This is a genomic window from Collinsella provencensis, from assembly GCF_900199705.1.
Taxonomy (GTDB): Bacteria; Actinomycetota; Coriobacteriia; order Coriobacteriales; family Coriobacteriaceae; genus Collinsella; species Collinsella provencensis.
In genome coordinates this window covers 1,126,524-1,502,839 of the sequence record NZ_LT904908.1, presented here as the reverse complement: position 1 = coordinate 1,502,839, position 376,316 = coordinate 1,126,524, and the positions used below count along the sequence as shown (strand labels likewise).

General features: G+C 58.7%; 296 protein-coding genes, 10 tRNA genes, 1 rRNA gene, 1 other RNA gene, 2 pseudogenes, 1 riboswitch and 1 other annotated feature. Of the genes and pseudogenes, 115 read left to right on the top strand and 195 right to left on the bottom strand.

Annotated elements, in window-relative coordinates; translation table 11 throughout:
* On the top strand, positions 1-825 hold an 825-nt coding region (gene thrB / locus C1711_RS06660; protein WP_102338331.1), incomplete at its 5' end, for a homoserine kinase.
* A 178-nt stretch (positions 826-1,003) separates the two neighbouring features.
* On the opposite strand, the gene pflA is transcribed toward thrB, so the two are convergent.
* From pflA to C1711_RS06600, 12 genes are all read right to left on the bottom strand, one after another.
* The gene (gene pflA / locus C1711_RS06655; RefSeq protein ID WP_102338330.1) at positions 1,004-1,828 is read right to left on the bottom strand and encodes a pyruvate formate-lyase-activating protein; all 825 of its coding nucleotides are present in this window, start codon (positions 1,826-1,828) and stop codon (positions 1,004-1,006) included.
* A gap of 444 nt (positions 1,829-2,272) precedes the next feature.
* Entirely contained in the window at positions 2,273-3,682 is a 1,410-nt protein-coding gene (locus tag C1711_RS06650; protein WP_102338329.1) for an MFS transporter, read from the bottom strand.
* Positions 3,663-4,121, bottom strand: a complete 459-nt coding sequence (locus tag C1711_RS06645) for a PTS sugar transporter subunit IIA (protein WP_102338328.1) — start codon at positions 4,119-4,121, stop codon at positions 3,663-3,665. The genes C1711_RS06650 and C1711_RS06645 overlap by 20 nt, the downstream gene beginning before the upstream one ends.
* 99 nt (positions 4,122-4,220) lie before the next feature.
* A complete protein-coding gene (locus C1711_RS06640) occupies positions 4,221-5,411 on the bottom strand; it encodes an iron-containing alcohol dehydrogenase (RefSeq protein ID WP_102338327.1) in 1,191 nt (396 codons plus the stop codon).
* Positions 5,412-5,522: 111 nt separating this feature from the next.
* A complete protein-coding gene (locus tag C1711_RS06635) occupies positions 5,523-6,725 on the bottom strand; it encodes a thiolase family protein (RefSeq protein ID WP_102338326.1) in 1,203 nt (400 codons plus the stop codon).
* Between the two features lie 165 nt (positions 6,726-6,890).
* A complete protein-coding gene (locus tag C1711_RS06630; RefSeq protein ID WP_102338325.1) occupies positions 6,891-7,733 on the bottom strand; it encodes a 3-hydroxyacyl-CoA dehydrogenase family protein in 843 nt (280 codons plus the stop codon).
* A 104-nt stretch (positions 7,734-7,837) separates the two neighbouring features.
* Complete coding sequence (locus tag C1711_RS06625; RefSeq protein WP_102338324.1) at positions 7,838-9,418, bottom strand: acyl CoA:acetate/3-ketoacid CoA transferase; 1,581 nt, start codon at positions 9,416-9,418, stop codon at positions 7,838-7,840.
* Positions 9,415-11,034: a class I adenylate-forming enzyme family protein gene (locus tag C1711_RS06620; RefSeq protein WP_102338323.1), complete on the bottom strand. Its 1,620-nt coding sequence runs from the start codon at positions 11,032-11,034 to the stop codon at positions 9,415-9,417. Before C1711_RS06620 ends, C1711_RS06625 begins: the two co-directional genes overlap by 4 nt.
* The gene (locus C1711_RS06615) at positions 11,034-12,182 is read right to left on the bottom strand and encodes a glycerate kinase family protein (RefSeq protein WP_102338322.1); all 1,149 of its coding nucleotides are present in this window, start codon (positions 12,180-12,182) and stop codon (positions 11,034-11,036) included. The genes C1711_RS06620 and C1711_RS06615 overlap by 1 nt, the downstream gene beginning before the upstream one ends.
* A 27-nt stretch (positions 12,183-12,209) precedes the next feature.
* Positions 12,210-13,091 (bottom strand): class II fructose-bisphosphate aldolase, encoded by an 882-nt coding sequence (locus tag C1711_RS06610; RefSeq protein ID WP_102338321.1) that lies wholly within the window; start codon positions 13,089-13,091, stop codon positions 12,210-12,212.
* Between the two features lie 213 nt (positions 13,092-13,304).
* On the bottom strand, positions 13,305-14,426 hold the full coding sequence (locus tag C1711_RS06605) for a PTS fructose transporter subunit IIC (RefSeq protein WP_102338320.1): 1,122 nt from the start codon (positions 14,424-14,426) through the stop codon (positions 13,305-13,307).
* On the bottom strand, positions 14,426-14,752 hold the full coding sequence (locus tag C1711_RS06600; protein WP_102338319.1) for a PTS fructose transporter subunit IIB: 327 nt from the start codon (positions 14,750-14,752) through the stop codon (positions 14,426-14,428). Before C1711_RS06600 ends, C1711_RS06605 begins: the two co-directional genes overlap by 1 nt.
* 291 nt (positions 14,753-15,043) lie before the next feature.
* On the opposite strand from C1711_RS06600, the gene C1711_RS06595 reads away from it, so the two are divergent.
* The 7 genes from C1711_RS06595 (at position 15,044) to C1711_RS06570 (ending at position 21,377) form a co-directional block, all read left to right on the top strand.
* A complete protein-coding gene (locus C1711_RS06595; protein WP_102338318.1) occupies positions 15,044-15,616 on the top strand; it encodes an STM3941 family protein in 573 nt (190 codons plus the stop codon).
* Between the two features lie 271 nt (positions 15,617-15,887).
* Entirely contained in the window at positions 15,888-16,925 is a 1,038-nt protein-coding gene (locus C1711_RS06590) for a sugar kinase (protein WP_102338317.1), read from the top strand.
* Between the two features lie 727 nt (positions 16,926-17,652).
* Positions 17,653-18,816 (top strand): iron-containing alcohol dehydrogenase, encoded by a 1,164-nt coding sequence (locus C1711_RS06585; RefSeq protein WP_102338316.1) that lies wholly within the window; start codon positions 17,653-17,655, stop codon positions 18,814-18,816.
* Between the two features lie 16 nt (positions 18,817-18,832).
* Positions 18,833-19,282 (top strand): GNAT family N-acetyltransferase, encoded by a 450-nt coding sequence (locus C1711_RS06580; RefSeq protein WP_199824858.1) that lies wholly within the window; start codon positions 18,833-18,835, stop codon positions 19,280-19,282.
* A 121-nt stretch (positions 19,283-19,403) separates the two neighbouring features.
* The gene (locus C1711_RS07935; protein WP_267892304.1) at positions 19,404-19,526 is read left to right on the top strand and encodes a hypothetical protein; all 123 of its coding nucleotides are present in this window, start codon (positions 19,404-19,406) and stop codon (positions 19,524-19,526) included.
* Between the two features lie 54 nt (positions 19,527-19,580).
* Complete coding sequence (locus C1711_RS06575; RefSeq protein WP_234346320.1) at positions 19,581-19,958, top strand: dihydrofolate reductase family protein; 378 nt, start codon at positions 19,581-19,583, stop codon at positions 19,956-19,958.
* 360 nt (positions 19,959-20,318) lie between these two features.
* The gene (locus tag C1711_RS06570) at positions 20,319-21,377 is read left to right on the top strand and encodes a hypothetical protein (RefSeq protein ID WP_102338315.1); all 1,059 of its coding nucleotides are present in this window, start codon (positions 20,319-20,321) and stop codon (positions 21,375-21,377) included.
* Between the two features lie 252 nt (positions 21,378-21,629).
* Here C1711_RS06570 and grcA3 read toward each other — a convergent pair whose 3' ends face one another.
* Entirely contained in the window at positions 21,630-21,881 is a 252-nt protein-coding gene (grcA3, locus tag C1711_RS06565) for an autonomous glycyl radical cofactor GrcA3 (protein ID WP_102338314.1), read from the bottom strand.
* Positions 21,882-22,043: 162 nt separating this feature from the next.
* The gene (gene pflB / locus C1711_RS06560) at positions 22,044-24,158 is read right to left on the bottom strand and encodes a formate C-acetyltransferase (RefSeq protein ID WP_102338313.1); all 2,115 of its coding nucleotides are present in this window, start codon (positions 24,156-24,158) and stop codon (positions 22,044-22,046) included.
* 728 nt (positions 24,159-24,886) lie between these two features.
* On the opposite strand from pflB, the gene C1711_RS06555 reads away from it, so the two are divergent.
* Together C1711_RS06555 and C1711_RS06550 are read left to right on the top strand one after the other, a co-directional pair.
* Positions 24,887-25,906, top strand: coding sequence for an SPFH domain-containing protein (locus C1711_RS06555; RefSeq protein ID WP_102338312.1), 1,020 nt, complete (start codon positions 24,887-24,889; stop codon positions 25,904-25,906).
* A gap of 27 nt (positions 25,907-25,933) precedes the next feature.
* Entirely contained in the window at positions 25,934-26,122 is a 189-nt protein-coding gene (locus tag C1711_RS06550; protein WP_102338311.1) for an Arc family DNA binding domain-containing protein, read from the top strand.
* 264 nt (positions 26,123-26,386) lie between these two features.
* Here the strand turns inward: C1711_RS06550 and C1711_RS06545 are convergent, their stop codons facing one another.
* Positions 26,387-28,168: an amidohydrolase gene (locus tag C1711_RS06545; protein ID WP_102338310.1), complete on the bottom strand. Its 1,782-nt coding sequence runs from the start codon at positions 28,166-28,168 to the stop codon at positions 26,387-26,389.
* Positions 28,169-28,452: 284 nt separating this feature from the next.
* Between C1711_RS06545 and C1711_RS06540 the strand changes: the two genes are divergently transcribed.
* Positions 28,453-29,337: a helix-turn-helix transcriptional regulator gene (locus tag C1711_RS06540; RefSeq protein ID WP_159060075.1), complete on the top strand. Its 885-nt coding sequence runs from the start codon at positions 28,453-28,455 to the stop codon at positions 29,335-29,337.
* 201 nt (positions 29,338-29,538) lie between these two features.
* Here C1711_RS06540 and C1711_RS06535 read toward each other — a convergent pair whose 3' ends face one another.
* The 7 genes from C1711_RS06535 to C1711_RS06505 all read right to left on the bottom strand — a co-directional run bounded on the left by C1711_RS06535 (position 29,539) and on the right by C1711_RS06505 (position 38,953).
* Positions 29,539-30,033, bottom strand: a complete 495-nt coding sequence (locus C1711_RS06535) for a GNAT family N-acetyltransferase (protein ID WP_102338308.1) — start codon at positions 30,031-30,033, stop codon at positions 29,539-29,541.
* 302 nt (positions 30,034-30,335) lie between these two features.
* Entirely contained in the window at positions 30,336-31,277 is a 942-nt protein-coding gene (locus C1711_RS06530; protein WP_102338307.1) for a transketolase family protein, read from the bottom strand.
* A 3-nt stretch (positions 31,278-31,280) separates the two neighbouring features.
* The gene (locus C1711_RS06525) at positions 31,281-32,102 is read right to left on the bottom strand and encodes a transketolase (RefSeq protein WP_102338306.1); all 822 of its coding nucleotides are present in this window, start codon (positions 32,100-32,102) and stop codon (positions 31,281-31,283) included.
* A gap of 72 nt (positions 32,103-32,174) precedes the next feature.
* Positions 32,175-32,858: a transaldolase family protein gene (locus C1711_RS06520; RefSeq protein ID WP_102338305.1), complete on the bottom strand. Its 684-nt coding sequence runs from the start codon at positions 32,856-32,858 to the stop codon at positions 32,175-32,177.
* Positions 32,859-33,001: 143 nt separating this feature from the next.
* Positions 33,002-34,624 carry a sensor histidine kinase gene (locus C1711_RS06515; RefSeq protein ID WP_234346319.1) on the bottom strand — a complete coding sequence of 541 codons (1,623 nt, stop codon included), beginning with the start codon at positions 34,622-34,624 and terminating at the stop codon, positions 33,002-33,004.
* Between the two features lie 61 nt (positions 34,625-34,685).
* A complete protein-coding gene (locus C1711_RS06510) occupies positions 34,686-36,866 on the bottom strand; it encodes a hypothetical protein (RefSeq protein WP_159060074.1) in 2,181 nt (726 codons plus the stop codon).
* A 2-nt stretch (positions 36,867-36,868) separates the two neighbouring features.
* Positions 36,869-38,953, bottom strand: coding sequence for an efflux RND transporter permease subunit (locus C1711_RS06505; RefSeq protein WP_102338302.1), 2,085 nt, complete (start codon positions 38,951-38,953; stop codon positions 36,869-36,871).
* A gap of 308 nt (positions 38,954-39,261) precedes the next feature.
* Between C1711_RS06505 and C1711_RS06500 the strand changes: the two genes are divergently transcribed.
* A complete protein-coding gene (locus C1711_RS06500) occupies positions 39,262-39,837 on the top strand; it encodes a TetR/AcrR family transcriptional regulator (protein WP_102338301.1) in 576 nt (191 codons plus the stop codon).
* 226 nt (positions 39,838-40,063) lie between these two features.
* Here the strand turns inward: C1711_RS06500 and C1711_RS06495 are convergent, their stop codons facing one another.
* A complete protein-coding gene (locus C1711_RS06495; RefSeq protein ID WP_102338300.1) occupies positions 40,064-40,777 on the bottom strand; it encodes a response regulator transcription factor in 714 nt (237 codons plus the stop codon).
* Positions 40,778-40,939: 162 nt separating this feature from the next.
* Between C1711_RS06495 and C1711_RS06490 the strand changes: the two genes are divergently transcribed.
* Positions 40,940-42,319 (top strand): D-alanyl-D-alanine carboxypeptidase family protein, encoded by a 1,380-nt coding sequence (locus C1711_RS06490; RefSeq protein ID WP_234346318.1) that lies wholly within the window; start codon positions 40,940-40,942, stop codon positions 42,317-42,319.
* A gap of 18 nt (positions 42,320-42,337) precedes the next feature.
* On the opposite strand, the gene C1711_RS06485 is transcribed toward C1711_RS06490, so the two are convergent.
* From C1711_RS06485 to C1711_RS06450, 8 genes are all read right to left on the bottom strand, one after another.
* A complete protein-coding gene (locus C1711_RS06485; RefSeq protein WP_199824857.1) occupies positions 42,338-42,751 on the bottom strand; it encodes a hypothetical protein in 414 nt (137 codons plus the stop codon).
* A gap of 42 nt (positions 42,752-42,793) precedes the next feature.
* Positions 42,794-43,861: a TatD family hydrolase gene (locus C1711_RS06480; RefSeq protein ID WP_102338299.1), complete on the bottom strand. Its 1,068-nt coding sequence runs from the start codon at positions 43,859-43,861 to the stop codon at positions 42,794-42,796.
* Positions 43,862-43,864: 3 nt separating this feature from the next.
* Positions 43,865-44,740: a 16S rRNA (adenine(1518)-N(6)/adenine(1519)-N(6))-dimethyltransferase RsmA gene (rsmA, locus tag C1711_RS06475; protein WP_102338298.1), complete on the bottom strand. Its 876-nt coding sequence runs from the start codon at positions 44,738-44,740 to the stop codon at positions 43,865-43,867.
* Between the two features lie 464 nt (positions 44,741-45,204).
* On the bottom strand, positions 45,205-46,794 hold the full coding sequence (metG, locus tag C1711_RS06470) for a methionine--tRNA ligase (protein ID WP_102338297.1): 1,590 nt from the start codon (positions 46,792-46,794) through the stop codon (positions 45,205-45,207).
* A 40-nt stretch (positions 46,795-46,834) separates the two neighbouring features.
* The gene (gene rsmI / locus C1711_RS06465; RefSeq protein WP_102338620.1) at positions 46,835-47,722 is read right to left on the bottom strand and encodes a 16S rRNA (cytidine(1402)-2'-O)-methyltransferase; all 888 of its coding nucleotides are present in this window, start codon (positions 47,720-47,722) and stop codon (positions 46,835-46,837) included.
* A gap of 129 nt (positions 47,723-47,851) precedes the next feature.
* Positions 47,852-48,916, bottom strand: coding sequence for a glycoside hydrolase family 5 protein (locus tag C1711_RS06460; RefSeq protein ID WP_102338296.1), 1,065 nt, complete (start codon positions 48,914-48,916; stop codon positions 47,852-47,854).
* A 245-nt stretch (positions 48,917-49,161) separates the two neighbouring features.
* Positions 49,162-49,929, bottom strand: a complete 768-nt coding sequence (locus C1711_RS06455) for a MerR family transcriptional regulator (RefSeq protein ID WP_102338295.1) — start codon at positions 49,927-49,929, stop codon at positions 49,162-49,164.
* Between the two features lie 205 nt (positions 49,930-50,134).
* Positions 50,135-50,221: transfer RNA gene (locus tag C1711_RS06450), tRNA-Leu, on the bottom strand.
* Positions 50,222-50,309: 88 nt separating this feature from the next.
* On the opposite strand from C1711_RS06450, the gene C1711_RS06445 reads away from it, so the two are divergent.
* A tRNA-Leu gene (locus C1711_RS06445) sits at positions 50,310-50,394 on the top strand.
* 1,424 nt (positions 50,395-51,818) lie between these two features.
* On the top strand, positions 51,819-52,265 hold the full coding sequence (locus tag C1711_RS06435) for an ECF transporter S component (protein ID WP_102338619.1): 447 nt from the start codon (positions 51,819-51,821) through the stop codon (positions 52,263-52,265).
* On the opposite strand, the pseudogene C1711_RS06430 reads toward C1711_RS06435, so the two are convergent.
* From C1711_RS06430 to murB, 6 genes and pseudogenes are all read right to left on the bottom strand, one after another.
* Positions 52,218-52,583 (bottom strand): annotated as a pseudogene (locus C1711_RS06430) (Ppx/GppA phosphatase family protein); the annotation flags it as partial. The gene C1711_RS06435 and the pseudogene C1711_RS06430 overlap by 48 nt on opposite strands.
* Before the next feature lie 183 nt (positions 52,584-52,766).
* Positions 52,767-53,924, bottom strand: coding sequence for an FtsB family cell division protein (locus tag C1711_RS07870; protein WP_234346313.1), 1,158 nt, complete (start codon positions 53,922-53,924; stop codon positions 52,767-52,769).
* Positions 53,925-53,989: 65 nt separating this feature from the next.
* Positions 53,990-54,874 carry a nucleoside triphosphate pyrophosphohydrolase gene (gene mazG / locus C1711_RS06420; RefSeq protein ID WP_102338294.1) on the bottom strand — a complete coding sequence of 295 codons (885 nt, stop codon included), beginning with the start codon at positions 54,872-54,874 and terminating at the stop codon, positions 53,990-53,992.
* Positions 54,875-54,981: 107 nt separating this feature from the next.
* The gene (gene yfcE, locus C1711_RS06415; RefSeq protein ID WP_102338293.1) at positions 54,982-55,551 is read right to left on the bottom strand and encodes a phosphodiesterase; all 570 of its coding nucleotides are present in this window, start codon (positions 55,549-55,551) and stop codon (positions 54,982-54,984) included.
* An 82-nt stretch (positions 55,552-55,633) separates the two neighbouring features.
* On the bottom strand, positions 55,634-55,996 hold the full coding sequence (locus C1711_RS06410) for an arsenate reductase family protein (RefSeq protein WP_102338292.1): 363 nt from the start codon (positions 55,994-55,996) through the stop codon (positions 55,634-55,636).
* 77 nt (positions 55,997-56,073) lie between these two features.
* A complete protein-coding gene (murB, locus tag C1711_RS06405) occupies positions 56,074-57,024 on the bottom strand; it encodes a UDP-N-acetylmuramate dehydrogenase (RefSeq protein WP_102338291.1) in 951 nt (316 codons plus the stop codon).
* A gap of 56 nt (positions 57,025-57,080) precedes the next feature.
* Positions 57,081-57,222, top strand: a riboswitch (FMN riboswitch).
* A 7-nt stretch (positions 57,223-57,229) separates the two neighbouring features.
* Here murB and C1711_RS06400 point away from each other — a divergent pair.
* From C1711_RS06400 to C1711_RS06385, 4 genes are all read left to right on the top strand, one after another.
* Complete coding sequence (locus tag C1711_RS06400; protein ID WP_102338290.1) at positions 57,230-57,799, top strand: ECF transporter S component; 570 nt, start codon at positions 57,230-57,232, stop codon at positions 57,797-57,799.
* A 32-nt stretch (positions 57,800-57,831) separates the two neighbouring features.
* On the top strand, positions 57,832-59,712 hold the full coding sequence (locus tag C1711_RS06395; protein WP_102338289.1) for an ABC transporter ATP-binding protein: 1,881 nt from the start codon (positions 57,832-57,834) through the stop codon (positions 59,710-59,712).
* Positions 59,696-60,499 carry an energy-coupling factor transporter transmembrane component T family protein gene (locus C1711_RS06390; RefSeq protein WP_102338288.1) on the top strand — a complete coding sequence of 268 codons (804 nt, stop codon included), beginning with the start codon at positions 59,696-59,698 and terminating at the stop codon, positions 60,497-60,499. The genes C1711_RS06395 and C1711_RS06390 overlap by 17 nt, the downstream gene beginning before the upstream one ends.
* 118 nt (positions 60,500-60,617) lie before the next feature.
* Positions 60,618-61,829 (top strand): coiled-coil domain-containing protein, encoded by a 1,212-nt coding sequence (locus C1711_RS06385; RefSeq protein WP_234346312.1) that lies wholly within the window; start codon positions 60,618-60,620, stop codon positions 61,827-61,829.
* Between the two features lie 431 nt (positions 61,830-62,260).
* Here the strand turns inward: C1711_RS06385 and C1711_RS06380 are convergent.
* Together C1711_RS06380 and C1711_RS06375 are read right to left on the bottom strand one after the other, a co-directional pair.
* Positions 62,261-62,334: transfer RNA gene (locus C1711_RS06380), tRNA-Gln, on the bottom strand.
* A gap of 34 nt (positions 62,335-62,368) precedes the next feature.
* Positions 62,369-63,286 carry a peptidoglycan-binding domain-containing protein gene (locus C1711_RS06375; RefSeq protein ID WP_199824856.1) on the bottom strand — a complete coding sequence of 306 codons (918 nt, stop codon included), beginning with the start codon at positions 63,284-63,286 and terminating at the stop codon, positions 62,369-62,371.
* Positions 63,287-63,458: 172 nt separating this feature from the next.
* Here C1711_RS06375 and C1711_RS06370 point away from each other — a divergent pair, with 172 nt between their 5' ends.
* Positions 63,459-64,127, top strand: coding sequence for an HAD family hydrolase (locus C1711_RS06370; protein WP_102338287.1), 669 nt, complete (start codon positions 63,459-63,461; stop codon positions 64,125-64,127).
* 131 nt (positions 64,128-64,258) lie between these two features.
* Here the strand turns inward: C1711_RS06370 and C1711_RS06365 are convergent, their stop codons facing one another.
* From C1711_RS06365 to C1711_RS06345, 5 genes are all read right to left on the bottom strand, one after another.
* The gene (locus C1711_RS06365; protein ID WP_102338286.1) at positions 64,259-64,822 is read right to left on the bottom strand and encodes a hypothetical protein; all 564 of its coding nucleotides are present in this window, start codon (positions 64,820-64,822) and stop codon (positions 64,259-64,261) included.
* Positions 64,823-65,273: 451 nt separating this feature from the next.
* Complete coding sequence (gene pyrE, locus C1711_RS06360) at positions 65,274-65,957, bottom strand: orotate phosphoribosyltransferase (RefSeq protein WP_102338285.1); 684 nt, start codon at positions 65,955-65,957, stop codon at positions 65,274-65,276.
* Between the two features lie 291 nt (positions 65,958-66,248).
* Complete coding sequence (locus C1711_RS06355) at positions 66,249-67,859, bottom strand: VgrG-related protein (RefSeq protein ID WP_102338284.1); 1,611 nt, start codon at positions 67,857-67,859, stop codon at positions 66,249-66,251.
* Positions 67,860-68,016: 157 nt separating this feature from the next.
* Positions 68,017-68,358: an arsenate reductase family protein gene (locus C1711_RS06350; RefSeq protein WP_102338283.1), complete on the bottom strand. Its 342-nt coding sequence runs from the start codon at positions 68,356-68,358 to the stop codon at positions 68,017-68,019.
* Positions 68,359-68,473: 115 nt separating this feature from the next.
* Positions 68,474-69,415: an undecaprenyl-diphosphate phosphatase gene (locus C1711_RS06345; protein WP_102338282.1), complete on the bottom strand. Its 942-nt coding sequence runs from the start codon at positions 69,413-69,415 to the stop codon at positions 68,474-68,476.
* 272 nt (positions 69,416-69,687) lie between these two features.
* Here C1711_RS06345 and C1711_RS06340 point away from each other — a divergent pair, with 272 nt between their 5' ends.
* Positions 69,688-70,125: a universal stress protein gene (locus C1711_RS06340; RefSeq protein WP_102338281.1), complete on the top strand. Its 438-nt coding sequence runs from the start codon at positions 69,688-69,690 to the stop codon at positions 70,123-70,125.
* Positions 70,126-70,549: 424 nt separating this feature from the next.
* Here C1711_RS06340 and C1711_RS06330 read toward each other — a convergent pair whose 3' ends face one another.
* The 3 genes from C1711_RS06330 to C1711_RS06320 form a co-directional block, all read right to left on the bottom strand.
* A complete protein-coding gene (locus C1711_RS06330; RefSeq protein ID WP_102338279.1) occupies positions 70,550-71,614 on the bottom strand; it encodes a sensor histidine kinase in 1,065 nt (354 codons plus the stop codon).
* 8 nt (positions 71,615-71,622) lie between these two features.
* Complete coding sequence (locus C1711_RS06325) at positions 71,623-72,297, bottom strand: response regulator transcription factor (RefSeq protein WP_102338278.1); 675 nt, start codon at positions 72,295-72,297, stop codon at positions 71,623-71,625.
* A 108-nt stretch (positions 72,298-72,405) separates the two neighbouring features.
* Positions 72,406-72,960: a hypothetical protein gene (locus tag C1711_RS06320; protein WP_102338277.1), complete on the bottom strand. Its 555-nt coding sequence runs from the start codon at positions 72,958-72,960 to the stop codon at positions 72,406-72,408.
* Positions 72,961-73,088: 128 nt separating this feature from the next.
* On the opposite strand from C1711_RS06320, the gene trxA reads away from it, so the two are divergent.
* Entirely contained in the window at positions 73,089-73,409 is a 321-nt protein-coding gene (gene trxA / locus C1711_RS06315; protein WP_102338276.1) for a thioredoxin, read from the top strand.
* Positions 73,410-73,771: 362 nt separating this feature from the next.
* On the opposite strand, the gene C1711_RS06310 is transcribed toward trxA, so the two are convergent.
* The 12 genes from C1711_RS06310 to tadA all read right to left on the bottom strand — a co-directional run bounded on the left by C1711_RS06310 (position 73,772) and on the right by tadA (position 85,975).
* Positions 73,772-74,422, bottom strand: a complete 651-nt coding sequence (locus C1711_RS06310; protein WP_102338275.1) for a DedA family protein — start codon at positions 74,420-74,422, stop codon at positions 73,772-73,774.
* Positions 74,423-74,567: 145 nt separating this feature from the next.
* A tRNA-Asp gene (locus tag C1711_RS06305) sits at positions 74,568-74,645 on the bottom strand.
* Between the two features lie 169 nt (positions 74,646-74,814).
* Positions 74,815-75,270, bottom strand: a complete 456-nt coding sequence (locus C1711_RS06300) for a YfcE family phosphodiesterase (RefSeq protein WP_102338274.1) — start codon at positions 75,268-75,270, stop codon at positions 74,815-74,817.
* The gene (locus C1711_RS06295; RefSeq protein ID WP_102338615.1) at positions 75,270-75,998 is read right to left on the bottom strand and encodes a LytR/AlgR family response regulator transcription factor; all 729 of its coding nucleotides are present in this window, start codon (positions 75,996-75,998) and stop codon (positions 75,270-75,272) included. The genes C1711_RS06300 and C1711_RS06295 overlap by 1 nt, the downstream gene beginning before the upstream one ends.
* A 75-nt stretch (positions 75,999-76,073) precedes the next feature.
* Positions 76,074-77,501, bottom strand: coding sequence for a histidine kinase (locus C1711_RS06290; protein WP_102338273.1), 1,428 nt, complete (start codon positions 77,499-77,501; stop codon positions 76,074-76,076).
* Positions 77,498-78,685, bottom strand: coding sequence for a glycosyltransferase family 2 protein (locus C1711_RS06285; protein ID WP_102338272.1), 1,188 nt, complete (start codon positions 78,683-78,685; stop codon positions 77,498-77,500). The genes C1711_RS06290 and C1711_RS06285 overlap by 4 nt, the downstream gene beginning before the upstream one ends.
* 100 nt (positions 78,686-78,785) lie before the next feature.
* Positions 78,786-79,481: a QueT transporter family protein gene (locus C1711_RS06280; RefSeq protein ID WP_102338271.1), complete on the bottom strand. Its 696-nt coding sequence runs from the start codon at positions 79,479-79,481 to the stop codon at positions 78,786-78,788.
* A gap of 127 nt (positions 79,482-79,608) precedes the next feature.
* Positions 79,609-80,862: an MFS transporter gene (locus C1711_RS06275; RefSeq protein ID WP_102338270.1), complete on the bottom strand. Its 1,254-nt coding sequence runs from the start codon at positions 80,860-80,862 to the stop codon at positions 79,609-79,611.
* A gap of 210 nt (positions 80,863-81,072) precedes the next feature.
* Positions 81,073-82,968: an ABC transporter ATP-binding protein gene (locus tag C1711_RS06270; protein ID WP_102338269.1), complete on the bottom strand. Its 1,896-nt coding sequence runs from the start codon at positions 82,966-82,968 to the stop codon at positions 81,073-81,075.
* Positions 82,961-84,967: an ABC transporter ATP-binding protein gene (locus C1711_RS06265; RefSeq protein ID WP_102338268.1), complete on the bottom strand. Its 2,007-nt coding sequence runs from the start codon at positions 84,965-84,967 to the stop codon at positions 82,961-82,963. The genes C1711_RS06270 and C1711_RS06265 overlap by 8 nt, the downstream gene beginning before the upstream one ends.
* Before the next feature lie 137 nt (positions 84,968-85,104).
* An RNA gene (gene ffs / locus C1711_RS06260) (signal recognition particle sRNA small type) lies at positions 85,105-85,200 on the bottom strand.
* Between the two features lie 187 nt (positions 85,201-85,387).
* Positions 85,388-85,975 carry a tRNA adenosine(34) deaminase TadA gene (gene tadA / locus C1711_RS06255; protein WP_102338614.1) on the bottom strand — a complete coding sequence of 196 codons (588 nt, stop codon included), beginning with the start codon at positions 85,973-85,975 and terminating at the stop codon, positions 85,388-85,390.
* A gap of 147 nt (positions 85,976-86,122) precedes the next feature.
* Between tadA and C1711_RS06250 the strand changes: the two genes are divergently transcribed.
* The 3 genes from C1711_RS06250 to C1711_RS06240 all read left to right on the top strand — a co-directional run bounded on the left by C1711_RS06250 (position 86,123) and on the right by C1711_RS06240 (position 88,819).
* A tRNA-Ser gene (locus tag C1711_RS06250) sits at positions 86,123-86,212 on the top strand.
* Between the two features lie 490 nt (positions 86,213-86,702).
* A complete protein-coding gene (gene galE / locus C1711_RS06245; protein ID WP_102338267.1) occupies positions 86,703-87,758 on the top strand; it encodes a UDP-glucose 4-epimerase GalE in 1,056 nt (351 codons plus the stop codon).
* Positions 87,759-87,769: 11 nt separating this feature from the next.
* Positions 87,770-88,819: a polyprenyl synthetase family protein gene (locus C1711_RS06240; RefSeq protein WP_234346310.1), complete on the top strand. Its 1,050-nt coding sequence runs from the start codon at positions 87,770-87,772 to the stop codon at positions 88,817-88,819.
* Between the two features lie 34 nt (positions 88,820-88,853).
* Here C1711_RS06240 and tsaD read toward each other — a convergent pair whose 3' ends face one another.
* From tsaD to C1711_RS06200, 8 genes are all read right to left on the bottom strand, one after another.
* On the bottom strand, positions 88,854-91,289 hold the full coding sequence (tsaD, locus tag C1711_RS06235; protein WP_102338266.1) for a tRNA (adenosine(37)-N6)-threonylcarbamoyltransferase complex transferase subunit TsaD: 2,436 nt from the start codon (positions 91,287-91,289) through the stop codon (positions 88,854-88,856).
* Between the two features lie 94 nt (positions 91,290-91,383).
* Positions 91,384-91,890 (bottom strand): tRNA (adenosine(37)-N6)-threonylcarbamoyltransferase complex ATPase subunit type 1 TsaE, encoded by a 507-nt coding sequence (gene tsaE, locus C1711_RS06230; RefSeq protein ID WP_102338265.1) that lies wholly within the window; start codon positions 91,888-91,890, stop codon positions 91,384-91,386.
* A 1-nt stretch (position 91,891) separates the two neighbouring features.
* Complete coding sequence (locus C1711_RS06225) at positions 91,892-92,593, bottom strand: uracil-DNA glycosylase (protein ID WP_234346308.1); 702 nt, start codon at positions 92,591-92,593, stop codon at positions 91,892-91,894.
* 164 nt (positions 92,594-92,757) lie between these two features.
* Complete coding sequence (alr, locus tag C1711_RS06220) at positions 92,758-93,915, bottom strand: alanine racemase (RefSeq protein ID WP_102338264.1); 1,158 nt, start codon at positions 93,913-93,915, stop codon at positions 92,758-92,760.
* Positions 93,916-93,918: 3 nt separating this feature from the next.
* A complete protein-coding gene (locus C1711_RS06215) occupies positions 93,919-95,529 on the bottom strand; it encodes an NAD(P)H-hydrate dehydratase (protein WP_102338263.1) in 1,611 nt (536 codons plus the stop codon).
* Positions 95,526-96,074 (bottom strand): holo-ACP synthase, encoded by a 549-nt coding sequence (locus C1711_RS06210; RefSeq protein ID WP_102338262.1) that lies wholly within the window; start codon positions 96,072-96,074, stop codon positions 95,526-95,528. Before C1711_RS06210 ends, C1711_RS06215 begins: the two co-directional genes overlap by 4 nt.
* A 721-nt stretch (positions 96,075-96,795) precedes the next feature.
* A complete protein-coding gene (locus tag C1711_RS06205) occupies positions 96,796-100,551 on the bottom strand; it encodes a prealbumin-like fold domain-containing protein (protein WP_102338261.1) in 3,756 nt (1,251 codons plus the stop codon).
* 621 nt (positions 100,552-101,172) lie between these two features.
* Positions 101,173-101,361, bottom strand: a sequence feature (23S ribosomal RNA rRNA prediction is too short).
* Between the two features lie 385 nt (positions 101,362-101,746).
* Positions 101,747-103,253 (bottom strand): 16S ribosomal RNA (locus C1711_RS06200).
* 460 nt (positions 103,254-103,713) lie between these two features.
* Between C1711_RS06200 and C1711_RS06195 the strand changes: the two genes are divergently transcribed.
* A complete protein-coding gene (locus C1711_RS06195) occupies positions 103,714-104,694 on the top strand; it encodes a response regulator transcription factor (RefSeq protein WP_102338260.1) in 981 nt (326 codons plus the stop codon).
* Positions 104,695-105,043: 349 nt separating this feature from the next.
* On the top strand, positions 105,044-107,233 hold the full coding sequence (locus C1711_RS06190) for a M28 family peptidase (RefSeq protein WP_102338259.1): 2,190 nt from the start codon (positions 105,044-105,046) through the stop codon (positions 107,231-107,233).
* A gap of 310 nt (positions 107,234-107,543) precedes the next feature.
* Here C1711_RS06190 and C1711_RS06185 read toward each other — a convergent pair whose 3' ends face one another.
* The 21 genes from C1711_RS06185 to C1711_RS07930 form a co-directional block, all read right to left on the bottom strand.
* On the bottom strand, positions 107,544-108,941 hold the full coding sequence (locus tag C1711_RS06185; RefSeq protein WP_102338612.1) for a phosphohexomutase domain-containing protein: 1,398 nt from the start codon (positions 108,939-108,941) through the stop codon (positions 107,544-107,546).
* 86 nt (positions 108,942-109,027) lie between these two features.
* Positions 109,028-109,435 (bottom strand): metal-dependent transcriptional regulator, encoded by a 408-nt coding sequence (locus tag C1711_RS06180; protein ID WP_199824855.1) that lies wholly within the window; start codon positions 109,433-109,435, stop codon positions 109,028-109,030.
* A 48-nt stretch (positions 109,436-109,483) separates the two neighbouring features.
* Complete coding sequence (pepT, locus tag C1711_RS06175) at positions 109,484-110,731, bottom strand: peptidase T (protein WP_102338258.1); 1,248 nt, start codon at positions 110,729-110,731, stop codon at positions 109,484-109,486.
* A gap of 196 nt (positions 110,732-110,927) precedes the next feature.
* Positions 110,928-112,064 (bottom strand): LCP family protein, encoded by a 1,137-nt coding sequence (locus C1711_RS06170; RefSeq protein WP_102338257.1) that lies wholly within the window; start codon positions 112,062-112,064, stop codon positions 110,928-110,930.
* 14 nt (positions 112,065-112,078) lie between these two features.
* Positions 112,079-113,362 carry a UDP-N-acetylglucosamine 1-carboxyvinyltransferase gene (gene murA / locus C1711_RS06165; RefSeq protein ID WP_102338256.1) on the bottom strand — a complete coding sequence of 428 codons (1,284 nt, stop codon included), beginning with the start codon at positions 113,360-113,362 and terminating at the stop codon, positions 112,079-112,081.
* Positions 113,363-113,449: 87 nt separating this feature from the next.
* On the bottom strand, positions 113,450-113,848 hold the full coding sequence (gene atpC, locus C1711_RS06160; RefSeq protein WP_234346306.1) for an ATP synthase F1 subunit epsilon: 399 nt from the start codon (positions 113,846-113,848) through the stop codon (positions 113,450-113,452).
* Between the two features lie 3 nt (positions 113,849-113,851).
* Complete coding sequence (atpD, locus tag C1711_RS06155) at positions 113,852-115,285, bottom strand: F0F1 ATP synthase subunit beta (protein ID WP_102338255.1); 1,434 nt, start codon at positions 115,283-115,285, stop codon at positions 113,852-113,854.
* On the bottom strand, positions 115,285-116,196 hold the full coding sequence (gene atpG, locus C1711_RS06150; RefSeq protein ID WP_102338254.1) for an ATP synthase F1 subunit gamma: 912 nt from the start codon (positions 116,194-116,196) through the stop codon (positions 115,285-115,287). The genes atpD and atpG overlap by 1 nt, the downstream gene beginning before the upstream one ends.
* Positions 116,197-116,201: 5 nt before the next feature.
* On the bottom strand, positions 116,202-117,821 hold the full coding sequence (gene atpA / locus C1711_RS06145; RefSeq protein WP_102338253.1) for a F0F1 ATP synthase subunit alpha: 1,620 nt from the start codon (positions 117,819-117,821) through the stop codon (positions 116,202-116,204).
* A gap of 3 nt (positions 117,822-117,824) precedes the next feature.
* Positions 117,825-118,307, bottom strand: coding sequence for a F0F1 ATP synthase subunit delta (locus tag C1711_RS06140; RefSeq protein ID WP_102338252.1), 483 nt, complete (start codon positions 118,305-118,307; stop codon positions 117,825-117,827).
* Positions 118,300-118,896, bottom strand: a complete 597-nt coding sequence (atpF, locus tag C1711_RS06135; protein ID WP_102338251.1) for a F0F1 ATP synthase subunit B — start codon at positions 118,894-118,896, stop codon at positions 118,300-118,302. The genes C1711_RS06140 and atpF overlap by 8 nt, the downstream gene beginning before the upstream one ends.
* A 39-nt stretch (positions 118,897-118,935) precedes the next feature.
* Positions 118,936-119,130 (bottom strand): ATP synthase F0 subunit C, encoded by a 195-nt coding sequence (locus tag C1711_RS06130; RefSeq protein WP_102338250.1) that lies wholly within the window; start codon positions 119,128-119,130, stop codon positions 118,936-118,938.
* A 114-nt stretch (positions 119,131-119,244) separates the two neighbouring features.
* Positions 119,245-120,048 carry a F0F1 ATP synthase subunit A gene (gene atpB, locus C1711_RS06125; RefSeq protein WP_102338249.1) on the bottom strand — a complete coding sequence of 268 codons (804 nt, stop codon included), beginning with the start codon at positions 120,046-120,048 and terminating at the stop codon, positions 119,245-119,247.
* 16 nt (positions 120,049-120,064) lie between these two features.
* On the bottom strand, positions 120,065-120,346 hold the full coding sequence (locus C1711_RS06120) for a hypothetical protein (protein WP_234346304.1): 282 nt from the start codon (positions 120,344-120,346) through the stop codon (positions 120,065-120,067).
* 357 nt (positions 120,347-120,703) lie between these two features.
* A complete protein-coding gene (gene rpiB, locus C1711_RS06115) occupies positions 120,704-121,138 on the bottom strand; it encodes a ribose 5-phosphate isomerase B (RefSeq protein ID WP_102338248.1) in 435 nt (144 codons plus the stop codon).
* 466 nt (positions 121,139-121,604) lie between these two features.
* Positions 121,605-123,140, bottom strand: a complete 1,536-nt coding sequence (gene glpK, locus C1711_RS06110) for a glycerol kinase GlpK (protein WP_102338247.1) — start codon at positions 123,138-123,140, stop codon at positions 121,605-121,607.
* A 185-nt stretch (positions 123,141-123,325) separates the two neighbouring features.
* Complete coding sequence (locus C1711_RS06105) at positions 123,326-123,970, bottom strand: L-threonylcarbamoyladenylate synthase (RefSeq protein ID WP_102338246.1); 645 nt, start codon at positions 123,968-123,970, stop codon at positions 123,326-123,328.
* A gap of 11 nt (positions 123,971-123,981) precedes the next feature.
* Complete coding sequence (locus C1711_RS06100; RefSeq protein WP_199824854.1) at positions 123,982-125,199, bottom strand: MalY/PatB family protein; 1,218 nt, start codon at positions 125,197-125,199, stop codon at positions 123,982-123,984.
* Between the two features lie 42 nt (positions 125,200-125,241).
* Positions 125,242-126,420 (bottom strand): N5-glutamine methyltransferase family protein, encoded by a 1,179-nt coding sequence (locus C1711_RS06095; RefSeq protein WP_102338245.1) that lies wholly within the window; start codon positions 126,418-126,420, stop codon positions 125,242-125,244.
* A 322-nt stretch (positions 126,421-126,742) separates the two neighbouring features.
* On the bottom strand, positions 126,743-127,810 hold the full coding sequence (prfA, locus tag C1711_RS06090) for a peptide chain release factor 1 (protein WP_102338244.1): 1,068 nt from the start codon (positions 127,808-127,810) through the stop codon (positions 126,743-126,745).
* Between the two features lie 252 nt (positions 127,811-128,062).
* Positions 128,063-128,194 (bottom strand): hypothetical protein, encoded by a 132-nt coding sequence (locus tag C1711_RS07930; RefSeq protein ID WP_267892301.1) that lies wholly within the window; start codon positions 128,192-128,194, stop codon positions 128,063-128,065.
* A gap of 553 nt (positions 128,195-128,747) precedes the next feature.
* Between C1711_RS07930 and C1711_RS06085 the strand changes: the two genes are divergently transcribed.
* Positions 128,748-129,848 carry a hypothetical protein gene (locus C1711_RS06085; protein ID WP_102338243.1) on the top strand — a complete coding sequence of 367 codons (1,101 nt, stop codon included), beginning with the start codon at positions 128,748-128,750 and terminating at the stop codon, positions 129,846-129,848.
* A 404-nt stretch (positions 129,849-130,252) separates the two neighbouring features.
* Here the strand turns inward: C1711_RS06085 and C1711_RS06080 are convergent, their stop codons facing one another.
* From C1711_RS06080 to C1711_RS06000, 17 genes are all read right to left on the bottom strand, one after another.
* Positions 130,253-131,122 (bottom strand): ChbG/HpnK family deacetylase, encoded by an 870-nt coding sequence (locus tag C1711_RS06080; RefSeq protein WP_102338242.1) that lies wholly within the window; start codon positions 131,120-131,122, stop codon positions 130,253-130,255.
* 140 nt (positions 131,123-131,262) lie between these two features.
* Positions 131,263-132,093: a PTS system mannose/fructose/sorbose family transporter subunit IID gene (locus tag C1711_RS06075; protein ID WP_102338241.1), complete on the bottom strand. Its 831-nt coding sequence runs from the start codon at positions 132,091-132,093 to the stop codon at positions 131,263-131,265.
* A gap of 10 nt (positions 132,094-132,103) precedes the next feature.
* Positions 132,104-132,934, bottom strand: coding sequence for a PTS sugar transporter subunit IIC (locus tag C1711_RS06070; protein WP_102338240.1), 831 nt, complete (start codon positions 132,932-132,934; stop codon positions 132,104-132,106).
* An 85-nt stretch (positions 132,935-133,019) separates the two neighbouring features.
* Positions 133,020-133,514 (bottom strand): PTS system mannose/fructose/N-acetylgalactosamine-transporter subunit IIB, encoded by a 495-nt coding sequence (locus C1711_RS06065; protein ID WP_102338239.1) that lies wholly within the window; start codon positions 133,512-133,514, stop codon positions 133,020-133,022.
* An 11-nt stretch (positions 133,515-133,525) separates the two neighbouring features.
* The gene (locus tag C1711_RS06060; protein WP_102338238.1) at positions 133,526-133,951 is read right to left on the bottom strand and encodes a PTS sugar transporter subunit IIA domain-containing protein; all 426 of its coding nucleotides are present in this window, start codon (positions 133,949-133,951) and stop codon (positions 133,526-133,528) included.
* 96 nt (positions 133,952-134,047) lie between these two features.
* Positions 134,048-135,997 (bottom strand): BglG family transcription antiterminator, encoded by a 1,950-nt coding sequence (locus C1711_RS06055; protein ID WP_102338237.1) that lies wholly within the window; start codon positions 135,995-135,997, stop codon positions 134,048-134,050.
* Positions 135,998-136,050: 53 nt separating this feature from the next.
* Positions 136,051-137,292, bottom strand: coding sequence for an Nramp family divalent metal transporter (locus C1711_RS06050; protein ID WP_199824853.1), 1,242 nt, complete (start codon positions 137,290-137,292; stop codon positions 136,051-136,053).
* An 11-nt stretch (positions 137,293-137,303) separates the two neighbouring features.
* Positions 137,304-139,193 carry a magnesium transporter MgtE N-terminal domain-containing protein gene (locus C1711_RS06045; protein WP_102338236.1) on the bottom strand — a complete coding sequence of 630 codons (1,890 nt, stop codon included), beginning with the start codon at positions 139,191-139,193 and terminating at the stop codon, positions 137,304-137,306.
* 320 nt (positions 139,194-139,513) lie between these two features.
* Positions 139,514-140,941: a polysaccharide deacetylase family protein gene (locus tag C1711_RS06040; RefSeq protein ID WP_234346303.1), complete on the bottom strand. Its 1,428-nt coding sequence runs from the start codon at positions 140,939-140,941 to the stop codon at positions 139,514-139,516.
* An 18-nt stretch (positions 140,942-140,959) separates the two neighbouring features.
* On the bottom strand, positions 140,960-141,793 hold the full coding sequence (locus tag C1711_RS06035; protein WP_102338234.1) for a hypothetical protein: 834 nt from the start codon (positions 141,791-141,793) through the stop codon (positions 140,960-140,962).
* A gap of 31 nt (positions 141,794-141,824) precedes the next feature.
* A complete protein-coding gene (locus C1711_RS06030; protein WP_102338233.1) occupies positions 141,825-142,217 on the bottom strand; it encodes a YtxH domain-containing protein in 393 nt (130 codons plus the stop codon).
* Positions 142,218-142,328: 111 nt separating this feature from the next.
* Positions 142,329-142,946, bottom strand: coding sequence for a hypothetical protein (locus C1711_RS06025; RefSeq protein ID WP_102338232.1), 618 nt, complete (start codon positions 142,944-142,946; stop codon positions 142,329-142,331).
* 13 nt (positions 142,947-142,959) lie between these two features.
* Positions 142,960-144,351 (bottom strand): hemolysin family protein, encoded by a 1,392-nt coding sequence (locus C1711_RS06020; protein WP_102338231.1) that lies wholly within the window; start codon positions 144,349-144,351, stop codon positions 142,960-142,962.
* 95 nt (positions 144,352-144,446) lie between these two features.
* Positions 144,447-145,238, bottom strand: a complete 792-nt coding sequence (gene trhA, locus C1711_RS06015) for a PAQR family membrane homeostasis protein TrhA (RefSeq protein ID WP_199824852.1) — start codon at positions 145,236-145,238, stop codon at positions 144,447-144,449.
* 133 nt (positions 145,239-145,371) lie between these two features.
* Positions 145,372-146,571, bottom strand: a complete 1,200-nt coding sequence (locus C1711_RS06010; protein WP_102338230.1) for an ABC transporter permease — start codon at positions 146,569-146,571, stop codon at positions 145,372-145,374.
* Entirely contained in the window at positions 146,558-147,754 is a 1,197-nt protein-coding gene (locus C1711_RS06005; RefSeq protein ID WP_102338229.1) for an ABC transporter permease, read from the bottom strand. The genes C1711_RS06010 and C1711_RS06005 overlap by 14 nt, the downstream gene beginning before the upstream one ends.
* Positions 147,755-147,763: 9 nt before the next feature.
* Positions 147,764-148,702, bottom strand: a complete 939-nt coding sequence (locus C1711_RS06000) for an ABC transporter ATP-binding protein (RefSeq protein WP_102338228.1) — start codon at positions 148,700-148,702, stop codon at positions 147,764-147,766.
* A 347-nt stretch (positions 148,703-149,049) separates the two neighbouring features.
* Here C1711_RS06000 and C1711_RS07865 point away from each other — a divergent pair, with 347 nt between their 5' ends.
* A complete protein-coding gene (locus C1711_RS07865; RefSeq protein WP_234346302.1) occupies positions 149,050-149,973 on the top strand; it encodes a helix-turn-helix transcriptional regulator in 924 nt (307 codons plus the stop codon).
* 9 nt (positions 149,974-149,982) lie between these two features.
* On the opposite strand, the gene C1711_RS05990 is transcribed toward C1711_RS07865, so the two are convergent.
* The 3 genes from C1711_RS05990 to C1711_RS05980 form a co-directional block, all read right to left on the bottom strand.
* A complete protein-coding gene (locus C1711_RS05990; protein WP_102338227.1) occupies positions 149,983-151,536 on the bottom strand; it encodes a Mur ligase family protein in 1,554 nt (517 codons plus the stop codon).
* 440 nt (positions 151,537-151,976) lie between these two features.
* Positions 151,977-153,161 carry an FprA family A-type flavoprotein gene (locus tag C1711_RS05985; RefSeq protein ID WP_102338226.1) on the bottom strand — a complete coding sequence of 395 codons (1,185 nt, stop codon included), beginning with the start codon at positions 153,159-153,161 and terminating at the stop codon, positions 151,977-151,979.
* Between the two features lie 478 nt (positions 153,162-153,639).
* Positions 153,640-155,706, bottom strand: coding sequence for an elongation factor G (locus C1711_RS05980; RefSeq protein WP_102338225.1), 2,067 nt, complete (start codon positions 155,704-155,706; stop codon positions 153,640-153,642).
* A 378-nt stretch (positions 155,707-156,084) separates the two neighbouring features.
* Between C1711_RS05980 and C1711_RS05975 the strand changes: the two genes are divergently transcribed.
* Positions 156,085-158,493, top strand: a complete 2,409-nt coding sequence (locus tag C1711_RS05975; RefSeq protein WP_102338224.1) for a tetratricopeptide repeat protein — start codon at positions 156,085-156,087, stop codon at positions 158,491-158,493.
* A gap of 237 nt (positions 158,494-158,730) precedes the next feature.
* Here C1711_RS05975 and C1711_RS05970 read toward each other — a convergent pair whose 3' ends face one another.
* The 7 genes from C1711_RS05970 to C1711_RS05940 all read right to left on the bottom strand — a co-directional run bounded on the left by C1711_RS05970 (position 158,731) and on the right by C1711_RS05940 (position 164,998).
* A complete protein-coding gene (locus tag C1711_RS05970) occupies positions 158,731-159,492 on the bottom strand; it encodes an amino acid ABC transporter ATP-binding protein (protein ID WP_102338223.1) in 762 nt (253 codons plus the stop codon).
* 177 nt (positions 159,493-159,669) lie between these two features.
* Positions 159,670-160,323 (bottom strand): amino acid ABC transporter permease, encoded by a 654-nt coding sequence (locus tag C1711_RS05965; protein WP_102338222.1) that lies wholly within the window; start codon positions 160,321-160,323, stop codon positions 159,670-159,672.
* 297 nt (positions 160,324-160,620) lie between these two features.
* Positions 160,621-161,496 (bottom strand): amino acid ABC transporter substrate-binding protein, encoded by an 876-nt coding sequence (locus C1711_RS05960; RefSeq protein ID WP_199824851.1) that lies wholly within the window; start codon positions 161,494-161,496, stop codon positions 160,621-160,623.
* A 493-nt stretch (positions 161,497-161,989) separates the two neighbouring features.
* Positions 161,990-162,841: a PTS system mannose/fructose/sorbose family transporter subunit IID gene (locus tag C1711_RS05955; RefSeq protein WP_102338221.1), complete on the bottom strand. Its 852-nt coding sequence runs from the start codon at positions 162,839-162,841 to the stop codon at positions 161,990-161,992.
* Between the two features lie 48 nt (positions 162,842-162,889).
* Entirely contained in the window at positions 162,890-163,678 is a 789-nt protein-coding gene (locus C1711_RS05950) for a PTS mannose/fructose/sorbose/N-acetylgalactosamine transporter subunit IIC (RefSeq protein ID WP_102338220.1), read from the bottom strand.
* Between the two features lie 75 nt (positions 163,679-163,753).
* The gene (locus C1711_RS05945; protein ID WP_102338219.1) at positions 163,754-164,236 is read right to left on the bottom strand and encodes a PTS sugar transporter subunit IIB; all 483 of its coding nucleotides are present in this window, start codon (positions 164,234-164,236) and stop codon (positions 163,754-163,756) included.
* Positions 164,237-164,251: 15 nt separating this feature from the next.
* On the bottom strand, positions 164,252-164,998 hold the full coding sequence (locus C1711_RS05940; protein ID WP_102338218.1) for a BtpA/SgcQ family protein: 747 nt from the start codon (positions 164,996-164,998) through the stop codon (positions 164,252-164,254).
* A 202-nt stretch (positions 164,999-165,200) separates the two neighbouring features.
* On the opposite strand from C1711_RS05940, the gene C1711_RS05935 reads away from it, so the two are divergent.
* Positions 165,201-165,935 (top strand): GntR family transcriptional regulator, encoded by a 735-nt coding sequence (locus C1711_RS05935; RefSeq protein WP_102338217.1) that lies wholly within the window; start codon positions 165,201-165,203, stop codon positions 165,933-165,935.
* A 53-nt stretch (positions 165,936-165,988) separates the two neighbouring features.
* On the opposite strand, the gene C1711_RS05930 is transcribed toward C1711_RS05935, so the two are convergent.
* The gene (locus tag C1711_RS05930) at positions 165,989-167,263 is read right to left on the bottom strand and encodes an ATP-binding protein (protein ID WP_102338216.1); all 1,275 of its coding nucleotides are present in this window, start codon (positions 167,261-167,263) and stop codon (positions 165,989-165,991) included.
* Between the two features lie 242 nt (positions 167,264-167,505).
* Here C1711_RS05930 and rlmD point away from each other — a divergent pair, with 242 nt between their 5' ends.
* Both rlmD and C1711_RS05920 read left to right on the top strand, forming a co-directional pair.
* Positions 167,506-168,810: a 23S rRNA (uracil(1939)-C(5))-methyltransferase RlmD gene (rlmD, locus tag C1711_RS05925; RefSeq protein WP_102338215.1), complete on the top strand. Its 1,305-nt coding sequence runs from the start codon at positions 167,506-167,508 to the stop codon at positions 168,808-168,810.
* A gap of 76 nt (positions 168,811-168,886) precedes the next feature.
* Positions 168,887-169,714, top strand: a complete 828-nt coding sequence (locus C1711_RS05920) for an HAD family hydrolase (RefSeq protein ID WP_102338214.1) — start codon at positions 168,887-168,889, stop codon at positions 169,712-169,714.
* Positions 169,715-169,753: 39 nt separating this feature from the next.
* On the opposite strand, the gene C1711_RS05915 is transcribed toward C1711_RS05920, so the two are convergent.
* The 7 genes from C1711_RS05915 to tilS form a co-directional block, all read right to left on the bottom strand.
* Entirely contained in the window at positions 169,754-170,725 is a 972-nt protein-coding gene (locus tag C1711_RS05915; protein WP_102338213.1) for an L-lactate dehydrogenase, read from the bottom strand.
* A gap of 221 nt (positions 170,726-170,946) precedes the next feature.
* Positions 170,947-172,320 (bottom strand): lipase family protein, encoded by a 1,374-nt coding sequence (locus C1711_RS05910; protein ID WP_234346301.1) that lies wholly within the window; start codon positions 172,318-172,320, stop codon positions 170,947-170,949.
* A 390-nt stretch (positions 172,321-172,710) separates the two neighbouring features.
* On the bottom strand, positions 172,711-173,508 hold the full coding sequence (locus C1711_RS05905) for a PHP domain-containing protein (protein ID WP_102338212.1): 798 nt from the start codon (positions 173,506-173,508) through the stop codon (positions 172,711-172,713).
* Between the two features lie 122 nt (positions 173,509-173,630).
* The gene (locus C1711_RS05900) at positions 173,631-174,812 is read right to left on the bottom strand and encodes a pyridoxal phosphate-dependent aminotransferase (RefSeq protein WP_102338211.1); all 1,182 of its coding nucleotides are present in this window, start codon (positions 174,810-174,812) and stop codon (positions 173,631-173,633) included.
* A 13-nt stretch (positions 174,813-174,825) separates the two neighbouring features.
* On the bottom strand, positions 174,826-177,258 hold the full coding sequence (gene ftsH / locus C1711_RS05895; RefSeq protein ID WP_324761447.1) for an ATP-dependent zinc metalloprotease FtsH: 2,433 nt from the start codon (positions 177,256-177,258) through the stop codon (positions 174,826-174,828).
* 1 nt (position 177,259) lies between these two features.
* A complete protein-coding gene (gene hpt / locus C1711_RS05890; protein WP_102338210.1) occupies positions 177,260-177,808 on the bottom strand; it encodes a hypoxanthine phosphoribosyltransferase in 549 nt (182 codons plus the stop codon).
* Positions 177,809-177,864: 56 nt separating this feature from the next.
* Positions 177,865-179,421: a tRNA lysidine(34) synthetase TilS gene (gene tilS / locus C1711_RS05885; RefSeq protein ID WP_199824850.1), complete on the bottom strand. Its 1,557-nt coding sequence runs from the start codon at positions 179,419-179,421 to the stop codon at positions 177,865-177,867.
* Between the two features lie 246 nt (positions 179,422-179,667).
* Here tilS and C1711_RS05880 point away from each other — a divergent pair, with 246 nt between their 5' ends.
* Positions 179,668-180,501, top strand: a complete 834-nt coding sequence (locus tag C1711_RS05880; RefSeq protein WP_234346369.1) for an MBL fold metallo-hydrolase — start codon at positions 179,668-179,670, stop codon at positions 180,499-180,501.
* A 48-nt stretch (positions 180,502-180,549) separates the two neighbouring features.
* Here the strand turns inward: C1711_RS05880 and C1711_RS05875 are convergent, their stop codons facing one another.
* Positions 180,550-182,181 (bottom strand): MFS transporter, encoded by a 1,632-nt coding sequence (locus tag C1711_RS05875; protein WP_234346299.1) that lies wholly within the window; start codon positions 182,179-182,181, stop codon positions 180,550-180,552.
* A gap of 185 nt (positions 182,182-182,366) precedes the next feature.
* On the opposite strand from C1711_RS05875, the gene C1711_RS05870 reads away from it, so the two are divergent.
* On the top strand, positions 182,367-184,202 hold the full coding sequence (locus tag C1711_RS05870) for a BglG family transcription antiterminator (protein ID WP_102338208.1): 1,836 nt from the start codon (positions 182,367-182,369) through the stop codon (positions 184,200-184,202).
* A 212-nt stretch (positions 184,203-184,414) separates the two neighbouring features.
* Here C1711_RS05870 and C1711_RS05865 read toward each other — a convergent pair whose 3' ends face one another.
* The 3 genes from C1711_RS05865 to C1711_RS05855 form a co-directional block, all read right to left on the bottom strand.
* Entirely contained in the window at positions 184,415-186,028 is a 1,614-nt protein-coding gene (locus tag C1711_RS05865) for an amidohydrolase (RefSeq protein ID WP_102338207.1), read from the bottom strand.
* A gap of 6 nt (positions 186,029-186,034) precedes the next feature.
* Complete coding sequence (locus C1711_RS05860) at positions 186,035-187,645, bottom strand: MFS transporter (RefSeq protein ID WP_102338206.1); 1,611 nt, start codon at positions 187,643-187,645, stop codon at positions 186,035-186,037.
* A gap of 196 nt (positions 187,646-187,841) precedes the next feature.
* Entirely contained in the window at positions 187,842-188,339 is a 498-nt protein-coding gene (locus C1711_RS05855; RefSeq protein ID WP_102338205.1) for a hypothetical protein, read from the bottom strand.
* Between the two features lie 425 nt (positions 188,340-188,764).
* Between C1711_RS05855 and C1711_RS05850 the strand changes: the two genes are divergently transcribed.
* Positions 188,765-189,193, top strand: coding sequence for an Hsp20/alpha crystallin family protein (locus C1711_RS05850; RefSeq protein ID WP_102338204.1), 429 nt, complete (start codon positions 188,765-188,767; stop codon positions 189,191-189,193).
* Positions 189,194-189,587: 394 nt separating this feature from the next.
* On the opposite strand, the gene C1711_RS05845 is transcribed toward C1711_RS05850, so the two are convergent.
* The 9 genes from C1711_RS05845 to C1711_RS05805 all read right to left on the bottom strand — a co-directional run bounded on the left by C1711_RS05845 (position 189,588) and on the right by C1711_RS05805 (position 201,967).
* Entirely contained in the window at positions 189,588-190,532 is a 945-nt protein-coding gene (locus C1711_RS05845; protein ID WP_102338203.1) for a zinc dependent phospholipase C family protein, read from the bottom strand.
* 104 nt (positions 190,533-190,636) lie between these two features.
* Positions 190,637-191,380, bottom strand: a complete 744-nt coding sequence (locus tag C1711_RS05840) for a LytR/AlgR family response regulator transcription factor (RefSeq protein WP_102338202.1) — start codon at positions 191,378-191,380, stop codon at positions 190,637-190,639.
* 117 nt (positions 191,381-191,497) lie between these two features.
* Positions 191,498-192,889 (bottom strand): histidine kinase, encoded by a 1,392-nt coding sequence (locus tag C1711_RS05835; protein ID WP_234346298.1) that lies wholly within the window; start codon positions 192,887-192,889, stop codon positions 191,498-191,500.
* A 330-nt stretch (positions 192,890-193,219) separates the two neighbouring features.
* Positions 193,220-194,497, bottom strand: a complete 1,278-nt coding sequence (locus C1711_RS05830; protein ID WP_102338201.1) for a metal-dependent hydrolase family protein — start codon at positions 194,495-194,497, stop codon at positions 193,220-193,222.
* A gap of 165 nt (positions 194,498-194,662) precedes the next feature.
* Complete coding sequence (locus C1711_RS05825) at positions 194,663-196,129, bottom strand: APC family permease (protein ID WP_102338200.1); 1,467 nt, start codon at positions 196,127-196,129, stop codon at positions 194,663-194,665.
* A gap of 462 nt (positions 196,130-196,591) precedes the next feature.
* Positions 196,592-197,554, bottom strand: a complete 963-nt coding sequence (arcC, locus tag C1711_RS05820) for a carbamate kinase (RefSeq protein WP_102338199.1) — start codon at positions 197,552-197,554, stop codon at positions 196,592-196,594.
* Between the two features lie 515 nt (positions 197,555-198,069).
* Positions 198,070-199,077 (bottom strand): ornithine carbamoyltransferase, encoded by a 1,008-nt coding sequence (gene argF / locus C1711_RS05815; RefSeq protein WP_102338198.1) that lies wholly within the window; start codon positions 199,075-199,077, stop codon positions 198,070-198,072.
* A gap of 137 nt (positions 199,078-199,214) precedes the next feature.
* Entirely contained in the window at positions 199,215-200,456 is a 1,242-nt protein-coding gene (locus tag C1711_RS05810; RefSeq protein WP_102338197.1) for an arginine deiminase, read from the bottom strand.
* Positions 200,457-200,530: 74 nt separating this feature from the next.
* Complete coding sequence (locus C1711_RS05805) at positions 200,531-201,967, bottom strand: YfcC family protein (RefSeq protein ID WP_102338196.1); 1,437 nt, start codon at positions 201,965-201,967, stop codon at positions 200,531-200,533.
* A 248-nt stretch (positions 201,968-202,215) separates the two neighbouring features.
* Here C1711_RS05805 and C1711_RS05800 point away from each other — a divergent pair, with 248 nt between their 5' ends.
* Entirely contained in the window at positions 202,216-203,454 is a 1,239-nt protein-coding gene (locus C1711_RS05800; RefSeq protein WP_102338195.1) for an arginine deiminase, read from the top strand.
* Positions 203,455-203,467: 13 nt separating this feature from the next.
* Positions 203,468-204,139: a helix-turn-helix domain-containing protein gene (locus C1711_RS05795; protein WP_102338194.1), complete on the top strand. Its 672-nt coding sequence runs from the start codon at positions 203,468-203,470 to the stop codon at positions 204,137-204,139.
* 304 nt (positions 204,140-204,443) lie between these two features.
* On the opposite strand, the gene C1711_RS05790 is transcribed toward C1711_RS05795, so the two are convergent.
* From C1711_RS05790 to C1711_RS05780, 3 genes are all read right to left on the bottom strand, one after another.
* Complete coding sequence (locus tag C1711_RS05790; RefSeq protein ID WP_102338193.1) at positions 204,444-204,896, bottom strand: Na+/H+ antiporter NhaC family protein; 453 nt, start codon at positions 204,894-204,896, stop codon at positions 204,444-204,446.
* 484 nt (positions 204,897-205,380) lie between these two features.
* A complete protein-coding gene (locus tag C1711_RS05785) occupies positions 205,381-207,180 on the bottom strand; it encodes an amidohydrolase (protein ID WP_102338192.1) in 1,800 nt (599 codons plus the stop codon).
* 281 nt (positions 207,181-207,461) lie between these two features.
* The gene (locus C1711_RS05780; protein WP_102338191.1) at positions 207,462-208,457 is read right to left on the bottom strand and encodes a helix-turn-helix domain-containing protein; all 996 of its coding nucleotides are present in this window, start codon (positions 208,455-208,457) and stop codon (positions 207,462-207,464) included.
* A gap of 187 nt (positions 208,458-208,644) precedes the next feature.
* Between C1711_RS05780 and C1711_RS07760 the strand changes: the two genes are divergently transcribed.
* On the top strand, positions 208,645-208,818 hold the full coding sequence (locus tag C1711_RS07760; RefSeq protein ID WP_159060072.1) for a hypothetical protein: 174 nt from the start codon (positions 208,645-208,647) through the stop codon (positions 208,816-208,818).
* A gap of 96 nt (positions 208,819-208,914) precedes the next feature.
* On the opposite strand, the gene C1711_RS05775 is transcribed toward C1711_RS07760, so the two are convergent.
* The 4 genes from C1711_RS05775 to ptcA form a co-directional block, all read right to left on the bottom strand.
* Positions 208,915-210,327: an APC family permease gene (locus tag C1711_RS05775; protein WP_102338190.1), complete on the bottom strand. Its 1,413-nt coding sequence runs from the start codon at positions 210,325-210,327 to the stop codon at positions 208,915-208,917.
* Between the two features lie 550 nt (positions 210,328-210,877).
* Entirely contained in the window at positions 210,878-212,083 is a 1,206-nt protein-coding gene (locus tag C1711_RS05765; protein WP_102338188.1) for an agmatine deiminase family protein, read from the bottom strand.
* Between the two features lie 268 nt (positions 212,084-212,351).
* Positions 212,352-213,788: an APC family permease gene (locus C1711_RS05760; RefSeq protein WP_102338187.1), complete on the bottom strand. Its 1,437-nt coding sequence runs from the start codon at positions 213,786-213,788 to the stop codon at positions 212,352-212,354.
* A gap of 105 nt (positions 213,789-213,893) precedes the next feature.
* Positions 213,894-214,970 (bottom strand): putrescine carbamoyltransferase, encoded by a 1,077-nt coding sequence (gene ptcA, locus C1711_RS05755; RefSeq protein ID WP_102338186.1) that lies wholly within the window; start codon positions 214,968-214,970, stop codon positions 213,894-213,896.
* Between the two features lie 571 nt (positions 214,971-215,541).
* Between ptcA and C1711_RS05750 the strand changes: the two genes are divergently transcribed.
* The 5 genes from C1711_RS05750 (at position 215,542) to C1711_RS07990 (ending at position 220,417) form a co-directional block, all read left to right on the top strand.
* On the top strand, positions 215,542-216,507 hold the full coding sequence (locus C1711_RS05750; protein WP_102338185.1) for a helix-turn-helix transcriptional regulator: 966 nt from the start codon (positions 215,542-215,544) through the stop codon (positions 216,505-216,507).
* A gap of 773 nt (positions 216,508-217,280) precedes the next feature.
* A complete protein-coding gene (locus C1711_RS05745) occupies positions 217,281-217,493 on the top strand; it encodes a FeoA family protein (protein ID WP_102338184.1) in 213 nt (70 codons plus the stop codon).
* A gap of 21 nt (positions 217,494-217,514) precedes the next feature.
* The gene (locus C1711_RS05740) at positions 217,515-217,736 is read left to right on the top strand and encodes a FeoA family protein (RefSeq protein WP_102338183.1); all 222 of its coding nucleotides are present in this window, start codon (positions 217,515-217,517) and stop codon (positions 217,734-217,736) included.
* Between the two features lie 305 nt (positions 217,737-218,041).
* The gene (feoB, locus tag C1711_RS05735; protein ID WP_102338182.1) at positions 218,042-220,252 is read left to right on the top strand and encodes a ferrous iron transport protein B; all 2,211 of its coding nucleotides are present in this window, start codon (positions 218,042-218,044) and stop codon (positions 220,250-220,252) included.
* Between the two features lie 21 nt (positions 220,253-220,273).
* Positions 220,274-220,417, top strand: coding sequence for a FeoB-associated Cys-rich membrane protein (locus C1711_RS07990; RefSeq protein ID WP_102338181.1), 144 nt, complete (start codon positions 220,274-220,276; stop codon positions 220,415-220,417).
* A 279-nt stretch (positions 220,418-220,696) separates the two neighbouring features.
* On the opposite strand, the gene C1711_RS05725 is transcribed toward C1711_RS07990, so the two are convergent.
* The 7 genes from C1711_RS05725 to fdrA form a co-directional block, all read right to left on the bottom strand.
* Positions 220,697-222,031 (bottom strand): ATP-binding protein, encoded by a 1,335-nt coding sequence (locus C1711_RS05725; protein WP_102338180.1) that lies wholly within the window; start codon positions 222,029-222,031, stop codon positions 220,697-220,699.
* Between the two features lie 513 nt (positions 222,032-222,544).
* Positions 222,545-223,516, bottom strand: a complete 972-nt coding sequence (locus C1711_RS05720; RefSeq protein ID WP_102338179.1) for a D-2-hydroxyacid dehydrogenase — start codon at positions 223,514-223,516, stop codon at positions 222,545-222,547.
* A gap of 128 nt (positions 223,517-223,644) precedes the next feature.
* Positions 223,645-224,715 (bottom strand): ureidoglycolate dehydrogenase, encoded by a 1,071-nt coding sequence (allD, locus tag C1711_RS05715; protein WP_234346293.1) that lies wholly within the window; start codon positions 224,713-224,715, stop codon positions 223,645-223,647.
* A gap of 184 nt (positions 224,716-224,899) precedes the next feature.
* Positions 224,900-226,159, bottom strand: coding sequence for a dicarboxylate/amino acid:cation symporter (locus C1711_RS05710; RefSeq protein WP_102338177.1), 1,260 nt, complete (start codon positions 226,157-226,159; stop codon positions 224,900-224,902).
* A 308-nt stretch (positions 226,160-226,467) separates the two neighbouring features.
* Positions 226,468-227,724, bottom strand: a complete 1,257-nt coding sequence (locus tag C1711_RS05705) for a dicarboxylate/amino acid:cation symporter (RefSeq protein WP_102338176.1) — start codon at positions 227,722-227,724, stop codon at positions 226,468-226,470.
* Positions 227,725-227,758: 34 nt separating this feature from the next.
* Entirely contained in the window at positions 227,759-228,652 is an 894-nt protein-coding gene (locus C1711_RS05700) for a DUF2877 domain-containing protein (RefSeq protein ID WP_102338175.1), read from the bottom strand.
* A gap of 10 nt (positions 228,653-228,662) precedes the next feature.
* The gene (gene fdrA, locus C1711_RS05695) at positions 228,663-231,668 is read right to left on the bottom strand and encodes a bifunctional FdrA/YlbE family protein (RefSeq protein ID WP_102338174.1); all 3,006 of its coding nucleotides are present in this window, start codon (positions 231,666-231,668) and stop codon (positions 228,663-228,665) included.
* Between the two features lie 232 nt (positions 231,669-231,900).
* Between fdrA and C1711_RS05690 the strand changes: the two genes are divergently transcribed.
* Entirely contained in the window at positions 231,901-233,514 is a 1,614-nt protein-coding gene (locus tag C1711_RS05690) for a PucR family transcriptional regulator (protein ID WP_102338173.1), read from the top strand.
* Positions 233,515-233,527: 13 nt separating this feature from the next.
* Positions 233,528-234,493: an alpha/beta hydrolase gene (locus tag C1711_RS05685; RefSeq protein ID WP_102338172.1), complete on the top strand. Its 966-nt coding sequence runs from the start codon at positions 233,528-233,530 to the stop codon at positions 234,491-234,493.
* Between the two features lie 365 nt (positions 234,494-234,858).
* Here the strand turns inward: C1711_RS05685 and C1711_RS07860 are convergent, their stop codons facing one another.
* Both C1711_RS07860 and nifJ read right to left on the bottom strand, forming a co-directional pair.
* A complete protein-coding gene (locus C1711_RS07860) occupies positions 234,859-237,252 on the bottom strand; it encodes a MurT ligase domain-containing protein (protein WP_234346287.1) in 2,394 nt (797 codons plus the stop codon).
* A gap of 249 nt (positions 237,253-237,501) precedes the next feature.
* Positions 237,502-241,044: a pyruvate:ferredoxin (flavodoxin) oxidoreductase gene (gene nifJ / locus C1711_RS05670; RefSeq protein ID WP_102338171.1), complete on the bottom strand. Its 3,543-nt coding sequence runs from the start codon at positions 241,042-241,044 to the stop codon at positions 237,502-237,504.
* A 1,571-nt stretch (positions 241,045-242,615) separates the two neighbouring features.
* Here nifJ and C1711_RS07755 point away from each other — a divergent pair.
* Positions 242,616-242,891: a hypothetical protein gene (locus tag C1711_RS07755; RefSeq protein WP_159060071.1), complete on the top strand. Its 276-nt coding sequence runs from the start codon at positions 242,616-242,618 to the stop codon at positions 242,889-242,891.
* Between the two features lie 450 nt (positions 242,892-243,341).
* Here C1711_RS07755 and recR read toward each other — a convergent pair whose 3' ends face one another.
* The 7 genes from recR to gnd all read right to left on the bottom strand — a co-directional run bounded on the left by recR (position 243,342) and on the right by gnd (position 249,038).
* Positions 243,342-243,938: a recombination mediator RecR gene (recR, locus tag C1711_RS05660; protein WP_102338169.1), complete on the bottom strand. Its 597-nt coding sequence runs from the start codon at positions 243,936-243,938 to the stop codon at positions 243,342-243,344.
* Between the two features lie 104 nt (positions 243,939-244,042).
* Complete coding sequence (locus C1711_RS05655) at positions 244,043-244,363, bottom strand: YbaB/EbfC family nucleoid-associated protein (RefSeq protein WP_102338168.1); 321 nt, start codon at positions 244,361-244,363, stop codon at positions 244,043-244,045.
* Positions 244,364-244,534: 171 nt separating this feature from the next.
* Positions 244,535-245,878 (bottom strand): M20/M25/M40 family metallo-hydrolase, encoded by a 1,344-nt coding sequence (locus C1711_RS05650; protein WP_199824849.1) that lies wholly within the window; start codon positions 245,876-245,878, stop codon positions 244,535-244,537.
* Between the two features lie 11 nt (positions 245,879-245,889).
* Positions 245,890-246,720: a PTS system mannose/fructose/sorbose family transporter subunit IID gene (locus C1711_RS05645; protein WP_102338167.1), complete on the bottom strand. Its 831-nt coding sequence runs from the start codon at positions 246,718-246,720 to the stop codon at positions 245,890-245,892.
* On the bottom strand, positions 246,720-247,499 hold the full coding sequence (locus C1711_RS05640; protein ID WP_102338166.1) for a PTS mannose/fructose/sorbose/N-acetylgalactosamine transporter subunit IIC: 780 nt from the start codon (positions 247,497-247,499) through the stop codon (positions 246,720-246,722). The genes C1711_RS05645 and C1711_RS05640 overlap by 1 nt, the downstream gene beginning before the upstream one ends.
* Positions 247,500-247,511: 12 nt before the next feature.
* Positions 247,512-248,000 (bottom strand): PTS sugar transporter subunit IIB, encoded by a 489-nt coding sequence (locus C1711_RS05635; RefSeq protein ID WP_159060070.1) that lies wholly within the window; start codon positions 247,998-248,000, stop codon positions 247,512-247,514.
* 132 nt (positions 248,001-248,132) lie between these two features.
* Positions 248,133-249,038, bottom strand: coding sequence for a phosphogluconate dehydrogenase (NAD(+)-dependent, decarboxylating) (gene gnd / locus C1711_RS05630; protein ID WP_102338164.1), 906 nt, complete (start codon positions 249,036-249,038; stop codon positions 248,133-248,135).
* A 261-nt stretch (positions 249,039-249,299) separates the two neighbouring features.
* On the opposite strand from gnd, the gene C1711_RS05625 reads away from it, so the two are divergent.
* Positions 249,300-250,157: a MurR/RpiR family transcriptional regulator gene (locus C1711_RS05625; protein WP_102338163.1), complete on the top strand. Its 858-nt coding sequence runs from the start codon at positions 249,300-249,302 to the stop codon at positions 250,155-250,157.
* A gap of 125 nt (positions 250,158-250,282) precedes the next feature.
* Here C1711_RS05625 and C1711_RS05620 read toward each other — a convergent pair whose 3' ends face one another.
* The 3 genes from C1711_RS05620 to C1711_RS05610 form a co-directional block, all read right to left on the bottom strand.
* Complete coding sequence (locus C1711_RS05620; protein WP_159060069.1) at positions 250,283-251,212, bottom strand: hypothetical protein; 930 nt, start codon at positions 251,210-251,212, stop codon at positions 250,283-250,285.
* A 364-nt stretch (positions 251,213-251,576) separates the two neighbouring features.
* Positions 251,577-252,986, bottom strand: a complete 1,410-nt coding sequence (gene dnaX, locus C1711_RS05615; RefSeq protein WP_102338161.1) for a DNA polymerase III subunit gamma/tau — start codon at positions 252,984-252,986, stop codon at positions 251,577-251,579.
* 94 nt (positions 252,987-253,080) lie between these two features.
* Positions 253,081-253,278: a hypothetical protein gene (locus C1711_RS05610; protein WP_199824848.1), complete on the bottom strand. Its 198-nt coding sequence runs from the start codon at positions 253,276-253,278 to the stop codon at positions 253,081-253,083.
* 237 nt (positions 253,279-253,515) lie between these two features.
* On the opposite strand from C1711_RS05610, the gene C1711_RS05605 reads away from it, so the two are divergent.
* The 7 genes from C1711_RS05605 (at position 253,516) to cysE (ending at position 264,470) form a co-directional block, all read left to right on the top strand.
* Positions 253,516-255,333 carry a serine/threonine-protein kinase gene (locus C1711_RS05605; RefSeq protein WP_159060068.1) on the top strand — a complete coding sequence of 606 codons (1,818 nt, stop codon included), beginning with the start codon at positions 253,516-253,518 and terminating at the stop codon, positions 255,331-255,333.
* On the top strand, positions 255,330-256,406 hold the full coding sequence (locus tag C1711_RS05600) for an FhaA domain-containing protein (RefSeq protein WP_102338158.1): 1,077 nt from the start codon (positions 255,330-255,332) through the stop codon (positions 256,404-256,406). Before C1711_RS05605 ends, C1711_RS05600 begins: the two co-directional genes overlap by 4 nt.
* A 2-nt stretch (positions 256,407-256,408) precedes the next feature.
* On the top strand, positions 256,409-256,822 hold the full coding sequence (locus C1711_RS05595) for an FHA domain-containing protein (RefSeq protein WP_102338157.1): 414 nt from the start codon (positions 256,409-256,411) through the stop codon (positions 256,820-256,822).
* A complete protein-coding gene (locus tag C1711_RS05590) occupies positions 256,819-258,495 on the top strand; it encodes a Stp1/IreP family PP2C-type Ser/Thr phosphatase (RefSeq protein WP_102338156.1) in 1,677 nt (558 codons plus the stop codon). Before C1711_RS05595 ends, C1711_RS05590 begins: the two co-directional genes overlap by 4 nt.
* Positions 258,495-261,359, top strand: coding sequence for an FtsW/RodA/SpoVE family cell cycle protein (locus tag C1711_RS05585; protein ID WP_102338155.1), 2,865 nt, complete (start codon positions 258,495-258,497; stop codon positions 261,357-261,359). The genes C1711_RS05590 and C1711_RS05585 overlap by 1 nt, the downstream gene beginning before the upstream one ends.
* A 142-nt stretch (positions 261,360-261,501) precedes the next feature.
* A complete protein-coding gene (gene pknB / locus C1711_RS05580) occupies positions 261,502-263,415 on the top strand; it encodes a Stk1 family PASTA domain-containing Ser/Thr kinase (RefSeq protein ID WP_102338154.1) in 1,914 nt (637 codons plus the stop codon).
* A 356-nt stretch (positions 263,416-263,771) separates the two neighbouring features.
* Positions 263,772-264,470, top strand: a complete 699-nt coding sequence (gene cysE, locus C1711_RS05575; protein WP_102338153.1) for a serine O-acetyltransferase — start codon at positions 263,772-263,774, stop codon at positions 264,468-264,470.
* A 772-nt stretch (positions 264,471-265,242) separates the two neighbouring features.
* Here cysE and C1711_RS05570 read toward each other — a convergent pair.
* The 6 genes from C1711_RS05570 to C1711_RS05545 form a co-directional block, all read right to left on the bottom strand.
* Positions 265,243-265,318 (bottom strand) — tRNA-Arg (locus C1711_RS05570).
* 23 nt (positions 265,319-265,341) lie between these two features.
* Positions 265,342-267,330: an ABC transporter transmembrane domain-containing protein gene (locus tag C1711_RS05565; RefSeq protein ID WP_234346283.1), complete on the bottom strand. Its 1,989-nt coding sequence runs from the start codon at positions 267,328-267,330 to the stop codon at positions 265,342-265,344.
* A 1-nt stretch (position 267,331) separates the two neighbouring features.
* Complete coding sequence (locus tag C1711_RS05560; protein ID WP_102338152.1) at positions 267,332-269,062, bottom strand: ABC transporter ATP-binding protein; 1,731 nt, start codon at positions 269,060-269,062, stop codon at positions 267,332-267,334.
* A gap of 438 nt (positions 269,063-269,500) precedes the next feature.
* Positions 269,501-269,827 carry a CDP-alcohol phosphatidyltransferase gene (locus C1711_RS05555; protein WP_102338151.1) on the bottom strand — a complete coding sequence of 109 codons (327 nt, stop codon included), beginning with the start codon at positions 269,825-269,827 and terminating at the stop codon, positions 269,501-269,503.
* A 200-nt stretch (positions 269,828-270,027) separates the two neighbouring features.
* Entirely contained in the window at positions 270,028-271,140 is a 1,113-nt protein-coding gene (locus tag C1711_RS05550; protein ID WP_159060067.1) for a helix-turn-helix transcriptional regulator, read from the bottom strand.
* Positions 271,141-271,485: 345 nt separating this feature from the next.
* Positions 271,486-272,544: a YeiH family protein gene (locus C1711_RS05545; protein ID WP_102338149.1), complete on the bottom strand. Its 1,059-nt coding sequence runs from the start codon at positions 272,542-272,544 to the stop codon at positions 271,486-271,488.
* Between the two features lie 187 nt (positions 272,545-272,731).
* Between C1711_RS05545 and C1711_RS05540 the strand changes: the two genes are divergently transcribed.
* Positions 272,732-273,808 (top strand): LacI family DNA-binding transcriptional regulator, encoded by a 1,077-nt coding sequence (locus tag C1711_RS05540; protein ID WP_102338148.1) that lies wholly within the window; start codon positions 272,732-272,734, stop codon positions 273,806-273,808.
* On the opposite strand, the gene C1711_RS05535 is transcribed toward C1711_RS05540, so the two are convergent.
* Positions 273,805-274,470 carry an HAD family hydrolase gene (locus tag C1711_RS05535; RefSeq protein WP_102338147.1) on the bottom strand — a complete coding sequence of 222 codons (666 nt, stop codon included), beginning with the start codon at positions 274,468-274,470 and terminating at the stop codon, positions 273,805-273,807. The two genes, C1711_RS05540 and C1711_RS05535, sit on opposite strands and share 4 nt — an antisense overlap.
* A 298-nt stretch (positions 274,471-274,768) precedes the next feature.
* Between C1711_RS05535 and C1711_RS05530 the strand changes: the two genes are divergently transcribed.
* Positions 274,769-275,281: a bifunctional nuclease family protein gene (locus C1711_RS05530; RefSeq protein ID WP_102338146.1), complete on the top strand. Its 513-nt coding sequence runs from the start codon at positions 274,769-274,771 to the stop codon at positions 275,279-275,281.
* 164 nt (positions 275,282-275,445) lie between these two features.
* Here the strand turns inward: C1711_RS05530 and gyrA are convergent, their stop codons facing one another.
* From gyrA to C1711_RS05495, 7 genes are all read right to left on the bottom strand, one after another.
* Entirely contained in the window at positions 275,446-278,199 is a 2,754-nt protein-coding gene (gene gyrA / locus C1711_RS05525) for a DNA gyrase subunit A (RefSeq protein ID WP_102338595.1), read from the bottom strand.
* A 21-nt stretch (positions 278,200-278,220) separates the two neighbouring features.
* A complete protein-coding gene (gyrB, locus tag C1711_RS05520) occupies positions 278,221-280,254 on the bottom strand; it encodes a DNA topoisomerase (ATP-hydrolyzing) subunit B (protein WP_102338145.1) in 2,034 nt (677 codons plus the stop codon).
* 353 nt (positions 280,255-280,607) lie between these two features.
* Positions 280,608-280,979, bottom strand: coding sequence for a DciA family protein (locus C1711_RS05515; protein WP_102338144.1), 372 nt, complete (start codon positions 280,977-280,979; stop codon positions 280,608-280,610).
* Positions 280,960-282,096 carry a DNA replication/repair protein RecF gene (gene recF / locus C1711_RS05510; RefSeq protein WP_102338143.1) on the bottom strand — a complete coding sequence of 379 codons (1,137 nt, stop codon included), beginning with the start codon at positions 282,094-282,096 and terminating at the stop codon, positions 280,960-280,962. The genes C1711_RS05515 and recF overlap by 20 nt, the downstream gene beginning before the upstream one ends.
* A gap of 87 nt (positions 282,097-282,183) precedes the next feature.
* Positions 282,184-283,287: a DNA polymerase III subunit beta gene (gene dnaN, locus C1711_RS05505; RefSeq protein WP_102338142.1), complete on the bottom strand. Its 1,104-nt coding sequence runs from the start codon at positions 283,285-283,287 to the stop codon at positions 282,184-282,186.
* 238 nt (positions 283,288-283,525) lie between these two features.
* Complete coding sequence (locus C1711_RS05500) at positions 283,526-285,184, bottom strand: DnaA ATPase domain-containing protein (protein ID WP_102338141.1); 1,659 nt, start codon at positions 285,182-285,184, stop codon at positions 283,526-283,528.
* Between the two features lie 11 nt (positions 285,185-285,195).
* Positions 285,196-286,437 (bottom strand): ATP-binding protein, encoded by a 1,242-nt coding sequence (locus C1711_RS05495; protein ID WP_102338140.1) that lies wholly within the window; start codon positions 286,435-286,437, stop codon positions 285,196-285,198.
* A gap of 345 nt (positions 286,438-286,782) precedes the next feature.
* Between C1711_RS05495 and rpmH the strand changes: the two genes are divergently transcribed.
* The 9 genes from rpmH to C1711_RS05450 all read left to right on the top strand — a co-directional run bounded on the left by rpmH (position 286,783) and on the right by C1711_RS05450 (position 292,077).
* Entirely contained in the window at positions 286,783-286,926 is a 144-nt protein-coding gene (gene rpmH / locus C1711_RS05490) for a 50S ribosomal protein L34 (protein WP_102338139.1), read from the top strand.
* Between the two features lie 5 nt (positions 286,927-286,931).
* Positions 286,932-287,315, top strand: a complete 384-nt coding sequence (rnpA, locus tag C1711_RS05485; RefSeq protein ID WP_102338138.1) for a ribonuclease P protein component — start codon at positions 286,932-286,934, stop codon at positions 287,313-287,315.
* Positions 287,308-287,520 (top strand): membrane protein insertion efficiency factor YidD, encoded by a 213-nt coding sequence (yidD, locus tag C1711_RS05480; RefSeq protein ID WP_102338137.1) that lies wholly within the window; start codon positions 287,308-287,310, stop codon positions 287,518-287,520. Before rnpA ends, yidD begins: the two co-directional genes overlap by 8 nt.
* Before the next feature lie 28 nt (positions 287,521-287,548).
* Entirely contained in the window at positions 287,549-288,328 is a 780-nt protein-coding gene (locus tag C1711_RS05475) for a YidC/Oxa1 family membrane protein insertase (RefSeq protein ID WP_102338136.1), read from the top strand.
* Between the two features lie 48 nt (positions 288,329-288,376).
* Entirely contained in the window at positions 288,377-288,952 is a 576-nt protein-coding gene (locus C1711_RS05470; RefSeq protein ID WP_102338135.1) for a Jag family protein, read from the top strand.
* Between the two features lie 108 nt (positions 288,953-289,060).
* Positions 289,061-289,825 (top strand): 16S rRNA (guanine(527)-N(7))-methyltransferase RsmG, encoded by a 765-nt coding sequence (rsmG, locus tag C1711_RS05465; RefSeq protein ID WP_102338134.1) that lies wholly within the window; start codon positions 289,061-289,063, stop codon positions 289,823-289,825.
* A 326-nt stretch (positions 289,826-290,151) separates the two neighbouring features.
* Positions 290,152-290,952: a ParA family protein gene (locus C1711_RS05460; protein WP_102338133.1), complete on the top strand. Its 801-nt coding sequence runs from the start codon at positions 290,152-290,154 to the stop codon at positions 290,950-290,952.
* Positions 290,953-290,995: 43 nt separating this feature from the next.
* The gene (locus C1711_RS05455) at positions 290,996-291,814 is read left to right on the top strand and encodes a ParB/RepB/Spo0J family partition protein (RefSeq protein ID WP_102338132.1); all 819 of its coding nucleotides are present in this window, start codon (positions 290,996-290,998) and stop codon (positions 291,812-291,814) included.
* A 2-nt stretch (positions 291,815-291,816) separates the two neighbouring features.
* The gene (locus C1711_RS05450; RefSeq protein WP_102338131.1) at positions 291,817-292,077 is read left to right on the top strand and encodes a hypothetical protein; all 261 of its coding nucleotides are present in this window, start codon (positions 291,817-291,819) and stop codon (positions 292,075-292,077) included.
* A 146-nt stretch (positions 292,078-292,223) separates the two neighbouring features.
* On the opposite strand, the gene rlmN is transcribed toward C1711_RS05450, so the two are convergent.
* Positions 292,224-293,273 carry a 23S rRNA (adenine(2503)-C(2))-methyltransferase RlmN gene (gene rlmN, locus C1711_RS05445; RefSeq protein WP_102338130.1) on the bottom strand — a complete coding sequence of 350 codons (1,050 nt, stop codon included), beginning with the start codon at positions 293,271-293,273 and terminating at the stop codon, positions 292,224-292,226.
* Between the two features lie 139 nt (positions 293,274-293,412).
* On the opposite strand from rlmN, the gene C1711_RS05440 reads away from it, so the two are divergent.
* Positions 293,413-294,390: a D-alanine--D-alanine ligase family protein gene (locus C1711_RS05440; RefSeq protein WP_234346281.1), complete on the top strand. Its 978-nt coding sequence runs from the start codon at positions 293,413-293,415 to the stop codon at positions 294,388-294,390.
* Positions 294,387-297,299 (top strand): helicase C-terminal domain-containing protein, encoded by a 2,913-nt coding sequence (locus C1711_RS05435; protein WP_102338129.1) that lies wholly within the window; start codon positions 294,387-294,389, stop codon positions 297,297-297,299. The genes C1711_RS05440 and C1711_RS05435 overlap by 4 nt, the downstream gene beginning before the upstream one ends.
* Positions 297,300-297,369: 70 nt before the next feature.
* Here C1711_RS05435 and C1711_RS05430 read toward each other — a convergent pair whose 3' ends face one another.
* Both C1711_RS05430 and C1711_RS05425 read right to left on the bottom strand, forming a co-directional pair.
* On the bottom strand, positions 297,370-298,302 hold the full coding sequence (locus C1711_RS05430; RefSeq protein ID WP_159060066.1) for a WYL domain-containing protein: 933 nt from the start codon (positions 298,300-298,302) through the stop codon (positions 297,370-297,372).
* Complete coding sequence (locus C1711_RS05425) at positions 298,292-299,338, bottom strand: helix-turn-helix transcriptional regulator (RefSeq protein WP_159060065.1); 1,047 nt, start codon at positions 299,336-299,338, stop codon at positions 298,292-298,294. The genes C1711_RS05430 and C1711_RS05425 overlap by 11 nt, the downstream gene beginning before the upstream one ends.
* A 252-nt stretch (positions 299,339-299,590) precedes the next feature.
* Here C1711_RS05425 and C1711_RS05420 point away from each other — a divergent pair, with 252 nt between their 5' ends.
* On the top strand, positions 299,591-302,446 hold the full coding sequence (locus tag C1711_RS05420) for a M28 family peptidase (protein ID WP_102338126.1): 2,856 nt from the start codon (positions 299,591-299,593) through the stop codon (positions 302,444-302,446).
* A gap of 7 nt (positions 302,447-302,453) precedes the next feature.
* Positions 302,454-302,669 carry a hypothetical protein gene (locus C1711_RS05415; protein ID WP_102338125.1) on the top strand — a complete coding sequence of 72 codons (216 nt, stop codon included), beginning with the start codon at positions 302,454-302,456 and terminating at the stop codon, positions 302,667-302,669.
* On the opposite strand, the gene C1711_RS05410 is transcribed toward C1711_RS05415, so the two are convergent.
* Together C1711_RS05410 and C1711_RS07800 are read right to left on the bottom strand one after the other, a co-directional pair.
* A complete protein-coding gene (locus C1711_RS05410) occupies positions 302,629-306,348 on the bottom strand; it encodes an MSCRAMM family protein (RefSeq protein WP_159060064.1) in 3,720 nt (1,239 codons plus the stop codon). The genes C1711_RS05415 and C1711_RS05410 overlap by 41 nt on opposite strands.
* 216 nt (positions 306,349-306,564) lie before the next feature.
* Positions 306,565-306,756, bottom strand: a complete 192-nt coding sequence (locus C1711_RS07800; RefSeq protein WP_102338122.1) for a hypothetical protein — start codon at positions 306,754-306,756, stop codon at positions 306,565-306,567.
* On the opposite strand from C1711_RS07800, the pseudogene C1711_RS07985 reads away from it, so the two are divergent.
* The 4 genes and pseudogenes from C1711_RS07985 to C1711_RS05385 form a co-directional block, all read left to right on the top strand.
* Positions 306,755-307,015 (top strand): annotated as a pseudogene (locus C1711_RS07985) (flavodoxin); the annotation flags it as partial. The gene C1711_RS07800 and the pseudogene C1711_RS07985 sit on opposite strands and share 2 nt — an antisense overlap.
* A 29-nt stretch (positions 307,016-307,044) precedes the next feature.
* Positions 307,045-307,950, top strand: coding sequence for an iron-containing alcohol dehydrogenase (locus C1711_RS05390; RefSeq protein WP_234346279.1), 906 nt, complete (start codon positions 307,045-307,047; stop codon positions 307,948-307,950).
* Between the two features lie 454 nt (positions 307,951-308,404).
* Entirely contained in the window at positions 308,405-308,536 is a 132-nt protein-coding gene (locus tag C1711_RS07925) for a hypothetical protein (protein WP_267892300.1), read from the top strand.
* 177 nt (positions 308,537-308,713) lie between these two features.
* Entirely contained in the window at positions 308,714-315,475 is a 6,762-nt protein-coding gene (locus C1711_RS05385) for a Spy0128 family protein (RefSeq protein WP_102338119.1), read from the top strand.
* Positions 315,476-315,732: 257 nt separating this feature from the next.
* Here the strand turns inward: C1711_RS05385 and C1711_RS05380 are convergent, their stop codons facing one another.
* Entirely contained in the window at positions 315,733-316,149 is a 417-nt protein-coding gene (locus C1711_RS05380) for a helix-turn-helix domain-containing protein (RefSeq protein WP_102338118.1), read from the bottom strand.
* A gap of 133 nt (positions 316,150-316,282) precedes the next feature.
* Here C1711_RS05380 and C1711_RS05375 point away from each other — a divergent pair.
* From C1711_RS05375 to C1711_RS05280, 20 genes are all read left to right on the top strand, one after another.
* Positions 316,283-316,357, top strand: a tRNA-Gly gene (locus C1711_RS05375).
* A 64-nt stretch (positions 316,358-316,421) separates the two neighbouring features.
* Complete coding sequence (locus C1711_RS05370) at positions 316,422-317,177, top strand: NAD-dependent protein deacylase (protein WP_102338117.1); 756 nt, start codon at positions 316,422-316,424, stop codon at positions 317,175-317,177.
* Positions 317,178-317,672: 495 nt separating this feature from the next.
* Positions 317,673-318,227, top strand: coding sequence for a UBA domain-containing protein (locus C1711_RS05365; protein ID WP_102338116.1), 555 nt, complete (start codon positions 317,673-317,675; stop codon positions 318,225-318,227).
* A 37-nt stretch (positions 318,228-318,264) separates the two neighbouring features.
* A complete protein-coding gene (locus C1711_RS05360) occupies positions 318,265-318,993 on the top strand; it encodes a response regulator transcription factor (protein WP_102338115.1) in 729 nt (242 codons plus the stop codon).
* A complete protein-coding gene (locus C1711_RS05355; protein WP_102338114.1) occupies positions 318,980-320,326 on the top strand; it encodes a sensor histidine kinase in 1,347 nt (448 codons plus the stop codon). Before C1711_RS05360 ends, C1711_RS05355 begins: the two co-directional genes overlap by 14 nt.
* Before the next feature lie 366 nt (positions 320,327-320,692).
* Positions 320,693-322,036, top strand: a complete 1,344-nt coding sequence (gene purB / locus C1711_RS05350; protein ID WP_102338113.1) for an adenylosuccinate lyase — start codon at positions 320,693-320,695, stop codon at positions 322,034-322,036.
* Between the two features lie 207 nt (positions 322,037-322,243).
* A tRNA-Ser gene (locus C1711_RS05345) sits at positions 322,244-322,334 on the top strand.
* 53 nt (positions 322,335-322,387) lie between these two features.
* Positions 322,388-322,478, top strand: a tRNA-Ser gene (locus tag C1711_RS05340).
* A gap of 612 nt (positions 322,479-323,090) precedes the next feature.
* Entirely contained in the window at positions 323,091-323,897 is an 807-nt protein-coding gene (locus tag C1711_RS05335; RefSeq protein WP_234346278.1) for a trimeric intracellular cation channel family protein, read from the top strand.
* A gap of 263 nt (positions 323,898-324,160) precedes the next feature.
* On the top strand, positions 324,161-325,624 hold the full coding sequence (locus C1711_RS05330) for a DUF4013 domain-containing protein (protein WP_102338112.1): 1,464 nt from the start codon (positions 324,161-324,163) through the stop codon (positions 325,622-325,624).
* A gap of 380 nt (positions 325,625-326,004) precedes the next feature.
* Positions 326,005-326,298 carry a 30S ribosomal protein S6 gene (gene rpsF, locus C1711_RS05325; RefSeq protein WP_006721899.1) on the top strand — a complete coding sequence of 98 codons (294 nt, stop codon included), beginning with the start codon at positions 326,005-326,007 and terminating at the stop codon, positions 326,296-326,298.
* Positions 326,299-326,355: 57 nt separating this feature from the next.
* Entirely contained in the window at positions 326,356-326,841 is a 486-nt protein-coding gene (locus C1711_RS05320; RefSeq protein ID WP_102338111.1) for a single-stranded DNA-binding protein, read from the top strand.
* A 62-nt stretch (positions 326,842-326,903) separates the two neighbouring features.
* Entirely contained in the window at positions 326,904-327,170 is a 267-nt protein-coding gene (gene rpsR, locus C1711_RS05315) for a 30S ribosomal protein S18 (protein ID WP_102338110.1), read from the top strand.
* Between the two features lie 12 nt (positions 327,171-327,182).
* The gene (gene rplI, locus C1711_RS05310; protein ID WP_102338109.1) at positions 327,183-327,716 is read left to right on the top strand and encodes a 50S ribosomal protein L9; all 534 of its coding nucleotides are present in this window, start codon (positions 327,183-327,185) and stop codon (positions 327,714-327,716) included.
* A 629-nt stretch (positions 327,717-328,345) separates the two neighbouring features.
* Positions 328,346-329,734 (top strand): replicative DNA helicase, encoded by a 1,389-nt coding sequence (gene dnaB / locus C1711_RS05305; protein ID WP_407641531.1) that lies wholly within the window; start codon positions 328,346-328,348, stop codon positions 329,732-329,734.
* Positions 329,735-329,882: 148 nt separating this feature from the next.
* Positions 329,883-331,175: an adenylosuccinate synthase gene (locus C1711_RS05300; protein ID WP_102338107.1), complete on the top strand. Its 1,293-nt coding sequence runs from the start codon at positions 329,883-329,885 to the stop codon at positions 331,173-331,175.
* A 20-nt stretch (positions 331,176-331,195) separates the two neighbouring features.
* Positions 331,196-332,503: a phosphoribosylamine--glycine ligase gene (gene purD, locus C1711_RS05295; protein WP_102338106.1), complete on the top strand. Its 1,308-nt coding sequence runs from the start codon at positions 331,196-331,198 to the stop codon at positions 332,501-332,503.
* 134 nt (positions 332,504-332,637) lie between these two features.
* Positions 332,638-333,291 carry an NUDIX domain-containing protein gene (locus tag C1711_RS05290; RefSeq protein WP_102338105.1) on the top strand — a complete coding sequence of 218 codons (654 nt, stop codon included), beginning with the start codon at positions 332,638-332,640 and terminating at the stop codon, positions 333,289-333,291.
* 2 nt (positions 333,292-333,293) lie between these two features.
* The gene (locus C1711_RS05285; RefSeq protein WP_102338104.1) at positions 333,294-335,069 is read left to right on the top strand and encodes an ABC transporter ATP-binding protein; all 1,776 of its coding nucleotides are present in this window, start codon (positions 333,294-333,296) and stop codon (positions 335,067-335,069) included.
* A gap of 2 nt (positions 335,070-335,071) precedes the next feature.
* Complete coding sequence (locus C1711_RS05280) at positions 335,072-335,911, top strand: hypothetical protein (RefSeq protein WP_102338103.1); 840 nt, start codon at positions 335,072-335,074, stop codon at positions 335,909-335,911.
* Between the two features lie 531 nt (positions 335,912-336,442).
* Here C1711_RS05280 and C1711_RS05275 read toward each other — a convergent pair.
* Positions 336,443-337,309 carry a PfkB family carbohydrate kinase gene (locus tag C1711_RS05275; protein WP_102338102.1) on the bottom strand — a complete coding sequence of 289 codons (867 nt, stop codon included), beginning with the start codon at positions 337,307-337,309 and terminating at the stop codon, positions 336,443-336,445.
* 530 nt (positions 337,310-337,839) lie between these two features.
* On the opposite strand from C1711_RS05275, the gene C1711_RS05270 reads away from it, so the two are divergent.
* Positions 337,840-339,534, top strand: coding sequence for a phospho-sugar mutase (locus C1711_RS05270; protein WP_102338101.1), 1,695 nt, complete (start codon positions 337,840-337,842; stop codon positions 339,532-339,534).
* 390 nt (positions 339,535-339,924) lie between these two features.
* Here the strand turns inward: C1711_RS05270 and C1711_RS07750 are convergent, their stop codons facing one another.
* The gene (locus tag C1711_RS07750; protein WP_159060062.1) at positions 339,925-340,218 is read right to left on the bottom strand and encodes a hypothetical protein; all 294 of its coding nucleotides are present in this window, start codon (positions 340,216-340,218) and stop codon (positions 339,925-339,927) included.
* Between the two features lie 680 nt (positions 340,219-340,898).
* Between C1711_RS07750 and C1711_RS05260 the strand changes: the two genes are divergently transcribed.
* Positions 340,899-342,566: an amidophosphoribosyltransferase gene (locus C1711_RS05260; protein WP_102338099.1), complete on the top strand. Its 1,668-nt coding sequence runs from the start codon at positions 340,899-340,901 to the stop codon at positions 342,564-342,566.
* Between the two features lie 455 nt (positions 342,567-343,021).
* On the opposite strand, the gene C1711_RS05255 is transcribed toward C1711_RS05260, so the two are convergent.
* Positions 343,022-343,762: a GntR family transcriptional regulator gene (locus C1711_RS05255; RefSeq protein WP_102338098.1), complete on the bottom strand. Its 741-nt coding sequence runs from the start codon at positions 343,760-343,762 to the stop codon at positions 343,022-343,024.
* Between the two features lie 235 nt (positions 343,763-343,997).
* On the opposite strand from C1711_RS05255, the gene C1711_RS05250 reads away from it, so the two are divergent.
* From C1711_RS05250 to C1711_RS05200, 11 genes are all read left to right on the top strand, one after another.
* On the top strand, positions 343,998-344,765 hold the full coding sequence (locus tag C1711_RS05250; protein WP_234346274.1) for a BtpA/SgcQ family protein: 768 nt from the start codon (positions 343,998-344,000) through the stop codon (positions 344,763-344,765).
* On the top strand, positions 344,766-345,236 hold the full coding sequence (locus tag C1711_RS05245) for a PTS sugar transporter subunit IIB (protein ID WP_102338097.1): 471 nt from the start codon (positions 344,766-344,768) through the stop codon (positions 345,234-345,236).
* A gap of 43 nt (positions 345,237-345,279) precedes the next feature.
* Positions 345,280-346,047 carry a PTS mannose/fructose/sorbose/N-acetylgalactosamine transporter subunit IIC gene (locus C1711_RS05240; protein WP_102338096.1) on the top strand — a complete coding sequence of 256 codons (768 nt, stop codon included), beginning with the start codon at positions 345,280-345,282 and terminating at the stop codon, positions 346,045-346,047.
* Positions 346,031-346,918, top strand: a complete 888-nt coding sequence (locus C1711_RS05235; protein ID WP_234346271.1) for a PTS system mannose/fructose/sorbose family transporter subunit IID — start codon at positions 346,031-346,033, stop codon at positions 346,916-346,918. The genes C1711_RS05240 and C1711_RS05235 overlap by 17 nt, the downstream gene beginning before the upstream one ends.
* Positions 346,919-347,271: 353 nt before the next feature.
* Positions 347,272-348,381: a phosphoribosylformylglycinamidine cyclo-ligase gene (gene purM / locus C1711_RS05230; protein WP_102338095.1), complete on the top strand. Its 1,110-nt coding sequence runs from the start codon at positions 347,272-347,274 to the stop codon at positions 348,379-348,381.
* Entirely contained in the window at positions 348,371-349,123 is a 753-nt protein-coding gene (gene purN / locus C1711_RS05225) for a phosphoribosylglycinamide formyltransferase (protein WP_102338094.1), read from the top strand. Before purM ends, purN begins: the two co-directional genes overlap by 11 nt.
* 100 nt (positions 349,124-349,223) lie before the next feature.
* Positions 349,224-350,450 carry a peptidylprolyl isomerase gene (locus C1711_RS05220; RefSeq protein ID WP_234346269.1) on the top strand — a complete coding sequence of 409 codons (1,227 nt, stop codon included), beginning with the start codon at positions 349,224-349,226 and terminating at the stop codon, positions 350,448-350,450.
* A gap of 72 nt (positions 350,451-350,522) precedes the next feature.
* Positions 350,523-350,969 carry a GatB/YqeY domain-containing protein gene (locus C1711_RS05215; RefSeq protein ID WP_102338093.1) on the top strand — a complete coding sequence of 149 codons (447 nt, stop codon included), beginning with the start codon at positions 350,523-350,525 and terminating at the stop codon, positions 350,967-350,969.
* A gap of 268 nt (positions 350,970-351,237) precedes the next feature.
* Positions 351,238-351,615 (top strand): GntR family transcriptional regulator, encoded by a 378-nt coding sequence (locus C1711_RS05210; protein ID WP_102338092.1) that lies wholly within the window; start codon positions 351,238-351,240, stop codon positions 351,613-351,615.
* A gap of 19 nt (positions 351,616-351,634) precedes the next feature.
* Positions 351,635-352,627: an ABC transporter ATP-binding protein gene (locus C1711_RS05205; protein WP_234346267.1), complete on the top strand. Its 993-nt coding sequence runs from the start codon at positions 351,635-351,637 to the stop codon at positions 352,625-352,627.
* Positions 352,627-353,337 (top strand): ABC-2 transporter permease, encoded by a 711-nt coding sequence (locus C1711_RS05200; RefSeq protein WP_102338090.1) that lies wholly within the window; start codon positions 352,627-352,629, stop codon positions 353,335-353,337. The genes C1711_RS05205 and C1711_RS05200 overlap by 1 nt, the downstream gene beginning before the upstream one ends.
* A 230-nt stretch (positions 353,338-353,567) precedes the next feature.
* Here C1711_RS05200 and C1711_RS05195 read toward each other — a convergent pair whose 3' ends face one another.
* On the bottom strand, positions 353,568-355,988 hold the full coding sequence (locus C1711_RS05195) for an LTA synthase family protein (RefSeq protein WP_102338089.1): 2,421 nt from the start codon (positions 355,986-355,988) through the stop codon (positions 353,568-353,570).
* A gap of 282 nt (positions 355,989-356,270) precedes the next feature.
* On the opposite strand from C1711_RS05195, the gene C1711_RS05190 reads away from it, so the two are divergent.
* Complete coding sequence (locus C1711_RS05190) at positions 356,271-357,053, top strand: nitroreductase family protein (protein ID WP_102338088.1); 783 nt, start codon at positions 356,271-356,273, stop codon at positions 357,051-357,053.
* Positions 357,054-357,282: 229 nt separating this feature from the next.
* Here the strand turns inward: C1711_RS05190 and C1711_RS05185 are convergent, their stop codons facing one another.
* The 3 genes from C1711_RS05185 to rlmKL all read right to left on the bottom strand — a co-directional run bounded on the left by C1711_RS05185 (position 357,283) and on the right by rlmKL (position 363,701).
* On the bottom strand, positions 357,283-358,332 hold the full coding sequence (locus C1711_RS05185; RefSeq protein WP_159060061.1) for a hypothetical protein: 1,050 nt from the start codon (positions 358,330-358,332) through the stop codon (positions 357,283-357,285).
* Between the two features lie 463 nt (positions 358,333-358,795).
* Positions 358,796-360,832: a KUP/HAK/KT family potassium transporter gene (locus C1711_RS05175; RefSeq protein WP_102338085.1), complete on the bottom strand. Its 2,037-nt coding sequence runs from the start codon at positions 360,830-360,832 to the stop codon at positions 358,796-358,798.
* An 88-nt stretch (positions 360,833-360,920) separates the two neighbouring features.
* Positions 360,921-363,701 carry a bifunctional 23S rRNA (guanine(2069)-N(7))-methyltransferase RlmK/23S rRNA (guanine(2445)-N(2))-methyltransferase RlmL gene (gene rlmKL / locus C1711_RS07675; RefSeq protein WP_108722517.1) on the bottom strand — a complete coding sequence of 927 codons (2,781 nt, stop codon included), beginning with the start codon at positions 363,699-363,701 and terminating at the stop codon, positions 360,921-360,923.
* Positions 363,702-363,944: 243 nt separating this feature from the next.
* On the opposite strand from rlmKL, the gene C1711_RS05160 reads away from it, so the two are divergent.
* From C1711_RS05160 to C1711_RS07745, 7 genes are all read left to right on the top strand, one after another.
* Positions 363,945-364,814, top strand: coding sequence for an HAD family hydrolase (locus C1711_RS05160; protein WP_159060060.1), 870 nt, complete (start codon positions 363,945-363,947; stop codon positions 364,812-364,814).
* 141 nt (positions 364,815-364,955) lie between these two features.
* Positions 364,956-365,032 (top strand) — tRNA-Met (locus tag C1711_RS05155).
* A gap of 1,127 nt (positions 365,033-366,159) precedes the next feature.
* A complete protein-coding gene (locus C1711_RS05150) occupies positions 366,160-366,498 on the top strand; it encodes a single-stranded DNA-binding protein (protein WP_102338083.1) in 339 nt (112 codons plus the stop codon).
* 126 nt (positions 366,499-366,624) lie between these two features.
* Complete coding sequence (locus C1711_RS05145; protein WP_234346265.1) at positions 366,625-366,966, top strand: DUF4313 domain-containing protein; 342 nt, start codon at positions 366,625-366,627, stop codon at positions 366,964-366,966.
* Between the two features lie 5 nt (positions 366,967-366,971).
* Entirely contained in the window at positions 366,972-367,340 is a 369-nt protein-coding gene (locus tag C1711_RS05140; protein ID WP_102338081.1) for a hypothetical protein, read from the top strand.
* A 2-nt stretch (positions 367,341-367,342) separates the two neighbouring features.
* Positions 367,343-367,675 (top strand): hypothetical protein, encoded by a 333-nt coding sequence (locus C1711_RS05135; protein WP_234346263.1) that lies wholly within the window; start codon positions 367,343-367,345, stop codon positions 367,673-367,675.
* Between the two features lie 60 nt (positions 367,676-367,735).
* Positions 367,736-367,903, top strand: a complete 168-nt coding sequence (locus C1711_RS07745; protein ID WP_159060059.1) for a hypothetical protein — start codon at positions 367,736-367,738, stop codon at positions 367,901-367,903.
* A 47-nt stretch (positions 367,904-367,950) separates the two neighbouring features.
* Here the strand turns inward: C1711_RS07745 and C1711_RS05130 are convergent, their stop codons facing one another.
* The 6 genes from C1711_RS05130 to C1711_RS05100 all read right to left on the bottom strand — a co-directional run bounded on the left by C1711_RS05130 (position 367,951) and on the right by C1711_RS05100 (position 374,288).
* Positions 367,951-369,180, bottom strand: coding sequence for a hypothetical protein (locus tag C1711_RS05130; protein ID WP_102338080.1), 1,230 nt, complete (start codon positions 369,178-369,180; stop codon positions 367,951-367,953).
* Complete coding sequence (locus C1711_RS05125; RefSeq protein WP_199824846.1) at positions 369,180-370,127, bottom strand: BsuBI/PstI family type II restriction endonuclease; 948 nt, start codon at positions 370,125-370,127, stop codon at positions 369,180-369,182. The genes C1711_RS05130 and C1711_RS05125 overlap by 1 nt, the downstream gene beginning before the upstream one ends.
* Positions 370,106-371,506 (bottom strand): methyltransferase, encoded by a 1,401-nt coding sequence (locus tag C1711_RS05120; RefSeq protein ID WP_102338079.1) that lies wholly within the window; start codon positions 371,504-371,506, stop codon positions 370,106-370,108. Before C1711_RS05120 ends, C1711_RS05125 begins: the two co-directional genes overlap by 22 nt.
* A 199-nt stretch (positions 371,507-371,705) precedes the next feature.
* On the bottom strand, positions 371,706-372,650 hold the full coding sequence (locus C1711_RS05115) for a hypothetical protein (protein WP_102338078.1): 945 nt from the start codon (positions 372,648-372,650) through the stop codon (positions 371,706-371,708).
* Positions 372,651-373,354: 704 nt separating this feature from the next.
* Entirely contained in the window at positions 373,355-373,828 is a 474-nt protein-coding gene (locus C1711_RS05105) for a hypothetical protein (RefSeq protein ID WP_102338076.1), read from the bottom strand.
* 124 nt (positions 373,829-373,952) lie between these two features.
* Entirely contained in the window at positions 373,953-374,288 is a 336-nt protein-coding gene (locus C1711_RS05100; RefSeq protein WP_102338075.1) for a hypothetical protein, read from the bottom strand.
* Positions 374,289-376,316: the final 2,028 nt, after the last annotated feature.

Below are 376,316 nucleotides of genomic sequence, written 5' to 3'. Positions count from 1 at the left end.
CTGGGAATGGCGGTATCGCTGTACTCGCATTTCACGTTCGAGCGCGCCGACGAGCTGTGCATCACCGGATGTCCCGAGGAGTTCCAAAACGAGGACAACCTCGTCTACGTTTCGTTTGTCGACGCACTGCGCGAGTGGGGCGAGCAGCCCTTCCCCGTCAAGCTGCATATCGAAACCGACGTGCCCGTGGCGCGCGGCCTGGGCAGCAGCTCCACCTGCGTCGTCGCTGGCATCATGGCCGCTGCGGCACTCACCGGGCACACCGTGGCCCGTGCCGAGCTGGTGCGCATCGCCACGGCGGTCGAGGGGCATCCCGACAACGTTGCGCCCGCCATCCTGGGTGGAGCCGTGTGCTCGTTCACGCCCGAGGGCGGGCTCCCGCGCTGCCTGCGCTACGAGGTCTCCGACCGCCTGCGGTTCCTCACCGTCATCCCGCCCTACGAGGTCCACACGAGCGACGCGCGCAAGGTCGTGCCGCAGCAGGTGCCGCTGTCGACGGCGGTCTGGCAGATGGGGCGCATCGCGGGCATGACGCGCGGCTTGGAAACCGGCGACCTTGCACTTATCGCCGACGCCTGCGACGACCGCCTTCAGGAGCCCTACCGCCGTGCGCTCATCCCCGACTACGACGCTATCCGCGCGACGTGTCTCGAGGGCGGCGCGGGAACGCTTTGGATCTCGGGCTCGGGCTCCACGCTCATGACCGTGACCGACGACACCATCGTGGCGAAGTTCCTGCAAGTGCGCCTGCGCGAGCAGTTCCCTGCGTGCGACACGCATATCCTCACCTGCGACACCGAGGGTGCGCAGATCGAGTATCTGTAACAGTGGAACGGGCGACGGCATTTACCCTCGCCCGTTCGGCCCAACGTTATCTGTACTCGTTCTCCATTGCCTATACCCGCCCTCTATTGCTTATGGATTAATGCCTTTTGAAGCCTCCAAAGTGCAGAAAACCATAGGCAACTGAACGGGAAGTATGAACTAGCTCAGGAGACGAACGTTACGCGCCCGCGCAGCGATGCGCCTCAGCACGACCGGCACGCAGCCCGCGAATAACCGCCTCGCGCAAAACGGGGATGCGAGTCTTATCCATGGCGGGCGTGTCCTTGAGCGGATACTCGATGCCAAGGCGCTCGTACTTCGCCACGCCCATGGTATGGTACGGCAACAATTCCAACCCGATCACGTTGTGCCACGGAGCGATAAGGCGACCAAGCGCCTCGCACTCTTCCTCGGTGTCGGTGATACCCGGCACGATCACATGGCGAATGATCGCCTTAATCTGCCGACGCGCGAGTTCATCGCCAAACGCCAAGATGCGCGCGGAGTCACATCCCGTAAGCTGCTTGTGACCCGCCGGATCGCTGTGTTTGATATCGAGCAGCACGAGGTCCGTCTCGGAAAGAACCCGTTCAAAACGCTCGGGCTTTTTTGGATTGTACGCATAACCGCAGCTATCTAGACAGGTATGCACCCGACCGTGCGGGTCGGCGTGCATGGCGTAAAACAGGTCACCCACAAACTCGGGCTGTAGCAACGGCTCGCCGCCCGTCACCGTGATGCCGCCCGAACGATAAAACGGGCGATTGTTCTCGAACTCTTCCGCGATCTTCTCAACTGTAATCGGGGTGCCCACGTCAGGTCCAACAGCCCAGGTATCGGGGTTATGGCAATACGCGCAACGCATGGGACAGCCCTGGACAAACACTACAAAGCGCATGCCCGGGCCATCCACGGTACCCATAGTTTCGATGGAATGAATGCGTCCCACGGTATAACGCGACTGCGCCGAACCCGCCGTATGATCCATGTCGACATCTGCCATATTCAGCACTTCCTTTGCTTGAATGTCGTCTTCAAGCTTAGCGCAACAGCTGTAAGTGGAACTGCAGCGCCCTTCTTGTTGCAAAATCGCTGCAATCCAAAGGCGTTATCCCCTGATTTCGAAAAGAATGTTAGAGAAACGCTTCACTCGTTGCGAAATTCTGAAGGTAAACCGGGACTTCTTGAGTAGACAGTGATTTTGCAGGTACTTTCGATCTCGTTTTACCAGTTGAGCGCTTTATTCTAATAAAGTGTACTTTGGACTTTAGGTTTTACCTTCAGAATTTCGAAACGAATGTGACCACACCGTAAACGGGAGCGATCCCAACAACATTTACCATGCTGGAAACAGACGCAGAACGCACTGAAAAAAAGGGGGCGCGGCCCCAGTGGCGTTGACCATGTCGGGCACGAGTGCAGAATGCATGCATGCGTTCTGCACAGGCTATGCACGCTGTTTACGCAGGTGCCCCATGCGGGAAACGATAAGCAGCGCCACCACTGCAAGCGCCCCCATGATGGCAAGAACCGGCATGTAGGATCCACACGCCTCGGCAAGGATGCCCGCTCCAAACGATCCCACCATCGAACCGAAGATGCTGTACGTGTTCACAATCGCCATGTTCTGGGCAAGGTTTTCCTGTCCCCACTCACGGCGCGTGATAAATGGCATGGTCACGATGGCAGCGCCCCACGAAAGACCGAACAGCAAACACGCAATGAGCTGCAGGCCAACGCTAACTTGCGCAAGCGATGCCGCCATGGCAAGCGGGGCCAACATTGCAATCACCGCAATACCGCGCATGGTGCGGATGCTGCCCAAGCGATCGAGCAACATACCGCCGCCCAAACGACCAAAACCGCTTCCGATGTTCACAAAACCGATGATGAGCGCAGCGGCCATATCGTCAACACCGAGCGAAAGCGGCAGCTCGCGGCCAAGACCGGTGATGCCCATACCGTTGGAACCCACACAGAACAGGAACAAAAACTCGAGGTAAAACACCGGAGAATGGAACATCTGCACGAGCGATTCGCGGGCACCCAAAACACGGGGAGCCGATTCGTGTACTGCGGATTTGCGCGCTGCAAGACCGCATGCCTCAGAATCGCGCACCGTAGAAGCACTCGTCGAGAGATCCGCACTCATACGACTCGCCGCAGAGCATTTGTCCGTGCATCTATCCGCATGGTCGCCCCTATCTTGGGCGCTATCGCCAGACAGACCCAGCTCTTCGCCGCGAGGAACGCGAATCACAAACGCACAAACCACGATGATGAGCGCAAACACCGCTCCTACCAGCGCAATCACAGGACGCCAGGCAACTTTTGCGTACAGACCCGTAATCACCGGTCCCAGCAGAAAACCGCCCATGCCAAAGCCCATGAGGCACACGCCCTGGGCAAGACCGGGCTTATCGGGAAACCACCAGCTCACGACTGGAATAACGATGTTGTACACCACGCCGATGCCGAAGCTCGCCAGCACGCCGTAGGTAACGCATACCTGCACCAGACTTCCGTCGCCCGTCGCGGCAGCAGTGCCCAAAAAGCCAGCAAGCAAAAACGCCGCACCCAGGATAAAGCCCGTGCGCGTCTTCTTGCGTCGCACGATCTGGCCCGCCAACAGGCCACCGATGGTGAACGACGAAATGGACAGCGCAAAGATGAGCGTCATGCCCGAAACCGGCCAGTTATGTTCGGCCTTAAGCGGAGCCAGCAGGACGGAGTACGCGTAAATGAGCCCCAAGAAAAGCAGGAGCGCCGTGCCCACTACCAAAACGACAACTCGTTTGGCGGAAACGGCGCTCACCTGCTGTTGCGCGGGCAATGTGTTAATCGCCGAGACGCTCATTGATCAGCTCGGAAATCTGAGAAGGCTCCGTAGCGGTGCGGATCACATTGCGGAACTCCTCGTCCATAAGGGCGCGGGCAATCTGGGCGAGCAGCGTGATGTGCGTGCTGCCGGCCTCGGCCTCGGGAACGAGCAGGGCGATACCCACGGTGATCTCGGAGCCGTCGATGGACTCCCAGTCGGCGATGGGGGCAGCGAAACGCACCACGATGACCGCGGCATCCTTGATGGCAGCAGTCTTGGCGTGCGGCACGGCGAAGCCGTCCATCATGCCCGTGGTACCCTCGGCCTCACGCGCGTCGAAGGCGGCCTTGACGGCAGCCTCGTCATCGGTGATGCCAAGCTCAAGAGCCTTGGCGGAAAGCAGGGCGAGCACCTCGTCCTTGGTGGTGCAGTCGACGTCGAGAAGAACCTGGTTGGGTTTTACGAAATCCATCATGGGGTCAATCCTTTCGAGGTTATCCGAGGTATTCAAGTGGGCGGCCCGCGCAAAACGAGCCGCCCCGTCCACAAGGGACACTACAAACACATTCCTATATTAGCGGGCAGCCTTGAGGATGTTCTCGATGTCCTCAACGTGCAGCTGCATGAAAGCGCCAGCGTGGTCGCCGCCGCGGGCGTCGACGGCGCCCTGAGCCATCTCGTGAATCTGCTCGTCGGTGGGTTCGATGCCAAGCTCGCCGAGCGTGGTGGGCATGCCGATGGCGTGGCACCACTGGTCCCAAGCCTCGATGCCGCGCAGGCCGGTTGCCTTGGGATCGTGGAAATCGTTCTGAACGCCCCAGACGTTCACCGCGAACTGGGCGAAACGAACCGGGTCGACGTCGATGACATACTTGGCCCAGCTGGACCAGATGGCGGTCAGACCAGCGCCGTGAGCGACATCGAACATGGCACCGATCTCGTGCTCGATGGCGTGGCAGGCGAAGTCGCCCACGCAACCCAGGCCGGTCAGGCCGTCATGGGACTTGGAGCCGGCGAGCAGCAGATTGGCGCGGGCGGCGTAGCTCTTGGGGTTGGCGAGCGCCTCGGGAACCATGGTCTTCACCGTGCGCAGCAGGCCCTCGGAAATCTCGTCGGTGAGCTCGGTGTGCTGCTCGAGCGTGAAGTAGCGCTCCATGGTGTGCATCATGATGTCGGCGCCGGGAGCGGCGGTCTGATACGCAGGCAACGAATAGGTGAGCTCTGGGTTCATGATGGCGAACAGCGGACGAGCGCACTCATGGTTGTAAGAGCGCTTGAGCATCTTGTCGCCCATGGTGTCGATGTTGATGACAGTGGAGTTCGAGGTCTCAGAACCGGTGCCGGCGAGCGTGGAAATAGCGCCGATCTTGGCGATCTTGGTGGTCGAAACCTTGCCGAGGAACAGGTCCTCGAGCTCGAAGTCGTTGGCAAGACCATAGGCAATGGCCTTGGAGGAGTCGATGGCGGAGCCGCCGCCGATGGCGAGCACGAAGTCGACGCCCTCCTTCTTGCAGAGCTCGACACCCTCCTTCACGAGGGACAGGCGCGGGTTGGGCACAACGCCGTCGAACTCGACGAACTCGACGCCCGCGTCCTTCAGGCCGGCCTCGACGCGATCGAGCAGACCGGTGGTGCGCACATAGTCGCCGCCCCAGTGAATGAGGGCCTTGCTGCCGCCGAACTCCTTGACCAGGCGACCGGCCTCAAGCTCGGTCTCCTTACCGAACACGATCTTGGTGGGAACGAGATACTCAAAATTGACCATTACTATCTCCTTATGTTGAGACGAACGTTAATAAAACCGATTTATAGGTGTCCCCCGCAGAACCCCGCGGCACCGCTTGCGCGGTAGCGCGTCGGGAACGACACGGAGAACTTACTCAGCGGTGAAGTACATCGAGATGCCCTGGCCGCCGCCGATGCACATGGACACCATGGCGTCCTTCTTCTCGGGGTGACGGACGGCCAGCTCGTAGGCGCACTTGATTGCCAGGATGGTGCCGGTGGCTCCGATGGGGTGGCCGACGGAGATACCGCCGCCGTAGATGTTCACCTTGTCGTGATCGAGGCCGAGGTCGCGCATGACGGCGTAAGCCTGACTGGCGAAGGCCTCGTTGATCTCGACCATGTCGATGTCCGCAAGGTTGAGGCCCAGCTTGTCGGCGAGCTTCTTGCTGGAATAGTACGGCGAGTAGCCCATGAGGGACGCGTCGAAGCCGGCAACCGCATAGCCGCGAATGGCGACCATGGGGGTGCAGCCGAGCTCCTCGGCCTTAGCGCGGGTCATGATGACCACGGCAGCCGCAGCGTCATTCAGGCTGGAGGAGTTAGCAGCGGTAACCGTGCCGGTGCCGTCGAACACGAAGCAGGGCTTCAGGCGAGCGAGGCTCTCAGCGGTAACGCCCGCACGCGGATTCTCGTCGGTGTCGAACAGGGTCACGTTGCCCTTGCGGTCCTTGAGTTCAACGGGGACGATCTCGTCCCTGTACACGCCGGCCTCGATGGCGGCGCAGGCGCGCTGCTGGCTCGTGGCGGCGAAGGCGTCCTGCTCCTCGCGGGAAACGTTGTACTTCTTGGCAACGTTCTCGGCGGTCACGCCGTTGTGGGACATGTCGAGCGGCCAGGTGAGGATGTCAATCACGCCGTCCTCGAACTGCTTGTGGCCCATGCGGGCGCCCCAGCGCGCGCTCGGCACGTAGTAGGGCAGCTGGGAGAGGTTTTCGGAACCGCCCGCAACGACGACCTCGCTGGCACCGGTCTGGATTTCCATGATGCCGTCGACGATGGACTGCAGACCAGAACCGCACTGACGGTTGACGGAATAGGCGCAGGTCTCATTGGGCAGACCGGCCTTGAGGCTGATCGAACGGGCAAGGAAGCCGTTCTCGCCCCAGGAGCCAACCTGGCCGATGATGCATTCGTCGACCACTGCGGGATCGATGCCAGCACGCTTGACGGCCTCGGCGACCACGAGGGCGCCCATATCGATGGCGGATGTGCCCTTGAGGCTGCCGCCGAACTTACCAACGGCGGTACGGGCACCGGAGACGATGACGATATCGTTTGCGTTCTTTTCCATGGAACATACTCCTAACAGCAGGAAGAACAAATAACGGAAGCAGGTATAAAAACAACGTCCGAAAACGGGAGCCGAGAGGTCCGCGCAAGCGCGAAAGGTCACTCAGAAGGCTTGCACGAGCATCGAGCGCACCGCTCGCGCGGATCTCGGCATGTGCGAGATGGCTTACTCGTAGGTGTAGAAGCCCTGGCCGGTCTTGCGGCCCAGATGACCGGCATCGATCATCTCCTTGAGCAGCGGGCAGGGACGGTACTTCTCGTCGCCGAAGGACTCGTAAAGGCCCTTCATGGTGGCGTACACGACATCGATGCCGGTGAAGTCCATGAGCTCACAGGGGCCCATCGGGTGGTTGCAGCCGAGCTTCATGCCGTTGTCCACGTCCTCGGGCGTGCAGCCCTCGGAAACCAGGAAAGCGCCCTCGTTCTGATATGGAACGATGATGCGGTTGACGATGAAGCCGGGCTGGTTGGGAGCGGTGACACTCGTCTTGCCGATCTTCGCGGCGAGCTCCTGGGCAGCGGCAAAGGCCTCATCAGTGGTTGCCGTGCCGCGGATGAGCTCGACGAGCTTCATGACGGGCGCGGGATAGAAGAAGTGCATGCCGAGCACGGACTCGGGACGCTTGGTGGCAGCAGCGATGTCGTCGATGTTGATGCCGGAGGTGTTGGTGAGCAGCACGGCGCCCTCGTCGGCGAACTCGTCCATCTTGGCGAACGTGCTCTGCTTGAAGTCGAGGCGCTCGGGCACGGCCTCGATGACGAACTTGGCATCGGCAAGGTTGGCGTAATCGGTGGAGTAGGTCATGCGGCCGAGGACCTCGTCGCATGCCTCTTGGGTCATCTTGCCCTTGGCAACCTTGCCGTTCATGAGCTTGGCAACGAGGGCCCGGGCCTTGTCGAGCGGCTCCTGCGCGATGTCGATGTTGACGACCTCATAGCCCGCAACTGCACATGCCTGAGCGATGCCGCCGCCCATGAGACCCGATCCGATAACTGCTACCTTGGTCATTGTTCATTCCTTTCATCTGAACAAGTTATCTATGTGTTTGCACGCGAGCGCGTGGAAAAACCGTCTTGGTGCGGGCCGGCGGGTTGTGACCCTCGCCCGCAGCGCTACGCCTGCAGATAGTCGATAAGCCCCGCAGGGCCATCGGTCGTGAACAGGCAGGCGTCCATGACCTTGAGGTCGTCGGCGATGATGGGCGTGAAGTCCATCATGTCGAGCACCTGCGTCTGCAGGTCGATACCCGGTGCGATCTCGATGAGCTTGACGCCCTCGGGAACGAGCTCGAACACCGCGCGCTCGGTGACCACGATCACCTGCTGGTCGGAGGCGCGGGACTGCGGACCGTTGAAGGAGAGCTGCGCCACCTTGGAGACCATCTTCTTGATCTGACCCTCTTGGTCGATGTGGAGCTTGCCGTCTTCAAAGCGGTACTTCGCGCCGCGGGCGGTAAAGGTGCCCAGGAACACGACCTTCTTGGCGTTTTGGGTGATGTCGATAAAACCGCCGGCACCCGTGCAGCGCGGACCCATCTTGGTGGAGTTCACGTTGCCCTCGCCATCGAGCTCACCGAGGCCCATGTACGTCACGTCGACGCCGGCGCCGTCGTAGTAGTCGAACTGCTCGGGGTGACTCACCATGGCAACGAGATTCTGGCCGATGCCAAAGTCCACGCCACCCATCTGCACGCCGCCGTAGATGCCGCTCTCGACGGTAATCATGACCTCGGAGGAAATGCCCTCCTCCTGCGCCACGCGACCCACCATGTCATTGGGGATGCCGGTGCCGAGGTTGACCACGCAGCCCGGATACATCTCCATCACGCCGCGGCGGGCGATGAACTTGCGCTCGTTGAAAGGCGCGGGCTCGATAGCCGTCTCGGGCACGACCATCTGGCCGCAGTACGAAGCGTCATAGTAGAAGGAATGGGTCTGACGATGGTCGTTCTCGGGATCGTCGCAAACCACGATCTTGTCGATGAACACACCGGGGACGGTGACGTCCTTGGGATTGATGGTGCCGTTCTTCACAACGTGCTTAACCTGGGCGATTACCTGACCGCCAAAGCGCTTGGCAGCGAGCACCGCATTGAAGACCTCGAGCTTCATGGCCTCTTCGGTGGTGGTGAGGTTACCCATCTCGTCGCAGACGGTGCCGCGGATGAACACGTAATCGAGCGGCACGGCGTTGTAGAACATGTACTCTTCGCCGTTGACCTCGATGATCTGCGTGATGTCCTCAAGCTCACGGGTGCGGTCGTTCATCTTGCCGCCCTCGATGCGCGGGTCGATGAACGTTCCCAGTCCAACCTTGCTCATCTTGCCGGGCAGGCCGCAGGCCATGGAGCGATACAGCTGGGCGATCTGGCCCTGCGGCAGGCAGTAGGCCTCGACCTGGTTGTTGGCGATCATGTCCATCCAACGCGGCTGCAAGCCCCAGTGAGAACCGATGATGCGCGTGACCAGGCCCTCGTGGGCAAAGTGCTGAATGCCACGCTCGCGGTCGGACTGGCCGCAGGAGTGCATCAGCGTCAAGTTGCAGGGGTGGCCCGTTTCGAGGAAGCGACGCTCAATGGCCTTGAGATTGGTCTCGGAGGCGGAGACGAGCGTCATGCCGATCGTCGCGATGGTCGAACCATCCTCAATCGAGGCGGCAACCTCGTCGGCAGTTACAAAATTCGCCTTGATCATCGGGCGATCATCCCTTTCTGTTCAAGTACGGCAGCCCTCACGGCGGCACGATTAGGCTTATCGCCTACGGTTTGCGGAATATAGTCGGCAAAGATCACGTGCTCGGGCACCTCAAAGCCGGCGACGCGCTCGCGCATGGCGGCGATGATGCCCTCCTCGGTGAGGTCAGCATCCGGCTCTGGAACGATTGCTGCCACGGGAACTTCGCCGTAGAGCTCGTCGGGAATGCCGGCGACGCATGCCTCGCACACACCGGACAAAGCACAGAGCGTCTCCTCCAGACAGCTGCACCAGACCTTCTCGCCACCGCGGTTGATCATGTCCTTCTTGCGGTCCACGACCCACACCATGCCAAGGGCATCGGCGTATCCCATGTCGCCTGTGGCGAGCCAGCCGTCCGCGTTGAGCGCGGTCTTCTCGCAGTTGAAATACCCGGGGGTAATGCAGGAGCCGCGCAAAAGCAGCTCTCCGACCACCCCGGTTTCAACCTCGTTGCCCTCGTCGTCTACGATGCAGGCCTCGACGCCGGGGAACGGCTTACCCGTTGCGCCGGCATAAATGCTGGTAGGAGAATCAAAGGGGAACAGCAGGGCGGGTGAGGCGGTCTCGGTGAGGCCGTATACCACCTGGAACGCGCAAGCGGGAAGCCACGCGTGGAACGCGCGCATCTTGGGCACGGGCTCGTAGCTCGATCCCGAAAGCAGGGCGCGCAGCGAAGGCAGCTCGGGGAACTCATCGCGCAGGGGCAGCAGCTTTTCGAATGCCGTGGGAGAGGCATGCAGGTAGGTGATGTTCTCATCGTGCACGCACTCGAGTAGGCGGCGCGCGTCGAAGCGACGATGCAGATAGATACAGGCACCCGCGTAAACAAACTGTGTGAGCAGGGCGATAAGACCCGTTACATGGTAAATGGGAACCGGAATAACCGTGCGATCGAACTCCGTGGTGCCCATGAGGCGCTGGTACACGAGCGCGGCATGCACCACGTTGAGGTTGGTGAGCACCACTGCCTTGGACATCGACGTGGTGCCCGAGGTGTACATCATGACCGCGGGAGATGCCAAGCCACCGGCGCGAGTGGGCGCGGGCAGCGGTTCCAATGCTCCCGCAAAACGAAATCCCTCTAGCGATGGATCGCATAGTTCAACCGTATCGACAGCGTGAATCGCCTCACCCGCACGACGTGCATCGTGCGCATCAGTGAGGAGCACCTTGAGCTCGGCATGGATCAGGAGTTGCACGATTTCCTTTTCGCGATACTTGGTGGAAAACGGCACGACCACGGCGCCGATCTTGCTGCACGCAAAGTAGATGGCGCAAAACTCGATGCTCGCGCCCAACAACATGCCAACGCGGTCACCCTCGCCCACGCCGTAGCGATGCGCGAGATAGGCTGCCATACCGTCGGTGAGCTCCAGCAACCTGGCAAAGGTATAGCTCGTGCCATCGTCATCAACGATGGCGATAGAACCAGGATGCGCGGCAGCAGCCTGGGCAAGTACGTCATAAATTGTTTCGGGCATTTCCGCAAACGTATAGAACGTACGCCCATCAATTACGCGCTCGGTCATGCCGCGCTGTAAGGCGGTGCTCCAGCATGCGCTTCCCGTAATCATTACTCCGCCTCCTCGGCGTTTTGGCGCGAAAGCTCGTTAAACACACGGGCTGCAGTACGACGGTAATTCTCCTCGGCATGCGCCAGAGCCTCTTCGAGCGGCGTGGAGGCATCGACGCAAGGGTAGAGCGCCGTCACACCCCGATCGAGCAGGCGGTGGGCATCATTCGAAATGGAACCGGTAATGACGTAGAGCGGCGTTGACGCCGAGGCGCAGCGACGGGCAACACCCGAAAGCACTTTGCCATCAAGGGACTGTGCGTCAACGCGCCCTTCGCCGGTGAAGCAATAATCTGCCCGAGCGAGCAGATCGTCGAAATGAGCAAGGTCCATCAGGCAGTCGATGCCCGAGACCAGGTTTGCAGATAAAAACGCGGCAGCCGCGGCACCCATGCCGCCCGCCGCGCCCGCGCCCGCGAGGTCGGCAACATCCACACCCAGCGTGCGTTTGATGACCTGCGCATAGTTGATCATGCCGCGCTCAAGCTCAGCGAGCTGCTCAACACTGCCGCCCTTTTGAGGGCCGAACACCGCCGTGGCGCCCTTGGGCCCCACGAGTGGATTGGTCACATCGCACATCACGATAAACGTGGCTTCGGCAACCTCGGGCATGAGGTCGGAAACATCAAGGGAAGCGATTTTGGAGAGGTCCTCTCCCCTGCCATAAAGCTCGTTGCCTTGGGCAGCGAGGAAGCGAACGCCCAGGGCGCGCAGGGCGCCCATGCCACCGTCGTTGGTGGCGCTTCCGCCCAAAGCCAGGTACACGGAGCGCGCACCATGCTCAAGAGCGTGGCGAATCAGCTGACCAAAACCGACCGTGGATGTGCGGAGCGGATTCAAGCGATCGCGCTCAACCAGCGTGATACCAGAGGCGGCGGCCAGCTCGATGATGCAACGGCCGTCGGGCAAAATGCCGTACGATGCTTCGACGGAACCGCCAAGCGGCCCCTCTACCAGCACGGACACATAGTCGCCGCCGCATGCGGCGAGCACGGCTTCAACCGTGCCCTCGCCACCGTCGGCAATGGGCAGGGCGGCACATTCAACTTCGGGGAACACCTTGCGAGCCTCGTCCTCGAGAATCTCGGCGATCTGAGCGCTCGAAAGCGTCCCCTTAAACGAATCGGATGCGAAAAGAAACCGCGTCATGTGCCGACTGCCCCCAAGCAACTGCAACTAGTCGAACTGCTCGCCCGTGTAATCGAACGTGTAACGACCCGAAGAACCGATCATGCGCATGTAGGACTTGATGTAGTCCTTAGCGGCATCCTCACCCCACATCTGGATATCCATGTAGTCGATATTGGGCTCCTCATTGAGCTTAGCGTGCATGGCCTTGCGCTGATGCTTGAACAGGTCGGTGCATACGTTAATCTTATTGATGCCCAGCTCGACGACGCGGCGGATGTTCTCCTCGCCCGCGCCGGAACCACCGTGGAGCACGAGCGGCATCTTGGTGGCAGCCTTGAGCTCGGCAAGACGGTCGAAGTCGAGACGGGGAACGAAATCGTCGGGATACGCGCCGTGAGCGGTTCCGATGGCAACGGCCAGGCAGTCGCAGTGCGTGCGGTCGGCGAACTCGACGGCCTGCTCGACATTGGTGTACATGTCGGAGGTCTGGCCGTCGCCGTTGGCGGCAACGCCCACGTGGCCGAGCTCGGCCTCGACGCTCGCGCCATAGGCGTGGGCAACGGAGGTCACCATGCGCGTGCGGCGGATGTTCTCCTCGAACTCGTAAGAAGAGGAGTCGATCATGACGGAAGAGAAGCCAGCGCGCAGGCAGCGGCACACGTTGGTGTAGGTGTCACCGTGATCGAGGTTGAAGGCGATGGGCACGTCGAGCGGCTCGGCGATGGCGCGAATCATGGGAACCATGATCTCGGGCGTGGCGTGGGCGAGCATCTGACGCGGAGAAACGTTGATGATCACCGGCGAAGCCTCTTCGGCGGCGGCGTAGCAGATGGCGCGGGCCTGCTCCATGTTGGTGCAGTTGATTGCCATGACCGCGTAATTGTTCTCGTTCGCGTGGTCGAGCATTTCCTTCATCGATGTGTACATGTGCCTCTCCTTCTTCAATCGCGCATGCGCGTTTTTATGACAATTTGCCGCAACGGGTCATCCCCTGCTAAACAAGGGCCTTTCATACGTTTCGTTGCGCCTTTGAAATACCGCGTCCGACGAGGGGATGTGTGAACGCGATATTCCACAGGCGGTTAGAAAAATCGGAGGGGAGCTTCGGGCGAAGCGCCCCTCCGATACATAGGCTTCTAACTAGCCGAGGAGCTGATCGAGAACACCGTTGCCAGCCATCTCAGCGTCCTGGTCCACAGGCTTGCGGAGCAGGAAGTAGAGGATGCCGGTAACAGCAGCGCCAGCGAACCAGAAGAGCACGAACTGCAGCGGGTTGCTCATCATCGGGATAACGAAGATGCCGCCGTGAACAGCCGCGGACTCAAGCGCGAAGTAGCCGCAGAGACCACCGGAGAGCGCACCGCCGAGCATGCAGGGGACGAGGCAGCGCCAGGTATCCTGAACGAGGAACGGAATGACGTACTCCTGGATGTAGCAGCAAGCGAGCACGAGGCCGGAGACCGTGGTGGAACGCTCCTTCTCGGTGAACTTCTTCTTGCCGGTGAAGCGGTCGATGATCTGGGCGAAGCAGACGCCGAGCGGGTTCTGCATGCCGCCGCACATCTTGCAGGCAGCCGGGCCAAAGATACCGTCGGCGTTGAGGCCGTTGGCAACGAGGGCGACGGCCTTGCCGATCGGGCCACCCTGGTCAATGGACATACCGGCACCGATGGCAGCACCAAAGACGAAGCCGCCGGCACCCTGAAGGTCCATCAGAGCATTGGTGATCATGGTCATGAACCAGCCGATGGGCACGCCCACGACGTACCACATGAGCAGGGAGGTCACGAGAGTGGAAAACACCGGGATCAGGAGGATCGGGAAGACGGAGTTAACCGAAGTAGGAACCTTCTTGGAGAGGTCCTTCATCCAGATGGTCACATAGCCGGCGATGAGGCCGCCCACGACCGCGCCGAGGAAGCCGGCCTTGATGGTGTTGGAAATGACACCGACGGCGAATCCGGGGGCGAGGCCGGGCTTATCAGCGAGAGCCCAACCGATGTAAGCACCGATGATCGGCACGCACACGTTGAAGATGGCGGAACCGATGGAGTAGATGACCATAGCGAGCGTGTACTGCGTGTAGTCGAGCTCGGCCATGTCGGCGGCGATGTTGTAGCCGCCCATCGCCTTAGCGATGCCCCACAGGACGCCGCCACCGACGATGAAAGGAATCATGTAGGAAATGCCAGTAAGAACGGCATCCCAAGCAACCTGGGCCTGGGACTTCTTCTTGGCACCCTTGCGCTGGATCTCTGCCATTAGGAAATAGCCTCCAATACTTCTTCGACCACGCCCTTCGCGGTCTGAACGGTCATGACCTCTTTCGTCTTGCACGAAAGCGTGGGAATCGGATCAAAACGCTCGGGATTCTTGATCTTCACGTCGGCCGCGATGATGGCGGCGTCGCAACGAGCAAGATCCTCGTCGGTGATCACGTTCTCCATGCCGGTTGCACCCTGGGTCTCGATCTTGGCCTCGCAACCGAGAGCCTCGATGGCCTGAGTAAGGGATTCAGCCGCCATGAAGGTGTGCGCAATGCCGATCTGGCATGCGGTCACGCCCACGATGAACTTCTTCTCTGCCATGTCTCCTCCTCTCCTAACTTCACTAAAGCGAGTTTGCGAACAACCTCGCCTTAGCTTGGTCGTCCTTTCCACGACCTGAATCATAGTCTGCACACATTTAGTTCTGCAGCACAATCCGTTATATCGCCTTCTATTCATATTTCCTTCATTTTATGTTCGTGTTTTTGTTCGTTTTTAGGCTGATATTTCGTTATTTTGTGTATTCGTCCATAGTTTCTTCACATTTAATACGGCAAGCCTGCTATGATGTCAGTGCACGACATCGAACCACCACATTTCTAAGGAAGGGCCATGAACGAAACCACGGCATATCGATCTGACGATGTTTTGGAAGTCCGTAACCCCATCGTCTTGCACATCCTCATTATCTTTATGGGCGTGTGCCTGCTGGTGGCTGCACTGCTGGCTGCCTTCGCACCTCTGCCCTATGCGGAAAACCCCATGGTCATGCGCATCGGCATGGGCTATTGCGGCATCCCTGTTGCGCTCGGTCTTATTTATATGAACGTGCGAAAGCTCGTTCATCGCAGGAATGCCATCCGCATCGACGCCGAGGGAATCACCGACAACACCTCGGCGCTTTCCTCGGGCTTCACCCCGTGGGACGAAATTTCCGAGGTTTTCTTGCTGCGTCTTAAGAACGACGATTATCTGTGCGCTATCCCCTCCGACTTTGACACGTGGTACGCCAAGCTCAGCAAGCGCCAACAAAAGCTTGCACAGGCGAACCTCGACGCGGGCTTTGCGCCCATCCGCATCCAGTTCAAGAAGGTAACCGACCGCGTTTCTTCCAAAGATGGTGTTGCATTTGTCAAAAAGCTCATGCCGAAGAAGGTCACGCGCATCCGCAAGCCGCGCTACTAGTGCATAAAAACTGCATGGGTGGTTTCAAGGCAATCAATCGGTCATATAATGTTTCTTCGTTAACACGAGACGTGTGACCAAGCGCTTCGACTCATGCAACCGGGCGCGTTGCCCATGCATTTGGGCGGTCAAGCCCGTGCGGCAGAGCGGTTAGGCCCGACCCATGCGCCCAAACGCTTCGCCCATGTAGCCGATCGCTTCACCCGCGCGGCAGTGTTTTCGAAACGCACGCTTCGAGTTGAACGTACCAACCATCTTTTGGAGAGGACCAATGGCGGCTTTTTCCTACTCAAATAAAATCCTCTGCTTCGGCGAACTGCTGCTTCGCCTCTCCCCTACAGGACACGAGCGCATTGAACAGACCGCCAACCTGCAGGTTCTGTTCGATGGCGCCGAGGCGATGGTCGCTATCGACCTGGCGCACCAGGGCGATAACGTGGCGTATGCGAGTTGTATTTCGGACAATCGCCTGGGCGACCGCTGCCTCACCAATCTGCTCGCCGCCGGTGTGGATGTCACGCGTGTGACACGTGGACCCGGGCGCATGGGCGTCATCTACTTTGAGCGAGGCAGCGGCATCAGGCGCTCCTCCGTGCTTTACGACCGCGAATACACGCCCATGTCCCTGCTCAAACGCGAAGATTTCGACTGGGATAGCCTGCTCAACGGCGTCGACGCGTTTTATTTCACCGGCGTGTTGCCCGCCATCAGCCCTGAATTGAGTAAAGCGGTTGAGGATGCGCTTATTGCCTGTAAGGGCCGTGGTGTTAAGACGTTCTGCGACCTCAACTACCGTCCGCGCATGTGGGACCGCGCGCTCGCGCACGAGAGCTGGGAGCGTCTGCTACCCTACATCGACGTGTGCATTGCATCTGACCAGGACATTTGGAGCCTGTTCCCCCGCCCCAACATCAACCCCGACCATACCTCAACATTCGGGTTCCTCGACTACTACCAGGACATCGCGCTCGAGCTGTGCGACCGCTACCAGTGCGAAGCCGTTGCGATTCAGATTCGCTCCACAGCTGCGAGTGGCATCGGTAGATGGCGCGGCTTGCTGGTACGCGAAGGCGAGACGACCCTTTCGACCTCGCGTGAGGTGCTCAACGACGAGCACTCCGGATGCGGCGACTCGTTTGCCGCGGGCGTGATCCACGGCGTGCGCAACGAATGGAAATCCTCGACCATCATCAACTACGCGTTGACGTCGAGTGCGCTCAAGTCCACGATTCCAGGCAGCATCAACCATCTGTCCAGCGAGGAAATCGTCGCAGCGGCTGGCTCGCAGCTCTCCATCGTCGACTACTAAATCAACTTTGCACAGTGGCGTGTTGTGGCACGCAGCGTCAACTATGCTGGCGCGCCGTTACCTATGGTGGCGGCGCGTTTTTTATGGCGGCGCTATGCGGTATTACCTATAGCATTGCAGCACGTTGCTGCAATGCTGGTACGGCGCTCTGTTACCTGCGCAGGCACGCCGTTGCTTGTTGCGACGACGCGTTGCTTCATGGCACCCCGGCCCGTTGTCGCCTATAGCAAGGCGGTATTTTCAACTCGTTGCGAAATTCTGAAGGTAATGCATCAGATCCAAAGTACACTTTAGTAAATTAAAGCGTCCAACTGGTATAACTAGGTCGAAAGTGCCAGTAATATTGCCGTCTACACAAGAGGTTCCAGTTTACCTTCAGAATTTCGCAACGAACTGTTTAAGGGTGGCATGTAGCAGCACGGCGTGACGTTTTGCGGCGTGGCGTGACGTGCAGCGGTATGGCATTGCCTGAGCTAACACGCCATTGCCCGTAAAAGTGCGTCGTTGACTATACCGACACGGTATTGCCTGCGCCCGATCACCGTTCCCTATGCTTTTCTGCGTTATCAACCTTTCAAAGTGAAGAAAATTATAGGCAACGGCATTGGGACATAGAAAACAGTGACCGACCATTGGCAACCGCATGGAACCATAGACAACGCCACGATTGCCCATCCGCTGTAACATGAATCTATGCAGCTTGGACGTGGCCGTTGAAAGGGGCATCATGCAGAACTTCGATTACCAGACCCCAACCCGGTTGATTTTTGGCGAGGGCGTTATTTCCAGCCTTCCGGATGTGATGGGCGAGTTTGGCCATAACGTCCTGCTCACGTATGGTGGCGGCAGCATAAAAAAGCTGGGGCTGTACGACAAGGTAAAGGAACTGCTCGCGGATTTTGCGATCTTCGAGCTTCCCGGCATCCAGCCCAACCCCAAATTCAATCCCAGCGTGATCGACGGCGTGCGCATTTGCAAAGAGCACGACATCGACGTGATTCTCGCCGTGGGAGGCGGCAGCGTGCTGGACTGCTCCAAGGCCATCGCGGGCGGCGCGCTCTACGACGGCGACCTGTGGGAACTCATTTCCAACAACGTTGAGACCACGGCGGCGCTGCCCATCGTGGACATCATCACGCTGGCGGCAACGGGCAGCGAATACGACAACGACGGTGTGATCTCTCGAACCGAAACGAACGACAAGTTCTCCTATATGAACGACCACCTCTTCCCCGCGGTCTCGTTCCTAGATCCCACGTACACCTTCTCGGTGCCGAAGCGCCAGACGGCAGCGGGGTGTGTGGACGCCATCAACCACACGATGGAGCAATACTTTGTAGAGGACTCCACGCTGTTGAACGACGGTTTTTGCGAATCCATGATCAAGAGCTTGATAGTCAACGGCAAGAAGTGCCTGGACAACCCCGAGGATTACACCGCGCGCGCCGAGATGATGCTCTGCTGCACGTATGGATGCAACGGCATCCTGGCGCTGGGAAACAGCGAATCCGGTTGGCCATGCCACGGCATCGAGCATGCGCTGAGCGGCCATTACGACATCGTCCACGGCGAGGGCTTGGCCATCATCACGCCGCGTTGGATGAGGCATATCTTGAACGAGCACACGCTGCCACGGTTCGTGAAGTACGGCGTGAACGTGTTCGGCATCGATGCGAGCCTGCCGCCCTATGAGATTGCGGAGCACGCCATCGACGAGACGTATCGGTTCTTCGAGTCGCTCGGGGTGCCCATGCACTTGCGCGACGTGGGCATCGACGACAGCCGTCTTGCGGAGATGGCGCATCATATCGCCGTCAACGAGGGGCTCGAAGATGCCTATGCGCCCTTGAGCGAACAGGATATCCTGGAGATCCTGCAGGCATCGCTGTAAGGATTTGCAGGTATTTGTGATCAGAGCATTCGATACAACCGATTTACCTGCCGTGATGCAGATTTGGCTTGAAACGAACATCCAAGCGCATGATTTTATTCCCCAAGAGTATTGGACGGGAAATTTTGAGCTCGTCAAGGACATGCTGCCTCAAGCGGAAATTTACGTACACGTAAACGATACTACGCACCAGATTGACGGGTTTATCGGACTTGCCGACGAATACATCGAGGGAATCTTTGTGCAAAAGGACACCCAGTCGCATGGCGTCGGCAGGCAACTGCTCGAATACGCAAAGCAGCTTAAACCTCGCCTGAGCCTGCACGTTTACCAGGAAAATCACCGTGCAGTACGTTTTTACCAACGCGAGCAATTCACGATTGAATCCGAGGGCGTCGACGATGCCACAGGCCAAAGCGAATACGTCATGGTATGGGAGCATGAACATCACACGCTGCCTGCGTGAACACGAAACGACGCGTCCATCGATTGCATGGCGCGAGAGCATAAACATCGCACGCCGCCCGTAAGCTAAAGCGAGCTTTCCATCTGCAAAATCGACTACCTACAAACAAGAAAGATTTCCCATGAGAAACATCAGCCTTTTTATCGCCATGAGCCTCGACGGATACATCGCCGACAGCGAGGGCGGCGTCGATTGGCTGAACGGCCAGGGCGACGATGACGAGATGGTCGATTCCTATTCCTAGTTTGTCCAATCCGTCAACACGGTCCTTATGGGGTGGAATACGTATCATCAAATCGTGACCGAACTTTCTCCCAGCGAATGGGTATACGACAACTTCACGACATACGTTTTTACGCATCGGAAGGACGCCACCTCCTCGGGATGCGCCAACCCATTCTCTGACAACATTCGCTTTGTAAGCATGAATCCCATCGAGCTGATAAAAGAACTGCGGAAACAGTCTGGAAAGGACATCTGGGTTTGCGGCGGTGCCAGCGTGGTACAGCAACTCGTTGCAGCGAACTTGATTGACCTCTACTACATAACCGTAATTCCCGTGCTTTTGGGTTCCGGCATCAGGCTATTTGACGGCGGCGAGCAGGAAATCAAGCTGCATCTGCAAAACACGCGCTCCTACAACGGTATGACCGACCTGGTTTACACGCGGCGGTAGATCCGGGTACGAAGAAACACTCTGATCGCACCAAGGCAGGTCGCCAAAATAAACTAAGTCATATTGAACTGGGCGGGAGCGCTCCATTCGAACGGGAATGGAGCGCCTTTTCAGTGCGGAATCTCATCTTTTTTTCGATTCAAAACAACTCGTTGCGAAATTCTGAAGGTAAACTCAATAACTTAAAGTATACTTTATTTTATTAAAGCGTTTATCTGGGAATTATCTGACGCCAAGTGCATCTAATTCGTCTTGTACTCATGAGTCTCAGTTTTACCTTCAGAATTTCGCAACGAGTTGTTTACGCACGGCGTCAATCTACAGAAAACGCATTCCATCGTCATGAAAACGAGGCTCGTCATGGACATGCCGCTCTGCGGACCAACTGCTTTTCGTTATTATCGGGTCCCACCTCAAGTTCTTGCTTTGTACCCAGCCATCGTAAGTGGTTCTTCGGGTGTTGCGAGCCGTAGAATCCGCAAAGAAAAGATTATTGAGGACTTGCTTGGGCTGCCATTGCATCGCATTACGAACACCCGAAGTCAACAAGCAAAAACGGTGCTTTTCAAAACCCATGTTCTTGCAGGTGAGCTGCCATTTGGAACCTTGCAAGAAACAGATCACGGCTTTGACGTGGCAACGCCGGCATTCACGCTATTCACCATGGCAAGCTGCGTTTCCCGCGTCCACCTGCTTATGGCAGCCTATGAGTTCTGCGGCAGCTTCGCGGTTTTCCAACCAACGCGCGAAGCAGAATCTAGGTTACAACAAACCCAACAACAGGGCGTCTTTCCCCTTGGATTTGGCTGGCAGCGTGTTCGGGATACTCAAAACAACAACACTGGCCTCTGGAAGCGCGATCCCCTGCTCACTATCGAAGAACTGCAGCGATTCGCCAATCAGCTCGATGGAAGACACGGGTCGAAAAAGCTGCGTTGGGCCGCAGAGCATATCACGGGTGTCTGCGCTTCTCCATTCGAAGTTCAGGCATCGATACTCCTTGGGTTACCGCGACGATTTGGCGGACAAGGCCTCTCTGTCCAAAACAACTACCGCATTCCACTGAACGATCGCGCACGAGCGCTCTACCAGCATTCATGCTGCTATGCGGACATCTACCTTGAGGCGTCGGGCGAACACCCAGCAATTGACATCGAATGTCACGGCAAGTCCGTACATGCAAGTGAAGAGGCGGGCATTTCCGATGCCGAGCGACTTGCCGCACTGGAAAGCATGGACATTCCCGTTGTTCCGCTCACGTTCAAACAGCTCGCAAGTGAATGCAGCTTCAAAGCCGTCAAGCATCTTATCGAGCAAAAGCGCCACATTAAGTTTCAGCCCAAAACCGAACGGCAACAACGCGTTGAGCAGGACCTTCGCCGCGAGGTTTTAATCGACTGGAAAACGCTTGGCATCTGAGCGCGTGACAAAGAAGCCGACCGGGCGCAAAGCGCCAGTCGGCTTCTTGGCATCACAGCAAACAGGGCCATCATGGCCAGCCTTGTTTTGAACCCGCCGCAAAGCACGACAATCGTTGGCCGCCTTATTTTTGAACCTGCCTCAAAAATGCATTGCTTAAACTGCCCAGCCTTCATTCTGAAAAAGCCTGTCGGAACCCTTGGGCTCCGACAGGCTTTTCAAAACGCAAAGCTTTCAATCAAAAGCAATAAATTAGAAGCTCTCGTGGAAGGTACGGGAAATGACCTCGTCCTGCTGCTCCTTGGTAAGGTTGTGGAAGTTCACGGCATAGCCGGAAACACGGATGGTGAGCTGCGGGTACTTCTCAGGATGAGCCTGGGCGTCGAGCAGCGTGTCGCGATTGAACACGTTGACGTTCAGGTGGTGGCCACCCTTCTCGGCGTACGCGTCGAGCATGCTCACAAGGTTGTCTGCCTGGGTCTGGGGAATATCAGCGACCTTCATGGGGTCCTCCTTATCGTATGTTTTGGCGACTCGCTTTACGGTTCGCATCACGTCCCGCGCTTAAGCTCGCCGCCAACGTCGTAAATGTTACTGACATTATATCAGTTATGCCACCTCCGGTCATCGTACAGATAACCGGAGGAAGCAAATCGAAACCGCTACTTAGCAGTCCTCGGCACCCTCAGGAGCGGAGGAATCCGTGCAGTCGCAGCAGGCAACAGGCATCTCAAAGGACACGTCGTCCAAATCGAGGTCGCCAAAGAGCACCTGGTCCTCCTTGCCGAGCGCGCCCGGGATGATGGAGAAGGTGTTGGAGATGCCGTCCTGAGCGTCGCGGAACGGCAGCTTGGACACGGAGCTCAGCGAAGCGATGGCGCCGTGGCTGTCGCGCTTGTGCATGGGGTTGGCACCCGGGGCAAACGGCACGCCGGCCTTACGGCCGTCGGGCGTGGCACCGGTCTTCTTACCGTACACCACGTTGGAGGTGATGGTCAGAACCGAGGTGGTCGGCACGGAATTGCGGTACGTGTCGTTCATGCGCACGTACTCCATGAACTGGTGCACGATGTCGTGAGCGATGGAGTCGACACGGTCGTCATCGTTGCCGTACTTGGGGAAGTCGCCCTCGATCTCGAAGTCCACGATGGTGCCGTTCTCGTTGCGGATGGGGTGCACCTTGGCGTACTTGATGGCGGACAGCGAGTCGGCCACAACGGAGAGGCCGGCGATGCCCGTGGCGAACCAACGGTGCACGTGCTTGTCGTGAAGCGCCATCTGAATGGCCTCGTAGCAGTACTTATCGTGCATATAGTGGATGATGTTCAGCGAGTTCACATACACGCCAGCGAGCCACTTCATCATGTCGCAGTACTTGCTCATGACGTCATCGTAATCAAGCGTGTCGCCCTCGACCGGACGATACTTGGGGCCGACCTGCTTCTCGGAAACCTCGTCCACACCACCGTTGAGTGCATAGAGCAGGCACTTGGCCAGGTTGGCGCGGGCGCCGAAGAACTGCATCTCCTTGCCCACGCGCATGGAGGACACGCAGCAGGCGATGGCGTAGTCGTCGCCGTGGTACACGCGCATGAGGTCGTCGTTCTCGTACTGGATGGACGAGCTGGCGATGGAGGTCTTGGCGCAGAAGTTCTTGAAGTTCTGCGGAAGCCTCGTGCTCCACAGCACGGTGAGGTTGGGCTCCGGAGAGGTACCCATATTCTCGAGCGTGTGCAGGTAGCGGTAGCTCATCTTGGTGACGAGGGTGCGGCCGTCCACACCCATGCCGCCGATGGACTCGGTGACCCACTGCGGATCGCCGGAGAACAGGTTCTGGTACTCGGGGGTACGGGCGAACTTGACCATGCGGAGCTTCATGATGAAGTGGTCGACGAACTCCTGGATCTGCTCCTCGGTAAAGGTGCCGCGGGCGAGGTCGCGCTCAGCATAGATGTCGATGAAGGTGGAGGTACGGCCAATGGACATGGCGGCGCCGTTCTGCTCCTTCACGGCAGCAAGGTAGGCGAAGTACATCCACTGGATAGCCTCCTGCGTGTTCTTCGCCGGCTTGGAAATGTCGAAGCCGTAGAAGTCGGCCATCATCTTGAGCTTGCCAAGGGCGCGGATCTGCTCCTGCAGTTCCTCGCGGTCGCGGATGTTGGCCTCGGTCATGACACGCGGGGTGGAATCCTTCTGCGCCTGCTTGTCGGCAACGAGGGCGTCGATACCGTAAAGAGCGACGCGACGGTAGTCGCCGATGATGCGGCCGCGGCCGTAGCCGTCGGGCAGACCGGTGATGATATGGGCGGAACGGCAAGCGCGCATTTCGGGTGTATACACGTCGAAAACGCCCGCGTTGTGGGTCTTGCGCTCAAAGGTGTAGCGCTCGACAACGTCCGGATCGATCTCATAGCCATGCTGGGCGGCAGCCTGAGCGGCGATGCGGATACCGCCGTTGACATGCAGCGCGCGCTTGAGCGGCTTGTCGGTCTGCAGGCCGACGATGGTCTCGCGCTCGGGGTGCGCCGCGTCGATGTAGCCCGCCGGATGGCTCACGATGCCCGTGACGACCTTGGTGTCCATGTCGAGGACACCGCCCTGCTCGCGCTCCTTGAGCAGCAGAGCCATGACGTCGTCCCACAGCTTCGTCGTGCGCTCAGTAGGGCCGGCGAGGAACGACTCATCGCCCTCATACGGAGTGTAATTCTTCTGAATGAAGTCGCGGACGTCGACCTCTTTGGTCCAATTGCCGTCCTCGAACCCTTCCCATGCCTCCTGCATTACCTGACCACGCTCCTGTCGTGCTCGGCGAGACGAAACGCCTCGCAATGGGATCCCCGAAAACGGATAAACGTAAACGCCCCTCATTTTGCCGGTTAAACGCGTAACCGTTTACCGAACAAATACACCCGTTTACGAGTAAAAAACTACCGTCTGCCGAGGATTTATTCGCACTGACAGGATAGCACACCGCAGTGCGTCGAATGACGGCACGAATGAAGTTCTTCCGGTTTCTGCGATGCGTTCTTACCCCGCATAAACCGAACATCGATCGTTTTTCTTCTCAACGAGCCGAAAATGGCAGAAAATGCCAGATTATGAGGTCTGAGAACCTTTCCATGAAGGCAATCAAACCTCCCCCGTTCTCCGCCATGTGATGCCAGCCATAAAACCCGCAGGTAAAAAGTTCGCCTTATTATCCCTAACCCAACGGGGCATCGTTTTCGCATTGCCTCGCAATCCCCACGACCTCATAATCTGGCATTTTTTGCCATTTTTCGCGTCTAACACCAAAAAACTTCCTCCCCCTAAATCGAATCGCTCTCCTAGACCGCCTTGATCTCGCACAAATCCCCCGATTTTTCTTGACATGGTTTCAATGTGATATCACAATGCTTTCATCAACACATTCGGTGCGTGTTGTTGGAGACGCCCCTCTCCGTCACCAAGTAAGGGGCAGCGCTCGGGCAGTCACGCAAACGCGGGCGTTTGGATCGAAAGGATCTTCAATGAGCGTGGAAAAGCAACTCAAAGTCAAGTCGGGCTACGGCATGCTCGTCGCCGTCTTGGTGGCGCTCGTCGCCATCGTCGGCCTGTTTATCTGGAGCGTTACGGGACTGGCCTCCACTCCGGACGATGTCGAACCGTCCCTCCCCTACGGCGTCGTCTTGGCCGCGAGCATCGTTCTGTTCGTCCTGTGGTTCTTGCCGCTCAACGGCTTCTTCTCCCTGCAGCCCGGCCAGGCACGCGTGTGTATCCTGTTCGGCAACTACGTGGGCACCGTCCGCGACGAGGGCTTTTTCTGGGCCAACCCGTTCTACAGCAAGAGCATGGGAGGCTCGGCAGGCCTCGGGGAGATTCTCGAACTCGAAACGAGCGATTCCAAGGCGGCAAAAGCCGCAGCTCAGAAGGCCGCCAAGGGCAACCCCACCATCATCTCCACCCGTGTGCGCACGCTCAACGGTGAACGACTCAAGGTCAACGACAAGATGGGCAACCCCATCGAGATCGCAACGGTCGTGGTATGGCACGTCGCCGATACTGCCAAGGCGCTCTTCGACGTCGACGATTACCAGAGCTATGTGACCATGCAGGCCGAAACCGCACTCCGCCACGTGGCGAGCATCTACGCCTACGACCACGCCGAGGACTCCTCCGACGCCGCCGGAGCCATCACGCTGCGCGCCAACGTCGAGGAAGTCTCTGCCGCGCTGCGCCACGAACTCACCCAGCGCTTGGCCGCTGCCGGCGTCGAAGTGGACGACGCGCGCCTCACCCATCTTGCCTACGCGCCCGAAATCGCCCAGGCCATGCTGTGCCGTCAGCAGGCGGAAGCAGTCATCGCAGCGCGCAAGAAGATTGTGGAAGGTGCAGTCTCCATGGTGGATATGGCCGTGAAGGAAATGGCAGCCGGTGGTACCATCGAACTTGACGAGGAGCGCAAAGCCCAGATGGCAAGCAACCTGATGGTCGTCCTATGTGGCGAGGCAGAACCTCATCCCGTCCTCAACGCAGGATCGCTCTACTAACGTACGTCGCGAAGAACGGGCACGACGATGGCACGCAAGCAATATCCACTTCGCATAGACCCCGCTGTGTGGGAAGCGGTCCAACGCTGGGCCGATGACGAGATGCGCAGCGCCAACGGACAGGTCGAGTGGATCTTGCGCGATGCGCTCAAGCGTGCGGGACGGTTGCCGAAAAATGGCGGTACGGTAGAAAAGCGCTCGGATTCACCGGAATAACCACCTTCTTGTATCTCTTCTCGCCCCTCTTTCCGCACGCCCCTTTCCAACCCGCTCGAACATCCAGCACAACCCAAAACGCATAAGGGACGACTCCATATGGAGCCGTCCCTTTTTTCATGCGTCTCGCGATTGGAGAAACGAGAACGCGAGCCTTGCGGTTGCCCCCACCTTACGTGAGGGCACAGTCGCGACGGCGCGCTTCATGGCTTGGAGGCAGCGAATCCCCAGCATCCGAGCGCGCCAACCGCCTGAATAGTCGCGTTAGCCCTTGTAGACAATGCGGCCGTCGGACACGGTGTAGAGGACCTTAGAGTCGTTGATCTTCACCGGGTCGACGTCAAGGATGTTCTGGTCGAGGACCACGATGTCGGCCTTCTTGCCAACCTCAATAGTGCCGACCAAATCCTCCCAGAAGTTCTGGTACGCGGAATGCTTGGTGTAAGCCTCGAGCATCTGGTACGCGGTAAGGCCCTGCTCCGGCCAGCGGGTCATGTCGGTGTCTTCCTCGCCGGGGAACGGGCTGTTGCGGGTCACGCCGATCTCGATCTCGTCGGTCACGACGAACGGGGTCACCGGGTTGTCGGAGGCGCCGGAGATCATAACGCCGGTGTCCCACATCTTCTTGACCGGGTACATGGCGTCGGCGCGCTCCTTGCCGATGTAGGAGCACTCGAGCTCATACAGCGGGTCGCCGTACATCCACAGGAACTGCAGCGACGCGATGATGTCGTTGTCGGCCATGCGCTGGATGTCCTCGTCGGTGATGGCGCACACATGCGTGATGGTGTGGCGGTGGTCGCGATCGCCGTTCTCGGCGAGGGCGGCCAGATAGGAATCAATGGTGTTGCGCACCGCGCCGTCGCCGATGGCGTGCACGTGGACCTGCAGGCCCGCGGCGTCGTACTTCTTCACCATAGCGGCGAAATCCTCCTGCGGCCACACGGGCTCGCCATACCAGTCGGAACCCAAGCCGGTGGACTCCAGGTAGGGCTCAAGCATATATGCGGTGCCGGACTCAGTCACGCCGTCGTAGAAGATCTTGGCGAGCTGCGTGTGAACCATGTCTGACTCGAATTCCTTGGAATCCTGAATCTGCTTGAGAATGTCATCGGGGTCCATGCCAGGAGAAGTGGTGGTGGAGTTCATGAAGCGAACGGTAAGGTCACCCTTCTCGTCAAGCTTGTGATACAGCTTGTTCGCCTCAAAACCGCCGCCATCGCCCATGTTGCACATGCCGGTAACGCCGTAGGAGTTGGCCTCCTCCATGAACTTGTAGAGGGCCTCCTCCGTCTGCTCCTCAGTAAAGGCGGTGCTGACTGCAGCGTTCACAGAATTCATGGCGTTGTCGGCCAGACAGCCGGTGGGATTGCCGTCAGCATCGCGGTAGATGAGACCGCCTGCAGGATCGGGGGTGTCCTTAGTGATACCACCGAGCTCAAGAGCCTTGCTGTTGACCCACAGGCAGTGATGCGAGACGTCATTGATAAGGATGGGCTTGTCGGCGCAGATAGCGTCGAGGTCGGACGCGAGCGGTCCGGGGTTGGAGCCGTCGGGCAGTTCGTAGGCGTTGAACATGAAGGTGCCGCCCCAATATGCCTCGTTATCGGGATTGGCCTCGACCACGCGCTTGACCTCGGCGAGGTACTCCTCGTTGGTGGTCATACCGTCAAGGCAAATAGCGAAAAGTTTGTTGTTCCAGGAACCAGGAGCATGAATGTGGCTGTCGATGAAGCCAGGGGCCAAGAAGGCGCCGTCGAGGTCGATGACCTCGGTATCGTCGCCGATGAACTCCTCGACGCCCGCGGTGTCGCCAACATAGACGATCTCGTTGCCGGCAACGGCGACGGCCTCGGCAACGTCATCCTCGGAGACCATGGTCTGCACGTGGGCGTTCTTGAAGACGAGCGTGGCCTTGCCGTCGTCGACCGGAGCGCTGCCCGCGTCCTCGTTCTTGGAGCAACCCGTCGTTGCCAGCGCAGCGGCACCTGCCACCGCAGCGGAACCGGCCATGAACGAGCGCCTGCTAACGTCTTTCTCCAACATGTCTGACCCCTTTCTATAGGGCACCCGATGCAAGGTTAAGTTCGGATGCACCACAACATGTTGCTTACGAGTATCTATGTCATGCCAAAAACCAAAAGGGTTGAGATGGTTTAGAACGGGGGTAGATGTTTATATACACCCACGGTTAACAGGCGTTTTGTTATACTGTTTGCACTTATTGCATGTGGAGTTCAAGGCAACGTAAGCTGAGCGCCCTTCTCTATGATGGGCACGGTCGAGATTATCCCAACCTGCTCCAGGCGTTTCAAGCCGAAAGGATTGTCATGTCCTACGCATTGTTTTTCTACAGTTATGCGCTGACGCTCCTCACTGCCGCCGTATTCGTTGGATTTGGCGCATTGTATATTCGCCGGAAAAAACGTCTGCATCTTTTGGTCACGCTGCTTTTCGGCCTATATCTCATCGACATCATGTTCCTATGGATGGTCGAATTCATCCCAGAATTCGCAGGACTTTTCCAAGACATGCAAACGGGCCACCCGTTCGTGTACACACTCTTTAACACCCTCATTATCCTGACGTATCGAGCAATTCTGGGGGATTTGCTTGACCACCCCATCTCCAATGTCGAAGCTGCATTTTGGTTGCTGTGCTTTGTCGGCATCATTGCAGAATGGTCCATCAAAAACGATCTCTACCGGGTTGCCGCCGACCTCATATTCCCCTACACACTGCAGATTTGGACAATTGTCAGCGCATTTTGGATTTATGCGCGTCAACGCGATGTCGTTGAACGCTCGCGTGGTAGAGCGGCAATTTTCTTCGCCATTGTGTATTCGACATGCGAAATTTTGGAAATAATCTCTACCTCAAACACGCTGCGCAGCATTTTCTTTGAAGCTCTCGGGCTCATCTATACCGTCTCGGGCGCCATCTACCTATGGCGACGCGTACGGGAAAATCGTCAGCAGGTCCTCAACATGCAGCCACTCGCCTTTGCGCAGGAACACGACCTCACGCGTCGCGAGGGTGAGATTCTCAAGCTGTTGCTCGAGCACAAGACAAATCGCGAAATTGGCGAGGAGCTTTGCATTTCAACTGGAACGGTCAAAACCCACGTACGCCACATCTACGAGAAAATTGGCGTCACCTCACGCGAAGAGCTCTACGATGCCGCCGCGAGCACCGCAGTCCCGCCCGTTTTATAGGCGCAAGCATGCCTTCGAAGGCATTTCCGTGCAAAAATGACGGTTATGCATAAATCAAATGGAACCGACGAAGTAGAAAGCGGAACCGCACATCTCTGACCTGCGGTTTCTTCTTTTCAAAAACGCCTTCTACTCGGATCTCTCGAGATAATTTGCGCATAACCGGATTTTTTGATTCGGAGACAGCCGACGAGGCCACCTTTAGAGCTTCTTGGCCATCCAAAGATGCGGCTGACCCTCATCCTCGTAATCGACCTCGCTGATTTGCGTGTAACCGAGCTTAAGGTACATGCCGCGCACGTATTCCTGCGCGTGAAGCTTCATGACCTGAGCACCCGCATCGCGCGCCGCGTCCTCAGTGGCGCGAACGATAACGCTGGCAAGCCCGCGACGACGCCACTCGGCAAGCACGGCAACGCGGCCCATCACGTAAATCGTTTCCTCCGTGGCTCCATCATCGAACACGCAGGCAGGCGACTCAGGTTCGTCCTGTGCAAGCACACGCTCCGTCGCTCGAGGAAACGAACGCGAGCACCCAACAAGCTCGCCGCCCACATAAAGCGTCACGTGAATGCACGAGGGGTCCTCGTCAATCGCATCGTATTCATTTTCATAACCCTGCTCATCCATGAACACGGCTTTACGGATTGCAAAAGCATCGGTGCGACTGCCTATCTCGATTGTGACTTCATCCATGTGAGCTCCCCTTCCCTTCTCACGCGCTCGAAGGGATCTATCCGCACTTCAACTAGGCCTTATTAAACCAAAACATGCGAACAATGGGTTGAGCGCGTCTCAAAAGAAACCAGCACGCGCCAAAAAATGCGAGCCCGCACCGACACGCGTCAGCACATACAAAAAACGAGCCTGCACCAGCGCGTATCAAAATGCGAGCCCGCACCGACGTGCATCAATAATGCGCGCTTGCACCGGCACATATCACAAAAGGCGAGCCCGCAAGCGAGCCCGCCTTTCAAGCGCATGTGTAAACGCAAATGCTACGCCATGATGGAACGCACCGCGCTGGCCACACCCTCGGCGTTCAGACCGTACTTGTTCAACAGGTCAACGGCAGGGCCGGACTCGCCAAACACGTCGTACATGCCAACCTTCTTCACCGGAACGGGGCACTTCTCGGCCAGGGCACCGCACACGGCCTCGCCCAGACCACCGATCACGGAATGCTCCTCAACCGTAACCACACGGCCGGTCTTGGAGGCGCTCGCCACAAGAGTGTCCTCGTCGAGCGGCTTGATGGTGTGCATGTTGATGACCTCGGCGGAAATGCCCTCGGCTGCCAGAGCCTCGGCGGCTTCGAGCGCCGCGGAAACCATGAGACCACAGGCGACGATGGTCACGTCGGTGCCCTCGCGCATCACGATGCCGCGACCGAGCTCGAACTTGTAGTCCTCGTTGTCGTTGATAACCGGAGCGGCCAAACGGCCAAAGCGCAGGTAGAACGGACCATCCGTCTCATAAGCGGCGCGGACGGCAGCCTTGGCCTCCACGTCGTCGGCGGGAACGACCACGGTCATGCCGGGGATGGTGCGCATGAGCGCGACGTCCTCGTTGCACTGATGGGTCGCACCGTCCTCGCCCACAGAAATACCCGCGTGCGTGGCGCCGATCTTCACGTTGAGGTGCGGATAACCAACGGAGTTGCGAATCTGCTCGAACGCGCGACCAGCGGCGAACATGGCAAAGGTGCTCGCAAAAGCCACGCGACCAGTGGTGGCAATACCAGCGGCAATGCCCACCATGTTGCTCTCGGCAATGCCCGCGTCAAAGAAGCGGTCAGGATATGCGGCCTTGAACTTGCCCGTCTGGGTAGCAGCGGCAAGGTCGGCGTCCAGCACCACAAAGTCATCGTGCTCGGCACCCAGCGCAACCAGCGCCTCGCCGTAGCTCGCACGGGTGGCGATCTTCTTCACGTCTGCCATCTCTTACGCCTCCTCGGAAAGCTCGGCCATAGCCTGCTCGAACTGCTCGTCGTTGGGGGCCTTACCGTGCCAACCAACCTGGTTCTCCATGAAGGAGACGCCCTTGCCCTTGACCGTCTCGGCCACGATGCACACGGGCTTGCCCGTAACGGTGCGGGCCTCGTCAAACGCAGTGCGGAGCTGCGCCATGTCGTTGCCGTCAGCGACTTCGATCACATGGAACTTGAACGCGGCGAACTTGTCGGCGATGGGCATCGCGGAGTTGACCTCCTCGATGGGGCCGTCGATCTGCAGGCCGTTGTGGTCAACAATGAGCACAAGATTGTCGAGCTGGTGGTTGCCGGCGAACATCGCGGCCTCCCACACCTGACCCTCTTCGATCTCGCCGTCGCCCAGCAGGACATACGTGCGATAGGTATCGCCCCAGTGCTTGGCGGCAAGTGCCATGCCAACGCCAGCAGAGACGCCCTGACCGAGGGAACCGGTGGACATGTCAACACCAGGCGTGTCATCCATGTTGGGATGACCCTGCAGATGGCAGCCGATGTGGCGCAGTGAGAGCAGATCCTCCTTGGGGAAGAAGCCGCGCTCGGCAAGAGCCGCGTACAGACCCGGAGCACAGTGGCCCTTGGACAGCACAAAGCGATCGCGATCGGCCTTGTGGGGATCGGACGGGTCGATGTTCATCTCTTCGAAGTAGAGATAGGTGAAGATGTCGGCAGCACCCAAAGAACCGCCCGGATGGCCGGACTTCGCGGCGTGAACGCCGGTCACGATGCCACGGCGAACCGCGCGCGCAACTTTGACGAGCTCGTCATCACGCATGTTGCCCTCCTTAGGACAAAGAAAACGGAGCGGGAGCGGAACATCCGCCCCCGCAAACATATCGTACGGTTGTTACGCCTGAGCGACGACCTTGGCCCAGTCGGCCTCGAAGCTGGCGAGGCCCTGGTCGGTCAGCGGGTGCTTGAGGCACTTCTTGAGCGCGCCGAACGGCACGGTGGCGATGTCGGCGCCGAGCAGCGCTGCCTGGGTCACGTGGTTCGGGGTGCGCACGGAAGCGGTGATGATCTCGACGACGTCATCCACGTTCTTGCCGGTCCAGTCATAGTTGCCGATGCAAGCGACAACGTCGGCGAGCTGGGAAATACCGTCCTCGGCGATGTCATCGAAGCGACCCACGAACGGGGAGATGTAACGAGCGCCCGCGTTGGCGGCAAGCAGCGCCTGCGGAGCAGAGAAGACGAGCGTCATGTTCACGCGGATGCCGGCGTCGGCGAGGGCGCGGCAAGCCTTGAGGCCGGCCTCGCACACGGGCAACTTCACCACGATGTTGGGAGCGAGAGCGGCAAGGCGCTTGCCCTCCTCGATCATGCCCTCGGCGTCGGACGCGGTGGATTCGGCGGAGACAGGCAGGCCCTCGCAAAGCTCGGCAATCTTGAGCATATGCGGCTCGAAGTCGGCGAGCTTACCACCGGTGCGAGCATACAGGCTCGGGTTGGTGGTAACGCCGGCCAGGCAACCCCAGCTCTTGGCCTCGGCAATCTCATTCAGGTCGGCAGTGTCGATGAAGAACTTCATGGAGTAATCCTTTCGCGTGGTGATCCTACTCGTCTTCGCATCCCAGTATACGAGACGTTACCACCCTGTGCATGCGAAAACCCGCATTCTTCAACGATGCAACAAGGCCCGTGGCAATCGCGGCAAAACCCCGCGTCGATTCTCTACTTTTCCGGAAGTTCGATGGTGAAAACCGTATGCTCGGGATCGGAGGTGCACGCGATCGTGCCGCCATGCGCCGCCACAATCTCCTTGGCAATAGCAAGGCCCAGGCCCGCCCCGCCGCGATTGGTCGCGCGTGCCGCATCCAAACGGTAGAATTTCTCGAAAATCATCCCGAGTTTGGGCGCGGGAATGGGATCGCCCCTGTTCTCAAATTGCACGATCACACCAGTACCATCCTGCACGGCTCTGATGCGGATAACGGACCCCTCGTAACTGTATGCAATCGCGTTCTTGAGCACGTTGTTGAACACGCGCGCCATCTTGTCTCCGTCGATGAGCACCGTAAGGTGCGCAGGCGCGTCGACCTCCACGCTCTTACCCTGGTCGGAAAGAATCGGATAGAACTCGTCGGCAACCTGGGCGAGCAGCAACGAAAGGTCCACGTAGCCGCGCGTAAGCACGATATCGTGGAAGTCGAAGCGCGTGATGTCGAAGAACTCCTCGATGAGCGCGTCCAGGCGATGGGCCTTATCGAGCGCGATGCCCGTAAAGCGAATGCGCTGCTCGGCGGGCAAGTCGGTCGCCTCTTCAAGCAACGAGAGATAGCCCACCACGCTGGCGAGCGGCGTTTTGAGGTCATGCGCCAAGTACGTAACCAAATCGTCCTTGCGGCGCGCCTCATCGCGCAAAGCATCGTTAACCTGGCGCTCACGATCCCGCACACGACTAATTGAACCTTCAACCTCCAGGTACGTTCCGTCGAGATTGTCCACGTGTTCAGGATTGTCAATCAAACGATCAACGATATGTTTGGCAATAGCTCGGTCGGCAACCTCCTGTCCGCGATCGAATCCCGTGTAGTAAAACGCGCGTCCGGCGAAAAACACGCCGCAAACCGCGAGCGCCAACAAGAAACCGCAGAACATGAAAAGATATTCAACGCTGATATAAAACGGGGAGCCACCAGGGTTAAGCAGATCGCCCAGAAGCACCAAAAGAAACCAAGCGGAACCGCCCAGCGTGATACAGCGGCGCACGGTGAGAAAGCGGTCGAGCAGCATGTATCCCACAATGAAGACGATGAAAAACACGAGGATGCTCTCGCGCGCCACCACAACGAAGGAGAGCAGGCCCAGCACTACGGTGGCAAGCAAGCGGCTGTCCAAAACGGGGCGCAACTTGTCCAGAAGCTCGTCCATCGACGCGTTCGATGTGGTAAACGCGCGCTCGTCCCGAGGCGTTTCGTCCCGAGATGCCTTAGCATCCCATGTAGGGAACCCATTCCATTCGTTGGAGTAACCCGACTCCTGTACAGGCTCTGACGAAGGGGCCGACGAGGGGACAACTCGAACCCCCGAACGCCCATCCACAGTCTCGCCTTCCGGGCGCCCATCCACAATCGCAGCCTCAGTAGCCCGCCCCATGCCCTCAACGGGCGTGGGGCCCGCAGTCTGCGAACCCCACCCTCCCGGCGCGCCCGTCATGGGATTGACCGGCGCGTGTTGTTCTTTTTTGTTCCAGCCTCGAAAGTCCCTATCTTTGAATTGCATGGCGCTCCGTTCCAAAACAATGCGCTCGTCTCCCGCCGCCGTAATCCACGGAGCCGAAAACCAAAGCAGCATTGCCACTCGACGATACCCTCAAGTATAGGAACGCCCCATCGCACGTAAACGAAAGACTTACTTAAATACCAGCGACCACGTAAACGAATTCGACCTCATTCACGTTGGTATTGGAGGGGGCCACGAACGAATGCAGCTCATAACCCTTTCCGAGCATCTCATCGACCTTGCCCTGCAGCTCATCGAGGACCTGCTGGTCCATGCCTTGCACGCTGTCGCGCAGCGTGTTCAGCGCACTCTCGAGCTGGGAGGCACCGGAAGCGACGGATTGCGCACCGGCAGCCGCAGTCTGCGCGTTGGCATCAAGCGCGCTGCTGCCAGCGGCGAGGCTCGAAACTCCACCGTACAAAGTCATGGAGCCGTCGGTGGCATAGGGAGCGCTGAGCTGCTGACGCAAGCTCGCGGTTCCAGCTGCAACTTGAGATGCACCCGTGTTCAAAGCGGTGATCTGACCCATCTGCCCCGATAATCCGCTCAGGTTTTGATTGATGGAACCGATCATCGTGTCCGCATTGGCAAGCAGGGTATTCGAATCGGAAAGCACCTCGTTTGCGCTCGTCATCAATCCACCGGCGCTCGTCTGGAGCGTTTGCAGGTCGCCCGCAAGGCTCTTGGCGTCAGCCTGCAATTTCTTGGCGGCATCCGACCCCATCGCCTGCTGAGCGCTCTCCCCCGCTGCCTGCACGGTCTGTGCAGAAGATTCAGCGCTCGAGGCGGCACTGCCTGCCGAAGAAGCGGCAGCACTCGCGTTTGTAGAGGCATCGTTTGCGTGGGAAAGTGCACTCCTGACAACAGCCTCCTGCTCGGGGGTAAGCGTGCCGCCATCAAGCAACCCTTGTAGCTCAGACGCGACGGTGCCTGCGGAAGTCGCAGCACTTTGGGCACTCGTGGCGGCAGCACCCGCCTGACCAGCTGCTGTTGCCGCGTCGGTCCCTGCGGTCACGAGCTCACCACTCAAGCCACCCATAACGGTCTGCATGCCGGTTAATGTGGTCGCAAGAGAGTTGCCGTGAGTTTCAATCGACGTGGAAAGCTGACTCAGACCTGCAGCGCCCTGATTGATGGCATCCATCTTGCCCTGAATAACACCAAGTTGCGCCTTCATTCCGTTAACACCCTGTTGAGCCTGCGCGAGTGTATTGGGAAGGCTCGTGCCCAGTGTGGTGGTAAGGACGTTCACGCCATCAGCGACCTGCTGCGACCCATCCTCCAGCGCCGCCAAATTCGCCTGCTGGCCATTCAGCGCAGCTAACAGGCCCTGCGCGCCGCTCGCAACTTGACTCGTTCCTTTGGTCTGAAGCGCGGAAACACCCGCATCGAGCTGTTCGGCGCCATCGGAAAGTTTTCCCGCGCCGTCGGCAAGCTGGTCGCTCGCGTTGATGAGCTCATCAATGGCGTCTGTGAGCTCTGAGGTGTCGAAGCTGTTGAGATCGAGTGCTAGCTCAAGCGGCATGGCGCTGATCTGCCAGCCGGAGTAGGAGAAATCCGTCACATGACCCTTGATGTGATAGTCGCCATTCGTGCCTGGAAGCTGCAGGAACGTGACGAGCGTCTGGCTGCCCACCTCGGCGATAGTAGCGTCTCCCGCGTCATCGAGCTCAAACGTATCGTTGTCAAACGTTCCTTGTGCCTGCATCAAAAAGCTCTTGGCAAAATCGGCGGTTGCGGAGTCGTCGTCAACGCCCGTGATCTTGAGCTCCATATCCAAATCACCCGACTTACCAGCCAGGTCCTCGGCGGAGATGCTCTTGCCGTCGAGCGTGTAGCTCACCTCGACCTCCCACGGCAGCGTGGTAGTCTCTGCATCAAGATCGCCCTGGTAATAGAACGGCACACCCTCGGGCGTTGTGAACGCAACGGAGCCATCCTCGTCAGAAAGCTCCTCGGTGGTCGACAAGTTGGTGACGTTGGTATAGGTGCCGGGATCCTCGATGTCTGTTTCAGCTGCCGTCTGGAACTTGTTGACCACGTAGACGCCTTGCTTGGAGCCGCTCGCATCGGTCTTGGTATACACGACCTCGTTCTTCGCAGTCTTCGAAGCCTGCTTTTGCCCTGCGCTCTCAGACGCATCGCTTCCGTTGTTGAGCGTCTCGGCGATTGCCTGCGTGGCACCGAACGGGAAACATGAGGTGATGCCCATAATCGTACTCACAGCGCCCACGGTCAGCGTGCGACCGATCACCGGCCTCACCGTCGAATGCTTCACCTTCGTATTGTTCATCGCATTGGCCTTCTTACTCATATCTAACATCCTCCTTGATAGAAACCAATCTTGTAGCTCGTATGGCGCACAAAGCCATCGAGCATGCGGAACAGCAGCGGCAGCACGAAGAAAATCAATATGACCGAAATCAGCGCACCGCGCGCAATCAGCATGCCTACCTGCTGAATCATGGGACTCGAAACGCTGAACGTGATGCCCAGACAAGCCAGAATCAAAATGGAACTCGACGTCAAAATGGGCTGAGCGGTGTGTTCGATAGCCAGCACCGAAGCCTCGCGTTTGGGCATCTCGCGGCGAAGCTTGAGGTACTCCTCGGTGTAGATGATGGCGTAGTCAACCGCAGCGCCCAGCTGAACGGCATCGATCACCAGGAAGGCGACGAAGTTGATCGTGTCGCCGGTGAAATACGGGACCGCCTCGTTAATCCAAATCGAAACCTCAATGGCGCTGATCAAAATCACCGGAATCGAAACCGATTTGAACATGACGAGCAGCACTGCGCCGATAGCCAAAATCGAGGCCACTTTCACGAGTGTGTTATCCGAGCTCGTGACCGAGCGAATGTCGTAGTAGCTCACCGTGTTGCCCACGAGCTTGTAGTCGTCGCCAAAATGCTCCTCGCACAGGCCACGCACGGTGTCCACCAGGCCGTACGCCTCGTCGGATTCATCTGGGATATTCGACGTGAGCACGATGCGGCTCCAACCGTCGTTCAGCAACTGACTCACCTCGCTCTCATCGCCAAGACCCGAGGGCAACGCGGCGGTGGCGATGGTGTCATAAGAGAGGATCGTCTTAGTGGTCGGCAGCTCCTTCAGCTCGTCTACGAGCGCTTTCTCCTCTGCCCAATGGCCCTCAGGCACCATGACGGCCCAGACCTGGGACTCGCCGAACGCCTCGTCGATAACATGTCCGTCCGTCTTCACCGGAGCGTCGGCGGCCAAGTTTGCCGACTCGCTGTAGGTAAAGTCCACGCGACTCGAAGCCACGAGGCACGGCACGGCGATAACGACGGCGATGGCAAAGGCCACGCCGGCAGATTTGGTGCAAACGTTCGTCAGACCCTTAAACGACCTGATAAACGGCTTGTGAGTCGTCTTCTCCACCACGTGTCTCATGTTGTAGAGAATGCAGGGCATGAGCAGGATGATTGAGAAGAACGAGCACACAATGCCCTTTGCAAGAGCGATACCCATATCGGCACCGATTTGGAACTGCATGGCGGCAAGGGAAAGGAAGCCGAAGAACGTGACCGCCGCGGAGGACAAAATGACCGAGAACGACTGTGTCATGGCCTGGACCATGGCCTCAAACTGGTCGTCGGTGGTCTCGCGGGCGCGGCCGAAGTTGGTCAACAGCACGATGGAGTAGTCCATCGAAACAGCCAGCTGCAGCACGCTCGCCACCAATTGCGTGATGTTCGAAATGGTGCCGCGGAAGATGTTGGTGCCCATGTTGAGCACAATGGCAACGCCGATAGTCAGCAGCATCACCACGGGATGCAGGTAGCTTGTGGTGTTAAGCAACACGATGAGGAACACCACGACGATGGCGATGGCCATAATGCGCGTCATGTCCGAGCTGATGGTCGACATGTTGTACGCGGTTGAGGCCGCGGAACCGTCGATTGCAACGGTCTGTGCACCGTCAATCGCCTCCGCCTCGGAACGAAACTGATCGATGGTCGCCTGTTCAACATCGTCAGGCAGGACGAGCGAATACAGGTAACCCTCGTCGTCGGCCTTGTGCCACTCTTCAATCAAATCCTGATTCTGCACGCCGAGCGGCTGGTGAAGATCAACCGCATCGCCGAGCCACGACACCGAGATAACCTGATCCTCGGAACGCAAGGTATCCGCAAAATGCTCGGCGTCCGCCTGCGAAATGCCGGTAACGTAGATACGCGCGTTGGCGATATCGTTGCCGTAAATCTCTTTCATATCCTTGAGATCCTGGCTCGATTTCGCGCTCTCGGGCAGGTAGTCGCTCATGTTTGCATCGATGGCAACCTGCGGGATACAGATTGCGCACGCTATTGCAAGCACGGCGAACGCAGAGATCACCAGCTTTCTGCGCCGCAACACCTCTCGGAAGAACTTCTCCATCGTTGATAGGCCTCCTTGTCTACACTCATTCGAATACGAACATGTGATGGAAAAAAGACACGAGAGGCTTTATACCCCCGCTCTTTCGCTTTTCTAGACGACGAAAAAGAATAGAACGCCTCATGGGAAAGCTGTATAGATTGCGACAGTTTGCTTTATTTCTGTGTTAAAACGTTCGATTTCAAATCAGAATGATTCAAAGCGTCGTCTCAGTGTGCAAGAGAAAGTAATATTCCACACACTTGTTGAATTACGTACAATATGGGTACAGTACGCAACGTCGGTTTATTCGATTCGCGAGGTACGCCATGGAAGAGAAGAAAAACAGGAATGCATTAAGGTCGATTCGCCTGCTTGAGGAGGCGTATCTTGAACTGCTCTCAGAAAAAGATGCGGAGAAGATCAGCGTGACCGACGTCACGCGCAGGGCGGATCTCAATCGCGGGACGTTTTACGCGCATTACGACGGGATTCATGATCTTGAGTCATCTCTTACCGAGAAGCTTGTACAGCGCCTCACGGTGATTCTCGAGGAAGTCATGGACTCGTCGTTTCTTCAAAATCCCCGACCCATCCTCGACCGCATCGGCGCCTTCCTGATTGAAAACAGTGACTTGCTCCACCGTCTAGTGTTCTGCAAAAAACTACTGCCCGTCATTGCGCTACTTGAAGAACGCCTGCGCGAGCAGATGATCAGCAAGTTGACCGTCGAATATCCCGACGAGATGCCGTTTATCTTTTTTATAACAGACTATGTGGTGGGAGGCATGCTGCACGCCTACACGTCGTGGTTGAGCGGCAAGGGGGGCGACGTCACCATCACCGAAGTCAACGACGCCCTCGAACGCCTCATCCGCTCCACCCGCACCGTAACGGAGCAGTAGTTATCGGGCTCGTCCACCTGTCAGCGCTTACGCGTCAATAAGCCCAAACAAAGCGAAACGGAGCCAAACACATCGAAACGTTTTTAGCGCTGTTGATTTCTTTTAACTTCTTTTAGCGGTCTTAAACTTCGTTGACGGAGCGCCCCCGACGACAAATAGATTGAATGCCAGATTTCACGATACAAAAGAGCCGGTCGTTAAACCGGCTCAAACAAATTGGGTTTTACTACCCCTCGATCGTGTACCCCACGCCCCATATGTTCTTGATGAACCGCGGGTTCTGCGCGTCGTCACCGATCTTCTCGCGCAGGTGACGAATGTGCACCATCACGGTGTTGTTGGAACCCGCCATGAACTCCTCGTCCCACACGGCACGGAACAACTCCTCAACAGGAACCACGCTGCCGCGATGCTCCGCCAGATATAACAGGATGGAATATTCGAGCGGCGTGCAACGCACCGGCTTCTCGTCTACGGTCACGCTGTGCGCATCGCGATTGATCTCAAGACCGTTGAACGAAATGATAGGGCCGTCAACTTCGGCACCCGCCGCCTGATCGCGCGTACCGTAGCTGGTGTACCTGCGCAGCTGAGCCTTGCAGCGCGCCACCAGCTCAAGCGGGCGGAAGGGCTTGACCATGTAGTCATCGGCGCCCAGCGTCAGCCCCTCGATCTTGTCGGCCTGGCTGTCTCGCGCGGTAAGCATAATGACCGGATACGTCCGCTCAGTTCGAATCGTCCGCAACAGCTCAAAACCGTCGACATCGGGAAGCATGATGTCCAACACCGCCAGGTCGAACTCCTGCTCCAAAATCAAGCGCGCAGCATCGGCGCCGGAATATGCCAGCGTCACATCGTAGCCCTCATTGCGCAGGTAAATCCCCACAAGGTCGGTAATGGTCTTCTCGTCGTCAACAACGAGGATGCGCGGTGTCTCCACGTCGTGCTCCTTTCGCCCAACGCTATTATGGCCGAACACCCGCCCCTCACCCTCCATATCTCACACGTTAAGCGAGTTTTAAGCAGAGCGCGTCGCCCAAACACATGCAGCCAACTGCTATGCTCGTCTCAGTGAAAAATCGCTTACCTAGAAAGGCGCATCGTGCTTCTCAAACGCACTTCGACTGATTGTCGCACCGTCACCCTGCGCATCCTAGCTCTCTCCCTTGCCACCGCGCTGGCGATCGCCGCCTCCCCCGTGCCTGCGCTCGGAGAAGTGCGCACGTCCGACATCATCTTGGGAAAAACCGCTGAAGAACGCGGTATCGATGCCTCCGAGCTGCCTGATCTCGTCTGTCCTCACGCCATGCTCATGACGCAGGACGGAACCGTCTTGTTCGAGCGCGACGCAGACGCACCTATCCGAATCGCATCGACTACCAAGGTCATGACCGCCCTGCTCGCCCTCGAGAACTGCGAGCTCACCGACATCGTGACCGTCGACCATGCCGCGGCGACCGTAGGCGAGTCGAATGTAAAGCTCCAGGAAGGTGACACGCTCACCATGGAAGAGGCGCTCACGGGCCTCATGGTGCACAGCGGCAACGATGCCGCCATGGCCATCGCCACAACGGTCGGAGCGCACATCGACCCCTCGTCGAACAATCCATTCCAAACGTTCGTCGATGCCATGAACAAACGCGCCCAGGAGCTCGGTTGCACCGACACCCTGTTTGAGAACCCGCACGGTCTGGACTTCAACGGCTGGGAGGGCGACCTCCATTCGACCGCACGCGACATCTTGACCATCTACGCCGCCGCGATGAAAAATGACGATTTCCGCAGGATCAACAACAGCGACCGCACCGACATGCACGTCACCTCAGCCGACGGCACCGAGCGAACCGTCGAGTTGACCGTCAGGAACGAGATCCAGGGTCAGCAGGGCAACATCGGCGGTAAAACAGGGTCGACGTACGAAGCGAAGCGCTGCTTCGTGGGTGCATTCTCGCGCGAAAACGGTGGCGAGGTGTACGTCGCCGTATTCGGAGACGAGACCAGCGAGGAGCGCTTTGGCGACACGCTCGCGCTTGCCAACTGGTACTACGACCATCTAGCCGAAATACCGCTGGTAAACACCAATGCAACCTATGGCGGTAAACCTCTTGTCGCTGAGGCGACCTGCCTTGACTGGACCGACAAGACCGTTCGCGTGACGGCTGACAATCCCGATGCGACCGTTTCAGTTTTCAGCCTAGCAGGACCGCTTGAGCAAAGCGTCGACCTCAAAGACTATTCTGGCACGGTGAAGCGCGGGGCGAGTGCCGGCGCAGTCACCTACACGCAAGACGGTGTTGAAGTGGGCAGCGTCGAACTCGTGACCGCAGAACCCGTCGAAGAGCCGACACTTTTTGATTCGCTGATGATTCAGTTCGACCGCTTAATCAGGTTCTTCAAAGGCGAACCGAGCACGGCGGAAAGCTCCGTTTACTGCGAAGCGCCCGATCCACTTGCGTGCGACAACTGGAATCCGGAAGAGTAGCGCGAACGCCGCTCGCTTTTATCCGTCTTTGCGCTTGCCCTTGAGCAGCTTCTTCTTGGGCTTTTCCTCGGACCGCTCTTTTGGACCGCGCATTTCTTCCGTGAGTTTCTTCGCCTGATGACGCGAAACGAACCACACCACAAATGCCGTGATGAAGAGCACCGTCGTCGCAATACCGGAAATTCGGAAGAGCTCGGTGTTGTGGCTGGACATGGCAAACCGCGTGACGCCATACATGACCAGCGTAAGCAGGATGAGCGGAATGAACACGCGCGTCAACGGCAGTGAGAGGTGGATGTCGCGGTCGATAGGCGCTTCGCCACGCGCTGCCTCGCGACGTTCACGCAGCCTGCGAGCGCTTTCCATCGCCTTGGCATCCTGCTCTGCACGCTCCTCGGGCGTCAGCTTCTTTTTGCTTTCCTTGCTGCTCATACCTATCTCCCAACACGTTCGCACGCGGGTCTATGCAAACTCCTACGCAAATAACGCCGTCGACGTACTCCAAATCGCTCGGGCGATCTGCTCGGGCAACTCTCCCGTTCGGTCAGCTCGATCATAGATGAGAACGTCTTCCGTCTGAGCAATCATAGCAGGCTCGCATTCCAAACCGCGCAAGGGCTCGGGTGCCATGTACGGACAGTCCGTTTCGAGCAGCAGACGGTCGAGCGGACATGCTGCGAACGCTTCACGCGCCGCATCGTTTCGCTTGAACGTCGCCGCCCCGCCGAAGGCGATGTGGCAGCCCATCTCCAAGAACTGCTCCATGGTGACGCGGTCCTCGCCAAAGCAATGGAGCACGCATCCAGCTTGGGGTACACCAACCTCTCGAAGCACTTTGAGCGCATCTGCGTGTGCCTCGCGTCGCTCGTCATCCGCGTCGTTGCGAATGTGCAGCTCAACGGGTACGTTATGACGAATTGCAATCTCAAGTTGACGTGCCATGACCTCCATTTGCAGGCCGTGCGGCGCAGCCTCGACGTTGTCGTCGGCGTCAAAGTGGTAATCGAGCCCGATTTCGCCTATGCCCGCACAAAGCGGGTCATCCAGCGCAGACTCAATCTGCGCGTCATGCTCGTCGGAATAGTCCGGAGCGCCATACGGATGCGCACCAACGAGATACTGAACTTGAGGGATTGAGGTTGCGCGCGCGTCTTGCGCTACAGTACCGCCCTGCTCGGCAAACACACCCAGCGCGGTACCCTCACCCTGTAGGACGTCCTCTCGCGGAGAAACATCCCCTCGCCCGGTCTTCGCCTCTGTGATAACGGTTTTCAGCCATGCTGAAAACCCCTGGACATCAGGCGTTTCTTCACTGACGTCAGAAATGGGGTCGTAAAGCGTTACAACGCGGCGTACACCCGCCGCGTACGCCCGCGTGAGCACTGCAGCTGCATCTTTATCTTCGCCCCAAAATGAACGCAGGTGAGCGTGAGTGTCGAAAATCGGAGCTAGCGGACGTGGTAGCTCAAACACCTTTTTCTTTTTTGCAAACGTCAACGGGTGCCAAGCGTTCAACATATCCACGTTAGAATCTGCTGCCATTGTCTATGCCGCCTGTCCAGCCAGCGCTTTTGCCAAGGCAATGAACTCGGCGGTAGAAAGCTGTTCTGCTCGCGTCGTGGGGGCAATCCCGCACGCCGCAAATGCCGCGTCGAGCGCATCCTTGTTAAAGCCGTTTGAACTCATGGAGTTGCGAATCGTCTTGCGACGCTGGGCAAACGCAGCGTCCACCACACGGGCGATCTCTGCGGCGTCCACCTGCGCGGAAGCATCTCCGTCCAACACGGACACCCGATCGATACGCACCACAGCGGAGTCAACGTGCGGAGCGGGCATAAAGCAACGGGGCGGGACTTCAAAGCGGCCCGTCACCTCACCATATAGCGAGAGCTTGACCGTGTAGGCGCCGTACGTTTTGGACCCCGGAGCTGCCGCAATACGATCGGCAACCTCCTTTTGCACCATGACGACAGCACGCTCGAGGCTCGGCATCGTTTGGAACAGTTGCAGGATAATCGTGGCAGCCACGTTATACGGCAGGTTGGCGACCAAGACCGTGGGCGCCTCGCCACCGCTTGCCGCAACGATTGCCTCTTGAGGCACTTTGAGCGCGTCACCCATGATGAACGAAAAATTGGGGTGGTCCATGGCGTGTGCCGAAAGCACCTGCTCAAGCTCGGTATCCATCTCGATGGACGTCACATGAGCAGCCTCTTGCACCAACGCGAGCGTCAGGGTACCGATACCGGGACCAACCTCGAGCACACGTTCGACGCCCGTCAGCTCAGCCAGCTCCATGATGTGTGCAATCACATGATTGTCGATGAGGAAGTTCTGGCCCAAGCGGTGCTTGGTCGCCAGGCCAAACGCCTCGAGCATCTCGCGTGTAGCAGTGGGATTTGCCAACGGGGATGTTGTCATGCGCACTCCTTTCAAAATGTTCTGGCTATCAAGCTGCAGCAAAACAATAGGCCAAAACACTACAAAACGATGCACGAACCGCGCTCAAATATCCAGTCAATCTCAAAATGCGCTCGAAAGGCTCAAAACACGGGCCGAGTAACGTTCAAATGCGAAGCTCAAACAAAAAATGACGGATATGCGCAATTTGTTTTGGCTTTCCCGAGTATAGGGTGTTTTTGAAAAAGAAAACCCCAGCTCAAAAGTCCGGGGTTTCCTCGTCTACTTACGCTCGCCGTCTATATTTATGCATTTCCGTCAAAAATGTGAAACGTCAGCGACCTCTGGCAAACGGACGATTTTGCCGTCTCAGCCGATACGGCAAAATCGCCGAGAGCAGCGGACCAGAGACGTTTTCAACAAGTCCGGTTGACAAAAAGAAGCGGTCCAACGTCAGTGTTGGACCGCCTCGTTACAAGCAACGGTTACACCAGGCGCGGGAACGGGGGGTCGCCCTTCTCAACCGGCAAACCGGCGGCAAGCTGGCCCCACGCGCAAGCGGCGCGCAGGTCGTCCGTGCCAGCCTCCGCCTCGCAGCCGATGCGACGCAGCGCCTCGGTGCTCGTGGAAGGCATGAGCGGCATGAGCAGGTGCGCGGAAATACGGATTGCCTCAAGCAGGTTCCAAATCACATCGGCAAGCTCACCCGCCTTGGCAGGATCCTTTGCCAGCGTCCAGGGCTCGGAATCCTCGATGTAGTGATTGGCGGCATGGATGAGCTCCATGACCTCCTTTGCGGCGTCGCCGTAAGCCAGCGCATCCATCTTTGCGGCATAGCGGTCGAACAGACCGGCGGCCACCTGGGAAAGCGGGTTCTCCGCACCAGCGGTGTGCTCGGGCGTATGTCCCTCAAAGTACTTGATGCACATGTTGGTAGAGCGGGAAATGAGGTTGCCCCAGCTGTTGGCCAGGTCAGCGTTGTAGACCTGCTCCATGCGACCGAAGCTGATAGCGCCGTCGGTGCCGGGCGTCACGTCGGTCATGAAGTAGTAACGGTAGCCCTCGACGCCGAGCTTCTCGATGACCTCACGCGGAGCGATGGCATTGCCACGGGACTTGGACATTTTCTCGGCCTTGCCGGTCTCCTCGTTTTTAACGGTGAGGAAGCCATGGGCAAACACGTGCTCGGGCAGGGCCTCGCCCAGCGCCATGAGCATGGCGGGCCAAATCACGCAGTGGAAGCGGATGATGTCCTTGCCCACGATGTGCGTGTGCGCGGGCCAGCGATAGGCAAAGTCGGCCGCGGCCTCGTCACCATCGGCACCGTAGCCCACCGCAGTCATGTAGTTGGTCAGGGCGTCAAACCACACGTAGGTCACGTGGCCATCGTCGAACGGCACGGGAATGCCCCAGTCAAAGGTGGTGCGGCTCACGGAAAGGTCCTGCAGGCCACTCTCGACAAAGGAACGAACCTCGTTCATGCGGAAATCGGGCTGCACGAAATCGGGATGCTCATCGTAGAGCTTGAGCAGCCTGTCCTGGAAGGCGGAAAGCTTAAAGAACCAGCTCTCCTCCTGCACACGCTCGAGCGGGCGATCGCAGTCGGGGCACAGGTGAGCGCCCTTGGTGCCACGCGCCTCGTCCGCCTTTTCAACCTGCGTCTCGGTGAAGAAGGTCTCATCGGGCACGCAGTACCAGCCGTCGTAGCTGCCCTTGTAGATGTAACCCGACTCCTGCATACGCTCCCACAGGTACTGCACGGCGCGATTCTGGCGCTCCTCAGTGGTGCGGATGAAGTCGTCATTGGAAATCTCGAGCTCGCCCCACAGCTCCTTGAACAGCGGCGCCTGGCTGTCGCACCACTCCTGCGGCGTCATGCCGTGCTTCTCGGCGGCCTCGGCGACCTTCTGGCCGTGCTCGTCCATGCCGGTGAGGAACTTGACGTTGTAACCGGTGGCGCGACGATAGCGAGCCTGCACGTCGGCGATGATGGTGGAGTACGCGGTGCCCAGATGCGGCGCGGCGTTCACGTAATAGATCGGGGTGGTGATGTAATAGGATGGCTTCGTGCTCATGACGCGCGTGTCCCTTCCTGCTCGGTGTTGGTGCAACGTGCTATTCTACCAGCTCTAGCACGCGCGCGTACACGTCGCGCTTTTTCATTGAAAACTGCTGAGAAAGACGCTTGGCAATGGCGTTTGCGGAGTCACCCGCAGCAAGCGCCTCCTTGATGGCACCCGTGAGAGCAGCATCGCGATCCTCTGCCGTTGCGGGGACTGCTGCAAAACCCGTACCAGCAATAATGCCAGCAGAATCCCAAGCCTCAAGCTCTTCTGCACTGGGCGCAGCGACCACGATCACCATCTCGCCCTTGAGCTCGCCACGCTCGCGAACGGCTTCCAGCAGCTCGGGCGCAGGAGCACGCAACACCTCCTCATGCAGCTTGGTGAGTTCGCGGCAAAGTGCCACCATGCGTGTAGGGAAAACCTCGGCGATCGCAGCGAGCGATGCCTCTGCGCGATGCGGCGATTCGTAAAAGATCAGCGCACCGGGCACGGGAGCCAAACGACGCAGGCGACGCACGCGCTCACCGTGCTTGCGTGGCAAAAAGCCCTCAAAGAAGAACTGGTCGCACGGAATACCGCTCAAAACCAACGCCGTCACGCACGCAGAAGGACCGGGGATAACCTCGACGGAAGCCCCCGCCTCGCGCGCTTGCTCTACAAGGACTTGACCCGGATCGGACACGCTCGGCATGCCGGCATCCGAGGCAAAAGCGATTCGCTCGCCCGCCAGCACGCGCTCCACCAGCTCGGGGGCACGCTGAGCTATCACGTTTTCATCGCAGCGCATAAGCGGTTTGGAAATACCCAGATGCGCCAAGAGCTTCGAGGTCACACGCGTATCCTCGCAGCAAATCACATCGGCAGCGCGAAACGCGTCCGCCGCGCGCGGGGAAAGATCTCCCAGATTGCCGATGGGGGTTCCGACCATCGACAACATGCCGGCGGGGTGCTTCGCGGGTGCGTCGGCATCCCTTTGACCTGCGTTCGCCGCCGAGCGATCGTCCGCATCAAACTCCGCGCTCGTCTGCCCCTCCATCATCTGCTCTCTCTCCATACCCATCGCACGCTACTCCATCATGGCGCGCTCGAGCGGAGCCAGCGCCACACGCGCGTCCCATGCGGCAATGCGGCGCTCGGTCTTCCACGTTTGGAAGAACCAGCCGTTTGCCGCATCGAACGTCGCAAGCTGATTGGACACGAAAACGCGCTCAAAGGCGCGCTGCCCCTCGGGCGTTATCGACGAGCCGGCAAGCACTGCCGCACCCGACCACTCGCCCACCAACACGGGAAAGCCGGCCTTTTTCGCATCTCGAATGATCGCCTTGTTACGATTGAGCGCATTTTTGAGCCCTTGAGGAGCTGTGATGTCCTGCGCGTTTTCGTCGCGATAGTGATACAGATGCACGTCCATGACCACGTTTTGGAAGTGGTCAGAAGCCATAAAGCGCTTCCACGCGCTGGGATTGCCCGAGGCGGAAAACACGATTATCTTGCGCGTGGGCATATACGTGCGAACGATATCGTAGGCGTCACGGTAGAAGTTGCGCAGATAATGGCTGGGGATTCCCTCGGTTACAGTGAATAGGTTCTTGCGCATACTCATGAGGGGCGAGTCGAGCAACTCGATGCCGAGCAGCGCCTCGTTTGCACCGTAGCGCTCGGCCAAGCGCTCGAGCGTGCCGAGGGCGACTTCGCGGCCGTTAGATGAGGAATGCCAGTCCGCCATGGAATCGGGCGTGGTTGCAGAACTGTTCGAGTCGCCCTGTCCGCCCGGGACCGTTGCGAGGTCGAGAAGCACCTTCATGTCGTATTTGCCAGCCCACTCCATAGCGCGGTCGATGTAATCGATGCAGGGAATGTAGGACTCACGCTCGTTCTGAACGCCGAAGGCATACCACGGAACTGGGAGGCGCACCGCGTTGAGACCCATGGCAGACATGCGCTTGAAGTCGTTTTCCGAGATAAAAGTCTCGTAATGTTCGCGAATTCGCTCGTTATACGCGGTGGCGCCCAGCACGCACTGGAGCTCTCCGTCGTTGGAAGCGCCCGTTGCCGCAAACAGCGACGGCGTCACCCACGGTTCCAAAATAAACCAGCCCGACAGGTTCACGCCGCGGATTCTCTCAGTCATTGCTGCCCCCTGCTCGCTCGACATCTGGTTGCTTGTTTCGACATATGACTACTCGTCTGGTACCCAAGATACGACAAGCGTAGCGCACGATGAGGACTCAAGGGGCGTTCACATACTTCTTTCGCGCGTCGGCACGGCTGAATGCCAACGTTTCGCGAGCCGGTTTTACCCAGCGCGCCCCGGCACCGTCACCTTCCGACACGCTCCAACTACGAACAGCAAAAGACGAGGCAAATCACTCCACCTTACTCGTGAGCATGAGCGCAGATGGCATCGCGCAACCATTTAGCACAGCCTTCGACGTTTCGGTCGTAATACGCGCGGAAACGGTCGTCTGCCACATAGCCTTCGGCCAAGCCGCAATGAGCCTCAGGAGTATAAAAGCCCCAGGTAAAGCCAAGCCATTCGCGATGCATTTCGTACATGCGCTCCCCGACCTCGCCCAATGGATCGATGCCATCCCGCACCGCGCGCTCAAGCTCTTCGACAATCTTCGACTCCAGCTCACGGAAACGGGCGAATTGCTCTTGAGTCAGGCCGAGCATCTTGCGATTGCTTTCCTCAATCGCGGCATTGCCATAGCGCTCACGCACTTCAGCGCCGTACGCGCGCTCGTTCTCGTCAACCAAAGAGCGCTTCATGCCTTCAAATTTCTCTTCATCTGTCATGGATGTTCCCTTCGCTTGAGATTCAATCGTTTTTTCGACGGTATTAATGAGGCGATCAAGCTCTCGACGTTCCCGCTTAAGCTGCTCAAGATGGCGTTTCAGGAACAATTCGCGCTCATGCGCAGGACCACTCAGCAGAGGTTTGATGTCGGCAACCGCAACTCCCGTGCGACGAAGCAAAAGGATTTCCTGCAAGCGGTTGATATCCGCTTCCGAATAGCTACGGTATCCGTTTTCTCGACGTGCGGGTTCGAGCAGGCCGGCTTGCTCGTACAGACGCAGCGCCCGTGCACTAACGCCGCTGATGCGAGATACATCTCCGATGCTGTAGCGTCTCTTTGCCATCGCCCCTCCCCTCTGTCGAGGCCTTTCCGTCAAGGTTACGGTAAACCCTGACGCGACGGCAAGGTCAAGCAGTTTTTTGGAGATATTGGCGATGGGCTAATAAAGCAAAAACGCGTCATTTTAGCTGAAAAGGCGAATGACTCGCACAGCTAAAAACGTTTGGAGAAAAAGAAAAGGCCCCGTTGCCGGAGCCTTCATAATTCGGTGGTGCGGGCGAAAGGACTTGAACCTTCACGGGGTTGCCCCCATATGGACCTGAACCATACGCGTCTGCCAATTCCGCCACGCCCGCATGGAGTTACATACTAACCAAACGATGCCTTTGATTCAAGAACTTTTTTCTAATCGCACTGAGGATGCGTGTTACACTTGCTCGTTGTGGGGGCGTGGCGGAATTGGCATACGCAGGAGACTTAAAATCTTCGGCCTTCGGGATTGTGGGTTCGAGTCCCACCGCCCCTACCAGCTTTGGAACAAGCGAATAACCAATCGCCCCTAGGATCCGTTCCCCTTGCACGGACTCGAACCCGAGAGGGCGCGGAGCTGCGGGAACGCAGCAGCGTTTCCCAGCGGAGCGCGCGAGGGCCGAAAGGCCCGAAGCGGAACGCACGGCGCAGCCGGGCGGAGTCCCACCGCCCCTACCAGCTTTGGAACAAGTGAATAACCAATCGCCCCTAGGATCCGTGCCCCTTGCACGGACTCAAGGGCACCCGTTGCCGTTATCTATGTCGCCCGTCAATTACCTATGATTTTCTGCACTTTTAGAGCTTCAAAAGGAAGAAATTCATAGGTAACGGCAACTGACCGCAGGTAACAACAGACAACCAAGACAACAGCTTCGAGTGATGGAAAACCAACGACCATCTGCAAAGCAACGCACCCCATTCATTGGAAACGACGACTGTCCGAAAAAATGACTGCAGCAGCACGCGATTGCATGACGTTTTGGAAAAGTGGTTAATTTACCCCCAGGCTGGGGTGTCCGTGCGCCCAATTCGTCTGAAAAACTACCTCCGAGATACCCCATCGAGAATCCTCGCCAACAAAACCGCAGGATTCACGGAGCCGTCCACGCCAAATGGGCTGAGAGACGCTGCGCAAGCAGCCCAAAACAACACCTGAACACCCCAATCTGGGGGTAAATTGACCATCTCCTCAAATCGCGACGAGGAAAGTATTTGAAATCCGAAGCCCGCGTCTGGCACACGAGCACGAACCCGCCCATTTTCTCTTTGCCGTTGCATACATCTTTCTGCACTTTGGAAAAATCCGTAGGTAGCTGCTACCAATCGTAGGCAACAACGCAATCCATAGGTTTAATTCCAGCTCGGAAAGGGCCACCTTCTCTGCCGCCCTTCACCCTATTAGCTATGGCACTCTTCCGTTGCCTATGATTCTCTGCGCTTTCAGAGCTCCAAAAGGCATTAATCCATAGGTAACGACAGCTGGCCATAGGTAACGGCAACTGACCGCGGGCGATGGCAAGAAACCATAGGCAACAGCAATTAGTCACAGGTGATGGCGGTCAGTGAATGGCAGCGGATGCCACCTGCAGAAAGCGATCGGCCAAATTCAACTACGAAAGCTCCGGGATCCAGCCAACCGCGGTTCGCCCTTCGCAAATCGCTTCGAATACCGTGGCAGCAACCCCTGCAAGCAGGCTATTCTCACTCACCGTCAAGCTATCGTATCCGCCCGCGCGCATAAGCTCGCGCACGATAACGGCACCCGCAAGAATCACCGGTGCGCGTTTTGCCTGAATACCCGGCAGCGCTGCAATCTCATCAACCGAAAGCGCACCCATACGCTGCACGCTTTGCTCCACCTGATCAAGCGACAACGCGCGCAAATGCACAAAATGCGAATCGTAAACTGCAAGCTCATGAATCATGGCAACAAGCGTCGTGACCGTTNCCGCAGCTCCATGGCTCATGTTCGACCCCTCAGGCATCGTGTGCCTCATCGCCGCACTGGCTTTTGGACCCAAACTCGGCGCCGCCGTGGCCATCATCTCATGGATTCCGCGCGTGTTCCTCGACCCGTTCGGAGCGCCCATGGGAATGCTCTCCACCTGCTCTTTTGTGATTCCCGCGGCGATTATCTACGCACGGGGGAACTCCTCGCGCGCCGCTTCGATCGCCGGCATGGTTGTGGGCGCACTGGTGTCGATCGTGGTTGCCTGTGCGGCAAATCTTGTGGTCACGCCGCTGTATACCGCCGTGTGTTGTGTCAAGCAGAAGGCGGCATCCGATATCCAACGATTGCGCACGCTCCAGCTCAAGTATCTCGCCGGGAACATAGGCCCCCACAACCAGCTCAGTCGAGCCGCCGCCTGAATCGGCAACCGCGATGCGCCGACCCGGAAAATCATGCGCGACCCCGTAAAACGTGAGCGCCGCTTCCACTTCTCCGGGAATCACCTGCGGCTTGAGCCCCAAGGCGACAAGCTTCGAAAGTAGCTCCTCGCCATTGGAAACATCGCGCGCCGCACTCGTGAGCGTAGTGCACACATACTGCGCGTCAAACGCACGTGCCTCCTGAACAAACTCCGCACACGCATCTGCCACGCGTCTCACCGCTGCAGCGGAGAAAACGCCAAGCGCGTCCACACCCTCGCCCAAATCGGTAATGACCGTATGCTTGGACGAGGACACGATCGCGCCGTCGCGAACCTCCGCACAGAGCAGACGCGAGGAAACCGTACCGAGGTCGATGGCCGCAATGCGCAGCGTTTCGCCGTCACAAACGCCGTCCGTCAAACCTTCTCCATGGCAGTTGCCCGTTCTGTTGCCCTGCTCACGTGTGTTCACAGCAAACCCCCCCCCGCGCCCAAATAGCTATTTGCCCGTGGAAACCACTGCCATGCCATTAGCACCGTCGAAGAAGAACACCGCGTCCAAAAGCCTCCAGTACCAGGGGGAGTTCTCAAACACCGCCCGCTCTGCCGCTTCAACTTCCGCAGGAGTCGTCGGCTCCTTAGATGGATCGTATGTGGTTCCCAATCCGGTCTTACTTTTGTCTGCAGCATCGGCGCCCTTGAGCTTTCCGGAATCTTCTTCCTCGGCGCCCTGTGCACCATGGCGCCCTGAGCTAGCACTTGTGGCAGTGTCATTTTCACCCGAGCCATCGGAACCCGCGCTGTCGGCATCCGCACCGTCAGCGCTCTCGCCCGAAGACGCGCCGTCCTGGTCGCTCACGCCTTCCTGCACGACTACAGGATTACCCTCTTCGTCGAGGCCCTCAACCGTGATGGTCTCCTCGCCGGGAAGCACCATGCCCAAATCCTTGCGCGCGCTGTCCTCGACACCCTCCTGCGACATATAACCCTTGACCTCTTTGCCCAACGAATCGTTGTACTTGTCACGAATGGCCTTTTGCTCCTGCAAAATCTGCTCGGTGCGGTTGGCGATATAAAAATCACGAACGGGCAGGTAAAGGCCCATAAAGAAAAACACGCCCACCACCAGATAGAACAGATGGCGCTGCGGCCCCGTTACAAGCTGGTAGAACCAACGCACAACGGCGTTGTCATTTGCGTATTTGAGAAACGCGCGCTGAGTTTCGGAGTCAGTCGACGTCCCCGAGGAAACGCCGGCTCGAGCGTTTGCCGTCTTTGCGCGCAAGCTCGAAAACCCGGGTACCGCAATACGACGATTGCCGCTCTGATCTGCGGTGCTACGGCCACGCGAAGAACGACGCGCAGCGCCATGAGAAGAGCCCACATCCCCCAATGCGCGCGAAGCGTGCGACGCAGTTGCGTCAGCGCGCGCGTGAGAGGCACGCGAAGAGGCGACGACTTTCGCCTCGGCCTTAGCCGCTTTTTGCTCGGATCGGCGAGCCTTTCTCTCTTGCTTTTCCTGCTTGGCAACGTCGCTGCCGCGCGCCGAGCGGCGCGTCGGTTTGACGGCAGCTTTGGCCGCCGCCGAAAGATCGCCGGTCTTGTCGGGGTCACTGCCCGGCAGCTTAAAGCCCTTGTTGTTGCCAATGTGTGCCATATGCGCCTTGTGCGGTTGAAGTTTGTTTGCGCGAACGTACCCCTATTATGCCACGCTTGGGGCAACTAACGCTCTCGTTTGACTTCGTCCCACAAATCGTTCAGCTCTTTGGTGGAGAGCGAATCAATGGCAACACCCCGCTCAAAGGCGACTTGCTCCATGGCGCCCCAACGAGAACGGAACTTCATCGTGCTCGCGCGCAGGGCGCTCTCGGCATCAATGCCTTCTTTGCGCGCCACGTTAACCAGCGAGAACAGCAAATCGCCGAACTCCATCTCACGCGCCGCGCTTCCCTTAGGCTCTGCCTCAAACTCCGCGCGCTCCTCGGCAACCTGGCTCCACACGTCCTGAACGGTCTCCCATTCAAAACCCACTGCAGCAGCTTTGCGCGAAACCTTTTGCGCCTGCATCAGGGCAGGCAAACCGCAGGGCACGCCGTCAAGCAGGCCCTCGGGCCGTTCCCCCGCACCGGCAGCGCCCTCGTCCTTCGCGGCTTTTTCGGCAAGCTTCACCTTGCTCCAGATGGCGCGCACGTCATCGGCGGATTCGGCCGTCACGCTGTCCGCGCCAGGAGTGCCGAACACATGCGGATGACGGCGGATGAGCTTCTCGTTGATGTCGCGAGCAACATCCGCGCAGGTGAACTCACCGGCATCAGCGGCGATCTGGGCATGCAGGACAACCTGCATCAGTACGTCGCCCAGCTCCTCGCGCAAGTGCGCGGGATCAGCCGACTCGATGCAGTCAACCGCCTCGTACGCCTCCTCAATCATGTTGTTCGCAATAGAAGCGTGCGTTTGCTTGCGATCCCATGGGCATCCGTCGGGCTGGCGCAGGCGCCAAATCGTCTCGACAAGAGCCTGGAAATCTTCCCGAGCATCAGAAAGCGTAGAGGTGTCGCGCGTAATCGCCGCCAAACTCGAGGCCCCCGTCTCGCTCCACTCGCCCATGTACCGCTTCCTTTCCCTGTCGCGTCAAAACCGTTGAAATGCTACCGCATCAACATGCCGAAAAATCATCCCGTAAGATTTTTCATGTGTTTAGGAGAACGCGCGAGCTATTCTTCGCTCAGTACCACATGCGAAAATGCCTGTTCAAGCGGCTTGCTATTGTCATAGATACCGTAGCTATGCGTTCCGTCCTTGGGGATAGACACGCTGCCAGGATTGAACAGCCACAGCCCCTCGTGCGCAGGGCTCGCCTCGTTCACCTTGACGTGCGTGTGCCCGTACACAAGCGCCGAGCTCTGCGGCAATGCGGGCACACGGTCAATGCCGCCATGCAACCCCGGACCAAACACGTGCCCGTGCGTACAGAACAGCTGACGCCCGGCGTCGTCCAGCACCGTGGCGCTGTCCGCCATGCACGGGAACGGAAGCACCATCTGGTCAACTTCAGCATCACAGTTTCCGCGCACCGCAAGCAGTGTGCCGTCCTGCGCCCACCCGCTGAGCAGCGCAATCACGCGCTTGGGATTGTAATCGCGCGGAAGATCATTACGAGGGCCGTGATACAGCTGGTCGCCCAGCAAGATGATACGATCGGGCTGCTCGACATCGATGGCGGCGGACAGGCGCTCTGCCCAATAAGCCGATCCATGAATGTCGGAAGCAATGAGGAATTTCATGGCCGATCCTTTCGAGAGTCCCTTATCGAAGGTTTTGACATTTCACCTGCTACATCATGCAGCGTATCATCAGTCGATTCCGCTATCCCAGCAGGGATTCTTCCCAAGCGGCCTCGCGAAAACCGGTCAGCACCACGTCGTCGGCAACAACCAACGGCCGCTTGACCAGCATGCCGTCGGTGGCAAGGAGCGCATAGGCATCCTCGTCGGACATACCCGCGTCGAGCTTGTCTTTTACGCCCAGCTCACGATACTTCATGCCGCTTGTGTTGAAGAACCTGCGCAGCGGAAGTCCCGAGCGCGCATGCCAGGCTGCGAGCTCCTCGGCAGTGGGATTTTCCTCGACAATATGGCGATCCACGTACTCGATCCCATGGTCATCCAGCCATTTTTTCGCTTTCTTACACGTCGAGCACTTGGGGTATTCGATAAACAACACGGACATGAACGCTCCCCTTCCAAATTGTCGCATCCAACTTCCTACGGGTACGGCCTTGAGTCGTAACCCGGGCAATATCCAGCCTAAAACTCGCCCACCATGCGGACCTCGGGCTCCAACTCCACGCCAAACTGAGCCTTGACCTCCGCTTTCACATGCTCAATTAAACCCAAGACGTCCTTTGCAGACGCGCCCCCGGCATTCACCACAAAGCCGCAGTGTTTTTCGCTCACCTGCGCCCCGCCCACGCGCACGCCGCGCAAACCAGCGTCCATGATGAGCTTGCCGGCAAAATACCCCTCGGGGCGCTTGAAGGTCGAGCCGGCGCTCGGCATGTCGAGCGGCTGCTTATCCTCTCGACGTGTCTGGTAATCGTCCATCGCAGCGCGGACCATGGCCGGTGTGGACGGGGACAGCTTGAACGTGGCACGCAGCACGATGAGCCCGTCATCCTGTATGCGACTCTTACGGTATCCAAAGTTGAGGTCGCGCGCCTCAAACGTGACCACCGACCCGCGATTCCCGTGCTTACTGGGCACGTACACCTCGACGGTCTCGAGCACGCCACCCGTGGTCCCGTCGTAAGCGCCTGCGTTCATGAAGCACGCGCCGCCCACCGTGGCTGGAATCCCCCACAGCGGCTCCATGCCCGAAAGGCCCGCATCTGCCGCGGCAAGTGCGACATCACGCAGCAAGGCACCTGCCTCGGCAGTCACGCGCCAATGGTCCGCATCGACCTCGACCTTTGAAAGGTTATCGCGTAGCAGCACCACGACACCGCGAACCCCACGGTCGCCCACAAGCAAATCCGATCCATTGCCCACAATCGTCATGGGCACGTCGCTCGCAAGGCACATATCAAGCACGCGAACGAGGGCGTCGGTAGTGCGTGGAGTCACCACCACGTCGGCGGGACCTCCGATTTTGAACGTGGTGTGCGCACTCATGGGCTCGGCCATCAGCACGTTGTCCTCGCCTGCGACCTGCGCCAACACGCACAGCATCTCTTCGCTCACATACTCGTATTCGTGCATGGAAACCTCTCTTTCCAACATGACATATTGCCCACTATACCCAATGTGCTAGGATGAAACCGTTTCAGGGCGGGGTGTAATTCCCCACCGGCGGTGACTGCGCAGACACATGGCGCGCAGAAGCCCGCGAGCCGCACAGCGGTTGACCCGGCGAAACTCCGGGGCCGACGGTTATAGTCCGGATGAGAGAAACGGAGGATTCCCCATGGGAAACGCCACCACTTCCACTAAAACAATCGCTCTTGCCGCGCTGTTCACCGCAGCCTCGCTCATCTTGAGCTTCATCCAAATCCCTATCTTCCCCGCAGCTCCATGGCTCATGTTCGACCCCTCAGGCATCGTGTGCCTCATCGCCGCACTGGCTTTTGGACCCAAACTCGGCGCCGCCGTGGCCATCATCTCATGGATTCCGCGCGTGTTCCTCGACCCGTTCGGAGCGCCCATGGGAATGCTCTCCACCTGCTCTTTTGTGATTCCCGCGGCGATTATCTACGCACGGGGGAACTCCTCGCGCGCCGCTTCGATCGCCGGCATGGTTGTGGGCGCACTGGTGTCGATCGTGGTTGCCTGTGCGGCAAATCTTGTGGTCACGCCGCTGTATACCGCCGTGAGCATGGCAGACGTCGTCGGCATGATCATGCCTATCCTCGTGCCGTTCAACACGCTCAAGATGATCATCAACATCGTTGCGGGCCAGGTGCTACTCAATCCCTGCATGAACGTGTTGAACAAGTCGCACGGCGCCGACTTTGACGCCCGTAAGCGCATCGCGTAAAGCTGGCAGACAACGACGAATCGCAACCGTTCATGACCACCGCGAGACTTGCTGCAGGAAACATCGCCGGGAACGCCGACCTCAACGCACAAAAGCATATCGAGCCGTTGGAAGGTGCCGGCGCGTGCCCGATCACAGGGGCGCAATCGACGAGCGGCTGCACACCCCCGCAGGCGACGGGCACAAGCGCGTCCCTCATCGCGTGCAACGACGTTCACGTCTCCTATCCGGGTTCTGAACAGGAGGCCCTGCGTGGTGTCACGTTCAGCGTTCCCGCAGGTCAACATGTCTGCATTTTGGGCGGCAACGGGTCGGGAAAATCGACGCTGCTTCAACTGTTTAACGCGCTCGTTTTGCCGAGTGAAGGCTCCGTGACCGTCTTTGGGATGCGCACGGATGAACCGGGGCAGGCACTTGCGATTCGCAGCCGCGCCGCGTATGTATTCCAGCATCCTGAAGACCAGATGGTCACGAGCATCGTCGCAGACGACGTGGCATTTGGACCCGAGAACATCCGCGTCCCCCAGCCCGAAATCGAGCACCGCGTGGAGACGTCGCTCGCCGCTGTGGACATGAGCGCTCATGCGCAGGCAGACCCTGCCGACCTTTCGGGCGGACAAAAGCAGCGCGTCGCCATTGCGGGCGCACTCGCCATGGAACCGGAAATCCTGCTGCTCGACGAGCCGTGTGCGATGCTCGACCTTGAGGGTAGACGAGCAGTTTCGGACATCATCGAGCGGCTGAGCGCCTGCGGTATCACCATTATGCACGTCACACATTTTATGGACGATGCCCTCGCCGCTGACCGCGTTCTTATCCTCGACCAAGGACGCCTGGCTTTTGACGGCACACCCTCTGAGGCGTTTTCCCAACCCGAACTCATTCGCGAACTTGGACTTGAACTGCCAAACAAGGTGCATACGGCCGAAGAGCTTTTTGGGAAGCATGCTGAAACGCGGGGCACCGCGAACGCATCAGCCGCGTCCACCCTGCATTCCACCACGCGCCACGCGGCGATCGACGCGGCCGCAACCCGCACGAGCACGTTGGCGCCGCACGCCGCCGCGCGCCCTTCCATCGTGTTCGAAGACGTCTCATTCTCCTACACCGCCGCGCGCAACCCGCGCAAACGTGCGCGAACGCTATTTGGAGTGCATCGCAAGCGCGGAGAAAACGCAACCTTACAGGCGCAGCAGCAGGCGCGCCAGCGCATAGCGGGCAATATGCCCCTCGCCCTCGAGCATCTCTCGTTTAACGCATCGCCCGGCACGCTCACCGCGCTTATCGGCCGCACCGGCTCGGGAAAATCGACATCCGCGGAGCTCGCCTGCGCGCTCAAATTGCCGTACTCCGGACGTGTGCTGGTAGACGGGATCGACACGACCGACCTTTCTCGGCGCTCCGAGCTGCGCCGCAAGGTGGGATACGTGTCGCAGCTGCCCGAGCGCCAGCTGTTCGCCGAGACCGTTTTTGACGACGTCGCCTTTGGCCCGCGCAACCTCAAGCTTCCCGAAGAAGAGGTCGCTCAACGCGTCAATCGCGCGCTTGAAACCGTAGGCATGAATCCCAGCGATGACCTACTCAATCGCTCTCCGTTTGCACTCTCGGGCGGACAACAGCGCAACGTGGCGCTTGCGGGCGTGCTCGCCATGGGACAGCCTATCCTCGTGCTTGACGAACCCATGGCCGGACTCGACCCACGTGGCCGTGCCAATGTGCGGCTCATGTTGCACGAGCTCAAACAAGCAGGAACCACACTGCTCATGGTTACGCACAGCATGGAAGACGTCCTCGAACTTGCCGACCAGGTGATCCTTCTTGACCAAGGGAAGCTCGTAGCGGCGGGAACCCCGCAGGCAGTGCTCGCCCAAGCTCGTGATGGGGAGGTGCAGAACCATGGCGCAACGCGCTAGCATCGGCCAGTATTACTCGGTCGACTCCCCCATTCATCGCCTTGACCCACGCGTCAAATTCGTCGGAACCGTCGTCTACATGGCGAGTTGTCTGTTTGTCGATTCGTTCGCCACGCTGCTGCTGGCAGCCCTCGTCGCAGCGGGCGCCGTCGCAACCTCGAACGTCCCCGTCCGCCGCCTCCTTGCGCAAATCAAGCCCATTGCGTTCTTCCTCATCGTGACGTCGGTCATCAACCTGTTCTTCGTCCAAACCGGTCCCGTGCTTGTGGCGCTTGGCCCGCTTGTCATATACCAAAACGGCCTTGTAGCTGCGGCGTTGTACACCATCCGATTCTTCCTGCTCGTGCTTGCGGGATCGCTACTCACGCTGACCACGACGCCCGTGGCCCTAACCGACGCCGTTGAGAAGCTCCTCTCGCCCCTCGAGCGCGCGGGCGTTCCCGTGAGCCAGGGGACGCTTATCCTCTCGATTGCCCTGCGCTTTGTGCCCACGCTTTCCCGGGAGACGGAGAACATCATTGCCGCGCAAACGGCCCGCGGCGCCGACCTTGAGAACAAAGGCGCCTTCGCCTATGCCCGCGCGTGCGTCCCCCTCGTTGTACCGCTGTTTGCGAGCGCGCTTCGCCATGCCGAGAACCTGGGACGCGCCATGGATGCCCGCTGCTACACGGGAGGTGACCGCACCCACTACCATATTTTGCGCATGGTCCCTTCGCGGGATTACCCCGCCATCGCCCTGCTTATAACCTATATCGCGCTTCTTGTTGCCGCGCATTTCCTGCTGTAACAAGAATGGGGACATCAAAAAACGCTTGCGACGTTCATGAAGTTCCCCCGCATTTCCACCAAGTGCGGTATCCTAGTGTCCTAGTAAGTGACGTACACAAACTGTAAACGGAGCCTTTATGTCACGCACTTCGCACGAGCCCATCCAGGCCAAGGATGAGCGCATCCACCCCAACAACACGCAGGACAAATTGCTCAATATCGCCTATCATGCCGAGATTTCGCGTCGCGACGCCCTGCGTGCGGTAATGGCTTCTGCCGCCGCTGCGGTATTGTTCGGTGTACCTCGCAATGCCTTCGGCGCGTCCGCCTCAAAGAAGACGCTCGATGCCCTGGCCTCCGCTGAGCAACAGCTCTCCGCCGTCCAGGCGCAACTCGATGCGCTGGGCGCCGAGTTCGAGGCGTTGAGCATCGAGCAAGACAAAACCATTTCGCAGATCGAAGAGGTCCAGGCCAAGCTCGATGAGACGCAACTCAAAATCGAGGAAAACGAGGCGAAACTCGCCGAAAAGCAGGAGGCGCTCGGAAATCGCGTTTCCGACAGTTATAAAAAGGGACCTGCAAGTACGCTCAACTTGCTGCTTTCCGCCAAAACGTTTGACGAACTGCTTTCAAATAGCCGTTATGTCGACAAGATAAATGACACCGATCGCCAGATCATCACCGAGATTCAAGACATCCGTGCCGAGCTTGAGCAGCAGAAGGCGGATCTTGAGCAGCAGAAGACCGAACTCGAAGCCCTCAAGGAGCAGCAGGCGGCCCAACTCGCGGAGATGCAGGCCAAGCAGGCGGAAATCAAGGCGGTGCTCGACGACCTATCCCAGGATGTCAAGGACCTCATCGCCCAGCGCGATGCCGAGTACCTCGCCGCCGTGCAGGAGGAGGAGCGCCAGCGTCAGGAGGCGGAGGCCAATCGCAGGCCCAGTGGCGGCGGCACCATCACCGGTGGCGCGCGTTCGCTCGAGCGCGTGCTTTCGTCCGCGCACGCAACCCCAAGCCCTGGCGGCGGACTGTGCGCCATGTGGGTTTCCCAGGTGTTCTATAACGCGGGCTTTGGTTACGCGGGCGGAAACGCCAACGACCAATACAACGCCTGGTGCACGAGCAGCAATCGCAACAACCTGTCCGCGGGCATGATCGTCGCTGTTTCGACGCATCCGCACACGGCCGCCGGTATTGTGTATGGACATGTGGGCATTTACATGGGCAATGGCGTGGTTATGGACAATATCGGCTATATCCGCAGCATCAGCCTCAACGAATGGATCTCCTACTACGGCGCCACTGTCACCCCGCGTTGGGGCTGGCTCGGCGGTTGGGTGCTCCAGTAGCCTTTCAGCTGTAAGGTGACAAATTATCCGAGGAATGCCATGGGCAACTTATCCGAGAAATGCCGTAGGTAACGACCGTTAGCCGCAAACAACCCTGTTTGTTTGCGGCTAATTGCTGTTGCCTATGGATTTCTTCCTTTTGAAGCTCTGAAAGTGCAGGAAATCACAGGCAACGGAAGAACGGCATAGGGATTGGGCGGACGAAAAAGCCCGGTCGCCGTGGCGGCCGGGCGGGTTCTCGATGGCTGGGGTAGAGGGATTCGCCGGGCGGCCTGAGGGCCGCCCTCCCTCCGCTTCGGGCCTTCCGGCCCTCGCGCGCTGCGCTGGGAAACGCGTCCGCGTTTCCCCAGCTCCGCGCCCCGAGCGGGGTTCGAATCCGTGGAAGCAAAACGAAAAAGCCCGGTCGCCGTGGCGGCCGGGCGGGTTCTCGATGGCTGGGGTAGAGGGATTCGAACCCCCGTAACTGGTACCAAAAACCAGGGTCCTGCCACTGGACGATACCCCAACATGCACGCGCGAAAAAACGCGGCTGCAACAGTTTAGCGCACCTCGTCGCTTAATGCATCACAGAGTCCGTCGAGCAGACGAACTGCAAGTGTCTGCGCATCGCTCGACGTGAACGTGCCGTACGTTGAAATACCCGTGAGCTCAATGCGCAACACCGCCGGCTTGTGCGTTGCAGCGGCAACGGCGGTCTTAATGCGCAGGGGCAGATTCTGACACCCTGCCAGCGAAATGGTCGCACGGGGCTCCGCGTCTTCAGGCAATTCGTCGGAGGCAATTTCTACCACCAAGTCGGCATCCTCGGGAATGCAATCATCGCACAGCACCACGCCGCTGTTCTCGGTCGTGGCCGTAGCGATATTCCAGATGCGCGAGGCCACGTTGCGGGCAATGGCATCCACGCCGCAAATGGCGATATTCCAGTTCTCGAGCACAGTCGCCGCGCGGGCAAATCCCATGCGTGCCTCATCGCCAACTTCGGCGACCGACGCCTTGCCCTCCCACACATGATGCAGACGCGCGATGTAATTGAAGGTGTCCTGGAACGCCATGCCATCGGCGAACAGGCCGACATTCTCCTGAAACTCGCGCAAAGCCGCCTCGGTGTGCGGACCAAAGTAGCCATCGTCCGGACCGCAGGCAAAACCCAGCGTGTTGAGGGCGTGCTGCAAAGCGTGAACGTCGGCTCCATGGAAATTGGGAACGCGCAGGTACAGCGTGCGATCTCCCAAACGATATGAAGCGTCGACCAGCGCACTCCAACTCGTTACGTCGATCTGCTCGCTCGGCTCCAGGTCGCAATCAGCGCAAAACGCGCCCACCGCAGCAGCGGTGCTGGGGCCGAAGTCCTTTGCAGCGGTCTCACCAGCGTCGATGGTATATCCAAGCGAGGTCAAACGCGTCTGCACATCTTCAACGGCAGGCCCCCGCATTCCCTGTTTGATGGGCTCCATGTGATCCCCTCTAACGGCACGTATCGCGCGATATCGCACGTTTCCATCACTTAGTGTAACAATTCTCGCGACAAGCTACAGAAAGCCCACCGCCTATCCAGATGCGCACGCTATCATGATACGCGGCGCCAACGCGCGCCCGCACCCATTCAATCCAAACCAAGGAGTCGGTATGCAGGCAACAAATTTCACGCACGTCGTCTTTGACATGGACGGAACCCTGCTTAACACCCTCGATGACCTGGCAAATGCCTGCAATCACGTATGCGAAAAGCACGGCTGGCCCACGTTTCCCGTCGACGCGTACCGCTACAAAGTAGGCAATGGCCAGCCCAAGCTCATCGAGCGCATCATCCCCGCCGAGTTCCTGGGCGACCAGGCGGTCTTTGAGGAGGCACTCGAGGATTTCCGCGTGTACTACGCCGCGCATCGCGAGGACAACACCGCGCCATACGAGGGCATTCAGAAAATGCTCGATGCGCTCGTCGATGCCGGCGTTCCGATTGCCGTTCTCTCGAATAAGGACCACACCGCCACGGTACCGCTGGCCGCCCAATATTTTGGCGATTGCTTCACCGTCGTCCAAGGGCGTGTGGACGCCTTCCCGCCCAAGCCCGAAGCGCCCGTGACCCTGCACGTCCTCGAGCTACTGCATGCGAATCCAGACACCACCCTCTACGTGGGCGACTCCAACGTCGACATGCTCTGCGGACATAACGCCGGCATGCGCTCCTGCGGCGTGACCTGGGGCTTCCGCAGCCGCGAAGAACTCGCGGATGCGGGCGCCGACTACCTGGTCGACACCACCGACGAACTGCTCGACGTCGTCTTGGGACGTTAGACCGAACAAGACTCGCCCACTTCACCCGCATCCCAAAACAAAAGCGGCCCCGAACAGCACATCCACATGGACTGCCATTCGAGGGCCGCTTCGCTTACTCAAACGCAAACAACACTCACGAGCGCGAAAACTTACTCCATAGCGCTCAACAGGACCTCAGCGGTATCCTCGTCAATCGACCAGGAGTTGTCGTCCTCGTCATAGGTGTAGGTAAAGGTGACGTTGCTCTCCTTTGTCTCGGCGTCCTTGGTGGCATCCATCAGGACCTCGCCGCCCTTGAGGTAAATCTCCTCCTCGCCGCTCAGCGTAGAGGGATCGACGCCCTCAACCCACTCCTGGAAGCGGGTGGCGAAATCGCTCAAAATGCCGGAGAGGGACTTCATATGAATAGTGACCTCCGCCGTGGCCTTTCCAGCATCCTTGTCGACCGTGATCTCACCGATCTCGTAGGCGTAACCATCAAGATAGACCTCGGCAAACTCATGCGGATCGATACCAAGCTGCTCGAAACTGCCGTCCGCACCCTGCTCGAGACCTTCCATGAAATCGTCGTCGTCGGCGCTGATGGCGCTCAAGCCTTCATTGAGGTCGTCGCGAATCAGGTCCTCGACCTTCGGACCGCCACATGCGGTCAAAAGCACCGTGCAAAGCACGGCAGCCAGAGCCATGGGGACAGCCCAAAACTTCTTCTTCATACCTTCCTCCAAAACTACGGCAATGCAAAGATGCAGCAAGCATTGCACGTGAACAGCAGTTTTATAATACCCCCCTACTGAACCGGTTTTTTGCATACTTCGGTAAAGGGTCGAAAACGTGTAGGGGGCGCGTCATGCACCACGGAAAGGGCCCCATACGAGCTTCGGAATCGACAAAAATGACGGAAATGCATATATTATCTCCGTCTTTCCGAGTAGACGGCGATTTTGAACAGCAAAGCCGCAGGTAAGATGAACGCAAAACCTGCCTATACTCATCGCACTCGAAAAGATTTGCGCATATCCGTCATTTTTGAAAAACAAAACTGCCCCTGCCAAATCTTGGAGGGGGCAGTCGTTCAAATGCAGAGCTTTGCCGAAGATGCACTCACATCCGCAAAGACTCGAGCTCACCACCGTTTTTATTGGAAACGCAACGTAACGGTAAGCGTTACTCCTTCACTCCGTACTGCTCGTAGTAGGCATCGAGCGCGGCCTTGAGCTCGTCATCGATCACCACGCGGCCGCCCACCTCTTTGTTGTACAGGTGCTCGGTGACCTCGGCCATGCTCACGATGCTCGCCACGGGGAACCCGTACTTGGCCTCGATCTCCTTTTGCGCGGTCGTAACGCCACCCTTGCCGACCTCCATGCGGTTGAGGCTCACAATCAAGCCCTTGACCTCAACATTCGCCGCCGCCATGAGCTTCGGATACGTCTCGTCGATGGACTTACCCGAGGTAGTCACGTCCTCGACCATAATCACACGGTCGCCGTCCTTGAGCTCGTAACCCAGCAGGTTGCCCTTGTCGGCGCCGTGATCCTTAGCCTCCTTGCGATCGGAGCAGTACTTGACCTCTTTGCCGTACAGCTCGGAAAGCGCGATGGCGGTCACCACGGAAAGCGGGATACCCTTGTAGGCGGGACCAAAGACGACATCGAAATCAAGGCCGAAGTTGTCGTGAATGGCACGGGCGTAATACTCGCCCAAGCGCTTGAGCTGCTCGCCCGTCACATAGGCTCCGGCGTTCATGAAAAACGGCGACTGGCGACCGCTCTTGAGCGTGAAACTGCCGAACTTGAGCACGTCAGATGCCACCATGAACTCGATAAACTCCTGCTTGTAAGCCTCCATGGGGTTCCTTTCTCTTCATGCGCCCGCCCGGGCAAGCGCGAGATTCGCATCTCCATGCGTCTGTCCACACAGACACGCATGCACGCTCGGCACGCGCTTCATCCGCGCGCACCTTCGCCGCATCTAGCTTAGCAGAAGCGCGCTAGCGCCCACTTCAAGCACGAAAAGCCCCACGCAAGCCAAAGATTTCAGCTCGCATGGGGCTTTGGGGGATATATCAGCGCAATGAATACAGCTCGGTATATGCCGCATAACGAAAATCGCGCTGCGGCACAGACGACGAACGCATGCTTAGGCCTCGTCGCGCTCCTTTTTTCCAAGTGAGACGAACGAGCCACCCGCCACGGCAAGGCCCGCGGCACCAGTCAGCACGATGCCAACGATGTCGCCCGTCTGCGGCAGACCTTCCTTGCCGGATTTGTCGCCTGCGGTTTTCTTGGACGAACCATCCTCTTTGGAGCCCTCGGCGCTCGACTTCCCAGCATCGTCTCCGCTGCTCTTCACAGCAGCGCCCTTCTTTCCGTCGTTGTCGTCCGCCGCGGCGGCAGAGGCATCTGAGGCTCCGTTATCCTCATCGTCCTCGACAGCGGAGGGCTGCTGAGAGCTGGGTTTCTTGAGGGGCGCCTTTGCTCCACCGGTATTTCCGCTGGCGTCGCTCGCGGCACCGCCATTCGAACCGTTCGCGTTGGAACTCTGGTTGTCCTCACCGGCCGCGCTATCGGAATCGCCCGAAGGCTGCTGGGGTACACCGTCCGCATCGCCGTTCGAAGCATTGCCCGTCGTACCGCCATTCGATGCGCCATTGCTCGGCGCCTGAGCAGACGATCCGTTGCCGCTTGATGAGCTGCCATTCGACGATCCGGTAGTACTATTGCCGGCGTCGTCCTTATCGGAATCCGCGGGTGTATCGCTAATCGACGGAGTGGTCGGCGTCGTGGGCACCACGGGAGTCGTAGGCGTGGAGGGTTTCTCCTGCTCCTCCTTGTCGGCGGCGTTTTGCTGCGCCTCGTCCTCGGCGATATACGTGAGGCAGATCTGCTTTTCCTTCTTGTAGCGGTTCTGCCAGCCCGTCCAATACTGCGGCTGACTCGAGCAGTAATAGCTCACGCGATTCACCACGGTATCGCACAGGGCGGTCACCAGCTCGCGGTCGGTCATATCGTCGTTGAGATTCGCATCCTTGAAGTAATTGCGCACGCCGCCCGATCCGAACATGTTGCACATGCCCCACACAAGGCCCTTGACGCAATCCGCGCGGTCACGCACATCAACGCCGTACGAGTTCAGCAAGATACTCTGTACGGGCAGGTAGTAGTTGTTGTAGGCGTAGGCATCCTGCAGGGCGGAAAACTCCTCCGGGTCCGCCTTGTACGCCGCATGCCACGCCTCATTCAGATCCTGCGCAAGGCCCGTGAGCTGTCGCGTGTCGGAATCGTACATGCTATACGTTTTGCTCGAAAGCGTGTCCGCATGCTCCAAAGGACCCTTGAACATGGCGTACTTGGCGGAGTCGTAGCTATACACCTGCTGGATGAAGCCCATAAGGCTATAGCGGCGATCGAACTGGTAGAAGCCCATCGCATTGTAGCCGTCGCCATACGAAAGACCCTGGTCATAGTTGCCGTGACTTTCGAACTGGGCAAAATATTTCATCTCGTCCGAAAGCTTGAGCGGCGCCAGACGAGAAGCCGAACGCACCTTGGCGAACGTCCTCACGTTCTCCTGGCCCTCGTAAAAGTCGGTTTTATCGTAGTCCGAAGGCAAGGGGGCACCAACACCGTTGGGGTCGGTATCCGTAGTGGGGGTCTCATCGGACAATGTTGCAAGGGCAGGGGCTGTGGAGCCAAGCGTGAGTGTAAGCGCAAGGCCCGCGACAATCGCTTTGTGACGCGAATGTGCCATGGTTCCTCCTTGGTTTTGCCTCCCTGAGGGATGGCTGCGGTTCTGGTACGTTTGCGGCAAAGCCACAAGTGGAGTCCTCTAAGTATGAATCACTTTTTTACGGTTGGCAACGCATTATTTGTATGGTGGAACACCATTTTTTTGAGCAGATAGAGGCCTATTCCCAAATCTTCCACACGTCAGGGCAGTAGCCGACCGTCGCCTGTCGTCCGTTGCGCACGATCGGCTCGCGCAAAACCTGCTGATTCTCCAAAAGCTTCTCGAACTTTTGACTGCTCGCAAGATAGGTGATGAGCGCTACGGTGTCCTGATCCTTGGCTTTTTCGTCCACGAGAGCCTCGATGCCGCCAACCGCGCGCATCACGCTCTCGAGCTCGCCTTTGCTCATTTCCTTTTCACGCAGGTCGATAAACTGCACCTTGATGCGGCGCTCCTTGAAGTAACGCTGCGCCTTTTTGGTGTCGAAGCTTTTCTTGGTTCCAAAGATTTGAATGTTCACGGTTTGACACCCCATCCATTACGTTTTGCCGCATTCCAAAAGCGAGCCGCATCCCCGCCGGGCGCGCTGCCTTCCGTGGGCGCCGCTCTTTGCGCGCGTTGCCCCTTACTCGTGTTTACACCAGTATGAAATATGCGAGCACGGCGATGCCCAGGACGATGCGGTATACGCCGAAGGGCTTGAAATCGTGACGACGGACAAAGCCCATGAGCCACTTGATCGCAACGAGCGAAACCACAAACGCCACAGTGCAGCCCACACCCAGGATGGCGAGCTCACTTGTGCCAAACACGCCGCCCTTGAAGAAGAACTTCACGAGCTTGAGGAAGCTCGCGCCGAACATCACGGGGATGGCCAGGAAAAACGTGAACTTGGCAGCAACCGAGCGCGTGCAACCGAGCAGCAAGCCGCCGATGATGGTGGAACCGGAACGCGACGTGCCAGGGATGAGCGAGAGCACTTGGAAACATCCGATACCGAGGGCGGTTTTCCACGAGAGCTCGTCGAGCGTGGAAATGGAACCGAAGTCGCCGCCCGTAGCGGACTCGGTGGCAGCCATGGGAGCAGGCGCAGCGAAATGCGCGCCAGCAGGCCGAGCGCCGGGAAGCGCTTTCCCAGACGCGACAGACGAAGCGAGCCTCCTTGCACGCCAGCTCTCGATCACGATAAAAGCAATGCCATAAACCACCAGCGCGGCAGCCACCACCCAGGCATTGTAGAGGTGCTCCTCCATAAAGTCGTCGAGCGGGATGCCGATTGCCGCCGCGGGAATGCAACCGAGCACGATCTTGCCCCATAGGTTCCACGTGCTCCTGCGCTCCTCGGCGTTTTTGCCAAAACCGAAAGGCAGCAAATCGCGAATGAACAGCACACACACCGCCAAGATGGCGCCGAGCTGAATGACCACGAGGAACATATTCCAAAAGTTCTCACTCACGTTGAGCGTAACGAATTCGTCCAGCAAAATCATGTGGCCGGTCGATGAAATGGGCAGCCATTCCGTAATGCCCTCAACCACTCCGAACAGGGCGGCTTTAAGCAACTCGACGATATCCATGAACGACTCCTAGCCTCAAAACGAATTTGAAAACACGCGGGGCATCACGCAAACGCCCACTCGGCAAACCATTCGATGCAAAACAGTTCAACATGCATGCGCCATCGCACGCTAACTGCCCTATTATCCCCCGTACCACTCCGTTACACCTAAAAAGCGAACCGTTTGCGGCATCTCTCTTATTTCCTACCTCTATATGGGTATAACTGTGGCAAGGTAAAGCAGCATGCGGCGGGGTACACGGACCTCGCCCCTTAGCCAAGGAGGCTGTTATGCACGAGGGTTATTCCAAGATATTTGTTTCTCTTGACGGCACCGAGCAGCAGGATTTCGTCCTCGCCCGCGCCATCAAGGTCGCCGCGAACAACGGCGCCGCCCTCGTGGTGGGTCATGTTATCGACTCGACCGCGCTCGAGTCCGCGGGCTCCTACCCCGCCGACCTCATTCAGGGCCTGCAGGATGCGTTCACCAACTCCATTGCCGCCCAGATCGAGGAGGCCAAGGCGAATCCCGCTATCCCGTCGGTCGAGGTCATGATTCGCGCCGGTCGCATTCGCGAAACGCTTAAGGATGAGATGCTCGACGTGGTAAAGCCCGATCTGGTGCTGTGCGGCGCACGCGGTCTTTCGTCCATCAAATACGCGCTGTTGGGCTCCATCTCCACGTTCCTGCTGCGCAACACCGACTGCGACATCCTGGTCGTCAAGTAGGTTCACTTCCAGCGAGAACGTTGAGTACGTTCTCACGTACCCAGGCCCCGGCATTACGCCTCTTCGCTCAGCTGAGCCCACGGCTCAGAAATCGCTCTGAGGCATAATGTCGGGGCTTTTTGCGTCATCTCAATGTTCCCTGCATTTGCCCACTTGAATGATGGAACAGAGCTATAAGGTCAAACGGCTCTATTACAAAGTTGAAAGAACGTATGATGCACGACGAGATAGGGTTTTCGTACAACGACCAGGTTTTCCCGAGTAGACAGCGATTTATTGAAAACAAAACCGCAGGTCGCACGCTTGTGAACTTCGCCTCTACTCTCCAAATCGCCCAAACTGTACGCAAACCCTACTTCGTTGTGCATTTCGGGACGAGCGAGCAACAAAGCCGCCCCTCCACGCGAAAAGTTATTCCAAACAATTACTCGAAATAATGCATCTTGTTGGTGGGAAAACTAATCGTCACGGCAAAGAACTCACCTTCGCGCGAATCGGCGCGCACGCCGAGTCCCATCTTGTCGCACAGGCGTTTTACCAGGTATAACCCAATGCCTGTAGAACGCTTGCCCGTCCTGCCGCGCTCTCCGGTAAAACCGCGGTCGAACACGCGGGGCAAGTCGGCTTGGGGGATGCCGCAACCGTTGTCTCGTACCTCGAGCTCGATACGCTCGCTCGAAAGGCCGCGGTCGATAAGCGCTCCCGAAAACACGATTTCCGCGCCCGAACTGCTCGCATACTTCGCACTGTTCTGAATCAGCTGCCCGAGGATGAACACCATCCACTTCTCGTCGGTGAACACGGTCTTACCCAAGTCGACGCGAAACGGCGCCACATGTGCGGCGATAAGCGTGCGCGCATTGGCACGGACCGCATCACCCACAAGCTGTTTGAGCTCATACGGGCGAATGAGATAATCGCGATCGACCGACTCCGAACGCGCATAATACAGCGCCTGCTCGATATACCCCTCCACGCGGTCGAATTCCTCACCCAACGCTTCGGTCTTTGCCAGAAGCTGCTCGCCTTCCTCGTCTGCCGGAACGCCCTCTGCCAGGTTTTCGAGCATGAGATGCGCTGCAGCAAGCGGGGACTTGGCCTCGTGGACCCACGTCTCGATGTAATCGCGGTATTCTTCCACCTGTCTTCGATACGTTGCCGCATCATCGTTTGCGGCCTTGGCGATCGCCCTCAGCGCATCGTACGCAAGCTGTCCCTCAAGATAATCCGGCTCCTCGACCATCTCGAAAAACCACTGCGGATGCTCAACGCCTTCACGCACGCTTGCCAAATCGCCGTAAAACGGACGCCTGCGGTTGTATTCCAACGCAACAATCCCCAAAAACGACGCGAGCATGATTGCAACGACAAGCAACACGATTTCAATGCCGACACCGCCCACCAAAAGCAGAAAGGCAACGAGCGCGGTAGCGATAAGTTCGCACACAAGCGCAGTCCGCAGCGATGCAAGGTACGTTAACGGCCCCATGGCACCCCCTATACCGAATACCCGCGACCTCGATGTGTTGAGAGATAACCCGTCACGCCGATCCTTTCCAGCGTGGCGCGCAGGCGGTTGATATTCACCGTGAGCGTATTGTCATCCACGAAGGCATCCGAATCCCATAGGTCACGCATGATGGCCTCACGGCTCACAATCGCACCGGCATGGCTCATGAGCAGCGAAAGGATGCGCATCTCGTTTTTGGTGAGCTCGACCGACGCCCCCGTTTCAGTTGAGGTGGCAAGCGAACGCGACAAATCGAGTGAGAGGCCGTTGTGCTCTATAACGCGGCCAGCATCACCCGCGCCCTGAATGCGACGCAAAAGCGCCTGGATGCGCGCCACGAGCACGCGAGCACTATAGGGCTTGGGAATGAAGTCGTCCGCACCCATGGTCATACTCATGACCTCGTCGACCTCGGTCACGCGCGAGGTGAGCACGATAATCGGAAGATCCGACTGTTGACGGAGCTCGCGACAGATGAGCTGCCCGTCGGTCCCCGGAAGCGTCAGGTCGAGCAATACGAGATCGGGACGGGCAAGCAAGATGTCCTCAACCGCACGCTCGAACGTCAGGCAATACGAGACCTCGAAGCCCTGCCGCTCCAGCACCTCGATGACCTCGTTGCGGATCGCCGTATCGTCTTCGACCACGAAAATACGCGCCATGGACCCGTCTCCCCTCGTAAAGCACGCCATCATTATCCCGCCTTGCCGAGCGCTCGATCAGCCAAAAGCACAACCTTTCAGCAATGTAAGGCGAGCAGTTGCGCCGCTTTAGTACGGCGCGCCCAACGGCGGGAGCTGCTTGAGATACGCCCACATGCGCTGTTTCTCCGCCGGTGCGGCAAGCGCCGCCTCAAAGCCGCCGAGCGCCAGCACACGACGTCCAAGCACTGACGCAACCAACCCCGGCATGAGCATCGCCGTGTCGAAGTCCTCGATGATCGCCAAACCGTCTGCGTAAGCCTCGCGCATCAATTCAGCCGCGGCGTTATCGAGCAGTACGACGGCCTCGGAATCCAACGCCTCGAGCGCCTCGCGGAACAACTCGACGGGAAGTGCCGCGCCCTCCGCGTCCACGGCCGAAAGTACGCAAAAATCCTGCGGCGCCCAGCCGATTGCCGAAAGCGCAGAGCGCAGGGCTTCCCCATCGGCGCCGGAAAGCAGCTCCGCCCCGGCTCGCTCTGCCTCGTTCAGCACGCCTTTCACCAGCACCACGGGCGAGAACGCATTGCCCGCCATCATAACGCCGCGCTTTTCCAATCCCGCAAGCTCTTGCGCTGCGGCCGCAGCCAGCGCCCCTTTATGCTCGGTCGTCGTATACACCAGGGCTCCTTGTCACCGTGTTTCTCTCAAACATTTTACCCTGCCATGAAATGCATGCCATCGCGTGGGTATAACAACCGCGATAGATGAGTATCCCTCACCTGGACGAGGGACTTTACAAGGAGGCTCCCATGGCCAATATTTCCACCCTCACTGCCGAAACCTTCGATTCCGTCGTTTCCAACGACGCTCCGGTACTCGTTGACTTCTGGGCTCCGTGGTGCGGTCCGTGCCGCGCACTCTCTCCCATCGTGGATGAGCTTGCAGACGAACTCGAGGGCCGCATGGTCGTTGCGAAGTGCAACGTCGATGACAACCAAGAACTCGCTATGAAGTTCGGCGTCATGTCCATCCCCACCCTCGTGCTGTTTAAAGACGGTGAGGAGATCTTCCGTTCAGTCGGCGCGCTGCCCAAGGCAAAGCTCAAGGCAGACCTCGAGGCACGCCTGTAAGGCGAACGTGCGGGGCTGACGGAACGCCCCGCCGGCGCCAAGCGAGCAAGCACCCCGTCGATGCCAAGCGGGCCCCAAAAGCGAGCAAACCAAAAAAGACGGAAATGCATAAATCATTTCCGTCTTTTTAAGTAGACAGCGATTTTTAGTAGCAAATCCGCAGGTAAAGCGAGTATTAAATGTGCCTATACTCGCCATGCTCGAATAGAATTGCGCATTTCCGTCATTTTTGAAAACGAAAAGACCGCATCTCGTCATTGAGGCGCGGTCTTCTTCTCCAAACATGACATCGAGCACCATCGGATTGCGACCAAGCGCAAGGAAACGCTTAAAGCGACCGCAAATCGCCCTGCAAACTGGCGTTACTTGCCCTCGGCGTCGCGGCGTTTCTGCTCCTCACGCGCGGGAATGATGCGGAACTTGATCCACCACGCCACGACGATCAGGCCGATGATGACGATGGCGACCTTCACGGCAGTGGACACCCATTCCGCCTGTGCCGTAATGACCTCCCACGCGTCGCCCGCCCAGAAGCCGAGCGTGCACAATACAGTGTTCCAGGCAAGCGAACCCACAAGCGTATACAGGGCAAAACGAACCATGTTCATCTTTGCCGTGCCGGCAGGAATGGAAATCAGACTGCGGACCACGGGGACGCAGCGGCAAATGAGCACGGCAATCTGCCCTTTACGGTCAAACCAGCCGATCGCCTTGGCAACGTCGTCGGAGTGGAACCCGAGCATGCGCATGAGCTTGGTGTCGAAAAACCCCTCCAGGCGCTCCTGCGAGAGCAGGCGACCGAATCCGTACAGAATGTAGGCGCCCACAACCGAACCGATGGTTGCAAAGGCGATGACCAACGGCAACGTCATCGAGGTCTTGCTCACCAAAAAGCCCGAGAGCGGCAAAATCAACTCGCTGGGAATGGGCGGGAAGATGTTCTCGAACAGAATCAGGCCGGCAATTGCGATGTAGCCAAACTGGCTGATAAAACCAAAAAAAGCTTCCTGCATGGTTCGCCTTTCAAAGCGCGGGGTGCAGACACAATGCACACCATCTTAGCCCAAGGCCGCGCAGGGCATGTAAAGCCCCGGTAAAGCCAACTAAAGCCGCATCAAATGCAAAAAGCCCCGTCCGAAGACGAGGCTTTATTTGCAATGGCGGGAAGTACGGGGCTCGAACCCGCGACCTCCGACGTGACAGGCCGGCGCTCTAACCAAACTGAGCTAACTCCCCAGGTGCAGCAACTGCTGCGGGGATTAGTATACACAGAGCCAGTCCTTCTATGCAAGAACTTTTTCCAACTTTCTTTCGCAATGCGTAAACAAGGCAAAACCGCAGCTCAACGGCATTACAAAGGAGCATATTTCCGTCGTTCGTCGTGCGCTTTTTGCACACAACTCAATCAAAGGTCGATGATTTGAGCCGAAAGCACGACCCCGTTATCCACCATCAAACGGCCGATGGTGGGACCGCGACCACCGCGCGGATAGGAAGCGGAACCGGGATTGATAACGATGCAGCGACCGACTTTCTCGATCTTTGCACGATGCGTATGTCCGCATACCGCCACATCCGATTCCAAAATCGGAAGCATCTCGTGATAATGCGATACGGAAAAACTCACGCCCTCGTACACGAAGGTGTTAATCTTACCGACCTCGGGGCCGTAATCGTAGTACCAGTCGTTGTTGCCCAGCACGGCGCGAATCTCGGACACACTTGCCTCGAGCTCTGCCCAGTCGCTTTCGCTGGTGATGTCACCCGCATGAATGAGCAGGTCACAGCCCTCAATTGTCGCAAGCAGCTCCGGAGACAGATGCCCATGCGTGTCTGAAATGATGTCGATTCGGCGGACCATTATAGATTCAACGCCTTCTTGAGCGGCACCACGCGGCGGCGACTCACGGGGATGCGCTCATCCACGCCGCTTACGCCGAGCTGGATTGCGCCAGAAGGCACCGTCTCGACGTCCTCGACGTTTGCGAGGTTCACGATGTAGCGACGATGCACGCGGAAGAATCCGAACTCGCCGAGCTTGGATTCGAACTGCGCCAACGAGGTGGTCGACAGATAGCGGTCATCGTCGGTGAAGATGCAGGAATAGTCGTCCTTCGCCATGATGAAGCGAATCTGGTCCACCGGAATGAGCACCTTGCGTCCACCCTTTTCCACGGGGATACGCTCAATGTTCGAAGACTTGACCATCGGCTCCGCCGCAGCGGGCTTGGAGCGCGCGATGACCTTTTCGATGGCGCGATCCAGGCGCGCCTCCTCAACGGGCTTCATGAGGTAATCAACCGCGTCTACGTCAAACGCCTCGACAGCATGGTCGCTGTATGCCGTTACGAACACGATCGCGGGCGGATTCTTGAGCTTGTAAAGCGCCTCGGCAAGCTGCAGGCCCGAAGCGCCCGGCATGGAAATGTCGAGAAATACGACGTCAACGCGCGTTTCCATAAGCATCTCGATGGCAAAGCGGACGCTCGACGCCTCGGAAATCGAACCGAACTTGCCCGTTTGCTCCAAAAGGAAGCGCAATTCAGAGCGCGCAGGTGCCTCGTCATCGACGATCATCGCACGTAGCATATGCACCAACAACCTTTCTTTACCAGCTCAGGTGACCCGACGCCACACGCGCCGTCCGTACGGTCATGTCTTATTCTACCCCTCGTCGTACATACTTCCCTCGAGATCGAGACGCAGGCCGATCGTGGTTCCCGCTCCAGGGGTAGATTCGACACTTGCGTGCGAGCGCGGACCGTAAAAACGCTTGATGCGCTCAGAGATGTTGTGCATGGCAACTCCCGCGCCACCGCCCTGTGGCGCAGACGGATCGGGAGGCGTTGTCGCCGCGTTAAACAAGCGAGCAGCGGTCTCCTCATCCATGCCGACGCCGTCATCGGACACGCGAATGTCCACGACCTCGTCACCCGCGCTTTGCACCGTAATACCGATCCCAAGCGGCCCCTCATCGGGCATAGCATGGCGCACCGCATTCTCTACCAGCGGCTGGATCACAAATGCCGGAACGAGCACGTCCTCAACGTCCTCGTCCACGTCGACCGTAAGCTGAATGCGGTCCTCTCCAAAGCGGGCCTTCTCAAACGTGAGATAGCGCATGGTCTGCTCGATTTCCCGCTTCACGGGGATGAGCTGGCCAGAATTCTCAAGCGTAGCGCGGTAAAACTGGGAGAACTCACGCAGCAACTCGCGAGCACGCAGAGGTTCGGTGCGCGTGAGCGCGGCAATCGTGTTGAGCGTGTTGAAGAGGAAATGCGGGTTGATCTGAGCTTGCAGCGCGCGGACCTCGGCACGCGCGGTAAGCTCCGCCTGCCGCTCGAGCTCATGCACCGTGAGCTGCGTGGAAAGCAGCTCGGCAAAGCCCGAGGCAAGGGCATATTGCGTGCGATTCACGTGGCGCGGAGAGCGGTAGTAGAACTTGAGCGTGCCCACGGTCTTGCCGCGAATCTTGAGCGGCGTAACGATGCCAGCCGGAATATAGCGATATTTCCCCTGCTCACCACGCATATACATGGCACTGGTGAACGACTGCGCAATGCCATGCTCGATTACGTAGCGCGTGGTGATGGTGTGTATGGGCGATCCGGGAGGGAATTCGTCCGCCAGGTCTCCTACGCACGCGAGAATCCGCTCCGTGTCCGTCACGGAAATCGTCATAGCACGCGTTTCGGGCAGAAGGCGACGGCAAATCGCCTCGGCGCTTGCGGGAGTGAGGCCCTCGGTGATGTCCTCGAGCATCTCCGAGGCCACATCGAGCGTCTGCTCGGTGTACTGGGAGCGCAACGTATCGGGACTCGAAATCAAATAGGCGAACACAAGCAAAAATGCCGCCATGAGCGCGCAGGCTACCAGCGTGGTCAGTGACTGGTGGCCCGTTGCCAGCGCGTAGCAAAACGCCAAAGCGAGGCCGGAAACTAAAAAGATGGAAACAAATCGGACAATGCCGGTGGAATCGGTCGTTGGCAGGTACTTATCTATCGCGCGCGAATACACCGCGCCATTTGCATGCCATTCGACCGGATGGCCCTCTTCAAAACGATCCGAGGCGTCGTTGTTCTGCTCCGTCATGCACGCTCCAGCAGGGCGGCGAGACGCTTGTCTCCACGCAGCCCATCGATAATGCTTGGCCAAAAACTAACAAACCTCAGGTAGTCGCGCTCATGCTCGCGCGCGTACTCCTGAGCCTCGCCAATTCCATGGCGCCAAATGTGCCAATATCCCCTGTGCTCGCGCGTAAAGAACGCACGCGCAAGAGCGGTTTTGCGCACGCGCTCGTCCAGACCGCCGGAAATCCATGGACCGGGATACGGCATGAGCGCGGCCGCAGTCACCGAATTGTATTCGGGCTTACGGGAGGCAACCGCCAACTTGGCACGCTCATAATACCAGCGATACACGTTTTGCATAAAGCGGGGTGACTCTTCCGCTTGCGCAGGAGGCAGATGTTTGACCGCCCATGCGTTGTCAAACCATACGTCCAAACCAAAAAGTCGCATGTTAAACAAGTAGTCCAAGTCCTCGCCACGCGTGATGTACGGATCGAACGCCACGCGGCTGAACGCACGCGCGTGCACGGCAAAGCAACCGCCGCACACGTAATTGGAACGCGAGATGCGCGTCCCGGCGAGGGCCTTCTCCATCCAACGGTTGAACTCGATGCGCTTGGTCCACCAACGGCAGGTGATACCCGCCTTTTTGGTGGTATCCGCCAGCGGAGAACCCGCCTTGTCATAAAAATAACCGCTCTTGGCGAGGATGGGCAGGCGTTGGCGCGTCTCGTTTCCCAGTCCGTACAGGGCGCGCTCCATAAAGTCGGAGGAGAGCACCACTTCGTCGTCATCCAAAAACACCACGGCGTTGTGTCCCAAAATGGCGGCGCATGCCAACCCCATGTTGCGAATCGCGCCATAGCCGCGTAGAGACACCGTCTCGCCCGAAGCCTTGGGTGCCAACTCGCTCACACGCTTCATGATGGCGGATGCCTCGCGATTGGTAATGAGCGTTACCTCGACGCTCGGATGTTGGTCGATAATGTCGCGCACGCGGGCTTCGGTGCGCGCCAGCTCGGCTTGCGGGCACACCAACAGGACGATCACCCGCGGGAGCTTGCGCACTTGCTCGAGCGAGGCAAGGCAGCGATCGAGTTCGGGGCGCTGGCCAACCAGATCGGTCGTATGGTCGTATGCGCCGGGAGACGTCAGGCCGGCTTGGTCGCCCGACCAATAGCTTGGAATCACGATAACTGGATTCACAGTGCCTCCCCTGCCGTTTTTTGGCACGGAAAGACGACCGCACACTGTTCAAGCGCCATCCCAACCTTGCATTTTGCACGGCGAGGATGATTTTCCGTACCTATGAGTTCTTTGTACCCATTCGCTCAAGTTCACGTTTGACAAACGGCGTTTTTCTCAACGAACGGGCGAGTGGGTACCCCAATAGGTACATGATAGCCGCTTCGCCCGCACCCGTTGCCACCAACCCGAACAGGTACATGAACGGATAGGCTCCATCGAGCGAGATCGAGGTGAACGGGATGGTGTAAAACCCAATGCCCTGCAACAAAAGCGGCAGGTACGCAGGCACGATCAAGGCATTGGCAAGCACGGGCCCGGCAAGCGCGAGCACAGGACGGTTGCGGAATTTCCAGGTGAACGATGCACCGATGAACGTGGCGAGCGAGCCGAATATCACGTCGAGCATGCCGAGCATGCCCGCGCCGGAAAACGCGATGTTCGCCACATTGGCGATGATGCATCCCAGCGTGAGACCTGGCACGGCCGCGGGCGTGAACAGCGCAAGCACGCACAGCGCTTCACTCACGCGGAATTGCACGGGACCCCAGGCCAAATTACCCAAAAAGAGCAGAGCCATCAATGTCGCCACAGCATATGTGGCGGCAATCACACCAATATAGGCGACGTATTTGGGGTCGCGGATTGAAGCGCTCGATGCTCTCGACGCGCGCACGGGACTGGCATAAGCGTGCGCTGAACGGCTTGATACCGGCACGGAGCGGTCCGACTCGTGCGCGTTGCTGTTGGATTTCATAATGCAGGTCACTTCCCAAATAAACGGAGGGCTTTACTGAAGCCAGCAAAACCCTCCGAAACGTAGCGAAGTGTATGAGCGTGAGCGCGGACGGGCGCGACCACGGTTGTGTTACGCGATGCGCGCTTTAAGCCGCCTCCACCTGCATACGGGAGAGCTTTACTAGCATGACCAAGCCCACTACCAGCAAGATCCCGATGGAAAGCACTCCTAAAGAAGGATCGTGCGTGAGCGAGGTCACGACAGATACTAGCAGAGTTCCCATAACAGAGGCGTAACGACCGAAGATATCAAAGAAGCCGTAATACTCGTTGGAACGCTCTTTGGGAATCAGACGACCAAAATAACTGCGCGAAAGCGCTTGGATGCCGCCCTGGAACAGGCCCACCAGAATGGCGAGGATCCAGAACTCCACGGCAGACTTGAGGAAGAACGCCGCGAACAGCACGATACCCACGTAGGCGGCGACGGCGACGATGATCATGCGCAGCGTGCCCACCTTGGAGGCGAGTCTGCCGTAGATGATGGCGGAGGGGAATGCGACGAACTGCGTCACGAGCAGCGCAAGCACGAGCTGCGTGGAATCGATGCCCAAGCTCGAACCATAGCTCGTTGCCATGGAAATCACCGTGTGAACGCCGTCGATGTAGAAGAAGAAGGCAACCATGTACACGAGCAGCACGCGATCCTCCGCGATGCGCTTCATGGTAACGACAAGACCCTTGAACGTGTTGGCAATGTTGCGCATCACACCGGCGCCGCCCTCGCGCTCCTTGCCGAACTTCTGCTCATAGGTGCGCAGCAACGGCACGGTAAAGCACAGCCACCACGCGCCCGTGATGATGAAGGACATGCGCGTGCAGAACGCCATGTCGAGACCGAGTAGGCTCGGACCGCCGAAGATGAGCGCCAGGCACACGATGAACGGAACCGTGGAACCCACGTAGCCCCAGGCATAGCCCGAGCTCGACACCATGTCCATGCGGTCATCGGTGGTGACGTCCGTGAGCATGGCATCATAGAACGTCATGGACGAGTTGAGACCGATCGTGCACAGCACGTAAACCACCAAGAACGGCAGCGCGCCCATCGGAATCGCCTGCGTAAGGCAGAGGATGAGGCCCGTGAAGAAAAAGCCTGCGAAGAACTTGATCTTGTTGCCGGCGTAATCGGCGAGCGAACCCAGAATGGGCATGAGCAGCGCGACCGCGAGGCTCGCGATGGTCTGCGCATTCGCCCATGCCGCCACGAGCTCCGCCGGATGCGCGCCGGTGTTGATGGAATTGAAGTAAATGGGCACAACCGAGGTGTTGAGCAGCACGAGCGCGGAATTACCCACGTCGTACATGACCCAGTTGCGCTCCAGCTTGGTGTATTTCATCGCTTCAACCCATCCCCTCGTTGGCGGTGCTGGCATTTATCCATGATACGGCAGATATGCCAAGCACAAAGGAGAAACATCGAGCGAATCGACATGCGAATCGGACATATCATTCCGTGCTCAAACAGTCCTGCGCAAGACGAAGCGTCCACTGGACGCTTCTTTGCGTGCGGAACTGCGCGTAAAACGACATGCCTTCGGAAGCTTGCGTCACTCAGCAGTTGCAAACTGGCTATTGTAAAGCTCGGCGTAGAACCCGCCGGCCGCGAGCAGCTCGTCGTGCGTCCCACGCTCCACGATGCGCCCGTCGCGCATGACCAAGATGCAATCGGCCTCACGGATGGTGCTCAGGCGATGTGCCACCACAAAGCTCGTCCTGCCTTGCATGAGCTCGTCGAACGCCGCTTGTACTTGCAGCTCGGTGCGCGTGTCGATGGAACTCGTCGCCTCGTCGAGCAGTAGGATCGCAGGATCGGCCAGCATGACGCGAGCGATGCACAGCAGTTGGCGCTGGCCTTGGGAAAGGGAGCCTCCCCCTTCGGACAACACCGTGTCGTAGCCCTGCGGCAGCGCACGGATGAACGTATCGGCATGCGCTTTGGCCGCCGCTGCTTCAACTTGTTCGCGCGTGGCCCGAGCGTTGCCGTACGCGATGTTTTCGTGAACGGTGCCCTCGAACAGCCAGCTCTCCTGCAACACCATACCGAACGCACGGCGCAGACTATCGCGCGTACACTCCGCAAGCGGATGGCCGTCGATGCGGATCTCTCCCTTATCGACGTCGTAAAAGCGCAGGAGCAAGTTGATGAGCGTGGTCTTTCCGCAACCCGTGGGGCCCACGAGTGCCATGCGCATGCCAGGCTCGGCGTGGATGCAGATATCTTGCAGCAACGTGCGACCGGGCACGTAGGAAAAGTCCACGTGGTCGAACTCGACCTCGCCACGCGGGGCGGAAAGCTCGATGGCATCTGCTGCATCCGGTTTATCCTCAGGGGCATCAAGCAGTAGGAACACACGGCGGGCCGAGGCGAAGGCCGCTTGGATCTGCGAGATGACGCCCGTGATCTCGTTGAACGGCTTGGTGTACTGATTGGCGTACGAAAGGAAGATCTGAACCTGGCCCACGGTGAGCGCTGCGGGGAAACCCGTGATGATGCCCACACAGCCAATGGCCGCAACCAGTCCATAGATGATGTTGTTGATGAAACGCGTTCCAGGATTGGAAAGCGAGCTTAAGAACTGTGCCCGCTCGCCCACGGTGTATAGCGCACGATTGATGGCCGAGAACCCCTCGCACGCGCGGTCGCCGTACGCAAAGGCGTCGACGAGCTTTTGGCTGCCCACGTACTCCTCGATGTATCCCGAGAGCTGGCCCTGGATGCGCATCTGCTCCGTGAAGCTCTTGTTGGAGAATTTCGCCATAGCGCCAGCGGCGAGCATCGACAGAGGCGTGGCGAGCACCACAACAAACGCCATGGGAACGGACGTCGTGAACATGAACAGCAGAGTGCCGGCAATTGTGACAATGCCCGAGAAAAGCTGTGTCAACCCCTGGAGCAGGCCGTCGCCCACCTGGTCGACATCATTGGTCACGCGCGAAATCAGATCTCCATGGGCATGGCGGTCGATAACTGCAAGTGGCACACGGGTGAGCTTTTCGTGCGCATCGACACGAAGATCGCGCACTGTCTGATATGAGAGACGGTTGACGCAATATCCCTGCAACCATTGGAATACCGAAGCCGCGACAACGATTGCCGCAAGACGCACAAGCAGCGGAGCAAGTGCGTCGAAATCGACCTTGCCCGCACCGATGATGAGGTCGATGCCCCGTCCGATCAAAATGGGAACGTACAGCTGAAGCACGATGGTTGCCGCCGAGGCAACAAACGACGCGACAAGCAGCACGAGATGAGGACGTACGTAACCGAAAACGCGACGTACGACCTCGCCTGTTGCCATAGCGCGATGGGAAGCGCCCCGGCCGTTGGAGGAATCTGGACCACCCTGGCCCGGCAGGTCGTTGAAATCGTTGAGGTTGTCATTGCCCGAAACGTTTGCGGTGACAGTTGCAACTGAACCGACGGACGCGTAAGGATTAGGCATTGCCACTCACCCCGCCTTCATCGTCGAGGTGCGATGGGACGGGAGTGTTTGAGGTGTCGGGCTGCGGCTCAGCCGAAGCGTTCGGGGCGGTCCACCCATCAAGTTGCGACGGGGTCGAGTCGACCCGGCCGGCGAGTTGCGACGAAACCGTTGCACCCGAGGCACCTGACCCACCAAGTTGCGACACCGCGATTTCGCGATAGATGGCGCAGTCTTCGAGCAAATGCTCGTGCGTCCCCAAGCCAACGACCTTGCCATGATGTAGCACGCAAATGAGGTCCGCGTCCTGCACGGACGACACGCGCTGACTCACGATGACCGTGGTGAGGTCCAGCTTTTCGACAGCTGAGCGTAGAGCGGCATCGGTTTTGAAATCAAGTGCAGAGGCGGAGTCATCCAAGATGAGGACCTGCGGATTCCCCACCAACGCGCGGGCGATGGTCAGGCGCTGGCGTTGGCCACCGGAGAAGTTTTTACCGCCCGATTCCACCGGAGCATCAAGTCCCGCGGGAAGCGCGCGAACAAAGTCAGCCGCCTGCGCCGTTTCGAGCGCATGCCACAGCTCATCATCACTCGCATCGGCTCTACGCCATTGCAGGTTCGAGCGAACAGTGCCGCTCAGCAGTTGTGCCTGTTGCGGCACCATTCCAATTGCACGACGAAGCTGTTCGAGCGGCCAAGCGCGCACATCGCGGCCAAACACCTCGACGCGCCCCGAAGTCACGTCGTACAAACGCGGGATAAGATTCACGAGCGTCGACTTGCCCGAGCCCGTGCCGCCAATCACGCCGAGTGTACCGCCAGTCGGTAATTCAAGTGACACATCCTGCAGGGCATTTCCACTTGCACCCGCAAAGGCAAAGGTCGCTTTGTCCATGCGAAGCGCTGGGAACGCTGCGGGCGTCGCGCCTGCCGTGATGCCGGAACCAGAGGCACCTGCACAAGCCGCAGCTGCACCCGTACGCGCCCCATCAACATCCGAGCGCTCCGCGCCAACGGCCGCACATGCCCCCTCTTGCTCGGCACGACCCTGAACAGACGGGCTCGTGATGCTCGTCGTGCGATCGAGTACTTCCCTGATGCGCACGGCGCTCGCGCTCGCCTTGGTAAACACGACCACCAGATTTGCCACGTAAACGATAGCAAGCAGCGTCTGCGTCATGTAATTTACAAAAGCCAGGACCTGGCCCTGCGTCAACTCGCCTGCGTCAACCTGTATGCCGCCCGCCCACAGGATGGCGCAAACGGCACCGTCCATGATGAGCAACGTCGCGGGATTCAACACGCTCGTCAGACGGCCGACGGCGATCGCCACGCCGGCCTGCTCATCCGCCGCAATGCGGAACCGCTCGCGTTCATGGTCCTCACGCACGAATGCGCGAACCACACGTGCACCGCTCAAGCCCTCGCGGGTAACAAGGGCGATGCGGTCGAGCTTTTGCTGCATCTGCTTGAAAAATGGAATGCATCGAGCCATGACCACCCAGAAGATTCCTCCGATGAGCGGCGTGGCGACGAGGAAGATCAGCCCAAGTTTGATGTCGATAAGCAGGGCCGCCACCATGGACCCCACGGCGAGCAGCGGAAAACGCACCAACTGCCTAATTCCCAACGCCACGGCAAGCTGCACCTGATTGACATCGCTGGTAATGCGCGTGATGAGCGACGGCGTGCCAAACTGGTCGATCTCGGCATGAGACAACGTGTTGATGTGGAAAAAGAGCGCATCGCGCATGTCCGTGCCCATACCCTGCGACGCGCGTGCCGCCATTTTTTGGCAGACGAGCGTGAATCCAAAGCCCACCAAGGCCATAACCGCCAGTACACATCCGAAGTGAATAACCAGGTCAACACGGTGCGTTGCGATGCCCTGGTCGATCATGCGCGCGATAACCAAAGGCGTGAGCAGGTCGAAGACGACTTCGACCAATTTGCACAGCGGACCGACCACTATACAGCGGCGGTACGGCGGAGCGAATTGTTTAAGCAGTTCAAACATACCAATCGTCTGACATCCCTGTCGCGATTCCAATGTTCCTAAGTGTAGCGCTTGAAATGCCTTGCTTTATTGTTTTATCTACCTGAAGGGGCTCTACGCTCCATTTTTTCCCAAAATGGAAAAGGAAACGCCCCGTGTGCTCGATGGGAACGGGTGCCCGGCAGAGGCTCCTTATGGCTGCTTCCTTCCGGACCTGACCAGGTTCGGAACATATCGTCACCCGAACCCATCGAACGCGCGAGGCGTGTTTAGCTATGATACCCGTTCACTCCGTCCGCGTCCAACGTTTTTGTGCAAAGGACATGCGGCGATAAGGCGGCGAAACGTAAAACGGCATCTACTCAGACATCTCCTCCGCCGCAGCGGTTCTCTGGGCGCGCACCGCCACAGTGGCTACCCAAGCGTCTCCCACTGCAGCTGCTACGCAAGTGCCTCCCGCGCCGCAGCCGCTTTCCGAGCGCGCTTCTCCTCCGCACGGCGTTCGCGAAGCTGCGCGAAGAAAGTTTTGAGTTCCGCCGCGCACTCCTCTTCCAAAACACCAATCGTGACCTCAAATTCGTGATTGAGGCGCGGGTCGTGGCTCACGTCGTAGAGCGTTCCTACCGCTCCGCCCTTTGGGTCGGGAGCGCCATACACACAGCGATCGATGCGCGCATTGACCATTAGACCCGCGCACATGAGACACGGCTCGAGCGTCACGTACACGGTGCAGCCCGTGAGTCGCCAGTGACCCAGCACGCGTGCAGCCTCGAGCATCGCCGCGAACTCGGCGTGCGCCGAAGGGTCCTCGTCGAGTTCGCGACGATTGTGCGCACGGGCGATAATTTTGCCCTCGTAAACCACAACGGCACCGATGGGGACCTCGCCTAACTCGGCCGCTGCACGCGCTTGCGCGAGCGCTTCGCGCATGAAGTGTTCGTCTTCCGATAAAGCGCCCGTATCTGTCGCCACGCATTCATCATCGAACGAGATACCCGCACCTGTAACCGTGCGCTCGTTATCAGCCATGGCACCCGCGCATGTAGGGGTTTGCCCATCAGCCGTTGCGCAATTTGCACTCGTTTGCGCGAGCTCGCTTATTTCGCATGGATGCTCCATAGCTCCTCCCAACTTGCCAATCTTTTTCTTGTTCGATGCTATCATTACTAACCACATGGAGAGATGGCAGAGCGGTTGAATGCGGCGGTCTTGAAAACCGTTAGGCGTTTACGCGCCTCGGGGGTTCGAATCCCCCTCTCTCCGCCAGTTAGGTTTGAGAAGCGAGCCCGGGCGGCCCGCTTTTTTGTCGGAACGCGCACGGATTCGAACCCCGTCCGGGGCGCGGGGCTGCGACGATGCGGCAGCATCGGCCAGCGAAGCGAGCCCGGGCGGCTCGCTTTTTGTCGGAACGCGCACGGATTCGAACCCCGTCCGGGGCGCGGGGCTGCGACGCCGGCGCATCTAACTTGCAACGAGGTCGGTTATTCGCATAGTTTCGGGGTTTCGCAAAGTAGGCACTCATTTTTAGGGACCAAAACCGCAGGTCGCGCTCCCTCAAATCCCTCGTCTACTCAACGAATCGCCCAAACAGTGCGAATAACCGACCTCGTTGCAGATCGGAACGGGCTAGGGCGCTAAAAAGACACCGTTGAGGCGACAAGAATGCGCCACGGACTCTGCAATCCTCCCTTCACAGAGTAGCGATACCCCTACGCTATACTTGTTCCTGGCAAAACTCTTGAAAGGAGCCCTCCGCATGTCACAGGCCCTCACGCCCTCCGATACCTGCGTCCTCGTCACCGGCGGCGCCGGCTTTATTGGCTCTCACACCGTCGTCGAGCTGCTCACAGGCGGTTATCAGGTAGTCGTAGTCGACAACCTTTCCAACGCGTCCGCCAAGGTCGAAGACCGCATCAAGACCATCGTGGGCAGCGAGGCGGCAGCCAACCTCACCTTCTACATCGCCGACGTCAACGACCGCAATGCGCTCAACAAGATCTTCGACCAGCACCATATCGACCGTGTCATCCATTTCGCTGGCTATAAGGCCGTGGGCGAATCGGTGAGCAAACCTATCGAGTATTACAGCAACAACATCGGTAACACGCTCACCCTCGTGGACGTCATGCGCAACCATGACTGCAAGTCCATCATCTTCTCGAGCTCCGCCACCGTCTACGGCGACCCCGAGAGCCTGCCACTCACCGAGGTAAGCGCCAAAAAGCCTGCTACCAACCCCTATGGCTGGACCAAATGGATGATTGAGGAGATCCTCTCCGACCTCCACGCCGCCGATCCCGAGTGGAACGTCGTGCTGCTGCGCTACTTCAACCCCATCGGCGCGCATGCAAGCGGCCTTATGGGCGAGGACCCCAAGGGCATCCCCAACAACCTGCTGCCATACGTGGCGCAAACCGCCATCGGCAAACGCGAGGTCGTCCACGTTTTTGGCAACGACTACCCCACCCCCGACGGCACGGGCGTGCGCGACTACATCCACGTCGTCGACCTGGCCACAGGCCACGCCGCCGCACTCCAGTGGATGAACGGTCGCACCGGCGTCGAAATTTTCAACCTTGGTACAGGTCGCGGCACCTCGGTCTTCGAGATCATCCACGCGTTTAGCGAGGCATGCGGCCACGAGGTCCCTTATGTCATCGATCCGCGCCGCCCTGGCGACGTAGCCGAAAATTACGCCGACTGCTCCAAGGCGCACGAGCTTATGGGTTGGCAGGCGCAGTTCGACATCAGCGACATGTGCCGCGACGCCTGGAACTGGCAGTCGCACAATCCCAACGGCTACGAGGGATAGGGACACATTCTGTGACCAGCTCGTTTGTTGAATATCTCAAGTCGCGCCTCCCTCTCGTGGAGAAGGCGCTCGCCGCCGCGGCCCCCGCTTCCCTCGCAAAGCCCGGTACGCGCATCGCTCGGGACTTGGAAGACTACCTCTACGATCCACTCGCCCGCTTCACCGCGAGCGGCGGAAAGCGCGTCCGCCCCGCACTCGTGCTGCTTGGCGCCGAAGCGGCAGGTGGTGATGGCGCACAAGCCCTGTCTGCCGCTGTCGCCGTCGAGCTGTTCCAAAGCGCCGCCCTCATTCACGACGACATCGCCGACGAAAGCGAACTGCGCCGAGGCAATCCATGTGTACATTGCGTCGAGGGAACAGGCGTTGCCATTAACATCGGTGACCTGGCGCTCACGCGCGTGTTTGAGGTTGTGCTGGACGATGCGAACCTCCCCGCGGACCGCAAGCTGCGCGTTCTCAAGGAACTCGCCCGCATGGAACGCCACACGCTCGAGGGCCAAGCGCTCGACCTGGGCTGGGCGCGCGACGGTCACTGGGATATAACGCCCGAGGACTACCTCTATATGGTTGAGGGGAAAACCGCCTGGTACACCGTTGCCAGCCCCCTGTATTTGGGCGCACTTGCAGCAGGCGCGAGCGAGGACACGGCGCGCGACTTCATTGAAATCGGCGTGCATGCGGGTATCGCATTTCAAATCCAGGATGACCTGCTCAACCTCGTTGGCAACGCGAACGCACAGGGCAAGGACTTCCGCTCCGATATCACCGAGGGCAAGCGCACGCTGGCGGTCGTCTCGGCGCTGCAAGGGCTGAATCCGCCCGAGCGCAACGAGTTGATTGCGCTGCTACGCGCTGGCACCAAAGACCCGGCCGAATTGGAGCGCGCTGTCAAGTTCATCGAGCTCGGAGGCGGCATCGAACACTGCTACGACCTCGCCGCACAAGAGGCAGCGCAAGCCCAACAGCAAGCGCGCGACCTTGTAGCACAGCATCACATTGCTCCCGAAGCGGGGGCCCTGCTCTGCGACATGGCCGATTTCTTCGTCAACCGCTCTGCCTAGACACGCCTCGCAGCGTCGGGCGTTCCAACGCGCATCACAACGTCAGATTCGGATCGGCGTCGATGTCCAGAGGGGCAAACTCGCCGCGCAAGAACTTCTCGCGTGCCACAACTGCGATCATCGCCGCATTGTCCGTGCACGCCTTGAGCGGCGGCACCGTCACGCGGATGCCCTGGCGCCCCAACTTCTCGATCATCATCCGCCGCAGATGCGGATTGGCCGTCACGCCGCCGCCGATACAATACTCGCGCGCACCGGTCTCACGCAGGGCGTTTTTCGCCTTCTTGTACTGCACATCGAAAACGGCCGCTTCAAACGAAGCTGCCAGGTCGGGCAGGTTGATCGTACGGCCCGCCTTGGTTTCCTGCTCAATGTAGAGCGTCACGGCGGTCTTGAGCCCCGAAAGCGAGAAACGATAATCGCCGCGGCTGTTCAGAGCACGCGGGAAGTCGATCGCACAGGGGTTGCCGTCTTCAGCCAAACGAGAGATGATCGGGCCGCCGGGATAGCCCAGGCCCAGAGCCTTGGCCACCTTGTCAAATGCCTCGCCCACTGCATCGTCGAGCGTCTCGCCGAGCACCTCGTAATTACCCCAGGCGCGCACATGCACGAGCATGGTATGACCACCGGAAACCAGCGTGAAAATGAACGGCGGCTCCAAATCGGGCGTCGTGAGCTTGTTGGCAAAGAGATGCCCTTCAAGATGGTTGACCGCAATGAGCGGCAGACCCGCCGAAGCGGCAAAACCCTTGGCAAACGCCACGCCCACCACGAGTGCGCCCACCAAACCGGGACCATAGGTCACGCCCACGGCAGCGAGTTCAGCAGGCGCAACGGCCCCGCCCGCCAGGCCCAGCGACGTCGCGGCCTCCTCAAGTGCGGCATCCACCACACCCACAATGACCTCGACATGCTTGCGTGAGGCGATCTCGGGTACCACGCCGCCAAAACGAGCGTGGAAATCGATCTGCGTGGAAACCTGGTTTGCCAGCAGGTTGCCCTCAGCGTCCACGATGGCAACCGCCGTCTCGTCACACGAGCTCTCAATGGCCAGGATGAGCTGACGGCGCTTGAGCTCCGCGCTCTCCTCGGGAGTGCGCTCCGGCTCGGGCAGCGGCCATTCGCGCTGCACTGCCGCCGTAGGCTCGGGCGACGCTGGGTCAACCGGCAGCACCAACGGCAACGACGCCTGCATCACCAAGGCATCGCATCCGGGACCGTAGTAGCCACGACGACGTCCCACCTCGGTAAAGCCCAGGCTCTGGTACAGCGCGATCGCCGCCGTATTGCCATCCTCCACCTCGAGCGAGGCACTCGTGCAGCCGAGCATCTGGGCATCGTAGCTCACATGCGACAGCAGCTTGCGCGCAATGCCCGCACGCCTGTGCTCGGGCGCAACCGCCATGTTGAGGATCTCGATGTCGCGGTCGACCACCATGCCGCCCGCATATCCAATGAGCTCGCCATTGTCGTGCGCCACCCACCATGAGCGAGCAGCGGCGGCATCGGAGAAAAGCTCAGACAGGAACATCGACGCATTCCAGGCCTCGTGCCCTGCGTCCGCGAACACACGCTCCTCGAGCGCGGCCATGGGCTCGGCATCAGCCGCAGCCATCGGGCGGAACTGCAGGTGACGTCCGGCCAGCTCTTCGGCAACGCCCGTTACCGCAGTGTTCACGCTCTCGGCCAAACCCAAGCGCTTGCGTTCATTTTCCTCGGCGTCGGACAGACGCGTGTAGATGGGCAGCACCAGCGCCGGATCCCCGCTCTCAATACGGTTGTACGCCTCGGGATCGGCAGCAGCGAGCAGCAGCCCCTCGCCCGTGGGGCGCCACAGCTCAGGGTCAAGCGCACGGCCCATGAGCCCCGCTTCCTCGAACAGCTTGCCGTAACGCACCAGGCCGTCGCCCGTAAGCTGCAACTCGGACGCATCGGAGCGGGCGGCCCATTCCTCCACCGCAACCGCGGCCTTCACCACGCGCTCGCGCTCGAACATACGATGCGCGCCGACATCATCCAAAGCATACAGCGCGGGGTAGACCTCACCGCGCATGGCATCCGCCGCGACACCCAGCAGACCGCGCGTGCCTGCGCCCCAGGCGGTCCATGCACACGCATCGAGCGTTGAGGCACCCATCAACGGGACATTCGCGCCCCGTGCCAGGCCCTTTGCCGTGGAAATGCCAATGCGCACGCCCGTGAACGAGCCTGGACCGCGACCGACCAAAAAGCCGCCGACGTCCTCCATGCGCATACCCGCATCCGCGAGCACGCCCTGAACGGTCTCGACCAGTTCCACGTTGGCTTGCCGACGGCATAGATGGTCACGGCTCGCCAGCACCTCCACGCAGGCACGCGAAGGCGTATCGTCAAAAAAGACCTCGGGAATCCACCATGCCGCGGTGCACGCAAGCATGTCCGTCGAGGTGTCAATCGCCACAATCAAGGTTCGGAACTGATCAAGCTTCATCGTGATTCTCCACTGTTCTGAACAGCATCTTTCATAGAACTGGCCAAAGGAAATGCTCGGAGCGCTCTCGCGAGGTCCAAAATCAACGTAAACCCTAGGCCGTTATCTCCGCACAGGCCTGGTCGATAGCCTCCGCCAATAGATCCGCGCGGCGACCATGGGACTCAAGCGCAATCTCACGCGCATCCGGATCGTCGTCCACGCGCGTGATAACCACGCCCAAATACTCGTCGGTCAGCTCGTCCTGGAACTGCTCGCCCCATTCGAGCACGCATACACCCTCATACCCCAGTACGTCGTAAATGCCGGTATCCTCGAGCTCATACGCGTGTTCCAAGCGATACAGATCGAAGTGGAAAAGCGGAATCCGCCCCTCATCATGCACCGCCATAAGGGCGAAGGTTGGGCTCGTCACGGGATGCGCGTCGCCGAGACCCGCCGAAAGACCCTTGGTGAAGTGCGTTTTTCCCACACCGAGGCCGCCTGTGAGCACCAGGACGTCACCCTCGGCTGCAAACTCGGCAACGAGTTCGCCGAAGGTTATGGTGTCCTCCACGCACGAGCTCGCGTAGCAACGACGATCCAAGCGTTTCAGTGCCATGTTATTCAACCGCCCGCGGCAGCGCATCGGACCCGACCCCGGCAGCCCCGAACCCGGTCGTGCCAACGGCGCCAGCCGCACCAGCACCGGCCACACCATCGCTCGCCGGATGCTCCGCCAGATACTGTCCCAGCATGCGGAAGTCCGCCTCGAGCAGCTCCTGCCACGCCGGATTGCGCAGCGCGGCGGCAGGGTGGAACGTGGGCATCACCGTGAAGTGTCCCATCTGATGGAACCTGCCGCGCAACCTCGTAATGCCGACCTCGGTTTTGAGCACAAAATGCGAGGCAGGGTTGCCCAGCGTCACGATAATCTCCGGCCACACGCTGCGGATCTGCTCGCGCAAAAACGGCGAGCAGGCAAGCACTTCGTCAGCGGCGGGGTTGCGGTTTCCGGGAGGGCGGCATTTGAGCACGTTGGCGATGTAGATGTCCTCGCGGCGCAGGCCCGCAAGCGACAAAATGCCGTTGAGGTTCTCACCCGCACGCCCCACGAAGGGCTCGCCCTGCAGATCCTCGTTCCTGCCCGGTGCCTCGCCCACAAACATGACGCGCGCATGCGGATTGCCCACGCCAAACACGATGTTAGTACGCGTTTGGCACAACTGGCACAGGCGGCAATCGCCCAATACGGCGCGAATTTCCTTAAGCGAGACCTCGCGCGGCTTTTGCCCCTCATGCCCGGGGATATGCATAACGCCCATGGCTTCCCTCCACGTCACAATCGTTCGAAACATCCATCGCGCAGCGTCAGGCTGTGTCCTCCGTAACACGCGCCGTACAGCTCCGTGCCGCATGCCTCGCAGCGCCCATCGCACGAGCCCGCACCGCGTCCTTTGCAGTGCCGAGACCGCACACCGTCCTCGCGCTACACGTAAATCTTCTCCAAGCGCATGCCAAACCCACATGCCAGCTCGTAGTTGATCGTTCCGCACTTCGCCGCCAGCTCATCGAGGGTGATCTCGGCATCGCCATCGCGACCCACCACGGTCATCAAATCGCCGATCTCCGCCTCACGGACCGGCACCGGGCGGAACGACGTCGACCCAATGGCCACCATGAACTGATCCATGCAGATGTTACCCACCTGCTGAATGCGCTGACCGTCAAAAAGCACTTCCATACGGTTGGAGAGGATGCGCGGCAAACCGTCGGCGTAGCCAATGGGCAGCGTGCAGATCTCCATGCGAGAGCGGGGCACGCGGAATGTAAAACCGTAGCCAACGCCCTCGCCCATCGCGGGATACATCGTGTTCGTCACACGAGCACGCACGCTCATGACCGGCTCAAGCGGAAGCACACTCCTCGTCCGCTCGCACGGCTGCAGGCCATATAAGCCAATACCTGCGCGAATCATGTCAAAGTGCATGTTCTTGTTGAGGATGGAACCCGGCGTGTTGTCGCAATGCACGATGCCCGGATCGAAGCCCTCCGCACGCAGGTTATCAATCGCCTCGGTAAAGCGCTTGCACTGCAGCTGATGATCCCAGCCCGTGGGTTCATCGGCCGTCGCAAAATGCGTGAACGTTCCGTCACACTCCAAGCCCATGTGAAAATCCACGCTCCGACGGAACTCGGCAGCATCCGCATAATGCACGCCAATACGGTTCATGCCGGTGTTGATGGCCATGTGGTACTTGCCCACGCGTCCCAATGCCGCGGCGCGTTCGCCGTACGCCCAAGCAAACTCAGGCGTATAGACAGACGGCATGATATCGTTTTCAAGAAGCATATCGATAGCCGTGACCGGCGGCTCACTCAGCAGCAAAATGGGGAGCTTGACACCCGAAGCGCGCAGGGCAGCGCCCTCGAGCACCGTAGCGACAGCAAACATATCCGCACCCGCCGCGTGCATGATCTTGGCGCAGGCCGCGGCTCCGTGTCCGTAGGCGTCCGCCTTCACCACGCAGCACAAACGCTGACGCGAGCCAATCAGACTCTTAAACGCGCGCGTATTGCGGCGCAGCACGCCGGTGTCAATCTCAACCCACGACCAGCGTGTGGGGGGTTCGCTCAACGTTTGCATAACCTACTCCCCCGCTTCCAAATCAAACGCCTTGCATGCTTCGGCCTCAACGAGCCCCATCGCAGTGCCAATCTGGTCGATCAGATCGGTCGCAATCACGCTGTACTCGCCCATTTCGGCTGCCGCGGCATAGCCCGTATAGGAATGGACAGCCACCGCGTATGCGCAAAGCATCTCCCAGCGATCGACCTCGCCATGGCTCGTTGCCACATTTGCCGCCATGATGCCCGAGAGCACGTCTCCCGAACCGGCCGTGGCAAGCGAGACGGGCCCGCTCATGGGCAGCAGCACTTTCTCAACGCCCACAATCGCCGTTGAGGGGCCCTTGGCCACCACCACCATGTCTTCCGAGCCAGCGGCCCACACCAAGCGCTGAGCTGCAGAGATGGCGGTACCCAGGTCATCCACGCGCACATCGTTGGCCAAACGGGAGAGTTCCTTGTTGTGTGGCGTCAAGATGAGCGGCGCATCACGACGGTAGAGCTCGGGCGTCTGGTCGATGCCGCCAATCGCCAAACGGCTCATGCAGTTCAGCGCGTCGGCGTCGAGCACCAGCGGGACGTCGTCCATGGCAAGCAGGTCCGTTACCACCTGCATGCATCCGGATGCGGTCGTCATGCCCGGACCGCACAGCACGCAATCGTATTTCTTAGCCAAATCACATACGGCGCTGCTCGCCGCAGAGCCAAAGGAGCCACGCGTATCGGACGGCACCCCCACCACGGGAACGCTCGGCAGCGCCATGCGGATGAGGTTGGCGCAGGCATCGGGCGTGGCAACCGTGACATACCCGGCACCTGCACGCAAAGCGGCCTTGGCGGCCATCATCGCGGCCCCGGGATACCGCGCGGAACCCGCCACCACGAGCACGGAGCCACGGCTGTACTTGTGTGCGTTGGCCGGAATAACGGGCAGGTAGTCGAGCAGGTCAGCCGCGTCGACCACATCGGCCGCATGGTCGACGTCATCGATGACCTCGTCAAGTTTGTCATACAGTTTGCCGCACACGACGTCGCCCGCGTACTCAGGGCCGTCGGCACTGTATAGACCGATCTTGGGAGCCAACATGGTCGCGGTCTTCGTGGCGCGCACGCACGGGCCCTGCGCCTCGCCCGTCTCGGCGTCCAAGCCTGAGGGCACATCAACCGAAACGACGTTCATCTCAAGCTCGTTGAGCGTGGGAATCCAAATGGAGAACGGCGGGCGAACCGCACCGGAAAAACCTGTTCCCAAAATAGCATCGAGCACTACATCCGCCTTGCCCAACAGCTCAATGAGCTCATCGCGCGACGGACCCACCACAATGTTGACATCGCGACCGGCAGTGCGACGCGCAACATGACGAGCGATGGGGCTTTTGATCTCATCCGGCTCAAGAGGCGTCACCACGTCAACGGAGATGCCCTTGTGCTGGAGGATATCGGCCGCAACCCAGCCGTCACCTCCGTTGTTTCCAAAACCAGTCAACACCACAACATGCTTGGGCTTAAAGCCTTCAACCGTTGCGGCGGCAAACTCGCCGGCAAACTCCATGAGCTGCGCTTTTGATGTGCCAGCCTTCTCGATGAGATCCTCGAGTCGAATGACTTCCTCAGTGCTTAAGACCGGCTTCATTCCGCGTTCCTCTCTTCCGTAATGGGAGATTCACCTGTGGTTTCCAGCAGTTCGCTCTCCTGTACGCGCTCTAATTCGTCAAGTACGGAGCGAGCCTCTTTAAAGGATTGCGCAATACGCTGACGCTCAGTAAGCTTGTCCTCTTTGGGCTTTGGCCGAGCATCGGCGGTAATCGCCATCGCGTTGGCAACGGCAAGCTCCCCGGTAAACGAAAGGGAAATGGCGACCTCGAGCACCCCGAGCTCCTGCGCAACGCATAGTGCGCCACCACTCAAAACAGCAATGGGACGTCCATTGGCGTCACGGGAAACCGAAACGTCACAACGACCAACACCATTCTGTCCAAAGCCCGTACCCAGGGATTTAAGAACCGCCTCACGTGCGGCAAACCGACACGCATAGTGCGCCGCAGGACGAGCGGCCGCGTCACAATATGCCCGCTCTTCCTCGGTGAACATGCGAGGGATGAATGCAGGGGTCACGCGCATAATGCGCTCCATCTGGGCAATCTCAACCAGATCGACGCCAATTCCAGCTTCTGCCATATACACCCCCTCCTGAGCGCACGCATACAACGTTCCTATTGTATCCATAGAACTTGTGGATGAGGCGGCACGCATGAGAAACGCAAGGCTCACAACATGCACGTACCAGGATTAAAAGAAAAAAGAATACGAATCAAAAGAAAACAAGCAGTGCGAATAGACGGCTATTGCACATAGAGGCATGAATTTGCAACGAATAACTAATTTCAATTTCTAACAAAAAAGGCACCTGTCGAACAGGTGCCCCAGCAATCAAATTCAATGAGACGAGAAAAAGCATTGAATAGATGTCGGCTCCACATTGGCAAAGGCTCCCTCGCATATAAAGCGAAAGGGAGCCGTCCACCCGGGATCTCGAGACCTCTCGTGCCCTGGGGGCCGCACAGCGACTTCGGCGGCGGACCTCCTCGACCTGTATCGCGTCGCGTCGGCGTGCGGCACCGCATGGATGCGATGTGGCGCCCCGTCGCGGAGGGTGCGGGCTGTGCCGTCCTCTTTGCCGCCCTCACGCTTGCCGAGGCGGGACTCGAGCCGGTTCTCAAGGTACCCGCCCGGGCCCCCGTGGGGCCGCGCGGCAAGGAGATATAACGCCAGAGTCGCTACCAGCTGGAAGCATCTTCGATGAAAACCTCTATACATGAGGGCCTCCGCTTCTCACCTGAAAGCGGAGGCCCTTTCCAAGGAAAGAGTTTTATCTCATCCCACGCCTTAGGTGGCGAAGCTATCGGTCGATCTCTTTCTTATGGAGCGCGTGTGCGCCGATGCAAAGCAATCCAGCGGCAAACAGCGCAGCCGACGTCCATCCCATCAAACCGCCCGTACCGGGTAGATTATCCGAAGGCCTTTTGCCGCCTTCATGATCACCTGGGTTGTTGGGATCATCTGGATCGACAGGTTTATCTGGCAGCCTGTTCCTACTGTTCTCAAACGAAGTCTCGATAGTCTGGTTCTTTTCAATCACTCCCTCGAAGGTGCGCGACGTCGGCGACGTAAACCATCCCTCTTCGCCCTTCTCTTTGACGACATAATGCGTACCCACCGGCAGCCCCAGTATAACAACGCCCTCATCGTGATGCAGCAACAGCGTGTCGCCGTTCTTTATTTGACCGGCTTTATCTGTTGCGATGTAGTTGTACTCGCCACCCAGAGGCTTGCCCTGCGCGTCGGTTAGTGCGATCTCGAAGGAGAAGTTCCTTGTATAGTCTTCATCTTCCAAATTGCCGCCCACAACCTTTTTGCTTATGGCAAGCCTTCCCGTATTGCTCGCGCGATGTGGGGCATCTGCCACAACCACTGTGTTGAGCAGCGAAAACAGACTTGTGATATCGCTGTCTTTGAGGTCTTCGCGCTGATCCATCTGGTGCGTGTCGTCGATATCAGAGAGATTCTGCTCAACGCGAGCTCGAATAAAGCCCGTGTCCGCAATGAAGAACGGCTTGGTATTGGCTCCGCCCTCGCTATCGTGACGACCGTAATCCACCAGTGCGTTCATGCCATAGTGCAGGTTCATCGAGCGCTTGACGGACGTGCCCTCAAGCGTGGAATCCTTCCAGCCGTCCATGTCAAACGCGCCAGAATCCTGCTGCTGGCAATAGGCCGAGATATCTTGCAGCGTGATGTTGACCTCGCCATCGCTTGCGTATTTGACCATCGTCTGCGTGAGCTTGCCCACACCCGCCATAACAGTGATGCCGTCCTGTTCGGAACCCGCATCGGCATAAATTGAGTATCTGCCCACCACCACGGGAACAATCGTATCGTTTATCCTATAACCCGAAGGGCTCTTCGTCTCCTTGAGATAGAGCCATTCGCCGGTATTCGGCCAGATCATCTGCGCGTAGCCGGCAACGGGGCCTCCGACCTCTCCTGTTGTGGGATGCGGGCTGAAAACCAGCACGCCATCTTCGTCGCCAACGCGGGCCGTGGTGCCAGAAGCAACTGGATCGGTACCGGCTTTTGCGTCCGCCTCAGTTTTGAAGAGGGAGAATTCCGCGCCGTTCAGCAGCACGCCATCCTCGCTGATTTTCTGCACACGCAGCTCACGCTGCTCATTGGGAACGTAAATCAACGAGCGGAACGTTCTTTGGAACGTTCCGACGTTCAGGAAGCTGAACGCCATGTTATTTGCAGTCGCATCATCAGCGGTCGAGAGAATCTCGTCGGCCGCATCATCAACGACGCTATCGACATCTGCGCCATCCGCGATCTTGCTTTGCAACACGTTCCCCAAGCCCTCATAGCGTTCCGCGGCATTCGCACCGTCAACTCCGAGCTTTTGAAGTGCCGAAGGGGTAATCACGGCATACACCATGCGCATATCCGCGTTTTCGCTGTTCATGAGTTCGTAGCGATCTGCTCGGCCGGGAAGGTCGGATAGTGTTCCCTCAAGACGCCCATTCGTATCGTTCCATGACAGATACCACGCGGGAACAAGTTCATCCGTCTGCGCATTCGCCATTTGATACAGCGCCGCCTTCAGTGCGGCCTTGCGGAGCTCGGCGGCGGAAAAGACTTTCGCACGGTCACCCGGCCTGCATGCACGGAAGCCGCTCAAGTTGTCGCCATAAAGAGCGATCAGCGATCCATCATCCTGGCGCATGGCGGGAATTGCGACGACGAGGCCATCCTTTTGATAGTTAGCCTGTACGACGTCGTCCGTGGGGGAAACCTCGCCCGTATCCTCGATCCTTCCGTACGAGATGTTCTGGTTGCCGGTGATCGTACTCGTAAAGCTAGCATACGAACCCGTTATCCAACGATTTGCCACGATGAGCATCGAGGTATCGGGGTTGTACTCAAGCACGATATCCGTCGGGAGGCTGCGGTAGCTGGGCAGGGAGGTTACCTCTTTAAGAATATAGTACGTGCCTTCTCCGGTTGCCCCATCGTAACGGTCGGCGAAATTGAAGGGGCGCTCCTTTCCCTCCTCCACCGTGGTGAACTGTGCGATGCCGTTCTCATCGGTGGTCAGCGTCGTTAGGGGATCTGCACCGGACTGCTTGACGTAAATCGGATGGTCGGCGGTTGCGCCACTTGCATTCCTGCAGCTCAATGCTGAGGGGTCATCACTTGTCGACAATGCTGCGTCGTATAGCTCGAACTCGACGCCTTCGAGCGGTGCACCGTTTTGATCGACCTTCTTGATCTGGTGGTAGAGCTGGGACTGGAGGTTGAAACGCACCTTGAGGCTCGAGTCGTAATTGCCGCGCTCAAGATAGAACATCTTGAGCGTGTGGGAGCTGTTGCTGGCAAAGGTATTACCATTCCAGTTGAAATCATCTGCCACGTTCGCCGCGGTAAAGAGATCCTTGAGCGTCGTATAATCGATCGCCTCAGTGCCCTGGTCACCCTTTTGCGACTGCTTTCCCGTATTGTTGGAAATGGCGCCGTTATTCCGCCACGATTGGCCGACATAGACATCGCCCGTCGAAAAGTCGATCGTGCCGTAGAGCTCGCTGTGAATGCCGCCGATGTCGAGCACCAGCACATCGTCGACGAACACCCACACGTCGTCATCACCGGAGAATTCAAACGTCATGGGTACCAATCCCGCTGTTCCCGCGTTGATTCGCCCATTCAGGGGCTGGACGAAATCGCAGGTCATGGTCATACCCATGTGATGGTCGGCGAGGACCTGGTTATTTACATTGGTCTTGCTCTCGCTACTTGACAAGATGTTGGTAGGATTACCGTCTTTATCAGCGGTTTGGATGGAATCAAACACATCCTTGGCCTTATTAAACGGGAAGAAGTTGCCCAAGCTCTTCTCGCCGTTGAAGTCGCCGGTCTGGGGATCGTATCCTCCGTCGGTGCGCCAAACAGCGGGGCCGTCGTACAGCGTGAAGGCATGGTCACCGTTGGCGTCAGTCGTAAGCTCGGCAAAGTTCTCGCGCGCGTCGTAGTAGTAATAGCCATCGTCGCTCATCTGGAAGAGATTCTTCACGTCCGTATAGGTTTCTTTGTATTCATCATGAACATTCGGATCGAACAGGTAAGCGAGCGATGCCTTATCGCATGTACCGGAGACGGTGTCGCCATTCACTGTTATCCCACGGCTTTCTAGAAGCTTCGTTGACAGTGAACGAGCTGCATCAACTCCAGAACCCCGTTTCTCCGCATCATACAAGTACGCAATATCCGTACGCTGGCCCGTACCCCAATTGTCATTAGGGATTCCCGTTGCATCGGGCAGCTTCTGACGCGCATCTGCAAGATTCAGCATCGGGTAGCCATTTTGAAGCTTAGCCTCGACGATCCCCTTCATATTGGTATGTATTTTGCCCCACGGGCGCCCGGCGCCCGAGCCGAGGTTCCAATACCCCGCCTCAATCATGCCATCGCCAAAAAGCAGAAGGGCATTTTTATTGATGCCAAAATCCCATACGCTGTTATCATGCGAAGAGTTGCCGGGAAGCAAATCGTTCTTCCCATTGTCGCGATATTTCGTTGTGGTGTAATTGAAGAGGTTGACCGTCACGTCTGCCGGTTGCATGCCCTGGACAGTGTGATCGCTCAGAAGGTCGTCAGGAGTAAGGAGTCGCCGGGTGCCCGGATACGTCTCAGCTCGAGACTGCTGTGCGCTCGCTAGGATCTTTACTTGGTCAGGGAGATTAGATACCCCCCCCCCGTTTAGATTTGGTACCGCGCAATGCAGTTCTTGACCAGATTCGGCATCAGCCTCAACGGCGAGCGCCGCCATCGCACTGCAGCCCAACAAGATGGCACAGAGTGCCGCACAAAGCACGGACCTTCGCCTCTTCTGCAGACAATTCATTTTGTTTTGGAGTTTATGCGCAGAAAACACCGTACCCCCGTTCTTATTAGCGTCCTTACCGTCACGCAAGATGATTGCAAACTGCATATTCTAGCAGCGGCAGAAAAGGTCTGTAGGCCGATAGCGACCTTTCAACCACCCGTTGCGACAGACATTTCCTATGATAGCAACAAAGCAAAGTATGTTATGCAGGAACTGTAAAATATACTCAGGCATAAATCATAACTAGCCGCATAGCGGGTGGTTTTTTGCGCCACGCTGCGCGCGCCGCAGAGTTGAAGACCCTTGAAGAAAAAGGCCCCGGCCCGATAAGGGCCGGGGCCTCGAGCTCCGTCTCCAAAAAAGGGGAGNACTTAGATGTTTCAGTTCCCCCGGTTGTCCCCCCGGGGGCTATGCGTTCGCCCTCGGGGTGCCGCCACTGCTGGCGGCGGGTTCGCCCATTCGGAGACCCCGGGGTCGGCGGGTGTGTGCCCCTCGCCCGGGATTATCGCAGCTTGCCGCGTCCTTCGTCGGCTCCATGTGCCAAGGCATCCGCCGTGCGCCCTGGATATCTTCCCGCCCATCGGCGGGACGCCGTATCCATGAACTTGAACAAATGTCTGGGTGTCGCACACCGTCACCCGGAACTGGCCGGGCGGCGGTCTTGTCGTTGCAACTTACTCTTTTCAGATTTTGCAGATTGGAAGATTGCTTCGTTCTCGCAATCAAAAAGAAGAATCGATCAGATCGTTTCAAATAGATCCGTCTGTCGCTATGCGGCTCTCAAGGTACGCGGGGTGGACCCCGGGGACCGGACACGCGAAGGGACCTCGGAGGGACGCTGAAACATCGGCACACCTGCCGTAACTTCTTGTGAGATATGTTCTCTGTTGCCTTCTGAAAGCCTTATGCTCCCTAGAAAGGAGGTGATCCAGCCGCACGTTCCCGTACGGCTACCTTGTTACGACTTCACCCCCCTCGCCCTCCACACCTTAGGCGCCTCCCCCCTTGCGGTTGGGCCGGCGACTTCGGGTGCAGACGACTCGGGTGGTGTGACGGGCGGTGTGTACAAGGCCCGGGAACGCATTCACCGCGGCATGCTGATCCGCGATTACTAGCAACTCCGACTTCACGGGGGCGGGTTGCAGCCCCCGATCCGAACTGGGGCCGGCTTTGTGGGATCCGCTCCGGCTCGCGCCATCGCATCCCGCTGTACCGGCCATTGTAGCACGTGTGCAGCCCAGGGCATAAGGGGCATGATGACTTGACGTCGTCCCCGCCCTCCTCCGGATTGACTCCGGCGGTCCCGCATGGGTGCCCAGCTTCACCTGCTGGCAACATGCGGCGGGGGTTGCGCTCGTTGCTGGACTTAACCAAACATCTCACGACACGAGCTGACGACAGCCATGCACCACCTGTGACCGCTCCTTCCGGCCCCCGGGTCTCCCCGGGCTCACGGTCATGTCAAGCCCTGGTAAGGTTCTTCGCGTTGCTTCGAATTAAGCCACATGCTCCGCTGCTTGTGCGGGCCCCCGTCAATTCCTTTGAGTTTTAGCCTTGCGGCCGTACTCCCCAGGCGGGACGCTTAATGCGTTGGCTTCGGCACGGGGGGACGGTTCCCCCCACACCTAGCGTCCATCGTTTACGGCTGGGACTACCAGGGTATCTAATCCTGTTCGCTCCCCCAGCTTTCGCGCCTCAGCGTCGGTGCCGGCCCAGAGGGCCGCCTTCGCCACCGGTGTTCCACCCGATATCTGCGCATTCCACCGCTACACCGGGTGTTCCACCCTCCCCTGCCGGACCCGAGCCGGGCGGTTCCGGGGGCGGGCGGGGGTTGAGCCCCCGCATTTGACCCCCGGCCCTCCCGGCCGCCTACGCGCTCTTTACGCCCAATGAATCCGGATAACGCTCGCCCCCTACGTATTACCGCGGCTGCTGGCACGTAGTTAGCCGGGGCTTCTTCTGCAGGTACCGTCTTGTCTCATCCCTGCTGAAAGCGGTTTACGACCCGAAGGCCTCCATCCCGCACGCGGCGTCGCTGCGTCAGGGTTCCCCCCATTGCGCAAGATTCCCCACTGCTGCCTCCCGTAGGAGTCTGGGCCGTGTCTCAGTCCCAATCTGGCCGGTCGGTCTCTCAACCCGGCTACCCGTCGTCGGCACGGTGGGCCGTCACCCCGCCGTCTACCTGATGGGCCGCGGAGCCATCCCCTCCCGTCTGGGCTTTCCCCGCGCGTCCATGCGGACGTGCGGGCGCATCCGGTATTACCCTCGGTTTCCCGAGGCTATCCCGGAGGAGGGGGCGGGTTCTCCACGTGTTACTCAGCCGTTCGCCACTCGCTTCCGCCCGAGGGCGGGTGCCGTTCGACTTGCATGTGTTAGGCGCGCCGCCAGCGTTCATCCTGAGCCAGGATCGAACTCTCCGTCCAATGAGGGACCCGAGGGGTCCCAATCGGCACGGTGTGCCCGTTCCGGCCAGCGATAAATCGCCGATCGGATTCAGTTTCGCGTTTCAATAAGTCTGGAGTAAAGGTGAATTGAACGGGGCCTGACGTATGATTATCAGACCTTACGCTCGACTCTTCGATACATTCGACTGCTGGCTCCATCCCATCGGATGGGCCTGCCTCTCTCTTCCGTCTCTTCGCGGTATCCGGTTCTCAAGGTACCCGCCGCGGTCCCCGTGGGGCCGCGCGGCAAGGAGATATAATGCCAGAGAAAGCCCGCCCCCCGGGCGACTTTCTCGCTCTCCACGACTCTTACACAACTCAGGGCGTTTTCGTTTTATTTCAAAGGCATTTTTCGTTCCCAGCTCATAGAATATAGTACAGATTTATCAGCAAAACGCGAGGTCACAGAGCCTTTTACATAAAGCAGATCGGATTGCCCATGATTGAGCCCCGGCATATTGTCATATTTGTCTATATCTTTGAACTCGTGGCATTTTCTGCCTTTGCCACCTCATTTCGCTTGCTACACGGCGAACAAAAGGCAGCCCTCTATCTCGCACGTCTTATGGTTGTGCGGCTCAGCGTCAAGCTGCTTTATTTCTACGTTGAGTTTTATATTATTTCGTGGCATCTCAATATGCTTTTCAACGCCCTCATGGACACCACGTACGTTCTCTCTATTTATCTAACGCTGCGTACCATCGCAGCCATTCTCTGCTCAAAGATTAAGCACCTTCGGGCCTTCTCCTTCGTAGCGATTAGCTATGTGTTGGGGTTCTTCCTTATTTCGTTCTTCTGGGTTGACCGTTCCTCCAACCACAATATCCTGATCCAACCCGGACTCCCGCAGATTTTGTATTCCGTTAATGAGGTGGTATTTGCAGTTGTAAGCGTGTTCGCACTCGTCTCCCTATATATATGTAAAGGCCAAACGAAACAAGATGATGACTCCAGTTACGCACCATCCCCCACTGCCGTTTTTGCCGGCATCGCGACGTCTCTTTACATCGTCTACGTCTTCTTGTGGGACATGAGCTTCCTTGTCCCAGGTCTTGACGTCATACGTTCGCTCAAGCCCTTTGACGGCGTATTGTTCTTCGCCGCCGCTCTTGCCTTGTGCCTTGCAAGGCTTGCAAAATCGTCAACCATCAAAGAGCTGACCGCTCAAGACGAAGCTGCATCCCCTAACAAAACTGCTATTTCGAAGAATTTGCAAGCCGAAGCAATCCAGCAGCTTGGACTTACCTCGCGCGAGCAAGAGGTGCTTGACGAGCTGCTTGCAGGCAAAACCGTTACACAAATCGCAGCGGAGCTCGACATCGCGGAAAATACGGCGAAGCGACATGTCTATAACATATATAAGAAAGCGGGCGTTCATACGCGCTACGAACTCCTCGCAAAGCTCGGCATACCCAAATAGCACTACGCCAGAGAGGTCAAATGTACTAGCACCTCCCGTCATCTCTTGCCATTACCTATGGTTTTCTGCCTCATCAGTCTTCCAAAGTGCAGAAATGCATAGGTAACGGCGAAAGAGCAGATGCCTTCGCAAAACGGCTCAACGAGCCCAGCGAGCAGCACGACGAACTTGGGAAAGCAGCTCGCTTCTCCCCACAAACAGCCTCTCTAACACGTTTGTGCTAGCGAGGTTTAGAAAAAATAAACCACTTCATCACGCTTTCGTGCTATTTCCCTCCCCTTTCGTTGCGGATATCTTGGCCCCATCACGTAGGTGCCGGATATTCCGACATGTTGAAAGGGGTCCTGTCATGGGCATCAAGATCAACGGCACAGAGGCAAGCATCCTCCTGAGCAGGCGTGCGGCGCTGCTCGGCGCGGGAGCAGGCGCCGCCTCCCTCGCACTTGCAGGTTGCAGTGGAAACAAGACCAATCAGGGTTCTGCCCCGGCGGCTCCTGCCTCGGTCATCGATGAAGAAGCTTTTAAGGCTGCCTTGGACTGCATCGACCGCGATTACGTCTACAACCTGTGCACCGATTTGAGCATGATTGGCAACGATGATTGTGAGCTGGGCTTTAGGAACGCCGGTTCAACTGGTGAAAACAAGTGTCGCGAGCGCATCGTCAAGGAGATGGAGGCAATCGGCCTTGGCGTACAGGTCGACACCTATCCTGTTCACGCCTGGGAATTCCGCTCCGCCGGCATGACCGTCGGCGATGAGCAATACACGCTCTCCTCGTTTGCCGGCGCCCCCGGAACCGACGGCCCCCTTACCGCTGAACTCATCGACTGCGGAGACGGCACCGCCGCGAACTACGTGGATAAAGATGTTGCGGGCAAAATCGTCATCACGCATTTCGACAACTACAACTATTGGTTCATGGCCCCCGCCTACGAAGCCGAGCTCGCTGGCGCCAGGGCGATCATCGTGGAGACGATCGGCGAGAACTACAACGTTGGCACCGATACGCTCTACTGCTTCGACGTTGCGTCACGCGACAGCATCCCCGTCCTGTGCATCACGAAGGATGACGCCGCAAAGCTCGCCAAGCAGATGGAAGCTGGCGAAGTCACCGCGACACTCAACGTCGACGCCACCATCGACAAGCAGGGTGAAAGCGGCAACGTCCTGGGCATGATTCCCGCCGCGGTCGAAACCGACCAGAACATCACGACCGGTGCCCATTTCGACGGCTATTTCCATGCATTCATGGACGACGTTTGGGGCGTCGCGGTATGGATGGGCATCGCCAAGGCGCTCGTCGACAGCGGCTACAAGCCTAACCACAACATCATCTTCATCGCATTCGGTTCAGAGGAGTACGGCACAACCAACAACCACTACGATTGGTGCACGGGTGTTTGGAACCAGATCAACACCTGCAAGCCCGAGTGGGTCGGGCAAAACATCTGCCATCTGGAGATGGACTCCGTGCGTCCCGACGCCGACACGTACATCGTCAACGCGACGCCCGAGCTTCATTCCTGGTTCAAAGCGCGCCTCGAGGGCATTGAGCCGCCGAGCGACCAATACGTCAACGGTTTTGAGCTCCGCAGCCAAAACGGCCCCTGGGGGCAGGACTACGACATGGAAATTGCAGGCGTCCCTGGTTTCTGTGCCGGCAAAACCGGCAATTCCATCTGGAAGACCAAGTGCTATCACACGAACGCCTCGAGCCCGGAGAACGACTGGAACGAAACGGTGTTCACGTGGATTTCCGAGCAATACCTCCGCATGCTCATGGAGTTCGACGGCTGCACCATCTCGCCCTTGGACTTCTCCACTATCGTTGAGCAGGTCAAAGAGACGTTCGACCCCTCAATGGTCAAGGATGGCGACGTAGCCGACGCCTATCTTGCCGCCCTCGACAACGTCGCCGAGCTTTCCGCAGCGCACTATCAGCTGGTAACCAAGGCAAATGACCTTGTTCGTGCGAAGCGCGCAGACGGAGAGGACGTTTCAGATCTCGTTGCACGCCTCACGGCACACGGCGCAGAGCTTCTCGATACCTACAAGATCATCCAGAAGGACAAGCTCAAGCTCGATATCTGGGATGTCGTTGCCTATAAGCACGACATTATCCAGCTCAACCTCAACTCTCTGAACGACACCATCGCCAACTTGGAGAAGGGCGATGCCGAAGCGGCGCTCGAAAGCCTGTTCAATGTCGACACGACGTACCTTGCGTCGGTGTTCTCCAAGGAGGTTTACGAGTACACGGGCATTACCGCCCTGGATCCTGAGCGCGACGACCTCTACTGGGGAACCGGCAAGACCATGGAGCAAGTTAACACGTTTGACGTGTATCACGCCATCGAGGACAAGGCGCTTGCGGGAGACAGCGATTTTTCCGCCGAAATCGACATGCTGAACGACATGATTGCATTTGAGGACGACCTGTTCGCCCGCTCGCTCGAAGGCGATACCGCCTTGCTCGATCAGGTAGCCGACATCCTGTCCGCCTCCACCCTCAAAGCCGATTTGGATGAGTTGAACTAGCAACGATCCGACAGTTGCCAACGGGGTGCAGCCGCTGCTTACGGCCGCACCCCATTTTTATGTCAGTTTTCTGCCGTCCATGGCAGCGTTCCGTTGCCTGTGCAAGCGCCCCGTTGCCTATGGCTACGCTCCGTTACCTATGACTTTCTGCGTTTTGGGAGGTCTAAAAGGGAGAAAACCATAGGCAACCGCTAGGGGGCACAGGCAGGGGCATAGGTAACAGCGGGACGCCATAGGCAATACGTTAATCTGTGCAGGCGATGGAATAACGCAGGCAGTGAAGTGGCGCAGAAGCGGCGATGCATCGCGCCTACGAAAACGCGCCACGTGCGATATCCGATCCGGCGTCCAGCAGTTCATCGCGCAACTCGATGGAAGGCGCCTCAGCGTAGATGCGCACCATCGGTTCGGTCCCCGAGGGTCTGAGCAAAAGCCACGAATCATCGGCAAATCCCAAACGAAGGCCATCCCGGTGGCTCACCGCAACGGGCACGCGGCCCGCCACAACCGGCGGATTCAGACCGGGCAGCACCATGCGCAGCATCTCGACGACACCCGCATCGACGCGCAAATCCCTACGCATGTAGTAATAGCGGCCGTACTGCTCCTCCAAATCGTCGACCAGCTCACCCAGGGTCTTCCCGGTAACAGCCATTAACTCGCACAACAGCAAATTCATGAAGAGGCCGTCGCGTTCGGGCATGTAGGCGGGCACGCCAATCCCGCCCGCCTCTTCACCGCCCAGTAGCACGTCGCCCTTGCGGATTTCACTATATATATGACCGAAACCGACGGGCTTGATCGTCAGTTTGCATCCGAGCTTTTCGGCCATGCGGCGTGTAAGCGTCGAGGACGACGATGTCAGCACCACGCGCCCGCTCATGTTCCGATTGATGCATAGATGGCCTAACAGCAGAGCGATGATCTTTTGAGGGCTGACAAAGCGCCCATGCTCGTCAACGGCTCCAACGCGGTCGCCGTCGCCATCGTTTACCAGTCCCGCAGCGGCACCGGTCGAAACGACCATCCGCTCGCAATCATCCACCCACGGCTCAACGGGCTCGGGATGCGTGCTGTCTGCCTCAGCATCTTCCTCGCCGTGGATTTCGATGGCATCAATCCCCATCGCGCGAGCGAGGTTCGCAAAATAGCTGCTCGCCGATCCATACAGCGGGTCGTACACAATCTTGAGACCCGCATCGGCAATGGCTTGCGTGTCAACAAGGCTGTATAAATGATCGAAGTAGGGTGTCAGATAATCCACGCGCTCAATGGATCCGCGCAAATCAACCGGGTCCGCCTCAATCGACCGCTCGATCTCATCATAAAACTCGTCTGTCCCAATGCCGCCATCGGCCACGCGCAGTTTGATTCCCTGATAGTCATTGGGATTGTGCGAGCCGGTCACCATAAGGCCGCCGACGGCGCGAGCGTCGCACCCAACAGTCCAGCACAGCGCAGGAGTGGGAACGTAGCGATCGCAGACTTTAACTACTAAGCCGTATCCGGCCAAAACTCTTCCTGCTAAACACGCGTACCGTTCGGCATCCTGTCGTGTGTCGTACCCCACGTACACGATAGCCCCTGCCGATTGTCTCGCCCAATAGGCGCCCGCGGCATCAGCTATGCGAATAACGTTCTCGTCGGTGAAGTCGCCGTCGAGGCGAGCTCGCCAACCGTCGGTTCCAAAATGAAGTATCGAGGCCATGCGCATCGTACCCCTTGCGGTGGCTCGGACTTATCCATGCAAGGGTTGATATACCCGATGCCCCCGCTCAAAAACATGCCACAAGGCTATTTCTCCAAATAGGCAATCCAGCGATCCATGGTGTCTTCGGAAAGCGCGTGCTCCATCTTGCACGCCTCGAGATCCGCAACCTCAAAGTCCACACCAAGCTCGTCAGTTAGGAACGAGCGCAGCAAACGATGGCGACGCCAGATGGCAGCGCCAATCGCCCTACCGCGGGGCGTAAGCATGACCCTACCATAATGCGACTGCTCAACCATGCCCTGGGCCTTGAGCGCGGCGATCGCCTTATTGACCGAAGGCTTTGAAACACCGAGGAGCTGGGCGATATCGACGGAGCGGATGCCCTCGTGTTCGCCGATTTCCTCTTCAGTTTCGATACGCACCATCGCCTCAAGGTAATCCTCGTGTGCCATGGTGAGATGCGAGTCGAGCGTCTCTTCAATTTCACTCATGCGCGCATTCCCTTCGTCGCCTTCGGTCAAAAGGCGTTCTCGTCAAGCTTAGGCGAAACGGCCCATGAGCTGCACCAATACCTCGACCATGCGCGTGAGGGAGCTCACGGGAATGAACTCGTTCACACCATGGTAAGCATAGCCGCCCGTGGAGAGGTTGGGGCAGGGTAGGCCACGGAACGAGAGCTGCGAGCCATCGGTACCACCGCGGATGGGAGACACCTTCGGCTCGACGCCCACCGCACTGTACGCGGCCTTTGCCTCCTCGATGAGCTGCGGATACTCGGCAACAATCTCGGCCATATTGCGATACTGCTGTTTGATCTCAACAGTCACGCGCTCCATGCCCTGCTCTTCGTTTACGTATGCGGCAGCGGAGAGCATATGGTCGATCTTGGCCTGGAACTTAGCGGCGTCGTGATCGCGGATGATATAGCGCGCCGTGGCGTGCTCGACCGTGGCGCTTACGCCCTCGAGATAGTAGAAGCCCTCGTAGCCCTCGGTGTACTCGGGGCGCTGCACGGCAGGGAGCAGACCGTGGAAGCGGTGGAACAACTCGCCAGCGTTGACCATGCGATCCTTGGCGTCGCCCGGATGGATGGAGAAGCCCTGGAAACGAACGACCGCCTCGGCCGCGTTGAAGCACTCCCACTCAAGCTCGCCCAAAGCGCCGCCGTCCACGGTGTAGGCGTAGGTGCAGCCGAAGTCCTCGATGTCGAGCAGCTCGGCACCATGGCCGATCTCCTCGTCGGGGCAGAAGCAGATGCCCACCTCCGGATGGGGAACCGTCGGGTTTTCCATGAGATACGCAGCGAGCGCCATGATCTCGGCAATGCCCGCCTTGTCATCGGCACCGAGGAGCGTCGTGCCGTCGGAGCACACGAGGTCCTCCCCCACCAAATCGTTCAACGGGGGGAACAGCTCCGGCGACATGGAGATAGCCCTGCCGTCAACCTCGCCACACACCAGGTCGCCGCCCTCGTACTTCACGATGTGCGGCTTCACGCCAAAGCCCGGAGCCTGCTCGGTGGTGTCCATGTGCGCGATGAGGCCCAAGCGCGGCTTGTCCTCGGAGCCTTCGCTCGCCGGAATCCACGCGAGCACGTAGGCGTGATCCGTCACAGCCACATCGCGAGCGCCGATTTGACGCAGCTCGTCTGCGAGCATGTTGGCCAAATCGAACTGGATGGCGGAAGAGGGAACCTGATCGCAGTGCTCGTCTGCCGACTGCGTGTCCACCTGGACATAGCGGAGAAAGCGCTCGAGAACATCGGTCGATGCGGGGGATTCAAACATGGGAGCTCCTTTCAAAAATCAAGCACCCCCAGCGTATGCCAGGGGTGCTCATGAGTCAAAGTGATTTTGGGGCGTTGCGCATACGAAACACCATCACCACGAGCGCTTCGTTTCGTCCGCACGGCACCTATTTGCACGACACCCGTCTGCACGACATTCGGTCGCGCTTTGCGCGTAATGTGCGCAAGGGTCCGGGCTATTCTTCAGAATTCTCGTCGTCCTCGCTCGCCGTCCCGGAGATGTCGCCCAATGTCGAGTCGCCGCTGGAATCGGTTCCCATAGTCTGCGGACCCTGGGGATCCTCGCCGGCATCGAGACGTTCCATCATCTTTGCCAGCTCGGCCTCATCGACAAACACGTAGCTCTGACCGTTGACGTAGGTGTCCTCGCCGGCCCAGCTCGGAAGGTTCGCGACGTACATGCTGTTGACATCCATACCGCGCATGGCGTTAGCGACCGCCAGGATGTCCTGAACGGAAAGCGTGGTGCTCACCATCTCGGACACCGACTCGATCGTTCCCATAATACTCGTGGGATCGATGCCGTTGAGAATCTTGTTCGCAAGCGCTCCGAGCACCTGGCGCTGATGGCGCATACGCGTGTAGTCACCGTCGGAGTACTGGTAGCGCGCGCGTGCATACGTAAGCGCCGTCGCACCATCCATGTGCTGCTCGCCGGGCTCGATCACGATATCAAGATGCGAGGGGTCGTTTACGCCCTCAGTCGCGTTGATGTCGATACCGCCCACCGCGTCGATGAGTTTTTCCATGCCCTCGAAGTCGATCTCCGCGTAATGGGAGATTTTGTCCTCGCCGTTAAAGCACAGGTCGTTCACCGCGCGAATAACGCCCTCGGGGCCGTCATAGAAATGTGTGGCGTTGATCTTCATGGTCTCGCCCTTGTAGACCACCTTGGTATCACGCGGAATGGAGATCAGCGACGCCTGCTTTTGCGTGGGGTCGATGCGGGCCAAAATAATGGAGTCGGAACGGTACTCCGTCTCGCCGGGACGGCCGTCGGTGCCCAACAGCAGCATGTAGAACGGCTCGCGCGCAACGTCGGAGTCGTTGAGAATCTGCAGCACAGAGCTGTTGATGATGCCGCCGGTGAGATTGCCCGTGATGCGGATGAACCAGGCACCCGCCGCGACGACGCCCACGAGCAGCACGGCGAGCACGCCGCCCAGAACGCCGCGACGAATCATGCGGCTGCGACGGCGCTGGTGAGCGCGCTCGGAATAGCGCGCGATGTTCTCACGGCTGTAGATACGGCTACTTGCGCCCGTGGAAAGGGGTCGCCCAGCTTGCTGGACCGGCTTCTTGCGAGAGTTCATAAAACGTACCTGCCCTAATCGTCGATAAAGTCGGGCACGGTAAGACGCTCAACCTGCGCACCCAAAGCACGAAGTTTCTCGACAAACCGCTCGTAACCGCGGTCGATATGGTGAATGGCGGAGACTTCGGTATATCCTTCTGCAATGAGACCGGCGACCACGAGGGCAGCGCCACCGCGCAAATCGGGAGACGTGACCTGTGCGCCTGAAAGCCCCTCTACGCCGTGCACCATGGCGTGATGGCTCTCAACGCGAATGTTGGCGCCCATGCGCACAAGCTCGGAAGCGAACATAAAGCGATTTTCGAAAATGTTCTCCGTGATGATGGAATTGCCGTCGGCAAGCGACGATAGCACCATGACCTGCGCCTGCATGTCGGTGGGGAATCCCGGGAACGGAAGCGTTTGGATATCGACGGGCTCGATGCGCTCGGCACGATGAACGCGCACGCCGCCTTCGATGCGATCGATGACAATACCCATGTCTTCCATCTTTTTGATGACCATGCCCAGGTGAATGGGGCTGAATCCCACAACCTCGACGCCGGCATCGCTCGCCATCAGGGCGCCTGCCACGATGAACGTACCCGCCTCGATGCGGTCCCCCACCACGCGATGCGTAACGGGGTGCAGCTCATCCACACCCTCGATGGTCACAACCGGAGTACCGGCGCCCGCAATTTGGGCACCCATCTTGTTGAGCATGTTGGCGAGGTCCACAATCTCAGGCTCGCGCGCAGCGTTATCGATAACCGTGGTGCCCTTTGCCTTGACCGCCGCCATGATGAGGTTCTCGGTCGCACCCACACTGGCGAACTCAAGCGTCACGGTGGCCCCGACCAGGCCCTTGCTTGCATCAGCGTGAATATAGCCGTGATCGGTGTCGAACTCGACGCCCAGCGCCTCAAGGCCGAGGATATGCATGTCGATCTTGCGGGCGCCCAAGTTGCATCCGCCGGGCATGGCAATCTTCGCCTTGCCCATGCGCCCGAGCAGGGGACCCATAACCGCAGTAGAAGCGCGCATCTTGGCTACCAACTCGTAGGGGGCCTCCCACGAATTCACCGCCGAGGTGTCGATGCACAGGGTGTGCTCGTCGAGCACCTCAATCGTGGCGCCCATGTACTTGAGCACTTTGCCCATCACGTGCACGTCGGAGATATTCGGCACGTTCTCGAGCGTGGTTTTGCCAGGAGCCAACAACGTGGCAGCCATGAGCTTGAGAGCGGAGTTCTTCGCGCCCGAAACGGCAACGCGGCCCTCGAGCAAATGACCGCCCTCGACGCGGATGATATCCAAGCGCTTCCCTTTCAAAAATGCCCGAGAGCGTTTGCTCCCGGGCATGATGTCAATCTCTACGCGATGCGAATATGCGATTCACAGCGCCTAGTGAGCAAGCAACAGCTTGCACCATGCGATTTCATTATAAAGGTAGGCGCGGCGCCCATCATTTGCCGACAGTTTCATCAACTCGTCTTCAAAACCTGCGAGGCGCTGCTCCATGGCCTCGACGTCGACCTCAGCGAGATCCTTTGCACGGTCAACAAGCACGATGACCTCGTCATTTGCCACCTGGACATACCCGTCCGACACCGCAAAGACATGGTCGACCGTGCCCATTTTGTGCTCGGACACGCGAATGCGACCCGCCTCGATGGTGCAGATCTCGCTCGCGTGGCGCGGCAAGATGCCGAACTCGCCCACCGTGGAGGGCACGGATACGTACGCGACCGGACCGTCGTACACGCTTTTTTCGGGGCACACGATGCGAAGCTGCATGGGCATGGCTTACGCCCCCATCTTGGCGGCGCGCTCACGCACGTCGTCAATCGTGCCGGCGTAGCGGAACGCCTGCTCGGGGAGGTCGTCGCACTCGCCGTCGATGATGGCGGCAAACGAGCGCACCGTGTCCTCGACGCGCACGTACACGCCGGGGTTGCCCGTGAACTTCTCGGCAACGTGGAAGGACTGCGAGAGGAACTGCTGGATCTTGCGGGCGCGGTTCACCGTCAGGCGCTGCTCGTCGGAGAGCTCGTCCATACCCAGAATCGCGATGATGTCCTGGAGGTCGGAGTACTCCTGCAGGATCTCCTGGACGCGCACGGCCACGCGGTAGTGCTCCTCGCCCACGATTGCGGGGTCGAGAGCGTCCGAGGTGGAGGCCAGCGGGTCGATGGCCGGGAACAGGCCCAGCGAGGAGATGGCACGGGAAAGGACCGTCGTGGCATCGAGGTGCGTGAAGGTCGTGGCCGGAGCCGGGTCGGTCAAGTCGTCGGCAGGGACGTAGACGGCCTGGACCGAGGTGATGGAACCGGTCTTGGTCGAGGTGATGCGCTCCTGCAGGTCGCCCATCTCGGTTGCGAGCGTGGGCTGGTAGCCGACGGCGGAGGGCATACGGCCCAGCAGAGCCGAGACCTCGGAGCCAGCCTGCGAGAAGCGGAAGATGTTGTCGATGAAGAGCAGCACGTCCTGGCCGCGATCGCGGAAGTACTCGGCCTCGGTCAGGCCGGCCAGGCCGATGCGCAGGCGCGCTCCGGGCGGCTCGTTCATCTGGCCGTAGACCAGGCAGGTCTTATCGATAACGCCCGACTCGCTCATCTCGAGGTACAGGTCGGTGCCCTCACGGGTGCGCTCGCCGACGCCGGTGAACACGGACGTGCCGCCGTGCTCCTGGGCGAGGTTGTTGATGAGCTCCTGGATGAGCACCGTCTTGCCCACGCCGGCGCCACCGAACAAGCCGGTCTTGCCACCGCGGATGTAGGGCTCGAGCAAATCGACCGCCTTGATGCCGGTCTCGAAGATCTCGGTCTTGGTCGTGAGCTGGTCAAACGACGGAGCGGGATGATGGATGGGGTAATAGGCGTCAATCTCGGGCATATCCTTGCCGTCGACGGGCTTGCCCATGACGTTCCAGATGCGGCCAAGCGTGCCCTTACCGACCGGCATCTGCATGGGAGCGCCCGTGTCGACAACCTCGAGACCGCGCTGCAGGCCGTCGGTGGAGGTCATGGCAACGCAGCGCACGACATCGCCGGGCAGCTGGCTTTCGACTTCGAGGATCGTGTCGATATGGCCCATCGGCGTATCGGCCTCGACCGTAAGTGCGTTATAGATGTTCGGGACGCCGCCCTTGAACTTGACGTCCACGACGGCGCCGATAATCCGCGTGATGCGACCGACGCCCGCGGTGGGCGTGGAGTCCACAGCGATGGTATCTACCATTAGTTCTCCTCCAATGCAGCGGCCCCGCCCACGATCTCGTTGATCTCGGTGGTGATGGAAGCCTGGCGTACACGGTTATAGGTGCGTGAAAGGTCGGCGATGATGGCGTTGGCGTTCTCCGTGGCGGAGTGCATCGACTTGCGTCGGGCACCCTGCTCGGCGGCAGCCGAGTCGATCAGCGCCTGCTGAATGACAGTGAGGACGTAGGTCGGGATAAGCCTGCTCAACACATGCTCAGCCGAAGGCACGAACTCGAAGGGCGAGGTCAAGCCTGTGGGGGCCTCGTTCTCATTCGCGCGCGGACCGCGGGCCGTCCTCAGGACCTGCTCGTCGAGCGGCAGGATGCGCTCGGAGCGCAGCACCTGCTCCACGCGGTTCTTAGCGTGGAAATACACGATATCCACGCGGCCGAAGTGGCCCTGGGAAAAACCGTCGATCACGTAGTTCGCAATGACACGCGCGTTCTGGAGCGTAGGGTTGTCGGACTCGCCCACGATTGCGAGCGCCTTATGCGGGTACTTGCGGAAGTGCTCGGTCGCCTTGCGCCCGCAGGTGATCAGCTCGACCTCCTTGGCCCCATGGCGATGGAAATGGTTGATGCGCTCTTCAGCCGCACGCGCGACCTGGATGTTGAAGCCGCCGGACAGGCCGCGGTCGGAATTGACCACGATCAGCAGCGCGCGCTCGTAATCCTTGGGGTCCTTGAGCAGCGGATTGCTTGCATCCGAGCCAGCGGCCTGCGCCACGGTAAGCATGACGTCCGTGATGGCGCCGGCGAACGGCTCGGAGTTCTTCTCGCGCTGGAGGGCGCGGGCGATCTTCGCCGTCGAGACCATTTCCATCGTGCGCGTGATCTGCTGGGTCGCAGAGACCGAGCTGATGCGCTTTTTTATTTCGCGGAGGTTAGCCATAGAGCCTAGTTCTCTCCCGCTTTCTCAGCGGACGCGGCTGCGCCCGAAGCCTGTGCCTCCTTGGAGGCGTAGTACTGCACCTTGAAGTCCTGGATAGCGGTGCTGAGCTGCTGCTCGGCCGCCTTATCCATCTTGTTCTCGCGGAACTCTTCGAGCAACTTGCGATGCGCACCGTCGAGATAGTCGATGAGACCCTCGCGGAACGGCACGATATCGGCAAGATCCATGTCGTCGAGGTATCCCTTGTTGCCGGCGTAAAGCACGGCAACCTGGTCGACCACGTCGAGCGACTGATAGCGGCCCTGCTTGAGGAGCTCGGTCATACGAGCACCGTGCGTGAGCTGCTGCTGCGTCGCGGCGTCGAGGTCGGAGCCGAACTGCATGAAGCCGGCGAGTTCGCGATAGGACGCGAGGTCGAGGCGGAGGTTGCCCGCCTGCTGCTTCATGGCCTTGGTCTGCGCGGAGCCACCGACGCGGGAAACAGAGATGCCCACGTCAACAGCGGGACGCTGACCTTGGTGGAACAGCTCGGACTGCAGGTAGATCTGACCGTCGGTGATGGAAATCACGTTGGTCGGAATGTAGGCGGACACGTCGCCGTCCTGCGTCTCGATGATGGGGAGCGCGGTGAGCGAACCGCCGCCGTTGGCCTCGGAAAGCTTGCAAGCGCGCTCGAGAAGACGAGAGTGCAGGTAGAAGATGTCGCCCGGATACGCCTCGCGTCCAGGCGGACGACGCAGCGTCAACGACATCTGACGATAGGCGACGGCCTGCTTGGACAAATCGTCGTACACCACAAGCACGTGGCCACCGGGATTGGTGGCACTGGCAGGACGTCCATCTTCGCCGTTGTACATGAAGTACTCTCCGATGGCGGCGCCCGCCATCGGAGCGATGTACTGGAGCGGCGCGGAGTCGGCAGCCGTGGCGGACACGATGACCGTGTAGTCGAGCGCGTTATGCGCGGCGAGGGTCTCACGGATCGCGGCGACCGTGGATGCCTTCTGGCCGATGGCCACATATACGCAGATAATATCCTTGCCACGCTGGTTGATGATGGCGTCGATGGCAATGGCGGTCTTGCCCGTCTTGCGATCGCCGATGATGAGCTCACGCTGGCCGCGGCCGATGGGGATCATCGCGTCGACGGCGAGCAGGCCGGTCTGCACCGGCTCGCACACCGGGGTGCGCTCGATAACGCCCGGGGCCTTGAACTCGATGGGACGACGGGAGCCCTCGCCGATACTTCCCTTGCCGTCGATGGGCTGACCGAGCGGGTTCACCACGCGGCCGAGCATGCCACGACTCACGGGAATATCCATAACACGGCCCGTGGTGCGGCAGGCGTCGCCCTCTTTGATTGAGTCGACTTCGCCGAAGAGAACGGCGCCGACTTCCTCGCGATCGAGGTTCTGCGCCAAGCCGTACACGGTACGCCCGGTGATGGAGCTCGTGAACTCGAGCAGCTCGCCCGCCATGGCGCTTTTGAGACCGAAAACGTGAGCGATGCCGTCGCCCACCTCGACCACCTTGGAAACCTCCTGCGTATCAACAGTGGCTTCCAGGTCAAACAGGCGTTGTTGCAGGATCTGCTCGATGTTCTCGGCGGTAATTGCTTCAGACACGAATTACACCCCCGATTTCGCTGCAGTTTGCGTCATTACTTTCTGCGCCTGCTCAAGCTGATGGCGCACGGACGCATCATAGCGACGGCCGTTCACCGTCAGGATGATGCCGCCGATGATGGACGGGTCGACGCGCTCGATGAGAAACACGTTTTGCCCCAAATCCAACTCGCATTTCTGCGTGACGCGAGCACGCAGTTCGTGGTCGAGCGGCACGGCCGTGGTCACCGTGACGCCCACAGTGTGCTGGTCACCCTCGGCCATCTCGCCGTACAGCGCAAGCACGTCGGAGATCTTATCCATATCTCCATGCGCGGCCATCTGGGAAAGGACCGAAAGAACCTCAGGGCTTGCCGAGGCGCTGGCCTTGATGGGCTCGATGTCCTCGTAAACACGGTCCTCCGACTTGGCGGCCTCGAGCAGCGTGCGCGCATACGTCTCGAGCTTACGCTTCTCGAAACGATCGCTGATCTGCTGATTAGCCATGAATCGTACCCACTTCCTTCAGATATTTGTCGATGAGCTCGCGTTGCTTCCCCTCATCCTGGGCAAGTGTGTCGCCCACGATCTTGGCAGCAACGGAGACGGACACCTTTGCCACCGTATCGGCCGCAGAGGCGTAGGCACGCTTCATCTCGTCGGCGGCGGTGTCCTGCGCCTTGACGATGATTTCCTCGGCCTCCTTGTGTGCAAGCGCCACGATGCGCGAGCGCTCCTTCTCGGCGTCGGAACGGGCTTCCATGACAATCTCGGAAGCCTGGCGGCGAGCCTCGGCCACGATGGCGTCGGCCTCGTCGCGAATCTCGGCGGCCTGGGCCTTGGTGGCATCGGCCTCCTCGATGCTTTCCTCAATCTTGCTTTCGCGGGCATCGAGGGTCTTGATGACGATGGGCCACACGAATTTGGAAAGCAAGAAGTAGATGACCAGGAAGATGATGAGTGCAGGAATAAACTCAGCAGGCTTCGGAATCAGGATCTCGGCGCCGCCCATACCCTCGGCAAACGCCAAGCTTGGCACGAGAAGCGTCGAGGCAGAAGCGGCGAGCGCAATGCCTGTGCGTTGAACGAATTTCATATCTACCCCTTGGGATCTGGTCTGATTATTTCCGCGCGCTTACTGGACAACCAGCGCGACGACGAAGCCGATCAGGGCCAGAGCCTCGGCGAAGGCCGCGCCCATGATGAAGACGGTAAAGACGCGATCCTGTACCTCAGGCTGGCGGGCCATGGCGCTTGCAACGCCATAAGCAGCAAGGCCGATGGCAAGACCTGCACCGATAACACCGAGACCGTAACCGATAACTCCCACGATTCCTCCTTGGTTTCGCGCGTCCCTTTAACGCGCTTGATCCACAATTCCTATATCCAGCGCACCGAGCGCCCGATACCAAATAAAACCGCCGGTCCTTGCCCGGCATGACCGCTAGTGACCGGCAGCCTCGGCACCCTGGATGTACACGGCGGTGAGCACCGTGAACACGTAGGCCTGAATCACGCCGACGAAAATCTCGATGGCGTAGATGACGAACAGGATTGCCGCAAACACCAGGCCGGGCAGCGCACCGGCGGCATTGGATAGGCTGAGCTGCTGAATGAGCGGCTCGGCGAACAGCGACACCATGAGGGCGAAGGAACCCATGACGATATGGCCGGCGAACATGTTGCAGAACAGACGGACGGCCAATGTGATGGGACGAAGCAGCGTAGAGATGACCTCGATGACCCACACCAGGATGTTCAGCGGGAACATCACGCCCTTGGGAGCGAGGCTCTTGATGTAGCCCCAAGCGCCCTTGTTCTTGACGCCCACGCCCACGAAGTAAACGAATGCGACGAGCGCGAGCGCGGCGGTCACCGAGATGGTGCCCGTGCCGGGCTTCATGCCCGGGATGATGCCCACGATGTTGTTAATCGCAATAAAAAAGAACAGCGTCATGAGGAACGGGAAGTGGCGACGCCAGGACTCCTTGCCCAGGATGCCGATGCCCACATCGTTCTCAAGATACTCAACTACAAATTCCACTCCGTTGACAAAGCGGCCTTGGGGAACCACGGCGCAGCGCTTTGCAAACGCAAACAAGATGATGAGCACCAAAAGAGACGAGATAATAAGCCAGAACGTGTACTGGGTGATGCCCGTCGTCATCAAATCGCCCACGACGGGAATCGAGCTGAAGCTCGACACCAAATGGTTGATCTCGCCTGGCAGCTTTTCAAAGGCTTCCAACGCTATCCTCCTCGAGTCAACGACTCATTGAGCGAGCGGCCAAGACCGCCCACATGGCAAAAAACCCGAACAAGGTCCCTGCCGTTACCACCAATATCTTCCCCGGCGTGTATACCCACGCCGTTGAAAGCCCAGACATGAGAAACACAAATGATACAGCAAGCGCTGCCATCCCTTTTCCCACCGTCGGACGAATCCGACCTTTGCGGACGAGGAGCTCGACCGCAAACAAAGGCGCAAAGCCGACGACTCCGAACACCACGCCCGCCACGGCGGTCATGAATGTTTCGGCATCCACCTCGTCACCTCCACACATCGCCTGCCGAACATAGGCCCGACAGTTCCAGTATGCGAAAAACCGCTCGACCCATCCATCGCCCATGACGATGAAATGAACACAGGCGGCCGGTTCACCCTCATCGGGTGAGCCGAATCACCCCTGCCGTCCCGCCTCATGTCGCAGTTCGCACTACACGTGCAGTTCGAACTGCGGCTTTCCGCCACGCAAAACGACCGACACGCCAAACGCCCTAAAGCGTATCGCCGTTCGCATTCGATATCCGACGAATACGACAAGCGGTCAGGCAAAGTGACGAACGGTCCCAAACGGCAACGGGCGCATTCGGGAAACGCGATGCCTCGAACGGCGGCACGCCTAGTCGAGCGCGTTGATCTTCTCAACGCGTCCAGCGTGGCGGCCACCCTCGAAATCGGTCGTGAGGAAGGTCTTGACGATCTCCTCATTGACCTCGAGGTCCACGAAGCGACCGGACAAACCGATCACATTGCCGTCGTTGTGCTGGCGGAACAACGCGGCAAACTCCGGCGACGTGATGGAAGACGCGCGAATGCCCGGGATTTTACCCGCTGCAACGGCGATACCGATGCCGGTCCCGCAAATGCAGACACCGCGGTCGGCGTTGCCGGCGGCCACGTAGCGACCGACCTTCTCGCCGAAATCGGGGTAATCAACGCGATCGTCGTTCTCGGGACCGAGATCAATGACCTCATATCCCAGCCCCGTCATGTAATCAATCATTGGCTGCTTCTGGATGAAGCCCGCATGATCGGATGCAATGGCAACACGCATCGTTTATTCCTCCCACGTGCCGATTGTCGTCTAACTTTAGCAGTTCTACAGCCTAGCAGCTGAAAAAATGCCCGTATTCGAACATTCAAAAATTGCACTATAAATGGCAAAAAACGAATGCAAACGAACACTTATTTTCCCATTTGTGCATATCTGGACGCACTTTGAAGCACAACTCACCTCGCGCTCCACCGTCCCGATATGCAACTCCTCGTGTTGGAAGCGCCTCCCTTTCCACATCCCAGTCAGAAGAAACGCCCCCGTAACGTCTCAAAGCTTCGACTATGTTGCACGAACACAGTCAAACCGCCCTACAAAGGAGAGTCGTGAACGGAGTGTTTTCCACCGCGAACGGCATAGCGTCCGCCCACAGGGGTGGAATTTGAAACCCCTATTCGAAAGTCCGAAGACAAGCCCCCTCTCGTCCCTCGACGTAAAGCCTCCTCGAAGACAGCCACTCAAACAACTAACGTGTGCGGGCGCGTGCCACGGCATCGTGCCATCCCATGAGGTTGCTCGCGACCTCCTCTTCGCTTGCCTCGGGCGCAAAGCTCCTTCCCGCCATACGGTTTTGCTCGAGCTCCTCAAGGTCCTCCCAATAACCCACGGCAAGACCCGCCAAATAGGCGGCGCCAAGGGCCGTTGTCTCGGCGTTTTCGGACTGGACAACGGGGATGCCGAGCAAATCGGCTTGGAACTGCATGATAAACTCGTTGCGCGACGCACCGCCGTCGACGTAAAGCGCCTCAAGCTTGATGTCGGAATCAAGCTCCATCGCCTTGAGCACGTCGAAGCTCTGATAGGCCATGGATTCACACGCCGCACGAACGATAGTTGCGCGGTCGGAGGCTCCCGTTAGGCCGCAGATGAGTCCACGTGCATCGGGATCCCACCACGGAGCGCCCAAACCGCTGAACGCCGGCACCAAATAACAACCGTTGTTGCTCTTGAGCGAACGGCAGATGTCCGAAGCCTCACTCGTGCTGTTGATGAGCCCGAGCTTATCACGCACCCACTGGACGGTCGCGCCCGCATGGAAAATCGAACCTTCCAACGCGTACGAGATGTGCCCGCCTTGAGCGATGCCGATAGTCGTAACGAGGCCGCGCTTTGACATCACGGCATCCTCGCCGGTATTCATAAGCATGAAGCAACCTGTGCCATACGTGTTCTTGGTGTCGCCCTTTTTGAAGCAGCAGTGTCCGAAGAGAGACGCCTGCTGGTCGCCGGCCACGCCGGTGATGGGCGGGCCGTACGTCATGATGTCGCTGGAAACCCTGCCAAAGTCACCTGAACTCCAACGGACTTCGGGAAGCATGTTGCGCGGGATATCGAGCATACGAAGCAAATCGTCATCCCAATCGAGGGTGTGGATGTTGAACAGCATGGTTCGGCTGGCGTTGGTATAGTCGGTCGCAAAGACCTCTCCGCCGGTCAGGTTGTAAATCAACCATGTGTCGATGGTGCCGAACATGAGCTGGCCCGCTTCCGCCGCGGAACGCGCGCCGTCAACGTTGTCGAGAATCCACTTGATTTTGGTGCCGGAAAAATACGGATCGGGCGTCAAACCGGTCTTTGCCTTAATCTCATCCGCCAGGCCCTCGTCAATCAGGCGGTCGGAAATGCTTGCCGTACGACGGCACTGCCACACAATAGCGTTGTGGATGGGTTGGCCAGAATCGCGATCCCACACCACGGTGGTTTCACGCTGGTTCGTAATGCCGATCGCGGCAATTCGATCGGAATGGATTCCGCTCTTGAACTGCACTTCCATCATGACAGCAATCTGGGCGGCAAGGATCTCGACGGGATCTTGCTCCACCCATCCGGGCTGCGGGAAGCGCGTCTTGATGCGTTTTGATGCCTGTGCGACAACACAGTCGTATTCATCGACGATAACCGCGCGCACCGATGTCGTGCCCGAATCGAGCGCCATGACATAACGCCCGTCCATAGAGACGGGAGCGTCAACCAAGCCAAGGTCCTTGAGGGAAAGTACCATCTCAACACGCCTTTCTTCGGATTGCAACGTGCGGTGCATCGGTATGCGCCACGAATGAGCTGCGCTGCATTATGGCACGCCCTAACAGGGCAATTTGTGCATGTTTGACGCGCTCCCATCCAACGGCATAATTGGTCGGCAAACGCGCAATTTACCTACGCTAAAGGCACCGAATCTGCGCGCATTTACAAACTCTGCACATCCTGCAAAAGCAAGGCGCCTTCTCGCAAAACAACAAGTTTTCCCTCGCGCATCGCCACAATAGTCGAGGCATCGCGGCACGGTGTCTCGCCCGCATCAACGGCAACGTCCACACCTTCGAGGATACGCGGTTCTACATCCGTAAATGCGGCGGGAGCCGGCATTCCGTGCGTGTTTGCCGAGGTCACCGCAAGCGGGAATCCAAGCTCGCGAATAAGGCGCTGGATGACGGGAGAAGCTGACGCTCGAAGCGCCACCGTACCATCCGCAGCACGCATAAAATCCGGAACACATGGCGCCGCGGGAACAACCAACGTCAATGCGCCCGGCCAAAACGTCCGAGCAAGATCAAACAGCTGCGAAGGCACATCAACGGCGTAGCGTTCGAGCGCCTCGGGGCCATCCACCAGCCAGGGAACTGTTTGAGCAAGATCGCGACGCTTGAGCGAAAAGATGCGCCCGTAGCCCGTCTCTGGCCCAGGAACCTTACCGCAGGAAGAAAACGCCCCCACCGACACGCCCACGCCATACACCGTCTCGGTCGGCAAGAGCGCCAGGCCGCCCGATCGTAAAACCTCAAGCGCTAAACCCAAGTCCTCCTCGGTGCATACCGTCGTCTTCGTCACCATCGCCCCCCGTTTTAAGCAGTGAACACGTATGTGCGCAAACGTTCAAGCGCCTCACGCAAACGGGCCTCAGGCAGCGCGACGTTCAAGCGAATCGTCGCCTCACCACCAAATGCGCGCCCGTCCTGCCACAACACGCCAACGCGTACTCCCGCACGCAGCAGATCCTCAATGCTTGTTTCATGCGTCGCGCACCACTGGGCGCAATCAAGGAACAACATGTAGGTTCCCTGAGGACGAGCAAAGGCAGCACCAGGGACACCTTCGAAGAACTCGCATGCCAGACGCATGTTCTCGCTCAACACCCCATTGAGCTCATCCACCCATGCCTCGCCTTCGCTTCCGTAGGCACCGATAAGGGCATGCATTGAAAGCACATTTTGATCGTTGTAGAAACTTGCACGCTCCACGCTGTCAATGCGATCGCGCAACCAGGGGTTATACACCACGCGATAGCTGCCAATCAACCCCGCAAGGCTGAACGTCTTGCTCGGCGCATACAGGGCGACCGTGCGCATACGAGCATCCTCGCTCACGCTTTGCGTAGGGATGTGTTTGTTGCCATTGAGCAGGATGTCCGACCAAATCTCATCCGAAATCACGTACACATCGTGCGCACGGAACAGCTCCATAGCGCGTTCGATCTCCCAACGCTCCCACACGCGTCCCGTCGGGTTATGCGGGGAACAGAAGATGGCGGCATGGATACGCCCCTCTTCAATTTTGCGCTCCATGTCCTCGAAGTCCATGCGCCACACGCCCTCAGCGTCCCGAACGAGGGGGCTCTGAACGATTTCGTATCCCGCCCCCTCAAGCACGTGCGTAAAGCCAATATAGGTAGGACTATGGACCAGAACCTTGTCTCCACGCGAGCAGAGCGCATCGAGGGCGCTCGCCGCCCCACCAAGCACACCGTTCTCGTAGCCGATATGCTCCGGTTTCAAGCCATTCACACCATTGCGATGTTGTTGCCATGAAATGATGCTCTCGTAGTACGCGCGTAAGTACTCAAAGTAGCCGAAACATGGGTGGTCAACGCGCTCGTGCAGCGCCCGAATCACCGAAGGCGCCGTAGCGAAGCTCATGTCCGCAATCCACATCGGGATAAAATCGAAACCCTCATCGACCTGCATGTCAGTCGGGCCAAGCGAGCCGCGCGCGATGGCCGAGGCCGCATCGTAGGCAATCGAATCCTTCCCCACGCGGTCGATAATGCTCGTGAAGTCAAACATGATATCCCTCCGTATCACACGTTCACTCGTATCCAGGCCACACTACACACGGGCAAAAATCATGCGCGGCCGATTGGTAAGATCGTTAACGACGCGCACGTCGTGCATACCTGCATTGCGGCAAAGCTCCGCCGCCGCATCAAGGTGCCCCTCGTAAAGCTCGCAAGCGAGCAATCCGCCCGGACGCAGCATGTGCGGAGCCGCATTAACGAGCCTGCGGAAAATATCAAGACCGTCAACGCCCCCGTCAAGAGCCAGACCCGGTTCAAACGCACTGACCTCGCGCGGAAGCGTCTTCATTACGCCGCTCGGAATATAAGGAGGATTGGACACCAAAACGTCGAACGTTCCCCATTCCGTCTCTCGGTCAAGCGGTGAAACCAGATTTCCCAGGCGAATATCAACGTCATCAGGCATCAAACCCAAAGCGTCTCGATTGCGTATGGACAAGTCCACCGCGCGAGGTTCAATATCGGTCGCCACGCACGTAACGCGGCCTTTTCGTTCATATGCAAGCGAGAGGGAAATGCACCCAGTGCCACATCCGACTTCCAGTACGCGCGCGGTACGCGGCTCTTCTTGCTCGCAATCCCCATCCGTATCTACTCGTGCATCAGAAGCGACACCCAATGATGAAGCCCCCCGGCCTCCGTGCTCGGTCGACGTGTCGCTTGCGACGACATCGCCTGGTACAGCATCAACGCCGCCCCTCTCTTCATCCACATCCAAAGCGGAAACATGTTCCGGCACACTGGCCTCTTCAGCGGCCTTCTTGGCCGCTGCGGCAAGCTCTGCTTGCCGCGCAGCTTCAACCTCCGCATTCCAGGGAAGCTCCTTGCGTTCGCGCACCGGCGCGGCATCACCCGCAAATACTTCCCGATCGAGGAAGGCAAGAACCTCCTCGACCAGCAATTCCGTTTCGGGACGCGGGATGAGCACGCCGGGCTCGCAAGCAACGGTTATCAAACGAAAATCCGTCTCGCCCGTGATGTATTGAAGCGGCTCCCCTTTTGCGCGACGCACTACAGCCGAATGCATGGATGCCAGCTCATCAGCGGCAAGCGGACGATCGAAGCTCATGTACAACTCGGTGCGCGAAAGCCCGGTCACTCCGGACAGCAGCCACTCCGCCGAAAGACGCGGTCGTTCATCACCCTTGTCGCGCAAGTAGTCGCGCGTCCAATCGAGACATCGTTTTATCGTCCACGTGTCGTTTGGCATTGCGTTCTCCGTCCCTCGTCGTGCTCGAGAGCGATTCTACGGCACCTGTTGCCGACGTTTTTCGAGAACGCTCAATTCGGTAATTTCTGGCCCAAATTCGTCGAAACACAGCATTTCAACGGCATTTTCTGACGCAAGTCTCACGCATCACTCAAATCATACCTACGACGTCTAACACACATCCAATCTTGTTCTATGCGACTTCCAACAGAGCGGTTAAGCGGTCCCGAGCGATGCAACAAAGCTGCGTGGCTTTTCTCGACAAGCTCAAAAAAGCCCTCCGCATGGGAGGGCCTTGTAAGCATTGGCTTTACTTCAAGTATTACACCGCCTCCGCCAGGCGCGCGGCGCGGTCAGCGGCAGCAAGCGCATCGATCACACCGGAGAGCTGGTCGGCAAGCAGAACGCCGTTGTACGTGGAGTTGTAGCCGATGCGGTGGTCGGTCACGCGGTCCTGCGGCTGGTTGTACGTGCGGATCTTCTCCGAACGGTTGCCATGGCCGATCTGCGCCGAACGCTCAGCGCCCAGCTCGGCCTGTTGCTTTTCGAGCTCCATCTCGTACAGACGGGCGCGCAGCATCTGCATGCAGACCTCGCGGTTCTGAATCTGCGAGCGTTGCTCCTGGGACTGGACAACCGTGTTCGTGGGCAGGTGGGTGATGCGCACCGCGGAATACGTGGTGTTGACGCACTGGCCGCCGGGACCGGACGCGCAGTACGTGTCGATGCGCAGGTCGGCCTGGTTGATCTGGATGTCGATCTCATCGGCCTCGGGCAGCACAGCGACGGTCGCGGTGGACGTCTGGATACGGCCCTGGCTCTCGGTCTTGGGAACGCGCTGCACGCGGTGCACGCCGCTCTCGTACTTCATGACGGAGTACACCTTGTCGCCCGTCACCTTGAACTCGATGGACTTGAAACCGCCCGCCTCGCTGGGGCTGGAATCGAGCACGTCGATCTTCCACTTCTTGCTCTCGCAGAAGCGCTGGTACATCTTGAACAGGTCCCCCGCGAAGATGGCCGCCTCGTCGCCGCCGGCGGCGGAACGGATCTCCATGATGGTGTCCTTCTCGTCCATGGGGTCACCCGGAATGAGCATGAACTTGATGTCTTCCTCAAGCTGCGGAAGCTTTTCCTCGTTCTCGGAGATGTCCATCTGGAGCATCTCCTTCTCGTCGGCGTCGGAGGTGTCGTGCAGCATCTCCTTGGCGGCCTCGATGTCGTCGAGCGCCGAGAGGTATTCGCGCGCCGCGTTCACGAGGTCGGTCTGATGCGCGTATTCCTTGTTGAGGCGCGTAAATTCTTTGATGTTGCTCGCCACGGAGGGGTCGGAGAGCTTCTTCTCAAGCTCCTCGTAGGCAATGATGATTTTCTCGAGTTTGTCACGCATGATAACGCTCCTTTATATATGTGCGAAAGATAAGTACGGTAAGGGTGCCGCGACGCCGTCCGTTTGCAGTCTGTTTTTTCGAAACCGCTGGCCAGGGGCGCTTTTCGATCGGGATGACAAAGCGCGAGCGGGCCAATGCAGGAGGCTGGCGCGTCGAGTGAGGCGACGGACCAGCTGCCACAGCGCAGCGCGGCAGAACGTAGCGGCACCGGACGTCTGCGCATGCAGGCGCCGGGCGCAAAATCATCGTAGCTAGAGCTTATCAAGCGTGATATGCATGGGATCCTCCCCGTTCTTGGCGTGGATATGATACCCAAAGCTGGGCACACGTGGCAACAACTCGGCAAACGTCCACATGCGCACGAGCGAATATGCCTCAGACACACCTTAACGACTTGACCGTTCAATCGACAAACGTCCACATACACTTGACAAGCGCGATATCAACTATGTCAGCAAATTGCCCGTCAATAAAAGTTGGGCTGTTTTTTAGCATTTGAGGGACTTTGCAGAGGCTCAGATACCGAAAAATAGCCCAACTTTCGCAGGAGTGTGGCGGCAAGGGCGACAACGAAGCATGGCAGCGAGCGCAACGACACAGCAAGCCACCGATATATCAGCACCATCTGCAAACCGACAGATTCCGATTGTTCTATGTAGCATCACCTGAACATTGTCGAGATTCTGTTGAGAAAGAACGCCCATGCGGGAGACGGCGCATTGCCATACGTCGGCATGTTCGACAGATGCGGGACGCAGGTAAGGTTCCCGTTAGAAATATCGGCCCAACTGTTGGTTTGTTATCAGATTGAGCGGCCTACTATCCCCTTCATCAGCAACCGCAAACAAGCGTCACGTTGGGCGCTCAAATCATACGGGACGTTCACGCCCCGTCACAGCCACCACGCTCAACATCAAACGCTGCGGAAGGGGTATCGTGAAGAAATCGCTAGACGATGAACTCATCATCTTGTTCGAGCAAGCGGAAAGCAACCATATGTGTCTTGTTCCGCCCACCCAGCGACTTCGAGATGCGCTTAACCGAAGAATGAATTCGTATATGACGAACCTTCCGATCGTTCGACCATATTCGGGAATCTACGCCAGAAGAGACAAATGGGACGCGCTCGACCCAACACAGCAAACGATACATGCCGCGCGGGCGCTTTACACCAAACATCCCACCTGGGTCTTCGCCGATGTCACGGCCGCAACCATCCGCGGCTGGAACGTATCGTATGCATTACTCGAAGAAATACACCTTGGCTCAACCTATCACCGCCGAGCTAACGCTGTCGTGAGCCGAACTTCCAAACAGGTTGAACACGAGTTAGTGGATGGACTTCCCGTAACATCGGCGGAGCAAACACTCTTCGACTGCCTGCGTACGAGGGACCTACGCTTGTCACTGCCCGTTGTCGATTCTGCACTTCGGCAGCTCAATCTGTCCGCCAAAGAAGCTGTTACTTGGCTTGAGCAGTATGAACCGATTAAGGGGCGAGCGTATTTCAAACGAGTTCTCGATACGGTGAAGCTCGCTGACCCGCGAAGTGAGAGCGGCGGGGAGTCCGTTGCTCGGGCGACCATGATTGCGCTCGGCTTTGCCATGCCAGAGCTCCAAGTTGAGTACCGCGATCCTATTGAGCCCGGCCGCATCATGCGCGCCGACTTCAAATGGGAACTCCCCGACGGGACTGTCATACTCGGCGAGCTCGATGGACGTCAAAAGTACGTAGACCCTGCGATGACCAAAGGAAAGAGCAGCGTCGATGTTCTTAGACAGGAGCGAATCCGAGAATCACGCCTCAGCCTCACGGGCGCTCGAATTGTACGGTTTTCGTTTGATGACGTATGCGATGAGTATTACTTTGCGCATTTGCTCGAAAGCTATGGGGTTCCACACGCTTCCTATTCGCGTCATATCAGGCTGCTGTGCGACCTCAACAGCCTTCGGGGCGCTGGAACATATGATGAACTTCCACCGTTAGAGTGTTATGCCGACCTCACGGTTGCGTATGATGGCTATCGATGGTGGTAAATGCGCTCTCAAGAAGGCGCGTGGAAGAACGCGGCGGCGCATACGGTATCGCCTGGTGGCAAATGCACCCAAACAATATGAACGCTGTCATTGCGTCCCGCAGATTGAGCTGCCTACAGTTTTCCGAGTAGTTGTCCGGTGCGCAGAGACCGTCGTTGTACCCCGCAAGGTTGGGCTGTTTTTAGGCAATTGAACCTCTTTTTCGAGGGCTAAACACCGAAAAATAGCCCAATCTTGCGGGCCGCACTACCTTTGTGGGTCCGCGCTGCCTTTGCAAACCCGCACTACCCTTTCGGACCGGTATTCAATTCGCTGTTCCCGTTCGACGCATTTACGCACCAATTTAGGCACCAATCATGACAATGCATCGGCTAGGCGCTGCGCACATAACCAGCCAAACGCTATCACATGCAAAAACGCGCCTTTAACCGCTCGACCGCTTCATGGGAAGGTGCTTGGTAGCCACCTGGATATACCTCTTCGTAGGTGACGAGGCGAATGCCGTTCGACTCAAGCCATGCGGCGACACGAGGGTCAGTAAGCGTCTGAAGGTCGCGGCACCTGGGCAGCGTGAGGGAAGTGTTGTCCAACAGCGTCTGATCGATGTAGCCAGGATGCGCATGTACAACGGCGATATCGTAAGGGCATTCCAGCACTCCGAATGCGTCGCGCTCCCAATCTTGTACGGTAGATCCGCGCGAGGTGATTTGGACGCGCTCCGTGTCTCCACCAAAGGGCATACATTCCGCACACGTTCTCATAATCTCCGGGCAAATTCGTGGACAGCTCTCGCAATGGATCTCCAGTGCTTTCGCAACGTCTTGCAACGCCTCCGCCACGGGCTTGACCACAACACTGTGGCAATCGATATGAGAAGGATACTCGCCCGTCAAATCGTGAAAACGCGCTATCTGCGCCAGAAGTTCCCGAGCGATATCCTCGCTTTGGGGATACACATCCCCCTTGCACTTCGCATTTTCCGGATTATCACTCTTCCATGCCGAGCTGCGATAAAAGCAACCATCCTCATCAACCAAAGAAGGTATGCTCTCCGGATCGCTCACGGGGCGGCCTAGCACGACATTGAAATGAAGCGCAAGAGGTGCATCTGGAGCGTTCTTGTTGCGCAGCTCCACGGCGTGCAATGATGCGGGCAGGTTCACCATGAGCGCCAAAACGCTCACCGACCCCTCGCTCCACGCACGTAGCGCGCCGATGTTAAACGCCTCGGACATGCCAAAATCATCACCGGATATGACAAGCTCTTTACTCATGGCATCAATCCAGTCCCACGACTCAAACTACCCAAATAACCACATGAAACAAATAGTCGCATGAAAAGACGACCTGCACTCAAAACGGGCGCGATAACCAGACATGCCAGTTACCGCGCCCAGCGCCTCAAAGGTCAGTTTTAGAAAATGCCAAGGAAGGCACCGATAAGTGCAACCGCGACGATGCCCAAGATGATCTGCATCGGACGTGCACCCTTCTTGATGAGCCACATGCAAAGCAGCACGATGGCAAGGCTCAAAATCCCGGGATAAATTCCGTCGAGAAGATCAGCGACTGCAACAGCGGTATCACCCGAGCCGAGGGTCCAGGCAATGGGAACCGAGACCGTAGTCGCCGCCATGGCGCCGACCATAGTCAGACCCAGAATAGAGGCGGCCTTGGTCGCAATCTGCATCAAGCCGCTCTCAAACACGGTGTCGATCGCCGAAGCACCGAGCGTATAGCCAAGACGGAGCAAAATATACTTCAGCACACTCTGGCTCACGCCATAGATGAAAATGAACAGCAACACGCCCAGCGGATTGCCCTGAGCGCAGAGCCCCATGGCGATGCCGGCGCCGATAACGCGCAGGCAGTTAAAGAACAGCGAATCGAACATGCCTGCGGTCGGTCCCATCAACGACACCTTCATGGCGTCGATGGTCTGAGCGGGTAGTTCGCCCGCCTTGTGATCGCGCTCGAAGGCGTACGTCATACCGGCGATAAAGTTGAAGGCAACCGCATGAGTGTTGAAGAACGCCTGATTGCGGATATACGCGTCGCGCTTCCCCTCGGGGTCGTCGTGATAAATCTCCTCGATGGCAGGCGCCATGGTGAGGGTAAAGCCGTTTGCCTCCATCTTGGTCATGTTAAAGCCAAGGAATACGCAGTGCGACAGCCAGAACATCTTATTCAACGTCGCATTTTCAGTTGTTGTAAGGGCGCGCTTGCCCTGTTTCGTCTCTTCCATCGCTACCTCCCTATGCAAAGAAGTCTTCATCGGAGTTTGCAGGTACCGCCATCTGGGGCGCACCTTCGGAGCTGCCACCCACGCGCTTCGCATCGATGATGTCCTTCTCGATGAAGAAGTAGAACAGCGCGATAGCGGCACCGATGACCGCGACCGCGATACTCGGAAGTGCGAGCGACTTGGTGAGCACGAAACCGACGAAGAAGAATACCGCGATGCTAGGAGACCAAATCATGGACAGAAGGATGCCAAATCCAACTGCAGTCATCATCGAACCAGCAGCGGCAATGCCGGACATAACCCATGCAGGGCAGGAGTCAAGCGCCGCCTGGAGCACGTCGACGCCAGCGCCCACACCAATGCCCACGATGGAGGCGACCGGCAAGGTGGTCACGCCGAGAATCAGGAGGTTCATGACGAAGAACTTCACCGGACGGCACTCCGCCGCCAGCTTCTCATAGTACGGAGCGAGGGAACCGCGCAGAACGCGGACCAGGCTGTTCACAGCGCCCATCACGGTACCGATTGCCATGGCAAGGGCAAGACCCGCCTCAATAGCGCTCTGGCCGCCGCCCGTCATAATCGCATAGGCAACCGCCACGACCGATCCCGAAATGGCATCGGATGGAATCGAACCGCCGATTGCAGAGATCCCCATGAAAATCGCCTCAAGCGACGCGCCCATGATCACGCCGGTGAAAGGGTCACCGAGAACCAAACCGATAAGCGGAGCCACCACGATGGGGCGCGTGATGCAATCCCATGACATGAAGGCGTTGTCGATAAAATAGACCGCGAAGTAGACCAAACCGCACAGAAAACCTGCTGTTGCTGCTGACATACCTCTCTCCCTCCTTTTTTCGTTATAAGGCACCGCCCGTTGCAATGCCCTTTAACACCCTTGTGTCAAGTTCCAAGCCGAACGATCAGAACCCCAAAACGCCCTTCAAATCACGGGGAGTATCGTCCGGAATCGTCTGCAAGACACAGGGAATACCCAACTGGACAACCTCGTGCAAAATACCCGCCTCCTCTTCGTCGGCGTAGAGATTCGCAGCGTAGGCTTTACGATCGCGACCGTTGCGCTTGGGAGCCACACGGCCGTAATTGCCGATATTGAGTTTTGGGATTCCCGGAATCTCACGCGCGATACGAAGCAGCGCCTCGGGCGTGGATACAACAAGTAAGATCTTCAACTGCTCCGAACGCGGGTCGTTGCAAAGCGCGATCGCGCGCTCGAGTGGAACGATTGCCACTTTGACCGTAGCAGGTGCCGCCATCATGAGCGATTTCTGCATAATCTCGCTGCTGGCTGCCTGGTCGTCCGCCACAATGATGCGATCCACGTTGAGCAGTCGGCTCCATTTGATGGCAACCTGGCCATGGATCAGACGCTCATCCAAACGTGCGAGCACAATCATGTTCTACCTCCTTAAAAGAAATCATCCGGATCGTTTGCAGGAACAGGTCCAGGCGCGTTCACCTTGACTTCCCGCAACGCTTCGCGTGCCTGTAAGACAATGTCCTCGAGCTGCCCTTCGGACAAATCGGTATGCGCCATGACCTCGATGAGAAACGCGAGGTTGACGCCTGCCACCAAACGCGTGCGCGGGCGATCGAGATACCCCGCCATGACCGTATTCACGCTTCCGCCGTATAGATCGCTAAGAAGAAGGACGTCATCCTCTGGAGAGACCTCGGAGAAAAATGAATCGAGATCCTCTTGGAGCGTCGCTTCCTCACCCTCGACATACGCATCATGAACGCGCAGTCGATCCTCTGAAGCCGAAAAGAGTGCCAAAGCGCTTTGCATTCCCGAAGCGAGATGCGCATGGGAAGATAGAAACACCTTGAGCATTGCCACCTCCTTTTTCAGGATTTTTTCGACACGCTCACTCTATCTTCTTGATTTGAAGATCTCCATCATTTCTTCTTCAATTAATTGATGAAGAATTTAGCAACCTTTGCCCGAAATACCCAGCGATCTGCGCAAAATCTGTAAGCATGAACCTGCGGGATCGTCGTCAAACGATTTTGGAACTCCCATGCGCAGGTAGTAGGCAAGCCGTTCGGCAGACTTTAGATGCCGTTCACCCAGGGAACCGGATACCGCAAGATACACGATGTCCCGCACTCCGACGGAGGAAGCCCCGGCAAAATGAGCGACCTCCACGCGCTCATTCGCCACGTCATCAACGAAGTCTACGAGCACGCTGACTTCAGATGCAGATGCATACGGCTCGAAGCTTTGCTCCAACAACGCTTCACGTCGAGATACCGCGACGCCGATTCTGCGCAGGAACACATCGAGCGATGCCGGGCCGCGCATGCGCCTCACGTTGATTCGGTTGGGGTCGAACAGCGTCCCCTCCACCCGATACGCCCTCACAAGCAAATCATCGTGGATTGCGGCGAACCCTGAACGCCACTCGACGAACTTGGCATGCGCAGCTGGATATGAGTAGCTGTAGCTGACCTTTTGGGAGTCGATGATCGCGGCGTCGTATGAGTTCTCGTCCAAACCGCGCATCTCATAGAGCTCGAAGGGAGCAACCGACTCGATAAGATCTGGGAACATCTGCATGAGCATCTCGCCCTTACATCGGGCGAATTCCGTCCCCGTGCCATCGCTGACCAGCAGCCGCAGGGGGCGAACTTCGTAGCTCACCATAAAGAGCCGACGCGCAACTATCGCCGCGAGCACATATACCGTTGAACGAGAAACGTGGCAGGTAAGGCACTCCTCGATGACAAGAGCAATGCGTGATGCCGCGGCCATGCACAGAGGACTCGTCTGAATGGTCCTCTCGTTCTCGTGGTCAAAGCACTCATGTCCGTCAAGACCGTAGCGAATCGCAACGCATATGGGAAGCAGGGCCTGTGCAAGAAGCTCTTGGTCTTGCGTCGACGAGAACAGATTGATTCCCAAACTACGTGCCGATTCCCTTGCCACCTTTCGAGCCGCCTGCTCGGCTTCCTTTTGCAGCCTCGGTGAGCATCGATTGCCATCGGCATTCAGGTCGATGGTGAGCGACTCAATCATGTACAGCGCCAGTAACGCGCACTCCCCATCGTCTAAATTGAAATCGTCGAAACGCTCGGCGAGGCGATCGAGCACGCGACGTGCACAATCAAACTGGGGAGTTTGGCGCAGCTCCTCTTCCCATGTTGCGTTGAGCTTTACGTTGTGCCCAGCTCGCGCCCGATTGCGCGAGATGATAAGCAACATCGACAACCGCTGAGTCCTGCTATCCCGCGGGCTCCATCCGCTCTCACGTTGAATTTCCAGATACAGATGACGAATGTCCTGACGCTCCTGCCAGCCGCACGCGATGATACTCGCATAACCGGCACCCAAATCCTTGGGGCGCGCCTTGTGGAAATGGGCCAAAAACAGCTCGGTCATGGCAAAGCGCAGGCGATATTCCTCGCCCCTCACCGTAACTCCGAGCTTGGGCACGGAAACGATTTCCAAGTGGTAGCTCTTAAGAAAGCGATATGCGAGCCGCAGGGGTTCTCTCAACGCCGAACGCGACACGCTCAACTCGTCCGAAATCGCATCGAGCCGAACACCCTCAGGAGAAGCAATCAACCTGCGCGCAATGTAGATGAAGCGAGCTGTTTCGTCATAACTCGCGACCTCGATTTGCATGGCGAGGATATCCAGATTGGACCGGAACTCCGAAAAGAGTGCCTCGTCAGTTACGGAAATCGCATAACCCCAATTGCGCCGTGAAACCAGCCGAGCACCATGGCGCAACAACTCATCTGCCACACGTCCCATCTCGCCAATTACCGTTCGCCCCGAAACATTGAGGTTCGCAGCGATTTCAGCCGAAGTCAGAGGGCCGTGCGCATTGATGAGCTGTAACAGGATTTGCTGGGTGCGGTCGACCAACGTCATCTCCAATCATGACAACCACCCGACGGCAAACGCACATGCCCTGTACCCGCCAGCTAGTACCCCATCGCCTGGAGGGCGAACATGACCACCGTGAGCACCGTGATGAGAACGATGGTGGCCCAGGTGAGAACGTTCCACAGGCGGCTGTTCTTGAACTTGCCCATGATGTGCTTGTCGCCGGCGATGAACACCAGAAACACCAGCAGGATCGGCAGCAAAACACCATTGATGACCTGTGCGCTCATCATGATTTGGAACAGATCGACACCCGGCATGATAACCAGCAACGCGGAAGCGACGATGACCACCGTGATAATGCCGCGATACACCGGCGCCTCACTCCACGTGCGGTCGGCGCCGCGCTCCCAGCCAAACGCCTCGCAAATCGCGCTCGACGTCACGCCCGGCAGCACGCACGCTGCCAAGAAGCTCGCGGCAACCAAGCCCGCGGCGAACAGGATGGTTGCGAACTCACCGGCGATCGGCTCGAGCGCGCTCGCAGCGTCGGCTGCGTCGGCGACGGCGATCCCCGCCGGATGCAGCACCGCGCCGGTCGTGATGATGATGAACCACGCGATAGCACACGCGATAACCGATCCGGTCGTGGTATCGATACGCTGCAAGATGATGTCATCCTCGTCGGCGTTCTTGTCGACCACGTTGTTCTGCGCGAGGAAGATCATCCACGGCGCGATGGTGGTGCCGATGGTCGCAACCAGCAAAGACACATAGCTCGGATCGGCGATGAACTGCGGCGTGACCGTGGAGAGCGCAACCTCTCCCCAATCGGGGCCGGCGAGGAACGCCGCGACCACGTAGGTCACAAACACGCAGCTCACGAGCAGCAAAACCTTCTCGATACGACGGAAGCTCCCCGACATGGTGAGCATCCAGATGAGTAAGCCCATCAGCGGGACCGATACCGTCTTGGGGATTCCGAACAGCGCCAAACCGCTCGCGATACCCGCAAATTCCGAAATCGTCACTGCGGTGTTCGCGATGAGCAGCGACACCATGGCCAGCGCGGCTTTGCGCACGCCGAACTTCTCGCGGATGAGCGATGCGAAGCCCTTACCCGTCACGCAACCGCAGCGCGCGGCGGTCTCCTGCACCACGATGAGCAGCAGCGCCATGACGGGAAGCATCCACAGTGTGGCATAGCCAAAGCTTGCGCCCGCGCTCGAATACGTGGCGATACCGCCCGCGTCGTTGCCCGAAAGCGCCGCCAGCAAACCCGGGCCCATGGCGCCGAGCACCGCGGCGACGGTCAGCTTTTTCTTGGTCTCGTCTTGCACGGCACCCTCCCCTACAGCAGTGGCATGGAACCGAGCACCGTATACGCGAGGGCGGAAAGCAGCACGGCGGTAAACGTGAGCGACGTACCCGAGATGTTCTGGTCGCGATCATCGCTGCGGAACAAAATGGCGAGGTAGATCACAGCGCTCGCATAGGTCGCGATAATCACCACGGCTGCCGCCTTGAAACACGCGAGGAACGTCGTCCCCACCCAAGTCTGGGCGCCGGCAAACAGCGTGGTAACGATGAGTTCGCCGCACAGGTATACCACGAGCGCCAAAAGCGCACCGACAAGTGTCATTTTAAGGAAGAAGCCCAGGTACGGCTTTGCCTCGTCATCATGGTCGTCGTACTCGAGGAAGCTGCTCTTCACAAACGATGTCATGTGCATGGAGGCCAGCAGGACGAGCGGCATGATGGAAATGGGCATGAGGGCGCTCAGGGCAAGCGGGGTCAAATACGCGGAAACGGACTCTCCGCTAGTCAGGGCATTCGCGTCAAAGGTTTCAACCGAGGGCACTGCAATCGCCGCGATGGCACAAGCCGCAACGGCCCACACCACGATCCAGAACTGGCGTTGCGCGAACCACGCCAGGGCATGAGTCGACTCGCCTGTATTGTTCTCACCTGCGGAAACACCGGCGATCTGCAAATCCTCGGCGTGCTCCTCGGCAATGACGTCAAGCGCGTCGTCGACAGTAACGATACCCAGGATGTGACGGTTCTCGTCGCAAACGGGAATGGCAACGAGGTCGTACTTGGTCATCTCGTCCGCAACCTCTTCCTGGTCGAGGTCGGGAGCGACCCACACCACGTCGCGATATGCGAGGTCGCTCAAGCGGGCCTCGTGGTCGGCAACCACCAAGGTGCGCATAGACAGCACGCCTGTGAGCGCGCCCTCCGCGTCCGTGGTGTACACGTAGTAGATGCTCTCAAAGTCATCGTCGAGCTTGCGCAGCGCGTCGATCGTGTCGTTGACCGTGGCCGTGGCAGGCAGCGCCACGAACTGGTTGGTCATGATGCGGCCGGCGGTATCCTCCTCGTATCCGAGCAGGTTACGAATGGCCTTCTCCTCCTTGACGCCCATAAGACGCAGCAGCTTCTCCGCCTTCTCGTAGTCGAGCTCTTCGATGAGCGCGGCGGCGTCGTCGGGGTCCATCTTGGCGAGCATGCTCGAAGCATCACGGTCGGACAGGCCTTCGAGCATCTCGGTCATGAGCTCGTCGTCGTCGAATTCGGCAATGGCCTCGGCGGCCTGCTCGGTGTCGAGCTGGGCGAACACCTGGCTGCGGAGACGCGGATCGAGCTGCTCGATGATGTCGGCGATGTCGGCAGGGTGCAGCTCGGAGAGCGTCTTGTGCGACACCGAAAGTTTAATCTGTTTGGTGCTGCGCTCGAGCAGGTCCATGTACGACCAGGCGATGATGTCCTCAGACAGCGGCTTGCCGACCATCTTGCAAATCTTCGCCACCGCGTGCTCGAGCCACGGATGCATGGCGCGCAGCAAACCGCGGGCACCCACCTCGGCGCCGAGCAGGCGCACCTGGTTATCACCGCTCACGGACAGCTTGATGTCGTTAACGCGCACGACCTTCATGCCCTGCGTGTCCACGATCTGCTTATTCATGATGTCGCGCGCCAGCAACACCTCGTCGGGCTGCAGGTACGAGAAGCGAATATCGGTGGCGGGGCACTTGAGGTACACGCCCTCGTCGTCAAAATGCCCAACGTACTTGCGCCAGGAAATCATGAAGGGGGTTTTACCCGGGCCCTGGAACGCCAGCGCCGTCACACGGGGGAAGACCTCGCCCGTGGCAATACCCAGGTCGTTTACGATGCCGATCTTCTCGCCGTCGGAATCGACAACGGGAAGCCTGAGCATTTCAGAAAAGTAATTCATAGTGCTCCTTCGCTGTGCAGACACACCCCGGCAGGTGCTCTGCGCGCGGGCATTACGCCGCTACGGAAGGGCACGTGCAGGGGTCATCGACTGTGAGGTCGGGGTTTCGCTTTCAATTCAGGCCTTTCTCGTGACCCACTACTTCTGACGCTGCGCCCGACGGGCACAACCGCATCGCCATGCCCGATGGACACAGCTAGACCAACTATAACATCCTTCGATTGAAAATACGGAATCGTTTTTGTATTACTCGTCGTACTCATCGGACGGCAGGACATATCGCGCTCCCGCACTCCTCCGCAGCGCGAATCGCAGCTACCCTACTCCCCCGCAGCGTCATCGCTTGAGGAGAGCTTTGGCAGCGTTGCGCCCTTGGGCATAGTCGCCTTGTTGATTCCGATAACGTCCGCAAGGTCCTCGTCAGTTGCGATGAGCTCTGAAAGCGTCACGAACTTATAGCCCTCCGCCTGGAGTTGCTCGATGATCTGCGGAAGCGCCTCGATAGTCTGATCGGCAGTGGCATCGTTGTCGGTAAGCAGCACGATGCTGCCGTTCCCCGCAGAGCCAACCACCGTGTCGACAACCGTCTGCGCACCCTGGAGCAACCAGTCGCCCGAGTCGACGTTCCACGTAACGACTGCGCTGACCAAATCCATCGCGTCGGCCCAATTCTGCTCCGAAAACTCGCCATACGGCGGGCGCAGCAACGACACCGAAGCACCCGTCGCCTGCTTTACCGCATCAAAACCGCTGGTAAGCTGGCTGCGCAAATCGCTGGCTGAGAGCTCGGTGAGCATCGTGTCGCTATAGGCGTTCGTCCCGAGCTCATTGCCCGAGTCCACAATCGCCTGCACGACGGAAGTATTGTCCGCAACCTTATCGCCCGACACGAAAAACGTCGCCTTCGCTCCCTTTTCCTCTAAAATCGCCAGGATGTCCTTAGTGCGCGAACTGGGACACTCATCAAAGGTCAGGGCAATGTACTTGTTCTCCTTGTCGCTCGGAGAAATCGACGTGCACGAGACCACGCAGTCCACCGGCTCCTTGACCATGCCCTTATCCACCGTCTTGCCGGTCTGCTCGCCCGTCCACACTTCCGTGCGACCCGCCTCGCCCCACGTCTCGACAAAGCGCACCGGGCCCGAACCCTTCACCACGAGCTCCGGCTGGATCTCGGTGGCTTGGACCTCGTGTTTCTCGTATACGTCCTCGCCGTCGGTGATCTCGAGCTCCTCGCCACCCTTAAGCTCCGTCGAGTCGAGCTTCGAGTTCTTGATCTTCTTGCCGTTGAGCTTGACGGTACACGCCGTGCCACCGCCCTTCTCCAACACGGAATCGTCCACCGCAAGCAAATGGCCCGGTTTGAGGTCCAGTTCCTTGTCCTCAATCAGGCGGTCGATAGTGGAATTGATGCGCACAGATGTGGTCTCACCGTTGAGCGTAATCTCCACACTGCGATTGGCGTACCACAAGATGCTGGCAAAGAAGAGCAGCAACGCACAGCCCACGATGATGAGCGCGTATACGCGGCGCGGATCGTTGCGCGAATTCATCCCGCGACGCGAGCGACGGCGGCCGCCGAATCCCTGCGAACGCTTGAGGTACATGTTTCCCTTGCGTTGCTGCTGACGGCGCCTGCCATTGGGAAGCTGGCTTCCCACACTCTTGCGATAGCGGGGTTTTTGATATTGAGGTTTAGGACGTCTGTTGTTTGGCCTGTTGGAGTAGGAGTTGGTGTAGTTAGGCAATGTGTCTCCTATCCTTCCCTACGTTTTGCTCTTACGCGTTTTCGCGCCGGACGATTTTCCCGAAGCGCTGGACGGATTTCCCGCCGAACCCGACGCCTTCTTATACTCACTCACAAAGGAGCCGAACATTCCCTTGGTCTTGCCGAGTTGCTTTCCCAAAGCGCGGCTTCCCTTGTCAAGCGCCTTGGAACCATGCTCGTCAAGGGCGCGTGCACCCTTCTTTACCTGTACTTTTGCCTTCGCAGTGGCTTCAGATGCCTTGGCGGCGGCTTTCACGCTCACCTCGGCGGCCTTGGCGGCGGCACCACCCGAAAAGTCCAGCTCGAGCACCTCGTCCGAAACGATCATCGCGCCTTCGCGGTACCCGCGTAAGTACGACACGGGTATCTCGCGATGGCCCACCAGCGCGTTCGACGCGCCACTCTCGACCAGAACAAAATGCTCGACGTCGCCCGTCTTCCCGTTGAACTGCGCATCCGAGCAGTATCCGACATTCTTGCCCGAGGCAGTCACGACATCCATGCCCGTCCAAATCAGGCAGGTGTCCAAATCAATGCCCAAACGCTTGGCAGCCTGAGTATCAAATGCAGTTTTGGGGTCTTTGACCACCAGATAGTCGCCCGAAACCCCGATTGCGTCACGTGCCACAAACCAATCAGGCTGCTTGATCATGCCGGCGATATCGGGCAGGCGCAGCATAAAACCCACTACCCGCGTTCCATCACTTGAGAACACGGGGTAGTGGAGCTTTCCGATTTTCTTTGGGTTCCGGGGCGTTCCATCCTTCTTGACCCGCTTATCTTCAGCAGGAAGCTGGTAGAGCTTGAGCCCCAAAAAACTACTTGAAAGCATGACGCGTGTAAAATCCTAGGCAAACGAGTGCTTAGGCTTCGTCAGCAGCGTTAGCGGCGTCGGCATCCACTTCGGGGTCAGCGGCCTCGACGACCACGTCGGCGGCAGGCGTAACCGTACCTGCGGCAACAGCGTCGTTCAGCTGCTCGCGAAGCTGATCCATGCGCTCACGGGCCAGGTCGACCTTGGCGCGCAGCTCGTCAGTAGCGGCATCCATCGTGGGACCGAAGTCGTCCATGGCGTTACGAGCCTGGTCAACACCCTGCTCATACATGTCAACGGCGGAATCCCAAGCGTCGTTTGCCATGTCCGCGGCCATCGCGCGGCTCTCAGAGCCGGGACGAGGGGCGAACATAACGCCCAAAACAACGCCGGCTGCAGCGCCAACCGCTGCACCTGCCGCAAAACTCAAACCCTTGCCCATGTCTTTCTCCTTCATCGAGACGAACGGCCACACGGCCGTTCAATGTTCAACCATTATACCCACGTACGCCACAAGTGCATGCACGCAGCAATAGCGCTTATTAACGTTCCCCTACAGGTTGTCCTCTGCAGCAGCGCCGCCGTACACAACCGCGCCGGCGTCCTCACGCGCAACCGCAGTCGCGCCCTCGGTGTCGATCACGGCACCCGCGGTATCGTCGTCCTCTTGCTCGGGCTCAACGGCGTCATCTGCGCCGCGCAGGTTCTTGATCAGCGCGGTCAGCGCCGCAACCGTACCCGGGAAGTCGGGCGGCGTCTGATTTGCATGCAAAAACGCCCAGTTCATCATGAACGTGGCAGAAGATAGGGCGCCGATGGCAAGCGCGTCGTCAGGACAGGAAATCTCGACGTCAAACAGGCGCTCATCGCCCATCACGTTGCGCGTACGGCCCGAGGAAATCGCGCCCGCAAGGCCCGTCTCGTTCATGATCTCGACCGTGAGATGCTCGAGCAAGTGTGCGAGCTCGGTGTTGCCCATGCAATCCTGGAATCGCGAACCGGCGTCGCCCAGGCACATATGGTCGGCAATGGCGGGTGCAAGATAGTACACGCGCGCCGTCGCCTCAACATCCTGCGAGGTGAAGAGCGGCATACCCGGATTTACGAGCACGCGGGCGGTGAGCTTCTTGGGCCCCACCGTGACCTTAAGAACATTGAACAAGTCGGCCATGGCCCTTCCTTTCTTACACGTCGGCGCGATCGGAGTCGGCGGCAGCATACCCCTTACCCCGCGCGGATGCATCGGCGGCAACCCCGTCGACCACGCCATCGCCATCAACAGATTGTTCCTCCAGAGGAGCGGTTACTCGAATAAGCGAGATACGCTGGCCGCGCATGGACTGCACCTTAAACTTGTACCCCTCCGCCTCAAAAACCTCACCGATATCGGGCAGGGAATCACAAAGGTCCAAAATCCAACCGGCAATGGTCTCGTACTCGTCGCTTTCCTCGATGGGCCAGCCGAGCTCCTCGGCGTCGTCACAGGGGAAGCGGCCGTCTACCAGCCATTCGCGCTTGGAAAGTCGCGTGAGGTACTTGTTGTCGGGGTCGAACTCGTCCTCGATCTCGCCCACGATCTCCTCGACGATGTCCTCAATGGTGAGGATGCCCGCCGTGCCGCCGTACTCATCCACAACCACCACGATTTGCTCGTGAGCGGTCTGCATTTCGGAGAGCAACGGAAGGATGTCCTTTGTATCGGGGATGAAGGTCGGGTCGCGCACGTAGTCACCCACGGGACGGTCGATCTCGCCGGCCATAGCGGGGCCGATCAGGTCCTTGATGTGCGCGATGCCCACCACGCCGTCCATATCCTCGTGGTACACCGGCATGCGCGAGTAACCGGTCTCCTGCATCTGGGCGATGACCTCGCCAATGGTCTCGGAATCCTCCACCATCGTGACGTCCACGCGCGGGATCATGACCTCGCGGGCAGAAGCATCTCCCAGGTCAAAGACCTCATGGATGATGCGCTTTTCTTCGTCGAGCAGCGTTTCCTGCTCGTTGATCATGTACTTGATCTCTTCTTCCGACATATTCTGGCGGTCGTCGGCGCTCTTGATGCGCAGCAGCTTGGCCACGCCGTTGGCAGAAGCCTGCGTGAGCCACACAAGCGGGCGAGCCACTTTTTGGAACATCGTGAGCGGCTGTGCCACGCGCTTGGCCATACTCTCGGCGTCGGCAAGGGCAATGCGCTTGGGCACGAGCTCGCCTACGACGATGGAAAGATAGGACACCACGAGGGTGATGAGCACGGGGGCCAGGCCGTACGCAATTGCGGAGAGCGGCGCGATACCAAAACTCGTCAGCCATTGGGCGAGCGGGTCGGAGAGATTGGTCGAGGCGACTGCCGAGGAGGCAAAGCCCACGAGCGTGATGGCGACCTGGATGGTGGCCAGGAAGTTGCCCGAGTCAGCGGAGAGCTCGGCGGCGCGGGCGGCGCGGCGGTCGCCCTCCTCTGCCTCATGGTCGAGCACGGCGCGCTTGGCCGTGGTGAGCGCCATCTCCGACATAGAGAAATACCCGTTGATAAGGGTGAGGATAAGCGTAGTGATGATACTGATCGTAATGTCCATGGGGACGGTTTCGAACCTCCTGATACGAAACGACACAAGGTTGAGCCTGCTTGCGAGGGTCTTTCCCTGGGCAGGCAGATGCGTGAAAACGCGCGTTAAATCACGAAGAGGACCACCGCCAAGAACTCAAGCACGCTACCGGCAAGCACCCACACGTGGAAGATGCTGTGCATGTAGCGGATTTTCTTAAGCACGTAGAAGATGGTGCCCACGGAATAGCACAACCCGGATGCAACGAGCAGGGCGAGCGCGACGGGATGCAGCAACGCCACGAGCTGCGGCAGGCGGAACACCACGAGCCAACCCATGGCAAGGTAGAGCGCCGCGGTGAGCCAGCGCGGCTGGCGTTCGCGCATGATCACCTCGAACACGATGCCCGCAACTGCGCAAACCCACACAGCGATGCACAGCGGAATGCCGCCGTCCTGTCCAAGCGTGATGAGACAAAACGGCGTATAGCTTCCGGCGATGAGCACGTAGATGCCGCAGTGGTCGATGATACGGAATACGCGCTTGGCGCCTTGGGGCTGAATGGCGTGATAGAGCGTTGAAGCGAGATATTCGAGAATGAGCGTAATGCCGAACACCAGGGCGCTTGCGAGAGACGCAGGGTGGTTGCCCGTCATGACGGCCTTGACGACCATGATGACGAGTGCCGCGATGGAAAGCGCTGCACCGATGCCGTGTGTAATGGAGTTGACGATTTCCTCGCCCACCGTATACAGGGGAAGCGCATGCTGCTTGACCTTAGCAGCGGCGTCACGCGCGGTTGAACCGGCAGCCTGAGCGATGCGCTGCGCCCGCGCTGCGGCATCGGCACGCGCTATGGGAACAGGGGCAGCCGCGATGTTCGGTCGCGGCGTGGAACTGTCACTCGAATCGGGCATTTGCTTGGTTCGTCCTCCAAAAGATTTGCAATGTCCAAAACTATAGCAGAACCCGGGCCTCCCTGCAGGTTTTGGGAGGTCCGGGTCGCTGTTCATCTACAAACTATTCGATTGCAACTAGCTGTCGAAAATCCTACGCTGCACGCCGAGAGCGCGCCACGGCAAATCCGACGGAGGCAAACGCAACCGCGAACAGCAGCACGATGCCGATATCGAGCGCAACCGCGCTCAAAAGCTCGGGCGTAACCTGAGACGCGCCCAGCAGCATCTGGATCGCATCGCCCATCCAATACGTGGGGGTAAAGCGTGCAACAGCCTGGACGCTCTCATCGAGCAGCGAAAGAGAAACCCACGCACCGCCCAAAAACGACATGACCATACCGCCGATATTTGCCACGGAGTTGAGCCCCTCCTCACGTAGACCCAGCTGGGACAGGAGGTACGCAATCGAAAACGGCGTGAGCGCGAAAGCGAACAGCGCGAGCAAGGAGAGCACAACCTGCACGGGGGCATCCGCAAGCATGGGCCACGCACCGCTTGCCGTGAGACCAACCAAAGCAACCCACACGCACACGAGCAGCGTGAGCAGCGCACACCCCGCCAGCGCCTGGGCGCCCTGGCTCCACGTGCTCACCGGCGACGCGAGCTGACGGCGGCGAACCTCGGGCTCGGCAAGCGCGGCGAACACCACGCCGGCGACAACCACAACGGACGATGTAATCGAATACGAGCTAAAGCGCAGGTAAAACTCCAGTTTGCTCGCAGGGGTCTCCCCGCTCTGCGTCTGAACGAGCTCGATGCTCGCCGTATGGGACGCATCCTCCTCGACCGCACTGAGCACATCCTGCTCCGATGCGTCTGCGTCAAGCGTTGCCTCAGCGGCAACCAGCGACGCCCATCGCTCGGCACGCAGGGCCGCCAACACACTCGCCTGGATGTCATCACCAAAGGCAACGTCGAGTGCGGGCAGCTCGTCGTTCGCATGCGCCGCGTCCATGAGCTCCCGGCCAAACCCCTCCGGAATAATCAACACGGCATCAACCTGCGACGTTGCCAGGGCATCCTGCAATGCGAACGACTCGTCCTCTACATCGACAAGCTCGTCCGTTGCTTGCATGTAATCGCGCAACGCACGCGACAGCTTGGAATCATCTCGGTCGATAAGCGCGATTTGAGACTGATAGGACTCCACGCCGTCCTCTGGCGCAGCGGCATCCCCGCCCAACGTTGTCCCAATCATGAACACGCCCATGGCGGAGAGAAACACCACGTAGATTGACAGGTAAAACGGGTGCCTCCGGGCGATAAGCAAGGCATATTTACAGATGCTCATAGCTCTGCCTCCTAAAGAACACGGCGGACGCGGCAAACGCCACCGCCGCAAGAGCGATGCACATCAGCGCGCGCAGGGCAAACGGTTCGAACGCATCGTAGTAGTAGATGCTGTAGAACACGTCGCGGATGAGCGAAACCGGGTTGATCCACATGGCGGCGGGACATGCCTGCGCAATCGAGTCGGCAAGCTCCATGGTTGGCTGCCCGTACAGACCGGCAAAAACCGCAAGCAGGCAGGTCAGCATGGTCAAGATGCCCGAACGCGCATCCGCTCCGCCCTTGATGGGCAGCGCTCCAATTAACGCCCCCAGACAGGTGGAGAACAGCGAGGCAGCCGTGATGCCGAGCAGGCATATCGGCTCGCGTCCGGCAAAATCGATATTGCCCGTCGTGCAGATATACAGCAATGCGATGCCCAAAAACGCGGTCGACACCAACCAGCACGCGGCAAGGGTGGACAGGAGCAAGCGCACGCGACTCGTCCCCGAGATGCTGCGGCGGGCGCCGAGGTCGGACGTGGTGGGCTGCAAACGGCACACCATACCCTCGGCAACCTGGGCAGCAAACATCGATGCCATGCCCAGCAGGGCGTAGTAATACCGCACGGTCTGGTCGGGCTGAGAGTGCGTGAGCGAGATTTCGTTCACCTCGACGTTTTGCGTAAGCGCCTGCTCAATGGCCTCGGGATCGGTGAACAGCAGTGGATTCTCGGCCGCGATACGATCGATCAACGCGCGGTTTTGCAGATAGCTCGAGGCGACGACCTCGATGATGGAGCGGTTGACCTCGTAGGTCGCGTTATCGCCCGCGGTGTGCACGCTCGAGTTCTCCGGGGCGAGCAGCAGGTGCGGATCGCCCGCCTCATCCGCCATGTACACGCCGTCAACCGCACCGGACAGCAAAAGCTCGCGCGCAGCGTCTTCGGTCTTTGCGGTCTGAACGTCGAACAGCGGCTCGTCGCCCTCTACCAGCTCGTCTATGACCTCGGAAAACGGCGAGTCGTCCCACGCGCCGTCGTCAACCACGGCAACCGGCACGGGATCGATGGAATCCTTGGCGCGCAGCGATTCGAACATGAAGTTGAACACCGTAGCAAGCACAATGGGAAACAGCAGCGTCCATATGACGACACTCGGCGTGCGAAGCGCCGTTTTAACGGTTATCTTGAAGGTAGTCCACATGGCAGCCCCTTAATCGCGCAGCTCGCGACCGGTGATCTCAAGGAACACATCGTTGAGCGTGGGCGGCGCGCACGTGATGCGGCCCAAACGGGCGTTGGCCGCGCGCAGGGCGGCGATCACGTCGGTGAGGTTGTGCTCGCTCGGCTCGCACGTGACGCTGAGCAGGTCTCCCTCGACATCGACCGCGAGAACGTGCGGCAAGGCGCGCAGGCGCTCGAGGTCGCGATCGGGCAGCTCCGCTTCGAGCTCGACCACGATACGCTCACCCATCTTGATGCTGCGTTTGAGCTCGTCGCACGTGCCCTGGACGAGTGAGACGCCATGGTCCATGATCATCACACGGTCGCAAATCTGCTCGATTTCCTCCATGTAATGGCTGGTATACACCACTGTTGCGCCTTCGTCGCGCAGGCGCGTGATGCCGGAGAGGATGGCGTTGCGGCTCTGCGGGTCGACCGCCACCGTGGGTTCGTCGAAGAAGATGAGCTCCGGCTTGTGCGCAATGCCGCAGGCGATGTTCAAGCGGCGCAGCAGGCCGCCCGACAGCTTTTTGGGGCGGAAGCGCGCGAACTCCTCGAGCCCCACGAACTCGATGGCCTCGTCCACCAGCATGCGACGGCGAGCGCGGTCGCTCACGTACAGCGAGCAGAAGTAGTCGATGTTCTCGCGCACCGTAAGCTCGTTAAACACCGCCACCTGCTGGGGCACCACGCCGATGCGGCGCTTGAGGTCGTAGCGCGTGGGCGACATGGGCTCGCCGAACAGCGAGATTGAGCCGCGATCGTAGGTAAGCAGCGAGAGAATGCAGTTGATCGTCGTGGTTTTGCCCGAGCCGTTGGGGCCGAGCAGGCCGAAGATCTCGCCTTGCGGAATGTTGAGGTTGAAGTGGTCGAGCGCGAGCAAGTCGTCATAGCGCTTAACAAGCCCGGTAACCGATACGATGTCCATAGCCTCTCCTTGTCTGATGCGGGCGCGCGGGGATGCTCACCCAAGCGCAAGTGATGCGTCGGGGCTTTCGTTCGCCCACACATGAGCCTGCGCATGGCCCCATCTTGCGCGTTGCCCCACGCGCGCGCCAGTGACAAATGTCACGAATTGCAAAACCGCAGGTATTTGGTGGGTTTACGTGGAAATCGGTACTTGGTTATGAGAGGTTCGAGCCGTGTGGTGCTTTGGATCGCAGGGTCAACTGAGGCTCCTGGCGACCGCGCCATGCACTTCCGCGCGCACTCCATGCGGGTTAAGAATGCGCGCATGTGCGGGTGCCCACGCCCCGCTTTGCTACACTAGTCCCCATGGAACGACTCGTTGACATCATCGCCCTCTTCACCGGATGCGTATTTGTCCTCGCCGGAACGGACGGGGACGGACTCGGCGCCGGCATGGGTGCGGCTGCGAGCGGCGGCAACGCATTGGTTGACGGCAGCGCGGTGTTAATCGGCAACGGGGGCACTGCGTTGATTGACAGCGGCGAAGGCGTCGCGCAGACCCAAGCTGTTTTCGCCCTGCCGAGCGCCTCTGTCATCGCCGCCTTACTGCTTGCAATTATCGCAATCGCCCTGTTCGAAACGCTCAAAGGCCGCAAGCGTCTGATCCCCCTCTTTGCGTTTTGCGCAATCGCCCCGTTCCTCAACGGTGGCATGGCGTTTCTCCCCCTCTTCGCATATGAGGCCATGCGCGGCTTTCATGGCTCCTACCTCGATAGATCGGGGCTCATTGCGGTGGTACTCGCATACGCGGCGTCACTCTACGTTTGCAATGGCCCAATGGGCGCAGCGGGTACAACAGCGCACGTTTCCGCGGTCGAAAACGCGATGATAGGCATGCTTCTGGCGGGAGCAGCACTGCTCGCTGCCCGTACCAATCGGCTCTATGCCCAGCGAGAACTCTCCCGACGCGTACGCGATGACATGCAAGAACGCGCGCTCGCTCTCAGGGGAGAAAACGAACAGCTCACAGACGCTATTCATGAACTGCAATCCGAGCATCCCACGCGAGACACTGCGGGCAACTACAGCACGCGCCCGACGGCGTTCGCCTGCCTTACGGAGCGCGAATACGAAGTGGCGCGACTCGTGGCGGACGGCCTGGACAACCACGAAATCGCTGCGGTCGCCTACATCAGCGAGGGCACGGTACGCAACCGCATTAGCTCAATCCTCTCCAAAATGGGACTCAAAAACCGCACGCAAATCGCCGTCGCCTGGTGGCGCGGATAATCGCAACTGCTAATTTGCGGCATCCCACTCCGCAAGTGCACGTTTGAGCTGATCGCCGTCGGGTTCGTAGGGCTCGCGGACGCCATGGCGCAGCATGAACGGGTCGTTTCCCTTGCCAGTCACCACGATAACGGCCTGACCAGCGGTTTCGCGTACAGCAGTTTCAATGGCTTCGGAACGATCGAGCACGATCTGCCACGCCTGATGCCCCTGTGCACTCACTGCCGCGGCGATGGCATCGCAAATGACAGCGGGATCCTCCGGACCAGGGTCGTCCTCGGTAATCACGATGCGATCGGCGAGCTTTCCGGCCGCCTCACCCATAGTTTCGCGCCGGTCAACGCCCTTGCCACCCGTGGCGCCAAACACCACAGCCAGTTCGCGATCGGGATACGCGGCGCGCAGGTCGTTCAGCAAGGCCTCAAGGCTCATACCGTTATGAGCGTAGTCGACCACGCCCAGAACACGACCGCTCTCCGTGGGATACAGCTCCATGCGGCCCGGCACACGTGCCGAAGCCAAGCCAAACTCAATCGCATTGGCGCTCATTCCCAAGGCTTCCGCGCAGGTGATGGCACCCAATGCATTGGATAGATTGAACGCTGCAGGCGATGGCACCAGCAGCCAGCGCGTGAAGCGCGGCGTGCGCACAAGAGCGCGAATGCCCCCGTCCGTGCGCTCAAATTCCTGCACCGTGACGTCGGCATCCTCCCGTTCAAGCGAATACGTGAGCACGCGCTCAACCAAAGGCGCGCGCTGCGCAACCGCGAGCACGCGTTCGGCAACGTCGGTATCGAGATTCACCACCGCCGTGTGACAATTTTCAAAGAGCAGGAGCTTGCTCTCAAAATAATCTTCGAGCGTGGGGTGCTCGATGGGCGAAATGTGATCCTCGCCAAAATTGGTGAACGCACCCACGGCGAACTCAACGCCAAGCGTGCGCTTGAACTTCATCGCTTGGCTGGACGCCTCCATGACCAAATGCGCGCAACCCGCCTCAGCAGCATGCGCGATGCGGCGTTCAAGCACGAAGGACTCCGGCGTGGTAAGCAACGACTCCCCCTGCTCGACGCCGTCGTCATATTCAACGCCCGTGAGAAACGCAGGCGCAGGCAAACCGTGCTCCTTCGCATGCTCCGCCAACATGGAGCGCAGGTAGTACACGCTCGTGGTTTTGCCCTTTGTGCCCGTAAACGCGCAAACGCTCACCCGCCCGGACGGGTGGTCGTACAGGGCATCGGCAATCAGGGCGAGCGTGGCTCGGATGTCGCTGACAATCAGGCACGGGACATGCCTGCCCAGTTCCTCGTCGATCTCGTAATCGACTTCCGAAACATAGGCGACAGCACCTGCCGCGAGTGCATTGACCAGGTATTCTCGTTTGAATGCGGCCCCTTTGCACACGAAGAGCGTCCCAGGCTGAACCTCGCGCGAATCGTCGGTGGCAAACGAGATGGTCGTGGTCGCTTCCGCTGCAGCTTCCGGACGTGCAGCCAGGATGCCCGCATGGTCGAGTAGGTCGGCATACGCCGAAAGCGAACGAGTTGTATACAAGGCGGCCATGTACTCTCCTCTGCACGTGAGCTTTGTGCGAGCGTTCGCAACGGGAACGCGGCATCACAAGGATAGCATCCTTATGACATGGGCCGGAAAAGTCCTCGCATGCGCGGACCCCAGTAACTATGAATGCATTCCCGCCGAAAAGCACTGGAAATTATGGATGACGCCATCGGGCGCCGTCCGCGCAACCTCGTTTCTCCATCGTCTCGGCGAGTTCTGTGGCGACCGGAGGCGTCGATTGCCTCCCGCGTCGTGGCCTCAAACTTCATTAATCTGCGAAGTGAGAACCTTCGAATGCAATCCTCAAGTAGCCTAACAATACACAACGCGTCTACCAGGCATTTCTTTAACAAAAAGGGGCAGTCTACCCAGACTGCCCCGATAAATCTTCTCACTTCTCGGATTTTTGATTTCGCGTCGGAGCGGCTCGCATACAAACCGTTTTACGCGCGCGCAGCCTCGATCATGGCGCGCACCGTGCCCTGCAACTCGGCGAGGTTCTCCTCGCTCGGAATCCACTGCTGTGCCACAACAGGTACCGGAAGCTGGAACTTAGCATTCTCAAGCTCGGCGTACACCTGCTTAGGGCCAAGCGGCGCCCAACCGTAAGAACCAAATGCCAGGCCGATACGCTGCTCGTTCTTAGGCGACAAACCGCGCATATACGTGAGGAAGCTCGACACGGTGGGCAGCATGTTGGAGTTCAGGGTCGGCGAACCAACCGCAACGTAACGCGCATCGCACAGCTCAGCCATGATATCCGAAATGTGCGTGGCCTTGATGTCCATGAGTCGCGCGGAAATGCCCTCGGCAATGAAGGCATCGCAGATCTCGCGCGCCATCGACTCAGTAGAGTGCCACATAGAGTCGAACACCACCACGGCCTTTTCCTCCGTTTGATACGTGGTCCACGCCTCGTAGAGGTCGAGAATCTCGGGGATGTGCGAACGCCAAATGCAGCCGTGGCTTGGCGCGATCATGTTGAGGTCGAGCGTGCGCACGGTGTCGAGCGCCTTGTGGGCTTGCATGCCGTAGGGCCACACGATGTTGGCGTAGTACTTCTTGGCCTGCTTAAAGACCTCGCACAGATCATTCTCGTCGTCGAAGCGCTTGGTGGAGGCGAAGTGCTGACCAAAGGCATCGTTTGAGAAGAGAATCTTGTCCACGTCGGAATAGGTGACCATGTTGTCGGGCCAGTGGACCATGGGCGTGGTCACAAAGGTGAGGGTGCGCTCACCGATGTTCAGCGTTTCACCGCTCTTGACGGGCGTGACGTCGATGCCGAAGTGCGCCTTGATGCCGTTTACGCCCGCGCCTGCCGAGGCGTAAATCTGCGCGTTCGGCGCGATGCGGTGGATGACGGGCAAGGAGCCGGAGTGATCCATCTCCACATGGTTGGCGATGACCACGTCAATCTTCGCGGGGTCGATCACCTGGGAGATGCGCTGCACGAGCTCGTCTGCAAACGGGGCTTTGCAAGTGTCGATGAGCGTGATCTTCTCATCCGTGATGAGGTAAGCGTTATAGGTGATGCCGCGCTCGGTGGTGTAGCCGTGGAACGAGCGCTCGTTCCAATCGATGCCGCCGACCCACCAGACCTTGGGGGAAATCTCGATCGCATTCAGCATTGTTGCCTCCCATACTGTCATGCGTTTAGTGACAATTCTGAGACATGATAACACTCGGGATGACTCTCCGCCGCGTCATCAATGCGTAGGCCGGCGTGCCATCACGCGCGGGGAGCGCACATTGCGAGCCTATTGCCTATGGTTACAACCTGTTGTCTATATCATCTCGGGGTTGCCTATGGTTTTCTTCCCATTACCCCCACTCCTCTGCGGTTGCCTATGGTTTTCTGCATTTTGAAGCTGTTATTGCGCAGAAAAGCATAGGCAACGCGAACTGCCATAGGTAACGCGAACCGATCGCAGGCAACCGCCGCCAAACATAGGCAAAAGCTAACCGCCACACAAAAACGGGCCGCTTGCTTACGCAAACGACCCGTTATCAAGAACGATTGCTCGTGAGCAACTAGCAAACAGCTGCCATACGCTAGTCAGTGTACGACCGCCGCCGGCTACAGCCACTACGCCGGCAGGTTTCTCGCTACCTGCCCTGAGCGCGTGAGTGCTCGTAGAACTCGACCAGCTTCTGCTGGACGTCGTACGGCACCTGCTCGTAGCCGGCGGGTTCCATGGTGAAGTCGCCGGTACCGCGCGTGAGCGAGCGCAGGCGCGTGGCGTAATCGACCAGCTCGGCGTAGGGCACGACAGCCATAATCACGGTCTCGCCGCGGTCGTTGGTGTCCATGCCGGTCACGCGGCCGCGCGATCCGCTCACGTCGCCCATCACCGCGCCAGCGTAGCTCTCGGGGATCGTCACCGTAATGTTCTCCATGGGTTCGAGCACCACTGGATCGGCGTCTTCGCACGCCTTCTTGAGGCCGATGCGCGCGGCGGAACGGAACGCCATCTCGTTGGAGTCGACCGGATGATAGGAGCCATCGTAGCAGGCCACGCGGATGCCCGTGAGCGGATAGCCGGCGATGACACCTTCCTTCATGGTCTCTTGAACGCCCCTGTCGACAGCAGGGATGAGCGCGCGCGGAATGCGGCCGCCCACGACCTCGTCGACGAATTCGTAGTCGGTACCGTCGAGCAGCGGCTCAACGCGCAGGTAGCAGTCACCGAACTGGCCGGCACCGCCAGTCTGCTTCTTGTGACGGCCCTGGGCGCTCGCCACACGACGGATAGTCTCGCGATACGGAATGCGCAGCGGCACGATGTGCGCAGACACCTTGGTGCGCTCCTCCAGGCGATTAAGCAGCACGCTCACCTGGGCCTCGCCCACCGCGTAGATGACGGTCTGGCCCGTCTCCTCGTCGCGCTCGATGCGCATGGTGGGATCGGCCTCGCACGCCTTGTCGATAAAGGTGAAGAGTTTGTCCTCCTCGCTGCGGTTCTCGGCCTCGATGGCGATGCGGTACTGCGAGTTGGGGAACTTGAACGCCGCAGCCTCGACCTTGCCGGACACGGAAAGGGTGTCGCCCGTATCGGCGGACAGCTTGGGAACGACCACAATGTCGCCCGCATAGGCGTGACCGACCTCGGTCATCTCGCGGCCGCACATCACATACAGGTGCGCCATACGCTCGCCCTTGCGGGTGCGGGCGTTGATGAGCTCCATACCGGGCTCGATGGTGCCGGTAAGCACCTTGATAAAGGAGATGCGACCCTGCTGGGCATCGTTGAGCGTCTTGAAGACGAAGACCACGGGGCGGTCGTCGTCGGAGGAAATCTTCAGCGTGTCACCGTCGATGAGCGGCATCTCGCCGTAGTCGGTGGGTGCTGGGAAGTACGTGGCGATGTCGTCCATGAGCGAGTTGACGCCCTGCTCCTGCGTGCAAGAACCCACAAACACGGGAACGAACAGGCGCTTGGCGATGGCCTTGGACAGCAGGCCCTCGACTTCTTCCTGCGTGAGGGCCTCGCCCTCAAGGTACTTCTCCATGAGGTCGTCGTCGGCCTCGGCCACGAGCTCGCACAGGGTCTCGTGCGCGGCCTCGGCGGCGGGCAGTAGGTCCTCGGGGATGTCGAATTCGGTCTGCTTGGTGCCGTCGCACTGACGCGCCTTCATGCGCACCAAGTCGATGATGCCATGGAAGTCGGAGCCGGTACCCCACGGCAGCGTCACAGCGCCCAGGCGCGTGCCGAAGCGCTCACGGAGCATCTCGAGGCACATGTCGAAATCGGCGTTTTCCTTGTCCACGCGGTTCACGAACACGGCGCGTGCGAGGCGCAGGTCCTCGGCGGCGTACCACAGCTTGACGGTAGTGGGCTGCGGGCCCTCAGCGGCGTCGACGACAAACAAGGCCGACTCGCACACACTCATAGCCGCATAGGCGTCACCAATGAAGTCGGGGTAGCAAGGAGCGTCGAGCACGTTGATGCGGGCGCCCTTCCAATCAATCGGCGCGATGGAGGTCGAAATCGAGAACTCGCGTTTGACCTCTTCGGTATCGTAGTCGAGGGTAGGCTTGGTGCCACCGTGGCCACCCAGGCGGGCGGTCTTGCCGGACAGGTGGAGCATGGCCTCCGCGAGTGAGGTCTTGCCCACCCCGCCTTGGCCTACGAGCACCACGTTCCTTACGTTACCAGTCTTGGGTGCACCCATGGGACACCTCCCTTTCCCAGCACGAACCGCGCCGTGCCGAAACGCGTGACGAGGTGCCCTGTGCAACCTCGCACGACAGCCGTATGCCTCGACATTACCCACACGGGCGCTCGTCCATGCACGCATATCGGTAGGCGCGGCAAGCAACGGGTTGGACGGTACAGACGCAACCTTGGAAAAAGCGCCGACGAAGGGGCAGGTCGCAGGTCAAAGCCGAATTGGCCACAGAGCAAGGCAGGATGGGTCGCAGGCAAAAAGCCGAATTGGCCACAGAGCAAGGCGGGTCAGGCCATTCCCAAAACAAACAGCGCCCACCATGCAGCTTGTCCTGACGGGCTGGTATGCTATGGACAACCAGTTAGACGAAACGAGGAAACCATGGCGCAGAGCACCGAAAAACCCGAGATCAAGCTGCCGCTTCTCTCTCGCATACACGAACTCAAACCCCTGCCCGGCCAGAATGCGGGGCGTACCTTCGGCATCACCACAAACATCTCGCCCGCTCCCACGGAAAGCATGGGATACCTCGTGGAAGTCGTGGGCGCGCGACGCGTCAAGGTGCTTGCATGCCTCATCCGCGGTGGTGACGCACATGCCTGCGATGGCCCCCTGCTCGCTGAGCCCGACACCACGCCCGAGGTGCACATCCGCAACCACCCCAGCCAACCAGGTTCCGGTGAGGTCTTCTCCTGCCTGGGCGGTAGCCCCGTGGCGGTTTCGCGGTATCGCCAAAATCCCCTGAACAACAACCGTTTCGCGTTCGTCGCTCCCGCCGCCGATATGGGACCCTACGCAGACGAGGAAATGGACATCGACCTCACGCTTGCCGTATCGTTCCTGCAGTTCTACCAGTTCCCACTCGAGCGCGGTGAAACAAATCCGTGGCGCTCGGTAGCCGACGTGCTCGACGACCTCCGCCGTGCGTCTTATCCCGACGCACTTGACGCGCTCACCTTCCGCGGCATGGACGAGAACGGTTCGGCATTTGAGCGCTTTGCGGCACGCGAGCTTATGTGTCTGGGATCAGAGCGCGTGCGCCTCATCGCCGCCCAACACGATGTCGAGCTGCGCCGTCTTTCCTCAACCAACCTGTTCTGGACTGCAACGGACTACAGCGAGATGACCGACGACGAGGTCGATACGCTGCAGGCAATCGAGGGAACGCTCAACCGCCTTGTCTTTGTCAACAACGCACTGAGCACGGACGGCGTGTCGCCCAAGCTGAGCGCACTCTCCGAAGAGACGTGCGTCGCCGCTTTCTACGCCACATTCACGCGCTTTATGGACGCCATTCCCAAGCTCATGCTTGCCTGCAACGACAAAAACCTGTTTGCAACCATGCACGGAGCCACCTGCGCACGCGGTGGAGAGTGGGATGTGCGCACGCGCTTTGCCGCTGCCGCCGAACGTGTTCTTGCACCGTTCAACTTCCTGTACAACTTTGACAGTGAGGTGCGCGCGGGCACCTTCGAGGTCCATGCGTCGCTACCCGCCACAGGCGCCTTCCCCGCCATGGGCGAGTTCTCGCCCGCCCAGGTACGCGCCGCATACGCCATGCGTTTTGCCGCCGTGCTGGCGAGCGTTGCCTTCGGCTCGGGCGTGGGCATCATCCGCGCACGCATCACGCTGCATGAGCGCACGGCAACCGGCACACCGCTGCTCTCGCTCACGCTGAGCCGCCAAATGTTCACCATGAAGGTCGTGCCGCTCGTAAAGAACAAAAAACTGCAGGAAGCCAGCCTTACGGCGCAAGATATTCTTGCCGCACTCGAGCCCGTGGAGCAAACCGTCTCGTTTGGCAAAGACGGCGGCCTTGAGCCGATCGAGCTCGTGCAATTTGCCCTGGGCCCTCGTCCGAAGATGGAGTACGACACGCGCGAACTGCCCGAGGCGCTCGCGGCGTACGTGCATGCAAACCGCGTTTGCGACCTCGACATCTACGGAACGTCCGACGATACCCTGCGCGATCGTCTCCATGAAATCCTGGATGCCTTCGACCCCAGCGATCCGTCGGCGATTCCCGGCCTTACCGACATCATTTCGGCCTATGAAGCTGCGGATATGCTCGAGGATGACAACCGTCAGCTTTTATACTGCGCCAATATGGTCTCGCGTGTGATGGCCGGCGCTGACGAGGATGGCTCTGCGCCTGCTGAACCCGTTCGATTCCGCAAGATGCCCGATTCGGCATTTGATGCGCGCACGGCGCTCGCCCGTGCAATGCGTGAGCTCGGAAACTTCGAAGATGCGTTGCGCCTGGGGCAGGAATGCGTCGAATACGCGCCCACCACGTTCTCGGCATGGCACTCGCTCGCGCTCACGTTTAACGAGCTCAACCGAGCCGAAGATGCAGCCAAGGCGCTCATCCAGGGCCTCAAGTTCGCAAGCGTTCCGCAGGACATTGCGGTTGGATATTACCGCTTGGGCTTTGTGCTCTGGCAAGCGGGAGAGCCGGAGCTCGGTTTGGCCTGCTACGTTCTGGTGCATCCCAACAGCCCGTTTGGCTCTGCCGCGGCGGACGAGATGGCGGAGCTCATGCGCGACAACCATATTGCGCAGCCGCCTACGCGCGACGCTGCCGAGTCGATGCTGCGTGCCGAGGGTATTCCCGTGGCACCGCTTCCCACGCTGGGAGAGCATGCGGCAAAAGCTGCAATCGAGCTGGTAGATGGTGGCTTCCTGTCTGCAGCGGAAAATCTCACGCGTTTCCTGTCGACGCTCGACGGGCCTTCCAACTGCCGCGACGTTCTCGCCGCTGTTGCATGGTCGCTTGAGGCGCACGACTAGAGTTGTAGGTAATGGCCAAATGGCCGCCTAGCCATGGGCTGCCGCCAAGTCGCACGTGACAGGCAACCGCCCGTTGAATTACGAGCGGTTGCCCGATTGCCGACTTGATAATTTCGCGCGCTGCTTGCCGGTTGACCGCCGTATTACGGGCAGTTGCCCAGTTGTCGGCTCGTGCGTGAAGCGGACGCTTGTCGTCAGGACCCAAGCGGCTAACGACCATCAGACCCCGAGCTGCCGCTAACCATCCATACGCGCAAGGAACTCACGCGTACGCTGTTCGCGTGGCGTGTCGATAACCTGTGCTGCGGGTCCTTCCTCCACGATCACGCCGCCGTCCATGAACACCACACGGTCGGCGACTTCGCGCGCGAAGCCCATCTCGTGCGTGACCACCACCATGGTCATCTGCTCGGCAGCCAATGCCTTGATGACGCGCAGAACTTCGCCGGTGAGTTCGGGATCGAGCGCACTCGTGGGCTCGTCAAAGAAGAGCACCTCGGGATTGAGCGCGAGCGCACGGGCAATGCTCACACGCTGCTGCTGTCCGCCCGAAAGCTGACAGGGTACCTTGTCCTCGCAGCCTGCAAGACCCATCTTCGCAATGAGTTCGCGCGCCTGGGCTTCGACTTCCGCGCGCGGGCGTTTTTGCACGCGCAGCGGTGCATCCATGATGTTTTTGAGCACCGTGTAGTGCGGGAACAGATTGTAATTTTGGAATACAAGCCCAAAGCAACCACGCGCCTGCTTGAGCACGTCGGGCTTGGCGTAATGCGTGCGCCCATCGGCCCCCTGCTCCGCCGCGATGACCTCGCCGTATGACAGGCTGCCGCCGTCGAGTCGCTCAAGCAGCGTCATGCACCGCAGCAGCGTTGACTTGCCGCCACCCGACGGGCCGATAATCGCCACGACCTCGCCGCGCGGCACCTCGAGCGTGATTCCGCGCAGTACCTCGGTGCCGCCAAAAGCCTTACGAGCGTCTTGTATGGAAACAACCGACATGGGATTTGCCCTCCTCAGCGGACCCGAATGGAAGCCCGCCCTCTCAACGAAAACCGAAGGCGATTCGCCATTCCGACGATTGGCGAACCCTTTGCAAACGCAAGCCTGCTTTGCAAGCGCAAGCCTCACGTGCAAACGCAAGCCTGCTTTGCAGGCGCAAGCCTAATAAACGCAAACTTAATCGTGATAGTAATCGAGTTTCTTCTCAATACGACCGAGCGTGACCTCAACCAAGAAGTTAAAGACCCAGTAAATCGCCGCGGCAATGGCAAACGGAATCATGCTCACCTGAGATGCGACGAGCGCCTTAGCCGTGGAGAACATCTCGCCCACGCCGATGGCGAACGCCAGCGACGTGTCCTTAACCAAGGTGATGACTTCGTTGCCAATGGCGGGCATGATGCGCTTGACTACCTGCGGCAACACGATGTAGACAAACGTTTGCAAGCGAGAATAGCCGAGCACCTCGGCAGCCTCGTATTGGCCGCGCGGGATCGACTGCAGGCCCGAACGGTAAATCTCGGCAAAGTACGCGGCGTAGTTGATGATGAACGCGACGATGGTCGCCTGCCATTTGCTGTTGGGCGTGAGCTGGATGCCAAAAACGTAATACGGCGCGAAGTAGATGGCGAACATCTGCAGCATCAAAGGTGTGCCGCGCATGATTGAGATGTAAAAGCGCGTGATGCCGCGCACGATCTTGAAGCGGCTCATGCGGAGCAGCGCCACTGGAATGCCGAGCGGCAGGGCGCCGAGCAGCGTGAACGCGAAAATTTGCAGGCTTACGAAAAAGCCCTCGCCCAGCATTTGAAACATGGTCTGGATGGTCAACGTCTGCTCCTCTGCATTCTCCTTGCGTTGCCCGTACGAGCTGCGAATTGAAACGGGCGCAATGCCCTGGTGGATTTTAGACCCTTTTATGCAGCGGAGAATCGACTTTAACCCCCGAGGGGATTCCCTGCAAACTACGGGTCAAAGCGAGTCCGATGCTCTGGTAGATTTTGCGTCCTTTTCCGAGCAGCGGGCAACCGTCTTAGACCCCATAATCCCCGCCGGCTCAAACCCTTTTGAGCCCAGGAAGGCGCCCGCGTTATTGCGCGAGCGCCTTATTCTGCCTGTTATCTGTGATTACTTAAGCACCCAGTTTTCGAAGGAGAGGCCGTACTCAGCATACTTCTCGCACAGCTCCTCAACCGTGCCTTCCTCGTACAGGGCCTTGAGCGACTCGGTTACGGCGTCGGCGGTCTTGGTGTCACCCTTCTTGAAGCCCACGGCGTAGTTCTCCTCGGAGAGGAAGTCCTCGAGCATGACGTAGGCGTCGGGGTTGGCGGCCATCTGGTACTGAGCGATGGAGAGGTCGCAGGCAACCGCGTCAACAGCGCCGGATTCGAGCTGCATGAAGGCAGTGTTGTACTCGGCGATAGTCTCGAGGCTGGTGAACGTCGCAGTGAGGTCGGCCTGGTCGCCCTCGAGAACATCCTCGGCGGCGGAATCAACCTGGGTTACGACGGTCTTGCCGGCGAGGTCGTCAAGCGAAGCGATGCCGCTGTCGGCACGCACGACCACGACCTGGGCGTTGAGCATATAAGGATCGGAGAAGGTGTAGTTGCCCTCGCGTCCCTCCATGGTGAAGCCGTTCCAGATGCAGTTAATGGCGCCAGAGTTGAGCAGGCTGTCCTTCGCATCCCAGTCGATGGGCTCGAGCTTGACTTCCCAGCCCTGCTTTTCGGCGACAGCCTGGGCAAGATCAAGGTCGAAGCCGGTGAACTCGCCGTCGTCGCCTACGAATCCGTAGGGAGGATACGCCTGGTCAAAGCCTACAATCAGCGTGCCCGTAGCTGCCGCGGAGGTATCCGTCGCCTCCGCAGGGGCGGAACCTGCCGATCCCGCATCGCCTCCTGCGGGTGCTCCACCGCAGCCGGCAAGGAGCGTGCAAGTCAGGAGGGCGGAGGTGGCAGTGGCCATCATAGCGCGGCGGGAAATGCTGTACTCGAACTTCTTCATGGTGGTTCCTTTCCTTAAAGGTTATTTGTTACTCTTGGTAAGCACTTTACTTAACTAAAGTGTCTCTAACCGTGATTGGAAGGATACACTTTACTCTGATAAAGTTCAAGCTGTTTCTGTTTTGTTTCAAGACGGGCGCTCCTATCTTGAACCGTGCGCCCCGCCTCCGCACGGGGCCGCTCGGCTTCTGTGGCGTATTCCCGGCTTCGGGTAGCCGCTCGCCTCGCCTCCGCACAGGCCTGCTTCTTGAAGGGCTCTAACTTTGGGCTGTTATTCGATGTTTGAAGGCTTGGAAAGGGCATCAAATGGCCAAAAACAGCCCAAAGTTTGCTGCACGTTCTTGCCGCGCGCCCTCGGCTGGCGCCTCGCGCGACGCGTGACGCAAGATCGAGGGCCCTTAAAAGAAAAAGGTGTTCATCGTAAGATGAACACCTTTCAGAAGTACCGAGCACGCATTGAAAACGCGCTCAGCTATGTTGATTGCCAGGCAACCTTAGAACAGGGAAACAATACCGAAGGCAGCGATGCTCAGCACGATGGTGCCCAGAAGAACCCAGGTGGTCTTCACGTTCTTGCCCATGATCCAGTACATGATGCCGAAGACCAGCAGCTGCGGCAGGCAGGGCATGATCATCTCAAGATACTCGAGCAGCGAAGTCGCATACTCACCGGAACCGATGACGATGAGCGAAGAATCGAACCAGATGAAGCTTGCGATCATGCCGCCGATGGCCATAAGACCAACGATGCTCGCGGCATAGGTGATCTTCTCCATGATGCCGCCGGACGCAGCGTCGCTGATGATGTCGGAGCCGTACTTGTAGCCAGCGTGCACGCCCCACCAACGAAGGGCAAAGCCCGGGATGTTGAAGACGAGCAGCATGAGGATCGGGCCAAGGATACTGCCCTGCTGGGAGAAGCCCAGGGCGATGGACGTGGCGATAATGCGCAGGGTGCTCGCGATGAGCGAGTCGCCGACGCCGGCCAGCGGACCCATGAGGGAGGTCTTCACCGCGGCGATGGTGGAGTCGTCGAAATCGGGGTCGTTAGCGTTGCGCTCCTCAAGCGCGACATTGATGCCCATGAGCAGCGTGGAGAGCTGCGGGGTGACAGCCATGAAGTCGAGGCTGCGACCATAGGCGCGCTTCTGCTTCTCGGAGCCCTGCTCGTAGAGCTTGTCGATAGCGGGAACCATGGCGTAGGAGTAACCCATGTTCTGCTGGCGCTCGTAGGTCCAGGGGCAGTCCAAAATGCAGGAACGCCAGAAAATGCTGCGAAGGTCCTTCTCGGAAAGCTTGCGCTCCGGCGCCTCGGCCTGCGCGACAGCGGTGGTTTCGTTAGTCATTGCATCCTCCTTAGGAGTGCGAAAATCAGTCAATCGTGCGGTCGAGGATTAGAACTCGTTGTCGTCATCATCGGCAACGGCGAGCGCGGGCTCACCAGCAGCGGCCTTGGAGCCGGAGCCGACGTTGAGCACCAGCACGGCGGCAATGACGGCACCAGCGGCGGCAACGCCGATGAGGTTCATGTTGCCGTAGGCAACCAGCAGGAAGCCGAGGAACAGGAAGCAAGCGGTCTTCTTGTCAACGATCATGCGGACGAGCATCGCGAAGCCGATGGCGGGGATGAGGCCCATGGCGTAGTTGAGACCGGTGTTCACAAACTCGGGGATGGAGTCGATGATGCCCTGGACGGCGGTGGTGCCAGCATAGAAACCAGCAGCGCAGAGAGCGGAGAGGATGACGATCTGCAGGAGGCAGAAGCCCAAGGTCATGAGCTCCATGCCCTTGCGGTTGCCCTGAGCAGCGTACTCGTCGGCCTTTTCGGACATCATGGGGCCGGGGACCGCCATGAGGAAGTTCCACACCATGGACATGAGCATGGACACGGGTACGGCGAGGGCGACGGCGGAAGCGATGTCGGAGCCGGTGGCGATAACATAGCCGCAGCCGATGACGGTGCCGGAGGTCATATCAGGCGGGTTGGAAGCGCCGATGGCCATGGCGCCGAGCCACACGAGCTCGAGGGTGGCGCCGACCTTGATGCCGGTCTCGAGGTCACCGAGGACGAGGCCCACGAAGGCGCTCAGAACCAGCGGACGGCTGAGCAGCGAGCTGCCGAGGGCGCTGTTGCTGTAGCCAATAGCGGCCACGAGGAAAATAAGAAGCGATTGAACCAACATAGGTGTTCTCCTCACGTATGTATGAACACAAAAGGCGCCGCGCACGCGCTTTCGCACGCGACACCCCTTCTTAACCTACAGAAGATCGAGGGCGTTCTCGGCCTTCTCGTCGGGGAGCATCTGGACGTACACATGCACGCCGGCAGCCTCGAGCTCGCGGATGCGGTCGCACTCGGCGTCGGAGACGAAGACGGCCTTGGAGATCTGGCGCTTGCCCTCCTCAACCTTCACGCCGCCGAGGTCGATCTCGGGGATGACCTTGCCGTTGACGTTGACGCCCTGAACCAGGCGATAGGCGTCCTCGATGGACTCGACGATGACGAAGAGCTCGTACTTGTCGGTAACACCGCTGGTGATGGCAGCGATGGAGTCCTCAACGTTCTTGATGACGAGCTTGACGCCCTCGGGCTTGGCAAGGCGCAGAGCGCTCATGCGCAGCTTGTCGGCGGCAACGGCATCGTTGGCGATGAGGATGCAGTTGGAGCCCGTGGACTTGATCCAGCTGAAGGCCACCTGGCCGTGCAGCAGACGATGGTCGATGCGGGTAACGGTGATCATCGGTTCTTCCCTTCCTTAGAGCTCGGCGCGGATCTTGCGCACGGCGGTCATCAGAGCCTCGATGTGCTCAGCGCACACGTCGCCCGTGTCCTTGTAGGTGTCCTTGAAGTAGCTGCCCACGATGGCGCCGTCGGCGATGGCGAAGCTCTTGTGAGCGTTCTCGGGGGTCACGCCCGCGCCAACGATCAGCGGGAAGTCGCCGAGACCGTTGCGGAACTGCTCGATCTTGCCCATGGAGGTCTCCTGGCCGGTGGCATCCTGGGTCACCACGACGGCGTCACAGCGGTCCTTGGCGATGACGAGATCCTCCTCAACGGTGTTCTCGGAGAGAACGGGCTGGTACTTGAAGCGAACGCCGCCCAGAACCTTGCCGTTGAACGTGGAGCGCTCGAGATCCATGAAGGCCTGGAAGCCGGGTTCGTCGCGCTTCTTGACGTGGCCGACAACGGAGTCGAGCTGCACGAACGCGGCGTTGTAACGACGGCCGAGCTCGAAGCCCATATGATCGATGTTGAGGCAGTTGATGCCGAAGGGAATGGGCAGGTCCTGGCTCGTGATGTACTCGAGTGCCTGAACCATGCTGTTGTAGGTGCCGAAGTAGTTCTCGACGATAACAGCGTCAACGCCACCGTTGACATACAGGTCAACTTCGCGCTTGAGGCGCTCCATCATCGTGCCGTCGGTCTCGCCTGCAAGATGCAGCATGGCCAGAATCGGCTTCTTCTCCTTGAAGATCGAAAGGAATCCCTCGTTGGTCTCCATCTGGTCCTCCCTTACCGTCTCGGGCTGAACATTTCGGCCCGCCTAACTTACGGCACTTATCTTAACTTGTATTAAAATGAGTTGAGATAAGATAACTGTAAACGGTAGAAAATCCGCCGTGAGCGTTTTAGCCCCCTTGTGGGGTATCCTTAGGACATGGGCACGGAACCCCTCGAATTTCATCACGCAAGGAGACGCACGTATGCGCGACAGCTCTTCTATGGCACCCCTCACCCTGCAGGACCAGGTAAAGCAACGCCTGCACGCCGCCATTGCCGATGGCTCCTATCGTCCGGGCGACAAACTGCCGAGCGAAACCGAGCTCATCGGGGCTTTCGGAGTGAGCCGCGTGACCGTGCGCGCCGCACTAGCCGCACTCGTGGACGAAGGCGTGCTGATTAAACGCCAGGGCAAGGGGACCTTCGTTCGCCAGCAAGAGGTCTATCACGAATCGGTGTTCGCCAACGGCAGCTTCACCGATACCTGTCTCAACATGAACGCAAAGCCTTCGACGCGTATTGTTTGCGCTGCGAAGGAATCCGTTGGAGAGGACTTGTTCGAGCGCCTGAACGTCACCGACTTCAGCCACGAGGTCGTGCGCATCGACCGTCTGCGCCTCGTCGACGATGTCCCCGGCATCTTGGAGATCGACTACCTGCCCGACACCTTTGACTTCCTGCTCGATATGGATTTGAACGACGTGTCGCTTCTCAAGGTTATCCGCGAGGAACGCGGTGCGGTGGCGGCGAGTTTCACCGACAGCTTTTTTATTACGAATGCCACTGATGAACAGGCGGAACTTCTCGACTGCGAGCCGGGCGACGCGTTGCTGCTCGTTGAGGAAGTCGTTGCCGACAGCGCGGACAACCCCATCTATATCAACCACCAGATCATCAACCCCGACAACTACATCTACTCGGTGCAGTCGAGTAAGTAGGAGATGCACATGAGCAAGCGTGCGAATTGTACAGTCCAGATGAGAGAGCGGCACTAACTACATAGGCAGCCCAGCGGAACTACATGAACGCCATCTGGTCGTGTATAGGCAAACTGCCCGCCTGTTAACACCATAAGGAACTCTGGCGATCCGGTCTTTTCTGCATCAACCTTTTCTGCAAGTAAGAGCAGGTTCTTGGCACCCTCGTCAATACGCTGACTGCCCCCCAGCTTTACTTCAATGCCTGCCCAGCGACCATCTCCAAGCCGAACAATTGCATCCGCCTCAAGTCCAGATTTATCGCGATAATGCGCAATGGTTCCCCCTAGCCGTCGAGCATAAACGCGCAAATCTCTCACGCAAAGCGTCTCAAATAAATATCCCATTGTTACCAAATCGTTTAACAGTCCCTCTGGATTTGTTTCAAGAGAAGCGGCAGCTAAAGATGGGTCACACAAGTGCCATACCGCCGAGCTTCGCAAGGGGGTGCGAGACCGCAGAGACGGTGCCCAAGCCGGGATATCCGTTATCACGAATAGCCTTCGCAACGCATTGAGGTAAACGCGCAACGTAGGTTCGCTCATTCCCACGCCGATATCTTTAACATCGGCAAGAAGCGTTTGAATCGAAGCGCTCTGTGCACTATTGCGTGCAATAGATCGCAGAAGGGCACGAGCGCGTGTGGGATCCAACTTAACATTAGCTGCCTCAGAAATATCGGCCTCACACAATGCGGAGATGTAATCTGAAGCAACATGCAAGTCGAGCGCTCCGCGCGCAATTGGAGCAGGCCATCCACCAGCGCAAATCAACTTCGCATAGTCTTCCACCGTGCAAGATGATGCGCCCTCGACTTGAGAGCATTCCTTAAAAAGGGCAGAAAGAGACACCTCGCATGTGGATGCTCCTGATTCCTCAAGCGTCATTGCATCCATATCAAGCCGGGAGATCCTGCCCGTTCCCGTATGCATGGGTTTATCATCGCTATTCAGAGCGAGAGGTTTTGCAGAACCCGTAAGCATAAATTGCCCCGGTAAGCCGCCGGCAATATCAACTTCATGAATTACGGCATCCCAAAGCACGGGAACAACCTGCCATTCATCAATAAGACGGGGGCGATCGCCCCTCAAGAGCAGCGACGGGCGAATAGCAGCAGCTTCCATATTTGCCGCATATGTATCTGGATCGCGCATTTCAAGCGTGCTTGCGGCAATCTGTTGACATGTTGAGGTCTTACCGCACCACTTCGGGCCACGCACGAGCACAGCCCCTGTCCGCTCCAGTTTTTCCTTAAGCTCAATATCGGCGATACGTGGTATATACTTCATTCTGCACCACCTTTCACCTGTTAATAGTACAGTACTTACGTGTTTGGCGCCATTTTACTTTTGACTTTGGTGCGATTTTATTTTCGTATTTGGCGTTATTATACTTTTGGCTTTGGTGATTATTACTATGCCCTTTCTTACTTCTAAGAACAGAAGACCGCGAGCAAAAGCGCGCAGGCTATACTTCACAAAAAAGCACCCTGATAAAATTGACTAAACATTCTCAACGCGAATGGAATGCAATGACCCGGTCCGCGAAGAATCATCAACACAAATACCCTTCAAAGGGCGCCCGCTCGGACGGCCCCTGCCCCATCATGCGCTCATGCGGCGGATGCGAATGGCTGGGCCTCCCCTACCGCAAGCAGCTCGCGCGCAAACACGCGGCGATGGTCGAGCTGTTCGGGCCGCTCATCGAGAGCTTTGGTTGGGACGTGACCGTCGAACCCGTGCTCGGCATGGGCGAGAGCCGCAAGAGCGGACCCGTTACCACGGCGGATGCCCCACTCGCGGCGCCGCGCGCATTCCGGTATAAGGCGGCAACTCCGTTCGCGCCCGGCGGCGAGAGGCAAGGCGACGTGCGATCCGGCTTCTTCGCTCGCGGCACCCACGAGATCGTCCCCTGCCCCTCCTGCGCTGTGGAGGCACCCCGAACACGCGAGCTCCTCAACGAGGTCGCCCGCGCCTGCGAACGCCTGGGCATTCCCGCCTATGACGAAGATCGGGGCACAGGCCAAATGCGCTACGCCGTGGTGCGCGCGGGCTGGCGCACCGATGAATTCATGCTCACGCTCGTTACGCGCAGCCGTGAGGTGCCGCACCTCGACGAGTTGATCGAAGTGCTGCATGCGTACGAACCTCGGCTTGTCACAATCGCGCAGAACATCAATCCGCGCCGAACCAACGCCATCTTGGGCGGGGAGACGAGGTTGCTGTACGGCGAGCCGCGCATGACCGATATGCTGCTCGGCTGCACGTTTGAGATCTCCCCCACCTCCTTTTACCAGGTCAATCCCCAGCAGACCGAGGTGCTCTACCAACTGGCCATCGACGGTATGGACGCCCATGAGGGTGACGTGCTGCTCGACACCTATTGCGGCAGCGGCACCATCGGCCTTTGCGCCGCCGATGCATTGCACGCACAGGGCAACAATGTGCAGCTCATCGGTGTGGAGCGCAACGTGGAGGGCGTGCGCGATGCGCGGCGCAATGCGAAGATCAACGGGCTGGGCGAAGACGCCCCCGTGCCGGCGCGCTTTGTCGCGCAGGACGCAACGGCCTACATGAAAGCGCGGGCGGCGGAAGGTGCCAAGGTCGATGTGCTGATCATGGACCCGCCGCGCGCCGGCTCCACACCCGAGTTCCTCACGGCGGCGGGCGCCCTCGCGCCGCGGCGCATCGTCTACATCAGTTGCAACCCCACCACGCAGGTACGCGACCTCGAGCTTCTGGGACGCGCCGGCTACCGGCTCTTGCGCATCGCCCCCGTGGACATGTTCCCGCATACCACTCATGTGGAGACGGTCACCGTGCTGGAGCGGTCGTAGATGCCGGGACGACACCGCGTTGGAAATAGCATGACAGCGAGCGGGTAGAGCGCGAGAAGCAAGCAAGGAGGCCAGGATGAGAACCCTGTACGTGTCCGACTTGGATGGCACGCTGCTGCGAAGCGACGAGACCACCTCGTCATATACGAACGATGTCATAAACTTCCTGACCAGGCGAGGAATGCTCTTCTCGTACGCCACGGCGCGGTCGCTCATCACGGCGAAAAAGGTGACCGGGGGAATCTGCGCGCACATCCCGCTCATCGTGTATAACGGGGCTTTCATCTTCGACAATGCCACCGAAGAGATACTCGCCGCACGGTACTTCGACGCAACGGCGATCGACTTGCTCGACGACCTGCACAGCGCGGGAGTCTATCCGATCGTGTACGCCTACATTGACGGAAAAGAGAAGTTCTCATTCATCCCCCATGCGTGCACACCGGGCATGACCACGTTTTTGAACAGCCGAAAAGGCGACATACGGACTCATGCGGTCGCCAACTTTGACGATTTGAAACGCGGCGACATCTTTTACATCACCTGCATCGATGAGCCCCAAAAGCTCGAACCGCTGTACGAGAAATATCGGAACAGCTACCACTGCGTGTACCAGAGGGACGTGTACTCGCACGAGCAGTGGCTCGAATTCATGCCCAAGAAGACGTCGAAATCCCACGCCATCTTGCACCTCAAGGAGCTGTTGGGCTGCGACAGGCTGGTGGTGTTCGGCGACGGCAAGAACGATCTCGATATGTTCGACATCGCCGACGAGTGCTATGCGGTGGAAAACGCCGTGGACGAGTTGAAGGAGCGGGCAACCGCCGTGATCGGCTCAAACGACGAAGACGGCGTTGCCCACTGGTTAGAGGCGAGATTTGAAGCGAGCGAGCAGGAGTTCTAAGCCCGCCCACTGCGACGACCGCCGTGGACGGAGGAAGGGCTACTCGATCACACCGGCGCGGATGGCGTTCTCGCGGATGTGCGCGCAGCTAGCGTGGAACTTCTCGACTTCCTCGGGCGTGAGGTCGAGTTCGATGACCTCTTCAACTCCGTTGGCACCCACGATGCAGGGCAGCGAGGCGAAGATGCCCTCCTCACCATACTGGCCGGTCATGAGCGTAGAGCACGGGATGATGACGTGCTCGTTGGAAACGACGGCACGCACCAGGCGGGCGGCCGCGTTGGCCACGGCATACTCGGTGCACTGCTTTCCGGCGTAGGTAACGTAACCGTTGTGGCGGGCCTTGTCCTCAAAATCATCGTAGTCGAAGGTGAAGCGCTCGGGCTGCTCTTTTTCGAGCTCGGCGAGGGGCTTGCCGCCGAAATTCACCGTGCTCCACGCGGCGAACTGGCTAAAGCCATGCTCGCCCAACACATACGAGCAGATGGAATGCTGGTCAATACCGGTGGCATCGGACAGGATGTACTTGAAGCGGCTGGAATCGAGCGCGGTACCGGAACCGATAACGCGGCGCGGATCGATGCCGGAGATCTTCCAAATCTCGGTTGCCACCACATCGCAGGGATTGGCGATGGTCACCCAAATGCCCTGGAAACCTGCCTCGGTGACGGGCGTGATGAAGCGCTTGGCGGTATTGGTGGTGTAGAACAGCTCGCCATCGCGATTGCCGGCGGCAAGGGCCACTTTGCCGGCGGCGTTGACGATGACGTCGCAGCAGGCAAGACGCGCGTAATCCTCGCCGCAGGATACGATTTTGACGTTGTGCGGGCAGAAGGCCAGCGAGTCGTTGAGATCTTGGACCTCGCTCGTGAGCTTGGCGCTGTTGTCCTCTTCACCGGAGCAGATGTCAGCAAGATACAGCTCGTCTGCGATGCCCTGGAGCATTAGGCTGTTTGCCACATGTGCACCCACGTGACCCAACCCGATGATGCCGATACGATTAACTCCCATTGTGATGGTCCTTTCCTCTGGTACCGTACCCTCCTGTTATAACGCAGACGGTGGCGATAAAACCCGTTGGCACAAAATAGAAACCTAGTTGACTAACTGTAAAAAGCTGTCAGATGCTCAGGATGCATCGCTTTCAATCCGCTCAAATCGAAAGGCCTTCAGTTGTTCAAACCAACGGGATTATTGTTTCCATCACAAGATGCCCTGCCAACCTTTTAAATCTAATAAATAATCGTTGGCTGCTCCGCTGTGAGTTCGCTGCCGTCCAAGGTGTTCATCCACGCGATGTACGTGGTGGGATAGTGGCTGTACAGAATGCGCACCGGGTCCACATGTGCCGAAACCGCAAAGAAGGTCGCCACTGCTCCCTTGGGTGTGACAAGTTGCTCGATGGATCCAACTTCCATCGACAGCGAGTCGATAACCGCTTCAACCGTATGTTTGTCGGTGGGATCAGCGGCGCAGGCAACGCTTGTTATCTGCTCATAGACGTCCTGCATTGCGGCGTAGCGCTCGTCGAATCCCTCATCCCCCACCCCGGGAAGCAGCAGGGTTGTTCCATAGCGCTGGTAACCCCACTCCTCAAGCGGCAAAAACGGCATGATGTCCGACGGATTCACGATGTTGAAGATGTTCGCATAGCGCTCGGCGTGCACTTCCGCGTTGAGCGTGGTGCGCGGGGAGGCAAACGTATAGGTATACACGCAATCTACCTGGGAAAGCTCGGAAGATATCTCGTCGGAAGGCGTATCGGCGCGAACATTGTCAATGCCCGCTGTAGCCAAATTGACCACAGCGCCACCGCGGCTGTGACCTACCATCAACACAGAAACCTCTGCACCTGCGCGACGCGACTCTGCCGTCCACGCGGCGATTTCCTCATCGATTTCCCGCGCGGCACGCACGTAGCCACCATGGTCGCTTGAACTGGCATCCGACAAATCGAGATTGCTCAGCCACTCCGACCCGTAGCTCCCACGAGCGCTGACCAATATGAGATCGCGCTTGGTGCCGTCATCTGTCACAAGGTGGCGCCGCGCAATGGTGTAGGCAACGGTATCGCTGTCGTTAGTCACCAAGTTGAGGACCTCGTCCACGACCTCACTCCGATACCGATACGACTCAGTTGAAATATCGGAGAACCCGAGCTTTTCGAGCGCCTGCTCCATATAGGCGGGCTGATCGACATCCGTCTTGTAATACCCGGACTCTGAATACGCGAGCGCGGAAAGCACTGCGGCGGTGCGGGCAAGCTCCTGGTTATACACGGTTTCATCGGCAGAAAACCATGCGTCATCCCATGTGACCTGCGAGTGAGCCTCGCCATCTGCGGGAATATCCAAGCTGGTATACGCAATTTCAACGGTTCGATGGGCGGGGTCATCCGCCGCCGACGCATCGACCGCAGAACCATCCGAAGCGATGGCGGGGGTCTCCGTGCTCGACGCGACGCCCTCAACCCCAGCCGCGGTCTTTTGCACATGGCGAAAAGCGAGCGCCATCAGGCCGACGGCACACGAAGCGAGTGCGCCGGCAAGCAAAATGCGTGCAACGAGACGGCGCACCTCTTTGGGGCTCACATGCTCTTGCTCCACGATGCGCCACCTCCTTACAGATACGACTCCGTCAGAATATCAACGGAGTCGTACGGAAGTGTTGCGATTTCCTTACATTATTGTGACGTTCAGGCGTACAGAGCATTACCGCGCCCGTTGCCTATGGTTTTCTGCACTTTAGAGGCGCCAAACCGCATTATTTCACAGGCAATAGCAGGGAGCCACAGACAAATCCCGTTGCCTATGGTCCATTTCCGTTGCCTATGGTTTTCTACCTTTTCAGATCATCAAAGCGCAAGATTTCATAGGCAACGCAAGGAGACCATAGGCAACGGCAGGGAAAGCGACAGAAAAACGCAGGCAACAGCCGAAGTGTGGCATAATGCGCAGGCAACGCCGGAATAATTGGAAGAAAAAGCGGCCCCGCACTTAATGCAGGTAGCAGCCTCCCGCTTCGAGGGCGGCGAGGAACGTGTCACGGTCGCGATTCATGATGAGCTCCTCGGGGAAGTGAATCTCCTCGAGCATCTCGATCGCGCGCGGATAGCGGCCGATATCGTGCGCGATATGGGCATCGCTCGAAACCGTAATACCCACGCCCAGCTCGGCGCAGTGCTCGGCAACGGATGTGCACACCTCGTCGTAAATTCCCAGATCAAAAGAATGCTCGTTGATCTCGATGAGCTTGTGCTTCTCCTTCGCATGCAAAAGCACGGTGTCGAGGTCGTATTTCGCACCCGCGCGGCCCGTGTGACCCAGAATGAGAACTTCCTTCTTGTCGAGGGCCTTGACGTACATCTCGGTCGCCTGGGCAAGCGTTGCTTCCGCGGCGAGCACCGGATCATGTACGCTGGCAATCACGTAATCGACATGCTGCGTTGCCAGCTCGAGCAGCGGGCGCGGCTCGGGGAAGGGACGGCCCACGATGTTCTCGGTCACAATCTCCTTTTCGCCGAACAGCGTACCGTCGTAGTCGAGGATGTCCGCCTCGCAACCGCGCAAAACGGTCACGCCGTCCCAATCGCGCGGCCAGCAGCCCATGTTGTAGAGGTACTGGAAGTTGTAGAGGAACTGGTCGCGGTACGACATGATGCTGAAATGGTCGCTGATGCCCAAAAGCTCGAGTCCAAGCTTCTGCGCAGCGGCGACATCCTCTGCCAACGTCGAATAGGCGTGACGCGAAAACAGCGTATGCGTATGAACATCACTCAAGATCTGGTACGGCATTGCTCTCCCTTCAAATTGCAACTTTTATTCGACTATAGTTCCGTCAGTCGGGAAACGCAGGCGAAGCCCCTATGTGCAAAAAGCATTCACACAACAGTGGACCGGCACCTCCAAGCCGACGATTACCGATAGCTCTCCATGAGCGCGCGCCAAGCCGGCAGCGAGTTCACAATCGTCTCGTAGCTCACGCAATAGCCGATGCGCACCCAGCCCGGAGCACCAAAGCTATCCGAGGGAACGGGCAGCAGCTCGTAGCGCTTAGCCCGCTCGCAAAACGCCTCGGCATCTTTTTCTAGCGCACGAACCCACAGGTAGAAGGCGCCTTGCGGTGCCACAAAGGTGTAGCCCATGTCGCCCAGGGCATTCATGAGCGTACGGCGATTACGATCGTACGCGGCAACGTCCGTGGGCTCGTCCACACAATCGGCCACAACGCGCTGGAAGAGCGAAGGCGCGCACACAAAACCAAGCGCACGGGCAGATCCGGCAACAGCGGCCATCACGCGCGCGCTCTCGTGGCACGCAGGCGGCACCAGCACCCAGCCGATGCGCTCGCCCGCAAGCGAAAGCGACTTGGAATACGAGTAGCACACCACCGTGTGCTCGTAGATGCTCGGAATCCACGGCACTTCATCGCCATAGGTGAGCTCGCGATACGGCTCGTCGGCGATGAGGAAGATGGGCTGTTCGCGCTCGGCGTTGACCTCGTGCAGGATGTTGGCCAAGCGCTCAAGGACCTCGCGCGCGTAAATGGCGCCCGTCGGATTGTTAGGCGAGTTCACGATGATGGCGGCCGTCTGGGGCGTGATGGCCTTGAGAATGCTGCCCACCGAGAGACGGAACGTATCCGGTTTGGCGGGAGCCTCGACGCACGTGCAACCGCACGTCTCAATCCACACCTTGTACTCGGGGAAATACGGGGAAACCACGATGACTTCCTCGCCAGGAGTGGTGAGAGCGTGCAGCGCACACGAAACCGAAGCGGCAGCGCCAACTGTCATGAACACGTCAACGCCCTGGTAGCTCGTGCCAAAACGGCGATTGAGCGAGTCGGCGATGGTCGCACGCACCTGGGGCGCGCCGGGAGCCGCAGTGTATCCGTGCAGCTCCCCGGGCGGAACGGAGGCAAGAGAGGCTTCGATGGAGGCGCGTACCGAATCAGGGGCGGGAATGCTCGGATTGCCCAAGCTGAAGTCGAAGACCTTGTCCGCGCCGATTTGCTGCTTGCGCTCGCACGCAAACGTAAAAATCTCGCGAATCTTCGAGCTCTCCGCGCCGCGCGCGTACATCGCCTCGTTAATCATCGTGCTCTCCGCTCTATTCTTCGTCCTCGCTTTGCTCTGCCGAGGTGTCTGCCTGAGGGGCCTGCTCCTGCGCCACAGCTGCCTGGGCAAACGCGGCCGCCTCGGCGGCGATCTCCTCGTCACTCTGACGCGGACGGCGCTTACGCTCGCGCTCAGCATCGATCGCAGCAGGGCTGGCGCCGTTGGCAGCAGCGGTGTTGCGCTCTTCCTTGGCAGCCACGATATCGCCCTCGCGCTCGAGGTAGGCATCCCACTCGTTGTCGAGCAGGGCCGCAACGGCGTCGCCCTCGACCGTCTCGCGCTCAAGCAGCACCTTTGCCATGAGCTCAAGCTGCTCGCGACGCTCATCCAAAATCGTACGGGCACGCTCGTGGGCCTCGCGCATGATGCGCTGAATCTCGGCGTCGATGCGACGCGCAGTTTCCTCGGAATAATCTTGGTGATCGGCGTAGTCGCGACCCAAGAACACCTGATGCTGCGCCTCGCCGAACACCTGCGTGCCCAGCTCCTCGCTCATGCCCAAACGCGTAACCATCTCACGGGCCATCTTGGTGGCACGCTCGAGGTCGTTGCTCGCGCCCGACGTGATGTCGTCGCACATGAGCTCTTCGGCCACGCGGCCGCCCAGGAACACGGCGAGCTCGTCGAGCATCTCGCCGCGCGTCTTGAGGAAGTGGTCCTCGGCGGGAAGCTGCATGGTGTAACCCAGTGCCTGACCACGGCTGATAATCGAAATCTTATGGACGGGATCGGCGTTGTCGAGAATGTGGCCCACCAAAGCATGACCGCTCTCGTGGAAGGCGATCGTGGTGCGCTCCTTCTCGCTCATCACGCGGCTCTTGCGCTGCGGTCCGGCCATGACGCGCTCCATCGACTCCTCGATCTCGTCCATGGAGACGAGCGAGCGACCGCGGCGTGCGGTGAGCAGCGCGGCCTCGTTGAGCAAGTTGGCCAAATCGGCACCGGTAAAGCCCACCGTGAGCTGGGCGAGTTTATCAAACTTAACGTCGGTATCCAGCGGCTTGTTCTCAGCGTGAACGCGCAGGATCTGCTCGCGCCCCTTCACATCGGGACGGTCGACCGTGATCTGGCGGTCAAAACGGCCCGGACGCAGCAGGGCGGGATCGAGGATGTCGGGGCGGTTGGTTGCGGCGATGAGGATGACGCTCTCGGTCTCCTCAAAGCCGTCCATCTCAACGAGCAGCTGGTTGAGCGTTTGCTCGCGCTCGTCATGGCCGCCACCCAAACCGGCGCCGCGCTGACGGCCGACCGCGTCGATCTCGTCGATGAAAATAATGGAAGGCGACTGCTCCTTGGCTTCCTTGAAAAGGTCGCGCACGCGGGAGGCGCCCACGCCCACGAACATCTCAACGAAGTCCGAGCCGGAAATGCTGAAGAACGGAACGCCCGCCTCGCCGGCAACCGCCTTGGCGAGCAGCGTCTTGCCGGTGCCCGGAGGACCCACCAGCAGGACGCCGCGCGGAATCTTTGCGCCCAGCTTGCGGAAGCGCTCAGGCTTAGCCAGGAAGTCGCGCACCTCGGCGAGCTCCTCGACAGCCTCGTCGATACCCGCAACGTCGGAGAACTTCACCTTGGGACGCGTAGCCTCGCTGGTCTTGGCGTTGGTTTTGCCAAACTGCATGGTCTTGTTATTAGCACCCAGCACCTGGCGCATGAAGAAGAACATCGCAATGAGCAGGATCGCCGTGGGAGCGACGGTCACCACCATGTTGAAAATGAAATCGGGGTCGTCGGTGTCGACCCTGTAGATGGTCTCGGGATGAGCCGCCATGAGTTCGGCTAACGCATCTGATCCCACGTATGTCGAGGTAAAAGACTCAAGATTGTCCTTGGTCTTCTTTACGCGACCAGGCCAATACTTGCCGCTCACTGAACCATTCATCACGGTATAGGTGACGGATTCCACGCGATCGTCCTCGACCGCCTTCACGAACACACTCGTAGCGAGCTTCTCGGGTTCGCCATCAATCGAAAAACCGCTGTTCATCGCATTGAAAGCAAAACTCACAAATAGAAGCGCGAAAAACAGGTAAATCACGCCCATGCGCGAAAACTGCGGGCCCTTGCCATTGCCGGAACGGTTGGTGCCGCCCGAAGTGCCTCGAGGAGGACGCGGACCGTCATCGGAATCATTGAACAGATGGCCAAACGGACCATCGGACATGGGGTGGTTTGCCTCATCGTCGTCACCCATGGGACGAGGCCCCTTGTGGCCGAAGGGTGCCCCACCACGCGAAGGCTCGTCATCGACGGGCGGCAACGGGATGTTGGAGTGATCGGGGGCGTCGCTGGAGCCCCTCCCCTCGCCCGCCGGCTCAGGGATGTCCACGCCCGCGGGTGGCGTGGGACGGCCGTTAGACGAGCCGTCGCCCCCGGCGAAAAGGGCGACGGTTGAGAAGTCGTTTGATTCCGTGCGTTCGGTCATACTAAGCGTAAACCTCCGGTTTGAGAACGCCCACATACGGGAGGTTGCGGTAATGCTCGGCAAAGTCGAGACCGTAACCCACCACAAAGGCGTCGGGGCAATGCGTGCCCACGTACTTGGGATTGACAGCAGCCTGCTTGCCCTCAACGTCCTTCCACAGGAACGTGCAGACCTCGAGCGAGGCGGGCTTGCGGCTGGAAAGATTCTTCATGAGGTACTTGAGGGTGAGGCCCGAGTCGAGGATGTCCTCGACAATGAGCACGTCGCGGCCCTTGATGTCGATGTCGAGGTCCTTGATGATGCGGACCACGCCCGAGGACTTGGCACCATCACCGTAGCTCGACACAGCCATGAAATCGATGGCGAGCGGATTGTCGATAGCGCGCATCAAATCGCCCATGAAGACGACGGCACCGCGCAAAACCGCGATGAGCACCAGGTCCTTGCCCTTGTAGTCCTCAGAAATCTGAGCGCCCAGGCGCTTTACCATCGAAGCGATCTCCTCCTGGGAAAACAGGATTTCCTCGACATCTGGATGCATGGTTTCCATGGTTGCCCTTTCTCGGCGTGTTGTTTGACGTTTGCAGCATACCCCAATGGGGCGCATCATGCCCCGCGAACAGGGCGAAACAGTAATTTTACCAGCACGCGCGTGGATGCGGTGCACTTAAAGCGGTCGTCGAGGCGAATGCCTGCAACCCACACGATTGCGCCACCCGGCCCCGTGCGGACCACCGGCGTCGCCGCACGCTCCGCCAACGGGATTTGAGCCTCATTGAGCAGGTCGGAGAGCTTCTTACTGCGTCCCTGCATACCGAGAGGACACAGCATGTCGCCCGCTTCCGGCGCGTCGACCCACAGGCGCGCGGAACGAGCCTCGGCGGGAATACCGTCCTTGCCCGGATTGCCCTCGAGCATGCGGCCCAAATCTCGCTCCGCATAACCCAGCGCCGCAGCGTCCACGTACACCGCGCCCGGCTCGGCGTTGCGAGCGAGCTCGACGGGGTCCGCACCAGCGGGAACGCGCAGAAGCGCGGCGCTGAGCCTCATACCGGCGGAAAGCGTCATAGATCCCGGAACGGCAAGCCACCCAACGGGCAGCGTCTCACGCGCGGTGGGCGTGCGCAGCGAAAGCGTACCGAACTCCATACGTGCATCGATGCCCTCGGGCAACGTGAGCGAACCTTCCCCACGAGCCACGCACGCGAGAACCGCCTCGACGTGACGCATCTCAAGGCGCGCATCGGGGGCGAGTTGCTTCACCGCAACGCGAATCATACGACGGGCGATGGCAACCTCGGAGGCGGCGAGGCGTGTGGCGTCGAGCACGATAAGACCCGCTTGAGAACGGCGCGTGCAGCTGCGCAGCGCTGTGGCGGCAAGCTGCGACATGAAGGCGTCCTCGTCGCCGAGCAAATCGCACGCCGCGCTAACGGCTTTTGCCACGTTCTCGTTGCGCTCGGTAGCGAGCGGCATGATGCGATGACGTACGAAATTACGCAGGTAGCTCGTGTCCTGGTTGCTTTCGTCCTCGCGCCAGGGTTGACCTGCGACCTCAAGGTAGCGCACGAGCTCGGCGTGCGTGTGGTCGAGCAGCGGACGCACGATGATGTTACGTCTGCGCGGGATGCTGGAGAGCCCCGCAGCGCCCGACCCTTTGATGGCGTTCATGAAAAACGTCTCGGCACGATCGCTCGCAGTATGGGCTGTTAGGATACGCGCTGCCGAGCGCGGAGTACCCGCTTCTTCAGACAGCTCGCGCACATAGCGACGAGCCGCCGCGTAGCGTGCCTCTCGTGCTGCGGCTTCGAGATTTTGCCCGTTGATCTCGGTGAAGTGCGCGTGTTCCACGCAAAGCGGCAAACCGAGGCCGGCGCATAGGTCGCGCACGAACACCTCGTCGGCGTCAGAGGCGGCACCGCGCAGGTGATGATTGATATGGAGTACGTGCAGGCGCTCGCGGGCGATGCGCGCAACCCCGCGTCCGTCGTCGATGTCGAGCGCACCCGTGCACGCGAGAAGGACCAACGCGGTAGAGTCCGCACCACCTGATACCATGAGAACCACTGGGGCCCTCAACTCGTCCGCGTGAGTGTGTGCACGCGAGCCTGCTGCGGGAACTGCAAAGCGGCGGGAACCATAGCGCTGTGAAACCGTGGGCATGGGCGGCCTTTCCGTTCAACGTGCATTGCCCGCGTTGTGCCGCGCATCCTTTCCAAACACGCGCAGCCCACGGGTCCTGTATCGTAATCGTCCATCTGCGGGCACAGCGTTTCCTTGGACGTCTTGCCACTTGCCCGCACGTTGATATGCATTGTATCCATTGGAGGCACGAGAACCGTGGCACACAGCGCAAGCACCGACAACCTGCACCTGGACGCGGGTGCCCGCAAGCAGGACGCAAGCAGCCTGGGCGGCAGTCGGGGCAGCAACAACCTGCACCTTCATATCCTTGGCAGCGGATCACGGGGGAACTGCGCGCTCGTGGAGGGGCCAGACGGGCTCATCATGATCGACAACGGTTTTTCGCGTCGTGAAACGCTCAAGCGCATGCACGAGCTGGGACTTTGCGAGGACGAAGTCCGCGCGCTCATTCTCACGCACGAGCATTCCGACCATGTGAGCGGCGTCTCGGTATGGTGCAAGCGATTCGATGGGGAGCTTTATGCGAGCACGGGCACGGCGGCAGTGCGCAAATACCTCGACTGCCTGCCCTTTTGTTGCTTTGACCCGGGCGACTCGTTTGAGGTATGCGGAGTGCGTATCGACACGTTTTCGACCTCGCATGACGTGGTGAATCCCGTGGGTTTTCGCTTTACCCGCGGCGGCGATGCGATCGGCTACGCCACCGATACGGGCGTTCTGCTGCCCGAGGCCATGCGCCTGCTCGCTGACGTGCGCATCCTTGCGTTGGAGTCTAACCACGATGTTCCCATGCTGCGAACGGGCTCGTATCCTCGCGTGCTGCAAGACCGCATCCTGTCCGAGCGCGGGCACCTGTCCAACGAGCAGGCGGCCACGGCGTTGACCGAGCTGATTAGCGATCGCACCGAGCACGTGGTTGCCATGCATATCTCACAGGAGAACAACCGTCCGAGCCTTGCCGTGCGTGCGATGGCAAACGCCGTGGGCGCAGAGCTCGACAACGAGCTGGGTTCAAGCGCCACGTTGATGCGCGGAGATGGCCTACCCGACCTGTACATTCGCTCCGCCGGCCAAAACCGCCCGATTTCTGTGCTCTAACTTCAAAACAGGCGTATCCGCTTCTCGCACACTGCTCTTTCCAGGCAGCTATTGCGTCGGCTGCAGCTCCTCCTGTTTGCGCCTGGGAAACGTCGTGAACAGCGCAAGGGCGGAAACCGCCGCTACGGTGCCCATCGCCATGGCGCCCGCATTGGCACGCACCTCACGATTGTCCTCCATGAGCTGCTCGGCATCCGCATCGTCAACACCGAGCGCCTCGAGACTCCGCGCAAACATGGCGTCACTTTCATAGGTGTACACAACATCTTCGAGCGCACTTTGCACAGACTCGGGCAGCGTTGTAAGCGAATTCACGCGTGCGTCCAAACCGGTATTCACCGCAATGAGCAGCACCGAACCCATAGCGGCTGCGCCAAGCGCCAGACCGAGGTTGCGGGCCGCGCCCTGAATGCCGCCCGACTGCTGCGCGGCGCGAGCGGGCACCGCAGACGCAACCAAGTTGTTCGCCTGCGAGTTCACCAATCCAACGCCGATGCCGCCCAACAACGTGCCAGCTAGGATAACGAGAGAAAGCGACGATTCGCGCACGCCGAAGGCGGTCAACAGCGCACTCGCGGCAATGGAGATATAACCGCAGCGCACGACAGCCCAGGGATTAAGGTGCGGGAACTTACGCGGAAGGAACGTGGCGAGCAAGAGCATCGGCACGCCCGAGATGATTCCCAGCAGTGCTGTCTTGGTTCCATCGAATCCTGCAACCAGCTGGTAAAACGAGGTTGCCACCAGACCCTGGGCGCCCATGTAGAAAAACGGAAGCGCGATGGCGACGAGACCAGAGCGAACCTGCGCGTTGCGCACGAAGCAAGAGGGCAACAGCGCCACACCTCGACGCTGCTCCATCCACGCCTCAACCGGAACGAGAACCACCAACAGCACCAAGCCGGCACCGGCAATGAAAAGCGCAGGAGAAAGCCCCGCAATGGTGAACGGAGCGGTGGGCAACGGCTCCGTGACACCCCAGGCAGACACGCGCGAAAGACCGAACATCACGGCGAACAAGCCAAGTGAAGCGAGGATGATGCCCGGAATATCGAACGTCTTGGATTCATGCGGACACGAAGGGGGCAACGCGCGGCTCGCCACTGCAAGAATTAGGAAATAGCCTGCGAGAATGCCGAATGTGACACGGAATCCGAAGTTGTCGATAAGCATGCCGAGCGGAATGGGAACGATGGTGGCAAGCGCCGCTGAGCCGGCAATCACACCGTACGCCTGCTTGCGCTGAGCGCCCTCGAACAACAGCGGGACCATGCCCAACACCGAGGGAATCACCAAGCTGGCGCCCACGCCCACGAGCATGCGTCCGCCCCAAATGAGCACATCAATGGTGGGGGCAACCGCCGCAACCACTTCGCCGCCCGTGATAAGGATCACGCCGGCGACGAACAGACGACGCCAGCCGATCATAATGCCGAGTAAGCCGCTGGCCAGCATAAAAGTGCCCGCCATAAGCGAGTACACCGTACTCGCAAGCTGGACATCTGAAACCGAGCAGGAGAAAACGCGCATCATTTCGGACATCGCAACGGAGAACGCTCCGTTTTCGGCCGAGACGCCCAACTGGGCAAGAGCGAGCACCGCCAAGGACATAAATGCGGCAGCACGCGCACTGGAACGAGATGTATCGGATTTGACCTCGGACCCGCTTGCAGCTTTCACGATCAACCACCATCTAACTGCGCTCAGTGATGCTTTCCTCATAAAAACACCACCCATATCGTAAGAAATGGGCATCGTGGTTCTGACCACTTACTTTGCCGTATATGTGGCAAAACTAGTGCAGCAAGCCAAAACGTAATCGCGCACACTACTATAAGAGGTAATCCTGCGAAATGAGGTATGCGATGAATATCAATCGACGCCAAGCGGCGCTGCTCAAATTGCTCGTCTCCTCGACTTCGTATACGCCTACCATCGAACTCGCTCGCGCGCTTTCATGTTCGGAGCGCACGGTGCGCAACGACATCCAAGCCGTCAACGCGTTTTTAGAAAAAACCGGCATCGCAGCGCGGACCGATTCAAAACGCGGCAACGGCCTCAAGATAGAAATCGCCCCCGCCGAGCGCGAGCGCGTCCTTGGCCTTGTTAAAGAGTACGCACTCGCCATGGACCCGGCGCTCGACCGGTTTTATCGAGGCATCCTGCTGCTCATCTGCGACTCCACGCAAAACTACACCATCGAGACACTCGCCCGCGCTATCCTCACCAACAAACAGCAGGCACAAGATGATATCGCCGCATGGAACGAGATGCTTGCCCCCTACGGTGCATCGATACAGCGCAAGCGCCATCTCGCGATAGCGGGCCCTGAGGAGAACATCAGATTCTTCGTGGCACACAACCTGTTTGAACTCGCCCCAACCGCCATGAAACGCCGCATAGAGCCCCAACTGCTCGGCCCTGACCGGGAGTTTCTCTACAACGAGATCGACACAGTGGAACGCGCGCTCGAGCGCCATATCACCGACAACGCGCGCCACGAATTCGCAACCTACCTTCAGGTTGCCATATTGCGTATCCGTAAGGGACATGAAGTCCCTAGTCGCGCCGCAGCGATTCCACCTGTGTTCACGCGATTTGCGACAAACCTGGAACGGCACTACGGTGTTTCGCTGCGCAGCGGAGAGCGTGCGGTCATTGTGGAGGTGTTTTCGGTCGCCGCGCGCCAATGGACGCCCGACTTCCAGGACAGTTACACGCCGAGCCGCGAAGCCGCGCTGATTGCCGACGATCTCTACCGTTCGCTGGGAGAGCACTATGACAAACGACCCCCAGCACATTTGTACAAGCCGCTCGCTCTGCTTATCGAAGCCGGCGCACTGCGTCAAAACCTCCATCGTGCCATTGCGCTGCCACTTGAAACCACGTGGACGGTGCACTTTGAAAACATGACGACGTTCATGCGCATCTGCCAGATTATCCGCGATACGCCTTCTTTGGCGGAACTATCGTTGTATGAGACGGACTGCACGCGCATCGCCATGCTTCTCCTCAATTTTATGGACGACCTTTCCGTAAGCGATGCCTGGCGCGTGGGACTTGTGGCAAATTGCGGTGTTGAGCAGGTGTTTTTCGCGCGTGATCGTATTGAGCGCCTCCTACCCTTCACGCGTGTGGTACGTGTGATTCCCGAACAGGAACAAATGGAGGGTGGCAGGGCGCTCGACGGCCTCGACTTCCTCGTGTCGTTTGACCCCATCGAATCGACGCTGCCCGTTGCGATAATCAGCAACGCCATCACCGAGGAGGATCGTCGCCATATCAACGACACCATCCTCTCGATTTCGCAACAGCGCGCACAGGGAGAGGCAACGGCGCTCGATAGCCTGACGAGCCGCGAACTCGACTGCAACGATTTCGAATCGTTTATCGTCGCTTTACGCTTGGCACTCATTGAAGACGGATTGTGGCGCGGTGCAGAAGAAGAATTTCGTTCGTGCTTTGAGATGGCCACCTTCTTGTGCGGGCCCACGCTCATCTTTACGCTGTTTTCGCACGAAATCGCGCAAACAGGCAGCATGATTTACGAGGTAGACGTGCAGGTTCCTTTCTGGAGCACCAGGGTTCGACACGTCGCGGTGCTCACCGTCTCCCCTGCTGACGAGCGCATTTTGGGGGCTGTCTCAACAACCTTCCGCCGTCAGCTCGTCTCAAAGGGACTCGTTCCCAACAGGCTGTAACGGAGTGGGCTTGCAAAACTCGCCCCGTACACTGCCGTGAGGTTGATTTGTGCGAAACGGACCCAGCAAAAGCAACCCGACCTTCGCATATAAAAAACGGCGCGCACGCGAAAGCATGCGCACCGTTTCGATTCAAGCAACCGGCACGACACCCGCATCACTGCAGCACGGATGCCATGCCGGGATCGCGTTGGTTCACCGCCTGTTAGGCATTACGCCTTCCAGATGGTCTCGCCTTCCTTAATGGTCTCGAGAACCTTAAGGTCGCGCAGGTCGTCGATGTCGACCTTGAGCGGGTTGTGCTCGGTCACGCAGAAGTCGGCGAGCTTGCCAACCTCGAGCGTGCCCTTGCGATCCTCCTCGCCATACTGGTAGGCACCGTTCTTGGTGATGCACTCAAGACCCTCGTACACGGTGATCTTCTGCGACTCATCAAGCTGCACGCCACCCTTGGTCACGCGCTTCACGGCGCACCAAACGGCCTCGAAGAGATTCGGGCGCAGCACCGGGCAGTCGGTGTGGAACGTCGGGCGCAGGCCGCAATCAATCGCATCGCGGACGGCGGACACGCGGGAGCCGCGCTCCTTGCCGAAGTTCTTCAGATGCACGTCAGCCCAATACCAGATGTGGCTTGCGAAGATGGTCGGAACCATGTTGATCTCGGGCATCTGCTCATACTGGTCGCGGCGCGCGGTCTGGCAGTGCACCATGACCGGACGAAGCTTGGCCTTCTCGGGGTTGGGCGAATCGGCCAGGGCGCGCTTGTACACGCGCAGGTACTGGTCGGCAGCCGCATCACCGTTGGTGTGGGCGAGCAGCTGGTAGTTGCCGTCGATGGCCTTGCGCATGAAGTTGTAGGCGTCCTCGTCGGACACGGTACCGTAGCCGCAGTAGCCCTCGCCCTCGTCGCCGAGCGCGTACGGCTCAGTCATCCACGCGGTGCGGCCCTGCGGAGAACCGTCGAAGAACATCTTGAGGCCGCCAAAGCGGAAGTGACCTGTGTACTCATGGCTGTCGAACTCGGCGTTCTTGGCGATCATGCCATCAACGTCCTCGCCGAACATCGGATAGCTCACGACGTCCATCTTGAGCAGGCCCTTCTTGGCAAACCCGGCGAACATGTCCGCGTGGTCGGCCGTGGTGGCGCCTTCCTGGCAGGTGGTGATGCCGTGCTCCAGGTAAACGTCCTGCATGTCGAGAATGAGCTTGTCCATGTCGAACTTCTGGCGCGGCTGAACGATGCCAAAGACCGGCCACATGGCGCCCGGCTCCTCGCAATAGCCGTCCGGCGTGACGCCGTCGTCCTCACGGCCGTAGCGGCCGCCCTCGGGGTCGGGGGTCTCAGCGGTAAGACCCGTAAGCTCAACGAGCTTGGAGTTGGCCACCAGCATGTGCGAAGAGGCATGGGTAATCATGACCGGAATCTCGATGGAAACCTGGTCGAGCACGTGACGGTTGGGGTGACGGCCCTCGACCAGGCTGTTCTGGTCGTAGCCCACACCCATGATCACGCTATCCTCGCCGATGTTGTTGCGCTCGGCAAATTCATTCAGGGCATCGATGATCTCGTCGAAGCTCTTGCAATTCTCGAGCTGCGCGGCAACCACATACTGGTTGGAACCGGAGATGTGGCTGTGCGGGTCGATGAGACCGGGCATGAGGCAGGCGCCTTCGAGATCGATCTGTTCGGCATCGCCCGCAAAAGCGCGCGCCTCGTCGAGCGAACCGGTGAAGGCGATGATACCGTCCTCGACGACAAGCGCCTCAAACGTGTCGCCCTCGCCTGTCATGGGCAGGAACTCACCGTTGAAATACAGCTTCTTCATGATGGCTTACGCCTCTTCTTTCTTGAAGATCTTGATTGCGGGAGTGGTCAGCAATCCAGCGAGGATGATAACAGCGCCAACACCGTAGGCAAAGCGGGTCGAGTCGTAACGGCAGTTCTGGTTGATCTTGACGAGCTCGGTGCGCTCGGCGTCGGTCATGTCGATGCCAGCGATCTGGGCCTCGAAGTTCTCGTCGGAAACGAGCGAGAAGTTCATGTCGGCGAGCTGCTCGTTGACCTCTGCGGAAATAACCGGGCTGGAAGCGGCCTCAGCCTTAACGGAGTTGGTGATGCCGAAGAGAAGGACGGCGCCGAGCAACGCGATGCCGAGGGCCTGGCCCACGTTGCGCATGGTGGTCTGGATGCCGCCGGACTGGGCGGCGTCACGCTCGTTCACGGCAAGGGCAACGACGTTGTTGGCCTGGGAGGACACGATACCCGCGCCGGAACCGGCAAGGAAGGCGCCGAGGTAGATCATGGCGTTGTTCACGCCGGTGACGGTGACGGCCAGGGCCATGACACCAAGGGCGGCTGCCATGACGATGTAGCCGATCTGGATAACGCGGCGAGGGTTCGCGTTAGGGGCGACCTTGGGGATACCCATGGAGAACGCGAACGTGGGGGCGCCGGTAACGATGGAGGTCACACCCACGGAAATGGCAGACCAACCGGCAACGAGCTGCAGATAAGGAGACATGAGGATGGCTTGGACGCCCATGAAAAAGAAGGTGATGGCGGAAGCCGCAAGACCAGCGAGCACCTGCGGGGTCTTGAGGAAGGACTGGGGCAGAAGGGCAAGACCGTTCTTGGCCTCGACCTTCTTCTCAACGACAACGAGAACAGCAAGGATGATGATGCCAGCGATAACCATGGGGATGACGGGCGAGTAGCCGCCGATGGAGGGAGCGCCGGGGAAGGACTGGACAAGACCCCACGCGGAGATGCGGGAAATGCCCACGAGGAACAGGAACAGGCCCAAAGCGGCGAGCACCACGCCGATGCCGTCGAACTTGAGCTTGCCATCGTTCTGCTCGATTGCGGGGAGCTTAAAGGAAAGCAGCAGAACCATGGCGAAATAGACGGCGAGGGTCAGGAAGGTGGCCTTCATGCCGGCGAGCTCCATAACAACGCCGAGGACCAGCGGGAGCAGGGCAGACAGACCGGAAGCGGCACCGATGCAGCCGAAGGCGAGCACGCGGTTCTTGCCGAAGTACATCTTCGGGACCAAGCCCAGGACGGACGGAATCATGAAGGAAGCGCCAAAGCCGACGAGGATACGGCCGCCCCAAATGAAGATGGTCATGTTGGGGGCGAAGGCGAGGACGACCTCACCGATGGAGCACAGGGCAGCACCGATGCGGAAGTTCTTCTTCCAGCCAATGATGGTACCCATGAGGCCGCCGGCGATCATGAAGGCGCCGGCCATGAGGGAGTACACCATATTGGCGAGCTGGATGTCGGCGACGGTTGCGCCAAGGTCCTGGGTCAGGGCGGTGGCGGCAAGCGAGAGCGCGCCGTTGTCGCCCGAAGTGCCCATCTGGGCAAGGATCAGAACGAGAATCGGGAGGACGAGAAACTTGTCCTCCTTCGCCTCGCTCTTAACTGCAGAAGACGCCATTGCTTCTTCCTTTCTCTTCCCGGAAGGCATCTGCCTTCCCACACAGTCCATCCGACCTTGTCGGAGCGCGCGTTTCCCCTTGCGCGCATGCAGCGATTCAGGTACGGACATTTGAAACGACCACAGAATATGCCGCGACGCGCATGCCAATGAGCAGGACACTTGCCGTAGATACGGCAACCTTTTGCCCTTTGCCTTATTCAGCAGCAGGCTCAAAACCCGCGGTAGTGCGCGTAACGACCAGGTAGCCGGACACGGCACCCACGACGGCGCACATGCAGCCCTTGAAAATCATCATGCCGGTACGGGTCAGCGGCATGGGAAGCACCAGCGTAAAGACCCAGGCCAGGGCACCGGCGAGCACGGCCGCGATGATGCCCACGGGAATGGACAGCGTAAAGGCACCGCCGGGGAGCTTTGCCACGATGCCATTACGGTCGGCCTCGGCCTTGTAGACGTTTTTGCGCAGGTCAACCTTGGTAAGCGGCACGACGCACCAGGTCAGGATGAGGCCGAGGAGGGCGCCGGTGAGGACGATCTCCTCAACGACCTTGTTGGCAGCAAACGTCACGTCGGGATTGGAAGCGTTCATGCCAAAGAAAATAGCGGCGTTCACGATGCCGTTGATGATTCCGTAGCCGACAATGCACTTGTTTGCCAGGTAGCTCTTGTACTCTTTCGGTGCTGCTGCCATGTTGTTCCCTTCTCAACACGCCTCTTTACGAGACGCTGCGCACGGGCACATCTTGCAGCGACGCTTCATCCCTGCCGAGGTCCCGTTCCTACGAGATTTCACCCTCATATGCCTTGTGCTTTACGATTTTGCGGGACACAGTGTATCCTCGGGGCTTCCGCCACCAGGCCACAACGATTGCCGTAGATACGGCAAGGCTCACTTCACCCTCAACAGCATCCCTCTTCCGCAGCACTCACCTATTACATAGCCCTCATTTCACACCTCACAAACCTAAGTCTTATACACTTAGATTTGATGATACTGTGACGCTTAAAAAATCTGCGTTCTCGGGTATATTGCGCTGCACGGCGGGAATAACGGAGTCGTACAGAAAAGCGCCGGCGAACAAACAGCCGGCGCGCATCACAAAGGAGTGATTGATTATGGCAATGGTTCCGTATCGTCAGGGTTACAGCGTTCTTCCCGTTTCCAATTCCCTGTTCGACATTTTCGACGACATGATGGACCTCCCGCGCACCGCACTTACCGCCAAAGCGTTCCCCATCGACGTTGTTGACGAAGGCGATTCCTACGAGATCAAGGCGTATCTCACGGGCGTGTCCAAGGACGATCTGGACGTCGAGCTCAACGAGGGCCGTCTGTCCATTTCCGTCGAAGTGAAGGAGAAGGAAGAGGACAAGGGCAAGAACTACCTGCAGCGCGAGTTCACGTCTTACAGCGCAACCCGCGGCGTGTATCTTAAGGATGCCGCAAGCGAGGGCCTCTCCGCCACGTTCGCCGACGGCGTGCTCACCGTCCATGTTCCCAAGTTCGTCGAGAAGAAGAACGTCACCAAGATCGCCATCGACTAGTCTAACGGCCGCGAACCCCCACTTTCCTTCGTTAGACGCGATAACACAGGGCCCGGTACCAACAGGTGCCGGGCCCTTTTCTGTTTGAATCGTAGAAAACGTTGCTCTTTGAACGATTGCTCTTTTAAGCAAGAGCAAAAAACAAGAATTCTGGCGGCCCCACTTGCACCGAGATAGGGTTTTGGTATTGGTTCACGAACGGTTCAAGTAGACAAGAAAGCCGCAAGCTTTTGACCTGCGGCTCTTCTATCACAAACACCTTGTCTACTCGATAATTGCGGATAGCAGTACGAAAACCCTGCCTCGTTGCATGAACGATGCCGCGCAAAGACTCAAAGCGCCCATGTGCATGTGCGTACACCACCCGCGATATTACTTAAAATGATGCGCCCGCCTATTCCTCGCGATCGAATTCCTCGGTGGCGTCGAGCGGTCGGCCCGAGTAGTTGAGATGGCGCGTCACGGCCTCCATGTCACCCGTCTCGATAAAGCGAGCCGCCGTGACGCCGTAGTCGTCGAGCGCGAGCTCGAACATCTCGGGGAAGCTCTCGTTGCTCACCTCATGGGTGAAGGGGTTGACCCACATGTGGTGCGCCAAGTTGCCCGCACCGGCGGGAACCTCGGTGGTGACAGGGTGAGCCAGCGCCTGGAACAGCGAATAGCCGCCCTTGAGCCGCTCGATTCTTGCGATGAGATTCGAACTCGGAGAACCCGCGGGCTCAATCAGGCGATACACAAGCTGCATGTCGGCCACCGCCCCGCCGTACTCGTTGGCGCCCACCTTGAAATCGTAAACGCTGCTCGCCACAAAACTCGTGAGCGCACCAGCAACCTTGTTAACGCGGTCGGTGGTAACGAGCTCGCACACGGGAGGATAGTCCGCCGTAGTGGCACCATTACGTTTGAGCTGCAGCATGAGCAGGTCGAGGTCAGTTTCGATGACCGCGTGCACCTTGTCCGAAGCAGCATCGAGCTCGGGGTCTGCCTCCTGAATCCCCCACTGCTGCGCATACACAAACGGATGCACCGTGCGATCGAGCACGTAGTGGGAAAGCAGGCCGAGAACCCAGGCGCGGCCCACGCCGGCATCGTGCGGTTGAAGATGCGCCACGCCATCGCGCAGCGCGGCGAACGTGCGGGACATGCGCGAGCGGTGCATCACGCGACCCAAGTCCATGCATGTTGAGGAATTGGGCGTGCGGAAGCGGAAGAAGAACGGGTCGGGACCCTGGTTTGCCAGCAAAAACGCTATGCGCTCGTCGTCTGTGGAAATAAGCCCCTCGGGCAGACGTTCAATACTTTCCTCGCCAAACAAATGATGGGTCATAAGCGCAGGCATGAGAGCTCCTTCGATACGCTGTTCGATACGCCAAAGTCGTTCGCACCTTATTATGCCCAATCACCCACGGCGCAAAACGAGCAAGCGCGACGGGCGGCAAACCCCTAATTCAATCCAAGCTGCTTGCGCACGGTCGCGGCGCGACGGCGACTCACCGGAATGCACGCGCCGCTGCGCTCGAGCGTCAGCTGAATCAAACCGCTCTGTTTGGCGACCTCGATATCGCGCACATCGTCGATGTTCACCAAATAGCTGCGGTGCACCCGGATGAAACCCTCATCCTGCAAACGCTGCTCAAGCGTGGAGATCGACTCGTTTACCAGGTATCCCCCAGACTGCGTGTACGCAAAGGAGTAGTCTGCTTTCGCCTCGATATATGAGATGTCGCTCACCGATAAGTAAGTGCGCTTGCCATTCCGCTCACCTTGGATACGACGGGTGGCCGCCCCCGAAGGCGCAGGTTTGCGCGCCGCGAGCGTGGCATCGATCTTGTCGAGCGCCTTGGCGAGACGTTCCTGCTCAACGGGTTTAAGCACATAATCGGTGGCGTTCAGCTCGAATGCCTCAGCGGCGTACTCGGAAAACGCTGTTACAAACACCACCACAGGGGGCTTTTTGAGGTTGTTCAGGATGTCGGCAAGTTGCACGCCACTCGTACCGGGCATTTGGATGTCGAGGAACAGCACATCGGGCTTGTCGGCAAGGATCTTCTCGATGGCCTCGGTTGCACCGCCCGCCTCGTCGATGGTTCCCACGCGCTCATCTTGGCCCAACAGATAGGCGAGTTCCGAGCGAATAGGAGGCTCGTCGTCCACGATCAAAACATTCCAACCCTGCTGATCTGCCATCGTTCCCCCTCTTGTGCCCCGGCTCGCCAGAGCGTTCTGACATGAATCTCAAACCCCATACACGTTACTTGGACATCGGACCATTGTATGCGAAACCCCGAGCGAGCTCCTTCGCCTCTACTGTACCGAAGGCAGCATCGTTCCCTCGGGCTCATGCGGCTCGCCCAGCAAGTCAACGGTGATGCGCGTGCCCACACCCAACCTGGACGAAACGCGTATACCCGACTCTTCGCCGAAAAAGAAGTGGATGCGCATCAAAACGTTGGAAAGTGCCAGGCCTCCGCCGCGCTTGAGCGATCCGTCCGCCGTCGTACAGGCATCTCGCCTGCTTGTCGAGACATCCACGCCGTTGCCGCTATTCGCCTCGTTATTCAGGTGTTTTGTATCAAACAGATACCGCTGCGTGTATTCATCCATGCCGATGCCATCGTCCTCCACCACGAGCTCAACGCCATCGTCGGTCTCGTGCGACGACAGGGCGATGGAAAGCGGGTCGGTCTCACGCATGGCATGTTTGATGCAGTTCTCGAGCAGCGGCTGCAAAATGAACGGCGGAACGCGACTGTCGAGCGTTTCGGGATCAAGGTCCACCGATAAGCGCAGGCGCCCTTCGCCATAGCGCGCCTGCATGAGGTTGATGTAACGGATGCCCTGCTCGACCTCTTTTTCCAACGACGTAAGCGTCTCGGAATTCGAAAGCGTCTGTCGATAGTAATTTGAGAAGTCGATGAGTAGCGAGCGCGCTTTTTCCGGCTCGGTGCGTACGAGCGACACGATCGTGCCGATGGTGTTGAACAAGAAATGCGGGTCGACCTGGGATTGCAACGCACGCAGCTCCATGCGCGCGCTCACTTCTTCCTGGCGCTCCAACTCAAAACTTGCCAGCTGTGTGGAGATGAGCTCGGCAAAACCGCGGGCCAAAGCCATCTGACGTGCGTCGATGTCGCTATAGCGCGAGTAGTACAACTCGAAGGTGCCCATGCAGCGGTCACGCACGATGAGCGGCGCAACAATGCCGGCGTGGAGGTGCTTGAAGAAGTGGTATTCCTTCATGCCGGGATCGTACATTTCGCGCGCAAACGCCTCCATGCGCTTGGTCTCGATGGCGCGCAACGTAGTGTCCAGTACGATAGGTTGGCCGGGAGGACACTTATCTGAATCCTCTCCCCAGCTCGCCAGCACTTTGGTGCCGTCGGTGATGCAGATGGAAGAGGCAAGCGTTTCGGGCAAAATGAGCTGGCAGGCGCCCAAGGTGGCCTCTGGCGTGAGGCCCTGGCGCGTGTAGGCGAAGATCTTACTCGCGATGCCGAGCGTGCGGTCCGTCGCCGAAAGCGAGAAGTCGTCGGGCACGACGAACACGTAGGCGAAGAAGAAGCACAGCAGCACAAGGCCGGCAATGGTGACAACCGCCGGCACGGGATTGGTGCTCGTCGCGCATTCCGCTGCCAGAAGAATCAGCAGCATGGGCACACAAGCGACAAGACCGCGCAGCGCCCAGGTCTGCGCCACGCGGAAATACTTCGTCTGATTTCTTTGCCTCAACAGGTTGAGCTTCAACCTAACCCCCGAATCTCACCGATTTCCCCAGCCATCTTAACGCTCCGCAACAAACATTGCGATAAGCGACGCCCAGCGACCGAAGCTTTGGTACCAGCATGTCGCCGCGCATCGCGCATCGCAGGTCTCGCGTGTCGCGCACGTATCGTGCGCCACGCACTGCAAACCTCGCATCGCGAAACGCCAAAACCCCGCCCGGTCCCAAACGCTCTGCACATCTCAATTCGATGTAAGCAGGAAGAAATGAGCGTTGGAACCGGCGGGGATAAAAGAAAGGGGCTGTTACTCGGAGTACTTGTTGCCCTCACCGAAGGTGCCGGCATCGACGATCCAGCCGTCCTTCATGATGACGTCCATGTTGTCGGTGTTGAGAACGTGGATGTCAGCGGCAACGTCACCGTTCACGACCAGCAGGTCGGCGCACTTGCCGGCCTCGATGGAACCGGTCTCGTCCTCGATGTGGCACATCTTGGCGCCGTTGAGGGTTGCGCAGGTGATGGACTCGACCGGGGTGAAACCGATCTTGTCGACGAACTCGTAAATCTCCTCGATGGAGCAGGTGCCGTACGGGGTGACGAAGGAGAAGGAATCGGAGCCGATGGTCATAACGACGCCGCGCTTCTTGGCCTCGCGGAGGCAGTCGTAGTTGCGCTGGAGCTCCTTCTCGACGAGGGTGCCCTCGTACTTGTCGTGCAGCTCGGGGACGTACACGGGCGGATAGGTGGAGTACCAGGTGGGCAGGAAGGCAATCGTCGGGGTGAAGAAGGTACCCTGCTCGGCCATGAGGTCCATGGTGCGCTCGTCGATATCGAAGCCGTGGATCAGCTGCTCGCAGCCAAAGCGGACGGAGTCATAAGCGGCGGAGTGGGAGTTGTAGCAGTGGCTCCACACGGGAATGCCGACCATCTTGGCCTCATCGATGACGGCCTTGATCTCCTCAGCGCAGTAGTGCTGGTCGCGACCGGAGTCCCAGCGCCAGATGCCGCCGCCGGTAGCCCAAATCTTGATCGCGTCGGGGTTCTCGCGAAGGCGGCGACGAACGGCCTTGCGCAGATCCCACGGACCGTCGACCTGGTCGCCCCAGGGGTGGGAGTTCTTGTTCTCGAGCTGGCTGCAGTGATGGGAGTCACCGTGGCCGGCAACGCGGCAGAAGCCGAGGCCGGTGGCGAGGACGCGCGGGCCCTTGAAGACGCCCTTGTTGATGCAGTCGCGGACCTGGATGCCGAAGCGGCCAATCTCGCACACGGTGGTCAGGCCGTGGGTGAGGCAGTCATAGGCCTGCTTGACGGCGACGGCCTGCTTCTCGAGGAGCGGCTGCATGACCCAGTCGGTGTCGTCGTCGGTGAGGTTGCCGGAGAAGTGCAGGTGGGTATCGATCAGGCCGGGCATAACGGTCTTGCCGGCGGCGTCGATGACCTCGTAGCCCTCGGGCACGTCCTGGTGGACACCGGCGTACTCGATCTTGCCGTCCTCGTTGACGAGAACCAGGGAGTTCTCGACCGGTGCGGCACCGGTGCCGTCGATGAGCTTGCCACCAACGATCGCGTAGTTCTTACCCATGTTGTTCCTCCTTATTTGGAACGAGTTTTTATTGCATACCTCACGGGAGAGCGCAATCTGAGCGGCGCCCCCTAGAGGATTGCTCCCATTGGGTGGAGGTTGCTTTGGGAAGCGCACCCTCCGCGGGTATTTCTTTCGCTGTTGATCACAGCGAGCTGCCTGATACTAGGCGTTGCTCTCGCAAGCCGCGTTGGTCTGACGAGACTTGGTCAAGAACATGAGCGCGATGCCCACGACCAGCCAGCCGATCACGATGGACCATTCAACCATGTTGAGGGACGCGGGGCTGAAGGGGACGACCAGCAGACCGATGATGACCGAGCCGGCGAGGATGGCCATGGCGATACCGAACTTGCCGCCGGGGACCTTGTAGGGACGAGGCAAATCGGGCTCGGTGAAGCGCATCTTGAAGCAGGCGAGGGCAACCATGGTGCAGGAGAAGATGAATGCCAGAGCCGAGACGTTCGTCAGCGGGATGAGCATGTTCTTGCCTAGGAAGGGGCCGACCACGGTGATGACGGCGAGGACCATGCAAGCGAGCTTGGGAGCGCCGGACTTCTCGTCAACCTCGGCGAACTGCTCGGGGAGCTGGCCCTTGCGGCCCATGGCGAGCATGATGCGGCTCGTGGCGCCATAGAAGGAGTTCATGGGGCCCATGGGTCCAAGCGTTGCGATGATGAGCATCGCGATGTAGAGGATCATGTTGATGTTCTTGAGACAGGCGAGCGCCGGAACGGGCTGCTCGACGAACTCGCCCCAAGGAAGGATGGTGCCGAAGGAGTAGATGCACACCATGTAGAAACCGCCAGCGGCGAGCAGGGCCAAGGTGATGATCTTGCCGAACTTGTTCCAGTTCAGGCCCTCGGCAGCTTCCTCAGCCTGCTGAGGAATGGTGTCGAAGCCCGCGTAGAAGAACGGGGTCAGAACGAGGACCGAGACGATGCCCGCGAGCAGGCTGTTGCTCTCAGTAGCAGCGACGCCGCCGCCGGCATTGGAGACCTGGGAGAACACCGGCATGGCGTTCGACGGAGAACCAGTGACGATGGAGACGCCCATGGCGAGCAACATGCCGCAGAGCAGAGCCTTGGTGAGGAACGCCTGCAGCTTGGCTGCGGAGCTGGCACCGCGGAAGTTGAGGAAGATCACGTAGCAGGCAAAAGCCAGGGCAATCAGCGTGGGGAACAGATACACGTCGGCGCCGAGGATGGTGTAGAGCTTGATGGCGCGGAGCCACTCAAGACCAGGCAGGCTGCCGAACATGTCGGACACGAGGGTGGAAATGGCGATGGCCTCCCACGGGCAGAGGATGCCGTTACCGAGGGCCAAAAGCCAACCGGTGATGTAGGATGCCGTGCGGCCGAACGTGCGGTCGACGTACTCGACAATACCGCCCGACACGGGGATGGCAGCCGTCAGCTCGCCAAACACCGCTCCGACGGGCACCAAGGCGATGGCGCCCAGAAGGAATGCGATCATAGCGGGAACGGGACCGCCGCCCACGACCATCCAGTCGCCGACCTGCAGCACCCAGCCAGTTCCGATGATGGCACCGAAACCGATGGTAAAGAAGTTCCACAGGGAGAGGGTCTTCTTCATGCCGCCCTGCTCGGAAGCAGTAGTGGTATCCGCCATAGCATGCCTCCTTTCTGCTGTTGGGGACGAGCGCGGGACTGCGCTGTCCGGGTTTCCGCACGCTCCTTTTTGCCGTGCGGTTTGTTGACAACTGCAGAATATGACCGCGCCATTCGCAGGGCTCATTCATCTCGACCTACGATGGACGCGCGCAGACGAGCGGACACGATTTTAGGACGAGCGGCAGGATTCGGATATGGGAATCGGCAAGAAAGCCACTCAAGGACAAAACTTACGATAACGAACGCGGAGGGCGCTGGGGAACGATCCCCGGGCATACAGCATGTAGGCGTATGGCATGTAGACATACTGCTTGTAGACGTATGGCATGTAGGCTCATTCCCGCAGGTATCTCAAGCGCTCTCCTCGGACGATATGCTCTGAGGGCTTTATCTCAAGCAACAAAAAAAGCGCCCCCGCTCGAAGCGGGGGCGCCCATAACGACGTTATGCCGCGCGGCGATTAGCCGACGATGCGGGTGCCGGAGAGGCCAGCCATGGTCTCAGCGGCCTTGTCGAGAGCACCGATGATGCAGGTGCGGCCCTTGCGGCTGCGAGCGAACTTGATGGCAGCGCGGACCTTCGGCTCCATGGAGCCCTTGCCGAACTGACCCTCGTCAGCGAGCTTCTCGGCCTCATCAGCGGTGAGCTCCTCGAGCTCCTGCTGATCGGGCTTACCGAAGTTGATGGCGACGTGCTCAACGGCGGTCAGGAGGAACAGGACGTCGGCGTTGCAGTCCTCAGCGAGGAGCTCGCCGCCCAGGTCCTTGTCGATAACCGCGGCAACGCCCTTGTAGCAGCCCTTGTTGTTGTAGTCGCGGACCACGGGGATGCCGCCGCCACCGCAAGCGATGACGATGAACTCGTTGTCAAGCAGGTTGAGGATGGAGTCGGCCTCGACGATCTTCTTGGGCTCGGGGGAGGCGACAACACGACGCCAGCCGCGGCCGGAGTCCTCAACGAAGGTCATCTCGGGGTTCTCGGCCATGATCTCCTTGGCCTGCTCCTCGGTGTAGAACGGGCCGATCGGCTTCGTGGGATTGGCGAACGCGGGATCGTCGGGGTCGCACTCGATCTGGGTGACGACGGTGGCGGCGTGCCAACGCTTATAGCGCTTGTGCATCTCGCGGCCGATGCCCTGCTGCAGGTGGTAACCGATGTAGCCCTGGGACATGGCGCCGCACTCGGGCAGGTCCATGGAAGGGGTACCGATGGCGTCGTGAGCAGCGGCGAAGGCGTTCTGAATCATGCCGACCTGCGGGCCATTGCCGTGGGTGATGATGATCTCGTTACCCTGCTCGATGAGGCCCAGAAGAGCGTGGGCGGCGTTGCCGACCTTCTCGATCTGCTCTTCGGGGGTGTTGCCGAGGGCGTTGCCGCCAAGGGCGACGACGACGCGATCGGGCTTGCCGAGGGGCTTGGACATAACAACCTCTTCTCTTTCCGTAGGAAACCAGTGAAATGTATTCACTGGCTAAAGTACTTTATGCAATATACCGCGAATAAATCGACAGCACATTTGCTACAGAATTCCTTAGGCAAACGGCTAAAAAATAAGGGTGGACGTACCCCGCATCATGCGACTTTTTGTCTTTTTGTGAAGAACTCCAAAAAGCGTTTTCCCCGTTGTCCGCGCCCACAATTCAAGCAAGCATTTTTATACATTTTTACAAAACTATCGTCACAAGACTGTGATAGATGATTCACGAATATGCATCGCCGTTTTTCAGCGTGCCGTTGCTGCTCGAAGAGACGTCCCCGTTCAGATAAGGCTCGCTTCAAAATGGGAGAAAACCCGTTCATCGAACAGACGCGAGACCCACCCACATGCGGACGTCGCACCAGCTGCCGATCTCATGAAAAAGGGACTTCCGAATATATCGGAAGTCCCACCTAAGAGCGCAGATACCCTCTTCGCCTGGCGTTTGGTTTCAACAGCTCTTACTTGAGTGTCGCGTACATGACCGCCTTGATGGTGTGCATGCGGTTCTCAGCTTCCTGGAACACGCGCGACTGCTTGGACTCGAACACCTCGTCGGAAACCTCCATCTCGGTGACGCCGAACTTCTCGGCGATGTCGGCACCGATGGTGGTGTTGGTGTCGTGGAAGCTGGGAAGGCAGTGCATGAAGATAGCGTTGGGATTCGCCTTGGCCATAACCTCAGGAGTCACACGATACGGAGACAGCAGATCAATACGGCTCTTCCACAGTTCCTCGGACTGACCCATACCAACCCACACGTCGGTGTAGATGACATCGGCGTCCTTCACGCCTTCGTCGATGCTGTCAGTGAGCTGGATGGTGCAGCCGTTCTCTGCGGCAATGGCCTGGCAGCGCTCGAGCAGCTCTGCAGGGAAATGCGTGGCACCCTCGACGTCTCCCTTGGGACCGCAAGAGCAGAAGTTGATACCGAGCTTGGCACAGATGACCATGAGGGAATCGCTCACGTTGCCCTGCTCTTTACCCAGGTAGGTGAGCTTCATACCGCGCGTATCGCCGAACTCCTCACGCATGGTAAGAATGTCGGCAAGCGCCTGGGTGGGGTGATACTCGTTGGTGAGACCGTTCCACACGGGCACGCCGGCCTTGGCGGCGAGCTCCTCGACAAGCGTCTGATCGGAACCGCGGTACTCGATGCCGTCATACATGCGGCCGAGCACACGAGCGGTGTCCTCGATGGACTCCTTCTTGCCCATCTGGGACGAGCCCGGGTCGAGGTAGGTCACGCCCATGCCGAGGTCCATGCCGCCCACCTCGAAGGCGCAGCGGGTGCGTGTGGAGGTCTTTTCAAAGAGCAGCACAATGTTCTTGCCCTCGAGGTACTTGTGCGGGGTACCCGTGCGCTTGAGGTTCTTGAAGTCGCGGGCGAGATCGAGCAGGTACTCGATCTCCTCGGTGGAATAGTCGAGCAGAGTCAAGAAGCTGCGGCCGGAAAGTGAGAGTCCCATGGTGAAATCCTTTCGTATGAAAAGCTGAAATCTGGGCAATCGAACGGGACGATGTGGAGGCAAAGGCATCGTCCATAAAAGAGGCGGACGCCCGATACGGAAGAAGGAATGGGCGCCGACCTCATCGAAAAGACGACTTAGATCTCCTCGCGCCAGAACGGCATGGTCATGCAGCGCGGGCCGCCACGGCCGCGGGAGAGCTCCTCGGACGGAGCAACCAGCAGCTCAACGCCTGCCTTATATAGGGCGTCGTTGGTCACCACGTTGCGTTCGTAGACGCACACCTTGCCAGGGGCGACGGCCAGCGTATTGGAGCCGTCGTTCCACTGCTCGCGGGAAGCCTCGATGGGATCGCCACCACCGCACTCGATCATCGTGATGTGATCCACGCCGGTCGCCATCTCGAGCGCATGCTGCAGGGTGGTCTCGAGCTCCTCGATTGCCACCTCGCCCTCAACGGCACCGCGGGTCAGACGGTACACGCGCATGGTCTGGTAGATACCCGGGTACACGGTGAACTTGTCGTAGTCGATCTGCGTGCACACGGTGTCAAGGTGCATGTAGGCATAGCCGCACGGGATGTTGATGGCGTAGATGGTCTCAATCTCGGAGTTGCCCGGACCCCAGAAAAGGTTCTTGGCAAGCTGATCGATGGCCTCGGGCGTGGTGCGCTGGGAGATACCGATGGCAAGCGTCGTGGCGTTGATGTTCAGCACGTCGCCGCCTTCGATGGTCCACTCGCTGTTGTGGTCGTACCAGATGGGACTGCCCACGTAATCGGGGTGGTTGCGCAGGACGGTCTCGTAGAAGATGACCTCGCGGTTGCGCTGCGGCCAGTACATGCGGTGCATTGCGGCGCCGTGGCCCACGACGGCCAGCGGATCGCGGGAGAAGTAGGACGAGGGCATGGGGAACAGGACCATCTCGTCGGGCTTGACGTCCTCGTTGTTCATCATCGAGAGCGTGCGAGCCGTGTGAGGGATCTCGAGATCACGGTAGTAGAGGCCACCCATGGCAGCGAGGACGAACTCCTTGTTGTCCTTGATGGAGGAAAGCTTCTCCTGAACCGCCTGGCGAAGCGCGGTGCTCTTGATGTTGCTCTCGGCGAGGAACGTGCCCAGGAACTCATCGCGAACCGCCGGGTTGGCGTCGAAGGTCTCGGCGAGCAGGTCCTCCATGTAGACGACCTCGGCACCGGCGCCGCGGAGCAGGTCGGTGAACTGGTCGTGCTCCTTCTGGGCGTACTCGAGATAGAACGCGTCGTGAATCCACACGCGCTCGAAATCCTCCGCCTTCATATTGACAAGATCGAGACCGGGGCGATGCACGCAAACCTTCTTGAGCGCGCCGATTTCGCTATGGACGTTCAGTCCCTTCATGGGTTTCACCTTTCTTTCGTATGTGAACTACGGGAGTTGATTACTCGTTGACAAGCAGGTACTTGATGCGTGCCCTACACCGGCAGCATGCCGGAAATAGCGGAGAATACGAGGCAGACAACAGAGATGAGCAGGAAGAACTTCCAGATGACCTTCCACCACTGACTCAGAGGGATCTTGCACACGCCCAGACCGGCGACGAGGATGGCGCTCGTGGGGCAGATTAGCGACATGGCGGCGCTGCCCATAGACATGGCGGTGACGGCGGCCTCGGGGTTCAGACCCATGAGCTCGACGAGCGGCCCAAAGATCGGGATGGTGAGCGCGGCGATGCCGGACGAGCTCGGAACCAGAATGGCAAGTAGGTTGTCAACCATATAGAGCAAGCTGGTAAACAGCACCGCGGGCATGCCGGCGAGCGAAGTTGCCAGAGCGTTGAGAATCGTATCGATGATCATGCCGTTGTTGGCGATGACGAGAATACCGCGAGCAAGACCGACGACGATGGCGGAGAAGGCGAAATCGGCGATACCCTTGACGAACTCACCTGCGATTTCCTTCTCGTTCATACCGGAGACGATACCGGAGATAAGGCCCATGGCCAGGAAGATACCGGCAATCTCGTTCATGTACCAGCCCTGGTCGACAAGGCCCCACACGATGAGCACCATACCCACGACAAACGTGACGATAACGGCCTTCTGGCGACCGGTGAACTCAGCGTTAAGCGCGTCGCCGTCGGCGAGGAACTCCTCGCGCTTGGCAAGGTCGTCCTGATAGGCAACGGAGCTCTCGGGGTTGGCGCGGACCTTCTTGGCATACATCATGACCCAGGCGATGGCGATAACCGTAAGCACAACGAGGGCGATCATGCGCAGCCACAGCTGCGGATTGCCCTGGATGCCGAGGATGCCCTGGGCGATGAGCACGTTGAAGGGATTGACGGTGGAGCCGATGTAGCCGATACGGGCACCGAGGAACACGATCATGAACGCGGTGATGGAATCGAAGCCCATAGACATCACGATGGGCAGCAAGACCGCGAAGAACGGCAGGGTCTCTTCGGCCATGCCGAAGGTGCTTCCGCCGAGTGCGAAGACGGCCATCAAAATCGGGATGATCAGGATGTCCTTATCCTTGAACTTTCTCACGATACGAGACACGCCGCTGGTGATGGCTCCCGTTGCCGTGATAACCTGGAACGAACCGCCCACCACGAGGATGAACGCGACGACCTCGACCGCCTGCTGGATGCCGATCGCAGGCGCCTGCAGAACGTCGAACACGCCCTGGCGCAGATCGACTTCAGCGCCGGTCTCCTCGTCCACGAACACCTTGTCGGTCTCCGTGTACGTACCGGCAACGGTAACCTCGCGGCCGTTGACCAGCTCGCGATCGAACGAGCCCGAAGGTACGACCCACGTGAGCACAGCGAACACGACCATCAGGATGAAGATGATCGTATAGACGTGAGGTACGGTAAATTTCCGCTTCTTTCCCTCTCCTGCCATTTCTCCTCCTTTGACTTGGGACAAGCCGTTTCTTTTGGCATCGTCATTCTGTCATCGAAGTGAGAGGGGTACCGTTAGCGGCGGGTGGACGGCAGCAAAACGGGCGGTTTTTGGCTTTTAAGTTGACGTTTTTTGTCAATTAATGGCGTTTATTATCATTTTTTGTCAATTTTTAGAAGCTATCGGCTCAATTTGTTCCGCTACGGGCGACAATAGAGCCGTACAAACACAACCGTAAGGAATCTTTCATGCAAGGATTGCACGTACATAACGAGATCGGAACGCTCAAAAGCGTTTTGCTCCATCGTCCGGGATTTGAGACGAAGAGCTATCCGGAAAACGCCTTTGGCCAGGTATTCACCTTGCGTCCCAACCGGAGCAACTTCGATCTTGACAAAGCGACGCAGGAGCACGAACGCCTGGTCTCCATCCTCGAAGCAAACGGCGTCGAGGTGCTGCTGCTCACCGACCTGTTGGAAGAAACGCTGACATCCAGTTCGGAAGCGCGCGAAGCGCTGCTCGATCGCTTTTGCGACGAATGCGGCGTACGCGGCAGTGAACTCAAGCGCAGCGTACGCGCGTGGATCGAGCAGAAGGCGGCGGGCGGCAGCCTCATTGACGCTCTGATCGGCAGCATCTGCTATGGCGATATATTCAAGCAGGTAAAGGGCGACGACCGCTTGGCCAACCTCGTTGACGACCCCTATCCCGCCGATGCGCTGCTCGTCAATCCGTTCAGCACGATGTTCTTCACGCGCGATCCCGCCAGCGTGATTGGCTCGACGCTTTCGCTCAACCATATGTACTGGAGCGATCGCGAGCGCGAAGTGGCTTTTTACCAGGTAATCTTCTCGCATCACCCGCGCTTTGCAGGGTGTTCGGTTGCACCCGAAGAGCCGTCGTCCTATCACATAGAAGGCGGTGACGTCGTGAACCTCGATGCCAGGAACGTGGCTGTAGGCCTATCGCAGCGCACCGAGGCGGCGGCCATCGACGTGCTGGCGCGGCGGCTCCTCTGGAGCGAGAATTCGGAGATCGAATCCGTTTGGGCGGTGCGCGTCCCCGAGGACAACCTCTGCATCCACCTTGACACGTTCCTGTCGCGCGCCGATGTGGAGACGTTCATCGTCGACCCCGAGCTGCTCGACCACGCGGAGATCTACCGCATCGTGCGAGGCCGGAAAAAGGGCACATGCCGCATCAAGTCGCTGGACGGCGGTGTGTCCGCACTCCTCAAACAGAGCCTGGGCATCAGCGCGCCCACGCTCATTTCCTGCGGAGGATCGATGAGCGAGCGCCGCCATAATGCCGCGAGCGTGCTGGCCCTGGCGCCGGGCAAAGTGTGCGTCTACGAGGAAAACAAGCTGACCAACGAGGCTCTGTATCGTGCCGGCATCGATTTGTTCCCCGTTTCCATTGACGAGCTGACCTCGGGATACGGCGGTCCCAGCTGTCTGTGCCTGCCCCTGTGGCGAGAAGACTGCTAGCAGGAGCCGGTTGATGGGAGTCGGTGACAACATCCGTGAGCTGCGCAAACTCAGCGGACTTTCCCAAGAGGCCTTCGCCGGGCGTTTGGGCGTGACCAAGGAGACCGTGTGCCGCTGGGAACGCGGACGCTGCGCCGTTAAGCCGCGCATACTCGAGCGCATGCAAAGCATGTTTAATGTCTCGTACGATGCGTTGGTAAGCGATGAGATGGGACTTGCCGTCGCTACGGCAAACGCGTCGATCGAGGGTGAACAGCGGATTGCGGGCAGCACCGACGCGGAGCGCGGTGGCTCAGCAGCGTTAAGCGTATACCGCATTCGCCAGTCAGCGGGCGCCAAACGCCTCATTCGCTCCGCCGAAGCCGAGCTTCCCCCATCCGTTCTTGCCAAGCATCCCGACAGCTTCTTCGTAAGGATGGAGGGGTCGGCAATGTCTCGCAGCTATCCCAGTGGGTCGTTGCTTCTCATCGATCCGAGCCTCAGGCCCTGGAACGGCTGCACCGTCCTTGCGATCGCCGACAACGCCGACATTGTCATCAGGCGCTATAGCAGCGGAAATAACATGATCATTCTCTCGTCTTACTCATATGAGACATCGGAACCCGACCTTCTCCTCGCCAAGCGCCGCATTCGCGTCCTCGGCGTGGTGGTGTGGCTCCAGGCATCGCACGACATTACGGCATAGTGAACAGCTTCGATTTGCGCGAACAAAGACAGCTCGTTTCGAAATTCGGAAGGTAAAACTCAATACGTTGTTTAGACGCTCGTTCTGCGATTACTATTCGTATCGTTTCCCCAGTTGAGCACTTTATTGAAATGGAGTGCACTCAATCACCTTCGCTATACCTTCCGAATTTCGAAACGAATGAAAACATGGAGTTCACCGGTTAAAAAACGGGGTCCAAATTACTCGAGAAATCCGGGAACGGGAGGGGCGTCCGGGCATCATGCCGGTGAACGGACTCACGCTGAGGTCGCCAACGCTTCTATTACGCGCTCTGGGTACGAAGGCCCGCCTTACGCTGCTGCTGAGTCTTCGATACCACCTCGGACGTGTGCGACCGAGACTCACTCCAACCCAAGCGCTTGCCCAGCAACAACACCATCAGCACCACGGCCAGCGGATACAAATAGCAGAAGAACGCATACGGGGCATACTCCGCGCACGGAACCCCGAGCACGGTAACCATGTAAATTGCGCAGGTGTTCCACGGGATGAGCACCGAGGTGATACCCGCACTCGAATTAATGATGTTTGCCCACGCCTCCGCCGAGGAAGGACGCTTGGAGAACGCATCGCCATACATCTTGCACGACAGCGCGATGGCGGGATACTGGTCGGGAAGCAAAACGTTGAAAAGCACACCGCTACCAACCGCCGCGATGGTCAGCGCCTCGAAGCTCTTGAGCTTGGAGGCAACCGGTTCAACAAGCGCCTGCATAATGCCACCTCATCCCTATTTCCGAAACTATTCCTTGCCTGCAGCAGCAAAGGGAACATCAAGACTGCACAATCGTATGGTGGAGTCCCATCTTTGGCTATTCTCAGCAGGCATCATTTCTATTTCATACATAGTTTTATGTAGGAATTCTTTACCAGAATCACGTGCCACAAAGAGCCGATTAAAAAAGAAAAAGCCGCCCGCGCAATGCGAGCGGCCCAAACACGAGTCGAAATTACCTTGCCAATCCCGACTCCCCGAAGTTTCAGCATGCTCTTGCGTCTCAAAAGCCGCAAGACGATGGACTAAATCCTGCGAGCGACCGGTTTCTGCCCATGCAGATGCAGACGAAGGGGCGACCGAAAACCCTGAGTGCGTGCGATCAGCTCCGAGCGCAACGGTCTCTGCAGGTGAAGCATCAGAGAAAACCCTGCACGGGCGGGCAGCTCAACGGCCAACCGCCCGCGCACGATGCGTGTAAGGCTTAGCCCTCGTACACGATGTCGCCGTTGGAGATGGTATACACGACAGCGGTATCGGAAATCTCGGTGGGATCGATTTCGAGCAGGTTGTTCTCGAACACAACCAGGTCGGCCTTCTTGCCCACCTCAACGGTGCCGATGATGTCATCCATGTAGTTCTCGAACGCCACGTTCTTGGAATAAATCTCGAGCATCTGATATGCAGTGAGACCCTGCTCCGGCCAGCGCGTCATGTCCGTGTCCTCTTCCTCGGGGAACGGGCTATTGCGCGTGATGCCGGTCTCGATCTCGAGGCGCTTGTCGTACGGAGTCACCGCGCCGTCGCTGCCACCGCTGATGAAACAGCCGGCTTCCAGCATGTTCTTGGACGGATACATTGCCATCGCGCGCTCCTCGCCGATGAAAGCGGTTTCGAGCTTGCACAGCGGATCGTTGTACATCCAAAGAAACTGCAGGCAGCTAATGACGTCGAGTTTGGCAGCGCGCTCGATGTCCTCATCGGTAATGGCGCACACGTGCACCATGGTGTGACGGGCATCGCGCCCGCCATTGTCCTCGCGGGCCTTCTCGTATGCGTCGAGCGAGTCGTGCACGGCCCCGTCGCCGATTGCATGAATGTGAACCTGGTAACCTTCCTTGTCCAGGTCGGAAACGAGTTGATTGAAGTTGTCCTTATCCCAGTCGCTCGTGGCGTACCAATTGTCGCCCTTGCCCGCAGCCGGCGAATACGGCTCAAGCATGACGGCGGTCGCGCCCTCAGTCACGCCGTCATACACGATCTTGACCGTACCGGTTGTGAACATGTCGGAATCGTATTCCTTAACGGCGTCGAGCAGCTCCTTGACCTCGTCGTAACCGTCACCGGGAGTGCCCCACACCAGGAAGCGCTGACGCAAATGCAGGTCACCCGCCTCGTCCATGTTGTGCAGCGCCTCGGCATGAATCATCTCCTCGCCCTTGAGGTTGATGTTAGTGAGGCCGGTGATGCCCACGGAATGGCAGTACTTCTGGAACTCCTCATAGGCCGCCTGCATATTCTCGACGGTATAGGGAACCTCGATCTTCTTGGTCACCATGTTTTTGGCGGCGTCGGTAAGCAGGCCGCTCGGATTGCCGTCGGCGTCACGCGCGATAACGCCGCCGTCCGGATCCTCGGTCTCGGCAGTGATACCTGCGATTTCGAGCGCCTTGGAGTTCACCCAGTATGCATGGTGCGACACGTCGCGAATCATGATGGGCTTGTCGGCGCAGATGGCGTCGAGGTCGCTGGCCTGCGGTCCGGGGTTCGAGCCGTCCGGTTGCAGGTAGGCGTTCTGCATGAACGCACCACCGTAATACACCTCATCATCAGGGTGAGCCTCGACGAACTCGCGAATGATGCGCAGATACTCTTCGTTGTCCATGCAACCATCGGGAATGGAGATTTGGAACATCTGCTCATAGTAGGGCTGCGGGCCATGCAGGTGACCGTCCATCAGGCCAGGGCAGAGGAACTTGCCCTCAAGATCGATGACCTTCGTGTCGTCGCCCACGAACTCCTCGACGCCCTCGTTGTCGCCCACATACACGATGTCCTCACCGGCAATGGCAACGGCCTCGGCCACGTCGTCCTCGGCGACCAGCGTCTGAATGACACCATTCTTGAATACGAACGTTGCCTTGGCTTCTTCCTTCGCAGCTGAACCTTGAGCTCCTTGATTGCCCGAACAACCCGAAACACCCGTAAGCGTCATGCCCGCCGTTGCCGCCATTGCGCCTCCGACAAAAGCCCTGCGGCTCACATTCGAAGTTACTGCACTCATAACGCGCCTCCCATAGCTCGTTGGTATTCGGTTCCACGCGGAACCCCTTTCGTTACCAACAAGCCTAGGAAACGAAAAACCACCCCGGGATATACACCCCGGCAAGCGTTACGTTTAACTCCGTTTACACGCTTGACCTGCAATAGTTTAGGCTGATTCGCTACCGTTTACCGATTGCATGTGCATCCATAAACCCTGTGGAAATGCCGTCTTTTCGGCCGACCGCAGCGTCGCATGCACCCGACGTAGGCGGAACGCGCCGCGAAAGCCCGGAGCACGAGCTAGTTTTTCCAAAAGTCCTCGACGAGCTGGTCTTTGCCGTCCACACCGACCTTGCCGTAAATCCGATGCAAATGCACGCGAATCGTTGCAGGAGACAAACACAGCTCAGAAGCCATTTCCTGCACCTGCTTCCCCTCGAGCGTGTAATTCATAATTTCGCGCTCGCGATCGGACAGCGCATAGCGCTCGCAATAGAGCGCCAGCCGGTCGCTGATGCCCGAAATCGAATCCGACGCTTCGTCCTTCATGGTCACTGCAAGGGGGTGATAGAGGAAGTACACCAGAAATGTGCGCAAATTGGTGACGATAACCAGGCAAGATGCCACAATCATCAGGGCGTTCTCGGTGATGTTGCGGCCGGATAGGTACCACGCGAGTTGCATGGTGAGGTCGTCGCTGGGTTCGGGGCGATAAAGTAGAATAACGTACGCGTCTTCGGCCAAAATGCACAAGACGCCAACGACCGCAAACACGCCGATGCGTCCCAACAGCTCGAGGTCACGGCGGCGCGACTCGCCCTCAACATGACGACAACGCCACACAAAATAGATTGCGCAGGCAAGCAGCGCCAAATCGCGGCAAGCCCAGAAGGCGAAATGGCGAAGCGAGGCGCCGGGACCGCCCATCGGCATCAGCAAAATCATGACGCCGATCCAAGCTGCCGCTAAAACCGCAGCGTGACGCCGAGAAATCGTGCTGTAGCTCCGCTCAAGAACCCAAAGGAAAATCGGGATCACGAACAAGGCACTTGTCAGCACGTCCGTTAAGGGATGCCCCGACGCGCTCTCGAACCTCACCGTGCTAAGAACCTTCGCGCGTGTGTATTCGTTCAGAAGCAGCACGATTATCTCAGCACCATACGCCGCAAACACAATGGCCAGGTAGATTGCCGTGCGACGGTGGCTGATGAACCACACCGCGACGGATGTCGAACATGCAACCGCCATCAAAATGATGGCGATACAGCTATAGAGAAAGAACACCGTTCCCAACATGGCTCACACCTCCAATCGCGTGAAATGTCCGATATCGTAAAACCCCAGTTGTGGAGCGTGTGCGAACCGCAGGTAAAGAATCCGTGTGGCGCTTGCCCCGATTCCTGCGGCTGGCTAGACTACTGCCCCAGTTGCACATTGGAGCGCATACGCCGTATTCGCTCGCTATTCCCGAGAGGAGTTTCACATGACCGCTTTTTCTATGATCTCTAAACCCGCCCTGAAGGCAGTCTCCCGCCTCAGCTCCTCGCTTACCTACGAAGAAGTTCCCTGCGCTGTCGATAAGCGTGCCGACCGTTGCGCTTACCTGGGTCACATCCCGTTCTTTGCACCCAAGTCCACCGAGGACAACAAGCGCTAAAGTACTTCGAGCTCAACCTGCAGTCTCCCCAAACCGCGTTTGCGCCCGCGTTCCGTTTCAAAACGGAATGCGGGTTTTTCTTTACGGAGCAACCTCCTAATTTGCAAGCTCCTGTCCACTCCCCTGCTGCGCACGCTCACGCGCGCCCGGGTAATAATCGTGTCCGCGATGCAGCAGCACACGCACAACCTCTCCGACCAGCGAAAGCGCCACCACACCGAACAACATCGGCAACTTGATCATCTCCTCCGGCGTTCCGTTGAGCGGCACGATGGTCGCAACAATGGAAAGCACGAGTTCGATGGCGGGCAGCGCAAGCGCCACTGCCAGCAGCTTTCCATGGAACGGCGCCTCAAAAACGCGGGGGCGCTTATCGTACTTGCGCAGCGCCCAAAACGCCGGGAACATCGGGATATAGCTCATAAGCAAGAACACGACATTCATCGAGAAGAACATCCAGAAGACGTCCGAATCCTCGCCAAGCGGGAATTGCAGCAGCAAAACTGCGCTCGCGAGCGCGCCGTTGATAAGCGCGGCACCATTGGGCATGCCCGTTTTCTTGGAACACAGCGCGAACGGCTTGGGCATGTTTCCGTGCTTGGCCGCGTAGCTCGCCACGGAGTTCACGCCAAACGACCAGCAGGTCATATTCGCAAACAACGTCACCAAAAACGCAACGCCCACCGCGGCGGTCAGCGGATGCGACGTGCCGAGCATCGCCGCCACGGCATCGACAATGCCGGAATCGAGCGACAGGTCTTCGGTGGGAACCGCGGCACCGATGCCAATGCCGCACAGGATGTAGATGGCGGCGATTACGATACCGCCCACGATAACTGCCTTGGGGATGTCGCGCGACGGGTTCTCCATCGTGCTCGCAAACGTGGCGACTACCTCGAAGCCCATGAAGTTGAACAAGATGATGGAGAGATACGTGAGAGAGTTGGTATCCGCCAGATTGGGCACGAACGTCTGCAGCGACATGTCGTTGGCAAACCCGTGGGTGCAGGCGAACCAGATACCCACCGCGGCCACCACGAAGGTAATGAACATCTTGATGAACGCGCCGCCGTTCATGATCCAGTCGGCTTCGGAAACGGGTGAGAACGCCAAGATGGTAACGCTCCACACGAAGGCCAACTCGATGGCGACCTTCACGGTCAGCGACATCTCCAAACCCCAAACGGAGTTGATGATGCTCGGGAACATGCACGCCAGGCTCGCCACCCATAAGGGGAAATTCACCCAGTAGTACCAGGAGCAACGGGCCGCCCATGTGTCGCCCAAGCCCTCTCGAACCCAGTCGTACAGACCACCCTCAGAATCGTACGTGGTTCCAAGCTCGGCCACCACCAAGCCGTACGGCAGCAAAAACGTGACGATGAGGAAGGCCCACCAGAAGAATTGCACGTTGCCCATGGCAGACGCCGGAGCAGCCGCCTCAATGGTGAACACCACGCAGATAACGGAAAGAATGACTTGTTTGAGGGAGAATTTCTTGCTCGCCATGCCGCATCACCATGCAATGCAGTCCGAGGCGCGGCGCAAAGCGTTGCAGCCCGTAAGCGGATACAGACAAACGTCAGCGTAAGCACATACGGCCGCGCGAAACAAACCCACACGCCGCAGACTCGCACATCGACGCGCGTCATCGCAGATGGGCTTCGTGCCGAGGGCACGGAAGGAGGAGGCATTGTCCATCGACATGCCCCCCGCACGAAAACCATCCACGGCGAGGCTCATGCCCCTCTCACGAAACTTGCGAACGTATTCCATCAAACGCTGGAACATGGCACCTCCAACTGGAAATAACGGAAATGCATAAATCTTTTCCGTCTTCCCGAGTAGACGACGATTTTGAATGGCAAAACCGCAGGTGAAACGAGTGGCAGATTTGCCTATACTTGCCGTGCTCGAAAAGATTTGAGCATTTCCGTCATCTTTGAAACAAAAAGCGCCCTGCCTACCAAAGCAAGCAGGGCGCTCGGCAACGGAATCAATCTACGCGGCAGCGCAACACGCGCAACCACTTGCGTAGATTCTTAGGAACGTTCCTGCTTTACGCGGACGGCTCCTGCTGGGTGATGCAGTGGATGTTGCCGCCACCGTACACAACCTGCTCAGACTTAACGCCCACGCACTTGTAGACGCCCTCGCCCCAGACCTCGTCGTAGATCTTCTGGAGGGTATCAACGGCGAGCTGGTCGTTAACGTCGCCGTACTGCGGGACGATAACGCCGTGGTTGGTGACCAGGTAGTTCATGTAGGAAGCGATCAGCGGCTCATCGGGAACACGCGGCTCGGCGTTCTCGTCGGCGTCGATGGTGTCGCAGGAAGCCTGATCCATGTACAGAGGCTCGACCGGCATCGGGAGCTTGTAGACCTTGAGCTGACGGCCCTTGGCGTCGACAGCGTTGGAGAGGGTCTCGTAAGCAGCATGGCACTGGTCATAGAACGGGTACTCGGGATCGTCGGTCCAGATGCAGGCCATGACGCCCGGGGCGATGAACGTAGCGACGTCGTCGATGTGGCCGTTGGTCTCCTCGGGGTCGATGCCCTCCTTGACCCAAATGACCTTCTCGACACCCAGGTAATCCTTGAGGTGCTCGTTCATGTACTCGCGAAGCTCCTCGCTCCAGGGCTCGAACTTCTTCTTGTACTTCGGCCAGATGGACTCGGGATCCTCTTCCTCCTCGAGCACTGCGGAGCAGGTGCGGCCGGGGGACAGCAGGCACTGGTCGGTCACGACGAGGGTGCCCTCGCCGTCGACGGTGATGGAGCCACCCTCGAGGATCATGTCATCGGGGCGATAGCGACGGCAGCCGGAGAGCTCAGCCATTTTGAGGGCGATCTGCTCGTCCTTGTCCCACGGGAAGTAGAGGCCGTCGATGAGGCCGCCATAGCCGTTGAAGTGCCAGTGGTTAGCGCGCTTGTCGCCCTTGCCGTTGATGACATAGGTGGCAGCGGTGTCGCGGAACCAAGCGTCGTCGGTAGTCATCTCGAGCACGGTGACGTTCTCGTCTTCCTCGAAGACGGCCTTGCAGTTGGCGTAGTCGGCCTGGTTGGCGCACATATAAACCGGGGTGAACTCGGCAATGGCGCGAGCGATGGCAGCGTACTGCTTCTGAGCGGGCTTGGCGCCGTGGGCCCAGGTGTCGGTACGATGCGGCCAGCCCATCCACACGCGATCCTGCGGAGCGAACTCGGCAGGCATGTAGAAGCCGTCGGCCTTAGGGGTAGAGTCGGACTCAAAGATCGTACGCATAGTCAATAACCTCCATATTCGTACAACCGTTGTTAACGCAGGGCGGGTACCCTGCGCTTACTACCATGTAGGCAAAAGGGTGGCGGGTTTTGGAACCGTACCCGCCAGACGGTGTGGGAGCTTTGCAGGCGATCCTGCAGCCGGGCAAGTTGACCGTTCAGGTTACTCAATCCTCCGAAGAGGGTAGGGTGCCCGAGGTCGGGAGCGACAAGCCCGACGAAGCGTACTTAGGTACGCGAGGAGGGTTGGAGCCCCGAGATGGGGTACCCTACTCCTCTTCGGCAGCGGCAGCTTCCTCGGCGAGGCGCTGAGCCGCCAGCTCGGGGGTGAGACCCTTGTACTCGGTCTCACGGCCACGGGCGCTCCAGATGCGGACGATTTCGCCAACAACCAGCAGGATCGCGAAGATGACGAGCATCGGAACCTTGTCGGCGACCTCATCGGCAGAGAGCGGAACGATGGTGGCGACGATGGCCAGCACGAGCTCGATGCACGGAACGGCGATGGCGACATTCATCATCGCGCCCTTGAACGGGAAGGTGAAGACGCGCTCGCGGTTCGGATCGTTCTTGCGCAGGTTGAGGAACGCCGGGAACATCGGGATGTAGGTGAGCAGCAGGAACACGACGGAGGTGCCGAAGAGCATCCAGAAGATACCCTCGGAAATGGCCTCGACGGGAACGAGCTGCAGAGCCAGGACGAGGGAGGCGACGACGGCGTTCACGAGGTTGGCGCCGTTGGGCATGTCGTCCTTGGAGATCATGGAAGCGAAGACCTTGGGCATGTTGCCGTGCTCAGCAGCGTAGCGGGCGACGGAGTTGACGCCGAAGGACCAAGCGGCCATGTTGGCGAACAGGGTGATCAGGAAGGCGATGCAGACGACCTTGAAGATGATGGAGTCACCAACCATGGTCTGCAGAGCGTAGATCATGCCGTAGTCGGGGTCGATCTGGTCAGCGGGGATAGCAGCGCCGATACCGAAGCCTGCGAACAGGTAGATAACAGCGATGGCGATACCGCCGGCGACGATCGCCTTGGGGATGTCGGTCTTGGGGTCGGCCATGTCGTCAGTCATGGTGCAGATGACCTCGAAGCCCATGAAGTTGAAGATGATGATGGACAGGTAACCAAGAGCGTTGGTGTTGGTGAGCTCGGGCAGGAAGGTGCGAGCGCTCATGTCGGAGGCAAAGCCGTTCTCCATGGCGTACCAAATGCCCAGGGCGCCCACGATAACAGCGACGGCGACCTTGATGATGGCGCCACCGTTGAGGACCCACTCGGAGTCGGCAACCTTGGAGCGGCCCATCAGGTAAACGATCCACACGAAGCCGAGCTCGATGGCGAGTGCGACGGGAAGATCGAACTCCACGCCAAAGACCATGCCCAGGATGTCGGGGAACATGGTGGCCAGCGAGGCGATCCAGAAGGGGTAGTTAACCCAGTAGTAGAAGGAGATGCGGGCACCCCACTTGTCGCCCAGGCCGTCACGGACCCAGTCGTAGATGCCGCCCTCACCGTCATAGGTGGTGCCCAGCTCGGCAACGATCAGGCCGTAGGGCAGCAGGAAGGTGAGGATGAGGAAGATCCACCAGAAGAACTGCTGGTTACCAATGGCGGCTGCAGGAGCGGCAGCCTCGCATACGAAGACGACGCAGATGACGGTTGCGATAACCGTCACAAACGAAAGCTGTTTTTTGTCGTTCATGTTTGTTCCTTTGCTCAGTCAGGCAGCGAAAGAAACGTGGGCGGCAGGAGACGAGCTATCCGCCGCCCACGTGAAGAGAGGACGGGTTTACGTCCTAAAGGAAGATTAACGGCCCTGGAGCTCGTTGATCTTGTCGAGGGCAGCGTGGAGCTCAGCCTTGGCGGAGTACTCGACGTCCTCGTCGTTGAGCGGGGTGCGGGCGCCAAGGGCGGCAAGCAGAGCACGGATGGAGTGCTTGCGATTCTCGGCCTCGACCCAGCAGAGGGAGCGCTCGGGATCGTCCATGACCTCGTCGGTGACTTCCTCGTTGCGGGTAGCGGGCAGGCAGTGCATGAACTTGGAGTTCGGGCCGGCGAAGTTCATGAGGTCCATGGTGACCTGATACTTGGGATAGAAGACGTCCATGTAGTTCTCGCCGGAGACTTCCTCATCATACAGGCCATACCACACGTCGGTGTAGATGAAGTCAGCGCCCTTGATGCACTCGATGTCGTCGGAGATGACGACGGTAGCGCCGGACTCGGCGCAGTTCTTCTCGGCAACGGCCATGAGCTGCTTGCCGAACTCAGCGCGCTCCTCGGGGGTGCCAACATGCAGAGCGCCGTCGGAGATCTGGTGACCCTTGGGGCCGAACTGCACGAAGTTCATGCCGACCTTGGAGCAGATGAACATGAGGGAGACGCAGACCTGAGTAGCGTCGCCGATGAATGCAAGGGTGCAGTCCTCGATCTTCTTGCCCTCGGGGAGGTTCTCGATCATGGTCATGAGGTCGCCCATCTCCTGGGTGGGATGGTTGTACTCAGACATGCCGTTGATCACGGGCACAGCGGAGCCAGCAGCGAGGCCGACGACGTCCTTGTGACGGTCAACGCGAGCCATCATGATGTCGAGCAGGGAGCCCATAACGCGAGCGGTGTCGCCGAGGGACTCGTGACCACCGAGCTGGATGGAGCCGGGGCCGTAGAACTGAGCGTGGCCGCCGAGGTCGGTCATAGCGGTCTCGAAGGAGAGACGGGTACGGGTGGAGACCTGCTGGAAGATCATGCCCAGGGTCTTGTTGCGCTGGAGGTGCGGATAATAACCGTCAACCTTGATGGCCTTCTTCATGGCAAGACCGAGGTCCTCGATAGCCAGGATCTCTTCCTTAGTGAAATCGTTAGTGTCGATCCAGTCCTTTACCATTACATTGCCTCCTTGTGTTAAGGATGCCCCGGCCCCCTTAGCCGAAGCTATTTACCAACCGTGCAACGCGATCGGCGGATGTTCATGCGGTCTGTTCGATCCTGCTTGACGCCCACCGGCCCCGTCGCTGATTTAATCTTCGGTGCGAGCAATCGAAAGGGGAAGTTTATAGAGGCTTATTACCCGCTTATAGATTTACATCCCAAATAAACCCTGGGTTGAGAAAAGATAAATCCGCAGGTAAGTCATTTATCGTGCTGTAAACGCTCAATTTCTACCTACCGTTTACCGGTAAAAACGCCGTTTGACGATCGAGATTTTTTTCGAAAAACAGTTAGCCGAATAATCCCCTGTCGCAACTGGTTTTATCTTTTTTCGGGTCAAATGAACATTTGGTTTAAGTTCTAAACTGCAATAAACCCAGCAGATAGTCATGACACGACGGTGAGGACATGCACGTATCAAATGCGCCGTGGTATGCTTTTGACTAAACCTGTGGACGCACTGCGATTCATTGACCTGTATTATTGAGGGTCAACCGTGGTTTACTGGGGTGAAAGGGGGTTGGTTTATGAATACGGTCTTCTTTTTCTATACCTTGTCGATTTTGATCGTCTGTATTGTGAGCGTTGTTCTCTCGGCCGCCGCCTACGCCTCCTCGCGTCGACGTGTCTTTATATATAGTGGCATTGCTTTTCTGTGCTACGCCTTGGAGATCATCGAGATTTTCTTTTTCGAGTACATCTCGCAGAACATCGCCTTCCCCGCTGCAGAGTATTACGCCATCAACTCTCCGGTAACTCGAACCGCAGTCGCGACCATCTTGCAGGCAAGCATCTGGGCAGTTGCATTGACATTCCTCGATAAGCATTCCAAGCAACTGTTTATTATCCCTGTCATTGCTTTTAGCGTGGTAAGCGCACTGACGCTCATTTGCATCCCCGAGGGTGCATGGCAGCAGTGGGCTTATTACACGGCCCGTCAGGCTTTCTCCTTCTATGTCTATGGATATTGCCTGTGGTCCTACATTCATTCCACCGATGAGCAGTACCGCACGCGTCTCTACAAGGTCAAAACGGTGCTTATCGTTTCCGCCCTGCTATCTACCTGCATCTTGCTTGAAGACACGTACATCATCCTCATAGCGCCCATGAGCACCCATCCCGACTGGCTACCGCTTTATCTGTCCGAACGCAATTTCTCGGAGAATATCCTGGTGTGCTTCTTCACCGTGATTTTGGTTAAGCAGGCGTACCGCGTGCTCTCCATTCGCATCAAAGAAGCGCCTGTGCAGGATGATGTGCGTGACCTCGATATTCATATCGACGAGGTCATGCCCATGTTCCGCCAAACCTACAAGCTCTCTGAGCGCGAGTGCGAGGTGCTTCACCTCGTTATTGCTGGCAGGAGTAATCAGGAGATCGCCAATGAACTCTTCCTGGCTGTAGGCACGGTTAAAACCCATGTGCATAACATCATGAAAAAGACCGGCCAGACCTCACGCGAGACCCTCGTCCTACGCTTCTGGCAGAGCTAGGCGCACACGTACGCCGAGCGCTCTGCGATCGGGCGCGTACGCCATCGGGTGCCCTGCAGTCCAGCGCGCACTCACGCCATCGGGTGCCCTGCAGTCCAGCGCGCACTTACGCAATCGGACACCCAGCGGTCCGGCGCGCACCCTTGAATCTGGGGCTGTTTTTACGTATTTCAAGACAAAAAATCGGGTCGAAATGCGTAAAAATAGCCCAAACTCATGAGGGGCAGGCATCTCTTTGCGAGGCAGGTGCTTTATGCAAAGGTTCTACGTTCTGCACGCTTTACTTGCCAACACAAAAGCGCGCTGACGCTGGCCGGGCGGACGTTTTACATCGACAGAGCACGGTTTGCTCCTGTTACCTATGGCACCGCGCCGTTGCCTATGGCACCGCGCCGTTGCCTATGGTTTCCTGCACTTTCAGAGCCCTATGGTGCAAATTATCATAGGGAATGGCGGAAAGAACCATAGGCAACAGGCAACTCATGAAGCGACATCACCCCGCGTACTGTGACGGTTTATATGGGGAGCTGCAAAGAACCATAGATAACAGCGGGGGGCGGAATGCGGCGTCTGGTTAGACGGATGCCCCCCTTAGTTCAGCTTCTCTGTGAGGTTGCCCCTTTAGCTCGTTTCATGAGTTATTTTGCTTGTTTCAGGAGTTACCTACATTTAACTTTTTGGTCAATCCCCTATTTTAGGTTGACAACACATGGCGATAGAGCAAAATATCGCTTTAGTTAACTGTGTCTAACTTTAGGGGATAGGAGGGCGTAATGATGCCATTGACCAGGGCAAAAGTTGGGGAAACCGCAACGATTCGCAGGATTTCGGGCAGAGACGAAGTGCGCCAACACCTGGCCGAACTGGGTTTTGTGGTGGATACCGATGTAACGGTGGTCAGCGAACTTGCAGGCAACCTCATCGTTCAAGTCAGGGACAGCCGTATCGCACTTGATAAGACCATGGCTCATCGGATTTTTGTCTAAAACAGCAAGAAGGGCAGGAACATGAAAACACTGAAGGATGTACAAGTCGGACAAACGGTAACGGTGACACGCCTCCACGGCTATGGTCCGGTAAAGCGCCGCATCATGGACATGGGCATCACCAAAGGCGTCGAGATCTTCGTGCGTAAGGTCGCTCCCTTAGGCGATCCCATGGAGTTAAACGTCAGGGGCTATGAGCTGTCTGTTCGCAAAGGCGATGCAGAGATGGTCGAGGTCAAGTAGCCTGCGGAGATCGACGACCAGAGTGCCACTGCCGACAAGGCGCGATTGCCCAGGAGCTACTAGCGGCAAGGCGCGACGGTTATTCGCTTGAAATTCCGTTTGCGTGTAAATGCTCACACGCACAGAAGGAACAGGCCCCCCGGCAGGTTCGGGCACGCATTCGGGCGGCGCATCCGATCAAATTCGGACAACTCATTCTCTCTCAAGTTTCTTCGACATATGGCTTGTCATTTGTAGCGGCGTAAGGCCGCAAAATTATTGCAACGTAAGTTACCCAAAGCAAACATTTGAAAGGAGCATTTTCGATGGACCTCAAAATCGCCCTGGCAGGCAATCCGAACTGTGGCAAAACCACCCTGTTCAATGCCCTGACCGGCTCTGCCCAGTACGTGGGAAACTGGCCCGGGGTCACCGTTGAGAAGAAGGAGGGCAAGCTCAAGGGGCACAAAGACGTGGTCATCCAAGACTTGCCCGGCATCTACTCCCTCTCCCCTTACACGCTCGAAGAGGTCGTAGCCCGCAGCTACCTGGTAAACGAGCAGCCTGATGCCATCCTCAATATCGTGGACGGCACCAACATCGAGCGCAACCTGTACCTCACCACGCAGTTGATTGAGCTTGGGCTGCCCGTGGTGGTGGCCGTGAACATGATCGACCTGGTGCGCAAGAATGGCGATGTCATCGACTTAGCCAAACTAGGCGAGGCCCTGGGCTGCGAAGTTGTTGAAATGAGCGCCCTCAAGGGCGAGGGTGGCACCGAAGCCGCCGAGCGCACCATTGCCATAGCGCAGAGCCATCACGCCGGCGAACTGCCCCATGTATTCACCGGTAGCGTCGAACACGCGCTGGCGCACATCGAGGAATCCATTCAAGACAAGGTGGCAAAAGGCTATCTTCGCTGGTATGCCATCAAGATCTTCGAGCGCGATGAGAAAGTTCTGGAGGAGCTGAACCTTTCCGAGAGCCTCCTCGCCCACTTGGAACAGCACATTGCCGACTGCGAGAAGGAGCTGGACGACGACGCCGAAAGCATCATCACCAACCAACGCTATTCCTACATCAGCACTGTAGTATCCAAAGCCGTACGCAAAAAGGCCGTCAAGGGCAGCCTTTCCGTTTCCGACAAGATCGACCGTGTAGTGACCAACCGCATCCTCGCCCTGCCGATTTTCGCTGTCATCATGTTTTGCATCTACGCCATCTCCATGGGCACGTCCATTGCGGATGGAGGTGTGGGCATTGGAACTTTTGGCACCGATTGGGCAAACGACGTGTTGTTTGGTGAGATAGTCCCCGGGTTCGTTGACAATATACTCACCTCGATGGGCGTGAGCGGCTGGCTCTACGGCCTCATCCAAGACGGCATCGTAGCCGGTGTAGGCGCTGTGCTGGGCTTTGTGCCCCAGATGCTCGTGCTGTTTTTGCTGCTCGCCATCCTTGAAGATGTGGGTTACATGGCACGCGTCGCCTTCATCATGGACCGCATCTTCCGTCGCTTCGGTCTGTCTGGCAAGAGCTTCATCCCCATGCTCGTCGCCACGGGCTGCGGTGTTCCCGGCATTATGGCGTCGCGCACCATCGAGCAGGACCGCGACCGCAAAATGACCATCATGACCACCGGATTCATCCCCTGCGGCGCTAAGATGCCCATCATCGGCTTGTTTGCGGGCGCTGTGTTCGGCGGTTCTGCGCTGGTTGCCGTCTCCGCGTTCTTCATCGGTATCGCGGCGGTGGTAATCTCCGGCATCATGCTCAAAAAGTTCAAGTTCTTCGCCGGTGAACCCGCCCCCTTTGTTATGGAACTGCCAGCCCATCATGCGCCGTCGGCTGGCAACGTTTTGCGCGCCACGTGGGAACGCGGCTGGTCCTTTATTAAGCGCGCTGGCACCATCATCCTGCTGAGCTCGATCATTTTGTGGTTCCTCCAAGGTTACGGCTTTGTGGACGGCGTGTTCCAAGCGGTCGAGGACAACAACGACTCCCTGCTCGCCGCCATTGGCAGCAGCATTGCCTGGATTTTCGCCCCGATTGGCTGGGTGGGAAACATGGCCTGGAAAGCCACCGTGGCAACCATTACCGGCTTGATTGCCAAGGAGGAGGTCGTCAACACCTTCGGCGTGCTGTACAGCTACGCAGGCGAGGCGGACCTGATGGAAGACGCTTCTGGCATTTATGCAGCTATTGGTGCTGATTTTGGAGCTGTTGCCGCATATTCGTTCATGATTTTCAATCTGCTGTGCGCGCCGTGCTTCGCCGCCATGGGTGCCATCAAGCGCGAGATGAACAACACCAAGTGGACCTTGGGCGCGATTGGATACATGTGCGGCTTTGCCTACGTGGTGTCCCTAATCGTTTTCCAGATCGGCGGCCTGTTCACGGGTGAAGCGATCTTCGGCATCGGCACCATCGTCGCGATTGCTCTGCTAGCCGGCATCATCTACCTGCTGTTCCGCAAGGGATACCAAGGTGAAACCGAGCATCATAGCCTAACCTCCGTTGCCGCCGTATCCCAGTAAATTGGAAGGAAGTGTACTCGTATGATGCCCATTATGTTGGGAGACGTTGTCGTAATTGCCGTGCTTGGCGTTGTAGTTGCTCTGGCTATTCGCTTGCTGCGCAAGTCACATGCAGGAAGCCGTAAATGTGACGGCAATTGCGTGAACTGTCGCGGATGCCATTAAGGCACGTTGGGCTTATTGCGGCGGGGCGATAAGACAAAATATGTGTCGAATAAACTCGAACAGATGACACCCCGCAAAACAAAACGCAAAAACGGGCTGGCACCGGCTTGAAAGCCTTTGCCGGCCCGTTTAAGCGCGGATTGCATAAAACGCAATTCACCACAGGCGTCACCGCCGATGGCAAGGAGCATCCCGGCCCACGCAAACGATACCTTACTCCACCTCGGCAATATCACAATCGACGACAACGTGCGCATTCTGGCTCATGCGAGCATTGCCTCACTTCTTCATCTGCATCGCCACATCAATGAGGCGGTGTGTTTGCCCGGCTAAAAATAGCGGAATGTTGAGCACGCCATCGTCAAACGACAGATTGCGCATCGAAAGCCTCACGGCAATCGGCGTTCTATCCGCATAGCGTTCGCGGTACTTTTTCAAGCTTCGCGCACGAACGTTCTCGCCCGCCTTGACCTCAATTGGCACAATCTCATTTTCATGCTGAACAAGGAAGTCCACCTCATAACGAGGGTTATCAATAGCCCAGTAGCGCGGTATCCCCTCATGCGATGAAACGAGTTCTTGCAGCACATAATTCTCGGTAAGCGCACCTTTGAACTCGGTAAACAGGCGATCGCCTTCCGAAAAAGCAGACGGTGCAAGACCCGCATGACGGCGCAGCATTCCCGCATCGAGAAGGTAAAGTTTGAACGCAGAGACCTCATCATATGCTGCCTGGGGAATATCGGGGCCGGTCGAGCGCGGTATCTTGTGGAGCACGTTTGCCTCAACAATCCATTGAACTGCATCTTCGTACTCCCTAGCCCGCGCTCCCGTACGAACAAGCGAGTAAAGAAACTTCTTGTTTTCACGCGCGAGCTGCGAGGGGATGGACCGCCAAATGAGATCAATCTTGGGCACTTGGCTCGTTTGTGCGTGCTTATGAAAGTCGAACTCGTAGAGCATGGTCAGCTCCTCGAGCACCCGTTGAACTTCGCTGGTGCTTCGCGTATCAACCCATGTAGCTACAGATTCGGGCATCCCGCCGGTAATCAGATAAAGCTTTAGCTTTTCCGCAAGCGGATTGAATAAAGGCGCCGGAATCGGCTCAATCGCAGAAAGCTCTTCAAGATAACCCGCAAGAGCCTCATCCCCTATAGCGTCCAAGAACTCCAGGAAGTTCATTGGATACATCTTGATGAGATTGACTTTTCCAACGGGATACGAGGTTTGAGCAAGTGTGATTCCCAACAACGAACCCGCTGCAGCAATGTGGTATTCGGGAGCGTCCTCACAAAAGTATTTCAACGCAGTGAGCGCGGCCGGACATTCTTGGATTTCGTCAAAAATCACCAGTGTTGTTCCGGGTTGAATTGGCATGCCGCAGGCTATCGAGAGGTTTTGAAGTATGCGCGCAGGGTCTTTTGTTGTAGCGAAAAACTCTCGATACTCTTCTTGACGTTCAAAGTCGATATGGACGACGTTTTGATATTGCGTGCGCCCGAACTCCTTCAAAAGCCACGTCTTCCCTATCTGGCGTGCGCCAAGCAACAACAGGGGTTTTCTATTCGCTGCATTTTTCCAACAAATGAGATCGTTAATGGCCTGGCGCTTCATAAGATCCCACCTCCAGAGATGGGTAATAATTATGTGATAGGTATCACAAAATTATACATAATTTCGTGATACCTATCACATAATTATGTAATTTCATGCCGAGGGGCTGTGCGGGGTGCTTCTCCCATCGAATTCCGTTGCCCCATGGGCGTTGCCAGGCGTCGACCCCTCCTCTTCCAATCAATCGAATTCCGTTGCTTTTTCGGACTTTCAGAGTGAAAAATCGGGTCGAAATGCCTAAAAACCAACGGAATTCGCAAGGGTAACAGCTTTTTGTGACGCTCGACAGCAAGAAGTTTGAGGGCTCTTTGTGATGCAGGAGCCCTGCTGAACACCCAACTCATTGCAATAAAGCCAATATGAGTCGGACGCCGTTTTTTCAAGCAAAAACGGGTTGGCACCAGCTTGAAAGCCTTAGCCAACCCGCTCAAACGCAAATCGCGTGCTACACCGCAATTAGGCGGTGATGGCCGTACCGGTCTCGCCGCGAAGGCCAGCGCCTGCTGCTTAACGCTACGGATTCACGCAGTTGATGCGATCGCCGTCCAGGTAATGACGCAGATTGTCGGTCACGATGTCGATCATGCGCACGCGCGTCTCATACGGGCACCATGCGATATGCGGCGTGAGGTAGCAGTTCTCCACGTTCTCGAGCGGCGTATGGTCATCGGTCCACTCGGTTGACGAAGCGTCGGCGCCAAAGCCGCGCATTTTGCCGCTCTTGAGCGCCTCAACCACATCCTCTTCCACCACATGACCCGGACGCGCGATATTGATGACGATAACGCCATCCTTCATCTTGTCGATGTTCTCCTTGCGGATCACGTTTCGACTGTCGTCGTTCAGAGGAGCCGCGACCAAGATCACGTCAGATACGCGGAAGATATCCTCAAGATCGGTCGTCGTGACGGTCATCTCGTCATCGAGCTCCGGATGCGCATGACGGCTGTAGCCCACAACCTTCATGCCAAAAGCGTTGGCCATTTTGCCGGCTGCCTGGCCAATGGCACCAAACCCGATGATGCCCATCGTCTTGTCGAGCAGCTCGATGTGGTCTTTGAGCCAGAAACACCAGTCGGGACTCTCGACCCACTTTCCCTCGTCCACGGCCTGGGAGTGCATACCCACCATGTTGGTGACCTCGAGCAGCAGCGCCATCGCCATCTGCGCCACGGCCATGGTGCTGTAGCCGGGCACATTGCACACGGAGATGCCGTGCTCGCGCGCCGCTTCGATGTCGATCACGTTGAAGCCCGTGGAAAGCAGGCCGATGTACTCGAGGTTGGGACACTGCTCAAACACGTCGCGCCCGATCATCACCTTGCTCGAGATCACGATCTGGGCGTCGCCGATACGCTCAGCCACCAGCTCCGCAGGGGTACGATCGTAAATCGTGAGGTCGCCCATGGCCGCAATCGGGTCCCAGGAGATATCGCCGGGAACCGTAGCCCAGGCGTCGAGGATCACGATCTTCTTCTTATCCATTCGTTCCTCCGTTTCATACAAAAACGGGGCGAAAAGCCGCAGCTCATCACCCCGTCCATTCAATCGGCGTCACGGAAACGCACGATGTCCGCGCAGAATCCGCAGCTCACCACATTGCCACGTCGCGCTTACTCGGCGAAGCGGTTCTTGTGGTCCCAGCTCTTGCGATACAGGTCGTCGGAAACGAGGTAATCGTAGATGTCATCCACGACCTCGATGCCGCCGGCCTCGTTGGTGGCATTGATGCGCATCTGAGCGCGCTCGCCCGGCCAGTAGACCTTGTCGAAGCCCACGCCCGGCTTGACCGCGTTGAGCTCGTCGATGACCTGGGTCATCTTCTCGCGGAACGCGTCGCCACCGCAGAAGAAGTCCGGGTTGATGGCCACGTTGAGATGACCCAGGCGACGGCCCTCGGAGAGGTCGTGATACATGGAGGACACGTTCTTGCCCGCAGGCACACCCAGGAGCACGCCGGAAAGGATGTCGACCATCATCATGAGGCCGTAGCCCTTGGGACCGGCGATGGCCACGAGCGCGTTGACCTGGTGCGGGTCGGTAACGGGCAGACCTTCCTCGTCGACAGCCCAGCCCTCGGGGATGGAGCGGCCGGCGCTCTTGGCGTCGAGGATCTTGCCCCACGCCTGAACGGTGGTGGCCATGTCGAAGCTCACGATGCGGCCGTCAGCCGTGGGAGCGGCAAGCGCGATGGGGTTGGTGCCGTAGAACGGCTCAGCGCCGCCGTAAGGGATGACCATCGGGTCGGACTGAGTGCAGGAGAGGCCGATCATGCCCTCCTTGGCGGCCATCTCGGTGTAGTAGCCGATGGCGCCCGTGTGACCGACATTGGAAACGCCCACGAAGCCGATGCCGTTCTCCTTGGCCAGCTCGATGGCCTTCTTCATGCCCTCGATGGCGAAGGGATAGCCGCAGCCGTTGTCGCCGTCGAGGATGCCAGTGCAGGGGCCGGTCTGGGTCCAGGTCGACTTGGGGTCGATGGTGGTGCCGCCCTTGGAAATGCGCTCGGTGTAATACTCGACACGCACTTCGCCGTGGCTGTGCAGACCGCGCTCGGAAGACCAGGTGAGCACCTCGGCCATCTGCTCCGCATGATCCTCATGCAAACCAGCAGCCATGAACTTGTTCTTCATAAGAGCCTTGAGCTCTTCACGTGGGACGAGCATGTAGACCTCCTTGGTCATGTACAAATGCCCTCAAACGAAGGCGGGGGGGGTGGACCGCAGCGCCGAAGCGCTGGAGCGGGGCGCTCTCGCATGAGAACGAGGGGTCGGTCGTTTTAACCCACGGCCGGGGCTGGCCGCGCAACCCACGGCCGGGGTCCGCATGGCCGAGCGCAACCGTTCGGCCATGCTTGGGTGCGAGGAATTACTTGACGTCGTTGAAGATGTCGTAGTCGATGCCGTCTTCGCCCTTTGCGACCAGCAACGCGCAGAACACGTCGGAGTTGACGTTCAGCGTGGTGCGGATAGCGGCGACGATGTACTCGAGGCCACCCAGAATCGCGATGGCCTGCATGGGCAAGCCGAGCGCCGGGATGAGCATGGTGAGCGAAATAAGCGAGGCACCCGGAGCGACTGCATTGGCAAGCGAGAGCAGCCACGCGATGACGCACACCAGGATGAGGCCGGAGCCCACGAAATCCATGTCGTACATCTGGGCGACGAACACGGCGGTCACAGCCATGTGCAGGGCGCTGCCGTTGGAGTTCAGGGGCACGCCGAGGGGAAGCACCAGGTTGGCGATGTTGTCACGCAGGCCGATCTTGTTCTTGGCGTCCTCCATCTCCATGGGCAGCGTCACTGCCGAGGAAATGGTGGCGGCTGCCATAACGGACATGGGCATCATCTTTTTAACAAGGCGCGGGATGCTCATCTTGCAGTAGGTGCCGATGAGGATGAACCACAGAATCGTAAAGACGAGGGTGGCGCCGGCGAGCACGAGGATGTACTTGCCAATGGCCACGAGCACGTCCATGCCGAGCGCGCCCACGGAAGCGGACACGTAGGAGAAGATGCCGAGCGGTGCGACGTTCATTACAACCCTGATGATGGTGAGCAGCACCTCGTTGAGGCTAACCACCCAGTCGTACACGCGGCACTCGCCGTTGTTGTTCTCCTTAACCAAAATCACAGCAACGCCAAAGAAGATGGAGAACACGATGCAGGGCACCATGGAACCCGAGGCGATGGACGAAATGATATTGGAGGAGAAGAAGCTGGTGATCATATCGGTCGCGCTCACGGCAGTGGCCTCGAGGTCGGTCGTGGCGTTCTGCACGATCGTGCTGTTGGAGAGGCCGGCACCGGGCTGGAAGATGACGGTTGCCATCATGCCGAATGCGGAGGCGAGCAGCGAGGAAATCAGGAAGGCCGCAGCGGCCTTGAGGCCGATGCCCGCGAGCTCTTCCTTGGTGAGCGAGCCCACCGCGCCGATGATCTCGCACATCACGAAGGGCACGATGCCCATCTGAATGAGACGGAAGAAGATGTCGCCGATGAACTGGATCTTGGTCATATCCTGGCCAACGATGAGACCGGCGGCGATACCTGCCACCATGGCGACGATCATCGCGACGGTGGGATTGTAGTGGAACTTACGCGTTGTTGCGGACGATCCTTCTGTCATAGGAATCACGAATCCCTTAAAGGAACCACTCTTCCTTTGTCAGGTTGTGGAGATACACCTGGGATCAGGCGGCCGCGACGCCCCAATATACGCGGCAAAGGGCTTTTAGGTCCGAGTGGAGACCAGCCTTGCGTCGCAGATGCGACATACCTCCCCGAAGGGCTGTGCAGAGGTTCCGAGCACAGCCCATCCGAGGAAAAGGTCTTAGGTACTCGCCCGTTGGGGCGCATCCAGCGCGGGCGAAAACGGGTTACGCGGTAATCTGTCTCAAGAAAATCGCAGGTAATCGTAAGGATGTGCGGGAAGGCTTACGCCGCTTCCACGTACTCCTTCTTGCCGTCGAAGATGTCGTGGTCGATACCGTCAGGACCAGCAACGAGCATGGCGGCGAACACGTCACCGGTAACGTTAAGCGGGGTGCGGGTAGCGCCGGTCGGGTACTCGAGACCGCCGAAGATGCCGATGGCCTCCATGGGCAGGCCGAGAGCCGGAATCATCATGGTCAGGGACACGAGGGAGGCACCCGGGGTAGCAGCGTTCACGAAGGAGATCATCGTGCAGATGAGCCAGCAGGTCAGGAAGTCAGACGGGCCGAAGGTGATGCCGTAGAGCTGGGCGATGCACAGAGCATCGACGGTCATGTGGATGGCCACGCCGTTGGAGTTCAGCGGCACGCCGAGGGGCAGCAGGACGTCGCAGACGTCGGGACGAATACCGATCTTGCGCTTGGAGTCCTCCATAGCGGTGGGGAGGGTAACAGCGGAAGAAATGGTGGTGAAGGCGGTCACGAGCATGCGGACCATCTTGCCGGCGAGCTTGACGGGGTTAACCTTGCAGTAAACACCGCAAACGATGAGGTAGGCGACGAACATGATGACCATGCCGAGGGCCATGACGAGGAAGTACTTGGCCAGCGGGACCAGAACGGTCATACCGACGGAAGCAACCATGGAGGAGACGTAGCAGAAAATGCCGATGGGGGCGATGTTCATAACGCCACGAATGATGTTGAGCAGGAGGTCAGAGGTCTCGCAGATAACATCATAGAGCTTGCACTCGTCGTGGGTCTGACGCCAGAAGCTGATGACCAGACCGAGGGCAACGGCGAAGATGATGATCTGAATCATGGAGCCGTTGGCAAGGGAGGCGATGATGTTGTTGCCGAAGAAGCCGGTGAGGGTGTCCTGGATGGTCATCATCGCGACGGGCTCGCCGTCATAGCCGGCAGCTGCCATAACAGCCTCGGTACCAGCGCTGGCACCAGGCTGGAAGATAACGCCGAGAGCGATGCCGAGGGCGGCGGCGATACCGGAGGACACGATGAAGATGATGACGCCCTTGATGCCGATGCCGGAGAGCGTCTGGGGGGTCAGGCCGCCGACGGACTTAACGACCGTGGCAAGCACGAAGATGGGAATGGACATCTGGATCAAGCGGAAGAAGATGTCACCGATGAACTGGATCTTAGTCATTGCCTCGCCGCCAACCAGGCCGGCGATGACCGCGACGATCATTGAAATGAGCATCAGGACGGTCAGATCCATCTTTTTCTGTTTCTCTGCCATGTACGTTCCTTTCCTTTCTGGAATGTATGACTGATTACAAGAGGCAGCCAAAAGCCGCCGCGAACCCCAAAAGACTGTCGGCGCCCGAGGTGTGGCCCATGCTCAGCACGCGGTCGAACGCGGAGGGGAGCTCCCCGTAGTTGCCCGAGTCCAAAAGAGCAAGCACATCGAGGTAATCCTCATTTGCCTGACCTGCGCACATCGCCTGAAGATACGACTCGCTCACCGCGGTCGTCCTCCCGGGAAGCTCCTCGGCAACCGCACGGAAAAATGCGTCCGTGGTCTTGGGTGCCAAAGTCCCGTGGAGATAGCGCAACGCCGTGCCAAATCCCATGAGGATGTCGTCGCCCGAGGGAGTCAGCCCCAGGCCACGGCCCATGAGATACTCGACCGCGCCGTGCACCGCCCGCTCCGCCGCCTGGAAGCGATCGACATCAACCTGATCATCTCCCTGCTCGTCAGCCGCAAAGCACAGTGCGGAAAAACGAGCGAGAGCCGATACGGCTGAAATCGAGCGCTCGGTCCACGGCAGCCCGGTCTGCTCAAGCAAATCGAGCGAGCGCAGAAGCCCGGAAACCTCGATGTCCATGCCTGGCCTCATCACCTTCGACAGAGGCCGGACCGAACAATCGCGCCGAGGGACGTCCGCCACAGCCAGCTCGCTCACGCCGGCCAGACTGTAGATGCGAACGACCCCGTTGTGCAGGAGCGCACGGTCGCCCGCACGCACGCTGCCCAACATCGAAGACATCTCCTCCGCGTCGACCGACAATCCGATACAGGAGAGCGGACCGCCAATGGAGCCGACATGCAGCAGGTTTCCGTCGAACTCGAGGTTGAAGCTCGTGTTGAACACGGAGTGCACCGTTCCACGCATAGAGGGGTGGATGCGGGAGAGCGCGTAGCTGCTTGCGGAGGAGATGCCCACTTCAAATGCCTTACTCGATGCCGAGCTTGGCACAGTAGGCCTCAAGCGCCTTCTCGAAGCAGGCGAGCGGGGCACGGACGGTGCCGGCGCCAACCTGACCGATGCCGGCCTGCTTGTGGGCGATACCGGTGTTGATCAGCGGGGTGATGCCGGTCTCGACGACCTTGCGGATGTCGATGCCCAGGCAAGCGCCCTTGAAGTCCCACGTGGGGATAGACCAGTTGGAGTTGTGGGTCACGCAGATCTTCTCCATCTCGTTGGAGATGTTGAGCGCGTCCTCAAAGCCACCGGCGCCCACGAAGCGGGTGACGCCGGGAGCGGCGACCATGGCCATGCCGCCCACGCCGACCGTCTCGCAGATAGCGGAGTCACCGTTGTCGGGGCAGCCGTCCTCGGCAGTGAAGCCGGTGAAGTACAGGCCGATCGGGGTGTTGACGGGAGCGGTGAACCACTCGTCGCCCAGGCCGGACACGCGCACGCCGAACTCGTAGCCGTTACGGGTCATGGTGGAAACCACGCAGCCCTCGACGTCCTTACGGACGTAGTCGACGATCGCCTTGCCCGTGGCCATCATGACGTTCAGGAAGAACTGATCGGTGTCGGCCAGGAACTGGATAACGCGCTGCTTGGCCTCCTCGCTCGCGTCGGTCTTGACGATGAGCGGCGCGACCTCCTTGAGGAAGTTGAGCGTAGCGGCCATGTTGCGCTGGTGGAACTCGTCGCCCTGGGTGATGGCGCGGGCCATGAGAACGTTGAGGTTGATGCCGCCGTCGGAGAGCTTGAGCGCCTTGGCGAGCACCGGACCGAGCTCGTCGGCCATCCAGTGCAGGCGGTCGACGACCTCCTGGCTGTAGGCGCCAAAGCGCAGCACGGCGCCGATGCCCTCGTTCATGGTGCAGTAGGCAACGGTGTCGTCGGCCAGGTTGCGAACCACAAGGACGGCCATATTGGCAGAGGTGATGCCGCCCATGGGGCCAACGGCGTGGCAGTGGTGGCACGGGATGAACTCGACCTCGCCGCCCTCGAGCATGGCGAGAGCCTCTTCCTCGGTCTCAGCCCAGCCCTCGAAGAGCGCGGCGCCGATGCAAGAACCGCGCATCGGGCCCTGCATGTTCTCCCAGGTGATGGGAGGACCGGCGTGCAGAAGGGTCTTCTGCGGACGATCGAGCTCGGGGATGACGGTGTGAGCGGGGACAACGTCAACGAGAACCGGCTGGGACTCCTTGAAGCGGTTGCAGATGCGCTCGTTGGCCTCGTCGATACCCTCGATCTTGTCGAGCTCGTTGAGCAGGTGAATCATACGCTTGTTGCCACCGGCCTTGGGCTTCCAGGTGTACTGGACGCTCTCGGCGCCGTAGGCGCGCAGCGGGTCGTTGAAGGACTCGACGCCCACGTTGATCACGCGCGGCTTGGTGGTCAGCAGCTCCATGACGGCCTCGGAAGGCTCGGGCAGCGGGCTGTTGTCCTTGATCTCGTACGGAACGACCTCGCGGTCGGCCTCGGTGAAGGTGACACCCTTGAAGGCGAGAGCGGCGCGAACGGCCATGGCATTGCTGGGCTCCATGATGGCGCCGGCATCCTCGAGCAGCTTGATGGAGCGCTCGTAGTCCTGCGGGTCGTGCTCGGTGCCCACGACGGTACCCACGAAGTGGATGTCGCGGCCGTCGGCCTTGGCGGCGGCGATGCACTCGGAGATCACGGGAGCAAGCTCGGCGGCCATGTCGGGATGGCAACCATAGCCGAGCACGCAGTCGAACACGATGACGCCCGTGGTGGCCTTGGCAGCGTAGTCGCGCATCATGCGGATGCGGACCTCGGGGTCGATCATGGGGTGCGGACGGCCCTGGGTGTACACGTCGTCGCCCAGGTCGATGACGTCGTAGCCACCGTGGCGCAGCATGTAGCCGTCCTCCTTGATGATGGAGCCGAGCTCAAGGGCCTCGGTGATCATCATGGCAGCCTCGCCGGCGAGGGTGCCGCCGGAGTACAGACCGATAACGGTCTTGTCCTCGGCCAGGGGCTCCTCAACCGTGAGGTCGAGCGGCTCGAGGTAGTTCTTCTTCACGGCCTCGCCGTTGGCCAGGTCAACGGCGATGCGAGCGGCCTCTTCGAGGGTATGGGCCAGATGGACCTTGCCCAGGTGCTCCTCGGGCTTCTCGCCGATGAAGATGGCGACGACCGGCTTGGTGCACTTCTGGAGCAGATCGACGACCTCGTCGCGCACGGCGGGCGCAGGCGGCTTGGAGATGACGCAAATGACGTCAGTGGGATCATGGTGCTCGAGGGCGACGATGGCGTCCTTGACGGTCACGGCGCCGACCTTCTCGTTGAGGTCGCGGCCGCCGGTACCGATGGCATGCACGCAGCCGCCGCCGAGACGGTCGATCATGCAGGTGACTTCCTGGATGCCGGTGCCGGAAGCGCCGACGATGCCGATGTTACCGGGGTTGATAACGTTGGTGAAGGCAACGGGAACCGAGGACACAACGCCGGTGCCGCAGTCGGGACCCATGAACAGCAGACCCTTCTCGTGAGCCTTCTGCTTAAGACGAACCTCGTCCTCCAGCGGCACGTTATCGGTGAAGGAGAAGACGTTCAGACCCAGGTCGAGAGCGCGCTCAAGCTCGGGAGCGGCATACTCGCCAGGGATGGAGAAGAGCGCCATGTTGGCGTCGGGAAGCATGGCGATGGCCTCTTCCCAGCTGGTGGCCTCGGCGGGAGCGCCAGCAGCCTGCTTCTTAACGGAAAGGTCGTTCAAGAACTCCTCGGCCTCTGCGAGAACCGTGTCCATGATCGACTCGTCATCGGTCTCGACGACGACGACCATGTCGGAGGGGTTGGCAGCCTCGGCCTCGGGCGTGAGGAGGCCGGCGGCGCGATAGATGTCCTTGTTCGCGTCGGTGCCCATCATGATCTGGCTCTGGATAACACCATCGAGCGTGTTGATCTTGTTGGTCAGCAGCATCAGGTTAATGGAGTCCTGATACGAATTTTGCTTGACCACAGTTTTTAGCATCTGTTCCTCCTTTTGAGAGTAGCCATACTGCGCTAATGGCCTGGCACCCGCAGGTGCGCTACCGCGTTTCCCGGGACAGCGGCGGCCTTCTTGCGTCGCGAGTATTGAAACACGTGGATTTTTTGGTTTCATTTCCCGCAAGGACAGGTTTTGTCCGTATTCTTTTCCCAATTGGAGGATGAATACTTCCGCGCACGCAGGTAGGCTAGGTGCAACGCGCAAAGGAGCCATAATGAACGTACGCGACGCTTTCCTACTCCCCTCTTTCTCCGATGCAAACGTCATAGCTGGTTCCTCTGGCTTGGATCGCGAGCTGACAGGTGCCATGGTTCTCGAAGCAACCGATATCGAGAACTGGGGCAAGCGGGGCCAGCTCATCATCACGAGCTTTTTTGCGCTGCAGGAGCTCAGCGATGCCGACGTTGCAAAGTTCTTCCGCACTATGTGCTCCATCGGCATCGCCGCGATGGCCTTCAAGCCCGAACGCCTGCTTATCAACGCCCCGCAAAGCATCATCGAGCTCTGCGACGATTTCGAGCTTCCGCTCATCCAGCTCAGCCCCGGGATCACCTACGAGGAGATCATGCTCGACGTGCTGGGACACGTGCTCGATGCCAATCTCACCCTGCTCAATCGCTTTTACGACGCGCATCGCCACATGATGGCGCTGGCGCTCAAGCAGCCTTCGATCCCCTATATCCTCACCACGCTCAAAAACACGCTGCATATGGATGTGACGTACCTGGACACCACGCGCGACCGACGCCTGGGAACCAATACGGCGCTCACCGAGTTCAGCGCGTATTCCTTCACACGACGGGAACCGAGCACCTTCCAAACGCACGCCTACTTCGACACCACGCTGTTCTTCGATGACGACCGCGGCGGAAAAGGCGCGACGCGCTCCGCACTTGCCGTGCGTATCCCCAGCTCAGACGGAGTAGATTATTACTTGCTCGTGCACGAGACGGACGCCGAGCTCACCCCGCTCGACACGATGACCATCGAGAACATCGTGAGCTTGCTGCAAATGGAAATCCTCAAGCAGAACGCCATCAAGCAAAAGCTTTTCTTGCAGAACAACAACGCCGTACACGATCTGCTGCTCGACCGTTTTGGCTCCCCCGAGCGCATCGACTCGGCGCTTGCCATGCTGGGAATCGACGAATATCCCTGCTACGAGGTCATTTTGGTGCGTGTGACCCTGGTCGACCAAGCTGATTCGGACCGACTTGACGAGGTGCTCCAAACCATCCGCCGTCGGCTGCGCAGCATGTACCCGGGAATGGCGTTTTTCATCAACAACGACCGCCTGGTGATGCTGCACAACTTCCGCAGTGCGCTGACCGGCATCGACCTCAAAGCGGTGCAGGACGCGCTGGAGAAACTGCACAAGTCATCGGCGCTGCCGCTGTTCACGCATCTGGTGAGCCTGAGCAGCACGGTGGACCGCTATTCGCTCGCCCAGGCAAATACCGAGGTCATCAATGTGTATCGCCTGTTCGACAGCGAGAAGCACGTAAACCGCTCGGTTCGATTCGAGGACTTGGGCGTATATAAGCTGCTGCTCAAGGCCGATGACCTTTCTCAGCTCTCGGAGTACATGGAGCCGCGTGTGGTCGAACTCGCCAACAAGCAACCGGAGATCTATCGTACGCTCGTGCGTCTGTGCGAAAACGGCATGGACTACACCAAGACGGGCAAGGACCTGTTCGTTCACCCCAAGACCGTGCGCTACCGCGTAGAGCGCGCACGCGAGGCGTTCGGCGTGGACGTGAAGGACTCCGACGACTTTTTGCAGGTAGTGCTCACAAGCAAGATCATGGCGCTGGGAAGAGAGAGCTAGAGGGCGTATTGCTATGAACGAATCGCTTGTTACCGTACACGTTCCCCTGCCGGCGCGCGATCGGCATGTTGCCGTGTTTTACCTGCACGGCGGCGGTTTGCTGTATGGTGAGCGCGACGATTTGCCTGCTCCGTACGTGCAGACGCTGGTTGACGCGGGCTACACGCTTGTGTGCGCAGACTACCCCCTCTGCCCTGAGGCAACGCTTGGCGACTTGTTCGATTCGCTCGCGGCGACGTGGCGAGCCGAGATTGCTGACCGTGTTGCCTCCGGAGAGTTTACGGGGTATTTCCTGTTTGGGCGTTCAGCGGGTGCGTACTTGAGCCTGATGCTCGCGCAACATATTCACGCGCTGGGCGCCGAGGCGCCGCAACCGTTGGGAATCCTTGATTTTTACGGGTACTATAGCCTGCTTGACCAGGCATTTTATGAGCCTGCCGCAGCGTATACCGCACTACCGGGCGTGTCACGGGAGCAAGTTGCGCGCATCGCGGGCGATCCAAGTGCGATGGTGACAAGCGGCCCCAAGCCGCTGCGGTATTCGTTGTACGTGTATGCGCGACAAAACGCCGGCGCATGGCTCGAACTTATGGGGCTGAACGCTAGCGAGGAGACTGAGGGTGCCGGGAACGCTGGCTCCGCTTCGCCTGCGGAGTCTTCAACTGCGGTGTCTTTGCCGGCTACGTCTTCACCCGCGTCGCCTTCGTCCGCAGCATCTTTGCCGGCTGTCTCTTCGCCTGCGACGTGGTCGCTTTCTGATGAGGATATCGCAGCCCTGCCGCCGCTGTTTATCACCGCAAGCAGCGGCGACGAAGATGTACCCATGCGCATCTCCAAGACGCTCATGCGCAAGGCTCCTTCGGCAAAGCCCGCCTGGGTCTACTATCTGCCGCACGATTTTGACCGCGACACCTCCAACCCCGCAGGTATGGAAGTCTATCGCAAAGCCCTCGCCTGGATGGACGGGTTGTTGGCGTAGCCGTTCCGGCAACGCAACCGAGCCGAATACGTTGCTAGGCCGTCAACATTGCCGAACCGCCGAAGCGGTCCGGCTTTCTCGCTGTCGCCGTTGCCCATATCGTCCGTCCGCTGCCTATGGTTGCTTCCCGTTGCCTATGGTTGCTTCCTGTTACCTATGGTTTTCTGCACTTTGAGAGCGTCAAATGGTAGAAAACCATAGGTAATGACGGGGTGCCATAGATAGCAGCGCGAACTCATAGGCAACGCGGGAGAACCGCAGACAATGGCCCTGCGCCATAGATAACGACAGGCAGCAGTTGAGCCCAACAAGGATTTGCAGCTGACCTCGGTAAAGATTTGCAGTTGCTCTTGGTCGAGCTCCGTTTAGTGTGCGAGATGCATGCCCGGAGTCTTGAGCTCTTGAACGCGCTTGTTGTACGCCGCGCGAGCCTCCTGCTCAAACGCCAGCGGAACCTCGTGCCCCGTTGCGTTTTTAAGCAACCAGCGCGTGAAGTCCGGATTGAGGGGCAGCACGGGGCCGATCATCCATGTGGCAAGCAGATTGTTCTTGCGAACACCCTCACTCGATACCTTTTCGTTCAGGCCCCAGCCTACGCTGTTTTCCATAAAGGCACCGTCTATACCACCAGCGAATACCTGCGTAAACTGAATCTTGAAACCGACGACCTCCATGGGGTCGGAACCCGGCTCCGGCGCAAACGCGCCCACGTTCACGGTGAGGTAACGCCTGCGCATGGTTCGCTCGGTTGTGATGTCGAGCAGGTCAAGGCCCTCGACCGCACCGGTCTTGGCATCACGAATGCCCTTGCCCAGGACCTCGGCGGCGTTGCCGGTAAACAGCATGTAGACGCCCTCGTCAATGAGCTGCGCCAAACGGTCGCGATACGGGCGAAGCTGCTCAATCACCGCTTCCTGCTGGCGCTCCGTCATATTGCACATGATGATGAGATCGGGCGTGTGCTCGGCAAAATAAGGCACCGAGCCGTGCGAGGTTTCGACAAATGTTGCATTAGGTAGACATGCGCGCAGGTACATCACGTTGCCATTGTCGCCCGCCTGGTTACCGTATTCCGGATAGAGCACCTCGATGACGGGCTGAGATGCGTTCATCTGGGGGGCGTCTGCGCTCGCGGTGTCCGCGCCAGTGGCGTCCTCGGCACTCGCGACATCCGCACCCGTCGCATCGGCGGCAGCGGCACCCTCATCTTCTGCGCCAGCGGCATCCTCCGGCTCCGCCTCGGCATCCACCTTCGCCAGGTTCTTCACCTCACGCGGCGCGAGCTCGCCCGCCTCAATGCGCTCAATCAGGCGATTGCGGCTCGACTCGACATCGCCGCCGTTAAAAATGTCGTAGGCCCAATACACATCGTGCGTGAGCGTGAGATCCACCGCATCGGCGGCCTCCGTCGGAGTGGCAACCATCACGAGTTTGTCCATGTCGACCCCTGCCAAACGCAGGCGCAGCAGCAGATCCTCTGAGGTAGCCCCCTGCACCACGATCTGTTTGAACGTCGGGTCGGTGAGGTACTCGAAGTCGGACTGGTAGTACCAGCCGATGTACTCCGTCTGAACCGGGTTTTCCGCCTTGTGGGCATCGGCAAGCATGAGCATCAGGATCTTGTCACCCTGCTCGCGGCGAATCGTATCGAGCGCAACTGAGGTCGCCGTGGAATTCTCGCCCTTCGAAGCAAGGGCAATCAGACGGTACTCGCCAACCTCACGCTCGGAATAACGGGCAGCCGTCACGTTGATGCCGCGCTCAAACGACGCGGCAATCGCCTCGGGCGACACCCCGAGCTCACGGGCAACGACCAGCGCTGCCAACAGGTTATAGATGTTCGTAAGCGAGTAGGTTCCAAAGTGATAGGTGTACGAACGCGGTTGCCCCTCGCCGTCGGTGCCGGCGCCCAGAGCGCTCAGCCGTTCCTCAGCGCCACCGCGCGGACGCTCCTCAACGGTGAACGTATGCGCCTCGCGGTCGATGCGCGTGACCACATACTGGGGCTCCGGGTTGGTAAAACCGCAGGACGTGCAATGTGCGCGGCCGAGGTGGCGCATGTGACAGTAGTCATACTCGAGCCTGCCGCCGCACTCGGGACATGCCGTGAGATCGCACGCGATTCCCTGGGCCTCCTTTTCGTCCTCGGGCATGGGGCCCAAAGCGAAGTACACGCGCTCCTTGCACTGCGGCGCCATGCGACAGCTGATAAGGTCGTCGGCGTTCAAAACGAGCTTGGTGGAAGCCGGAATCTTCTCGCTCATGACAGAGAAGATGAAGTCGGGATTGGCGTTGCGGGAAAATGAGTCGCGGTAGAGGTTTGTGACCAGCATGATGTCGGGCGTTACGTGCGGGAACACGAGGCGGCTCGACAGCTCGTCGAGCTCCATGACGGCGGTTGACAGTTTTTGACGACCGGTGATGCCGGCGTTCTTGATGAACGTGGACTCGATACCGTTGGCGATGTTGCCGCCTGCGCGGTTGTCCACCAGCTCAAAGCCGTTGTCGACCAGCAAATCGTTGAGCAGGTTGTTCGTCGTCGTCTTGCCGTTGGTGCCCGAAACGAACACGACGTGCTCGGGCTTATCGATGTGCGCCATGAAATCGGGATCGATGGCCTCGGCAAGCGCGCCGGGGAATTGCCCGGCGTTTCGATGCAGGGCCTTGAGCGCCACGGACGCGGCTTTGGCGGTGGCCATTGCCAGGTAATAGCGCGGGCCGCGCGTTGAGGGCGTTGAAGATGCAGAAGAACCCACCATGGCTCCTTTGAACGAAATGCAGTATCGGTTGATTATACGAGAGAATCCCAGGCTGCACTTGTGCTCCACAGTGGGCACCCGCATCAAAAAAGGCCCCGGCTGTTACACCGGGGCCCAAAGGCGACTATGTTCTGCAAAGTCCGATGGCTCGAACTTCAGCAGACGCGGCCGTGGTTTGGCTTAACCGTCGCGCGACCTAATCGCAGCGTGGCCCAGCCTGCTCACAGCTCAGCCTAATCGCAGCTCAACTTACTCGTTGTAGAGCGTCTTGAGCTTGATGAGGTGCGCGTAGCGATCCATGGCGTTGGCCTCGTTCGCGGCGAAGAGCTCCTCGGCGCGCTCGGGGAACGTCGCGGTCAGGCGTGCATAGCGAGCCTCGTTCATCAGGAACTCCTGATAACCGCCCGCCGGCTCCTTGGAGTCGAGCGAGAACTTCTTGCCCTCGTCGGCAGCCGGGTTGAAGCGGAAGAGGTTCCAGTAACCGCACTCAACGGCCTTCTTCATCTCGGCCTGGCAGTTCTGCATGCCGCCCTTCTTGATGGAGTGCATCTCGCAGGGGCTGTAGCCGATGATGAGGGACGGGCCGTCGTAAGCCTCGGCCTCCTGGATGGCCTTGAGGGTCTGAGCCGGGTTGGCGCCCATGGCGACCTGCGCCACGTACACGTAACCGTAGCTCATCGCGATCTCGGCGAGGCTCTTCTTCTTGACGGTCTTACCAGCAGCGGCGAACTGGGCGACCTGACCCAGGTTGGAAGCCTTGGAGGCCTGTCCGCCGGTGTTGGAGTACACCTCGGTGTCGAAGACGAACACGTTGACGTTGTTGCCGGAAGCAAGGACGTGGTCCAAGCCGCCGAAGCCGATGTCGTAGGCCCAGCCGTCGCCACCGAAGATCCAGAAGGACTTCTTGGTGAGATATGCCTTGTCGGCCAGGATCTCAGCGGCCTTCTTGCACTCGGAGCCCTCGCAGGCAGCGACGAGCGCGGCAGCGGTGGTCTTGGAAGCCTCGGCGTCGTTGCGGGCCTCGACCCACGCGGCGGCAGCGGCCTTCAGCTCATCAGAGGCCTTGTCGCAGTTGGCGATCTCCTCGCACGCGGCGACGAGCTTGCCCTGGACGGCCTTGTAACCGAGCTCGAGACCCAGGCCGTGCTCGGCGTTGTCCTCGAACAGGGAGTTGTTCCATGCCGGACCGTGACCGTCCTTGTTGGTGCAGAACGGCGAGGTCGCAGCCGGGTTGCCCCAAATGGAAGAGCAGCCGGTGGCGTTGGAGATAAACATACGGTCGCCGCAGACCTGGGTCACCAGGCGTGCGTAAGCCGTCTCGGCGCAGCCGGCGCAGGAGCCGGAGAACTCGAGGTAGGGCTGCTTGAACTGGCTGCCCTTGACGTTGTTGGCCTGGAGCTCAGGCTTCTCGGCAACCTCGGCCACGCAGTAGTCGAAGGTCTTCTGCTCGACGAGCTCGCCCTCGGCGGGAACCATGGTGAGCGCGTCCTTGGGGCAGACCTTGGCACAGTTGGTGCAGCCCATGCAGTCGAGCGGGCTGATGGCCATGGTGAACTTGTAGCCGGTGTTCTTAGGAATCTTGACGTCGATGGTGCGCATGGTCTCGGGAGCAGCGGCAACCTCGGCCTCGGTGAGCGCGAACGGACGAATCGTGGCGTGCGGACACACGTAAGCGCACTGGTTGCACTGGATGCACTTGGTCTCATCCCAGTGCGGCACCATAACGGCGACGCCGCGCTTCTCGTATGCAGAGGCGCCCAGCTCGAACTGACCGTCGATGCAGTCCTTGAACGCGGAGACGGGCAGGGAGTCGCCGTCCATGCGGGAAATGGGCTCGAGGAGTTCCTTGACCTGCTTGGCGATGGCGCTCTTCTCGTCGGCGGAGAGGACCTCGGCGGGAGCCTCGTCCGTAGCATCTGCCCAGTCGGCCGGGACGTCGAACTTCACGAACGCGTTGGCGCCGGCGTCGATGGCCTTGTGGTTGGCGGCGACGACGTCCTCGCCCTTCTTGGAGTAGGACTTGGTGGCGGCGTCCTTCATGTACTGGAGGGCCTCCTCGGCGGGAAGCACCTGAGCCAGCGCGAAGAACGCGGACTGCAGCACGGTGTTGGTGCGCTTGCCCATGCCCACCTTGGCGGCCAGGTCAATGGCGTCGATGAGGTAGACGTTGATGTTGTTCTGAGCGATGTAGCGCTTGGCGTTCGCCGGCAGGTGGGAGGCGAACTCCTCGGGCGTCCACTGGCAGTTGACCAGGAAGGTGCCGCCGGGCTTGACGTCGCGGACCATCTTGAAGCCCTTGATGATGTAGCTCGGGTTGTGGCAGGCCACGAAGTCGGCCTTGGTCACATAGTACGGCGAGCGAATCGGGGAATCGCCAAAGCGCAGGTGCGAGATGGTGACGCCGCCGGTCTTCTTGGAGTCGTACTGGAAGTAGGCCTGGACGTACTTGTCGGTGTGGTCACCGATGATCTTGATGGAGTTCTTGTTGGCGCCAACGGTACCGTCGCCACCAAGGCCCCAGAACTTGCACTCGATGGTGCCCTCAGCGGCGGTGTTGGGGGCGTCCTCAGCCATGGGGAGGGAGAGGTTGGTGAGGTCATCGTTGATGCCGATGGTGAACTCGCGCTTGGGCTCGTCGGCCTTGAGCTCCTCGTACACGGCGAACGCAGCCGCGGGCGGCTCGTCCTTGGAACCGAGGCCATAGCGGCCGCCGGTCACCACGAGGTCGGTGCGGCCGGCCTCGTACAGTGCGGAGACGACGTCCTGGTAGAGCGGCTCGCCAATGGAGCCCGGCTCCTTGGTGCGGTCGAGCACGGCGATCTTCTTGACGGTCGCGGGCAGCGCGGCCACGAAGTCCTCGACGGACCACGGACGATACAGGCGGACCTTGACCAGGCCGACCTTCTCGCCACGAGCGTTGAGATAGTCGATGACCTCCTCGAGCGTGTCGCAGAAGGAGCCCATGCAGACGACCACGCGGTCGGCGTCATCGGCGCCGTAGTAGTCGAACAGGTGGTAGTTGGTGCCGAGCTTGGCGTTGATCTTGTCCATGTAGGACTGGACGATCGCGGGCAGTGCGTTGTACACGCCGTTGCAGGCCTCGCGATGCTGGAAGAAGATGTCGCCGTTCTCGTGAGAGCCGCGAGCATGCGGATGCTCGGGGTTCAGGGCGTGGTCGCGGAAGGCCTGGACGGCGTCCATGTCGCACATGTCCTTGAGGTCCTCGTAATCCCACACGGCGACCTTCTGAATCTCGTGCGAGGTGCGGAAGCCGTCGAAGAAGTTGAGGAACGGCGTCTTGCCGGTGAGAGCGGCGAGGTGCGCCACCGGGGACAGGTCCATGACTTCCTGGACGTTGGTCTCGGCGAGCATGGCGAAGCCGGTCTGACGGCAGGCCATGACGTCGGAGTGATCGCCGAAGATGTTGAGCGCGTGGGAAGCGACGGTACGAGCCGACACGTGGAAGACGCTCGGCAGACCCTCGCCCGCGATCTTGTACATGTTCGGGATCATGAGCAGAAGACCCTGGGAAGCCGTGTAGGTGGTGGTGAGGGCACCAGCGCCCAGAGAACCGTGGACGGCACCGGCGGCGCCAGCCTCGGACTCCATCTCAACCACGTTCACGGGCGTACCGAAGATGTTCTTCTTGCCCTGAGCGGCCCACTGGTCGACATGGTCGGCCATCGGGCTGGACGGCGTGATCGGGTAGATACCCGCCACTTCGGTGTACGCGTACGAAACGTACGCGGCGGCCTCGTTGCCGTCCATAGACTTGAACTTACGATCTGCCATATACCCCTCTCCTCTCGTTTAGGTATATAACACCGGCAGACCACAGGTCCGCCGGCTTGGCTATGAACGAATTTCACCTGCAGGAGCTGCGCGAAAGACGTCCGTGCTGTTTGCGCAGTGCGAATTCCAACCTGCGCAAACGACGCATACGGCGTTTATTGTACTCCTTTGAACTCTCGTGAAAAGGAACGCGAGCGCGAACCCGCAACGTTATATAACTGCCATACAACGATGGTCGTTGTGCAGCAGATGCGAGCTCGGACTCAAGTGCAAGCGCGGTCATTTAACCACATACACAAAGGGCGGCACGCACGGGGAGGCCAAAACGCAGATGCCCCATAGAAAGCGTCGAATCTTTCGCTTTCGACAAATCAAATCGCCCTCCAACCGCTTGCCACAACAAAAGAATTCAAAATGATCCGTTTCCAAAGGGGCGCAACGGGTAGAAGCAGTAGATAAACTGCAGGGAACGCCCAGGCTGCGTCCGAACTGCGGGGAATGCCCAAACCGCATCCACCAAGAGCGCTCGGCTCGCCCAATTGGCCTACTTTTTTGCATCGCCACAGTCGGAAAAGCGCGTATTCGGTTCAATTTTTTGCACACCTCAAGTAGACGGCAAAAAAGTTTTACAAAACCGCAGGATATGAGCCTGCACCAAACAGATGTACTCAGCGGTACCGATTAATTGAACCGAATTCGGAGGTTCTGGGATGGAATTAACGCTTTGCGGGCCATCGGCGTTTCGCTTTTACCGCATTCCGCCTCAATATCTGGCGCTTTTGCCCGAGATTCATGCCCCAAGAAAACCTGCGTCATGGCGCCCGCTCTTCAAAACGCCTCTCTTGAAGGATTTCATCGGCCTGCCCCTGTACCTTCTTCGGACTTCGAAAAACTCGTGCAGCCGGGCGCAAAACATTGAAGACCAGCTCTGGTCGACGGAACTCCCACTTGGAGCCATTCAGGAAACTGACCACGGATTCGATGTCACTTCACCTGCCATGACGCTTCTTTCCCTTGCGCGCATGAAACACGTTTCCGACGCTCGGCTCATCATGGCTGCCTATGAGATGTGCGGTTCGTTTGCGATCTTCCCGTACCGCCCCGATATGGAGGCACTTCTTGTTCAGGCAAAACGAGAAAGCGGGATAACGGTAATTGGAGAGTGGCAACCCGTTGGCAAGCCACATGCAGCCTCAAACGACAACACGAGCCCGTACGAGCGTGGGGAAAGCCAGCTCGTTGATAAGCCCCACGCGGTGGGAAACCTTTGGAAACGCGACCCGTTGCTTAGTCTTGAAGAACTCAATGAATTCGTGCTGCGGACGAAGGGATATCGCGGAAACAGGCGGCTTGCAAAATGTGCAGCGCAAGTCACAGGGATATGCGCGTCGCCTTTTGAAGTGCAGGCGTCGATGCTGCTCTCGCTGCCAATCAAAGACGGGGGTCAAGGATTTTCCGGCCTTTGCAACAATGCCCCGATTCGCCTGAACTCAAAGGCAAGCCTTATCTCGGGAGGCAAGCACCGTTGCTATGCGGACCTGTATTTTGAGGATACGGTCACAGGGAACCCCTTGGACATCGAGTGCCAAAGCCAGATGATTCACGACAACGGCGAGTCATACCTCTCGGATGCGGATCGAGCCGCAGCGCTTCAGCTTATGGGCGTTGACGTGCTTCCCCTCACCTTTGACCAGCTGTTCGATTACAACAACTATCAGGCGGTATGCTCGCTTATTGCAAAGAAACTGGGAGTTCGACCCGCACGACGCTCGGACGACAGCCGCAAGGCAGAAACCGAGCTGAGGCATACGATATTCACCGAATGGGAGCAGATGTTGCTCCCGTGACCCCGTTCGCATCTGCTCGATCACGCAATCTGGCGCCCAAGGGGCTGCCCGGCGACACATCGCGGCACCCGGATGCACGAATTCGGTTCAATTTTCGCGACCCGTCGAGTACACGCCGAAAACAGGCACTCGCCAACTGGGGTTTTGTTGCGAAAAAACGCCGTCTACTCCGACTGCGCGAAAAATTGAACCGAATTCGCGAGCTTGTGGGCACGAGGAGCTTCACGCGGGCCGATTTTTATTCGTGCAATGCCGCGTGCGAACTGGATTTGGACGTACGCTGTCGAGCGCGAAATGTCTCACATGAGCCGGAGCGAGCCGCGCCGGCATCGTTCCAGCACTCATTTTGGCAACTTTCAAGCAGATAAGATGAAAGCAAACACCCTACAACGCACGTCGGGCCCCAATGGCTCCGGAAACGAGCAGGACCTTGACCTGCATGCAAACGCCCTACAGCGCACGGCGCGCCTCGATGGCGCGGCCGAGGGTGAGCTCGTCGGCATACTCGAGGTCGCCGCCAACGGGAAGACCGCTCGCCAAGCGCGTCACGGCGATACCCAGCGGTTTGATGGTGCGGGCCAGATAACTTGCGGTGGTCTCGCCCTCGATGTTGGGGTTGGTGGCGATGATAACCTCTTCGATATCTTCGGAACCCAGACGCGCAAGCAGCTCGCGGACGTGGAGTTGCTCGGGTCCGATTTTGTCCATCGGGCTAATCACGCCGCCAAGCACGTGATACAGACCGTGGTAGCTGCCCGTCCGTTCAATCGCGCTTACGTCGCGCGGCTCGCCCACCACACAGACACGCGTGCGATCGCGGCTCATATCCTCGCAAATAGAGCACTCGTCAGCCGTGGCGTAATTGAAGCACCGACTGCAAAAATGCACCTCGTTTTTGACCATCAAGATGGCGTCGGCCAAGCGATGTGCCTCTTCGGCATCGGCTTCAAGCAGGTAATATGCGATGCGTTGGGCGCTCTTGGGTCCAATGCCGGGCAGGCGGCCCAGCTCATCGAGGAGAATCTGCAAACTGCGATCTGCATTCATGGCGGCGGTAAACCTCGTTAATCAAATAACCGACCGCCGCAGCGGCTCAACCGGCGCCCAAACGGCGCCGGCCCAGAACCCCTACGGCAAACAAAAAAGCGAAGCTAGAACGGCATGCCCGGGATGTTGAGCCCGCCGGTGATGCTGCCCATCTGCTTGTTGGCGACCTCGGCCACGCCACGAACGGCCTCATTCACGGCGGCGATGATCATGTCCTCGAGCATCTCGACGTCCTCGGGGTCGATGGCCTCGGGATCGAGCTTGAGCGAGGTGATCTGCATGTCGCCGTTGACGGTCACCTTGACCATGCCGCCGCCCGCGCTCGCGTCGACCGTGGTCTTGGAAAGGTTCTCCTGCATGACGGCCATCTGCTCCTGCATCTTGCGCGCCTGCTTCATCATCTGCTGCATGTTCATGTTGGCCATGAGTCTCTCCTTAGAGCGAAGCGGCGCCCGGTTTCCCGAACGCCGCAGGATAATCCGCCCCAAATCGTATCACGAACACCCGTGCAACCAGCCCTAAAAGAGGACCCAAGCACGGCCAAAGCAGGCGGCAAAAACGGACGCGCAAGCACCCGAAAACAAAACCAGCCGAGCCTATCGCTCCTGCGCCAAGCGCTCCTTGAGCTCCGCTTTAGCGTCGTCGAGCAAGCCGGGGTTAAGCATGAGCGCAATGGCGGAGGTGGCGAGCGCCTTGGCCGTCACGCGCAGGCAATGCCGTGCGTTGTCCGAAAGCGCCAGCTCACGGAACTCGTCGGTATGGCCCGAGATCTTGCGTTCGGGCAGGATGGTGCCAAAGATGTTGACCGCCGGGATGACGCGCGACACGTCGCCCAGGTCCTCGCCTCCCTTATCGCCCGGCATGCCGTCCATGACCGGCTCGCCAAACGCCTCGAGCTCCGCGCGAGCAACGTCGCCCAACACGCCGTTTGGAACGCGACCCAGATACCCGCCGAGCTGCTCGATTTCGACCTCGCATCCGGTCGCCATGGCAACGCCGCGGGCGCAACGCTCGACAACCTCAAGTGCGGGGGCGATGTGCAATCCGACGGTGGAGGAAACCTCGACTTCCAAGAATGCCTCGTGCGGAATGCGGCCGATGTCGTGGGAAATGGACTGAATCACGTCGCAGATGTGCACCTCGTCGGGCAGCTGTTGGCGCGCCACGCCGATGGCCTGATGGAACAGCGACGCTGCGTCCATGGCGTTGACGCCGTCCTCGGGATGCGACTCGGCGTGCGCGGGCTTGCCGGTAAACCGCACGTAGGTTCCGGAAAACGACGTGCAGCCGCCACCGATGCGCGTCATCGCCGAAGTCGGGTGCATGAGATACACCGCGTCCACGCCATCAAATGCACCCTCGTTGAGCATGATGATCTTGCCGCCGCCGTCTTCCTCGGCGGGCGTACCATACACCTCGATGGAACCGGCGATGCCGAACTTCTCCATAGCGGCCTTCGCGGCGATGCCGCCGAGCATGGCGCTCGTGGCAATGAGGTTGTGGCCGCACGCGTGGCCCATCTCGGGCAACGCGTCGTACTCGGCAAACAGCGCGATGCGCGGCACCGCAGCGCCCGCACCGGGCGCATCCCCCGCGGGCACCCCGCGAGCAAACGTCGCGCCAAACGAAGTCGGCAGCTTGGGGCACACATCGGCAACCTCGAAGCCGTGTTGCGCCATCACCGTTCGGCACAGCTCGCTGGCGTATTTTTCCTCAAAAGCGATCTGCGGATGCGCGTGGATGTCCTCGGACACCTCCCACATCGCATCAAACTCGCTGTCGACCAGGTCATTCACGAATGCGCGCACGTCGGCCAGCAAACCCGGTCGCGCGTCGGCGACCGAAGTCTCCTGCGCGAATGCATCGTACGAGCAAGGGCGCTCGCAAACACAAACGCCCTCATCCTCGTGCCGCATGCCGTTGTTGTCAGATGCAGCCATGCAACACTTCCTTACACAATGCCGAAGAACGAGCAAACCAGCGCCAAGACGATGATGAGCAGGATAAGCGTACCGTACTTATTGTTATTCTTCTTAAGATACAGGTACACGAGGCCGATTATGCCGAGCGGAAGCAGGCCGGGAGCAACGCTATCGAGCATTCCCTGAATCGAAATGGGATCGGCGGTGTTCGCGAGTGTGAACTCAACCATGAGCTCAAGACCAACATTTTCAGCAGAAAGCGCACCCATGACCATGAGGCCCAAGATTCCACTGGCAGTGATAATTTTGTCCATAATGCCGCTCTTAAGCATGTTCATAACGGCGCCACGGCCCAAATCGTATCCCAGGCCATACATCCAACGGCCGATGAAGTAGGTCACCAATGGGAACAGCAGCGCGGCAGGAACCGCAAGGACATTACCTGCAAGTGCAAACGTGGTCGCGATGGAAAGCGCAATCGCCTTGGAAGTACCCCAAATCAAGCTGTCGCCGATGCCCGCCATGGGTCCCATCAGAGCAGTGCGAATGGAATAGATAACCTCGTCGGGAACATTCTCGCCCATGGCACGCTCTTCCTCCATGGAAAGTGTCATGCCATTGACAACGGCGCCGATGGTGCCCTCAGTGTTATAGAACTGGGAGTTACGGCTGAGCGCGTCTTTGTAATCTTCGTCATCTGGATAAAGCTTGCGTAGCGGATCCATGATGGACAACATGTGGGGAATGCCCTGGAACACGACGTCGTTGCTCGAAACCTCAGCATAGAGCCACCACTTGGTCCACGCCTTGTTCACATCCTGTTTGGTAAGGAGCTGCTTGCTGCTATCTTTTTCTGTCATTACTGCTCATCTCCCGTCGAAAGCGAGGCACCCGAAGTCGGGTTGTTGCCCAGGAAGTAGTACAGGACAGCGACGCAAGCGCCGAAGATGGCAACCGCGATTGCGCCAAAACCTGCGTACTGCACGATGAAGTAGCCGATAAAGAAGAACGGCATGATTTCCTTCTTGCCGATAAGGGACACGGCAATGGAGAAGCCAATGGCGGGCAACAGTGAACCGGCAACCTCAATACCGTGCATAGCCCACTCGGGAATCGAATCGATAACCGCGAGCACAAGCTCAGAGCCCAAGATGTTGCAGAGGAACACGGGAACGAAAAAAATCACGGCAGAGGTAAGCAGGGGAAGAATCGTCGCGTTAATGCGAACGCCCTTGAAGTCCTTCTTCTCTAAGCACTTATTGACGCGGACGGTCCAAACGTTGAAAACGGCGCCCTTGACAGTCCAAAGGGCGGCACCCAGCAGACCAAACGGAACAGCGAGCACTGTCGCGGCGCCAGCGTCCAGACCAGTAGCGAGTGCGATGGGGATAGAGACAAGCGCCGCAGAGCTCGCGCATGCCGGAACCACGCCACCCGGGTAGATGATGCCTAAATAGAGCAGCTCGAGCGAGCCTCCAAGCACCAAACCCTGGGCCAAATCACCCATCAAGAGGCCCACTACGCCACCGACCACAACCGGTTGACCGAGGGTATCCGAAAGCGTATAACCATAGTCCGTCGTGGAAAGTACCTGCCAAAAACCGCAGAACGCTGCGATCAGAATCGTCGACAATTCCATATCGAACACCTCCTAGAAATTGAGTTTTTCGATTACTTGAGAAAGTGGGTAGTCTACCGAGGTGGGTACAACCTGCACGTGAACGCGCGTACCCATCGCTTCGATTTCCTTAAGTGCATCGATGTCAGCACGACGGAAGGCTATACCACAAGCGGGGAAAGTATCCTTACCGCCACCGCAACCTCCTACTTGGAGATCGTCAAACGCAAGACCACCTTGCTTGGCGCACAGCGCATCTTGAGCGCTCTTAAACAGCATCAAAACATTGCCTTCGCCAAATGTATTTTCCTTCCAGGCGACGCAAGCGTCTTCAACAGCAAAGACGTCTACACGAACGCCCCGCGGCGCTGCCATGCGATAGATGTCAGCCATAAATGAATCGGCAGCAAGTTCATCATTTGCAATAACGATACGGTTCGCCTCGCTCACGCGCGTCCACTGGGTAACGACCTGACCGTGAATCAAGCGGTAATCCAGGCGCACAAGCTTCAACTCCGCCATGTGACTTCCCTTCCTCAGCAAATCATATGGGGTCATCCCCCAATCATTTTTCAAGCCGCGTGGCATCGTCCATGCCAAACATTTGCTCTGCGTTAACCGCACGCGCTTTTGCTCGACTAGACATTCACTCGGTTACTTGGGGTCGACGCTCACAATCTCGTGTCCGCCGAAGCCGTTGCGCAGGGCAGACACTGCCTTGCATGTGAACGAATCGTCCTCCTGCGACGCGTTGCGCACCATGAGCGCAAGGGCGATCGTCGGAACGGGGACCTCCATCTCAAGGGCCGTCTCGACCGTCCACTTCGCCTCGCCGTTCGCCGCCACAACGCCCTTGATGTCCTCAAGGTTGGGATGTGCGCCAAGCTGCTGCTCCATGAGCTCCATGAGCCAACCGCGAATAACCGAGCCGTGATTCCAGTTGTGGGCAACTGCTTCGAGGTCGTAGTCAAACTCGCTCTTGTGCATGATTTCCAGACCTTCACCGATGGCCTGCATCATGCCGTATTCGATGCCGTTGTGGACCATCTTCATGAAGTGGCCGCTCCCGGCGGGACCGGTGTACAGCAGGCCGCCTTCGACAACGAGGTCCTTGAGCAGCGGCTCAACATAGTCGTAGGCCGAACGATCGCCGCCGGTCATGACGCACGCACCGTTGCGAGCGCCCGACATGCCGCCGGACGTGCCCGCGTCGAGGAAGCGAACACCCTTCTCCGCAGCCGCCTGAGCGTGGCGCATTGAGTCGCGATAGAACGAGTTGCCTGCGTCGATGAGCACATCCTCCGGATCCAGCAGCTCGAGGGCCTGTGCCATGCACACTTCAGTCGGTTCGCCGCAGGGGACCATGACCCACAGCACGCGCGGCGTCGGCAGTGAGGCAACCAAGTCCGCCATGCTGTCGTAGGTTGCGATGCCCTCCGCCTCGGTCGCCGCGCGCATATCCGGATTTGTATCGAATCCATGTGCGACGTGCCCATGGTCAGAAAGGTTGCACGCGATGCTCTTTCCCATCTTGCCAAGGCCGACAATGCCGATTTCCATTGAAATCACTCCTTCCCCAAAACTCGAAATCAACAGAAGCGATTCTTGTGTGGGTCTGCAGAACCCATGCCCGACATGTCAAGGGCGAATCTAGACGAAGCATAGCAGAAATTATTTTTTTCTTTAAGCCTTTTTACAAAACTTTTTTTATTTTGCGGTAAATGGTAGATTACCTTCGGCTATCGGCACTTATGCGATAATGAAGTTAACGTGGGGTATTGCCTTAGGCAGTGTCCCGTACATAGACCGAAGGATTTCCCTATGTCACGCCTTTCACTCAAACGCAAAATCAAAAGTCTGTCGCGCGATTTCAGCAAGAAAGAGGCACTTATCGCCTCCTTTATCCTTGAGGAACCGAAAAAAGTTTCGCGCATGACCATCAACGAGATTGCAGAAGAGCTCAGTGTGGCACCGTCCACGGTGTTCCAATTCACGCGCAAACTGGGATTCGCCGGGTTCCGCGATTTCCATAACACCCTGCTTACCGAGGAATTCGACCCTGCGGTTTCCGTCCACGAGAACATCCGCCCCGACGACGATGCGCTCGCTATTGCGCAGAAAGTTTTTTCTTCGAGCATCAAGTCGCTGCAGGACACCAGTTCCCTGCTCGACCTCGAAACGCTACAACGTGCAGGAGATATGCTACTTGGCGCCCATACCGTGGCGTTTTTTGGCGTGGGCGGCTCCAACGTGGTGGCCTACGATGCATATCACAAGTTCCTGCGCACGCCGCTGCGCGCGCAATACGGCACCGACGTGCACATCCAGCGCATGCAAGCGTCCCTGCTCGGCAAGGGCGATTGCGCCGTCATCACCACGCACACGGGCCTCACTAAAGACACGCTCGATATCGCCCGAATCGCCCGCGACGCGGGAGCAGGCGTCATCGCCATCACGAGCTACCCTTCCGCCTCGCTCACAGCGCTGGCAGACATCGTGCTGGTTTCCGCTTCCGAAGAAACGGGGTACCGTTCCGAATCACTTTCAAGCCGCATCGCGCAGCTCGCCATCATCGACTCGCTGTTCACCATCGTTATGTTTGCCAGCGACGACAAGGCAATCGAGCCGCTCAGCCGCATCCGAGCCGTCATCGCTCCCACCAAGGAGGAGTCGGAGTAGAAGACGCAGCGGGCAGGGGTCGTCATCCCTACCAGGGAGAAGATGGCGCGAAAGCCACGCGCGCGAGGTTCTCTCAAATACGAAAGCCGTACATGCCTCGAGCCCGGTTTTGGCCGGGCTCTTTTTTACTCAATGATGGTGACGGTGCCGAATATCTCTTTAAGCATGGCCTCTTTGTCTGCGAGAGTTGGAGCATCGGTCGCTTCGTCGATAGCGGGGCCCTGCGAATCGAATGAGGGAATTTCGGACGCAGCAGGTGAGGCGACCTTGGACTGCTCCCCAACCACAGCTGACCCGACCTGGTTAGACGGCTGGACAGGAGCGCTTGGCGCGGGAGCAGGGGCACTCGACGCGGGATGGGAGGGCACGTCGAAGGGCGGCGTCTCAAGGTCGTCCTCGTAGAGAACGGCGTACTCGTCATCGTACGGCGGCATATCGTCATCCCATGCCGGCTCGGGGATGGGCGGCTCGGACTCAGGGGCGGGGGCGGGAGTGGGGGCCGGGACAGATGCGGGTGTCGCCTCTGGGGCAGGCACGGGGGTCGGAGCGGGGACCGGGGAAGCCGCACTTGTTTCCGTCGCATAAGCGCGAGTTTTTGGAAAATCTTGCAGATTTTCGCGGTCCTGCGACGCTTTTTCGACTACTGCAGGTGCTGGGGCGGGTTCAACGGGAACGGGCGCAGGGACAGACGCCGGCACAGAGGCGGGAGCGGCAGCAGGCGCGCTGCCACCAACTGCACCATCCATCTCGTATACAACGGAGCGCTTTCCGAACACCTGGCAAACGATGGGCATCACGAGTTCGCGAGAATCGGCGCGCGTAATCATCTTAAGTGCGAAATTCGAGCCCTTGGGGAAGGCGACGGTGAGCGTTTCGCCGTCGTCACTGACCGCGCGTGAACTTTGCAACAGCCCGCCGCGAGAAGCCTGGGCGGCGGTGACAAGTTTGACCACTTCGAGCCAACGACGCTGCAGATCACCCGCGTCAGCGGCAGGCGGCGTGACGGCGCAAGCCGCCATCGTGGGCTGGGATTCGGACGAAACCGTTTTGCTCACAGCGGACTGCGCGGGGACAGGAGTTGGAGCGGCGGCTGGTTGCGAAATTACCGGAGTTGAGACTGCCGGCTGGGGCATATCCGAAGCAGAAGCCGGTTGAGTGGTTACTGGGGCCGAGGTTGACGGCTGAGCTGCAGCAGACACGGGAGCAGGTTGAGATGTGCTCGGAACCGAAGGCATCGCCGGCTGTGGCACGGGTATCGGTTGAGGGATAGGCGTCGTCGGCTGAGAGGCAGGTGCAGCCTGGGACGTGACGGAGGCCCTTTGAGGTTCAGCCGAAACCGTCTGTGATGCGACCGAAGCCGGAGTTGGGGTGGGCTGGGACGCTGTCGCGCTCGAAACCTGAGACTTCGTCGGCTGAGGTTCAGCTGAGGAAGCGGGGATCNGTCGCGCTCGAAACCGGAGACTGCGTCGGCTGAGGTTCAGCTGAGGAAGCGGGGATCGCAGGGGCAACTGAAGCAGGCACGGACTTCGCAGCAACCGGCGCGGCGGCCGGAGCCGTTGGCGCCGTCGCCCGAGGCGCAGACGCCGCAACCGTCGCAGTCCTACTCGAAACCATAGCCGCGCGCTGCTCGGCAGTCATGGGACCACGCGGAATACCAGCCGAAAGCTGCGTTTCCAAATGCAGAATACGCTCGGCGAGCGACTCGAGCGTCAAATCGGTCTCGGGTCGTGCCAGCCTGGTAAAGGCAATCTCCAACACCAAACGCGGATCCGACGCATCGCGCATCTCGAGCACGGCATCATCCAAAACCGTCAGCGTGCGCGCAAGGCGGTCGGCACCTTCAAACAGCGCCGCCTCCTCAACAAGGGCAGCCACCTCCTCGGGCGTCCCATCGAACAGCTCGACGCGCGGACCGGCAATCGCCGCAGTGTACACGTCGCGCATGTGCGCCACCAAATCGCGCGTAAGTTCAAGCAGGTCGTTGCCGGCTTCAAGCTGGTCGTGCACCAGGCCGAACAGCCCCACGGTGTCACGCACGGCAATCTTGCAGGCAAACTCGGAGAGCACCGCCGAGGCGACCTCGCCCAGCAGCGCGCGCGCATCATCCACGCGCACCGACCCATCGCCAAACACAGAAAGCTGCTCCAACGTGGACAGCGCGTCACGCATGCCGCCGCGGGCATGGCGGGCAACAATCTCGAGTGCCGCCTCGTCAAACGCAAAGCCCTCCTGCTCGCAAATAAAGCGCAGGCGCTTCACGATGTCGTCGTTGGAAATGCGATGGAAATCGAAGCGCTGGCAGCGCGACAAAATCGTCTCGAGGATCTTTTGCGGGTCGGTGGTGCACAGGATGAACACCACATGGCTCGGCGGCTCCTCGAGCGTCTTGAGCAGCGCGTTGAACGCCGCCGCGGTGAGCATGTGCACCTCGTCGATGATGTACACCTTGTACGCCCCGCGCACGGGGGCGAAGTTCACCGACCCGATAATCTCCTCGCGCACGTTGTCCACACCCGTACGCGACGCAGCGTCGAGCTCGTACACATCGGGGTGCGTACCTGCGGCGATGGCCTCGCACTCCGGACACGTTCCGTCGGGCATACACCCAGAGGCGCCCGTTGCGCGTGCGGCCTCGGCACCCTGGCAGAGCAGCGACTTCGCCAAAATGCGCGCCATGGTCGTCTTGCCCGTACCGCGCGGCCCACAGAACAGGTACGCATGCGACAGCCTGCCCTCGGCAACCGCGTGTTCGAGTGTCGAAACGATATGCTGCTGGCCCACGACGCTGTCAAACGTCAACGGGCGATATTTCCGATACAGCGACTCCATAGGTGTCCCTTCTGAGAGTTACGCGAGTTTCACGCGAACGGGTTGCGAGCTTACGTCGGTGATGCCGGCCCACCCCTTCCGCGCATCTTCAATGCTACAGACCGTGGCCGGCAAGACGGCGATCGATTTCCTTGAGCGTCATGCGTATGGCGAAAAGCTGCTTATAGGTTGCCGATTTTACCTTGTTCTCGGCACGCAGGGCATCCATGCGCGCGCCGGTTTCCTCCAGCTCGCCGCGCACCTCGGCGGCGAACCGGTCGAACGCCGCCAATCGCTCTTCGTTGCCAAGCATGCCCCTCGCCCCTTCCGCATATTTCTCCATACACCTAGTGTGTTCAGTATCATACCGCCCCGCGGGAGAACTCGATGGCAAGAGACAACCGTTTGACCACATCTGCGTGCTAAAATGCGGCCCATAAACGGCTCAGCCAAAGAACCACACCTCAAACGCACCAAGGATGGCCATGCCACTCTTTCCGCAAAAAAAACGAGCGCAGCAACCGGACAAAGCGCAACCACAGNCGGCGCCGTGCCCCAACCGCCCCTGCCCGCCGTGGGTACGGCGGCAAGCACCCTGCTCAAACGCTACCGCCCGCTCCAAACCCGCGCCACCGGCGGCTTTGGCAGCGTCGAAATCTGTCTGGACAGTCGGCTGCAACGGCGCGTTGCCATCAAGCGCATGCCGCTTGCCTCGCCCTACAACCGCACCTCGCTCGAAACTATCGACAGCGCGCTCAAAGAGGCGCGCACGGCAAGTATGCTGCAGCACCCCAACATCGTGCAGGTCATCGACTTTTCCTACGACAGCGCCTATGCCTACCTGGTCATGGAGTACGTCGACGGCATGAGCCTGGAGGAGTTCCTCGCCCAGGTGGACGGCCACTCGCTCACCTACGACGAAACCGCCTGCATCGCAGACGCGCTGGTACAAGCGCTCGCCCTCGCACATGAAAACGGCGTGCTGCACCTCGACATCAAACCCGCCAACGTCCTTATCGACCGCAGCGGACACGTGAAGCTCGCGGATTTCGGCATGGCGACGCTGGCGAGCGCCGCCGGGTTTGGCGGAGCACGAGGCGGGACCATCGGCTACATGTCGCCGGAACAGCTCAACGGGGCCGAGGTGGACTCCCGCAGCGACATCTTCTCGCTGGCAGCGGTGCTCTACGAGTCGCTTTGCGCCACGGCCCCCTTCCGCGCCGGCACCCCCGCCGACTCGCTTAACAACATCGAGCGCGGCGTAATCTACCCCAGCGACCTGCTCCCCGACATCCCCGAGGCAACCGAAGAAGCCCTGCTTGGAGCCCTGTCACCGCTCGCCGATGACCGCATGGACGACGTCACCGAGTTCGGCGACTGGTTCTGCGCGTATCTGGGCAATCCGCGCGAGGGCCGCAAGAGCCTGGCGCGCATCATCAACCGTCTTACGTCCGATGAGGAAGATGAGGGGACCGAAGCACCCAACGGAGCCAGCACCCGCGGGACGCGAGAGGTCGATCCGGCAGAAGGCTACCTGGGAACCCGCAGTTCACACGCCCGTTGGGCCGTTCGCGGAGCCATAAGCGGCGTATCCGTCGGTGCGATTTCCTACGCACTTCTTGGCGCTATGCACGCCAACGGCGCCGTAACGCAGCTGGCCACGGCGGTGGGCATCGGACTTGCCGCAGCGGTGGCCCCGCAAATCGGGTCCGCGCTCGCCGTCGCGGGCTGGCTCATGCTCATCGTGAGCCACACCCCGATTCTTTCGGTGCTGCCCGTGGCAATCCTCGGCTTCGCCCTGACCGCAGGTTGGTGGCTCGTGTGGGGCCGTATTCATCCGGCGGCATCCGTGGTGGTTGCCGTGGCGGCGGCCATGGGAATCGCATGCGGAAACGCCACGATTGGAGCTCCCGTCGCCGTGGCGATCGCCGCGTACTTCCTTCCCAGCGGCGTGTCCGCCATCTCAACCGCCTTTGGCCTCGTGTTCGCACAGGTGCTCGTGGCGGCACTGGGCAATGCTGGAGCGCTCGCCTCGGGAGATGCCCTGCTCGGACTGCTCGAACCCTCATTCCTCATACCCGCCATCGCGTTTTCGGCATGCGCCGCAGCGGCCAGCTGGGCGCTCGACCGCGCATGGGGCTCCTACCAAAATAACGGGGGAACGGGCAGCGCAACGGCGGTTTACGTGACGCTCCCCATCCTCTCGATAGCGCTGCGCTATCTTGCTCACCCTATGGAAATTGCCAGCGTACCCACGCTTGAGGTCGCCATAGCAACGGGCCTGGGAGCCCTATCCTCTATAATCGTTTGGATATGTGTGTATTTGCTCGGTTATAAACGAGATTATGTGGAAGGTGGTCGTTCGTGAACCTCCTGAACATTTTTGAAGATCGCATCTCGGGAATCTTCGGCGCCAGCAAGGCCCCGTTCTCCTTTAAGAAACTCGCTAAGCAGGCAGCGCACGAGATGGAAGACCAAACACTGGTCATCAACGGCGTCAACACCGCGCCAGCGCTCTACACGGTTCTCATCGCAAACGACGACGACCCCATCATCTCCCCGTATTACCCGCAGCTTGCGCGCGAGGTTGCAGAGTTCGTCAAGGCCCAGGCGCAGAAAAAGCGCTACGACTTTGTGGGCGATCCTCTCGTCCGCTTTATGATCGATCCCTCGCTCAAAGCGGGAAAGTTCTCCGTGTTTGCCGAGAACGTCGACCGCCCCACGCTGGCCCGTCTTTTTGAAGAGGAGCGCGCCTACCTCAAGGGGCCGCAGGCCCAGCCGGTGTACGCGAATCGCGCTGCTGCCGGAACTCGCTCCCAACAACCCGTGCCCGCCGCCGGTACCAACAACCCGGCAGGCGTCAACAACCCCGTTGCGAACGCCAACCCGGCTGCCCTCAACAGCCTTGATGCGCGTGTCCCGCACGCGGTGGCTCCCGCAGCCTCCGACCCGTTTCCCCCCGCACCCGCCGATCCGTTTGCGCCGAGCCCGGCAAACGCGCCCATCCCCGTTCCCAAGACCATGACGCGCGAGCAGCTCGCCGGCCTGGGCGGGGCGGCTGCGGCCGCAAGCGCGGGTAGCATCGCGGGCGTGGCCGCGAATGCGGCTGCCGTTGAAGGAGCGGCGCACCTGGCTCCGCGTGCACAGATGCCCATGCCTCCCCTCGCCCATCTCGTCGACGTGGTGACGGGCGATACCTATGACATCACGAGCCACCGCTCGGTTATCGGCCGCGAGCGCGCTGCTGCCGACGTGGTTCTGCGCGACCCCAACGTGAGCCGCAAGCACGCCGAGCTCACCTTTACCGGCAGCGATTGGTCCATCGAGGACCTCAACTCCACCAACGGCACGCTCGTCAACAACCGCCGCATTTCGCGCTGCCCCCTGCGCAACGGCGACGTTTTGACGTTCGGTCTCAGCACCTTCGAGTTTAGGGGTTAGCCGTGATTGACATCATCCTGTTTGCGGGCCGAATCGTCCTCGTCATCCTGCTGTACATCTTCCTATTCGCCGTGATGAAAACCGGCGTGGGACTGGTGCGCGGCCAGCGTCGCGACTCCGCAATCTGGACGATCGACGTCGACAAGGGACCGCGCGGCATCCGCGGCATCCATGTGGATATGCTCGGCCCGGTCATCGTGGGCCGCTCGCCCTCCTCTGACATCTGCATCAACGAGCCGTTCGTCTCGGCGAGCCATGCGCGTTTCTCGCTGCAAGGCCCGGCGCTCATCATCGAGGACCTCAACTCGCTCAACGGAACGCTCATCAACGGACGCGCACTGCTTGAGCCCGCCACCCTGCGCGAAGGCGACGAGGTGCAGATCGGCGATGTGGTTATGAAGGTGAACCGTCGATGAACGACGAGCGGAACAACTACTCCACCACGTCGTCTCCCCAGCAAGAGCCGGCATTTGAGGGCGCACACGCCGCGCATCCCGCGGAGCATGATGCCCTGAGTGCCGATATGCCTGTCGAGCCCGCCTTCGGAGCCTCTGTCCCTGCGAGCGATGTTCCGACGCCCACTCCTGTCGAGCCCACACCCGCAGTTGCCGAAAAAGCGTCGCAGGACCGCGAAAATCTGCAAGATTTTCCAAAAACTCGCGCTTATGCGACGGAATCGAGCGCAACTCCCGCCAATTTCGCCGACTCCCCCGAGCCCGACCTCACGATTCCCGACCCCACGGCACCCGCTTCGCCGGAGGACACGGCCGAAATCGACGTGCAAACCATCGAGGCCAAGCTGAGCGATCCTGGCTCCACGCAGAGCTTCGCCCCCATCACCGACGAACTCATCGACACCGACGCCACCTTTGACGCCGGCACGTCGTCCACGCTGCGATGGGGCGCGCGCTCGGACGTGGGATGCGTGCGCAGCCACAACGAGGACTCCTATCTGGTCGCCTCCCCGCTCTTCTGCGTGTGCGACGGCATGGGCGGTCACGCCGCCGGCGAAGTCGCAAGCGCCATCGCCGTGGAGACCATTGCGAAGACGGGCCCCAGCTCCGCCAATGCCGCGCAGCTCGGCGCCGCTATCGAGGCAGCCAACGCCGCCGTCATCGATGCCGCGCTCAACGGCATCGGTCGTCCCGGCATGGGATGCACCGCCACGGCGGCCTACATCGAGAGAACCACGCTCGCCATCGCGCATGTGGGCGACTCGCGCGCCTACCTGCTGCACGAGGGTACGCTTATCCGCATCACGCGCGACCACTCCTACGTTGAGGAGCTGGTAGATGCGGGCGAAATCACCGCCGACGAGGCGCGCGTGCACCCCAATCGCTCCGTCATCACCCGCGCACTCGGCTCCGATCCGGCCATGTATGCGGACCACTTCACCATCAACGTCGAAAAAGGCGACCGCCTCATCCTGTGCTCCGACGGTCTTTCGGGCATGATTCCCGACGGCGAAATCGAGCGCATCGCAACGATGTCCGCAACCGCGCAAATCTGCACCGACAACCTGGTAGATGCGGCCCTCGCCGCGGGCGGCGGGGACAACGTGACCGTGATCGCAGTCGACATCGCCGACGACGGACGCATGCGCGAGCTACGCAAGAAGCACCGTCGCACAGCGATCATCGGGGTCGTTTGCCTGCTCGCCGCAATCCTGGTTGCGGGCATCGTCTCGTTCGTTTCCATCACCAACTCCGTGTACCTGGGCGTCAAGGACGACGCCGTGGCGATTTACAAGGGCGTTCCCGGCAGTCTGTTCGGCCTTGAGCTTCACTGGCTCGAGGACGAAACTTCGGTACTGCTCGAATACCTGCCCGAAGACACGCAAAACCGCCTGCGTGAGGGCATCCCCATGGAGAGCATCGACGACGCGACCGAGACCGTCTCGCGCTATCGCAAGCAGATCGACGAGGAGCTGAGCAAGCAGGTCGAAGACGCGCAAACCATCAAGGAGAACTCCGAGGGCGGCACGGGTATTGCCAGCGATGCGCCGGGTGAAGCCCCCAACAGCGTCAGCAACCCTGCCGGCGCCGTAGCCGCCACCGATGACTCGAAGTCCGAAGGAGGTGCCGCGTAATGAGCCGCCGCACGACTGAATTGCTCTTGCTCATAGCTGCCGCGTTCCCCGTGACGCTGCTCTACGCCATGTACGTGGTCACCGCCGGCGCTGCGCTTTCATTCCAAACGCTCGCGGTGCCGCTCGGCCTTGCCGCCGCCTTCGCCGTAGCGCACATCGGCATCCGCATCCTCGCGCCCGGCGCCGACCCCGCGCTGATTCCCATCGTGTTCACGCTTTCTGGCATCGGCATCACGTTCGTTACGCGCCTTGACCCCGACGCGGCGATGGGTCAGATCGTCCTGCTGTTCGTGAGCGTCGCACTCATGGTGGGCACGCTCGCTGTGGTTAAAAACCTCGACGTGGTCAAACGCTACAAGTACACCTTCGGTGCCATCGGTATCGTGCTGCTGGTGCTGCCCATGCTCATCGGTACCGAGATCTACGGCTCCAAGCTGTGGATCAAAATCGGTAGCTTCACCTTCCAGCCCGGCGAGTTCGCCAAGGTGTTCATCGTCTTGTTCCTCGCTGGCTACCTGGCCGAAAACCGCGAGCTGCTCTCCATTTCCAACCATTCGTTCCTCGGGGTAAAGCTCCCGCGTCTGCGCTTGCTGTATCCCCTGTTCATCGTGTGGGGCGTCTGCCTGCTCGTCGTCGCGTTCGAACGCGATCTCGGCAGCGCGTTGCTGTTCTACACGATCTTCCTCATCATGCTGTATGTGGCAACAGGACGCATCTCCTACGTGCTCATCGGTATCATCTTGCTGCTCATCGGCGGTTTTGGCATGTACCAGATCATGGGCCACGTCCGCGTGCGTTTCCAGATTTGGCTCGACCCGTTTTCCGATCCGCAAAACCTCGGCTACCAGATCGTCCAGTCGCTCTTCTCGCTGGCAGACGGCGGCCTGTTTGGCACGGGCATCGGCAAGGGCATGCCCACGCTGATTCCTGTCGTTTCCTCTGACATGATCTTCGCCGCCATCGGCGAGGAGATGGGTCTGCTGGGCGGAGCCGCCGTGCTCATGCTGTTCATGCTGTTCGCGGTGCGCGGTCTCACCACGGCGGCGCGCGCTAAGTCCGACCTCGCCGCGTTCTGCGCAGCCGGACTTACCGCCGCCATCACGTTCCAGGCATTCACCATCGTGGGAGGCGTGACCAGGCTCATTCCGCTCACCGGTGTCACCCTTCCCTTCATGAGCCAGGGCGGTTCGTCGCTGCTGGCGAGCTTTGTAATCGTTGGACTGTTGCTGCGCGCAGGCGATGAGGCCACGGGTCGCGAGGCCGAGCTCACGAGCGCGAGCCTCGGCACGGCAGGTATGTTCGCCGCTGCCGGAGCTGCGGGAGCCGCACCCGACGTAAGCGCTGCGAGCGCCTATCGCGTCAACACGCGCGGAGCGCATCTGCGCCGCCCCTCCCTCGACACGCCCGAAAGCGGCCTGCTGGGCCGCGTGGCCCTTGCCAACCGCCTCACGCGCACGGTGTTCCTGTTCACCGCGCTGTTCGCCGTGCTCATTGGCAACATCACGTATGTGCAGGTCATCAAGGCAAACGACTACCAGAACATGGCGATCAATAACCACACGCTCAACAAAGCGCGCTATGTGAAGCGCGGCTCCATCATCACGTCCGATGGCCTCACCCTCGCAGAGTCCATCCAGCAGGAAGACGGCAGCTACGCGCGCTCGCATCCCAATGGAAACCTCGCCGCTCATGTGGTGGGCTACTACTCGCAGCAGTACGGCACCTCGGGTGTCGAGGGCTCGCAAAACGAGACCCTCACGGGGTCGCGTGATTACTCGAGCTGGCAAAACGCGCTGAACTCGCTTGCAGGCCTTACCGAACCGGGCAACTCCGCACAGCTCACCATCGACTCGCGCATCCAAATCGCCGCTGAGCAGGCGCTCCAAGGCCGCACGGGCTCCATCGTGGTGCTCGATCCGCGCACGGGCGCCGTCCTCGCCATGGCAAGCGCCCCCACCTACGACAACACCGACGTCGAAGCGGCAATGGCGGCCGCGAACAGCGAAAACGCTGACACATCGCTCTATGACCGCTCGACGCAGGCGCTCTACACGCCCGGCTCCACGTTCAAGGTCGTCACGCTTTCCGCTGCACTTGAAAACGGCACCGCATCGTTGAGCTCCATGTACGACAGCCCCGGTCGCCTCGAGATCGGCGGAGCCGACGTGGTGAATATCAACGAGGCCTCCCATGGCGAGATTCCGTTGAGCGAGGCGTTCGCGGTGTCGGCCAACACGGTATTCGGCCAGGTTGCCACGTCACTCGGCGCAGATAAGCTCGTCACCACCGCACGCGCCTTCGGCTACGGCCAGACGCTCGGCCTGGACTTCGACTCCGCCGCGTCCATCATGCCCAACCCCGACGACATGACCGAGTGGGAAATCGCCTGGGCGGGCGCCGGACAGCCCGTCGGCCAAGGCCACACCCCCGGCCCGCAAACCACGACGCTGCAAAATGCCGTGGTGGCAGCCGCAATCGCCAACAACGGCATCGCCATGAACCCCTACGTGGTGTCGCGCGTTCTTTCGCCCTCCGGCACCGTGGTCAAAACCACTAGCGAGCACGCCCTCGGCCAAGCAGTGAGTTCCGATACAGCTGAGCAGGTCAAACAGGCCATGCTCGGGGTTGTTGAGAACGGTACTGGCTACGGCGCACGCGTTCCCGGCGTCAAGGTGGCGGGCAAGACCGGCACCGCCGAAACCGGCAATTCCCTGGCGAACTCCACGTTCATCGGGTTTGCACCATACGACACCCCAACTGTTGCGATCTCCGTGGTACTCGAGGAGCGCAGCAGCAACGAGAGCAGCGCTGCCGAGGTGGCGGGCCAAGTTTTGAGGGCCGCCCTTGCAGCGCAGGGCTCTTAAGAGGTTCGAGCAGGGTATTCAGCCCGGGAGTTCGAACGCAGTCCGTGCGTTGTTTCGCAAGGAACATACGGCAGCTCGTTCGTTCGCCCGTTTTGAGGTTACACTTCCGCGAGGAGCGGATGAAGTTGAAGGAGTTTGAGAGATGGCAGACGGACAGCGAGTTCTAGGAGGAAGGTATCTCCTCAAGGACAAGGTTGGCAACGGAGGCATGGCGAGCGTGTACCGCGCTCAGGACCAGGTGCTCGATCGCACGGTTGCCGTGAAAATCATGTTGCCGCAGTACGCCGGCGACGCCACATTCGCGGCGCGCTTCAAGCAGGAGGCGCAGGCGGCTGCAGGACTTTCTAGTCCCTATATCGTGGGCGTGTACGACTGGGGCCATGACGGCGACACGTATTACATCGTCATGGAGTACCTGCGCGGAACCGACCTCAAAAGCGGCGTGCGCAGCCATGGTGCCCTCGACCCCAAGAAGGTCGCGCAGATCGGTTCGCAAATCTGCGGCGCCCTTTCCGTCGCACACAAGCACGAGATCATCCACCGCGACATCAAGCCGCAAAACATCATGGTGCTGCCCGACGGCAACATCAAGGTGATGGACTTCGGCATTGCGCGTGCCAAGAACAGCCACCTCACCCAGGACAACAACGTCTTGGGCACCGCACATTACGTCTCCCCCGAGCAAACGCGCGGCCAGGAGCTGGGCGCCACGTCCGACATCTACTCCCTCGGCGTGGTCATGTACGAGTGCGCCACGGGTCGCGTTCCCTTTGACGGCGACGACGCCATCTCCGTCGCCCTCAAGCAGGTCAACGAGCTGCCCGTTCCGCCTTCGCAAATCAACCCCAACGTTGACGCCACGCTCGAGCGCATCATCCTCAAGTGCATGGAAAAAGATCCGGCGAACCGCTTCCAAACGGCCGACGAGCTGCGCGCCGTTCTCAACGGCTACGCCACCGGCCAGTCCGTTGAGGTCGCCGAGCCCACGCGGGTCATCGGCGTTATGGGCGGCGTCGGTGCCGGCGCCACCGAAACACGTGTGATGAGCGACTCCACGCAGGTCATGGCCCGTCCCATGAACAGCATGAGCAACACCGCCACGCGCCCCAACATTGCTGCCGCCGGGCGCACACCTTCCTCCTCGTTCTACGAGGAGCCCGAGAAGAGCAACACGGGCAAGATCGTGGGAATCGTCATTGGCGTCATCGCCGTACTTGCGCTGGCATTCTTCCTGTTCACAAAGCTGTTTGGCGGCTCGGGCGAGCAGGTCCTGGTTCCCAACGTAGTAAACACACCCAAGGCCGAAGCGCAGCAGGTCCTCGAGGACGCGGGCTTTGAAGTCAAATTCGAGGACGACGTGTTCGACGAAACCATCATTGCTGGCAACGTGGTCGATCAGACCCCCGATGGCAACAAGACCGCCGAAAAGGGTTCGACGGTCACGCTTGTCGTTTCCAAGGGCCCGAAGGAGCCTGACCAGGTCGAGGTTCCCAATATCACCGATCAGTCGGAGCAAGATGCTCTCAAGATGCTCGCCGATGCCAAACTCCAAGGTAAGAAGGTTGGCGAGGAAGCCAACGACGCCGAACCCGGCACCGTTATTTGGCAGGGCACGAACACCGGAACCATGGTCGACGAGGGCACTGAGATCGAGTACAAGATCTCGACCGGCCCCGATGAGCAGAACGTTCCCGGCGTGCTCGGCTGGTCCAAGGACGACGCGTCCAACGAACTTTCCAATGCCGGTTTCAAGGTTGAGTATGCCGAGGACTACAGCAACGATTACGCCAAGGGCAGGGTCATGAAGCAGAGTCCCACCGGCACCGCCAAGAAAGGCAGCACCATCACGCTCACCATCTCCCTCGGTTCCAAGGACGGCGACAAGGTCGACGTGCCAAACGTCGTTGGAAAGTCGTACAGGGATGCCGTGCAGATACTGAGCAGGAACTTTGTCGTGAAGCTTGCCGACGGTTGCCCTGAGGACGGCGAGGTCATCGAGCAGTCGCACACCGGCAAGCTCGAAGCGGGCAGTACTATCATCCTGACCACGCATTAAGGTTCGGACCGGCCGGCTCGGTCGGGCAGGTCCAACCAGGCCGGGCAGCGAAAGGGCCCCGCACCACAGGTGCGAACGCTCGGACACACAAATACGCAAATCCCGTCTTGCAAACCCGCCCAACACGCACGTTGGGTGGGTTTTTGCATGGCTGGCAGCTTCCCGCCATCGGACGCAAACCCATCGCATGCTGTCGATGCGCACACCATGACGCCTCATCAACCGCTTCCAACATGTCCGCCTTGTTAATCCTAGTGTTTCACTAGACATTAGGCGTGTGAGTGCGTAGACTTTCGCTCACACACTGTGCGATTACTGCACCTCGAATCATGCAGGACGGCACGGGAGGGAGAGACATGAGTTTCATCGCGACCATACGTGAAGACATCCAACGCGTTCAGGAACAAGATCCCGCGGCGCAAAGCGGTCCTGTCATCTTCCTCACCTATCCCGGACTCCATGCCAAATGGATGCACACACCCGAGCACTGGCTTTGGAAACACGGGTTGCGTGGCGTGGCGCGCGTTCTTTCTCAAATCACGCGATTCTTCACCGGCGTTGAAATTCATCCCGCCGCACAACTTGGACGGCGTTTCTTCATAGACCACGCAATGGGCGTCGTGATTGGCGAAACCACCATCGTTGGCGACGATTGCGTCCTCTACCAGGGGGTAACTTTGGGGGGCACCGGCAACGAGAGCGGCAAGCGCCACCCGACGCTTGGCAATAACGTCACCGTTGGTGCAGGCGCAAAGGTGCTCGGCAACATTACCATTGGCGACAACGTGCGTATTGGCGGAAACTCCGTCGTGGTAAAGGACGTGCCGAGCGATTCGACCGTAGTCGGCATCCCCGGGCGCGTAGTAAAGCGCAACGGCTGCCGTGTGATGGAAGAAACCTTTAACGCCAAGCAGCATCGAGAGAGCATGCCCGACCCCGTGCAGGAAGTGGCAATGATGAACCGCGAAGGCATCGCCGACAACCAGCGTCGCATCGAGGAGCTCGAGAGACAAATCGAGGCACTCAACACCCTGGTGCAAAAGCTCGTGAAGTAACGCAGGGCGACCGCACAGCCTATTTTCTCTTCAAGATGGGCTGCAAATGGCAAAAAATGCCAGATTGTAAGGTCTGACGATCCCTCCCGGAGGGTCGTCGAACCTTACGCCTTCCCCTCCAAGCAAGACCAATTAAAAAACCTGCAGGTAGAGAAGGTGTCTTGTTTTTTCCGGTCTGACAGACAATCGCCCTCGCATCGCCAATCGAACCTGGAGGCCTTACAATCTGGCATTTTTTGCCATTTTTCTCCCCAAGGGCCGAAAAACCGGAGATGGCGTGTTCAAGCCACTGATCTCAAAGGGGAAACTCGCCGAAGTCGCTCATTAACCTTTGGATCAAAGAATGAAAAATCCGCCGGAAGTGTCCCGCAAGCTTTCGGAACTATAGGCGGAGCTCGCCAATAAGGACTTCACCCCTATTTCATCCCTCGGAATACTCAATACGCCCCGTTAAAAGAAAAACAGGTCACCGGGATTACAACGATGACCTGCATTTCAAATGGTGCCCCCGGGCGGATTCGAAAACGACACCCGCAGGAAAGAGTGTGCGCGGGTGTCGACGGCCCGAATCCGCCGAATCATCGGCAAAAGAAAAAGGCCACCGTGTGCGAAGCGCACGATGAGCTGCATTTCAAATGGTGCCCCCGGGCGGATTCGAAAACGACACCCGCAGGAAAGAGTGTGCGCGGGTGTCGACGGCCCGAATCCGCCGAATCATCGGCAAAAGAAAAAGGCCACCGTGTGCGAAGCGCACGATGACCTGCATTTCAAATGGTGCCCCCGGGCGGATTCGAACCGTCGACACCCGCTTTAGGAGAGCGGTGCTCTATCCCCTGAGCTACGGAGGCACGTGAAACGTATTCTAGCACGTCTACGCGAATTGACTCCTATACAGCTCGGCATAGGCACCATTTTCCGCCAACAGCTCCTCGTGCGTACCCTGCTCGATAATCGTGCCGGCACGCATGTGCAAAATCAAGTCCGCATCCACGATGGTGCTCAAACGGTGCGCAATCACAAAACTCGTACGACCCCGCATGACCGTTTCCATAGCGTGCACGATGTTCTGCTCGGTGCGCGTGTCCACACTCGACGTCGCCTCATCGAGAATGAGAATCTTGGGATCACAAAGGATTACGCGGGCGATGGTGAGCAGCTGACGCTGGCCCTGGCTGATGTTCTCGGCATCGTTTTCCACGCGCGTGTCGTATCCCTGCGACATGGTGCGCACAAAATAGTCCACGCGCGCCATCTTTGCCGCTTCGATAATCTCCTCGCGCGTGGCATCGGGCCTGCCATACGCGATATTCTCGGCAATCGTACCCTCATATAGCCATGCATCCTGCAGGACCATACCAAAATTCGAGCGCAAATCCGCGCGCGACATGGAGCGCGTATCAACGCCGTCGAGGTAGATGTGGCCACCGTCTATCTCGTAAAAGCGCATGAGCAAGTTGATGAGCGTGGTTTTACCCGCGCCCGTCGCTCCCACGATGGCGATCTTCTGGCCGGGTTTCACATGGAACGACACGTCGCGCATGAGCGGGTTTTCCGGATCGTAGCCAAAGCGCACGTGCTCGAAATCAATCGCGCCCTCCAAGGCGGCAGGCAACTTGGCAGCCAGCTCGGGCACGGGATCGGGCTCGATTTCATCCTCATCCAAGATGCCGAACACGCGCTCAACCGCAGCGAGGGCGTTTTGCAGCGTGTTGATTGAAAAACCAAGCTCCGTAAGCGGCTCGGACACCTCATAGATATACTGGAAGAACGCCTGGAACACGCCGATGGTAATCTGTCCACCCACCAACATGGCACCGGCGATTACCGCAATAATCACCTGCGCGATGCGGAAGATGAACCGGATAAACGGGCTGATGGCGTTGGTCGCAAAGTCGGCCCGACGGCTCGCCGTGGCGAGTTTGTCGGACAGGTCGTGGATGTCGGCAGAACTCGCTTCTTCACGGTTGAAGCTCTTGATAACCAGGCGTCCCGAATACGCCTCTTCAACTGCCGCCGTCAGCTCGCCCACATACCTCTGGCGCTCGCTTGCCAAACGCAGCGTTTGCTTCGAAACGACGCGCGTCACCACGGTCGAAATCAACGTGAAGACCAAGAAGACGCCGGTGAGCACAACGTTGAAGCGAAGCATCATGATCAGCGAACCGATAATGGTGCCCACAGAGGTCATGATTCTAAGCAGACCCGTTTGCAGCACTTCGGACATCTTGTCGAGGTCGTTTGTGGCGCGGCTCACCACTTCGCCCGGCTTGTGCGTGTCGAAGTACTTGAGCGGCAAGCGATTCAGCTTTTCTGTGAGACTCTTACGCAGCGAAAGGTTCAGCTTTTCGGCGAAACCCGCCATGACGAAGCACTGCACGGAATACAAAGCGAAAGCCGTCATCCAAATGCCAAAGTAAATTGCCAGCTCACGACCGCCGGTGTCCCAACCAACAGCAAACGGCTTTCCTTCTGCAAACGCGATCTGGATATGGGCCCACAACACATCGATGACGTGGGCGCTGTATGCAGGTGCCGCCACATGAAACGCGGCGTACAGTACGACGGCAACGATAACCACGCCAAAGCGCCACCGCTCACCGCGGGCAACATCCCATAGACGTCGAACGGTTCCCCAGGTGTCCTTCGGAGTCTCGAAATCTTCGGGCTCAGCGTTTGGGTCCGTAGTTTTAGGTGCGTTTGCCTCGCCCGCGGCCTCCGGCTCGCTCGACTGACCTGCGGCCGTCGGCTTGCCCGCCTGGCCCGCGGTCGTCGGCTCGCCCGCCCGATCAACAGCTCCCCGCTCACCAGCCTGACCAGCGGTCCCCTGCTCATCTATTTCTTGCGTCAGCTTCTCTGCCATCCTATTCGCCTCCCTTCATCTGGCTCTTGGCAATCTCCTGATACACCTCGCAGCTCTCCATAAGCTCCTCGTGCGTGCCCTTGCCCTCGATGCGGCCGTCCTTGAGCACCACAATCTGATCGGCATGCAGAATGGTGCTGATGCGCTGGGCAATGATCAGCACGGCAGCGTTTTTCGTCTCCGATTTGAGCGCGCGACGCAGCGCTGCGTCCGTCTTAAAATCGAGCGCAGAGAAACTATCGTCGAAAATGTAGAGGTCTGCCCTCTTCACCAGCGCGCGGGCAATGGCCAGGCGCTGCCGCTGACCACCCGAAAAGTTCGTGCCGCCCTGCGCGACACGCGCCTCAAGGCGATCGCACAAACCCCACACAAAGTCGGATTGCGCAACATCGAGCGCGTGGCGCAGCTCGACATCACTGGCGTCCTCGTTTCCATACCGCAGGTTGCTTGCAATGGTTCCGCTGAACAACCAGGCCTTTTGCGGCACGTATGCAATGTGACTGCGCAGCTCGTGCTGGGTCATTTCCCGCACGTCGACGCCGCCGAACGTCACCGAGCCCTCGCTCACGTCGTGCAAGCGCAGCATCATCTTCGCAATGGTCGACTTGCCCGATCCGGTGGAACCGATAATCGCGGTCGTCTTCCCGCGGCGGCAATGGAAGTCGATGTTGTGCAGCGTCTCTTCATCCGCATCATCGAAACGGAACGACACGTGCTTGAAAGCGGCAACCACGTCATCATCCTCGACCTGCGGTTCTCCCGTGCCGGCAACAGAGCAATCGCGAATGCTCGGCTGTTTGAAAACAACATCGCTGCAACGCTGGAGGCACACCAACGCGCGCGGGATCATCAGCGCCACAAACTGGGCCATCATGATGTAGAACATGATGAGCATGGCATACTCGATCACGGCGGAAATGCTACCGATCTCCATGGCACCCGCACCCACGCGGTTGCCACCCAGCCAGATGAACACAACCTCGGAGATGTTCATCGAAAGGAACGTGAAGCAGTCCACACCCGCAAAAATCCAGTTCACTCGTATCGCAGCGTTTGCGTAGTCAGTGAACACACACGCGGAACGGCCCTCTTCGTGGCGCTCCTTGCCAAACGCACGGATAACGCGCACGCCCACCATGTTCTCACGCAGCACCACGTTCATGCGGTCGATGAGCGTCTGCATTTTCTCGAACAATGGAGCGGAGTTTTTCACCGCGAGTACGGCGAGCACCATGACCACGAAAACCGCCGCGAGCATCGTCGTACCCATCTGCACGTCAATGGCAAAGGTGAGCACGGTGCCCATGACGCAGATGAGCGGCACGGGAACCAGTGCCTGCAGGGCAAGCATGAGCGTCTGCTGAATCACGTTGACGTCGTTCAACGTGCGCGTGATCATCGAACCCGTTCCGAATTCTTCAAAATCGCTCCCCGAAAACGTCAGCGACGCGTCGTACACGCGCTGGCGAATATCGCGACCGATACAAGCGGACAGGCGCGCGCAAAGATAATTGCCCAGCAAAGCGCCGCCGCTTGCGCAGCAGCATGCCACAAACATGCGAATTCCCTGGTTGAGAATGAAGTCGGTGCTGCTGCTTTCCACAGCTTGATTGATCATGCCGGCGAGCATGGTGGGAACATACAGCGTTCCCGCAATATCCAAAACAAGTGCCAAAAAGGTGATAATCGCCAGCTTTTTATACGGCCTCATGACCTCGAATAGCAATTTCATACACTCGTCCTCCCGCGAGCGGCGCACAGTAGCATCCGCGCAGCATCACGCTCGGTTGTTTGTTTTCAGGTCGTTCTTTTCGCAGGGCTTTTCGACAAAAAAGAACCAGTCCACAAAATTGTAGACTGGTTCTATGGGTAAGTCACGTTTCACATCGGGGTGCAGGCGGGTTACGCTCCGACGAAACGTTAACTTCACAGCATGTCCGCAAGTACCCAGACTGCGGAAACAAACAGGCGATTACTGTTGGTCATTCACTGCGGACGGAAACAGGTCAATCTCTCAGAAGCAAAGCAACAGGTGGTTACCGCTGGTCAGCCACGTAATTGATATCGAATGCCTTGTTAGAGATGTGTAAGGTGCGCCGCAGATCCACAAGCAAAGAAAAACGACGCCGTTTTACTGTCTCATTGAGCTGAGAAGGAACGTGAAATCCGCCTACTCCTCAACGGGAGCGCCGGGGGTCTCCCAGCCTTCCTGGATGGACTCGTAGAACGTAGAGCCAGCGGTGAGATCGTGGACGCTCTTGCCGTCGAGCCAAGGCAGCTCGACGAGCTCGGAAAGCGTGGTAACCAGTTCAGAGCAATCGGAGAAACGACCTTTGTCGTTCAGCTTCTCGCAATCCTGCACGCGCCAGTACCCATCGGTATGGGTGATGTAGTACTCATGGCCGTCAACGTCCATGAACACGCGCGTCTTAGAGCGAAGGTAGCCCAAAAGCTCTTCGAAATCCAGGGAGATTTCCTGTTCCGCCTTCAAACCCATCGTCGTCTCCTATCTCTTAGGCGCCTATCGTCTGTGCAGGCGCTTGCATAACCGATAACCCCATCTTTCCCGCCTTATACATGTTTTGACAGGAAAATTAGGTAGGCGGCGATATAGTTCGAGCAGCGGTGCGCGACCTGAATGCATACACGAAATGTCCATCTGTATACTGCGCGCGTGAGAGCGAGGAGCGCGACCCCCTACTCCTCGTCGGGGATGACGGCGTTGATGATGAGCGTCGCGATGGCACAGCAGATGCCGCCGATAGGCCACGGCACCCAGAACATGTTAGCAGCACTCGCCCACTTCACGTTGTCCCATCCGCCGGAGGTGATGGGTCCGGAGAACAGCCAGAGCAGGGCGATGATTGTCGCCACAAGCATGATGGTTCCGCACACAGTGCTCGTGACGCGAGCCCTCAGCCCGCGCTTCCCGCGAATCGACTCGGCAAGGTGCTGCTTGTGCTCGTCGTCGAGCTGGGCGTTCTCGATGTCCTCGAGCCTGAGGTCCTCGAGTGCCTCTTTGTTGTAGTCGGCGATGTTCGTGCGGTTCCACATCATGCCGCCGCGGATGATGACCCAAACACCGGCTGCCACCAGCAACAAAAGCGTTACCGCTTGATAACTCGTATCATCCAAAATGTCGCCCACGATGATCGCCGCAAAAATAAGTCCGATTCCAATGACGATTGACGCCGCTCCAAAACGGCGAGCGACGGTCTTTTCTTCAGATGTATAGAAGTCCTCTATGTACGGATGCTCTTTTACATATGCGGCATGTTCGATACCAGCGGGAATAAGACAGGCAAGACCGAGCAAAATGCCAACGAATAACGCCGGCGCCGCAAATGAAATTTCGTTATGCAATGCCGGAACAAAAAAGAAGTCGTCAAAAGCCGACGCGGCAGCAACGGAAAGGATGCACAGCGCTACGCCCGTTGCGATCCACAGAGAGAACGAGCGCATGTGGGCGTCGTAGCCATAGATGTCCTCGGTGGACGGCTGGTCCACGGGCGGCACGGAACCCTCGGTGCATTGCGGCTCGTCGGGTTCGGCAGGCTCCCCAGGCTGCGCTGCGAGGGGCTGTGCCGCAGGATCGCCCGCGTGGTCACCCGTGAGGTCTCCCAAAACCAGGTCATCGAGCGTGCAACCAAACAGCTCGCAGAGCTTGATGAGCTTATCCATCTCGGGATAGGACTTCTCGGCCTCCCATTTGGTAACACTTTGACGAGAAACACCCAAAGCTGCGGCGAGTTGCTCTTGCGTCATATGCCGTTCAGCACGCAAATGCTGAAGATTATCGCGGAAGCCCATGTCTGTTCCTTTCGTTACGATGTGTATATCATCGCTCATCGTGCGCGTAGCATAATGGTCACTCAACCAACTAGGGGCTTCTTTTTCTGCTCCTATCATGCACCTTTCGGTTGCAAACCGCTGGTAGACAGCGTGATGGAATGAAATCGTGCGATTGTCACTTTAAAGAAAATGAGACCAGACCGTTGTTGCATAATTCAGCGAAAAAATGCAACGTTGGTCTGGTCTCAATCTCAATTACGCTTCTTTTGCGTCACATTCGTCTGGTCTCAGCCTCGCGTGCGTCGCTCACCGTTACATTCGTCTGGTTTCACCCTCGAATGCCAGCTCAAATACGACGCACCCTTACCAAATACCCAACATATGCTGCATGCCGAGGGACACAGCCGCAATGCCGATCCAGCAACAAAGACCCATGAAGATGGGCTTACCACCAGTGCGGATGAGTTTGACGAGGTCGGTGTTAAAACCAATCGCCGCCATGGCCATCACAATGAAGAACTTGGACAGCTCTTTGATGGGCGCGGTAATCGCAGGAGACAGCGAGAAGACCGTGGTAATCACACTGGCAAGCACGAAGAACAGAATGAACGTCGGAAACACCTTCTTGATGTCGAAGGAACCCGCAGAAGCACCTTCACCCTCGCCGTTCGCAGCGGCGAGCTTGGCCTTACGCATCTGCCAAAACGCCAGTAAAAGCGTGATGGGAATGATGGCGAGCGTGCGCGTGAGCTTGACGATGGTCGCTTGATCAAGCGTGTTGGCGCCCGGATGCATACCATCCCACGCGGCAGCGGCGGCGGTAACCGAGGAGGTGTCGTTCACTGCGGTGCCTGCAAACAGACCGAAGCCCTCGTTGGTCATACCGAGGATGGTGCCCAGCGTGGGGAAAATCAGAGCGGCGATGATGTTGAACAGGAAGATGACACTGATGGCCTGCGCAATCTCCTCGTCGTCGGCATCGATGACCGGAGCCGTCGCGGCAATGGCGGAGCCTCCACAAATGGAGGAGCCCACACCGACCAGCGTGGAAATCTTAGAGGGAACTTTCATGACGCGACATAAAACAAAGGAAATGATGAGAGAGATCGAGATGGTGGCCACGATGATGGGAAGTGAGGTGGCTCCCACCTTGGCGATCTGCCCCAGGTTGAGGCCGAAGCCGAGCAGGATAACCGCGTACTGCAGAATCTTCTTCGAGGTGTACTTCACACCGGGCGCAGCGGCCTCGTTCAACCCAGCGTTGCCGCGCAGGACGATGGCGAGCACCATGCCGATGAGAATCGCGAACACAGGGCCACCGATAACTTCGAACTGCTTGCCCAGAAGCCAAGCGGGAACGGCAATGGCCAAACTCAGTGCAACTCCGCGCCACATCTTCCCAAAATCCTTGATAAGCTCCACGAGCTCCCCTCCCTTGTGCATGAAACCCAAGTCTCATGCGGCGTTGAAATGCTGTCGATACGAGAGCGTATTGTAACGGGAAAACGTGTGATACGAGTCGTTTGTTTTGACAAACTGACATGCAATCATGGAATGCCTCGTATGTGAAACGTTACAATTGAGGTCAATCGGCAAATGGAGGGCGAGAATGTCAAAAGCGCGAATCACCATCTCGGATGTTGCACGTGAAGCAGGCGTGGCCTTGGGCACGGTGTCAAACGCGCTCAACCATCCCGACAAGGTACGCCCTGAAACACTCGCGCTGGTCCAAGAGGCCATCGACAAGCTCGGATACGCTCCCAACCAAAGCGCGCGCATGCTCGCCGGTGGGCATAACACCTCGTTTGGCTTGGTACTTCCCAGTTTGAGCCATGGTATCTCTCTGCAAATCGCCAACGGTGCCAATGCCGAGGCGCGCAAGCATGGCTACGGTTTACTGATTGCCAACGCCGATAGCGATAACGACTTGGGACAAAAATACGTAAGTTACTTCGCCGGAACGCAAATGGCCGGTGTGTTGGTGCAGCCCATCCATACCTATGGATGGAAACCCTCGAGCGCCATGCGTTCGCTCCCCACCGTTTGGCTCGATTGCGACAGCGAGGAGCCGGGGTATTTCGTGGGTGCCGACGCGGAGGCCCAAGGGCGTCTCATGGCGGAGCACGCGATTGATTGCGGTGCGCATCATGTGGTTGTACTTGGAAAAGACGACCTCGATAAACTGGGAAAACGCCTTGCCGGTATCAAGCAGACGATGGAACTCAACCCCGACATCGTTCTTGAGATCATCGACGAAGGTGCGTGGGATTCCGCCCACGACGGTTACGCCATCGGGTTTGGCCTTGGCAAACGCGAAGAGTCCAAGCAGCCCGACTTCATCATCGCGCTCTCCGACGTGCTTGCCACGGGCGTAATCGCGGGACTGCAGGCAACGGGACGCAATGTCCCCAACGACATTCGCGTGGCGGGGTGCGACGGCAACCCGCTGGCGTGGAGCGGCAGCGTTCCCCTCACCACCATCGCCCCTCCGGGATATGAAATCGGCCGGAAGGGCGTGCGCTATCTCATCAAACAGGTGGAGGAAAAACGGCGCGTGGGCAACGCGTGGCCCACTGAGAACCACCGCGAGTTCGTGCGCCCCTTCCTTCTCGCGCGGGCGAGCACGGGGGTAAGCAGCGTCACAGACTTTGCCGACCCCGATATCGACATCAGCGGATACCTCTAAGAGCGGCTGTTCACGTCCTCGATAAAGGCGGGCAGCTCGAACAGGCTGGGAAGTACCGCGTCGCAGAGCTCTTCGATTTCGGGAGTGGGCTGATGCAGGTCCGGAATCATAACGACATACGAACCGGCGGCATGGGCGGCATTAATCCCGTTGAACGAATCTTCAACCACAACGCATTCGGTGGGATCGACATTCAAGTTGGCCGCGGCATCAAGGAAGATGTCGGGAGCGGGTTTACCATGCTCGATTTCATCTCCGCAGATGACCGTCTCGAATTCCTTCTTAAGGTCGAAGAGCGCCATGCGCGGTTCCGTCAAATAGCGGTGCGTGGAAGTGGCAAGGGCCAGGGGCAACCCCATGTCATGCAGCGCGGCAAGTGCCTCGCGAGCACCGGGCTTCAGTTCGAGCTCAATGTCGGCAAGACGAAGAAACTCCTGCTCATGAAAGGTGAGAAGTTCATCGGCGCGGGCGGCGTCGCCATCGAGAAGTTCAGTGATCAACGTATGGTTTTCCTGCTTCGTGCGACCCATAAATTGGAAAATTTGCTCTTTAGGCAAATCGATGCCAAGAGCGCTTGAAGCTGTTCCCCATGCAGTGAAGTAAACCTTTTCGGAATCGACCAGCGTGCCGTCCATATCGAAGAGCACTGCTTTAATTGACATAGGACCCCCTTGTTGTCAGCGCCAAGCAGTCCCGATTCTAACAGCACTACGCGTGATTGGGGAGTTTGACCGCCATAAAGGCAACGGCACCCATAATAGCCACAGCGCAGAACGAAACACCTACGCCCAACGAACCATGCAAATCCGGCGACCATCAAGAAGGATTATTTAAACCACATTCGTAAGTGTGAACGTTTTCCCAGTTTCCGAATAATTGGGTACCATACCTAACAACAAATATCGGCAATCGCCCTCACGCTGCGCGACAGCGCTTATTATGTTCGCAAAAGGAGCTCGTATGATTCGGGTTGACATCGAAACCATCATCATGGCATCGGGTCCCGTGCCTTCCGTTGTGGTCTTGCGCGAGCGCAAGTCTGGCACCTCTTCGGAATCTGCCTTGCGTGCGCTCTCCATTCAAACCGGAGCGTATGAGGCGGCATCGATTGGTCACGGTGTCGACGCAGCAAAGCAAACGCGCAGACCCATCGCACACGATCTGTTTATCAACACCGTTAAAAAACTTGGTTCAAAGGTCGAGCGCGTTGAAATCAACCGCTGGGAGGCTCCCGTCTTCTTCGCTGACGTTGTTCTTGCGGCAACAGATGAAAACGCAGAGGAAATCAAAGTTGATGCACGGCCCAGTGACGCGTTGGCGATTGCAACCCGCTCAAACGCACCCATCTACGTGGAAGATGATGTGATGAACCGCGCGGGCTCTGTTTCTATCCCAACTACCGAGCAAGCGGACGCCGAAGAGTTTGAGAAGTTCGACGAGTTCGTCCACACGCTCTCGCCGGATGATTTTTAACATTGCAGCCAATTCATCATTTTGCACATTACGTGACTTATAAGACGAAAAATGGGCCCGCATCGAAGCGAGCCCATTTTTTCAACCCAAAACGCGTGAATCAGCGTCCAAATCAACCACGTTTCACGGTAGACAAGTACTCCGAAGCTCCGTTTAGGACGTGTTTACTCCTCCAGCAGGTCCTCAAGCACTTCGTCACCGTTACCGATGTCCACACGGTCCTCGGGATCGGGCGTTACTTCACCCGCCGCCGTCAAATCAAGCGCCTCCTGACCTTCGGCAACAGCCGGAGCCTTGGCTTTCTTCTTGGCACTCGTCATACGGGCCACCGCGGTCACACGGTCGCCGTCGGCAACGGACATCATCTTCACGCCCTGAGTGGCGCGGCCGGTCTGGGAAATCTCGACGGTCTTCACGCGGATAACCGTTGCGCCCTCGGTGATGATGAACAGCTCATGTTGCGGGCCAACGACCTTCATGGCCGCAAGTGCACCCTTGCGCTCGGTCATCTGAATGGTGTAAACGCCCTGGCCACCACGGTTGTGCTCGGGGTAATCCGCAATCGGCGTGCGCTTGCCATAACCGCGCTCGGTGATGACGAAGAGCTCACCCTTGCCGTTGGTAATCTCCATACCCAAGACCTTGGCATCGCCCTTCATGGTGATACCGCGGACACCGCTCGTATCGCGTCCCGTAGCGCGCACCTGGTCCTCAGAGAACATGATGGCCTTACCGGCGGTTGTGGCCATGATGATCTTGTCACCCTCGCGTACGCGACGAACATCGAGCAGATGGTCACCGTTACGCAAGTTGATGGCAATGATGCCATCGCGACGGCTGCGGTCGTACGCACTCATCACGGTCTTTTTCACCATGCCGCTTGCGGTGGCGAACATGAGATATTCGTCCTCGGGGAACTCGCGGCAGGAAATCACGGACGCGATCTTCTCGCCTTCCTCGAACGGCAAGAGATTGACGATTGCGGTTCCGCGCGCCTGGCGCGTACCCACGGGGAGCTCATGAACCTTAAGGCGATACACCTTGCCGCGGTTGGAGAAGAACAAGACGAACTCGTGCGTGCTCGCAATGAACATCTCGTCAATGACGTCATCCTCTTTGAGGTTCGCGCCGGTCACACCTTTGCCGCCGCGCTTCTGCGCACGATATGCAGCAACTGGGATACGCTTCACGTAACCGGTGTGGGTGATGGTGACAACCATATCCTCGTCGGCAATGAGATCCTCAACGTCGAGGTCCTTCTCGGCATGCGTGATCTCGGTACGGCGCTTGTCGGCAAACCTACGCGCAACGTCGCGCATCTCGTCCTTAATCACGCCGAGAATCTTATCCTCGTGTGCGAGAAGGTCCTCATAGTAGGCAATGGCCGTGCGAAGGTCATTGAGCTCGGCTTCGATCTTGTCGCGCTCAAGACCGGTTAGACGACGCAGGCGCATCTCGAGGATCGCCGCGGTCTGCTCGGGCGAGAACCCAAAGCGATCGATTAAGCGGGCGCTTGCCTCGGTGTCGGTCTGCGAGGAACGGATGATGGAAATGACCTCGTCGATATGGTCGAGCGCCATGAGGTAACCCTCAAGGATATGCGCGCGGGCCTGGGCCTTCTTGAGATCAAAGCGGGTGCGACGGGTCACTACATCAACCTGGTGGTCGATGTAGTACTGCAGCATTTCGCGAAGCGACAAGCATTTGGGAACGCCATTCACCAACGCAAGGTTGTTGGCACCGAACGTGGTTTGCAGCGAGGTGTATTTATACAGGTTGTTGAGCACAACTTGCGGGATAACACCTTTTTTGAGCTCGATGACTAAGCGGAGTCCCTTTTGTGTGGACTCGTCGCGCATGTCGGAGATACCCTCGATGCGCTTCTCGTTAACGAGCGTGGCGATCTTCTCCTGCAAGGTACCCTTGTTCACCATGTAGGGAATCTCAGTGAAAACCAGGCGGTTCTTACCCGTCTTGGTGGATTCCACGTGCGCCTTCGCGCGCACGGTGATGGAGCCGCGGCCCGTTTCGTAGGACTCGCGGATGCCATCGGTACCCATGATGACCGCGCCCGTCGGGAAATCGGGACCAGGCATGATCTTCATGAGCTCATCGACGGTGGCGTCGGGGTTGTCGATGAGGTAGCACGTAGCCTCAACAGCCTCACCCAGATTGTGCGGGGCGATGTTGGTAGCCATACCGACAGCGATGCCCTGGCAGCCATTCACCAGCAGGTGTGGGAAGTGCGCAGGCAAAACGACCGGCTCGGAAAGCGTGCCGTCGTAGTTGGGCTGGAAGTCGACCGTGTCTTTGTTGAGGTCGCGCAGCAGTTCCATAGCGGGACGTGCCAGGCGCGACTCGGTATAACGCATGGCAGCGGCGCCGTCGCCGTCGATGTTACCGAAGTTGCCATGGCCATCGACCAGCGGGGTGCGCATGGAGAACCACTGGGCCATACGAACCATGGTGTCATACACCGCGCTATCGCCGTGCGGGTGATACTTGCCGATAACTTCGCCGACCGTCCAAGCGGACTTCTTGTGCGCCTTGTTAGGGGTCACGCCACTCATGTTCATGGCGTACAAAATGCGGCGATGTACGGGCTTGAGACCGTCGCGCACATCGGGCAGCGCGCGGGCGGTAATAACGGACATGGAGTACTCAATGAAGGACTGCTTCATCTCATGGCCGAACTCGGACTCCTGAAGACGACCTCCGTTGACATCAAGACCCGCGTCGTCACCGCGATCATTGCTGCCAAAGCTCTCCTCGAGCTCGCCGTCGTCCTCTTCCTCCTCGTCTACATCCGCGTCGGGATCGTAGACGTCCTGCGTGTCCTCATCCTCACTTGCGCGGGCGAGCAGGCGCTTAAGATCGTCGGGCATACCCTCGGATCCCGCACCCGTAGTGTTGTTCATATCGTCTGCCACAGTTACTCCTTACGCATCGAGGAATCGAGCATCGTGGGCGTGCTTCTCGATGTACTCACGGCGATACCCCACCTCGGAACCCATGAGCTCGCGCACGGCACGGTCGGCCATCACAGCGTCATCGATGTTCACGCGCTGCAAAATACGGGTCTTGGGGTCCATCGTGGTGGACGCGAGCTGTGCCGGGTCCATCTCACCCAGACCCTTGTAGCGCTGCACGATGTACTTCTTCTTTTTCTTGGGCTTGTCGTCGTCCGCCGCATCGGTATTCGGCTCGTCGACTTCATCGGGATCGAGGCCCAGCGACCTGATGGAATCGCGCAAGATTTCATCTTCGGACTGGCGGCCGTTGGGATACACGTAGTGAATCTTCTTGCCGACCTTGATGCCGAAAATCGGAGGGCAGGCGATGTACACATACCCGGCGTCGATAAGCGGGCGCATGTACTTGTAGAAGAAGGTGAGCAGCAGGATGCGGATATGCGCGCCGTCAACATCGGCATCGGTCATGATGATGATCTTGTGGTAGCGCGCCTTGGTGATGTCGAAGTCTCCACCATCGCCCGTGCCATTGGTCACGCCGCAGCCGATCGCCGTGATGAGCGACTGGATGGTGTCGCTTGAGAACGCGCGGTGATCGCCCACACGCTCCACGTTGAGAATCTTACCGCGCAAGGGCAAAATCGCCTGAATGTCGCGGCGGCGGCCATCCTTAGCCGAACCACCTGCGGAGTCGCCCTCTACGATGAAGAGCTCAGTCATCTCGGCGTCGCGCACGGAGCAATCCGCGAGCTTACCGGGAAGACTGGCGGTCTCGAGCAACGATTTGCGGCGCGTGGCCTCGCGGGCCTTGCGGGCGGCATTACGCGCCTTGTTGGCCTGCTGCGCCTTCTTGATAATCTCGCGCGCCTGCTTGGGGTGCTCCTCGAAGTAATCGGAAAGCTGCTCGGCAACAACTTTGCGCACCAGGGTACGCATAAAAGAAGAACCGAGTTTGGCCTTGGTCTGACCCTCGAACTGGGGGTCGGCAAGCTTGACGGACACGACGGCGGTCAAGCCTTCGCGCACATCATCGCCAGAGAGGTTGCCGTCCTTCTCCTTGAGGATGTTGTTCTTACGCGCGTAATCATTGATCACGCTGGTGAGGGCCGTACGGAAGCCTTCCATATGCATGCCGCCCTCGGGCGTGTTGATGTCGTTGGCAAAGCTCATGACCGTCTCGGAATACGAGGTGTTCCACTGCATGGCAATCTCAACCTCGCCGGTCTTCTCAACAGGTGCATCGGGCTCAGATGAACCGGACAGGTAAATGGGACGCTTGAGGCCGTCGGCCACGGTCTTGCCCTCGTTGAGGAACTTCACAAAATCGATGATGCCTCCGGCGTAGCAGAACTCATCCACACGGGGCGAAAGCTCGCGCTCGTCACGCAGGACGATCTTGAGGTTCTTGTTGAGGAACGCCGTTTCCTGCAAACGATCGCGCAGGGTGTCGTAGTCGTAAACGGTGGTCTCAAAAATCTCCTCGTCAGGCCAGAAGTGCGTGGTGGTGCCAGTCGATTTCGCAGTACCGATCTGCTTCATCTTCTGCGTGGTCTTGCCACGGCTGAACTCCATCTCATAGACCTTGCCATCACGACGCACCTGCACGTTCATCCTCTTGGACAGGGCGTTTACCACCGAAACACCCACACCGTGAAGACCGCCGGACACCTTATATGCGCTGTTGTCGAACTTACCGCCCGCGTGAAGGATCGTCATGACGACCTCGAGCGTCGGAATCTTCTTGACGGGGTGTTTATCGACCGGGATGCCGCGGCCGTTGTCTACAACGGTGATGGAATTGTCGGCGTGAACCGTAACTTCGATCTTGGTACAAAAACCCGCCATGGCCTCGTCGACGGAGTTGTCGACGATCTCCCACACGAGGTGGTGCAAACCACTCGCGGACGTGGAGCCGATGTACATGCCGGGACGCTTGCGAACTGCTTCAAGACCCTCGAGAATCTTGATTTCGTTTCCGCCGTATTCGTTCTTCTTTGCCACCCAAATCTCCCTTGTTGTGCAATTAATGGCGAACTGCCATATTTTAGCTTATAAACGAAGGGAAAACAGAGTCTCTCAATACATTCCAAATACCTCTACAAGCGTCTCAGCAGTGCTTTTTTAGCCTTTTGGAACCATGTTGGAGTAACTAGACAAAAAGATGGATTTATTTCCGTAAAACGGGTGAAAACCGTTTAATAAAGTCCTTCGGTGGAAAAGCCACGCGGTGGAAAACTCGTCCACCCAAAGCTCAAAACAAAGGTGGGGTGCAAGTAAAACCCGTTCGTTTTGCGCCCGTCACCCGATATAACCCCGGAGACCGAACCAATTCCACCGTTTACCTAACACGGATTTTATTTATGAAATCCAGGGCGCGTTGTTTTGACCACGATGTTATCCACAGAAGCCCCGACCCGCTCCATGCGGGCGCGGATAATCTCACGCAACATGGTGAGTTCCTGCGTCCAAGACGCCCCGTCGGTATAGACGATCAACTCGTTGCGTTCGGGAACAAAATGCAATCCGGTAACATGCTTACCCTCGCGTGTATTTGCGCACACGGTGTTCCATGCGCGGAAAACCTCGCCACGACGTTCCGCTTGGCGATACTGCTCACGACGATCTTCACTCGCCCCGTCGAAAATGCGGCTACGCTCCGCGGATAAAAACTCGCCAAGCCCAACGGTGGCGCGGGCACGCTCCGATTTATCGCTCTTCCGCTCCAATGCGCACCACCTTTGCCCGATCTAAAACATCCTGAGAAAAATAACCCAAATTCGTCGTGGTGATAATCGTCTGGATCTCATCGGCGATGAAACCCATGATGGCGTTACGACGATCGGCATCGAGCTCGCTCATCACATCATCGAGGAGCAAAAGCGGATACCGTCCCAAAATATCGCGTGTGACCTGCACTTCCGCGATCTTCCAAGCCAAAACGATGGAGCGTTGCTGCCCTTGGCTGCCAAAATCGCGTGCCGACCTTCCATCAATCGTGAATACGACTTCGTCGCGATGTGGCCCGACCAGCGTCAAACCCCGCCGCAACTCCTCTTCACGGCGCTCGCGAAGAACACGCAAGAAGAGCTCCGAAACTTCATCGCGATCATCGGGGAGCACGCCAATCGAGGCTTGATACGCAACATCCGGAACCTCATGCGGGGCGATCGCCTGATACACCTCGATGAAACGCACACGGATACGTTCCAGCAATGCACGGCGATGCATCAGCAACGCGGCTCCCGTTCGTGCCAACGATTCGTCCCAAACCTCGAGCAAATCAAGTGAAGGGCATTCTTTCAGCAGGTTATTGCGCTGTTCAACGGTCCGCTCGTATGCAGAGAGCAACTTGCCGTACTGTGCGTTGAGCTGCACGCCAAAACTGTCGAGCGCCGCCCTGCGCGCACTCGCCGAACGTTTGACCATATCGAGATGGTCGGGGCAGAACAGAACACTCGGAAGAACACCGCGAATACCTGCAGCGTTGGTATTCTTGCCATTCTTGATGAAGCGACGTTTTCCTTCTTCGACCTCAATCGCGTGGTCGAGCAAACGCCCCTCGCCCATCAAACGCAACATCGCTCGACCCGACGGGCACCCTTCGCGAAGCAGTTCAACTGGAGCGGGCCTCCTAAATGAAACCCCGGCGGTAAGCAGCTGCAACGCCTCCACAAGGTTGGTCTTGCCCACGGCGTTGTGCCCAACGAGCACCGTCACGCCCGGATCGAGTTGCAGGGTAAACGCCTCGAAGCTGCGGTAGTGAAAGACGGAAAGCTCCGCGGCAACGATACCATCGCACGCGGAACCCCCATCAATCTGAACAGTTTTCGACACATCACCCATACTCGACACCAAATCATTCACATCGTCGTTTGATGCCGTTGTACACCCAAGTTCGACATCACACCCCACGGCACATTACCGTATGGTCTAAATGCGCACCGGCATAACCAAATACAGGTAGTTGATCTTGTCGTACGACTTGAACACACCGGCCTGCGAGTAGCTCTGCAGTTCGAGCGTCACGTTCTCCTCACGCGAAAGCACATTGAGACAACCGAAGATGTAGTGATAATTGAATGCGATAACGCCGCTCACACCTTCGACGTCGACCTCGACGGTCGCCGTTGCGGCATCCTGATCATTCGAGATAGCAGAAAGCGTGATGGTACCCGTCTCTGCCGAAATATCAAACTTCACTGCAGAGTTGTTCTGAGCAACGGTGGAAACGCGCTTGAGCGCGGAGCTGAGTGCTTCGACGTTGATACGCACCGTGGTAGAGCACGTCGCGGGAAGCAGCGCCTTGTAGTTGGGATATACGCCCTCGATACGCCGTGCGACGTACGTCGTGTTGCCCGCGACGAAAACTACCTGGGTATCGGTCGAACCGATGAGAATGGTTCCCTGCCCGCCGGTGATGGCGAGCGCGTCGTTAAATGCGTCGGCGGGGACATTCAGCTCAAAGCTCCCCTCAAGCGAAGAGGTCTCAACCTGCGTGTCGCACACCGCCAAACGGTAGGAGTCGGTCGCCACCAGGCGGATGGTGTTGTTCTCAACGGTCATATACACGCCGTTCAAGACCGGACGATTCTTATCGGTGGAGGTCACGCGCCACACACGCCCCACCATCTCGGTGAGGATGTTTGCTGGCAGCTCGACTGAACGCTCCAGCGTAAATGCCGGAAACTCAGGGAAATCACCGGCATCAAGCGTGTTCAGGCAGAACTTCGAACGCTCGCACTCCATGGTGACCTGACGCTCGGTCATCTCAAACGTCACGGGCGCATCGGGCAGCGTCTTACAAATATTGGAAAGCATCTTGCAGGGAACGACCATCTGGCCGGGTTCATCCACACGCGCTGCGATGCGATGACGAATCGAGATGGTGTAGTTAGAAGTCTGGAATTCAAGGACACCGTCCGCGGCGCGAATGAGCACACCGGAGAGAATGGGGAGCGTCGAAGAGGGAGCTATGCCCTTCATTACAACTGCGACTGCATCAGAGAGTGCCGAATGGCTTACCGTGAACTTCATCCCTGTTTATCCTTTCTATATAGATACATATCTAATAATAGTAATAATCCGGTGAATGGTGTGGACTACCTTCATTTCCGCAGGCACAAGGCCGAATTTCTTTCAACAATCCATTGTAGACAACCCGCTCGTTTTCCCTTTTGAGAGTCGAACCATTTAATTCCCCACACACACCCTTAAGTTCTGCTCGAGTTTTCCACAGCCTTCCTTCAGGTTGTCCCAGCGACCCAAGACACTTCTAAGACTTGAGGATGATCTTGTCTTTCAGAGCCTGAAGGTCTTCGTAGATCTGTCGGTCTTCCTTCATCTTCTTTTCAACCACCTTGAGTGAATTGAGAACAGTGGAATGATCGCGTCCGCCAAATTTTTCTCCAATTGCGGGCGTGGTCATTTCGCACAGGTTGTTGGCGAGGTAGACCGCTACGTGCCGCGCCCAGGCGATATTCGCCGTGCGTCTCGGCCCGATGATGTCTTCGTGGCTCACACGGTAATAATCCTCAACCACACGCTGTACGGTCCCCACATGGATGATCTTGCGCGCGGTGTTGAAATACTGTCCCGCAATACTGTCGATGTCCTCGGCGGTGAGCTCACGCCCCTCCGTCTCACGTTCGGCCGCGCGCGTCGCGCACCGCTCGCAAAAACTTTCGAGGCTTCGGATGTTGTTTCCAGATATCTCGGCCATATGGCGCAATTGCTCGTCCGTGAGGCGTCCCTCATTGATATGCAGTTTCGAGAGCAAAGAGACATCGACGTTCATACCCGTGAGATCAGGCGTGCCACATAGGTTGTTCTCGTAATAACGTTTGAGAATGGTGTACTTCATCTCAAAACCAGGTTCGGAGACCAGGCACAGCATGCCGTGATTGAAGCGACTCGTGAGGCGTTCGTCGAAGTTGAGGTCTTTGGGAGCGCGATCGGATGCAATCACGATTTTCTTTCCGCTGCGTATGAACTCGTCCATAAGTTGGAAGAAGTTCGCCACGGTCTGCTCGCGTCCCAAGATATTTTGGATATCATCGATAATCAGGATGTCCGCGGCGTGGTAATCCTGCATGATGCGTTCGCCCGGTCCTTTTCGTGCGCCGAGCTCCTGGAGGTAATCCTCAAAATATGCCTGAGAGTTAGCATATTTGACGCGGATATGGGGCTTTTCCGCCATCAGATAGTTCTTGATGGCAAACAGCAGATGCGTCTTTCCCAATCCCGAGTTTCCGTAGATGAACAAGCTGGTGCACTGCCCCGGTTCGTCGGCAAACGCCGCGAAACGCAAGGCACTTTGATATGCGTGCTTGTTCTCATCGCCGAAGACGAAGTTTTCGAATGTGAACTTTGCGTTGATGTCCACGCATGCATAGTTTTCCTCATTTGAGGAAATGCTGGTATTCGCCGATTTTGGCGCCTCTTGAGCTTGTGGTTCGTTGCTGCGCATCTCCAGCATCATACGTTTGAAATCATCGGCAGAGACGGTTGTGGGGACGCTGATCGCCCCGTTCTCCGTATTCAGAGAAGCTTTTACAGCCGTTGCGGGTGCCTGATGACTTGCAACGTCGTTGTTCTGCATCTCGGCAGCTTCATATTGCGGGGCGCTTGGGGCGCTGTCAATCACACGGGCGGGCGCCACCGTACTCGTAACGTCTTCCGACTCCTGTTCGATAGGGGCGACGTCGAGTGCGGTGGGAGCGAAGGTGATTTCCTCAAGGTAACGTTCGATCAAATCGCGCTGCTTAATGAGGTAAGAATAGGCGAACCGACTCGGCGTGCGAATCGCGAGGGCCTTTTCGTCGTATTTGATAGCCTCGCACTGTTCGAGCATGTTGATGAGGCGCGCCTCGCGTTCGTCTCTAAGGCAAAAGGATATGACGTCTTCGAGGAGCATCCGTGCTTCGTTATCCATGGTTTGCTCCTTTACTCGCTACGTTGATTTTGAATCCATGCACGTCCCATGTCGGTAAGTACGTATTTCTGCCCCGGCTTATGGACGAACCCCGCTTTTGAAAGTGTAGCAAGCTCGCGCGACCATGTGCCGTTGGAACTTCCGTAGAGGCGCGTGAGATCCGTGGGTCCCCCCTGGGTGTTTTCCATAAGAAACCGCAGCGCAAGCATGCCGCGCTCGGAAATATACGGGCTTTGGAACACGGGTGCCGCCGCTTGCTGAATCGGCGTCTGTGTATACATTCCCGCAGGTTGAGTATAGTATTGTTGATTTGTGGAAAATTGATTGTCAAATTGTGGATAAAAACCTTGCTGAGGAGTGGAGTATTGATTGGGCATCATTCCGACAGGGTTGGATTGCGGTACGGGGTAAGGCGTGGTTCCCGCCTGTTGCACAGGGTACGGGGCAGCACTTGCCTGCTGTACTGGGTGCACCGCCGAGTTAGGCTGTTGCATCTGATATCCCATGGTATTTGCCTGGGGTGTCTGCGATGGGTATCCCGCAGCCCCCATCTGAGGCATTGCGTTACCCGCCGCCGACGGTTGGACCTGCTGGTGACCGCTCCGCACCGCCGCTCCACGTGAAACACTCTGTTCAATTTCAAGCACGCGCTCGGGATTCACGCTGACCGTGACAACCGTTCCTGCCCCCAGGTTGTCCTCAATGGCAATCGCTCCACCGGCATTTTCCACATACTGCTGGATCATGGGCAATCCCGAACCGGTACCGCGGATGTAGCGTTTCTGCTCTCGGTTCGCACTCGTGATGCCGAACTCAAAAGCGAGCTCCTTATCGTCGATTCCAGGTCCCTGATCGGAAAAGCGAATCGTATCTCCATTGTCTAAAATCGAAATGATCGGCTCGTTGAAATGAGCATGGATGAAGTTTTCCACCAGCTCACGGACAATCATGAGGTTCAGGTGCCCACCTTGTTCCTTCATGGTTCGATAGACCGTATTGGTGATTTCCTCCAAATAGGTGCGCACGTCGTTTTGCTCAATCACAATTACGCGTGGCGTTGACAACATGTCGTCATATACGGAGATGCGCGCCGCACGTATAACGCTATCCATTCCGGAGTTATCTTGTCCACCATCAGGGCTTTTCGTTTTGACATCAGGATTCGTCTGAGATGTCTCAGGCATCCCAGTGAGATGTGTGTTTGAGGGTGCTGGATCACCCGAATCCACAAATGGATAGAAGTCTTCTGACATGGTGCGTTCTTTCTACGATTGCCGTGCGTTTAGGATACCAGCTCATTTCCGACCCTTTCATAGCTTTCAACAACTTTTCCAAAATTGTTGAAAAGTGGCGAAAACTTACGAAAAGTTATTAACAATCAAATAATAACCTGTGGAAAAGTCTATGAAAGAATATGAAATGTTTTTTCGTGAATTGAGGCGTTTGATTTTCATGTGAGGAGTTTTCTCAAACATCAAGGAAATATCTGCATTTTTTACCGTGCGAGATTGACATATTCGCACCATATTCCCTACAATTTCTAGGCTCACGCGTCTAATTATTTCGAGTAGTCGAAACGCACCAGGAGGATGTTTACCATGAAGCGTACTTACCAGCCGAACAAGCGCAAGCGTGCCAAGACCCACGGTTTCCGCGCTCGCATGGCCACCAAGGGCGGCCGTGCCGTACTCGCCCGTCGCCGCGCCAAGGGCCGTAAGCGTCTTACGGTGAGCGACCGCTAAGCAACATGCTTACCATCAAGTCCCATCAGGACTTTGAGCGGGTGTTCACTCAGGGGAAGCGGTTCAATCATCCTCTGATTCGCATGGTTATATGTGATTGTATGAGCGAAGGCGATCCGGCAAGGGTCGCCTTCGCTGCTGCAAAGAGGCTGGGTAATGCTGTTGTTCGCAACCGTTCCAAGCGTGTTTTGCGCGAGGCAGCGCGTGCGTGTGACTTACCGGTCGATGGCAAGGAGATCATCTTGTTTGCCACACCTCGCACACGTACCGCATCTCCCTCAGAAATGAACGAAGCGCTTTTCGGGTTGCTCCGACGAGCTGGTGTCAAAGGTCGGGTTACCGTTCCTTCTCATCGCAACGTTGGAACATCGGGTGAAAATCATGGGTAAGAGGTTGGCTCTTGCCGCGATTCATTGGTATCAGCGGCAGATTTCCCCCCTTTTACCAGACTCGTGTATATACATCCCCACCTGTTCACAGTATGCTGTTGAGGCTATTGAAAAATATGGCGTGGTTAAAGGTTGTTGGCTTGGAGCGCGGCGCATTTTGCGTTGTCATCCGTTCCATGCCGGTGGCTACGACCCCGTTCCATAAGTATTGGTTTCTACCGGAGGATTAACCTATGTGGGATTGGATTGTTGAGATTCTCTTCCAGACGCTCAAGCTGATTCAGGGCTTCGCGGGCGACTGGGGCCTGTCAATCATCATCTTGGTGGTGATTATCCGTCTGTTGCTTACGCCGCTCATGCTTAAGTCGACTAAATCGACCGCGCGTATGCAGGTGCTGCAGCCCAAGATGATGGAAATGCAGGAGCGTTATGCCGACGATCCGGAGCGTCTGTCTCGCGAGATGCAGAAGTTCTATGCTGAGAACAAATTCAACCCGCTTGCTGGCTGCTTGCCTCTGCTTATTCAGATGCCGATTCTGATCGCTCTGTTCAACCTGCTCCGCGATCTTGGCAAGTACTTCCCCGAGGCTGCTGAGACCGGCTTCTCCTTCTATAACGTTCTTCCCAACCTCGTTATGTCGCCTTCTCAGGCTATGTCTTTTGGCATCGGTTCTGCGCTGCCGTACATGCTTGCTTTGATTCTGTTTGGTCTTTTGACCTTCATCCCGCAGATGTACATGACCCGCAACCAGACGGGTGCCCAGGCCGAGAGCACCAAGATGATGATGATCGTCATGACGGTCATGATGCTTTTCATGGGCTGGGGCCTTCCCGCCGGCGTTCTTCTGTATTACGACGTCTCTTCTGCTTGGCAGGTTACCCAGCAGCTCTTTGTGACCAACAAGGTGATTGAAAAGGCAAAGGCCGAGGAAGAGGCACGTCTTGCGAACGCTCCTCTCGAGGTCGATGTCGTTCGTCGCGAGCGCAAGCAACGTCCTCATAAGAAGCATTAGAACGTAGAGGACTTTGCTTTATTAGGTACCTAACTTATGGAGATTTCCATGGCTGAAGAGCTTGTTGAAGAGATTGCCGAAGAGGCAGTTGTAGAAGAGCAAATCGTTGGTGAATACCCCGAGATTGCCAAGCGTTACAAGGCTGGCGAGGACCTCACCGACGAGGATCTCGACACCATCGCCGATGTCGCCATCTCTATCGTTCGTGACATCCTTGTTCATTTTGATGCAGACAACTCCCCCATCGATGAGTATGAGGGAGATGAGGGTGAGCTTATTCTTGATATCACCGCTCCCGATCTTGCTGTGCTTATCGGTCGTCATGGTCGTACGCTTGAGTCCCTGCAAACCTTGGTCTCTCTGTTGGTGAGTCGCAAGCTTGGGTTCCGTTATCCGGTTGCAGTTGATGTCGAGGGTTATAAGAGCCGTCGCCATGACAAGGTCATTAGTATGGCTAAGTCTGCTGCCTCTCGTGCGGTATCTCAGAATCGCACTGTTAATCTTCCTCCTATGACTGCCTATGAGCGTCGTCTCGTTCATATTGCTCTACGTGAAGATGATCGTGTTGATACGCATTCCGAGGGTACTGATCCCGAGCGGCGTGTTGTTATCACCGTTTGTTAGTATTTTGATTCCATTCTGATTGAGAGGGGCGCCGTGTGCGCCCCTTTTTTGTCTCAATTTCTTGTTACACTAAGTTCAGTCATTTCTACCTACTTTGGAGTGAGTTTTATGTCTGAGACTCGTTCTATCGAACTTCATTCTTTAGACTCTTCGTTAGAGGAAATTCAATCTTTAGCACAAGAGGTAATTGATCTGTCTAAAGAGCTTGATCTTGATGTTGATCTTGAGACTGCAGTTCTTTGTGTAAAGCATCTCCTCTATGTAAACCAAGTTAATGAGTATATGAATCTCACGCGTATTCAAGACATTCATGATGCTCTGGTTCTTCATATCGTTGATTCGCTTGCACTTTCTCGCGACCTTCCGATTGAGCCTGAGTTCTTTCTTGATATTGGTACTGGTGGTGGTTTCCCCGGTATTCCTCTTGCTTTATACACAGGCTCTGAGGGTGTTCTGCTTGATTCAGTTGGTAAAAAGATCAACGCTGTCAACGCTTTCATTGAAGAGTTGGGTATTGATGGTGTGTCTGGCGTCCATGATCGATGTGAATCCTATGCTCTTCAAATGTCTGGGAAGTTTGACCTTGTTGTTGCACGTGCTGTTGGACAGATGAACTTGATTATTGAGTATGGAGCTCCTTTTCTTGAAGAAGATGGCTATCTGGTTGTAGCTAAAGCTAATCCTTCTCAAGAAGAGCTCTCATTTGCACATAAGACCGCGCAAATTTGTGGTCTTGAATTGCTCGGTAATGATTCCTTCGAACTACCGTGTGGTTTAGGACATAGAGAAGTTTTTATTTTTCAACGAGTTTTACCTTCGAAAGTGAAACTACCGCGTGCTGTTGGACTTGCTAAGAAGCAACCTCTTGTTTGATTGAAGTACTTGTTGTTATTTTGACTCAAAATTAGTCTATATCTTCTCATTTGATATTTCAACTTTTGTCACCACTTCTACTATGTAGGGGTGGTTTTTCATATAGATGAACGTCATATGCAGGTATATTCTTCTTATTTAGTAGTTGTGAACCCCATGTTTCACGTGAAACATCTACATTGACTCGAGTTTTCTAAAAATAGGCTGATTCAGCTTGCATCTACGTTTCACGTGAAACATAATGGATAACAACAAAATGGTTTCACGTGAAACCAAAGCCCTAACAGTCCGAAACTGTACTAAAAACAAGCAAAACGGGAGGAAACGTGGGGTTCAGAGATGTCAAGTGCTCTAAGAGCACGAAACCTAAGCACACAATTGCAATCATCAACCAAAAAGGTGGAGTAGGAAAATCAACAACAACGGTTAACCTTGCTGCAGCACTTGGAAAACTCGGGCGAAAAGTTTTAATTGTTGATTTTGACCCTCAGGGTAATAGCACAAGTGGCTTCGGAATTGATAAAGAGCAACTCTCACAATGTGTCTATGATGCACTTTTGCATGACGTTCCAGCAGAAGAACTCATCTTGGATACCATCAACGAAAAGGTATTCATTATTCCAGCGACTATCCAGCTTGCCGGAGCAGAGATTGAACTTGTATCAGCAATGGCTCGAGAAACACGCCTTAAAGACCTATTGGAACCAGTTGAAGACGAATTTGATTTCATCTTTATCGATTGCCCGCCATCACTTGGTCTGCTTACCATCAATGCTTTGGCAGCCGCAGACAGCGTTCTGATTCCAATTCAGTGTGAATATTACGCACTTGAGGGTGTAACCAAGCTTTTGGAATCAATGAGAATGGTTAAGGGTCGCATTAACAAAGAACTCGACACCTATGGCGTATTAATGACCATGTATGATTCTAGAACTTCACTCTCTAATCAGGTTGTAGATGAAGTGCGCAATTATTTTGGCGATTTAGCATTCAAAACCTGCATACCACGTTCGGTAAAAGTATCTGAAGCCCCTTCATTCGGAATGCCAGTCATTGAGTACGCTCCTCAAAATAAGGGTGCAAAAGCTTATATGGATCTTGCGAAAGAGGTGATCCGTCGTGCCTAGTACTAAAAAGAAACAAGCTCTCGGTCGTGGATTAGGTTCTCTTATGGGTGAGGCTCAATCAGAAACAGGGTTTGTTGCATCAGATACTGAACTTTCAATTGAATCCATTATTCCAAATCCAAATCAACCTCGAACTCATTTCAATGAATCTCAGCTTGAGGAATTAAGTGAGTCGATTCAGGAGAATGGTGTACTTCAACCCCTTCTGGTTCGCAAAAAAGGGAAGAAATACGAGATCATTGCTGGTGAACGGCGTTATCAGGCATCGAAGATGGCAGGACTCAAAAAGGTACCTGTAATCATCAAAGAAGTTGATGACCAGAAGATGCTCGAACTTGCTTTGATTGAGAATCTTCAGCGCTCTGACCTTAATCCAATTGAAGAGGCAAAAGGTTATAAACAACTTATAAAGGCAAGCGGTATGACACAGGAAGCCCTTGCCAACGCTGTCTCTAAGTCGCGCTCAACAATCACCAATTCATTGCGTCTCCTTGATTTGCCTGAGCAAGTCCAGGAGATGATGTATGAAGGAAAGCTGACGAGTGGACATGCCCGCGCAATCTTGGCCGTCCCGTTTGATGAGGCACGTGTCAAATTAGCTGAAAAAGTTGTAGCAGAGGGATTGTCGGTTCGTGCGACTGAAAACCTTGCTCCATTGTTCTCGGTCGGAGAAACGCCCAAAGCGCCTCGTCCTGTTACGCCACAATCATATAAAAAAGCGGCGCGTGTACTTCGCCAGTTGTTTAATACGGGTGTGAAAGTTCGTTCGTCTCGAGGTAAGAATAAAATCGAAATCGAGTTCAAGGACGAGGAAGATCTCCAGCGCATCCTGACTTCAATGGTAGGTGTGGAAGAGGAGTAGCCATGAGTAAGACTCAGCAGTTTGCATTGACCGTTTTGGCAATTTCTATTGGAGCCGCTGTTGGATATACCGGTTACATGGTGGTGACAAAGGAAGAAACCAATTGCAGGTTTATCGGCAAGATTAAAGAAGCTCTTCAACACACCCAAGATAAAGCAGATCAGATGAGTGAAGAGGTGGCACTTAAGACTGCGAAGTTGACCAACAATCCTAAGGTAAATCAGAGCTGGGTCGAAAAGCAATGGAGTGAGATAGGTTATTAGGTACCTAACTGATAAGTTACTACTCATACTTTTCATATAGAAGATAAAAGGCTCCCATCGGTTTGATGGGAGCCTTGCTGGTAAGTAGGGGTGTTGCAGAGGTTAGTGAAATAAACAACTGTTCAGTTCAGGTATTTAAAGCCAACTTACTTGCTGGATGCCGACTGACGCTGCTTAAGCTGTCCACACGCCGCATCGATATCGCTTCCACGCGAGCTGCGAATCGTGGTCTCAACACCATGCATAGTCAAGCGCTTTTGCAGCGATTCAACTTTCTCGATGGGCGAGGGCTTGAGGATGCTCGTGGAAACGTCGTTGAGCTGAATCAGATTGACATGGCACAGGGTGCCGGCACAGAAATCAACAAGCGCCTCCATCTCTGGGTTCGTGTCGTTGACACCCTCGATCATCGCATACTCGTATGTGGGACGCCTGCCGGTTTTCTCAACGTAATCCTGGATAGCCTCATGTAGACGAAGGAGTGTGTATTTTTTAACACCGGGCATGAGCTGGTTGCGCGTTGATTGAATGGCAGAATGAAGTGAGATTGCAAGGGTAAATTGCTCAGGCAATTCGGCAAAACGGCGAATACCAGGGATAACACCGCTGGTGGAAACCGTAAGATGACGCGCGCCAATTGCAAGTCCCTGGGGATCGTTGAGGATGCGCAGCGCCTGCACGGTTGCATCAAAGTTGGCGAACGGCTCTCCCTGTCCCATGAACACAACGCTTGTCACACGCTCACCGAAGTCGCGGGCAACATGAAGAACCTGGTCGACCATTTCCTGTGCGGTGAGTGAGCGGGTGAGGCCCGCAAAACCCGTGGCGCAAAACGCGCATCCCATACCGCAACCCGCCTGAGTGGAAATGCACACTGCAAGCTTATTTCGGTTAGGCATACCCACCGTCTCAACGGAGACGCCATCTGAGAATTGCAGAAGATACTTGCGGGAACCGTCTTTGGAAACCTGCCTAACCAGTTCAACGGGGGTGTTGAAAGGGAACTCCTCGGCAAGTTTCTCGCGTAGAGCTGCAGGGAGATTGGTCATCTCGTCAAACGAACATACGTTCTTAACATGGAGCCATTCGAAGAGCTGTTTTGCGCGAAATGCCGGTTGACCGAGTTCTTTTACCAGTTCCTGGAGTTCTTCCAAGTCAAACGTGCGGATATCGCGTGAATGGTTGGTGTATCCCATCGATGTCGCCTTTCACGGGTTTGGATTCAAATCAAACTATACAATAGGATATCGGTGAGTGTTTGCAGGGCAAACGTATGGTTAATGCGCTAAATGGACAAAGCGCGCCCATACATTTAGATACAGGAGAGGCGTACATATGATCAACGAAAGCCGTGATGGCATGAAAAAGCGTAGCGACATGAAAATTGCGGTGCTTGCGGGAGGCATTTCAGACGAGCGTGAGATTTCGCTTGCCTCGGGTGAGAACACCGCCAATGCTCTGCGTGAAGCTGGTTACGGAATCGTTGAGATGGTGGATCCAGGTGCCGACGATTTCCTTACCAAGATCTCGACGGGATCTTATGATGTGGCCTTCGTCGCCTTACATGGCTTCGGCGGCGAGGATGGTATGACGCAGCACATTCTCGAGTATGTGGGCATTCCCTACACTGGTTCTGCGCCTCTGCCAAGCGGCATCGCAATGGACAAGGATCTCTCCAAGCTCCTGTATGCTCGTGCGGGTCTTCCGGTTGCCCCGAGTGTGACGTTCACGCGTGAGGATATGCCCTCCGTTGAGGAAATCGTTGCCCAGGTGGGAGAGCAGAGCTTTGTGAAACCCGTGGTCAATGGTTCGAGCTACGGTATTTCTGCAGTTAAATCGTCTGATGAGCTTGCGGATGCAATCGAGATCGCTTTCGAGCACGGCGATAAGGTCATGGTTGAGAAGCGCGTTTATGGCACGGAGATTACCTGTGGTGTTGTCGGCGACGGCAAGACGCTGCGCGCCCTTCCCGTTGTCGAGGTGTGTATCCCCCAGAACTGCGATTTTTACGACCTTGAAGTGAAATACGTCGACCCCACCGAGATTCATCGCATTCCGGCGCGCCTGTCTGAAGATACCTATGCGCGCGTGCAGGAGCTCGCTTGCGCCGCACACAACGCGCTGGGTCTTTTCGGCATTTCTCGTACGGACATGATTGTGACCGAGGATGGCCCGGTTATTCTGGAAACCAACAACATCCCGGGCATGACGCCGACCTCGCTCATTCCCGACGAGGCGCGTCACGCTGATTTGCCCTTTAGCGACCTGTGTGCAGAGCTGGTTGAACTGGCTTTGGCCCGCGCTGCCCGATGAGCGCATCTACTGCGGCAACGCCGCTTCAAATGGCCGATGCGGTGCTCCCTGGCACGCCGCAGCCCATCATCGATGCTTACGCAACGCTCGCCGAGCGCGCCCGTACACGCACTTTCGGCCTCATCGAAGACGATGTCGTGGTGCTTGATACCGAAACAACGGGATTGTCGCACCATGAGGACGGTTTGATTGAGATTGCCGCTGCACGTTTGCGCGGGCGCGAGATCGTCGATCGTTTTGATACGTTTGTAAAGCCGAGCGGCCTCATTCCGCCCGAGATTACCAAGCTCACAAGCATTACCAACGCCGATGTCGCCCATGCACCGTCTCCCGAGGAGGCCGTGGCGAATCTCGCTGCGTTTGTGGGGGGTGCACCGGTTATTGCGCATAACGCAGCCTTTGATCGCGGCTTTATCGAGGCGGTCTCCGGTGGTGGCGAGGTGTCCGACATCTGGATCGATTCCCTGGCGCTTTCCCGCATTGCACTGCCGCGCCTAAGCTCCCACAAACTGTCCGTTATGGCGGACTTGTTCGGATGTGCGAGCGTGTCGCACCGTGCGAACGCCGACGTCGACGCGTTGTGCGGTGTGTGGCGCATTTTGCTGTGCGGGTTGGCCGATTTACCGGCGGGAATCCATCGCCGTCTTGCGGATATGCACCCTGATGTCTCTTGGTCATATCGCCCCATTTTCAGCTTCTTGGCCGGAGAGCAACCCGACGCCATTTTTTCACTTACCGAGGCGCGCGCCCATATTCTTCGAGCCGATCCGTTGCCCGAGCGAGTCGATGCCGAAGACCTGCCCGGGTTGCGTATGCCTTCGCGGAGCGACATCGAGGCTTGTTTTGCCCCTGGCGGTCTTGTCAATCGCATGTATGCGGAGTATGAACCGCGCGCCGAGCAGATTCAGATGGCGGCGGAGGTTCGCGACGCCCTTGCGACATCAACGCACCGTGTGATCGAGGCTGGCACCGGTGTTGGCAAATCCATCGCCTACCTGGTTCCGTTTGCGCAGGCGGCGAAAAACAACAACATCACCGTTGGCATTGCAACCAAGTCGAACAATCTTGCAGATCAGCTCATGTACCACGAGCTACCGCGCCTTGCTCGCGAGATGGAGGGCGGTCTGTCGTATTGTGCCCTCAAGGGATACGACCACTATCCCTGCCTGCGAAAACTCGAGCGCCTTTCGCGTGCGCATGAAATTCGCACGACGCGCGACCCTGCGGATACTCTTACGGCCATCGCGGTGATCTATGCGTTTGCATGCCAATCTCCCACCGGGGATCTCGACAGTCTGGGCATTCGTTGGCGTAGCGTTAGCAAAGGGGACCTTACGACTTCGTCGCGTGAGTGTGCGCGGCGCCTTTGTCCTTTCTATCCCGACAAATGCCTGGTACACGGTGCGCGCCGTCGTGCCGCCCGCGCGGATGTGGTGGTTACCAACCATTCCCTCTTGTTCCGCAACGTTGCGGCTGAGGGCAAAATACTGCCCCCCATCAGGCATTGGGTGGTAGATGAGGCGCATTCCATCGAGGCTGAGGCCCGCCGTCAGTGGGCGCTTACCGTTTCTGCTGAGGAGAGTCGTGGCATCTTCGAGCGCCTGGGCGGCGAGCGAACGGGTGCCTTGGGACGCATTACGCATGACTTGGCAGCCTCTGACGCGGCAACGCTGTTCATGGGTCTTACGGCAAAAGCGACGGTAACGACGCAGCGCGCTTCGCTCGCCATGGCCGAGTTGTTCGACGCGGTGCGCGATTTGGCGCGTCAGGGTCGTTCCGACGGTGCCTACGACAATGCCAACATTTGGATTGGTTCCGACCTGCGCCAATCTGCCGCTTGGAGCATGTTTCTCGAGGTTGCCCATACTGCCTTGGATGCCTTGGATGAGGCATCGAAAAACCTCGCGTCGCTTGTCGAAACGGTTGCCGAGGTCAAGCCAGACCTGGTGACCGATATTGCAGATGGTCAGCGCCGGATGCGGGAAATGTATCAGGCACTTGACCTCATCGTTGCGGGAAAAGACGAGCGCTACGTGTTCTCATGCCAGGTCAACCGTCGTCTCAAGGCGGGAGGGGAATGTCTCACGGCCGAACGCCTTGATGTTGGCGAGGCACTTGCCGAGAACTGGCTGCCTGAGGTCCACACGGCGATTTTTGCCTCGGCAACCATGACTGTTGCCGACAACTTCGACCATTTCAATCGCTCGGTTGGTTTGGATAGGCTCCCCTCTGGCTCATCGCGTGCACTGCATCTTGACTCGAGCTACAACCTCGAGCGTAATATGGCTGTCGTTGTCGCAGGGGATATGCCCGACCCGCGCAACCGCGACGCGTATCTTGCCGCGCTCGAAGATCTGCTGGTGGATGTCCATGTTGCCATGGGCGGCTCCACGCTCACGCTCTTCACGAACAGGCGTGACATGGAAGATCTGTTCGCACGCGTCTCTCCACGGCTTGCCGACGCGGGCCTTACGCTCGACTGTCAGCGCAAGAATTCATCTGCGCGCATGCTTCGCGATCGCTTTGTCTCCGATGAGGCTCATTCGCTTTTTGCACTCAAGGCTTTTTGGGAGGGGTTTGACGCTGCGGGTGACACGCTGAGATGTGTCGTTATCCCCAAACTTCCGTTCTCAAGCCCCACCGATCCACTTTCCTGCGAGCGCGGAGTGCGTGAAGACCGTGCATGGGCGCGTTACTCACTTCCCGAAGCGGTGCTCGAGGTGAAACAGGCTGCGGGCCGACTCATTCGCACTTCCACGGATGAGGGTGTGCTGGTGCTTACAGATTCCAGGTTGCTTACTAAGGGTTATGGCAAGAAGTTCCTCAACTCGCTTCCTGCCGCCTACCAGCGTATCGACTGTTCTCAAATCGGTCGTTACCTGGAGCTTTGGCGCGCGAGCCACCGATAGGAATCGTTTCCCGGAAGGGATCGACAAATTATTCTCTGCAGTGGACGCGCCATTAACGTGGCGCGTCTCGCTACATGTGCCTCGCGTATTCGATGAGCTCTCGACGAAGTTCCGCCGGCGTGATGATCTTTAGGGAACCGCCCGCAGCAAGTACCTGGTCAAAAAGCCAAGATTTCGATACATAGCTGACTTGCGCTCGAATCCTTCCATGTTCGTCAATCCAAGTGTCGCTACGATTGAGACCTCCCCAGTCGCAGCGATCGAAGAGGTCTTGACGCAGGAATGCCAGTTCCGCCGTTGCGCCTGCAGCGCGCAAACCTTCTTCAACGCTTGCACACTCAAAGGGATGTTTCTCTACGCTGTCCTCGGTGGTGAAGACACGGGAAATACGGTCGAGACGATACGAACGCTGCTCGTCTTTTTCGACATTCCAGGCAACAAGGTATGCGGCGTCGCCCGAAACCGTAATATATCCAGGGTCGACCTTTCGCGTGGATGGCGTGTCGGCATCTATCGGCTGATAGTCGATTTCCAAACGCACGCCATCTGTGATCGCCTCGCATAGGTCCTGGTAGAACCCGCCGAACAAAGCGTCTCCCGCCAATAGGTTTTGATCGGTTTGCCATGTGGACGGTGCAAGTGCAGTTTGGATGCGGCTCTTTACCTCGTCGTCGATGTGAAAGCGGTCAAGTACTTGCATGAGGGCAAGAGATTCATCGCCGATGAAACGAATCGTCCCAAAACGTCCCGCATCCCCATCGAGGATGATCTGGTTTCCTTCGCGTCGAATCGCCACACGAGCTCCGGTAATTCCGTCTTCCACAAATTGAAGCAATTGGATTATCTCGTTGAGCTGTTGGTCCGAGAGCGAAAGGTCGTGCGCGAAGGTCCCCGCGTCAATCCGTGCGTCTGGAGCGGCGTCAAGTGCGCCCAAAAGCGAAAGTGCAATCGAAACACGGCGATCAGAGTCGAGTCCGCCCGGCTTTGCAACATTACGTGCCATTGACTTCCACCGCCTTACGCACAAGTTCGTGAACATGAGAGACAAGTTGTTCCGGCGCGATTGCACGCATGCCGCGGCTGGCGTGACTCAGAACCAGGGATGCAGCATTCTCAACGTTTCGAATATCCACGCTCCAACGCCATGATCCGTCTTCTGCCGTGCTCAAGCACCCTCGCCCGCGCGTCAAAAGTTCGAGTTCGTGAATGCCCAAATCAGCGGAGAAGGAAAACACAGCCTGCACGGGCCCATCCGAAGAGAAATCAAACGGAAGGAACTGGTAGTCCTCTACGGAAAAATCATCGGGTATCTGATATAGGGGGTGATTCTTATCTGATTCGGGCGTTTTTCGCGCCGAAACGATGCGGTCGGTGCGGAATGTGAGTATGCGGTCGGTCTCGCAGCAGCGACCCACCAGGTACGTGTGGCTCCCTTGCGTAAAGATGGCATAGACTTCCACCGCGCGTTCACGTTTTTTGCCTTGGGCATCTTGATAGGTGAATTGCGCGGCCCGTCGCCTGCTGAACGCACTCCAAACATGCTGCATCGCCCGATTGTCCTGCTGAGGGGTATCAAGGGGAAGCGTTTCGTTCGGGTTGTTCGCAAGCTCGGCAAGCTTCATGCGCGCCCGTTGCAGTGGCCATCTGATCGGATCGTCTCCGTGGAGTGCAAAATGCTCGTCAATCGCCGCCAGTGCCACCTCGGCGTCTTCACGTCGCACGATTCCATCGAGAGCATGGGTTCGTTCTCGGTCGATTGCCCAAAGACTTTCCTCTCGCTCCGACGCTCCTTGCGGTTTTACATCTTGAATGACCACGCCGATTTCGCTAAGGCGCTTACGATCACGCCAAAGTTTCTTAAGACGGGCGTCGCGTGTTCCGGTTCCATACCCCGCATCCGCGTTATCGATGATCTGGTTGGTGGAGTATGGGGTGGGGGAGGTGTGAAGCATGAAGACAAGGTTGAGCAGGCGTAAAGCCGTCTGATCAAGGGGAGCAACACTGTCTTGCGAGACATCGTATCCTGTGCCTATCTCCATAACTTCACCCCTTTTCACCATGTTTCAGCTTAACAATCGGCTGTTGTGGCTCAAATTAGGATAGCCCATACAGGCCGTGTTGCCCGCGAAGATGCAAGGAGAACCCCCACGCATCATTGAACATAATGAGAAACGGTGCAGCTATTCGAGAAACGATGCAGGTACCAGCGACAAAGGGTATACTTGCGACTAGACATGCGTACGCCGAGTGTCGGTGTGCCCAAACACAAATGAGTTCGATGTGGAGTCCACATGGCGAATACGAAGACATACCTGAGCCATCTGCTGCAAAACACCGGTATCACCCCTGCTTGCAGCGAGGAAGAGCGCGCCGCCGCCGAGGTCATCGCCAAGGTGTTTGATGATCACGGCTTTACCCCCGAAATCCAGGAGTTTAGTGCGAGCGCTTCTTCGAAGCTCGTCCAAGCTGGTCTTGGTATTGCGGTTTTTATCGGCGCCGTTCTGATTGGGATCGGCGGCATCGCGGGAATCATCGGCATGATTCTCGTAATAGCCGGTGCGGTTATCTACACCATGGAGCGCATGGGTCGCCCCGTCCTCTCGCAACTCGGTTCAGGCGGATTGAGCCAAAACGTCATTGCTTACCATAAGGCATCTGGTCCGCTTGCCTCTCCGCGCAACCGTCCGGTCGTTGTCGTTGCTCACTACGATTCTCCCCGCGTCGACCTGTTGAGCAAGCAACCTTTTGCCGCGTATCGTCCTATCTTGGTCAAGCTCCTTCCTTTTGCGATGCTGGCCCCTGCCATCATTGCGGTCATTCGCCTGTTCCCCTTCCCCGACGCTGCGAAGCTCGTCCTGTGGATTATCGCGATTCTCTGCTCGTTGATTCCTCTGGCAAATGCAGTCGCCGTCATTGCCAATCGTTTTGTTCTTCCGTATACCAGTGGAGCGGTGTGCAACATGTCTTCCGTTGCCGCCATGTTGGGCGTTATGGATGCCGTCGCTCCCTATGAGCTGGGCGACGAATTCCCCCGCGATACACCTGCCGATGAATTCTTCGCCGAGCAGCAGCGCATCCTCGAAGACGCCATTGCGGCCGCTGAGGCGGCAGCTGCAGCGGAGACTGCATATCCCCATGAGGCTGAAGAAGACACCCAGGTAGAGGATGCGGTCGCCGAGCAGGAAGCTGATGGTCTCGAGGCGGTTGTTGATCCATTTGCCGTCATTCCCGACGGGTTTGATTCGGACGATGTCGTGTCTGCTACGGGGATGCTTGCGGAGGAGGATCTCCTTGCAAATGAGGCAGAAGCTCCAAGCTCAACCATAAGCATGGATATCGACGAGCTTGTTGCCGCTGATGAAGAATCTGCCCCCCAAGATCTCGAAGATGGTCAAGTTGGTTCCGAGGACGAAGCCGCTGCTGAAGAGGTCGAGCCGTCCGAAGCTGACGCCACGTTGGTTGACATTCCCGCCATTACAGACGATGGGTCCGCTACCGAGGTGTATGAGCAAGATTCTCTCGATTTCGATACCACCGAAGAGGCCGAGTCTTCCGACGAAGTTGTTGAAGATGGGCCCGCCTTCCGTGTAAATGCTGAGGGTAACGTTCGTTTTGGCGCGGACGTCATCCGTTCTTTGGGTATGCTTCCCGCCTCTTGTACGTTTGTGTATGAGACCGATGAGGCCGAGGAAGAAATCGAGCCCACCGCGTTTGAAGTTGCCCACGAACCGGTCGTCGTTTCCTTCGATGACGATCAGGTCGAGGCGGAACAAATCGACGCCGATGATTTGACTGAAGATGAACCCGCCTACGAAGACGACGAGATCGAGCAGGAGCACGTCGAGGAAGTCGAAGAAGAGCTCGAAGCTGTAGAGGATGCTTTGGTTGAAACCGAGGCGAGTGATCAGGTTGAGTTCTCCGAGGACGCAGGGGACGAATCCGTAGACGAGCCTGTTCATGAGGATGAAGAGACCGGTTCTGAAGAGGAACAGGGCGAGGCTTCCGGAACAATTCAATTCCCCGCTCTTGATTCCGTTGAGGAATCTGCTTCCGATCCGTTCGGCGGAACGGTCGCCATGCCTGTCCAGGTTGACGTTTCCGCTCAGTCGGAAGAGACGGTTGATTCCCTCATGGCTCAAATCGTTCGGGATATTCCCGCTCCCGCTCCTGCATCCACTCCGCTTCAGACCCCCCAACAGCGCCTGATGAGCATCCCGAGCACTGCCGACGCTCCTGTTCCGCATACTCCTGCTGCTGCCAATCGCTCCTCTCTGTTCGATTTGCCCGATCCCTCTGCGACCCCTGTTGACCCGTTTGCAGTGCCCGACGCACCTGCGGCTCCTTTCGTTACCGAAGAGGCCGCCGCTGATGCGCGCAACGCTTTCACTGTCGTCAGCGCGAACGAGCCGGATCCGTACAACGACCCCGCTGTGTTCGACCGTATCGAAACCATCTCTGCTCCCACCCCCGAGCCCGAGAAGCGTCGCGGTGGTCTGTCGCGCCTGTTCGGTCGCAAGAAGAAGAAAGACGACAGCATGGGTGAGTGGCTTGGCGTTGACGACAGCTTCGATGCCAAACGCGCGGGCAGCGACATCGGCTCGTGGGATAACTTCGACGACGACGGTTGGAAGGGTGGCGCCACCGGTTTGGATGGTGCAAGTGAAGACGAGCTCCGCGAGGCCATTGCCGATATGGGCGACGATGAACTGCTCGGTCACGACATCTGGTTTGTCGCCACGGGTGCGTCTGAAAACGACCACGCGGGCATCCGCGCCTTCCTCGACGCACACCGTGCTCAGTTGCGCGGAGTGTTCCTTATCAACCTCGAGAGTGTGGGCGCCGGACAAATCGCCGCGCTGTCAACTGAGGGAGAGCGCCGCGTCCTCAAGGGCGATAAGCGCATCACGAAGCTCGTCCAACGTGTTTCCGCAGACTTCCATCACCAGTACGGTACGGTGGACATGCCTTACGTCACAACTGACGCGCATGTTGCCATGGACATGAGCCTCCGTTCCCTCACCCTCGCAGGCGTCGACGCAGCGGGATTCGCCCTGTCTCACACCGAGGACGATCAACCTTACAACGTCGATCTTGAAAACATCGCGGTCGTTTCTGACGTCGTAACCGAAGTCATTCGTCGTTCGTAGGTGGATCATGGCAAAAAATGGCGTGTTTTCGTATATCAAGGAACATTGGGTTGCCTATCTCATCGGAGCCGCTGTTGCCGTAGTGCTTGGTTTTGGTTTGGCGTATTTTCTGGGCGTGAAGTGGTCAACGCCTGATGATGTTCGTGCCGAGAGAGTTGCGTCCGAGCAAAACAACGTTTCGTTCACCGATTTTGGTTCCTCCGGGGAGACAGTCGAGTTCTAGATTTGCTCTTGCTCCCATTCCAATATGGAACGAGGCCGTTTCTACGAGTTTTTTCGCCGCTGGTTTTATGTATAAAGCCGGCGGCGATTGCTATTACGGCGGCTGTCAACACAACACCCACGGAAAACCGTGCAATGTCACCTGTTTTCGGCATTTTCACCAGAGGGGAGACAGGGGTATCCTTGCTTCCCGCGGTCTGTTCAACGCGGTCGGAATCGTGTGCCTCAAGTTTTTCCCCACCGCCATTTCGGAAGATGTCGATTTGAGCACAGTTCTCCAACGTTGTTCCCGCCGCGTAAGAATCGGTTACCCGCATGTGCAGTATCGCAGGGAAGAGCAACGCATCAGATTCCTCGTCACCGCGCTTCAGATCGCCGATGTTCTCGCTGTCGTCATGGGCGTCTTTGATGTCCTCGCGCCCCCAGTCGTCTGCTCGTGTCGTGAAGTCCTCGCTTACACACCCGTATTCAAATCGAATCGCAACTACTCGTTCTCCTTCCTGCAATCCGAGATCTTCCACGGGTAATTCAACCGACTCATTCGTTGGAACGTCTGCAGCCCAAAGTTTCCAACCCGTATAAGAAAGTGCTCTGCCTCCCGCATCTAAAGGATGTGCCGTCTCCATTCCAAAAAGCCAGGGGTTTTCATGCCCATCGGATGCTGTCGCGCTTATCGCCCCGCTTTTCGCCGAATCCCCAGCCGAGGAGTTAGTCATATACCAAACGTTGAGCTTCGCATCGTAATCTCCTTGGCTCACGGGGGTTTCTATGCTCTTCAAGCTGGCAAGACCACTCTCGCAGCAGGTCAATGTGTCAGTGACAGTGAGCTCATCAACCCACGTATTTGAATCGTTTTTATAATCCAAGCTGTACGAATATTCACCCAGATCAGAATCATGCGTCTCAGCGCGATTCTTACCATCTCCGTTCGCAAATGTGTTTGCAGCCGTTGGTTGGGCAATTTCCTGTCGCTTGTCAATTGCACCGCCAATTTCGATGGGAGTGTCGTACATGGTAGCGATCTGCAGCTCTCCTGTTTGCTCCACGGTAAAGGTGACATCTTCCGCTACATCATGCGTCGACGGGGTCCGTTCCTCCTTCAACGTATAGGTTCCCGGTGCGAGTCGGTCAATCCGATGCGGCGCAGCTTCAGAAACCCAGTGATCGACGACTTCTTCCTTGTCGTTAAGTAAGACCAGATGTGCGCCCGCCAGTTCTTCCTCGTTGGTTATGTCTCTTTTCGACAGATCAACTTTGGTGAAGTCGTTTTCGACGTTTAACTCGTCGGCGTCGACCCCCTCGTACAAAGCCGTTCCCTGCTCATCGATCTCGATGACTCGCGTTTGGTTATCGAGTACGTATCCAGATTGTGTTTCAGTTTCGACAAACGAGTAGTTTCCCGGTGCAAGATGGGTCCACCGTGCAATGCCCTTTGAATCGGTTGTCTGGGTCAGTCCGTCACTTTTCTCGTCGTTTCCGTCCGAAGGGACTTGTACAAGTTGAAAACTGACTCCTTCAAGGGGAGTACCGCTTCCGCATTCTGTCTTTTTGACAACAATCTCAGTGGGCGCATTTGTGGCATCGACATGAGCTTCAACCACCGCTGTGTTCCCATCTACGTATTCCAGGGTGAATTCGTGCGGGGTTGCATCTAATACATATCCATCAGGCGCTTTCGTTTCGACAAAGGCATACGTTGCCTTTCCACGGCCAAGCGGAAGGTCTTCAATTGTGGCCACACCAGTCTCGTCAGTTGAAACGCTGCCGAGAACCTCATTTTCAACGGCTTGCACGGTTCCGTCGGGTGCAACAACGGTTCCACATGAAACCACGTCATACACAGCGCCCTCGAGCACTTTTCCCGTGTTCGCATCAGTCTTGTGAATGCCTGCCGTTCCCGTCGCCTGTTCGTCTCCGAAGCGAACGACCGCAACATTTCCTCCTTCAGCGCGGAGCTTCACCTTGTGCGGTTTGCCGGCAAGCAGATACGGCGGCTGCGCTTTCACCTCTTCAACGAGATAGGTCCCTGGCACCAGCTGTTCGGGAAGCGTCGTGCAACCGGAGTCGTCCGTGGTGAACGTATCGAGTTTTACATGGTTCGGATACCATTCGTTTTGGGTGATCGGCTCTCCATCTTCGGTGAGGATACGGAAGGAAAAGCCGGCAAGGGGCACCGTCTGTCCGGACAATGCGTCGGTTTTTACAATTTGCAGCCGTGCGGCAGGCGTCTTGTTTTCAATGATGTATTTAAGCCTTACGCCGTCTACCTGCTCACTTGCATCAATCGTAAAGTCCTCCATCTGCTCATATCCGTCAGGAACCGTGGATGCAACCTCTCGCACCAGGTACCCCTTGCTGTCAAACGGGAGCGACCCCTTTACACCATCCGGTCTTGTTCCGTCGCCGTACCAAGCGTCATCAGAGGTTCGGGCGAATCCATACTCATCAGTAGTTAGCGTTGCAACAACTTCATCTGTAGTCTTTGAGATGATCTGAAATTGAACGCCTTGGGCGGGCCACCGAACACCACCCTCCTCGGCGTTGGGATCTTCTTTGTATTTGGCAAGCTCTACGTCAAAGGCAACGACATCATCTGCAAAATCGGATTCAAGACTCAAAGAAACGAGGCCGCCCTCGTGTTGTGCGCTCGCGTCAACCTGGTAGGTATGTACCGTGGTATCAAGCTTGTATCCAAGGGGAGCCTTTGTTTCCACAATCGTGAACGGGCCGAGTGGAATGGCGGAAAACCTCGCACGTCCCTCAGCATCAGTTGTCGCGTTTTGCGTTTTACCTCGTGAGTCTACAAGCTTATAAACCGCTCCTTCCAACGTCGCCCCTCGTTGTGCGGCACCTCCCGTTGCAGAGTCAGTCTTGCGAAGCGCAACCTCGACACGCATCGGTTCATCAGCAAGATCAACGGTTTTATCACCCGCGGTAAAAGAAACGCGCTTGTCGTTCAGGACGTATCCGCTTGGCGCGACCGTTTCAACGGCGTAGTAACGTCGCCCGCTTGTCAGCTTGCAGGTTGCCTTGCCGCTTGCATCCGTTGTGATCGTGGCGATCTTCGAATTCGTCTCTGCATCATAGATATCGTAGGTCGCACCCGAAAGCGAATAATCGTTTAACGCCTCAGTAAAATTGGGGTCAGAAGAGGATTTTCTGAACGCAACAGACACAATGATTTTCGGTGTCCAGTTTTCCCCGTAGGTACGTTGGTAGGTGTATCCCGCTGGAGGTTCCGAGACAACAACTCCGACTGCAGGACCGGCGGCGTTTTGCGAATATACGAGGACGAAATAACCTGTACCGCGTTTTGTCGCTTTGAAGGAGTACGTTCCATCGCAAGGTCCTGGGTAGAGCGAATGATTGGGGTTGCCGCTGTATGCCTCATAGCAACCCGCCTGCACACGCGAGCCATCGGGCATCACAATGGTTCCGCGGTATCCATCTTCAAGCGTAACGCGCCCTCCGGTGAGCTGGCATGTGCCGATAATGCTTCCGTCATCTGCAAGCTGAGCGTGCCCTCCATTAGGGAAATCAATGGTTTGTCCAGCGAAAGCGGCATCTGGTGCGGCTCCAGGTGCAAGCAGGAGCGCGGCGAGCAGTACGCCTAACATACGCAACAACTTCGATTGCAAGTCAATCGAGTCAACAGGGGATGGTCGCAGTATTCGGGTCATGGTGCCTCCGTTCCTTCGCGAGCCCAAATGGCTTCGACGTGTGGAGCGTGAGTGTACGACCGCCAATCTCATATAAATTCAGCGTATGTGGCATGGAGGGTTTTACAGGTCTGACACCGCAATGAGATGTATCTCAAAGAGGGAGCTTGGAGCTCCGTGTGCTTCGTTGCAGCATCTCGAGCCGTCATAGTGTTTGCACACAAGAGAGAGCGGTTTCTACAACATCAATACAAACGCAGTGCGTTTCGTGCGAAAACCTGCCGCGTTGGGGGCAATAAGGCACTTTTCCACTGCAGGTTTTCTCCTTATTGCTGCCCGTTCGATCTTTACCACGGGTTGCTCCCCTCCCTTGCGAAGGCTCTCGTTTTTCATCACCGACATTTTGCGTTTGGTTGTTAAGAACGCCATGTCGAATACCTTGGTTGCGTATTACAGCTGGTCAAACGGCAATACGGAGGGCATCGCCGAGCGTGTGGCTTCGGCCTTGGATGCCGATTTGGTGCGCATCGAAACGGTGGAACCGTATCACGGCAGCTATGACGATGTTGTTGAACAGGCAAAACGCGAGACCGAGCGAGGGTTTCAGCCCGAAATCGAGCCAATTGACGTCACTGCTTACGACACCATTGTTGTTGGCACACCTACCTGGTGGTACACCATGGCGCCCGCGGTTGCGCGTTTCTTTTCCGATAACGATTGGGCAGGCAAGACGGTGGCGGCTCGGTGTTCGACTGCTGCAAGGTCGTGTCCGCGCAGGCTCTCCTCGATGAGGATATTGACGATTACAAGCACAAGCAGGGCAAGATGCCCACGGAGTTCATCTCGCTTGCGTGTATCGTCACGCTTTCGGGAACGGGCGCCGAGCAAAACAACGGTGGCGTGATTACCAACGAAGAAACGCATGTGAAGGGTCCCTTTTTCGGCGCGCTTCTCATGTGGGCGGCGCTTGACCCGACGCTTACGCTCGCCGTACCTGCTGCGCAGTTCATGAGCGGGGCATATGATTCCCTGTCGCATTGCATGGAGACCTACTTCGGTCGGCCGCGTACCCGTAACGTCTCCGACGACATCAACCTTGCCGTGCAACGCAACATCATTCGCAACATGCGCGTCATCGCCGAAACTAAGGGCGACGAGGCGCAGGCCGCGCGCAACCTCGAGGCCCGCGGTGAGCTCGTGTACGACAGTGCAATGGGGGAGAACGGCGTTTTGAAGGTCGGCAAGGTCGGCGATTTCCAGTGCCATATGATTCAGCACCAGTACGGAGCTTATACGCATACCAACCACGGAATGGGCCTCGCCGTTATTCATCCGGCGCTGTATCGCCATCTGGCTCCCGAGGCTCCCGAGCAGTTCGCCCTCTGGGCGCGCGAGGTGTGGGGCGTGAACGAGGCCGACGATTTGGCTGCTGCGATGGCGGGCATCGATGCGCTTGAGACGTTCACACGCGAGATGGGTCTACCCACAACGTTTGCCGAGCTGGGAGGCGATGCCTCGGACGAGACGTTACGCGCTGTGGCAGACACCGCGGTGCTTACACTTGGTTGTGCCAAGAAGCTCGAGCGCGATGAGATCTTCCGAATCCCGACCGAATGTCGCTAGGTGAATGAGCGTCGCAAAGGCGTTGAGTGCTCATGTAAGGTGGTCCGCGCTTTTGTATCCGACGATAAACTGGATATGCGCAGCCATAACAGTTGTAACGCCAACATAATTCCGACAACGAACTGAAAAGGGTGCTTTTCCGCATGCCTGTAGACCAGTTATATGTGTATTTTGTGGATAAGTATCTTGTTGTTATTCGTTAACGTGGGAAATTGTCCATCCACTTTATATGAGACGACATCCATATCTATTTCAGCTATGATAGGAAGGGTTTACTATCGGGGGGATAACTATGCCCTGAGCTAGTTATGTCGTGGAAAGAGAACTGGGAATGGCTGATATGAGAAATAAACGTGCAGGGGGGCACCTTACTATTGAGAGTCGCCCCGCCATTTCGAGAGTAAGGGCAAGGGTTGCCGCACTTGTAATTGCATTGTTTGCCGCGACGCTCTTGATGGCAACGCCGCTGCGTGCTGAGGCGAGTCCTCTCGAGGACGTTGGCACGTGGTTCGTGAACACCGGCGATGCTGTTATGCAGTTCTTTGGTCTTGCCGACGAACCTGCTCCGCTTGCGGATTTCGAATAGAGGACGGTTGCGGATCCCTCCACGCAGTTCGCCTATCGCGACCTGATCGGAAACGATGATAAGGGCTACGTAACCGAGAACGTCGGTCGCATCTGGCCTGACAAGACCGTTTCCACTTCCGACATCACCATCACGCCTGGTACGGTGAGCAAGGATTCCGACGAGGATTTCCTGGTTATGCTTTCTGCGCTCTCCTCCACCTCCAACACCACAACCATGGAGTCCAAGCCGCTCGACATCGTCATGGTCTTCGACGTGTCGGGTTCGATGGACGATAGCTTCGGCACCGGATACTTTTATACGCCGACGTATAGCACATGGGGATTGGGCACCTATTACGCATTGGTTGGTGATGAGTATCAGCAGATTACTCGAGCTGGCAATTTCCCAAATCGGTACTGGGAGCTCAATGGTCAACAGGTTGACCCTAAGTCTTCTGCGGATGACCAGAACGGCATCCAGTTCTACACAAGGGAATCCTCCACCCGTCTTACTGCACTTAAGAGCGCTGCTAACAATTTCATTGACAAAGCCGATGAGTTGAATAACAAAATAGACGACCCAGCTAAGCGTCACCACATCGCCATCACTACGTTTGCCGGTAATGCGACCACTGTACAGAACCTGACCGACAATGCTAATTCTCTCAAGACCTCGGTCAACAACCTCACTGCAAATGGTGGAACGCAGGCCGGTCTAGGTATGCAGCAGGCGCAAGCTGTTTTGAATGGCGCTGATGTTCGTTCCGATGCCCAGAAGGTCGTCATCTTCTTCACCGATGGCACGCCGGGCAACAATGGCTTTGATGCAACTGTCGCGAACAGTGCCATCTCCACCTCGAAGCAGCTCAAGGATGACGGCGCGCTGGTGTACAGCATCGGCATCTTCGACGGTGCCGATGAGGACAGCGTGGCCGACCAAACCAACCAGTACATGCAGGGCGTTTCGAGCAACTACCCTGATGCCACGGCATACACGAACCTCGGTACGCGCAACCCCGATGGCAAGAAGCACTATCGCTCTGCCCAGGACGCCGATCAGCTCAACAACATCTTCAATGAGGTCTTCGATGCTGTCTCATCGCTTCCTGCTTCACCAACTGAGATTCAGGATGGCTACGCTAACAAGTCCGGTTATCTGACCTTCACCGACAAACTCGGCGCGTATATGCATGTGACCAGGTTCCATGAGCTTTCGTTTGCAGAGCAGCTGCATTCACCTTCGGGCACCGTCGATACGGACGCCGACGGCGTGAAGACCTACCACTATACCGGTACCGTGAGCAATGCCCAATATCCTGAGGCCAACCTGGCTGACATCATCGTCCAGGTCACGCCCGGCAAGACGCTCGCCGACGGCGACACCGTGACCGTGAAGATCCCCGCGAGCATGATCCCCCTGCGCCATTTGCGGGTGACGACCGACGAGAATGGCAACCGCACGTTCTCCATTAACGAGATCCTGCCTCTGCGTGTCATTTACGGTGTGAGCCTGAAGGACGAGGTCAAGGAGACTATCGCCGACGGCCTCGATCAGCACGATGCCGATGATGCTGCGCTGCAGGCCTATATTGATGCCCATGCGGATGATGATGGAACCATCTCCTTCTACTCCAATTACTACGATGGATCCATCAAGGGTCAGCTTGACAGCTCGAAGACCTTGGGAAACACGGTGGCGAACTTCACTCCCGCCAAGACCAACTCGTTCTACTTCTTCACCGAGGACACTCCCCTGTATAAGGATAAGGATTGCACTCAGAAGCTGACCTATGCCGAGTTGGAGAATACGAGTTTCAATCAGCCTATCTATTACGAGCGCGAGTACATCAAGTCCACGAAGGCGGATGGCACCGGCGCGGTGACCGATGAGGTTGCCCATCAGGAGATCCCTGCTGCAAACCTTTCGTATGTGAGGTCGCACATCGGCCAGGATTCCGATGGCAATGCCTTCATCGAGAAGGGCAGCACTCGTCTGACGCGCGTCAACTCCATCAAGTTCGATAAGGACGATAATCCTACCGGCACCGCTCCCGAGGTTCTTGGCCCCCAGTGGGATAACCTCGAGAACGGCCAGCAGGTAAATGTCCATTTGGGCAACAACGGCAAGCTTGATATGGAGCTGCCTGCCACTCTGGCCATCTACAAGGATGCCCAGGTGACCGCGGGCAAGAGCCTGGATGCCAGCGTCACCAAGAACAAGGACTTCATCTTCGAGGTGACGGTCGACCCCGCTGCCCTCAACGAGAGCGGCACCTATTCGGCCGGCATCAGGGATGCGACCAACACCCTCGTCGGCGACCACTTCACCGTGACCTTCGACAAGACGACGGGCAAGTGCACGACGCCGCTCAAGCTGCAGGATGAGCAGGCGCTGCATATCCATGGGCTTTCGGGCGGGACGGCCTACACCGTCACTGAGGTCGAAGACAGCATGCCAGCGGGCTTCACGAACATCGGCAAAACGGGCGATACCGGCACGCTTGCGGCCAATGCGACCTCCACGGCGAGCTTCGTGAATGTCTACGACGTTGACCCTGTGACGCTTTTTGCCGATGACTTCGTGAAGTACGAGAAGGAGTTCGATCGCTGGGATCTGGCGAATAGCTTCACCTTCGACCTGATGGCGGACAACGCGAACTACCCCATGCCCGAGGGCTCTGCGGGTCGCAACAAGACCGTGCAGGTGACCGAGGATGCCAAGACGGGCAGCTTCGGTTCCGTGGAATACACGCATCCCGGCACGTATACCTATACCGTGGACGAGACCCGTCCGCAGGGCGCTGCCGTCCCCGGCGTCAGCTACTCGCGTGCGAGCTACTCCGTCAAGGTCGTGGTGACCGATAACGGCGACGGCACGCTCTCCGCGACCTCGTCGATGGTCAAATCCGCCGACGACCACGGCAACGCGCTCAACGAGAACGTCGGCGACAAGACGGCGAGGTTCGTGAACTCGTTCAATGCGGATTCCGTCTACGCTGGCCCCGTTGCGCACAAGTACTACGACGACAAGACCGGCAACGGCAACATGGCGGGCAGCAACCCGATCTCCGACGGCAAGTTCTCGTTCAAGGGCTATCCGATCGGCGACAATGCCGGCTCCGCCCCGATGCCTGATGGCGCTACGGGCGGCGAGCTCACCGTTGAGAACGTTGGCAATTCCGTCAACTACCAGCAGATCGAGTTCACTCAGGACCATGTGGGCCACACCTACACCTACATGCTCGAGGAGGTTATCCCCGCTGAGGCCAACGCCAGCAATGGCTACACCTATCAGGGCATGACCTACGATCCGGTGAAGTACCAGGTCGAGTTCGTGGTGACGGCGCAGGAAGTCGAAGGGGTTTCCACCGTGCATGTTGCCAAGACCTATTACAAGGTCGTGGACGGCGTGGTCGATCAGAATCCGACCCCTGAGACCGAGGTGGCCTTCCGCAACAGCTACGACCCCGTGGACCTGACGCTCCCCAACGACACTGACAACGTACCGCTTGGCACCAAGACCCTGAACGGCCGCGATTCCCTGGACGGCGAGGCCTTCGAGTTCACGCTCTCTGCCCGCAACGTGCCCACGAGCAACGCTCTGGCCAACGACTACATCGTCTTCGGGGACGACGCTGCCGCCGAGACCGCAACTGCGACTGTGACTGACCTGAAGGACGGCGAGGCCAAGAGCTTCAACTTCGGCTCCATGACCATCAAGCGCCCCGGCACCTATGTGTTCACGGCGCGCGAGAACGCTCCTGCAGCCGACGGGGACGGCATGGCGTACGACCGCCACAACGTGATCATCACCATCAAGGTCAAGGATATGGACGGCGTTCTGGAGCTCGACGGCCCGGTTACCTACGAGGGCGGCTCTGATACTGCGGCAACGTTCGAAAACAACTATTCCGTTGCGCCTGCAAGATTGGGTGATGCGGCGTCCGTGACCGTCACGAACACTCTCAATGGCAGGGATCAGAAGGCTGGAGAGTTCAGCTTCCAGATCGAGGGAGTGGATGAGGCAGCACGGAAGAAGCTTTCTTCGACCGACAGGAGCTTCTCGGTTGAGGCCGATACGGCGGCTGGCGTCGCGTATTCCATGCCTAACAAGCTCGCTAATCTGACCTTTGCTCAAGAGGATATGGACAAGACCTTCACCTATACCGTGACCGAGGTCATTCCTTCGGACGACAAGAAGCTTCCTGGCGTGACCTACAACACCGAATCCGCCGTGTACACGGTGGAGATCACCCCGATCGATGACGGCGACGGCTCCATGCACCTCGAGACCAAGGTGACCAGGGGAGATGTCGAGATCAATCCGTCATCTCTTGGTGGCAGGGACGTCTATACGCTCCCGTTCATCAACGAGTACAAGGCAGCCGAAACGACCTTTGCTCCTGATGCTGCAGCGGTGGGCCTGAACAAGGTGCTGACTGGACGCGATTGGATCGATTCCGATAGGTTCGAGTTCACGCTCGAGGCTGTGACTCAAGGTGCCCCTATGCCCGCAAACGATAAGACGACCGTTACCAAGGCTGACCTCAAGAACGGCAAGGCCGCATTCGGTTTCGGTGCGATCAAGTATGACAAGATAGGCGACTACACGTATCAGGTGACTGAGACCAATGGCGGCAAGACCATTAACGGCATCACCTACACCTCTAACGTTGCGATCTTCACGGTTCATGTGACCGACCTCGACAGCAACGGCAGCTCCACCGGCCGTCTTGCTGCATCGGTTACCCAGGTTCTCAATCGAAAGTTCGAGAACACCTATGTTTCCGAACTCGATTACGGTGCCAAGGGCGGCTTGAGCATATTCAAGACCCTCAACGGCCGTGATATGGCTGCAAACCAGTTCGGTATTACGGTGAAACCCGGTGACCAGGCATCTGCCGAGAAATTCGGCATCGATTTGGCTGGCGAAGAATACAAGAACCCCGATGCCGCGACAGCTGGCAACAAGTCGTTGGTGAAATCCTTCGGCGAGGGCGTGAGGTTCTCTCATGCGGATGTCGGCAAGACGTACAGCTATACGGTGGTTGAGAGCACTGGCGGCGCTACGGGCTATACCAATGATGAGTCCGAATATGGCGTGGTCATCACGACCAAGGACAATTACGAGACCGGCGTTCTCGAGGTCACCACGACGGTGTACAAGAACAGCGAGGATAATGCCGAGACGTATACGTATTCGACGGCAAATGGCGATGCTGCTGCCGCTGAGATCGAGTTCGTCAACAGGTATGGTTCTTCCGGCACCCTCGGTGGAGATGGCAACGTGAAGATCGACGCCGGCAAAGAGCTGACGGGCCGTCCCCAGGACGCAGGTGAGTTCAGCTTTGTCGTTGAGGATAAGGGTTGCAACGAGGTGTCCTCGGGCAAGAACGCTGCCGATGGCACTGTTGAGTTCAAGCCGATTCAGTATACGAGCGAGAGCTTGGAGAAGGCGGTCGCCGATGGCTTGGCCGTCAAGACCGCTGATGCGGACGGCAATATCACCTACGAGCTTCAATATAAGGTAAGCGAGGTTACGAGCAATCTGCCCGGCGTTGTCTCCGGCAACGTCACATCCTTCAATGTGGTCGTCAAGCTGGTAGACGATGGGGACGGCGTGTTCGACATCACGGTTGAATATCCGACCGGCATGAACGAGCTTCCTTTCGAGAACACCTATACTTCCACGGCTCCGTTTACGCCTTCTGGTTCCAAATGGCTCGATGGCGATGCGCCCGTGTCCACTATCGACGGCAAGTTCACCTTCACGATTTCCGGTGAGGAAGAAGCTCCGCTGCCCGATGTCACCTCGGTGAAGAACGACGCTGTCGGCGACGTGAGGTTTGGCGAGATCACCTTCACGCAGGATTATCTTGATGGCGTAACCCCTGATGAGAATGGTGCTCGCACCAAGACGTTCACCTATCATGTGACCGAGAGCGGTACCGCTTCGGGCGTTACCAACGATGCGCAGGCGACCAAGACCTTCAAGCTCACGGTGACTGACGACGGCCAGGGCCACATGCGTGTGGAATCCGACCATCAGGGAGCGCAATTCGAGTTCACCAACACCTACAGCACGACCCCGAAGGAATCGAGTTTGACGGGTGAGGGCGGCTTCACTTTGACTAAGACGCTTGATGGCCGCGATCTGGTTGATGGCGAGTTCGAGTTCGATCTTGTTGATGTTGCCAGCGGCCAAGTTGTGGCTAAGGGCAAAAACGACGAGAGCGGAAACGTGAAGATGGGTGCCGTTACCTTCAAGAAGCCTGGCACGCATCAATATCGTTTGGTTGAGGTCGATCCGAACGAGAGCGATGGCATCACGTATGATGCAAGCTCGTACGATGTCACCGCCGTTGCCACGGACGTCGACTTTGACGGCGTGCTTGAAATCGCGTGGTCTGTCGCCGATGCTGAGGGCACCGATCTGAAATTCGTCAATTCGTACAAGGCTGCTCCTTCGAGCATTACCTTCAACGCTATCAAGCAGTTGGATGGTCGCGATATCAAGGCCGGTGAGTTCGAGTTCGAGTTGGTGCAGGACGGCAAGGTCATCCAGACCGCCAAGAACGTTGCCCCAGACAAGAGCGGTGTCGCGCACATCTCCTTCAAGCCGATCGAGTATGCCGAGACCGGTGAGTTCGACTATGAGATTCGCGAGGTCAAAGGCAATGCCGAGGGTATTACCTATGACGACACGGTCTTTACCTACCATGTGTCCGTGACCGATCCGGGCACCGGCAAGCTCAAGGTCGACTGGACGGCGGGCGACAACGGCGCTCCCGTGTTCAAGAACACGTACACCAAGGTCGAGGTTCCGAATGATGGCAAGCCTGGAGACGGGAAGATGCCCAAGACGGGTGACGCGCTGCCCGGTATCGTCCTTGCTGCGATTGCAGCGGTCGGAGTCGGTGCGGTTGCCGCGGGCGTGGCGATTCGCCGCAAGAAGTAAGACGCAGCGTTTGGTGGGTGGCGGAGCGATTCTGCCACCCACACGTGAGGCGGTGTGGCTAGGCGGCTTACTATCTAGCTGGAGCTGGCTGGTTGCCCGCTGTTGAGCGATGAGCGCTTGCAAAAGGGGAAGGTGTCCGAGTGGATGCCTTCCCTTTTTCTTGCTTAGATTTTGGGGCATGTCGAATTGAATCGCTGTTTAGTTGTGCTGGGTCATTGAGACTCTCTTTGCGGAGGTTGAGGTAGCTGAAGTGCTTGCTAGAATTTCCGCCTCCAGGCGTCGTATTCCTCTTGGGTGATCTCGCCGGTGATGAGGCGGTGGCGCATCACGCCCCAAGCTCCGATCGCGGAGTCAACCTCCTGCGCGTTCTTGGCCGTGTGGTCGATCCAAAGACCGCCGTCGCACATGTCGGGGACGAGACCGAACTCGTCCTCGAGCTGCAATAGGGCTGCCACCAGGTCATTTGCGCCGTTAATGCCGTGGTCTGCGAGCATCCTCGGCGACACGTCGAGCGCCTGCGCGATTGCCGCCACCTGATCTTCGCTTGGTAAGAGCTCGCCGTCCTCGCAGTGCAGGATTTCGTCTCCGGTCATGCCGGCCTTCTCGGCGAGTCCCGTCGCGCTCATGCCCCGCGCCTCCCGATACCGCCGTATGTTCTCACCGACTGTCGCCATGTGCACCTACCTCTTTTAAGTTTATCCATACTGACCATTATCGTTTAACTTTGTTCAAGTATGCCAATCCTGAAAGCGCTTATTCGATGATTGTTACGCGCTGCGCTGCTGGTAGGCTATAATCAAATCCCATGCGGGTATCGCCAAGTGGTAAGGCATCAGCTTCCCAAGCTGACATTCGCGGGTTCGAGTCCCGTTACCCGCTCCATTGAATTTGACGCCGGCCCTACCAGGTCGGCGTTTTTCGTTTCGCCAACGTGAAAGAGGGCAGTATGGAAGTCGACGAGCGCACGCAACACGACATTGAGCAGCTCCGCACCTGGATTCGCACGTGCAAACCGGGACGTATGGTGTTCTTCGGCGGCGCTGGCGTTTCCACCGAAAGCGGCATTCCCGATTTCCGCAGTGCTGATGGATTGTATGCGCAGCGCTACGCCTATCCTCCCGAAACGATCGTCTCGCGCAGTTTTTTCGACGCTCGACCTCATGAGTTTTTCGATTTCTACTGCGACCGCATGTTGGCGTTAGACGCCCAGCCCAACGCGGCACACCGCAAGCTGGCTGAACTGGAGCGCGAGGGAACGCTTTCGGCCGTGGTAACCCAAAACATCGATGGCCTGCATCAGAAGGCGGGCAGCCACAACGTGTTTGAGCTGCACGGCAGCGTGTGGCGCAACTACTGCATGGGTTGCGGCGCTCCCTATACGGTGGAGGAGCTGCTGGACCTGCGCAAACGCAGCTCCGACGGCGCGCCTCATTGTCCGAAGTGCGGCGCCGTGGTGAAGCCAGACGTGGTGCTGTACGAAGAAGCGCTTGACGACACGACGGTGACGGGAGCTGTACGTGCCATTGCACATGCTGACCTGCTGGTAATCGCGGGCACCAGCCTGTCGGTGTATCCGGCGGCGGGACTCATCGATTACTTTAGCGGCGACCATGTTGCCATCATCAACCGCACGCCGACCCCGCGCGACGCAAGCGCCCACGCCTGCATTGCAGCAAACGTGGGCGAAGTGCTCGATTTCTAAACACGTTGGGGCGGCGCGCGGCGATGAGGCGATGCGCTGCACAATACAGTAGGTTTTTTGCATCGGTTTCGGTTTTTGCGAAGTAGACCGAAAAATGCAAAGACAAGATCGCAGGTAGATGAGGTGCGTTTTTCGCAAAAAGACATGTCTACTCTACGAAACGGGAAAGTAATGCAAAAACCCTGCCTAATTGCGCAAAGCGGGTTCGAGAAAATGTATAGTCCTCGAACCCGTAACGCTTGTGCCTGTGATTTCTTCCTCGGTATAACTCAGAAGCGCACGAGCGCGATTTACGACGCAGTCACGCAAGCGAGCAGCGTCGGATAGCGGATTCTGCCCCTGCCGCCCCTGTATCTGCGTCCAATCTTAATCTGGTCTTAATCTTGCGGTCAGGGTGCATTAACCTGTGTTTGCGACCATGTGAGCTGTCAAACAAGCGCGCGCCGGCAAGACGGCCGAACGCGCGACGGCGGTGGTCACACGAAAGGATGCACCATGGACAAGATGGAAAAAGTCGAGCTCATTCGCGAGAAGACGGGTGTGAGCTACGAAGACGCCAAAGCGGCGCTCGACGCGTGCGGCGAGGACGTTCTCGACGCGATTATCTGGCTCGAGCGCGCTGGTAAGACCGCGACGAAGAGCGCTCAGGCCTCGACGGGAACCCCGGTGGAGCCAAACGATATCCCCGTGGTGTCGGCAGAGATGGTTGAAGCGCAGGCGGTTTACGAGGAATCAAGCAAGAAGTCGCGCGTGGGCGAGCGCGTCGATCGATTCTGGGAGGCGATGAAGCGCCTTTGCCGCCGCGGCGTGGAGGTGCAGTTCGTCGCCCTGCAGAACCATGAAGAAGTAGTGCGCGTTCCCGTTCTCATTCCAATCCTCGGTCTCATTTTTTGGGGAGCAACCATTTGGCTGCTCATCATCGGCTTGTTTTTCGGCCTGCGTTATCGTATCGAAGGAACCAAGTCCACATCGGTTGACATCAACGACATGATGGACAGGGCCGCCGACGTTGCCGATGACATCAAGAGGGACGTTACAAGCAACGACTAGTGTTGGGCCACGTCGAGCGTGAGGAGCGCATCGAGCAATGACTAAGATTCTGCTGGTAGAAGACGAAGAGAAGATTGCCCGTTTTGTGCAGCTCGAGCTCGAACACGAGGGCTACGCGGTTGAGCTTGCGGCGGACGGCCGAACGGGTGCCGACCGCGCCGTGAGCGGCGAGTTCGACCTGGTTTTGCTAGATGTCCTTTTGCCGCAGCTTAATGGCATGGAAGTGCTCCGTCGGATTCGTCGCGAGGGAACCACGCCGGTGATCATGCTCACGGCCCGCGATGCCGTGATGGATAAGGTCGCCGGTCTTGACGCCGGGGCGGACGACTACATCACCAAGCCGTTTGTCATCGAGGAGCTCCTGGCTCGCGTGCGCGTTGCGCTCAAGCGCCACGAGCTCGCGTGGGAGATGCAAGGCGCGCGGGCAGGTTCGGGCGAGGGCTCGCTCATTGCGGCCGTCGAGCCCGAAACGCCCGTGCTTGAGGTCAACGGCGTCACGCTCGATGTCGACCGTCATGAAGTCACGGTTGCGGGCGAACCGGTTGAACTGACCAATCGCGAGTTCGAGATACTCCGCGCCCTTATGGCGCATGAGGGTCGCGTGATGTCTCGTGCCGCTCTTGCGCACGAGGCGCTCGGCTATGAGTTCGTGGGCGAAACCAACGTGATCGACGTGCACATCGCGCGTTTGCGCGCCAAGCTCGATGACCGCTTTGGCATCAAGCTCATCACCACGGTGCGAGGGGTTGGTTATGCGGTCAAATAAGTCCAAGACAACGCAGGACCAGTTTGAGAACAAGCAGCGCGCAAGCGCACGTCGCTTTTCCTCTATTGCATGGCATGTGAGCTGGGGTTTTTGGTGGCGTCGTGCTCTTCGTTGGTTGGCGGTGGACGCGCTTATGGTGCTCGTGCTCCTGATCGCGCTGCTTTCTTCCTACGCACGAGATTTGCCCGAAGGCGGGTTTGGTTCATGGACCGGCTTGTCCTGGCGACCGGTCTCCGGCCTGGAGGTGGAGATTGGCCCGGATGCGGACCCCATTCACCTTCCGGAGCTCGAGATGACCGTCTCGCAATACGGAGACAAGGTCGGCACATTTCCCATTGGGCGTGACATCACGGCAGCGTGGCCGGCATTTCTCATGCTCGGACTTATCGAGGTCGGAAGTCTTTTTGACGTGTTCGGCGACACGCGCCGCGTGCGCCGCAATCTCCAACCCCTGAACGACCTCGCAGTGCGCGCCGAAATCTTGGGCAACATGGACCTCACCAATGCGAACAAGATCGAAAGCCTGGAACAGGCCATCGAGCGAGCCAGCGTGGACTCCCCGCAGGTCGTGACCGGCGACAAGGATCTTGCGAGCATCGAGGTCGCGCTCAACACGCTTTTGCGGCAAATGCAGGAGGCGAAGATTCAGCAGATGCGCTTCGTGTCCGATGCGAGTCACGAGCTGCGCACACCTATTGCCGTGGTGCAGGGCTACGTGAACATGCTCGATCGCTGGGGCAAAAACGACCCCGAGGTGCTTGATGAGTCCATCGCCGCGCTCAAAGCCGAGGGCGAACACATGCGGGAGCTGGTTGAGCAGCTGCTTTTCCTGGCACGCGGTGATTCGGGGCGTAATACCATCACGCGCTCGCGCGCCAACCTCGCCGGCATTGTGGCCGAGGTGTGGGAAGAGTACACCATGATCGACGCCACACACGTGTATACGCTGGCGTTTGACGAGACGGCGTGCGCTGCCGACCCGCGTTTTGAGGCCGAGATCGATGTGGCTATGATCAAGCAATCCATGCGGATCATTATTCAAAACGCGGCGAAGTACTCGAACGAGGGGTCGGAAATCAGCTTGGGTGTGGAATGCGATGGTGCCACGGTGGGCTACAGTGTCCGAGATACAGGCGTGGGAATGAGCGCCGAGGATGCGCACCACGTATTTGAGCGCTTTTGGCGGGCGGACGCGGCGCGTGAGACGGGCGCTTCCGGCAGCGGTTTGGGTCTTTCGATTGCCAAGTGGATTGTGGATGCACACGGCGGCTCGATCGAGCTCGTTTCGCGCGAGGGAGTGGGCACGCGTTTTGTTGTATGGATTCCGCGGTAAGGTCTGCGGAGCGCACCAGTGCACGGCGAAAAGCTCAAAATTGACGGTTGTGTGGTGTTTTCCGTGGATGGGCAGAGTAGACAGGGGTGTTCAGATAGAGAAACCGCAGGTAGAAAGCATGCGTATATTCCGTATACTCGAGCAGATTAAAGGAATCCGTGCATAACCGTCGATTTTGGCACGACGAGCCTTCATGGACAGATTACTGATGCATTGTTTCAGCATGCATAACCGTCGATTGTGGCATAAAGAGTCCTTTGCGCCCATATCTACAGCGTCCGCTCGGCAAACGATTACCGTACAATACGAATATCCGTAGGTTGCAAGCCGAGTCGCCCGTTTCGTGCGGGCATCAAAGGAGCGCATATGATCGATCGCTACACGCGTCCGGAAATGGGACACATCTTCTCACTCGAAAATAAATACGCGATTTGGCAAGAAATCGAGGTGCTTGCGTGCGAGGCCCATGCCGAGCTGGGCGATTGCGGCATCACCAAGGAGGAGGCCGCTTGGATTCTCGAGCACGCCTCCTTCAACAAGGAAGAGGTCGACGAGATTGAAGCCGTGACGCACCACGACGTCATCGCGTTCCTCACCAATATGGGCTCCTATGTGGATGCCGATGTTCCCGAGGGTGAGCCCAAACCCAGCCGCTGGGTGCACTATGGCATGACCAGCTCCGATCTGGGTGACACCGCGTTGTGCTATCAGCTCGTGCAGGCTACCGACATCATCATCGAAGACGTGCGCAAGCTCGGCGAGATTTGCCGTCGTCGCGCCTTTGAGGAGCGCAACACCCTGTGCGTGGGCCGCACCCACGGTATTCACGCCGAGCCCATGACTTTTGGCATGAAGTTCGGCAGTTGGGCGTGGGAGCTTAAACGCGACCTCGATCGCTTGCTCGACGCGCGCAAGAACGTTTCGTTCGGTGCGATTTCCGGCGCGGTGGGTACCTACAGCTCCATCGACCCGTTCGTAGAGCAGTACGTGTGCGAGCACATGGGATTGGATGCCGACCCACTCTCCACGCAGGTCATTTCGCGCGATCACCACGCGTACCTGGCGGGCGTGCTTGCCACCACGGCCGCTACCTGCGACCGCATTGCCACCGAGATTCGCAATCTGCAAAAGACGGACACCCTTGAAGCCGAGGAGCCGTTCCGCAAAGGACAAAAGGGCAGCTCAGCCATGCCGCATAAGCGCAACCCCATCACGCTCGAGAAGGTCTGCGGCCTTTCTCGCGTGGTCAAGGCTAACGCGCAGGTCGCCTTTGACAACGTGGCGCTCTGGCACGAGCGCGACATCTCGCATTCCAGCGCGGAGCGCGTGGCGCAGGCCGACAGCTTTATCGCGCTCGACCATATGCTCACCTGTCTCATCCGCATCGTCGACGGTTTGATTCTCTATCCCGCCCGCATGAAGGCGAATCTCGATTTCACGCGCGGCCTGATCTTCTCGTCCAAGGTGCTGCTGGCGTTGGTCGACACGGGGATCACGCGCGAGGATGCCTACAAGATCGTCCAGCGCAACTCCATGGCGGTTTGGGACGATGTCCATGCGGCGGTTGATGGTCCTAACCTGCGCGAACGTCTTGAGGCCGATCCGGAGTGCACCGTTTCTGCCGAAAAGCTGGACGAGATTTTCGATCCATGGGATTTCCTCACGCGCATCGACCCGATTTTCGACCGCCTTGAGCAGCTGGAGTTCTAGCCTGGGTCTGCGGCTGGCTGTCGCCGCCCCGTTCTCTCTGCGAAAAGGGAAGGGTTGCCTAAAAAACGAGGAGGAAATTCTTTCTTTTTGGGCAAAATTACCCTCAACGGCGCGCGGCTCCCTGCAAAAACGGTGATAGAGACCAAAACGTTTTTCTTGCAGGCTTGCACGATGCGCGGATTACGGTACAATAACCCCTGCATTCACGGAGAGTTGTCCGAGTGGCCGAAGGAGCACGATTGGAAATCGTGTAGGCGCCAAAAGCGTCTCCAGGGTTCAAATCCCTGACTCTCCGCCAGACTTTTCACGCGGCGCGTCTTCCAAATGGGAACGCGCCGTTTCACTTCATACGGAGGAGTGGCAGAGTGGTTGAATGCGGCGGTCTCGAAAACCGTTTACGGGTACTCCCCGTACGGGGGTTCGAATCCCCCCTCCTCCGCCATGTTAGATTTGAGAAGCGGGCCCGCGCGGCTCGCTTTTTGTTGCCGGTGCGCGGATTCGAGCCCGGGGAGGGCGCGGAGCTGAGGAAACGCGTAGGCGTTTCCCAGCGCAGCGCGCAAGGAGCCGTGAGGTTCCGCAGCGGACGAGGTGGCGCCAGCCGCCGGAGAACCCCCCTCCTCCGCCATGTTAGATTTGAGAAGCGGGCCCGTGCGGCTCGCTTTTTTCAAAAATGACGGAAATGTGCAAATCTTTTCGGACGTGCCGAGTATAGGCGGATCCGGTACCCATTCTACCTGCGGTTTTTGCAAATAAAAATCGCCGTCTACTCGGGAAGGCGGAAACATTTTATGCATTTCCGTCGTTTTTGTTCCCGCGCACGGATTCGAACCCGGGGAGGGCGCTCCATAGTTCCGTTGCCTATGGTTTTCTGCGCTTTGAGAGCTTCAAAAAGCAAGAATTCATAGTCAACGCCAAGCGAGCATAGGTAACGACGATTGGGCGCAGGTGACGGCAACCGGATATAGGGCAACCGGATGTGGTTCATGGTCGTGGCGTCGGCGCGTTGGGCTAAGATGGTGACGTTGTTGTTGCCCGGTTGCGCAGGAGGGCCGCTGTGGATCAAATCGTGCTTGCTGTGACGCAAAGCGCCATATCGGTGACTCCCGTTCCGGTCAAGCTGTCGATTCCCCTTGCGTTTGAGATGGTCGCCATGATCGTGGCGTCGGCATCGGGCGTTCTCACTGCGCGCGAAAACAAACTTGACCTCGTTGGCGCCATCGGCCTGGGATTGATTTGCGCTCTCGGCGGCGGACTCATCCGTGACGTCATCCTGCAAAAAGGCGACGTCTACATGTTGTCGCAGCCCCTTGCCGTCCCCGTTTCCCTCGCTGCCGCGATAGCGACGTTCGTGTTCCCGCGCATCGTCGAAAAACCGGACCGCCTCATCGCCACGCTCGACATTTTTTCCGTCGGTCTGTTCGCCGTGATGGGCGCCGACAAAACGAACTATTACGGCTTTCCCATGATCATCTGCGTCGTGATGGGTTTTCTCACGGCAGTGGGCGGCGGCCTGCTGCGCGATGTGTGTCTGGCGCGCGTGCCCGGCATTTTCCAGCGCGGAAACCTGTACGCCCTTGCCGCGATTGCCGGCGCGTTCAGCTATATGGCGCTGCTGGAATATGCCGGCATGTGGAATATCGCCGCTGCCCTCATTGCTACCTTGCTTACCATGCTCATTCGCTGGTGGTCCGTCCGCTACAACATCATGAGCCCGACTGAGGTCGATTTGAGCAAGGTGAAGAAGGTTGCCGCTCCCATTGCGCGTCCTATCCACCATCTGAGCAAAAAGCCTGGCGTCTCGCGTGAATCTGATCGTGAACCCAATCAGGAGCCGGGGTGTTCTGATGAGGAGCACGCCTAACAGGGACTGAAGCGCTCTGAAGAGGAGCGCTGTCAGTGGGGAGCCTGCACATTCTGTCGAAGAGTGCCGCCAACGCGCGACGCAATCCTGCCAACACAAGCCGCCAACGCGCGATTTGGTTAACCTCGGCTTATGCAGCGCTTAAATCGCACTTAATACCTCTGTTTTGCGCGCCTCGCATCGAATATGGGATATACACTGGACGTAGTGAAATCGAGCGTCCTCCCATTTGCGGGCAGGGCGAAGAAAGATGAGGTGCACCTATGCAGACTCACGATCCGAGTTTTGCGTCGTCATGGCGTATGCTCACACGCGACAAAGGCTGGATTAAGCCTTTGCTCGTACTGACGCTGGTCGGCTGGATTCCCATTTTGGGACAGATCGCCGTTTTGGGATATGCCCTCGAGTGGGCCCGTCTGACTGCGTGGGGTGTCGAGGCCGCCCCTAAACAGCACGGTGTTGATTACGGCAAGGTGCTTTCCACGGGCGGCCGCGCGTTTTTGGTGACGCTTTCGCTTGGCTTTGTGGCGGCCATTGTGATGAATATCGTTTTCCCGGGATCGTTCCTTATGGCGGTTGACGGGTTCTCGTATTTTGACATCCTCACGGATGGGGCAGAGGCATCTTTGGGCGGCTTCATGCTCATTGTGTATTGGGTTGTCATGCTGCTTTCCGAGACATTCATTGCGGCCGCTACGCTTCGCGCCACGCTTTACGACAGCTTCTCCGCGGGCTGGCGCCTTGATCGTCTGTTCCAGATGGTCACGCGCGACTTCAGCGGTTTTTTGAAGACCTATTTGGTTTCGCTTATCGGCGCTGCGATCAGCTTTGTCTACAACTTTGTCGTGAGCGCGCTACTGGGTATTTTTGTCGCTGGCGGCATTTTCGGCGCGATTGGCTTTGTGGGGATGAGCGGTGCGATAGGCGAGGAAGAGCAGATTATCCGCAGCCTGCTGAGCTGGGGAGCCGCCCCGGCATTGCTTCTTGTGGTGCTGGCCATTGCGCTCGGGTTTATTGGCGGTGTGATTAGCACGGGCATGAATCTGGTGTCCATCAATGCCGTTGGGCAGTGGTTTGCCCGCTTTGACGTGAGCCGCTGGGGCGTCTCCGCTGCTCCGTTGCCCAGCGACGTTCCGCATAAGGGCACGGACTGGCAGGGCGCTGCGCCGAGTGCCCCGAATGCGCCCAATACTTCCAATGTGGCGAGCTCTAATATGCCCAGCTCTGGCACGCCTGGATATGGCGCGGTCGACCCCGACCCGGCTCCCACGACCCCTGCGGCTCCCGTGGCTCCTGTGGTACCCGTAGCTCCCGTGGCCGAGGCGACGCCGACTTCTCCGACGGTTGCTCCCAATCCCGTTGCGCCCGGCGATCCGGTTGAGGTCGCGCCTCTTTCCGTGGTCGACGCGGCACCGGCACATCCCGAGCCCGAACTTGTGGATGCATCTGATGATGTCGAGGCTTCTGGGGCGACGGTGATCGAGCTCATGCCTCCTGTTGCGCCTGCGCGTGAGCCTGTTGCGTCCGAGCCTGTTGGGGCTGTCGAGACCGTTAAGGCAGAGGTTCTCGAATCCGAGGCGGTTGCTCCCGTAGAGGCAGAGGCAATTGCGTCCGATAGCGATGCCGCCCCTGCGAAACCGGAGCCTGAACCTTTCAAGGAGCCCATCGCCCTTGGCCCGATTACCTCGGATGATGATACTTCTGAAGAAAACGGCCCCATTGCATAACTAACGTATTTGCAGACCCTGTGAAGAGCTATTCGCCCCGTATGTGGAGTTGCGTTGAACAATTCCCGTACGGGGCATTTTTCTAGCTCAATATCCACGCGTTGGACCTGTGCATATTGGAACGAGATCAGCGCCATGTGAGGTGCGCGTTCGGGTTTTTGGGATTTGGGTGGGAAATAATGTCGACACGCCATGAGAGACTTTCGACGTGGCGAATCACATCAACATGTGAGTGCAGACACGTGTGAAAGTGTGGAAGTCATGGGGTGCGACCGCGAACACCTTGCAAGATGTGCAGACTCGGCTATAGTTAGCACGTCTTTTCCTGCTTCGGGCGCACCTTCACGACCCGAAGCCGTTTGTCCAGAGGAGGTGACCACATGAAGGCTTATGAACTGCTGTTCTTCGTTGACCCTAACCTTGATCCCGAGACTCGTCTCGCCGTGATGAAGCGCATCGACACCACGATCGCTGAGGGCAATGGTAAGGTCGACAACGTCGACGAGTGGGGCAAGCGCAAGCTCGCTTACGCTATCGACAAGCTCACCGAAGGTGACTACACCCTCATCAACTTCCATGCAGACCCGGCTTCCATCGCGGAGCTCGATCGCGTGCTTCGTATTACCGACGCCGTGATTCGCCACATGATCGTCCGTCGCGACGACCAGGAGTAGATCGTTTGCATGGATGTAGTGCGCTTGCGCGCACTACGCGAGAGGTAGTGAACACGTATGAGCATCAATCGAGTCAACATTTCCGGTAATCTCACCCGCGACCCTGAGCTGCGCGCTACTGCGAGCGGTACCCAGGTGCTGAGCTTCGGCGTAGCCGTGAACGACCGTCGTCGCAACCAGCAGACGGGCGAGTGGGAAGACTACCCGAACTTCGTGGACTGCACGATGTTCGGCAGCCGCGCAGAGGCTGTGAAGCGCTACCTCCAGAAGGGGTCGAAGGTCGCGATCGAGGGCAAGCTCCGCTATAGCTCTTGGGAGCGCGACGGACAGAAGCGTTCCAAGCTCGAGGTCATCGTCGATGAGATCGAGTTTATGTCGCGTGGCCAGCAGAGCGACGGTGGCTATGCTCCCGCACAGTCCTACGGCAACCAGTCTTATGGTGGCCAGGGCGGTTACGCACCTGCTCCGCAGCCGGCTCCGGCGCCCATGGCGGCTCCGGTTCCCCCTGCGGTCGACGTCTATGATGAGGATATCCCGTTTTAAGGGATGAACACGTGGTAGTGCGGACAGAGAGCTCGCGCTGCCGTCACGAAAGGTATTGAGACATGGCTAATGATTATTCTGCACGTCAGCCGCGTCGCAAGTACTGCCAGTTCTGCAAGGAGGGCACTGAGTACATCGACTACAAGGATACTCAGCTCCTCCGTAAGTACATGACCGACCGCGGCAAGATCAAGCCGCGCCGCGTCACTGGCGCTTGCACGCAGCATCAGCACGACATCGCGAACGCTATCAAGCGCGCCCGCGAGATGGCTCTTCTGCCGTACGCCGTGCCTGTGGTGTCCACCCGCGGTCCTCGCGACAAGAAGTAGGGGAGGATACCCATGAAAGTTATTCTGCTTGACGAGATCAAGGGCAAGGGCGGCGAGGGCGACGTCATCGACGTTGCTCAGGGTTACGCCGAGAACTACCTGATTCCGCAGAAGCTTGCCGTTGCTGCCACCAAGGGCAACCTGAAGCAGCTCGATGAGCGTCGCAACAACATTGAGAAGCGCGAGGCCGTTCGCATTGCCGACGCCAACGCTCTCAAGGCTAACCTCGAGGGCCAGAAGGTCGTCGTCGAGGCAAAGGTCGGCGAGGAGGGCATCCTCTTCGGTTCCGTTACCGCCGCCATGATCGCCGACGCCGTTAAGGCTCAGCTCGACATCGATGTCGACCGCAAGCGCATCGAGCTCGGCAAGCCCATCAAGGTTGCCGGTACGCATGAGGTTTCCATCTCCATTTATCGTGAGATCCGCACCTCCATCGTCGTGCTCGTTGGCGTTGAGGAGCCCGAGGCTGAGGAGACCGTTGAGGTTGAGGCTGAGGCTGAGACCGAGGTTGTCGAGGAGACCGAGACTGAGGCTGCCGCCGAGTAGGCAAAAGCTTTAGTCGGTTTCATGTCCGAGAGGGCATAAATGAACCCACTTGAGGGGGTCGAATGCAGATAGCATCCGACCCCCTTTCTTTTTCTGGTTCCACACAAATCTCCCTGCGGGTTGGATAAAAAGCTCGCATTATTAAGAAATCCACAGGCAGTGAGGGCCGAATACTCAATTCATGTGGGAAACTTCGGCTGGCGGGGCATTGGAAGAGGTTCAACCCGTTCTTTAAGGTTGCAAGGCATCTACCTGCAGGTTCTTCAAAAATAGGCTATTTACCTGCGTGTTCACTATTCCTCCATATATGTGCTTTAACCAAAGACAGCGCTGAACAGGTATTTTTCACATAACCGCAGGTCATCCATGGGGCTGTGGATAACTCGTTTCCACGATTTTCAAAATTGTGGAAAACGTTGAAAACCATGATTTGCCCAGATGCGACCGCGCCAGTTATCCCCAACAAAATGTGGACTACGAAAACCCCTCGTAGAAGGCTTGATAGAAAAGAAAAAACTGCTTGCACAAACTTTCTCATCTTCTAGTATGGAGACCCCGACATATTGCCAAATTGCGCAAATGCGCATGTATCTGGCATATTTTGACGTACAGGAGAGCACATGGAAGTTATGGGCGGCTACGGCTGGCCGCAATCGGGTTCGGCTGACCGCGGAGCGCTGAAGGGCCTTCCCAACAACACCGAGGCGGAGGCAAACGTCCTCGCCGCCATGCTTCTGTCTGGCGAAGTGGTGGAAGAAGCGCTGGTCGAGCTGTTGCCCGACGATTTTTATCGCCCCTCGCACAAGACGATTTTCATCGCTATGGGCGGAATGTACGAGGCCAACACGCCGATCGACTCCATCTCGCTTATCGACTGCCTGCGTTCCATCGACAAGTTGGAAGCGGTGGGTGGCGAGGCGTACGTTCTTGAGCTCATGGGAAATACGCTGGCGCTCGCCAACTGGCAGCACCATGCCAAAATCGTGCGTCGCGATGCGATGCTGCGCGAGATCATCGGCGCGACCAACCAGATCAGCGCCCTTGCCTACGACGCTCCCACGGATACCAAAGAGGTCATCGAGCGTGCTGAGAGCATGCTGCTTTCGGTTACGGGTCGCGAGGTAAAGAGCGCGTATAGGACGCTTTCCGACTTCATGGACGAGGCATATGCGGAGGCTGAGGAAGTCGCCGCCGCCGGCGGTGAGGTCCACGGCGCTCCCACGGGGTATCCGTCGCTCGACCGCATGCTCATGGGCCTGCGCGAGGGCCAGCTTGTGGTTGTGGGCGCCCGCCCCGCTGTGGGTAAGACCTCGTTCGCTTTGAACCTTGCGCTCAACGCCGCTGCAGAGGGCTACACCGTGGGCTTTTTCTCGCTCGAGATGAGCGGCAAGGAAATCGCCCAGCGCTTCATCTGCGCTCAGGCGATGGTAAACATGTCCAACTTCCGCACCGGCCGCATTTCCCCGCAGGAATGGGGCAACATCAACGAGGCCATCCGCGAGCTCGGCAGTCTCGACATCCTCATTGATGACACGCCGGGCACCACGGTGACGGAGATTCGCGCCAAGGCGCGCCGCATGCTGCACAACAAGCAAAAGTCGCTGATCATCCTTGACTATCTGCAGCTCGTGAATCCGCCTGCGGGAAGAAACTACGGCGGCAACCGTGCGTTCGAGGTCTCCGAGATGAGTCGTGGCCTCAAGATCATGGCCAAGGAGCTGAACGTTCCCGTCATCATGCTTTCGCAGCTCAACCGTTCGCTCGAGGGTCGCACGGGAAAGCGTCCGCAGATGAGCGACCTGCGCGAATCGGGCTCTATCGAGCAGGACGCCGACATCGTCATGCTGCTCGATCGCTCAACGAGCGAGGCCGAGGCTGAACGCGATGACCGTCCCGATTTCGGCGTGACGCGCGTAATCGTTGCCAAGAACCGTTCGGGCCCCATCGGCGACGTGGACCTCATGTTCCTGCCGGCGTCCACCAAGTTCTACGAGCTTGAGCAGCACGCTGTTGAATAACGGTGTTGAACTGCGTGCGGACTACGCGCCGCACGCAGAGCTGTCTATAATGTGAATGTTGGCGCGTTGCCGCCATGTGCCGGAACAATCCGGCACAGCTCAAAATCCGCGCGGGCACAGGGTCCGCGTGCACGGAAATGGAGTAATCATGCCGTCTACAGTGCTGGTGGGAACCCAATGGGGCGACGAGGGCAAAGGTAAGATTTGCGACTTGATCGCTTCTGAGTTCGATTGCGTTGTTCGCTACCAGGGCGGAAACAATGCCGGCCATACCATCGTGTTGGGTGACAAAAAATACGGTTTGCATCAGGTGCCCTCGGGCATCATGTATCCCGATTGCATCTCGGTTATCGGCAACGGTTGCGTGGTGAATCCCGCCGTGCTGCTCGAGGAAATCGACATGTTCGAGGCAGATGGCATCTCCACCGCCAACCTCAAGGTTTCCGGCAACGCACACATCATCATGCCGTATCACATCGACCTCGACGGCGCCTTCGAGGAGCTGCTGGGTGCGAACAACATCGGCACCACCAAGCGCGGCATCGGTCCGTGCTATCAGGACAAGATGGCTCGCATCGGTCTGCGCATGCAGGACATGCTCGACGAGGAAACGTTCCGCGCCAGGCTCGACGCCGCCCTCGAGCGCGTCAACCCGCAGCTCGACCGCCTCTTCGGCCTGCCCACCTATACGGTCGATCAGATTTGCGAAACCTACCTGCCCATGGCCGAGCGCCTGCGCCCCTATATCTGCGAGTCGAGCCTCCTACTCAACGACCTTATCGACGAGGGGAAGAAGATCCTGTTCGAGGGTGCTCAGGCAACACTGCTCGATATCGACCACGGTACGTACCCGTTCGTGACCTCTTCCAACTGCACCGCGGGCGGAGCCGTTACCGGCTCTGGCGTGGGTATGAAGAACATCGACCGTGTGCTGGGCATCATGAAGGCCTACATCACGCGCGTCGGCTCCGGCCCCATGCCTACCGAGCTCGACTACGAGACGAACGAGGCTGGCCACACCCTCACCGAGGTCGGTCATGAGTATGGCGTGACCACCGGCCGTCGTCGTCGCTGCGGTTGGTTCGACGGCCCGATCGCCCGCTTCTCCACGCGCGTGAACGGCCTGACCGACATCGCGCTCACCAAGCTCGACGTGCTGGGCGAGTTCGACACCATCAAGGTGTGCGTTGCTTACGATTGCGACGGCGTGCGCTACACCACGGTGCCCGAGCACATGACTGCTTTTGCCAACGCGGTTCCCGTGTATGAGGAGCTGCCTGGCTGGAAGTGCGACATCTCCGACTGCCGTACGTTCGACGAGCTGCCGCAAAATGCAAAGGACTACGTTGCCTATATCGAGAATCTCGCCGGATGCAAGATCTCGTTCGTTTCGGTTGGACCCGATCGCGAGCAGACCATCGTTCGCTCGTGGGATAAGTAGCGTTGTATCGAGGAGGACGCATGAGCGCACTTGAGAACCCCATTGACATCCTGCTGCTCGGCAGCGGCGGTCGCGAGCACGCGCTCGCCGTCAAGCTTGCCGCTTCTCCGCATTGCGGCGCGCTGTACATCGCCCCGGGCAACGGCGGAACGCTCGCCGTGGGCGAAAACGTCGCGCTTGACGCCAACGATCCCGTGGCTGTTGCCGATTTTGCGCGCGAGACCGGCTGTGGCTTGGTGGTGATCGGCCCCGAGGCCCCGCTCGTCGCCGGCGTTGCCGACGCTGTACGCGAGGCGGGTATCCCGTGCTTTGGCCCGGGTGCCGAGGGTGCGCAGATGGAGGGTTCCAAGCTGTTCTCCAAGCAGCTCATGGATCGCGCTGGCATCCCCACGGCTGCCTATGGCTCCTTTACCGATGAGGTTTCCGCGCTCGCATATGTGCGCGAGCAGGGCGCTCCGCTTGTGGTGAAAGCCGACGGTCTTGCAGCGGGCAAGGGCGTCATCGTGGCTACCGAGCTCGAGCAGGCCGAGGAGGCCGTGCGCGAGTGCTTCGACGGCGCGTTTGGCGAGGCGGGCAATACCGTGGTCATCGAGGAGATGCTCGTTGGTCCCGAGTGCTCGCTGCTTGCGTTTACCGACGGCGTGACCGTGCGTCCTATGGCGACCTCCCAGGATCACAAGCGCGCGCTCGAGGGCGACAAGGGCCCCAACACGGGTGGCATGGGCGTGTACAGCCCGGTGCCCATCGTGACCGACGAGGAGCATGCGGCGATGTGCGCCGTTATGGATCAGACGGTGGCTCAGCTTCGCGCTGAGGGCATCGACTATCGTGGCTGCCTCTATGGTGGCTTCATGCTCACGGCCAACGGCCCCAAGGTGCTCGAGTTCAACGCCCGTTTTGGTGATCCCGAGACCCAGGTTATCCTGCCGCGCCTTGAGAACGACTTGGTTGAGGTCATGCTCGCGTGCGCTGAGCAGCATCTGGACGAGATCGAGCTGTCCTGGCGCGACGAATGGGCGGTTTCGGTGGTGCTCACCTCCGCCGGCTATCCCGGTTCGTACGAGAAGGGCAAGGTCATCACGGGTATCGAGGATGCCGAGGCCATGGAGAACGTGACGGTGTACCACGCCGGCACCGCCATGACCGACGAGGGCGAGCTCGTCACTGCCGGTGGTCGCGTGATCAACGTGACCGCGCTGGGCGAGACGTTCGAGGCCGCACGCGATTTGTCCTACGCCGCCTGCGAGGAGATTCAGTTTGAGGGTAAGACCCTGCGTCACGACATCGGCCTGCGCGCCCTGCGCGGACGCGCGGGTTGGGACGCGTAATTCGAACAACAGTGCTCTTGACGTGCGGTAAACATGCCGGTTAACGGCAAATGCGCACGTGGGAGCTAACGGCTATGTTGCATGTTCGGAGCCTGGCTCTGGGCATGCAACTTGTTTTGAGGGGTGAAACGGCAATGGATAACGACACCTACAGCGAGGAGCTTGAGGCCGAGGTCATCGAGGACCGAGACGAAGACGTCGAGGACCCTGAGACGCAACTTGTTTTGGGCGATGACGACCCCCGCGATGCCGGCCTGCACGAGCGCATTCTCTCCGAAGACCAAGCTTGGCGTGGCAAGATGCTCGATGTTCGCACGCTCGAGGTCGAGTTGCCCAACGGCCGTCACACCGGACGCGACATCGTCCGCCACCCCGGCGCTTCGGCGGTCGTCGCCCTCACCGAAACCGGCAAGATTGTGCTGGTGCGTCAGTACCGTACGGCCATCGATCGCGTGACCGTGGAGATTCCTGCCGGCAAGCTCGATTTGGGCGAGGACCCGGAGGATTGCGCACGTCGCGAGCTGCTTGAGGAGACGGGCTTCAAAGCGGGTCGCATCAACTTGCTCACCAGCATCGTTCCGAGCCCCGGGTATTGCGATGAGCTCATTCACATCTACATGGCGACGGGCCTGACGTTCGTGGGCGCCAACCCCGACGACGATGAGTTCGTCAACGTGGATCTCGTTCCACTGCATGAGCTCATCGACGCCGTGCTCGACGGAAAGATTCAAGACTCGAAGACGGTTATCGGCGCGCTTGCGTGCGACGCCGTAGCGCGAAGGCTCTAGGTATGCTGCGTCGTTTTCTCTCATATTACGGACCTGAAAAGGGATGGTTTATTGCCGATACGCTCTGCGCGCTCACGTACGCGGGGATTGACTTGGCATTCCCAGTCATTTTGCGCGAGCTGACGGGCGGCCTGTTCACCGAGGGCGCCGAAGCCATCATGGGTTCGCTCACGTACCTGGCCCTGGGCCTTGTGGGCTTGTACCTCATCCGTACGGCGTGCGTGTACTTTGTGGCGGCTCAGGGCCACGTTATGGGTGCCCGCATGGAGTCGCGCATGCGCGAGGACCTGTTCGACCAGTACGAGCGGTTCTGCTTCGCGTATTTTGACGCGCACAACTCCGGCGACATGATGAGCCGCGTGGTAAACGACCTGTTTGACATCAGCGAGGGCGCGCATCACCTGCCCGAGTGGATCATCATCTGTGGAATCAAGATCATCGGCGCGTTGGTCATCCTTTTCACCATCTCGCCGGTGCTGGCGGGTGCGCTCACGCTGGTGACCGTGGTGTTCGTGAGCATCATGGTGCGCCAGAACCTTCACATGCGCGCGGTGTTCGCCGACAACCGCAAGAAGATCTCGGAAGTAAACTCGCAGCTCCAAGATTCGTTTGCCGGTATCCGCGTGGTGAAGTCCTTTGCCAATGAGGAAACCGAGCGTGCGAAGTTCCGCGTGGCGAACGGCCGCTACCTTGCCTCCAAGATCGAGCAGTACACCGTGATGGGCGGCTACCAGGCGACGAGCGCCATCATGACCGCCGCACATTACATCACCATCATTGTGCTGGGCGGGCTGCTGGTGGCGCAAGGTGAGCTGTCCGCCGTCGACATGGCGACGTTCGCGCTTTACATCAGCCTGTTCACCGGCCCCATCGAGACGCTTGTCAACTCCACGGAGATGTTCCAAAAGGCTATCGCCGGATTTAGGCGTATGGACGAGGTGCTCGCTACGGCCCCCGATATCCAGGACAAACCCGATGCGTGCGACCTGCAGGTAACCAAGGGCGCCATCGAGTACCGTGACGTGTGCTTCTCCTATCCCGATGCCGAGATCGGCGAGGACGGAAAGGTGTCCGAGCGGCCGGTGATCGATCACTTGAACCTTTCCATTCATCCAGGCGAGACGATTGCGCTGGTCGGGCCTTCGGGCGGTGGCAAATCGACCACGTGCTCGCTACTTCCGCGCTTTTACGACATCAACGCCGGTTCGATTTCCATCGACGGTCAGGATGTGCGCGACGTGACGCAGGAGGGCCTGCGCCGCGCCATCGGCCTGGTGCAGCAGGACGTGTACCTGTTCGACGGCACGCTGCGCGATAACATCGCCTATGGTCGTCCCGGAGCAAGCGATGCCGAGATCGAGGACGCGGCTCGCAAGGCAAACATCCACGAGTTTATCGCCTCGCTGCCCGAGGGCTACGATACTGTGGTGGGTGAGCGCGGCGGCCGTCTTTCCGGAGGTCAGAAGCAGCGCGTTGCCATCGCCCGCGTGTTCCTCAAGAACCCGGCGATTCTCATCTTGGATGAGGCGACCTCGGCGTTGGATAACGAAAGCGAGGAGGCTGTCCAGGAGTCGCTCGAACGCTTGGCCGCCGATCGCACCACGATTATCATCGCGCATCGCCTTTCCACCATAAAAAACGCCGACGAAATCGCAACCGTCGAGCGTGGTCGCGTTGTGGAGCGCGGTACTCACGAGGAGCTTCTCGAGCGTGGTGGCACGTATGCCCGTTACTATCGAATGCAGTTTGAAGGGGCGCGCGCCCGCGACGTGAGGTAGGAATGGCAAAGAAGCAGAACATGACTCCTGAAGAAGCGGAAGAGCTCTTCTCGCAGCTCGATGCCTCCGGCGTGCTCGATCCCAATTGGAAGTCGCTCGATAAACGCACGCGCGAGACGCATTCCGCCATCGACCCCCTTTCCGAGCAGGATCCTTCGGGCTCGCAGGTTGCCAAAACCATTTCGCGTACGGCCGTTTTCGTGATTGTGGGCGTGTTCGTCTTCGTGCTGGGCATGCAGATCGTGTATGGCGTGAGCCGCCGTTTGAACACGGCGAACTTGTCCGATCGCGCCAATGTTGAGACCGTCGCGCATGCCATGGAGTCGGGTGTTGAGTGGGGTAACGGCTTTACGCAGTTCCCAAGCGATTTTACGGTTGATGAGGCGAGCGAGAAGACGGGCGTTATCGAGGTTTCCGTGGTTGATACGGATTCGGCAAATGAGCTCGAGCTGCTTTCCAACTCACAGATTCAGGCGAGTGCGCTTGCCACCAACGCGTTGCTCAACGAGAAGATTAGCCGTGTGGAATACAACGTGTACGCGCTCGTTGACGACAAGGGCGCCATTCAGACCGATCGCCTTTTCGGCTTTTTCCCCGCTCATGGGACGCGTCGTGCAATGCTGACGTTCGTGTGGACCAAGTCGCAGTCCGATACGGCCTCCAACATCGACTGGGAGCTCAAGATTATCGGCATGGACGACGATTTGGCTGAGGATATTCAAAAACAGGTCAATTCGGTGAGTTCCATCGCCGAAGATCCCGGTGTGACCCAGGGTGAAATCGATGAGGAGAGAGCGCTGGTCGAACAAGAGCGCGGGGCGACGGTCACGGCAGCCGAGTAGAAGGCCGAGTAGGGCGCGCGCGGGGCGCATTCAAAGGCGGTTTGCTATAAAACTTTCGATATTCGGAAGGTTAAAACTGACTCGCCGAGTAGACGGTGGTTTTCTCTAGAAATACGGTGCCGTTCCTGCAGGTAAGCACTTTATCAAAGTGCAGTGTACTTTGCCTTGTCCAACTTACCTTCCGAATATCGAAAGTTTGTAAAACTGGGACCCGTGCATAGGGGCGGATCGGCGATGAGTGGTATCACATGGCCACGGACGACGGCAGCCCATGCAAAAAAGGGGCGGGCTCCGCATGCGCCCGTATGCTCGCCGTTAATGCATGGTGGTTCGTGAATAAAATGGACTGGTCCGAGCGTGAAACCCTAATAATGGCTGTCGGTTGGGGCGGCCAACACAAAAGGGGCGGACGCTCGCTTTCAAGCGATTCCACAGCCGTGAAACGGCGAGGAACAGCGAGAAAGCTCATGTCAGCCCCGTACTGAGCGCAATGGCAACCAAAGCGCCTCAGGTGTTTGCCTCGAAACTCCGTTATCCGAGCAGCGCAGTGACCTTGCCGAGCGTGGGCTCAAACGAAACGCCGCGCATCTCGAAATCGGGCTGCTCGCGGGTGACGATCATGGCGTCGCGCACCAGTTCACCAGCGAATTCGACCGCCTCACGCGTGCTGCGACCGGTGTAGATTGCCGCGGTCAGAGCGCTGGCAAACAAGTCGCCCGTACCATGCAGCATGTACGGCAGCAGCTCGCTGGAGACCTCCTCCACTGTACCGTTGCCCTCAGTGCTGGCGATATAGTTGCGAATGATGCTCTCACCCTCGTGCACGACACCCTTGAGGACGACCGTTTTTGCACCCATGCCGAGCAGCGCATCCATGTTCTTCTGGATAAACGCGGCGTCAACGTCCTGCCCCTCATAGGCGATACCCGTGAGGATGGATGCTTCGGTGAGGTTGGGAGTGAGTACGTCGGCACCCTCTACCAGGCCTGCCATGGCCTGGCACAGCTCGTCGGTGTAGGTGGGGTACTGAACGCCGCCGTCGCCCATGACGGGGTCGACGATGCGCAGGGCATTGGGGTATTCGCGATAAAGGCGCTGGATTACGGCAACCTGTTCGGCGGAGCCGAGGAATCCCGAGTAAACGCCATCGAGTTTGATGCCCTCTTGCTTCCAAGCGTCGAGATACGGCATGAGAATCTCGGTGGTGTCGTGCATGTAGAAGACGGGGAATTTGGTGTGGGCGCTAAAAAGCGCTGTTGGCACGGGGCACACATCGATGCCGGCGGCGCTGAGGACGGGGATGGCAACGCCAAGTGAGCATTTGCCGTAGCCGCACATGTCGTGCACGGCTGCCACGCGCGGGATATACGCGCCGTGGCGTGAATACAGGTTGGTCATGCGATTTTCCTTTCCGCGGACTTATGGACCAGCGTACGGTGCTTAAGGATAGTTCTTTTGTTCGTCAAGTACTGCTGTGTTCGAAAAATTCACGTGAAGGTTCGGGCGGCAAACGTCAGTGGCGCGGGGTCGCCGGGGCCGTGAGGGCCCTTGGCGAGCGGGGTCAGGTGGCAGGCGCTGGGGCGGCGCGTCGGAACGTAGCATCTTGATGCAAGATGTCGTGATGCAGTATCTCGATGCTGGGCGCCGAGGTGTGTGGACGAAGCGTGGCATCCCGGTACGAGGTGTGTGGACGAAGCGTGGCATTCTGGCGCGAGGTGTTGGGGCGCGATATCCCGATGTGGCGAACCGGAACGCAGCATGCTCCGCTCGCAATGTCAACTCCACATCCCAAAAATGCCGCCTACCGCAAAGCTAGGGAATAGCGGGCCGCACACGCGTATCATTGAACAAGACCGCCGGTCTGTGCGGTCCTTACGCATGTGAATGGGCGCACCGCGGATGCGCGCGGCAACTAGAAAGGTGAAAGCATGGCAGACGTACATGAACTTCTCTCCACATGGATTGAGAATGTGAAGGATGAGGAGCTACTCGCCGAGCTCAAAGAGATGCAGGCAGCGGGCGATGAGGACGCCATCACCGATGCCTTCTTCCAGGATTTGGCTTTTGGCACTGCCGGCCTGCGTGGCACGATCGGCGCCGGTACCAACCGTATGAACATCTACACGGTCGGTCGCGCTACCCAGGGTTTCGCCGATTATCTGGTTAAGAATTTCGAGAATCCTTCTGTTGCCATTGCGCGCGACAGCCGTAACAAGGGCGAGTTGTTCGTCAAGACCACGGCCGCCATTCTTGCCGCCAACGGCGTGACTTCGTATGTGTATCCCAAGATCGAGCCAGTGCCCACGCTCTCCTGGGCCACGCGTTATCTCAAGTGCTCCGGCGGCATTGCCATGACGGCCAGCCACAACCCCGCGCCCTACAACGGCTACAAGGCCTATGGCCCCGACGGCTGCCAGATCACGTCTGAGGCCGCCGACGCTATCTCCGCCGCCATGAATGCCGCCAACCCGTTCACTGACATCAAGACCATGGACTTTGACGCTGCCGTTGAGCAGGGCCTGGTCAAGTGGATCGACGACGAGGTGCTCGACGCGTACTACGACGCCGTGGTGGACAAGTCCGTGAGCAACCTTACCGATGAGCAGGTTGCCGGCGCTCCCCTCAAACTCGTGTATACGCCGCTCAACGGCACGGGCCTCATCCCGGTTACCACCGTGCTCAACAAGGTAGGCGTGACCGATATCACGGTCGTCCCCGAGCAGAAGGACCCCAACGGCGACTTCCCGACCTGCCCGTACCCCAATCCCGAGATTCGCGAGGCCATGCAGAAGGGCATCGAGCTGTGTCAGGAGGTCAAGCCCGACCTGCTGCTCGCCACCGACCCCGATGCCGACCGCGTGGGCGTGGCGTGCGCCGATGGCGACGACTACACGCTGCTGACCGGCAACGAGATGGGCGTTTTGCTGATCGACTACATCTGCAAGATGCGTGCTGAGCGCGGCGAGGACCTGTCGAACAAGGTTGTCGTGACCACCATCGTGTCCTCCGCCATGGTCGATGCGCTGGCCGAGGAGTACGGCTTTGAGCTGCGCCGTTGCCTCACGGGCTTCAAGTACATCGGCGACATCATCACGGGCCTGTCCGACGCGGGGGAGGTCGACCGCTTCATCTTCGGCTTCGAGGAGAGCTACGGCTACCTCTCGGGCGACCACGTGCGTGACAAGGACGCGGTCAACGCCTCCATGCTCATCTGCCAGATGGCTCAGTACTACAAGCTGCAGGGCATGAACCTGGTGCAGGCCATGCGCGCGCTGTACAAGAAGTACGGCTACTATCACAACAAGACGGTTTCGCTGAGCTACCCCGGTGCCGACGGTGCCGCCAAGATGGCCGACCTCATGGCCGGTCTGCGTGCAGAGACACCTGCGGAGATTGCTGGCATGAAGGTCGAGGCTGTGCTCGATTACGCGACGTGCGTCAACGGTCTGCCCAAGGCAAACGTTGTCGAGTTCGATCTTGAGGGCGGGAACAAGGCAATCGTGCGTCCTTCCGGCACCGAGCCCAAGATCAAGCTGTACATCTTCGCAACGGGCGAGGATGCCGCGTCTGCCGATGCGCTGGTCGCCGCTATTGAGGAGAGCGGCCGCAAGCTGCTGTCGTAATTGGCGAGATTGATACTACGCCCGAGCTGGTGTAGATGAAGCGCCGTCCGCTACCGTAACAGGAGCGGGCGCTTATGGTCGCTGTCCCTCGATTGGGGCGGCGGCCATTTTGTTGCCTATGGCCTTTCGCCGTTGCCTGTGTTTTCCTGCATTTTAAAGCTCTCAAATGGCAGAAAGCCATAGGCAACGGCAGCCGACCATGGGCAATGCGGACGCCGACGAGCGTCGTTTCGGGTGGGGCAGCGGCCTCTTTTCTTCAAAATTGACGGAAATGCGCAAATCTATTCGGACATGGTGAGTAGAGGTAAATCTTGCACTCGTTCTACCTGCGGTTTTGCTATTCAAAATCGCCGCCTACTCGGGAAAACGGAAACAATTTATGCATTTCCGTCAATTTTGTTTCTCACGGCCGCATGCCGCTATCTTCCCTGCGCTTTTCTGCCAAATAATATCGTCAAAATGAAGGAAATCATAGGTGATGGCATATTGGTTGATTTTTATGCCATCCGCACCGCTATCGCAGGAAGAACCACCAAACAAGGGCGAGGACAATAGCGGCGATGATGAGGATGACCAGTAAAATCTGAACGAGGCGCTGCTGCCGAGCTTGGCGCGAAGAAAAAATCGCCCTGCCTCGTTTTGGCGTGGAGAGATAGCGACTGCGAAGCGGCTGGCTGCCGCCATTTCCCTGCGGACATCCCTGTGTTCGGACATGCAGTCCGGGGCCGGTGGTCGAAATATGGACCTGACCTTGTGGAACAGGCGTTTTACGTCCCTGCATCGAGCGTGCGTACGGGTTGTCGACCGGTGGTAGATACTCGGGGTCGTTTGTGGCAACACCCATATGTTTGCGCGTACGTTGATAGGGAGCGCGCACGGGACCGCTGTTCTCGGGCGGGTAAGGGGTGGGCGTTCGGCGCTCGTCCATGGAAACCTCGCAAGCTTCTGACCACAATAGTGCCATTGTATGGTGTTTTCACGTCAACAGGGCTGTCGATGAGAAAATCCCGTTCCTCCACTGCGCCACCATGGGTTTTCAGCATGCAGGTCATGGGGTTCGCGGTGTGTGACCATGGCATGCGACAGGTGCGTCTGTTGTCGCATTCGCATCGCATGGGGAACGCCAACGCGTTCATCCCGTGTGCGTGACAGACGCATCTGCCATGCGCGCACCCGCGCCGCAAATGCGCGTGATTCGTCGCCCGTCGCACCTCGTACGGGATGGCACGACATATGCGAATTTCGATGCGCACGTTATCATTTTGGTTACAAGATGTGTGCGTCGAGAAAAACGTTTTTGCGCAACCGCGCGTGCGTATAATGGGTGGGTAACGCCGCTACAAGGTACATTGAGGAGAGACTTCATGTCGTTTGACACCGCTTCGCCTGTTTCCGCTGTGTCCGATCTCGAGGCCGATCAGCTGCACGAAGAGTGCGGTGTTTTCGGCGTCTGGGCCCCCAACCGCGATGTCGCCCGATTGACGTTCTTCGGCCTGCGTGCTCTGCAGCACCGCGGCCAGGAGTCGGCAGGTATTGCCGTCGGCGACGGCGGTACCGTTATGGTCCGCAAGGATCTGGGCCTCGTTACCCAGGTGTTTTCCGACGCCGATATTTCGTCGCTTTCCGGCGAGGTCGCCGTTGGCCACGTACGCTATGGTACCGCCGGTGCCAAGAGCTGGGAGGAGTCCCAGCCGCACCTGGCAACAATCGGTGAGGTGATCATTGCACTTGCCCACAACGGCACGCTGGTGAACACCGACGAGCTTCGTCGTCAGCTCATCGACCTGGGCGTTCCGTTCAATTCCGACTCCGACTCCGAGGTTGCCGCCAAGCTCATCGGCTACTTCACGCAGGAGACCAGCCATTTGCGCGAGGGCATCCGCAAGACCATGGAGCTCGTGCGTGGCGGCTATGCGATGGCGCTCATCAACGAAGAGGCGCTCTACGCGTTCCGCGATCCGCACGGCGTTCGTCCGCTCGTGCTCGGCCGCCTTACCAACGACGAGGGCGTTGCCGCTGCCGACGCCGTCGCTGCCGCCTCTGTGATGCCGAGCGAGAGCAACAGCGCCGATGACCTGGTGGGCGAGGCTCCGAGCGAGGACTTCGCCTCCGCGGGCGGTTGGGTCGTTACGTCCGAGACCTGCGCGCTCGACATGATCGGCGCCGAGTACGTGCGCGACATCCGACCCGGCGAAATTCTGCGCATCAGCGCCGAGGGCCTTGTGTCCGAGCAGGGCGTTCCCGCTGCCGAGACCCCCGCGCACTGCATCTTCGAGCAGGTGTATTTCGCGCGTCCCGACTCCATCATGGACGGAAAGTCCATCTATGCGTGCCGTTACGACATGGGCCGCAAACTTGCGCTCGAGGCTCCGGTCGATGCCGACCTCGTTATCGGCGTGCCCGATTCGGGACTGCCTTCCGCCGAAGGATACGCATATGAAAGCGGCATTCCCTTCGGTACGGGCCTCATCAAGAATCGCTACGTTGCCCGTACGTTCATCGAGCCTACGCAGGAGCTCCGTGCCATGGGCGTACGCCTCAAGCTCAACGCGCTGCGCGATGTCGTTGAGGGCAAGCGCATCATCGTGATCGACGACTCCATCGTGCGTGGCACCACCATGGTACAGCTCGTGCGCATGTTGCGTCAGGCGGGCGCCAAAGAGATCCACATCCGCATCAATTCGCCGGAGGACATCTGGCCGTGCTTCTATGGTGTCGATACGGGCGAGCAGAGCCAGCTCATCTCCGCCAGCAAGACGGTTGAGGAAATCTGCGAGTTCATCGGCGCCGACACACTCGCCTTCCTTTCGGTCGAAGCGCTGCTCCAGTGCGTGCCCGATACCGGCTACTGCACCGCCTGCTTTACCGGCGAGTATCCCGTGGCGATTCCCGACAGCTTCGGCCGCGACAAGTTCATCGAGGGCTATCAGCCGCGTAACCTTTCGCGCCCGCTTCCCATCTCCGACGGTGTGATTGAGGAGAAGTACCACGACCGCAGCTGGGAAGAGAAGCACGCTCCTTGCCAGGCGTAAGCACTTGGCGGTGGCGATGAGGCTCCAAAGAGGATGGTTCCAGGAACTCCGTTGAAACATAGCATGTGAAATGAAGGGCGCGCCGTTTGAGTGCGCCCTTCGGCTTTGCATTCGGCGCCGCGCTGCTGATGCTCACCATCGTCGTATGTATTGCCATTTGCGGCTTTGCGGCACTGCTGTAAGTTTTTCCCTGGCGGGGTGCCGTGTGGCATCCCGCTTTTTGCAAAAATGACGGAAATGCGCAAATCTACTCGGACATGGTTGGTATGGGCAAATCTGGCACCCATCCTACCTGCGGTTTTGCTATCAAAAATCGCCGTCTACTCGGGAAGACGGAAACGATTTATGTATTTCCGTCATTTTTGTATTCGATGCCGCACCACTCACGCTCACGCTGGCGCGTTTTCGACGTTATTCCGCCCGTGCCCCCCGCTGGCGCGTCCTTCGACTTCGCGCTACCCGCGTTCTCTGCGAGTGCGTACCGCGTACACGTAATGCGACGAGTCGATAATCTGCTCGTTGGCGTAAATCGGCACACCTGCCTGGTCAAATGCAATCTGGTAAACCTCGAGCAGCGGGGTGTTGGCATCAGATTCCAATAGGCGTGCAATTTCCGGCCTCGCGCCAAGTACGGAAAAATACTCTTCCGTCTCGCAGGCATCGAGCCCTGCGCTTTCGTGGATGATTTTGAGCAGCGACTTGTCAGTGAGATCCATATCCAGCAGATAATCGAATACTCGGGGCATGTAATCAACCTCAACGATGCACGGCTCGTCGTTGACAAGGCGTACGCGTTCGATTCGAAGAATGAGGTCTGTTTCGAGATCGAGGCTCAGGGCTTCGGCAACGCGTTTCGGTGCGCGGTCATGGCGGATACCTACGATTTTTGTAGATGGGATACCGCCAATATGCTGGCACGTCTCGGTGAAACTACCCGAGAGGAATACGTTCTGCGTATAGGTCTGCGGGCGAACGTATGCACCTTTTCCCTGTTTTTTAATGATGACCTTTCGCGCCTCGAGCTCGGCGAGCGCCGCCCTAATGGTGTTGCGACCCACGCCGTACATGCTGATGAGTTCTCGCTCGGCAGGCAGTTTTTCTCCCGGTTTGTACTGCCCGGTGTTGATTTTGCTCAGCAGATCCTCGAATACCTGCTCTTGCAGGGTGATAGCTCGGGGAAGGACAAGGTTCATCATGCTCCTCACGGGATAGAAAAACGAGTTCAAAAGCTGTCTAAATACCGCATATCCGTTATTTTCGACCGCTCGCAGGGATTATACCTCTTTTTACTTATTCCATCATATACCATAGCAGAACAAGTTGGGATAAGTTAAACGGCGAGAGAAATTCGTAACAACACAAAGGCGATGTAGCCCGCGTCGTTTACACAGGCAGCCCTAATTGGAAATGGAGCTCAGGAAGGGAGCGCACATGACCACAGTAGAAACCCCGATGACCCCGATGCAGAAGTTCGACGCCGCATTTGGCGTGAAGAAGCCGATTTTCGCCATGCTGCACCTCAAGGGCGACAACCACGACGCCGTGTTCGAGCAGGCCAAGCGCGAACTCGACATCTACCTCGAGGGTGGTGCCGACGCCGTGATCGTCGAGAACTACTACGGTGGTTACGAGGACATGGTCCGCATGCTCGACTACATGAAGGACGAGCACATCGACACCCGTTTCGGTATCAACTGCCTGCGTTTTGACAGCTTGGGCTTCCATCTTGCCCGCACGTACGGTGCAACCTTCGTCCAGCTCGACTCCGTGATCGGCCACGTCGACCCCAAGGACGAGTCCGCTGAGGCGGCCTTCCTCGAGCATGAGCGCTCTTCGTACGACGGCCTTGTCCTCGGCGGCGTGCGTTTCAAGTATCAGCCGATGAAGTCCGTCAACCCGCTCGATGTCGACCTGCAGATTTCCAAGGGTCGTTGCGATGCCGTCGTGGTGACCCAGGACGCCACCGGCCAGGAGACCTCGATGGACAAGATAAACGAGTTCCGCGCTGGCTTGGGCGAGTTCCCGCTGGTTATCGGCGCGGGCGTGACCCCCGATAACGCTGTCGCCGGCTTCTCCGTTGCCGACGCCGCCATCGTGGGCAGCTATTTCAAGGACACCTACAAGGACACGGGTGACGTGTGCCTCGATCACGTCCGTACGTTCATGGTCCGCATGCGCGAGATTCGTGAGGAGCTGTAAATGATTACTGTTTTGCGTGTTGACCACCGCCTGCTGCACGGTCAGGTTGCGTTCTCCTGGATTAAATCCACCAACTCCGATTGCATCCTCATCGCATGCGATGACGTGGCGGGTGACCACCTGCGCATGTCCGCGCTCAGGATCGCCAAGCCCGATGGCGTGAAGCTCGTCATGAAGAGCGTCGAGGATTCGATTGCCGCCATCAACTCGGGCGTTACCGACAAGTACCACCTCTTCGTGATCGCGGATTCAGTCGATACCGCCTACCGCCTCATCAAGGGCACCAAGGGCATCACCGAGCTGCAGCTCGGCGGCGTGAAGATCGAGGAGGGCAAGCGTGCCGTGGCGAAGGCGGTGTTCCTCTCCGACGAGGAGCTGGCAAAGATCGCCGAGCTTACCGCCGACGGTGTTCGCTGCTACGCCCAGATGATTCCCGAAGAGGTTGTAACCGAGCTTACCGGCAACGAGTAACTCAACTCCCGTAAGGAACAGTTCGAAAGGAAAGGAAAAGAACATGTTTGTTCAAGCTGTGCTCGTTTTTCTGATTGCGATGCTAGGCTACGGAACCTATGCACTCGGTAGCTCGCTGATCCATCGCCCGATTGTCATGTGCGCCCTCATGGGCGTGGTCTTGGGCGATCCCGTTGCCGGCATCCAGCTCGGTGCCGCCCTCGAGCTCATCTGGCTCGGCTCCATGGCCGTTGGCGCTTCCAACCCGCCTGACATGGTTGCCGGCTCCATCTTCGGCTCCGCCTATGTCATCCAAGCCGGTGGCGACGCTGGTGCCGCTGTCGCTCTCGCCATCCCCATCGCCATCTTCGTCCAAATGCTCTGGAACACCATCATGGCAGTCATCGTTCCGTTGGTTGCCGCTCGCGCCGACGTGTATGCCGAGGAGTGCAACGACCGCGGTATCGAGGCCATGCACTGGGCCGGCACGTTCATTCCGTTCGTCATCCTTTCCGCGCTTGACACGTTCGGCTTCGTTGTGGGCGTCGGTGCCGTACAGGGCATCATGGATGCCGTTCCCGCTTTCGTGATCGATGGTCTGAACATCGCCATGGGTATCATCCCCGCCATCGGCTTCGCCCTGGTTGCCCGCATGATCGTGAGCAAGAAGACCATCTGCTTCCTGTTCCTCGGCTTCCTGCTCGTTGCCGCGGGTGGCATGAACCTCGTGAGCGTGACCGTGGCCGCTTTGATCCTCGCCGCCATTCTCGGTCTCAACATCCAGACCACCGCTGTTGCTACGGAGGCTGTTGACGATGACAACGAGTTCTAACGATATGCCCAAGGCAACTGAGACTGATACTGAGATGGGAGCGGAAACCGCTATGACCGAAACGAAGAAGATCACCGACAAGGAGCTCCGTCAGATGTTCTGGCGCTCCTGCATGCTCGACAGCTCCTGGAACTTCGAGCGTCAGCAGAACCTCTGCTATTCCTACGCGATGGTGCCCGTTGTCCGCAAGCTGCATGAGCAGGGTTCCGAGAAGATGAAGCGCGCTTACGCTCGCGGCCTCGACTTCATGGCCATCACCCCGCAGCTGTCCACGCTGCTCATGGGCATTAACGCCGCTATGGAGGAAGAGAACGCCAACAACGAGGACTTCGATGACACGTCCATCGCCGCCGTCAAGACCTCCCTCATGGGTCCGCTGGCCGGCATCGGTGATTCTCTCATCGCCGGCACCCTTCGCGTGATCGCCACCGGCATCGCCATCGGCTTCTCACAGCAGGGCAGTTTCCTCGGCCCGCTGCTTCTGCTCTTGGTGTTCAACATCCCGGCGTTCGCCATTCGCTGGTTTGGCCTGAAGTGGGGCTACAAGCAGGGTTCCTCGTTCGTGCCCACCGCCGCTGAATCCGGCATCATGGAGAAGGTCACCTACCTTGCGAGCGTCGTGGGCCTCATGGCCATCGGCGGTATGGTTGCCAGCTATGTTGCACTCGACCTGTCCGGCGTCATGATCGGCTCCGGCGACTTCGCGACGCCGCTGTCTGAGTACTTCGACATGATCATGCCGTGCCTTCCGCAGTTGTTCGCGTTCGGCCTGATGTATTGGGCCATCGGCAAGAAGATGAAGAGCACCACGCTGCTGATGCTCACCATCGTCGTGTGTATTGCCATCTGCGGCCTTGCGGCACTGCTGTAAGTTTTTCCCTGGCGGGGTGTCGTGTGGCATCCCGCTTTTCGTGTTTTCAGGGTTGATGACGGGCGCATGGGTTTCTGTGTTCGAGTGGAATCCCGTATGTTCCGTGTGCCCGTCTCGCGCCATCGTCTCGCATTCGAGACTCGCATTATGTATCGCATGCAATCGATTTGAAAACTTTGGGCTGTTTTGGGCATTTGGGGATTTCCCTCAGCCCTCAGATGCTTAAAAACAGCCCTATTTTGCGCGAGCGTGGGACGTACGTTTAAAACACAGAAGCACTTGTTAGAATAAGGGCGAAACATCTGCGGTGCGATACAAGACGGGATAGCGCCGCACGAATGAAAGGGTTTGGAATGAGCGAGAACAAGAAGCAGGTCACGTATGCCGATGCAGGCGTAGACACCGCCGAGGGCGGCCGTGCGGTCGATGCCATCAAGCAGATGGTCGCCGAGACCAACCGCCCCGAGGTCATCGGTGGTATCGGTGGCTTTGGCGGCCTGTTCTCCGCCGCCGCGCTTAAGGACATGGAGGACCCCATCCTTATCTCCGGCACCGACGGCGTGGGCACCAAACTCGTGCTCGCCCAGATCCTCGATCGCCACGAGACGGTGGGCCAGGACCTCGTCGCCATGTGCGTGAACGACATCCTCGCCTCCGGTGCCGAGCCGCTGTTCTTCCTCGACTACGTCGCCATCGGCCACATCGAGGCCGAGCACATGGCCAAGATCGTCAAGGGCGTGGCCGACGGCTGCAAGCTCGCGGGCTGCGCGCTCGTGGGCGGCGAGATGGCCGAGCACCCCGGTGTCATGCGTCCGGACGACTACGACCTGGCCGGTTTCACGGTGGGCGTCGTCGATCGCCCCAAGATGATCGACCCCGCTAACGTGCGCGAAGGCGACGTGATCATCGGCCTGCCCTCTACGGGCGTCCACTCCAACGGCTACTCTCTGGTGCGCAAGGTCATCGGCGTTGACGGCATCGTTCCCGGCACCCCCGAGGCCGCGGCCAAGAAGGCCGAGCTCGAGAGCATCCAGGTTGCCGAGGGTCTGTCCCTGGCCGACGCGCTGCTCGCCCCCACGCGCATCTACGTGAAGCCGATCCTCGAGCTGCTGCGCGGCGAGGCGGGTTCCAAGGTCCACGCCATCGCCCACATCACGGGCGGCGGCATTACCGAGAACCTCAACCGTGCGCTGTCCTCGGGCGTCGACGCGCTCGTCGAGCGCAACGGCGAGGCCATGGGTTGGGACGTCCCGCCGGTGATCACCTACATCGCCAACGAGGCCGGTCTTTTGCCCAACGAGGCGTGCAAGACCTTCAACATGGGCGTGGGCCTCATGCTCATCGTCGCCGCCGAGGACGAGGCCGCTGTCACCGAGGCGCTGGTTTCCCTGGGCGAGAAGCCGTTCCGCGTGGGCACCTGCGTTGCCGGTTCTGGAGAAGTGAAGTACACCGATGAGCAGTAACGACAACGCCATGGAGGACGCCGTCTTGTCCGAGCTCGACGCCGCAATCCGCGTAGCTGGGGCCACCGCCGAGGAAGTCCCAGCCATGCCGAGCAACAACGATATCCAGGCCGAGCGCGCCGCCGACGCCAGCGAGCCGTTGCGCATCGGCGTTCTGCTTTCCGGTTCCGGCACCAACCTCCAGGCGCTCATCGACGCCATCGACGCGGGTACGCTCAACGCACGCATCACGCTCGTCGTGGCGAGCCGCCCCTCTGCGTACGGACTCAAGCGCGCCGAGGCCGCCGGCATCCAGACGCTCACGCTTTCCAAGGAGATCTACGCCGACCCCATCCAGGCCGACGAGGTTATCGCCCACGAGCTGCTCGCCGCGGGCTGCGACTACGTGATCATGGCCGGCTACATGCGCATGGTCCATGCACCGCTGCTCGCCACGTTCCCCGACCGCGTGGTCAACATCCATCCCGCGCTGTTGCCGAGCTTCCAGGGCGCCCATGGAATCCAAGACGCGTTCGATCGCGGTGTCAAGGTGACGGGCGTGACCGTGCACTTCGCCAATGCGGCGTACGACATGGGCCCCATCATCGCCCAGCGTGCGCTCGCGGTCGAGGAAGGCTGGGACGTCGATACGCTCGAGGAGCACATCCACGCCATCGAGCACGTGCTGTATCCCGAGGTCGTCCAGCTGCTCGCCGACGGCAAGGTGCACGTGAACGAGGATCTCACCGTCTCCATCGGCTAGTTTGGGCGTTTACGCTCGATAGCGCTAGAATAGCGGGCGATCGAATGAAGTCGGGCGGAGAGCTCCGTTCGAGAACCCACATGAAAGGGGGCCATGCCCCATGGCCGACAAGATTAAATCTGCAAAGCGGAACGCGCGCGTCAAGCGCGACCCAAAACCCGAGGCCGCGCTCACAAAGGCGCAGGTCAGGCAGGCACGCAAGGAAAAGCTCTCCAAGGGCGGCAAGATCGGCCTGGCAATTGTAGGCATCGCCGCCATGCTGCTCTCGGTGACCGCCATGGCGTGCTCGGGTGTACTCAACCAGGCGTCCGACTCGCGCGACTACGAGCTCACCGGCGGTGTCGCCGCCACGGTGAACGGCGTCAACATCAAGGAAGACACCATCACCACGCAGATTATGGCAATCCGCCAGTCCGGTTACGAGTCAGACGAGGATTGGGCCACCTACCTCGCCGGTCAGGGCCTCACACCCGAGACGTACCGCGAGAATCTGATCAACAGCTACGCGCGCCAGTACCTCATTTCCGAGGCGGAGCGTGAGTATAACGTCACGGTGTCGCAGGACGAGATCGACGAGCAGTGGAATGGCGTCGTCGCCGGCTACGGCGGCGATGAGGACGCGTTCCTCGAGATTCTGACCCAGATCGGTTACACCAAGGATTCGTATAAGGAGAGCCTCAAGAGCTCGCTTGCCGCCGAGAAGCTCAAGGAGGCGGTCGCCCCCGCGAAGGATCCGAGTGACGAGGACATCATCGCCGCGCTGAACGACAGCCTCGACACGTACAACGGTGCGCGTCGTTCTTCGCACATCCTGTTCAAGGTTACCGAGGACGCCACCGACGAGGAACGTGCCGAGATTGAAGCCAAGGCGCAGCAGGTGCTCGACGACATCAACAGCGGGGAGATCGAGTTCGCCGATGCCGCCAAGGAGTACTCCGAGGACAGTTCCGCGGAGAGCGGCGGCGACGTGGGCTGGGATAAGCTCAGCACGTTCGTCGACGAGTACCAGGAGGCGTTGTCCGGGTTGTCGAAGGACCAGGTGAGTGGCCTGGTCAAGACGACGTACGGGTACCACATCATCATGTGCACCGACATGTTCAACATCGACGGCGAGGTCACCTCGATCGACCAAGTACCCGAGGATATCAAGACGACGCTTTCGGATTCGCTGAAGACCGAAAAGCAGGGCGAGGCGTATTCCACATGGCTCAACGAGTATGTTGAGAAGGCGGACATCAAGATCAACGAAATGCCCGAGAACGTGCCGTACAACGTGGACATGAGCAAGGCGAAGGCGCAGGACACGGGTTCCGCTTCCACCGAGTAGATTGAGGGACTGACGTGCTGGCGCTGTCGTACTGGCAGGCCAGCACGTCGGCATTTGATAGAGGAGATTCATATGACATACGAAGATCTGCATACCCAGATGGTTGCGGCCATGAAGGCCAAGGACAAGGTGCGCTTGGGTGTGATTCGCCTAGTGCTGGGCGAGCTCAAGAACGCCGCCGCGCGTGGGGCCGCACACGACATCACCGAGGAAGAGGTGACGGCGCAGATCAAGCGCACGCTCAAGCAGACCAACGAGACGCTCGAGATGTCCGAGAAGGCCGCCAATAATCCCGAGCGCACGGAGAACCTGCGCGAGCAGGTTGCGGTGCTCGAGGGGCTGCTGCCCGCCCAGGTTTCGGGCGACGAGCTCGTCGCGCTCATCGAGCGGGTCATTGCCGAGGTCGGCGCCGAGTCAAAGAAGGACATGGGCCGCGTGATGGGTGCGCTCAACAAGGCAACCAACGGCAACTTCGACAAGCCCGCCGCCGCCAAGGAGATCGGCGCACGACTGGCGTGAGATATACCTGACGCACGCCCGTGCGATTGGCGCACAATTTGAATAAGCATCTTTTCATAGAGGCTGGCCGTCCGGTCGGCCTCTTTGATATTGATGTTTGGTTGCGATGGGGATTCGGTCAGATTGTCCTTGCATTGTGTATAGGTGTGTATATACTGTACTTATCGAGTATATACACTATGCTCGGCCGCAATGCATATGAGACGTCGTTTGCGTTGCGCGCACCCGTAGGGGACGCCTTGCGGGGAGGCAGGAAGGATTCTATTTCGTGGAAATCATCATCTCGAGCTCCAGCTCACGCCCCATCTACGAGCAAATCACGAGCCAGATCAAAAACCAGATCATCGTTGGCGAGCTCAAAGCGGGGGAACAACTTCCGTCAATCCGCTCGCTCGCCAACAGCCTGCGCGTGAGCGCCATCACGACCAAGCGCGCGTATGCCGATTTGGAAGCGGCTGGGTTTATCGAGACCGTTCAGGGCAAAGGCAGCTTTGTTGCCGGAGGAAACGCGGAGCTCCTACGGGAGGAGCGACTTCGAGAAGTTGAGGGGCACCTTGTGCGTGCAATCGACGCCGCCGGTGCCTTGGACCTGACGCAGGCGGAGCTCATCGAGATGCTTACCATCCTTTTGGAGAGTGACGACTAACATGACGAGTACATTAGACGTGCAGCGAGAACAAGTGGCGGCGGGAAGCGCCCTTATCGAAGCCCACGGGTTGACCAAGCACTACGACGGTTTTACGCTCAACAACGTAACGTTTTCCGTGCAGGCGGGGCAAGTCGTGGGGTTTGTCGGCCAGAACGGCGCGGGCAAATCGACGATCATCAAGGCGCTGCTTGGGATTATCGAGCTCGACGCAGGTGAGGCGCGCATTTTGGACGCGCCCTCGGCGAAGCTCGCGCACGATGCTCGAGCGGCCGCTGTCAAAGAGCAGATCGGCGTGGTGTTCGACACGGTTTCCCTGCCTGGCCAGTTGAAGGTCGGCGAGGTTGGTGAAATCATGGCACGCGCCTACCGTTCTTGGGACGCGCAGGTCTTCGAGGGACATCTCGAAACGTTTGGTCTCGATGCCGGCAAGACTGCCAAGGCGCTTTCGCGCGGCATGGGCATGAAGCTCGGCCTTGCATGCGCGTTGAGCCATCACCCCCGCGTGCTTATCCTGGACGAAGCGACGGCGGGACTCGACCCCTTGGCACGCGATGAGGTGCTCGACATGCTGCGCGAATTCGTCGCCGCCGAGGACGAGCGGGGCAATCCGCAAAACGCGATTCTCATGAGCAGCCATATCACGAGCGACTTGGACAAGATCGCAGATCAAATCATCTGCATAGACCGGGGCGAGATGGTCTTTGCGCTCGCAAAGGACGAGATCACCGACATGATGGGCATCGCTCGGTGCCGCGCGGCGGAGGTCGAGGACGTTGTGCAAAGCGGCGCGCTGGTCGGCGCTCAACCTCGGATGCTGCGCCATGATTACGGCATCGACCTGCTTGTTCCCAATCGGTTCGTGTTTGCCCAGATGTATCCGAATATTCCATGCGACCACATGACCATCGACGACTATATGGCGTTCATGCTCAAGGGGTCTACAGGTTTGGAGGGTGCTAACCAACCCGACCGCCCGCAATCCGCCATCTCAAAGGGAGACGATCGATAATGAAGCGTGCATTTGCCATTGAGGCGATTGTGTTTTCCAAGTACATCCGCCAGATGTTGCTCTCTGCGGTTTTTGTCGCATCTTGCCTGGCTGTGGGCACCGGCTCGATCATCGGGGCGCCGATGACGGTATTCATGATGCTCACGTTTGGCATGGTTGCGAGCTCGGCCGCGTACGATGAGCAGAACGGGTGGGCGACGTATCGCTTGGCAATGCCCATGAGCAGGCGAGATGTGGTGATCGGCAGGTACGCGTTCATCCTTGCCGCCTCGCTTGCGATTTCTGGGCTGTTTGCCGTTGCCGGTTTGGGCCTTTCGGCGCTGGGCCAGGTTGTGACGCTTCCGGAAATCTTGGACACCGTCCTTCTCAAAAACGGAGATGACCTGATGGCATATGCCGCTACGAGCGCAGTGGGTGTCTGCACGGGCTTGCTCCTTGCGTCGTTCTGCCTCCCGATGTTTTTCAAGCTCGGACAGACCAAGGCGACCCATTGGTTGCCGTTCGCCATGGTTCTCGTCACAATGTCCCCGTTTTTCGTGATGCAGGGCCTTGGGGAAGACACGCTGGCTTCAATCATGCAGCTTCTCAACTATGTCCAAACGCCTGCGGGCATCGGCGTGATGACAAGCGCGTGCCTGGGCGTCTCCGTTGTCGTTTATGTTGCGAGCGTGTGCGTGGCAATTCGCTTCTATGAGAAGCGCGAGCTGTAAATACAGGGCAGGTGCAGGGCGGTCATCCCAAACGGGAGCGGGCCGAACGCAGCCCTGTCGTTCGACAACTCGCATAAACAGTATGGTGCTGTCCGCAACCATCTGTTGGGGCATGCGGGTTGCAGCGAAGAGCTGGTCGACCATCCAACCAGAAGAATCCGCGGCATGTAGGTCCACAGGGACCTCAAACCGCCGATTGTGCGGCGATTCGGGGTGTTGCCAGCCGTGCGCTACTTAATCTGCGTGGTGCCCGGCGCCAAATTCGGATCCGTCTCATTGGCTGCGCTCTGATGCTGCTTGGTGTAGACGTCCTTGCCGTCGCCGAACAGCTTGTAGTATTGGATGGTTGCCAGCTGGTCCCTTGCGGTGGCCGCCGCGAGCGCATTGGGTCCCACGAGGGCGTCCCTGCCGCTGTTGGACAGGTACCACGTTCCCGTGCGGTCCTGGAAACCGGTAGTGTTGATCGCCGGCAACGCGTCGCGCAGCGAAAGCTGTGCCTTCTGATAATCGGACAGCGGTGCGCCGATCAAACGCATGAGCTCCGCGCCAAGATAGTTGGTTGAAAGGTCATTCGTGGCGCTCGTCTGGCTGTTGCCCTCGACGTCGTAGTTCGCCCAAACGATATAGCTCGTCTGCCACAGTCGTTCGGCGTGCGTCACGCTGTCCTCGCCCACAAACCACTGGTCGTTGTACCTGTTGGGGAAGTACGGCTGGTGGTCGCCGAAGAACACCACAATGACCTTGCGGTCGAGCTGGCGCAGCTCGCCGATGAACTTCTCGAGCGCGCGGTCAGACTCCTCGATGAGTGAAAGGAACTCGTTGATCTCGGGATCCGCGACGCCGTCGATGTAGTACTGCTGCAGCACGTCGGCCGGCAGCAGGCCCGTCTTGTAGCCCGAGTGGTTTTGCATGGTCACGTCGAAGATGAACTGTGGATCGGGGTTGTTCTTGATCAGCTCAAGTGTCTTGTCGTAGGTGGCTTCGTCGGTCACCATGCCGCGCAGCGTGTCGGCACCTTGGAAGTCCTGAATGGCGAGGAACTCGTCGAAACCAAAGCTACCGTACACGTTCTCGCGGTTCCAGTTGGTGGCATGGTTGGGGTGCATGGCCACGGTGTGGTAGCCCATGTCCTTGAACTGCGCCGCAAGGTTTTCGGTTTCCTGCAGGTCATAGATGGTGTACGGATACACGCCTGAGCCGAGCATGGCCATAGAATTGCCCGTGAGGAACTCGAACTCGGTGTTGCAGGTGCCGCCGCCGTATGCCGAGACGTACAGCTTGCCGCGGCTCAGGCAGTCGCTCAGACTGTTGAAGAACTGCGGTCCCTGGTAGTTGGCGTGCATGTTCTGGTAGATGGAAAGGTCGGAGAACGTTTCGTTCATGATGGCGACGACCACCGGCTTTTCCTCTTCGAACTGCCCGCTCGCCGCGATGTATTGCGTGTCGGCGGACAGGACATCCTCATCAAAGCTCGTAGCCTTTTGCTCGAGCAGCTGTTTGGCGCCGTCAACCGAATAGTTTTCGGGCACAGGCGGCTTGATGGTCTGGGCAGACGAGATGAATGTGGGGATGAAGCCCTGACGGTAGTAGCTCTCAAGCGGGCGCCACGTGTACACGGTGATGTTGAGCATGTGATAGTAGTCGATAAGGATGACGTGTGCCGTCACGCCGCCAAGCAACGCAAGTGCGAGAAGCAGGTTGGTGATGAGCAGCTTGCGGTCACGCGGCTCGCCCTTGGGCTGGGCGGTGCGGAACTCCGTTGCAATCGAGCACAGCAGCAGGGAGACGGCGAGCAGCGCCATCGCGTACAGACCGAATGCGGTGAAGACGAAAGCGTAGCCACCACCGACGGCGGCGGCAGTGCGAAGGGCGGAGAGGTCGGCGGGGGAGATGGGCATGGATTTGAACAGGATGACGAAGTACTCCGCCATACCAATACCCCAGAACACGAACGCGGCAACTCCCGCGCCCGCTCCGCGGCGCTGGAACAGATAGTACAGCCCCATCATGATGGCGGTGATAATTGACCATTCAAGCAGGATGCACAGGGGATATGCCCAGGTAAGGTCGTGGTTTGAAGGAGTTTCGAGAGCGAGCATGGCAAACAGGCCAGCAAGCATGAGAACGATGGTGCGCACGGAAGCGGGACGGCGGAGGAACTTGGCCGCCGCATGCGCGTACGAACGCAGCGAGCGACGGAAACGTGCGACGCGCGTGAGATCCTCTTCACGCGTAATGCGGATGGCACATTCGTCGTACTTGGGGCACGAAGCGCAGTCCGGGCGGAAGGTCCGCTCAGAAGCGAGCTGCTGCTCTTCGGTCTGCACGATGCGGTCGAGCAAGGCGCACACGCGGTCGCGTCCAAAGCTCGCATAGGCGCAGGCTGTGAATACGATATTCGCGATGATGGGGGACAGGATGTCGTCGGGAGCGAGCCCAAGGACGCCCAGCGCCGCAACGGCGAGATGTAGCAGGTAAAACACGACTCCTGCAGCAAGGCCGTTGCGCGCGGATACGCGCTCGGGTGCGTCTGCGGCGTTCTCGACATCGCTTGCTGCGGCGGCGACAGCGGCTGTGCGGCGACGCATTTCGCGCGCACCCAGCAGGATGGATGCGGCGAGTCCAATCAGCGAGATAACGGTGGTAAACATGCAAACCTCTTTAGGCCAATGTTCGTTTTAGCGTGCAATCACATGGAACTGAATCGTTTTGCCCAAGCGTTTGCAGCGCGTGGAATTTGTCGCGATAACGGACGATATGATACCCATCGTTTGTCTAGTTTTTGTTGAAAACCGCCGCTCAGACCATGTTTCCATAGACATGTCCATATATCTTAAGAAGGGTTTATCGAATTGCCGCAGCAATCTTATGTCCGCGGTGCGCTCGTTGGGCGCCTTTCTTTGAAACAGAAGCCGCAACGAAGGGAGATCATCATGACGTCGCATGCAGAAACGCTCGAGCTCATTGACCGTCGTACGTCAACGCGTCGATTTGATACCGAAAGCGAAATTACCGATGCTCAACGTGAGGCGGTACTTCATGCCGCTTCGCGCGCCCCGACTGCAGGCGCCATGATGATGTACTCCATTATCGACATTCGCAGTCAAAAAACACGTGACCGTCTTGCAGTTTTGTGCGACAACCAGCCCATGATCGCCAAGGCTCTCTGGGCGCTGGTGTTCGTGGTCGACTATTGCAAGTGGATTGACCTGTTCGAGCACGTTGGGTGTCTTGATGGGGAGGATAACGGCGCTGGTTCCGATGCGGCTGCGCATGCACGCCCCGGCTTGGGCGAGTTCGCCATTGCCGCACAGGATACCGTTGCCGCGGCACAAAACGCCGTGATTGCGGCCGAGGCCGTGGGATTGGGAACTTGCTACATCGGAGACATCGTCGAAAACGCCGAGGAGGTTCGCGAGCTGCTCGATCTTCCTGTGCACACGGTGCCGCTATCAATGCTCATTTTGGGTGTTCCCGCACGTGAATGGCCAGTGACACCGCATCCTGTGGCAAACCTTGTGATGTCAGAGCGCTATCGCCGCGCCGACGAAGCGATGCTCGATGCGCAGGTCGCCGAGATGGATGCGATGTTCCGCCCGCACGCCACTGAACCGGGATCCCGTGTTCGCGACATTTTCAATCGCAAACATACGAGCGACTTCATGGCCGAAATGAGTCGCTCCATGGAGCTTTGGCTCAAAAACTGGATCGGATAGCCTGTTTTAAAGACGTAGCTTGGCATCTCGTTGTGTGAACGGGCGCTTTTGCCGCGCCCCACTTTGCATACTGTCCAAAATCGACGGTTGTGTGTCGATTTCGGGCAAAGGCCCGACTAGAGGCAAAAACCTCGGCCGTTTTACCTGCGCCTTCGTCTTCGGGAAGCCCCTGTCTACTCGAGGCCCTCATTGAAAACCCCACACAACCGTCGATTTTGGGTGAGAGAGGCTATGTTCCAAGCGTATTCCAGTCGATGAAAAGTTCCTGGCGCAACTTGCGCTCCAGTTCGCTGTCGCTGCATTGATTCCTTCGTTTTTTCACCCCAAGTTTGTGGGCTACCAGGTCGCTTACTGCATTAAAGCTACTTGGTGAAACGATTTGCTTGTATGTAATGGGGATGACTTCAATGCCCATAGAGCTGAGCGCAGTTATTCGATCTGAGTCTGAAATGAATGAGGTGGAGTCGTTATGGACAACCGCTCCCTGGCATTCGACATCAACAGGAGCGTGTTCGTCGTCGCCCTCCCAAAAGAGGTCTCCGTAACAACGAAGTTTTGGATACACCAGTTTCGCCTGATGGGTTAACCTGATTTCTGCATTGTTGGAAAACCCAGCTAGATTTTTCCCTCCCTTCCGGCGGGGCAGCCTCCAAAGGAGAGACAATTGCGCCTCGAATGGTGAGGCAGTAATGCCCGTAACGGCCTTCACGGCGCTCCGGAATTTCTTGCTTCCATATAATCCTTGTATAGTTTCGGCGTAATCCCTAAGCTCGTCCAAGTCAACAAGAGGAGGCCTGCGCCAAAGATCTGTCGGCTTGTTCGATGAGTCTTTGACGCGTTCCCAACCAAAATTGCGTGGAAATACCCGTTCAGTCTCGGAACGTCTCAAAGCTTCTTCAACATGAGAGGACGGCTTGAATACGCTGAATGTCCCGCAGAATTCAAACATTGCCATTGCAAGATGCGTTTCAGAAAGTTTTGGCGCAAGCAAAAGTAGGGTGAAAAGTGGTGAGGTGACTTGCACGTCATGCATGGTTTCCCTTATTGCTTCAGGCGGGAATGGCTGACTCCAGAGTTGCGTGAGAACAGCCAGGTTCTTTCTGCGATCTTTTTTATCAGTAACCAATATGTGAAGCGGGCTGCCAAGAATCTCCTGAACAAGGGGGTGTTGGAGTACGTCATGTTTCTTTACGCTCGTCAACGGTGGGCACAACATAAGTACCTGAGGGGGAATCCTATGAAAACGAAAAGCGCTCAGACCGCAAAGAACCTCGTCCATGGTTTCTTCCTTCCAGGAAAGGCGGGACGAGAATAATATCATCTTAAATTAATTAACTTGCAGAATTTAAGATTGACTTAATTGGTCGGTACCAAAATCGACGGTTGTGTGGGGATTCCGGGCAAAGGCCCGAGTAGAGGCAAGTTCCTCGGCCGTTTTACCTGCGCCTTCGTCTTCGGGAATCCCCTGTCTACTCGAGGCCCTCATTGAAAACCCCACACAACCGTCGATTTTGGTAACGAGAGAATATGAACGGGGAGAATCAGCCTAATACAGGGGCACAGGGGCGATTTGTCCAGACAACAGAAAGGCCGACCAAGAGGTCGGCCTTTCTGAGGTGAGCAGCGAATTAAAGCATCGCGTTTAAGCAGAAACAGCTCGTCTCTTGATTTGGGAGGAAATGCCATGCTACCGCGGTTGCTTCCTTTCGCTCAAGTGGGCTTAGCCCGCGGAGATGCCCGGACTACTCAGCAATTTCCACGCGCTTGATGTGGTCGACGTGCTTGAACTTGGTGAACAGCGGCACGTATTCATACAGCACGTTGGAGTTCTCCAGGCCAAACCACTGCACGGGCGAGCCGGCGAAGCGGCGGATCGCGTACTTGATGGCAATTGCGCGCGCATCGGAGGGCTCCACGTCGCTTTCGGGCGCAAGCGTCTTGCGAATCATGCAGAACTTGAACGAACCAATGGAGTTCGGCTCCTTGTACACCGAATACGGGCTGACTTGCGCAGGCAGCTCACCCGAGGCGCGCAGGTCGCCGACGATCTGACGCAGATAGGCGTTCACGCGCTGGTTGACCTTGTAGCCCAAGTGCAGATGCACGCGGAACACGTAATCGGTACCGTAGTTTTCAACCGAGTACTCAAACGTGTGCGGCTGGTCGGTGACCTCGACATTCAGGAACCAATACGCGTTGGCGCGTTTGGGATGTTTGTCGAAGATCGAGTACAGGATGTCGCGGTCGAGCATGTCGGTTGACGTGCTGTTGGTGAGGTATACCAGGTTGTCGCAGAGAACTTCGTAGGAGGAGTCGTTGCGTAAACGACCGAGCTGCTCAAGGTACTTGCGCACCGGCAGCATGGTGTACTGGCGACGCTCCACGCGGCTGCCGTTGTACCAAGCCACCATGACGGACATGATGAGGGCCGCCAGCAGGATGGTGAAGTAGCCGCCGTGGAAGAACTTAGTGAGTGAAGAGATGAAGAAGAAGCCCTCAAGCGACACGAAGAACACCACGAAGATCCAAGGGAACACGTGAAGCTTGCGTACGCCGTGCAGGTAGAAGAAGAGCAGCAACGAAGTGCAGATCATCGTGATGGTGATGGCGAGGCCGTAGGCGGCCTCCATGCGCGCGGAGCTCTGGAACAGCAGGACCACGAAGGCACAACCGACCCACATCACGTTGTTGACCATGGGGATGTAGAGCTGGCCCTTGGTCTCGGCGGGATAGAAGACCTGCATGTGGGGCATGAGGTCGAGGCGGCTTGCCTCGGATACCAGGGAGAACGCGCCGGTGATGAGTGCCTGCGAGGCGATGATGGCGGCGCAGGTGGAGAGGATGACGCCGAACGGGCGCATCATCTCGGGCAGCATCTGGAAGAACGGGTTGAGGTCGTTGATGGCGAGCAGTTCGCTATTGCCCGCGTTGGCGAGCAGCCATGCGCCCTGGCCCAGGTACGAAAGGATGAGGCAGGTTTTCACGAACGGCCAGGTAGCGTAGATGTTACCGCGGCCCACGTGGCCCATGTCGGAGTAAAGCGCCTCGGCGCCGGTGGTGGCGAGGAAGCAGCTGCCCAGAATCATGATGCCAGCGGTGTTATGCGGGCTCAACAGGAACGCGATACCGCGCACGGGGTTGAACGCTTTGAGCACAACGGGGTTGGCCAGTACGTAGACCAGGCCCGTACCGCCCAGGAAGAGGAACCAAAACGTCATGACCGGGCCAAAGGCATGGCCGATCTTGGAGGTGCCGGCGCGCTGCACCGCGAACAGGATGCAGACGATGACGAGCGTGATGATGACTACGCGCATTTGGTCGTCGCCCATGATGTTGTGGATCGCGTCGATGGTGCGCAGACCCTCGATTGCCGTGGTGATGGTCACCGCAGGAGTGAGCACGCCGTCGGCGAGCAACGCGGCGCCGCCGAGCATGGCGGGCACGATGAGCTTTTTGCCATAGCGGCGAACGATGCTGTAAAGGGCGAAAATGCCGCCTTCGCCATGGTTGTCGGCCTTGAGCGAGATAAGCACGTACTTCACGGTGGTCAGGAGCGTGACCGTCCAAATGACGAGTGAGAGCGCGCCGAGGATGAACTCCTCGGTAACCGTCGCGATGCCACCCTGGCCGGCAAGCAGCGCCTTCGTGACGTACATGGGCGACGTTCCGATATCGCCGTACACCACGCCGAGCGTGACCAACATCGCGCCAATACTCACCGGGATTGCGCCATGCGCATCGTGCTGCACGGACGCAGCGGAATCAGTTGTCTGTGACATCGCTTCCTTCTTCTGTCAAAAAAGCGAGCTCCGCACGGTTCCGGGGCCCGATATTAGCGCACTAGTATAGCCCTTTCCAGCGGAAGCGCTATATCCTTCGCACGATATAACAACGGTGGATTCGCTTGTTGCGCGCGAAGTCCTCCGGGATGGTTTTCTCCGTGATGTCGACGAGTTCGACCCCGGCGTTTTCCAGGGCGTCGAAGTCGGGGCGGAACGTGCGCAAATTGCAGCTGAAGATGGCCTCGCCGTCGCGTTTGAGCAGGTGCGAAAGGCCGATGAGCAGCTCTACGTGGTCGCGTTGGACGTCCCAGGTTCGTTGCCCCATCTTGGACGAGTTGGAGAACGTGGGCGGGTCGCAGAAGATGAGGTCCCAGCGGTTGCGTGTGCGCTGCATATCACGGATCCAGCTGAGCACGTCCGCGCGGACGAAGTGGTGCTCGGGACCGGTAAAGCCGTTTTGCTCCATGTTGCGCTCTGCCCAGTCGAGGTAGGTGTTCGAAAGGTCGACGGTCACGGTTTCCTCAACGCCCGCGTCGGCGGCGTAACAGGTCGCGGTGCCCGTGTAGGCAAACAGGTTGAGGAACCAGCGCCGACCACGTGCGTGCTCGCGGACGAGTCCGCGCGTGATGCGGTGGTCGAGGAAGATGCCGGTGTCCAGGTAGTCATCGAAGTTGACCGCGAAGGTGAGGCCACCCTCTTGGATGAGGGGCAGCTTGCATGTACGGATGTCTTGTAGGGCGTTGTTGGCGCCGTGGGGGTTGGAGCCGGGACCGCCGAGGCGGCTTGAACGGGTGTTTGATGCGGCGTTTCGTGCGCGATTTGGGGCCTTGCCGTTGCGAGCGTGGGCGTTTCCCGCCTGTGAGCCCTTTCTGTATTGCGAGCCGCCACGCGAGCGCGTGCGCGCTTTGGCAAAGACGTTTTCGGGAGCGATACCCATGATGCGCGGGGCGATGGTTAGCATGTCGAGCATGCGCGCCTGTGCGAGCGCTGGGTCGACCGAGGACGGAGCCGCGTACTCGGCGATGACGAGCCAGCGGCCTGGGGTGGCGGGGCAGCCCTCGTACAGGTCGATGGCGGCGGAATAGTCGGGCAGGTCGGCGTCGTACACGCGGTAGCAGCTGATTCCCTCGCGTTGCGCCCACTTGCGGCGCTGCTTCGCCACCTTGCGCAGACGGCGCGCGAATTGCTCCGACTCGGGGATGAGCACGGGGCAGGGCGTTCCGTCCCCAAGGTCGATGATTGCACCAGTGGCGGGATGCTGTTCCTGCGTTGTTGCGGCATGAGCTTGCTGCCGCGTTGCTTCGGTGTCCTGCGGCGTCGCCTTCTCTACACCAGTCGAATTCCGTTGCTTTATCGGCATTTCAGGGGCATTTGAGTTCTCAAAATGCAGAAAATCCAACGGATTTTGAGGTTGGGAAGTGGAGGCTTGAGAAGCGAAAGGTTGGGAAGCGGAGGTTTGAGGAGCGGAGGCGGAGGTTCGGCAAGCATCGGGAGCGAACGTGAGGATGCGGGCCTCCGTGTTGTTGGGTATGACGTCAAGCACCGCGGCGGGCTTCGTGCCCAGCGCGCGAACAAGCATGTCATCGCGTGTGAGAGCGGAGAGGCGCGCAGGCGCGAGCGCGTCGCTATTACGCAGGTCAGCGGCGAGGGCGAGCAGCGTGGAAAGATGTTTGATGGGGGTTTCGGTTGTGTCGGCAACAAGTGCGGTTTGGGCGGGGACGCTGGTTACGATTCCGTTTTGTTCAAGCGCCTCGAGGATGGTCGGTGCGCCAGCGGGAACAAAGCGCACGTAACGGGCGTAACCGGCTTTTCGTACGAGGCGACGGGCGAACTCGACGGAGCCGTTGTCGGAGTCAGCTGCGACGATGAGGGCACCATTGTCGGCAACTCGGCGTGCCGCCGCCTGCGCTCGCTCGTCTGCCTCATCGAGCAGCATGCGCCATATGTCGGCGTCGTAGCGGCGCCAACCCTCAAATCCCCAATGCGTACGCTGCATGCCCGGCGCGCGGTCGAGCAGCATGTTTGCAGCTTCAAGGACGATGCCGCCTCCTGCGCAAGAAAAATCGACGAGCGCCAAGGGGGTCGTCATATCCGCTGCGTCTGTAGTGCTTGCGTTGCTCTCGCTGCGTCCGCGTTCCCATGCTGCATCCGCCGTATTTGCCGCGCCACTTCCGTCACGCGCGCTTGCATCTGTCGCATCGTTTCTGCCACGGGCATCCGAAGCATCTGCCGCATCTACCGCATGGCTTCCGTCACGGACTCCCGTGCCTATCGCAGTAGTACACGCGCTGTACCAGCCTGCTTGCGACAGCACGAGCGCGGCGTAATCGGGACGCAGTACGTGGGCAGCATTGGAACTGGAGCGCGTTGCCTCACGCGGCAAACGCTTGAACAGCGGATCGCCCGAAAGGTCGAGGTGCAGGCTCGCTCGCTCGCCACGCAAAGAGAGCAGAATTCGCGCATCCGGATGCTCTACGTCAACATCGGGTCGGCGGCCCGTTTTCTCAGCCAGGCGATCGCAAATTGCATCCTTCACGCACAGCGCGGAAAAATGAGAGTTTCGTAGCTCGTCAGTGGTGCCACGTGCCGCAACGGCAATGGTTGCACCCGGTGCGAGATGCTGCTCCCAGGCAACTTCACGTGCACCGGCATACAAGCTATCGGCATCGAAGCAGTCAAAACGGTCGAGCAGCACGAACACGCGACTTGCCAAACGCGACCACAGGCAAGCCCGATACGCGTCCGACGTTTCACCTGTAAACGTCACGCGGCCCTTGAGTCGACGAACCTGGCGGAGTCCAAGGGCGCGCAGCTCATCCGCCAATGCGACCTCAAAGCCTTCGGGACAACTTGCATAAAACTCCATGGCAACCTTTCGGGTTCGCGCGGGTTTGATTCGATGCGTTTAATTATAAAGAGCCGTGTTGGAATAGAAGGGAGGCGCACTGGAATACGGGCACTTCCTCACAATGGTGCATCAATGCGCGTGTCTTTTCGTGCGTCGGAGAGCGTCCATATAATGCGGCCATCTTTTCGTGCGTCCGAGTATGCGTGTCAGAGAGCGCCCATATATAATGGTGCCCGCAACGCCGCTCGAAAGGAATCGCATATGAGTGAAGCTTCCGTTACGCCCGCGCAACCCCAAATTGCCAACACGCATGAGGATCCTGCCTCTACGGTGCTGTTTTTCGATGTTGACGGCACGATTGTGGGCCATGGGAATGTTGACGGAGAGCCGGACGATTTCATTGGCAGGAAACCCACACCTGCAATTTACGAGGCGTTTGAGCGTTTGCACAACAATGGCTATAAGTCGTTCATCTGTACAGGTCGCCCGTTGTGCTTGATTCCAGACAGCTTGCGCGCGCTGCCCGTGACGGGCTATGTTACGGGCGCAGGCGCGGTCGTCACGATTGACGGCAAGATCGTGCTTGAGGAAACCATTCCTGCCGACTTGCTTGAGCAAACGGTTCGCGTTTTGGAAAAGACGGACGGAATCGCGATGTTCGAGGGCTCGAAGCAGTGCGTGGTGCTGTCGCCGAACAACGAGCCATACAAGGGTTTTGAACAAGTCCCTCATGTGAGGAACTTCGAGGGGGTCTGCGAGGTTGCTCCCGACCTTGGGTTCAACAAGTTTGGCCTCGACGAGGCTTCCATGGGTCGCATTGGGGACGCGCGGAATTACCTGGAAGAGCATTTTAACGTGTTTAATCTGGGGTTAGGTTTGTACGATCTGACCATGAAGGGTTTTGACAAGGGCGTGGGCGTAAGGCGCGCGATCGATTTGTTGGGTGATTCGTCTGCACGTACGTTTGCTTTTGGCGATTCCGAAAACGATCTGGCCATGCTGCAAGCGGTGGATGTGCCCGTGGCTATGGGGAATGCGCTGGATTCCGTTAAGGCGATCGCCGCTTACGTGACCGATTCTGTTGAAGATGACGGAGTTGTGACCGCATTGGAGCATTTTGGCCTGATTTAATCGGGTTTGCGGTTTTCTTGCAGACGCCGCCCCCCAACGCGCAATCTTGCGCTTAAGTTGTGGAGAGCGGGCGATTGCGTCTTGCAATAAAAGACTTGCGTGCGTAATATATCTCCTTGCGCACGCGGTGCGCCCAGACATTGCGGGGTGGAGCAGTCTGGTAGCTCGCCGGGCTCATAACCCGGAGGTCGTAGGTTCAAATCCTGCCCCCGCGACCATGAAATAGCAGCTAGGTACCATTATTTCGGTACCTAGCTTTTTTCATTTCAATAGAGTCGGATGTACATTAGGATGTACGTATACAACTTCGGCGGCCGCCGGGCACGCCCCCCGACGACCGCCGATCGAATCAGTCGCTGAGAGCATTGTATCACGCGGCAGGAGCCCCTCGCGACGCAACGCCGAGGCCCCGCGCCCATTGGAGTCGAGGCACGACGCGGCGGCGCGTAAGGGCGCCTTTCCTTTCCTCGCGGTCGCCGAGGTGCTGCGTGCCTCGAGCCGGCGGCGACTGACGCAGTGGAAGGCGTCAGCCAACAGACCCCTCGGAAACGGGGTCGTCGAACCGTTGTCGGAGACGTCCCAGGGAAACGGGTTTTCGGAACCGGGAGGCCGACCGTCTCAGAAAAACGAGCTGAGACGCTATTTGAGACGGTTTTTGAGACAATGTTTCCGCAGGTAAAAGGTCATTTCTATATTATTTACTAGGTGTCTCACAAATATGGGGGCTTAATTACGTGTGCATATGGAAACGCGCTCTCGCAATCGTGATCCACAGCATCGACCGCTCACGCCTCCGCCGCGTCTTTTACTCACGCATGCGTCTCTCACGCACATATAAGAAAACAAAAAAAGCGCCCCGAAAATTGAGACGCTCCCGTTTTTGGTCGTTTCCGCAGGTAACACCCATCTCGAATGCGTCTCAAAAAGCGTNCGGCCGCGTTGCCCGGAGACGCGCAGCCGCGACCGCAACGGCAGTCGCCGCATCGACGCCCACGGAAAAGACACCCCGCCCTCACGCGCTGCGGCTCGTCTCCTCTGCGCCATCTATCGACCTCGGCGACGCGGCACATCCTCCTCGCGTAGCCCAGCAACGGGTTGAGCGGGCCCGTGTACCACCTCTTCGGGCCCTGGCAAGCGCCTTAGGAAACACCGCGACCAAGCGGACACCACATGAGAACAACCGCGGCAAAACAGCCACATTCTGTCTCCCGTCGTCCTCCATGAATAACGCTTAATCCCAGGCATACCGCCACCAAAGATTTGGGGGTCGCGTCAAGCCGCGCCTCCCACGGAAGCCCCTCCGAAGCGGGCGAGATGCCCGAGCAGCGACAGGAAGGGGATTCCGATGTCAGCCATCAACAGCGTTGCCCTCTCCGGCAACCTCGTCGACGACGCGGTGCTGCGCTCGACGAGGAGCGGGACGGCGGTGCTCAACTTCACCGTGGCCGTCACGGAGCGCGTCAAGGGCGCCGACGGCGCGTTCGAGGACCGCCCGAGCTACATCGACTGCGCGGTCTTCGGGAGGCGCGCCGACGCGCTCGCCCGCTACCTCGCGAAGGGGTCGCTCGCCATGGTCCAGGGCCATCTCCGGCAGCTTACCTACAACGACCGCCAGGGACAGCGCCGCAGCAAGGTAGAGGTCATGGTGGACGAGATTGAGTGGCGCCAGCCGCGCAGCACGTAAGCCATGAGGCCAACGGCCCGCGCCCCCATAAGGGGTCGCGGGCCGTCTTCGCTTTCTGGCAGAGCCGCGCGCCCGCGCGGCTCACGGATGGCCTCTCGACAACAAACGGAGAGAGAGGAGCCAGCCATGCTCACGTTCACCACGATCCGGATCCACATCCCGGGCGCCCCCGCGCTCACGCCCGCGCTCGGCCGCTACGAGGCCAACGGCCGCCCTGCGGTCCTGCTCTACGAGCTCGAGCCCGAGGACGAGTTCGACGACGGCCTGTGGTGCGACCTCACGGTCAACCTGCCCGAGCAGGCGCTCCCGGGCGACGACTGGGCGTTCGTGCCGTGCGACAACCTGAGGTACCTGCGCGAGCTCGAGCGCCGGGGCCTCGCCGAGGTGGGCGGTGCCGTGCGCTACGGCAACTTCGGCCAGCTCGCGGTCATGGCGCGCCTCGCGCCCGCGCTCATCGCGAGGGGGTGACGGGGATGCTGGTCAGCGACGTCGTCGCCGCCCTCGGGGCCCGCCGCGACCGGTCGGCCTGGGACCGGGGCGTCACGCGATACGCACTCGACATGCTGGAAGAGCTCGAGGTCACCGAGCTCACCGCGCGGACCGTCGAGAGGACCCTGCTCGACGGCGCGCCCACGTGGCACGACTACTCGTGGGGCGGGTGCGCGCTGATATACGACGCCGACATCGCCGAGCGCCTGTGCTGCCCGAGCGAGCTCAGGCGCACGAGAGGCGGCGAGCGCCGGCCGAACGCGGCCGAGGAGTGGCTGGACACGCAGGCGCGGGCCTGCTTCCAGGCGTGCATGCGCATCAAGAGAATCGTCTCACGAGGTCAGGAGGGATGACGATGGGCAACGCAATCGGATCCGAGGCCATGAGCCGGATCCTCGACGTGACCGACGAGCTCAGGGCGTGCGTCCGGGACACGTTCACCCCATGCGAGGGGATCTACCGCATCAACGACTTCGGCGAGTACGTCTCCGAGGAGGACTGGCTCAACGTTTGGGCCGACCACCCGGCGTGGTGGCCCCACGCGTGGATGTTGGCGGACAATGGCCAGTTCACCGCCGACCAGGTCAGCCGGCTCACCGTGGACGAGATCGAAGCCCTGTTCAACAGCGCCGCCTTCGAGCCTGAATACGCCTATTTCACTGAGGCCGACGGCGACGGCATGGTGTAGCGCGGGAAAAGTCCCGCTCAGGCGGGCGAGAGGCGCCCGCCTGAGTGAAGGGAGAGCCCCATGTCCATGTCGACACCCGAGATGATCGAGACGCTGGACGGCGTCCGCGAGCTGCTGCGCCGCAGCACCGAAGGAGACCAGCCGCTCGACCCGCCGGTCGCCTACGTCATGATCGCGGCAGTCAGTGCCGTGAAGGCCGAGCTCGACGATCGCTGGAAGCGCGAGTGACACGACGAAGCCCCTGCTCAGACGTGTCTGAGCAGGGGCTTCCTATTTTATGAACTCGCTTCGGACTTCGCGTCGTCCTCAACTGGCCCTTCCTTTGACGTTTCGTCGTCTGCGTCGCTCTTGTCTATAGCAAATGCCCCGACACCGCCAAGGGATGAGAATGCGGAAGTATCGACATTCGACAACACGCTCGCCTGCAACGCAGGCCAATCAACGGAAACGGCGGGTCGAGCGAGCTCGGCAAGAGAACCCTCGCTAATCAGCTTTTGCAGTTGGCTTTGCTGTCCGATAGCCTCAAGCGCTGATGTGAGCCCAGGCGTCTGAACTGCGCCGATCGTGTCTGAGATTGACCGCACGGAATCCATCAGCGCCTGATTTGCGCCGATAGCCTCCTGCACGCCGGCCATCTGCGTTGCGAGGGAAGCAAGTCCGCTGGCGTCGATTTTGCTCGAAAGGCCTTGCGTTACGTTGGCGATTGCCGCAAAGCGCTCGAGGCTGCCACCAAGGTTCTGGAACATCGACTCATAGTTCTCCCTGATGAGCTTTGCGGCGTTCACAGCGCGCTCCGCATGCCGCTTCGGGTAGCTCACGTCGGAAAGAACCCGCTCAGCATACGCATTGAGCTCGTCAATTGATTCGCGCAGTGCCTTGCGGGCTCGATCGTACTGCCCCGCAGAAATGAGGCGTTGGTGCATCACCCTGTTGCGAATATCGTATAAAACCCAGTAGTTCTCGAAAACCGACGCGAGAGATCCGTCGGTAAAGAGGTTGGCCCAGACGGTGTTCTCGTCAGCACGCGCTATAAGCTCATTGAGCTCGTCTTTTGTGAAAGGTTTCTTGACTACGCCCTTGATCTTATCTTGGAACGACCGGTCATAGAACAGCTGCTCGCCCAGCTCTCTGAGGGTAAGCCGCTCGAGACTCAATACGAAGCCGTCATCGAAGTTGTCTTGCTCGGCGCAGGTCGCGAGGGTGATCGCACGCCTCAGCTCCCGCTCATACTCCGCGAAATGCGGGTACAAGGTGACGGCGAACTTAAGCGAGGCGTCATCCACAAGGAGGCGCGTGTTCGTGTCGTCATGCAACTTACGCCTGAGCCCGGCCAGCGTTCTCGCACCCGCGATGGCGAAGCCTTCCACGCTGAACGACAGGACATACAGCTTGCCGTCGTCCGCATCGTACGTGCCGACGTCGCTGCGCGTCACCTTGACGGGCAGCTCCTCCTTGAGGAATCGGTCCTTGACCTCGTCGTTCTTAATGAGGTATGTAATCCGCATCAGTACGGCCCCATGAACTTCTCGCCGTCGAGGTGAATCATGTGGTCGGGCGTATCAGCACACCACGCCTCGGTCTCCCAAGCAAGGTCGCCGAGGTAGCCTTGCATGACCTTCCTGTTTGGGAAGCACGACACGTAGACCAAGTCATGCCCGCAGTCACCGAACAGGTCGATGAGCTCATGCTTCCTTGTGACATCCACGGGCCCGTGCGTCGAGCAGGCCTCCATAAGGTAGAGCCAGCCCTTGTCCTCGCGCCATACGATGAGATCGGGCTCCTTGCCACGTTCAGGCAACGTAACGCCGATGCGCTGGAGCGTCGCCTCGTCGATGGTCTCGTTTACCTTGCTCGTGTCACCGACGTAGAGCACCCGCCCACCGGGCGCAAAGCGCGGGCAGAACTCCTCGACCATGGCCTTTATCAGCACGTTCTGACCACCTGCCGAGAGTCTGACCTCGGTGCCGCCCGGAAGTGCGACCGGTACCTTTGCCATCTCACGACGCTCAGAGGCATACTCGACCCACGTGGTCATCCCGTCGAGGCAGAGGTCAAGCTGGGCAGGGTACCACGGCGTCCCGCAGCGTCGCACGAGGTCAAGCGCATCCGACGTAAGCCGATAGTTCCACTTCGGTGAGTTCGTTGGCCTTGTTGGATCGTCGGCGTTCTCTTCGACGATGCCGACCTGCACGAACTGATGCAGCGTGAACCGGCGCACCGTCTCGCGAGTGTTCGGCTTGTACTCGACGCCGAACGCCTCGGCGATCCAATCCATGATCGCCCGCGTGCCGTACATCTCGTTGGTGGCGTCGCCCCAGTCATCGCCGGGCCTGAGCCTCGCGAGCGCGAGGAACACCATCGCCGAGCGATCGTTGCTGCGCTCGTCGTCCATGCCGAGGTCGCGCAGCAGCTCGCGCGCACCCTCGACGCTTACGGAAGGACCGATAGACACAGCCCGTCCACCTCCTCCTGACTAAGCCCGAGCGACCAGCGACCTCCCAGCTCGACGAGCTGGTCCGCACTGGGCACGGGCATCGCGTTCAGGTCGCTCGCGTTGACCTGCGTGCTTCCGGAGCGTGCCCGGAACCACGCGTCGACCTCGGTTGACGAGAGCCACAGCGCGAGCCCACGCGCGAGCGCGGGGTCGAGCGGAGCCGTCCGCCTCGGCGTGCCCGCGTGCACGTAGTTCAGGTGGTTCTCGAGCGCCTGTGGCTCGTCGAGGTCGAGCACGTGCGCCTTCACGCGACGCGTCTCCTCCTTCGACGAGAAGCGCTTCACGACGACGTAGCTGCCGGCCGGGATGAGCTGCTTGGCGAACTTCTCGCTAGAGCAGTCGATCCACTGCGGCTTGTATCCATCAACGGGGTGCTCGAACCCCTCGGCTGTGAAGTTCCGCGCGTAGATGAGCCGGTTGAGCCCCGGCTCGAACTCGCGCCTCAGCACCTCGCGCGAGCGGAAGTCCACGACCTTGCCCGTGCTCGCGCAGAGCCCGGACGCCTTGAGCGTCGCCATGCCGTCGAGCGGGCCGCGCTCAGCAGGTGTCATACGGACCGTAAGATCGCCCTCCACGTCCACGAGCTCGTCGAACGCGTACTCGTGGACGACGGGCTCGCCGTCCTTGACCTGCGACTCCGACACGCGCACGGTCGGCGACTGCGGCCTTTTAGAGAACCGTACGAGCATTGTCTCCTGCAGCACGTTCGTATCTGCAAAGATCTCCGTGCGCGAGCCGTAGACGTGCATCGCGTCAAGCGAGCACTTCGAGAGCGCCCACGCCCTGAACTGCTGGAAATACTGCCCGTTCGTCCACGAGCGGGGCACGATGGCGACGCACTCGCCGCCGGGGGCGAGCGCCCACAGGGCGACCATCATGAACGCCGAGTACAGGTTCGGCGAGCGCGCCGGGAGCCCGGCCTGCCTCACGTCGCCGGCGGCCATCTTTCTGTACGGCGGGTTGAGGATCACGCGGTCGTACCCCGGCTCGATGGGCGCCATCAGCGCATCGCCGACGACGACGCGGTGCCTGACCTCGAGCCTCGCGAGCTCGTCGTCGCAGATTGCCGCGAGCTCGGGGTCGAGCTCGATGCAGTCGACGCCCATCCGGCCGCCGTAGCGCTCGGCAAGCGCCACCGAGAGGATGCCCGTGCCCGCCCCGAGGTCGAGGCAGCGCAGCATCCGGTCGCTCTCGACATCGGAGAACATCGAAGCCGCGAGCTTCGCGGTCTGGTACGGCGTGAGGTACTGGGAATAATCGGAACGCGTCGCCTCCGCCGTGGTCGCCACCACGTTCGAGCGCGTTCTCTCCGCTGTCATGAGGGCACTTGGCGCCATCGGCTCACCTCGACAAGTCTTTCATCGGTTTCGTCTTATCGAGCAGTCTAGCAAGCCGCCCGGACAGAAATACGAATCGCGAGCGATTACGCTCGTGCAACACTCATTTTACGTGCTGCGAGCGATATGAAAAAGCCCCGCAGCCGCCGGTGCGAACACCAGCAAGCTGCGGGGCCTTGCCGAGCCCTCCGTCAAACCGCTACAGCCAACCACCGTTCGCTGCGCCCTTGTCGACCCTGGCGCCATATGACGCGGCCGCGGCGGCGCCCCAGTCATCGAGCGAGTCGAACAGCGCCGTCTCGCATGCCTGGCCTCGCCACTCGATGGAGAACGACGCGCCCGTCATGACGGACATCTCCTCGGTCGGGCTCTGGTCCGTGGGCGTCGGCGCGGTCGCGCGACACCACCCGTTGCCGGCGTCGAGCTCGATCGTCGTGCCCGGATAGACCCAGATCTCCGAGTCGAACCCGTCAATCAAGCGCACCGACTCGTCGAAGTCGTCACTCGCATTCGACAGGGTGTCGACATCGCGCAGGTCGAAGCGGTAACGGCCGAGCGCGGGCTCGTCGGTCCCGGCGCGCGTGAATCGCACGTCAACGATGACGGCGACCGGCAGGCTCCAAGTATCGTCCGTGCCGTTGGTCACGTTCGACTTGCACCACAGCCCCTGGTTCCACTCGCCGGGGTACGAGAACATGACGATGGTCCGCGTGTCCGACGCGCCACTGCCGACGTAACCGAGGGTGCGCGCGCCCGTGACGGTGATGTAGAGGTCGAGCGGGGCACCGTCGACGTCGAGCGAGATGCCGTCCCAGCGAGCCTCGAACGTCCCCGACCACGAGCGATCGGCACCGGGATCGTACGGCACGGTGACGGCCATCGATCCCCGCTGCCACTGGTCGGTCTCCTCGAGGCGGAAGTCCCCGGTCGCCATCGTGCAGTCCGCCGTCTGGAGCATGACGTCGCACCTGTTGAGGTGGATGCCGCTGTGCTCGACGTCGTCGAGCGAGTCGACCTCGACGAAGCGGTAGGGCGCGCCCGCCGCCATCGCAGGAGTCACGCCACCGAACCCCGTCATGAGACCGAGCCCCGCGAGCACGCCTGCGACGCCCAACCCGGCTTTCACGAGGTCACGCCGATCCACGACGAGCCCCCCACCTGCTGCTTTGCCATGTGAATCACTCCCTTGTCTCTCGTAAACGCGCGTTTGCGCTCGTAAAACGTTTCTGACCTACCTCACGGCCCGCTGACGGGCCGTTTTCCTCGNCGCCGTCGGCGCGGTCGGCCGCCTGAGCGGCCTCGAACTCCTCGTCGTCGAACGGGTCGTCGCACACGCCGCACGTCTCGCGGCTGCCGACGCCCACAACGAACTCGTAGACGGGCTCCTGCTGCGCGCTCGCGACGACCTCGGAGTAGTAGTCGAGCGACTTGTGCCGCTCGACGCGCTTCTGCGATGCGTTGTACGCGAGGACGTCGTCGCGGAACTCCGCGTTGATCGCCTCGCGGTAGTCGCCGACGTCATGGATGATGACGTTGCGGCCGCCGAGCGACCGGTCGGCATTCTTCGGAACGTACTCGCGCCTGTCGTGGCGCTCAGCGACGTCCCCCGAGGAGACGTGCGCGCTCGCCTTGCTCAGTGCCTGCGCCATGTCGGCGCACCCCCTTTCGTTCAGACCATGCGGCGCGAACCTGCGCGCCGCGTGCTNATGAGCTCGACCTCCGCGTCGGCCTCGGCGACCCTGCCGCTCAGCTCGCCCACGCGCTCGGGCGTCGCCGCCTCGAGCATCTGCGCGAGCTTCGCGCCCGCCGCGCCGTCGATCCTGATCTCACTCATCGTTCCGTCACTCCCTACTCGTTCGTTTCGTTCGCGGGCTCGCCGTCGCGCTTCCCGGCCTCGAGGGAACCGAAGCCCTCGAGCGCGCGGAACTCGCCGTCGCACATCGTCCCGACGACCAGATGCTCGTCGCACGTCTCGTTCTCACGGCGGATGAGGTGCAGCGCGGCTTCGAGCCCGCTGCCGCACCCGTCCTCGTCCGCGACGAAGCGCGCCAAGAGCTCGCACGCCGCGTGGTAGACCGCCTCGACCTCGAGCACCTCCGGGTCGAGCGGGTCGCCGCTGTACCCGTTGAAACCGGTTGCGGCGACCGCCGCGTGGAACCGCTCGTCGTTCACGCGCTCGCACAGCTCGCAGAACTCCTCGTAGCCCATCGCGTCGGGCGGTATGGGCTCGTCCTCGATGCTGCGACGGTGCAGCTCCACGAGCTTCATCGCCGCCGCGTCCGGTGACGCGGTCCACGGGCCCTCGTGCATCTCATCGCTCATCGTTCGATCACTTCCTTGAGGTCGTTTCGTTCTCGCTCACCGCCCGCCGACGGGGCCTAGGCTCGCGGCCCGGCCCCGCAGCGGGCGTATCGACACGCAGGCGCATGCCTGCGGGGTCGTTGCCTCACTCGACCGCGATGCCAGCCTCATCGCAGAATCGTTTGGCGAACCGTTGCACCAGCGGCTCAGAGAGCAAGGGGCGAGGCTCGCGTCGGCAATCGGGAACGTCACAACCGTTTCCCAGCCACTCGATGCATGTCTCGCACGGCTCCTCGACGTACTCTTCGCGCACGAACTCCTCGACCTGCTTGAGGGTCGGGTCCTGCCCGTGCCGTTTCCGATGGAGCCTGATGTCGTCACGCACATGCCGGGCATCAAGCTGATGATCAAAAAGCTCGTCGATGGTGTAATCCGCTTGGCCTGTAAAATTGCCGTACTCGTCGTAAACCCACCCGCTCACGATTAACTCCTCTCGTTCGTGATCTCGTCCAATCAATGCACAGCCGTCGCCTCACTCGATCAGCGGCAGACGCTCGCCGTCGACCTCGACCGTGCGCGTGACGCGCACCGGCCTGCCATAGGCGGCCCACTCGTCCTCACAGATCACCTCGCGGCAGACCGTCGCCCCCCTCAGGCCCGCCGTCGTAGACGACNCGTTGCCCGCCGCGATCTCGGCGCGGCCCGAGACGACGAGATAGGCCACGTCGAGGCAGGGCACGGTCGCGGGGGCGGTGAGCGCAAGCTCGGGCGAGCGCTCGACCAGGTAGACCACCCTGACGCCAGCCCCGGCGGAGGCTCCGAACGGGGCGATCAGCGCGAGCTCGGGGTGCTCGCCCACGGCCCTGATCTCGGCCTCGGTGAGCTGCTCGCGCAGGGCCACGGCGCTCGGGCAGCCGGCGGCGCGCCAGTCGTCGAAGCCGAGTGCGCGCAGGGGGCCGAACCCGAGGTCCTTGGCGCCGAGGGCGGCGAGGCCGGCGACGAGCGGCACATAGACGCGCTCGTAGACGGCCCGCTCGCGCGCGTCGTCGGCGTCGGCGGACCCGCCTGCCTCCTCGTCGACCAGCGCGACGCCCGAGTTCGGATCGGGCATGGTCCCGCTCTCCTGCCACTGCTCCCAGGCGTCCTCGCGGATGATCCAGCCGCGCAGGCGGTCGCGGCCGCCCACGGCGGTCTCGACGGCGTCGGCCCAGTTCGCGAGGGCTGCCGGGCGGTAGTCGCGAGCGACCTCGTGGCCGTTCTGGTCGTAGCGGATCTGGGGCTCGCACAGGCTGTGCACGGCCGCCGCGTTGACCTCGGGCGAGAAGCGGCCGCGCCAACGGAACTGGTCGGAGACGTAGACGAGCCCGAGGGGCTTGAGCACGCGCGGCAGCTCCTTCTTGACGCGCTGGATGGACGCGATGCGCGTGTTGGACATGTTCTGGGCGACCCATCGTTGGATGAACTGGTAGGCGAAGTCGACCGGGACCCAGCTGCCGTGCAAAAGCGACAGCGCGCCCTTGACCTGCTGGGAGAGGGTGTCGGACTCCATGACCGACTCCTCGAGGGCGTGGTCCATGATCTCGTTTGGGTAGAAGTGGTCGAAGGTCGGGTAGCGGTGGATGGCCTGGTCGAAGTACCACGTGCAGATCGCCGGGTCGGTCTTGGCGAGGACCATGAGATCCGGGATCTTCTTCTCGTCGGGGATCTTGTGGTTGTACGGCAGGCGCTTCTGGCGGCGGGTCAGGTCCGCGTCGTAGCTCGGGAACTGGACCTCGTTGTTCGAGTTCGCGATCGTGAACGTCGCGACGGCGTCGGAGTTGATCGAGCTGTCCCACTTGCGGTTCAGAACGACCGACTCGCCGCCGGTGAGCGCCTTTATGCGCTCGTAGTCCTTGTCCTGGACGCGCGGGTTGGCCCCCATGTCGGCCTTCCAGTTCAGGCGGGTGCCGACGAGCGTGAGCAGCTTGTTGTCGTCACCGAACTCGGTGACGCCGACGTTGCCGACGAGGCGCCTGCGGTCCCAGGGGTGGTCGACTCCGACGAGCATCGTCGTGGTCCACTCGCGGTCGAAGGTCTTGCCCGCGCCGCCGACGCCCACGTTCAGGAAGAACGCCTGCATCCTCTCGATGTTCCCCGAGCGGATCGCGGCGCTCGTGCGCTGGAGCTGGGCGTCCAGGAAGAGGTCGGGGTGCTCGGGGCACATCGTCTTCGCCTGGTCCTCGGGATGCCACGACACGATCTCGCCGGCGACGTTGAGGAGCTTCCTGCGCGGGCAGGGGATGGGCTTGCAGTCCATCCAGCCCTCGTCGTCAGGCTCGGAGGTGGCGATGTAGCGCACGCCGGGGACTACCTGGCAGCGAACGAAGTCCTGCGGCGTCGCAGCGCGCATCTGGTAGGCGTGCGGCCCGACTGAGGTGATGACGTTGGCGCCCTCGTTGATCACCCAGGCGTTGACGTCGATCTCGTGGCGGTCGAGCGCGTCGCGCGTGGAGAGCCAAGGCACGAGGTG

Excerpts from the sequence above, each read along its gene's own strand:
- pflA (WP_102338330.1), bottom strand. The coding sequence starts at position 1,828 with ATGGCAGATGTCGACATGGATCATACGGCGGGTTCGGCGCAGTCGCGT.
- C1711_RS06650 (WP_102338329.1), bottom strand. The coding sequence starts at position 3,682 with ATGAGCGTCTCGGCGATTAACACATTGCCCGCGCAACAGCAGGTGAGC.
- C1711_RS06645 (WP_102338328.1), bottom strand. The coding sequence starts at position 4,121 with ATGATGGATTTCGTAAAACCCAACCAGGTTCTTCTCGACGTCGACTGC.
- C1711_RS06640 (WP_102338327.1), bottom strand. The coding sequence starts at position 5,411 with ATGGTCAATTTTGAGTATCTCGTTCCCACCAAGATCGTGTTCGGTAAG.
- C1711_RS06635 (WP_102338326.1), bottom strand. The coding sequence starts at position 6,725 with ATGGAAAAGAACGCAAACGATATCGTCATCGTCTCCGGTGCCCGTACC.
- C1711_RS06630 (WP_102338325.1), bottom strand. The coding sequence starts at position 7,733 with ATGACCAAGGTAGCAGTTATCGGATCGGGTCTCATGGGCGGCGGCATC.
- C1711_RS06625 (WP_102338324.1), bottom strand. The coding sequence starts at position 9,418 with ATGATCAAGGCGAATTTTGTAACTGCCGACGAGGTTGCCGCCTCGATT.
- C1711_RS06620 (WP_102338323.1), bottom strand. The coding sequence starts at position 11,034 with ATGATTACGGGAAGCGCATGCTGGAGCACCGCCTTACAGCGCGGCATG.
- C1711_RS06615 (WP_102338322.1), bottom strand. The coding sequence starts at position 12,182 with ATGACGCGGTTTCTTTTCGCATCCGATTCGTTTAAGGGGACGCTTTCG.
- C1711_RS06610 (WP_102338321.1), bottom strand. The coding sequence starts at position 13,091 with ATGTACACATCGATGAAGGAAATGCTCGACCACGCGAACGAGAACAAT.
- C1711_RS06605 (WP_102338320.1), bottom strand. The coding sequence starts at position 14,426 with ATGGCAGAGATCCAGCGCAAGGGTGCCAAGAAGAAGTCCCAGGCCCAG.
- C1711_RS06600 (WP_102338319.1), bottom strand. The coding sequence starts at position 14,752 with ATGGCAGAGAAGAAGTTCATCGTGGGCGTGACCGCATGCCAGATCGGC.
- C1711_RS06595 (WP_102338318.1), top strand. The coding sequence starts at position 15,044 with ATGAACGAAACCACGGCATATCGATCTGACGATGTTTTGGAAGTCCGT.
- C1711_RS06590 (WP_102338317.1), top strand. The coding sequence starts at position 15,888 with ATGGCGGCTTTTTCCTACTCAAATAAAATCCTCTGCTTCGGCGAACTG.
- C1711_RS06585 (WP_102338316.1), top strand. The coding sequence starts at position 17,653 with ATGCAGAACTTCGATTACCAGACCCCAACCCGGTTGATTTTTGGCGAG.
- C1711_RS07935 (WP_267892304.1), top strand. The coding sequence starts at position 19,404 with ATGAGAAACATCAGCCTTTTTATCGCCATGAGCCTCGACGGATACATC.
- C1711_RS06570 (WP_102338315.1), top strand. The coding sequence starts at position 20,319 with ATGGACATGCCGCTCTGCGGACCAACTGCTTTTCGTTATTATCGGGTC.
- grcA3 (WP_102338314.1), bottom strand. The coding sequence starts at position 21,881 with ATGAAGGTCGCTGATATTCCCCAGACCCAGGCAGACAACCTTGTGAGC.
- pflB (WP_102338313.1), bottom strand. The coding sequence starts at position 24,158 with ATGCAGGAGGCATGGGAAGGGTTCGAGGACGGCAATTGGACCAAAGAG.
- C1711_RS06555 (WP_102338312.1), top strand. The coding sequence starts at position 24,887 with ATGAGCGTGGAAAAGCAACTCAAAGTCAAGTCGGGCTACGGCATGCTC.
- C1711_RS06550 (WP_102338311.1), top strand. The coding sequence starts at position 25,934 with ATGGCACGCAAGCAATATCCACTTCGCATAGACCCCGCTGTGTGGGAA.
- C1711_RS06545 (WP_102338310.1), bottom strand. The coding sequence starts at position 28,168 with ATGTTGGAGAAAGACGTTAGCAGGCGCTCGTTCATGGCCGGTTCCGCT.
- C1711_RS06540 (WP_159060075.1), top strand. The coding sequence starts at position 28,453 with ATGTCCTACGCATTGTTTTTCTACAGTTATGCGCTGACGCTCCTCACT.
- C1711_RS06535 (WP_102338308.1), bottom strand. The coding sequence starts at position 30,033 with ATGGATGAAGTCACAATCGAGATAGGCAGTCGCACCGATGCTTTTGCA.
- C1711_RS06530 (WP_102338307.1), bottom strand. The coding sequence starts at position 31,277 with ATGGCAGACGTGAAGAAGATCGCCACCCGTGCGAGCTACGGCGAGGCG.
- C1711_RS06525 (WP_102338306.1), bottom strand. The coding sequence starts at position 32,102 with ATGCGTGATGACGAGCTCGTCAAAGTTGCGCGCGCGGTTCGCCGTGGC.
- C1711_RS06520 (WP_102338305.1), bottom strand. The coding sequence starts at position 32,858 with ATGAAGTTCTTCATCGACACTGCCGACCTGAATGAGATTGCCGAGGCC.
- C1711_RS06515 (WP_234346319.1), bottom strand. The coding sequence starts at position 34,624 with ATGCTGCTTTGGTTTTCGGCTCCGTGGATTACGGCGGCGGGAGACGAG.
- C1711_RS06510 (WP_159060074.1), bottom strand. The coding sequence starts at position 36,866 with ATGAGTAAGAAGGCCAATGCGATGAACAATACGAAGGTGAAGCATTCG.
- C1711_RS06505 (WP_102338302.1), bottom strand. The coding sequence starts at position 38,953 with ATGGAGAAGTTCTTCCGAGAGGTGTTGCGGCGCAGAAAGCTGGTGATC.
- C1711_RS06500 (WP_102338301.1), top strand. The coding sequence starts at position 39,262 with ATGGAAGAGAAGAAAAACAGGAATGCATTAAGGTCGATTCGCCTGCTT.
- C1711_RS06485 (WP_199824857.1), bottom strand. The coding sequence starts at position 42,751 with ATGAGCAGCAAGGAAAGCAAAAAGAAGCTGACGCCCGAGGAGCGTGCA.
- C1711_RS06480 (WP_102338299.1), bottom strand. The coding sequence starts at position 43,861 with ATGGCAGCAGATTCTAACGTGGATATGTTGAACGCTTGGCACCCGTTG.
- rsmA (WP_102338298.1), bottom strand. The coding sequence starts at position 44,740 with ATGACAACATCCCCGTTGGCAAATCCCACTGCTACACGCGAGATGCTC.
- metG (WP_102338297.1), bottom strand. The coding sequence starts at position 46,794 with ATGAGCACGAAGCCATCCTATTACATCACCACCCCGATCTATTACGTG.
- rsmI (WP_102338620.1), bottom strand. The coding sequence starts at position 47,722 with ATGTTGTCGATGGTCGGAACCCCCATCGGCAATCTGGGAGATCTTTCC.
- C1711_RS06460 (WP_102338296.1), bottom strand. The coding sequence starts at position 48,916 with ATGACTGAGAGAATCCGCGGCGTGAACCTGTCGGGCTGGTTTATTTTG.
- C1711_RS06455 (WP_102338295.1), bottom strand. The coding sequence starts at position 49,929 with ATGGCAAAGAGACGCTACAGCATCGGAGATGTATCTCGCATCAGCGGC.
- C1711_RS07870 (WP_234346313.1), bottom strand. The coding sequence starts at position 53,924 with ATGGCACACATTGGCAACAACAAGGGCTTTAAGCTGCCGGGCAGTGAC.
- mazG (WP_102338294.1), bottom strand. The coding sequence starts at position 54,874 with ATGGGCGAGTGGAGCGAGACGGGGGCCTCGAGTTTGGCGGCGATTACG.
- yfcE (WP_102338293.1), bottom strand. The coding sequence starts at position 55,551 with ATGAAATTCCTCATTGCTTCCGACATTCATGGATCGGCTTATTGGGCA.
- C1711_RS06410 (WP_102338292.1), bottom strand. The coding sequence starts at position 55,996 with ATGTCCGTGTTGTTTATCGAATACCCCAAGTGCTCGACGTGTAAGAAA.
- murB (WP_102338291.1), bottom strand. The coding sequence starts at position 57,024 with ATGCACGAATACGAGTATGTGAGCGAAGAGATGCTGTGCGTGTTGGCG.
- C1711_RS06400 (WP_102338290.1), top strand. The coding sequence starts at position 57,230 with ATGGGAAACGCCACCACTTCCACTAAAACAATCGCTCTTGCCGCGCTG.
- C1711_RS06395 (WP_102338289.1), top strand. The coding sequence starts at position 57,832 with ATGACCACCGCGAGACTTGCTGCAGGAAACATCGCCGGGAACGCCGAC.
- C1711_RS06390 (WP_102338288.1), top strand. The coding sequence starts at position 59,696 with ATGGCGCAACGCGCTAGCATCGGCCAGTATTACTCGGTCGACTCCCCC.
- C1711_RS06385 (WP_234346312.1), top strand. The coding sequence starts at position 60,618 with ATGTCACGCACTTCGCACGAGCCCATCCAGGCCAAGGATGAGCGCATC.
- C1711_RS06375 (WP_199824856.1), bottom strand. The coding sequence starts at position 63,286 with ATGGAGCCCATCAAACAGGGAATGCGGGGGCCTGCCGTTGAAGATGTG.
- C1711_RS06370 (WP_102338287.1), top strand. The coding sequence starts at position 63,459 with ATGCAGGCAACAAATTTCACGCACGTCGTCTTTGACATGGACGGAACC.
- C1711_RS06365 (WP_102338286.1), bottom strand. The coding sequence starts at position 64,822 with ATGAAGAAGAAGTTTTGGGCTGTCCCCATGGCTCTGGCTGCCGTGCTT.
- pyrE (WP_102338285.1), bottom strand. The coding sequence starts at position 65,957 with ATGGAGGCTTACAAGCAGGAGTTTATCGAGTTCATGGTGGCATCTGAC.
- C1711_RS06355 (WP_102338284.1), bottom strand. The coding sequence starts at position 67,859 with ATGGCACATTCGCGTCACAAAGCGATTGTCGCGGGCCTTGCGCTTACA.
- C1711_RS06345 (WP_102338282.1), bottom strand. The coding sequence starts at position 69,415 with ATGGATATCGTCGAGTTGCTTAAAGCCGCCCTGTTCGGAGTGGTTGAG.
- C1711_RS06340 (WP_102338281.1), top strand. The coding sequence starts at position 69,688 with ATGCACGAGGGTTATTCCAAGATATTTGTTTCTCTTGACGGCACCGAG.
- C1711_RS06330 (WP_102338279.1), bottom strand. The coding sequence starts at position 71,614 with ATGGGGCCGTTAACGTACCTTGCATCGCTGCGGACTGCGCTTGTGTGC.
- C1711_RS06325 (WP_102338278.1), bottom strand. The coding sequence starts at position 72,297 with ATGGCGCGTATTTTCGTGGTCGAAGACGATACGGCGATCCGCAACGAG.
- trxA (WP_102338276.1), top strand. The coding sequence starts at position 73,089 with ATGGCCAATATTTCCACCCTCACTGCCGAAACCTTCGATTCCGTCGTT.
- C1711_RS06310 (WP_102338275.1), bottom strand. The coding sequence starts at position 74,422 with ATGCAGGAAGCTTTTTTTGGTTTTATCAGCCAGTTTGGCTACATCGCA.
- C1711_RS06300 (WP_102338274.1), bottom strand. The coding sequence starts at position 75,270 with ATGGTCCGCCGAATCGACATCATTTCAGACACGCATGGGCATCTGTCT.
- C1711_RS06295 (WP_102338615.1), bottom strand. The coding sequence starts at position 75,998 with ATGCTACGTGCGATGATCGTCGATGACGAGGCACCTGCGCGCTCTGAA.
- C1711_RS06290 (WP_102338273.1), bottom strand. The coding sequence starts at position 77,501 with ATGACGGAGCAGAACAACGACGCCTCGGATCGTTTTGAAGAGGGCCAT.
- C1711_RS06280 (WP_102338271.1), bottom strand. The coding sequence starts at position 79,481 with ATGAAATCCAACAGCAACGCGCACGAGTCGGACCGCTCCGTGCCGGTA.
- C1711_RS06275 (WP_102338270.1), bottom strand. The coding sequence starts at position 80,862 with ATGAAATACACCAAGCTGGAGCGCAACTGGGTCATGTACGACGTGGGT.
- C1711_RS06270 (WP_102338269.1), bottom strand. The coding sequence starts at position 82,968 with ATGCCTAATCCTTACGCGTCCGTCGGTTCAGTTGCAACTGTCACCGCA.
- C1711_RS06265 (WP_102338268.1), bottom strand. The coding sequence starts at position 84,967 with ATGTTTGAACTGCTTAAACAATTCGCTCCGCCGTACCGCCGCTGTATA.
- tadA (WP_102338614.1), bottom strand. The coding sequence starts at position 85,975 with ATGGCTGATAACGAGCGCACGGTTACAGGTGCGGGTATCTCGTTCGAT.
- galE (WP_102338267.1), top strand. The coding sequence starts at position 86,703 with ATGTCACAGGCCCTCACGCCCTCCGATACCTGCGTCCTCGTCACCGGC.
- tsaD (WP_102338266.1), bottom strand. The coding sequence starts at position 91,289 with ATGAAGCTTGATCAGTTCCGAACCTTGATTGTGGCGATTGACACCTCG.
- tsaE (WP_102338265.1), bottom strand. The coding sequence starts at position 91,890 with ATGGCACTGAAACGCTTGGATCGTCGTTGCTACGCGAGCTCGTGCGTG.
- C1711_RS06225 (WP_234346308.1), bottom strand. The coding sequence starts at position 92,593 with ATGGGCGTTATGCATATCCCCGGGCATGAGGGGCAAAAGCCGCGCGAG.
- alr (WP_102338264.1), bottom strand. The coding sequence starts at position 93,915 with ATGCAAACGTTGAGCGAACCCCCCACACGCTGGTCGTGGGTTGAGATT.
- C1711_RS06215 (WP_102338263.1), bottom strand. The coding sequence starts at position 95,529 with ATGAAGCCGGTCTTAAGCACTGAGGAAGTCATTCGACTCGAGGATCTC.
- C1711_RS06210 (WP_102338262.1), bottom strand. The coding sequence starts at position 96,074 with ATGGCAGAAGCTGGAATTGGCGTCGATCTGGTTGAGATTGCCCAGATG.
- C1711_RS06195 (WP_102338260.1), top strand. The coding sequence starts at position 103,714 with ATGATTGAGCCCCGGCATATTGTCATATTTGTCTATATCTTTGAACTC.
- C1711_RS06190 (WP_102338259.1), top strand. The coding sequence starts at position 105,044 with ATGGGCATCAAGATCAACGGCACAGAGGCAAGCATCCTCCTGAGCAGG.
- C1711_RS06185 (WP_102338612.1), bottom strand. The coding sequence starts at position 108,941 with ATGGCCTCGATACTTCATTTTGGAACCGACGGTTGGCGAGCTCGCCTC.
- C1711_RS06180 (WP_199824855.1), bottom strand. The coding sequence starts at position 109,435 with ATGAGTGAAATTGAAGAGACGCTCGACTCGCATCTCACCATGGCACAC.
- pepT (WP_102338258.1), bottom strand. The coding sequence starts at position 110,731 with ATGTTTGAATCCCCCGCATCGACCGATGTTCTCGAGCGCTTTCTCCGC.
- C1711_RS06170 (WP_102338257.1), bottom strand. The coding sequence starts at position 112,064 with ATGAACTCTCGCAAGAAGCCGGTCCAGCAAGCTGGGCGACCCCTTTCC.
- atpC (WP_234346306.1), bottom strand. The coding sequence starts at position 113,848 with ATGCCCATGCAGCTTCGCATCGTGTGCCCCGAAAAAAGCGTGTACGAC.
- atpD (WP_102338255.1), bottom strand. The coding sequence starts at position 115,285 with ATGGTAGATACCATCGCTGTGGACTCCACGCCCACCGCGGGCGTCGGT.
- atpG (WP_102338254.1), bottom strand. The coding sequence starts at position 116,196 with ATGGCTAACCTCCGCGAAATAAAAAAGCGCATCAGCTCGGTCTCTGCG.
- C1711_RS06140 (WP_102338252.1), bottom strand. The coding sequence starts at position 118,307 with ATGGCTAATCAGCAGATCAGCGATCGTTTCGAGAAGCGTAAGCTCGAG.
- atpF (WP_102338251.1), bottom strand. The coding sequence starts at position 118,896 with ATGAAATTCGTTCAACGCACAGGCATTGCGCTCGCCGCTTCTGCCTCG.
- rpiB (WP_102338248.1), bottom strand. The coding sequence starts at position 121,138 with ATGCGTGTTGCCATTGCATCCGATCATGCGGGCTTCATCCAGAAGCAG.
- glpK (WP_102338247.1), bottom strand. The coding sequence starts at position 123,140 with ATGGTACTTTCCCTCAAGGACCTTGGCTTGGTTGACGCTCCCGTCTCT.
- C1711_RS06105 (WP_102338246.1), bottom strand. The coding sequence starts at position 123,970 with ATGGTGACGAAGACGACGGTATGCACCGAGGAGGACTTGGGTTTAGCG.
- C1711_RS06100 (WP_199824854.1), bottom strand. The coding sequence starts at position 125,199 with ATGTTTGACTTCACGAGCATTATCGACCGCGTGGGGAAGGATTCGATT.
- C1711_RS06095 (WP_102338245.1), bottom strand. The coding sequence starts at position 126,420 with ATGCCAAACGACACGTGGACGATAAAACGATGTCTCGATTGGACGCGC.
- prfA (WP_102338244.1), bottom strand. The coding sequence starts at position 127,810 with ATGCGTGACAAACTCGAGAAAATCATCATTGCCTACGAGGAGCTTGAG.
- C1711_RS06080 (WP_102338242.1), bottom strand. The coding sequence starts at position 131,122 with ATGAGTAAAGAGCTTGTCATATCCGGTGATGATTTTGGCATGTCCGAG.
- C1711_RS06075 (WP_102338241.1), bottom strand. The coding sequence starts at position 132,093 with ATGGAAGAGACGAAACAGGGCAAGCGCGCCCTTACAACAACTGAAAAT.
- C1711_RS06070 (WP_102338240.1), bottom strand. The coding sequence starts at position 132,934 with ATGTCAGCAGCAACAGCAGGTTTTCTGTGCGGTTTGGTCTACTTCGCG.
- C1711_RS06065 (WP_102338239.1), bottom strand. The coding sequence starts at position 133,514 with ATGATTGTGCTCGCACGTTTGGATGAGCGTCTGATCCATGGCCAGGTT.
- C1711_RS06060 (WP_102338238.1), bottom strand. The coding sequence starts at position 133,951 with ATGCTCAAGGTGTTTCTATCTTCCCATGCGCATCTCGCTTCGGGAATG.
- C1711_RS06055 (WP_102338237.1), bottom strand. The coding sequence starts at position 135,997 with ATGACGTTGGTCGACCGCACCCAGCAAATCCTGTTACAGCTCATCAAT.
- C1711_RS06045 (WP_102338236.1), bottom strand. The coding sequence starts at position 139,193 with ATGAATTACTTTTCTGAAATGCTCAGGCTTCCCGTTGTCGATTCCGAC.
- C1711_RS06035 (WP_102338234.1), bottom strand. The coding sequence starts at position 141,793 with ATGCTTTCAAGTAGTTTTTTGGGGCTCAAGCTCTACCAGCTTCCTGCT.
- C1711_RS06030 (WP_102338233.1), bottom strand. The coding sequence starts at position 142,217 with ATGGGCAAGGGTTTGAGTTTTGCGGCAGGTGCAGCGGTTGGCGCTGCA.
- C1711_RS06025 (WP_102338232.1), bottom strand. The coding sequence starts at position 142,946 with ATGGCCGACTTGTTCAATGTTCTTAAGGTCACGGTGGGGCCCAAGAAG.
- C1711_RS06020 (WP_102338231.1), bottom strand. The coding sequence starts at position 144,351 with ATGGACATTACGATCAGTATCATCACTACGCTTATCCTCACCCTTATC.
- trhA (WP_199824852.1), bottom strand. The coding sequence starts at position 145,238 with ATGCCCGATTCGAGTGACAGTTCCACGCCGCGACCGAACATCGCGGCT.
- C1711_RS06010 (WP_102338230.1), bottom strand. The coding sequence starts at position 146,571 with ATGAGCATCTGTAAATATGCCTTGCTTATCGCCCGGAGGCACCCGTTT.
- C1711_RS06005 (WP_102338229.1), bottom strand. The coding sequence starts at position 147,754 with ATGTGGACTACCTTCAAGATAACCGTTAAAACGGCGCTTCGCACGCCG.
- C1711_RS06000 (WP_102338228.1), bottom strand. The coding sequence starts at position 148,702 with ATGGACATCGTATCGGTTACCGGGCTTGTTAAGCGCTATGACGACTTG.
- C1711_RS07865 (WP_234346302.1), top strand. The coding sequence starts at position 149,050 with ATGGAACGACTCGTTGACATCATCGCCCTCTTCACCGGATGCGTATTT.
- C1711_RS05990 (WP_102338227.1), bottom strand. The coding sequence starts at position 151,536 with ATGGCCGCCTTGTATACAACTCGTTCGCTTTCGGCGTATGCCGACCTA.
- C1711_RS05985 (WP_102338226.1), bottom strand. The coding sequence starts at position 153,161 with ATGCTGAATGCGATCGAGATTTCCCCCAAGGTCTGGTGGGTCGGCGGC.
- C1711_RS05980 (WP_102338225.1), bottom strand. The coding sequence starts at position 155,706 with ATGGGTGCACCCAAGACTGGTAACGTAAGGAACGTGGTGCTCGTAGGC.
- C1711_RS05975 (WP_102338224.1), top strand. The coding sequence starts at position 156,085 with ATGGCGCAGAGCACCGAAAAACCCGAGATCAAGCTGCCGCTTCTCTCT.
- C1711_RS05970 (WP_102338223.1), bottom strand. The coding sequence starts at position 159,492 with ATGTCGGTTGTTTCCATACAAGACGCTCGTAAGGCTTTTGGCGGCACC.
- C1711_RS05960 (WP_199824851.1), bottom strand. The coding sequence starts at position 161,496 with ATGAAGAAGTTCGAGTACAGCATTTCCCGCCGCGCTATGATGGCCACT.
- C1711_RS05955 (WP_102338221.1), bottom strand. The coding sequence starts at position 162,841 with ATGACTAACGAAACCACCGCTGTCGCGCAGGCCGAGGCGCCGGAGCGC.
- C1711_RS05950 (WP_102338220.1), bottom strand. The coding sequence starts at position 163,678 with ATGTTGGTTCAATCGCTTCTTATTTTCCTCGTGGCCGCTATTGGCTAC.
- C1711_RS05945 (WP_102338219.1), bottom strand. The coding sequence starts at position 164,236 with ATGATCACCGTTACCCGCATCGACCATCGTCTGCTGCACGGCCAGGTG.
- C1711_RS05940 (WP_102338218.1), bottom strand. The coding sequence starts at position 164,998 with ATGGAGACCAACGAGGGATTCCTTTCGATCTTCAAGGAGAAGAAGCCG.
- C1711_RS05935 (WP_102338217.1), top strand. The coding sequence starts at position 165,201 with ATGCGCGACAGCTCTTCTATGGCACCCCTCACCCTGCAGGACCAGGTA.
- C1711_RS05930 (WP_102338216.1), bottom strand. The coding sequence starts at position 167,263 with ATGAAGTATATACCACGTATCGCCGATATTGAGCTTAAGGAAAAACTG.
- rlmD (WP_102338215.1), top strand. The coding sequence starts at position 167,506 with ATGACCCGGTCCGCGAAGAATCATCAACACAAATACCCTTCAAAGGGC.
- C1711_RS05920 (WP_102338214.1), top strand. The coding sequence starts at position 168,887 with ATGAGAACCCTGTACGTGTCCGACTTGGATGGCACGCTGCTGCGAAGC.
- C1711_RS05915 (WP_102338213.1), bottom strand. The coding sequence starts at position 170,725 with ATGGGAGTTAATCGTATCGGCATCATCGGGTTGGGTCACGTGGGTGCA.
- C1711_RS05905 (WP_102338212.1), bottom strand. The coding sequence starts at position 173,508 with ATGCCGTACCAGATCTTGAGTGATGTTCATACGCATACGCTGTTTTCG.
- C1711_RS05900 (WP_102338211.1), bottom strand. The coding sequence starts at position 174,812 with ATGATTAACGAGGCGATGTACGCGCGCGGCGCGGAGAGCTCGAAGATT.
- ftsH (WP_324761447.1), bottom strand. The coding sequence starts at position 177,258 with ATGACCGAACGCACGGAATCAAACGACTTCTCAACCGTCGCCCTTTTC.
- hpt (WP_102338210.1), bottom strand. The coding sequence starts at position 177,808 with ATGGAAACCATGCATCCAGATGTCGAGGAAATCCTGTTTTCCCAGGAG.
- tilS (WP_199824850.1), bottom strand. The coding sequence starts at position 179,421 with ATGCCCACGGTTTCACAGCGCTATGGTTCCCGCCGCTTTGCAGTTCCC.
- C1711_RS05870 (WP_102338208.1), top strand. The coding sequence starts at position 182,367 with ATGAATATCAATCGACGCCAAGCGGCGCTGCTCAAATTGCTCGTCTCC.
- C1711_RS05865 (WP_102338207.1), bottom strand. The coding sequence starts at position 186,028 with ATGAAGAAGCTGTATTTCAACGGTGAGTTCCTGCCCATGACAGGCGAG.
- C1711_RS05860 (WP_102338206.1), bottom strand. The coding sequence starts at position 187,645 with ATGGCGTCTTCTGCAGTTAAGAGCGAGGCGAAGGAGGACAAGTTTCTC.
- C1711_RS05855 (WP_102338205.1), bottom strand. The coding sequence starts at position 188,339 with ATGGCAGCAGCACCGAAAGAGTACAAGAGCTACCTGGCAAACAAGTGC.
- C1711_RS05850 (WP_102338204.1), top strand. The coding sequence starts at position 188,765 with ATGGCAATGGTTCCGTATCGTCAGGGTTACAGCGTTCTTCCCGTTTCC.
- C1711_RS05845 (WP_102338203.1), bottom strand. The coding sequence starts at position 190,532 with ATGCCTGCGCTTATGACCCATCATTTGTTTGGCGAGGAAAGTATTGAA.
- C1711_RS05840 (WP_102338202.1), bottom strand. The coding sequence starts at position 191,380 with ATGGCAGATCAGCAGGGTTGGAATGTTTTGATCGTGGACGACGAGCCT.
- C1711_RS05830 (WP_102338201.1), bottom strand. The coding sequence starts at position 194,497 with ATGGGTAAGAACTACGCGATCGTTGGTGGCAAGCTCATCGACGGCACC.
- C1711_RS05825 (WP_102338200.1), bottom strand. The coding sequence starts at position 196,129 with ATGGCGGATACCACTACTGCTTCCGAGCAGGGCGGCATGAAGAAGACC.
- arcC (WP_102338199.1), bottom strand. The coding sequence starts at position 197,554 with ATGTCCAAGCCCCTCGGCAAGCCCGATCGCGTCGTCGTCGCCCTTGGC.
- argF (WP_102338198.1), bottom strand. The coding sequence starts at position 199,077 with ATGGGACTCTCACTTTCCGGCCGCAGCTTCTTGACTCTGCTCGACTAT.
- C1711_RS05810 (WP_102338197.1), bottom strand. The coding sequence starts at position 200,456 with ATGAAGGGACTGAACGTCCATAGCGAAATCGGCGCGCTCAAGAAGGTT.
- C1711_RS05805 (WP_102338196.1), bottom strand. The coding sequence starts at position 201,967 with ATGGCAGGAGAGGGAAAGAAGCGGAAATTTACCGTACCTCACGTCTAT.
- C1711_RS05800 (WP_102338195.1), top strand. The coding sequence starts at position 202,216 with ATGCAAGGATTGCACGTACATAACGAGATCGGAACGCTCAAAAGCGTT.
- C1711_RS05795 (WP_102338194.1), top strand. The coding sequence starts at position 203,468 with ATGGGAGTCGGTGACAACATCCGTGAGCTGCGCAAACTCAGCGGACTT.
- C1711_RS05790 (WP_102338193.1), bottom strand. The coding sequence starts at position 204,896 with ATGCAGGCGCTTGTTGAACCGGTTGCCTCCAAGCTCAAGAGCTTCGAG.
- C1711_RS05785 (WP_102338192.1), bottom strand. The coding sequence starts at position 207,180 with ATGAGTGCAGTAACTTCGAATGTGAGCCGCAGGGCTTTTGTCGGAGGC.
- C1711_RS05780 (WP_102338191.1), bottom strand. The coding sequence starts at position 208,457 with ATGTTGGGAACGGTGTTCTTTCTCTATAGCTGTATCGCCATCATTTTG.
- C1711_RS07760 (WP_159060072.1), top strand. The coding sequence starts at position 208,645 with ATGACCGCTTTTTCTATGATCTCTAAACCCGCCCTGAAGGCAGTCTCC.
- C1711_RS05775 (WP_102338190.1), bottom strand. The coding sequence starts at position 210,327 with ATGGCGAGCAAGAAATTCTCCCTCAAACAAGTCATTCTTTCCGTTATC.
- C1711_RS05765 (WP_102338188.1), bottom strand. The coding sequence starts at position 212,083 with ATGCGTACGATCTTTGAGTCCGACTCTACCCCTAAGGCCGACGGCTTC.
- C1711_RS05760 (WP_102338187.1), bottom strand. The coding sequence starts at position 213,788 with ATGAACGACAAAAAACAGCTTTCGTTTGTGACGGTTATCGCAACCGTC.
- ptcA (WP_102338186.1), bottom strand. The coding sequence starts at position 214,970 with ATGGTAAAGGACTGGATCGACACTAACGATTTCACTAAGGAAGAGATC.
- C1711_RS05750 (WP_102338185.1), top strand. The coding sequence starts at position 215,542 with ATGAATACGGTCTTCTTTTTCTATACCTTGTCGATTTTGATCGTCTGT.
- C1711_RS05745 (WP_102338184.1), top strand. The coding sequence starts at position 217,281 with ATGATGCCATTGACCAGGGCAAAAGTTGGGGAAACCGCAACGATTCGC.
- C1711_RS05740 (WP_102338183.1), top strand. The coding sequence starts at position 217,515 with ATGAAAACACTGAAGGATGTACAAGTCGGACAAACGGTAACGGTGACA.
- feoB (WP_102338182.1), top strand. The coding sequence starts at position 218,042 with ATGGACCTCAAAATCGCCCTGGCAGGCAATCCGAACTGTGGCAAAACC.
- C1711_RS07990 (WP_102338181.1), top strand. The coding sequence starts at position 220,274 with ATGATGCCCATTATGTTGGGAGACGTTGTCGTAATTGCCGTGCTTGGC.
- C1711_RS05725 (WP_102338180.1), bottom strand. The coding sequence starts at position 222,031 with ATGAAGCGCCAGGCCATTAACGATCTCATTTGTTGGAAAAATGCAGCG.
- C1711_RS05720 (WP_102338179.1), bottom strand. The coding sequence starts at position 223,516 with ATGGATAAGAAGAAGATCGTGATCCTCGACGCCTGGGCTACGGTTCCC.
- allD (WP_234346293.1), bottom strand. The coding sequence starts at position 224,715 with ATGACCAAGGAGGTCTACATGCTCGTCCCACGTGAAGAGCTCAAGGCT.
- C1711_RS05710 (WP_102338177.1), bottom strand. The coding sequence starts at position 226,159 with ATGACAGAAGGATCGTCCGCAACAACGCGTAAGTTCCACTACAATCCC.
- C1711_RS05705 (WP_102338176.1), bottom strand. The coding sequence starts at position 227,724 with ATGGCAGAGAAACAGAAAAAGATGGATCTGACCGTCCTGATGCTCATT.
- fdrA (WP_102338174.1), bottom strand. The coding sequence starts at position 231,668 with ATGCTAAAAACTGTGGTCAAGCAAAATTCGTATCAGGACTCCATTAAC.
- C1711_RS05690 (WP_102338173.1), top strand. The coding sequence starts at position 231,901 with ATGAACGTACGCGACGCTTTCCTACTCCCCTCTTTCTCCGATGCAAAC.
- C1711_RS05685 (WP_102338172.1), top strand. The coding sequence starts at position 233,528 with ATGAACGAATCGCTTGTTACCGTACACGTTCCCCTGCCGGCGCGCGAT.
- C1711_RS07860 (WP_234346287.1), bottom strand. The coding sequence starts at position 237,252 with ATGGTGGGTTCTTCTGCATCTTCAACGCCCTCAACGCGCGGCCCGCGC.
- nifJ (WP_102338171.1), bottom strand. The coding sequence starts at position 241,044 with ATGGCAGATCGTAAGTTCAAGTCTATGGACGGCAACGAGGCCGCCGCG.
- recR (WP_102338169.1), bottom strand. The coding sequence starts at position 243,938 with ATGAATGCAGATCGCAGTTTGCAGATTCTCCTCGATGAGCTGGGCCGC.
- C1711_RS05655 (WP_102338168.1), bottom strand. The coding sequence starts at position 244,363 with ATGGCCAACATGAACATGCAGCAGATGATGAAGCAGGCGCGCAAGATG.
- C1711_RS05650 (WP_199824849.1), bottom strand. The coding sequence starts at position 245,878 with ATGGCTGCATCTGACAACAACGGCATGCGGCACGAGGATGAGGGCGTT.
- C1711_RS05645 (WP_102338167.1), bottom strand. The coding sequence starts at position 246,720 with ATGACAGAAAAAGATAGCAGCAAGCAGCTCCTTACCAAACAGGATGTG.
- C1711_RS05640 (WP_102338166.1), bottom strand. The coding sequence starts at position 247,499 with ATGGAATTGTCGACGATTCTGATCGCAGCGTTCTGCGGTTTTTGGCAG.
- C1711_RS05635 (WP_159060070.1), bottom strand. The coding sequence starts at position 248,000 with ATGGCGGAGTTGAAGCTTGTGCGCCTGGATTACCGCTTGATTCACGGT.
- gnd (WP_102338164.1), bottom strand. The coding sequence starts at position 249,038 with ATGGAAATCGGCATTGTCGGCCTTGGCAAGATGGGAAAGAGCATCGCG.
- C1711_RS05625 (WP_102338163.1), top strand. The coding sequence starts at position 249,300 with ATGTCACGCCTTTCACTCAAACGCAAAATCAAAAGTCTGTCGCGCGAT.
- C1711_RS05610 (WP_199824848.1), bottom strand. The coding sequence starts at position 253,278 with ATGCTTGGCAACGAAGAGCGATTGGCGGCGTTCGACCGGTTCGCCGCC.
- C1711_RS05590 (WP_102338156.1), top strand. The coding sequence starts at position 256,819 with ATGAACGACGAGCGGAACAACTACTCCACCACGTCGTCTCCCCAGCAA.
- C1711_RS05585 (WP_102338155.1), top strand. The coding sequence starts at position 258,495 with ATGAGCCGCCGCACGACTGAATTGCTCTTGCTCATAGCTGCCGCGTTC.
- pknB (WP_102338154.1), top strand. The coding sequence starts at position 261,502 with ATGGCAGACGGACAGCGAGTTCTAGGAGGAAGGTATCTCCTCAAGGAC.
- cysE (WP_102338153.1), top strand. The coding sequence starts at position 263,772 with ATGAGTTTCATCGCGACCATACGTGAAGACATCCAACGCGTTCAGGAA.
- C1711_RS05565 (WP_234346283.1), bottom strand. The coding sequence starts at position 267,330 with ATGGCAGAGAAGCTGACGCAAGAAATAGATGAGCAGGGGACCGCTGGT.
- C1711_RS05560 (WP_102338152.1), bottom strand. The coding sequence starts at position 269,062 with ATGAAATTGCTATTCGAGGTCATGAGGCCGTATAAAAAGCTGGCGATT.
- C1711_RS05555 (WP_102338151.1), bottom strand. The coding sequence starts at position 269,827 with ATGGGTTTGAAGGCGGAACAGGAAATCTCCCTGGATTTCGAAGAGCTT.
- C1711_RS05550 (WP_159060067.1), bottom strand. The coding sequence starts at position 271,140 with ATGGGCTTCCGCGATAATCTTCAGCATTTGCGTGCTGAACGGCATATG.
- C1711_RS05540 (WP_102338148.1), top strand. The coding sequence starts at position 272,732 with ATGTCAAAAGCGCGAATCACCATCTCGGATGTTGCACGTGAAGCAGGC.
- C1711_RS05535 (WP_102338147.1), bottom strand. The coding sequence starts at position 274,470 with ATGTCAATTAAAGCAGTGCTCTTCGATATGGACGGCACGCTGGTCGAT.
- C1711_RS05530 (WP_102338146.1), top strand. The coding sequence starts at position 274,769 with ATGATTCGGGTTGACATCGAAACCATCATCATGGCATCGGGTCCCGTG.
- gyrA (WP_102338595.1), bottom strand. The coding sequence starts at position 278,199 with ATGAACAACACTACGGGTGCGGGATCCGAGGGTATGCCCGACGATCTT.
- recF (WP_102338143.1), bottom strand. The coding sequence starts at position 282,096 with ATGGGTGATGTGTCGAAAACTGTTCAGATTGATGGGGGTTCCGCGTGC.
- dnaN (WP_102338142.1), bottom strand. The coding sequence starts at position 283,287 with ATGAAGTTCACGGTAAGCCATTCGGCACTCTCTGATGCAGTCGCAGTT.
- C1711_RS05500 (WP_102338141.1), bottom strand. The coding sequence starts at position 285,184 with ATGGATAACGAAGCACGGATGCTCCTCGAAGACGTCATATCCTTTTGC.
- C1711_RS05495 (WP_102338140.1), bottom strand. The coding sequence starts at position 286,437 with ATGTCAGAAGACTTCTATCCATTTGTGGATTCGGGTGATCCAGCACCC.
- rpmH (WP_102338139.1), top strand. The coding sequence starts at position 286,783 with ATGAAGCGTACTTACCAGCCGAACAAGCGCAAGCGTGCCAAGACCCAC.
- rnpA (WP_102338138.1), top strand. The coding sequence starts at position 286,932 with ATGCTTACCATCAAGTCCCATCAGGACTTTGAGCGGGTGTTCACTCAG.
- yidD (WP_102338137.1), top strand. The coding sequence starts at position 287,308 with ATGGGTAAGAGGTTGGCTCTTGCCGCGATTCATTGGTATCAGCGGCAG.
- C1711_RS05475 (WP_102338136.1), top strand. The coding sequence starts at position 287,549 with ATGTGGGATTGGATTGTTGAGATTCTCTTCCAGACGCTCAAGCTGATT.
- C1711_RS05470 (WP_102338135.1), top strand. The coding sequence starts at position 288,377 with ATGGCTGAAGAGCTTGTTGAAGAGATTGCCGAAGAGGCAGTTGTAGAA.
- rsmG (WP_102338134.1), top strand. The coding sequence starts at position 289,061 with ATGTCTGAGACTCGTTCTATCGAACTTCATTCTTTAGACTCTTCGTTA.
- C1711_RS05455 (WP_102338132.1), top strand. The coding sequence starts at position 290,996 with ATGGGTGAGGCTCAATCAGAAACAGGGTTTGTTGCATCAGATACTGAA.
- C1711_RS05450 (WP_102338131.1), top strand. The coding sequence starts at position 291,817 with ATGAGTAAGACTCAGCAGTTTGCATTGACCGTTTTGGCAATTTCTATT.
- rlmN (WP_102338130.1), bottom strand. The coding sequence starts at position 293,273 with ATGGGATACACCAACCATTCACGCGATATCCGCACGTTTGACTTGGAA.
- C1711_RS05440 (WP_234346281.1), top strand. The coding sequence starts at position 293,413 with ATGATCAACGAAAGCCGTGATGGCATGAAAAAGCGTAGCGACATGAAA.
- C1711_RS05435 (WP_102338129.1), top strand. The coding sequence starts at position 294,387 with ATGAGCGCATCTACTGCGGCAACGCCGCTTCAAATGGCCGATGCGGTG.
- C1711_RS05430 (WP_159060066.1), bottom strand. The coding sequence starts at position 298,302 with ATGGCACGTAATGTTGCAAAGCCGGGCGGACTCGACTCTGATCGCCGT.
- C1711_RS05425 (WP_159060065.1), bottom strand. The coding sequence starts at position 299,338 with ATGGAGATAGGCACAGGATACGATGTCTCGCAAGACAGTGTTGCTCCC.
- C1711_RS05420 (WP_102338126.1), top strand. The coding sequence starts at position 299,591 with ATGGCGAATACGAAGACATACCTGAGCCATCTGCTGCAAAACACCGGT.
- C1711_RS05415 (WP_102338125.1), top strand. The coding sequence starts at position 302,454 with ATGGCAAAAAATGGCGTGTTTTCGTATATCAAGGAACATTGGGTTGCC.
- C1711_RS05410 (WP_159060064.1), bottom strand. The coding sequence starts at position 306,348 with ATGACCCGAATACTGCGACCATCCCCTGTTGACTCGATTGACTTGCAA.
- C1711_RS07800 (WP_102338122.1), bottom strand. The coding sequence starts at position 306,756 with ATGGCGTTCTTAACAACCAAACGCAAAATGTCGGTGATGAAAAACGAG.
- C1711_RS07925 (WP_267892300.1), top strand. The coding sequence starts at position 308,405 with ATGGCAACGCCGCTGCGTGCTGAGGCGAGTCCTCTCGAGGACGTTGGC.
- C1711_RS05385 (WP_102338119.1), top strand. The coding sequence starts at position 308,714 with ATGCTTTCTGCGCTCTCCTCCACCTCCAACACCACAACCATGGAGTCC.
- C1711_RS05380 (WP_102338118.1), bottom strand. The coding sequence starts at position 316,149 with ATGGCGACAGTCGGTGAGAACATACGGCGGTATCGGGAGGCGCGGGGC.
- C1711_RS05370 (WP_102338117.1), top strand. The coding sequence starts at position 316,422 with ATGGAAGTCGACGAGCGCACGCAACACGACATTGAGCAGCTCCGCACC.
- C1711_RS05365 (WP_102338116.1), top strand. The coding sequence starts at position 317,673 with ATGGACAAGATGGAAAAAGTCGAGCTCATTCGCGAGAAGACGGGTGTG.
- C1711_RS05360 (WP_102338115.1), top strand. The coding sequence starts at position 318,265 with ATGACTAAGATTCTGCTGGTAGAAGACGAAGAGAAGATTGCCCGTTTT.
- C1711_RS05355 (WP_102338114.1), top strand. The coding sequence starts at position 318,980 with ATGCGGTCAAATAAGTCCAAGACAACGCAGGACCAGTTTGAGAACAAG.
- purB (WP_102338113.1), top strand. The coding sequence starts at position 320,693 with ATGATCGATCGCTACACGCGTCCGGAAATGGGACACATCTTCTCACTC.
- C1711_RS05330 (WP_102338112.1), top strand. The coding sequence starts at position 324,161 with ATGCAGACTCACGATCCGAGTTTTGCGTCGTCATGGCGTATGCTCACA.
- rpsF (WP_006721899.1), top strand. The coding sequence starts at position 326,005 with ATGAAGGCTTATGAACTGCTGTTCTTCGTTGACCCTAACCTTGATCCC.
- C1711_RS05320 (WP_102338111.1), top strand. The coding sequence starts at position 326,356 with ATGAGCATCAATCGAGTCAACATTTCCGGTAATCTCACCCGCGACCCT.
- rpsR (WP_102338110.1), top strand. The coding sequence starts at position 326,904 with ATGGCTAATGATTATTCTGCACGTCAGCCGCGTCGCAAGTACTGCCAG.
- rplI (WP_102338109.1), top strand. The coding sequence starts at position 327,183 with ATGAAAGTTATTCTGCTTGACGAGATCAAGGGCAAGGGCGGCGAGGGC.
- dnaB (WP_407641531.1), top strand. The coding sequence starts at position 328,346 with ATGGGCGGCTACGGCTGGCCGCAATCGGGTTCGGCTGACCGCGGAGCG.
- C1711_RS05300 (WP_102338107.1), top strand. The coding sequence starts at position 329,883 with ATGCCGTCTACAGTGCTGGTGGGAACCCAATGGGGCGACGAGGGCAAA.
- purD (WP_102338106.1), top strand. The coding sequence starts at position 331,196 with ATGAGCGCACTTGAGAACCCCATTGACATCCTGCTGCTCGGCAGCGGC.
- C1711_RS05290 (WP_102338105.1), top strand. The coding sequence starts at position 332,638 with ATGGATAACGACACCTACAGCGAGGAGCTTGAGGCCGAGGTCATCGAG.
- C1711_RS05285 (WP_102338104.1), top strand. The coding sequence starts at position 333,294 with ATGCTGCGTCGTTTTCTCTCATATTACGGACCTGAAAAGGGATGGTTT.
- C1711_RS05280 (WP_102338103.1), top strand. The coding sequence starts at position 335,072 with ATGGCAAAGAAGCAGAACATGACTCCTGAAGAAGCGGAAGAGCTCTTC.
- C1711_RS05275 (WP_102338102.1), bottom strand. The coding sequence starts at position 337,309 with ATGACCAACCTGTATTCACGCCACGGCGCGTATATCCCGCGCGTGGCA.
- C1711_RS05270 (WP_102338101.1), top strand. The coding sequence starts at position 337,840 with ATGGCAGACGTACATGAACTTCTCTCCACATGGATTGAGAATGTGAAG.
- C1711_RS07750 (WP_159060062.1), bottom strand. The coding sequence starts at position 340,218 with ATGGCGGCAGCCAGCCGCTTCGCAGTCGCTATCTCTCCACGCCAAAAC.
- C1711_RS05260 (WP_102338099.1), top strand. The coding sequence starts at position 340,899 with ATGTCGTTTGACACCGCTTCGCCTGTTTCCGCTGTGTCCGATCTCGAG.
- C1711_RS05255 (WP_102338098.1), bottom strand. The coding sequence starts at position 343,762 with ATGATGAACCTTGTCCTTCCCCGAGCTATCACCCTGCAAGAGCAGGTA.
- C1711_RS05250 (WP_234346274.1), top strand. The coding sequence starts at position 343,998 with ATGACCACAGTAGAAACCCCGATGACCCCGATGCAGAAGTTCGACGCC.
- C1711_RS05245 (WP_102338097.1), top strand. The coding sequence starts at position 344,766 with ATGATTACTGTTTTGCGTGTTGACCACCGCCTGCTGCACGGTCAGGTT.
- C1711_RS05240 (WP_102338096.1), top strand. The coding sequence starts at position 345,280 with ATGTTTGTTCAAGCTGTGCTCGTTTTTCTGATTGCGATGCTAGGCTAC.
- C1711_RS05235 (WP_234346271.1), top strand. The coding sequence starts at position 346,031 with ATGACAACGAGTTCTAACGATATGCCCAAGGCAACTGAGACTGATACT.
- purM (WP_102338095.1), top strand. The coding sequence starts at position 347,272 with ATGAGCGAGAACAAGAAGCAGGTCACGTATGCCGATGCAGGCGTAGAC.
- purN (WP_102338094.1), top strand. The coding sequence starts at position 348,371 with ATGAGCAGTAACGACAACGCCATGGAGGACGCCGTCTTGTCCGAGCTC.
- C1711_RS05220 (WP_234346269.1), top strand. The coding sequence starts at position 349,224 with ATGGCCGACAAGATTAAATCTGCAAAGCGGAACGCGCGCGTCAAGCGC.
- C1711_RS05215 (WP_102338093.1), top strand. The coding sequence starts at position 350,523 with ATGACATACGAAGATCTGCATACCCAGATGGTTGCGGCCATGAAGGCC.
- C1711_RS05200 (WP_102338090.1), top strand. The coding sequence starts at position 352,627 with ATGAAGCGTGCATTTGCCATTGAGGCGATTGTGTTTTCCAAGTACATC.
- C1711_RS05195 (WP_102338089.1), bottom strand. The coding sequence starts at position 355,988 with ATGTTTACCACCGTTATCTCGCTGATTGGACTCGCCGCATCCATCCTG.
- C1711_RS05190 (WP_102338088.1), top strand. The coding sequence starts at position 356,271 with ATGACGTCGCATGCAGAAACGCTCGAGCTCATTGACCGTCGTACGTCA.
- C1711_RS05185 (WP_159060061.1), bottom strand. The coding sequence starts at position 358,332 with ATGGACGAGGTTCTTTGCGGTCTGAGCGCTTTTCGTTTTCATAGGATT.
- C1711_RS05175 (WP_102338085.1), bottom strand. The coding sequence starts at position 360,832 with ATGTCACAGACAACTGATTCCGCTGCGTCCGTGCAGCACGATGCGCAT.
- rlmKL (WP_108722517.1), bottom strand. The coding sequence starts at position 363,701 with ATGGAGTTTTATGCAAGTTGTCCCGAAGGCTTTGAGGTCGCATTGGCG.
- C1711_RS05160 (WP_159060060.1), top strand. The coding sequence starts at position 363,945 with ATGAGTGAAGCTTCCGTTACGCCCGCGCAACCCCAAATTGCCAACACG.
- C1711_RS05150 (WP_102338083.1), top strand. The coding sequence starts at position 366,160 with ATGTCAGCCATCAACAGCGTTGCCCTCTCCGGCAACCTCGTCGACGAC.
- C1711_RS05145 (WP_234346265.1), top strand. The coding sequence starts at position 366,625 with ATGCTCACGTTCACCACGATCCGGATCCACATCCCGGGCGCCCCCGCG.
- C1711_RS05140 (WP_102338081.1), top strand. The coding sequence starts at position 366,972 with ATGCTGGTCAGCGACGTCGTCGCCGCCCTCGGGGCCCGCCGCGACCGG.
- C1711_RS05135 (WP_234346263.1), top strand. The coding sequence starts at position 367,343 with ATGGGCAACGCAATCGGATCCGAGGCCATGAGCCGGATCCTCGACGTG.
- C1711_RS07745 (WP_159060059.1), top strand. The coding sequence starts at position 367,736 with ATGTCCATGTCGACACCCGAGATGATCGAGACGCTGGACGGCGTCCGC.
- C1711_RS05130 (WP_102338080.1), bottom strand. The coding sequence starts at position 369,180 with ATGCGGATTACATACCTCATTAAGAACGACGAGGTCAAGGACCGATTC.
- C1711_RS05120 (WP_102338079.1), bottom strand. The coding sequence starts at position 371,506 with ATGGCGCCAAGTGCCCTCATGACAGCGGAGAGAACGCGCTCGAACGTG.
- C1711_RS05105 (WP_102338076.1), bottom strand. The coding sequence starts at position 373,828 with ATGAGCGATGAGATGCACGAGGGCCCGTGGACCGCGTCACCGGACGCG.